This is a genomic window from Empedobacter falsenii (genome assembly GCF_013488205.1).
GTDB lineage: Bacteria > Bacteroidota > Bacteroidia > Flavobacteriales > Weeksellaceae > Empedobacter > Empedobacter falsenii_C.
In genome coordinates this window covers 1,911,617-2,372,989 of sequence record NZ_CP040908.1, presented here as the reverse complement: position 1 = coordinate 2,372,989, position 461,373 = coordinate 1,911,617, and the positions used below count along the sequence as shown (strand labels likewise).

Annotated in this window: 431 protein-coding genes, 1 tRNA gene and 1 pseudogene (2 of these 433 only partly in view); 231 read left to right on the top strand and 202 right to left on the bottom strand. The window is 30.7% G+C overall.

What is annotated here, in order from left to right:
• The 5 genes from FH779_RS11020 to udk all read right to left on the bottom strand — a co-directional run.
• On the bottom strand, nucleotides 1–761 hold the 5' portion of the coding sequence (locus FH779_RS11020) for an FUSC family membrane protein (RefSeq protein WP_180904722.1). 1,417 nt of this gene lie to the left of the window's left edge; 761 of the gene's 2,178 nt are visible here — the first part of the coding sequence; it begins with the start codon at nucleotides 759–761; its stop codon lies off the left edge, out of view.
• Nucleotides 762–823: 62 nt separating this feature from the next.
• A complete protein-coding gene (locus FH779_RS11015; protein ID WP_180904721.1) occupies nucleotides 824–1,990 on the bottom strand; it encodes an RsmD family RNA methyltransferase in 1,167 nt (388 codons plus the stop codon).
• A gap of 127 nt (nucleotides 1,991–2,117) precedes the next feature.
• Nucleotides 2,118–3,392, bottom strand: a complete 1,275-nt coding sequence (locus FH779_RS11010; protein ID WP_180904720.1) for a methylmalonyl-CoA mutase family protein — start codon at nucleotides 3,390–3,392, stop codon at nucleotides 2,118–2,120.
• Nucleotides 3,385–3,774: an FtsB family cell division protein gene (locus FH779_RS11005; RefSeq protein ID WP_180904719.1), complete on the bottom strand. Its 390-nt coding sequence runs from the start codon at nucleotides 3,772–3,774 to the stop codon at nucleotides 3,385–3,387. The genes FH779_RS11010 and FH779_RS11005 overlap by 8 nt, the downstream gene beginning before the upstream one ends.
• On the bottom strand, nucleotides 3,774–4,400 hold the full coding sequence (gene udk, locus FH779_RS11000) for a uridine kinase (RefSeq protein ID WP_115002100.1): 627 nt from the start codon (nucleotides 4,398–4,400) through the stop codon (nucleotides 3,774–3,776). The genes FH779_RS11005 and udk overlap by 1 nt, the downstream gene beginning before the upstream one ends.
• A 381-nt stretch (nucleotides 4,401–4,781) precedes the next feature.
• Between udk and FH779_RS10995 the strand changes: the two genes are divergently transcribed.
• Nucleotides 4,782–5,387, top strand: coding sequence for a DUF4126 domain-containing protein (locus tag FH779_RS10995; RefSeq protein ID WP_084106959.1), 606 nt, complete (start codon nucleotides 4,782–4,784; stop codon nucleotides 5,385–5,387).
• A 78-nt stretch (nucleotides 5,388–5,465) separates the two neighbouring features.
• On the opposite strand, the gene FH779_RS10990 is transcribed toward FH779_RS10995, so the two are convergent.
• The 8 genes from FH779_RS10990 to FH779_RS10955 all read right to left on the bottom strand — a co-directional run bounded on the left by FH779_RS10990 (nucleotide 5,466) and on the right by FH779_RS10955 (nucleotide 11,899).
• Nucleotides 5,466–6,170, bottom strand: coding sequence for a formyltransferase family protein (locus tag FH779_RS10990; protein WP_180904717.1), 705 nt, complete (start codon nucleotides 6,168–6,170; stop codon nucleotides 5,466–5,468).
• 2 nt (nucleotides 6,171–6,172) lie between these two features.
• A complete protein-coding gene (locus tag FH779_RS10985) occupies nucleotides 6,173–7,027 on the bottom strand; it encodes a BadF/BadG/BcrA/BcrD ATPase family protein (RefSeq protein ID WP_038337231.1) in 855 nt (284 codons plus the stop codon).
• Between the two features lie 101 nt (nucleotides 7,028–7,128).
• On the bottom strand, nucleotides 7,129–7,611 hold the full coding sequence (locus FH779_RS10980) for a DUF4625 domain-containing protein (protein ID WP_180904716.1): 483 nt from the start codon (nucleotides 7,609–7,611) through the stop codon (nucleotides 7,129–7,131).
• Nucleotides 7,612–7,661: 50 nt separating this feature from the next.
• Nucleotides 7,662–7,982, bottom strand: a complete 321-nt coding sequence (locus FH779_RS10975) for a hypothetical protein (RefSeq protein WP_180904715.1) — start codon at nucleotides 7,980–7,982, stop codon at nucleotides 7,662–7,664.
• A 7-nt stretch (nucleotides 7,983–7,989) separates the two neighbouring features.
• The gene (locus FH779_RS10970) at nucleotides 7,990–10,374 is read right to left on the bottom strand and encodes a TonB-dependent receptor (RefSeq protein WP_180904714.1); all 2,385 of its coding nucleotides are present in this window, start codon (nucleotides 10,372–10,374) and stop codon (nucleotides 7,990–7,992) included.
• 50 nt (nucleotides 10,375–10,424) lie between these two features.
• On the bottom strand, nucleotides 10,425–10,736 hold the full coding sequence (locus tag FH779_RS10965) for a hypothetical protein (protein WP_180904713.1): 312 nt from the start codon (nucleotides 10,734–10,736) through the stop codon (nucleotides 10,425–10,427).
• A 21-nt stretch (nucleotides 10,737–10,757) separates the two neighbouring features.
• Nucleotides 10,758–11,399: a hypothetical protein gene (locus tag FH779_RS10960; protein ID WP_180904712.1), complete on the bottom strand. Its 642-nt coding sequence runs from the start codon at nucleotides 11,397–11,399 to the stop codon at nucleotides 10,758–10,760.
• A complete protein-coding gene (locus tag FH779_RS10955; RefSeq protein ID WP_180904711.1) occupies nucleotides 11,399–11,899 on the bottom strand; it encodes an RNA polymerase sigma factor in 501 nt (166 codons plus the stop codon). The genes FH779_RS10960 and FH779_RS10955 overlap by 1 nt, the downstream gene beginning before the upstream one ends.
• Before the next feature lie 325 nt (nucleotides 11,900–12,224).
• On the opposite strand from FH779_RS10955, the gene FH779_RS10950 reads away from it, so the two are divergent.
• Genes FH779_RS10950 through FH779_RS10940 form a run of 3 tightly spaced genes read left to right on the top strand, consistent with a single transcriptional unit; the run spans nucleotide 12,225 to nucleotide 15,778 of the window.
• Entirely contained in the window at nucleotides 12,225–12,917 is a 693-nt protein-coding gene (locus tag FH779_RS10950; protein WP_038337219.1) for a succinate dehydrogenase cytochrome b subunit, read from the top strand.
• 17 nt (nucleotides 12,918–12,934) lie between these two features.
• Nucleotides 12,935–14,947: a fumarate reductase/succinate dehydrogenase flavoprotein subunit gene (locus tag FH779_RS10945; RefSeq protein WP_135836184.1), complete on the top strand. Its 2,013-nt coding sequence runs from the start codon at nucleotides 12,935–12,937 to the stop codon at nucleotides 14,945–14,947.
• Between the two features lie 60 nt (nucleotides 14,948–15,007).
• Nucleotides 15,008–15,778 carry a succinate dehydrogenase/fumarate reductase iron-sulfur subunit gene (locus FH779_RS10940; protein WP_038337216.1) on the top strand — a complete coding sequence of 257 codons (771 nt, stop codon included), beginning with the start codon at nucleotides 15,008–15,010 and terminating at the stop codon, nucleotides 15,776–15,778.
• Between the two features lie 646 nt (nucleotides 15,779–16,424).
• On the opposite strand, the gene htpG is transcribed toward FH779_RS10940, so the two are convergent.
• Complete coding sequence (htpG, locus tag FH779_RS10935; protein WP_180904710.1) at nucleotides 16,425–18,302, bottom strand: molecular chaperone HtpG; 1,878 nt, start codon at nucleotides 18,300–18,302, stop codon at nucleotides 16,425–16,427.
• 177 nt (nucleotides 18,303–18,479) lie between these two features.
• Between htpG and FH779_RS10930 the strand changes: the two genes are divergently transcribed.
• Nucleotides 18,480–19,361 carry a DUF72 domain-containing protein gene (locus FH779_RS10930; RefSeq protein ID WP_180904709.1) on the top strand — a complete coding sequence of 294 codons (882 nt, stop codon included), beginning with the start codon at nucleotides 18,480–18,482 and terminating at the stop codon, nucleotides 19,359–19,361.
• Nucleotides 19,362–19,397: 36 nt separating this feature from the next.
• The gene (locus tag FH779_RS10925; protein WP_180904708.1) at nucleotides 19,398–20,897 is read left to right on the top strand and encodes a DUF6770 family protein; all 1,500 of its coding nucleotides are present in this window, start codon (nucleotides 19,398–19,400) and stop codon (nucleotides 20,895–20,897) included.
• A 15-nt stretch (nucleotides 20,898–20,912) separates the two neighbouring features.
• Here the strand turns inward: FH779_RS10925 and FH779_RS10920 are convergent, their stop codons facing one another.
• Nucleotides 20,913–22,172, bottom strand: coding sequence for a M48 family metalloprotease (locus FH779_RS10920; protein ID WP_180904707.1), 1,260 nt, complete (start codon nucleotides 22,170–22,172; stop codon nucleotides 20,913–20,915).
• A 118-nt stretch (nucleotides 22,173–22,290) separates the two neighbouring features.
• Here FH779_RS10920 and FH779_RS10915 point away from each other — a divergent pair, with 118 nt between their 5' ends.
• Nucleotides 22,291–23,262 (top strand): N-acetylornithine carbamoyltransferase, encoded by a 972-nt coding sequence (locus tag FH779_RS10915; RefSeq protein WP_180904706.1) that lies wholly within the window; start codon nucleotides 22,291–22,293, stop codon nucleotides 23,260–23,262.
• A 56-nt stretch (nucleotides 23,263–23,318) separates the two neighbouring features.
• Here FH779_RS10915 and FH779_RS10910 read toward each other — a convergent pair whose 3' ends face one another.
• A complete protein-coding gene (locus FH779_RS10910) occupies nucleotides 23,319–24,617 on the bottom strand; it encodes a T9SS type A sorting domain-containing protein (protein WP_180904705.1) in 1,299 nt (432 codons plus the stop codon).
• A 291-nt stretch (nucleotides 24,618–24,908) separates the two neighbouring features.
• Between FH779_RS10910 and FH779_RS10905 the strand changes: the two genes are divergently transcribed.
• From FH779_RS10905 to FH779_RS10890, 4 genes are all read left to right on the top strand, one after another.
• Nucleotides 24,909–25,529, top strand: a complete 621-nt coding sequence (locus tag FH779_RS10905) for an L-threonylcarbamoyladenylate synthase (protein ID WP_038336126.1) — start codon at nucleotides 24,909–24,911, stop codon at nucleotides 25,527–25,529.
• A 20-nt stretch (nucleotides 25,530–25,549) separates the two neighbouring features.
• Nucleotides 25,550–26,305, top strand: a complete 756-nt coding sequence (gene yaaA, locus FH779_RS10900; protein WP_180904704.1) for a peroxide stress protein YaaA — start codon at nucleotides 25,550–25,552, stop codon at nucleotides 26,303–26,305.
• Nucleotides 26,306–26,370: 65 nt separating this feature from the next.
• The gene (locus tag FH779_RS10895) at nucleotides 26,371–28,689 is read left to right on the top strand and encodes a hypothetical protein (protein WP_180904703.1); all 2,319 of its coding nucleotides are present in this window, start codon (nucleotides 26,371–26,373) and stop codon (nucleotides 28,687–28,689) included.
• A gap of 3 nt (nucleotides 28,690–28,692) precedes the next feature.
• Nucleotides 28,693–29,106, top strand: coding sequence for an SRPBCC domain-containing protein (locus tag FH779_RS10890; protein ID WP_180904702.1), 414 nt, complete (start codon nucleotides 28,693–28,695; stop codon nucleotides 29,104–29,106).
• 33 nt (nucleotides 29,107–29,139) lie between these two features.
• On the opposite strand, the gene FH779_RS10885 is transcribed toward FH779_RS10890, so the two are convergent.
• Nucleotides 29,140–32,862, bottom strand: a complete 3,723-nt coding sequence (locus tag FH779_RS10885) for a metallophosphoesterase (RefSeq protein ID WP_180904701.1) — start codon at nucleotides 32,860–32,862, stop codon at nucleotides 29,140–29,142.
• Between the two features lie 24 nt (nucleotides 32,863–32,886).
• Between FH779_RS10885 and FH779_RS10880 the strand changes: the two genes are divergently transcribed.
• Complete coding sequence (locus FH779_RS10880) at nucleotides 32,887–34,080, top strand: Pycsar system effector family protein (RefSeq protein WP_180904700.1); 1,194 nt, start codon at nucleotides 32,887–32,889, stop codon at nucleotides 34,078–34,080.
• Here FH779_RS10880 and FH779_RS10875 read toward each other — a convergent pair whose 3' ends face one another.
• Nucleotides 34,081–34,548, bottom strand: a complete 468-nt coding sequence (locus tag FH779_RS10875; RefSeq protein WP_180904699.1) for a DUF6265 family protein — start codon at nucleotides 34,546–34,548, stop codon at nucleotides 34,081–34,083.
• Nucleotides 34,549–34,565: 17 nt separating this feature from the next.
• Nucleotides 34,566–34,943, bottom strand: coding sequence for a VOC family protein (locus FH779_RS10870; RefSeq protein ID WP_180904698.1), 378 nt, complete (start codon nucleotides 34,941–34,943; stop codon nucleotides 34,566–34,568).
• A 124-nt stretch (nucleotides 34,944–35,067) separates the two neighbouring features.
• Between FH779_RS10870 and FH779_RS10865 the strand changes: the two genes are divergently transcribed.
• Nucleotides 35,068–35,484 carry an OsmC family protein gene (locus FH779_RS10865; RefSeq protein WP_038336062.1) on the top strand — a complete coding sequence of 139 codons (417 nt, stop codon included), beginning with the start codon at nucleotides 35,068–35,070 and terminating at the stop codon, nucleotides 35,482–35,484.
• A gap of 61 nt (nucleotides 35,485–35,545) precedes the next feature.
• On the opposite strand, the gene FH779_RS10860 is transcribed toward FH779_RS10865, so the two are convergent.
• The 3 genes from FH779_RS10860 to FH779_RS10850 all read right to left on the bottom strand — a co-directional run bounded on the left by FH779_RS10860 (nucleotide 35,546) and on the right by FH779_RS10850 (nucleotide 37,537).
• Nucleotides 35,546–36,091, bottom strand: coding sequence for an NADPH-dependent FMN reductase (locus FH779_RS10860; RefSeq protein WP_180904697.1), 546 nt, complete (start codon nucleotides 36,089–36,091; stop codon nucleotides 35,546–35,548).
• A gap of 90 nt (nucleotides 36,092–36,181) precedes the next feature.
• Nucleotides 36,182–36,709 carry an NADPH-dependent FMN reductase gene (locus tag FH779_RS10855; RefSeq protein ID WP_180904696.1) on the bottom strand — a complete coding sequence of 176 codons (528 nt, stop codon included), beginning with the start codon at nucleotides 36,707–36,709 and terminating at the stop codon, nucleotides 36,182–36,184.
• 15 nt (nucleotides 36,710–36,724) lie between these two features.
• Complete coding sequence (locus FH779_RS10850; RefSeq protein ID WP_180904695.1) at nucleotides 36,725–37,537, bottom strand: AraC family transcriptional regulator; 813 nt, start codon at nucleotides 37,535–37,537, stop codon at nucleotides 36,725–36,727.
• 161 nt (nucleotides 37,538–37,698) lie between these two features.
• Between FH779_RS10850 and FH779_RS10845 the strand changes: the two genes are divergently transcribed.
• The 4 genes from FH779_RS10845 to FH779_RS10830 all read left to right on the top strand — a co-directional run bounded on the left by FH779_RS10845 (nucleotide 37,699) and on the right by FH779_RS10830 (nucleotide 43,726).
• Nucleotides 37,699–39,030 (top strand): TolC family protein, encoded by a 1,332-nt coding sequence (locus FH779_RS10845; RefSeq protein ID WP_244957949.1) that lies wholly within the window; start codon nucleotides 37,699–37,701, stop codon nucleotides 39,028–39,030.
• 2 nt (nucleotides 39,031–39,032) lie between these two features.
• On the top strand, nucleotides 39,033–40,079 hold the full coding sequence (locus FH779_RS10840; RefSeq protein ID WP_180904694.1) for an HlyD family secretion protein: 1,047 nt from the start codon (nucleotides 39,033–39,035) through the stop codon (nucleotides 40,077–40,079).
• Between the two features lie 4 nt (nucleotides 40,080–40,083).
• Nucleotides 40,084–41,646, top strand: coding sequence for an efflux MFS transporter permease (locus tag FH779_RS10835; RefSeq protein WP_180904693.1), 1,563 nt, complete (start codon nucleotides 40,084–40,086; stop codon nucleotides 41,644–41,646).
• Nucleotides 41,647–42,139: 493 nt separating this feature from the next.
• The gene (locus FH779_RS10830; RefSeq protein WP_180904692.1) at nucleotides 42,140–43,726 is read left to right on the top strand and encodes an efflux MFS transporter permease; all 1,587 of its coding nucleotides are present in this window, start codon (nucleotides 42,140–42,142) and stop codon (nucleotides 43,724–43,726) included.
• Here the strand turns inward: FH779_RS10830 and FH779_RS10825 are convergent.
• The 3 genes from FH779_RS10825 to FH779_RS10815 form a co-directional block, all read right to left on the bottom strand.
• On the bottom strand, nucleotides 43,720–43,983 hold the full coding sequence (locus FH779_RS10825) for a hypothetical protein (RefSeq protein WP_180904691.1): 264 nt from the start codon (nucleotides 43,981–43,983) through the stop codon (nucleotides 43,720–43,722). The genes FH779_RS10830 and FH779_RS10825 overlap by 7 nt on opposite strands.
• Before the next feature lie 84 nt (nucleotides 43,984–44,067).
• Entirely contained in the window at nucleotides 44,068–44,937 is an 870-nt protein-coding gene (locus FH779_RS10820) for an acyl-CoA thioesterase (RefSeq protein WP_180904690.1), read from the bottom strand.
• A gap of 8 nt (nucleotides 44,938–44,945) precedes the next feature.
• Complete coding sequence (locus FH779_RS10815; RefSeq protein ID WP_180904689.1) at nucleotides 44,946–45,911, bottom strand: NAD(P)H-dependent flavin oxidoreductase; 966 nt, start codon at nucleotides 45,909–45,911, stop codon at nucleotides 44,946–44,948.
• Between the two features lie 191 nt (nucleotides 45,912–46,102).
• Here FH779_RS10815 and FH779_RS10810 point away from each other — a divergent pair, with 191 nt between their 5' ends.
• The 5 genes from FH779_RS10810 to FH779_RS10790 all read left to right on the top strand — a co-directional run bounded on the left by FH779_RS10810 (nucleotide 46,103) and on the right by FH779_RS10790 (nucleotide 52,483).
• Nucleotides 46,103–46,591: a T9SS type A sorting domain-containing protein gene (locus tag FH779_RS10810; RefSeq protein ID WP_180904688.1), complete on the top strand. Its 489-nt coding sequence runs from the start codon at nucleotides 46,103–46,105 to the stop codon at nucleotides 46,589–46,591.
• A complete protein-coding gene (locus tag FH779_RS10805) occupies nucleotides 46,588–48,747 on the top strand; it encodes a carbohydrate-binding domain-containing protein (protein WP_180904687.1) in 2,160 nt (719 codons plus the stop codon). The genes FH779_RS10810 and FH779_RS10805 overlap by 4 nt, the downstream gene beginning before the upstream one ends.
• A gap of 149 nt (nucleotides 48,748–48,896) precedes the next feature.
• Nucleotides 48,897–50,348 carry an MATE family efflux transporter gene (locus FH779_RS10800; protein ID WP_180904686.1) on the top strand — a complete coding sequence of 484 codons (1,452 nt, stop codon included), beginning with the start codon at nucleotides 48,897–48,899 and terminating at the stop codon, nucleotides 50,346–50,348.
• A gap of 1 nt (nucleotide 50,349) precedes the next feature.
• Complete coding sequence (locus tag FH779_RS10795; RefSeq protein ID WP_038336082.1) at nucleotides 50,350–50,586, top strand: hypothetical protein; 237 nt, start codon at nucleotides 50,350–50,352, stop codon at nucleotides 50,584–50,586.
• A gap of 121 nt (nucleotides 50,587–50,707) precedes the next feature.
• Nucleotides 50,708–52,483 carry an AMP-dependent synthetase/ligase gene (locus FH779_RS10790; protein ID WP_180904685.1) on the top strand — a complete coding sequence of 592 codons (1,776 nt, stop codon included), beginning with the start codon at nucleotides 50,708–50,710 and terminating at the stop codon, nucleotides 52,481–52,483.
• A 70-nt stretch (nucleotides 52,484–52,553) separates the two neighbouring features.
• Here FH779_RS10790 and FH779_RS10785 read toward each other — a convergent pair whose 3' ends face one another.
• Nucleotides 52,554–53,243 carry a zinc metallopeptidase gene (locus FH779_RS10785; protein WP_115001061.1) on the bottom strand — a complete coding sequence of 230 codons (690 nt, stop codon included), beginning with the start codon at nucleotides 53,241–53,243 and terminating at the stop codon, nucleotides 52,554–52,556.
• 204 nt (nucleotides 53,244–53,447) lie between these two features.
• Here FH779_RS10785 and FH779_RS10780 point away from each other — a divergent pair, with 204 nt between their 5' ends.
• The 6 genes from FH779_RS10780 (at nucleotide 53,448) to FH779_RS10755 (ending at nucleotide 59,110) form a co-directional block, all read left to right on the top strand.
• Nucleotides 53,448–54,572 (top strand): GNAT family N-acetyltransferase, encoded by a 1,125-nt coding sequence (locus tag FH779_RS10780; RefSeq protein ID WP_180906844.1) that lies wholly within the window; start codon nucleotides 53,448–53,450, stop codon nucleotides 54,570–54,572.
• 225 nt (nucleotides 54,573–54,797) lie between these two features.
• On the top strand, nucleotides 54,798–55,955 hold the full coding sequence (locus FH779_RS10775) for a M14 family zinc carboxypeptidase (RefSeq protein WP_180904684.1): 1,158 nt from the start codon (nucleotides 54,798–54,800) through the stop codon (nucleotides 55,953–55,955).
• 35 nt (nucleotides 55,956–55,990) lie between these two features.
• The gene (locus FH779_RS10770; RefSeq protein WP_180904683.1) at nucleotides 55,991–56,542 is read left to right on the top strand and encodes a TlpA family protein disulfide reductase; all 552 of its coding nucleotides are present in this window, start codon (nucleotides 55,991–55,993) and stop codon (nucleotides 56,540–56,542) included.
• Nucleotides 56,535–57,152 carry a DUF4230 domain-containing protein gene (locus tag FH779_RS10765; RefSeq protein WP_052217853.1) on the top strand — a complete coding sequence of 206 codons (618 nt, stop codon included), beginning with the start codon at nucleotides 56,535–56,537 and terminating at the stop codon, nucleotides 57,150–57,152. The genes FH779_RS10770 and FH779_RS10765 overlap by 8 nt, the downstream gene beginning before the upstream one ends.
• 121 nt (nucleotides 57,153–57,273) lie before the next feature.
• A complete protein-coding gene (gene lpxK / locus FH779_RS10760) occupies nucleotides 57,274–58,314 on the top strand; it encodes a tetraacyldisaccharide 4'-kinase (protein ID WP_180904682.1) in 1,041 nt (346 codons plus the stop codon).
• Complete coding sequence (locus tag FH779_RS10755) at nucleotides 58,298–59,110, top strand: purine-nucleoside phosphorylase (RefSeq protein WP_038336092.1); 813 nt, start codon at nucleotides 58,298–58,300, stop codon at nucleotides 59,108–59,110. The genes lpxK and FH779_RS10755 overlap by 17 nt, the downstream gene beginning before the upstream one ends.
• A 136-nt stretch (nucleotides 59,111–59,246) precedes the next feature.
• Here FH779_RS10755 and FH779_RS10750 read toward each other — a convergent pair whose 3' ends face one another.
• Both FH779_RS10750 and FH779_RS10745 read right to left on the bottom strand, forming a co-directional pair.
• Entirely contained in the window at nucleotides 59,247–59,681 is a 435-nt protein-coding gene (locus FH779_RS10750; protein ID WP_180904681.1) for a hypothetical protein, read from the bottom strand.
• 150 nt (nucleotides 59,682–59,831) lie between these two features.
• Nucleotides 59,832–60,773, bottom strand: coding sequence for an MBL fold metallo-hydrolase (locus tag FH779_RS10745; RefSeq protein ID WP_180904680.1), 942 nt, complete (start codon nucleotides 60,771–60,773; stop codon nucleotides 59,832–59,834).
• 119 nt (nucleotides 60,774–60,892) lie between these two features.
• Here FH779_RS10745 and FH779_RS10740 point away from each other — a divergent pair, with 119 nt between their 5' ends.
• The 3 genes from FH779_RS10740 (at nucleotide 60,893) to FH779_RS10730 (ending at nucleotide 65,751) form a co-directional block, all read left to right on the top strand.
• Nucleotides 60,893–63,769: an alpha/beta hydrolase family protein gene (locus FH779_RS10740; protein ID WP_180904679.1), complete on the top strand. Its 2,877-nt coding sequence runs from the start codon at nucleotides 60,893–60,895 to the stop codon at nucleotides 63,767–63,769.
• 148 nt (nucleotides 63,770–63,917) lie between these two features.
• Nucleotides 63,918–64,448, top strand: coding sequence for a YqiA/YcfP family alpha/beta fold hydrolase (locus FH779_RS10735; RefSeq protein WP_180904678.1), 531 nt, complete (start codon nucleotides 63,918–63,920; stop codon nucleotides 64,446–64,448).
• Between the two features lie 67 nt (nucleotides 64,449–64,515).
• A complete protein-coding gene (locus FH779_RS10730) occupies nucleotides 64,516–65,751 on the top strand; it encodes a porin (protein WP_180904677.1) in 1,236 nt (411 codons plus the stop codon).
• A gap of 270 nt (nucleotides 65,752–66,021) precedes the next feature.
• Here the strand turns inward: FH779_RS10730 and FH779_RS10725 are convergent, their stop codons facing one another.
• Genes FH779_RS10725 through porX form a run of 4 tightly spaced genes read right to left on the bottom strand, consistent with a single transcriptional unit; the run spans nucleotide 66,022 to nucleotide 69,569 of the window.
• Nucleotides 66,022–66,381, bottom strand: a complete 360-nt coding sequence (locus tag FH779_RS10725) for a hypothetical protein (protein WP_147280013.1) — start codon at nucleotides 66,379–66,381, stop codon at nucleotides 66,022–66,024.
• A gap of 17 nt (nucleotides 66,382–66,398) precedes the next feature.
• A complete protein-coding gene (locus FH779_RS10720; protein WP_180904676.1) occupies nucleotides 66,399–67,604 on the bottom strand; it encodes an alanine dehydrogenase in 1,206 nt (401 codons plus the stop codon).
• A 6-nt stretch (nucleotides 67,605–67,610) separates the two neighbouring features.
• Complete coding sequence (tsaE, locus tag FH779_RS10715; RefSeq protein ID WP_180904675.1) at nucleotides 67,611–68,015, bottom strand: tRNA (adenosine(37)-N6)-threonylcarbamoyltransferase complex ATPase subunit type 1 TsaE; 405 nt, start codon at nucleotides 68,013–68,015, stop codon at nucleotides 67,611–67,613.
• Nucleotides 68,016–69,569, bottom strand: coding sequence for a T9SS response regulator signal transducer PorX (gene porX / locus FH779_RS10710; protein ID WP_180904674.1), 1,554 nt, complete (start codon nucleotides 69,567–69,569; stop codon nucleotides 68,016–68,018).
• A gap of 277 nt (nucleotides 69,570–69,846) precedes the next feature.
• On the opposite strand from porX, the gene FH779_RS10705 reads away from it, so the two are divergent.
• The 7 genes from FH779_RS10705 (at nucleotide 69,847) to FH779_RS10675 (ending at nucleotide 77,027) form a co-directional block, all read left to right on the top strand.
• Complete coding sequence (locus FH779_RS10705; RefSeq protein WP_244957948.1) at nucleotides 69,847–71,037, top strand: HD domain-containing protein; 1,191 nt, start codon at nucleotides 69,847–69,849, stop codon at nucleotides 71,035–71,037.
• An 87-nt stretch (nucleotides 71,038–71,124) separates the two neighbouring features.
• Nucleotides 71,125–72,150, top strand: a complete 1,026-nt coding sequence (lpxD, locus tag FH779_RS10700) for a UDP-3-O-(3-hydroxymyristoyl)glucosamine N-acyltransferase (protein WP_180904673.1) — start codon at nucleotides 71,125–71,127, stop codon at nucleotides 72,148–72,150.
• 6 nt (nucleotides 72,151–72,156) lie between these two features.
• Nucleotides 72,157–73,545, top strand: a complete 1,389-nt coding sequence (locus FH779_RS10695; RefSeq protein ID WP_135835139.1) for a bifunctional UDP-3-O-[3-hydroxymyristoyl] N-acetylglucosamine deacetylase/3-hydroxyacyl-ACP dehydratase — start codon at nucleotides 72,157–72,159, stop codon at nucleotides 73,543–73,545.
• Nucleotides 73,546–73,562: 17 nt separating this feature from the next.
• Entirely contained in the window at nucleotides 73,563–74,348 is a 786-nt protein-coding gene (gene lpxA / locus FH779_RS10690) for an acyl-ACP--UDP-N-acetylglucosamine O-acyltransferase (RefSeq protein ID WP_115002092.1), read from the top strand.
• 19 nt (nucleotides 74,349–74,367) lie between these two features.
• Nucleotides 74,368–74,934 (top strand): elongation factor P, encoded by a 567-nt coding sequence (gene efp, locus FH779_RS10685; protein ID WP_038336113.1) that lies wholly within the window; start codon nucleotides 74,368–74,370, stop codon nucleotides 74,932–74,934.
• Nucleotides 74,935–75,221: 287 nt separating this feature from the next.
• Nucleotides 75,222–76,247 carry a Vgb family protein gene (locus FH779_RS10680; protein WP_180904672.1) on the top strand — a complete coding sequence of 342 codons (1,026 nt, stop codon included), beginning with the start codon at nucleotides 75,222–75,224 and terminating at the stop codon, nucleotides 76,245–76,247.
• A gap of 123 nt (nucleotides 76,248–76,370) precedes the next feature.
• Nucleotides 76,371–77,027 carry a SanA/YdcF family protein gene (locus FH779_RS10675; protein ID WP_180904671.1) on the top strand — a complete coding sequence of 219 codons (657 nt, stop codon included), beginning with the start codon at nucleotides 76,371–76,373 and terminating at the stop codon, nucleotides 77,025–77,027.
• Between the two features lie 46 nt (nucleotides 77,028–77,073).
• Here the strand turns inward: FH779_RS10675 and menD are convergent, their stop codons facing one another.
• Complete coding sequence (gene menD, locus FH779_RS10670) at nucleotides 77,074–78,744, bottom strand: 2-succinyl-5-enolpyruvyl-6-hydroxy-3-cyclohexene-1-carboxylic-acid synthase (RefSeq protein WP_180904670.1); 1,671 nt, start codon at nucleotides 78,742–78,744, stop codon at nucleotides 77,074–77,076.
• A gap of 82 nt (nucleotides 78,745–78,826) precedes the next feature.
• Nucleotides 78,827–79,570: a 3-oxoacyl-[acyl-carrier-protein] reductase gene (gene fabG / locus FH779_RS10665; RefSeq protein WP_038336119.1), complete on the bottom strand. Its 744-nt coding sequence runs from the start codon at nucleotides 79,568–79,570 to the stop codon at nucleotides 78,827–78,829.
• Nucleotides 79,571–79,715: 145 nt separating this feature from the next.
• Here fabG and FH779_RS10660 point away from each other — a divergent pair, with 145 nt between their 5' ends.
• The gene (locus tag FH779_RS10660) at nucleotides 79,716–80,099 is read left to right on the top strand and encodes a hypothetical protein (protein ID WP_180904669.1); all 384 of its coding nucleotides are present in this window, start codon (nucleotides 79,716–79,718) and stop codon (nucleotides 80,097–80,099) included.
• 96 nt (nucleotides 80,100–80,195) lie between these two features.
• On the top strand, nucleotides 80,196–80,573 hold the full coding sequence (locus tag FH779_RS10655) for a hypothetical protein (RefSeq protein ID WP_180904668.1): 378 nt from the start codon (nucleotides 80,196–80,198) through the stop codon (nucleotides 80,571–80,573).
• 59 nt (nucleotides 80,574–80,632) lie between these two features.
• Here the strand turns inward: FH779_RS10655 and metK are convergent, their stop codons facing one another.
• Complete coding sequence (gene metK, locus FH779_RS10650; RefSeq protein WP_180904667.1) at nucleotides 80,633–81,892, bottom strand: methionine adenosyltransferase; 1,260 nt, start codon at nucleotides 81,890–81,892, stop codon at nucleotides 80,633–80,635.
• 327 nt (nucleotides 81,893–82,219) lie between these two features.
• Between metK and FH779_RS10645 the strand changes: the two genes are divergently transcribed.
• Both FH779_RS10645 and msrA read left to right on the top strand, forming a co-directional pair.
• Entirely contained in the window at nucleotides 82,220–82,681 is a 462-nt protein-coding gene (locus FH779_RS10645) for an Lrp/AsnC family transcriptional regulator (RefSeq protein WP_115001022.1), read from the top strand.
• A gap of 65 nt (nucleotides 82,682–82,746) precedes the next feature.
• On the top strand, nucleotides 82,747–83,280 hold the full coding sequence (gene msrA, locus FH779_RS10640; RefSeq protein ID WP_180904666.1) for a peptide-methionine (S)-S-oxide reductase MsrA: 534 nt from the start codon (nucleotides 82,747–82,749) through the stop codon (nucleotides 83,278–83,280).
• 28 nt (nucleotides 83,281–83,308) lie between these two features.
• Here msrA and FH779_RS10635 read toward each other — a convergent pair whose 3' ends face one another.
• Nucleotides 83,309–84,664 (bottom strand): DEAD/DEAH box helicase, encoded by a 1,356-nt coding sequence (locus FH779_RS10635; protein ID WP_180904665.1) that lies wholly within the window; start codon nucleotides 84,662–84,664, stop codon nucleotides 83,309–83,311.
• A gap of 109 nt (nucleotides 84,665–84,773) precedes the next feature.
• On the opposite strand from FH779_RS10635, the gene argS reads away from it, so the two are divergent.
• Complete coding sequence (gene argS, locus FH779_RS10630; RefSeq protein WP_180904664.1) at nucleotides 84,774–86,546, top strand: arginine--tRNA ligase; 1,773 nt, start codon at nucleotides 84,774–84,776, stop codon at nucleotides 86,544–86,546.
• 63 nt (nucleotides 86,547–86,609) lie between these two features.
• Nucleotides 86,610–87,080 (top strand): DUF1810 family protein, encoded by a 471-nt coding sequence (locus FH779_RS10625; RefSeq protein ID WP_180904663.1) that lies wholly within the window; start codon nucleotides 86,610–86,612, stop codon nucleotides 87,078–87,080.
• A gap of 34 nt (nucleotides 87,081–87,114) precedes the next feature.
• Here the strand turns inward: FH779_RS10625 and FH779_RS10620 are convergent, their stop codons facing one another.
• A complete protein-coding gene (locus tag FH779_RS10620) occupies nucleotides 87,115–87,915 on the bottom strand; it encodes a T9SS type A sorting domain-containing protein (RefSeq protein WP_180904662.1) in 801 nt (266 codons plus the stop codon).
• 285 nt (nucleotides 87,916–88,200) lie between these two features.
• On the opposite strand from FH779_RS10620, the gene FH779_RS10615 reads away from it, so the two are divergent.
• Nucleotides 88,201–90,705, top strand: a complete 2,505-nt coding sequence (locus FH779_RS10615; RefSeq protein ID WP_180904661.1) for a pectate lyase family protein — start codon at nucleotides 88,201–88,203, stop codon at nucleotides 90,703–90,705.
• Between the two features lie 64 nt (nucleotides 90,706–90,769).
• Here FH779_RS10615 and FH779_RS10610 read toward each other — a convergent pair whose 3' ends face one another.
• A complete protein-coding gene (locus FH779_RS10610; protein ID WP_180904660.1) occupies nucleotides 90,770–91,987 on the bottom strand; it encodes a LuxR C-terminal-related transcriptional regulator in 1,218 nt (405 codons plus the stop codon).
• A gap of 173 nt (nucleotides 91,988–92,160) precedes the next feature.
• Here FH779_RS10610 and FH779_RS10605 point away from each other — a divergent pair, with 173 nt between their 5' ends.
• Nucleotides 92,161–92,688: a hypothetical protein gene (locus FH779_RS10605; protein WP_180904659.1), complete on the top strand. Its 528-nt coding sequence runs from the start codon at nucleotides 92,161–92,163 to the stop codon at nucleotides 92,686–92,688.
• A gap of 29 nt (nucleotides 92,689–92,717) precedes the next feature.
• A complete protein-coding gene (locus FH779_RS10600) occupies nucleotides 92,718–93,215 on the top strand; it encodes a hypothetical protein (protein WP_244957947.1) in 498 nt (165 codons plus the stop codon).
• 246 nt (nucleotides 93,216–93,461) lie between these two features.
• Here the strand turns inward: FH779_RS10600 and FH779_RS10595 are convergent, their stop codons facing one another.
• The 3 genes from FH779_RS10595 to FH779_RS10585 all read right to left on the bottom strand — a co-directional run bounded on the left by FH779_RS10595 (nucleotide 93,462) and on the right by FH779_RS10585 (nucleotide 96,819).
• Nucleotides 93,462–93,851, bottom strand: coding sequence for an acyltransferase family protein (locus FH779_RS10595; RefSeq protein ID WP_244958058.1), 390 nt, complete (start codon nucleotides 93,849–93,851; stop codon nucleotides 93,462–93,464).
• A 132-nt stretch (nucleotides 93,852–93,983) separates the two neighbouring features.
• Nucleotides 93,984–95,270 carry a T9SS type A sorting domain-containing protein gene (locus FH779_RS10590; RefSeq protein WP_180904658.1) on the bottom strand — a complete coding sequence of 429 codons (1,287 nt, stop codon included), beginning with the start codon at nucleotides 95,268–95,270 and terminating at the stop codon, nucleotides 93,984–93,986.
• Between the two features lie 262 nt (nucleotides 95,271–95,532).
• On the bottom strand, nucleotides 95,533–96,819 hold the full coding sequence (locus FH779_RS10585) for a T9SS type A sorting domain-containing protein (protein ID WP_180904657.1): 1,287 nt from the start codon (nucleotides 96,817–96,819) through the stop codon (nucleotides 95,533–95,535).
• A 370-nt stretch (nucleotides 96,820–97,189) separates the two neighbouring features.
• Here FH779_RS10585 and FH779_RS10580 point away from each other — a divergent pair, with 370 nt between their 5' ends.
• A complete protein-coding gene (locus FH779_RS10580) occupies nucleotides 97,190–98,998 on the top strand; it encodes a chloride channel protein (protein ID WP_180904656.1) in 1,809 nt (602 codons plus the stop codon).
• Between the two features lie 7 nt (nucleotides 98,999–99,005).
• On the opposite strand, the gene FH779_RS10575 is transcribed toward FH779_RS10580, so the two are convergent.
• Nucleotides 99,006–100,727: a transcriptional regulator gene (locus tag FH779_RS10575; RefSeq protein ID WP_180904655.1), complete on the bottom strand. Its 1,722-nt coding sequence runs from the start codon at nucleotides 100,725–100,727 to the stop codon at nucleotides 99,006–99,008.
• Nucleotides 100,728–101,089: 362 nt separating this feature from the next.
• Between FH779_RS10575 and FH779_RS10570 the strand changes: the two genes are divergently transcribed.
• The 11 genes from FH779_RS10570 to rpoN all read left to right on the top strand — a co-directional run bounded on the left by FH779_RS10570 (nucleotide 101,090) and on the right by rpoN (nucleotide 112,823).
• Nucleotides 101,090–102,079, top strand: a complete 990-nt coding sequence (locus FH779_RS10570; protein WP_180904654.1) for an LLM class flavin-dependent oxidoreductase — start codon at nucleotides 101,090–101,092, stop codon at nucleotides 102,077–102,079.
• 42 nt (nucleotides 102,080–102,121) lie between these two features.
• A complete protein-coding gene (locus tag FH779_RS10565; protein WP_180904653.1) occupies nucleotides 102,122–102,577 on the top strand; it encodes a hypothetical protein in 456 nt (151 codons plus the stop codon).
• A 39-nt stretch (nucleotides 102,578–102,616) separates the two neighbouring features.
• A complete protein-coding gene (locus FH779_RS10560) occupies nucleotides 102,617–103,588 on the top strand; it encodes a polyprenyl synthetase family protein (protein ID WP_180904652.1) in 972 nt (323 codons plus the stop codon).
• Nucleotides 103,589–103,591: 3 nt separating this feature from the next.
• Nucleotides 103,592–104,581 carry a GSCFA domain-containing protein gene (locus tag FH779_RS10555; protein WP_180904651.1) on the top strand — a complete coding sequence of 330 codons (990 nt, stop codon included), beginning with the start codon at nucleotides 103,592–103,594 and terminating at the stop codon, nucleotides 104,579–104,581.
• Nucleotides 104,571–105,338, top strand: coding sequence for a TatD family hydrolase (locus FH779_RS10550; protein ID WP_115000994.1), 768 nt, complete (start codon nucleotides 104,571–104,573; stop codon nucleotides 105,336–105,338). Before FH779_RS10555 ends, FH779_RS10550 begins: the two co-directional genes overlap by 11 nt.
• A 50-nt stretch (nucleotides 105,339–105,388) precedes the next feature.
• Nucleotides 105,389–106,099, top strand: a complete 711-nt coding sequence (gene pyrH / locus FH779_RS10545; protein WP_115000992.1) for a UMP kinase — start codon at nucleotides 105,389–105,391, stop codon at nucleotides 106,097–106,099.
• An 8-nt stretch (nucleotides 106,100–106,107) separates the two neighbouring features.
• Nucleotides 106,108–106,662, top strand: a complete 555-nt coding sequence (frr, locus tag FH779_RS10540; RefSeq protein ID WP_115000990.1) for a ribosome recycling factor — start codon at nucleotides 106,108–106,110, stop codon at nucleotides 106,660–106,662.
• A 76-nt stretch (nucleotides 106,663–106,738) separates the two neighbouring features.
• Nucleotides 106,739–109,150 carry a DUF5686 family protein gene (locus tag FH779_RS10535; protein WP_180904650.1) on the top strand — a complete coding sequence of 804 codons (2,412 nt, stop codon included), beginning with the start codon at nucleotides 106,739–106,741 and terminating at the stop codon, nucleotides 109,148–109,150.
• Nucleotides 109,151–109,219: 69 nt separating this feature from the next.
• Complete coding sequence (locus tag FH779_RS10530) at nucleotides 109,220–109,657, top strand: hypothetical protein (RefSeq protein ID WP_180904649.1); 438 nt, start codon at nucleotides 109,220–109,222, stop codon at nucleotides 109,655–109,657.
• Between the two features lie 163 nt (nucleotides 109,658–109,820).
• A complete protein-coding gene (gene asnS / locus FH779_RS10525; RefSeq protein ID WP_180904648.1) occupies nucleotides 109,821–111,269 on the top strand; it encodes an asparagine--tRNA ligase in 1,449 nt (482 codons plus the stop codon).
• 81 nt (nucleotides 111,270–111,350) lie between these two features.
• Entirely contained in the window at nucleotides 111,351–112,823 is a 1,473-nt protein-coding gene (gene rpoN / locus FH779_RS10520) for an RNA polymerase factor sigma-54 (protein ID WP_115000980.1), read from the top strand.
• Nucleotides 112,824–112,860: 37 nt separating this feature from the next.
• On the opposite strand, the gene FH779_RS10515 is transcribed toward rpoN, so the two are convergent.
• On the bottom strand, nucleotides 112,861–113,415 hold the full coding sequence (locus tag FH779_RS10515) for a DUF4303 domain-containing protein (protein WP_180904647.1): 555 nt from the start codon (nucleotides 113,413–113,415) through the stop codon (nucleotides 112,861–112,863).
• A gap of 165 nt (nucleotides 113,416–113,580) precedes the next feature.
• Here FH779_RS10515 and FH779_RS10510 point away from each other — a divergent pair, with 165 nt between their 5' ends.
• Nucleotides 113,581–115,965 (top strand): outer membrane beta-barrel family protein, encoded by a 2,385-nt coding sequence (locus FH779_RS10510; RefSeq protein ID WP_180904646.1) that lies wholly within the window; start codon nucleotides 113,581–113,583, stop codon nucleotides 115,963–115,965.
• Nucleotides 115,966–116,143: 178 nt separating this feature from the next.
• On the opposite strand, the gene FH779_RS10505 is transcribed toward FH779_RS10510, so the two are convergent.
• From FH779_RS10505 to FH779_RS10475, 7 genes are all read right to left on the bottom strand, one after another.
• Nucleotides 116,144–116,536 carry a hypothetical protein gene (locus FH779_RS10505; RefSeq protein ID WP_180904645.1) on the bottom strand — a complete coding sequence of 131 codons (393 nt, stop codon included), beginning with the start codon at nucleotides 116,534–116,536 and terminating at the stop codon, nucleotides 116,144–116,146.
• Between the two features lie 14 nt (nucleotides 116,537–116,550).
• A complete protein-coding gene (locus FH779_RS10500; RefSeq protein WP_180904644.1) occupies nucleotides 116,551–117,834 on the bottom strand; it encodes an MFS transporter in 1,284 nt (427 codons plus the stop codon).
• 80 nt (nucleotides 117,835–117,914) lie between these two features.
• Nucleotides 117,915–118,952, bottom strand: a complete 1,038-nt coding sequence (locus FH779_RS10495) for a sulfite exporter TauE/SafE family protein (protein ID WP_180904643.1) — start codon at nucleotides 118,950–118,952, stop codon at nucleotides 117,915–117,917.
• A gap of 79 nt (nucleotides 118,953–119,031) precedes the next feature.
• Nucleotides 119,032–119,517 (bottom strand): GNAT family N-acetyltransferase, encoded by a 486-nt coding sequence (locus FH779_RS10490; RefSeq protein ID WP_180904642.1) that lies wholly within the window; start codon nucleotides 119,515–119,517, stop codon nucleotides 119,032–119,034.
• A gap of 9 nt (nucleotides 119,518–119,526) precedes the next feature.
• On the bottom strand, nucleotides 119,527–120,240 hold the full coding sequence (locus tag FH779_RS10485) for an AAA family ATPase (protein WP_180904641.1): 714 nt from the start codon (nucleotides 120,238–120,240) through the stop codon (nucleotides 119,527–119,529).
• A 92-nt stretch (nucleotides 120,241–120,332) separates the two neighbouring features.
• Nucleotides 120,333–120,767, bottom strand: coding sequence for a carboxymuconolactone decarboxylase family protein (locus FH779_RS10480; RefSeq protein WP_180904640.1), 435 nt, complete (start codon nucleotides 120,765–120,767; stop codon nucleotides 120,333–120,335).
• Between the two features lie 54 nt (nucleotides 120,768–120,821).
• Entirely contained in the window at nucleotides 120,822–121,406 is a 585-nt protein-coding gene (locus FH779_RS10475; RefSeq protein WP_180904639.1) for a Crp/Fnr family transcriptional regulator, read from the bottom strand.
• 197 nt (nucleotides 121,407–121,603) lie between these two features.
• Between FH779_RS10475 and FH779_RS10470 the strand changes: the two genes are divergently transcribed.
• From FH779_RS10470 to FH779_RS10460, 3 genes are all read left to right on the top strand, one after another.
• Entirely contained in the window at nucleotides 121,604–122,479 is an 876-nt protein-coding gene (locus FH779_RS10470; protein ID WP_180904638.1) for a DUF808 family protein, read from the top strand.
• Between the two features lie 111 nt (nucleotides 122,480–122,590).
• Entirely contained in the window at nucleotides 122,591–123,922 is a 1,332-nt protein-coding gene (locus FH779_RS10465) for a metal-dependent hydrolase family protein (RefSeq protein ID WP_180904637.1), read from the top strand.
• Between the two features lie 186 nt (nucleotides 123,923–124,108).
• Nucleotides 124,109–125,035, top strand: a complete 927-nt coding sequence (locus tag FH779_RS10460) for an alpha/beta fold hydrolase (RefSeq protein ID WP_180904636.1) — start codon at nucleotides 124,109–124,111, stop codon at nucleotides 125,033–125,035.
• 23 nt (nucleotides 125,036–125,058) lie between these two features.
• Here FH779_RS10460 and FH779_RS10455 read toward each other — a convergent pair whose 3' ends face one another.
• The gene (locus FH779_RS10455) at nucleotides 125,059–126,735 is read right to left on the bottom strand and encodes a PNGase F N-terminal domain-containing protein (protein ID WP_180904635.1); all 1,677 of its coding nucleotides are present in this window, start codon (nucleotides 126,733–126,735) and stop codon (nucleotides 125,059–125,061) included.
• Between the two features lie 72 nt (nucleotides 126,736–126,807).
• Complete coding sequence (locus FH779_RS10450) at nucleotides 126,808–127,974, bottom strand: acyl-CoA dehydrogenase family protein (RefSeq protein ID WP_180904634.1); 1,167 nt, start codon at nucleotides 127,972–127,974, stop codon at nucleotides 126,808–126,810.
• 141 nt (nucleotides 127,975–128,115) lie between these two features.
• Here FH779_RS10450 and amaB point away from each other — a divergent pair, with 141 nt between their 5' ends.
• The 6 genes from amaB (at nucleotide 128,116) to FH779_RS10420 (ending at nucleotide 134,255) form a co-directional block, all read left to right on the top strand.
• A complete protein-coding gene (gene amaB / locus FH779_RS10445) occupies nucleotides 128,116–129,645 on the top strand; it encodes an L-piperidine-6-carboxylate dehydrogenase (protein ID WP_180904633.1) in 1,530 nt (509 codons plus the stop codon).
• Nucleotides 129,646–129,657: 12 nt separating this feature from the next.
• Nucleotides 129,658–130,947 (top strand): L-lysine 6-transaminase, encoded by a 1,290-nt coding sequence (gene lat / locus FH779_RS10440; protein ID WP_180904632.1) that lies wholly within the window; start codon nucleotides 129,658–129,660, stop codon nucleotides 130,945–130,947.
• Between the two features lie 60 nt (nucleotides 130,948–131,007).
• Complete coding sequence (locus tag FH779_RS10435) at nucleotides 131,008–131,787, top strand: HAD family hydrolase (protein ID WP_180904631.1); 780 nt, start codon at nucleotides 131,008–131,010, stop codon at nucleotides 131,785–131,787.
• Between the two features lie 18 nt (nucleotides 131,788–131,805).
• Complete coding sequence (locus FH779_RS10430) at nucleotides 131,806–132,264, top strand: hypothetical protein (protein WP_180904630.1); 459 nt, start codon at nucleotides 131,806–131,808, stop codon at nucleotides 132,262–132,264.
• A 506-nt stretch (nucleotides 132,265–132,770) separates the two neighbouring features.
• Nucleotides 132,771–133,523, top strand: a complete 753-nt coding sequence (locus FH779_RS10425) for a GLPGLI family protein (RefSeq protein WP_180904629.1) — start codon at nucleotides 132,771–132,773, stop codon at nucleotides 133,521–133,523.
• A 6-nt stretch (nucleotides 133,524–133,529) separates the two neighbouring features.
• Nucleotides 133,530–134,255 carry a GLPGLI family protein gene (locus FH779_RS10420; protein ID WP_180904628.1) on the top strand — a complete coding sequence of 242 codons (726 nt, stop codon included), beginning with the start codon at nucleotides 133,530–133,532 and terminating at the stop codon, nucleotides 134,253–134,255.
• Between the two features lie 60 nt (nucleotides 134,256–134,315).
• Here the strand turns inward: FH779_RS10420 and FH779_RS10415 are convergent, their stop codons facing one another.
• The 3 genes from FH779_RS10415 to FH779_RS10405 all read right to left on the bottom strand — a co-directional run bounded on the left by FH779_RS10415 (nucleotide 134,316) and on the right by FH779_RS10405 (nucleotide 135,650).
• Nucleotides 134,316–134,567, bottom strand: a complete 252-nt coding sequence (locus FH779_RS10415) for a DUF6952 family protein (RefSeq protein WP_038336694.1) — start codon at nucleotides 134,565–134,567, stop codon at nucleotides 134,316–134,318.
• The gene (locus tag FH779_RS10410) at nucleotides 134,548–134,865 is read right to left on the bottom strand and encodes a thioredoxin family protein (protein ID WP_180904627.1); all 318 of its coding nucleotides are present in this window, start codon (nucleotides 134,863–134,865) and stop codon (nucleotides 134,548–134,550) included. The genes FH779_RS10415 and FH779_RS10410 overlap by 20 nt, the downstream gene beginning before the upstream one ends.
• Nucleotides 134,866–135,023: 158 nt before the next feature.
• On the bottom strand, nucleotides 135,024–135,650 hold the full coding sequence (locus FH779_RS10405) for a peroxiredoxin (RefSeq protein ID WP_038336698.1): 627 nt from the start codon (nucleotides 135,648–135,650) through the stop codon (nucleotides 135,024–135,026).
• A 342-nt stretch (nucleotides 135,651–135,992) separates the two neighbouring features.
• On the opposite strand from FH779_RS10405, the gene FH779_RS10400 reads away from it, so the two are divergent.
• Nucleotides 135,993–136,712, top strand: coding sequence for a GLPGLI family protein (locus tag FH779_RS10400; RefSeq protein ID WP_180904626.1), 720 nt, complete (start codon nucleotides 135,993–135,995; stop codon nucleotides 136,710–136,712).
• 46 nt (nucleotides 136,713–136,758) lie between these two features.
• Here FH779_RS10400 and FH779_RS10395 read toward each other — a convergent pair whose 3' ends face one another.
• The gene (locus FH779_RS10395; RefSeq protein WP_180904625.1) at nucleotides 136,759–137,280 is read right to left on the bottom strand and encodes a hypothetical protein; all 522 of its coding nucleotides are present in this window, start codon (nucleotides 137,278–137,280) and stop codon (nucleotides 136,759–136,761) included.
• Complete coding sequence (locus FH779_RS10390) at nucleotides 137,261–139,408, bottom strand: endonuclease MutS2 (protein WP_180904624.1); 2,148 nt, start codon at nucleotides 139,406–139,408, stop codon at nucleotides 137,261–137,263. The genes FH779_RS10395 and FH779_RS10390 overlap by 20 nt, the downstream gene beginning before the upstream one ends.
• Before the next feature lie 129 nt (nucleotides 139,409–139,537).
• On the opposite strand from FH779_RS10390, the gene FH779_RS10385 reads away from it, so the two are divergent.
• Together FH779_RS10385 and FH779_RS10380 are read left to right on the top strand one after the other, a co-directional pair.
• Complete coding sequence (locus FH779_RS10385; RefSeq protein WP_180906842.1) at nucleotides 139,538–140,119, top strand: LOG family protein; 582 nt, start codon at nucleotides 139,538–139,540, stop codon at nucleotides 140,117–140,119.
• A gap of 59 nt (nucleotides 140,120–140,178) precedes the next feature.
• Entirely contained in the window at nucleotides 140,179–140,856 is a 678-nt protein-coding gene (locus FH779_RS10380) for a uracil-DNA glycosylase (protein ID WP_180904623.1), read from the top strand.
• Between the two features lies 1 nt (nucleotide 140,857).
• Here FH779_RS10380 and FH779_RS10375 read toward each other — a convergent pair whose 3' ends face one another.
• Nucleotides 140,858–141,760 carry a hypothetical protein gene (locus FH779_RS10375; RefSeq protein ID WP_180904622.1) on the bottom strand — a complete coding sequence of 301 codons (903 nt, stop codon included), beginning with the start codon at nucleotides 141,758–141,760 and terminating at the stop codon, nucleotides 140,858–140,860.
• 182 nt (nucleotides 141,761–141,942) lie between these two features.
• Between FH779_RS10375 and FH779_RS10370 the strand changes: the two genes are divergently transcribed.
• Nucleotides 141,943–145,404, top strand: coding sequence for a methylmalonyl-CoA mutase family protein (locus FH779_RS10370; protein ID WP_221627908.1), 3,462 nt, complete (start codon nucleotides 141,943–141,945; stop codon nucleotides 145,402–145,404).
• Between the two features lie 56 nt (nucleotides 145,405–145,460).
• Here FH779_RS10370 and FH779_RS10365 read toward each other — a convergent pair whose 3' ends face one another.
• Both FH779_RS10365 and FH779_RS10360 read right to left on the bottom strand, forming a co-directional pair.
• Entirely contained in the window at nucleotides 145,461–146,009 is a 549-nt protein-coding gene (locus FH779_RS10365; RefSeq protein ID WP_180904621.1) for a hypothetical protein, read from the bottom strand.
• Nucleotides 146,002–146,439: a hypothetical protein gene (locus tag FH779_RS10360; RefSeq protein ID WP_180904620.1), complete on the bottom strand. Its 438-nt coding sequence runs from the start codon at nucleotides 146,437–146,439 to the stop codon at nucleotides 146,002–146,004. Before FH779_RS10360 ends, FH779_RS10365 begins: the two co-directional genes overlap by 8 nt.
• Nucleotides 146,440–146,524: 85 nt before the next feature.
• Here FH779_RS10360 and FH779_RS10355 point away from each other — a divergent pair, with 85 nt between their 5' ends.
• Nucleotides 146,525–147,541, top strand: coding sequence for a PTS transporter subunit IIC (locus FH779_RS10355; protein ID WP_180904619.1), 1,017 nt, complete (start codon nucleotides 146,525–146,527; stop codon nucleotides 147,539–147,541).
• 88 nt (nucleotides 147,542–147,629) lie between these two features.
• Here the strand turns inward: FH779_RS10355 and FH779_RS10350 are convergent, their stop codons facing one another.
• Complete coding sequence (locus tag FH779_RS10350; protein ID WP_180904618.1) at nucleotides 147,630–147,962, bottom strand: DUF3060 domain-containing protein; 333 nt, start codon at nucleotides 147,960–147,962, stop codon at nucleotides 147,630–147,632.
• Between the two features lie 92 nt (nucleotides 147,963–148,054).
• Between FH779_RS10350 and prmC the strand changes: the two genes are divergently transcribed.
• The 3 genes from prmC (at nucleotide 148,055) to FH779_RS10335 (ending at nucleotide 150,149) form a co-directional block, all read left to right on the top strand.
• Complete coding sequence (prmC, locus tag FH779_RS10345; protein ID WP_180904617.1) at nucleotides 148,055–148,879, top strand: peptide chain release factor N(5)-glutamine methyltransferase; 825 nt, start codon at nucleotides 148,055–148,057, stop codon at nucleotides 148,877–148,879.
• A gap of 122 nt (nucleotides 148,880–149,001) precedes the next feature.
• Nucleotides 149,002–149,529: a hypothetical protein gene (locus tag FH779_RS10340; protein ID WP_180904616.1), complete on the top strand. Its 528-nt coding sequence runs from the start codon at nucleotides 149,002–149,004 to the stop codon at nucleotides 149,527–149,529.
• 53 nt (nucleotides 149,530–149,582) lie between these two features.
• Nucleotides 149,583–150,149, top strand: coding sequence for a GNAT family N-acetyltransferase (locus FH779_RS10335; RefSeq protein WP_180904615.1), 567 nt, complete (start codon nucleotides 149,583–149,585; stop codon nucleotides 150,147–150,149).
• A 34-nt stretch (nucleotides 150,150–150,183) separates the two neighbouring features.
• Here the strand turns inward: FH779_RS10335 and FH779_RS10330 are convergent, their stop codons facing one another.
• Nucleotides 150,184–150,996 carry a WG repeat-containing protein gene (locus tag FH779_RS10330; protein ID WP_180904614.1) on the bottom strand — a complete coding sequence of 271 codons (813 nt, stop codon included), beginning with the start codon at nucleotides 150,994–150,996 and terminating at the stop codon, nucleotides 150,184–150,186.
• Nucleotides 150,997–151,127: 131 nt separating this feature from the next.
• Here FH779_RS10330 and FH779_RS10325 point away from each other — a divergent pair, with 131 nt between their 5' ends.
• The gene (locus tag FH779_RS10325) at nucleotides 151,128–152,132 is read left to right on the top strand and encodes a hypothetical protein (protein WP_180904613.1); all 1,005 of its coding nucleotides are present in this window, start codon (nucleotides 151,128–151,130) and stop codon (nucleotides 152,130–152,132) included.
• A 67-nt stretch (nucleotides 152,133–152,199) separates the two neighbouring features.
• Here FH779_RS10325 and FH779_RS10320 read toward each other — a convergent pair whose 3' ends face one another.
• From FH779_RS10320 to FH779_RS10305, 4 genes are all read right to left on the bottom strand, one after another.
• Nucleotides 152,200–152,370: a hypothetical protein gene (locus tag FH779_RS10320; protein ID WP_180904612.1), complete on the bottom strand. Its 171-nt coding sequence runs from the start codon at nucleotides 152,368–152,370 to the stop codon at nucleotides 152,200–152,202.
• Between the two features lie 345 nt (nucleotides 152,371–152,715).
• Entirely contained in the window at nucleotides 152,716–153,795 is a 1,080-nt protein-coding gene (locus FH779_RS10315) for a peptidylprolyl isomerase (protein ID WP_244957946.1), read from the bottom strand.
• Nucleotides 153,796–153,820: 25 nt separating this feature from the next.
• A complete protein-coding gene (locus FH779_RS10310) occupies nucleotides 153,821–154,348 on the bottom strand; it encodes an FKBP-type peptidyl-prolyl cis-trans isomerase (RefSeq protein ID WP_180904611.1) in 528 nt (175 codons plus the stop codon).
• Nucleotides 154,348–155,373: a DHH family phosphoesterase gene (locus FH779_RS10305; protein WP_180904610.1), complete on the bottom strand. Its 1,026-nt coding sequence runs from the start codon at nucleotides 155,371–155,373 to the stop codon at nucleotides 154,348–154,350. Before FH779_RS10305 ends, FH779_RS10310 begins: the two co-directional genes overlap by 1 nt.
• Before the next feature lie 230 nt (nucleotides 155,374–155,603).
• On the opposite strand from FH779_RS10305, the gene FH779_RS10300 reads away from it, so the two are divergent.
• On the top strand, nucleotides 155,604–156,116 hold the full coding sequence (locus tag FH779_RS10300) for a hypothetical protein (RefSeq protein WP_180904609.1): 513 nt from the start codon (nucleotides 155,604–155,606) through the stop codon (nucleotides 156,114–156,116).
• A gap of 279 nt (nucleotides 156,117–156,395) precedes the next feature.
• On the opposite strand, the gene FH779_RS10295 is transcribed toward FH779_RS10300, so the two are convergent.
• Nucleotides 156,396–157,226 (bottom strand): ABC transporter permease, encoded by an 831-nt coding sequence (locus tag FH779_RS10295; protein WP_180904608.1) that lies wholly within the window; start codon nucleotides 157,224–157,226, stop codon nucleotides 156,396–156,398.
• Between the two features lies 1 nt (nucleotide 157,227).
• On the bottom strand, nucleotides 157,228–158,124 hold the full coding sequence (locus FH779_RS10290) for an ABC transporter ATP-binding protein (RefSeq protein WP_180904607.1): 897 nt from the start codon (nucleotides 158,122–158,124) through the stop codon (nucleotides 157,228–157,230).
• 74 nt (nucleotides 158,125–158,198) lie between these two features.
• On the opposite strand from FH779_RS10290, the gene FH779_RS10285 reads away from it, so the two are divergent.
• The 8 genes from FH779_RS10285 to FH779_RS10250 all read left to right on the top strand — a co-directional run bounded on the left by FH779_RS10285 (nucleotide 158,199) and on the right by FH779_RS10250 (nucleotide 165,617).
• Nucleotides 158,199–159,083: a ChaN family lipoprotein gene (locus FH779_RS10285; RefSeq protein WP_180904606.1), complete on the top strand. Its 885-nt coding sequence runs from the start codon at nucleotides 158,199–158,201 to the stop codon at nucleotides 159,081–159,083.
• Nucleotides 159,084–159,166: 83 nt separating this feature from the next.
• Nucleotides 159,167–160,537, top strand: a complete 1,371-nt coding sequence (locus tag FH779_RS10280) for a Gfo/Idh/MocA family protein (RefSeq protein ID WP_180904605.1) — start codon at nucleotides 159,167–159,169, stop codon at nucleotides 160,535–160,537.
• On the top strand, nucleotides 160,527–161,447 hold the full coding sequence (locus FH779_RS10275) for a nucleotidyltransferase family protein (RefSeq protein ID WP_180904604.1): 921 nt from the start codon (nucleotides 160,527–160,529) through the stop codon (nucleotides 161,445–161,447). Before FH779_RS10280 ends, FH779_RS10275 begins: the two co-directional genes overlap by 11 nt.
• Before the next feature lie 6 nt (nucleotides 161,448–161,453).
• Entirely contained in the window at nucleotides 161,454–162,485 is a 1,032-nt protein-coding gene (locus tag FH779_RS10270; protein ID WP_180904603.1) for a phosphotransferase enzyme family protein, read from the top strand.
• Nucleotides 162,457–162,945 (top strand): GNAT family N-acetyltransferase, encoded by a 489-nt coding sequence (locus tag FH779_RS10265; protein ID WP_180904602.1) that lies wholly within the window; start codon nucleotides 162,457–162,459, stop codon nucleotides 162,943–162,945. The genes FH779_RS10270 and FH779_RS10265 overlap by 29 nt, the downstream gene beginning before the upstream one ends.
• Nucleotides 162,942–164,039 (top strand): Nif3-like dinuclear metal center hexameric protein, encoded by a 1,098-nt coding sequence (locus FH779_RS10260; RefSeq protein WP_221627907.1) that lies wholly within the window; start codon nucleotides 162,942–162,944, stop codon nucleotides 164,037–164,039. Before FH779_RS10265 ends, FH779_RS10260 begins: the two co-directional genes overlap by 4 nt.
• Nucleotides 164,040–164,041: 2 nt before the next feature.
• Nucleotides 164,042–164,827 (top strand): zinc ribbon domain-containing protein, encoded by a 786-nt coding sequence (locus tag FH779_RS10255; RefSeq protein WP_180904601.1) that lies wholly within the window; start codon nucleotides 164,042–164,044, stop codon nucleotides 164,825–164,827.
• Nucleotides 164,828–164,969: 142 nt separating this feature from the next.
• Nucleotides 164,970–165,617, top strand: coding sequence for a hypothetical protein (locus FH779_RS10250; protein ID WP_180904600.1), 648 nt, complete (start codon nucleotides 164,970–164,972; stop codon nucleotides 165,615–165,617).
• A gap of 71 nt (nucleotides 165,618–165,688) precedes the next feature.
• Here the strand turns inward: FH779_RS10250 and FH779_RS10245 are convergent, their stop codons facing one another.
• Nucleotides 165,689–167,023, bottom strand: coding sequence for an NAD(P)/FAD-dependent oxidoreductase (locus tag FH779_RS10245; RefSeq protein WP_180904599.1), 1,335 nt, complete (start codon nucleotides 167,021–167,023; stop codon nucleotides 165,689–165,691).
• Between the two features lie 298 nt (nucleotides 167,024–167,321).
• Between FH779_RS10245 and FH779_RS10240 the strand changes: the two genes are divergently transcribed.
• The 8 genes from FH779_RS10240 (at nucleotide 167,322) to arfB (ending at nucleotide 176,639) form a co-directional block, all read left to right on the top strand.
• Complete coding sequence (locus FH779_RS10240) at nucleotides 167,322–168,401, top strand: NADH:flavin oxidoreductase/NADH oxidase (RefSeq protein ID WP_180904598.1); 1,080 nt, start codon at nucleotides 167,322–167,324, stop codon at nucleotides 168,399–168,401.
• A gap of 3 nt (nucleotides 168,402–168,404) precedes the next feature.
• Complete coding sequence (gene gloA2, locus FH779_RS10235) at nucleotides 168,405–168,794, top strand: SMU1112c/YaeR family gloxylase I-like metalloprotein (protein WP_180904597.1); 390 nt, start codon at nucleotides 168,405–168,407, stop codon at nucleotides 168,792–168,794.
• A gap of 8 nt (nucleotides 168,795–168,802) precedes the next feature.
• A complete protein-coding gene (locus FH779_RS10230; protein ID WP_038331221.1) occupies nucleotides 168,803–169,957 on the top strand; it encodes an MFS transporter in 1,155 nt (384 codons plus the stop codon).
• A gap of 79 nt (nucleotides 169,958–170,036) precedes the next feature.
• Complete coding sequence (locus tag FH779_RS10225; protein ID WP_180904596.1) at nucleotides 170,037–170,831, top strand: LytR/AlgR family response regulator transcription factor; 795 nt, start codon at nucleotides 170,037–170,039, stop codon at nucleotides 170,829–170,831.
• A complete protein-coding gene (locus tag FH779_RS10220; protein WP_180904595.1) occupies nucleotides 170,818–173,850 on the top strand; it encodes a sensor histidine kinase in 3,033 nt (1,010 codons plus the stop codon). Before FH779_RS10225 ends, FH779_RS10220 begins: the two co-directional genes overlap by 14 nt.
• Before the next feature lie 260 nt (nucleotides 173,851–174,110).
• Nucleotides 174,111–175,064: an aldo/keto reductase gene (locus FH779_RS10215; protein WP_180904594.1), complete on the top strand. Its 954-nt coding sequence runs from the start codon at nucleotides 174,111–174,113 to the stop codon at nucleotides 175,062–175,064.
• Between the two features lie 16 nt (nucleotides 175,065–175,080).
• Nucleotides 175,081–176,247, top strand: coding sequence for an MFS transporter (locus FH779_RS10210; protein ID WP_244957945.1), 1,167 nt, complete (start codon nucleotides 175,081–175,083; stop codon nucleotides 176,245–176,247).
• Nucleotides 176,247–176,639: an alternative ribosome rescue aminoacyl-tRNA hydrolase ArfB gene (gene arfB / locus FH779_RS10205; protein WP_180904592.1), complete on the top strand. Its 393-nt coding sequence runs from the start codon at nucleotides 176,247–176,249 to the stop codon at nucleotides 176,637–176,639. Before FH779_RS10210 ends, arfB begins: the two co-directional genes overlap by 1 nt.
• Before the next feature lie 5 nt (nucleotides 176,640–176,644).
• Here arfB and FH779_RS10200 read toward each other — a convergent pair whose 3' ends face one another.
• Nucleotides 176,645–176,914: a DUF1294 domain-containing protein gene (locus FH779_RS10200; protein ID WP_115000878.1), complete on the bottom strand. Its 270-nt coding sequence runs from the start codon at nucleotides 176,912–176,914 to the stop codon at nucleotides 176,645–176,647.
• Nucleotides 176,915–177,060: 146 nt separating this feature from the next.
• On the opposite strand from FH779_RS10200, the gene FH779_RS10195 reads away from it, so the two are divergent.
• The 8 genes from FH779_RS10195 to FH779_RS10160 all read left to right on the top strand — a co-directional run bounded on the left by FH779_RS10195 (nucleotide 177,061) and on the right by FH779_RS10160 (nucleotide 183,227).
• Nucleotides 177,061–177,780, top strand: coding sequence for a 3-ketoacyl-ACP reductase (locus tag FH779_RS10195; protein WP_180904591.1), 720 nt, complete (start codon nucleotides 177,061–177,063; stop codon nucleotides 177,778–177,780).
• A gap of 120 nt (nucleotides 177,781–177,900) precedes the next feature.
• Nucleotides 177,901–178,533 carry a hypothetical protein gene (locus FH779_RS10190; protein ID WP_180904590.1) on the top strand — a complete coding sequence of 211 codons (633 nt, stop codon included), beginning with the start codon at nucleotides 177,901–177,903 and terminating at the stop codon, nucleotides 178,531–178,533.
• A gap of 9 nt (nucleotides 178,534–178,542) precedes the next feature.
• Nucleotides 178,543–178,842, top strand: coding sequence for a winged helix-turn-helix domain-containing protein (locus FH779_RS10185; RefSeq protein ID WP_180904589.1), 300 nt, complete (start codon nucleotides 178,543–178,545; stop codon nucleotides 178,840–178,842).
• 64 nt (nucleotides 178,843–178,906) lie between these two features.
• The gene (gene creD / locus FH779_RS10180) at nucleotides 178,907–180,310 is read left to right on the top strand and encodes a cell envelope integrity protein CreD (RefSeq protein WP_180904588.1); all 1,404 of its coding nucleotides are present in this window, start codon (nucleotides 178,907–178,909) and stop codon (nucleotides 180,308–180,310) included.
• Nucleotides 180,292–180,891, top strand: a complete 600-nt coding sequence (locus FH779_RS10175; RefSeq protein WP_180904587.1) for a hypothetical protein — start codon at nucleotides 180,292–180,294, stop codon at nucleotides 180,889–180,891. The genes creD and FH779_RS10175 overlap by 19 nt, the downstream gene beginning before the upstream one ends.
• Before the next feature lie 12 nt (nucleotides 180,892–180,903).
• Nucleotides 180,904–181,104, top strand: a complete 201-nt coding sequence (locus FH779_RS10170) for a hypothetical protein (RefSeq protein WP_180904586.1) — start codon at nucleotides 180,904–180,906, stop codon at nucleotides 181,102–181,104.
• Nucleotides 181,105–181,325: 221 nt separating this feature from the next.
• Complete coding sequence (brnQ, locus tag FH779_RS10165; protein ID WP_180904585.1) at nucleotides 181,326–182,615, top strand: branched-chain amino acid transport system II carrier protein; 1,290 nt, start codon at nucleotides 181,326–181,328, stop codon at nucleotides 182,613–182,615.
• Nucleotides 182,616–182,888: 273 nt separating this feature from the next.
• Nucleotides 182,889–183,227 (top strand): cysteine-rich CWC family protein, encoded by a 339-nt coding sequence (locus tag FH779_RS10160; protein ID WP_180904584.1) that lies wholly within the window; start codon nucleotides 182,889–182,891, stop codon nucleotides 183,225–183,227.
• Nucleotides 183,228–183,519: 292 nt separating this feature from the next.
• Here the strand turns inward: FH779_RS10160 and FH779_RS10155 are convergent, their stop codons facing one another.
• Complete coding sequence (locus tag FH779_RS10155) at nucleotides 183,520–184,290, bottom strand: hypothetical protein (RefSeq protein ID WP_180904583.1); 771 nt, start codon at nucleotides 184,288–184,290, stop codon at nucleotides 183,520–183,522.
• A gap of 183 nt (nucleotides 184,291–184,473) precedes the next feature.
• Here FH779_RS10155 and FH779_RS10150 point away from each other — a divergent pair, with 183 nt between their 5' ends.
• Entirely contained in the window at nucleotides 184,474–185,595 is a 1,122-nt protein-coding gene (locus FH779_RS10150) for a redoxin domain-containing protein (protein WP_180904582.1), read from the top strand.
• A gap of 1 nt (nucleotide 185,596) precedes the next feature.
• On the opposite strand, the gene ybaK is transcribed toward FH779_RS10150, so the two are convergent.
• Nucleotides 185,597–186,088 carry a Cys-tRNA(Pro) deacylase gene (gene ybaK / locus FH779_RS10145; RefSeq protein WP_180904581.1) on the bottom strand — a complete coding sequence of 164 codons (492 nt, stop codon included), beginning with the start codon at nucleotides 186,086–186,088 and terminating at the stop codon, nucleotides 185,597–185,599.
• Nucleotides 186,089–186,389: 301 nt separating this feature from the next.
• Here ybaK and tyrS point away from each other — a divergent pair, with 301 nt between their 5' ends.
• On the top strand, nucleotides 186,390–187,592 hold the full coding sequence (tyrS, locus tag FH779_RS10140) for a tyrosine--tRNA ligase (RefSeq protein ID WP_180904580.1): 1,203 nt from the start codon (nucleotides 186,390–186,392) through the stop codon (nucleotides 187,590–187,592).
• 42 nt (nucleotides 187,593–187,634) lie between these two features.
• Here the strand turns inward: tyrS and FH779_RS10135 are convergent, their stop codons facing one another.
• Nucleotides 187,635–188,474: a GNAT family N-acetyltransferase gene (locus tag FH779_RS10135; protein ID WP_180904579.1), complete on the bottom strand. Its 840-nt coding sequence runs from the start codon at nucleotides 188,472–188,474 to the stop codon at nucleotides 187,635–187,637.
• A 589-nt stretch (nucleotides 188,475–189,063) separates the two neighbouring features.
• On the opposite strand from FH779_RS10135, the gene FH779_RS10130 reads away from it, so the two are divergent.
• Complete coding sequence (locus FH779_RS10130; protein ID WP_180904578.1) at nucleotides 189,064–190,389, top strand: DcaP family trimeric outer membrane transporter; 1,326 nt, start codon at nucleotides 189,064–189,066, stop codon at nucleotides 190,387–190,389.
• Between the two features lie 15 nt (nucleotides 190,390–190,404).
• Complete coding sequence (locus FH779_RS10125) at nucleotides 190,405–191,787, top strand: MFS transporter (protein ID WP_180904577.1); 1,383 nt, start codon at nucleotides 190,405–190,407, stop codon at nucleotides 191,785–191,787.
• A gap of 127 nt (nucleotides 191,788–191,914) precedes the next feature.
• On the opposite strand, the gene FH779_RS10120 is transcribed toward FH779_RS10125, so the two are convergent.
• The 8 genes from FH779_RS10120 to FH779_RS10085 all read right to left on the bottom strand — a co-directional run bounded on the left by FH779_RS10120 (nucleotide 191,915) and on the right by FH779_RS10085 (nucleotide 200,330).
• Entirely contained in the window at nucleotides 191,915–192,202 is a 288-nt protein-coding gene (locus FH779_RS10120; protein ID WP_019975917.1) for an HU family DNA-binding protein, read from the bottom strand.
• Between the two features lie 132 nt (nucleotides 192,203–192,334).
• Nucleotides 192,335–193,276: a methionyl-tRNA formyltransferase gene (gene fmt / locus FH779_RS10115; RefSeq protein ID WP_244957944.1), complete on the bottom strand. Its 942-nt coding sequence runs from the start codon at nucleotides 193,274–193,276 to the stop codon at nucleotides 192,335–192,337.
• Between the two features lie 2 nt (nucleotides 193,277–193,278).
• A complete protein-coding gene (locus FH779_RS10110) occupies nucleotides 193,279–195,141 on the bottom strand; it encodes a RecQ family ATP-dependent DNA helicase (RefSeq protein WP_180904576.1) in 1,863 nt (620 codons plus the stop codon).
• A gap of 166 nt (nucleotides 195,142–195,307) precedes the next feature.
• Nucleotides 195,308–195,589 carry a hypothetical protein gene (locus FH779_RS10105; protein ID WP_135836558.1) on the bottom strand — a complete coding sequence of 94 codons (282 nt, stop codon included), beginning with the start codon at nucleotides 195,587–195,589 and terminating at the stop codon, nucleotides 195,308–195,310.
• 71 nt (nucleotides 195,590–195,660) lie between these two features.
• The gene (locus FH779_RS10100) at nucleotides 195,661–196,662 is read right to left on the bottom strand and encodes a hypothetical protein (protein WP_180904575.1); all 1,002 of its coding nucleotides are present in this window, start codon (nucleotides 196,660–196,662) and stop codon (nucleotides 195,661–195,663) included.
• Between the two features lie 61 nt (nucleotides 196,663–196,723).
• Nucleotides 196,724–198,766, bottom strand: a complete 2,043-nt coding sequence (locus FH779_RS10095) for a S9 family peptidase (RefSeq protein WP_180904574.1) — start codon at nucleotides 198,764–198,766, stop codon at nucleotides 196,724–196,726.
• A gap of 36 nt (nucleotides 198,767–198,802) precedes the next feature.
• The gene (locus tag FH779_RS10090; RefSeq protein ID WP_180904573.1) at nucleotides 198,803–199,564 is read right to left on the bottom strand and encodes a hypothetical protein; all 762 of its coding nucleotides are present in this window, start codon (nucleotides 199,562–199,564) and stop codon (nucleotides 198,803–198,805) included.
• A 7-nt stretch (nucleotides 199,565–199,571) separates the two neighbouring features.
• Nucleotides 199,572–200,330, bottom strand: coding sequence for a hypothetical protein (locus FH779_RS10085; protein WP_180904572.1), 759 nt, complete (start codon nucleotides 200,328–200,330; stop codon nucleotides 199,572–199,574).
• Nucleotides 200,331–200,518: 188 nt separating this feature from the next.
• Between FH779_RS10085 and FH779_RS10080 the strand changes: the two genes are divergently transcribed.
• Together FH779_RS10080 and fsa are read left to right on the top strand one after the other, a co-directional pair.
• Entirely contained in the window at nucleotides 200,519–201,271 is a 753-nt protein-coding gene (locus FH779_RS10080) for an SDR family NAD(P)-dependent oxidoreductase (protein ID WP_125349843.1), read from the top strand.
• An 83-nt stretch (nucleotides 201,272–201,354) separates the two neighbouring features.
• On the top strand, nucleotides 201,355–202,011 hold the full coding sequence (gene fsa, locus FH779_RS10075; RefSeq protein ID WP_125349844.1) for a fructose-6-phosphate aldolase: 657 nt from the start codon (nucleotides 201,355–201,357) through the stop codon (nucleotides 202,009–202,011).
• A 387-nt stretch (nucleotides 202,012–202,398) separates the two neighbouring features.
• Here the strand turns inward: fsa and FH779_RS10070 are convergent, their stop codons facing one another.
• From FH779_RS10070 to gldJ, 4 genes are all read right to left on the bottom strand, one after another.
• On the bottom strand, nucleotides 202,399–203,502 hold the full coding sequence (locus tag FH779_RS10070) for an endonuclease (protein ID WP_180904571.1): 1,104 nt from the start codon (nucleotides 203,500–203,502) through the stop codon (nucleotides 202,399–202,401).
• A 267-nt stretch (nucleotides 203,503–203,769) separates the two neighbouring features.
• Entirely contained in the window at nucleotides 203,770–204,204 is a 435-nt protein-coding gene (locus tag FH779_RS10065) for a hypothetical protein (protein ID WP_180904570.1), read from the bottom strand.
• A gap of 111 nt (nucleotides 204,205–204,315) precedes the next feature.
• The gene (locus FH779_RS10060) at nucleotides 204,316–205,596 is read right to left on the bottom strand and encodes a UDP-N-acetylmuramoyl-tripeptide--D-alanyl-D-alanine ligase (protein WP_180904569.1); all 1,281 of its coding nucleotides are present in this window, start codon (nucleotides 205,594–205,596) and stop codon (nucleotides 204,316–204,318) included.
• 65 nt (nucleotides 205,597–205,661) lie between these two features.
• Nucleotides 205,662–207,296 (bottom strand): gliding motility lipoprotein GldJ, encoded by a 1,635-nt coding sequence (gene gldJ, locus FH779_RS10055; protein WP_449505516.1) that lies wholly within the window; start codon nucleotides 207,294–207,296, stop codon nucleotides 205,662–205,664.
• Between the two features lie 158 nt (nucleotides 207,297–207,454).
• Here gldJ and porU point away from each other — a divergent pair, with 158 nt between their 5' ends.
• From porU to FH779_RS10035, 4 genes are all read left to right on the top strand, one after another.
• Complete coding sequence (porU, locus tag FH779_RS10050; RefSeq protein ID WP_180904568.1) at nucleotides 207,455–211,318, top strand: type IX secretion system sortase PorU; 3,864 nt, start codon at nucleotides 207,455–207,457, stop codon at nucleotides 211,316–211,318.
• Between the two features lie 36 nt (nucleotides 211,319–211,354).
• On the top strand, nucleotides 211,355–212,560 hold the full coding sequence (gene porV / locus FH779_RS10045; protein WP_038331444.1) for a type IX secretion system outer membrane channel protein PorV: 1,206 nt from the start codon (nucleotides 211,355–211,357) through the stop codon (nucleotides 212,558–212,560).
• 126 nt (nucleotides 212,561–212,686) lie between these two features.
• On the top strand, nucleotides 212,687–213,592 hold the full coding sequence (locus FH779_RS10040) for a pirin family protein (RefSeq protein WP_180904567.1): 906 nt from the start codon (nucleotides 212,687–212,689) through the stop codon (nucleotides 213,590–213,592).
• Nucleotides 213,593–213,599: 7 nt separating this feature from the next.
• Complete coding sequence (locus FH779_RS10035) at nucleotides 213,600–214,001, top strand: OsmC family protein (protein ID WP_180904566.1); 402 nt, start codon at nucleotides 213,600–213,602, stop codon at nucleotides 213,999–214,001.
• 51 nt (nucleotides 214,002–214,052) lie between these two features.
• Here the strand turns inward: FH779_RS10035 and FH779_RS10030 are convergent, their stop codons facing one another.
• The 3 genes from FH779_RS10030 to FH779_RS10020 all read right to left on the bottom strand — a co-directional run bounded on the left by FH779_RS10030 (nucleotide 214,053) and on the right by FH779_RS10020 (nucleotide 216,711).
• Entirely contained in the window at nucleotides 214,053–214,958 is a 906-nt protein-coding gene (locus FH779_RS10030; RefSeq protein ID WP_180904565.1) for a polysaccharide deacetylase family protein, read from the bottom strand.
• Nucleotides 214,959–215,037: 79 nt separating this feature from the next.
• Nucleotides 215,038–215,853, bottom strand: coding sequence for an HAD family hydrolase (locus tag FH779_RS10025; protein ID WP_180904564.1), 816 nt, complete (start codon nucleotides 215,851–215,853; stop codon nucleotides 215,038–215,040).
• Between the two features lie 51 nt (nucleotides 215,854–215,904).
• A complete protein-coding gene (locus FH779_RS10020; RefSeq protein WP_038331456.1) occupies nucleotides 215,905–216,711 on the bottom strand; it encodes a TerC family protein in 807 nt (268 codons plus the stop codon).
• 182 nt (nucleotides 216,712–216,893) lie between these two features.
• Here FH779_RS10020 and FH779_RS10015 point away from each other — a divergent pair, with 182 nt between their 5' ends.
• The 7 genes from FH779_RS10015 to FH779_RS09985 all read left to right on the top strand — a co-directional run bounded on the left by FH779_RS10015 (nucleotide 216,894) and on the right by FH779_RS09985 (nucleotide 223,134).
• Nucleotides 216,894–217,769: a DMT family transporter gene (locus FH779_RS10015; RefSeq protein ID WP_180904563.1), complete on the top strand. Its 876-nt coding sequence runs from the start codon at nucleotides 216,894–216,896 to the stop codon at nucleotides 217,767–217,769.
• Nucleotides 217,770–217,853: 84 nt separating this feature from the next.
• On the top strand, nucleotides 217,854–218,867 hold the full coding sequence (locus FH779_RS10010; RefSeq protein ID WP_038331461.1) for a beta-ketoacyl-ACP synthase III: 1,014 nt from the start codon (nucleotides 217,854–217,856) through the stop codon (nucleotides 218,865–218,867).
• 594 nt (nucleotides 218,868–219,461) lie between these two features.
• The gene (locus FH779_RS10005; RefSeq protein ID WP_115000754.1) at nucleotides 219,462–219,842 is read left to right on the top strand and encodes a hypothetical protein; all 381 of its coding nucleotides are present in this window, start codon (nucleotides 219,462–219,464) and stop codon (nucleotides 219,840–219,842) included.
• A gap of 4 nt (nucleotides 219,843–219,846) precedes the next feature.
• Entirely contained in the window at nucleotides 219,847–220,215 is a 369-nt protein-coding gene (locus FH779_RS10000) for a hypothetical protein (protein WP_147280003.1), read from the top strand.
• A 113-nt stretch (nucleotides 220,216–220,328) separates the two neighbouring features.
• On the top strand, nucleotides 220,329–220,466 hold the full coding sequence (locus tag FH779_RS09995) for a hypothetical protein (RefSeq protein ID WP_180904562.1): 138 nt from the start codon (nucleotides 220,329–220,331) through the stop codon (nucleotides 220,464–220,466).
• 272 nt (nucleotides 220,467–220,738) lie between these two features.
• Complete coding sequence (gene lpdA, locus FH779_RS09990) at nucleotides 220,739–222,139, top strand: dihydrolipoyl dehydrogenase (protein WP_115000751.1); 1,401 nt, start codon at nucleotides 220,739–220,741, stop codon at nucleotides 222,137–222,139.
• Between the two features lie 80 nt (nucleotides 222,140–222,219).
• Complete coding sequence (locus FH779_RS09985; protein WP_180904561.1) at nucleotides 222,220–223,134, top strand: tetratricopeptide repeat protein; 915 nt, start codon at nucleotides 222,220–222,222, stop codon at nucleotides 223,132–223,134.
• Here FH779_RS09985 and FH779_RS09980 read toward each other — a convergent pair.
• Nucleotides 223,131–223,874, bottom strand: coding sequence for a Rossmann-fold NAD(P)-binding domain-containing protein (locus tag FH779_RS09980; protein WP_180904560.1), 744 nt, complete (start codon nucleotides 223,872–223,874; stop codon nucleotides 223,131–223,133). The genes FH779_RS09985 and FH779_RS09980 overlap by 4 nt on opposite strands.
• Nucleotides 223,875–223,945: 71 nt before the next feature.
• Here FH779_RS09980 and FH779_RS09975 point away from each other — a divergent pair, with 71 nt between their 5' ends.
• Together FH779_RS09975 and FH779_RS09970 are read left to right on the top strand one after the other, a co-directional pair.
• Complete coding sequence (locus FH779_RS09975) at nucleotides 223,946–224,644, top strand: pseudouridine synthase (protein WP_180904559.1); 699 nt, start codon at nucleotides 223,946–223,948, stop codon at nucleotides 224,642–224,644.
• Nucleotides 224,645–224,757: 113 nt separating this feature from the next.
• The gene (locus FH779_RS09970) at nucleotides 224,758–225,351 is read left to right on the top strand and encodes a hypothetical protein (RefSeq protein ID WP_115000743.1); all 594 of its coding nucleotides are present in this window, start codon (nucleotides 224,758–224,760) and stop codon (nucleotides 225,349–225,351) included.
• 35 nt (nucleotides 225,352–225,386) lie between these two features.
• Here FH779_RS09970 and FH779_RS09965 read toward each other — a convergent pair whose 3' ends face one another.
• The 6 genes from FH779_RS09965 to FH779_RS09940 form a co-directional block, all read right to left on the bottom strand.
• Entirely contained in the window at nucleotides 225,387–226,511 is a 1,125-nt protein-coding gene (locus FH779_RS09965; RefSeq protein WP_115000741.1) for a DUF6438 domain-containing protein, read from the bottom strand.
• Nucleotides 226,512–226,585: 74 nt separating this feature from the next.
• Nucleotides 226,586–227,293: a ZIP family metal transporter gene (locus tag FH779_RS09960; RefSeq protein WP_115000739.1), complete on the bottom strand. Its 708-nt coding sequence runs from the start codon at nucleotides 227,291–227,293 to the stop codon at nucleotides 226,586–226,588.
• Entirely contained in the window at nucleotides 227,290–228,018 is a 729-nt protein-coding gene (locus FH779_RS09955; RefSeq protein ID WP_115002071.1) for a class I SAM-dependent methyltransferase, read from the bottom strand. The genes FH779_RS09960 and FH779_RS09955 overlap by 4 nt, the downstream gene beginning before the upstream one ends.
• Before the next feature lie 5 nt (nucleotides 228,019–228,023).
• A complete protein-coding gene (locus FH779_RS09950) occupies nucleotides 228,024–228,404 on the bottom strand; it encodes a Fur family transcriptional regulator (protein WP_115000737.1) in 381 nt (126 codons plus the stop codon).
• 168 nt (nucleotides 228,405–228,572) lie between these two features.
• Entirely contained in the window at nucleotides 228,573–230,354 is a 1,782-nt protein-coding gene (locus tag FH779_RS09945) for an aminopeptidase P family protein (RefSeq protein ID WP_180904558.1), read from the bottom strand.
• 98 nt (nucleotides 230,355–230,452) lie between these two features.
• On the bottom strand, nucleotides 230,453–230,926 hold the full coding sequence (locus tag FH779_RS09940) for a DUF4265 domain-containing protein (protein WP_038331503.1): 474 nt from the start codon (nucleotides 230,924–230,926) through the stop codon (nucleotides 230,453–230,455).
• Between the two features lie 98 nt (nucleotides 230,927–231,024).
• Between FH779_RS09940 and FH779_RS09935 the strand changes: the two genes are divergently transcribed.
• The 4 genes from FH779_RS09935 to rimO all read left to right on the top strand — a co-directional run bounded on the left by FH779_RS09935 (nucleotide 231,025) and on the right by rimO (nucleotide 235,328).
• Nucleotides 231,025–232,182: a THUMP domain-containing class I SAM-dependent RNA methyltransferase gene (locus FH779_RS09935; RefSeq protein WP_038331505.1), complete on the top strand. Its 1,158-nt coding sequence runs from the start codon at nucleotides 231,025–231,027 to the stop codon at nucleotides 232,180–232,182.
• A 5-nt stretch (nucleotides 232,183–232,187) separates the two neighbouring features.
• The gene (locus tag FH779_RS09930; protein ID WP_180904557.1) at nucleotides 232,188–232,622 is read left to right on the top strand and encodes a DUF2750 domain-containing protein; all 435 of its coding nucleotides are present in this window, start codon (nucleotides 232,188–232,190) and stop codon (nucleotides 232,620–232,622) included.
• A 6-nt stretch (nucleotides 232,623–232,628) separates the two neighbouring features.
• A complete protein-coding gene (locus FH779_RS09925; protein WP_180904556.1) occupies nucleotides 232,629–233,666 on the top strand; it encodes a glycosyltransferase in 1,038 nt (345 codons plus the stop codon).
• 357 nt (nucleotides 233,667–234,023) lie between these two features.
• A complete protein-coding gene (gene rimO, locus FH779_RS09920; RefSeq protein ID WP_180904555.1) occupies nucleotides 234,024–235,328 on the top strand; it encodes a 30S ribosomal protein S12 methylthiotransferase RimO in 1,305 nt (434 codons plus the stop codon).
• Nucleotides 235,329–235,380: 52 nt separating this feature from the next.
• Here the strand turns inward: rimO and FH779_RS17645 are convergent, their stop codons facing one another.
• From FH779_RS17645 to FH779_RS09905, 4 genes are all read right to left on the bottom strand, one after another.
• Nucleotides 235,381–235,512, bottom strand: a complete 132-nt coding sequence (locus tag FH779_RS17645; protein WP_257468234.1) for a hypothetical protein — start codon at nucleotides 235,510–235,512, stop codon at nucleotides 235,381–235,383.
• An 85-nt stretch (nucleotides 235,513–235,597) separates the two neighbouring features.
• Nucleotides 235,598–237,883 (bottom strand): GH92 family glycosyl hydrolase, encoded by a 2,286-nt coding sequence (locus FH779_RS09915; protein WP_180904554.1) that lies wholly within the window; start codon nucleotides 237,881–237,883, stop codon nucleotides 235,598–235,600.
• An 89-nt stretch (nucleotides 237,884–237,972) separates the two neighbouring features.
• Nucleotides 237,973–238,629, bottom strand: a complete 657-nt coding sequence (locus FH779_RS09910; protein ID WP_180904553.1) for a 3-oxoacid CoA-transferase subunit B — start codon at nucleotides 238,627–238,629, stop codon at nucleotides 237,973–237,975.
• A 6-nt stretch (nucleotides 238,630–238,635) separates the two neighbouring features.
• On the bottom strand, nucleotides 238,636–239,349 hold the full coding sequence (locus tag FH779_RS09905) for a CoA transferase subunit A (protein WP_038331757.1): 714 nt from the start codon (nucleotides 239,347–239,349) through the stop codon (nucleotides 238,636–238,638).
• A 149-nt stretch (nucleotides 239,350–239,498) separates the two neighbouring features.
• On the opposite strand from FH779_RS09905, the gene FH779_RS09900 reads away from it, so the two are divergent.
• From FH779_RS09900 to FH779_RS09865, 8 genes are read left to right on the top strand one after another with little or no spacing between them, the layout of a single operon-like run.
• Entirely contained in the window at nucleotides 239,499–240,134 is a 636-nt protein-coding gene (locus FH779_RS09900) for a hypothetical protein (protein ID WP_180904552.1), read from the top strand.
• A gap of 20 nt (nucleotides 240,135–240,154) precedes the next feature.
• Nucleotides 240,155–240,895 carry a dioxygenase family protein gene (locus tag FH779_RS09895; protein ID WP_115002068.1) on the top strand — a complete coding sequence of 247 codons (741 nt, stop codon included), beginning with the start codon at nucleotides 240,155–240,157 and terminating at the stop codon, nucleotides 240,893–240,895.
• Between the two features lie 6 nt (nucleotides 240,896–240,901).
• Nucleotides 240,902–241,708, top strand: a complete 807-nt coding sequence (locus FH779_RS09890) for a dioxygenase family protein (protein ID WP_180904551.1) — start codon at nucleotides 240,902–240,904, stop codon at nucleotides 241,706–241,708.
• Complete coding sequence (locus FH779_RS09885) at nucleotides 241,695–242,207, top strand: hypothetical protein (protein WP_180904550.1); 513 nt, start codon at nucleotides 241,695–241,697, stop codon at nucleotides 242,205–242,207. Before FH779_RS09890 ends, FH779_RS09885 begins: the two co-directional genes overlap by 14 nt.
• A complete protein-coding gene (locus FH779_RS09880) occupies nucleotides 242,200–243,240 on the top strand; it encodes a sensor histidine kinase (protein ID WP_180904549.1) in 1,041 nt (346 codons plus the stop codon). The genes FH779_RS09885 and FH779_RS09880 overlap by 8 nt, the downstream gene beginning before the upstream one ends.
• Nucleotides 243,233–243,919, top strand: a complete 687-nt coding sequence (locus FH779_RS09875) for a LytR/AlgR family response regulator transcription factor (protein WP_180904548.1) — start codon at nucleotides 243,233–243,235, stop codon at nucleotides 243,917–243,919. The genes FH779_RS09880 and FH779_RS09875 overlap by 8 nt, the downstream gene beginning before the upstream one ends.
• A gap of 12 nt (nucleotides 243,920–243,931) precedes the next feature.
• Nucleotides 243,932–244,843 carry a UbiA prenyltransferase family protein gene (locus FH779_RS09870; RefSeq protein WP_180904547.1) on the top strand — a complete coding sequence of 304 codons (912 nt, stop codon included), beginning with the start codon at nucleotides 243,932–243,934 and terminating at the stop codon, nucleotides 244,841–244,843.
• A complete protein-coding gene (locus tag FH779_RS09865; RefSeq protein WP_180904546.1) occupies nucleotides 244,843–245,451 on the top strand; it encodes a class I SAM-dependent methyltransferase in 609 nt (202 codons plus the stop codon). The genes FH779_RS09870 and FH779_RS09865 overlap by 1 nt, the downstream gene beginning before the upstream one ends.
• A gap of 34 nt (nucleotides 245,452–245,485) precedes the next feature.
• Here the strand turns inward: FH779_RS09865 and FH779_RS09860 are convergent, their stop codons facing one another.
• From FH779_RS09860 to FH779_RS09845, 4 genes are all read right to left on the bottom strand, one after another.
• On the bottom strand, nucleotides 245,486–246,241 hold the full coding sequence (locus tag FH779_RS09860; protein WP_180906836.1) for an acyl-CoA desaturase: 756 nt from the start codon (nucleotides 246,239–246,241) through the stop codon (nucleotides 245,486–245,488).
• Nucleotides 246,242–246,444: 203 nt separating this feature from the next.
• Complete coding sequence (locus FH779_RS09855; protein ID WP_180904545.1) at nucleotides 246,445–247,530, bottom strand: NAD(P)-binding domain-containing protein; 1,086 nt, start codon at nucleotides 247,528–247,530, stop codon at nucleotides 246,445–246,447.
• 49 nt (nucleotides 247,531–247,579) lie between these two features.
• The gene (locus FH779_RS09850) at nucleotides 247,580–248,443 is read right to left on the bottom strand and encodes a hypothetical protein (RefSeq protein WP_180904544.1); all 864 of its coding nucleotides are present in this window, start codon (nucleotides 248,441–248,443) and stop codon (nucleotides 247,580–247,582) included.
• The gene (locus tag FH779_RS09845; RefSeq protein WP_180904543.1) at nucleotides 248,444–249,154 is read right to left on the bottom strand and encodes a hypothetical protein; all 711 of its coding nucleotides are present in this window, start codon (nucleotides 249,152–249,154) and stop codon (nucleotides 248,444–248,446) included.
• 560 nt (nucleotides 249,155–249,714) lie between these two features.
• On the opposite strand from FH779_RS09845, the gene FH779_RS09840 reads away from it, so the two are divergent.
• The 3 genes from FH779_RS09840 (at nucleotide 249,715) to FH779_RS09830 (ending at nucleotide 256,572) form a co-directional block, all read left to right on the top strand.
• The gene (locus FH779_RS09840; protein WP_180904542.1) at nucleotides 249,715–250,401 is read left to right on the top strand and encodes a hypothetical protein; all 687 of its coding nucleotides are present in this window, start codon (nucleotides 249,715–249,717) and stop codon (nucleotides 250,399–250,401) included.
• Between the two features lie 43 nt (nucleotides 250,402–250,444).
• A complete protein-coding gene (locus FH779_RS09835) occupies nucleotides 250,445–254,152 on the top strand; it encodes a carbohydrate binding domain-containing protein (protein WP_180904541.1) in 3,708 nt (1,235 codons plus the stop codon).
• Between the two features lie 1,535 nt (nucleotides 254,153–255,687).
• Complete coding sequence (locus tag FH779_RS09830; RefSeq protein WP_244957943.1) at nucleotides 255,688–256,572, top strand: DMT family transporter; 885 nt, start codon at nucleotides 255,688–255,690, stop codon at nucleotides 256,570–256,572.
• 784 nt (nucleotides 256,573–257,356) lie between these two features.
• Here the strand turns inward: FH779_RS09830 and FH779_RS09825 are convergent.
• Together FH779_RS09825 and FH779_RS09820 are read right to left on the bottom strand one after the other, a co-directional pair.
• On the bottom strand, nucleotides 257,357–257,851 hold the full coding sequence (locus FH779_RS09825; RefSeq protein WP_180904540.1) for a hypothetical protein: 495 nt from the start codon (nucleotides 257,849–257,851) through the stop codon (nucleotides 257,357–257,359).
• A 48-nt stretch (nucleotides 257,852–257,899) separates the two neighbouring features.
• Nucleotides 257,900–258,889 carry a hypothetical protein gene (locus tag FH779_RS09820; RefSeq protein ID WP_180904539.1) on the bottom strand — a complete coding sequence of 330 codons (990 nt, stop codon included), beginning with the start codon at nucleotides 258,887–258,889 and terminating at the stop codon, nucleotides 257,900–257,902.
• A 159-nt stretch (nucleotides 258,890–259,048) separates the two neighbouring features.
• Here FH779_RS09820 and FH779_RS09815 point away from each other — a divergent pair, with 159 nt between their 5' ends.
• From FH779_RS09815 to FH779_RS09770, 10 genes are all read left to right on the top strand, one after another.
• Entirely contained in the window at nucleotides 259,049–259,930 is an 882-nt protein-coding gene (locus FH779_RS09815) for a sce7726 family protein (protein WP_180904538.1), read from the top strand.
• A gap of 11 nt (nucleotides 259,931–259,941) precedes the next feature.
• A complete protein-coding gene (locus FH779_RS09810) occupies nucleotides 259,942–260,874 on the top strand; it encodes a sce7725 family protein (RefSeq protein ID WP_180904537.1) in 933 nt (310 codons plus the stop codon).
• Between the two features lie 5 nt (nucleotides 260,875–260,879).
• Nucleotides 260,880–261,923, top strand: a complete 1,044-nt coding sequence (locus FH779_RS09805; protein WP_180904536.1) for an RES family NAD+ phosphorylase — start codon at nucleotides 260,880–260,882, stop codon at nucleotides 261,921–261,923.
• Between the two features lie 232 nt (nucleotides 261,924–262,155).
• A complete protein-coding gene (locus FH779_RS09800) occupies nucleotides 262,156–264,972 on the top strand; it encodes a type I restriction endonuclease subunit R (RefSeq protein ID WP_180904535.1) in 2,817 nt (938 codons plus the stop codon).
• A complete protein-coding gene (locus FH779_RS09795; protein WP_180904534.1) occupies nucleotides 264,972–266,666 on the top strand; it encodes a restriction endonuclease subunit S in 1,695 nt (564 codons plus the stop codon). The genes FH779_RS09800 and FH779_RS09795 overlap by 1 nt, the downstream gene beginning before the upstream one ends.
• A 3-nt stretch (nucleotides 266,667–266,669) precedes the next feature.
• Complete coding sequence (locus tag FH779_RS09790; protein WP_180904533.1) at nucleotides 266,670–268,232, top strand: AAA family ATPase; 1,563 nt, start codon at nucleotides 266,670–266,672, stop codon at nucleotides 268,230–268,232.
• Complete coding sequence (locus tag FH779_RS09785; RefSeq protein ID WP_180904532.1) at nucleotides 268,229–269,011, top strand: HNH endonuclease family protein; 783 nt, start codon at nucleotides 268,229–268,231, stop codon at nucleotides 269,009–269,011. Before FH779_RS09790 ends, FH779_RS09785 begins: the two co-directional genes overlap by 4 nt.
• Nucleotides 269,012–269,045: 34 nt before the next feature.
• Complete coding sequence (locus tag FH779_RS09780; RefSeq protein WP_180904531.1) at nucleotides 269,046–270,878, top strand: DUF262 domain-containing protein; 1,833 nt, start codon at nucleotides 269,046–269,048, stop codon at nucleotides 270,876–270,878.
• Complete coding sequence (locus FH779_RS09775; protein WP_180904530.1) at nucleotides 270,865–273,186, top strand: DUF262 domain-containing protein; 2,322 nt, start codon at nucleotides 270,865–270,867, stop codon at nucleotides 273,184–273,186. Before FH779_RS09780 ends, FH779_RS09775 begins: the two co-directional genes overlap by 14 nt.
• Before the next feature lie 2 nt (nucleotides 273,187–273,188).
• On the top strand, nucleotides 273,189–274,697 hold the full coding sequence (locus FH779_RS09770; RefSeq protein WP_180904529.1) for a class I SAM-dependent DNA methyltransferase: 1,509 nt from the start codon (nucleotides 273,189–273,191) through the stop codon (nucleotides 274,695–274,697).
• Nucleotides 274,698–274,782: 85 nt separating this feature from the next.
• On the opposite strand, the gene FH779_RS09765 is transcribed toward FH779_RS09770, so the two are convergent.
• Both FH779_RS09765 and FH779_RS09760 read right to left on the bottom strand, forming a co-directional pair.
• Nucleotides 274,783–275,901 (bottom strand): hypothetical protein, encoded by a 1,119-nt coding sequence (locus FH779_RS09765; RefSeq protein ID WP_180904528.1) that lies wholly within the window; start codon nucleotides 275,899–275,901, stop codon nucleotides 274,783–274,785.
• Nucleotides 275,902–276,270: 369 nt separating this feature from the next.
• On the bottom strand, nucleotides 276,271–276,549 hold the full coding sequence (locus FH779_RS09760) for a helix-turn-helix domain-containing protein (protein WP_180904527.1): 279 nt from the start codon (nucleotides 276,547–276,549) through the stop codon (nucleotides 276,271–276,273).
• Between the two features lie 1,564 nt (nucleotides 276,550–278,113).
• Between FH779_RS09760 and FH779_RS09755 the strand changes: the two genes are divergently transcribed.
• Genes FH779_RS09755 through FH779_RS09745 form a run of 3 tightly spaced genes read left to right on the top strand, consistent with a single transcriptional unit; the run spans nucleotide 278,114 to nucleotide 284,956 of the window.
• Nucleotides 278,114–281,113 carry a SusC/RagA family TonB-linked outer membrane protein gene (locus FH779_RS09755; RefSeq protein ID WP_244957942.1) on the top strand — a complete coding sequence of 1,000 codons (3,000 nt, stop codon included), beginning with the start codon at nucleotides 278,114–278,116 and terminating at the stop codon, nucleotides 281,111–281,113.
• A gap of 2 nt (nucleotides 281,114–281,115) precedes the next feature.
• Nucleotides 281,116–282,471, top strand: coding sequence for a RagB/SusD family nutrient uptake outer membrane protein (locus FH779_RS09750; protein ID WP_180904526.1), 1,356 nt, complete (start codon nucleotides 281,116–281,118; stop codon nucleotides 282,469–282,471).
• A 1-nt stretch (nucleotide 282,472) separates the two neighbouring features.
• Nucleotides 282,473–284,956: an alpha/beta hydrolase family protein gene (locus FH779_RS09745; RefSeq protein ID WP_180904525.1), complete on the top strand. Its 2,484-nt coding sequence runs from the start codon at nucleotides 282,473–282,475 to the stop codon at nucleotides 284,954–284,956.
• Nucleotides 284,957–285,003: 47 nt separating this feature from the next.
• Here the strand turns inward: FH779_RS09745 and FH779_RS09740 are convergent, their stop codons facing one another.
• The 3 genes from FH779_RS09740 to FH779_RS17725 form a co-directional block, all read right to left on the bottom strand.
• On the bottom strand, nucleotides 285,004–285,273 hold the full coding sequence (locus FH779_RS09740) for a DUF6520 family protein (RefSeq protein WP_180904524.1): 270 nt from the start codon (nucleotides 285,271–285,273) through the stop codon (nucleotides 285,004–285,006).
• Nucleotides 285,274–285,342: 69 nt separating this feature from the next.
• Nucleotides 285,343–286,794, bottom strand: coding sequence for a MauE/DoxX family redox-associated membrane protein (locus tag FH779_RS09735; protein ID WP_180904523.1), 1,452 nt, complete (start codon nucleotides 286,792–286,794; stop codon nucleotides 285,343–285,345).
• Nucleotides 286,795–287,150: 356 nt separating this feature from the next.
• Nucleotides 287,151–287,381: a MauE/DoxX family redox-associated membrane protein gene (locus tag FH779_RS17725; RefSeq protein ID WP_347881529.1), complete on the bottom strand. Its 231-nt coding sequence runs from the start codon at nucleotides 287,379–287,381 to the stop codon at nucleotides 287,151–287,153.
• A 417-nt stretch (nucleotides 287,382–287,798) separates the two neighbouring features.
• Here FH779_RS17725 and nhaA point away from each other — a divergent pair, with 417 nt between their 5' ends.
• The 3 genes and pseudogenes from nhaA (at nucleotide 287,799) to FH779_RS09720 (ending at nucleotide 291,140) form a co-directional block, all read left to right on the top strand.
• A complete protein-coding gene (gene nhaA / locus FH779_RS09730; protein ID WP_180904522.1) occupies nucleotides 287,799–288,968 on the top strand; it encodes a Na+/H+ antiporter NhaA in 1,170 nt (389 codons plus the stop codon).
• A 247-nt stretch (nucleotides 288,969–289,215) separates the two neighbouring features.
• Nucleotides 289,216–289,719: pseudogene (locus tag FH779_RS17720) on the top strand (IS481 family transposase); the annotation flags it as partial.
• 143 nt (nucleotides 289,720–289,862) lie between these two features.
• Nucleotides 289,863–291,140, top strand: a complete 1,278-nt coding sequence (locus FH779_RS09720; protein ID WP_125349754.1) for a DUF389 domain-containing protein — start codon at nucleotides 289,863–289,865, stop codon at nucleotides 291,138–291,140.
• Nucleotides 291,141–291,381: 241 nt separating this feature from the next.
• On the opposite strand, the gene FH779_RS09715 is transcribed toward FH779_RS09720, so the two are convergent.
• The 3 genes from FH779_RS09715 to FH779_RS09705 form a co-directional block, all read right to left on the bottom strand.
• Entirely contained in the window at nucleotides 291,382–292,203 is an 822-nt protein-coding gene (locus FH779_RS09715) for a helix-turn-helix transcriptional regulator (RefSeq protein WP_125349753.1), read from the bottom strand.
• A gap of 109 nt (nucleotides 292,204–292,312) precedes the next feature.
• Entirely contained in the window at nucleotides 292,313–292,960 is a 648-nt protein-coding gene (locus FH779_RS09710) for a DUF6266 family protein (protein ID WP_125349752.1), read from the bottom strand.
• A gap of 1,794 nt (nucleotides 292,961–294,754) precedes the next feature.
• Entirely contained in the window at nucleotides 294,755–294,949 is a 195-nt protein-coding gene (locus tag FH779_RS09705) for a hypothetical protein (RefSeq protein ID WP_180904521.1), read from the bottom strand.
• A 493-nt stretch (nucleotides 294,950–295,442) separates the two neighbouring features.
• On the opposite strand from FH779_RS09705, the gene FH779_RS09700 reads away from it, so the two are divergent.
• The 3 genes from FH779_RS09700 (at nucleotide 295,443) to FH779_RS09690 (ending at nucleotide 299,224) form a co-directional block, all read left to right on the top strand.
• Nucleotides 295,443–295,847: a DUF5675 family protein gene (locus FH779_RS09700; RefSeq protein ID WP_180904520.1), complete on the top strand. Its 405-nt coding sequence runs from the start codon at nucleotides 295,443–295,445 to the stop codon at nucleotides 295,845–295,847.
• Nucleotides 295,844–296,092 (top strand): hypothetical protein, encoded by a 249-nt coding sequence (locus FH779_RS09695; protein ID WP_180904519.1) that lies wholly within the window; start codon nucleotides 295,844–295,846, stop codon nucleotides 296,090–296,092. Before FH779_RS09700 ends, FH779_RS09695 begins: the two co-directional genes overlap by 4 nt.
• A 513-nt stretch (nucleotides 296,093–296,605) precedes the next feature.
• Nucleotides 296,606–299,224: a copper-transporting P-type ATPase gene (locus FH779_RS09690; RefSeq protein ID WP_180904518.1), complete on the top strand. Its 2,619-nt coding sequence runs from the start codon at nucleotides 296,606–296,608 to the stop codon at nucleotides 299,222–299,224.
• Between the two features lie 274 nt (nucleotides 299,225–299,498).
• Here the strand turns inward: FH779_RS09690 and FH779_RS09685 are convergent, their stop codons facing one another.
• Entirely contained in the window at nucleotides 299,499–301,832 is a 2,334-nt protein-coding gene (locus tag FH779_RS09685) for a TonB-dependent receptor (protein ID WP_180904517.1), read from the bottom strand.
• 482 nt (nucleotides 301,833–302,314) lie between these two features.
• Here FH779_RS09685 and FH779_RS09680 point away from each other — a divergent pair, with 482 nt between their 5' ends.
• Complete coding sequence (locus FH779_RS09680) at nucleotides 302,315–303,160, top strand: hypothetical protein (protein ID WP_180904516.1); 846 nt, start codon at nucleotides 302,315–302,317, stop codon at nucleotides 303,158–303,160.
• Nucleotides 303,161–303,220: 60 nt separating this feature from the next.
• Complete coding sequence (locus FH779_RS09675) at nucleotides 303,221–304,102, top strand: hypothetical protein (RefSeq protein ID WP_180904515.1); 882 nt, start codon at nucleotides 303,221–303,223, stop codon at nucleotides 304,100–304,102.
• 162 nt (nucleotides 304,103–304,264) lie between these two features.
• On the opposite strand, the gene FH779_RS09670 is transcribed toward FH779_RS09675, so the two are convergent.
• Entirely contained in the window at nucleotides 304,265–305,815 is a 1,551-nt protein-coding gene (locus tag FH779_RS09670; protein WP_180904514.1) for a tetratricopeptide repeat protein, read from the bottom strand.
• Between the two features lie 299 nt (nucleotides 305,816–306,114).
• On the opposite strand from FH779_RS09670, the gene FH779_RS09665 reads away from it, so the two are divergent.
• The 4 genes from FH779_RS09665 (at nucleotide 306,115) to FH779_RS09650 (ending at nucleotide 308,765) form a co-directional block, all read left to right on the top strand.
• On the top strand, nucleotides 306,115–307,482 hold the full coding sequence (locus FH779_RS09665; protein ID WP_180904513.1) for a hypothetical protein: 1,368 nt from the start codon (nucleotides 306,115–306,117) through the stop codon (nucleotides 307,480–307,482).
• Nucleotides 307,483–307,487: 5 nt separating this feature from the next.
• A complete protein-coding gene (locus FH779_RS09660; RefSeq protein WP_180904512.1) occupies nucleotides 307,488–307,907 on the top strand; it encodes a helix-turn-helix domain-containing protein in 420 nt (139 codons plus the stop codon).
• On the top strand, nucleotides 307,883–308,218 hold the full coding sequence (locus tag FH779_RS09655) for a helix-turn-helix domain-containing protein (protein WP_180904511.1): 336 nt from the start codon (nucleotides 307,883–307,885) through the stop codon (nucleotides 308,216–308,218). Before FH779_RS09660 ends, FH779_RS09655 begins: the two co-directional genes overlap by 25 nt.
• A 91-nt stretch (nucleotides 308,219–308,309) precedes the next feature.
• A complete protein-coding gene (locus FH779_RS09650) occupies nucleotides 308,310–308,765 on the top strand; it encodes a DUF4442 domain-containing protein (RefSeq protein WP_180904510.1) in 456 nt (151 codons plus the stop codon).
• 17 nt (nucleotides 308,766–308,782) lie between these two features.
• Here FH779_RS09650 and FH779_RS09645 read toward each other — a convergent pair whose 3' ends face one another.
• Nucleotides 308,783–310,264 carry an aminotransferase-like domain-containing protein gene (locus tag FH779_RS09645; RefSeq protein ID WP_180904509.1) on the bottom strand — a complete coding sequence of 494 codons (1,482 nt, stop codon included), beginning with the start codon at nucleotides 310,262–310,264 and terminating at the stop codon, nucleotides 308,783–308,785.
• 87 nt (nucleotides 310,265–310,351) lie between these two features.
• Here FH779_RS09645 and FH779_RS09640 point away from each other — a divergent pair, with 87 nt between their 5' ends.
• Nucleotides 310,352–312,211 (top strand): TonB-dependent receptor plug domain-containing protein, encoded by a 1,860-nt coding sequence (locus FH779_RS09640; protein WP_180904508.1) that lies wholly within the window; start codon nucleotides 310,352–310,354, stop codon nucleotides 312,209–312,211.
• Nucleotides 312,212–312,337: 126 nt separating this feature from the next.
• Nucleotides 312,338–313,324 (top strand): lipoate--protein ligase, encoded by a 987-nt coding sequence (locus tag FH779_RS09635; RefSeq protein ID WP_180904507.1) that lies wholly within the window; start codon nucleotides 312,338–312,340, stop codon nucleotides 313,322–313,324.
• A gap of 38 nt (nucleotides 313,325–313,362) precedes the next feature.
• Here the strand turns inward: FH779_RS09635 and FH779_RS09630 are convergent, their stop codons facing one another.
• The gene (locus FH779_RS09630; protein WP_180904506.1) at nucleotides 313,363–314,301 is read right to left on the bottom strand and encodes an SMI1/KNR4 family protein; all 939 of its coding nucleotides are present in this window, start codon (nucleotides 314,299–314,301) and stop codon (nucleotides 313,363–313,365) included.
• Nucleotides 314,302–314,917: 616 nt separating this feature from the next.
• On the opposite strand from FH779_RS09630, the gene FH779_RS09625 reads away from it, so the two are divergent.
• A complete protein-coding gene (locus FH779_RS09625; protein ID WP_180904505.1) occupies nucleotides 314,918–315,949 on the top strand; it encodes a pirin family protein in 1,032 nt (343 codons plus the stop codon).
• Nucleotides 315,950–316,068: 119 nt separating this feature from the next.
• Nucleotides 316,069–316,596 (top strand): SRPBCC family protein, encoded by a 528-nt coding sequence (locus tag FH779_RS09620; RefSeq protein WP_244957941.1) that lies wholly within the window; start codon nucleotides 316,069–316,071, stop codon nucleotides 316,594–316,596.
• Between the two features lie 45 nt (nucleotides 316,597–316,641).
• Here FH779_RS09620 and FH779_RS09615 read toward each other — a convergent pair whose 3' ends face one another.
• From FH779_RS09615 to FH779_RS09585, 7 genes are all read right to left on the bottom strand, one after another.
• Nucleotides 316,642–317,244 carry a DUF417 family protein gene (locus FH779_RS09615; protein ID WP_180904504.1) on the bottom strand — a complete coding sequence of 201 codons (603 nt, stop codon included), beginning with the start codon at nucleotides 317,242–317,244 and terminating at the stop codon, nucleotides 316,642–316,644.
• Between the two features lie 64 nt (nucleotides 317,245–317,308).
• Nucleotides 317,309–318,133 (bottom strand): AraC family transcriptional regulator, encoded by an 825-nt coding sequence (locus tag FH779_RS09610; RefSeq protein ID WP_244957940.1) that lies wholly within the window; start codon nucleotides 318,131–318,133, stop codon nucleotides 317,309–317,311.
• A gap of 427 nt (nucleotides 318,134–318,560) precedes the next feature.
• On the bottom strand, nucleotides 318,561–319,109 hold the full coding sequence (locus FH779_RS09605) for a hypothetical protein (protein ID WP_180904503.1): 549 nt from the start codon (nucleotides 319,107–319,109) through the stop codon (nucleotides 318,561–318,563).
• Between the two features lie 10 nt (nucleotides 319,110–319,119).
• Nucleotides 319,120–319,662 (bottom strand): hypothetical protein, encoded by a 543-nt coding sequence (locus tag FH779_RS09600; protein ID WP_180904502.1) that lies wholly within the window; start codon nucleotides 319,660–319,662, stop codon nucleotides 319,120–319,122.
• A gap of 300 nt (nucleotides 319,663–319,962) precedes the next feature.
• Nucleotides 319,963–320,595 carry a response regulator transcription factor gene (locus FH779_RS09595; RefSeq protein WP_115000421.1) on the bottom strand — a complete coding sequence of 211 codons (633 nt, stop codon included), beginning with the start codon at nucleotides 320,593–320,595 and terminating at the stop codon, nucleotides 319,963–319,965.
• Nucleotides 320,596–320,598: 3 nt separating this feature from the next.
• Entirely contained in the window at nucleotides 320,599–322,869 is a 2,271-nt protein-coding gene (locus FH779_RS09590) for a sensor histidine kinase (RefSeq protein ID WP_180904501.1), read from the bottom strand.
• A 122-nt stretch (nucleotides 322,870–322,991) separates the two neighbouring features.
• On the bottom strand, nucleotides 322,992–323,585 hold the full coding sequence (locus FH779_RS09585; RefSeq protein ID WP_180904500.1) for a hypothetical protein: 594 nt from the start codon (nucleotides 323,583–323,585) through the stop codon (nucleotides 322,992–322,994).
• 82 nt (nucleotides 323,586–323,667) lie between these two features.
• Here FH779_RS09585 and FH779_RS09580 point away from each other — a divergent pair, with 82 nt between their 5' ends.
• Nucleotides 323,668–323,835 (top strand): hypothetical protein, encoded by a 168-nt coding sequence (locus tag FH779_RS09580; protein ID WP_180904499.1) that lies wholly within the window; start codon nucleotides 323,668–323,670, stop codon nucleotides 323,833–323,835.
• A gap of 45 nt (nucleotides 323,836–323,880) precedes the next feature.
• Here the strand turns inward: FH779_RS09580 and FH779_RS09575 are convergent, their stop codons facing one another.
• The 6 genes from FH779_RS09575 to FH779_RS09550 all read right to left on the bottom strand — a co-directional run bounded on the left by FH779_RS09575 (nucleotide 323,881) and on the right by FH779_RS09550 (nucleotide 328,094).
• A complete protein-coding gene (locus FH779_RS09575; RefSeq protein ID WP_180904498.1) occupies nucleotides 323,881–324,441 on the bottom strand; it encodes a hypothetical protein in 561 nt (186 codons plus the stop codon).
• Entirely contained in the window at nucleotides 324,438–324,563 is a 126-nt protein-coding gene (locus FH779_RS09570; protein ID WP_244958057.1) for a hypothetical protein, read from the bottom strand. Before FH779_RS09570 ends, FH779_RS09575 begins: the two co-directional genes overlap by 4 nt.
• A 44-nt stretch (nucleotides 324,564–324,607) precedes the next feature.
• The gene (locus FH779_RS09565) at nucleotides 324,608–325,288 is read right to left on the bottom strand and encodes an NAD-dependent epimerase/dehydratase family protein (protein WP_180904497.1); all 681 of its coding nucleotides are present in this window, start codon (nucleotides 325,286–325,288) and stop codon (nucleotides 324,608–324,610) included.
• A 3-nt stretch (nucleotides 325,289–325,291) separates the two neighbouring features.
• Entirely contained in the window at nucleotides 325,292–326,170 is an 879-nt protein-coding gene (locus tag FH779_RS09560) for a flavin reductase family protein (RefSeq protein ID WP_180904496.1), read from the bottom strand.
• A 9-nt stretch (nucleotides 326,171–326,179) separates the two neighbouring features.
• The gene (locus FH779_RS09555; RefSeq protein ID WP_180904495.1) at nucleotides 326,180–327,148 is read right to left on the bottom strand and encodes a fumarylacetoacetate hydrolase family protein; all 969 of its coding nucleotides are present in this window, start codon (nucleotides 327,146–327,148) and stop codon (nucleotides 326,180–326,182) included.
• Between the two features lie 304 nt (nucleotides 327,149–327,452).
• The gene (locus FH779_RS09550) at nucleotides 327,453–328,094 is read right to left on the bottom strand and encodes a DUF6266 family protein (RefSeq protein ID WP_180904494.1); all 642 of its coding nucleotides are present in this window, start codon (nucleotides 328,092–328,094) and stop codon (nucleotides 327,453–327,455) included.
• Nucleotides 328,095–328,575: 481 nt separating this feature from the next.
• Between FH779_RS09550 and FH779_RS09545 the strand changes: the two genes are divergently transcribed.
• The 7 genes from FH779_RS09545 to FH779_RS09515 all read left to right on the top strand — a co-directional run bounded on the left by FH779_RS09545 (nucleotide 328,576) and on the right by FH779_RS09515 (nucleotide 333,481).
• On the top strand, nucleotides 328,576–329,424 hold the full coding sequence (locus FH779_RS09545) for a hypothetical protein (protein WP_180904493.1): 849 nt from the start codon (nucleotides 328,576–328,578) through the stop codon (nucleotides 329,422–329,424).
• A 142-nt stretch (nucleotides 329,425–329,566) separates the two neighbouring features.
• On the top strand, nucleotides 329,567–330,280 hold the full coding sequence (locus FH779_RS09540; protein ID WP_180904492.1) for a hypothetical protein: 714 nt from the start codon (nucleotides 329,567–329,569) through the stop codon (nucleotides 330,278–330,280).
• A gap of 189 nt (nucleotides 330,281–330,469) precedes the next feature.
• Nucleotides 330,470–330,988: a hypothetical protein gene (locus tag FH779_RS09535; RefSeq protein WP_180904491.1), complete on the top strand. Its 519-nt coding sequence runs from the start codon at nucleotides 330,470–330,472 to the stop codon at nucleotides 330,986–330,988.
• Between the two features lie 183 nt (nucleotides 330,989–331,171).
• Nucleotides 331,172–331,315 carry a hypothetical protein gene (locus tag FH779_RS09530; protein WP_180904490.1) on the top strand — a complete coding sequence of 48 codons (144 nt, stop codon included), beginning with the start codon at nucleotides 331,172–331,174 and terminating at the stop codon, nucleotides 331,313–331,315.
• Nucleotides 331,316–331,466: 151 nt separating this feature from the next.
• On the top strand, nucleotides 331,467–331,970 hold the full coding sequence (locus tag FH779_RS09525) for a hypothetical protein (protein ID WP_180904489.1): 504 nt from the start codon (nucleotides 331,467–331,469) through the stop codon (nucleotides 331,968–331,970).
• A gap of 43 nt (nucleotides 331,971–332,013) precedes the next feature.
• A complete protein-coding gene (locus FH779_RS09520; RefSeq protein ID WP_180904488.1) occupies nucleotides 332,014–332,610 on the top strand; it encodes a hypothetical protein in 597 nt (198 codons plus the stop codon).
• A gap of 82 nt (nucleotides 332,611–332,692) precedes the next feature.
• Nucleotides 332,693–333,481, top strand: a complete 789-nt coding sequence (locus tag FH779_RS09515) for a hypothetical protein (protein ID WP_180904487.1) — start codon at nucleotides 332,693–332,695, stop codon at nucleotides 333,479–333,481.
• A 95-nt stretch (nucleotides 333,482–333,576) separates the two neighbouring features.
• On the opposite strand, the gene FH779_RS09510 is transcribed toward FH779_RS09515, so the two are convergent.
• Nucleotides 333,577–334,626: a phytase gene (locus FH779_RS09510; protein ID WP_180904486.1), complete on the bottom strand. Its 1,050-nt coding sequence runs from the start codon at nucleotides 334,624–334,626 to the stop codon at nucleotides 333,577–333,579.
• Nucleotides 334,627–334,632: 6 nt separating this feature from the next.
• The gene (locus FH779_RS09505; protein ID WP_180904485.1) at nucleotides 334,633–337,431 is read right to left on the bottom strand and encodes a TonB-dependent receptor; all 2,799 of its coding nucleotides are present in this window, start codon (nucleotides 337,429–337,431) and stop codon (nucleotides 334,633–334,635) included.
• A gap of 181 nt (nucleotides 337,432–337,612) precedes the next feature.
• On the opposite strand from FH779_RS09505, the gene FH779_RS09500 reads away from it, so the two are divergent.
• On the top strand, nucleotides 337,613–339,142 hold the full coding sequence (locus FH779_RS09500) for a SulP family inorganic anion transporter (protein WP_180904484.1): 1,530 nt from the start codon (nucleotides 337,613–337,615) through the stop codon (nucleotides 339,140–339,142).
• Nucleotides 339,143–339,172: 30 nt separating this feature from the next.
• Here FH779_RS09500 and FH779_RS09495 read toward each other — a convergent pair whose 3' ends face one another.
• On the bottom strand, nucleotides 339,173–339,664 hold the full coding sequence (locus FH779_RS09495; protein WP_084106811.1) for a DinB family protein: 492 nt from the start codon (nucleotides 339,662–339,664) through the stop codon (nucleotides 339,173–339,175).
• Between the two features lie 218 nt (nucleotides 339,665–339,882).
• On the opposite strand from FH779_RS09495, the gene FH779_RS09490 reads away from it, so the two are divergent.
• The 5 genes from FH779_RS09490 to FH779_RS09470 all read left to right on the top strand — a co-directional run bounded on the left by FH779_RS09490 (nucleotide 339,883) and on the right by FH779_RS09470 (nucleotide 344,254).
• Complete coding sequence (locus FH779_RS09490) at nucleotides 339,883–341,523, top strand: AMP-binding protein (RefSeq protein WP_180904483.1); 1,641 nt, start codon at nucleotides 339,883–339,885, stop codon at nucleotides 341,521–341,523.
• Between the two features lie 97 nt (nucleotides 341,524–341,620).
• Nucleotides 341,621–342,790 carry a sigma-54-dependent transcriptional regulator gene (locus FH779_RS09485; protein ID WP_180904482.1) on the top strand — a complete coding sequence of 390 codons (1,170 nt, stop codon included), beginning with the start codon at nucleotides 341,621–341,623 and terminating at the stop codon, nucleotides 342,788–342,790.
• 10 nt (nucleotides 342,791–342,800) lie between these two features.
• Entirely contained in the window at nucleotides 342,801–343,229 is a 429-nt protein-coding gene (locus tag FH779_RS09480) for a hypothetical protein (protein WP_180904481.1), read from the top strand.
• On the top strand, nucleotides 343,226–343,744 hold the full coding sequence (locus FH779_RS09475; protein ID WP_038330521.1) for a hypothetical protein: 519 nt from the start codon (nucleotides 343,226–343,228) through the stop codon (nucleotides 343,742–343,744). The genes FH779_RS09480 and FH779_RS09475 overlap by 4 nt, the downstream gene beginning before the upstream one ends.
• A 51-nt stretch (nucleotides 343,745–343,795) precedes the next feature.
• Complete coding sequence (locus FH779_RS09470; RefSeq protein ID WP_180904480.1) at nucleotides 343,796–344,254, top strand: GNAT family N-acetyltransferase; 459 nt, start codon at nucleotides 343,796–343,798, stop codon at nucleotides 344,252–344,254.
• On the opposite strand, the gene FH779_RS09465 is transcribed toward FH779_RS09470, so the two are convergent.
• Nucleotides 344,255–344,710, bottom strand: coding sequence for a DUF420 domain-containing protein (locus tag FH779_RS09465; protein ID WP_180904479.1), 456 nt, complete (start codon nucleotides 344,708–344,710; stop codon nucleotides 344,255–344,257).
• 132 nt (nucleotides 344,711–344,842) lie between these two features.
• Here FH779_RS09465 and FH779_RS09460 point away from each other — a divergent pair, with 132 nt between their 5' ends.
• On the top strand, nucleotides 344,843–345,895 hold the full coding sequence (locus FH779_RS09460) for a sensor histidine kinase (RefSeq protein ID WP_180904478.1): 1,053 nt from the start codon (nucleotides 344,843–344,845) through the stop codon (nucleotides 345,893–345,895).
• Nucleotides 345,892–346,587, top strand: a complete 696-nt coding sequence (locus FH779_RS09455; RefSeq protein WP_180904477.1) for a LytR/AlgR family response regulator transcription factor — start codon at nucleotides 345,892–345,894, stop codon at nucleotides 346,585–346,587. The genes FH779_RS09460 and FH779_RS09455 overlap by 4 nt, the downstream gene beginning before the upstream one ends.
• Nucleotides 346,588–346,629: 42 nt before the next feature.
• Here FH779_RS09455 and FH779_RS09450 read toward each other — a convergent pair whose 3' ends face one another.
• A complete protein-coding gene (locus tag FH779_RS09450; RefSeq protein ID WP_180904476.1) occupies nucleotides 346,630–347,679 on the bottom strand; it encodes a nucleoid-associated protein in 1,050 nt (349 codons plus the stop codon).
• Between the two features lie 231 nt (nucleotides 347,680–347,910).
• Here FH779_RS09450 and FH779_RS09445 point away from each other — a divergent pair, with 231 nt between their 5' ends.
• Nucleotides 347,911–348,780: a DUF6515 family protein gene (locus FH779_RS09445; RefSeq protein WP_180904475.1), complete on the top strand. Its 870-nt coding sequence runs from the start codon at nucleotides 347,911–347,913 to the stop codon at nucleotides 348,778–348,780.
• 60 nt (nucleotides 348,781–348,840) lie between these two features.
• Here the strand turns inward: FH779_RS09445 and FH779_RS09440 are convergent.
• Nucleotides 348,841–348,914 (bottom strand) — tRNA-Met (locus FH779_RS09440).
• A 115-nt stretch (nucleotides 348,915–349,029) separates the two neighbouring features.
• On the opposite strand from FH779_RS09440, the gene FH779_RS09435 reads away from it, so the two are divergent.
• Together FH779_RS09435 and FH779_RS09430 are read left to right on the top strand one after the other, a co-directional pair.
• Complete coding sequence (locus tag FH779_RS09435) at nucleotides 349,030–349,413, top strand: START-like domain-containing protein (RefSeq protein WP_038330532.1); 384 nt, start codon at nucleotides 349,030–349,032, stop codon at nucleotides 349,411–349,413.
• Between the two features lie 11 nt (nucleotides 349,414–349,424).
• Nucleotides 349,425–350,234, top strand: coding sequence for an aminotransferase class IV (locus FH779_RS09430; protein ID WP_180904474.1), 810 nt, complete (start codon nucleotides 349,425–349,427; stop codon nucleotides 350,232–350,234).
• Nucleotides 350,235–350,238: 4 nt separating this feature from the next.
• Here FH779_RS09430 and FH779_RS09425 read toward each other — a convergent pair whose 3' ends face one another.
• Nucleotides 350,239–350,790, bottom strand: a complete 552-nt coding sequence (locus tag FH779_RS09425) for a YqgE/AlgH family protein (RefSeq protein ID WP_180904473.1) — start codon at nucleotides 350,788–350,790, stop codon at nucleotides 350,239–350,241.
• 75 nt (nucleotides 350,791–350,865) lie between these two features.
• Between FH779_RS09425 and pdxH the strand changes: the two genes are divergently transcribed.
• Nucleotides 350,866–351,513 (top strand): pyridoxamine 5'-phosphate oxidase, encoded by a 648-nt coding sequence (gene pdxH / locus FH779_RS09420; protein WP_180904472.1) that lies wholly within the window; start codon nucleotides 350,866–350,868, stop codon nucleotides 351,511–351,513.
• A gap of 22 nt (nucleotides 351,514–351,535) precedes the next feature.
• Here pdxH and FH779_RS09415 read toward each other — a convergent pair whose 3' ends face one another.
• The 6 genes from FH779_RS09415 to hemW all read right to left on the bottom strand — a co-directional run bounded on the left by FH779_RS09415 (nucleotide 351,536) and on the right by hemW (nucleotide 358,396).
• Nucleotides 351,536–352,072 carry a hypothetical protein gene (locus tag FH779_RS09415; protein WP_180904471.1) on the bottom strand — a complete coding sequence of 179 codons (537 nt, stop codon included), beginning with the start codon at nucleotides 352,070–352,072 and terminating at the stop codon, nucleotides 351,536–351,538.
• Entirely contained in the window at nucleotides 352,059–353,405 is a 1,347-nt protein-coding gene (locus FH779_RS09410) for an IS5 family transposase (RefSeq protein ID WP_180904470.1), read from the bottom strand. Before FH779_RS09410 ends, FH779_RS09415 begins: the two co-directional genes overlap by 14 nt.
• An 85-nt stretch (nucleotides 353,406–353,490) precedes the next feature.
• A complete protein-coding gene (locus tag FH779_RS09405; RefSeq protein ID WP_180904469.1) occupies nucleotides 353,491–355,068 on the bottom strand; it encodes a M48 family metalloprotease in 1,578 nt (525 codons plus the stop codon).
• A gap of 77 nt (nucleotides 355,069–355,145) precedes the next feature.
• A complete protein-coding gene (gene rocD, locus FH779_RS09400) occupies nucleotides 355,146–356,378 on the bottom strand; it encodes an ornithine--oxo-acid transaminase (RefSeq protein WP_180904468.1) in 1,233 nt (410 codons plus the stop codon).
• A gap of 63 nt (nucleotides 356,379–356,441) precedes the next feature.
• Nucleotides 356,442–357,251 (bottom strand): glutamate racemase, encoded by an 810-nt coding sequence (murI, locus tag FH779_RS09395; protein WP_180904467.1) that lies wholly within the window; start codon nucleotides 357,249–357,251, stop codon nucleotides 356,442–356,444.
• A gap of 17 nt (nucleotides 357,252–357,268) precedes the next feature.
• A complete protein-coding gene (hemW, locus tag FH779_RS09390; RefSeq protein WP_180904466.1) occupies nucleotides 357,269–358,396 on the bottom strand; it encodes a radical SAM family heme chaperone HemW in 1,128 nt (375 codons plus the stop codon).
• A 127-nt stretch (nucleotides 358,397–358,523) separates the two neighbouring features.
• Here hemW and FH779_RS09385 point away from each other — a divergent pair, with 127 nt between their 5' ends.
• A complete protein-coding gene (locus tag FH779_RS09385) occupies nucleotides 358,524–358,715 on the top strand; it encodes a cold-shock protein (protein ID WP_038330556.1) in 192 nt (63 codons plus the stop codon).
• 55 nt (nucleotides 358,716–358,770) lie between these two features.
• On the opposite strand, the gene FH779_RS09380 is transcribed toward FH779_RS09385, so the two are convergent.
• On the bottom strand, nucleotides 358,771–359,316 hold the full coding sequence (locus FH779_RS09380; protein ID WP_180904465.1) for a hypothetical protein: 546 nt from the start codon (nucleotides 359,314–359,316) through the stop codon (nucleotides 358,771–358,773).
• A gap of 41 nt (nucleotides 359,317–359,357) precedes the next feature.
• Between FH779_RS09380 and FH779_RS09375 the strand changes: the two genes are divergently transcribed.
• From FH779_RS09375 to FH779_RS09365, 3 genes are read left to right on the top strand one after another with little or no spacing between them, the layout of a single operon-like run.
• On the top strand, nucleotides 359,358–359,690 hold the full coding sequence (locus tag FH779_RS09375) for an MGMT family protein (RefSeq protein ID WP_180904464.1): 333 nt from the start codon (nucleotides 359,358–359,360) through the stop codon (nucleotides 359,688–359,690).
• Nucleotides 359,691–359,748: 58 nt separating this feature from the next.
• A complete protein-coding gene (locus FH779_RS09370; RefSeq protein ID WP_180904463.1) occupies nucleotides 359,749–360,681 on the top strand; it encodes an ABC transporter ATP-binding protein in 933 nt (310 codons plus the stop codon).
• 12 nt (nucleotides 360,682–360,693) lie between these two features.
• On the top strand, nucleotides 360,694–362,013 hold the full coding sequence (locus FH779_RS09365) for an ABC transporter permease (RefSeq protein ID WP_180904462.1): 1,320 nt from the start codon (nucleotides 360,694–360,696) through the stop codon (nucleotides 362,011–362,013).
• A 69-nt stretch (nucleotides 362,014–362,082) separates the two neighbouring features.
• Here FH779_RS09365 and FH779_RS09360 read toward each other — a convergent pair whose 3' ends face one another.
• Complete coding sequence (locus tag FH779_RS09360; RefSeq protein ID WP_180904461.1) at nucleotides 362,083–362,979, bottom strand: SGNH/GDSL hydrolase family protein; 897 nt, start codon at nucleotides 362,977–362,979, stop codon at nucleotides 362,083–362,085.
• A 177-nt stretch (nucleotides 362,980–363,156) separates the two neighbouring features.
• On the opposite strand from FH779_RS09360, the gene pepE reads away from it, so the two are divergent.
• The 3 genes from pepE (at nucleotide 363,157) to FH779_RS09345 (ending at nucleotide 366,128) form a co-directional block, all read left to right on the top strand.
• Nucleotides 363,157–363,879 (top strand): dipeptidase PepE, encoded by a 723-nt coding sequence (gene pepE, locus FH779_RS09355; protein WP_180904460.1) that lies wholly within the window; start codon nucleotides 363,157–363,159, stop codon nucleotides 363,877–363,879.
• 63 nt (nucleotides 363,880–363,942) lie between these two features.
• Entirely contained in the window at nucleotides 363,943–364,596 is a 654-nt protein-coding gene (locus FH779_RS09350) for an alpha/beta hydrolase family protein (RefSeq protein WP_180904459.1), read from the top strand.
• Between the two features lie 131 nt (nucleotides 364,597–364,727).
• Nucleotides 364,728–366,128: a hypothetical protein gene (locus FH779_RS09345; RefSeq protein WP_180904458.1), complete on the top strand. Its 1,401-nt coding sequence runs from the start codon at nucleotides 364,728–364,730 to the stop codon at nucleotides 366,126–366,128.
• Nucleotides 366,129–366,151: 23 nt separating this feature from the next.
• On the opposite strand, the gene FH779_RS09340 is transcribed toward FH779_RS09345, so the two are convergent.
• The 9 genes from FH779_RS09340 to FH779_RS09300 form a co-directional block, all read right to left on the bottom strand.
• On the bottom strand, nucleotides 366,152–366,622 hold the full coding sequence (locus tag FH779_RS09340) for a hypothetical protein (RefSeq protein WP_180904457.1): 471 nt from the start codon (nucleotides 366,620–366,622) through the stop codon (nucleotides 366,152–366,154).
• Between the two features lie 428 nt (nucleotides 366,623–367,050).
• Nucleotides 367,051–368,685, bottom strand: a complete 1,635-nt coding sequence (locus tag FH779_RS09335; protein ID WP_180904456.1) for a S8 family peptidase — start codon at nucleotides 368,683–368,685, stop codon at nucleotides 367,051–367,053.
• Nucleotides 368,686–368,808: 123 nt separating this feature from the next.
• A complete protein-coding gene (locus FH779_RS09330) occupies nucleotides 368,809–370,410 on the bottom strand; it encodes a S8 family serine peptidase (protein ID WP_180904455.1) in 1,602 nt (533 codons plus the stop codon).
• A gap of 4 nt (nucleotides 370,411–370,414) precedes the next feature.
• Nucleotides 370,415–371,020, bottom strand: coding sequence for a WbqC family protein (locus tag FH779_RS09325; protein WP_180904454.1), 606 nt, complete (start codon nucleotides 371,018–371,020; stop codon nucleotides 370,415–370,417).
• A gap of 99 nt (nucleotides 371,021–371,119) precedes the next feature.
• Nucleotides 371,120–372,682 (bottom strand): signal peptidase I, encoded by a 1,563-nt coding sequence (lepB, locus tag FH779_RS09320; RefSeq protein ID WP_180904453.1) that lies wholly within the window; start codon nucleotides 372,680–372,682, stop codon nucleotides 371,120–371,122.
• A 26-nt stretch (nucleotides 372,683–372,708) separates the two neighbouring features.
• Entirely contained in the window at nucleotides 372,709–373,413 is a 705-nt protein-coding gene (dapB, locus tag FH779_RS09315; protein ID WP_180904452.1) for a 4-hydroxy-tetrahydrodipicolinate reductase, read from the bottom strand.
• 9 nt (nucleotides 373,414–373,422) lie between these two features.
• A complete protein-coding gene (locus FH779_RS09310; protein WP_180904451.1) occupies nucleotides 373,423–374,001 on the bottom strand; it encodes a DUF5683 domain-containing protein in 579 nt (192 codons plus the stop codon).
• The gene (locus FH779_RS09305; RefSeq protein WP_038330580.1) at nucleotides 373,991–374,881 is read right to left on the bottom strand and encodes a ParB/RepB/Spo0J family partition protein; all 891 of its coding nucleotides are present in this window, start codon (nucleotides 374,879–374,881) and stop codon (nucleotides 373,991–373,993) included. Before FH779_RS09305 ends, FH779_RS09310 begins: the two co-directional genes overlap by 11 nt.
• A gap of 5 nt (nucleotides 374,882–374,886) precedes the next feature.
• Nucleotides 374,887–375,660 (bottom strand): ParA family protein, encoded by a 774-nt coding sequence (locus FH779_RS09300; RefSeq protein ID WP_038330582.1) that lies wholly within the window; start codon nucleotides 375,658–375,660, stop codon nucleotides 374,887–374,889.
• 415 nt (nucleotides 375,661–376,075) lie between these two features.
• On the opposite strand from FH779_RS09300, the gene FH779_RS09295 reads away from it, so the two are divergent.
• Complete coding sequence (locus FH779_RS09295) at nucleotides 376,076–377,458, top strand: type III PLP-dependent enzyme domain-containing protein (protein WP_180904450.1); 1,383 nt, start codon at nucleotides 376,076–376,078, stop codon at nucleotides 377,456–377,458.
• A 31-nt stretch (nucleotides 377,459–377,489) separates the two neighbouring features.
• The gene (locus FH779_RS09290) at nucleotides 377,490–378,464 is read left to right on the top strand and encodes a deoxyhypusine synthase family protein (protein ID WP_180904449.1); all 975 of its coding nucleotides are present in this window, start codon (nucleotides 377,490–377,492) and stop codon (nucleotides 378,462–378,464) included.
• Nucleotides 378,465–378,519: 55 nt separating this feature from the next.
• Here the strand turns inward: FH779_RS09290 and FH779_RS09285 are convergent, their stop codons facing one another.
• The 3 genes from FH779_RS09285 to FH779_RS09275 are packed head-to-tail and all read right to left on the bottom strand — an operon-like array spanning nucleotide 378,520 to nucleotide 379,945.
• Nucleotides 378,520–378,834 (bottom strand): hypothetical protein, encoded by a 315-nt coding sequence (locus tag FH779_RS09285; RefSeq protein ID WP_180904448.1) that lies wholly within the window; start codon nucleotides 378,832–378,834, stop codon nucleotides 378,520–378,522.
• A gap of 2 nt (nucleotides 378,835–378,836) precedes the next feature.
• Nucleotides 378,837–379,283: a KTSC domain-containing protein gene (locus tag FH779_RS09280; protein WP_038330588.1), complete on the bottom strand. Its 447-nt coding sequence runs from the start codon at nucleotides 379,281–379,283 to the stop codon at nucleotides 378,837–378,839.
• Between the two features lie 56 nt (nucleotides 379,284–379,339).
• Nucleotides 379,340–379,945 (bottom strand): hypothetical protein, encoded by a 606-nt coding sequence (locus tag FH779_RS09275; RefSeq protein WP_180904447.1) that lies wholly within the window; start codon nucleotides 379,943–379,945, stop codon nucleotides 379,340–379,342.
• Between the two features lie 120 nt (nucleotides 379,946–380,065).
• Here FH779_RS09275 and FH779_RS09270 point away from each other — a divergent pair, with 120 nt between their 5' ends.
• The 5 genes from FH779_RS09270 to FH779_RS09250 all read left to right on the top strand — a co-directional run bounded on the left by FH779_RS09270 (nucleotide 380,066) and on the right by FH779_RS09250 (nucleotide 387,176).
• Entirely contained in the window at nucleotides 380,066–380,626 is a 561-nt protein-coding gene (locus FH779_RS09270; RefSeq protein ID WP_180904446.1) for a hypothetical protein, read from the top strand.
• 228 nt (nucleotides 380,627–380,854) lie between these two features.
• A complete protein-coding gene (locus tag FH779_RS09265) occupies nucleotides 380,855–381,349 on the top strand; it encodes a GbsR/MarR family transcriptional regulator (RefSeq protein ID WP_038330593.1) in 495 nt (164 codons plus the stop codon).
• A 7-nt stretch (nucleotides 381,350–381,356) separates the two neighbouring features.
• Nucleotides 381,357–382,598, top strand: a complete 1,242-nt coding sequence (locus tag FH779_RS09260) for an efflux RND transporter periplasmic adaptor subunit (RefSeq protein ID WP_180904445.1) — start codon at nucleotides 381,357–381,359, stop codon at nucleotides 382,596–382,598.
• 13 nt (nucleotides 382,599–382,611) lie between these two features.
• The gene (locus tag FH779_RS09255) at nucleotides 382,612–385,767 is read left to right on the top strand and encodes an efflux RND transporter permease subunit (RefSeq protein ID WP_180904444.1); all 3,156 of its coding nucleotides are present in this window, start codon (nucleotides 382,612–382,614) and stop codon (nucleotides 385,765–385,767) included.
• 2 nt (nucleotides 385,768–385,769) lie between these two features.
• Complete coding sequence (locus FH779_RS09250; RefSeq protein ID WP_180904443.1) at nucleotides 385,770–387,176, top strand: efflux transporter outer membrane subunit; 1,407 nt, start codon at nucleotides 385,770–385,772, stop codon at nucleotides 387,174–387,176.
• A gap of 49 nt (nucleotides 387,177–387,225) precedes the next feature.
• Here FH779_RS09250 and FH779_RS09245 read toward each other — a convergent pair whose 3' ends face one another.
• The 6 genes from FH779_RS09245 to FH779_RS09220 form a co-directional block, all read right to left on the bottom strand.
• Nucleotides 387,226–387,576 (bottom strand): hypothetical protein, encoded by a 351-nt coding sequence (locus FH779_RS09245; protein ID WP_180904442.1) that lies wholly within the window; start codon nucleotides 387,574–387,576, stop codon nucleotides 387,226–387,228.
• A gap of 21 nt (nucleotides 387,577–387,597) precedes the next feature.
• On the bottom strand, nucleotides 387,598–389,280 hold the full coding sequence (locus tag FH779_RS09240; protein ID WP_180904441.1) for an RluA family pseudouridine synthase: 1,683 nt from the start codon (nucleotides 389,278–389,280) through the stop codon (nucleotides 387,598–387,600).
• 101 nt (nucleotides 389,281–389,381) lie between these two features.
• Nucleotides 389,382–390,209 carry a hypothetical protein gene (locus FH779_RS09235; protein ID WP_236688212.1) on the bottom strand — a complete coding sequence of 276 codons (828 nt, stop codon included), beginning with the start codon at nucleotides 390,207–390,209 and terminating at the stop codon, nucleotides 389,382–389,384.
• Between the two features lie 105 nt (nucleotides 390,210–390,314).
• On the bottom strand, nucleotides 390,315–391,079 hold the full coding sequence (locus FH779_RS09230; RefSeq protein WP_180904440.1) for a hypothetical protein: 765 nt from the start codon (nucleotides 391,077–391,079) through the stop codon (nucleotides 390,315–390,317).
• A gap of 7 nt (nucleotides 391,080–391,086) precedes the next feature.
• Nucleotides 391,087–391,974: a glycosyltransferase gene (locus tag FH779_RS09225; protein ID WP_180904439.1), complete on the bottom strand. Its 888-nt coding sequence runs from the start codon at nucleotides 391,972–391,974 to the stop codon at nucleotides 391,087–391,089.
• Nucleotides 391,934–392,467, bottom strand: a complete 534-nt coding sequence (locus tag FH779_RS09220) for a class I SAM-dependent methyltransferase (protein ID WP_180904438.1) — start codon at nucleotides 392,465–392,467, stop codon at nucleotides 391,934–391,936. Before FH779_RS09220 ends, FH779_RS09225 begins: the two co-directional genes overlap by 41 nt.
• A gap of 89 nt (nucleotides 392,468–392,556) precedes the next feature.
• On the opposite strand from FH779_RS09220, the gene FH779_RS09215 reads away from it, so the two are divergent.
• From FH779_RS09215 to FH779_RS09185, 7 genes are all read left to right on the top strand, one after another.
• Nucleotides 392,557–392,949 (top strand): hypothetical protein, encoded by a 393-nt coding sequence (locus FH779_RS09215; RefSeq protein WP_038335734.1) that lies wholly within the window; start codon nucleotides 392,557–392,559, stop codon nucleotides 392,947–392,949.
• Between the two features lie 46 nt (nucleotides 392,950–392,995).
• Complete coding sequence (locus FH779_RS09210; RefSeq protein WP_180904437.1) at nucleotides 392,996–393,487, top strand: nuclear transport factor 2 family protein; 492 nt, start codon at nucleotides 392,996–392,998, stop codon at nucleotides 393,485–393,487.
• Between the two features lie 305 nt (nucleotides 393,488–393,792).
• Complete coding sequence (locus FH779_RS09205) at nucleotides 393,793–395,262, top strand: histidine kinase (RefSeq protein WP_244957939.1); 1,470 nt, start codon at nucleotides 393,793–393,795, stop codon at nucleotides 395,260–395,262.
• A gap of 136 nt (nucleotides 395,263–395,398) precedes the next feature.
• Entirely contained in the window at nucleotides 395,399–397,921 is a 2,523-nt protein-coding gene (locus FH779_RS09200; RefSeq protein WP_244958056.1) for a zinc-dependent metalloprotease, read from the top strand.
• Between the two features lie 9 nt (nucleotides 397,922–397,930).
• A complete protein-coding gene (locus FH779_RS09195) occupies nucleotides 397,931–401,272 on the top strand; it encodes a SusC/RagA family TonB-linked outer membrane protein (protein WP_180904434.1) in 3,342 nt (1,113 codons plus the stop codon).
• Nucleotides 401,273–401,284: 12 nt separating this feature from the next.
• The gene (locus FH779_RS09190; RefSeq protein WP_180904433.1) at nucleotides 401,285–402,604 is read left to right on the top strand and encodes a RagB/SusD family nutrient uptake outer membrane protein; all 1,320 of its coding nucleotides are present in this window, start codon (nucleotides 401,285–401,287) and stop codon (nucleotides 402,602–402,604) included.
• A gap of 57 nt (nucleotides 402,605–402,661) precedes the next feature.
• Entirely contained in the window at nucleotides 402,662–403,423 is a 762-nt protein-coding gene (locus tag FH779_RS09185; RefSeq protein WP_180904432.1) for a LytR/AlgR family response regulator transcription factor, read from the top strand.
• Nucleotides 403,424–403,543: 120 nt separating this feature from the next.
• Here the strand turns inward: FH779_RS09185 and FH779_RS09180 are convergent, their stop codons facing one another.
• The 3 genes from FH779_RS09180 to FH779_RS09170 all read right to left on the bottom strand — a co-directional run bounded on the left by FH779_RS09180 (nucleotide 403,544) and on the right by FH779_RS09170 (nucleotide 405,852).
• Nucleotides 403,544–403,807, bottom strand: coding sequence for a hypothetical protein (locus FH779_RS09180; RefSeq protein WP_180904431.1), 264 nt, complete (start codon nucleotides 403,805–403,807; stop codon nucleotides 403,544–403,546).
• Nucleotides 403,795–404,889, bottom strand: coding sequence for a hypothetical protein (locus FH779_RS09175; RefSeq protein WP_180904430.1), 1,095 nt, complete (start codon nucleotides 404,887–404,889; stop codon nucleotides 403,795–403,797). The genes FH779_RS09180 and FH779_RS09175 overlap by 13 nt, the downstream gene beginning before the upstream one ends.
• Nucleotides 404,890–405,012: 123 nt before the next feature.
• Nucleotides 405,013–405,852: an aldo/keto reductase gene (locus FH779_RS09170; protein WP_180904429.1), complete on the bottom strand. Its 840-nt coding sequence runs from the start codon at nucleotides 405,850–405,852 to the stop codon at nucleotides 405,013–405,015.
• A 169-nt stretch (nucleotides 405,853–406,021) separates the two neighbouring features.
• Here FH779_RS09170 and FH779_RS09165 point away from each other — a divergent pair, with 169 nt between their 5' ends.
• From FH779_RS09165 to FH779_RS09150, 4 genes are all read left to right on the top strand, one after another.
• Entirely contained in the window at nucleotides 406,022–406,324 is a 303-nt protein-coding gene (locus tag FH779_RS09165) for a hypothetical protein (RefSeq protein ID WP_038334436.1), read from the top strand.
• Nucleotides 406,325–406,329: 5 nt separating this feature from the next.
• Nucleotides 406,330–406,812 carry a hypothetical protein gene (locus tag FH779_RS09160; RefSeq protein WP_180904428.1) on the top strand — a complete coding sequence of 161 codons (483 nt, stop codon included), beginning with the start codon at nucleotides 406,330–406,332 and terminating at the stop codon, nucleotides 406,810–406,812.
• 24 nt (nucleotides 406,813–406,836) lie between these two features.
• Nucleotides 406,837–407,640: a helix-turn-helix domain-containing protein gene (locus FH779_RS09155; protein WP_180904427.1), complete on the top strand. Its 804-nt coding sequence runs from the start codon at nucleotides 406,837–406,839 to the stop codon at nucleotides 407,638–407,640.
• A 62-nt stretch (nucleotides 407,641–407,702) separates the two neighbouring features.
• Nucleotides 407,703–409,355, top strand: coding sequence for an alpha/beta hydrolase-fold protein (locus FH779_RS09150; protein ID WP_180904426.1), 1,653 nt, complete (start codon nucleotides 407,703–407,705; stop codon nucleotides 409,353–409,355).
• A gap of 2 nt (nucleotides 409,356–409,357) precedes the next feature.
• Here FH779_RS09150 and FH779_RS09145 read toward each other — a convergent pair whose 3' ends face one another.
• Both FH779_RS09145 and FH779_RS09140 read right to left on the bottom strand, forming a co-directional pair.
• On the bottom strand, nucleotides 409,358–410,509 hold the full coding sequence (locus FH779_RS09145; protein WP_180904425.1) for an FAD-dependent monooxygenase: 1,152 nt from the start codon (nucleotides 410,507–410,509) through the stop codon (nucleotides 409,358–409,360).
• A gap of 96 nt (nucleotides 410,510–410,605) precedes the next feature.
• Nucleotides 410,606–411,988, bottom strand: a complete 1,383-nt coding sequence (locus tag FH779_RS09140) for a dipeptidase (RefSeq protein ID WP_038334410.1) — start codon at nucleotides 411,986–411,988, stop codon at nucleotides 410,606–410,608.
• 111 nt (nucleotides 411,989–412,099) lie between these two features.
• Between FH779_RS09140 and FH779_RS09135 the strand changes: the two genes are divergently transcribed.
• Nucleotides 412,100–412,414, top strand: coding sequence for a DUF4286 family protein (locus tag FH779_RS09135; protein ID WP_180904424.1), 315 nt, complete (start codon nucleotides 412,100–412,102; stop codon nucleotides 412,412–412,414).
• A gap of 43 nt (nucleotides 412,415–412,457) precedes the next feature.
• On the opposite strand, the gene hemL is transcribed toward FH779_RS09135, so the two are convergent.
• Both hemL and FH779_RS09125 read right to left on the bottom strand, forming a co-directional pair.
• Nucleotides 412,458–413,741 carry a glutamate-1-semialdehyde 2,1-aminomutase gene (gene hemL / locus FH779_RS09130; RefSeq protein WP_180904423.1) on the bottom strand — a complete coding sequence of 428 codons (1,284 nt, stop codon included), beginning with the start codon at nucleotides 413,739–413,741 and terminating at the stop codon, nucleotides 412,458–412,460.
• A gap of 62 nt (nucleotides 413,742–413,803) precedes the next feature.
• Nucleotides 413,804–417,250 (bottom strand): ATP-dependent helicase, encoded by a 3,447-nt coding sequence (locus FH779_RS09125; RefSeq protein WP_180904422.1) that lies wholly within the window; start codon nucleotides 417,248–417,250, stop codon nucleotides 413,804–413,806.
• Nucleotides 417,251–417,607: 357 nt separating this feature from the next.
• On the opposite strand from FH779_RS09125, the gene FH779_RS09120 reads away from it, so the two are divergent.
• The gene (locus FH779_RS09120; protein WP_180904421.1) at nucleotides 417,608–418,780 is read left to right on the top strand and encodes a T9SS type A sorting domain-containing protein; all 1,173 of its coding nucleotides are present in this window, start codon (nucleotides 417,608–417,610) and stop codon (nucleotides 418,778–418,780) included.
• 42 nt (nucleotides 418,781–418,822) lie between these two features.
• On the opposite strand, the gene FH779_RS09115 is transcribed toward FH779_RS09120, so the two are convergent.
• Nucleotides 418,823–419,635, bottom strand: coding sequence for a DUF4846 domain-containing protein (locus FH779_RS09115; RefSeq protein ID WP_180904420.1), 813 nt, complete (start codon nucleotides 419,633–419,635; stop codon nucleotides 418,823–418,825).
• Nucleotides 419,636–420,013, bottom strand: coding sequence for a VOC family protein (locus FH779_RS09110; protein ID WP_180904419.1), 378 nt, complete (start codon nucleotides 420,011–420,013; stop codon nucleotides 419,636–419,638).
• Between the two features lie 327 nt (nucleotides 420,014–420,340).
• On the opposite strand from FH779_RS09110, the gene FH779_RS09105 reads away from it, so the two are divergent.
• Nucleotides 420,341–420,847 (top strand): hypothetical protein, encoded by a 507-nt coding sequence (locus FH779_RS09105; protein ID WP_180904418.1) that lies wholly within the window; start codon nucleotides 420,341–420,343, stop codon nucleotides 420,845–420,847.
• A 204-nt stretch (nucleotides 420,848–421,051) separates the two neighbouring features.
• Nucleotides 421,052–421,525: a hypothetical protein gene (locus FH779_RS09100; RefSeq protein WP_180904417.1), complete on the top strand. Its 474-nt coding sequence runs from the start codon at nucleotides 421,052–421,054 to the stop codon at nucleotides 421,523–421,525.
• A 31-nt stretch (nucleotides 421,526–421,556) separates the two neighbouring features.
• Here FH779_RS09100 and FH779_RS09095 read toward each other — a convergent pair whose 3' ends face one another.
• Complete coding sequence (locus FH779_RS09095) at nucleotides 421,557–422,114, bottom strand: hypothetical protein (RefSeq protein ID WP_180904416.1); 558 nt, start codon at nucleotides 422,112–422,114, stop codon at nucleotides 421,557–421,559.
• Entirely contained in the window at nucleotides 422,114–424,108 is a 1,995-nt protein-coding gene (ligA, locus tag FH779_RS09090; RefSeq protein WP_180904415.1) for an NAD-dependent DNA ligase LigA, read from the bottom strand. Before ligA ends, FH779_RS09095 begins: the two co-directional genes overlap by 1 nt.
• Nucleotides 424,109–424,230: 122 nt before the next feature.
• Between ligA and FH779_RS09085 the strand changes: the two genes are divergently transcribed.
• From FH779_RS09085 to FH779_RS09055, 7 genes are all read left to right on the top strand, one after another.
• Nucleotides 424,231–424,485, top strand: a complete 255-nt coding sequence (locus tag FH779_RS09085) for a hypothetical protein (protein WP_180904414.1) — start codon at nucleotides 424,231–424,233, stop codon at nucleotides 424,483–424,485.
• Nucleotides 424,463–424,912, top strand: coding sequence for a hypothetical protein (locus FH779_RS09080; RefSeq protein WP_180904413.1), 450 nt, complete (start codon nucleotides 424,463–424,465; stop codon nucleotides 424,910–424,912). Before FH779_RS09085 ends, FH779_RS09080 begins: the two co-directional genes overlap by 23 nt.
• Nucleotides 424,913–425,282: 370 nt before the next feature.
• Nucleotides 425,283–425,987: a phosphoadenylyl-sulfate reductase gene (locus FH779_RS09075; RefSeq protein ID WP_180904412.1), complete on the top strand. Its 705-nt coding sequence runs from the start codon at nucleotides 425,283–425,285 to the stop codon at nucleotides 425,985–425,987.
• Between the two features lie 83 nt (nucleotides 425,988–426,070).
• Nucleotides 426,071–426,631 (top strand): Crp/Fnr family transcriptional regulator, encoded by a 561-nt coding sequence (locus FH779_RS09070; protein WP_038334366.1) that lies wholly within the window; start codon nucleotides 426,071–426,073, stop codon nucleotides 426,629–426,631.
• 74 nt (nucleotides 426,632–426,705) lie between these two features.
• Entirely contained in the window at nucleotides 426,706–427,032 is a 327-nt protein-coding gene (locus FH779_RS09065) for a DMT family transporter (RefSeq protein ID WP_115000591.1), read from the top strand.
• A 27-nt stretch (nucleotides 427,033–427,059) separates the two neighbouring features.
• Entirely contained in the window at nucleotides 427,060–427,203 is a 144-nt protein-coding gene (locus tag FH779_RS09060; protein ID WP_180904411.1) for an N-acetyltransferase, read from the top strand.
• Nucleotides 427,204–427,298: 95 nt separating this feature from the next.
• Nucleotides 427,299–427,625 carry a DUF493 family protein gene (locus FH779_RS09055; RefSeq protein WP_038334352.1) on the top strand — a complete coding sequence of 109 codons (327 nt, stop codon included), beginning with the start codon at nucleotides 427,299–427,301 and terminating at the stop codon, nucleotides 427,623–427,625.
• Nucleotides 427,626–428,125: 500 nt separating this feature from the next.
• On the opposite strand, the gene FH779_RS09050 is transcribed toward FH779_RS09055, so the two are convergent.
• From FH779_RS09050 to FH779_RS09025, 6 genes are all read right to left on the bottom strand, one after another.
• Entirely contained in the window at nucleotides 428,126–428,617 is a 492-nt protein-coding gene (locus FH779_RS09050) for a 3'-5' exonuclease (protein WP_038334348.1), read from the bottom strand.
• A gap of 3 nt (nucleotides 428,618–428,620) precedes the next feature.
• Complete coding sequence (miaA, locus tag FH779_RS09045) at nucleotides 428,621–429,535, bottom strand: tRNA (adenosine(37)-N6)-dimethylallyltransferase MiaA (protein ID WP_180904410.1); 915 nt, start codon at nucleotides 429,533–429,535, stop codon at nucleotides 428,621–428,623.
• A gap of 95 nt (nucleotides 429,536–429,630) precedes the next feature.
• Nucleotides 429,631–430,092 (bottom strand): MaoC family dehydratase, encoded by a 462-nt coding sequence (locus FH779_RS09040; protein ID WP_038334338.1) that lies wholly within the window; start codon nucleotides 430,090–430,092, stop codon nucleotides 429,631–429,633.
• A gap of 163 nt (nucleotides 430,093–430,255) precedes the next feature.
• The gene (locus FH779_RS09035) at nucleotides 430,256–430,609 is read right to left on the bottom strand and encodes a YkvA family protein (protein ID WP_115000587.1); all 354 of its coding nucleotides are present in this window, start codon (nucleotides 430,607–430,609) and stop codon (nucleotides 430,256–430,258) included.
• 101 nt (nucleotides 430,610–430,710) lie between these two features.
• Nucleotides 430,711–431,355 carry a peptidylprolyl isomerase gene (locus FH779_RS09030; RefSeq protein ID WP_180904409.1) on the bottom strand — a complete coding sequence of 215 codons (645 nt, stop codon included), beginning with the start codon at nucleotides 431,353–431,355 and terminating at the stop codon, nucleotides 430,711–430,713.
• Between the two features lie 60 nt (nucleotides 431,356–431,415).
• Nucleotides 431,416–431,631, bottom strand: coding sequence for a hypothetical protein (locus FH779_RS09025; RefSeq protein ID WP_038334324.1), 216 nt, complete (start codon nucleotides 431,629–431,631; stop codon nucleotides 431,416–431,418).
• A gap of 111 nt (nucleotides 431,632–431,742) precedes the next feature.
• Between FH779_RS09025 and FH779_RS09020 the strand changes: the two genes are divergently transcribed.
• The 3 genes from FH779_RS09020 (at nucleotide 431,743) to FH779_RS09010 (ending at nucleotide 433,771) form a co-directional block, all read left to right on the top strand.
• Complete coding sequence (locus tag FH779_RS09020; RefSeq protein WP_180904408.1) at nucleotides 431,743–432,444, top strand: DUF1826 domain-containing protein; 702 nt, start codon at nucleotides 431,743–431,745, stop codon at nucleotides 432,442–432,444.
• Nucleotides 432,445–432,504: 60 nt separating this feature from the next.
• Nucleotides 432,505–432,834 (top strand): translation initiation factor, encoded by a 330-nt coding sequence (locus FH779_RS09015; RefSeq protein ID WP_180904407.1) that lies wholly within the window; start codon nucleotides 432,505–432,507, stop codon nucleotides 432,832–432,834.
• 64 nt (nucleotides 432,835–432,898) lie between these two features.
• Nucleotides 432,899–433,771: a nucleoside phosphorylase gene (locus FH779_RS09010; RefSeq protein WP_180904406.1), complete on the top strand. Its 873-nt coding sequence runs from the start codon at nucleotides 432,899–432,901 to the stop codon at nucleotides 433,769–433,771.
• 76 nt (nucleotides 433,772–433,847) lie between these two features.
• Here FH779_RS09010 and recN read toward each other — a convergent pair whose 3' ends face one another.
• From recN to FH779_RS08970, 8 genes are all read right to left on the bottom strand, one after another.
• Nucleotides 433,848–435,506: a DNA repair protein RecN gene (gene recN / locus FH779_RS09005; protein WP_180904405.1), complete on the bottom strand. Its 1,659-nt coding sequence runs from the start codon at nucleotides 435,504–435,506 to the stop codon at nucleotides 433,848–433,850.
• Nucleotides 435,507–436,415 (bottom strand): type IX secretion system protein PorD, encoded by a 909-nt coding sequence (gene porD, locus FH779_RS09000; protein WP_180904404.1) that lies wholly within the window; start codon nucleotides 436,413–436,415, stop codon nucleotides 435,507–435,509.
• An 8-nt stretch (nucleotides 436,416–436,423) separates the two neighbouring features.
• Nucleotides 436,424–437,623: a bifunctional phosphopantothenoylcysteine decarboxylase/phosphopantothenate--cysteine ligase CoaBC gene (gene coaBC / locus FH779_RS08995; RefSeq protein WP_180904403.1), complete on the bottom strand. Its 1,200-nt coding sequence runs from the start codon at nucleotides 437,621–437,623 to the stop codon at nucleotides 436,424–436,426.
• A complete protein-coding gene (locus FH779_RS08990; RefSeq protein ID WP_180904402.1) occupies nucleotides 437,623–437,946 on the bottom strand; it encodes a DNA-directed RNA polymerase subunit omega in 324 nt (107 codons plus the stop codon). Before FH779_RS08990 ends, coaBC begins: the two co-directional genes overlap by 1 nt.
• 27 nt (nucleotides 437,947–437,973) lie before the next feature.
• Nucleotides 437,974–438,855, bottom strand: a complete 882-nt coding sequence (locus tag FH779_RS08985; protein WP_180904401.1) for an outer membrane protein assembly factor BamD — start codon at nucleotides 438,853–438,855, stop codon at nucleotides 437,974–437,976.
• An 81-nt stretch (nucleotides 438,856–438,936) separates the two neighbouring features.
• Nucleotides 438,937–439,443 carry a ferritin gene (locus FH779_RS08980; protein WP_038334248.1) on the bottom strand — a complete coding sequence of 169 codons (507 nt, stop codon included), beginning with the start codon at nucleotides 439,441–439,443 and terminating at the stop codon, nucleotides 438,937–438,939.
• Nucleotides 439,444–439,455: 12 nt separating this feature from the next.
• Nucleotides 439,456–440,334 (bottom strand): 4-hydroxy-tetrahydrodipicolinate synthase, encoded by an 879-nt coding sequence (dapA, locus tag FH779_RS08975; RefSeq protein WP_180904400.1) that lies wholly within the window; start codon nucleotides 440,332–440,334, stop codon nucleotides 439,456–439,458.
• Between the two features lie 224 nt (nucleotides 440,335–440,558).
• A complete protein-coding gene (locus FH779_RS08970) occupies nucleotides 440,559–441,026 on the bottom strand; it encodes a hypothetical protein (protein ID WP_180904399.1) in 468 nt (155 codons plus the stop codon).
• Nucleotides 441,027–441,245: 219 nt separating this feature from the next.
• Here FH779_RS08970 and FH779_RS08965 point away from each other — a divergent pair, with 219 nt between their 5' ends.
• A complete protein-coding gene (locus FH779_RS08965; protein WP_180904398.1) occupies nucleotides 441,246–441,902 on the top strand; it encodes an HAD family hydrolase in 657 nt (218 codons plus the stop codon).
• 10 nt (nucleotides 441,903–441,912) lie between these two features.
• Here the strand turns inward: FH779_RS08965 and FH779_RS08960 are convergent, their stop codons facing one another.
• From FH779_RS08960 to FH779_RS08940, 5 genes are all read right to left on the bottom strand, one after another.
• Nucleotides 441,913–443,682 (bottom strand): MutS-related protein, encoded by a 1,770-nt coding sequence (locus FH779_RS08960; RefSeq protein WP_180904397.1) that lies wholly within the window; start codon nucleotides 443,680–443,682, stop codon nucleotides 441,913–441,915.
• Nucleotides 443,683–443,748: 66 nt separating this feature from the next.
• The gene (locus tag FH779_RS08955; protein ID WP_152606127.1) at nucleotides 443,749–444,207 is read right to left on the bottom strand and encodes a hypothetical protein; all 459 of its coding nucleotides are present in this window, start codon (nucleotides 444,205–444,207) and stop codon (nucleotides 443,749–443,751) included.
• Between the two features lie 9 nt (nucleotides 444,208–444,216).
• The gene (locus FH779_RS08950; RefSeq protein WP_038334221.1) at nucleotides 444,217–444,825 is read right to left on the bottom strand and encodes a fumarylacetoacetate hydrolase family protein; all 609 of its coding nucleotides are present in this window, start codon (nucleotides 444,823–444,825) and stop codon (nucleotides 444,217–444,219) included.
• Between the two features lie 3 nt (nucleotides 444,826–444,828).
• Nucleotides 444,829–445,587 (bottom strand): 3'-5' exonuclease, encoded by a 759-nt coding sequence (locus FH779_RS08945; protein ID WP_180904396.1) that lies wholly within the window; start codon nucleotides 445,585–445,587, stop codon nucleotides 444,829–444,831.
• The gene (locus FH779_RS08940) at nucleotides 445,584–446,324 is read right to left on the bottom strand and encodes a CDP-alcohol phosphatidyltransferase family protein (RefSeq protein ID WP_221627906.1); all 741 of its coding nucleotides are present in this window, start codon (nucleotides 446,322–446,324) and stop codon (nucleotides 445,584–445,586) included. Before FH779_RS08940 ends, FH779_RS08945 begins: the two co-directional genes overlap by 4 nt.
• Before the next feature lie 105 nt (nucleotides 446,325–446,429).
• On the opposite strand from FH779_RS08940, the gene FH779_RS08935 reads away from it, so the two are divergent.
• Nucleotides 446,430–447,530 (top strand): putative type IX sorting system protein PorV2, encoded by a 1,101-nt coding sequence (locus FH779_RS08935; protein ID WP_038334464.1) that lies wholly within the window; start codon nucleotides 446,430–446,432, stop codon nucleotides 447,528–447,530.
• A 72-nt stretch (nucleotides 447,531–447,602) separates the two neighbouring features.
• On the opposite strand, the gene FH779_RS08930 is transcribed toward FH779_RS08935, so the two are convergent.
• Nucleotides 447,603–450,029 (bottom strand): outer membrane beta-barrel family protein, encoded by a 2,427-nt coding sequence (locus FH779_RS08930; protein ID WP_244957938.1) that lies wholly within the window; start codon nucleotides 450,027–450,029, stop codon nucleotides 447,603–447,605.
• A gap of 236 nt (nucleotides 450,030–450,265) precedes the next feature.
• Here FH779_RS08930 and FH779_RS08925 point away from each other — a divergent pair, with 236 nt between their 5' ends.
• Nucleotides 450,266–452,026 (top strand): VanW family protein, encoded by a 1,761-nt coding sequence (locus tag FH779_RS08925; RefSeq protein ID WP_180904395.1) that lies wholly within the window; start codon nucleotides 450,266–450,268, stop codon nucleotides 452,024–452,026.
• Here FH779_RS08925 and FH779_RS08920 read toward each other — a convergent pair.
• The 7 genes from FH779_RS08920 to pafA all read right to left on the bottom strand — a co-directional run bounded on the left by FH779_RS08920 (nucleotide 451,969) and on the right by pafA (nucleotide 458,881).
• Nucleotides 451,969–452,802 (bottom strand): sulfurtransferase, encoded by an 834-nt coding sequence (locus tag FH779_RS08920; RefSeq protein WP_244957937.1) that lies wholly within the window; start codon nucleotides 452,800–452,802, stop codon nucleotides 451,969–451,971. The two genes, FH779_RS08925 and FH779_RS08920, sit on opposite strands and share 58 nt — an antisense overlap.
• 68 nt (nucleotides 452,803–452,870) lie before the next feature.
• Nucleotides 452,871–453,308, bottom strand: coding sequence for a copper resistance protein NlpE (locus tag FH779_RS08915; protein WP_180904393.1), 438 nt, complete (start codon nucleotides 453,306–453,308; stop codon nucleotides 452,871–452,873).
• A gap of 21 nt (nucleotides 453,309–453,329) precedes the next feature.
• The gene (locus FH779_RS08910) at nucleotides 453,330–454,106 is read right to left on the bottom strand and encodes a hypothetical protein (RefSeq protein ID WP_180904392.1); all 777 of its coding nucleotides are present in this window, start codon (nucleotides 454,104–454,106) and stop codon (nucleotides 453,330–453,332) included.
• A 69-nt stretch (nucleotides 454,107–454,175) separates the two neighbouring features.
• Nucleotides 454,176–455,345 carry a porin gene (locus FH779_RS08905; protein ID WP_221627905.1) on the bottom strand — a complete coding sequence of 390 codons (1,170 nt, stop codon included), beginning with the start codon at nucleotides 455,343–455,345 and terminating at the stop codon, nucleotides 454,176–454,178.
• 55 nt (nucleotides 455,346–455,400) lie between these two features.
• Nucleotides 455,401–456,462 carry a linear amide C-N hydrolase gene (locus FH779_RS08900; RefSeq protein WP_180904391.1) on the bottom strand — a complete coding sequence of 354 codons (1,062 nt, stop codon included), beginning with the start codon at nucleotides 456,460–456,462 and terminating at the stop codon, nucleotides 455,401–455,403.
• Between the two features lie 83 nt (nucleotides 456,463–456,545).
• A complete protein-coding gene (locus FH779_RS08895; RefSeq protein WP_180904390.1) occupies nucleotides 456,546–456,968 on the bottom strand; it encodes a transposase in 423 nt (140 codons plus the stop codon).
• A 266-nt stretch (nucleotides 456,969–457,234) separates the two neighbouring features.
• A complete protein-coding gene (gene pafA / locus FH779_RS08890; protein ID WP_180904389.1) occupies nucleotides 457,235–458,881 on the bottom strand; it encodes an alkaline phosphatase PafA in 1,647 nt (548 codons plus the stop codon).
• 103 nt (nucleotides 458,882–458,984) lie between these two features.
• Between pafA and FH779_RS08885 the strand changes: the two genes are divergently transcribed.
• Nucleotides 458,985–459,437: an SRPBCC family protein gene (locus FH779_RS08885; RefSeq protein ID WP_180904388.1), complete on the top strand. Its 453-nt coding sequence runs from the start codon at nucleotides 458,985–458,987 to the stop codon at nucleotides 459,435–459,437.
• Nucleotides 459,438–459,487: 50 nt separating this feature from the next.
• Here FH779_RS08885 and FH779_RS08880 read toward each other — a convergent pair whose 3' ends face one another.
• Entirely contained in the window at nucleotides 459,488–459,694 is a 207-nt protein-coding gene (locus FH779_RS08880; RefSeq protein ID WP_038334195.1) for a hypothetical protein, read from the bottom strand.
• 136 nt (nucleotides 459,695–459,830) lie between these two features.
• Between FH779_RS08880 and fumC the strand changes: the two genes are divergently transcribed.
• Nucleotides 459,831–461,228: a class II fumarate hydratase gene (fumC, locus tag FH779_RS08875; protein ID WP_180904387.1), complete on the top strand. Its 1,398-nt coding sequence runs from the start codon at nucleotides 459,831–459,833 to the stop codon at nucleotides 461,226–461,228.
• 129 nt (nucleotides 461,229–461,357) lie between these two features.
• A protein-coding gene (locus FH779_RS08870) for an antitoxin Xre/MbcA/ParS toxin-binding domain-containing protein (protein ID WP_038334185.1) crosses the window boundary here: on the top strand, nucleotides 461,358–461,373 show its start. 419 nt of this gene lie beyond the right edge of the window; only the first 16 of its 435 coding nucleotides appear in the window; the start codon lies at nucleotides 461,358–461,360; its stop codon lies off the right edge, out of view.

Genomic DNA, 461,373 nt, shown 5'->3' with positions numbered 1-461,373 from the left:
TTTGCTGTTACATTCTCAAATATATCCACCAAATCAGAGAAAATAAACACAATCGAACGCCCAATTGGTGTCTGGTCTTTTACCAATTTTTTATTCGAAAAAACTAATTCACGAACTAAACTTTGTTTTTCGTTAATTACAACATGTTCGTCGATTAATTTTTTGATAATATCATCATAATTTGAGTCTTTATCAAACATAGAAGCCTTGATTCGAATGTATTCAGAAATATGAATCATTGTATCAGCTAAGTTTTGCTGCGCCATACGATAAGGACGAAAAGTGCTAATAGCTAGACTAAAAATAGTGTACCAAGCTGCTCCAGCCGTCACAAAAAGCGCAATATGAAGAGGACTTAACTCATGTCGTAAATCATTCATATTCATTACCATCGACATCATAATGACCATTCCAAGCGCACTTGTACGTTGTCCCCAAACGGTTAACATGTTAGAAAAGAAAACGATAACTGTTAAACAAATACCTAGAAATATTGGGTAACTATTAATCGTTTTGGTGAAATACGAAACAAGGAAAATCAAGAGTACGGAAAGCCACATCAGGTTTCGACGTTCTTTAAATGGACCAGGTGTATCCGTCATGTGCGCTAAAACTGCACCAAGACTTATTGTTACACCGGCATATAAATCGCCAAATAAGCTGGCTACGATAGGTGGAATGATAATCGCTAAAGAAGTTTTTAAGCCATCTGAAAGCGCTTCTCCGTAGATAAAGTTTTCAATTTTATTGATGATTTTCAAGTGTAATTTTTTAAGGTTGAAAATTGTTGTATAAAATTAACACAACTTTTTTCGAAACCCAACTAAACTCGTGAAGTTTTTAGAATATGAAACCCATCAATGCTTTGTGTAAAAATTAAAGTTGTTGTGCCGCCATCAATAATTTTGAATTTTTTCTTGATAACGTCTATTGGCTGATTATAGTTTTTGACCAATAAATTCGCTTTAATCTTTAAAATTTCTTTTTTCGGATTTTTAATTTCTTCTTCAATCAGGTAAATTTTTCCAGGAAAATTTTCTAAAAGTTCATTCGAAGTATACAAATGTGTATTTTGATGAAGTTTGTGAAGATTGAATTTTTCGCTTAATAATTTGAAAGCCCCAGTTTTGAGAATTGCAACATTTGGTTCGTAAATATAATGTTGAATTTCTCCAAAACTTGCATTTGCACTATATTCTTCTTCAAAATTGAAAGAAAATTCGGGTTGATTATTTTCTAAATTAACAGCTTTTATCAAAGGATTTTTTGTCGAAGAATTTTTATCTAAAATGATTAGAAAATCTTTTACTTCATTTTTTAATGCAACAATGTGTATTTCGGAAATCGAATCAATTTGTTGTAGGGTAGAAGTGATGTCCAATAAAGGCGAAAGCTTGATGATAATTTTCTCCGTTTTTTCGAAAAAAGTTGGAATCCAATCTAAAATATTTGGCTCTAAATCTTCCAAAATAAATTTTCTTCCGCTCGAATTTCTTCTTGCTGGATCAAGATAAATCACATCAAATTTTAAAGTAAGATTTTCTTCAAAAAAAGACTGAAAAGTACCTGTATAGGTTTCTAAATTTGGTGCTAAAATTTTAGCATTATGTTGTACAATCTTACTCAATTCAGGATTTTGTTCGATGTGATATACTTTTTCAAAATTCTTTGCAAAAGCAATAGTATCAATCCCAAAACCTGCGGTTAAATCAATCAAATTTTTTCCTTTAACTAAAGTTGATTTATAATTTGCGGTAGCTTCCGAACTTGCTTGTTCCAAATTAATTGAAGGCGGAAAATAAATATTTTCTGTCGAATAAAGTGTTGGAAATTTATGTTTTGAAACTTGAATTCCTTTCAATTGTTGAGCGATTTCAGCAGAAGAAATTTCATCAAATAACGATTTTTTCAAACCTATAGATTTGATGTCTTCATGTTCGATCGTTTTCAGATAATCTTGAAATTCTTTTGTTAAAATAGTTGGATTCAAATTGTTATTTTTTGACGTAAAATATTACTTTATTAAACACAAAACTTCAGTATCCATCACAGCTACTGAAGTTTCGATTATATTGTTGAGTTCTTTTAATGAAATTGGTGTCCAATTCATGTAAAAACTATTTTTTTTCCTCTTTTTCTGCCAAACGAGTTGGAACAATTGGAACAAAAAGTGCTTGTTTTACTACTTTTTCTTTTGGCGATTTTTCAATCACATCCGCAGGATTTCTAAACTTATTTACACCAATTAATTTAATGGTTTGCTCATCAAAATCTTTTTGCTCTTTTTTCGCGCTTGTGTAAATAAAATCTTGAATAGTTTCATTTTGTAAAGCTTTTACAAAACCGCCTACATTTTGTGTTGTTTTGAACAATTCTAACGCATTTTCAGCCATTTGATTTGTCAAACTTTCGATGTAGAAAGAACCAGCAGCAGGATCAGCAAATTGATTCAAATAAGATTCTTTTTGCAACAATAATTGTTGTTTTGCGGCTAATTCTAACCCAAAATCAGACTCTTTATTTACTTCATCATACGATCCAACAAAGACAGCATCGCTTGATCCAAAGATAGCCGAAGAAGCTTCTATTGTAGAGCGAATAACATTGTTGTAAATATCTAATTTAGATTTATTGCGATCTGATGTTGAAGTGAAAATAAATGCTTCACTTTCTTTATTATATTGCTCCAAAATCATTTTCCATAAGAAACGGAATGCTCTTAATTTTGCAACTTCGAAGAAATAATTACTTCCAACAGCGAATTTAAAATAGATTTTATCTGCAATATCAGCTCCAAAATTTTCTAAATATTCTACTGCATGTGCAAGTGTAATCGCAATTTGTTGAACATGATTTGCTCCAGCATTTTGATAAACATCTCCTTGAATTGAAATTACTTTTTCGAAATTTTTCAATGCCAAAGCTTCTTTCACCAATTCTTTTGATGCTTTTTCTGAGTCATTTTGCCAAAGTCCATTCTGAGCCAAATATCCATAAATATCTAAATCTAAATATTTCAGATTTGGAAGATTTTCAAGCGATTTTAAATTAGAAGTTTCATCATATTTAATAAATAAATCCAAATAATTAGGAAGTTCTAACGATGAATCAATTTGATTTTGATTAATCAAATATCCATACAAAAAGCTGTAATCTTGGTTTTTATTTCCAGTATATTTCGAAATAATTTTCCAATCTTTTGAGGATTTTGGTAAAGGTTGTACAGCCGAATAATCGACATCATCCTTTGTATATAATGGTTTTACATTTATTTGATCGTTCGTTCCCCAAACCAAAGTTTCATTATATTCTAAACCTTTTAGCTCGACTTGAACTTTATTTTTCCATTCTTTTTCAGAAATAGAATCAAAATTTTCAAATAACTTACTCATTTTCTTTATTTTGTGGCTTCGTAAATTTTTCTTGCTGAATGATAAAAATATCTTCATCATCTTTTTTCAAGAAATGCTTTTCTCTTGCAATCCTTTCAATTTCAGCAGGATTACTATTTAGTTGATTTAATTTTTCAGACTCAGTATCCAAGTGTTCTTGGTAATATTGTTGATCAACTTCTAATAATTTGATTTGTTTATCCAACTCGCGATGTACGAAAAAAGAATTTTGGTCGAAAAAAATCATCCAAACAGCAAACGCAACAGTTAGAACAAAGTAACGATTCCAAACAAATTTGAATACACGTGTATCCTTAATTTTTCTTTTCGGTACTTCTGGTGTAAGTTCTTCGTCAAAGATTTCTTCCGATTTTTCTTTCATTATACAGTAGTTTTCGAGTTGAGTTTTTCTTTAATTACAGTTGATAAAACTTTGATTGCGACAGAATTTTTCTTTTTCATATTCGGAATAATAATGTCTGCATAGTTTTTAGATGGTTCTATAAATTGCTGATGCATAGGTTTTAACGTTTTTTGATAACGTGTTAAAACTTCGTCTAAATCGCGCCCACGTTCTTGTATATCACGGCGTACGCGACGAATTAAACGTTCATCAGAATCTGCATGAACAAAGATTTTTACATCAAATAAATCGCGTAAATCTGGGTCAGTCAATACCAAAATTCCTTCTACAATAATAACCGATTGTGGATGTGTTAAAATCGTTTCTTCCTTGCGACTATGCGTAATAAACGAATAGACAGGTTGTTCTATTGATACGCCATTTTTCAATAAAGCGACATGTTCTTTTAGTAATTCGAAATCAATTGATCTTGGGTGATCAAAATTGATCTTAGAACGTTCATCAAAAGATAATTCAGGATGATCTTTATAATAATTATCTTGAGAGATGACGATAACGCTTTCTGCGTTAAGATCTCTTAAAATATTATTTACAACAGTTGTTTTTCCCGAACCTGTTCCTCCTGCAATTCCTATTACCAGCATTTTTGTTTTATTATTTTGTTTAATTTCGTTTGATGTTTCCATTGCAAGAGTTCTCGTAAAATTTCCTTAAAGATAAAATTTTCCTATCAGAAATTAAAATAAAAAGAAATTGATTCTTGCAAAATTTTAAATGTTGTCGTGAAGAAGTTTTGGTTGATTGATTTTGAGAAAAGAAATAATTATCAATGCATTTAAAAAATGATTGATTTATTATTCGATTATTTAGATGTAGCTCAAACATTTAGGTTTATTTACACAAAAAAAGTACTTTGCAGTACTTGGTTTCTCTTAATCGGATGCAAAGGAAAGAAAAAATTATAAAAACTTTATCTTTTTTATCATTATATTTATAAAATCAGAACTATTATAAAATGCTAAACTATGAACGATTTAATCTCAATGTCTACTATTTTTTCGTTATTTCTCGGAATAGGATTAGCCGCTGCTGCTGGTTTTCGGATTTTTCTTCCCTTATTTGTACTGAGTTTAGCTGTTAAATTTGGAGGAAGTTTTATTAATCTCGACGAAAGTTGGATGTGGGTTGGGAGTACACCGGCTCTTATAACACTTGGTGTAGCGATGTTAGTAGAAATTGGAGCTTATTATATTCCAATTATTGATAATTTGTTGGATACGATTGCGGTTCCTTTAGCTGGAATTGCAGGAACAATAGCGGTTGGAATTACGATGCCAGAAATGAACGAAGTCGCAACTTGGGCTTTGGCGATTATAGCTGGAGGAGGAACAGCGGCTGCGATTAGCGGTACAACAGCGGCTGCAAGAGCTGTTTCGACCACGACAACTGCGGGAGCAGGAAATTTTTTGGTTAATACAGGAGAAACGTTTAGTTCTATTGTATTAAGTATCACGGCAATTGTATTGGCTCCTTTAGCATTTATTTTTGTACTGATTATTTTATATGTGTGTTATAGAGCATATAAAAGTGTCAGAAAAAAAGGTGATCAGTTATTGGCGGAAGAATTGTGAAAGAGTGAAGAATTATATTTTTTTAAAAAAAAGCTAACCAATTGGTTAGCTTTTTTTTGTTTTTTTATCTAAAAATATTTAATCCCTTTTATATTTTTCTTTGTATGTTTCAAATGCTTGCATCAAATTTTCTTCTATAGCTTTTGGCATTCTGCGCGTAGCCTCAAATTCATTTGATGAAAGTGATTTGAATTCTGAAAGTGTTGGAATTAATTCAATCGAATTAACTAACATTTCAATTTCTGTTTCATATTGACGATTAGCCAATGAATGAAATGTATCATTCCCATAAACAGGAATATATTGTTGTTCAATCAAAAAGCCAGCGTCAGCTTCTGTGTTTACAAAATGAGTTGTAACACCAATTTCGACTCCTTTTGTGATTGCCCATTTTAATGAATCTAAACCTCTCGTCAAAGGTAAAAAACCTGGATGCGTATTGATAATTTTATGATTTTCAACCAATTCATCTGGTAATAATCCTGCACCTGCAATAATCACATATTCAGCTTTATAATCGTTTAATTGATTGTTCAACGTTTCAGCAGTTGTCAAATCAAAATTATAACCAAAATTATTACAATAATCATCTAAATTTACTTGAATCGCCTTACTTGGACGATGCTGATAAATTGGTTTGAACGGATTTTCTCTTTGTACAAAAGGCAATGCAAATATTTTTACATTTTGATAACCTTTAGCTTTTAATCCGTGTAAAACATCTTGTGTTTTGCGATGAGGAGTATTGTAAGAAATTACCGCTATTTTTGGCTGAGTTACCATGATTATTTAATCAAATACTTTTTGTGATAATCAACAACATTATCAATTGGTTTTCTAATAATATGGCCAACTGTTAAGTGATATTCTGCCGCAACTGAACGAATAACATCTTCATAAATATGAGCAATTGAACCAATAAAATTTAATTCAGAATGACGAGCTTCTTCGTAAGGCATAATTTGATATTCGATAAAAGAAGACATTGCATCATAAATAATTTTCTGAATAAATGGATCATTTTTATGTTCAACAACAAATTTATTGAAAGATGCTAAATATGTGTTTGCAAATTTATTTTGGTACACATTTTTATTTAATTCATCTACAGATAATTTATAATAATCATCAAAAGCTTTGGCTAAATGTGGAGGCATTTTTTTTGTGTAAAAAGCGCGTAATACACGTTTTCCTAAGTCATTTCCAGAACCTTCGTCACCTAAGATATAAGCTAAAGATTTTGTTTCTTCGCGCATTGTTGTTCCATCGAAATAACAAGAATTAGAACCTGTTCCTAAGATACAAACCATTGCAGGTTTTCCCATATAAGTTGCGTAACAAGCAGCTAATAAATCATGGTCTACGACAAATTCTGCATTTGTAAAGAAATTCTCTAAACCTTCTTTAACAACAGCATGCATTGCTTCGCTGGAAGTTCCTGCACCATAAAAAAAGACTTTTGTAAAATCATTTGCAACAGGTGCAAAATCTTCATTTTTTTGTAATTCAGTCGTAATATCTTCTGATGTTACAAAATACGGATTAAATCCGATTGTACTTGTTCTAAAAACTTCATTAAGGTCGCTATCTAAAATTACCCAATCCGTTTTAGTAGAACCGCTATCTGCTATTGCAATCATTTTTTTGTTTTGATATAATTGAGGAGTGCTAAAATAACATTCTTTTAACAATGCACATAAAAAAAAGCCTGAAATTTCAGGCTTTTTATATAAAAAAATAATTAATGATCGTGGCTATGGTCAACTATATCGATTTCGATGTATGTTTCGGATTGATTTCCTGCTTTATCAATTAGAATTAATCCTAAATGATATGCTCCATCTACAATACCTTCTTGAGGAATTGCAACTTTATAATTGTATGCATATTCCTTTTTACCTGAAGGAATTGCTTCTTCTTTGGTAAATTCCCATTGAGTATTTGTAGAACTCGACGCTTCTTGCACACTAGCAGAACGATGGTTATGAGTATGTCCATCTCCTGCATAATGAATATCAATTTTTACAGCTCCCAACTCAATATTATCTTTCAAGATAGCTTCAATATTAATCTCGTCACCTAAATGTAAATGAGCTTCATCTTTTGGTGAAATTAAATTAATTTCTGGTTTTGTTGTATCTAATGAAGAATCGTCTGATGAACAAGATGTAATAAATAATGCTGATAATGTTATAAATGAATATTTTAAAATTGAATTTTTCATTGTTTTAATTTTTTTTGAATTGAATGTTATTTTTTAAGATTTTGGTTGATTTATGAATAAACAAAATCTTGTGGTGGACCACGTGTAAAACGATATTCAATTGTAGAAAGTTTAATTTTTTCTACTTGTTCAAAACTTTCTTTTCTGTAAAATTCTTCGTTTAGTTTTCCTTCAATTTTTGGATCATCATGCGTGTCAATAAAGACAGAATAGAATGTAAAGTGATTACATTGATGATGAATAATTTCTTTCTTTTGATTCGAAAAATCTTGTGAATGATCGATTAAAGAAAAATGTAATTGATTAAAAATTGGAATCGAAAAAAGAATAATACTAAAGAAAAGTCCAAAAATAGGATGTCTCTTTTTCATGTATCAACTATTTTTCGAACGGAATTCCTAACATAATTTGTATGTTTCTAGCTTGTTCTGGTAATTGTAATGCACGATAAAAACTGGTGTGATTGTAATAGTTTTTATTGAATAAATTAGAAACCTGAATACTTAAATTTGCACTAAAATTATTGAATTTAAGTTTCGTTTTTCCTCCAATTCCAACCAAGAAATAACTTGGAGTAATATCTTCGTTTTGGGCGATTTTATCTTGCTCAAATGTATATTTTCCATTTGCAAAAAAGCTCAAGCCTTCTAAAAATGCAATATTTTGATTGATTTTATAATTAATTTGTCCAAATAAATTATTTGCAGGCGTGAAAGGAAGATAATTTCCGAATTTTTTATTTTCCGTGATTTGTCGATTGTATAAATATTCGTACACAAGATTTGCATCAAAATTTTCGTTGATTTTCTTACGAACTTCAAATTCAAAACCAGTCAACAAAGCTTTGCTTTGCGTATATTGATAAATTTGTCCACCATGAGGAAGAATCGAAAATTGTCCCGAAGGTTTCAAGAAAATATAATTGCTGAAATAATATAAATAAGGACTTAGCGAAATATCCCAATCATTTTTGTGAAAAACAGATTTGAAATCTACTGCAATTCCTTTTTCTACATCAAGATTTTCGTCACCTCTTTCATGTCGAAAACTACCATGATGAATTCCGTTAGAACCCAATTCTATAGCGGTTGGTAAACGGAAATTTGTTCCAACATTCAAATTGAAATCCCATAAATCATTTGGTTGAAAAGTTGCACCAATCATTCCGTTTAAATTACTGAAATTACGATCAATAGATTTACTACGATTTGCATAATAATCTGCAATTCCTTCAGAATTTCCTTTTTCAATCAAATAATTATACAGAAAATCATCAAAATAACCTTCTGATTTGAACGTTGAATAATCGTAACGTAAACCAGCTGTAACTTTCCACGTATTTCCTTTTTTGAATTCTTCAATCAAAAATCCGCTAAAAATATTTCGATCATATTTTGGTAATAAATAATTGTAACCCGCAATATTATTGGCTTGCAATTGCGCTTGTGCACCGATTATTGTTTTGAAATTTTTGCTATGATTATGTTCAAATTTTAATTGTGAATCATAAGTAGAAAGATTAAAATCTAATTCTAAATCAGGATTTTTTATTGGAGCAGGTTGATTCGCATAATGTGTGTGAAATGAACTAACTTCTTGACGACGATTGTTTTGATAACTTGCCAAAAATTTTAAAACATCTTTTGAATTTAAACGAAATTCATTTTCGGAAATCACTTTAAAATGATTAACTTTTTGATAAGGAAATTCGATATTTCTATAATTTCCATCATCTTGAAGCCTATCTACAGAAGGAATTCCGTGCGAACCAGGAAAAAAACCAATTTTCTGATTAACGTTAGAAACAGTTAAAATTGAACGAAATTTTTCGCCAATATAACCTGTTTGTATTTCAGCATTCAAATCTTGTCCAGCCGTATTTTTTACACGTTTATTGTAAATTGGCAAATAGCGATTCAGATAATAAATGCGATCGGTAGTTGTTCTATAATCTGCATAATCAGAATACGAACCTTTTATTTTATAGAAAAAATGATCGTTTCGAGATTTTAAATTAAATCCAATTCCGTAATTATCATTAATCGATTGATACAAAGCTTTTACTTCTCCAGAAAGTGAATGTTTTGCTGGTAAATTGTTATTGTTAATCTTGATAACTCCAGCAATAGCTTCATTTCCGTACTCTAAAGCAGCAGGGCCTTTTATCACTTCGACATCTTCAACATTTAGTGCATCAATTTCCAAACCGTGATCGGCTCCCCATTGTTGTCCTTCTTGTTTTACACCATTTTCAGCAACAATTAATCGATTGAAACCAAGTCCACGAATAATTGGTTTTGAGGCTGATGATCCAATTCCAGAAGCATTGACACCTGCAATATTTTCGAGCGATTTTGCTAATGATCCTGCATAATTTTCTTGAATATAAGATTGATCTACACGTTCTACATTAGCTGTTGAAAAATCGTGATGATGACCTAAAACAGTAACTTCATCTAAATTGTACGATTTGTGAAAAGTAAGTGTAAAAACAAATTTTTGTTGCGAATCAAACGTAATATTTTGAGAAAAAGGTTCGTAACCTTGCTCATCAATTTGAACTTGATAATTTCCTTTATTTAAATTCTCAATTCTAAATTTTCCTTCGGAATTTGTGTGATATTCTTCGTTGTTGAAGTATACAGTTGCGAAAGGAATTGGTTTTTGATTTTTATCTATAATTTGACCTTCGAAAATGTTTTGTGCAAACACAGTTCCGCACAATAATGTAGCTGCAATACTACATTTTATGTTGATTGACATAAATACAATAATTTAATAACGTTAAAAAAATAAGGTGGTTTTTTCTGTAATTAAATTGTGTAGGGCGGTGCTCGAAGACTTTTCTGAGTAAGTAATACAGCTTGTTTTACACGAGTTGTATAAAGTGTTTTATCTTTTTGGATAAATGATTGAGACCATTCGAATAACTCGATTTCTGAATCATTTTCTACAAAATGTTGATTGAAATGACAAATTGTACAGCTGTGATCATGTACGTTAGAGAATTTATCTTTCAACTCTTTGTGCTCTTTACTTAGAGCATGATCCAATATATGCGCAGACTGATACACTGTCATAAACAGTGAAATTGTAAGCATAATATATTGGATAAATTTTTTCATTCAGTTTACAAAAATAAGATTTTATTTCATTTCTTTCAACTCTTTCATGTTTTGTTGAAGTTTTCTTAAAAATAAAAAATAAATAATTCCATAATAAACTGTTCCTATAATCACAATAAAAGCAACAGCAGTTATTATTGCAATCCAACCATAAACAGCAGCATTATTCGCAATTGGTTGTATATCATTGGCATGTTTTGCTAAATAAATAGATTGGCCTAATTCGTAATAGAATGGGGCAGAGGAAACAATTAAACTTAAAACGGTGAAAAGAATAAACAAGTTCACCAATCGACGAAATGAAATAATGTTTTTCATCAAATCGACGACAGATTGATTAAGATCTATTTTCTTGAAATAACGATAAGCCATTACCAAAAATCCAAACGTAATCACAATACTAAAAACGGAAGCGATTTCGTAATTATTAATCGTTTTTTCTTCGACTAATGTTTTGACTTCGTTATTAAAAAAATTTTTTCCTGAAATTAAAACATATAAATTGTAGACAAGAAAAAGGATAAATTCGCAAAAAGTGAATATAAATAACCATTTTATTGTCGTTGACGATTTTTTCTTCAACATTTGAAAAATTTGATTTTGATCAAACTTTTCTTCTTCCTTTATGGAACCCCAAATTGATTTTAAGTCATCTAACTCCATTATTGTTCCATTTTAGACATTATCTCTTTCAATTTTATCTTCACTCTGTTCATCTTAACGCGTGCATTTACTTCCGAAATTCCTAAAGTTTCGGCAATATCTTTGTAAGGTAAGTCTTCTAAAAATAGCAGTACCAATGCACGTTCTACGTCATTTAATAATCTAATTGCAGCATATAAAAGTGTGATGCGTTCCTCTAAAAATTCGTCTTTGTCTTCTGATTTTAAATTTAAAAATTGAGCTTCATTAAAATCAGTTTCACTCGATTTTGTTTTTTTTCTGATTAATGTAATCGCTGTGTTCAAGCTAACACGATACATCCATGTACTAAATTTTGAATCTCCTTTGAAGGAATCGTAAGAGCGCCATAATTGCAATACAATTTCCTGAAATAAATCGTCATGAGAATCCTTGTCGTCTGTATATATACGACAAACCTTATGGATAATTCCCTGATTTTTCTCGACTAATTCGGTAAATATTTTTGCTTTATTATTCAAACTATTATTCTGTTGCTCTTTATTTGTAGTAAAAAAAAGAATAATGTTACAACTAAAAAATAAAAAACCCTCTTATATTTCTATAAGAGGATTAACCTAACTAACTTAAACCTATGAAAAGTTGTTCTACTTTTCTACTGCAAGTATAGAAATTAATTATTTATTAAGCAATAAAAATTTAGAAAATTTGTTAAAAATGTCTTAATTAACTAAGAATGATTCTAAACTATCGAAATCTGTTAACGAAATGATATAATTCATTGTGATTAGAGCAACGGGATGATTAAATTTGTGGAAATATCTAAAAAATTAAACGAATTGCTTTATGGCAAATGAATCATTACTAAAATCGTCGATTGGTAAGAAGTTCGCGATGGCGCTTTCAGCGTTATTTTTGATCGTGTTCTTGTTACAACATTTCGTGATTAATGCATTATCTGTTATTAATCCGAATGGGTTCAATGAAGTTTCGGCTTTCATGAGTGATAACCCTTTTATCCAATATTTAATGCAGCCTATTTTATTAATTGGTGTTGTATACCACTTTGTAATGGGGTTTGTATTAGAAGCGCAAAACAAGAAAGCGCGTGGACCAGTTGCTTATCAAAAGTATAATGGTGCTGCAAATGCTTCTTGGATGTCAAGAAACATGTTAGTTTCTGGATCTGTAATTTTAGTTTTCTTATTATTACACTTGTATGACTTTTGGGTTCCTACAATTACTGATCACTACATTGCTCCAAATCCTGAGTTTGCTCAAGGAAATTACTTTATGGATCACTTAAACCACGTTTTCACATTAGAAGGTGCTTTAAGTTTTGTAAGATTAGTAATTTACATTGTTGCATTTGTATTTTTATCATTACACTTACAACATGGATTTGCATCTGCATTCCAATCTATTGGTGCAAGACACAACAAATACACTCCAGTAATTGTTGCTTTCGGGAAATGGTATTCAATTTTAATTCCAGCAGGTTTCATTATCATCGCTGTTTACCATTTTTTTGTTAAATAATTAAATAATATCAAGAAATGAGTATATTAGATTCAAAATCTCCACAAGGAGATATCGCACAACAATGGAGCGAACACAAAGCACACTTAAACTTAGTGGCTCCAAATAACCGTGATAAAATTGATGTTATTGTTGTAGGTACAGGTTTAGCTGGTGGTTCTGCAGCTGCTACTTTAGCAGAGTTAGGATACAAAGTAAAAGCTTTCTGTTACCAAGATTCACCACGTCGTGCGCACTCTATTGCTGCACAAGGGGGGATTAATGCTGCTAAAAATTATAAAGGAGATAACGACTCTATCTACCGTTTATTTTACGATACAATCAAAGGTGGTGATTACCGCGCTCGTGAGTCTAACGTTTATCGTTTAGCAGAGGTTTCTGGTAATATTATCGACCAATGTGTAATGCAAGGGGTTCCTTTTGCACGTGATTACGGTGGGTTATTAGATAACCGTTCTTTTGGTGGGGTACAAGTATCTCGTACTTTCTATGCGAAAGGTCAAACAGGACAACAATTATTATTAGGAGCTTATTCAGCAATGAATCAGCAAATCCACTTAGGGCACATCCAAATGTACAATCGTCACGAAATGTTAGACATTGTACTTGTAGATGGTAAAGCTCGTGGTATTATCGCTCGTAATTTAATTACAGGTGAAATCGAAAGACATTCTGCTCACGCAGTAGTTATTGCTACTGGTGGTTACGGAAACGTATATTTCTTATCTTCTAATGCAATGGGTTCTAACGTAACTTCTGCATGGAAAATTCACAAAAAAGGTGCTTATTTTGCTAACCCTTGTTATGTACAAATTCACCCAACTTGTATTCCAATCCACGGAACAAATCAATCTAAATTGACTTTAATGTCTGAATCTTTACGTAACTCTGGTCGTATCTGGGTTCCTAAAAAGAAAGAAGACGCTGAAGCAATCCGTGCTGGTAAGAAAAAAGCAGTTGATATCAAAGAAGAAGACAGAGATTACTACTTAGAAAGACGTTATCCTGCATTCGGTAATTTAGTTCCTCGTGACGTTGCATCTCGTGCTGCAAAAGAGCGTTGTGATGCTGGTTATGGTATCGAAGCTAACGAAACTGGAGAAGGAGTTTACTTAGATTTTACAGATGAGATTAAGAAAAAAGGTCGTGAGGTTGCTTTCGCAAACGGAGATCAAAATCCATCAGATGCTGAAATCGAGAAATTAGGTAAAAAATGGATCGAGGAGAAATATGGAAACTTGTTCCAAATGTATTGGAAAATTACAGATGAGAATCCATATGAAAATCCAATGCGTATCTATCCTGCAATTCACTATACAATGGGTGGTGTTTGGGTTGATTACAACTTACAATCTACAATTCCAGGATGTTTCGTAGCTGGAGAGGCTAACTTCTCTGATCACGGAGCTAACCGTTTAGGAGCTTCTGCTTTAATGCAAGGTTTAGCTGATGGTTATTTCGTATTACCTTATACAATTGCAGATTATTTATCAGCAGATATTCGTACAGGTAAAATTCCTACAAATACTCCAGAATTTGACGAAGCTGAAAAAGCTGTTAAAGATCAAATTCAACATTTCTTAAGCAATAAAGGAACTAAAACTGTAGATAGTTTCCACAAACGTTTAGGAATCATCATGTGGAATAAAGTAGGTATGGCTCGTAACGCTGAAGGTTTAAAAGAAGCGATTGCTGAAATTGCTGCTTTACGTGAAGAATTCTACCGCGATGTAAAAGTTCCTGGTGATGCTAACGAAATGAATACTGAGTTAGAAAAAGCTGGACGTGTAGCTGACTTCTTAGAATTAGGACAGTTAATGGCAATTGATGCACTTAACCGTAATGAGTCTTGTGGTGGTCACTTCCGTGAGGAGTACCAAACAGAAGAAGGTGAAGCTATGCGTGATGATGCAAATTATACTTATGTTGCCGCTTGGGAATATAAAGGTGATGACATCAACACTGAGGTTTTACACAAAGAGGAATTAAATTACAAATATATCGAGCTTAAAACTCGTAGTTATAAATAATAAAATCATTTTGCTTGATAACAAACTTTCAAGCAAAATGTCAAAATATCATATAGAATTATGGCATCATCAAAAACAATCAGCATCACGCTGAAAATTTGGCGTCAAAAAAACGCTAATGCTCAAGGAAAAATGGAAACATATTCCTTAAAAGATGTTTCTACTGATTCTTCTTTCTTAGAAATGCTTGATTTATTAAACGAGCAATTAATAGAGGAAGGAAAAGAGCCAGTTGCATTCGACCACGACTGTCGTGAAGGTATTTGTGGTATGTGTTCTTTATTCATCAATGGAGAAGCACACGGACCAGATAGAGGTGTTACAACTTGTCAATTACATATGCGTATGTTCAAAGATGGTGAAACGATTTACATCGAACCATGGAGATCAGCTGCATTCCCAGTAATCAAAGATTTAATTGTAGACCGTTCATCTTTCGACCGTATCCAACAAGCTGGTGGTTACATTTCTGTAAACACATCAGGACGTACAGTAGATGCAAACAATATTCCAGTAAACAAAATGCATGCAGATGAAGCGTTTGACGCTGCAACATGTATTGGTTGTGGAGCTTGTGTTGCAACTTGTAAAAATGGATCTGCAATGTTATTCGTAGGAGCTAAAGTTTCTCAATTCGCATTGTTACCACAAGGACAAGTAGAAGCTGCTCGTCGTGCTCAAAAAATGGTTGCACAAATGGATTTAGAAGGTTTTGGTAACTGTACAAATACAGGAGCTTGTGAAATCGAATGTCCAAAAGGAATTTCTTTAGATAACATCGCACGTATGAACCGTGAGTATTTATCTGCAAAAATTGTATCACAAGAATAATAAAATTCTGATATATATTAAAAGAGCGACATATTTGTCGCTCTTTTTTTGTTATAATAATTGCATAAAAAAAGGATTTCAATTTCTTGAAATCCTTCCCAATGTCAAATTCTTTCTTCTGAATAAGTCCATTGTAACTTGTTCTTTTTAAATGATTATAAAAAAAGAATTTTTATAAATAGAACAAATATCTATTGTAAATAATAAATGAAATGTACTCATGTCTGATTGATTATTAATTATATGTAAAAATGCAAAAACTATGAGCAAAATCGATTTAAAAAGAACGTCTGGAGAAAAAAGGATTTCAATTTCTTGAAATCCTTCCCGAAATTTTTGATAATGATTTGAATTAATTTTCACCTTATTATGAAAATTCTCTGTCGGCTTAAAAATTTCGTTATTTTGTGGAAAAACAACTATTAATTTTAATGTTCTGTTTCAAAACAACTAAAGTATTTTGAAGTCCTGAACGAATAATTATTAATTCCTTGATGTAAAATTAATGACAAAAATCATGTTTCGCAAATTATTTCAGACTAACTTTAAAAGTTTAACACATCAATATATCTATTGAGAATAAAAAATCCAGCACATAATGTGCTGGATTTTAAGTTTAAGACTACTAAAATATAGTGTTCTGAGATTATTTAATGTTCTTAAAACTTCTATTGATAAAATTTGTTAACTCTTTACCTTTTAACAAACCTTGTGATAATTTTGCTAAATCTAATGCTTGGTTAATCAACGCATCTTTTTCTTCTTTCGAATCTTTAGCCAAAATCTCTGTTGCTAAATCCGAGTTTGCATTCACAACAACATTATACATTTCAGGGAAATTACCCATTCCAAACATTCCTGCTCCACCAGAAGCCTGCATATCTTTCATACGACGCATAAATTCTGATTGCGTAATGATGAAAGGCGCATCTGTTCCAGATAAATCTTCTAATTGAATTGTATATGATTTGTTGTTGATTGATTCTGTGATTTCAGTTTTCAATTTTTCTTTATCATCATCAGATAATTTGGAAATTTTAACTTCATCTTTTTCAATCAAATTATTGATATGATCTGCATCAACACGAACAAATGTTACATTTTCTTTTGTAGATTCTAACTTCTGAATCAAGTGAGAAGAAATAGGAGAATCTAATAAAATTACTTCGTAACCTTTTTCTTTCGCAATTTGTATGTATTGATCTTGTCCATCAACATCAGAAGCATAAAGAATAACTAATTTTCCGTCTTTGTTGGTTTGATTGTCTTTGATTGCAGCATTCAATTCATCCCAAGTGAAATATTTACCATCAACTGTTGGATACAATGCAAATTTGTCAGATTTTTCGAAGAATTTATCTTCCGAAATCATTCCATATTCAATGACAACTTTAATATCGTTCCATTTTTGCTCGTAATCTTCACGATTTTGATTCATTAATGAAGACATTTTATCCGCCACTTTTTTCGTAATGTGCGCCGAAATTTTCTTCACAGCTCCATCAGCTTGTAAGTACGAACGAGAAACATTCAACGGAATATCTGGAGAATCAATCACACCACGCAATAACATCAAGAAATCAGGTACAATTCCTTTCACTTCGTCTGTTACAAACACTTGATTTTGGTACAATTGAATACGATCTTTATCAATATTGATATTGTTTCCTAATTTTGGGAAGAACAAAATTCCAGTCAAATTAAATGGATAATCAACATTTAAATGAATGTGGAATAAAGGTTCTTCAAATTGCATTGGATACAATTCTCTGTAGAAATTTTGATAATCTTCGTCAGATAATTCAGATGGCACTTTTGTCCAAGCCGGATTTGTATTATTGATAATATCATCAACTTCGATTTCCTCAGGTTTTGCATCTTCAGCAGCACCTTCTGGTAAAGGAAGTGTTTCTTTTTTCGTTCCAAATTTGATCGGAATTGGCATGAATTTATTGTATTTATTCAATAATTCACGGATTTTCCATTCGTCTAAAAACTCTTTCGAATCTTCAGCAATATGTAAAATGATTTCAGTTCCACGCTCAGTTTTATCCGAATTTTCTAATGTAAATTCAGGAGAACCATCACATGTCCAATGAACTGCTGGCTCGTCTTTGTATGATTTTGTAATGATTTCTACTTTATCCGCAACCATAAACGCAGAATAAAAACCTAAACCAAAATGTCCGATAATTCCGTCCGCATCTTGGTGTTGATTGATAAATTCTTCCGCTCCAGAAAACGCCACTTGATTGATGTATTTTTCAACCTCGTCAGCTGTCATTCCCAAACCTTGGTCGATGATATGTAAAGTATTGTCTTCTTTATTTATTTTTACCTCAATTTTTGGATTTCCGTACTCAACTTTTGCATCACCAATACTTGTTAAATGTTTCAATTTCAATGTTGCATCAGAAGCATTAGAAATTAACTCACGTAAAAAGATTTCGTGATCGCTGTACAAGAATTTTTTAATTAATGGGAAGATATTCTCAACCGAAACATTAATATTTCCTTTATTCATTTTATTGTATTTTTTTATTTATAAAATTAGTTTTCTATTGAATGGTCTAAAATGTATGATTTGTAGACGGAAACTAATTTTCAAAAGATATTCCAAACCAAGATTTCTGACAATTTGTCGCAGCAGTAATTTTAATGCTATTGGATTTATCCGTATTTTCGATTAAAATTTACAAAGATGAAATTCGGAAAAGTAGAAAATCCAGAATTGGTTGATTTTACATTGCCCAAAACACCTAATGAAACTATTGAGCTTTTAAATTCTTACGATAAAACAAATAATTTTGAAGTTTATGTAGGTTGTGCAAAATGGAATAAACAAGATTTGAAGAATTTTTATCCACCTAAAACGAAAGATGAATTAAGTTATTATTCGACTCAATTCAATAGTATTGAGCTTAATGCAACATATTACCGTTCTCCTAGCAAAGAAAATGTAGAAACTTGGGCGAATAAAACGCCAAAAGATTTTAAATTTTTCCCGAAAATTCCACAAAGTATAAGTCATTATGGTCGATTACAAAATGTGACAGATAAATTAACTCAATATTTGGATGCAGTAGCGTTGTTTGAAGATAAATTAGGAATGATTTTCTTGCAAATGCATGAAAATTTCGCTCCAAAAGATTTTGATAAACTTCAGAATTTTATTGAAAATTTTCCGAAAGGTTATCCTTTGGCAGTAGAATTACGCCATGAAGATTGGTTTTCTAATGAAGAAAACTTTAATCGATTGATAACTTTATTAGAAAAGCATAATATTTCAAATATTATTGTTGATGCTGCAGGTAGGAGAGATATGGTGCATATGCGATTGACTTCTAGCGAAGCTTTTGTACGTTTTGTTGGAGCAAATATTCCATCTGATTATGAACGCTTGGATGAATGGATTGATACAATTAAACTTTGGAAAGCAGAAGGTTTGCAAAAATTGTATTTCTTTATTCATCAAAATTTGGAACTCGAATCTCCTATGCTTGCAAAATATTTTATCAAAAAATTAAACAATGATTTGGATTTAGACATTCGTGGTCCGCAAGATGAATTGACGTTGTTTTAGACGTTTAAGATTATTAGAAATTATTTTAAAAACTATATGAAAAAACTTTTATTTGTACTACTTACATTTATTACTCTCACTTTTTCTTTTGCTCAAGTTCAGAATTTGAAAGAGTTGTCTACTGGAGTTTTAGAGCAATCTTCTCGACTTAATGACAACGATGGAAATGTGATCGGATATGCATTCATTTTCAACAAAGGATTAATAAAAGAAGATAAATTTGTTCAATACGAATATGTATTGTTAGACAATAATTTGAACAAAATTACGAATGGAGATTTTGAGCTTCGTAACATTGCAAAGTCAATTTATACCTTTACAGGAATAGAATTTTTGAAACAAAAATTGTATATCAATTCGAAATTATACCATGCTAAAAGTTTTGGTGAATATGGAAATATTTTGATGAAGCTTGATTTGAAAACAAATAAAACCGAAGACGTTATGTTTTATAGAAATGGTGGTTATACTTCGTTTTCTGAAGTTGAAAGTTTTGATAAGATGAAATTTTTAAACACTTCGATGTATTCTGCCAATGTATTTAAAATGTATAAGAACGAAAATCAAGTTTATTATGTTGATTTTAAGATTGGTTTCGAAAATCTTTTAGAAAGTATAAATATTTATAACGAAAATTATGAGAATACATTTTCTTATGTGATTGATAAGAAAATGAAAAAGGATGGTTATAAGTTTGAACTAGGAACTTTTAAAGAAGATCAATTAGTTTTATTGCAAAAAAAGGTTGATGAATCTTCAGGGTTTTCCAAAATTGGGGTAGAGAGGTTGTTAACGTATACTTTGGCAGATGGAAAAAATACATCAAATATTGTATATAGTTCAAAAACTAATCGAGACGGAATTTATGTTTTTCCTGAGATGGAAATACAAAATGATAAATTACTTGTAATTGGAGAGATAAAAGAATCTTCAGAATATGCTATTCCATATTCTAGATTTGGACCAACTATTGGATTGATGCGAACAATTTATGATAGTGTAGGAAAGCAATTGCTAGAAAAAAGAATTAATTACAACGAAATATTTTCTGATATTGGTTTTAAAACCTTAAGAGATAATGATGGTTATCGCTATGCTTTGAAAGAGTTTTTTAATTATAATGATGATTCGTTTACGGTTTTATTAGAAAAGCAAAAAGGAGATAATAGCTTTACTATTATTCGATCTACAGATTATATTATCGCTAATTTTGATAAAAACGGAATTTTTAAAAATCATATTGTACTAGAAAAATCGAAACAAAAAATGTTTGATAGTTATCTTTTTTCTCAAGAAAATAAAGCTGAAAACGAAGTTTTGTTTTTTTATAGTGAACAAGATAAAACTGATAAAAAAGTTTGGAATTTAATTATCAATAAACTTAAAAATGGCGTTTTAACTCAAGATAAAATGCCTTTCAAAACAAAGGAAACAAGTATGCGTTTTGGTAAAGCTAAATATGGCTATATTTTTATTAGTGAATATAATAAAGATGAGAAAGAAAGCTCAGTTCGAATAGAAAAACTAAATTTATAAAAAGGAAAAAAGCAACTAATTAGTTGCTTTTTTTGTATAATATTCTCCAATATTTTTTAATTCGTCATTTGTTAAACTCCATAAGAAATTCAGTAACTTTTGCTTATTGATATTTTTGTCATTTGCATCAACTTGAGCAACATATTTATTAAATTTTAAAGATTTTCGACCTTCATACAATTTAGTGAAAACTATTCCGATATATTTATCTAAATCTGTTCTATTCGAATGATTTTGCTTCTCATACATCAACTCCAAAAGTGCTGTTGTATATTCTTCATTGTGAATATAATTTTCGTAATAATTTTTGATTTCTTTTGCTTTAACATTTTCAAATTCTGCCGAAGGAGTTACATTTTGTTTCGTAAAATCTTCTTGAAAATTTTTCTGAATCCAATTTAATCGATCATCTAAATTTGGATGTGTACGAATAGAATCTTTATCAATATATTCAGTGAAATTTAATCCTTCGAACAATGAGTTTTTTTCTATTTTAATCGATTTAGAATTGAATTTTTGTTCAGGCAAATCAAATAAATAAGGGTAGATAGAATCATCAAGTATAAACTTATCGTTTTGATCAAATTCTTCAATTTTCTTTAAAAGATGAAAATATTCGCTTTTAGGATAATTTAGATTTTTATATAAAATATAACCTAAACTATCAGCAGAAATTTCTTTTTTGCGTGATTGTTCTGCTAAATCATATTTTTTTTGAATAACTTCATTTTGAGATTTAATCAATTTTAAAAAATCTTGTCGCTTTATTGACTTAATTTCTCGTTTAAAATATTTTTCAAATTCTGCATCTTGTTCTATTGATAATCTTGTGTGATTTAATTGATTATGTGCAATCTCATGACAAATTACGGCTGCAAATTGAAATTGATTATCTAACAAATTAAACAAACCAGATTCTATAAAATAAAAATCAAAACCTAACGAAGCAGCATTAGGAATATTAGATATAATAATATAGAATTTATTTGTATTCGATTTTAAATCATTGTTTTTAGAAATGATTTGATTAAAAATATTTTGAGTAAGCTTTTGATAATCATTATCTAATACGTAATTATTTTTAGTATAATTAAGAGAAATTCGATGTTCTAAAAATTCAAAATAATTTTCATATTCTTTTCTTTCTTCTTTTGATTTGAAATTACTAAGAGTAGATTTTATATTTTTAATGTATTTTGAATCTAATTCCTTTGTTTGTGAATTAACAGTTTGGATAAATAATAAATAAGAGAAGAAAAGTATAAAGTATTTCATTCTATTTTGTGAAAATTTTTAGTGTATAATTCTTACAAAAATATACAAATAATTCTTTAAACCTCGATTGTTTCAACTAATTTTGCAGAACAAATAAAACAAAAGATTCTTCTCAATTATGAAACAATTTACTTCAGTTTATGATGTAGAAAACATCGACGAATTACTAAAAACAGCCTTAGAAATTAAAGCAAATCCTTTTGCTCAACAAGAAGTTGGTAAAAACAAAACAGTTGGTTTAATTTTCTTTAATCCAAGTTTGCGTACACGTTTAAGCTCTATTAAAGCGGCTTATAATCTTGGAGCAAATGCTTGGGTTTTGAATGCTGGAGCAGATTCTTGGACATTGGAAATGGCTGATGGAGCTGTGATGAACGGAGATTCGCAAGAACATATCAAAGAAGCAATTCAGGTAATGAGTGCGTATTGTGATGTTTTAGGAGTTCGTACTTTTCCGAAATTAGTAGATCGTGATGAAGATTACAACGAAATCATGTTTAATAAAGTAAAAGAGTTATCTTCTGTTCCCGTTGTGTCTTTAGAAAGTGCAACCTTACATCCTTTACAATCTTTTGCGGATTTAATTACAATTGCAGAAAAAACGGGTTATACGCCTGGGACAAAACCTGCAAAGAAAGTGAAAGTTGTGATGACTTGGGCACCACATCCACGTCGTTTGCCGCAAGCTGTTCCGAATTCTTTTGCACAATGGTTTTCTAAAGTAGATTGGGTAGATTTTACAGTTGTACAACCGAAAGGATATGAATTAGATTCCAAATTTACTGATGGAGCAATGATAGCTTATGATCAAGATGAAGCATTGAAAGATGCAGATTTTGTCTACGCAAAAAACTGGTCTTCTTATGAAAATTATGGTCAAGCGAATGATGGTGATAAAGATTGGGAAGTGACAATGGATAAAATGAATTTAACAAATAACGGAAAATTTATGCACTGTTTACCAGTTCGTCGTAATGTGGTAGTATCTGACGAAGTTTTAGATTCTGATTGTTCTATCGTAATTGATGAAGCAACGAACAGAATTTTCTCAGCTCAAACTGTTTTCCACGAGATCCTGAAAAATAAGTAGTAAACTACAACATACAAAAAAGGCTTAAAAATTATTTTTAAGCCTTTTTTGTTATATTATTTCTTGATTATTTTTTTTGTACTTTCTTTTCCATCTATAATTGTTCTTAGTATATAGATGCCTTTTGGTAAATGTTTCACATTGATAGACTTTTCTGAAGACTTAAGAATTAATTTACCATTCATATCATACAAGGTAGCAGTGGTTAACTTTCCATTTGTTTGAATATTTATGGTTTCTGTTGTTGGATTTGGATAAATTTCCAAAGTTGTGCTATTAATATTAGTAGTGCTTAAATCAGAATCTGGTAAACTAATTAAAAATGATACAGCATTATTAGTTCCTTGTTTTCCGTAGCCAACTATTTGTTTTCCATCTTCAGAGATCTCTAATGGCAATGCAAACGAGATTCCTAAATCATCATATTTTAATATATCTTTTACATAAGCATTAAGAGTCATTAAACCCATTTTTTCTGTCCAAATAAAACCCTCACCATAAATAACAGGTCCAGCTCCTCTGTAATATCCAACAATTAGACTTCCATCTTTATTAACTGCGGTAGCTGCGCCATAAAAAAAAGAACTTGCATATGGGTGCTCTATTTTAACTATTCCAGTTTCTTTGCTCCATTTTGTTGCATAAAAACCACTAGAACCAACTAACCATTTTCCATCTCCAGAAATTTTAGATATTTCATTAACTAATAAACCTTCAGGATTTGTTATTAAAGTTTGTTTTCCATTTTCCCAAAAACAGCCAGTTCGAGATCCATCATAAGTATCTTGCCATCCAACAAAAATTTTACCATCATTACTCACATCATTTATTCTTGAATAACGATCTGCATAGGTAACTCCAATATCTACTAAGCCTTTTTCTTTATTCCAGTATACACCTCTAGAACCTTTATTTTCAGTGTTTGCTAAGCCTACAATAGTATTCGCATCTGGAGTCATTCCCCATACAGAGCTTGCTACTCCATCTAGAGTATAACCTAAATTACCGAGAAAATTCCATGATTTAGACTCTAGATTATACGTTGCCATTTCTACAATGTTTGTATTTTTATTTGTTGCCGTACTTGCAATCGTTTTTCCATCTGCAGTAATCGTAGGATTACCTATATAGTATACATTACTAGGCATTTCATCTAAGGTTTGTAATCCTTCTTCTGGTGTCCAATAATAACTAACTATATTTGAATTAAGAACTACAACTTTTCCTTTATCAGAAACTGCTTTTGCCATTTGTCCATTTCCAATTACATAAACTTGTGCATTTGTAAGTGGTGACATTGAAAACAAAGATAGAACTAATGATCCTTTAAATAATTTGTAATAAAACTTCTTCATAAATATTTTGTATTAATTAATTTTAAAATTACCTATTCTTATGAATTGATTATATAAGTTTTGACTTAATAGATAGTTTTCTGAAATAATGAAGGGTAAGTTATAGTTATTTAGTGTTTTATGTATTTATTTAAAAGTTTTGAATTCAAGAAAATTTACAAAGTATATGTGATAGAAATTATATGTAAGTCCTAAATATTTATCATTTATATTAATTGTAGGATAGAAAAGTTGGATGTGTATTTTAATTGATTTGTTGTCAATTTTGTATCTTTGAATAAAGATTTACAAATGGCAGATTATATCAGAATTCATCCAGAAAATCCACAAGAAAAAGCGATTGATCAAGTGGTTAAGATTCTACAAAATGGAGGTTTAATTATTTATCCTTCCGACACTGTGTATGGATTAGGATGTGATATTACGAATATCAAAGCGATGGAAAAATTGGCACGATTGAAAGGTGTTAAATTAGAAAAATCTCATTTTTCTATTGTTTGTAATGATCTAAGCCATTTGTCTCAATACACTTTGCCAATTGATAATAGTACGTTTAAGATTTTGAAACGCGCTTTACCAGGGCCATTTACATTTGTCATGAATGCATCGCGCAATTTACCTGTCGCTTACAAAGGAAAAAAAACGGTTGGTATTCGTGTTCCAGATCATGCTGTTCCGCAAATGATTGTCGAAAAATTAGGAAATCCTATTGCCTCAACTTCTATTTATGATGAAGATGAAATTGTTGAATATACAACAGATCCTGAATTGATTTTTGAGAAATGGGAGAAACTTGTGGATGCTGTGATTGATAGTGGTTATGGAGATAATATTGCGTCTACTATTGTTGATATGACAGATGGAGTAGAGGTTTTACGTGAAGGTAAAGGTGATATTGAAGATTATTTATAATTTATTTTTAAGAAAAAACTATGAAAATATTACTTTCTCCAGCGAAGATGATGAATTTGGAAACGAATGCTAAATGGAGAGCAACAACACCTCAATTTTTAGAACATTCGCAAAAAATTATGGATGTTATGAAAGAGATGAGTACAACTGATCTTGAAAAATTAATGAAAATTTCGAAAGATATTGCAGAAATGAATGTGGAGCGTAATCAGGTTTGGAATGTTAAACCTACTGCGAAACAAGCTATTCCGGCAGCTTTAGCTTTCAAAGGTGAAGTTTATAGAGGGTTGAATGCTGAAACTTTAGATGATGATGCATTTGATTACTTTAATAAACATGCATTTTTGTTATCTGGACTTTATGGGATGTTGCGTCCTTCTGATAAAGTAATGTTGTATCGATTGGAAATGGGTTCGAAATTAGATGTTCATGGTTCGAAAAATTTGTATGGTTTTTGGAAAGAAATTTTGACATCTTTTCTAAATTCAAAATTGAAGAAAGGCGAGTTTATCTTAAATTTAGCAAGCAATGAATATGCAAAAGTTTTGGATAGAAAATCATTAAAAGTTCCGATGATTGATGTAGAGTTTCAAGATTACAAGAATGGTGAATTGAAAAAAATCATGATGTATTTTAAACATGCTCGTGGTGCAATGGCGCGTTATTGTGCAGAAAATAAAGTTGAAACTTTGGATCAAGTGAAAGCATTTGACGTGGATGGTTATCGTTTTGATGAGAACCTTTCTGCCGAAGAAATTTTGGTATTTACAAGATAATGACTAAAAAAATAATAACTTGAAGACTACTTTATTAGTAGTCTTTTGTTATTTTTAAATAATATATGAAAGAAAATTTTATCGATAAATTACCCATCAAAATTATTTACTCGTTCCAATCTCTGATTGAAGAATTAGAACGATCTGAATACAATTTTGGAGAGTTTAAAGCTTTTCTAGAATACCTGAAAGCTACTCGACCAGAGTTGATTGATGGTGTTGAAACATTTGAAGATTTTCAGAAAATTATTAAAGATGTTGAGCCAATTATTGAGAAAATTATTCCTAAACCATTTGTAAAATATAATTTAAAAGCGATAACTTTTCCCTTTTCAGATAAATTTATTTTTGCAACGGATCGACTTAAAGAGTTGATTGATAATAATGAATCACGACTAAAATTCAATTTTGAAGATTTAGATTATGATACATTATATAAGTTTTGTTGTTGCTTCATCTTATCAAAATATTATCATAAAAATTTAGATTTTAATTTATCAAATCAGTTGGTGATAGACAATCAAAATGGCTACAGAATTTATCTTGGGACTGATATAAACCATGATTATTTTCGTATTTATCCATCTGAAGATAAATTTAAATTGACTGAAGATGAAATTGAAGAGTTGTTGAATAATTATGAAGATACAGCTTTGTGGATGAGAAAAATTCCAATTGGATCTTGGATTGCAAAAGGGTTTAATCTTGTATCATTTTTTGATAATACGACTGAAATTGCACTTTCTAACTTAAAATCTAAATTATTATCTTATGGAGAACCTTTTAATATTGTTCGAAATGATATTATTTCTGCATTAAAATCTATTTTTAGAATCAATAATTTAGAAGTCGGTTTTTCGGCTTATAATTCGGATAAAAATCAATTGGAAATTAGTCATTTATTACAATTGAATGATAGTTTATTGATTGATAATCATAAAAAAATAAAACTGAATGAAATTTTTTGTGCTGATTTAGAGAACAAAATATCGAAATCAGATTATTATGTTGTTTCTAATATTGACGCAGCTTTGGAGAAGTTTCCACAAGATAAAATGTTGAGAATGGCAAATGAATCTGGTCTGAAAAGTTTGATTCTTTATCCATTGAAAAACGGAAAATCTCATTTAGGTATTTTGGAAATAGGCTCGAAAGAAGCTGGAGTTTTCAATCGAATTAATGCAAACCTTTTACGCGAAATCACGCCTCTTTTAGAAGAATCTATTTATCGCTATACGGTAGAATTTGAGAATCAAATCAATGCTTATATACAAACCGAATATACCTCGTTGCATCCAAGTGTAGATTGGAAATTTAGAGAAAAAGCTCGCGAACATATATTGCATCCGGGAAATACAAAACAAAAATTGCAGATCTCTTTTCAAAATGTATATCCAATTTATGGTGAATTGGATGTGAGAAATTCGTCAGTGATTCGAAATCAATGTTTAAAAATGGATTATACTAATCAGATTAATTACTTGATTTTGATTTGTAACGAGTTATATAATCGTACAAAAAAGAATAAATTTTTGGATTATATTGACGATTTGACTGATTTTTTGCAACGAATAGATAATGTAGATAAAATCTATTTCGAAAGCGAATTATTTGATTACATTACGTTGCATATTCATCCTGAAATTCCCAAATATGTAAAGGACAATGAGAAATCAATTATCGAAGAATATCTAAAAAAGTTAGATTCTACAACGGGATTATTTTACGTAGAACGCAAAAAATTTGACCAAACAATTGTAATGACAAATTCACTTTTGTCGAACAAATTAGACACTTTTCAGAAAGATGCTCAAGATGTATTTCCGCATTATTACGAACGTTTCAAGACAGATGGAATTGATTACAATTTGTATGTTGGGCGAAGTATTGCGCCGTTCAAAAAATTCTCCTATCAAAATATTCGAGAAATTAGATATTGGCAACTACAAGCGATGATAGCCTTGGAACAATCTTACAAAGAAATTCAGAAAAAAACACCATTAAAAGTTGAGGTTGCTTCGTTGATTTTTGCAACGAATACCACTTTAGATATTTTGTTCAAATTAGATGAGAAACGTTTTGATGTTAATGGATATAACAATGCAAAATATGAAATAATCAAGAAAAGATTGAGTAAAGCTTTTGTGAAAGGAACAAATGAACGAATCAATTTGCCACACAAAATTTGTATTATTTATACCGAAGTTATCCTAAAAGAAGAATACTCAAATTATATCAATTTATTAATTGATAAGAAATTTTTGAAAAAAGATGTTGAATATTTGGAAATTGATGATTTGCAAGGTATAAGTGGTTTGCAAGCAATTAGAGTTTCGATTAATTATAAAAATAAACTCGAAAAATATACAAAAATAGAAGAATAAAGAATGGAAAAAGATGATGTATTGCTTAATATTTCGATAGATAGTACTGTCGAAAATATTTGGAAAGTTTTGACAGATGAACAAGCATTTAATGAATGTTTTGAAAATATAAAAATGACTTGTAACGAATGGAAAGTAGGAGAGAAGATAAAGTTTGTATCGCAAAAAAATAATGAAACGTTGATAGATGAAGCCTTGATTACATCAATTATGGAGAATGAACGTTTGCGATATAATTATAAAAAACAAAATACAGACCATGAGATTGAAGTGATTTTTAATCTAAAATCTTCAGGTAATTTTACTTATCTATCAATTGAAGGAAAAGATTTTGCGGATGATTTTGAACGCTCACATTCAGAAAATGCGTGGATAAATATGATGCAAGCAATCAAGAAATATGTACAAAAAAAATAACCTTCAAATTTTTGAAGGTTATTTTTTTATATGTTAAAATCCGAAATTCAATCCAAAAACGATTCGCCCTGGATCTTCACCTTTAAAGTATGAAACTGTTGCGGTAATAGATTGTGCTCCGTTTATCCAAAGTCCGCCACCCATAGATGAATGCCATTTATTTGAGTCTTCTCCGTTTAACCAAACTCGTCCATAATCAGCTCCAACAAAAACGCCTAATCGCAATGGAACAACGGCTTTGAAACGTAAAGCATCAAATCGTAAATCAGATGTTTGTAAGAAAACTTTGTCTCCAGCAAAACGACCTAATCGATAACCACGTAAATCTTGATCTCCACCTAAATTAGCCATTTGGTAGAATTCCATAAAATTACCCCAAACTGCTTTACCTTTTAGCATAGAAGCAACTGTTAATCTTCCATTTGCAGAAATTTTATGCGTAAAACCTAAATTAAGTTCTGTGTAAAAATGATTACGTTCAAAATCTGTCAAGTTAGAAATCCATTTAGCATTAGCTAAAAATGTCATACCTAATTTTGGTAATGATTCGTTATCGTAATTTTTGAACAAATATTTGGCTCCAATTTCTCCGAAATGTTGTCCTTTGAAAACGTCTCTATTAATTGATGGTAAATCTTCGACGATACGATCTTTATTCTCTTCAATCTTTTTGTAACTATAAATCGCAGAAAAATCTAAACGCCCATTGTTATTCATAATCTTGAAAATAGATGGTCCAATACTATAACTTTCTAATCGAACACGGTTATAATCCATTCCAATTTCTTCTTGATTATTCACGGTTTCGTTTCCTAAGCCAAAGAAATTTGTACTATAAGTTGGACTCGTGTAAGCAGCATTAAGGTCTAAATTCCATTTGCCCAAAGCTTTTGTAAAGGTTCCTTTGTATTTTGCATCCCAACCGCCTGTCGCAAAATAATAACTTAATTGCAAATTGTGACGTTGCGAATATGGTTTACGATCAAAACCGTTGACAGTGTAGGTTGGCGATAAACCAATTTTTATTCCATCATCAGGATTGTAGCCGATATTAGGTAACATCGTAAAGAAATTATACATCGGTTGTTTGTAATCGTATGTATTAACCTCGTAATCGTTGACAAAATTTTTCGACGTCAAAAAAGTAGATTCCGATGCATCACTTCCGTTTGCGTAATCATATACTTTTATTTTTGCAGAACGTTTTACTTCGTACATATCGTCATCTATTCCACCAATAATACGAACTAAAATAGCATTATTTGGCTTTCCTTCAACCTTGAATTTATCTTTTCCGTTTAATCCGTATAAACGAATTTCTTTCGTTTCTTTTTTATCAAAATCTTCATCAAGAATTAAAGTTCGATTTTGTCCTGAATAGATTTTTACATTTGTTTTTCCTTTTGGTAAACGAGTTATCACAAAATCTTCATCTTCATCTGTTCCTTTCAGAATGACTAATTTGCGAAGAACTTTATTATATTCTTCAGCGAATTTTTCTAATTTAGATTTTCGAGCAATAAGATTATTAATGACTTCTTGATCATATTCTTGTTTTGTTTCTTCAGGAATTAATTCAAATGATTGTTTGATAAAATCATCACTCAAATTATCTTGAATATATTTTGCTTCTTTTTTCCATAAATCAAGATCGGATGATTCTAAAATGGCTAAATCCAACGGGTAAGGCTCTCTGTTGAACCATTTTACATTTTTGATATCATCTTTGTAATCTTGCATATGTCTAAGCGGAGGAATTTTCATAATCAAATGAAAGAAAAGTCCGTCATAACGTGGAAATGCTTGGTCTCTATCACGTGGAATTGGTTTGTAAATAGTTTGATTATTTTCTTTGTAAACGCCCCAACGCCATTGATCAGAATGTCGATCCCAATCACCAACTAACATATCAAAAAGTCGTGCACGAATGTAGGCTTGTTTATCTACAACAACATCTTTGTTTTTGTGAATTGCAGCCAACATATCATCTGTACTAACAATATCTTTTGGTTTTCCGAAAACACCATCTTGATATCCAGACATTGGTCGCTCTTCTATCATGTATAATTCATCACCAAAATTCTCATTATATTCTTTCAAGGCTTCTTGTTTCGGAACATAATATAATTTTGGCGTAGAATGCATAATATTGATCGGTTTCATCAAATTAGCAACTGTTAGTGGATAATATGGATGATTGGTTGTATAGAAATCCATCAAAAATTTTTCTGTGAACGAATCTTCAAACTCATCTGCAACATATTTATTTTTAAATGCAACTTGCTGAATGAATTGCGTGGCACTTTTCTTCACCGATCGCATATTGTATTCTTCACCTTTCGCATTCACCAATCGTAAACTTTGCGTTTGATGTCCACCGCCCATTCTAACAGGGGTTAAACCTCCATTTAGCTGACTTAAATTAACGGTATTAGCAGTAATTGTTTGACCATATGTTCGACGATAATGGCGACCAAAAAAGAATTTATACGGATCAGATTTACGTGTATCTTCTAATGGATATACACTTGTTTCTTTCGTTTTCGGCATTTTTTTGTCATCATAAACTTGAGCCAAATATTCCTTTTTCTTTTCTGTAATTTGTTTTGCTAATAATAATTCGATTCCACCGTCTTTAAAACCATAGAAATTAGCTTTAGAAGCACCATTATCATACAAATCTAAGACAACAAAACCATTATCTCCGTAAGAAAAATCGTTTTTACCAACCGCTTTTGCCGATTCTTTTTTAGAACCAGAACCACTGATAATTTGTTTGACATTGTTTTGCTGAATGTATTGCAAGTTGTGATCGTGTCCAGAAACAACAATTACATTATTTCTATTTTCGATAAGCGTTGCAATACGAGAAGCCATCTCTCTGTATTTGAAATTATTAACGTCTTGAGGGCTAAGACCTGTTGTACTTCTTAGTAAATTGATAAAAGATCCAATTACAGGTAATGGAACTTTGAAATTATCTCCTAATGGATAAAACTGTTTTTTGAAATCAAATTGTCCACCATGTGTTCCGTTCGAATATAACGGATGATGCATCGTGATAACAGTTGTTCTGTTTTGATATTTGTTCAATTGCGATTCTAGTTCTTCGAAGAAAGCTTCGCGCGATTTGATATCACATTTTTCATTCAGACCAGGATGTTTGTCCCAATCTTGCAAATACCATTCAGAATCTATCGCAATAATTCCGATGCTATCATTTACATTTATTTTATCAATTGGACACGCATCTTTTGGTAAAAAAGATTTTTTATTACCCAATTGTTTTTTGACTAATTTTTCTTGTTCTTTTAATCCTTTTACACCATTCCGCCAATCATGATTTCCTGGAATAAAAAGAGTTTTTCCTTTAAATTCTTTCGCTAAATCAATCTGAAATTGAAGTTTTTCTCTACTTGTTGTATATTCAGCTTTTGTAGAATCTGTTACAATTCCATTTTCGTAAACATTATCACCTAAAAAGAAAAGGTAAGAAGAAGAGTCAGCTTTCGCTAATTGATTCTTTAAAATTTCTAAATTTTGTTTATTTTTTGGTTGATCAAGATCTCCTGCATCGCCAATTAAATAGATAGATTGTATTTTATTTCCTTCTACATTTTGTACTTTTTCTGTCTTAATGTTTCTCCCATATTGAGGATGTTGCGTAGCGCAAGATGTCATATAAAGGCAAGAACCTACTAAAGCCAAAAAAGGATAATTCAATTTTTTGTTGTTCAGTGTTGGTAATAATTTCATACATTTAAGCGTTAAAAACTTGTGATGAACCAATTGTTATTAGATATAGAAAACTATGTTTTCAATCTGTTCAAAGATAATCTTTCTTTAGATTTTACGTATCATAATTTTATGCATACTGTAAAAGTTGTAGAAGCTATAAAAACGTTGTCTACCGAAGAGCAAATATCTACAGATTTACGAGAAAAATTATTAATTGCTGGTTGGTTTCATGATACGGGATATACAAAAACCGTGCAAGGTCATGAAAAAGAAAGTGCAAATATTGCAAAACAGTATTTGAGCGAGCATAATTTCGACGAAAATTACATCAACGAAGTCCAAGATTATATTTTAATCACAACATTAAATAGTGTTCCGAAAAATATAGGTGAAGCAATTGTAAAAGATGCAGATAACTATCATTTAGGACAAACCGAATATCCTAAGATTTCTGAGTTGTTACGTGATGAAATTGCCAAAATTTGTCACAAAGAATTTTCGGACTACGAATGGCATCTAGAAAATAGAAATTTCTTTCTAAATGTTCATCATTTTTATACAGATGCCGCAAAAAAACATTGGCAAAAAGGAAAAGAAGAAAACTTAATTTATACACAAAACAAAATCAAAGAGATAGAGTTGATTGGTGATATTCCTAATAAGTATGAAATTAAGAAAAAGAAAAACGATAAAATTCAGCAACCAGAACGTGGAGTTGATACACTTTTTCGTGTGACGTTAAATAATCATACTCGTTTAAGCGATATTGCGGATAGTAAAGCCAATATCTTATTGTCTGTAAATGCTATCGTGATTTCGATTGCACTTTCTACTTTGGTTCCAAAATTAGGAAGTCCAAAGAATGAATATTTACTTTTACCTTCAATTGTAATGCTTTTATCAAGCGTTGTTTCAATTATTTTTGCAATTTTAGCAACTAAACCAAATGTAACGTACGAAAGTTTTAACGAAGAAGATGTAAAAAACAAAAAAGTGAATTTACTTTTCTTCGGAAATTTTTATCAAATGTCGCTTGATGCCTACGAAGAAGCGATGCAAGAACTTATGAAAGACCGCGATTATTTATATAATTCTATGACAAGAGATTTGTATTATTTAGGAAAAGTTTTGGAAAGAAAATATCGTTTGTTAAGCATCACGTACACAATTTTTATGATCGGAACAATTTTATCCGTTCTAACGTTTGCTTACGCGATGATCACAAATGTTGCTTAATTATTTCTTTACTTTTTCGAAATCGAACGCAATTTTACTTGATTCATCATTACTAATCTCAGCTTTTAACTGATTTCCAACTTTCCAATATTTGATAAGTTTAGGAAAATCATTCTCTAGATTTTCTAATGTAAATGAATTTCTATCAGAATTGATCAAATCAAAATCAGTTGTCTCATTTTTAGTTTTGTCCAAGTTAACTTTCAATATCCATTTATCATCAATCTTTGTGATAGTAAGATGTTCCTGCGAAATTGTATCATTATTTTTGATAGTAAAACCACAACCTAAAAAAGTGTTTTTATCAACTTTTTTCCAGTTTTCATACGTTTTTCGATCAGGTTTTTCATTCGTCCTAATCCATTCTCCAACCAAAAAATCAAAACTTGGTTTATCAGCAGAAGTTTTAGTTGATTCGCAAGAATTCAGCGAAAAAATAAATAAAATTAGAAAAGTAAATTGTTTCATATTGGTGTGTTTCAGTTTTATTTCGCGTGCCTATCAACTTCAAAAATTCCAAAAACATTGTTATCTGTATCCAAAAAATAACCTTGCCAACACATTCCAGGAATTGCAAATTTTGGCATAGCTATTATTCCTCCGTTTTCCAGGATTTTTTGAGCAGTTTTATCAAAATTTTCTACTTCCATGGTACATGTAAAAGCATTTGTACCACAATTTAGAGGAGGTGTTTCGGCAGGGCGCTTAAACATTCCTCCCTCCATTCCAGATGTATTGATACGATAATATTCGAGCGGTAAACCTTCTTGTTTTAAAAAACTCCATCCGAAAACATTTTCATAAAATGTCATGCATTTCTGTGGATCATTTGCTTGAATTTCAAAATATACAATGCTATTCATCTGTGGTAAATTTTCTATAATTGAATTTAAATTTAGTGAAAATTTATTCAGAAAATCATTATTCAATCAAATATTAGAATAAATCTTTTGAGAATGATTATTTTTATACTTTAAAAGAAATAAGATGAAAATTGAATTAAATAGAGTAAATCAGGCTTCTCACTATGAAGCGACAGCACCAAGTTCTTCAGTAAAAGTAAATATTGATGGACCAGAATCTATTGGAGGAGAAGGAAAAGGAGTTCGCCCGATGGAGTTAGTTTTGATTGCTTTGGGAAGTTGTAGTGTTTTTGATTTGAATGAGATTTTGAAGAAACAACGCCAAGAAATTGAAGATATTAAAGTTGAAGTTGAAGGTCAACGTAGAGATGAAATTCCAAATATTTTCACGAATATTCACATCAAATTTTTCTTAAAAGGAAATATTGATTTAGATAAAGCAAATAAAGCTGCTGAATTAGCGGTTAAGAAGTATTGTAGTGTACATGATATGCTTGCAAATGGCGGGATTGATATCACCTACGAGATAAATGTGAATTAAATTGATAACAAAAAAAAGGTCTTTCGTTCGAAAGACCTTTTTTCAATACATACATTTTCAATTAAGCTTCAACAGCAGTTAAAGCATCTTGAAAGATATTAACTTGCGCTAATACTTTATTTTTTAATTCTTCATTTACAATTTCACTATTTCGGAAATTATCGTTGAAAGATGGGAAAGTCGTGCTTGCTACAATTTCTCCACTTGCAAACATTCCAAAATATTTTGTCGCAACTTCCATTACATTTCCACCTCCGTAAGCACCTGGAGATGTACTTAATAACAATACTTTTTTATCTTTCAAATATGGCATTTCAATACGAGAAACCCAATCCAAAATGTTTTTTAACGCGACAGAAAAGTTTCCATTATGCTCTGCCAAAGAAATTACAACACCTTCTGCATCTTTGATTTTGTTGTAGAAATCTTGTGCTTCTTGTGGAAATCCATTTTCTAATTGACGGTCAATAGAGTAGATAGGCATCTCGAAATCATTGATGTCAACTAAATCGATTTCTGCATTTTCGATTTGATTTAAAGTATAATTTAATAATTCTTTATTGATTGATTTTTTGCTGTTACTACCAGCGAAAGCTAAAATTTTCATATTCTAATTGAGTTATTTTATTTTTGATGAAGCAAAGTTATTGCAAGCAACGATAAATTTTATTGACCTATGTTAGGAAAAGATAAAAACTTATATTTTTTTTCTAAACTCATTTATTTTAGCGAATAATTCAGCATCAAATTCTTCATTTATAATTTTTCCGTTCTGGAAATTGTCTTTAAACTTTGGTAATGAATAATTTTCGATTAATTCTCCACCTAATTTTACCAATAATTTAGATCCACTTTCTAGTGCATTTTTAGCGCCATAACTTCCTGGAGAAGTACTCATGACAAATATTTTCTTTCCTTCCAAAAATTTATGATTGATGCGAGAACACCAATCCATATAACTTTTGAAAACCGCGGTTACATTTGCATTGTGCTCCGCTAAAGAAATCAATAAAACATCTGTATCAATCAAAGTTTGATAAAAACGTTTTATTTCATCAGAAAAGCCTTCTCTTTTTTCAATATCGATGTCAAAAGTTGGAATATTATAATTGTTTAAATCTAAAATTTCAATTTCAAATTCATCTAAAAATGAAGTAGCATAAGTTACCAATTGTTTGTTGATAGAAGTAGAGCTGTTACTACCAGCAAAAGCTTTAATAATCATAGTTTTTATCTTAAGTTATTGTTTTTTTGTGTGTAATAATTGCGCATATTCCGTTGGTCGAATTCCCGAAACTTTCTGAAAAATATTACTGAAAGAAGACAACGAATTATACCCAACTAACATTGCAATTTCGTACATATTATATTTGTTTTCTGCAATCAATTCCAATGATTTTGTGATACGTAATGCACGTAGAAAACGGACATAATTCATTCCCATATTATCTTTGAATTTTCGAGATAATGTTCGCGTGCTCAAACCAAATTGTTGCGCAACTTCATCTATTGTATAGTTTTTCTCGATATTTTTCATCAGAAATCGAGCAATATCAATCAGTTTCTGATCTTTTGGAAATGGATGCTGAATAAAAGCAGGTAATTTGTTCGATTCCATTTCGGGTAGAATAGATCGTATGGCTTTTACAAAATCATATTTTGCAGGATCTTTTTCCGAAATTGATCCACTCCAATTTTTGGTGTACAAAATCATTTCCCTTAACAACTCATTCGTGTAATAAATATTTGTAATCGAATAAAAATCGTTTTCTTCTTTTTCGGTCTTGAAATAAAAGTTATACAAATCGCCTGTTTTACTATTCGTTAAGATAGAATGTGGCGTATTTGCAGGAATCCACATAAAACAACGCGCAGGCAAATACCAATGTTTGTCGTTTACAAAAACATGTACAATTCCGCCTTCTGCATATAATAATTGTGCTTTTTTGTGTTCATGTACGCGCGTTCCTATCGTATCTAAATGTGCATGTTGTATGTAAAAATGGACTTTAGATTTGTCAACTTCGTTAAAAAAAAACTGATCAAACAACATTGTTTTATACTTTTATAAAGTGAAATATTTTTGCTTTTGCAAATTACTTTATTTTGGCGTAAATGAGCAAATTATTTTCTTTTTTTATCAAGAGGGTAAAGGTGTTTTGAATGTAACTTTGCATCACTAAAAATCAATAACAGACTTATAAATAATACAAAATGATATTTAAATTCGTTAAATATCAGTTGCTTACATTGTTGTTAATGCTGAGTGGGTTGAGTTATGCTCAAAATGAAATAGACTATAACCAACTGAAATTAAGCAAAGCAATTGAAATTGGACTTCAAAATAATAAAAAATTACAAATTAGCGCTTTAAAAACTAATATTGCTGAATTAAAAGAGAAAGATCTTAAAAATGAGAAATTGCCAGATGTAGACTTTCATACTGGTTTTCATGTTTTGAGTAATTTACGCCAATATGAAGACGGTTTTCTAAAACCTTCTACAAAATATGCTGTTCCTCGAGTGAAATACGATTTTACACTTTCGGCAGAAATTCCAATTTATTTAGGTGGTAAATTAAAAAATGATGAGAAAAAATCTGAAATAGAAACTAATATTTCGAAACTGCAAGTTCGAAAAGATGAACGAGAATTGAGAATGCAAATCATCACAGCTTATTTACAAGCGTTGCATTTGCAAGAACAACAAAAGTTAATTTCAGATAAAATGAGAGAAGATTCGGTTGTGATTAAACAAACAGAATCCTTGAAAAAAAATGGTTTGGTAACCTACAACGAAGTCTTGAGAACAGAATTGCAATTGTCAAATCATAAAATGTCTTTTACAGAATTGGCGAATGAAATTTCGATTATTGAACATCAAATCAAAACAATTTTAGCCTTACCAGAAAATCAAGAAATGCATATTGACACCAATGATTTGTTTACAAATGAAGAGCATTTGGGTTTGGTTGATGAAATGATTTTGGAAGCAATAGATCAAAGTGAAAGCTTGAAAATTGCGAAAGATGATTTGAATTTGAAAGAAATTGATAAGAAAATTACCAAAGCTAATACATTACCAAAAATAACTGCTGGAGCGGAATATGGATATAATTATCCAAACTTTATGTTTTTTCCACCAGAAGAATATTTGTACAGATTTGGTTCTGTTGGTGTAAATGTTTCGATTCCGTTGAGTAATTTTTTCAAGAATAAACAAAAAATGCAAATCGCAGATCGTAACATTTCAATTGCAAAATTAGAAATAGAAGAGCAAGAAGAACAAATTCGACATGATGTTTTTGCAGCGAATAAACGATTAGAAGAATCGATCGATAAAATAAAAATTGCGGAAGATGCAATTGGTCAAGCCAAAGAAAATTATCGAATTGTTAGAACAAAATATGTCAACAAATTGAGTTTGATTACAGAACTTATCGATGCGGATAACGCTTATTTAGAAGCTCAATCGAATTTGATTTCATTGCAAATTAACAAACAATTAAAATACTATCAATTACAATACATTTTAGGAAACTTATAAAAATGGGAAAACAACAGACAAAAGGAGAAAAACGAATGAATAGAACGCTTTCTGCGATTGCTTGGATTTTTATTATCATAGGAATCACTGCAGTAGCTTGGTTTTATTTCTTTTCGAGTTCACATGTCAATACAAATGACGCGCAAGTGCGACAATATATTACGCCAGTTTCGAGTAAAGTTTCTGGTTTTATCAAAAAAGTAAATTTCGAAGAAAATCAATTTGTACACAAAGGTGATACGCTTGTTGTGATTGACAATAGAGAATTTCAGAACCAGATTGATATTGCAGAAGCAAATTTAGAATCGACTTCGCAATCTGTTTTAACATATGAAAAAGCGGTAGATACAAAATCAAGTGATGTTAATATTGTTAATGCAAATATAGAAGCTGCTAAAATAGAGGTTTGGAGAACTGAAAAAGATTATAATCGTTTCAAAAATTTAGTGCAAGAAGATGCTGCAACCGTGCAACAGTTTGAAGAAGTTGAAGCGAAATATAAACAAGCAAAAGCAAGTTTGAGTGCTTTGGAACAACAACGTAATGCCGTGAATGTTAGTGCGTCTGCAGAACAAACAAAAGTTGCGCCTGCAAAAACTCAAATTTTACAACGAAAAGCCCAATTGAACGATGCTAAACTTATTCTCTCATATACCTATGTTGTAGCACCTTACGATGGTTGGGTTGGAACAAAAAATATACAAGAAGGTCAGTTAATAAAAGAAGGGCAGGCCTTGGTGCAAGTAGTTTCGAAAGAGAAATGGATTGTTGCAAATTTTAAAGAAACGCAAATTGGAGAAATCGATTTGGATCAACCAGTTATTATAAAAGCTGATGCCTACAAAAACATTGAGTTTGAAGGAAAAATTGAATCTCTTTCGCCAGCTTCTGGGTCTGAGTTTGCTTTGATTAAACCTGATAATGCAACAGGGAACTTCGTGAAAATTGAACAACGTTTTCCTGTGAAAATAATTCTGAAAGAGTCTAAAAATAACGAAAAATTACGTGCCGGAATGAATGTAAATGTTTCCGCAGAAAAAGTAAATTAAATAAATGTCACAACAAAATTCAATATTCAATAAATGGGTTCCGCAAAAATTGGTTGTGCCAATTTTTATCCTTGCGCTATTTCCACACTTGATGATTTTGACGATATTCAACATGAATAGTACGTTTACAGCATCATTTTTGGATTTGGAGGTTGACGATTTGCAGTTCCTTTTTTCGATGGCGTATGCCACTATTGTCTGTGGCTTATTTATTCACGTTCGATTTTTTCACTTTTTCAATATCAGAAGTTATCTGCTAACAATGACCATGCTCAATATTTTGGTGTTGTTTGGAATGACATTAACGACAAATACAGAATTGATTTTGATTCTGCGTTTTATTCAAGGACCTTTATCGCTTTTCGAAGGTTGTATTTTGTTGCCAATCATTATGTCGAATATTAAAAGTGAACATTCAAAATTGATTGCTTATTCGTTTTTGTACGGCGTAATGTTAACAGGTGATAAATTCACGACTTCTATCGTGAAGTTTGCGATTGAGAATTATAACCACAATATGATGGTGTATACGATTATGAGTTTTCATGTTGTTGCATTAATCATTTATGTATTTTTCTTTAATCACAACAGAATGTTTCCTAAAAAACCATTGTATCAATTAAATTTAGGCGGAATTTTTTTGATGATTATTTCTCTAATTTCTGGTGCATTTTTCTTTATTTATGGAAAAAAATATTATTGGTTCGAATCACCAATTATTATCATAGCATTTGCATCAACACTTGTTTTTAGTGGTTTATTTTTATTGCATCAAAAAACAGCCAAACGACCTTTGTTCCATTTTGAGATTTTCAAATCAGAACGTGTCATTTTAGGAATATTAATGTTTTTTGTTTTCTATACTTTGCGTGCTGGAATGAGCAATATTTACCAAGTTATGTCAACAGTTTGGAAATGGCAATGGGAATATGTGTTGCAGATTCAATATTTTAATGTAGCTGGTTCTATCATTGGTGTTGTGTTTTCATTTTTTATGGTTAAGAATAGAGTCGATTTTAGAAAAATATTTTTTCTTGGATTTGTACTTTTAGCCATGAGCATGTTGTGGTTTAGTTATTTGTTTTATCCAGACGCAAAAGTCGAGGCAATAGCGCCAACGCTGATGTTAGAAGGAATTGCACAAGGTGTTATTTTTACGCCATTGGTGTTGTATATTACAGGTTCTGTACATCCTTCTATTACTGGTAGTGCGGCACAAGCAGGTACGGCTATTCGTTTTTGGACTACAACAATTGGTTTTTCGTTAATGCAAAATGCAATTTTATATTTGACGACTAAACATCAATTTTTGATGACCAAAAATTTAGACAAAACGAGTCCGATTTTTCAACAACAATGGAATAATTTGTTCAATAAAAATATTGCGAATCATCTTCCAAACGAAGCAGAAAGTATTACTGCTGCAGCCTTAAAAGCAAAATTGTATAACCAAGATTTGTTGGTTAGTAATATTGAGATTTTCCGAACATTGTTTGTTGTGGGAATTATCGTAGCGATTTTTGTCATTCTTTATCAACCGATAAAAAATAGACTTTTACATCCTTAAAATAAGTTTTATAAATTATTTTTTATTTAATTGACGTATTTGATTTAATAGAATCAAGTACGTTTTTTTTATGACAAATTTTAAAAATGAATGTTTTATCAAAATTATCTTGTAAAAAGGAGGTGTTTTAAAGTTTTTTAAATTTGAAAATGGCTTAAATGAACAAATTTTATTCTCAAATAATCAACTTGTTTTTATGCGCTAGCACTTACTTTTGCCATCAAAATAAATCAAACGAAAAATGATTAATTGTTTTAATAAATGTTAGTTGTATTTTATTGATTTTAAATTTTTTATATTTTTATAAAAATGAATCATCGTATTTTAACGATTTATTATTCAGAATCACATTTTAGCCTTTTGACTTTTCTCAGGCAGCTTCCTTTTTTTACTTTTTAGGTAAGATAATCACGAAATCAATAAAATATTTTTAATTAGACAAACTTTCGAATGAATGTTTTGAACTTGATTGTAAAATTGAATAAATAACTCAATGCACAATCAACATCCCATTTTCAAGAAATGGATACCAGAAAAATTGGTGCTTCCAATTCTCATTGCCGCGTTGATTCCGCATGTGATGATTCTCTCACTTTTCAATATGAATAGTATATTTACAGCTTCATTTCTAGATGTTGATGTAGACGATTTACAATTCATTTTTTCTTTGGCTTACGCTACAATTGTTTGTGGACTTTTTATTAACGAACGGCTTTTTCAGTTCTTTAATATTCGTTCTTATTTATTGTCTATGACTATTATCAATATTGTATTAATGTTAATAATTTCGTTGACAACAAATACGCAATTGATTTATTTACTTCGTGTGATACAAGGGACAACATCTTATCTCGAAGGATGTATTATTGTTCCGCTAATTATGTCGCGTATAAAAGGCGAATATGGACGATTATTAGGAAATACTTTTTTGTATGGATTTATGATGACGGCTGATAAATACACGACTTCTATTGTAAAATTTGCCATCGAAAATTATAATTTCAATATGGTGATTTATACTGTCATCTTTTTTCATGTTTTATCATTATTGATTTATGTTTTTCTCTTTAGTCATGGTAGATTGTATCCCAAAAAACCATTGTATCAGTTAAATTTGGCGGGTTATTTTTTGATGATGATGTCATTAATAGCAGGAGCTTTTTTATTGATTTATGGTAAAAGATATTATTGGTTCGAATCGCTTTATATCGTTATTGCGTTTGCTGCAATGTTTATTTTTTCAGGCTTATTTATTTTGCAACAATTAACGTCTAAAAAACCGATTTTTCATTTCGAGATTCTTCGTTCCGAAAGAGTTATTGTAGGTATGTTGTTGTTTTTTACATTTTATATTTTCAAATCGAGTATGAGTAACATTTATCAAGTTATGAATGTTGTTTGGAAATGGAATTGGGAGTTTGTTTTGCAAATACAATATTATAATTGTGCCGGAATTTATATCGGAGCATTGTTTGCTTATTACATCATTACACAATTTCAAACGCAATATAAGTATGTGTTTTTTGGAGGTTTTTTTTGTTTAACGTTTGCTATGTTGTGGTTTAGTTACATTTTGGTTCCAGATACTCGTCCGAATGCAGTTATTCCGCCATTGTTGATGGAAGGAATGGGACAAGGAATGTTGTTTGCGCCAATTTTGCAATATATGGTATGTTCTGTACATGCTAATTTTTCTATGAATACCATGCAAGCAGCAGTTGCAATGCGTTATTGGTCGTCGACAATTAGTTTTTCGATTATGCAAAATGCAATTCTTTTCTTGACGACTAAACATCAATTTTTGATGACGAAAAATTTAGATATTACCAATACGATTTTTCAAGAACAATGGAATAATCTATTCAATAAACACAATACAACTCATTTAGTAAATGAATCTATCAGTTTGACAGCAAGTAATCTGAAATCTCAATTGTATAACCAAGCCTTGTTGATTGCAGATATTCAAATTTTTAGAACTTTATTTTATTTCGGAATTGTAATGATGGTTTTTATTATGATTTATAATCCAATCAAAAACGTTTTACATCTTAGGAAAAAGAGAAAAGAGAGTCATTGATTCTCTTTTTTTCTAGTATTTATTTCTGCGTTTATTTTCGCTAAATCTGTTATAAGAGGAATAAAAGTTACAGAACATGATAATAAAATAACGAATGTTACATTGATATCATATTTGTTTGTCATTTTCAGAATTAATAGAATGACTGCTATAAGTAATAATGGGATTTGAATGCTAAGATTTAGTTTGTTAACTTTTTTTCTTTTTTCATTTAATTCTTCTAATGATAATTCGCTCAAAGATTTTTCTTTGTTCATTTTAATTGTTTTATTAAAGATAGTAAAATCAAATTAAAAAATAGATTTAAATAAAAAAGCTAACCAATTGGTTAGCTTTTTTCGTTATTTATCTTTAATGATTGGTCTGATTAAACCTTCTTGTGCAACACTACAAATTAGTTCACCAGAACGATTGAATAAATTTCCTCTTGTAAAACCTCTTGTGTCATTTGCACTTGGAGATTCAACATTAACTAATATCCAATCATGCAAATTTGGTTCTCTGTGAAACCAAATCGAATGATCTAAACTTGCCATTTGCGTATTTCCAAAATGAGCTTTAGAAGCATGTGGTTTTATCGCTGTTGATAACAAATTGTAATCAGAGCTATAAGCAATTAATTGCTGAATAATAGGTAAAGGTAACCCCTCTGGAGCATCATTAAAAGTTAACCAAACATTACTGAAATTAGGATAATCTTTTTTATCAAAAGGATTGACAAATTCAACAGGTTTGAAATCTAATGGACGTTCTGCTAAGACAAATCGCATAATTGATTTTGGTAAAACCGAACCAAATTGCTCTGCTACATCATTCCAGCTCATTAATTCTTCTGGAGGTGTTACAACAGGCATTTCTTCTTGATGTTCGTAACCTTCTTGCTTTAACTGAAATGAACAAGCCATTACAAAAATAGGCACACTGTCTTGCTTTGCTGTAACAACACGCGTACTAAAACTTCCTCCATCACGAAGATTTGCTACTTCAAAATAGATAGGTTTTTCTAAATGTCCAGGTAAAATAAAGTAGGAGTGAAGGGAATGACAAAAACGATCTGTAGGAACAGTTTGATACGCCGCGTGTAAAGCTTGGCTTACAACTTGACCTCCAAAAACATTTGGACTTCCCATAAAAGAACTTTTCCCTTCGAATAAATTTTCTTCTAGTTTTTTGAGAGAAATTAATTCGATGAGTTCTTGAGTAGTTTTCATTATTAAGTTTAAAATTTCAAATTATTTAATTTCTGCACATTTTGTTCTAATGCACATTTATATTCATTTTTCATTCGATTGATTAATTCTTCGGTTGAAATAATATCATGAATTCCAGAAACTCCGTGTCCAGCAGACCAAATGTCTTTCCATGCTTTATGTCCATCTCCTCCAATTAATTTCGAAAAATCTTCTTCTTTCTTTTCGTCTAAATCAATTCCAGAATGAATAATACTTGGTTTCAAGAAATTTGCATTTACACCAGAAATTCCATCTGTATAAATCACATCTTCGAAAGTAGAATCGACTAACATTGTTTTATAATCTTGATCAGCAGACGCTTCTTTTGTCGCAATAAAACGAGTTCCGATGTATGCAAAATCAGCACCCATATTTTCGGCTGCTAAGATATCATTTCCGTTGTTCATCGCACCTGCTAAAATTAAACAACCATCATAAAAAGTACGAATGTCATCAATCAAAGCAAAAGGATTAGCCGTACCAGCATGTCCACCAGCACCAGAAGCTACAGCAATAATTCCGTCTACACCAGCTTCGGCAGCTTTTTCTGCATGACGTTTTTTGATCACATCATGAAAAACCAAACCTCCATAACTATGAACTGCATCTACAACTTGTTTTACAGCACCAAGTGACGTAATAATAAGCGGTACTTTATATTTTGCACATAAAGCTAAATCACCTTCGAGACGAGGATTTGTTTTGTTAACGATTAAATTCACTCCAAATGGAGCTGCTTTTTTACCTGTTTCTTTTTCAAATTGTTTTAATTGAAAAGTGATATCAATTAACATTTGTTCGAAATCTTCGGCAGTTCTTCCATTCAAAGAAGGAAAAGTTCCGCATACTCCATTTTTACATGCTTCTACAACTAATTCAGTTCGAGAAACAAGAAACATAGGAGAAGTGATTAAAGGTAAATCTAAACTATTTTTAAATTCTTGTAGGGTCATACTAAAATTTTTTTTGATGTGGTATAGGATGCAATATAAGGATAATTTAGAATGAAAATCTAGAAGTTTTTAATAGAAAAAATGAATTTAACGTTCTTTTATAAAAAAATATTTACCGACAAATTTTAACGGTTTACCGATTAAATTTAGAAATGAATAATTGAAATTTTAGTTTTGATAAAACACTATATATGAAACTAAATAACAAATTTCTAATTAGGTTCTTGTTTGCGATTTTTTTGTTTGTAAGTTATAATGCTTGCGCACAAACAAATATAGTTATCAATTACTATACAGGAACCCAGCAACAATATGCTGTTGAAGATTCTGGAAAATTATTTTTTTCAAATGATAATTTAATCATTAAAACATCACTTGAAAGTACTGAAATTAATATTCCAGTTTCAATTATTTCGAAGATTACGTTTAAAAATTCTCTAGCAGTAGAAGATATTAAGCAGAATAGAGAACAAATCATCATTTATCCAAATCCTGCAACTAATTATTTTAAAATTTCTTCTAAAGAAGCAAAATCTACGTTAAATATTTATAATTCGGTGGGGCAATTAGTCTTATCTAAAGTCTACAAAAAAAATGAAGATATAAATGTATCAAATTTATTACCTGGGATTTATTTTATAAAAGTGAATGGTTCAACTTTAAAATTAATAAAGAAATGAGAAGTTTTTTACTGATTTTTATTCTTGCTTTGATTCCATTTGGAGTAAAAGCTCAGCATAATATAAATGTTCATTATGCAGGAAATACTATTTACAAATCCGAAATTACTAAAGTTGATAGTATAAAATTAACGAATCAATTTGTTAATATCAAAGAATCTTCAATTGCATCAACTTTTGAAATTCAGAAATCATTTATTGATAGTATTTCCTTTGATACTAATCCTATAAATGAAAGAGAAATTTTTGTGATTTATAATGGATTAGAAAATGCAACAATTATTAATCCCTATAGTGATAAAGGCGTTGTGATTTTTGTAAATGGAGGAACGGTTTCAGCGATTTCTATTGCTGGAATTACAAACTTGGTTTATAATTTAATAGGAACATCATCAAATGGATCTTTTTCGCTTAATACTGATTTGTCTTCAAAATTAGTATTTAATAATTTGAATTTAACAAATCCAAACGGAGCTGCAGTCTCGATTAGTGGAAAGAAAACAACAACTATTGATGTAAAACAAAATTCTAAAAATACTTTAATAGATGGAACTGGAGGAAGTAATTCTGGTGTAGTGACAAGTAATGGAGCGCTTATTTTTGAAAATACAGGAAATTTAACAATCAAAGGATATAAAAAGCATGGAATAAATTCGAGTTCTTTGATTACTGTAAATAATGGAAATATTGTTGTTGAAACTGCTGTTAGCGATGGATTACATTCTGAAGGCTTTACAATGATTGATGGAAATCTGAAAGTAAATTCTTTAAGTGACGGAATTGATGCAGGAGATGGAAAAATAACTATTTCTAACGGAAATATTGATATTGTTTCGACTTCAGATGATGTAAAAGCAATAAAAAATGGAGCAGCAGATGTTGATATTTCAGGTGGGACAATTGTTTTAACAGTTTCAGGCGCGGCTTCAAAAGGTATAAAATCGAATCAAAATATTAATATATCAGATGCAAATATTACAGCATCTATAAGTAGTAAAGTAATTCTTGAAGCAATTGGAAGTGGATATGATCCATCGTATGGAACAGTATTAAAATCAGACAAAAATATTACCATTAATTCAGGAACGTATGATTTCACGCTAACCGCTGCTTCTCAAGGAGGAAAAGGAATTTCTGCTGATGGAGAAATTATCATTAATGGAGGTTCAATAAACATTAAAACTGCTGCGACTGGTGCCGTTTATGTAAATGAAAGCGGAATAAAAGATTCTTATGCTTCTACTGCTATAACAGCTGATACTAATATTTATCTTAATGGAGGAAATATTACAATTACAAGTACTGGTAATGGAGGAAAAGGAATTTCGGCTGATGGTAATATTACAATAGGAGAGTTGAATAAAGATAATTCTTTGTTAAATCTAAATATTACAACATCTGGGGAAAGATTTCTTGTATCAGGATCTGGTAATAATGCAGATTATGCAAATCCTAAAGCCGTAAAAGCAGATGGTAATTTAACTGTTAATAGTGGAACGATAACAATAAAAGGAACACAAAATGCAGATGGAGGAGAAGGCTTGGAAAGTAAAGCAGTTCTTACAATTAATGATGGAATAATTAATATTGAAACCTATGATGATGCAATTAATGCAGCTACAGCTATAATAATTAATGGAGGAAATACATGGGTGAAAGCAAGAGGAAATGATGGGATTGATAGTAATGGAACGCTTACTATAAATGGAGGGTTTACAGTTTCAAACGGAGCTAGATCACCAGAAGAAGGTTTTGATTGTGATAATAATACATTCAAAATAACTGGAGGTACAATAATAGGAACAGGTGGAGCAACGAGTAATCCTACTACGAATGTAAGTACGCAGCGATCAATAAAAATCACAACAACTTTAACCAATAATATATCAACAATCATTAATCTAAAAAGTTCTACTGGAACGCGAATTTTAACATATAGAGTTCCTGCTTTTTCTTCTAATGGAAATGGTAATTCAGTTACTATTTTAATCACAGATCCTTTAATTTTAAACGGAAATTACACGATTAGTAAAGGGGCTTCAGTTTCTGGAGGAACAGAATCTCTAAGTGGGTATATTGTGGGAGGAACAGTGACTGAAGGAAGCACAATAAAATCATTTACGGTTAGCACTATGTTGACAACTGTTTCGTTGTAAAACGATTTAAATGAAATATACTGATATAGAAAAAAGATCAAAATTTTATTTTGATCTTTTTTTATTGATTAATTTTAAATTACATCACAATTTCTAAATGTAGAAGCAAAACCTTTGCTGTATCTTTGCAATCGTAAATAGAAAATAAATTGGAATTAAAAGAGCATTTAAGGCGTAATATCAAATTAGCATTTCCTGTAATGATTACTCAAATGGGACAAATTTCTGTCAACATTATTGATAACATTATGGTTGGTGGTTTAGGTGGGAAATATGATAATATAGAAGATGAGGTTTTGGGTAAAACAGCTCTAGCAGCAGCTTCTTTAGGAAATTCATTGTTTTTTGCAGTTTTAGTATTTGCTTTTGGATTTAGTTTTGCGCTGTCACCATTGATTGCGGCAGAAGATTCGAAAGGCGATAAAAAAATGGCTGCAAATTATTTTTCGCACAGTTTGGTCTTGAATATTACTTTATCAATCGGTTTATTCTTATTGATTACATTCCTAAAACCGCTGATGTTCTACATGGGACAACCCGCTGATGTGGTAGAAAAATGTATTCCGTATCTAACTATTATGACATTTTCGATGATTCCATTGATGATTTTTCAAACATTTCGTCAATTATCAGAAGGTTTATCATTAACGATTCCCGTTACAATTGCGACAATTTTAAGTAACGTTGTCAATATTACGTTAAACTATGGTTGGATTTATGGAAACTGGGGATTCCCACGTTTAGAAGTCGCTGGTGCAGCTTGGGGAACATTCGTTGCACGTTCAGTAATGATGATTTTCTTGATTATAGTTTTATTTAATTTCAAGAAAACGAAATCTGTTTTACAAGAAGTTCAATTTAAAGCAAGTAATTTCCAGAAAGTAATTTTTAGAAAAATTGCTGGAATTGGAATTCCAACCGCATTAACATCTTTCTTCGAAATGAGTGCATTCTCTTTGGCAGCCTTTGTTTGCGGTTATACATTTACAAATTCTATCGCAGATCAAGAATTAGCAAAAGTAAATTTAGCAGCGCATCAAATTGCGATAAATTTAGCTTCCACAACTTTTATGATGTGTACAGGAATTGGAGTTGCAGCAACGGTTCGTATCGGAAATCAATTAGGTTTAAAAGATTACAAAACTTTAAGAGAAGCAGGTTGGTCTTGTATTTTAATGGTATTATCATTTATGATTTTGTGCGGAATTTTATTCATTATTTTCCGTTATCAATTACCAACAATTTATTTAGATAATCCAGATGTTATCAACTTAGCTGCATCATTATTAATCATTGCCTCACTTTTCCAAATGTCTGATGGCGTACAATTGGTATTATTAGGTGCTTTGAGAGGAATGACCGATGTCAAAATTCCTTCAATTCTAACATTTATATCATATTGGTTAATCGCAATTCCGATTGGTGTAGTATTAGCAATTGTTTTCGAAATGCGCGCGTTTGGAATGTGGATTGGTTTAGGAACTGGTTTAACGGCTTCGGCAATATTTTTGATGATTCGTTACAATCGTCAAACGAAGAAAATGATTAGGGAAAATCCTAATGCAGAAATAATTTTAGAAGATAAATTAAAAAACATATAAAATGGAATTACCAAAATTTTTATTGGCTGATAACTCAACAATGCCAGACAAAATCTTTATTTTACATACAGATTATCCTCGTTTTTTATTAGACGTTGAAACTGACGATATCGAGTGGTTTGAAGATATTTCTGAAGAAGAAGATAACGAAGAATTTAATACTGAAATTGCTAATTTAATCGAAGACGCTTTAGATTTTTATGATCAAGAAATGTCTTTGTTAGATGACGAAGAATAAGTCTTAAATAAATAAAATTTCTATGTTTTTATTAGTGTAAGATTTACACTAAAATAATTTTATATGCTTGCATTATAATTTTTTTATTAGTATTTTGCAACTAAGAAAATTATTCAAAACCATGGAAATAAAAAGATTATTTGATTTTCCACAAAATCAATTAGAAAATAATCCTCGAGAAGATGCATTGGTGTCTAAAGTGAACGGAACTTGGGTGAAAACATCTACGCAAGAATACGTTGGCAAAGCAAATGCATTTAGTCGAGGATTATTACAATTAGGAATCAAGCCACAAGATAAAATTGCAATAGTTACTTCAACTAATCGTACCGAATGGAACATCTGTGATATCGGTATTCAGCAAGTTGGCGCGATTTCCGTTCCGTTATATCCAACACTTTCCGAAGACGATTTTGATTATATCTTAAACAATGCTGAATGTAAATTTATCATTGTTTCTGATAAAGGTTTATATGATACAGTTGTAGCTGTAAAAGATAAAGTGTCAACATTGGTTGGGATTTATAGTTTTGATGAAATTGCTGGAGTTCCAAATTATAAAGAGATTTTAGATTTGGGTGAAGATAATTCAACGCAACATGAAGTAGATAGTATCAAAGAGATGATAAAACCATCTGATATGGCGACTTTGATTTATACTTCAGGAACAACAGGTCGTCCGAAAGGTGTTGTATTAACGCACGAAAATATCGTTTCTGATGTTTTAATGTCCGTTGATCGTATTCCAGATTTTCCAAATCATGCAATTGCATTGAGTTTTCTTCCGATTAATCACGTTTTCGAACGTATGTTGATTTATTTGTATCAACATTTGAGCATCGGAATTTGGTATGCAGAAAGCATCGATAAATTAGGAGATAATATGAAAGAGGTGAAACCGCATGTAATGACGGTTGTACCACGATTAGTAGAAAAAGTTTATGATAAAATTTACAATACAGGTGCTTCTGCAGGAGGTCTTAAAACGAAAATTTTTATGTGGGCTTTAAGCCTTGTTGAAGATTACGATCCTTACAATCCAAAAGGTGGATTATTTGGGTTGAAACATTCTATCGCAAAAAGTTTGGTTTTCAGTAAATGGAAAGAAGGTGTTGGTGGTAATTTAGTATGTATGGTTTCGGGTTCTGCGCCTTTAGCAGCACGTTTGAATCATATTTTCTGGGGTGCTGGAATTCCTATTTTAGAAGGTTATGGTTTGACGGAAACTTCTCCAGTAATTTCGGTGAATTGTATGAAGAAAGACGGTTTCGGAATTGGAACTGTTGGTGCTCCACTAAAAGGAATAGAGGTTAAAATTGCAGAAGACGGAGAGATTTTAGTCAAAGGTCCTAACGTTACACAAGGTTACTACAAAGATCCTGAAAAAACTGCTGAAGCATTTACGCCAGATGGTTATTTCAAAACGGGTGATATTGGAGTTCTTGAAAGAGGTTTACTTAAAATTACTGATCGTAAAAAAGAGATGTTCAAAACTTCTGGAGGTAAATATATCGCGCCGCAAATTATCGAAAATAAATTCAAACAATCTCGTTTTATCGAGCAAGTAATGGTTGTTGGAGAAGGAGAGAAAATGCCTTGTGCGATTATTCAACCTAATTTCCAAGTGTTGAAAGATTATTTACGTATCAAAGGAATTGCTGAACCTGCAACGAATGCAGATTTGATTAAAGAACCTGCAATTTTAGATGTTATTGGTCGAGAAATTGAAAAAATGAATAAAGGTTTGGGACATTGGGAACAAATCAAAAAGTTCGAATTAACACCTGATGAATGGACAATTGATGATGGATTATTAACGCCAACATTAAAATTGAAACGTAAAAATGTGCTAGCTAAATATCAAGATTTATACAATAAATTATACGATAAAAAGTAAATAAAAAAACAATTAAAAAATCCTTTCAAAAATTTTTGAAAGGATTTTTTAATTCTATAATAATCAAGTTTTAATCTCGTCGTCCGCCCATTGCCATCATGACAAAATAAAGTAGTTGAGCTAACGAACCAATCGCTGCGACTACATAAGTTCTTGCAGCCCATTTTAATGAATCTTTTGCACCTTCATATTCGTTTGGCATCACCATATTGTTTCCTTTTAACCAAGCTAATGCACGGTTAGAAGCATCGTATTCAACTGGTAAAGTAACAAAAGCAAAAACGGTTGTTACTGCAAATAAGAAAATACCAATCCATAACAAAGTTGCATTTTTAGATGAAGCCATCACGATTAATCCTAACATCAAAATCCATTGATTTAAGCGAGATGCTACATTTACCATCGGAACCATTTTCGAGCGTAATTGCAACATATTATAACCAACCGCATGTTGTACTGCATGTCCACATTCGTGCGCTGCAACAGCCGCCGCTGCCGCATTTCGTTCGTGGTAAACAACTTCCGATAAGTTTACCGTTTTATCAGCAGGATTGTAATGATCTGTTAATTGTCCTGGAGTAGATATAACACGTACATCGTGAATGTTATTGTCAGAAAGCATTTTCTCAGCTATCTCTTTTCCAGACATTCCATTTGCCAAATGTACTTTCGAATAATACTTAAATTTACTTTGAAGTCGGTTGCTAACAAACCAACTAATCAACATAAACAGTCCAATAATAATGTAATAACCTGTCATCTATTTCTATTTTATTTTTTAATCAATTTTAATATTCATTCAAAATTCAAAAAGTATTCCAATAAGTGAATAGAGACAAAAATAGCAGAAAAGTTGGTTTTTTGGCAGAGTTCTGTATTAAATCATATAAAAAATAAACAAAAGCTGACATTTTGCTCAAAAATTTTTGAATTGAAATTACAAAACTTATTACCTTTGCCAGCTATGAGTATTCGCATAAAAGAAGTACAATCAAAACATGATTTGGAAGCATTTATTAAGTTTCCGATGAATTTGTATAAGGATAATCAATATTACGTTCCGCCCTTTATTAATGAGGAGAAGGAAACATTAGATGTTTCTAAAAACCCCGTTTTCAAAGATGCAGAAGCGCGTTATTTTCTTGCCGAAAAAGAAGGTAAGATTGTGGGGCGTGTTGCGGCAATTATCAATTGGCAAGAAGTCAATAATCAACAAAAACGTAAAATGCGTTTCGGTTGGTTTGATATGATTGATGATATCGACGTCACAAAAGCACTTTTGGCAAAAGTTGCGGAAATAGGTAAAGAAAATCAATTAGAATATATAGAAGGCCCAGTTGGTTTTTCGAATTTGGAAAAGGCAGGTTTACTAACTTTCGGATTTGATAAATTGGCTACAATGGTTGGTTTATATAATTTTCCGTACTATGCGCAACACTTAGAATCGTTAGGTTTTGAAACTGCAAACGAATGGGTAGAATATGAATTGTCTGCACCAACAGAATTACCAGAAAAAGTTATCAAATTCAATAAAATTATTCGAGAACGTTACAAATTACGAGAATTGAAGTTTACAAAAACTTCAGAGATTATTCCGTATGTTGACGAGATGTTCGATTTGTTAGATAAAACTTACAGCGAATTGGATACTTATGTACCAATTGCGGATTATCAAATTGAATATTACAAAAAGAAATATATTCCGTTTATTAATCCAGATTTTGTAAACTGTATTGTTGATGAAGACGGAAAAATGGTTTCGTTTGCTATTACGATGCCTTCTTACTCGAAAGCGATGCAAAAAGCGAAAGGTAAAATTTTTCCTTTTGGTTGGTGGCATTTGATGAGAGCAAGTAAAAATAATGATTCTGCTCAATTTTATTTGATCGGAATTGATCCAAAATTTCAAGGAAAAGGTGTTACAGCATTGATTTTTAATGCAATGTTTGATACGTTTAGAAACAACGGGATCAAATTTTTGGAAACAAATCCTGAACTAGCGGACAACGAAAGTATTCAAGTTTTGTGGAAAGCTTATGATCCTGTAAACCACAAACGTCGTAAAACTTTCAAGAAATCAATTCAGTAAAATATAAATAATAATGTTATATATTTTGAATTAAAATTTGTCAATTCGAGTGATTTTTAGAAAGATTATTTCTAAAAATTGTATCGAGAATTAAGATGAATTTTATCTTCTAAAACTTTATTCTCGATACAAAATTCTAAACGAATTTCACTCGAATTGACGGTTTTATTTATTTGATAATCAGTATTTATAACATAAAACTTATAAACGTATAACTTAAAAAATATGTTTGATATTCATCAATTAGAGAAAGAATATTCAACTTTCAGACAAGAAGGTTTTGATTCGAAATGGTTAAATTTTGAAGCTTTAAATCACTATTTTTCATTAAAATCAATTCAAAAAGAACAAATTGGAACATCTTTTTTAGGAAACGAAATTTATAAATTAAGTTTCGGAACTGGAGAAAAACGTTTATTGATTTGGTCTCAAATGCACGGAAACGAATCATCTGGTACGCGTGCAATGTTTGATGTGATTAATTTTTTTGAACAAAAATCTGAATTATCTCAAACCATTTTATCTCAATTGACGATTGATTTTATTCCGATGCTAAATCCTGATGGTGCAAATGTTAATACACGTAGAAATGCGGTTGGAATTGATATTAACCGTGATTTTTTAGCAAAAGAATCAACAGAAATTCACGTTTTGTTGAATCAAGTAGAGAAAGGAAATTATCAAACCTTATTCAATTTACACGATCAACGTACGATTTTCAATGTTGGGCAATCAGCAAAACCTGCAACGCTTTCTTTTTTGGCGCCTTCTTATAATGTTGAGGAAGATGTAAACGAAGTTCGCGAAAAAACGATGGGAATTATTCAAGCAATGAATACTGAATTACAAAAAGTAATTTCTGGTCATGTAGGTCGTTATACATCAGAGTTTTATCCGATGTCAACCGGAGATAATTTCACAAAAATGGGTTATCCTTGTGTATTATTTGAAGCGGGACATTTTCCGAATGATTATCAACGTGATACAACAAGAAAATACAATGCATTGGCTATTTTGGCTGGACTGAATGCTTTAGCTACGCAAGAAAATTTTCCGTTTGATGAGTATTTATCGATTCCTCAAAATGGACAAAAATATTTGGATGTTGTGATTCATAATGTTCAAATCCAAAATGGTGAAAATTCTTCTGTTGTTGATTTAGGAATTTATTTTGAAGAAGAATACAACGAAGAAAATAATTCGGTAGAGCAAATTGCGAAAATTATTGAAATTGGTGATTTGCGAAAATTTATTGGTCATCTCGAAATTGATGCTGAAAAACAAGTTTATAAAGGAACTACCAAAAATTATCCTTTATTGAATCAATTGGCTACTTTCGAGATTGGTTCAATTAAAGTTGAAAATGGTCAAATCATTTCATAATTATTTATACATTTAACCTATAAACTAAAAATACAATGAAAAAAATATTGGCAATTGCACTTGTTGCGATGTTGGGATTTTCTACACAATCGTTTGCTCAAAATAAAGTGTTGAATCGTACGATTACAGCTGAAAATGGGAAGAAAATGTTGACGGGAGAATTCAATAGAAAAGCTTTGGAAGAAGATGATTTTAAAGATTGGTATCATCATGAATATGACACTTACGAAGTTGAAAAAAGTAAATTGAAAAGTTTAAAAGATTTACGTAATTATCGTTTGGAAGTTTTTATGGGAACTTGGTGTTCAGATTCTCGTCGTGAATTGCCGCGTTTATATAAGATTTTAGATGACATTAAATTTCCTCAAAATCGTTTGAAAGTGATTGGTGTAAACTATCAAAAGAAAAGTTTTAACGGAGAAGAAATTAATAAAAACATTACTCACGTTCCGACAATTATCGTATATAATAATAAAAAAGAAGAAGTTGGTAGAATTGTAGAATCTCCAGTTTCGGGCTATTTAGAAGAAGATTTGGCACAGATTGTGAATGGTACGCCATTGACTCCAAATTATGCAAATGAATAATTTAAAGAAAATAATTCTTGTCGTTGTAGCCTTCATTTTTGGTGTGATGATAACGTATTTCATCATGGATAAATTCAAATCTGAAAGTTATACCGAACAATCTCATGTGATTGCGTATCAAATCGAACGAATGAATAAAATGATTGTTGCAGAACAAACCTATTCAGATTTATACAATCACACGTCAAAAAAATCGTTGCCAGGTTTAACTGATATTTTTTCTGCGGATAAAAAGGTGACACTTTTGGTGAAAGCCAAAGCACAAGCAACGTATGATTTGAAAAAAATGGATATTGAATTGGATTCGGTGAATAAAAAAATTATCATCAAATCTATTCCTCCAGTTGAAATCCAAGTGTATCCAGATGTTAGTTTTTATGACATGGATCAAAGTGTTTTCAATAAATTTAGTAAAGATGATTTGAACGGAATTAAAAAACGTGCTGTAGAGCATGTAGAAAAAACCGTTGATCAAACCAAACTAAAACAAGAAGCACATCAACAATTAATTCAAAATCTTGGAGATTTGTATTTCCTTGCCAAAACCTATGGTTGGAAGATAGAGGATAAAACGAGTTACGCCAACGAATTGAATAAATTATACGATTAATAAATAATTAAAAACCTGTTCCGATAGAATAGGTTTTTTTTCGCTGAATAAAGAAATGAAGTGTTTCTTTCTTTAGAATTAAAATTGAAAATAGTATTTTCGCTTAATATTAAAAATAAAAATGAATTGGCGTAGATTTTTACTTCCATTTTCTGGTTTATATTGGATTGGGACTTCGGTTCGAAATCTGTTTTACAATATAGGAATGATGCGTTCATCATCATTCAAAATTCCAATTATTAATGTTGGAAACCTATCTGTTGGCGGAACGGGAAAGTCTCCTCATATCATGTATTTAATCGATTTGTTGAAAGACGAAAAATTAATTGCAACATTGAGTAGAGGATATGGACGAAAAACAAAAGGTTTTTTGATTGCAAATTATTCATCCAAAGTTTATGATATTGGAGACGAACCAATGCAGTTTTTTCAACGTTTCAAGAATAGAATTTTGATTGCAGTTTGCGAAGACAGAGCTTTTGGAGCACAAAAATTAATTGATCATTACAATGCAGAAGCAATTTTGTTAGATGATGCCTATCAACATCGTGGAATAAAAGCTGGTTTCAATATTTTGTTGACTGATTACAATAATCCATATTATAAAGATTTTTTATTACCAGCTGGTGATTTGAGAGAGAGTAGAAGTGGAGTTCGTCGTGCAGATATTGTTATTGTAACGAAATGTCCAGACAGAATATCGGAGGAAAAGCACAAAGAAATTTCGAAAAAGATTAAGTTAAGATCTCATCAGCAATTATTTTTCTCAAAAATTGTTTATGACAACAAATTGATTGGAAAATTGGATAATGTTGATAAATCAACTTGGAAAAATCTGAATGTTATTTTGGTTACAGGAATTGCTAAAACAGATGGTTTGGTAAAATTTGCGGAAGAAAACTTTGCAAATGTCTTGCATTTAGAATATCCAGATCATCATAATTTTAGTCAATCAGAAATTGAGTATATTTACAAACGATACGAAGATACGGAAGGTAGAAAGCGTTTTGATAAAATTATCATGACAACAGAGAAAGATTATATGCGTTTGATGGAAGAATCCATGATAAAAGACGATTTATACTACATCCCAATTAGTATCGATATTAACGATAAAGAAAAATTTAATCAAACTATTTTAGAGTATGTTGGACAGAATTAATGAGGCTGTAAAGTACATCAATAATTTATTGCCAGATCAACCAGAATTTGTAATTGTGTTAGGGTCTGGATTAGGAAAATTAGAAGACGAAGTAGAAAATAAAGTTGTTATTAGCTACAAAGATATACCAAACTTTCCTCAAGTAACAGTAGAAGGGCACAAAGGTCATTTAGTATACGGAACTATTTTAGGTAAAAAAGTTTTGATGATGGCTGGTCGTTTTCATTATTACGAAGGATATTCGATGGAAGAAGTAACGTTCCCAATGCGTGTTTTCAATGGATTAGGAATTAAGAAAGTTGTTTTATCGAATGCTTCTGGAGGTGTTAACCCAAGTTTTAGTGTAGGGGATATTTGTTTGGTAAAAGATCATATCAATATGATGCCAGAACATCCTTTACGTGGAAAAAATATTGATGAATTAGGACCTCGTTTTGTGGATATGTCAAAAGCATATGACAGAGAAATGTTGAATGAAGCGGCAGAATTTGCAAAAGCAAATGATATTTTGGTTCATCAAGGAGTTTATGTAGGATTACAAGGGCCAACTTTCGAAACGCCATCAGAATACGGATTGGTTCGTTTTATTGGTGGAGATTGTGTTGGTATGAGTACAGTTCCTGAGGTTATTGTTGCTCGTCACATGGATATGCGCGTTTTCTGTTTATCTATTATTACAGATTTAGGAGGGCCAGAAATTTCATTTGATGTTTCGCACGAAGATGTATTAAATGCAGCAAACACAGCAATGCCAAATGTAATTCGCGTGGTAAAAAGCGTAATCGAAAATTGTTAATTTTTGATTTGATTATAAAAGAAAAACCAACTGAAAAGTTGGTTTTTTTTATTTTATAAAAATCGGTGAATTCGAAAGAATAATAAGGTCAAATAACAAGACGAATTCACCGACAAGCTTTGAAGCGTTCGATTGATTAGATCTCAACTTCTCGTTCAGAATTTGTGCAATTGCTATGAACGATATAATCGATTAGTTTTCCATTTTCAAAACACAACATCAAATCTTCTTCATAAATTGATGTATGTGTCAATTGATTAAATTGTAATAATTTTCCTTGAGGAATTTTAATAATTCCAGAATACCAGCTCGCAAAAACTTCTTCTCTTTTTGGAAATAAATAATTCAATTCAACTTCATCCAAACCATCCAAATATCCTCTGAAATTAATTAAAAACAATTCGTCATTTCTCAATTCCCATTTCCCATAATATCCTCTCCAGCATGTTGGCGAAGGCGGAGTAAAATAAGGTGGAAGATTTAATTTTCTAAAATAATGATGTAATGGTTGTTCGGCTATAATATATTGTTGGTTGTCGATTAATAAAATTTCTCCTATTTGCGCGGTCATTTTTTCTTATGGTTTATTCAAATGTAGAATAGCCACACGAATTAATGAAGAATCAATAGCGCTAATTTATCAAAATAATAAAAATTGACCGACTAAAATAAAATGGTTAAAAATTATCTTGTCTTTAAATGATAAATTCGTAATTATTATTTATTTTAGAATTATTCTTTCACCTTGTTGAGGGAAAATATAATTGATGTTATATGGATTATCTTTTAATAATTCGTCTTTAATTTTTTGCTCATAATCATCTTTTGGTTTGATATGAGTAACGATGATTGTAAAACCTTTTAACTTACTTTTTCCAACTTCTTTCGCTAATTCTCCTAATTCTTCGTTCATCAATTTTGGCGTTAAATGTCCAAATAATAATTTTTCGGGTTGAGAATTCGGAAAAGAAACTTCCAACATCATTGTTTTCAGTTTACCTGATTTGATTTTAGGTGCAATTGCTTTCCAAATAGTTGCTAAATTTTTAGTTTTTTCGATACGATCAGCTCCTGTATCACCAAAATATAAGACTGCATTTGAGCCATTTTCTACTAATATTGCCGAACTTTTCAAAGGATTTACATGACTCAATTCGTAAATAGTTCCAGTAAAATTAGTTCCTTCTATTGTGAAAGGTGTTCCAATTTCAGCGTATTTGTAGTAATATTTATTCAAAATTGGCGATTCGCCTTCATTGGCAAAATTTGCCCAAGCATCATTGGTAAAATATTTATTTTTTAAAACTGAAATTGTTTCAGAAATACCATAAATAGGCTTGTTTGCATCTTCTGGAGAATTAATAATCATGCCTGAAAGATGATCCAAATGTCCATGCGAAATAAAATATCCTTTGATATAGTTTTTAAGAATTTTACTATTTTGTTCTTCAAAAGTACCTTTCTCTATTGCTTTATTGATTCCAGAAAGAATTGTCCCAGCATCCAATGCTAAATAGCTATTTGTCGTTTCTTCACCAATCAAATAAGAAGAAAGATTGCTTTCGTTGCTACCACCATAAACACCAAGTGGAACAATCTGAATATTTTGTGCTGATGCAATCATCGAAATTCCAAATCCAATACTTAATAGATATTTTTTCATAAAAAGAATTTTAACAAAAATACAACTGAAAGTATTATTAAACTAAAATATCCTCATAGTTTCTAAAAACTTTAGTATTTTCACACTTCTTTAAAAATTAACGCATAAAATTAGTTAGAATGAAATCGAAATTATCTACTAAAATATTTAAAAATTATGCGACTCAACTGATGACAAAAAAAGCAATGTATGCTGCGGCAATCGCTTTATTGGCAACAAATGTTGATGCGCAAAAGAAACCATTAGATTTGACTGTTTTTGATGAATGGCAATCAATCGGAATGAAAGAATTATCGAACAATGGTTCGTGGGTTGCTTATCAAGTTAATGCACAAGAAAGTGATAATACATTGAACTTTTTTGGTTTGAAAACGGATAAAAATCTTAGTTTTCATCGTGGTGAACAAAGTGTTTTTACATCAGATTCTAAATTTGCCGTTTTTAAAATTCGACCTTTTTATAAAGATTTGAAATTGGTTCGAATTAAGAAAAAGAAAGAACACGAAATTGCTAAAGATTCAATTGGAATATTAAATCTAGCAACAAATCAAGTTGAGAAATTACCGAATATAAAATCATTCAAAACACCGAAAAAAGGAGGTTCTCTTTTAGCTTATTTATTAGAAAAAGAAGAAGCGAAGAATGATAAAAAAGACAAGTCAGATTCTACAAAAACGAAAGATAAAGTTGCAAAACCAGCTGGAAAAGATAAGAAAGATACGCCGTTAGAATTGGTGTTGAGAAATTTGATTTCTGGTCAGAAAAAATCTTTCAAAAATGTAATGAATTATGAGTTTAGCGAAAATGGTAAACAATTAATTTTTTCGACAAAACAAGAGAAAAAAGACAGTTTAGATAAAACTAAATATGGCGTTTTCTTGGTAAATACAGTAACTTTTGCTCAAAAACAATTGGTTGATACAATTGGAGATTTCAAACAATTTGCGTTTGATGAATTAGCAAATAAAGTTGCTTTTGTTGGAACTTCTGACGAAGAGAAAAAGGAAAATAAAACATATTATTTATATTATTCTGCAACAAATAATCCACAACAAATCAAGAAATCTGAATTGTTAGGATTGAAAAAAGATTGGCAAGTTTCAGAAAATCGTCAACCAAAATTTAGTAAAGATGGAAATTCTTTGTTCATTGGTTTGATGCCTAAATTAGCAGAAAAAGACACAACTTTAATTGCTGATGACTATGCAAAAGTGGATGTTTGGAGTTACAAAGACGATTTTATTCAGCCACAACAATTAAAGAATCTTGAGCGTGAAAAAAAGCGTTCGTATTTATCTGTGATTGATTTATCGAATCCTGTAAAAGTGACACAATTAGCGGATTTGGATATGAATCAAGTCGAAATTTTGAACGAAGGAAATTCAAATTTTGCTTTAGGAACTTCTGATAATGCCTATCGATTAAGCTCTAATTGGGATGTAACAGGTCGTAAAGATTATTATATCATTAATACGAAAACGGGACAACGCGAGTTATTTGCAAAAGCTTTGGCTGGAAGAGTAGAGATGTCGCCAAATGGAAAATTTGCTGTTTTTTATAATGCCGAAAATGGTTTGTGGTCGAGCTATAATATCGAAACAAAGGAAACAAAAGTTCTGAATAAAAAGCTAAAAGTGAAATTCTATGACGAAGAAAATGATTCACCAACTTTAGCGCAAGAATATGGTGTTGCTTATTTTACGGATAATGACGAAACGGTTTTAATCAAAGATCGTTATGATATTTGGGAGTTTGATTTGGTGGGAAATCGTCGTCCAGAAAATATGACAAATGGTTTCGGCCGTAAACATAACATTACGTTTGATATCAATCAATTAAATGATGATATAAAAACTCTTAATCGTGATAATTTAGTTTATTTAGGTGCTTTTAATAATCAGAATAAACAATCTGGAGTTTATCAAACTATCATTTCGAAAGCAAAAAATCCTGAAGAAGTTGTGATGTCGAATACTTGGGGAACGCAAAAAATGACGAAAGCGTTGAATGCGAATGAATTTATTTATACAAAAGAATCGTTCCAAAATTCGCCTGATGTATATGTTTCAACTAATTTTAAAGATGAGAAAAAGATATCAGCAATCAATCCGCAACAAAAAGATTATTTATGGGGGAACGGTGAATTGGTAACGTGGAAAACGTATTCGGGTAAAGATGCAACTGGAGTTGTATACAAACCAGAGAATTTTGATCCAAATAAAAAATATCCAATGATTGTTTACTTCTACGAAAAACTTTCGGATAATCTGAATCGTTATCAAGCGCCTGCGCCAACGCCTTCTCGTATCAATCATACATATTTTGTAAGTAACGATTATATTGTGTTTACACCAGATATTTCGTATACAATTGGTCATCCTGGGAAATCTGCCGAAGATTATATCAATTCTGGAGTAGAAGCATTGAAGAAAAATACGTGGGTAAACGGTAGTAAAATTGCAATACAAGGACAAAGTTGGGGAGGATACCAAGTGGCACATTTGATTACTGCAACCAATATGTATGCTGCTGCTTGGACAGGTGCTCCTGTTGTGAATATGACTTCTGCTTATGGTGGAATTCGTTGGGGAACGGGTATGAGTCGTCAATTTCAGTACGAACAAACGCAAAGTAGAATTGGTAAAACCTTGTGGGAAGCGCCAGAATTATACATCGAAAATTCGCCTTTGTTCAATATGCCGAAAGTTACGACGCCAGTTGTAATCATGCATAACGACGAAGATGGTGCTGTTCCTTGGTACCAAGGAATTGAGATGTTTATGGCATTGCGTCGTTTACAAAAACCAGTTTGGATGTTAAATTATAATGGTGATGACCATAACTTGATAAAACGTGCAAATAAAAATGATATTCAGCAACGTCAAGTGCAATTTTTTGATCATTATCTGAAAGATAAACCTGCTCCAAAATGGATGACAGAAGGAGTTCCTGCTATTTCTAAGGGAGTTGATTGGGGCTTCGATCTTGAGAAATAACTTTACAAAATAATAAAAGCGATCAAATTTATTTGGTCGCTTTTTTTGTCAAAAGAATTTCTTACAACACAATTATATTGTTAAATTTACAATTCATTTTGATTAACTTATTGAAAAAGTTTAATTTAAAGGTTTAATTGCACTAAATATGAATACAAATAATCGACAAATTGTTTATATCCATGGACTAAATAGTTCGGCAAATTCAACTAAATTCAAAACTATTCTAAAAAAATATCCTTCAGCGATTTGTATTGAATGGAAAACCGAGGAGAATATTGCAACTATTTTATTTGAAGCTTACGAACATTTAAAAGGTTTGGTAAATGATTTGACAATTATAGGAAGCTCTACTGGAGGGAATTTTGGTTGGCAATTGCAACAAAAATTAAAGGAAAATGGAAAATCGAGCGAATTGATTTTGTTAAATCCTTTGGTTGATGTTTCAATGAAAGTCGAAAATAATTTTCCTGAAAATCTTTCGCAGTATTTAGTTGATATGAATCGTTTCGAAAATACAACGGTTTTTCTTTCTGTGCATGATGAAGTTTTGGATTTTGAAAAACTAAAAACTTTCTTCGAAATTCAACAAAATATTTTTCCACAACAAATCGAAATCATAGAAATTGATGACAATCATCGAATACGTAACTTCGAGTCATTGTTAACGTTAATTTAATTTACGCTTTACAATTATTTAATTTTATTAACTGCATTTTTGCACACGAATCAAGAAACAAATAAACATGAGGCAATTTTTAATATTAATACTTATTGTATTTTCAATCAGTTCGTATGCGCAAGTAAAAGATTCTACAGAATCTAAAAAGAAAACTGTACAGGATTTTAAGAATATGATGTCGCCCTATTATAGCTATGGTAACGGATTGGGAATTACTTCTCCAGATAGTCTTTATCAGGTCAACATTAGATTTCGTATGCAAAATCGCATTAGTTATAATCATAATGATGGAGAAGAAGATAATATTGATGGACAAATTCGTCGTTTAAGATTGCGTTTTGATGGATATATCGGAGATCCAAAATTTGGTTATTCGATGCAATTATCTTTTGCAGCAGGTGATGTAGGAAAAGCAGAAGAGGGGAAGAATACGAATATTATTCGTGATGCGATGATTTTCTATTACCCAAATAAACATTGGAGTTTAGGATTTGGTCAAACAAAACTTCCAGGAAATAGGCAACGTGTTAATTCTTCTGGAGCATTACAATTAACGGATCGATCTATCAATAATGCAGATTTTAATATTGATCGCGATTTTGGATTTCAGGTCTTATACAATAAAAGAAATCAAGAAAAATTCTCATATATTTTGAGAGGAGCTATTTCTACTGGTGAAGGACGAAATTGGACAAATTTTAAAGATACTGGTTTAGCTTATACAGGAAAAGTTGAGCTGTTTCCACTTGGAGAATTTACAAAAGGAGGGAGCAATTATGAAGGTGATTTAGTTCATGAACAAACACCAAAATTGATGCTTTCGGGAGCTTATAGTTATAATGATAGAGCGCATAGAACGGCGGGAATGTTAGGAGATGATATTGTAGGTGGAGGAACAGCTAATATAAAATCATTGTTTTTGGATGCGATGTTAAAATATCGTGGATGGAATTTGATGTATTCTTATATGAATCGTAATTCGGATAATGTATTATTTTATAACCCTGCGGATATTTCTGATTTTAATTATATTTATAATGGAGAAGGGATGGATTTTCAAGGTTCGTACACATTTCCGAAACATTGGGAGGTGATAGGACGTTATTCAACTCAAACAGTAGATAAAGATATTTTTGAGTTTACGCCAAATACAAACCAATTCACATTAGGTTTGACAAAATATATTTGGGAACATGCGTTCAAATTACAAGCAGAGTTCACGTATGAGCAACAAAAATTCTATAATTTAGAAAAGAAAAACAACTGGTATGCGCGTTTTCAGATAGAAATTGGAATTTAAGATATCTTATTGTAAATTAAATATCTTAGAATAAAATAAAGGTTTGATATTTGATAATATTTAATAAATTTGCAGTCTAATATCAACCCATGCAAGCCAATAAAAAAAGAAAAAGTTTAAACCGAAACGTAGAGTTCGGAACTAAAAAAGTACAATTTAAAGATGTAATTATTGTCGCAATATTAATCTTCGTAATTGTTTTAGTAATTTTGAAATTTATAAATTAATCATAAACAAAAAAACCACTTCAAACGAAGTGGTTTTTTTGTTTTATTTCTTTTTGATGGAAACTAATTTCGAATCTTCTTTACAAATTTCTAATACAAAATCATAATCTTTCGTATTGTCTTTGCTTTTATAGTTTGCCAAATATTCTCTACAAGGAACCTGATCTTTTTTCGAGTGATCAAAATCAACTTTACTTCTTTTGAATAATTCTTTTTTCAAGAATGTCGAATCTAAATTTTCTGCTTTTAAAAATGCCTGAGCTTCTGGTGAAATAGCTAATCTTTTTGAAAAAGCTTCATCCAAAACCCTTGCATTTGGAAAGTAATTACATGAGAAAGCACGAGGTCCAAACGCCATTGCGACGAAAACTAACCCAATTCCAACTCCCATCAAATACTTCATAAATCTTTGCGTAAACGTCATATGATCAATAAATTAATGTCGTGAAATGGTAAATCAAACCAATCACATAAGTTCTTTTTTACAATTCTTCCTTTGTACAAATATACGCCATTTCTTATAGTTTTATCCGATTGTACCACATTCGCAAAACCAGATTCTTCTGAAATTTGGAATAAATACGACAAGAAATAATTGCTCAACGCTTTGGTAGAGGTACGTGCGACGCGAGAAGTGATGTTAGAAACCGCATAATGAATTATATCATTCTTAATAATAATTGGATGATCATGGGTTGTTAATTCAGATGTTTCGAAACATCCACCTTGATCAATACTCACATCAATAATAACAGCGCCAGCTTTCATATTTTGCACCATCATCTCAGTTACAACACAAGGTGTACGTGTTTCTCCTCGAAGAGCACCGATTGCTAAATCGCAACGTCGCAAAGCTTTTCCTAATTCTTTTGGATCTAATGTAGAAGTAGAAACTCGTTGTCCTATATTTTGTTGTAATCGTCTTAATCTTGTTAATGAATTATCAAAAACACGAACCGAAGCACCTAAACCTAAAGCTGTTCTTGTCGCATTTTCTGCAACCGTTCCAGCTCCAAGAATCACAACTTCTGTTGGACGAACGCCTGTTACGCCGCCCATCAAAATTCCGTTTCCTCCGTTTGTAGAAGACATCAATTCACTTGCAACCAAAATTGCCGTTGTTCCTGCAATTTCACTTAATAAGCGAACGACTGGTAAATGATTTTGTTCATCACGAATAAATTCAAATCCAACAGCGTTTACACGTTTTGTAATTAATTTCTGAAAATATTCGCGTCTTAAGGTATTCGCCGGAACAGATGAAATAATCAATGCATTTGGTTTCACCCAATCAATTTCATCTAAAGTAAGTGGTCCAACTTTTAGAATAATAGGTTTCTCGAAAACAGCTTGCGTATTGTAAGAAATTTGCGCACCAGCTTCCGAATATTCTTTATCCGAATAATTTGCACCTTCTCCTGCTCCAGTTTCTATCGTAACTTGATGTCCATTATTGACTAAAATTTCGACTGCATCAGGAGAAAGACAAATTCTTTTTTCTTGATTATTTGTTTCTTTTGGAATTCCAATATCAAAGCGTTCTTTCTTATGAGGAATCTCTAAACGCTCGGGTTGAGGAATAAGATCTTCTTGAGAAAAAGGCGTGAAAATATTTTTTCCGTCCATATACGATTAACTAAAATTTAAATGACGAACTCCATCTACATTTTCCAATGTAATTGTGTGGTGTTCATCTGGTATAAAGTTAGCAATTTTATTTGGCCATTCCATTAAACAATATTGATTAGAATATAAATATTCTTCAATCCCAAAATCTAAGGCTTCATCTTCGTGATTTAAACGATAAAAATCGAAATGATAAACTTTTCCTTTATCTGTTTCGTATTCATTTACAATCGAAAAAGTAGGACTCGAAACTTCATCATTTGTTCCCAAAGCTTTTACAAACTCTTTGATAAAAGTTGTTTTTCCAGCTCCCATTTCTCCTTCGAAAGTGATTAATTTATGTTGAAGTTGATCGATTATTTTTTGAGCAACTTCTGGTAATTCGTCTAAATTATTGATGATAAATTCCATTTAATTTTTTGGTGTTAAAACAACCATTGGGATAATTATTTCCTCCAACGAAATTCCACCGTGTTGGTAAGTGTTTTTGTAATAATTAACGAAATGATTGTAATTTTTTGGATACGTTAAAAATAAATTTTCTTTTGCAAAGATATACTTTGACGTAACATTAACCTTAGGTAAAAGGAATTTTTCTGGTTGCTCAACCGCCAAAACATCTTTCGGATCGTATTGCAATTGTTTCCCCAGTTTATAACGCAAATTTGTACTTGCTTCTTTGTCGCCAATCACTTTTGTAGGTTCCTTTACGTAAATTGTTCCGTGATCGGTTGTTACAATAATTTTCATTTTTTCTTGCGCCGCTTTTTTCACAATTTCCATTAAATATGAATTCTCAAACCAATGTTTTGTGATCGAACGATACGTTTTATCATCACGAATAATTTCACCAACAATTTTGTTGTCCGTTTTCGCATGCGAAAGAATATCGATAAAGTTGTAGACAATTACATTTAGATTGTTCTTTTTGTAATTATTAAAATCATCTGCAATTTTTTTCTCGAAATCAGAATTTAAAATTTTGAAATAATTATACGATAAATCGCCAAAACCAAGACGTTTTAATTGTTCTCCTAACAATTCTTTTTCGTACATATTTTTATTTCCTTCGTCGGTATCATTCAACCAATATTCAGGATATTTTTTCTCAATTTCTAAAGGCATTAAACCCGAAAAGAACGCATTTCTAGCATATTGAGTAGCCGAAGGTAAAATACTATAATATAAATTTTCGGCTTCCGAATTATAATAACGATTGAAAATTGGCTCAATAACTTTCCATTGATCGTAGCGTAAATTATCAACCATAATCAATAAGACATTTTTATCTTTTCCAAGATGAGGTCGAACTAATTGATTGAAAATTGTGTGCGATAAAACGGGACGATCTTCGTCGTCATGCAACCAATCTTCGTAATTACGTTCTATAAATTTGAAGAAAGCTGCATTCGCTTCACTTTTTTGATTTTCGATGATTTGAGAAAGTGCTGTATCTTCGATATTTTCAAGCTCAAGTTCCCAAAAAACTAATTTTTTATAAATCTCTTGCCAATCCTCATAATCGCGCGCATTCATCATATCCATTGTGATATTTCTGAATTCCTGTTGATAATTGATAACTGTTTTTTCTGAAATAATTTTCGAAGCATCCAAAATCTTTTTCAAACTCAATAAAATCTGATTTGGATTAACTGGTTTAATCAAGTAATCTGCTATATGCGAGCCAATTGCATCTTCCATGATATGCTCTTCCTCACTTTTTGTGACCATAATAACAGGAAGGTTTGGACGCAATTCCTTAATTTTTGGTAAGGCTTCCAATCCACTTAAACCTGGCATATTTTCGTCGATTAAAACCGCTGCAAAGTTCTCTTTTTCTATTTCTTCTAATGCATCAGTCGCATTATTTATCATTGTTGTATCGTATCCTTTTTTCTCTAAAAAAAGTTGGTGTGGTTTCAATAAATCGATTTCATCATCAATCCATAAAATTTTTATAGCCATTTGTTATATTTTTATTTTTTATATTGATTTCTACATTTTAGAATTATTCCAAATATAGCGATAACGGAAATGTTAAAATCAAAATTGTATGTTAAACAAAATTGGAGTTTTCCCAAAATTTGCGATGATTATTTAGCATAAATAATTCCAAAAATGATTTTTATCTAAAATATTTTATAAAAACCATTCTTAATCAAAAAAGTAACGTTCAGAATGAGTAAAAATTCTTATCTTTGCCGATAAAATAGTACGTTTGAATCCATTAAACAATAATAAGTTGAAGATAGTAAATGATCCAGTTCATGGATTTATTACGATTCCAAACGAGCTTATTTATCAGATTATTCAACATCCATATTTTCAACGACTTCGTAGGATTTCGCAAACGGGTTTAACAGAATTAGTTTATCCAGGAGCCAGACATTCTCGTTTTCATCACGCTTTAGGTTGTATGCATTTGATGCAAAAAGCCTTAAATATTCTCAAAAGAAAAAACGTCGATATTACTCCAGAAGAAGAAAATGGAGCTTTAATTGCAATTTTATTACACGATTTGGGACATGGTCCTTTTTCTCATTCTCTTGAACATTCTATCATTAATGGTTCGCATCACGAAGAAATTTCGCTTCGTTTGATGGAAGAATTGAATCAAATTTTTGATAATCGATTAGCTTTAGCTATTCAGATTTTTAAAGGGAATTATCCGAAAAAATTCTTGTCGCAATTGGTTTCTAGTCAGTTGGATTGTGATAGAATGGATTACTTGAAACGCGATAGTTTTTACACAGGAGTGGTAGAAGGAAATATCAATCCAGAACGAATTATCTCGATGATGAATGTCTCGAATGATGAGCTGGTGATAGAAGCAAAGGGAATTTCGTCGGTCGAGAAATTTTTGATGGCGCGTATGTTTATGTACATGCAAGTGTATATGCACAAGAAGTCGTTTACAGCAGAGAATTTTTTGATTAGCGTTTTGAGAAGAGCAAAAGAATTGACAAAAGCGGGAGAAAATCTTTTTGCTACGTTTGCTTTTAAATACTTTTTAGAAGAAAATGAAGTAGGAAGTTTATCGAAAGAAGGTTTAGAAATTTTTACGCGTTTAGACGATTCGGATGTTTTATCAGCGATAAAAGAATGGCAGTTTCATGATGATTTAATTTTGAGTAAATTATCCAAAAATATTATTCAGCGTACATTACCAAAATCATATTTGATGGATACAAAATTATCTGAAGAAGAAATTTTGGTTGAAAAAAATAGAGTAGAAAAAGCTTTAGGAATTGATGATGCAAGTTATTTTGTAGAGCAAACAACGATAAAAATTGTTCCCTACGAAAAATCAAAAAGTCCGATAAAGGTTTTATATAAAAATGGTGAGGTAAAAGAAATTTCGAGTTCAGAAAAAAGTTTGTTAACGCAATTTTTGCAACAAGAAATTACAAAATATCATTACCACAGCGTTTAAATAGTGATTTGAAGAATTTGACAAAAAAGTTAAATAACTTAAATAATCATTTTATAAATTTAAGAATAATTATTAGTTTTGCAGACTATGAAATTTAAAGCTGCAGAGATTGCGCAATTATTGCAAGGAACCGTAAAAGGTGATGCAAATGTAGATGTTTCCACATTATCGAAGATAGAGGAAGGAAAAGAAGGTTCGATTTCGTTTTTGGCTAATCCGAAATACGAGCATTTTATCTATACAACAAACGCTTCTATTGTGATTGTGAGTAAGGATTTTGTGGCAACAGATTCTATTTCGTCTACATTGATTGTGGTTGAAGATGCATATCAAGCCTTTACACAGCTATTGCAGTATTACAATACGATAAAAAATAATAAAGTTGGGATAGAAGAATATACGAAAGTAAATTCTACTGCGCAACTAGGAGATAATGTATATGTTGGAAGTTTTTCTTATATTGGAGCTAACGTTTCGATTGGGAATAATGTGAAAATATATCCAAATGTAACGATTGGCGATCATGCTAAGATTGGTGATAATAGCGTTTTACATTCGGGCGTACAAGTGTATGAAGAGTGTGAAATTGGTCAAAATTGTATCATTCATTCTAATGTTGTGATTGGTGCTGATGGTTTCGGTTTTGCGCCAAATCCAGATGGTTCTTTCGAAAAAATTCCTCAAATAGGAAATGTTTTGATTGAAGATAATGTCGAAATTGGAGCAGGATCAACAATTGATAGAGCAACAATGGGATCTACAATTATTCGTAAAGGAGTAAAATTAGATAACCAAATTCAAATTGCTCACAACGTTCAAATTGGTGAGAATACTGTTATTGCTTCGCAAAGTGGAGTAGCAGGTTCTACAAAAATTGGACGCAATTGTATGATTGGAGGTCAAGTTGGTATCGCAGGACATTTGACAATCGGAGATTTTGTACAAGTACAAGCTCAGAGTGGTATCAATGGAGATGTAGAAAGCAAAACGCAATTGTATGGTTCGCCAGCAATGGATGCATCAAGCTTTAGAAAATCGTACGTACATTTTAGAAAGTTTCCAGAAATTGTGAAACGAATCGATAAATTAGAAAAAGAGAACAAACAAAAGTAAAAGTTAATGTCTGATAAACAAAAAACTTTAGCGAATGAAGCCGTTCTAAAAGGTGTTGGCTTACATACAGGTAAATTTGTTACCTTAACATTTAAACCAGCTGAACCAGATACAGGATTTGTATTTGTTAGAACAGATTTAGAAGGTCAACCTCAAGTAGAAGCTGATGCACAATATGTTGTGAGTACAGCTCGAGGAACAACTTTAGAGAAGAAAGGAGTTAAAGTACATACAACAGAGCACGTTTTGGCGGCTTTGGTAGGTATGGATATTGATAATTGTTACATTGAAATTGACAATGCGGAACCACCAATTATGGACGGTTCTTCTCGTTTTTTCGTTGAAGCAATAGAATCTGCTGGAATTGTAGAGCAAGATAAAGACAGAGAATATTATAGAATTAAAGAAATTGTAACGTACGTAGATCCAGAAACAGGGTCAGAAATCACTGCGATTCCTGCAGATGAATACCAAGTTACAGCAATGGTAGATTTCGGAACGAAAGTTTTGGGAACTCAAAATGCAACTTTAACATCTATCAAAAACTTTAAACAAGATATCTCTCAAGCAAGAACATTTTGTTTCTTACATGAGTTAGAGCAATTGTTGGAAGCTGGTTTAGTAAAAGGTGGAGATTTAGACAATGCAATTGTTTATGTTGACAAAGAAATTACGCCAGAAACAAAAGAAAAATTATGTAAAGCATTCAATAGAGATGATGTTTCTATTCGTCCGAATGGAATTTTAGATCATTTGACTTTACATTATCCAAACGAAGCTGCTCGTCACAAATTATTAGATGTTGTGGGAGATTTGGCTTTAGTAGGTAAAAAATTGAAGGCTAAAATTATTGCAACAAAGCCTGGACATCATACCAATACAAATTTTGCAAAGAAATTAAGCAAACAAATTAAATTAGCGCAACGTAACAAAGTGCCAGAATTTGATTTGACAGCAGAACCAGTTTATGATATTAATGATATCATGAAGTTATTACCACATCGTCCACCATTTTTATTGATTGACAAGGTAATTTCTAAAAGTGCAACAGGTTTAATCGGCGTGAAAAATGTAACGATGAACGAGCCTTTCTTTGTTGGACATTTTCCTAAAGAACCTGTTATGCCAGGTGTATTGCAAATTGAAGCAATGGCGCAATTAGGAGGTCTATTAATTTTAGGAGAATTAGAAAATCCTCAAGATTATTCAACTTATTTCATGAAAATTGAAAGTGCTAAATTTAAACGTAAAATTATTCCAGGAGATACATTGGTGTTTAAATTAGAGTTGGTTGAACCAATTAGAAGAGGAATTGTTCATATGCAAGGAATTGGATATGTGAACAATCAAATCGCTGTGGAAGCAGAAATGATGGCAGTTATTACAAAAGAATAATTAAAGAAATGGAAGTTATGAATCATCCGATGGCATATGTTCATCCAACTGCAATAATAGGTGAAAATGTTACAATCAGCCCTTTCTCTTCTGTTTACGAAGATGTAGAAATTGGTGATGGAACATGGATTGGTCCTAATGTAACAATTATGTCAGGAGCGCGTATTGGAAAAAATTGTAAAATTTATCCAGGTACAGTAATTTCTGGTGAGCCTCAAGATTTGAAGTACGAAGGTGAAAAAACTTTAACATATATTGGTGACAATACAACGATTCGTGAATGTGTTACTGTAAACAAAGGAACTAATGCATTAGGTTATACTAAAATTGGTGACAATTGTTTGATTATGGCAACTGCGCATATCGCGCACGATTGTGTTGTAGGAAATAATGTCGTAATCGTAAATGCGGTTGGTTTAGCAGGACATATAGAAGTTGGAGATTTCGCTTTTATTGGTGGTTATAGTGCGGTTCATCAATTTACAAAAATTGGAGAACATGCTTTTGTAGCTGGTGCGACACAAATTCGTAAAGATGTTCCTCCGTACGTTAAAGCAGCAAAAAATCCTGTTGCTTATGCGGGAGTTAATGCAATTGGATTGAGAAGAAAAGGTTTCACATCAGAAGAAATCTTCGAAATTCAAGGTATTTACAGAATCTTATATCAACAAAAAAATAACGTATCTCAGGCTGTAGAACAAATCTTAGAAAAATTCCCAGATTCACATTATCGTGAAGTAATCCTTGATTTTATCAATACAAGTGATCGTGGAATTATGAAAGGATATAGCTCGGGAGTTTAATAAAATAACAATAGAATAAATGGCAACAACTTCTGATATCAGAAAAGGTTTATGTATTATTTTTAATAATGATACGTATAAAATTATCGAATTTTTACACGTAAAACCAGGTAAAGGACCTGCTTTCGTTCGTACAAAATTAAAATCATTAACTAATGGAAAAGTATTAGACAATACATTTTCTGCTGGTCATAAAATTGAAGAGGTTCGTGTAGAAACACGTAACTACCAATATTTATATGAAGATGATAATGGTTTCCACTTCATGAATAATGATGATTTCTCTCAAGTTTATTTAAACAAAGATTTGATTGATAATTCACAATTTATGAAAGCTGGTGACGAAGTAAAAATCTTGTTCCGTGCTTCTGATGAAACAGCTTTAGCAGCTGAGTTACCAACTACAGTTGTAATGGAAATTACATACACAGAGCCAGGTCTTAAAGGTGATACAGCTACAAATGCTACAAAACCTGCAACGACAGAAACTGGTGCTGAAATTCGTGTTCCTTTATTCATTAACGAAGGTGATAAAGTGAAAATCAACACAGAAGATGGTTCTTATGTAGAAAGAATTAAAGAATAATATATTCTGAACAATTATAACAAAAAATCCCTCTAATTAATTAGAGGGATTTTTTATTTTCTAATTTTTTTTCAAGATATTTTCTAATTTATTTCTAAATACAATATTAATCAAGGATTGTATCCAATAGTTTGAATTTATAGTTTAATAGCTATTAAGTTAATAATTACATATATAAACGTTTATTTGTATCTTATTGCAGTTGAGTTTGTTATGATAATAATCAGATTTTTGTTCATAATAAAATTTTAGCTTTGCATTATTAAACAACTTAAATTTTTATGATTATGAAAAAACTTTTATTTTTTGTTACGCTATTAACATCAATGTTAAATGCACAAACCGTATCTGATTATGTAACTGTATCTGGAAACCCTACGGGAATTGTCTTCGATTCAAAAGGTATACTTTATGTGGGAACAGAATCTGATTATGGTATAAAAAAATTTGAAAATAACTCTTTGACAACTCTTAAAACAGGAATGAATGGTCAACCAAGACAATTAGCGATTGACTCTTTTGGAGATATTTGGGCTTCTTTTCAAGCTTTAGGAAGTATTAAGTCAATCAATTCTTTGACAGGAACATCGGTTTCTTATCCTGCTTATTCTGCTTACGGAATGGCTATTGATCCTATATCAAAGAATATTTATTTTTCTGAAGAAAGAGATGGTGTAATATCTGTATTTGATTTAAATACAATAGAAATTACTAATTTATCTCATTCGATACAAGGGGCGAGAGGACTTGTTTTTGATAAAAACGGAAACTTATATGTAGCTTCTGTTAAAGACAATAAAGTATATAAAATTACACAAAATGGTATATTGTCTACCGTTGTTACAAATGTGAAAAATCCTTCTTATTTGGCATTAGATAAAGATCAAAATTTATATATTTCAACTGATTATGCAGGTAAAATTTATAAGTATAATTTATCAGAAACTACTACTGAAGCAGATTTATTTGTTTCTGATTTAGGATATACAAACGGGCTTGCTGTTTATAATGATGAATTGTATTGCGCATTAGTCTCTAGAAATAAAGTAGTAAAAATAAGTTTATCAGATTTGAGTACAGCTGAAATTTCAAAAAATGAGATGGTTATTTATCCAAATCCAGTAAAAGATTTTCTAAATATAAACATTGAAAATAATAACTTGAAAATAGAATTATATTCAATGGATGGAAAGTTAATTTTAACAAAAGAAAATACAAAACAAGTAAATGTATCTTCTCTTTCTAAAGGAACTTATATCTTAAAAGTAATAACAGCTGATAAAACTTTTACGCAAAAAATTTCCAAAAACTAAAAAAATAATTAGTTAATAATTTTTAACAATTATATAGAAAAGTAGCTAATTTTAGCTACTTTTTTTATTAGTTAAAATCATATTAATCGTGTATTTTAGCTAAGAATCAATCGAATTTATTGTATGAAAATTAAAACCAAAAAGTTTCTGAAAAAATCTTTTTATACTTTACTTATTTTTGGTGTTTTAAGTCTTTTGTTTACAGCTTTTGCGAATTATAAAATAGAAAACTCTACGGAAGAATTTGTCACAGATAAATTAGAAATTTTACCTAAAACTAAAGTTGCGGTTGTGTTGGGAACTGCGCCAAATTTGGTGAGTGGTTATCAAAATTATTACTTCACGTATCGTATAGAAGCAGCAACAAAATTGTACCAATCAGGAAAAGTGACGCATTTTATTTTGAGTGGAGATCATGGTCGAAAAAATTACAACGAACCTGAAGCGATGAAACAAGCTTTGATAAAAAGTGGAGTTCCAGAAAATGTGATTTATTTGGATTATGCAGGTTTTAGAACTTTAGATTCGATGATACGTGCAAAGGAAATTTTTGGACAGAATGAATTTATTATAGTTTCGCAAGAATTTCACAATCAACGAGCAGTTTACATTGCACGTCAAAAAGGAATTAATGCATATGGTTACAATGCGAAAGATGTCAATAAACATGCTGGATTAAAAACAAATATCCGTGAATATTTTGCCCGAACGAAAGTTTTTATTGATAGCTTTTTTGGTATTCAACCAAAATTTTTAGGAAAGAAAATTGAGATAATTTAAATAAAAAAAAGAGAAACCAAACAAATTGATTTCTCTTCTAATATTTTTACTTCAAACTACTAAAATATCCTCTTAAAATAGCATCGTTAGCAGAATTTCGTGTATCAATTTCTAAAATCTTCGGGCGATTACTTTCTGCATAAAAATCGTTGGACGAATTTTCTAAATCTGTTAAATTCGAAACAACATTATATTCAAAATCATACATTTTAGCTAAATGTTCGGCAGTGAAATGATGTTTTGTTTCAAAATAATCTTCAACTACATCTGTTTCAGAAGGGCCAGGAATAAATTTGAAAATATTTCCGCCACCATTATTAATCAAAATAATTCTGAAATTATTCGGCATATTGACATTCCACAACGCATTCGAATCATAGAAAAATGAAATATCTCCTGTAATCATCACCGTATTTTGACCAGAAGCGATACAAGCGCCAATTGCTGTCGACGTAGAACCATCAATTCCACTTGTTCCGCGATTACAGAAAACAGGATTCGAATTGTTATGATCGAACAATAATCCGTAACGAATAACGGTAGAATTTCCGTACTGAATTTGCCAATTTTCTGGATAATTTCTGATAATAGAATCAAATGCTTTCAAATCACAAAACGGAATCATATTGATGTAGTTTTTGTGTTTGATATTATTCGCTTCTCGTATCGAATTCCATGTAATGTAATATTCAGATTCTTTTGGATTGACAAACGGAACAAATTGTTCTAAAAACAATTCAGGTTTTGTTTCTATTTTATCTGTTAATGCTTGGAAAGTATCTGGTTGCCAATATTCGTCCAAATGCCAATGTTGCGTTGGTTTTTGATCGCGTAAGAATTTTTTTATTTTTTTTGAAACAACATTTTGCCCAATTGTCAATAAAATATCAGGTTTCAACGCTTCTAATTCTTCTTCCGAATAAGGGAAAATAACTTGATCTATTTTATTGAAAAATCGTTCATCATGAATATTTGACGTCACTTCTGTCAAAACAACAACCGAATCATCTTGGGCTAATTGTTTTACAAAATGATCAAATTTGGCATCAGGATGATGTAATCCGACCAAAATCATTTTACGTGTCGAAGCATTCCAACGTTTCATAAAATCAATTACATCAATTTCTGGATAATCTTTTGCAGGAATTGTAATTGTATCAATTTCAATATCTGGCGTTGTTACAGATTCGTACAAAGGTTCAGAAAAAGGCATATTGATATGAATTGGCGCAGATTTGTGCATACAATCAATCAACGCATATTTCGTCAACAACATATTTCTTGTCAAATCGTCTGTTTCTTCACTTTCGGAAAGTTGAACATTATGAACAGAATGTTGCTCGAATAAATTATTTTGACGAATAGTTTGTCCATCAAAATTATCAACTAAATGTTCGGGACGATCGGCAGAAAGTACGATTAAAGGAACATTCTGAAAAAAAGCTTCCGTAATTGCTGGGTAATAATTTGCCGTTGCCGAACCAGAAGTACAACAAACCACAACAGGTTTTTGAATTTGCTGAGCCATTCCCAAAGCGACAAATCCAGCCGAACGTTCGTCGATTACACTATAAGTTTTGAAACGTTTGTCATTCGCAAATTGCATGGTTAATGCTCCGTTTCGAGATCCTGGCGATAATACGATATGATCAATTCCGAAAGCCAAAAAAGTTTCAGCAATCAATTGAACATTTAATTTATTTGATATTTTTCTCAACGTAGTTGTCTTAAATTATAAAAGGTTTTGATTAGCAAATTTACTAAACAAAACCTTTCAAAAAGTATGATATTTTTAAGAATTAAGTATGTAAACCTCCGTCTACACTCAAAACTTGTCCTGTTACATAACTTGATAAATCTGAAGCTAAGAATAAACATGCATTTGCAACGTCTTCTGGCTGTCCTCCACGTTTTAATGGAATTCCATTGCGCCATTCTTCAACCACTTTTTGATCTAAAACTTCTGTCATTTCAGTTTCGATAAAACCTGGTGCAATTGCATTACAACGAATGTTACGAGAACCTAATTCTAACGCAACAGATTTAGAGAAACCAATTAAACCAGCTTTAGATGCAGCATAATTTGCTTGTCCTGCATTTCCCTTGATTCCAACAATAGATGACATGTTCACGATAGATCCAGAACGTTGTTTCATCATTGGTTTGATCACTGCTTTTGTTAAGTTGAAAGCCGAATTTAAATTTGTTTGAATTACTTTTTCGAAATCCTCTGCAGACATTCTCATCAACAAATTATCTTTCGTAATTCCAGCATTATTAATTACAATATCAACTTGACCAAACTCAGCAATTACATCTTCTACTAATTTTTGAGCAGCTTCGTAATCAGAAGCATCAGATTGATATCCTTTTACTTTACCGAATTGTCCCAATTCTTCTTCCAAAGCTTTAGCTTTTTCTACAGAAGAAGCATAAGTAAAGGCAACGTTAGCGCCATTTTTCACAAAAACTTCAGCAATACTTTTTCCAATACCGCGAGTTGCGCCTGTAACGATTGCTGTTTTACCTTGCAATAAATTCATGTTTATAGGTATTATATATTGCTTCAAAAATACGATTTTTTGTGAGAGTTAAAAATGTTAAAAAATACTTTATCAATTTTATTTAACATTTTATGGTATTATAATTGAAAATATTGATTGTTATAACCAATAAAAAAATAAAAACATGAAGAATCTATTGAAATTTTTGGCGGTAACATTTTTCGCCTTATTTGTATTCACAGCTTGTAATGATGATGACGATCCGGCAAATAACGATTTTTTTGCAGGAACTTACAAAGGAAGTTTAAGTTATAAAGACGCGAATAATTCATTATCAACTCAAAGTGGTAGTGTATTTGTAACAAAAATTGCAAGCGGAACAAAGTATAATTTTGCTTTTTCTGATAAAATTCCAGATTTGAACGGTGTTGAGTTTGAAAAGAAAGGTGACAATACTTTGGTGAGTGTTGGAGCAGATGAATTATCTTATATTAGAATTGATAATGCTAAATTGACAATTCTTTACACAAAAGACGGTAAAACTTGGACTGCAAATGCAACAAGATAATTTTTAGGAATAATAATAGAAAAGACGTTCAGTAGTGAGCGTCTTTTTTTATACAATATTTTGAGCTGAAAATTGTTAAATATAAAATGATGTTTTATGAGAACGATTGTATGTTTTGCTTCATTATTAATGATGATATTTTCTTGTAATAATGAGGATGATAGCCAGAATACTATTTATAAAGAAAAATATGAAAGACGATTTATTATTTTTCAAGATTCTTTAGGAGGAATTGTACAAGATAGTGGATTAGTGCAAGTTTCTCAATCTAAGAATTTATATAAATTTGATTTTATCACATCTCAAAAAATTGATCCGATAGAAAATATTCAAATGGAAATGACAGGAAGCAATTCGTTAAGAAACGTGGGTTGGACACCAACAAAACTGATTATGCTTTCTAGAGATAGTATCAATATTTCTTACAAAGAAGGAAAACGATATTGGTTAGTCAATTCGATTAGTAAAAATTAATCATAAAAAAATCCACTCAATATTGAGTGGATTTTTTAGTATGATTTAAAATTTTCAGATTATAATCCGAAAGCTGTTTTAATTTGATCTACGAAGTCTAATTTTTCCCAAGTGAATAATTCAACTTCAACTTCAACAACATCTTGTCCATTAGCAGATTCAAAACGTTTTGAAACCGTTTTTGGATCTCTACCTAAGTGTCCGTAAGATGCAGTTTCTTTGTAAATAGGATTTCTTAATTTTAATCTTTGCTCGATAGCGAAAGGCTTCATATCAAAGATTTCAGAAACTTTTGTAGAAATTTCTCCTTCTGTTAACTCAACTTTTTGAGTTCCGAAAGTATTTACTAATAAAGAAACTGGAGCAGCAACACCAATTGCATAAGAAACTTGTACTAAAACTTCGTCAGCAACACCAGCTGCAACCAAGTTTTTTGCAATATGACGCGCAGCATAAGCAGCAGAACGGTCAACTTTTGATGGATCTTTTCCTGAGAAAGCACCACCACCGTGAGCACCTTTACCACCATAAGTATCTACAATAATTTTACGACCAGTTAAACCTGTATCTCCATGAGGTCCTCCAATAACGAATTTTCCTGTAGGATTGATATGATAAGTAATACTATCTGTAAATAAATCGCGTAAATGAACAGGTAATTGCGCTTTAACACGAGGAATTAAAATACTTACTAAGTCATTTGTAATTTTATCTCTCATAGCTTCTTCGTTAGCGAAGTCATCATGTTGAGTAGAAATTACAATTGTATCGATACGAACAGGTTTGTTGTCATTATCATATTCAATTGTTACCTGAGATTTAGCATCAGGACGTAAATATGGCAATAAATCTTTTTCGTATTTACGGATATGCGCTAATTCTTTCAATAATCTGTGCGATAAATCTAACGCCAAAGGCATATAGTTTTCAGTTTCACTTGTAGCATAACCAAACATCATTCCTTGGTCACCAGCACCTTGCTCTTCGTCAGATTGTCTGTCTACACCTTGGTTAATATCTGGAGATTGCTCGTGAATTGCAGATAAAATTCCACAAGAATTTGCATCAAACATATATTCACTTTTCGTGTAACCAATTTCAGCAATTGTTTCTCTTGCTACACGTTGTAAATCAATGTAAGAATTAGATTTTACTTCACCTGCTAAAACAACTTGTCCAGTTGTTACTAAAGTTTCACAAGCTACTTTACTTTTTGCATCAAATGCTAAAAAGTGGTCAAGAATTGAATCAGAAATTTGATCGGCAATTTTATCAGGATGCCCCTCAGAAACTGATTCTGACGTAAATAAATATGACATTTCTATACTTTTTTTAAATGATAGAGGAAAGGAGAAAACTGAAGTCCTGTTTTAGCAATTGTTTTATGAGGTTGCAATCAGTCAAATCATTCCTCTCGATTTTTTTCGAGCTCAAATATACAATGAATAATATGAATAATGAAAGATATTTAACATTTATTAGTATATAAAAATTATAGAGTTTAACTTTTTATCTTTTTTAGAATAGAACAAAAACGGTGTGTTTTAATAAATTATAAATATATTTTCTGTAAACGTTTATTTTTTTTACTCTATATAGATAATTATTCAAAATAATATTGTTACTTTAGAAAAAAATTAATTGAAATGAAATTTGACACTCTCGATCAACAACTGCTAATGTATCTACAAGAAAACAGTAAAATTACCTATAAAGAATTATCTGATAAGTTAAATTTATCGTCAACCGCAATTCATGAAAGAATCAAGAAATTAGAAAAGTCAGGAATTATTTCTAAATATGTTGCGCTTGTAAATAGAAGATTAATTAACAGAGAGCTTTTGGTATTTAGCCATATTAAGTTACAACAACATTCTGCTGATAACATCAAGATTTTCGAAAACGAAATTGTGAATTTAAAAGAAGTTCAGGCGAGTTATCATGTAAGTGGTGATTACGATTACATTATTAAAATGTCTTTCGAAAATATGGACGAATACAGAGATTTTATGGTAAATAAACTAACAACAATAAAGGTAATTGGTAGTACTCACAGTACTTTTGTGATTGGTGATGTAAAAGATGATACCGCTTTCCAATTGGTATAAAAATATAAGAATGGTTCTGATAAATTAGAATTTTTTTTGATTGAATAAGTAAAAATAGAGAAGACATGAGCAAGGAAATAGCAGTTTTAGGAGCTGGTTGTTTTTGGTGTGTGGAAGGAATTTTTAATTCGATAAATGGAGTAGAACAAGCTATCTCTGGATTTGCAGGAGGTAATGTAGAAAATCCTACTTATCGTCAGGTTTGTGATACAGATACAAATCATGCGGAAGTTGTTGAAATTACTTTTGACAATGAAGTGATATCGTACAAAGAATTATTAGAAATTTTTTGGAATATTCATAATCCAACACAGTTAAATAGACAAGGAAACGATGTTGGTACACAATATCGTTCGAGTATTTTTTACACATCAGAAGAACAAAAAAAGCAAGCAGAAGAATCGTTAAAAGAATTTGATAACGGAACTTTATATGAAGATAAATTCGTTACAACAATAGAGTCTTTAGATAAATTTTGGCCAGCCGAAGATTATCATCAAGGTTATTACAATGAAAATCCGGATCAGCCATATTGTTCGGCAGTTGTTGGACCAAAAATTGCAAAATTTAAATCTAAATTCAAACAGATTTTAAAATAAGAAAAGCGACCAATCGGTCGCTTTCATTTTATTTTCCTTTTTTGCGTGCTTTCGCTTTTTGTTTTTGCTGACCACGGTTTTTAGGTTTAGATTTTGGTGGTTTACGTTTTGTAGGACCTCCCAAATTCACCTTTTTATTTTTATCTTTTTTCTCGTGAAATGCTGCACCACGTTCTTCAATTTTTACAGTTGTAAGCTGTTTCATTTTTACAACATCTTTCTCGAATTCACGTTTTACAGGATTGATTTTTACTTCATCTTCAGGGAAAGGAATCTCTTCAATCTCTTTATCCATCAAGGCTTCGATATCATCTAAACGCTCAATTTCTTTTTCAGAAAAATAAGAAATTGCTTCACCTTTTTTATCCGCACGTCCTGTACGTCCAATTCGGTGAATATATTGTTCTGGAACATCTGGAATCTCGAAATTGATTACATGTGTAACATCTGGAATATCTAAACCACGAGCCATAATATCAGTTGTAATAATTCCTCGGTATTCATCTCTGGTAAAGGCTTCCATTGTTCTCAAACGATAATTTTGAGATTTATTAGAATGAATTACACCAAATTCATCTGGATAAATTTCATCTAAATGATTGAAAATTAAATCAGCATGTTTTTTATTGTTTGCGAAAATTAAAACTTTCTCAAATTTAGCTTTATCATCTAATTGATGAACAATTAAATTCAATTTTGTATTGAAATTCTCAACAGAAATAGCTGATTGAGAAATTTTTTCTAAAGGAGTTCCCGAACGAGCCAACGAAATTTCAATAGGATTTTTGAAATATTCGTGCAACATATCATCAACCTGATCTGTCATCGTTGCAGAAAATAAAATGTTTTGACGTTTATCGCTCATCATTGTAAATAAATGAATCAGTTGCGGACGAAAACCTAAACTCAACATTTCGTCAAATTCGTCAACTACTAATTTTTTCATTTCTTTGAATGATAAAACATTGTCAATCGCCAAATCTAAGACACGACCTGGTGTTCCAACCAAAATATCAACGCCTTCATACACCAATAATTTTTGTGTATTGATGTTTACACCACCATAAATTCCTAAAACACGAACATTGATAAATTCTGTTAATTGCTCTAAAATATCGGTAACCTGAACAACTAATTCGCGTGTCGGAACCAAAATAACAATCTTTGGTTGATTCGTTTTAGAGTATTGATATGTATTTAACAAAGGCAATAAATAAGCCATTGTTTTACCTGTACCTGTTTGGGCAATTCCCATTATATCTCGTCCAGAAAGAATCGGTTTGAATGATTTTTCTTGAATTGGAGTAGGGGTTGTGATATTCAACTTTTCTAAAGCCGAACTCAATTGTTTTGTTAATTCGAAATCCGCGAATGTAGCTTTCATTTTGCAAAGATAAGTTTTCTTGATGACTTCTTAAAAACTCAATGTGCAATCCGTTCAAATTCGTTGAAACTTCGTACTTTTGCATTTCGATTAAGTAAAAAGGAATAAAATGAGTTTAAAACAATACATCACGCAGAATGTTTTAGAAGCGATTCAAAACGTTTATCAAATTAACCCTGAATCTGTTGAAATTCAGTTTACAAGGAAAGAGTTTGAAGGTGATTATACATTGGTTGTTTTCCCATTAATCAGAACTTTGAAAGGTAAACCAGAAGAAATCGGTTCTAAAATCGGTGAAAATTTGGTTGAAAATAATAAAATTACAGCGTTTAATGTTGTAAAAGGTTTCTTGAATATGAGTTTAAGTTCAGTAGAATTTTTAGAAAATTTTACTCAAAATGCTCAAAATTCAACTTTTGGAATTACAAAAGTTGATGAAAATTCGAGAACGGTAATGGTAGAATATTCATCGCCAAATACAAACAAACCTTTGCATTTAGGACATGTCCGTAATAATTTGTTAGGATTTTCGGTTTCTCAAATCATTGAAGCAGCAGGAAATAATGTGATTAAAACACAAATTATCAACGATCGTGGTATTCACATTTGTAAATCGATGATTGCTTGGGAAAAATTTGGAAATGGTGAAACGCCAGAATCTGCAAATATGAAAGGCGACCATTTGGTAGGAAAATATTATGTGGAATTTGACAAACACTATCGTCAAGAAATCAAAGAATTAGAAGCACAAGGAAAAACTGAAGATGAAGCGAAAAAAGAAGCTCCAATTTTCTTAGAAGCACAAGAAATGCTGCGTCAATGGGAAGCACATGAACCAAAAGTTATTGAGCTTTGGCAAAAAATGAACGGTTGGGTGTATGATGGTTTCGCGAAAACGTACAAACGTCTTGGTGTTGCTTTTGACGAATATTTATACGAATCAAATACCTATATTTTAGGAAAAGATATTGTTGAAGAAGGTTTAAACAAAGGTGTTTTCTACAAAAGAGAAGATGGTTCTGTTTGGATTGATTTGACTGCAGAAGGTTTGGATGAAAAATTAGTTTTACGTTCGGACGGAACTTCAGTTTATATCACGCAAGATTTGGGAACTGCAGTAGAGCGTTTCAAAAATAATCCAACGTTAGAAGAATTAACGTATGTTGTAGGAAATGAGCAAGATTATCACTTCAAAGTTTTATTCTTAATCTTGAAAAAATTAGGTTATTCTTGGGCTGATGCTTTACATCACTTGTCTTACGGAATGGTTGATTTACCAAACGGAAAAATGAAATCGCGTGAAGGAACTGTTGTTGATGCAGATGATTTGATGCAAGAAGTTTACAATACTGCAAAAGAGATTTCTGAAGAATTAGGAAAATTAGACGGAATGTCTGATGATGAAAAAGCTGAGTTGTACGAAACAATTGCGATGGGTGCTTTGAAATATTACATTTTGAAAGTAGATCCTAAGAAACGTATTTTATTCGATCCGAAAGAATCTGTCGATTTTAATGGAAATACAGGACCATTTATTCAATATACTTTTGCGCGTATTCAGTCATTATTGAGAAAAGAATCACCAAAAGAATTTGATGTAAATGCAATAGAGTTGAATGATGCAGAAAAAGAAATTATTCGTGCATTATACGATTTCGAAGATACAATAGAAAAAGCAGCAACAGAAATGAGCCCTGCTTTGATTGCGAATTATGTGTATGAATTAGTGAAATTATTTAATTCATTCTACCAAAATAACCCAATCTTGAAAAATGAAGATGAAAACGTGAAAAATTTCCGTTTATATCTTTCTCAATGGGTTGCAAATACAATTCAGAATTCGTTACGTTTATTAGGAATTGGTGTTCCAGAAAGAATGTAATCGACTTATAAAATAAATAAAATGCCTCATCAATTTGGTGAGGTATTTTTTTAACTTTACAATATGAAAATAGGAGATTTACTGAAACAAAAAGATCCTCACGATAAATTTAATTTGAAACGATTTCACGATGCGCAAAGTTTTGTGTATGATGAAATCTTAATGGAAGTTCATGCAGGAAAAAAACAAACGAATTGGATTGTTTTTATGTTTCCTCAATTAGTTGGATTAGGCTCGAGTGATTCGTCATTAGAATTTTCGATTTCTTCAAAAGAAGAGGCGAGAGCTTTTGTGAAAGATGAAGAACTTTGGGGAAATTATTTAGAAGTTTTATCTGTATTATTAATGCAACATATAGGCGTAATTCCGCAATTAATTTTCGGAAAAAATGATGCAATGAAACTGAAATCAAGTTTGACATTATTCAACTTTATAGTTCCGAAAGAAAAAATTATCAAAGATGTTTTGAAGTTTTTTTATGCAGATCAAGTCGATAAAAAAACATTAAGTATATTGAAACAAATGAATAAATAAAAAAATCTCGCAATTGCGAGATTTTTTTATGAGATTATTTTTTTACAATAACCTTTGTTGAGGTAACTTCATCATCAGATTGAATATTAACTATATAATTTCCATTATTTAAATCAAAATTAATATCTTGAGTAGTATTTAAAGATTTAATTAAATTTCCTGAATAAGTATAGACATTAATTTTAGTATTCGTGTTTTTTAAGTTGGAAATAAAAATCTTTCCATTAGAACTTATAACTTTTACAGAATTTTTTGTAGATACGTTTTTTGTAGATAGAGTAGAGGTTGTTCCTAATTTTCCGTCATAAACTTCTATTTTATAAATGTTTAAAGCTTGATCACCTCCTAAATAAATAGTTCCTGCACCTCCTTTATATTCAATGTAATCGGTTGTAATATTATCACTTCCATTTACATCTATTTTACTGATAACTTCCTTTCCATCAGTTATATATAATGTTCTTGTACCTGAAGAGCTTCCAGATTTAAACCAAACCTTTATTTTAACAGGTTCTGTAACAGAAAAGAATAAATATCTTTTTGATGGTGAGATAAAAGAAGTTTCAGTACTTTCGTAGCTTCCTCCATTTAATTTTAATCGCTTACTTCCTTTCCATGCGTCTGGAAATGTAGCATTATTACTTTCAACAACTCCCATATTTGTTACACTTGCGCCAGCAAATAGACCTAGGTTATCAATAATTTTAGTTTCAGAATAACCAGTTGATTCATTATCCCATGCACTAAAATCCCAGGATTTAGTTAATGTTTGAGCATTAACACTAAGTGACATTATCGTTAAAGATAATGCAGAAAAGATTAAAGATTTCTTCATAATTTGAATTTTTTTTGTGATTAATATTAGTGTAATCGTTTGCATAAAGTTAATTATATTATTTTATTTTCCAATAAAATTTCACTTTTTAGTGTAAATATGACGCTTTAAAATAAATATAAGTATAATTATATAAGTTGTTGATTAATAGATTACTTATTTTGATTTGTTTTTTGGAATATATTTAAAATAATTGTTAATATTGTACATAATACACATATGTAATCAAGATAAAAGTTATTTTTTAAACAAATAATGTAATCGATTACAATTAAAACACTATTTATGAAAAAAATTTTATTAAGTGCTTTTGGAGTTTTAGGAATAGTTAATTTATCCGCTCAGAAAGTTAATGTTACAGAATCAGCAGGATGGTTAGAATCTGCTTATGTTAAATGGAATCCTCCCTCAGAAACAGTTGATAGTTACAATGTATATTATTCAGGAAACGGAATCACTAACAGAAAAATAGACACTCAATTAATAAGGAATTACGGATCTTTTTTCAGAGCTGATATTTTAGGATTGGCTTCTGGAGAATATACATTTAAAATAGTATCAGTTGTAAATGGTATTGAAAAAGAGAATGTTGTCACAAGTAATGTAACTGTATTACCTTATGACCGTAATGGTTTTGCACATAGTAACAATAGAGCACCAGGAGCGTATAATTTTGACGGAACATTAAAAAATGATGCTGTTGTTTTGTATGTTTCAGAGGATAACAAGAACTCTATAAGTTTGAATGTTACTGGGGCAAATAGTAATCCTTGTGTTGGTTTACAAAATATCTTAGATGGTTTTAAGAAAGGAAAAGATACGAGACCTCTTGTTGTACGTCTTTTAGGAAATGTAACTGATTTTTCATACATGTTGAATGGAGATATTGTTATAGAAAATAACAATAATAGTGGAAGTTATATCACATTTGAAGGTGTTGGAATAGATGCTGTAGCAAATGGATGGGGAGTACGAATTAAAAATGCTTCAAATGTAGAAATTCGTAATCTAGGATTTATGTTAACTGATGCAGCTGAAGGAGATAATATAAGCTTGCAACAATCCAATGATTATATCTGGGTACATAATAATGACCTATTTTATGGTTTTCCTGGAAAAGATGCAGATCAAGAAAAAGGAGATGGAGCTTTAGATGCAAAAAAATCTGGCTATATCACTTTTTCGTATAATCATTTTTGGGATAATGGTAAATCAAGTCTGCTTGGTTTGAGCGAAGCGAATACAGTTAATGCTTATGCAACTTACCATCATAATTGGTTTGATCATTCAGATTCTAGACATCCTCGTGTAAGAACTTATACAACTCACATTTATAATAATTATTACGATGGTAATTCTAAATATGGTATTGGAACGACTATGGGTGCTTCTATTTTTGCTGAAGGCAATTATTTCAGGAATTCAAAATATCCTATGTTGATTTCTAAACAAGGAAGTGATATCGCATCTAATTCAACAGGAACTTTTTCTAATGAAGATGGCGGAATTATAAAAGCTTTTAATAATTATATAGAAGGAGCTAATTCATTTTTGCCTTACGATGCATCTTCAAATCCTATTCAGTTTGATGCTTATGTTTCAAAAACAAGAGATGAAGTATTAAGTTCTTCTATTAAAGCTTTGAAAGGAGCTTCGGTTTATAATAATTTTGATACAAATTCTTCATTTTATGTAAAGAATTTGATAGTTGATGAACCAAGTATCGCAAAAGATAAAATTATGAAATATGCAGGTAGAGTACAGGGAGGAGATATAAAATTTACGTTTGATAATTCTGTTGATGATAAATCGTACGCAGTAAATCAGGCATTGATGAATTTATTGAAAAATTATAAATCCTCATTGGTTTATGTTCAAGGTATCGATTATACACCTGTAAGTACGCACACATTAGTAATACCAACTAATAATGATCAGACAGTAAAATCAAATACAGCAATAGAACCAATGAATTTTGTTTGGGGAGGAACAGCAAGTGATTTAGAAATAGTTGGACTTCCTGCAAATGGAATAGATTTTACGAAAGATATTTCGACAAAAACATTATTGGTATTTGGTATACCAACTTCAGATACAAGTTTTACGGTTAAAACTATTGGTACAGGAACACCAATTTCAGCAACGGGAACAATTACAATTGATACAGATGAAACAAGTGCAAGCGTAGAAACGCATAACTTTACAATAAACGGTTTATCAAGTAAGTTTTATACATTTTCTGGAACGGCTAATATTAATTCAACAGATGGAACGGCCACTTATGATGAGTTGACTTTTACAAAACGTCTGAAAATAGAATCTGCAACAGTTATTAGTTATACGACTAAAAAGAAATCAACTTTAACATTGGTTCTTGATCCAAGTTTTAATGGTAAGATAAAACTTAATGGCGTAAATTATGTAGCAAAAGATGGTATTGTAATTATAAATGATGTTCCTATTGGTGAAAATAAAATTACAAAAGGCGATACGGCTAACTTATATTATATCAAAACTGAATTTGAAAAAGAAAATCTGATGACATCAGAAGTTAGCATCACTAATTCGAATATTTCTATTTATCCAAATCCAGTTCAAGATAAATTTGAGGTGAGATCTAATTTGAATAATAAGATTAATAAAGTGACGGTTTTAAATACTTTAGGACAAGTTGTAAAACAAGTGAATAATCAATCAATAATTGGAATGAAAGGATTGAAATCTGGTATTTATATTGTTCAAATCGAAACAGATAATGGTATTGAAACTAAAAAAATTATAAAGAAATAATAAAATAGCTTTATAATTAATTAACAAAAAGTCTACTCATTTTATATGAGTAGACTTTTATTATTTACAACGAATTACGACTCTCTATTCCTAAAGTATTGTAAATAACCTTCAAATGATATTTCACTGTATTCTCAGAAATATAGAGTTCAGTTGCAATTTCTTTATTTGTAAATCCTTTTTTTACTAATTCGATGATATCCAATTGCCTTTCCGAAAGATTATAATCACTTAAAATGATTTTCTTTTCAACTTGATTTGCATTATTTGAATGATTAATCAAATTAGAAAGTTTATTTCTCATCCGTTCATTTTCATTTTCAACAAGTTTTCTTTTTTCGATGTTTATCTTGTAGAATTTATAAAGAACAATTAATAATATGATCAAAATTGCAGAAATAATAACCAGAAATAGTCGGATATTTTTCTGATTTCGAACTTCTAAATCATTTCGTTTGTTAATGATTTCTCTTTCTAAATTTTGTAATTTTCCACTTTGATTAATTGCATCATAATCGGTTGCAAGATCATTCACAATTAATCTTGTTTTATATGCTTTTTCCCAATCTTCATTCTGAGCATAATACCAAGTAAGAGATTCGTACATATTCAAAATATAAAGTTTTATACCATAATGTTTTGCATAATATAACCCTTTGTTAAAAGCTTCTAAAGCCTTCTTATTGTCTTTTGTTTCTGTATATAAGTGTAAAAGCTTTCTATAAATATTAGGTAAATGTTTGGGAGATTTTTGCTTCAAAATTTTTATCCCTTCCAAATAATCTTTTTCTGCCTGAATATAATTTTTATTTATACTATTCATTGTGCCTATAACAGAAATATAAAAGCCAAACGTTTCGGCATCCAAATATTTTAAATTAGATTTATTTACTTTTTCGAGCAATTCCTCAACCTTATCATATTTTAAATAATCAAATTGGATAAAGATTCGTTCAATCAAAACTCTTGTCTCAACTTCGGATTTGTATTTAGCACTCTTTAAACCATATTTTTCAGCAACGTTTAAATTTTCTTCTGCTTCTGGATAATTTAATAATGTTTTATATGTAAGATATTTTAACAAATACAGATTATATAAATCGTAATTCGTTACGTTTTTAGAATGTATAATACTATCCAATTTGATAATTGATTTATCAAATGAACCAATTTCATTATAAGATGAAATTTCTTTTTTTAGAATTTCGGAATTTATTGTATTTCCTATCCCTACCTGGGTGAAAAATAGAGTAAAGAATATTAAAAGTGTTTTGTTATTCATTTTTATTATATGACTGATATTTAGTAAAGTAACTCAACTACCCATAGGTAGTAATCATTAAACTACCTCATAACTACTCCTGCAAAAGTAGGAATTTAAGTACTGAATCCTAAAATTTGCAAAGAATTTATTTAACACATAAATCTAGTGTTAATAGCTAATTATTTATAAAAATGAAGATTATTTTATCTACTTTATTACTATTGTTGTGTAGTATGGGTTTCTCTCAAAATTTGGATTACAAAAATTTAAAACAATTTATTGGAAATCGAGTAAATGAGTTAGAGGATTTTTATAAAGTTTCTTCTACATCTGTTGAAGATAATTTTGGAAATCAAAAAGTAATGTACAACTCAGTAAAAATTGAACCATATACGTTGAATATTGAGGTAGAAACTGAAGGTAAAAATATAAAACGTATTGTGGTCAAAAATTCTGAAAATAGAACTAGTTTCTTTAAAAATATTGCAGAAGAAATAGAAAAAGAAGCTCCAATTAAGAAAAACTATAAGACGTATTATATTTCTTTAGTTAAGAGCTCAACAAAAAAGAAAATCTATCAAGAATCAATTGATCAATTAATTGATTTATTGAAAAAACCGACCACCAATCTAAAAGAAAATTATGGTTTACTGGAATCTAGTCCTCTAAAAACCACAATTACAATCAACGAAACTGAAAGTATTTTAGAGATCAATTAAAATTAAGTCAATATTTAAAACAATTAACAATGAAAAACATTTTTATTTTAGGATTAGGTCTTATGGCTTCGCTAGCATTTGGACAAGTAGATAAAATTTACAAACATTCTGGTGAGATTATCGAAGGTCAGATTAAGCGTGTAGGAGAATTTACGGTAGAATATACGTATGATGGAGAAGATGCTATACAGTCTTTGAGTAAATATTCTGTTAATAAAGTATTTTACGGGAAAAGTACACGTATTGAAGATGTTTCTGATAAAATTGAAATTACTGACGATAAAGATTGGGGGAAAGTGATTATTTTGGAAGATAAATCTTTGGTTGCAGGTTTGAAAAAAGGAGATGATTTAAAATCTAAAACAGGTATGATTAACTTCAGAACTGGAAATGGAAAAGATGAACGTGCAGAAAAAGTTTTGAAACAACAAGCTGCAGAAGTTAGATGTCCATTTATTCTATTATTATCTGATAAAATGACAGGTAAATCGGCAAAGAAAACAGGAAGCTGTTACAAGTACCAATAATAGGATTACTATAAACTATATAATGTACTATTAATTATTTGACAAATAAGTCGTGGTAGCTCGCGGCTTATTTTCTTTTAAAAAAATGAACAAAGAAATAGTGTATTCACGAAAACGCAAACGAACAACAAATTTTGGTTCGAAAAAAATAAATTACTTAGATATTTTGATTGTTGTTTCAATTATCGTTGTTACAATTTCAATTATAATCAACTATTTGAATTAATTTTCTAGAAATGCTCGCTACTACTTCACTTTATTTTTGATCCACTTCGCAACGGGTTTCTCAAAATATTCAAACGTTAATGCACTTAGAATTAAAGCAATTACAAAATAAATTCCAATTTTCTGGAAATCATTGATTTTAGGTAAATATTGATTTCCATATTTTATCACAATCATATGAATCATGTAAAACGCAAAACTGATTTCACCTAAATAAACCAATGTTTTATGTTGAAGTATTCTCGAAAATAAACCTTTTTGTAATGCAAAAACTAAGACAATTCCAACCATCGGAATCCAATAATAAATTCCGTAACGAAAAGCTCTCGCAACATCATTGTGGAAGTAAAAAAAGATTGCCAAAACTGTAATTGCAGCGATCTCTATTAAAGTTCCTTTCGAAAAATTGATAGGCGTATCTTTTATCTTTTTATAGATTTGACAGGTAATAATTCCTAAAATAAAATCGAAATAAGAAAATTAATTAAATAAAAAAATCTCAAGCATCTGCTCGAGATTTTTTATGATATGAATTAAGGTAAATTATTTTTTCATTACTTTTTTCGTAACATCTTTACCATCAATAGTAGTTTTTAAAATATAAGTTCCTGTAGGTAAAGAAGAAATATTGATTTGTTTCATATCAGAATCAAGAACTTTTTGTCCAGCCATATTGTATAAAACAGAAGCAGTTACTTTTCCTTTACTTTCTATATTGATAACATCTGAACTTGGGTTTGGATATATATCAAATTTTACTGTATTAACTTCTGTAGTAGCTAATTTAGGTAAAGAAATAAGGAAAGAAACAACACCTTCATCGGTTTTGCCTAAACCAACAATTTTAGTTCCATCTTTAGACATTCCTAGAGGTAATGCGAATGTAATACCTAAATCATCATAACCAAGAGATTTTACATATTCATTTAATTCAACTCGTCCTGTTTTTTCAGTCCAAATAAATCCTTCCCCCATGAATGCAGGTCCAGGCCAAGGTCTATAAAAACCTACAATAACGCTACCGTCAGTATTTATTGCTGTTGCAGCTCCATTAAAATAGAATCCTTGTTTAGGATGTTCTATCAATTGTACGCCTGTTTCTTTACTGTAACGCATAGCTACATCTTCTCCCGTTGCTCCAATCATCCATTTTCCATTACCAGAAACTCCTGCTAATTCAAGAACTTCATATCCGTCTTGATCTAAAACTTGATGTCTTTCACCATTCTCCCAGTAAACACCCCAACGGTCAAAGTCAGTATCGTGCCAACCAACAACAATTTTACCATCATCACTAATTCCATTCGCACGAGAATAATACTCGCCATCAGTTTTTAAATCTGTAAATCCAGTTGCTTCGTTCCACACAATACCATGAAAACTTCCGTCTTTAGTAGCACCTAATCCCGAAATATATTTTCCATCAGCACTCATTCCCCAAACAGAACTTGTTTCGTTATCTGAAACTCCCCCAAGTCCGCCTAGATATTTCCATGTGTCAGATTCGATATCATAAATAGACATTTGGTTTACACCTGTTTCAGGTTTAGCAACCATTACAGCAATTTTATTACCATCAGCAGTAACCAATGGATGCCCTGAGTTTGAAGTGTCAGAAGCAATTTCTCCTAATAAATGAATACCTTTTTCTGGTGTCCAATAAAAATTATTATCAACTGTGTTTAATACTACAACTTTTCCATTGTCTGATACGCTGTATGCAGTTTGACCATCTCCAACAACATAAACTTGTGCATTAACAAAGCTTGTTCCCCCAATTAAAGCTGATAATACAGCTAAACTTTTAAGTTTTGAGTAAATTTTTTTCATAATGAATTTCTGTGTTAATTAATTTGAATGATAAATTTAGACTTTATTAACTGAGGATGATTTGTTTTGGATAAAGTTATATTGTTTTCTTTAATTACGAAGAATAAAACATTGATTAACATAACTTTACGTGTATTGTTAGTTAAATGATTTTAAGGAAATTCTTTGAATTGATTTGAATAATTTTTATTAAAAATATTATAGTAATAAATAAACAAGCCAGAAATTAATTTCTGGCTTGTTAAATATTGATTAATAAAATTTACTTTTTAATAATTTTTTTAGTGTTTTCATTTCCATCAATAATTGTTTTTAGAACGTAAGTACCTTTAGGTAGATACGAAATATTAAGTTGTTTTTCATTAGAAGAAAGAACTTTTTGTCCAGTCATATTATATAATATTGATGAAGATAATTTTCCTTTTGTCTCAATGTTTATTATATCACTTGTAGGATTAGGAAAAACAGAATATTGAACTTTATTTACTTCTGAAGTTCCTAATTTAGGAAGAGAAATCATAAAAGAAACTGCTTCTTCAGTTGTTCTTCCTACACCGACAATTTTTGTTCCGTCTTTAGATATTGCATAAGGTAAAGAAAAGGTAATTCCTAAATTATCATATCCTAGATTTTTTACATATTCATCTAAACTGATTTTTCCTGTTTCTTTTGTCCAAATAAATCCATCACCCATCATTGCAGGTCCAGGAAATTCTCTGTAATATCCAACAATTACACTTCCATCATAATTTGTAGCTGTAGCCGCTCCAACATAAAATGGATCTGCATTAGAATCTTCAATTAATTGTACTCCAGTTTCCTCGCTCCATTTCATTGCATATTCAAATTGAGAACCTAATAACCATTTTCCGTCTCCCGAAACAGAACTAATTTCGTAAACAGGATTTCCATTATTGTCTTTTATTAAATGTTGTACTCCATTTTTCCAATAAGCTCCATATCTGGCTCCATTTTTATCATCTTGCCATCCTGCAATCATTGTTCCGTCTTCACTTATTGCATTTGCTCTAGATGCTGATTTTGGAGTAGTCGAGCCTAAATCAACTAAACCAGTTTCTTTTGTCCATTTAACAGCGTGACCATATCCGTCGGATGTACTTGCGATTCCAACTATTGCCGATCCATTTCCTGTCATTCCCCATACAGAACTTGTTTCACTATCGACAATTTTACCAAGACCTCCTAAATAATTCCACTCATCTTTTTCTAAATTATAAGTAGCAATTTGATTAATACCTGTTTTGGGATCAACTACATTAGTAGAAATTATTTTTCCGTCAGCTGTAACTGTAGATACACCACCATTATAACTTCCTGGTACTATTTCTCCTAATTGTTGGACACCTTTGTCTTTTGTCCAATAATAGTTATTGTCCAATCCAAAAAGAACAACAACATTTCCATCATTTGATACACTTGTAGCATATTCTCCATTCCCAATAACATAAACTTGTGCATTAGTTTTATTACTAGCTAACATAAATACACCCATGGTTAAACCAATAAGCTTGAAGTAAATTTTTTTCATTATTTTAAAGTGTTAATTCATTGAATTATAAAATTATATTTTATTCTCAATCAATTGCTGTTTAGTTATGTATGTAAATGTTTATTCTGAAATAATAAAGTTTAAAGTGTTTATTATTAATAAGTTATTTTATTAATTGTAAAAATGCTTTTAATGAATATTCTTTTATTTAGTGAATCATAGAAAAGTAAATAATTTATAAAAGTGAATGTTTATAGATCATTGAAGTTGTTAGCATTAAATAGTTATTAGATGATTAATTATTTTTTTTCTCAAAAATTTTATTCTTTTATGTATTATTGGTTTACTTTTTGTGTAATTCGTGGCAGTTAAATTAGGCAATAAACAAAAGGTACACTATTTTTGAAGTATGCGACTTTCTACAAAACAAAAGTTTTTTCAATACATTAAAAAATCATTTAATTTTTTTCAAAACTTGTTGAATCTATTAAAATTGGTTTTAACAGAGCGACAATTTTTGTATTTATCGTGTATTTTAGTAGCTATTTCATCTGCTTTTGCAGTGATTGTGCTAAAAACTTTTGCGCACAATGTTTTTCAATTTACTATTTATATTAATAATTTAGTCAAACTACCTTATATCAATAGTATATTGCCAATTATAGGTATTTTGTTGACGGTTTTTGTAGTACAGAAATTTTTGGATGGTTCGATAGAAAAGGGAACTTCTCAAATTATGATTGCTGTAGCTAAAAAGTCTGGAATAATGCCTAAAAAACAGATGTATGCTCAGATTTTAACGAGTTCCTTAACAGTTGGTATGGGTGGTTCGGCTGGTTTAGAATCCCCAATTACAATTACTGGTGCAGCTTTTGGTTCTAATTATGCACAATATTACAGATTCAAATACAAAGAAAGAACACTTTTGTTGGCTTGTGGTGTTGCAGCTGGTATTGCGACAGCATTCAATGCGCCAATTGCAGGTGTTTTGTTCGCGATAGAAATTGTATTAGCGGATATGAGTGTTACTGCTTTTATTCCTTTATTGTTATCTTCTGCAACAGGAGCTTTAATTGCTAATTTAACTTTAAAAAGCAATATGTTATTATCCTTTCGTTATGCGTTAGGATTTGATTATCATAATGTTATTTTCTATGTGATTTTGGGTGTTTTAGCGGGGTTTGTTTCAGTTTATCATGCTCGATTATTTCGTAAAGTTGAACATTTGATAGGGAATTATTCGGATAATGTATATTGGCGAGCGATTGTTGGTGCCGGAAGTTTAGCAATATTGATTTTCTTCTTCCCAACATTATTTGGTGAAGGTTATGAGAGTATAAAATATTTAGCAAATGATGAAGCTGGTTTTATCTTAAATAATTCATTGTTAGAGAGTTTTAGAACGAATCAATGGATAGTTTTAGGATTTGTTTTTGTCACAATTTTAATCAAATCTATTGCAACAGGTTTAACTTTAGGAAGTGGAGGAAACGGAGGAAACTTCGCACCTTCGTTATTTGTTGGGTCATATCTTGGTTTTTTTGTTGCAAAATTCTTTAACTTGATTGGTTTCAAAGAAGTTCCTGTTGGTAATTTTACAGTTGTTGGAATGGCAGCTGTTTTAAGTGGATTGTTTCACGCCCCATTAACAGCGATTTTCCTAATAGCCGAAATTACGGGAGGTTATGGATTGATTATTCCTTTGATGATTGTTTCTTCGATAAGTTTTGCAATTTCAAAACGATACGACAAATATTCGATGGATATATACGCAATAGCAGAAAAAGGAATTGTTTTTACATCTGATAAAGACCGAAATTTGTTCAATAAAATTGATTTGTTTTCGATTTATATCAAGAATATCAAAACATTGACAGTTTACAATTCAATTGAAGATATAAAAGAAATTTTTTCTACTACAACACAAGACTTTATTCCAGTTCTAAACGAAGATAAATCGATTCATGGAGTTATAGTTTTAGATAATATTCGATCATTTATTTTTAATGATAATATTGATAAAAGCTACTTAGAATGTATTACAGAAGCAACTTCGACATCTATTTTTACGAATGCTGCAAACGTGATGAAAATGATGGAAGCAAAAAAAATAGATTATATTTTACTCACTAAAAAAGGTAAATTTGAAGGTTATGTAACGGAAAGTTTATTATTAGAAAGTTATCGAAGTAATTTGAATAAGTTGAGAATTGAATAATTGTTTCTTAATCATCATTATCTTTAAAAATCAACTCAAAATTTTCATATTTCTTTTTTAAGCGCTGTTTCGATTTTTTGACTGAATCTGCAGAAATTCCTAAGATTTGAGAAATTTCTAAATTGTTCAAGCCTAATTTTAACAAGTAAATAGTTCTCAAATTAGATTCAGTTAAAGATGGGAAATTTTGAGAAAGATACTTTACAAAATCGTTTTGTTCATGGGCAAAAATATTCTTGAAATTACCCCAACTTTCGTCCGTCATCAAATGCGAATCTAAGAGATTAACTAATTCATTATATTGTTTTTCTTTGTTTGTGGCACTTGAATTAGAAATCGAATTGATTTCATTCTTTAATGTAACTATTTGTTTATTCTTTTCAGACAGATAAGTTTTATATGATTCTAAAGTTTGAGCAGTTTTATTTAATTTATTTTCAGACTTAAGTTTATCATTTTGAATAGATAATATTTTATTGTCGTATGTGGAATTTTGTATTTTTATTTTTCTACGATAAGAAATTATTACAACTAAAATGATGATGATTAATAGAAAAGAAATAAGAAATAATGCATTTTTTAGGATGGTTGTTTTTTCTTGTTTTGCTTTTTCTGCTTCATATTTAAAGTTAAAATTCTCTTGTTGAATTTTCCAATTAATTTCATTAATCACATTTTGACCATCTGTTTTTTGCAATTCTAATTCCAATTCATCCAATTTTCTTCGGCAAAGTAACTCCTCATTGGTGTTATTGTTTTTTAAAGCAATTTCTAATAAGATTTTATAAATATCATATTCAAAACTGTTCAAATAAATTTTTTGAGAAGCATAATCTTTTGCTTCATTCAAAATTATTTTAGCATCATCAATTCGATCTAATTGCAAGTACAATTTTCCCAATTGAATATTAGCATACATTAAATTTCTAGCGTTTTTTAATTTTTTAGAAATTTCAATATCTTTTTTCAAATTATCAATCGCTAAATCGTACTGTTTATTGAGAATATTTATAGACGCAATATCACCTAAAGCTTTTGCATATCGAATTTCATCCTTATTTTGAATTGCATATTCTTTTGTTAACTCGAAGTAATTATTTGCTTTGTTAATATTATTTTTATTCATAAAAACATGACCTATCGCATTCAGAATTGTTCCATATTCATCGTCTTTTTTGTTGGTATATTTTAAAGCTAACAAAAGATATTTTTCACTTTTATCAAACTCTTTTACATTCATAAAGTAAAATGCATTCTTTTTGTAAACATCACTTTTAGAGAAAATATCCTCATCTTTTGTTAAGTCAAGAAGTTTTGATGCTTCCATAAAATATGGATAAGCATTTTGATATTGACTAAAATTATAATAGTAATACCCGAATTGTGTGTTCACCCAAATTTGTAATTCTGGAGAGTTAACATTTTTTGAAACTTTCAATGCAGATTCAAATAACGAATTACTTTTTTTGTTTAATTTATCGTTGGTTTGCGCATAAAGATTAGCTAAATAAACTTGATAAATTGATTTTAGACTTTTTGATAAAAAAGAAGTTGATGAAATATCTAATTTCTTGAAATTATTTTGCAATTGAATAGAATCTGTCACATTTTTATTCTGTTCGATGATTTTTTCAATAAGAATTCTTTCATCATTTTTATTAATTGAACTAAATGATGATAAAAATAAAAAAGGAAAGAGTAGGAGCGTAAAAAAAATAGAAACTTTCAATATATTATTTTTTCAAATATAGACCGAAAAAATTGTAAATCTTAACAAAAATTCGAATTATTTCGATGATTTAATATGTTTTCAAATATTTGATATTTAATCGAATACGAAATGTCCCCCCAGTTGTCCCCCCCTAAATTGTGTATTTATTTTTTTAATTATCTATTTTTGAATTAAGTATCTCGAAAGATTACTAATCTATCATCAAACTATTAATTAAAAACTTTACACTCTCGACTACTTAAACCTATTTATAAATCCAATTATCAAATTTATCTCCTCCGTAATGTATGTTATGGAGGAATTTTTTTTGAATTTTTTTCTTTGTAATTTAGTTTCATATTTTAATTAGAAAAGAACGGATGAGAAAAATAAATTACTCGGTGTTAGATTTGGCTTATGTGAGAGAAGGGGATACATTAAATCAAACGTTCAAAAACACGTTAGATAACGCAAAATTTGTCGACGAAATAGGATATAGTCGTTATTGGCTATCCGAACATCATAATATGCAAAATGTTGCGAGTGCGGCAACTTCTTTATTAATAGGTTATGTAGCAAATGGAACTTCAAGAATTAAAGTTGGTTCGGGAGGAATCATGTTACCTAATCATACTGCTTTATCTGTTGCAGAACAGTTTGGAACATTAGATGCACTTTATCCAAATCGTATTGATTTAGGTTTAGGTCGTGCGCCAGGAACAGATCAATTAACGGCGTCTATTTTGCGTAGAGGCGATAATTTTATGAATTACGATTTTGAAGCTGAAATCAAAAATCTACAAAACTATTTTAGTTTAGATAATAAAGAAAGTAAAGTGCGTGCGATTCCTGGAGAAGGAGCAAATGTGCCGATTTATATTCTAGGATCAAGTACGGATTCGGCTTTTTTGGCGGCTAAATTAGGTTTGCCTTATGCATTTGCGGGGCATTTTGCGCCACAACAATTTTATAATGCGATAGAGATATATCGCTCTCAATTTCAACCTTCTGAATTTTTGCAAGAACCATATACGATTGCTTGTGTCAATGTAATTGCGGCGAATACAGACGAAGAAGCGCATTATTTATCGATGTCGATGTACCAAGGATTCTTGAATATTATTACCGATAAACGTCAACCAATTGTTCCACCAGAAAAAACACAGTTAGAATTAGCTTCGCCTGAGCAAAAATATATGCTAAAAGGAATGACAGCTTTGTCTTTTATTGGAAGTAAAGGTGCATTGGCGCAGAGTTTTGATGAATTTATTTTTGAATCTAAAATTGATGAAATTATGGTTTCAACAAATGTTTTTGATCAAAAAGCAAAACGAAAATCGTATCAAATTGTAAGTGAATTGTTTCGTTAAATGAAATCAAAGAAGTCAATCTCAAAGTTCAATTATTATTCAATGTTTGTTGATCAATTCAAAGATCAATTGACGATTGTTTTGATGTTAAATCTTGTTTTATTTTTTATTGCAAACCATTGGAGTTACTTTGTTCCAGAAGAATTTTTGTTTGTAAGTCACAAAGATATTTTTGGCTTATTTAGAGAACAATTTGTGTTGAACGAATTTTTTGAGGTGTTGGCTTATACTTTTTTGTGCGCTTTATTTATCCATTTTGGAACATATAAAATGAATAAAATTTGGATTTTTAGGCTTAATGCGTTGCTTTTAATAATTGTTTCCACTTATTTTTGGACAATTCCTTCGTCGCAAAGTGCTGAGATTGTTTTACAAAAAGGTCATCCTTATTTTATTGCTGCGATTATTGGTCAAATTCTTTTGTATTTGATTGTCGGAATCGAATTTTTAGGTTCAATCAAAAATAAAAGAAAACAACCCAAAATCAATCATTCTTAGTTATATTTGCCAAAACTTAATTTTTACAAAAATCAAACTATGTACTCATTTGATAAATTTCACGAATTAATTGCCGAAACAATCGATAAAAATCCATTTTCTAAAAATCCAGAAGAATTATACGAACCGATGGATTACATTTTGAATATTGGTGGTAAAAGAATTCGTCCAATTTTGACTTTATTGGGAACTGATTTGTTTGATGGTGAAGTTGAAAAAGCGTTGAAACCTTCGTTAGCGATTGAGTTTTTTCATAATTTTTCGTTGATGCACGACGATATTATGGATAATGCTTCATTAAGAAGAAGTAAACCAACAGTTCACGAAAAATTTGGATTAAATACAGCGATTCTTTCTGGTGATGCGATGTTGGTAAAAGCATATCAATATTTAGAAGATTTAGAACCAGAATTATTTAAACGTTCGACAAAATTATTTTCTAAAACTGCTTTAGAAGTTTGTGAAGGACAGCAATTGGATGTGAATTATGAAACAAAATTGAATGTTTCGTACGAAGATTACATCAAAATGATTTCTCTAAAAACGAGTGTTTTACTTGGTTGTGCTTTGAAATTAGGTGCAATGATTGGAAATGCTTCGGAAGAGGATTCGGATAAATTGTACCAATATGGTTTGAATTTAGGAATCGCGTATCAATTGAAAGATGATTATTTGGATGTTTTTGGTAGCCTTGAACATTTAGGTAAAAAACACGCTGGAGATATTTTCGAGAATAAGAAAACGATTCTTTACATTTCTGCTTTAGAAGCGGCAAACGAAGAAGAAAAAGAGGAATTATTATATTGGTATAGCTCAAATACAGATAATATCGATAAGGTATATGCGGTAGAAAAATTATTCAGAAAACTGAATGTTAACCGTAAACTTTCAACGTTAATTAGAGAATATACGAATAAAGCGCACAGCTATTTGGATCAAATTGATGTTCCAGAAGAACGTAAATCTTATTTGAGAGAGTTAAGCGAAGTTTTAATTGATCGACAAGGATAAAAAATGCAATTTCGAACGACTTTTCAAATTCAATCTTCTGATTTTAAACTCAATCATCAACACAAAATATTGACGATAGGCTCTTGTTTTTCAGATGAAATTGGAAAGCGTTTGACCGATTTAAAGTTTGACGGATTAATTAATCCATTTGGAGTGATTTTTAATTCACATTCCATTCAAAATTTAATAGAAAGAAGCATTCATAAAAAATATTTTACAATAACTGATGTACATCAAAACGGAGAAGAATTTTTCTGTTTCGATGTACATTCGTCGTTTAATGCGTTGACGAAAGAAGCTGTTTTAGAGGAATTAAATTCAACAATCAATCAGGTTCATGATTACATTCATTCTTGTGATGTGTTGATGATTACATTGGGAACATCGTGGATTTATGAATGGAAAACTTCAAATCAAATTGTCGCGAATTGTCATAAAGTTGAGGCAAAACAATTTGAAAAAAGATTATTAACAACAGAAGATAATCTAAAATCGTTGGAATTGATTGTTTCAGATTTGAAGAAAATTAATCCAACTATTCGCATCATTACAACAGTTAGTCCTGTTCGTCATACAAAAGATGGAATGATCGAAAATAATGTAAGTAAAGCTAGATTGTTGGATGCTTTATATCAATTAAGTCTTCAAAATAATCAAGTTGAATATTTCCCGTCATATGAATTAGTTTTGGATGATTTGAGAGATTATCGTTTTTTCAAAGAAGATTTGATTCATCCATCGAAACAAGCCGTTGATTACATTTGGGAAAAGTTTTCAGAAACGTATTTCGAACAATCAACGCAAACAATTATTCAAAAAATAAACAAAGTTATTTCAGCGATTAATCATCGTCCTTTTAATGAAGAATCAGACAATCATCAACAATTTTTAGTAAAAACGATTGCATTGATGAATGAATTAGAAAAAGGAAATCAACTTGATTTTTCTGCTGAAAAAGAACTTTTGAAATCAAAAATAAAACATGTTAATTGATACACATACACATTTATATTCGGAGCAATTTGAGAATGATATAGATGAGGTAATTGCGCGAGCAAAGCAAAATGGAGTAGAGCGATTTTATTTACCAGCAATTGATAAAAGTTACACGGAGAGAATGTTGACATTAGAAAGTCAACATCAAGATTCGATGTTTGCAATGATGGGTTTGCATCCGTGTTCGGTTCATCCAGATACAATAGAGGAGGAGTTGGCTCATGTGCGCGAATGGATTGATAAACGTCCATTTAAAGCGATTGGCGAAATCGGAATTGATTTGTATTGGGAAAAAGATTTTTTACAAACGCAACAAGATGCTTTCAAAACGCAAATTGAATGGGCAAAAGAAAAGAATTTACCAATTGTGATTCATTGCCGTGATGCTTTCAACGAAGTTTTTGAAGTATTAGAAGAAGTGAAAGATGAAAAATTATTTGGAATTTTTCATTGTTTTTCTGGAACAAAAGAAGATGCACAACGCGCAATTGATTTTAATTTGAAATTAGGAATTGGTGGAGTTGTAACCTTCAAAAATGGAAAAATAGATCAATTTTTAGGAGATTTTGATATCAAACATATCGTTCTCGAAACAGATTCACCTTATTTAGCTCCAGTTCCGTTTCGTGGAAAACGAAATGAAAGTAGTTATTTGACACATGTTTGCGATAAGTTGGTCGATATTTATCATCAAACACCAGCTGAAATTGCAGCAATTACAACAAAAAATGCGTTTGACATTTTCGAACGTTAGGATAAATCAGAATAGAAAAATTATATTTGCAAAAGAAAACCTTTGACAAGATGAAATACAAAAGAATATTACTTAAATTGAGTGGTGAAGCATTAATGGGAGATTTACAATATGGTATTGATCCAAATATGCTGAAACAATATGCGCAACAAATTAGAGAAGTTGCAGAACTTGGTTGCGAAGTGGCAATCGTAATCGGAGGTGGTAATATTTTTAGAGGTGTACAAGGTGTTGCTTCTGGTATGGATCGTGTACAAGGAGATTATATGGGAATGTTAGCAACTGTGATTAACAGTATGGCATTGCAAGGAGCTTTGGAAGATGCTGGCGTTAATACGCGTTTACAAACGGCTATTCGTATGGAGCAAATCGCAGAACCATTTATCAAAAGAAGAGCAACGCGTCATCTAGAAAAAGGTCGTGTCGTAATTTTTGGTGCAGGAACAGGAAATCCATATTTTACAACAGATACAGCAGCCGTTTTGAGAGCAATTGAAACGCAAGCTGATGTTATTTTGAAAGGAACTCGTGTTGATGGAATTTATACTGCAGATCCAGAAAAAGATCCAACAGCAGAGAAATTCGAAACAATTTCTTATCAAGAAGTTTATGATAAAAACTTAAAAGTAATGGATATGACAGCTTTTACTTTGAGTGAAGAAAATAATTTACCTATTATTGTATTTGATATGAATACAGATGGTAACTTGAAAAAATTAATTTTAGGAGATAACGTAGGTACTCTAGTAACAAATAAATAAATCCCGAAATGGAAGAATTAGATATTATTTTAGAAACGGCTAAGGAGCAAATGCAGGGAACTGTAAGTCACTTAGAGGTTGCATTCGACAAATTAAGAGCAGGTAAAGCTACTCCTGCAATGTTAAGTTCAGTTCGTGTTGATTACTACGGAAGTTTATCTCCGTTAACTCAAATTGCAAATGTTAATACACCAGATGCAATGACATTGAGCATTCAACCATACGAGAGAAATTTAATTCACGAAATCGAAAAAGCAATCATTAATGCTAATTTAGGTTTTGCACCTTCTAACAATGGAGATACAATCATTATCAGTATTCCTCCAGTAACAGAAGAACGTCGTAAAGAGTTAGTAAAAATGGCCAAATCGGACATGGAAACTGCTAAAATTTCACTTCGTAATGCACGCCAAGATGCGAACAAAGCATTGAAAGCTGTAAAAGAAGCTTCTGAAGACATGGTGAAAGATTACGAAACACGTGTACAAGGATTAACAGACAAGTTTTCTAAGAAATTAGAAGAAGCTTTAACGAAAAAAGAAGCTGAAATCATGAAAGTTTAATCTTTCTTGAAAAAAAAATATTTTAAGGCAGCGTTTCGCTGCTTTTTTTATTTATTTGCATAATCAATTTCAAACGATGAAGAATTATATATTCCTGCTAAATTTCTGTATCTCAATTGCCACATTTGCTCAAATTAAAGTAAGAGTATTCGATGCTCAAGACGAATTTCGTTTAACAGGTGCTAATGTTTACAGTGATACCAAACAATTCCTTGGTCAAACAGACGAATTAGGAGAATTGGATATCAATGATTCTGTTCATTTTATTGATGTAATCAAGAACGGATATTTCTCGGAAAGTATTCAGACTGAAGGTAAAAAGTTGGTCGAAATTATGATGAAACCTTCTTTCATTAGTTTGGATGAGGTTAGTTTTACAACAAATGATTCTGTTGGTCGTAATTTGATTATCAAAGCAATTCGCAATCAATCTAAGAATACAATCAGAAACGGAGGAAATATTTTCCTAAAATCATACACAAAATTTTGGAGTACAGTAAATAACGATTCGATTCCGTTTATTATTCAACCTCAAAATCACAAAGATTCTGTCAATAATCAATGGAAAAAATTATTAGACAATAGTCATTTATTTTTGGGAGAACGTGCAATGGATCACAAAGTTTCGAAGCGTTTTGGATTAAAAAATATTGTGCAATCTTCTCGTATTTCTGGAATGCGTTCGCCTTTGTACGAATATTTGGCGATGCAACCAATTGCGTTCAATTTTGATCAAGATAAAATCAATTTTTTCTTCAAAGGAATTATTAATCCAGTAAGTCGCGAAGGTCTTTCGCATTACCGTTATGGTTTCAAAGAAGATATTTTTATTGATGGACGAAAAACGGCTGTTATTAGTTTTTTCCCATCGATCAAAACGGATAAAAGACAAATTAAAGGAACGCTTTGGATTGATGACAGAACCTTTGCTTTGATTAAGATTGAAGCGGAAAATACAAGTGCAAATTATATTGCCGAATTAGAAGCAGATTGGAAATTGAACAATGGTTCTTGGATACCGAATCAACAAAAATATCGTATGGAAGCTGGTAATTTCAAGATCACTGAGAAATTAGCTGGCGATGATTTTATTGATAAAAAAGAAAAAATTTGGATTAATCTCGAAACTACTTTCAAGGATATTCAGAATCCTGCGCATTTCAAACGCAACGAATTTTTAGGTTACGAAGACGAAATTTCTTTTCAAAATATGAACGAAAAGAAATGGGACAATGTGATGGAAGATTACCGTGATTCGTCATTATCGAACAAAGAGCGAAATACGTACACGACAATTGATAGTATTGGCGATAAATATAAGTTAGAACGTCAAATGAAATTGACGCGAATCATCAATTCTGGCGGAAAATTATCGTTAGGAAAAGTTGATTTAGATTTAACAAAAATCTTAGCGTTTAACGATTACGAAGGTTTTAGACTTGGTGCTGCGTTTAATACAAATGAAAATTGGAGCGATAAATATTCATTGAATGCATATTCGGCTTATGGTTTCAAAGATGAAACATTCAAGTTTGGATTTGGTGGAGATTATTATGTAAACAAACCTTATTCGGGTCGAATTTTTGCAAAATACTCGCAAGATGTTTCGGCTTCTGGGAAAACGCCAATTTTATTGCAATCGAATTATACACGTCTAATTTCTGGAGCTTTTAGTAATATTTATAACCACGAATATTTTTCATATAAACGCTATTCGTTTGGATATGAACAAGATATTTTCAAAAATGTAACTTTCAATATTTCGGCGAATTATGAAAAACAGCAAGCAGAATTTGATTATTCTTTCCTGAATAATATTGGTTGGTACGATTTGTATAACACGCAATTAGCGATTCGTTTTGCGCCAAAAGACAAGTTTATTCGCACGCCTTACGGGAAAGTGACGGTGAATAGCGGGAAATCTGTTTTCTATGCAACGCTGACGAAATATTGGGATATTTTCAATTCTGATTATGATCCACTTCGTTTCAATGTTTCTTATTTTGATGTGTTTGATACGCGAGTTGGTAAAACAAATTTTAATGTAAATGCAGGTTGGGTCGAAGGTAAAATGCCGTTGATGAATTTGTACGAAGGACAAGGAAATGCAAAACGAAATGACTTTTTGAATTTTGGAGTAGGTGGTTTAACGAATTTCGAAACAATGCGTCCAGGTGAATTTTATTCGGATCGATTTGTATCATTTCAGTTGAAGCATATTTTTGCTGGCGTTAAAGTTGGAAACAAAATTATTTTCCCGCAATTCGTTTACCGTGGAGTTTTGGGTGATATGAAAGATAGAGCAGATCATCAAAATTTAGAGTTCAAAACGTTGAACCATTATTATCACGAAACAGGTGTTGAGGTAAACAATTTAATTTTCAAAACATTTGGTTTAGGAGCGTTTTATCGTTTAGGTGCTTATTCAGAAGAAAAATTCCAAGATAATTTCTACTTAAAATTAACTGTAAATTTGAATTTCTTGTAGGATAAGGATGCTGTCATTCTGAACTCGTTTCAGAATCTCATCTAATATTCAATTACAATTCTAATTATTATGGATAAAGAATTTGAACTTAAAAAGTATAGAGATTTAGTAGTTGCGACTTTAGATTATTATATTGTTCATCTTGCCTTTAATAATGAAATGAAAGATGAATATTTTCGTTTAAAAACTCAAGCAGAAGAATATTATTCAAAAGGAAAATTAACTATTTTAAAAAACTGGTTTAAAGATTTAAGGTCTGATTTTATCGAAGATAGAGATTTTGGTTTTAATGAATATTTGATAAAGACAACCAATTATGAAATTGATATTTTTGAATCATATTTTAAAAGAATCGAAAAGATAATTGAGAAAGATCAAATTAAAACTGATAGTCAATTTTACGAATTAAAAAATTATGTAGATTATTTAATTCAAAATAATAATTCTGATAAAGTTCTTATTCAAAGAATAAATGAAATTCTTTTGCGTTTTGAATCTAAGAATTAGAATAATTTCACTTCAAAAAATAAACTAAAATCAAAAATCCTTTACATTTTCATTGAAATTATAAAGGATTTTTAGGTTGGTTGAAAAATATTCGCAAAAATTATGCCTATAATTTTTATAACTTTAAATAATAACTAAATTTGTAAGGATAAATTAAAAAATTATGCAATCGTACGGAATTAAAGCCTTATTAGAAAAAGGCAAGGATTTGTTGCTACAGGAAGTAGTTGTAAATGGATGGGTAAGATCGTTCAGAAGTAATCGTTTCATCGCGTTGAATGACGGTTCTACAATTAATAATATTCAAGTAGTAGTAGATTTCGAAAATTTTGACGAATCAATTATAAAACAAATTTCTACAGCAGCTTCTTTACAAGTTAAAGGAGAAGTGGTAGAAAGTGAAGGAGCAGGTCAAGATATTGAAATTGTTGCGAAAGAAATCAAAATTTTAGGAACTGCGCCATCTGATGATTTAAAAGGAACTATTTTACAACCAAAACAACACAGTTTAGAAATTTTGCGAGAGCAAGCACATTTACGTTTCAGAACGAATGTTTTTGCTGCCACTATGCGTGTTCGTAATGCGTTAATGTTCGGAATTCACAAGTATTTCAACGAAAATGGATTCGTTTACATCAACACACCAATTATTACAGGATCTGATGCTGAAGGAGCAGGAGAGATGTTTCATATCACAAACTTGGATATGGAAAACTTGCCTAAAAACGAAGAAGGAAAAGTAGATTATACACAAGATTTCTTTGGTAAATCGACTAACTTAACGGTTTCTGGACAGTTAGAAGGAGAAACTGCAGCAATGGGATTAGGGAAAATTTATACATTTGGACCTACTTTCCGTGCAGAAAACTCGAATACTTCTCGTCACTTAGCTGAATTCTGGATGATTGAACCAGAAGTTGCGTTTTTCCGTTTAGATCAAAATATGGATTTGGCAGAAGATTTTATGAAATCTGTTATCACTTATGCAATGGAAACGTGTAAAGATGATTTGAAATTCTTAGCTGAACGTTTTGACAAAGAACAAAAACAAAAACCAGAAGCAGAGCGTTCTGAATTAGGTTTAATTGAGCGTTTAGAATATGTTTTAAATAACAAATTCATTCGTTTAACTTATACAGAAGCAATTGATATCTTAAAAGATTCTAAACCAAATAAAAAAGGTAAATTCAAATATCCAATCGAAGGTTGGGGAGCAGATTTACAATCAGAACACGAACGTTATTTAGTTGAGAAACACTTCAAAACGCCAGTTATTTTATTTGATTATCCTGCAGAAATCAAAGCATTTTATATGCGTATGAATGATGACGGAAAAACAGTTCGTGCAATGGACGTTTTATTCCCTGGAATAGGAGAAATTATCGGAGGTTCTGAGCGTGAAGAACGTTTAGAAGTTTTAGACGAAAAAATGGAAAAATTCGGAATCGATAAAGAAGAATTATGGTGGTACCGCGACACAAGACGTTTCGGTTCTGTGCCACATTCAGGTTTCGGTTTAGGTTTAGAGCGTTTGGTATTATTCGTTACAGGAATGGGTAACATTCGTGACGTAATTCCTTTCCCTAGAACACCGAATAACGCTGAATTTTAATCAAAATATTTTTACGGATTTATGCTTAAAAATTGTAACTTTAAGCTAAATCCGTTTTTTATATAAGCCAAAACCCAAAATATGTTAAAGCAGGAATTAAATTTAAAATTACAACAAAAACTATCGCCACAACAAATCCAATTAATGAAGTTGGTTCAACTTCCTACGGTTGCTTTTGAACAACGCGTAAAGGAAGAGTTGGAAGAAAACCCTGCTTTGGATGATCAATCTTCTGAATATGACGAAGATTACGGAGGAGAGCAGGAAGAATGGGACAATCAGAGTGATGATTTTGGCGACGAGCAAGTGATTGATACAAGTGATATCAATATTGATGATTATTTGAGCGATGATGACATCCCAAATTATAAAACGTATACGAATAATTATAGTGATGATGACGAAGATAAATCTGTTCCTTACGCGCAAGGAGAGAGCTTTATCGAGTTTTTGACATCGCAATTATATACGAATCGATTAACTTCGGAACAATTTCAAATTGCTGAATTTATCTTAGGAAATATTGACGATGATGGTTATATGCGTCGTGATATTAAATCGTTGGTTGACGATTTAGCATTCTCGCAAAATATTTACACTTCGCCAGAAGAGGTCGAAAATTTGTTGATTAATTATATTCAACGAATGGATCCAGTTGGTGTAGGTGCGCGTGATTTGCAAGAATGTTTATTGATTCAATTAGAAAATAAAAATCAAACAGAAGCAGTAGAATTAGCCGAAAAATTAATTTCAGAATCGTTTGATGCATTTACGAAAAAGCATTATTCGAAATTGATGGCAAAATATGATGCGGATGATGATGAGTTGCGTGATGCAATTTCGGAGATTGAACGTTTGAATCCAAAACCAGGAAAATCATTTTCGAGTAGTAGTAAAATTGTAGAGCAAATAACGCCAGATTTTACGATTCATATCAACGATGGCGATTTAGAATTGTCGTTAAATGGACGTAATGTACCAGAATTGAAAATTTCGAGTGCGTTTGCAGAAATGTTAGATACATACAAAAAAACCGAAAATAAATCGAATCAACAGAAAGAAGCTGTGATGTTTGTCAAACAAAAGTTAGATTCTGCGAAATGGTTTATTGATGCGGTTCAGCAACGCCGTAACACGCTTTTGTACACAATGGAAGCGATTATGAAATTTCAAAAAGAGTATTTCTTAACAGGAGATGAAACGAAAATTAAACCGATGATTTTGAAAGATATTTCAGACAGAATTGGAATGGATATTTCGACAGTTTCTCGTGTAGCGAATTCTAAATATGTCACAACGCCTTACGGAACATTTTTGATAAAAGATTTGTTCTCAGAATCGTTAACAAATGATGAAGGTGAAGAAGTTTCGACGCGCGAAATTAAACGAATTTTGCAAGATGTAATTGCAGATGAAGACAAACGTAAACCTTTGACAGACGAAAAATTAACTGAAATTTTAAAAGAAAAAGGTTATCCAATTGCTCGTCGTACAATTGCAAAATATCGTGAACAATTAAATATTCCGGTTGCGAGATTGAGAAAAGAAATCTAAAATTTTTAGAAATATATTCAACAAAAAAAAGAGCTTTTTATAAAGCTCTTTTTTTGTTTTTACCCCAAGTTGTCATCCATTCAAAATAATCTTCTTTGTATGAATTATCATTCAATTGAGTAATAATTTTTTGTTGTTTTTCTACGTTCAAATCATCATCAATCACAGAAAAGTTTAAGAAAATATCTTTACCGATTAATTTAGAAAAGAAATTTTCATTCTTTAATTCTTCTAAAACTTCGATACATTTTTCATTAATTTTATTCTGAAATTGATAAAACCAATCTTCGTCATCATCGTGTTCATCAACGATTTCTTTGCACATTTGATTGATTTCTTGAAAAGAGTTTTCAGCTCCTAAATAATCATATTTCCATTCAGAAGGCTCGTATTTGTAGTAACAAAAATCGTCTTCATCCGAAACTTTTTCCAAATGTTCTACAGAATTTGCCGAAGGATGAATAGCTATTTTCGAGTCGTTATTGCACAAGGCAAAAGCATAAAGGTCTTGGGAAGGATTTTCGTTATAAATTTTCAAAAAGGCTTGTTTGGTTGATTGCACTAATTTGTTTTTTAATTCATTAAAATCCATTCATTTATATTTTTTTAATCAGTTGTAATTATTTTTTGAAATGTAGTAAAATTCTTTAAATATTAAATCATTGTTAATTTATTTTTTAAAGACAAATTCAATTATTATTCATTTTCTATGTAACTTTTCTGTAATTCACACGTCATTATAGTAAACAAACCTAATATGTCTAAATTATACATACCAATTTTATTATTTGCCTCGACCTCGATTTTTGCGCAACAACAATATAAAGGAAGCTTGCAATATACGAATCAAATGCCTGTTAGTTTGGCTGATGTTATTATTTTAAAAGATGATCAAATTATTGATGAAATTTCAACTGATGATAAAGGAACTTTTACAGTTGATTTAGTAGAAGGAAATTATACGTTTCGAATAGAAGAAGCTGGTGTTTTGCTTCATACTCAAACAATTTTATGTGGACAAAATCAAGATTTAGGCGTTATTATTATTCCAAAAACTGAAAATATTACATTAAATGAAACAGTTGTAAAAAGTCAGAAAAAATTAATTGAAAAGAAAGTTGATCGACTTGTTTTTAATGCAGATTTAGCGGAAGGAGCAAAAGGTGGAGATGCGTTAGATTTGCTAAAATTGGCGCCTCGTGTGAAGGTTGATAATGATGTTGTTTCGATAATTGGTAAAAGTAATTTGCGTGTGATGGTGGACGATCGTTTGTTGGAAATGTCTGGTGATCAATTGATAAATTATTTAAAAACGCTTCGCGCAGATGATATCGAGAAAATAGAAGTAATTACAAATCCGCCCGCAAAATATCAAGCAATAGGAAATAGTGGAATTCTAAATATTGTATTAAAATCTGGTAAAAAAGACTCGTGGAATGGGAGTTTGTCATCGTCATTGCAACATTATAACAAACCATATTGGAACAATAGTGCATCGTTTAATTACCGAAAAAATAAATGGACATTAGTTTCGAATATTTTTGGTGGTTTTGGAGAATATGACGGAATTGGACAATCTGATATTTATTTCACAAAAACCAATGAAGTTTGGACCGAAAGAGAAAAAAATAGTGGAAAAAATAGAAATATTGGCGGAAAATTAGGTTTAGATTATAAAATTTCGGAGAAGTTGACAACTGGTTTTACACTTGATTTATATGCTGGAAATCGAAAAGGAACTGGTGGTACGAAAACAACGATAAATAGTTTGGATAAAAATGAATTGTTGAGTTATATTTTGAATGATCGAAATGGGAGCAAAGGCAACACGAAATACAATACACTGAATTATCATGTGATTTATAAAATGGATACAATCGGGAAAAAATTAACCTTTGATTTTGATTGGGTTAATTTTAATAACAATAATACAAGTGTAGCTTCTAACCGATTTTTTGATTCAAATGATCTTGAAAATACAGCAGAATATCAAGGAAATAAAAGTTTGTCTGATCAAAAAGCAAATAATTATAGTTTGAATATTGATATGGAACACCCCGTTAATACTTGGAAACTAAATTATGGTGGACGTTACAGTTGGACGAAAAATAATAGCGATAATTTATTTTACAACACATCTTCTGGAACGCCTGTTTATGATGAAAAGTTGAGTAATGGTTTTTATTATGACGAAAATATTTTAGCTTTTTATGCGAGTATCGAAAAAGATATTTCAGAAAAATGGTCAGCAAAAATTGGTTTGAGATACGAAAATACTGATGCAAAAGGTTTTTCTCCACAAGAAAATCAACATGATACCTATAAATATGATGGGTTATTCCCAACGGCTTATTTGATGTATAAACCTGCTGAAAATCATTCGTTAAGTATAAATGTTGGGCGACGTATTGATCGACCTTTTATGGGACAATTGAATCCGTTTCGTACCATTTATTCGCCTTATTCTTTTGCAGAAGGAAATCCGAAGTTAAAACCTTCTTATTCGTATAATTATGAGTTGGAATATGCATACAAAGATTTGGCAATTACAACGTTATATTATAGAAATTCTACGGATGAAATCAATCAAATTGTGGTTGTAAATCCAACAGAAAATACACAAAATTGGATTCCATATAATTATGCTGATTCGGAGAGTTTTGGGATTAGTGAAAATCTAAATTTCAAGCTTGTAAAATGGTGGAAAGTCAATGGAGCGATTGATTTGTATTACAAAAAAACGAAAGGAATTATTCCAGAATATAATTATACATTGGATGGATTTAATGGAGAATTTCGTTTGACAAATAATTTAGAACTGAATAAATCTAAAACATTATTATTTAACCATACTACAAATTATTCAACAAAAACAATTGATGCGATGTCAAGAAGTCGTGCTAATTGGAGTACAGCTTTTGGTTTGAGAGCGTTATTTCTGGATAAAAAGTTTGAAGTTTCGTTTAATGTAAATAATGTATTTAAAGATAGAGCTTGGCAAGATCAAAGTTTTAGTAACGATACAAAATTTGTTTATACAGGACAATCCGCTCGTTATTATCGTGTTGGAATTCGATACAATTTCGGAAAATCATTTACGATAGAACAATCAAAAAGTAGTTCGGAAAAAGGAAGGTTATAATTTTTAAAACTAAACCCCAATATTGATTAAAATATTGGGGTTTAGTTTTATTTGAAAATTAATACGTAATTTTCTCTGGTTCAGGGAAAATATCTTGACTTTTTATACTAAAATTCTTATCTGTTTTTAATAGCTTCAAATTATCAACAGATTTTAATATTAATTGTTTCAATTGATTTTATTCTTCTGGAGGCATTTTGTTAGAAACGAAAATAGATTTTTCAGTATCATCCTTTTTTAAATATATTCTATAAATAAATCCATCAATAATAATTTTATTTTGGTAAACTGAATCATAGTTATATAGATTAATATTTGCAATTGCTTTATTAATATTATCTCGATCAGTTTTATTTAAAATTGCATAATAATCCTTGTGATAATATGGATTTTTTAATTCGAAATCTTCATAATATTTTCTAATAAATACAGTGTCACTATTAGTTAATTTGATTGAATTATAAACTTGAAAAAAATTACTATATGTTATATCAAATTCATCAAAAGAATTATTTTTATCAGCACAACTTTGACATAGATAATATAATAATAGTAATGTAATCTTTTTCATAGATATTCATATTATTATTTCTTCTCCATTTTATAGAACAATAAAATAATGAAACTAATCGCAAACGAAACGCCCATTGCAAGAGCCGAAGCTTTCATTCCGCCAGAATATTCAATCAATAATCCATAAATAACTAAACCTAAAAATAAGGCAAATTTTTCGAACACATCATAAAAACTAAAATAGGTTGTTGTGTCTTCTGTTTCTGGTAATAATTTGGCGTATGTAGAACGTGATAAAGCTTGCAAACCTCCCATTACAAGACCAACCATTGCAGCCATTACGTAAAATTGAGTTTTTACATTAGGATCATTTTTATTAATTAAATAACCAATAATACATGTAATAATCCAGATAAAAATCCCGATTAATAAGGTTTTCTTATTTCCTATTTTTCCTGATAGAAAAGAGAATAACCATGCCCCTAAAACAGCTTCAATTTGAATTAATAAAATGGTCATAATCAATTCTGAAGATTCCATTCCTATTTCTGAACTTCCAAACATTGCCGCCATCAAAAAGATAGTTTGCATTGCTAAACTGTAAAAGAAAAATCCAGCCAAAAAAACACGAATATTTTTGTATTGATTCAGATCTTTGAAGGTATGTTTTAAATTTCTAAAACTTGATTTGATAATATCTTTCGGAATTTCACGATCATATTTGTGATTTGGTAATTTGCTTAATGCAATTTGTCCAAATCCTAACCACCAAATTCCTGTTAATAAGAAACTTATTCGAGTAAACATAGCTTGTTGTTCTTCTGGGGCGAATTGTATCATTGCTAAACAAATCGTCAATAAAATGACAGAACCAATATAACCAAACATATAACCTTGAGCGGAAACTTTGTCCATTTTTTCGTCTGAGACAATTTCTGGTAAATAGGCGTTGTAAAAAACTAAACTCCCCCAAAAACCTATGCTTGCGGTGATATTGAGTAATAAAGCTAACCAAACTAAATCGCTCGATGTGAAGAAAAACATTCCGATACATGAGAACGACCCTAAATAACAAAAAAAGCGAAGAAATTTTATTTTATTTCCGATTAAATCTGCAATTGAAGACAAAACAGGAGACAAAACAATCACAAAAAAGAAAGCAATTGCCAATGAAAAATTGAATGCGGACTCTGGTAATAATCCTAAAAATTTGATCGGTTGATCGTTCGCATCATAGGTCATTAAAGTATAATAAACCGGAAAAATAGCAGAGGCAATAACTAAAGAATGAACAGAATTTGCCCAATCGTAAGAAATCCAAGCTCGTATTAGTTTGGGATTATCTTTTGTATTCATAAATTTTTATAGTAATGTTGGCTAAACTTAAGAATAATTTATCAAAAATAATGTTTCGTAAAAATTAATTGTTCAATCTTCTATTCTTTCAGTTCAAATTTGGTTAGTTTATTGCCTTTGTAACAATAAAATTCATAACTATCTTCTCCAATTTTGAATACTTTTTCGAGATGGATTTTATCGTAATTAGGTAAAATTTCATTGTATTTTTTCAATAATTTTTCAGGTAATTCATTCGGTTGAATTGGACGTTCAATCTCAAATTCACCATCTAACGAATATTCCATCACAAAATCACTGTTTCGCCATTTCAAAGTTGTTTCATTTTCGTCACCTTTACTTGTTGTTGTAAGTTGAACTTTATCTTCTTGAATGATTTTTTGAGAACTTGTATAAAAAAGTGTAATTCCAGAAATAACCATTGCCGCATAGCCAACTTTTCTGAAAATAAAATCGCTAAAATAAGGTAAAATATATTTGACCGTATAAGAAGAAATAATTGAGGCAACTGCAATCGTCAATCCAAGTAATAAAGCGTTTTTTGAATATAAACCAAGAACAATATAAATGATTAATTTTATGATATGAAGTATAATTTCGTTGGCAGCTCGTGTTGCAATAATTTCTTCTTTTGTTAATCCATATTTTAAATAAAATCTATTGAATAATAAACCAATTGCACCTGTTATTCCAGAAACGAATCCAGCTAAAAAACCAACAATAGCTAAAATATATTTTGACGAAGGTTTTTCTTCATTATCTTGTTGTTTCTTGTTTAGAAATAATTGTGGAACATTTGAAATCAATAATACAGCTACAATAATTTGCAAATAAATTGGGTTGATAAATTTGATTAAATAAGCACCCATTAAAACTGCTGGAATTGAAAATGGCACAAACCAAAAGAAGATTTTCCAATGTACAGATTTTCTGAAAGCCGCTATTCGAGAGGCAGAACTTGTAAATGTTCCGATTGTTAATGAAAAAGGAACTAACGAAGTTGGAATAATAAGATTGAGGATTGGAATTAAGATTAAACTTGCGCCACCGCCACAAATTGCACTTATCCAAAATGCTAAAATTGCTCCAATAAATAGGAGAAAAATAGTAAAAATCATGATCAGAAATTTTATTCTGATACAAAAATAGGGCGATGATTTTAGAAATAAACGCTTAAAGATTTATCTTAAGTAAAACTTAAGAATAGGTAAATCTTAATTGAAAAAGATGATTTTTTGGATAAACTGTTTGCGAAATCTGTTGAAAATTATTTTTTAATAAAGCTTTAGACGAAGCGATATTTTCTTTTTTTACCCAAGCTTCAATCAGCATATATTTTTTCGATTTCAATTCTTTCGAAATCAGATTGATAATTCGTGTTGCATAACCTTTGTTCCAAAATTGTTCATCAATGGAATAGCCAATTATAGCTTTGTCGTGCACAGGTTGAAACATCACAGTACCAATCAAGGTTTCAGAAGATTTTTCGATAACAGCAAAACGAAATTCATATCCAGAATTCTTTTTTTCTTTATTTCTTTCCAGCATTTTGTACGAATCTTCGATCGTTTTCATTGGTGCGGTTTCGCGATATTTCATGGCTTCTGCATTCGAATAAATTTCGAAAAGTCGCGCAACATCAGTATCCAAAAGTTCTCTGAAATAAATTAATTCGTCTTCCATATTTGGGTTTTAAGAATTTACTTGACGTTCTAATTTTTCAATCAATAATGCTTTTGCGTTTGTAAGAGCATAATCTTTTGCTTCGGCAAATGAAACGTTATATTGTCGTTTAAGCGATTGAATATCTTTTGGTAAATCGTTTAAAAGTTTATCATAATAAACATCTAACATTTCGGAAGTTGGCATTTTGAAATCAATTTTTAACTGAAACCTTCTCAACAATGCGACATCAATAATATGTGGATGATTTGTTGCAGCAATCAATAATGAGTTTTGTGGTAAATAATCAATTAATTGAATTACCGTGTTCACCAAACGACGCATTTCGCCAACATCTTTGTCATCATTTCCACGCGCTTTTCCGATTTGATCAAACTCATCCAAAAATAGAATTGCTTTTTCACGAGCAGCTTTATCAAAAAGCATTCGAATATTTTGTGAAGTTTCACCGATTCTTGACGAAACAATATTACTTAAATTCAGAATCAATATAGGTTTTCCGATTTCATTTGCAATTGCTTTTGCAGTTGTTGTTTTTCCACAACCCGAAAATCCATGTAACAAAATTTTATTATTGACAGGTAAATTATATTTGCTCAATTCCTCTATATATCGATGTTCTTTGATAAGTTGTTTTACTTGCGCAAGATTTTGATCATCTAAAAAAACATCATTCAAAGAAATTTCTTCCTTATCGTCAACAATTAAATCGTAAATATTCATATCAATTTTACTTCAAGACTCAAAATTAAACTATTTTAGTCCGAAAGCCGATTTTTAGACAAAAAAAGCTTCAGATTTCTGAAGCTAAAATTTTAAACCATCATATGAGAACTGATCGCAATTCTATTCCAGGCATTAATCGTGGTAATTGCAATAATGATAATCGCAATATAATTTTCAGAAAAAAGTGCCAAAGCTTTTTGATAGGTTTCTTCTGATAAACCATGTTGACTAATATTTGTAATTTCTTCGGTCATCGCCAATATTACACGTTCTTCTTCTGTAAAAAGTGTCGTTTCTCGCCACGCATTCAACAAAAAAATACGTTGATTTGTTTCGCCTAATTTCATCGCATCTTTGGTGTGCATATTAATACAAAAAGCGCAACCATTGATTTGTGAAGCTCTGATTTTGATAAGCTCTAAATACAATTTATCTAATTCAGAATTTGCTAAAAAATTCTCTAAACCATACATCGCTTCGTAAGCTTTTGGTTCTAATTTTTGAATGTTTAATCGTGATTTCATTTCTTAATTTTTAACAAAGTTCGTCGATTATTTATTCAATAAAATTAAACTGGTTTAAGAAAACTCTTTCTTTCGGATTTCGCTTAAATATTCGGGTGTGAAACCTAAATAAGAAGCCAATAAATATTGCGGAACACGTTGTAAAAACTCAGGAAAATTTTTCTTGAAATGAAGATAAAACTCCTCTTTCGAAAACTCTTTCAAATATTTGGAACGCATTTGATCAGCAGCATTTGCTTTTTGATAAATTTGTTTGAAATATGAATTGAAAATAGGGTGTTTTTGGCATAAAATTTTTTCGTTTGTCTTACTCATTTTTATAATGATAGAATTTTCTACAGCTTGAATATAAAACTCAGAATTTTGCTGATTGATATAAGAAAACAAATCTGTCAACCACCAATTTTCGATAGCAAAATCAATGGTTTGTTCTACACCTTTTTGATTGATGAAAAATAATCGAATACATCCAGAAACAATAAAATAATTATATGTACTAATTGTTCCTGCTCTTTTAATCATTTCTTTTTTCTTCACCGAAAACTCTTCAAAATATTGGACTGAATCATGAAATTCTTCTTCAGAAATTGAAGTGAAAATTTGCATATGTTTTTTTAACTGATCGAAAGAATTTTCCATTTTATAAGCTTAATGTATTCCTCTTTAAAATTAATGATTAGTTTCCGAAAGAACTTAATTTAGTTCAAAATTAATCAGAATTATAGTCAAAATTTGGAGTTCAATTTGCTTGAAATGAATCGTTGAAAGAACATGAAAATAATCTGTAAAGATTTGTCATTATTTTTTACTTTTACGAACCAAAAAATAACAATAATATGGCTTCAGGAATATTTGCAATTTTAGATGATATTGCAGCATTGATGGATGATGTAGCGGTTACAAGTAAAGTGGCAGCGAGTAAAACAGCAGGAATTTTAGGAGATGATTTGGCTGTAAATGCTGAGAAAGCGACGGGATTTTTGTCTTCGCGTGAAATACCTGTTTTATGGGCAATTACAAAAGGTTCTTTTATCAATAAATTAATTATTGTTCCAATTGTTTTGACACTAAATCATTATATGCCAGAAGTGATAAAATATGTTTTGATTTTGGGAGGTTTTTATTTAGCTTTTGAAGGTGTAGAGAAGATAATCGAGTTTATTTTTCACCGTCCAAAAAAAGGTTCAGAAGTTATTCATGAAGATAAAGTAGAAGATAAGAAACAAGTTTCGGAAAAATCAAAAGTGAAATCTGCTATTATAACGGACTTTATCCTTTCGATAGAAATTGTGATTATTGCATTGAGTACAGTTTTGGAACAACCAATGTTGACACAAGTTTTTACAGTTTCGTTTATTGCAATTTTAGCAACTATTGGCGTTTACGGGATTGTAACTTTAATTGTTCGTATGGATGATGCAGGTTTTAAACTGATAAAAGCATCACATGACAAAGGAGCTGTTTCTAAATTAGGACACTTTTTAGTTGATGCATTGCCTTATGTGATTAAAATTTTAGGATTTGTAGGGACTGTTGCGCTTTTATTGGTTTCAGGCGGAATATTTGTTCACAACATCGATTATATTCATCATCATTTACCTACAGCAATTCCAATGATGATTAGCGAAGCTTTGATTGCATTAGTTGCAGGATTATTGGTTGTGGTACTTGTCACAATAGTTAAGAAAATAATAGATTTAGCTAAAGGTTAGGAGATAGAATAGATTTAGAAAAGAATTGTTTTCATTTAATTAAGAAATCATCTTTTTTTATCCTCAAATACACACTTTCAACGTATCTTTAGGGCAATTAAACAATAAATTATGAAAATAAAGTCGATAATAGCACTTTTTTTTCTCGCTACCACTTTTACTTTTGCTCAAACAAAGCAGATTCTGATTGAAAATGTTAGAATTTTAGATCATCAAACTCAAGCATTAACATCACCGATGAATGTTTTGGTTTCTGGTCAAAAAATTGAAAAAATTAGTTCTGCAAAAATTTCTTCACCTAATCAAGATGTTGTAAAAATTAATGGAGGAGGAAAAACGTTGATGCCAGGTTTAATCGATGTTCATGTACACATGGTATTTGGTTCATTGACGATGGCGCAAATGATGTCGCCAGATATGTCAGAAGAAATGTTAATGAATAAAGTTGGCGAAGCTTCCCACAAAATGTTGATGCGAGGTTTTACGAGTGTTCGTGATGCTGGAGGACCAATTTTTCCTTTGAAACTAGCCATTGATAAAGGTAAAGTTGCAGGACCTAGAATTTGGCCTTCAGGAGCAACGATTAGTCAAACGGCTGGTCACGGAGATTTTAGAACTCCTGATGAACGTTCGCGTCGTTTTTTTGGAAAAGCATCTCGTGCAGAGGAATTAGGAGCTACTTTTATTGCTGATGGAAGATATGAAGTTTTGACAGCAACAAGAGAAAATTTACGCTTTGGTGCGAGTCAAATCAAATTGATGGCAGGTGGTGGAACGTCTTCTGCTTATGATCCGATTGATGTTACGCAATATACTTTTGACGAAATGAAAGCGGCTGTTGATGCTGCTGAAGATTGGGGAACGTATGTAATGGTACATGCCTATACGCCGAGAGCTGTGCAACGCGCTGTGGAAGCAGGAGTGAAGTCAATTGAGCATGGTCAAATGTTAGATGAAGAAACTTTGAAAATTCTTGCTAAAAAAGGTGTTTGGTTAAGCCTTCAAAATTTGATGGATAATAATGAAAACATGGACGAGCAGCGAAAAGAAAAACGTAAACCAGTTTTGGATGGTCAAGATAAAGTTTGGCCATTAGCAAAAAAACTTGGTGTGAAGCTCGCATGGGGAACGGATTTCTTGTTTGAACCTGAGTTGAATGATGAGCAAAATAGTTATATTTTACGTCTTCAAAAATGGTTTACAAATGCTGAAATTCTGAAAATGATAACACAAGATAATGGAGAACTGTTGCAATTATCTGGTTTAAGAAGTCCATATCCAGGGAAATTAGGTGTTGTAGAAGAACAAGCTTTAGCAGATTTGATTTTGGTTGATGGAAATCCGTTGAAAGATTTATCATTAATTGCTAATCCTGATAAAAACTTTTTAGTGATTATTAAAGATGGTCAGATTTATAAGAATACAATTAAAACGAAAAAGTAAAATTATCATACATCATAAAAAAAACGAGGTTAATTTTTATTTACCTCGTTTTTTTAGTTATAAAAATTAGAAATTTTAGATCTTATTTATCGGCTTGAAATTTGTTGAAAAAGTCAATGATTTATTCATAAAAATGTTTATTTTGAATAAGTAAAACTGTAATTTAATAATTAAATCTTAATAAAAATGTCAATACCAGAGAATGTTTATTATAGAGTAATTCTTCCAGAAGATGAAATTATAGCTACTTTACTTATTGTCCATGGTATGCAAGAACATAGTGGGCGATATGAAAATTTTGCAAAGTACTTGGCTGACAAAGGAATTCTAGTTTTGTTATATGATCATTTAGGACATGGAAAAACAGCTAAAATAGAAGAAGATTACAGTTTTTTCTGCTTAGATAATCCAAAAGAAAATTTAATAAAGACGGCAAAAGAGTTAGCTAATTTGTTAGAGAATGAATACCCTTTATTACCACATTTTATTTTGGGGCATTCAATGGGATCGTTTATAACACGTTGCCTACTTCAAGAATATGGAAATCACTTTGATGGTGCTATAATTATGGGAACAGGAGGTAGGATTCCTGGAATTAAATTATTGAGTAGTTTTTTAAGTATTCTAAATAAATTGATTCCTCATAAAAGAAGTCAATTACTTAATACTATTTTTTCAAAATCGAATAATAAACATTTTCAAAATGAAGAAAATTTTCATGAGACTAATTGGCTTAGTTTAGATGAGTTAAATCGTTTAAATTTTCTGAAAGATCCTCTTTGCGGAATACCTTTCACTGTTAACGGTTTTTATACTTTGATTAATTTAAATATACAAGCAACAAAAAAGAATTGGGCAAAAGATATACCGCAATCTTTACCTATTTATTTTGTGAGTGGAGCAGATGATCCAATTGGTGATTTTGGTAAAGGAGTTTTGGAATCGTATAAAGATTTAAAGCAAAATGGATTTCAATATGTAACAATGAAACTATATCCAAACTTGAGACATGAAATATTGAATGAATCTATCAAAGATGAAGTATATCAAGATATTGTAGATTGGTTAACGGTTTTGATAAATCATAAAAAAATAGAGCAAAAAGACGTTTAACAAATCTTTTTGCTTCAAAAAAATTATTCTCCTAAAAGAACACCAGAAACATTCCAATAACTGAAACTATTTCCTTCAGGTTTTCCTTGCGGAATTTTTACTTGTATACTATGTTTTCCGGCTTTTAAATTGCCCAAATCTATAAAATAAGGATTTGTAATTGTTCCTGGACACCAATTAGAACGACTATAATCAGATGATGATAAACCATTGTCAAAATTACCAGAAGCTGGATTGTAAGCGCGATAAGAACCACAATCTTGTCTCCAAGGAACTATATTAAATACTTTTTGTCCATCAAGAAAAATACTATTTTCTTTCGGAACAAATTCATCACCATTTTCCCAACCGCCATGTCCAGTTGTTGTAAAACGTAATTTAGCATTATTGTAATCTTCTTTCAACGTGAATTCTACTGTAAAACCATTCGGATTTTCGAACAAAGTAGAGTATTCTTGTCCAGCCATTTCCATCACATTTGCAGTATTGAAAATTGGTAAAGCCTTTTTAATTGGCATTGTTGTAGAACCTGATGGATGAACAGAAATATTGGCAGAAATAATATGTCCGCCTTGATCATAATTTCCAATGAAGAAACCAATCAAAACTTCTTGATCAGATAATAAACCTTGAAATTCTGTGATTTCTTGACGATATTTTGCTTCGGTTTCCCAAGTTTGATTTTTTAATTGAATATGATTGAATTTATTAATTCCAAAAGGTGTGAAAAAGCGCATTAATTCTATCGTTGGCGAATAATTTTCTGTCAAAAAATAACCTTGATATTTCTTGTTATTTGCTGATGTATAAATTGGTAATTCATTGATTCCTTTTTGCAAACCATCCATAAATGTAATTTTAGAATCACGCGGGATCAAAAATACAGAACCTGTTCTGTCGTAAGCATCACCATTTGATTGTTGCGAAACATTTAAGAAAACTTGGCTTCCTTCTTTAATTTGAGGAATTTTAATTTTTCGAACTACAACAGTTCCATTTGCAAAACGATAAATTGAATCATTTGAAGAAAAATCTTTACTAAAATTAACTTGTTGATGTGATAAAAGTGGAATATCAACGAATTTACTTTTCCAAATAATGTCTTTATATGTCAACAAATCAACTCTATTTTGATGCAATTCTTTTTGGATAAATTGACTTGGAATCAAATCTTTTTCGCGTTCTATTTTCGAAGCTCGAATCGTTGAATTATTATTTCGTGTAAGTTCTAACACAAAACCTAAATTCATTCCAACCATTGTTGGAGAGGCATTCAATTCCATATTGTCAACAAACCAAACGTCTATTGTATTCGAATTAATATTTGTTGTTGCTTTTTTACAACGTAAACCTAAAATTCGTTTTGTTTCTTTAGAAATCGTGAAAACAGATTTATTAAACGCGACAGAATCATTTGTAATAATAGAATTAGTCGGGGCAAATTGTGTAATCAAGGAAATAATTGATGGATTTGTTTTGGTATAATAAAACATTTCATCAGGATAATTTGAAGAATTACTAAAACTTTGTTGCTTTCCAATAACGGTTTCTTTTGTATTCGCAATAACTTGTATGGGGTTATTTTCTTCGACTTTCTTTCCATTCGAAAAGCGTTCATACGTAATTTTATAGGTTTCTTGTGCATCAAGAAAAATAGCCTGAATACAAAAAATGATAAGTAGAATTGATTTCAATTTCATGTGTGATAAATAAAAAAGGTTTACAAACGAATTGTAAACCTATAAAAATATCTGATTGTATGAAAAAATATCTTATACAAAAGCATTAATTCCTGTCACATCTGCTCCAGTAATCAATAAATGGACATCATGCGTTCCTTCGTATGTAATTACAGATTCAAGATTTGCAGCATGTCGCATCATAGGGAAATCGCCAACAATTCCCATTGCTCCAATAATTTGACGAGATTCTCTCGCAATATCAATAGCCATTTTTACATTGTTGCGTTTTGCCATAGAAATTTGTTCAGGAGTTGCTTTATTTTCGTTTTTCAACGTTCCTAATCGCCAACATAACAACTGAGCTTTCGTAATTTCTGTAATAAATTCAGCTAATTTTTTCTGCTGTAATTGATAAGAAGCAATCGGTTTTCCAAATTGTGTTCGTTCTAATGAATATTTCAAAGCAGATTCATAACAATCAATTGCAGCACCAATTACACCCCAAGAAATTCCGTATCGAGCCGAATTTAAACACGATAAAGGTCCACGTAAACTACTTACTTCTGGTAAAATATGAGATTCTTCGATCTTCACATTTTCGAAAACTAATTCACCTGTTTTTGAAGCTCTTAATGACCATTTATTCAAAGTTTCTGGTGTTGTAAAACCTTGCATACCGCGTTCTACAATTACACCACGAATTTTTCCTTCTTCATCTCTTGCCCAAACAACTGCAATATCACAAATTGGTGAATTTGTAATCCACATTTTTGCTCCATTTAAAATATAGTGATCACCATTTTTAGTTAAACGAGTTTCCATTCCACCTGGATTTGAACCGTGATTTGGTTCAGTTAACCCGAAACTTCCAATGAATTCTCCTGAAGCTAATTTTGGTAAATATTTTCGCTTTTGTTCTTCTGATCCAAAAGAAAAAATTGGATACATCACTAACGAAGATTGTACTGATGCAGCAGAACGAACAGCCGAATCGCCGCGTTCTAATTCTTGCATGATTAATCCATACGACATTTGATCTAAACCAGCGCCTCCATATTCTTCAGGAATATAAGGTCCTAAAGCGCCAATTGCACCTAATTTTTTCATTAAATCTGGAATGTCTTTGTGATGTTGCGCAGCATCATCTATAACAGGTTTTATTTCGTTGTCCACAAAATCTCGAACAGATTGACGAATTAATTTATGTTCTTCGGTTAATAAATCATCAATCTTAAAATAATCTGTAGTTGAATTCATTTTATGCGGTTTTATTTTATTAAATCTAACGATTATTCATTAAATTAAAAATTATTCTGAATAATATTTATTAAAAATTTTAATTTATGAAACTTTTGACTAATTTAGGTAAAAGTTAAAAACACAAAATAACACAAAAAAATGATAGAAAACGAATTAAAAGAATTAGGTATTTCTTCCGAAAATCTCGGAACATCGACAGGAAATACTTGGTTTGGAAAAGGTGAAGAACTTTCTTCTTACTCGCCAGTAGACGGAAAATTGATTGGAAAAGTAAAATCATCAACCAAAGATGATTATGAAGAAGTGATAAAAAAAGCACAAGTTGCTTTCAAAGAATGGCGAATGATTCCTGCTCCGAAACGAGGAGAGATTGTGCGTCAATTTGGAGATAAACTTCGTGAGAAAAAGGCTTCCTTGGGAAAATTGGTTTCATATGAAATGGGAAAATCCTATCAAGAAGGTTTGGGTGAAGTACAAGAAATGATTGACATTTGTGATTTTTCGGTTGGATTATCGCGTCAATTATATGGTTCGACAATTCATTCGGAAAGACCTTTGCATCGCATGTACGATCAATATCATCCGCTTGGAATTGTAGGCGTGATTTCTGCGTTCAATTTTCCTGTTGCGGTTTGGTCTTGGAATACATGTTTAGCGATGGTTTGCGGTGATGTTGTAGTTTGGAAACCAAGTGAAAAAACACCTTTGTGTGCGGTTGCGTGTCAACATATTTTAGCAGAAGTTTTAAAAGCAAATAATGTTTTAGAAGGCGTTTCTTCTTTGGTAATGGGAGATAAAGCAATCGGAGAATTAATTGCGCAAGATGCTCGTGTGGCTTTGGTTTCTGCAACAGGTTCTACGCGAATGGGAATCGAAGTGAATAAAGTTGTTGCAGCACGTTTGGGTAAAACAATTTTAGAATTAGGCGGAAATAATGCGATTATTGTTACGCCGGATGCTGATCTAAAAATTATGTTAACTTCAGCTGTTTTTGGTGCGGTTGGTACTGCTGGTCAACGTTGTACAACAACAAGACGTTTGATTGTTCACGAATCGATTTATGATAAAGTAAAAGAATCGTTGGTAAATGCTTACAAACAAATAAAAATAGGTAATCCGTTGGATACAGCAAATCATGTTGGTCCGTTGATCGATAAACATGCGGTTGAAATGTATTCAAATGCTTTAGATAAAATCAATCAAGAAGGAGGAAGTATTATTGTTGAAGGAGGAGTTTTAGAAGGAAATGGTTTTGAAAGTGGTTGTTATGTAAAACCTGTAATTGCTGAGGTTGAGAATCATTATAAAATTGTTCAACACGAAACTTTTGCTCCAATTTTATATTTAATCAAATATTCTGGAGATGTGTTAAATGCCATCGAAATTCAGAATAATGTAGCGCAAGGTTTATCGTCTTCTATCATGACAAATAATCTTCGCGAAGCTGAATTATTCTTGAGTCAACAAGGTTCTGATTGTGGAATTGCAAATGTAAATATCGGAACTTCTGGTGCTGAAATTGGTGGAGCTTTCGGTGGAGAAAAGGAAACTGGAGGTGGACGTGAGTCGGGTTCGGATGCTTGGAAAGCGTATATGCGACGACAAACGAATACAATTAATTATTCGACAGAAGTGCCATTGGCGCAAGGAATTAAGTTTGATTTTTAAAAAATTACAGAGATGAGTACAGTACACGAAAGATTAGCAAAACATATATTGGCAGATGGATATCCGATTGTAATGGATATGGATAAGTCGCATGGTTCCTATGTTGTAGACGAAAATGGTGTTGAATATTTGGATTTATTTTCAATGTTTGCTTCGACGGCGATTGGTTATAATCATCCACATTTGATGGCGAAAATTGATTTTTTAGGTCGAAATGCAGTTAATAAACCTGCGATGTCAGACATTTATACAAAAGATTATGCAGATTTAATTGATACATTTGAGCGTGTTGCGATGCCGAAAGAATTGCAATATTTATTCTTTATTTCTGGAGGAACATTAGCAGTAGAAAATGCATTGAAAACGGCTTTTGATTGGAAAACAAGATTAAATTTTTTGAAAGGAATTGAAAAAGAAGCAAGTGATGTCATTCATTTTAAGCAAGCGTTTCATGGGCGTTCTGGTTATACATTATCGCTGACGAATACGAAAGATCCTCGTAAATACGAATATTTTCCAAAATTTGATTGGCCAAGAATTGAAAATCCAAAACGAATTTATCCTGTTACAGAAGATAATTTATGCAAGGTTGTTGAGGCTGAAAAACGAGCGATTGAACAAATTGAAAATGCTTTAGAAACACGCAAAAATAAAGTTGCTTGTATTATTATTGAGCCGATTCAAGGTGAAGGAGGAGATAATTATTTTCGAAAAGAATTCTTTCAGAAATTGAGAGAAATTTGTGATCGAGAAGAGATTTTATTGATTTTTGATGAGGTACAAACAGGAATGGGAATGACTGGTAAAATGTGGGCTTTTCAGCATTATGATGTGATTCCTGATGTGATTTCGTTTGGAAAGAAAACACAAGTTTGTGGAATTTTAGCGAATAAAGAAAAGTTAGATCAAATTCCGAATAATGTTTTCAAGGAATCAAGCCGAATCAATTCAACTTTTGGTGGGAATTATATCGATATGTTGCGCTTCAAATTAATTTTAGAAGTAATTGAACAAGAAAAATTAGTAGAAAATGCGGCAGAAAAAGGAAAATATATTTTATCAAAATTGAATGAAATCGCAAAAGAAACGAAGAAAATTCATTCGGTTCGTGGATTAGGGTTGTTCATTGCGTTTGATTTTTCATCAGATTTGGATCGTTCAGAGTTCATCAAAACATGTTTCGAAAATCACATGATTATTCTTCCTTGTGGTGAAAACTCTGTGCGAATGCGCCCTCATCTCAATATTTCTGAAGAAGATACCAATAAAGCAATAGAAATTATTAAATTAGCGTTAAAATAAACAGCAAAAGCAACCAAACAAAGGTTGCTTTTTTAATTTTGTAAAAGATAAAACTAAAGTATGATAGATTCTTTTTTCTTCGATTTTGACGGAACATTACAAGGTTTTGAAAACCACGAAATCAGTGATTCTACAATTGAAGCGTTGAAATTATTAAAACAAAAAAATAAAAAAATATACATCGCAACTGGACGAAATATGGTGGATATGCCCGAACATATTTTTGATTACGGTTTTGATGGTTATATCAATAATAATGGTGGAATGTGCTCGGATGAAAATCGACAATCGATTTTTGTAGATTATATCAATCCTAATGATATAGAGGCTTTGTTGCAATATGATGATGAAAATCCTTTTTCATTTTCGTATATGACCAAAGAAGCGTTTAGTATTAATCGTGTGAATGAAAATGTAGAAAAATCGTTTGCATATTTTGGAATGGAAGTTCCAGAAGTGGTTGATCCTCGAACTTTACCGAAAGATAATATCATGCAAATGAACTTTTTTGTGAATGAAGAACAAGAAGATTATTTGATGAAAAATGTGTTGACAAACAGTGTAGGAACACGTTGGATAGAATATTTCGCCGATATAAATCCGAAAGATATTAGTAAAATGCGTGGAATAGAACGAATGGCTGAGCGCGATAATTTGGATTTATCTAAAACAATGGCTTTTGGCGATGGCGGTAACGATATTAGTATGTTGAAAGGCTGCAAAATTGGTGTAGCAATGGGCGATGCGAAGGAGAATGTTCGTGAAGCCGCTGATTATTATACAACTTCTGCGGATAATCACGGAATATGGAATGCGCTGAAACACTTTGAGATAATTTAGAAAGCTATAAAATCTACAATGAAACCAATTTACATAACCAAATTTAATTTAGCCAGTATATTACTGGCAATTTTAATTATTATTGCTTTATTAGGGGCTGGTGTATATTTTCTTTTAGAACTTAAAGGAGAAAATTTTTTCATTAAACTATTTATCTCATTACCAATATCTATTATGATATTATTTTATTTTTTGATTTTTGAAAAAATTTATAAAATTAATATCTACCATAATTATTTCGAGTTAATTAGTAGGTTTGGTTTTAAGAAGCAAAAAATCTATAATCACGAAATTTCAGGTTATTTTATTCATTACACTAAAGATCGTTTTGGTAAAGTACAGTCTAATTTTTTTTTACTTTTGAAGAGTAATTTACGTATAGGGATTTTATTTGATTACTATTTAGATAGAGAACAATTGCTATATTATTTAACACAAAACTTACAATTGTTAGAAGATCCATTTATAGAGAAATAAATTAATGTACCTGTTGTGCATTTTGAATTAAAATTCGTCAATTCGAGTGATTTTTAGAAATGAAATGAATAAAAATTGTATCGAGAATAGAATTTTATCTTCTAAAACCTTATTCTCGATACAAAATTCTTACAGAATTTCACTCGAATTGACGGTTTAATTGCTAAAATTATCCAAATGAACAACAGGTATTAATGTAAGATATGATATTATTTTAGGAGATAAAAGGAAAGATGATTTGTTAAACCTATAATATAAAAAGATTGATATTTATTTAATCGTTTTTCATTTTGAGCGGAATGATTTATCAAGGAAACTAAATTTAATTCTTAATTATATCACTTATTTGGAATTGGGAGTATAAGTATTTACTAGGAGTTATATAAAAGTTCAACCATTTAGTTGAATTTTTTTCTTTTCCCAATGTTGTGTTAATTATATGTTCTATTATTGTAGAATTGAAAAATAAAAATTATTTTAGAGTATTAATTATAAACTACAACATAATGAAACAATTATTACTAGCTGGATTTTTACTTTTTTCGAATTTTGGTTTTGGGCAAGAAAAGTTTATTGTCGATTATAAATACGATATAAAGCATGATGAAGAAAAAATAAAGGAGTTTGAAAGAGAGCAAGCACAAAAAGGAGGAGGTACAATAAAAATTGGTGGGTCTCCAAATATTTATTATCAATTAGAATATAGTGATCATCAGTCCATTTACAAAAAAATAGAAACTATAAATAATGATCAAAATGGTAGCTCTATGGGGGCTTTTTCAATTAATATTGGAGGAGAATATAAAGATCTGATTAATGAAACAAGTAAGAAAGCGTTTCGTCAAGAAGTCGTTTTAGATAAACAAAGTTTTATTGTGGTTACGCCATATAAAGATTATGAATGGAAAATTACAGATATTGAAGATACGATTTTGGGTCACAAAGTAAAAAAAGCTATTGGTAATGATAAAGGTAAACAAATAGCAGCTTGGTTTGCGCCAGATATTAAGATTGATGCAGGGCCAAATCAAGTGAATGGATTGCCTGGTTTGATTCTGAAAACGGTGAGCGAAACGGGTGGTAAATTAGGTTCGATTATGACTTATGAAGCGGATAAAATTACCTTAAACCCTAAGAAAATGTCTAAAACTAAACCTATAAAAGGTGAAGAAATAACACAAGAAGAGTTTAAAAAATTGCAAGATGAATCTCGTCAAAAAATGAGAGAATCTTTTTCGATAGGAGTGGACAAAAAATAATTTTGAATGAAATATTTAGTAATTTTCATTGGTTTTTTTTGTAGTTTAATTCAAGCGCAAGAAGCTCTAGAGATTGAATACGAAGAAGTTTCTATTCCACGAATAATAGGAAAAGATGGGAAGGAAGAAAAATTGGATGATGATTTTATAAAAGCACTTTCTGTTCCAAAAAATTATGTGCTACAAATAGAAAAAGGAAAAAGTGTTTTTTCTAAGATTGAGAAAATTAATAATTCTCAAGGTAAGGCATCGGTTACGATGTATGGTATTTTTTCGTATAATTTTGAGCAAGATTTCAATCAAAATAAAATGAAACAAGAATGGATGATAGAGAATAAAAAATACCTTGTAAGTGATACCATTTCTACACATTATAAATACGAATTAACACAAGAAAAATCTACTTATTTGGGTTTTGATGTTAAACAAGCAGTTGTAAAATATGATGATAATAACAAATCAATTATTTGGTACGCACCAAGTTTACCCAAACGTTTTGGTCCAAAAGAATTTATTAATCTTCCAGGTTTGGTATTAAAAGTAGAATCTATTCGAAATGGAATTATTGATCCATCTTATTCTTTGAAAGCAACTTCTGTTACAACAAAAGATCATTTAGAATTTAAGAAATTATTCAAGGCTAAGGAAATTTCTAAAGCAGAATTTGAAAAGCTGAAAGCTGATTATAACCAACAAAGTTCGAATGAATATCAAGGAGTAGATAAAAATTAACCTAAACAAAAAAGGATTTCAATTGAAATCCTTTTCTTTTATATGAACTAATTGATAAAATTATTTATCAATCGAACCCATTACGCGTTGCATAAAAGTATTGGCAGCAGTACGCTCATCCAAACCTTCTTCTTCCATCATTTGCTTCATTTCCATAGCTCCACAAATGTTAGAAATCATTTCACCAATCACTTCTTGTTCTGGCTCTTTTACAGCTGGAGAATCAGCATAAACTTCCAAAACTTCTAAAGCTGTTTCCATTGCTTCAATAGAAACATTTTTTGCTAAATTTTTAAATACCGGCAGCTTCATTGATCAATTCTTTTACAGCATCAATTTTAGACGCAGTTACTTGTCCTACATTTTGTCCTCCTTTAAATACCGCGAAAGTTGGTAAGTTAGGAACATCAGCTAATTTTCTTGATTCTACTAATTTCTCAGCATCAACATATAAAAACTCAGCTTGACCTTCATATTCAGCCGCTAATTTTTTGAATTTTGGTTTTACTAAACGGCAGTTTCCACACCATCCAGCACCATATTGTACAATTACTATATTGTTATCAGCAACTACTTGTGCTAAGTTATCTTGTTCTAATTCTGCAAACATTTTATTAATTTTTATGGTTAAAAATTGGGTATAAAAAAGGCTGTCTAAGTGTTGAGCTTAGTGATTTTTATTGAAAATTAATCCGTTAAAATCTCCTGTCAAATTTTTTAGACAGCCTCTTCGTGAATTTTGAAAATCAAAAGATTTTCAAGTTATTTTTAGTGAGAAGCTAAGTAAGAAGCTACACCATCTTTAGTAGCGTTCATTGCATCTTTTCCTTCTTCCCAGTTTGCTGGACAAACTTCACCATATTTCTCAACGTGTAAAATAGCGTCTAATAAACGTACATACTCATCGATGTTACGTCCTAATGGTAAATCGTTGATTGTTTCGTGACGAACAACACCATTTTTGTCGATGATGAAAGTACCACGGTAAGCAACTGGAGCTCCTTCAAATTTTAAAGAATCATTTTCTTCATTGTAAACATACTCACCAGCCAAAACTCCGTAATCCATAGCGATAGTTTTTGCTAAGTCAGCAACGATTGGGTAAGTAACACCTTCGATACCTCCGTTATCTTTAGCAGTGTTTAACCATGCTAAGTGTGTTTCTTCTGAATCACAAGAAGCAGCAATTACAACAGCATCTCTTTTTTCGAATTCAGCTAATTTAGCTTGGAATGCGTGTAATTCTGTTGGACAAACAAATGTAAAATCTTTTGGATAGAAGAATAAAACGATGTTTTTTTCTCCGATTGGCATTGAAAAGTTTTCTACGATTTCGTCTCCATCAATTACTGCTGGCGCTGTGAATAAAGGCGCTTTTTTTCCTACTAATGACATAATTTTAATTTTTTATATTTTGTTTTTTACTTCTCGATTTGATAAAACTTGTTACAGTTTTTATCTCTTTTACTGATGCAAATTTAGACTGATATTTTAAACTGTCCATATATTTTCAATTTCAAATATAGATTAAACTATAAATTATATTTATGATATATGATTAATAATAATTATTGAGTTAATATTCTATTGAAATTCAATACAACAAACCTTTTTATCTTATCTCTACGCTAATTTACGAAGATTATTTACCTTAAAGAATGATATTGCTTATGTTGATGATTATTTAAAATGAATTAAATTTTATTTCTATATTAGTAGAATAATAAACACTATAAAATGCTAAAATATTTATTTTTAATACTTCCAATAATTGGATTTGCCCAAGATGCTGTTCGTGTAGAATATGAAGTTCGTCAAGAATTTGATAGAAATAATATAAAACAAACATCAGCTAGAATGGAAGAAATGCTTGTCAATTCAGAAAATAAACGATATTATTTTGAGTTATTTGTAAATGCTACAAATTCTAACTTTACGGAGATTGAACGTATAAATAATGAACAAGGTCGTGGAATTTCTGTAGGATTATTAAGCAATGTTAGTTCTAATATTTATAAAGATTTTAACTCGAAAGAATTGTATGAGAACAATAAAATGAAACCTAAACTATTCATCAAAGATTCTATCCAGACCTTTCCTTGGGTGTTAAGTAAAGAAGAGTCAACAATTTTAGGTAACAAAGTCAGAAAAGCAACATATACAAATCTAACACAGACAGTAGAAGCGTGGTATGCGCCAGATTTGCCTTTTCGAGATGGACCTTCTCGTTTTAATGGATTACCAGGTCTAATTTTAAAAATTAAATTCAAATTACCATTTACAAGTGATATGGATACAAATGTTAGTTTTACGGCAATTGATGTAAAACCATATGCAGGTAAAATAGAATTGCCAAATAAATCGAAGAAAATAACCAAGGAAGAATATGATAAGGAGATTGAGAAATCGATGGGAAAATCTGGAGGAATAATAAATCAAGGCGTAGAGAAAGATTAAGATATTAAAACGAAAAAGGTTAGTGAATTCACTAACCTTTTTCGTTTTATATTTTTTTACTTTTTCCTTCTATATATGTATTGAAATTTTTTCCATCCATCGAAATTTCAAAAGCTGTATTAACTTCTTTATTTTCTAGTAGCGAGTATATCAATCTAAATGTTGGTTGATTGGGTTTTGTTTCACTCAGAAATGTAATTGTTTTTTCGGTATAAGTAATCGAATAATTGATAACATGACCTTCGTTATCAAAATAAATGGCTTTCGATAAATTTTTATTTTCATCTAAATAAACAACCAATAAATCATCATGAATTGTCATTTTTTTAGAATCTCGCGAAGGATATTCGGAATGACTTTTTCTAACAATTACATTTTGATCCAATTGGTATTCAAAAGAAAAAACGCCTTTTCCTTCTCCTGGCTTTCCATTACCAACGCCTTCCCAATTTCCGATTAACCAATTCCAATTTTGATTTGTTTGTGCAAAACCTAAATTAGAAAAAACAAGGAATAGGAGGAACGTTATTATTTTTTGATTGATCATATTAGATTTTATAGACTTCATTAACATTGATTTGAGTTGTAAATAAACCATAATTTACAAAAACAATTTCCTTTTTTATTTTATCAATTGTTCCAACACTCGACGAACCATGAATTTTGACGCGATCACCAACTTTTAACGCATCAATTTTCTTTTGCGTAGCTGCTTTTTCTTTCTTTTCGATCACATGTTTTTGTTGAGAAATTGTTTCAGAATTTTCTTTTAATTCACGCTTAACTTCTTTCTCTACAATTTTTTCGATTTTCTTTAATTGTTGAACTTCTTTCGTTTTTTTCGAATTTTCCATTTCAATTAATTTCAAGAAATTCGAAATCATTTGTTTTTTATTTTTCGTTTTCAAGTAAGAATCCGCCATGTCTGAAATACGTTCACCAAGTTTCAAACGTTTTTGTTCACGATCATATAATTGCTGAAAATCATATAGTTTTTGTTGAATTTTTTCGTTCGTTTGCTCTAATTTTTCATTATGTTCAATATTCGTTTCGCGCAACTCTTCAACATGATCTTTTGTTTTCTGAATTTCAAATTTCTCTTGTTGAAGTTTTAATATAGTTTTATCCAAACTCACTTTTTCACTTTCAACTTTTTTCTTTGCGCGATTAATCAAACGAAACGGAATTTTATTTTTCTCTGCAACTTCAAAAGTAAACGAACTTCCGGCTTGTCCAATTTCCAAACGGTAAAGTGGTTCCAATGTTTTTTTATCAAACAACATACAAGCATTTATCGCTTCTGGCAAACTTTCTGCGCTCAATTTGATATTTGTATAATGCGTTGTAAAAACACCGAAAGAATTGCGTTCATAAAACTCTTCAAAGAAAACTTCCGCCAAAGCTCCACCTAATTCAGGATCAGAACCTGTACCAAATTCATCAACTAACAACAATGTTTTATCATCAGCATTTTTCAAAAAATACGACATTTGTTTTAGACGATAACTGTAGGTTGATAAATGATTTTCAATGGATTGATTATCTCCAATATCTGTAAAAATTTGATTAAAAAATCCAAATTGACTTTCATCTTTTACAGGAACTAAAACACCACTCTGAATCATAATTTGAAGTAAACCAATCGTTTTTAACGTAATTGATTTTCCTCCAGCATTTGGACCAGAAATAATGATAATACGACAATCTTCGTTAATTTCTAAACTCTGCGGAATCGTTTTTTGAGCTTTTCTTTTATTGTTTAAAAATAAAACAGGATGATAAGCATCGACTAATTTGATAATTCGATTCTCAGAAAGTTGAGGTAAAATTCCATTAATCAAAAAAGCATAATTTGCTTTCGCTTGTGTAAAATCGATGTACTCTAAAAATGTTTGATATTCTTCAAGTTTTGGTTTGTATTCCGCAATTTGAGCAGTTAAATCTAACAAAATCTGAATAACCAAATGTTTTTCTTCTTCTTTCAATTCTTCCCATTCGCGACGAGGATTTTGTACACTTTCTGGCTCAATAAACGTAATCGATCCAGTTTTTGAAGTACCTAAAAATTGTCCTTTCACACGTTTTCTCAAAGCTGATTTAACAGCTAAAACGCGACGATTTCCAACGACAGATTCGCGAATGTCATCCAAATAATCCGAATGATAAGACATTGATTTATTGAATAATTCGGTAATTCGGCCATTTAAATGACGCAAACGATCGCGCACAATTTTCAGCTCTGGGCTTGCGTCGTCTTTGATTTCTCCAAATTTATTGAATACTTGATCGATTAATTTTACGATATTTTTTTCGTAAGTAATCGTTGAAGCTTTTTCAAACAAAACAGGTGCATATTCGTTGAAAGCTGTCAAATATTTCAAGATTTCTTTCACTTGAAGCGTATTTGCCTTGATTTTGAAGAATTCTTCTGCAGGCAAATAATAGTTTTCGATTTCTAATCGGCTTAAATTTTCATCTAAAATATAATATTCTGAAAACGGAAAACGATTTCCCGTCTCGAAACTTGTTAAATATTCGTTTGTCGTTTGTAGATCTTGTACTAAAAGTTGATGATCTTGGTAAGGTTTTAAGTTAAAAATAAACGCTTCAACCTTTTCTGTATAAGCAAATTCAGCGATTTCTTTCTGAACCGCATTAAATTCTAAATCTTTTAAAGTTTGTTCTGATATTTGCATTAACGCAAAATTACGGATAAATTCTTTAGTTAGAAATAAATGACAGATAATACTATTTACATATAGATTTAATAATTTATTAAATCTATAATTTATATTTTGATGGATATTGATTTTTATATTTATGGAATGAAGAGATTAACAGTATTTTGTGGGTCGAGTAATGGCTCAAATAAGATTTTTAAAGAAGAAGCATATAAATTAGGTCAAAAATTAGCAGAAAATAAAATTGAACTTGTTTATGGTGGAGCTAATGTAGGGTTAATGGGCGTAATAGCAGATTCAGTTTTAGAAAATAGAGGTGTAGCTATTGGAGTTTTACCAAACTTTTTGAAGAAAGTTGAAGTTGAGTATAAAGGATTAAGTGAACTTATTTTAGTAGATTCTATGCATGAACGTAAGGCGAAAATGAATGAACTTTCTGATGGTGTTATAACTTTACCTGGAGGTTTTGGTACACTTGAAGAGTTTTTCGAAATGTTGACATGGGCTCAATTAGGATTACATAAAAAACCAATTGCTATTTACAATATAGATGGTTTTTTTGATGATCTTTTACTTTTTATTAAAAGTATGGTTACCAAAGGTTTTCTGAAACAAGAAAATTATGATATGCTAATTGTTAGTGATAATCTAGATCTTTTATTTGAGAAATTAAAAAATTATAAAGCTCCTACAGTTGGTAAATGGATAAATGAATCTCAGATTTAGTTTGAAAAATTACTCCAGCAAGTATAAAAAGAATAATTTTGTTTCCATAAAAGAATAATATGGATGTGAAATTAGATGCTTCTTGGAAAGAAGTTTTAAAGGATGAATTTGAAAAAGATTACTTTAAAATATTGACAGATTTTGTACGAAATGAGTACAAAACAAAAACAATATATCCCCCCGCATCCAAAATATTTTCTGCATTTGATTATACACCTTTTAATGATGTTAAAGTTGTTTTAATTGGTCAAGATCCTTATCATGGGATTGGACAAGCAAATGGTTTGTCTTTTTCGGTTGCCGATGGAATTAAATTACCTCCAAGTTTGCAGAATATTTATAAAGAGTTAAATGATGATTTAGGAATAGGAGTTTCGACTTCAGGAAATTTGGAAACATGGGCTAAACAAGGTGTATTATTATTAAATGCAACTTTGACGGTTGAAGCTTCTAAGGCAGGTTCGCACCAGAAAAAAGGTTGGGAAATATTTACAGATGCTGTAATACAGAAGCTTTCTGATCAAAAAGAAAACCTTGTTTTTATACTTTGGGGAGCTTATGCTCAAAAAAAAGGAGCAAAAATTGACCGAAATAAACACTTTGTAATAGAATCTGCTCATCCTTCTCCATTAGGAGCTTACAGAGGTTTTTGGGGGAGTAAACCTTTTTCGAAAACAAATGATTTTTTGAAAAGTAAGAACTTACAACCTATAAATTGGGAAATCAAAAACAAATAATTTACATCGTCATAATTTTTTGTAAATAAGAATTAAAAGCTGTTGGATTGTTTACATTTATATACGGAACTTTTTCGGTTATTTTATCTTTTAGAACAGCATATGTTGCCACAAAAATGGTAATGTTTGGAAGATTTTTCTTGATTGATTCGAGATAAATTTCAAGAGAAGAAGAGTCATAGTTTTTAGAGATATAAATAAAAATATGTGTAATTTGAGTATTTTCAATACATTCTAAAATAGAATTTAAACTTTGATTTTCGCCTAAATAAATTCCTTTTTCGTTATTAATTTTTAAAAGAAGATAAGTATAAATTAATTCTAAATCTTCATTTTCTTTTTCAGGTAAAAATAAAAGCCATTTACGAGAATTTTGATCTGAATATGGAATTGATTTAATCAAATAAAAAAGATGTTTTCTAATTAGATTTTTAGAAAAAGAAATAACCGATTCTTGAATAGTATACTTTTCTAGAATGATAGACATTTTACTTAAAAAAGGGAAAACTATATCTATACAACATTTTTCGATTCCAATTTTATTGAAACAAAGTGTAAGAATTGTGTCAAAAAAACGTGTATCATATGAAAAACAAGAACAGATTAATAACTCAATAATTGGTTCATAACTTTTGTATTTCTGGATATAATTTTGAATTTCAAATTCGGATAAAACTTGTATTTCAGAAAGTGATTTTACACTTAAATTTTCTACTGTATTTTTTTTGTTTGATTCACTTAAAAAAGAAATAATAATTAATTTTTTTAAGTGATCATGATTAAATAGTGAATTTTTATCAATCTTATCTTCGTTAAACAAATTGAACTTTTTATTCCATAAAATAATCATTTGTTCATCTAGTCTTGACAGGTCTGATAGATTTTTTAGAGAATAAGTATTCATAAGTAGAATTCTAAATAGTTCTCTTTAAAGTTAATAATATATTGTAAATAAATCAATATAAACTATGGTGATTTATTAATAAAACTTCAATATTTTACTGAATATGATAATTTCATCTGTACTAAAAACATTGAAATTTATGTTATCTTAGCAAGAGTCATAAAAATCAAAATCACAAATAAATGTCACAAATTACTCAAGAAGAAAAGAAAGAAAAGTTTGTACATCCAATACAAGAAGTATACACTCCCAAAAATAAAGTGCGAATTGTAACCGCAGCGGCTTTGTTTGATGGGCACGATGCGTCGATCAATATTATGCGCCGTATCATTCAGGCAACGGGTTGCGAGGTAATCCATTTAGGTCACGATAAATCTGTTGAAGATGTTGTAAATACAGCGATTCAGGAAGATGCAAATGCAATTGCAATGACATCTTACCAAGGAGGGCACAACGAATATTTCAAATATATGTACGATTTGCTTCAAGAAAAAGGAGCAGGTCACATCCGCATTGTAGGTGGAGGTGGAGGTGTAATTTTGCCGTCAGAGATTAAAGAATTGATGGATTATGGAATTACACGTTTATACTCTCCTGATGATGGTAGAGAATTAGGTTTGCAAGGAATGATTAATGATATGGTAGAGAAAGCAGATTTTCCGACAGGGGCATTAGAATTACCAGAAGGAAAAGATGTGTATCAATCATTAGAAGATAAAGACATCACGACGATTGCGCGATTAATTTCGTTGGCTGAAAATCGTGAAGAAGACTTTTTAAAAGCATTTGATTTCGATAAAGTAGCTGATAAATCTGCACCAGTTTTAGGAATTACGGGAACAGGTGGAGCAGGAAAATCGTCGATGGTTGATGAATTAGTTCGTCGTTTCTTGATTGATTTTCCTGAAAAATCAATTGCCTTGGTTTCTGTTGATCCATCAAAAAAGAAAACAGGTGGCGCTTTGTTAGGCGATCGTATTCGTATGAATTCTATCAACAATCCTCGTGTTTATATGCGTTCGTTGGCTACTCGTCAATCAAATTTAGCGTTATCTAAATATGTAGAGGAAGCAATTCAGGTGTTGAAAGCAGCGAAATATGATTTGATTATTTTAGAAACTTCTGGAATTGGTCAGTCAGATACCGAAATTTTAGATCATTCTGATGCTTCATTGTACATTATGACACCGGAATTTGGTGCTGCAACGCAATTGGAAAAGATTGATATGTTAGATTTCGCTGACATTGTTGCGATTAACAAATTCGATAAACGTGGTGCTTTAGATGCGTTGCGCGATGTAAAAAAACAATATCAACGTAATCATAATTTGTGGGATGTAAATCCTGATGAAATGCCAGTTTTTGGTACAATTGCTTCTCAATTTAACGATCCAGGAACCAATCAATTATACAAATCAATCATTGATAAAGTTGTTGAAAAAACAGGTGCCGATTTGAAATCATCTTTTCAAATTACAAAAGAAATGTCTGAAAAGATTTTTGTTATTCCACCTTCAAGAACGCGCTATTTGTCTGAGATTTCAGAGAATAATCGTGGATATGATGTGCGTGCAAATGCGCAGAGAGATGTTGCTCAAAAACTATATGGTTTCTTTAAAACAATTGAAACACTTTCTGGAAAAACGCCAACGATTTCTCAACACGGGATTGATATTTCTGGAACTGATAATGCTGATTTGGTTAAAGTTCTTTTAGCTGAATTTGATAAATTAAAAATGAATTTAGATCCTTTCAACTGGGAAGTAATTACGACTTGGGATGAAAAGGTAAATAAATATAAAAATCCAGTTTATACATTTAAAGTGCGTGATAAAGAAATTAAAATTCAGACACATTCTGAGTCTTTATCACACTTACAAATTCCAAAAATTGCGTTGCCAAAGTACGAAGCTTGGGGCGATATTTTACGTTGGGTTTTACAAGAAAATGTACCGGGAGAGTTTCCATTTACTTCAGGATTATATCCTTTCAAACGTGAAGGCGAAGATCCAACGCGTATGTTTGCTGGTGAAGGTGGTCCGGAAAGAACCAATCGTCGTTTCCATTATGTATCGAAAGGAATGCCTGCAAAGCGTTTGTCTACAGCGTTTGATTCGGTAACATTGTATGGAAATGATCCTGGTCATCGTCCTGATATTTACGGAAAAATCGGTAATGCCGGAGTTTCGATTTGTTGTTTAGATGATGCGAAGAAATTATATTCTGGTTTCGATTTATCGCATCCAGCAACTTCGGTTTCGATGACGATTAATGGACCAGCACCTATGTTGTTAGGTTTCTTTATGAATGCCGCGATTGATCAAAATTGTGAGAAATACATCAAAGAAAATGGTTTAGAAGCTGAAATTGAAGCAAAAATCAAAGCTATTTATGAAGATAAAGGTTTGGAAAGACCTCGTTATAATGGCGATTTACCAGAAGGAAATGATGGTTTAGGATTGATGCTTTTAGGTGTAACGGGAGATCAAGTTTTACCTGCGGATGTGTATGCTGAAATTAAGAAAAATACGTTAGCTCAAGTTCGTGGAACGGTTCAGGCAGATATTTTAAAAGAAGATCAAGCACAAAATACGTGTATTTTCTCAACTGAATTTGCGTTGCGTTTAATGGGGGATGTGCAAGAGTATTTCATCAATCAAAATGTACGTAATTTCTATTCGGTTTCTATTTCGGGTTACCATATTGCAGAAGCAGGAGCGAATCCTATTACGCAGTTAGCGTTTACATTAGCAAACGGCTTTACGTATGTTGAGTATTATTTATCTCGCGGAATGGATATCAATGCGTTTGGGCCAAACTTATCGTTTTTCTTCTCGAATGGTATCGATCCAGAATATTCGGTAATTGGTCGTGTGGCACGTAAAATTTGGGCAAAAGCCTTGAAAAATAAATACGGAGCTAATGAACGAGCGCAAATGTTAAAATACCATATTCAAACTTCGGGTCGTTCGTTACACGCACAAGAAATTGATTTCAATGATATTCGTACAACTTTGCAAGCTTTATATGCAATTTACGACAACTGTAACTCATTGCACACCAATGCGTATGATGAAGCAATTACAACGCCAACAGAAGAATCGGTTCGTCGTGCAATGGCTATTCAGTTGATTATCAACAAAGAATTAGGTTTGGCAAAGAACGAAAATCCAATTCAAGGTTCGTTTATAATAGAAGAATTAACAGATTTAGTTGAAGAAGCAGTTTTACAAGAATTTGATCGTATTACAGAGCGTGGAGGTGTTTTAGGAGCAATGGAAACGATGTATCAACGTTCTAAAATTCAGGAAGAATCATTGTATTACGAAACATTGAAACACAACGGAACGTTCCCAATTATTGGTGTAAATACGTTCTTAAGTTCAAAAGGTTCGCCAACCGTGGTGCCTGCGGAGGTAATTCGTGCGACAGAGGAAGAAAAACAATTCCAAATTCACACTAAAGAAAATTTGAATAAAATTAATGAACAACAAGCTGAAAGTGCATTGGAAGATGCGCAACAAGCAGCTGTTAACAACCAAAATATTTTTGAAGTTTTGATGGAAGCTACCAAAGTTTGTTCGTTAGGGCAAATTACTTCTGCCTTGTTCGAAGTAGGTGGGCAGTATCGTAGAAATATGTAAGAAATATAATTTTTTAATATTGTAAAAACCTTCGCTAAATTTTGGCGGAGGTTTTTTTATTTGAATATTATTTTTGATAAATCAATTTCATATTCAGTTGAATCTTCGTATTCTATTTTGATTGTATTTGAATTTACAAACTCAATTTTTTTATCGCATGAATAACTACAGCTTTCGACAAGAATTGGAAAGTATACTTTTTTATTTTTATCATATCCAATCAAATTACCTCTAAAATAAGAATTAATAATATAATCATCATTCTCAATTTTTGTAGAAGAACCACCTCCAATTTTAAATAAATTCTCTTTGTAATAAGTTGAATAAATTTTATGTAGTGGTTCAAGATTTCCTGCTCCGAAATGTCCATCTAGATTATTATCCATTTGCCATTTATCTTCATAATCTTTATAAGTATCTTCTTTTTTATTCGTTTTTTTTAATATTAAACTTGAAGTTTTGGCAAAATCTAATAAACTATTTTCTATTTCTTTAGGGAGATTATTTTTTTCAAAATCACCTTTGATACATTCATCACAAATAGGAGATAAGTAACCAGTGTAGGTGAGCTTATAATTCTCTTTTATGTTTTTCGTGTTAATCATCCAAAAAATAGACAGATTTTATATTGACTGCTCTACCCATATAATCAGTTTTAGCTGAAAAAAATAAAAAAGGTTTATTCTGAAAAGTTTTTACATTAATACTTGCGCTATCGATTGTTAAATATGTCCAATCTAAATGTAATAAATCAACTAATTTTCGTTTGTTAGAACTTGAAATAGATTCAATTTTCAAAACGATTGCAGTATCTGAATAAAAATATGAATTAGTTTGATTTTTATTTGGAACAAAAACTCTTAATATATTATTGTTTTTATTTGAATAAAAAATGTTTAACGATTTAATAGTATCTTTTACTTGAGTAGTTATAATCCTTTGAGGAGAATCTAAATTTGCGGAAATTTTATCTTCTTTTTGACAAGAAATTATAGTTAAGAATATTGATAATGTTAAATATATGTTGATTTTCATTTTTCTTAGGTAGTTGATTAGTTATTAAATATAATAAAAATAAATACAACATTTTATTTCATCTTTGTACTAGAATAATTAATTCATGAAAGATTTCCTACTCAAAAAAGATATACAAATTTCTGCAAAACGATATTTTATCGATGCAATGGGCGCAATGGCTTATGGTTTATTTGCGACTTTATTGGTTGGTACAATTTTGAAAACCATTGGTGAAGAGTTAAATGTTTCTTTTTTAACTGATATTGTTTGGCCAGTTGCAAATCAAGCGACAGGACCTGCGATAGCATTGGCTATTGCCTATAGTTTACGAGCACCTCAATTGGTGTTATTTTCGTCAGCAGTTGTAGGAATTGCAGCGTATCAATTAGGTGGACCTTTAGGCGTTTTTATAGCGACAATTGTATCGGTTGAGGTAGGAAAAATGGTTGCAAGCGAAACACGTATAGATATTGTCATTACACCGATTATTACTGTTTTGGTTGGAGTAATTTTAGCACAAATCATTGGTCCTTCTGTTCAACAAATGATGAAATGGATTGGAGAAATAATTATGTTATCTACCGATTCAAATCCTTTGATAATGGGAATTGTAATTGCTGTAATTGTTGGTATGGTTTTGACTTTACCAATTTCATCAGCTGCTTTGTGTCTAATGTTAGAGTTAGATGGTTTAGCCGCTGGTGCTGCAACAATAGGCTGTTGTGCGCAAATGATTGGATTTGCAACAATCAGTTTTAAGGATAATGGTTTGAAAGGTGTTTTAGCACAAGGATTAGGAACAAGTATGTTACAAGTACCTAATATTTATAGAAATTGGAAAATTTGGATTCCGCCAACTTTGGCTTCAGCGATTATTGGTCCAATTGCAATTATTTATTTCAATATGGAAAATACAGCTTTAGAATCGGGGATGGGTTCTTGTGGTTTGGTTGGACAAATAGGAACCTTCAATGCTATGAAATCGAAATATGAAACTTCATATATATTAATTTCTATTTTGATTTTACAAATCATTGCTCCAGCAATTATTTCATATTTGATTTACATTTTTATGAAAAAGAAAAACTGGATAAAAGACGGAGATATGAAGTTGGGTTAAATATTAAAATAATAAAGAATCCCTTTCTTTAATAATACAATTAAGAAAGAGATTCTAACTATTAAAGACATAATAAATGAAAAGATTTTTACTGCTTTTTGATAATTGTATTGTTATTGCCCTCAATTATTTGAGGTAATTTACCATTTTTAGATAAAGCTTTACGATAATATAATGTATTTCCTTCGCCAGCTAATTCAGCAGAAGTTAATCTATTAACAGATATTGTATTATTTGTTCCCATGATCTCAACTTTGGTACAATCTCCTTTCAAATTGATCACATGTCCACTTCCACCAACATCTACTTTTTGTCCCTTACAATCTAACGTTAATTTTTTATTATTTCCATCAATTTCTATCTGCGCAAAAGAAAGGTGACTAATAAATAACATCGTAACAGCACATAATAATTTATTCATTTTCATTGTGATTTATTTTTTGGTTACTTTTTAGAAATCAAGAATCGTGCACTTTCAATTAATAAAATCTAACTTTACAAAAATTTAACAGAATGACTTTAGTTGAGCTAAAACAATTGTTTTTAGATAAATTGCAATTACTATATGATAAAGAAGAAGCTTCTCATATTTTCATGATTTATGTAGAAGATAAGTTGAATCTTGATTTATCTAGCCAAGTTGAAATTGAATTAACGACTGAAATTTTATCAGATTTAGAGCAATTAAAAAAAGGTCAACCGATACAGCATATTACTGGGAAAGCTTTTTTCTATAATGATTTCTTTTTTGTGAATGAGAATACATTAATTCCTCGTCCTGAAACGGAAGAATTGATCGAATTAATTAGAAATGATTATGCACAAAATCAAGATATTTCTATGATTGATTTAGGGACAGGAACAGGATGTATTCCTATTTCGTTGGCAAAATTATTTCCAAATGCAAAAGTTTCTGCATTAGATATTTCTGAAAATGCTTTGAAAATAGCACAATTAAATGCTGAAACTTTAAAAGTTAATATAAATTTTTATCATAATAATTTACTGGAGGACATTCAATTAAACCAGAAATTTGATGTAATTATTTCAAATCCACCTTATATCCGAAATCTTGAAAAAGAAGAAATGCATCAAAATGTTTTAAATTTTGAACCTCATTTGGCACTTTTTGTTGAAAATGATGATGCTTTAATTTTTTATGAAAGAGTAATAGATTTTGCTAAAAATCATTTGAAAGAGAATGGAAAAATTTATTGCGAAATCAATCAATATTTGGGAGAAGAAACAAAACAATTATTCCAAAAATTTTATCAAAATGTAATCATCCACAAAGATATTTCTGGAAATGATCGTATGTTAAGTGCTTCTAATCAATAATTATTTATAAAAATCTTGTTTTATTTTCTGAAAAGATTTAATTTTAATTCAATAATCGTTCGCAATTTGGTATTAAAATTGTTAGAATTGATTCTATTATTAAAACAATTAAATAAACAACTATGAAAAAATTATTTGTATTAGTGGCAGTTGCTTCATTATCATTTGCTACTTCTTGTAAACAAGAAACTTCAAAAACAACTGAAACTAATGTAACTGTAGATTCATTAGCGAACGACTCTACGGCTGTTATCAAAGAAACGACAACTACAACAACTACATTATCAGAAACTGATGCAAAAGCGAAAGTAGATGAAGCAAAAAAAGCTTTAGATGAAGCAAAAGCGAAAGGTGATAAAGCTGCAACAGAAGCTGCGCAAAAAGCTTATGACGATGCTAATAAAGCGTGGATTGATGCAAAAGCTGCTGTAAATAATGCTGCTCAAGATGTAAAAGATGGAGTGAATAATGCAGTAGACAAAGTAGATGCAAAAGCTAATCAAGCAAAAGAAGATATTAATACAGCTGCAAAAGACGCAAAAGCTGATATTAATGCGGCTGCAAAAGATGTGAAAGCAGAAGCGAAAGAAGCTGGAGAAAAAGCAAAAGAAGGATATAACAATACGTTAGATAAATTAAAAGCGAAATAATTTCAAAATAATTATTGCTAACTTAGCCTTGAGAAATCTCAAGGCTATTTTTTATGTTAAATTTTAGACAAGCAACAAAGACAGATGCGTTATCAATTGCAAAATTGATGATGTTAGCAATGGATAAAATCGTTTATGATTTTATCGGAAAAACAGATTATGAAGAAGGAGTTAACTTCTTGAAAAAATTAATTGAACAAGAAGAAAATCAATATAGTTATCAAAATACAGTTGTTGTAGAATATGATAAGCAATTTGCTGGAACAACAACTTTTTATGATGGAGGAAAATTAGAAGAACTTCGAAAACCTGTTTTAGAATTATTGAAAAATGATTATAACCAAATTATTCATCCGCAAGATGAAACACAAGCAGGTGAAATATATATTGATACCATTGCAGTTTCCGAAGATTTTAGAGGAAAAGGAATAGGTTCTAAAATATTGGATTATTTGATTGATGAAATAGGAAATAAGCAAGGCAAAACATTAGGTTTATTGGTTGACTTTACAAACCCGAATGCAAAGAAATTGTACGAAAGAAAAGGTTTTGAAGTGGTTGGAGAAAAAATGTTGATGAACGAAAATCATGAACATATGCAATACAAACCAAAACAATAGATAATAAAAAAGAGCTTTCAGAAAAGCTCTTTTTTTATTTCATTACCCCTAATTGAGTTAAGATTTTTTCTTCGTACGGATCGATTGTAAATTGTTCAAATTTCACAAAATCTTTTCCATCTTTTAAGTAACCTAATTGATAATTTTGACGAATAACAGCTTGATTTTCGAAGCTTTCCAAAATAGGTAATTCAGAAATTGGACTTAAAATTCGTTCGTTTTTGGTAGAAATTAAACCAAAATGCATCAAATAATTCTCTTTTGATAAGAAATATGGAAAATAAGCTAATATATCTGGACGCTCAATTTTTAGTGAAGTAGCTTCTCCAAAAGTGGCAAAATTTTGATCGACAGGTGTTAAATATTCGTATTGATAAGCTATAATCAATTGATTATTTTTATCAATCATTCCCCATTTCCCATCTTTTTCAACTCCAGCTAAACCAGCTCTAAAATCTGTACAACCATCATATTCGAACGGGATCACAACTTGATTTAATAAATCAATAAAACCCCATTTTTCGTCTTTTTTTACAGCACAAATATTCTCAATAAAATCACTCGTTAAATCATATTCGAACGGAATCAAAATTTGGTTAGATTTTGTTATAATTCCCCACTTATTCTCTTTTTGCGCGCTGTAGGCATTAACAGTTGTAAGTACAAGTTTTTGATATTCGAACGGAATAATCACATTTCCTTCTTTATCTATTAAACCAAATTGATTATCAATAGATATTGGTGCCAAATTATTGCGATCGAAAACAGTTAAATCTTCAAATGTCGTTGTTTCTTTGTGAACAAAATTGTCAAACTGGTCTGTATCTTTTGGTGATATTTTAGTCATGATTCTATAATTCGACGCAAAATTAATTAATCAAAAATTAATAGTTTGCATATAAATTTTAAAATATCCGATTTTAAACACTTTTTGTAAATAAAATTCTTATTTTTGTGAGAAAGCTTAAAATATAACCTATGAATATTTTTACTAAACTATTTTTAACCACAACTGTTATGGCGAGTAGTTTTGTTGCTGCTCAACAAGATAGTATAAACATTACTAATTTACCAACAACGATTAATAAAGATTATTCTTTTGAAGGAATATGGAAAATTTCTAACGACGGAAATACATCTAACTATAAAATTTCTGGAGGAAAATTGACAAATTATTCAAACAAAACAAGTCAGACTTTATTTCTTGATTTATATTTTGCTCCATCAAAAACATCTGTAGATTTATATAATTTACCGAATAAAATCAATACAAATGCACAATTAGGGAATTTAGAAGGTAACGGAACTAGTTTCAATAATGTGATTGTAACATTCAAAGGATCTGATGTACAAGCCTTATCACAAGGAGATTATACACCAATTTTGTTATTGAAAGAAAAAGAATCTGGTTCTATTTTGAATTATAAAGTTTTGAGTAATAAAATTTCTTTAGAATCTAATAATATATTAATTGATAAAGTTGTAAAGAATGTAGAATTACCTCAGGTTACAAATGATAATACTTTAGCTTCTACAAAGAATATAGACGCTACTTTATCAGATATATACACACCTGTTGAGAGTTCTTTAGATATAGAAAATGCAAATAGAAAAGTAAAATTATCAGGCGTTTGGAAGTTAGAAATTGATTTTAATACTTTGATGGTTACCGTAGATGGAATCAATAATTCTATTCAAAATTTAGGGTCAAAACCAACAAATAAGTTAAAGTTATTGGTTTATTTTTCAAAACAAAATATTTCAGATGCAAAAGAAATAGATGGTTTTGAATTATTAAACTTCGATATATTTCCGATTTCTGGAAATACTAAGGCAGAAAAGCTAACTTTTACTTCTAACATTACAAAACTAGTACCTGCTGGAGAATATTATCCAATTTTAGTTCTTACAGAGAAAAATGATGAAGGTAATTATATTATAAAATCTACACTAGGGTTAGGTGAAAAATATATTTGGAAATAACTTATATGATTATTTTGAAAAAGGCTTAAAAATTAATTTTAAGCCTTTTTTATTATATTATTTCTCATTAAAGTTCCACATGAATATCTTTCGTAGTGGCTTCTTTTTGAGAAGTTTTATATTTTGTATCATAGTTCCAAATAATTTTATCTGAAATGATTTTTCTTTTAAGATTAGTTTCTGCATTATATTCAGAAAAGAATGATTTTGTAATCTTTGAACTTTTTCGCAATTTCATTCGCCAGATTTTCAACACCTTATTTATTTGTCAAAGTTCGATTACGTTATTATACCATCCAAAATAATGATGAATATCTTGTATAAAACTAGCTCTAACTTGATTAGTTTGCTTATCAGTCGCATTCCAAGTATGTGGAGTGAATTGTATTAAAATATTGAATTGTAATTATTTAAATTGTTTTTAAATTGTCTTTTCATGAAACACTAATAGGAGTTAAAGTTTACAATTTTTTCGTAGTAGCTGGTTGTAAATTGAGAATGGTAAAATAGTTATTTCAAAAATGTAGACAAAAAGAAAGCCACTCAATTTGAGTGGCTTTTCTACTTATTTTGAATAGATAAATTATTTATCTAAAACTTCCATATCAAAATATAAAGTTGCATTTGGTGGTACAACACCTCCAGCACCTCTTGATCCGTAACCTAATTCAGCAGGGATAATTAAGAAAACTTTAGAACCTCTGTTGAACATTGTTAATGCTTCCATCCAACCTTGGATTAATCCTGTTACACCAACTGTAGCGTCTAATGGTTGATTGCGATCGTAAGAAGAATCTAATTTTTCACCATCGTTTAAACGTAAAGTATAATGTACTTGAATTGGATCTCCTTGAACTGGTTTTGCTCCGTTACCTTCTTCTAAAATTACATATTTTAATCCAGAAGGAGTTGATTGAGCTTTTGCTTCTAATTCTTTTTGACGAGCAATTTCTGCATCTTTTTCAGCTTTTGCTTTCGCTTCAGCTTCAGCTTGTTTTTTTGCGTGATTTGCTTTTGCAGCTTCAAATGCTTCAGCTCCGTTGTATTTAGCATATTTATCACCTTTACGAGCGATTTCTACTTTCTCAATTACAACTGGAACAACTGGTTTATCACTTGGCGTTTTTTCTACATTTGCAATAGAATCAACTACATCTAAACCTTCTACAACTTGTCCGAAAATAGTGTGACGTCCGTCTAACCATGGTGTAGGAACTTCTGTGATGAAGAATTGAGAACCGTTTGTAGCTGGTCCTGAATTTGCCATAGATAAAACACCTTTTTTATCGTGTTTTAAAGTTGGTTCAAACTCATCTTCGAAATCGTAACCAGGTCCACCTGTACCAATTCCGTCTGGATCTCCACCTTGAATCATGAAATCTTTGATCACACGGTGAAAAATGATTCCATCATAAAAAGGAACTCCTTTTGCTTTTGCTTTATTTTCTTTTGTACCTTCTGCTAATCCAACAAAGTTAGCAACCGTCATTGGCGCTTCTTCTTCGTATAATTTGATTGTCATTGCACCATGATTTGTTGTCATTTTTGCATACAATCCGTCTTCTAAACTTTTAAATTCTTCTTTACTCATCGATTTTGGAATTTTAACGCCACAACTAACAAGGGTAGTGATGACAGTTAAGATTAATAATATTTTTCTCATTTTAACTTTACAGTCTTTGTGTTTATTAGTGTTTTTTTATTTTCAAAACTTTTACATCCATAATAATAGGCGAGTCTGGCGCAATTTTTTGCGTATCGCCATAACCTCCATAAGCTAAAAACGAAGGTAACAATAATTTAGCAGTTTCACCTTCAGGAATTAATTGTAAACCAGCTTGTAAACCTCTCACAATATCAGCTTTTCCTAAAATTATTTTCTGAATTTTATTATCGTTAAACGAATATAAAATGTTGTTTTCGATATCAGTTACTTGATATTCAAATTCGATATAATCTCCATTATTAGCTGTTTGAGCTGTTCGTTGACCACTATTCGAAATCCAAAAACCCGAACTCGTTTTAACAAATTTTAGGTCAGATGTTTTCATATAATCATCAAACCATTGCAATTCTTCTTGATGCAATAATTTTCCACGCTCTTGCGAACGTTTCATAAAATCATCATTAGAATATGAAACGGGATATTGTATCACTTTTTGATCACAACTCATTAACGCAAAAACAGCGAAAGTGAATAAAATAACTTTTTTCATTAGATAACGATACTAGCTAATTTTTCTTGATATTCTGGTAAAAGTGATTGGAAATAAGCAATTGTTTCTTCCATATTCATATCCGAACGACCTCCAGCCGCATTCATATGACCACCGCCATTAAAATGTTTGCGAGAAAATTCATTCACATCAAAATCACCTTTAGAACGTAACGAAATTTTAATGAAATTATGATGTGTATCTTCAATAAAAATTACAGAAAAGATAAAATTCTCTACACTCAAACCATAATTTACAAAACCTTCTGTATCTCCTTTTTGAAAACCATTTGCTAATAAATCTTCGCGTTTTAAGAACATGAAAGCTGTACGATGTTCTGGTAAAAAAGTTAGATTATTTAGGGTTAATGATAACAATTTTAAACGTCCTTGCGTTTGCGAATCGTTAACATACGAAGTCACTTTGTCAACTTCTACACCTTTATCAATCAATTCTGCCACAATTCTGTGCGTATCTGCCGATGTATTACGAAAACGGAATCCACCTGTATCCGTCATTATTCCAGTATAAATACATTCAGCAATGCCTTTGTCAATTTTATCCAAATCATTCATCGCTTCGATAAAATTATAAACCATTTGACAAGTCGCTGGCATTTCGATATCCGAATACATAAAATCAAATGTATCTGGTTCGCGGTGATGATCGATTAATATTTTTGGCGCTTTCGAACGTTCAACCCAGTTTCCTAAGTCATCAATTCGTTTTACAGTATTAAAATCTAAGATAAAAATCAACTCAGCTTGATGTATAATTGCTTCGGCAACTTTTGGTCGGTAATCTGCAATTACAATATCTTTTGCTGAAGGCATCCATTTTAGGAACTTCGGAAAATCGTTTGGTGAAACAATGTTACACGTGTGTCCCAATTTATTCAAATAATGATACATCGCCAATGTAGAACCTATCGCATCTCCATCAGGATTTTTGTGCGGTAGAATTGCAATTTTCTTTGGTGTTGATTTTAAAAGAGTTTTTAACTCTTCGAAATTTGTCATTTGCATAGTTGCAAAGATAAACAAACAACTGATATTGTAAATTGCTTTGAAGAAGAAAACTGCAAAATTTAAATGAATTATTTATTTTCAATGTGCATATTTTGTTGATGAATTGTTATAATTCCGTTTTATGATTATTAAAAATAAAATCAGAATAATAAAAAAATGTAAAACAAATATTAATTCGATTATATTTGTTGATATAACTTATAATCAACTATATAATAAATCTAATTATGAAAAAGACTACTTTTTTAGCAATCCTATTAGGAGGGATTGCTTTTGGACAAGAGTTTTTACAACCATCAGATGCATTTTCGCATAAAGAAATTGTTTATTTAACATTAGCAGATGGTACAGAATTACAAGGAACTGTAGATGATATTGACCGAAAAAAAGGTTTGATAGAGGAAATTGTAATTAAAGATGGTAATAATAAAAAGATAAAACTGAAGCCCGAACAAGTTAAATCGATGTATTTGATGCCAACAAAGTTGAATAAACTTACAAAAATGTCAGAAGCATTACATGAAGTGAATAATTATGCAGATAAAAGATTGAATAATGCCTTGACTGGTCAAGGATATGTTTATTTTGAGAATGTTCCTGTTATGGTTAAGAAAAAAAGAACGAATATGTTAATGCAACTTCTAAATCCAGATTTCAGTTCTACAATCAAAGTATATCATGATCCTTATGCAGGTGAAACGACTTCTTTAGGTTTTGGAGGTATTAAAGTTGCTGGATGAATTGATAAATCTTATTATATTTCAAAAGATGGAGAAACAGCGTATAAAATAGAGAAGTCTGATTACAAAGACGCTTTTATTCCAATGTATCAGTCATGTCAAACGTTAGTAGATAAATATAAAAGTGATATTTCTTGGAGAGATTTAGAGAAACATGTATATGAATATTCTACAATTTGTCAAGAAAAATAAATTTAAGCATTAACGATAAGATGAATTCATAAAAACAAGAAAACCTCCAAATTTGGAGGTTTTCTTGTTTTTATGAAACGTTATAATTTATAAATCTCTTTTCTTGATAATTAATAAGGATAAACCAAGAAATAAAATGATGTAGAAAACATTTGCAGCAAAATATTCCCATTGTAAATGATCCGCAACAAATAATTTTCCTTCCATAATCGCTTTTTGTATATCTACAGAAGGATAATCAACTATTTTTCCGTTTGAGTTTAGTGGTAAATAATTAGTTAAGATTTTAATTTCTTCAGGATTTTTTGGAGGATTTTTACCAAAACGCACTAAAAATTCAACAACTTTAGCAACAGATTCTATAATATTCAAAACAATTAAAGATAAAATCGCAAAAGCACTTTTCTTTAATAAAAATGATAAAAACATGGCGAAAACAATGTAAGCGAAGATTTCGACGAAATATCCACCTAAGAATTCAATTCCGTTTACAAAATCAAATTTTTCGCTAAAAATAGAACCTAATGCAAAAACTAAAACGCCAACTAAAAATGTAGAAATCAATGTTATCACAACGTTCATCAAAACTTTAGTGTTAAGAAACTCTGTTTTCGATAAACCATCAATTGTATTTTGTTTGAAAGTTCCGAAAGAATATTCGTTGGTAATATTATTAATGACAATAATAGCTAAAAAGAATTTTCCAAAACCAATTAACCACGTAATATTATGCCAAATTACAGGAAACTCTAATGCTCCCAATTTGATTAAATCAACTTCAATTCCATTCATATTTGGTTTGAAATTTGGCAACGTAATTCCCATTAACAGAATCATCACGAAGTATAAAATAATGAAAATTCGTGTTCCTTTGTTGTAGAATAATTTATTCCATTCTATGCTAAATAATCTTTTCATGTTAGTTCTGTTTTTGGATTAATTGGAAAAATTGTTGTTCTAAAGATTCTTTACGTTTTACCAAATGATTTACGATAATCCCTTGTTCATAAAGCATTTTGTTGATTTCTGCAGGATCTTTTTCTTCTGATAAAACAGCAAAAAGTTTGTTATTCTCTTTGGTAACTTTCGAAACGAATGAGAACGTTTTTAATGTATATTCCAAACTTTCCATATTTTGCGCAGCAACTTCAATGCTTCCAAAACTCGAATTCATTTGATCTACAGAACCCGCATAAAGCATTTTACCTTGATTAAGAACCACCACATGCGAACATACTTTTTCTACTTCGTCCAATAAATGGCTTGCTAAAATAATTGTTGTGCCTTGTTGTGCAATTTTAATAATCAATTCACGAATCTGAATAATTCCTTGCGGATCTAAACCATTTGTAGGTTCGTCTAAAATCAACACTTCAGGATCATTTAACAACGCAGCCGCAATAGCCAAACGTTGCTTCATTCCCAACGAATATTGTTGAAATTTATCTTTTTTACGAGAAAGTAATCCGACTAATTCAAGCTTTTCGTCAATTTTTGCGTAATTAACTTCTTTAATATCCGCAACAATTTCAAGATTTTTTTCTGCTGATAAATAAGGATAGAATTTTGGACTTTCGATAATTGCTCCAATTTTTTTCAACGAATCGTTATCTGGTTCCTTATCGAACCATTTCCATGAACCCGCTGTAGGATTGATCACATTAAGAATCATTCCTAATGTTGTCGATTTTCCACTTCCGTTTGGACCAAGTAATCCATAAACGTTTCCTTTTTCTACCGAAAAAGTGACATTGTTGACCGCTGTAAAACTGCCAAATTTTTTTGTAAGTTGATTAATTTCAAGAACTTTATTCATAGTAGTTGAATTTGTTTTCTTTATATGTAGAGTTTTTCGTTAATTTGTTACAATTTAGAATTAATTTAAATAACATGAGAACGATACTTTATACCTTATTAATTGTACTTACAATTCAGGCTAAAGCGCAAAACGGAAAAATTTATCAAATTTATAATCAACAAGAAAAGAAGGTTGATTTTGATAAAATGATTAAAGAATTAGCGAAATATGATGTGGTTTTATTTGGCGAACATCATAATAATGCAGTAAATCATTGGTTGCAATTGCAAACGACAAAAGAATTGTATAAGATAAAAGGAAATCAATTGATACTCGGAGCAGAAATGTTCGAGCGTCATCAACAAAATGATTTAACGAATTATTTGAAAGGTAAAACGACGGATGAAGAATTTCAAAAGAGTACAAAGCTTTGGAATAATTACAAAACAGATTATAAACCGCTTGTAGATTTTGCAAAAGAGAAGAATTTAGATTTTATAGCGACTAATGTAACGCGCAAATATGCTTCGTATGTTGCTAAGAATGGGCTTGAATCTTTGGATACTATTTCTAACAATGAGAAAGCTTATATTGCGAAACTTCCTATTACCATAGATTATGATGCGCCTGGTTATCCTGAAATGATAAGAATGATGGGAGATCACGCTGGAGTGAAGGCAAAACAGTTTGTTGCAGCACAAGCTACAAAGGATGCTACTATGTCAGAATCAATTTTGAATAATTTGAAGAAAAATAATCTATTTATTCATTACAATGGTGATTATCATTCTAAAAATTATGGCGGAATTTATTGGTATTTGAAATATTTTCGACCTGAGCTCAAAATCGCTGTAATTGAAATTCTAGAAAGTGAAGATTTAAATGAAAAATTATCTGCAATTAAATCAAAAAACGAAAATGTTACTACGACAGAATTTATTATAGTAATTCCTAAGGATTCGCCTAAAACCTACTAATTTTACTGATAAGCAGAAAGTTTTATTGATTTTTTTTCATATTTTGCATTTTTAAAAAATAAAGCAAACAATTAAATACAACTATGGACAGAAGAAATTTTATTAAATCGACTGCTGCAGCATCTACGGTAGCATTAGTATCACCAGATTCATTATTTGATTTTTCATCAAAAATTGATAAAGTGAGAGTAGGAATTGTTGGCTGTGGAATGAGAGGACAGGTACATTTAGATGAATTGTTAAAAAGAAATGATGTAGAAGTCGTTGGGATCGCTGAACCAGATCAACGAATGATTGATCGTTCGAACAAAATTTTTGCGAAATACAAGAAAAAACCTGTAGAGTATTTTAAAGGTTTAGATGGATATAAAAAATTATATAAGAATAAGAAAATTCATGCTGTAATTATAGCTACGCCATGGGAGTTTCATGCTGAGCAAACAATTGCAGCAATGAATGCTGGTAAAATTGTTGGTTTAGAAGTGTGTGGAGCAATGAATTTGCAAGAATGTTGGGATTACGTAGATACCTATGAAAAAACCAAAGTTCCTGTATTTATGATGGAGAATGTTTGTTACCGTCGCGATGTGATGGCTATAATGAATATGGTTCGTAAAGGAATGTTTGGTCAAATTGTTCATGGACAAGGTGGTTACCAACACGATTTAAGAAATGTATTATTCAATGATGGTAAACAACCTTATGGTGGTGGAGTTGAATTTGGAGACAAAGGTTTCTCTGAAGCTGCTTGGCGTACAAATCATTATGTAAAACGTAATGCAGAATTATATCCAACGCATGGTTTAGGACCAATTGGTACAATGATGGATGTTAACCGTGGAAATAGAATTACACACTTAACTTCTATGGCTTCTCAACAAGCAGGTTTAACTGATTATATCGTGAAGAATGGAGGTGCAGATCATCCAAATGCAAAGGTTAAATTTAAACAAGGAGATATTGTTCAAACAATGTTAAAATGTGAGAACGGAGAAACAATCCTATTAACACATGATACATCTTTACAGCGTCCATATAACTTAGGTTTCCGTATTCAAGGAACTGATGGTATTTGGCAAGATATCGGTTCTGGAGGATTTAGTCAAGGTTTCATTTATTTCGAAGATGAAATGAAACATTCTCACAAATGGGCGAGTTCAGAAGATCATTTAAAAACTTACGATCACCCATATTGGAAAAAATACGAAACTCAAGCAGAAGGAGCAGGACACGGAGGAATGGATTTCTTCTTAATGAATGATTTTATCGAGTGTATTAAAGCAAACAAAGAATTCCCATTCGATGTATACGATTTAGCAACTTGGTATGCAGTAACACCATTAAGTGAAAAATCTATCGAAGGAAATGGTGCTTCTCAAGAAATGCCAGATTTTACAAGAGGAAAATATAAAACAAGAAAACCAGTTTTTGGTACAGAAGATTATGGAATCTAAAACCTTATCATTAGTCATTTTAGCAGGTGGAATGGGAAGCCGCTACAAAGGACAAAAACAAATTGATCCAATTGGACCAAGTAAAGAAACGTTGATGGAATATTCAATTTTCGATGCTTTTTCTTGCGGAATAAAACATTTTGTATTCATTATTAATGATCAACTTGATGTTGAAACCAAAAAATATTTTCAAAATTTAATTGAAAAAAATGGAGGTTCAGCTGAGTTTGTTCTCCAAACAACGTATACTTCTGTTCCGAGAGGAATTTACGATACAATAGAAAAAAGAGAAAAACCTTGGGGAACGGGACATGCTTTAATGATTACAAAAAATCATTTAAATAATCCATTTATTGTGATTAATGCAGACGATTTTTATGGTCGTAAAGCATTTGAGAAAGCAAATGAATTGGTTCAAAACGAAAAAATTACAGCAAATACTTATGGTATGGTTGCGTACAAATTGGCCAATACGATTAGCGAAAATGGTTCTGTTTCTCGCGGAGTTTGTACAGTAACTAACGGTCATTTGGAGAATGTAGTAGAGCGTACAAATATCTATTCTAACGAGAATGGAGAAATTGTTTTCGAAGAAGATAATAACGTTTTACCATTAGATGGAGATACGACTGTATCGATGAATTTCTTCGTTTTACATCCTTCTATTTTTAGAAAATTAGAAGATAAATTTGAGGAATTTCTTCACGAAAATGCTTCTCAATTGAAAGCAGAATTTTTCTTGCCGAAAGTTGTAAATGATATGATCAAAGAAGATCAATTGGAAGTGATTGTAGAAAAATCGGATGACAATTGGTTCGGAATGACTTATCCAGAAGACAGAGAAGTTGTAGTAAATTCTATTCACAATTTAATCAATGATCAAAAATATCCAAATTCACTTTGGACATAAATTATAATGGAGAAAATATTAAAACATTATTTCGAAAATATAGATCAAGTTAGTATTAATCCAATCAGTTCTGGTTGGATTAATTCTACTTATGAAGTTGGGTACGAGGGAAAAAAATATATTTTACAAAAAATAAACACGCACGTTTTTCCTCAACCAGAAGTAATTTCTAACAATATTGACATCATTTCTCGTCATCTAAAATCAAAGGGGTATCAAAATTCGGTAATCGAAATTGTAAAAGATTTGCAAGGAAATTTATTAGCAAAAGAAGATGGAGAAATTTGGAGAATGACTTCTTTTATTCCAAATTCTATTTGTTTTGAGAAAGTGGAATCTGCGGAACAAGCGTATGAAGCGGCGAAAACAATTAGTGAATTTCATTCGTATTTGTTAGATGTTAATGTTGATGAAATTCATCCTTCGATTGTCGGGTTTTTAGATTATCATAAACGTGTAAATGATTTCAAAAATGCATTGAAAAATGCTTCAATAGAGCGTTTAGAAGAAACGAAAGAAGAAGTTGCTTATATTTTGGATAATCTATATCAAGTTGAAAAATACTTAGAAATAGATTTCCCAAAACGTGTCGTTCATGCTGATGCAAAAATTAGTAATTTCTTATTTAATAATGATAATCATTCGCAAGCAATTGCTGTGATAGACTGGGATACAATAATGCCAGGGAATATTTTGTGCGATTTTGGAGATATGATTCGTACATACGCAAATCTGAAAGCAGAAGACGATCCAAATGGAGAAAATGGTTTTTCGGCGGATTATTATTTGGCTGTCAAAAATGGTTTTCAAGAACACCTAAAAAATGTGTTAACGCCTGTCGAGCTTGATAATATGGATTTTGTTGCGTATATTGTGATTTATATTCAAGCGGTTAGATTTTTGGCAGATTATTTAGAAAACGATATTTATTATTCGATTTCTTATCCAAAACAAAATCTAAATCGTACGATTAATCAAATCAATTTATTAAAAGCATTAACAAAATTTCATGAAGAAAATTCGGTTCGAAAAATATAAACCTACAGATTTTAATAACTTTTTTAAACTTGTTCAGGACGACGAAGTGATGAAATACATTTCTGGCAAAGGTTTGAATGAAGAGCAAGCAAATCATAAATTCACTTCAATTTTAGAAAAAGGAGAAGTTGATGAAAATTTAGGTTTTTTCAAAGTTTATGATGAAAATGATAATCTTTTAGGTGATTGTAAATTGGTTTACAACAAACACATCGAAAATTCACTTGAAATAGGTTATTTATTGAAAAAAGAATTTTGGAGAAAAGGTTTTGGATCAATGATTTGTGAACATTTATTAGCAGAATCAAAAGAAAAATTTCCAGATTTGCAAGTAATGGCTGTTATCGATCCTGATAATGTTGCTTCGAGAAAGTTGTTAGAAAAGTTTAATTTTGAATCGTATTGGAAAGGCATCGAAAATGATTTGCCTACAGAAAAATTGCTTTTAAAAGAGAAATGATACGAGTAAAAGATGTCGCTTTGGCGATGGAAGAAATAGCGCCTTTGGCGTATGCAGAAGATTTTGACAATGTTGGATTGCTAGTTGGTGATTACAATGATGAGGTAACAGGAATCTTGGTAACGTTGGACACAACCCCAGAAGTTGTGGAAGAAGCGATTGAGAAAAATTGTAATTTGATTGTGAGTTTTCATCCAATTATTTTTTCTGGTTTAAAGAAATTTAACGGAAAAAATTATGTTGAAAAAGCAGTGATGACAGCAATCAAAAATGGAATTAATATTTATGCAACGCATACGGCTTTAGATAATTCGAAAGTTGGTGTTAATTTCAAAATTTCTGAACAATTAGCTTTATTGAATACTAAAATTCTTATTCCGAAATCGCAAACCATCAAACAATTGATTACTTATGTTCCAACAGAACATGCTGAGCAATTGAAATCTGCGTTGTATGAAGTTGGTGCAGGGAAAATTGGGAATTATGATTCGTGCGGTTTTGCGATAGAAGGTAAAGGAAATTTTCGACCAATTGTTGGTGCGAATCCTTTTATTGGTGAGATTGGGAAATTGGAAACAGTAAACGAAACGCGAATAGAAGTTGTAGTTCCAGAACATTTGGAAGGTGAAGTGATGAATGCTTTGTTCAAAAATCATCCGTACGAAGAGGTTGCGTATTCTGTTATTTCGTTGAATAATCAAAACAATTATATTGGAATTGGAATGATTGGAGAGTTGGAAAATGAAATGGAGGAACTCGATTTTTTCAATTATCTGAAAACTCAAATGAATACACCCGTTATTCGTCATTCCAAATTATTAAACAAAAAAATAAAGAAGGTTGCTGTACTTGGAGGTTCTGGCGCATTTGGAATAAAAAATGCAATTTCGGCTGGAGCGGACGTTTATATCACGGCTGATTTGAAATATCACGATTTTTTTACAGCTGAAAATAAGCTTGTTTTGGCAGATATTGGACATTTTGAATCGGAACAGTTTACAAAAAACTTAATAACTTCGTATCTTAAAGAAAAATTTACTAATTTTGTGGTCTTTAATTCTGGAATTAATACCAATCCTGTTAATTATTGTTAACTATGTCTGAAACAAAAAATATCAAAGAACTAAGCGTAGAAGAAAAACTTCGCGCATTATACGACTTGCAATTAATTGATTCACGTTTAGATGAAATCAGAAACACAAGAGGTGAATTACCTTTAGAAGTTGAAGATTTGAGCGACGATGTTGCACAATTAGAAACGAGAATCCAAAAAATAGTTGACGAAACTAAAGGTTTGGATGAAGAAATTAAATTGAAGAAAGAAGCAATCAAAAATGCTGAAGCTTTAATTAAAAAATACACGAAACAACAAGATAACGTACGTAACAATAGAGAATTTGATGCTTTAGCGAAAGAAGTTGAGTATCAAGGTTTGGAAATTGAGTTATCTGAAAAACGTATTCGTGAGTTTACAGTTAAAATTTCTCAAAAAAATGCACAAGTTGAAGAATTTAATACAAAATTAGATTCAATGAAAGAGCATTTATCTCACAAACAAGCTGAGTTGGATACAATTGTAAAAGATACAGAAAAAGAAGAAAGTAATTTATTAAAATTATCTTCTGAATATTCTGCTAAAATCGAACAAAGATTGTTAGACGCTTACAGCCGTATCAGAAATTCTGTGAAAAATGGTTTAGCTGTTGTTCCTGTACAACGTGGAGCTTCTGCGGGATCTTTCTTTACAATTCCACCACAAAGACAAATGGATATCGCTCAACGTAAAAAAATTATCGCTGACGAACATTCAGGACGTATCTTAGTTGATTTGGAATTGGCTTTAGAAGAGCAAGAAAAAATGGAAATCGTTATCAAAGGGTAATTTCTGTTAAAAAATATTTTATTTAATATCAAAGTGTTACACGATTGTGTAACACTTTTTTTATGCTAAAACTAGTTATTGTTATTTTTTAGCACGCTATTTGTATTACCGCAATTATAATTAGTTTGAAAATTTAGAAATTATGAAAAAAATTATATTTTTAGCAATGTTAGCTGTCTCATCTATCTCTTTAACATCTTGTGTAAATAATGATGATGGCTATTATGAACCTGAGATTGTAAATGTTGGACAAATCAATTATGATGGTGTATCATTTCCGCTTCGAAATGCAGTTGTTGCAGATATCAAAAAGGCTGATGGCGGATTTTATTATAGTGTAGAATTATCTACAAATCCAGTTCCTAAAAATGGTAAATTAAATGGAGCTTATTTGTATTTAGAAATTTTCCAAAGAGGTGATTTAAATTTTAATGGAACTTACGTAACAGAAAATAATGATAGAGGATTGGATTATATAGAATATTACGAAGATCCTATTATGCAAAATTATGTGCCAGTTCTTAATTCAGGGACGTTTGCTTTGTTAGACACAGATTTTTCTTCTGGTTCAATTAACTTAAAAAATTATTTTGACCCTTATAACAGAAGTTTATTGTCTACAAACTTTGCGTTAAGAGTTTCGAATGGTAAAACATTAACTGGTGATTTTGATGGATTATTTGATTTTATCCAATTATACAGCAAATCTGCAAAAGATGCTGTAAGTGCAAAATCTGCATCAACAGAAAGAGTAAAAACAGGAGTGAGAACACCTTCTGCAAGAAAATAAAATTTCAATTTATAAATACAAAAAACTCCGCTAAATTTTTAGCGGAGTTTTTTATTGATATACTTTTTTGATTAAGCTTCTATTTCTTTATCACGATTTTTTGGAAAACGGCGATAACCTTTCAAATTAAATCTAAAATCTTTTTTCGTTGGACGAACAATAATACGTAATGATGAATCATTTGTAAAATAATTTTGAGCCCAATTGAAGAAAATTGCCAGTTTGTTGCGAACGGTCAAGATTAACATTAAGTGTAAGAACATCCATGTAAACCATGCTAAACGCCCAGAGAAAGAGAATTTAGGTAAGTCAACAACAGCTTTATGTTTTCCTATTGTAGCCATAGAGCCTGGATCTTGATATTCAAATAAAGCTAATTTATCTTCCGATAAACCTTGTCCAATTTTATTGAAATTTTTGGCTAAATTCATAGCTTGATCCCCAGCAACGCGTGCTAATTGAGGATGTCCATGAGGGTATTTAGGTGTTTCCATACAAGAAATATCACCAATAGCATATATGTTATCAGTTCCAATAATTTTACTTGTACGATCTACCTTAAAACGGTTACCTCTTTGTAACTCTTCCTGAGAAACAGCTCCTTCAGGAATGTTTCCTGTAACACCAGCAGACCAAATTAAATTTTTTGTTTTGATTGTGCGTCCGTCAGCTAAGGAAATAGTTTTTCCATCATAATCTGTAACTCGTCCTTCTGTCCAAATATGCACTCCCATATTTGTCAAATATTCGTGAGACTTTTTATGAGCTAAATCAGACATAGGTCCTAATAAATTAGGACTTCCTTCAATCAAATAAATATTCAATTTAGAGAAATCTAAATCTGGATAATCTTTTGGTAGAATGTGTTTTTTCATGTGTGCAATTGCACCAGAAAGTTCTACTCCAGTTGGTCCTCCACCAACAACAACAATGTTTAAAATTTCTTCTAATTCTTCTTCTGACTCAGCAGAATAAGCACTTTCAAAATTTGTTAACAATCTGTTTTTTAGCGTTAAAGCTTCGTTTGTGGATTTCATTGGGAATGATAATTCCTCAATTTGTTTATTACCAAAGAAATTTGTGGTACATCCCATGGCAATAACCAAATAATCGTAAGAAAAATCTCCGATTGTGGTTTCAACAATATTAGCTTCTTTTTTTATTGCTGTTACTTCAGCTAATCGTACGCTGACATTTTTACTTCCTTGAAATACTTTTCGTATTGGAAATGAAATATCACTAGCGTTAATTCCTGCTGTAGCAACCTGATAAAAAAGAGGTTGAAATTGATGATAGTTATAACGGTCAATAAGTGTAACAGAAAAGTGTGGGTTATTATTTAATTTACGGGCTAATTTAAGTCCGGCAAATCCAGCACCTAAAATGACAATCTTTTTCTTTTCCAAAATTCACTTTTTTGTAAAATTACGAACAAACTAAGAAACAATGAAAGATTTATTAAAAATTATTCTGAACCTTAGATATTTACTATGATATCGGATTGATTATTAGATTTTTTTAAATTCATGTTTTTTGTCAGTTTTAAATAAATTGTTAAAATTATTTGTGATTTTACGTGTTTTCAAGCTTTTTTAATTTTTATGAAAGATTAAAATTTAAACAATTTTTAAGCTGAATCATTTTAAGAAATCAATCAAATTCACGAATTTTATTCCAAATTAATCAAGTCAAAAAAAACAAGTAATGAGCAAATTATTTGAATCAATCAATATAAATGAATCTATTTCATTAAAAAATAGAATTATTATGTCGCCAATGTGCCAATATTCTTCGGAAGATGGTTTTCCAAATGATTGGCATTTTCAGCATTATGTTTCGCGTGCTGTGGGCAATGTTTCGGCAATTATACAAGAAGCAACAGCAGTTGTTGCAGAAGGTCGAATTTCGTATGGTGATTTAGGAATTTGGAAAGATGAACATATCGAAGCGTATCAAAAATTAACTTCCGAAATCAAAAAATACAATTGCGTTCCTGGGATTCAGTTAGCGCATGCAGGAAGAAAAGCAAGTACAGAAAAACCTTGGTTGGGACACAATCAAATAAAATCTGACGAAAAAAATGGCTGGAAAACAGTTTCGAGTTCTAATTTACCTTTTAATGAATCGGATGAAATTCCACATCAATTAACAATTTCTGAAATTAAAGATGTTGTAAAAGAATGGGGAAAAGCAACGGATCGTGCTATAAAAGCTGGTTTTGAAATTTTAGAAATTCATGGTGCGCATGGTTATTTGGTTCATCAATTTCTTTCGCCTTTAATCAATAATAGAACAGATGAATATGGTGGAAGTTTCGAGAATAGAATTCGTTTTGTGTTGGAAATTGTTGAAGAAATGCAAAAATATATTACAACTCAATCACTTTGGATTCGTTTGTCAGCTTCGGATTGGGCAGAAAATGGTTGGAATTTAGATGAAACAATTGAATTGTGTAAAATATTAAAACAAAATGGAGTAGAAGTGATTGATGTTTCGTCTGGAGGTGGAGTGAGTCATCAAAAAATTGATGTCAAAAAAAATTATCAAGTCCCATTCGCAAATGAAATTAAAAATCAAGTTGAAATAATTACTGGAGCTGTTGGATTAATTTTTGAACCAAAACAAGCCGAAGAAATTCTTCAAAATAATGAAGCTGATTTAATATTTTTAGGAAGAGAATTATTACGTGATCCATATTTTGCATTGTGTGCTGCAAAAGAGTTAGAAGAAGATATTAAGTGGTTGCCACAATATGAAAGAGCAAAAAATAATCATTACGCATAAACCATGTTAGCATTAAAAAAAATCCATCATATTGCAATTATTTGTTCAGATTATCAAAAATCAAAACATTTTTACACAGAAATTTTAGGTTTCGAAATTGTGCAAGAAGTTTATAGAAAAGAACGTGATTCTTATAAATTAGATTTAGCTTTGCAAAATTATTACTGCATCGAATTATTTTCTTTTCCTAATCCCCCAAAACGTGTTTCTCGACCAGAAGCTTCTGGATTGAGACATATTGCTTTTGCTGTGGGAAATATAGAAAATGAAGTAGAAAAACTAACGCAGTTGAATGTAACGGTAGAGCCAATTCGTGTGGATGAATACACGCAAAAGAAGTTCACTTTTTTTGAAGATCCCGATGGTTTGCCGATAGAATTATACGAAGAATAGAAGAATAAATGGTAAAAAAGAGTTTACTTGCCTTAGCAATGGGAGGTTTAGCCATCGGAATGACGGAATTTTCGATGATGGGAGTTTTAGAAGATTTTGCAAAAGATTTGAATATTTCAATTCCAACAGCAGGGAATTTTATATCAATGTACGCAATGGGCGTAATGGTTGGAGCTCCAACATTGATTATGGCTACAAGTAAATATTCGCCAAAAAAAGTATTGATCTTTTTTATGTTATTGTTTACTATTTTTAACTCACTTTTTGTTATTGCACCAAGTTACAATACCTTATTAATTGCTCGTTTTATGTCTGGTTTGCCTCACGGAGCGTTTTTTGGAGTAGGATCTGTTGTGGCAGCACAATTAGCAACAAAAGGAAAAGAAGCGCAAGCTATTTCGATTATGTTTGCAGGATTAACGTTTGCGAATTTGGTCGGTGTTCCATTAGGAACAAAATTAGGACAAGTTTTTTCGTGGCGATTAACATTTGGGATTATTGCAAGTTTAGGATTAATCACGATGTTAGCGATTTCTCTTTGGGTTCCGAATCTTAAAAATACAAACAAAGGAAGTTTAGTAGAACAATTAAGTTTTTTCAAAAAATGGGAAGCTTGGGTATTAATTGTGATGATTTCTATTGGAACTTCAGGATTATTTGCGTGGATAAGTTACATTTCTCCATTAATGACAAATGTGGCAGATTTACCTAAAACAAAAGTTCCAATAATTATGACTTTGATTGGTTTAGGAATGTTTGTCGGTAATTTTATAGGTGGAAAATTGGCAGATACCATGTCACCAAATAAAGCTGCAATCATCTCTTTTGCGTCGATGGCGGTTTGTTTAGTGATTGTTTATTTCACTTCTCATATACAAATAATGGCTTATATCATGTCGTTTATTACAGGATTAATTGCGTTTACAATTGGTTCCCCAATTCAAATGATGTTGATTAATAATGGAAAAGGATCTGAAACTTTAGCCGCAGCGGCTGGTCAAGCAAGTTTTAATATCGGAAATGCTTTAGGTGCATTTTTAGGAGGAATTCCGATTGCAATGGGATTAGGATTTAATTCACAATTGTGGGTTGGCTTTATTATGGCTTCGGTCGGATCAATAATTGCAGCAATCTTTTTACAATTAAAATCGAAAAGAGTTTAAAAATATTACTTCAATCATAATCAAAGGATGTTCTACGGAGCATCCTTTTTTAGTTTATATTTGTACAAATTAAACTCAAATGAATCATTACAAAGCTCTTATTATAGACGATGAACACTTTGCTCAACAAGGGTTAAAGAAAATTATTCAACATGCTTTGCCAGATTTTTTTGTTTCCATTGATACTGCGAATTCTGTAAAAGAAGGTGTTGAAAAAATTAAGGAAAATCAACCAGATATAGTTTTTTTGGATATTCAGATGCCAGAGGAATTTGGGTTTAAATTATTTGATTATTTTGATGATATTACGTTTGATGTCATTTTTACAACAGCTCATTCAGACTATATTTTAGAAGCCGTAAATCAATGGGGATGTTTGGGATATTTGATGAAACCTATTTCAATTTCTGACCTTAAAGTATTATTGAATCGTTTTGTAGAACGTCAAAATCAAACAAAAACCTCGAAAGAGATTATCAATATTGCAGATGATTTTGAAGATGAGGTAGAAACTGATAATCTGAAAGATGTTTTCAAAAATGAACATGGAATTATTTTTATTCCATCTATAACAGAGGTTTTGGTACTGAAAATTGAAGATATTATTTACTGCAAAGCGGATGATAGTTATTGTACAATTTTTACCGAAAAAGAGGCGTACATGGTAACTAAAACGCTGAAAGAGGTAGAAAACTTGATTGATCAAACCAATTTTTTTCGTGTTAATAGATCATATTTAGTCAATATTAATTTTGCTAAAAAATTTGATAAACGAAACAATTTATTGATTCTTAATTGTCATCCAAAAGACGGCGAATCAAATCTGCCTGTGACTTCTTTGGGGTATAAAATTTTATCGAATGTGGTTGCGTAACTTCATTTTTTTACTTCTTTTATTTCTTTGCTCTCATCAACTTTCTGCGCAATATGTTTTGACAAAACAATACACGTACGAAAATGGTTTGCCTGCCAATGAGATTTTGAGTGTCTACAAAGATTCTCGAAAAATTTTATGGGTTGGAACTCGTTTTGGCGTGTTTGTGAAAGACATGGATAATTTCAAAATGATGAAACGCTTCGAGAAAGTACAATACAATAATGTTTGGACAATAATAGAAGATAGACAGCATAATGTTTGGTTTGGAAGTTATGGACAAGGAATATTGAAATTTACAGGTCAACGTTTTGAACAAATTAATACAGCGAAAGGGTTGGTTTCGGATCGCGTTCGAAATTTATTTTATTTAGATGATTTAATATATGTTGCTGCGCAAGGAGGCGTTTCGATTATTGATACAAAATCAAAGAAAATTTACAATCCTTCTTTCGAAAAAAATAACAATATTGTGTTCGAAGCGGTGTCTTTTTTCGAATATCAAAATAAAGTTTATGTTGCAACAATCGATCATGGTGTTTATGAAGTTCATCGTGATAAGTTGAAGTTGGTCAATCCTTTCAATCGAATTAATTATAGTTTTTTGTATAATAATGATTTGTATTTGTCATCGTCTAAAGGTCTTAATGTTATTCCGATAAACGATTTCTTGAATAAAAAATTGAATTTTAAAACGTATGATTTTCCAGTTTTTAGAAATCACAACATTTCAGATAAACGTCATTCTCTTTTATTAGCTGGTTACGAAACGGGTGCGGGAAATGGTATGGTTGCGGAGTTAAAGAATAATAAAATAACAGATCAAACAGAAAATTTTAAAATCACTTCGGATTATCCATATCGAGTTTTTAGTAGTAAAACGGATGATTTAATTTATGTAGGAAGTGCTGATAAAGGACTTTTTGAAGTTCATTTTAATCATTTTTTAGATTTTTCTACGATTGATAATAAAAAAGTCATTGAAATTCTAAAAGTTGAAAATACACAATATTTTTTAACGCCAGAAGGTCTTTATTTTCAGGAGAACAATGTATTTAATAAGCAGATAAAGAGAGATGCTTTTTATCAATATATGCTTCGAAATAAGTCAAAATTCAAAGATTTTTTAAGTCAATCGAATAAAGATTTTTATGAAATAGATTTTGATTTGAAAGAAAAAAACCTTCGTTTTTATAAAATGATTATCCGTCACAATTCATTCATTATAGCAACTAATTTAGGACTTTTCGAGTTAGATTTTAATGGAGAATTCAAAGATTATTTACCTAATCGAACAAGTCAATTTACGTATTTTAATAATCAATTTATTCAGACAAATCCTTTTGGTGGAATTTTAGTTTTTGATGATTTGAATAACCTAAAATATCACTCATATTCTGCTGCACAAGCCAATGTACCGAAAGATGTTGTTTCGATTTGTCAAAATAAAAAAGCTGTATTTTTTGGATCTTCTTTAGATGGATTATTCAAGTATGAAAATGAAAATTTTATTTCGTATTTGCAAAATAATCAGTTTAAAGAATCTAAAATTAAAATGATAAAATGCGTTGGAGATAATCAGTTGTTGGTTGCAACAGAATTTGCGAAAGTTTATATTTTAGAGATAAAAGGAGATGAATTAATCACAAAAAAAGTAATTAATATTCGTGAAATTGGTGGAGAAAATATTAGTTCAATTGACATTTTTGGGAACTCAATTTTAATCGGAACCAATCGTAATTTACTCGTTTTCAATAATGGTAAAACATATATGATTGGCAATGAACAAGGTTTTGTGAATAAGGATATACATTCTTCTATTTTTGACGGAAAAACGGCTACAATTGGTGTTGAAAATGGATATTATAAGTTAAATCTTGAGAATTTATTAAAGCAAAAAAATCAGTCGAAAGAGATTATTATTACAAGTTTTAAAATTAATGATGAATCTTTTGGGATAGATAAATTTATGTGGTTTGATTTGATTGATAAAGATTTGAATTTAAAAAATAATGAGAACAATATTACACTAAATTTTGCTGTGGTTGATGCAAATTTCGCTCAAAGTTATAAGTACAGATATCGTGTAAATCCTGATGAAAAGTGGAACGAGTATTTTTATAACCCATCTATTTATTTGCGGAATATACCATATGGTAAATATCGTATTCAATTAGAAATAACAGATACAAGCAACGGACAAAAACAAATTATTGATTTGGTTTCGTTGAATGTTGACGAACCTTTTTACTTGAACATTTATTTTATTTTGTTGTCAGTCTTAACTTTAGGATTAATTATTTATCGTTATAATACAAATAAAATCAAGACGTTAAATAAATTTAATCAATTAAAAATTAGTCAATTAAATGAGAAAAATACACAAGAAAATCAACGTTTGCAATTAGAGCGACAATTAACCGAAACGAAGTTAACAGCCTTACAATCGCAAATGAATCCGCATTTTATTTTCAATGTGTTGAATTCTATTCAGTTTTATATTTTGGATAATGATATTGATAATGCGTTAAATTCGTTGGGACGTTTTTCTCACTTGATTCGTCAGATGTTAAATCTTTCAACAAAAGATGAAATTAGTTTGAAAGACGAAATTGATTTCTTGAAATTATATGTTGAAGTTGAGAATTTTAGATGGAAAAATAAAATAGAATTTGATGTTCAAATTGATAGCCAATTGGATATTTATCGTATCAAAATTCCGCCAATGTTGATTCAGCCAATTATCGAAAATTCTTTTGTTCACGCATTTGATCAAAATCATTTACAACCGATTATCAAATTGATTATTAGATTAAAAAGTGATTATTTAGAAATAATTATTGAAGATAATGGAAAGGGAAATACAACACAAATTACGCAAAATAAAACTCACGATTCGAAAGCACTTAAAATAATTAATGAGCGTTTACGATTGCTTAATCATAATATTGAAGAAAATATTTTTATAGATTTTCATGAAAAAGGAACAAAAGTTCGAATGATTTTGAAAGTTGATTAAAATTTCACCTGAATAAATTTACAATTCACCTTGCTGAAACGTGAATTAACGAAATCTAAACTCTATTTTAATGATAGATATTATTCAGTATATATATTTGCAGTATCGATTTCAAACTAAGTATTAAACTTTGATGCTTTGTTTTCTAAACCTATGAAGACACCATAAAGTATCTTAAAAGTTACATTTTTCGACGTGTGAGTCAAAAAATTTTACAACAAGAAGCTACTGCAAAGTAGCTTTTTTTTATCTTTATACCCATGAAAAATGTACAATTAGGAAATACAGATTTAGAGATAAAACCAATTTTTTTCGGAGGAAATGTTTTTGGTTGGACATTGAATGAAGAAGAATCTTTTCGAATTTTAGATGGATTTTTGGATAGAGGATTTAATGCGATAGACACTGCAAATAACTATTCGTATTGGATTGAAGGCAATGTCGGAACAGAATCTGAGAGAATTATTGGAAATTGGTTAAAATCGAGAGGAGTGAGAGATCAAATCGTTTTGGCAACGAAAGTTGGTGGACGAAATATGATTCAAGATAAGCCAAATACTACAAAAGCTCATATCTTAAAAGAAGTAGAAGAATCACTTATCCGTTTACAAACAGATTATATCGACTTGTATCAAACACATTATGATGATATAAATACACCTGTTGAAGAAACTTTATCGGCTTATAATCAATTGATAAAAGAAGGGAAAGTGAGATATATTGGTGCGTCTAATTTTTCTTCAGAACGATTGATTGAATCGTTGGATAAATCAGAACTTTACAATTTACCGCAATACAAAACTTTACAACCTGAATATAATTTGTATGATCGTCAGCATTTTGAAGAATTTTTGCAGCCTGTTGCAGAGAAATATAATTTAGCTGTTATTCCTTATTACAGTTTAGCGAGTGGTTTTTTATCAGGTAAATATAAAACTGAAGAAGATTTACAACAAAGTTTGCGCGGGCAAGGAATCAAAAAATATTTGAACGAAAGAGGATTTAAAATTTTGGACGCTTTACAAACTATTTCTACACGATATAATATTTCTTATTCGGCAGTTGCTTTGGCTTGGTTAATGGATCAGAAAACAGTTGTAGCTCCTATTGCGAGTGCAACTAAGGAACAACATCTTGATGCTTTTGTAGAAGCAGTAAATGTACAATTATCTCATGATGATGTGAAACTTTTGACCGAAGCAAGCGAATATTAGAATGGAAAATTTACAAATGAAACCCAGATTAACTCCAATCATTTTATGGATAATGATTATTGGAAGTGGTTTGGTTGTGGCGAATAATTATTACAATCAGCCCTTATTGTCATTAATTGCAAAAGACTTTAATGTTTCCGAAAGTAAAGTATCTAATATTGCAATGCTAACACAAATAGGTTATGCGTGTGGATTGTTATTTATTATTCCTTTAGGAGATTTATTGAAACGAAAACGAATGATTTTAATCGATTTTGTTTTTATAATTGCAGCTCTTTTGGGAATGTATTTCGCACCATCCGTAAGTTGGCTTTTTCCATTAAGTTTTCTAATCGGTTTCACCTCAGTTATTCCGCAAGTTTTTGTGCCAATGGCATCTGAATTAGCAGAACCTCAAAAAAAAGCACAAGCTGTCGGAATGGTTATGAGTGGTTTGCTTGTTGGTATTCTACTTTCTCGCGTTTTTAGTGGCTTTATTGGCGAATATTTAGGATGGCGAGAAGTTTATTTGATAGGTGCAATTTTAATGTTTGTACTATGGATATTCATCTATATATTTTTACCAGAAATACAGCCAAATTTCAAAGGAACTTATGGTAATTTGATGAAATCGATTGTAGATTTAGTAAAGACTCAACCACAATTAAGATTAGCTTCTTTTCGCGGAGCTACAGGTTTTGCAGCATTTAGTGCATTTTGGACAACATTGGTTTTTCACTTAGAAGAAGCACCTTTTTTTGTTGGAAGCGATGTCGCTGGAGCATTTGGATTAATTGGTGCAGTAGGAGCATTGGCAGCAGCGTTAGTTGGTAGAGTTTCAAAAGTTTTGTCGACCTCAAAAATTATCCTTTACTCCATCATCATTATGTTAATTTCTTGGGGATTTTTCTATGAATTTGGTTATACATATTGGGGATTAATTGTAGGCGTAATTTTAATCGATTTAGGTTTGCAAGCGATGCACGTTTCCAATCAAACCATTATTTTTGGATTAGATGCTAAAGCAGGAAATCGAGTGAATACGGTTTATATGACGAGCTATTTTATTGGTGGATCTTTAGGAACATTTATTGCTGCAAATGCATGGGATAAATTTCAGTGGAATGGAGTGGTTGCTGTTGGCGTATTTTTTACTTTAATTTGTTTGATTTCTCATATTTTATTCAATAAAAATAATAAGTGATGAAAGACTTTTCTTCTGAAATAACATATAAAACAGCACGAAGTAGTGGAGCTGGAGGACAAAATGTAAACAAAGTTGAAACAATGGTTTTAGCAAAATGGAATATTGAATCTTCTCTGTTTTTTTCGGAGGAAGAAAAAGCATTAATTACAGAAAAGCTAAAAAATAAGATTAATTCAGAAGGATTTCTACAAATCAATTCACAAGAATCTCGTTCTCAATTGGACAATAAAGAATCTGCAACAAAGAAAATGTTAGAATTGGTCGAAAAAGCATTGATTATTCCAAAGTTTAGAAAAAAGACTAAACCTACGAAAGCTTCTCAACAAAAAAGATTGAATCAAAAGAAACAACAAGCTGAGAAAAAAGATGCTCGTAGGTTTAAATTTTAGAACAATTAAATTCGATCAACTAAAAAAATTAATATACTACATTGTATTGCTATAATCATTACTATTTTAAAAATAAAAGACTTTTTTCTTGTTTTATGACGATAAATCTGCATTGACATAAGAGAACCTATTGTCCCGCCAATCAAAGTCACAAAACAAAGTGCTAACTCGGAAATACGCCTTTTACCAATAATTGAATTTTTTTTATCTATTTTGAATAAAAAAAAAGAGAGGACGTTGATAAGGAGTAGAGTAAAAAATAAATATTTATCCATTCAGTGTGTAATTAAGGAATAAAAATACTTATAATTAAGTAGATAAAAAATATTTTCACTAGAAATCTATGTTGTTTATCTTTGTACTTCAAAATTATAAAAAATCTTCAAAAAATAAATTGTAAAATTCTAATTATAAAATAATTATGCAAGATTTAAAAGGAAAAAATGCATTAGTCACAGGAGGTAGTAGAGGTTTAGGAAAAGCTGTTGCTTTGGCATTGGCTAAAGAAGGTGTTAATGTAGCTGTGACAGGACGAAATACAAAAACATTAGAAGAAACTGTAGAAGAGATTAAAAGTTTTGGTGTAAAAGCGGATTATTCCATTTTTAATGTAGCCGAAAAAGTTGAAGTGAAAATGCAACTTGAGCGTTTAATTGAGAGTTTTGGAGCGTTTGATATTTTGATTAATAATGCTGGTATAGCGGCTTTCGGAAGTTTTTTGGAAATGCCAGAAAATGATTGGGAAGAGATTGTAAGAACAAATTTATTCGGACCATATTATGTTTCTAAAGCTGTAATTCCTTCGATGGTAGAATTAGGAAGCGGTGATATTATTAATGTTTCGTCTACGGCTGGATTAAAAGGAAACGCAGTTACTTCTGCTTATTCAGCATCAAAAGCGGGATTGATAGGTTTATCAGAATCGTTGATGTTCGAATTAAGAAAGAAAAACATTCGAGTTACGACCTTAACTCCAAGTACAATTGCATCTGAAATGTCAAAAGATGTATTGAAAATCACAGACGGAGATCCAGAAAAAGTGTTACAACCAGAGGATTTTGCTCAATTAATTGTCGATTTATTAAAACTAGATAAACGTGCAATGTTGGCATCAGCATCTTTGTGGTCTACAAATCCTTAAGAATAATTTGATTCATTATATTTTAAAATCCAATTTCATTTAGAAATTGGATTTTTTTTTGAAAAAATATTTTGTAAAATCATTTTTTATATTAACTATGAATTACAAAGTACTTTTGATATGAGCACAAATAATCCTGTAGAAAGTTTAAACGAAATCAAATCGATGATGCAACGCACCTCAAAATTCACAAGCATTAGTGGATGGAGCGGTGTTTGGGTTGGAGTAGTGGGAATGATTTCTGCTTTTATCGCTTATGTTTTGATTTTACAAGATGCGCTTCAAGTAAATTACAGAGGAACATTGACGCCTATTTTAATGAAAAATTTAGAGATTAAATTATTCATTTTAGGAATTGTAACTTTAATAATTGCTTGTATTGGAGGTTTCTTTTTTATGACTAAAAAATCGGCAAAAGACGGCGTTAAATTTATAAATCCAGTTACAAAACGAATATTGCGTAAATTTCTTTTTGTTTTAATCGTTGGAGGATTAGTAAGTTTAATCTTTATCAATAATTTTAGTTTTGCTTATGTAGCTCCAGCAACGCTTTTATTTTACGGTTTGGCGCTTTATACGGTGGAACGTGATACGATTGTTGAGATAAAATATTTGGCAATGTGTGAAATATTTTTAGGATTATTGGCTTTCTATTTTATTTTCAATGGTTTATTATTTTGGTTTATCGGTTTCGGTCTTTTGCATTTGATTTTTGGAGTTTGGATGGTGCGAAAATATGATTACAAAGCTTAAATTTGCAACATGGATTTTAATCTTAATAAATTAAACAAAGTCTTTGATAATCGTATTCGTGTAGGAATTATGAGTGCTTTGATCATGAATGAAGAAATTTCTTTTAAGGATTTGAAAGACTTTTTGGATTTGACTGATGGTAACTTGGCTTCACACTTAAAAAACCTAGAAGAAAACGATTATATTACTGTGCACAAAGGATTTATAGGTCGTAAAACGAATACAACTTATTCGATAACAGCACTTGGAAAACAAGCTTTTCAGGAGCATTTGAACTATCTTGAAAAATTAATAAAGAATATAAAATAATTTTTTTTGCATTTAAACTTTGAAAAACAAAGTACTTTTTAAAATAAAATTAAAATTCAAACTTATGGAACACAATGATTTAGAAAATGAATATCAAACTGAAAATCAATCAGTTTATTCACAAAACAAAACAATGATAAAAGGATTTTTGGTATGCCTTTTAGTTTTAGGACTTTTAATTCCGATTCCGTTCATATTAAATTTAATAGAAGAACGTCAAGGAAACAAGGACAAGGTAATTACCGAAATTTCTGATAAGTGGAGTGGAAAACAGACAATTTATGGTCCTTTTATCGAGGTTATTTACATGGAAAATGTAAATGACGGGCAAGGAAAAGTTGTGAAACAACAAGTGAAAAAGTATATTTCTGCAAATGATTTGAATATCGATGGAACGATAGATACGCAGTTAAAAAGTCGTAGTATTTATGAAGCTGTTGTTTACAATTCTAAGCTAAATATCAATTCGAAATTTAAGAATTATAGCGATATGCTTGCAGAAATGGAGGTAAGTGCAGAAAATATAGTTTCGACTAAAATTGTTTTCGGAATCTCTGATTCTAAAGGATATGAGAACAAAGTGATTGTACAATCTAACGGCAAAAATTTTCCGTTGAATATGGATAATTCGACTTCTACAATTGATATTCAACCAGAAGTTAGAGCAGAAAATGGAGAATATTCGGAACAAGCGAGTGCCATTAAAAAGGTGATGCCTGTGCAAATGATGTCTCAAAAAATTGATCCTTCTACATTCGATTTTAATCAAGTTTCGATTAACTTGGTAATGAAAGGTTCGCAAATGTTAAATATCATTCCATCGGCGATTAATACAAAAGTTGATTTGACTACAAATTGGAAAGATTTGAAATATGATGGAAATTTTTTACCTAATTCTGATCCCGAAACAAAGAATGGAAAAACCAATGTAAAATGGTCTATTTATCAACAAAATCCTTTGCAAGGACAGATTTGGCAGGACGCTTCTAACTTTTCTGATTATAGTTTTGGCGTTAATTTTTTACAAATGAATGATCATTATGACAAAACATATCGTTCGACAAAATATGCAATTTTGTTCATTGGATTAACGTTTGTAGCGTTTTTCTTTATAGAAAGTCGAAATAATTTTAATATTCATTTGGTACAATATGCCTTAGTTGGATTTGCAATCTGTGTCAATTTTGTATTATTGTTATCGTTGTCAGAATATTTAGGATTTGATATTGCTTACTTTATTTCATCTGGTGCAACCATTTTATTGATAACATTTTTCGTTAATTCTCTCCTAAAATCATTTGGTTTAGCATTCAAAATTACATTAATGTTAATCTTATTATACACATTTATTTACAGTGTTTTACAACTCAAAGAACACGCGTTATTAGTAGGAAGTATAGGGTTGTTTATCATTGTTGCAATCTTAATGTACTATTCAAAAAACATCGAATGGAACAAAACAAAATAACATTTGCACACTTATTTTTAGGGATTTTTGTCATCGGTCTTGTACTGATGGCAATTTCCTTTACGGATATTGTGGTTAAAAATAATGATACAATTTTCAGCTTTTCTATTTTTATTTTAGAGCTTGTGATTTGCTTATTTGCAATGTCATTTTATTTGAAAATTGATAAGATTTCGGAGTTGTTTTTAGGAAAAATTTTCTCCAATTCTGGACAAATATTTGCTTGGACTAACATTACATGGCTTTGTATTTCAGCGGCTTTTGTTTTGGATGAAACAATTATTCGTGGATTTCATGATTTAAGTTTTTATTTGCCGTTTTTAGGTTATTTATTGTTTCTTTTAGTTATAGTCAATTTTTTTGCTGCAATATTCTACACTAATTTTGATGATGAAGAAACGATAGGTTTTAGTTATCTAAATTATTTTTCGATTTTTTTAGCGGTTGTTTTAATGCTATTTTTTAGTTTGATTATAATACTTTTCGCCGTTTTCGGATATCCTTCAATATCAATCTGTTTTATGATGTTTAATATTTATCTCATAAATATTATCGCAAAAATTTTAAAATTAAAAGCTTAATAATTTTCTATTATGAATGTTTACTTCGGAATTATCATCTTATTTATTTTAGTAACGAACATTGTATTTTTGATTATTATAGGTTACATTATTTATGGTGTTGTAAAAAAATATTTTAATAAGAAAACAGCTAATTATTCTATTATTTTTTATGTTTTAGCGATTGTTTATATTTCAATCAATCTATTTTACAAAGACGAATTGCCTCTTTAGATAAAATTTCAAATGAGTTGAGATTTGATGATATCGATGATTAAAACATTCATAATTTATGAAGTTTAAATTTTAATAAATATAAAAATTATTATTCAAAACTGTCAAATTTGTAAATAAGCAGTGTGTTTATCGAATAATTCTACTAAGTTTAGGGCTTCAAAATGCAATTGTAGTAATTTGCAAACCATTTTTTTAGAACAGTTAGAATTATTAAATATATGAAAAGTAAAAAGTTATCCAATATTTTAACGCTTGGATTTGCGTTGTTTGCAATGTTTTTTGGAGCAGGAAATCTTCTATTACCTCCATTAATTGGATTGGAAGTAGGCTCTCATTATTTTGTAGCAATGATTGCATTTGGATTAACTGGAATTTTATTGCCATTTACTGGAATTTTATCTGTTGTTTTTTCGGGTGATAATTTTAATGATTTAGGGCATCGTGTAAACAAACATTTGGCGGCTATTTTAGGTACAATTATTATGATTTGTATTGGACCGTTAATTGCGATTCCACGTACTGCGGCAACAACATTCGAAGTGGGATTAAAGCCATTTTTTCCAACATTAGATCCAATATGGGGATCATTAATTTTTTTCGTTATAACATTAGGTTTAGCGATTCGTCCATCAAAGGTTGTAGATGTTATCGGGAATTATTTAACTCCAGTTTTGTTGATTTTATTGGCATTGTTAATTATAATCGGAATTATACATCCAACTGCTGACTTTTTGCCTTCAGATTTAACGATGATGCAATCTTTTTCGAAAGGTTTTATAGAAGGTTATCAAACATTAGATGTTTTAGCTTCTGTTATATTTGCAGGAATTATTATTTCAGCTGCACGAGATAAAGGATATACAGATACCAAAAGTAAATCTCAAATTGTAATCATATCAGGATTATTGTCTACGACTTGTTTGTTATTTGTTTATGGTGGATTGATTTATTTGGGAGCTACTTCTGGAATCACAAATCCAGAAATTTCTCGTGCCGAATTATTAATAGAAATTTCTCGAAATACATTAGGGCAATATGGTTTAATTGCAATTGCTCTATGTATGGCGTTTGCTTGTCTTACCACTTCAATCGCATTAACATCAGCGGTAGGTACATTTTTCGGACGTTTAACAAACGGGAAAGTAAGCTACACTGTTTTAGTGGTTTTATGTACAATAATTTCGTTTGGTTTATCGATAAAAGGTGTAGACGAAATTATTAATTTTGCATATCCACCTTTGGCTTTCGTATATCCAATTACAATCACGTTAGTTATTTATATAGTGTTGTTTGGAAAAACAATTAAAAGTAAAACACCTTATATTTTTGCATTAATTGCGTCTACAATCATTGCAATTTTAGGATTATTAAAATTATTAGGAAAGTTAGATGAATCGACAATAGAAAATCTGAACAAAATTCCATTTTTCGAATACGATTTAGGTTGGATTGCTCCATCGATTATCGGTTTTGTGATTGGTTTACTGATTGATAGATTAAAAAAATAAAAATCCTCGGAAAATTATTCCGAGGATTTTAACCAATCAAAACTACTATAAAAACACTAATTGAATAATGATAATGTCTATCTTTTATTCTTTTACAAATTTCTTAAAGTTTTGACTTTAAATCAATTATTCTTAAATGATTTCTTTTATGTCTAGATAGAATTAATTTATAACTATTTATTTATGATGGTTATAGAGAATTTCAATGAGATGATTTAAGATAAGTTTATGAATTTTTCGTATTTTCAAAAATCAAATAAATAATCCGAAAAAATGATCGAAAATTGTTCGCGTTGTAACGAAACAATGGAGTGTAAGGTAGATGACATTGCGAATTGTGCTTGTACTACAATTGTTATAAAAGACGAAATAAAAGAGTTTTTAAAGAAGACGAATTACAAATGTTTGTGCAATTCTTGTATAGAAAAACTGAATTATTTTGTAGAACTAGATCAACAATATCCACATCCAACAATGCCTTCGGAATTTGTTCCTCATATACATTATTATATCGAAAACGGGTATTGGGTTTTTACAGAATTTTTCCATTATCAGAAAGGAAAATGTTGCAAAAATGGTTGCAGACATTGCGCTTATGGTTATAAGAAATAAAAAATGGTTCAACTTGCATTGAACCACTAACCAACCTAAAAATACTATAAAAAAAACTCTATTTGATTAAGGATATTCTTCTTCAGAAAATCAACTTCATTATCCTTAACAACTATGAATAAATTATTTATAGTACAAAGGTAGGTGAATTTCTTAATTTGATAAATAAATTAATATTTATTTTTTTATACTCAGATAGATAGGATTTATATTAATGTTAATAAAATATTAAATCTACCTATTTATGAGTATTCTATAAAAAATCAATACTATATTTTCGAATGTTGTAATTCTAAGAAAAATATTGCATTATTTTTTTTGAAATTGTTTCAGCAGTTTTTTTATCGTCAGTTTCTTCCAAAGTTGTGACATAATCCTCCAAGAAACTTTTGATTTCTTGTTGATTAGAACCTTCAAAATTAGCTAAATAATCTTCAAATTCGATATTACCTAAAACACGATCAAAATAAACTTTGGCTTCATCATATTTTTTCATGCTCACCAACAAAGGCGCAATGCTATGACTGATATAAAACTCGTTTACAGCAGCTTGTTCAGCATTTTCTTCTTTTTTGAAATGTGCAGAATTTAAGTAATTATTATAAGCTTCCACAGCTTTTTCATTTTCTCCTAAAACCTCGTAACAACGTGCTTTGAAGAATTTAATTTCGTAAAATTCGTCTTCATTCAGTTTATTGAAAAACGTAATACTTTCTTTCGGATTTGAATAAAATTTTCGGTATCCAATAATAAAATCCTCTACAAATTCTGTATCCGTCTGTTCGATCGCGAAATTCAATAAGTTTTGAGATTGCTCTTCTGTTAATTGTCCAATAAAAGCTTCCCAATAATTCACCAAAGTATTGAAATCATACGCCAAATCTTCCACAAAAATTTGTGCAGCAATTCGTAGAAATTTATCTCCCAATTGATTGATTATTTCATGGTCTTCATCAGAAAAATCAGTCGAATTATACAATAAGTTTTCGATAATTTCTGACGCTTTATCTTCTGAATAATTATTATTTAATTGTTTCAAAGCATTGCTAACATTGAATTCCATTTGTGTAATTTTTAAATTAAAATCAACGCAAAGATAACTGATTTACTGCGAAAAAGACTCGATAATTTCAAAAGTTAATCGTCAATTCTAATGAGAATTTAATGAATAGTTTTTTTGAGAAAGTAGAATTTTAGTTATCTTGTGGTAGTTTTTATATATTAGTTTATTTAAAATAAACATTTTATGTTACGAATCTATTCGATAGTGTTAATTATATGCGGTTTTTGTTTTACAAAAGCTCAAAATTTGAATGTTGGTGCTCAGTTTCCGATTAATAAAATTGAAAGTATCAATCAATCTTCAAACTTGAAAATTATTGTATTTACGCCAAGTTTATACAAAACGAATCCGTATGCGAGCATGATGACAACATCGCTGAATTATTATTTTGTGAAGAATTTGGCATTTTCGTCTCAAAATTCTCCAAAAATTGATGTGATTTATATCGTAAATGAAGATGATAAATGGAGTAAAGAACCGCAACAAGCGTTTGCTTTTAGCGAAACTTCGAATCAAAATAAGTTAGATGGAACAAAAGTATTTTATGATGAATCTGGAAAAATCTATAATGCAATTGGTTTGAAACCTTTTAAGCAAAATTCAATTTCGAATATAATTCCAACTTCTAATTCTAACAATGTTTTAGTAGAGAGTTCGATTCTTTTTTTAGTGGATAAAAACAATAAAATTTTGATGCGAGACAATGATTATCGTGCGCAAGGCGAACATCTGAAACCTTTGGAAAGATTGATAAAAAGAACGTCTAAAACTGATAATATAGAAGTAAATGTTACTCAAAATAAAACCTTGAAAGTTGGTGATAAAGCACCAGATTTTATCTTGAATGGACCAAATTATGATAGTAATTCAACGGAAAAATTATTAGATGATAAATCAACTTTTAAAGTTTTAACGTTTTATCCAGCGGCGTTTAGTGGACAAATTTTACCAGATTTTACTTCGATTGATACCAAAGCTGCAATGACTTGTGCTGCTCAAATTCAGTTGATTGATCATAATCCTTTGTTACAAAATGTGAAAAATTATGCGATTTCTAGTTCTACAAATCCGTTGTTAGAATTATGGAAATCAGCTTTGCGAACAAATAATATGACATATTTGAATGATGAGAATTATACAATTTCGTTGATGTATAATTCGTATAATCGTTTAGGTTACAACAATAGAGCGACTTATGTGATTGATAAAAATGGAATTATAGTGTATGCAAATCCAGATTTGACGTTTGAAGATGAAGCAAAATTTCCAACTATTTTAGAAAAAATTATTCTGAATAATAAATAAATTATGAATCAAATTGTGTAATATCTTCAAATTTAGCCTCAATTAAATTTTTTAAATCTTCGGGATTTAGAATAATTTGTAAACCTCTTTTTCCTGCACTAATACAAATCTGATCTTGCAAAATTGCCAGTTCTTCTATATAAGTAGGAAATTGCTTTTTCATTCCGATAGGTGAGCAACCGCCACGAATATAACCTGTAACATTGAGTAAATCTTTCAACGGAAGCATTTCGCAGTTTTTATTTCCAGAAACTTTAGCAAATTTTTTCATATCAAGATGCGTGTTCGCAGGAATTACGGCAACTAAAAATGGTTCTACATTTCCTTTCAAAACCAAAGTTTTATAAATTCCTTCTGGATTTACGCTCAATGAATTTGCAACATGCAAAGCATCAATATGTTCTTCATCAACTTCATATTCGCGTAATTCGTATGAAATATTGTTTGTGTCTAAAATTCGGACTGCATTTGTTTTAGCAGTTTTATTGCTCATTCTATAATAATTTACACAAAGTTATTACGAAAAACTTTTATAAAGGATTTTTCTATAGAATTATTGATTAAGATAATTTTTTGAACGAAAATTTCTATTCTCAAAACTATTCTTACCTTTGCATTACAAATGAAGTTTTTGCAACACATATTACGTTTACCATTTTTTAGCACTTATTATCGTACAATATTTGCTCGGGTAGACTATGTGTATACTTCGTATTAATTTTGTACGTCAAAAATTTAATCATAATCTACAAGCCCGAGCAGTTTTGCTCGGGCTTTTTTTATTTAAAAAAATCATGGAAAATCTAAAAAGTTTAAAAGAAAATGTAGCTATTTTTTTACCAGAAAATGGATTGGAAGAAAAATTAAAATTAGCTGAAAAAGAAAACCGATCATTGCGAATCAAATTAGGTTTTGATCCTACCGCACCCGATTTGCATCTTGGTCATGCCGTTGTATTGAAGAAATTGAAAGAATTCCAAGATTTAGGACATCAAATTGTCATTTTGGTTGGTAGTTTTACAGCTCAAATTGGTGATCCGACAGGAAAAAACAAAAGTCGTCAACCGCTGAATGTAGATCAAGTACAGAAAAATGCAGAAACTTATATCAATCAATTGTCAAAAATTATTGATGTGAATAAAGCTGAAATTGTATTTAATTCGGATTGGTTAGATCATTTGCCTTTTTCAGATGTTATTCAGTTGTTGTCAAAAGTTACTGTTGCACAATTAATGCATCGAAATGATTTTAATAAACGTTTCACAGAAAATACGCCGATTGCAATGCACGAATTGGTTTATCCAATTTTACAAGCTTATGATTCTGTTCAAATAAATGCAGATATTGAAATGGGAGGAACTGATCAATTATTTAATTGTACAATGGGACGCCAATTGCAAGAAACGAATGGAGAAGCTGCTCAGATTGTGATGTGTATGCCACTTTTGAGAGGAACAGATGGAAAAGAAAAGATGAGTAAATCACTGAATAATATTATTGGTTTGACGGATGAGCCTAATGAAATGTTTGGGAAAACGATGTCTATTCCAGATGATTTATTAGAAGAATACATTGCGTTAGCAACTGATTTTTCTATTGAAGAAAAAACAAATCTGAATGAACGATTAAAAACAGATAATCCAATGTTAATTAAGAAATTAGTTGCAAAAAATATTATTACTCAATATCACTCTGATAAAGAAGCTGAGAAATCAGAGGAATTTTTTAATAATCAATTTCAGAAAAGAAATGATGAAAATAGAGTTTTTGAATCAATTAAAATTAGTTCTTTAAACTTTGAAAATGATAAAATTACATTGTTAGATGTTTGTCATCAATTAAAGAAAGATTTGTCGAGAAATGCGATTAGACGTTTGATAGAAAGCGGCGCTGTACAAATTAATGGAGAAAAAAAAATGGATGCTTTTGATGATTTTGAATTAAAAACAGAAACTAAAATTAAAATAGGAAAACGAGATTTCTTCGAGTTGAAGTAAATAATAAAATGAAAAAAAGCCTCTAAAACAGAGGCTTTTGATTTATAATTCTTTTTTCATTTCGTATTGTTTGTCGTACAATTCTAATCCCATCGATTGAATAAAATCATTTGTAGAGATTTCTCTTTCGTCAACATTAATCATTTTAATTTCTTTGTTCTTCAAATCGCTGAAAAGAATTGAAGCTAAATAACGATTTCTATAATCGTGATGAACACCAAATTGATAAATACGTGTATTATTTTTGTTGATAATTTTGTAAGCAACTAAAATTCCATCTTCATAAATTCCATTTATTTGACAATCTTCGAGGATATTTTTTACACTTTGAATATCATTTTTCCAAGTAGGTTTTATGTCCCAAAAGTTTTCACTTGTAATCAAATCTAAATCACTAAATTCTACAATTTCATGTAATGGATTTACGACCAAAATAGGAATTCCTTTGTAACTATTTAAAGTTCTTGTTTTTTCAAAACCACAAGCTTCGTAAGCGTTAATTGCAAAATCATTTTTAGTATTTACCTCTAAAAATATGTTTTTCACTTGTTGTTCTTTCAATTTGGGAAAACTAAAATCTAACATTTGTTGTGTTATTTTTTTTCCGCGATGTTCAGGACAAACGCCTGTGCCACCAATATAAGCTGTTTTTACATCATTATAATTTCTAATTCCATAAAGTAAAAAGCCAACTAATTTTCCATCAATACTAGCACCTACAGAATAATCAAGATTGATATCTTCCATTTTTAATTTTCCCTGAAATTGTTCAGTCGAAAGGTTGATAGAAACGTAATAATTTTGATAAGAAAGATTATATAAGGCTGATAATTCTTCCAAATCAACATGAGTTAATGAGTGTATTTCAATGTTTGTTTGCATAGCTGTAATTTGCAAAGCAAAAATAGCCCCAACATTTAAGTTTTTTCTAAAAAAAATCTTAAAAAATTAGTAAAGATTGAATTTTATTTGAAGTATGTAATCCGAATTTGATAAAAATATAATTTATTTAATAATATTGACTGAATAATTATACATAAATTTTAAAAATAGTGTAGAGGATGGTAAATAGAATTAAGAAAACTTCTTTTTTTTATGATTTAACATAAGCTTATTATTGATTATGCTGAAGAAAATTCTGTAATCGATAAATTTGCATACATTTTTAAAACTAAAACTACGAGAGAAGTCTAACTTTCTCCTCATTTGTTGAAACAATTATTCTTCTCTCGATTTTTTTTGAAAAATACTCCTCGAAGAATTCAAGTTAAGTGTATTTCGTACACTAATTAAAATGTCAAATTCTCAAAATTTCTTTCCAAAACTTATTTCAAAATATCTATTTCTCAAAAATTATTTAAAATTTTGATGAATTTAATAAAGCTTTAAAAATTTATTAAAAAATGATTAACGAACATTTGTTAGTTTTTTTCTTTTGATTATTTTAGTCGTTCAAATTATCACAAAAAAAATGAGTAAAAATTTAACAAAATTGGCTTGTCTAGCTATATTTTGCAGCTATAGCTATATCTCTGCTCAACAGAAAACGACAGATAGTGTGGTTGTAGAAAAAGTAGAATTAATACAACCAAAAGAAAACAAAGACAAAGTTGATGTGCAGTTTTATGGATTTATCAGGAATGATATTTTTATGGATACTCGTCAAATGATTGGAGCAGGAGAGGCTTTAGTGCCGCTTTATCCAAAAGATCGTTTATCGGATGTAAACGGTGCTGATATCAATGCAGCTTCTAAATTTCACATGTTGTCAATTGTTTCGAGAGCTGGCGTTAATTTGAAAGGTCCAGAATTACTTGGGGCTAAAACTTCTGGTATTTTAGAGGGAGAATTTTTTGGAGCAACAGAAGGAGGAATCAACGAGTTTCGTTTGCGTCACGCATATGTGATGTTGGATTGGGAGAAAACGCAATTAGGGATTGGACAATATTGGCATCCTTTCGTTGTGTTAGAAGCTTTACCAAATGTTGCAAATTATGGAACTGGTGCGCCTGTTTATGCTTTAAATCGTAATCCTCAAGTTCGTTTAACGCATAAATTTACTGACAAATTTAAAGTTATTGCTGCTTTACATTCTCAAAGAGATTTTACTCCAAATACAGAGCCTTTCCGAAATAGTGGAATGCCAGCGGCTCATCTTCAATTTCAATATAAATCACAAGTTTTTACTGCCGGAATTGGTGCACAATATGAAAACTTGAAACCAAAATTATCTTCAGGAAATCCTCCTGTTAAGTCTAATGAACGAGTTGAAAATGTTTCATTTATGGCTTATTCAAAGTTAAATACAAAACCTTTACAAGTTACTGTTGCTGGATATTTGATGCAAGATGCGTCATCTTTTGTACAACTAGGTGGAATTGTAGGCTATCAAACAAGTCCGACAGCTGTTGAAACATACAAACCGATGAATACACATAGTATGTGGATTGATTTGCAACAAAACTCAACAGGAAAATTTTCGTTCGGATTGTTTGCAGGTTATGTTAGAAATAATGGTGTGAAAAATCCAGTAGAAGGAGCAATTGCATCAACATCTTATGGTGTAACGACAAATTGGGGCGCAATTTCGGCAACTCCAGGTACACGTACTGTAAATTATTTGTACAAAGTAGTTCCTCGTTTAGATCTTACCTTAAGCAAAGCCTTAAAATTTAGATTCGAATATGATCGTAGTACAGCACAATGGGCAGATGCGACGATAAAAGGTACGGGAACCGAAAACAAATATTTAGCAAATAACAATAGATTTCAACTTACAACATTATTTAACTTCTAATATCACACAAAAAACATGAGTACAAATACTTTAGATACTTCGCAAACAGTAGCGAAGAAGGATAATATATTCCAAATTATTTTAGCATCATCTGTCGGAACCTTAATCGAATGGTACGATATGTTCTTGGCAATCATCTTAGCTAGTGTATTATCAACACAATTATTTCCTAACGATGGTTCGTCACATTTCTTAGAAACACTTGCCGTAGTGGTTTCATCATTTATGTTCCGTCCGATTGGATCATTAATTTTTGGAAGTATTGGGGATCGTATTGGTAGAAAATATTCATTCTTAGTTTCTTTAATTATGATGGGAGCAGCAACATTCTTGATTGGTTGTATTCCAACTTTTGATAGTGTAGGTTGGTTTGCTCCTGTTTTATTATTGTTTTGCCGCATTATGCAAGGACTTGCAATTAGTGGAGAATATGCAGGTGCGGTAATTTATGTAGCAGAACATGCGCCAGCAGAAAAGCGAGGATTTTATACAGGATTTATTCAAGCAACTGTTCCAATTGGATTATTATTATGTTTAACAGTTGTTTTCTTAACACAATCATTCTTATCAGAAGAAGCTTTTGCAAGTTTCGGATGGAGAATTCCATTTTTATTTAGTGGAATATTAGTGATTTTGAGTTACTTTATTCGTCAACGTTTACATGAAAGTCCAATTTTCGAACAATTAAAAAAAGAAGGAAAAACATCTAAAACACCAATTAAAGATGCTTTTACAACGCCAGGAAATGTAAAATTGATGTTGAAAGCAATTTTTGGAGGAAATGCTGCTCAAAGTACAATTATGCAAACAACATTATTCGTAACTCTTTTCTTCTTGCAAAGAGCGGTTAATTTACCTTACGAAACAGTTTTAATTGTTGTTTTATGTTCTACATTATTTAGTTCATTTTTCTATCAATGGTTTGGAGCATTAAGTGATAAAATCGGGCGTAAACCAGTTATGTTAGGAGGAATGATTTGTAGTTTTATCTTAATTCCATTATCATTTTTCTTGTACATGAAATTAGGAAATCCAGAAGGATTGAAAGAAGTTCATGATATTTCGAATTTAGCAGTTTTCGGAATTGTCATTGTAAGTTTAATTACTTCAATTGCAGGAGCAGCAACTTACGGACCACTTGGTGCATTTATGTTAGAAATTTTCCCAACTAAAATTCGTTACACAAGTATGGGATTTGCGCAAAATATGGGGAATGGATTTATTGGTGGAGCAACGACTTTTGTCACAGAATTAATCAAAAGTACGATTATCGTTTCGGCAGCTATGTCGCCTTATATTGGATTAGCTTATCCATTGATATTAATCTTTATTGCGATTTTAGTGAATTACTTTACAATTCCAGAAACGTACAAAACAGATTTAACAGAAGATAATTAAATCAATATTAGATAAAATGTAAAAATCCTTCAAGTATTCTTGAAGGATTTTTTTTGAGGAATTAATTAAATTTCAAGGCATAAAAAAATCCACTCAAACGAGTGGATTTTTTATTGTATCAGAAATATTATTTTTTCTTTTTTGTATCAACTGCTCCTGATAATTCAGATCCAGCTTTAAATTTAGCTACTGTTTTAGCAGCAATTTTAATTTCTTTTTTAGTTTGTGGGTTGATACCTGTTCTTGCAGCTCTCTCAGAAGTTGAGAAAGTACCGAATCCTACTAAAGCAACTTTGTCTCCTTTTGCTAAAGCTTTAGTTACATTTTCTGTAAATGAGTTTAAGGCTTTTTTAGCAGCTTCTTTAGAAATTCCAGCGTCAGCTGCAATTGCATCGATAAGTTCTGATTTGTTCATAGTTGTAACTTTTTAAATTAATTTATACACAAATATACTCTTTCCCTTTATTTGTGCAAGTTTCAACGCAATAAATTTCAAGAAAAATGCAAAATTTTATGAAATTTGTGTCAAAAATCAGTAAATAAGTACTTATTTTACGAATAAGGTATCCTCGTTTTGATGTCCATTGATAAAATCTTTGGCTGTCATACGGCGCTTTCCTTCGGGTTGAAGTTCTAAAATTTCGTAAACTCCTTGAGGTAGATTGATATAAAGGTTATTTTTTTGTAAAATTAATTGATAATCTTCTCCATCAACAACAATATCCGTTTTTAGACCAGCATATATTTTTAACGATTTAAAATTTTCGCCATTTCCAAAAGTTGTCCACGCACAAGGGTAAGGAGAAAGTCCTCTAATTTTGTTGTGAATAGCATTGATAGAATCGTTCCAATCTATTTTACAATCTTCTTTAAAGATTTTTGGAGCATGTTTCAATTCTGTTGTTTCGTCTTGTGGATGCGGTTTTAATGAATCATTTTCTAAACCATCCAACGTTTTCACAACTAATTTTGCACCGATATGCATCAATTCATCATGAATTTTTCCTACATTATCATTTTCTCCAATTTCTACTTTATCAGAAATTAAGATATTTCCAGTATCAATTTTTTCATCAATTAAAAAAGTCGTTACTCCAGTCTCCTGATCGCCATTCATCACAGCCCAATTGATAGGCGCTGCACCACGATATTGCGGAAGAAGTGAACCATGTAAATTAAAAGTTCCTTTCGACGGAATGGACCAAACAACTTGTGGCAACATACGAAAAGCTACAACTACAAAAACATCAGCATTCCAGCTTTTTAATGTTTCGATAAAAGCTTCGTCGCGTAATTTTTCTGGTTGAGCCAAAGGCAAATTATGTTCAACTGCATATTTTTTGACATCAGAAATATTCATTTTTTGCCCTCTACCAGACGGTTTATCTGGGACAGTAACAACTCCAACTATTTCGTGATGACTATTTGTATTGATTTCATTCAAAGATGTCGCCGCAAATTCGGGCGTACCCATAAAGACTACTCGCATTTTTATTCTATTAGTTTATAAGAATCGAATCCAATTGGTTGAACTCGCATTTCGTCTATCAAATATTGCAATTCTTCGACGATTTTATCTTTTGGCGAATTTATGAATTTTGAAAGGATTTCGGCTTGCGTTTTTGTACCTTCTTTCAAATATTCAATCAAATCAGATGAATTAAAGCTTTCGTTTTGTTTTTTGGATTGACAAACATCGCATTTACCACAATTTTGATCAGATTTTTGATTAAAATAGCCAAATAACAAACGTTCTCTACAAATAGTATTTTGTTCGGTATAATAAGCCATTGCTTGCAAACGTTTCCAATTATTCACTTGAATTGATTCGAAATCTTTCCACAATTTATTTTTAAACGCATTCGAATCGCGCGGAACAAGAAATCTAAATCGCGCTAAAAATCGATCCGAATAATCAATAGAACCATTTTTTGCATATTCGTGCAAACTATTTCTAATGTCGCCAATACTCATGTGCAATTCGAACGCCATTTTACTTTCCGAAATTTCTCTATTATAAGTATAAATTCCAGGATAATGACGTTGTAAATAATCAAAAATTCGGTTTTCATTCAAATTAATCGAATGTGGTGACGCTAAAATTTGAATGCTACTATTTTGTGAATAATTTTTTTGCTGAATGATTTCTTTCGTATTGAGAAATTCTAAAAATTGAAGAACCATTTTAAGATTTAAACCAAATTTTTCGGCAAATTTTGGAATATCCAACTGATAATTCATTTCCGTTAATTCGCCTTCAGCCAATTGTAATTGACTAAACAAACAATTCCCAATTTTGATAAAATCTTGTTGCGAAGGTAAATTCGCTTTGAAAATATTTTCTGCCTGAATTCGATCATCAGGATTGTACAAATAAATTCCATGTGATTCCTGTTCATCACGTCCAGCGCGACCAACTTCTTGGTAATATGCTTCAATTCCTTGCGGTAAATCGATATGAAAAACGGTACGAACGTTTGGCTTGTCGATTCCCATTCCAAACGCATTTGTCGAAACCATAATTCTCGAATTACTCAACATCCAATTTTTCTGCTTTTGTTCTTTTTCGTCTTTGGTTAATTTGGCGTGAAAAAAATCGGCAGCAAAACCATTTTGATTTAAAAAACTAGCAATTTCATAGGTTAATTTTCGATTTCGAACAAAAATAATACTCGAACCAGGATATTTTTTTAAATAATAAATCAAATCATTTTTCTTATCAGCAGAAAGAAAAACATTGTACGAAAGATTTTCTCTTTTTAAAGAAGATTTAAAAACCTTGGGATTATCTAACTCTAATTTTTCTACAATCTCTTGCTGAATTTTTTCTGTTGCCGTTGCTGTCAATGCTAGGATTGGAACTTTAGGAAGAATAGTTTTTAACCTCGAAATTCGATGATATGCAGGGCGAAAATCGTGTCCCCATTCAGAAACACAATGTGCTTCGTCAACTGCAAGCAAACTAATATTGATTTGTTTCAATCGTTCAACAAAAATTCTACTTTGCAAACGCTCTGGTGAAACATATAGTAATTTGATTTTGTTGTTTTGACAATCGTCCAAAATTTTCCCAATCGTATTTTGATCAATTTCATTGGTGATATATGCCGTCGAAATTCCTTTGGATTGTAAATTTTGAACTTGATCTTTCATCAACGCAATAAGCGGCGAAATGACCAATGTTAAACCATCAAAAATAATCGCTGGAACTTGATAACAGATAGATTTTCCGCCACCAGTAGGCAAAATTGCCAACGTATCTTTCCCTTCCAAAACACTTGAGATGATTTCCTCTTGCGGCGTTTTGAAAGAAGGATAATTCCAATACTTAAAAAGAATTTCTTTTGGTGTCAAATTATAAAGCTTTGTTGTAAATTTAGATAAAATCTGTGATTTTATGTTTAAACTTAAAACTTCATAAGTTAATTATTTTTTAATTGTAAATAATTTTATGTTTTTATAGCAAAGAAATTGAGTAATTTTTGGTTTTTATATTTAATGAGTTTATATCTTTTTTATATTATCCGATAGATATCCCATTATAATAAACATAAATAATTGAAATCAATAAGACTATAGATTCAATGATCCAAATAAATTTTATCGGAATTTTTATACTTATTATAATAAGTTGTTCAATTAATAAAATAAAAAAGAAAATAATTAATCCAAAAAAAGCAATTGTTCCACCCAAGGCATTTCCACCATTATTATCAATAAAAAGATAGTTTATAGACATAAATAAAAGGAAGAGTTCTAAAATACTCAACACAATTAATATTGGTGTAAGTTTAAATTTCATTTTAAAATAGTTTCCAGAAAGTACAAAGCTTTGTTGTAAATTTAGATAAAATCTGTGATTTATTAGAAGAATTAATCGATTATACCCTTTTTGTATTTTACAAAAAGTGAAATTTCATTCACTAATAAAACAATATTAAATCCTAAAAATAAAAGAATTTCCGAACTCATATTGAAGTAAGCCAATTGATCTTGCAAAATCATAAAAGGAACTGCAATTGCGGCTGATAAAAAAATACTGAAAAAAGCAGATTGAATTAGTGTTGCAATGCGAATCATATTTAGTTTTGCAACTTGTGATGGATTAATTATCAGGATAATGGAATTGAAAAAGATAAATGCAATAATTCCTGTATTTATCGATAGAAATGATGATGAATCAAATGATTGAAAGATAGATTTCAAGCTGAAATAAATTCCTTTATCGTAACAAAATTTACAGAAAATAATGAATGATATTAGCGTAACGCTTATGGTAATTACTTTATTAATTCTGCTTTCTTTTGGTGTTGCAACTAATCTTTTTCCGTTGAAAATGGAAGGAATATAGTTTTTGTACTCATCTAAATAATTGTATAACAAAATAATAATGGAAAATCCAGTAAATATGAAAAGTGATAATAGTTGTAAAGCTAAATCTTGCTCAATCAATTTATAATTTAAATCAGATTCATAAACTTCATTTGGAACAAAAATATAAATTCCAATCATCGCAACGACATAGAGTTGATAAGCAATTCCCCAAGCAGGATTTAGGTAAAAAGGCTGATTATAATCTTGGACAATTTCACTGTAACTTTTTTTGTGTTTGAAACTGTTTGATTCTTCATCAAAATTGGTAGAATTTTGAAAAATTATACCAGTAACTGCAATAAAGAATATTGAAGCTATTGCTCCAAAAAATACAAAAGCTGTGAGTTGATCGTCGCAAAAATAATCTGTAATACTTATTAATAGAGGAGTTATAAGGAATAAAATCCATTTTGGACGAAGGTTTACTTGCCAAATTTCTTTGAGAATAATTGTTTGAAATCCCGCAATTGCTAATCCAAAGATTAAGAAAATAAAGGTCATAGAGTAGGTTTGGTTAAAAATACAAAAAGCCAACAAATTTGTTGACTTTTTGGTTTGAAATTTATTCTGTAATCCCTTCTAACATAAATAAGAAAGCATCTTCTTTCGCATCTTCTTTCAACGATTCGAATCGACCAGAAGCACCACCGTGACCTGTGTCCATATTTGTATCTAAAAGTAGAATATTATTATCTGTTTTTAAATCTCTTAATTTCGCCACCCATTTTGCAGGTTCCCAATATTGTACTTGAGAATCGTGCAAACCTGTCGAAACATAAAGGTTTGGATAAGCTTTTGCTTCCACATTATCGTAAGGCGAATACGATTTCATGTAATCGTAATATTCTTTTTCGTTCGGATTTCCCCATTCATCATATTCCCCTGTTGTTAGTGGAATAGAATCGTCTAACATTGTTGTGACAACGTCCACAAAAGGAACTTGCGCAATTACTCCATTGAATAATGTTGGCTCGTAATTAATAACAGCCCCCATCAACAATCCGCCAGCAGAACCACCCATTGCATATAGATGTTTTGATGAAGTGTAATTCTGTTGAATCAAATATTTTGCTGCATCAATATAATCGAAAAATGTATTTTTCTTTTCTAACATTTTTCCATCTTCGTACCATTCGCGACCAAGATATTGACCACCACGAATATGTGCGATTGCATAAATAAAACCTCTGTCCAAAAGACTTAATCGAACCGAACTAAAATAAGGCTCTATCGTGTAACCATACGAACCATAAGCGTAAAGTAGGAGAGGAGTTTCGGCAGAAAGAGGTGTATCTTTTCGACGAACCAATGAGATTGGAACCATTTCTCCGTCTCGTGCTTCAGCCCAAATTCGTTCAGAAATATAATTTTCTTTGTCAAAATCACCTATAACAACTTGTTCTTTTTTGATTTCGAATGTTTTATCATTCATGTTAAAATCAATCACAGAAGAAGGAGTTGTCAATGATGTATATCCGTAACGTAAAATGTCAGTATCAAAATCTGGATTTGTGCCAACATTTGCTGTATAGGTTTCTTCGTTAAATGGCAAATAATAATCAGTTGAATTATTCCATGCTTTGATATTCATCTGCAATAAACCATTTGTGCGCTCTTCGATAACCAAATAATTTTTGAAAATCTCAAAACCTTCAATCAATGTTTCTTCACGATGAGGAATCACATCAATCCAATTTTCTTGTTCTGTTTTTTCGACAGAAGTTTTCATTAATTTGAAGTTAAACGCATCATCTTTATTGGTTTGAATATAAAATGAATCACCAAAATGTTCGATTGAATATTCTAAATCACGTTCTCTTTCTTGAAAGATTTTAAACGCTGCATCTGGTTGATTAGAAGGAATATATCTAAACTCATCTGAAACAGTACTTGAAGATCCAATAATAATGTAATCTCTTGATTTTGATTTGTAAACAAACGCATTGAACGTATCATCGGCCTCTTCAAAAACCAAGACATCATCTTCTTGTTTTGTCCCTAATTTGTGTTTCCAAATTTGATAAGCGCGTAATGTTTCATCTTTTCTTGTATAAAATAAGGTCTGATTATCAGCGGCCCAAACAGAACCTCCAGTTGTGTTTTCTATTTTATCAGAAAGAATTTCTCCAGTTGTTAAATCTTTGATTTGAATCGTATAAATTCTTCGCGAAACATTGTCAACTCCAAAGGAAACCAATTGATTATTTGGCGCCATCGAAATTCCGCCCAATTGATAATACGAATGACCTTCTGCCATCGTGTTGACATCAAAAAGAATTTCATCTGGATTCTCTAAACTATCTTTACGACGTTTGTGAATCGGATATTCCTTCCCTTTTTGATATTCTGTCAAATACCAATAACCATTCAATTTGTACGGAACAGACGAATCATCTTCTTTGATTCGCGCTTTCATTTCCTCAAAAAGCTTGGTTTGTATAGCTTCCGTTGGTTGTAGAATAGCTTTTGTGTATTCGTTTTCTTGGTTCAAATAATCGATAACTTCAGAGTTTTCACGATCATTCAACCAATAATAATTATCGATGCGGATATCTCCGTGTTTTTCTAATTTTTGTTCTATTTTTTTCGCAATAGGTGCTTGCATTTTCTAAAATTTAAGGTGCAAATGTACTATAAAAACTTACTTTGAATAAGTTGTAGTTGACCAAGATTTATCACCTGTTTTATATTCGATGATGATATTATTTTCGTTCAAATAACCAATTGTTTGGTAATTTCCGTTTTGAGAAATCACTGTCACATGAAAAACATTTTGTTGGGCAGCTGGATAAAATTGTGCAATAACTTTTGAATTTTCTTGATCTATTAACACAAATTCGTAGTTATTTGTACTTGCTGTCGTGTAATTTTTTCCGTTCGATTTGTAAACGTTTTTGTATTCTACAGTTTTACTTGATTCTTGCGTAACGACTTTATTCGTTGTTTCTTTAACGGTTGGAATTGTTGTATTTTCTGTTTTAGTTACAGGTAAATCTTTCGCATTTTGTTTTCCAACCTGATTCATAGCAAATGTTAATGCTTCTTGATAACCTTTTGTGAAATCTTTTTCTTTTGACGAACCTTCATAAGAGCTAACAACAGCATTATTGCAATCAGTAAAAGTCACTTTTAATTTATTTCTAAACATCACTTTTACTTCTTCAATGTTAGCTTTTGTTGCTAAACAAGGATTAATTTGTACCTCTAACGGGATAGAATTTTCATTGACTACTTCATAATCTTTTTTTCTCAAAGCGGTTTTCAATCCAATATTTAATTGAAAATCATCTTTAGCAAAATCTTTAAAGAGTTGAGGAACGATAACATATTTGTAATCTGTTACGTTTTGTGCCTGAAGTGATGATAATGCAATTAAAAATAAACCTGATAATATAGTTTTCATTATAAGATTATTTAGCCGATAATTTAACTTCTTTCCAAGTATTATTTTCAGAAACCTCGTACGAAATTGTATTTCCACTAATGTAACCTACCGAAAAATAATTTGAATTTCCTTTGGTAACAATTACTCTATAAATTCCATTTTTTAGAGTTGGTTCAAATTTCGCAACAACCTGATTTCCGTTTTCGGACATCAACATAAAACCACCATTTTGCAGTTCAATTTTTTGATACGTAATTGTTCCATCTGTCAACAAATTAGTAGCTGTTACCTTAGTTCCTTTTGGCTCTGGTATATATGCAGTTGTTGTTTCTGTTTGGGCTTTTTCTAATTTTACCATCGGAACAGAAGCTTTCGCATTTTGAGATTTTAAAGGATTTAAAGCTAGTTTTATAGCTTCTTGGTAACCTTTGTCATATTCTTTAATCTTAGAAGTTCCTTCAAATTTTTGAATACTTTTATTAGAACAATCTGTAAAACTTACCTCTAATTTATTATTCAGAAAACTTTTAACTTTTAAAATATCAGCATTCAATGCTAAACAAGGGTTTTGCACAACTTCTAGCGGCCAAGAAGATTTATCAGAAGGTAAAACTTCATATTTTTTCTGCGTTAATATATATCTTAATCGATTATTTAATTGATATTCATCTTTATCAAAACTAGAAAATTTTTCAGGAATATTGATGTACTTATAATCACTTGTTTCTTGTGCATTTATAGTAGAAAAACTACATAAAAGTATAGCAGCTATTAAATTTTTCATTTAAAAAGTTATTTGTATCAAATATAAAAAAATAGAATTGTTTTATCCTAAATATATTTGTTATGCTGAATTTTTCATTTCAAAATAGTTAATAAAATTGAATCATTTCAAATAATATTATTTGAAAGAAATGATTTATAGATCTGATTATAAATGATTAACTTTATTTAAATTAAAATCATAAAATTATGTCAAGTTTAAAAGATAAAGTTGCGATTGTAACTGGAGCTAGCTCTGGAATTGGGAAAGCTGTTGCTGAATTATATGCCAAAGAGGGTGCGAAAGTTGTGGTTTCAGATATTAATGAAGAAGGTGGAAATGAAGTAGTAGAAATTATCAAAAAAAATGGAGGAGAAGCGATATTTTTCAAAGCTGATACTTCTTCGCCAGAAGATAATGAAGCATTAGTAAATAAAACGCTTGAAGTTTATGGAAAACTTGATATAGCTTGTAACAATGCTGGAATTGGAGGTCCTGCTGAGCTGACTGAAAATTATCCACTAGATGGTTGGAAAAAAGTAATAGATATCAATTTTAATGGTGTTTTTTACGGATGTAAATATCAATTACAAGCAATGGAAAAGAATGGAGGAGGTTCTATTGTTAATATGGCTTCTATTCATGGTACTGTCGCTGCGCCAATGAGTTCGGCTTATACTTCTGCAAAGCATGGAGTTGTAGGTTTGACGAAAAACATTGGAGCGGAATACGGACCAAAAAATATTCGTTGTAATGCAGTTGGACCAGGTTATATTATGACGCCTTTGTTGTCGAATAATTTGAGTGCAGATCATTTAGAATTGCTTGTTACAAAACATCCAATGGGTCGTTTGGGACAGCCAGAAGAAGTTGCGGAGTTGGTTTTATTCTTAAGTTCGGACAAAGCATCCTTTATGACAGGCGGTTATTACCTTGTTGATGGAGGATATACAGCGGTTTAAAATATTTTTGATCGAATCTTTAAGATTAAATGGTTTTCTATAATTTAATCCTTAATTTTGCCTGAACGAAATACAAACAAACAATGAAATTTTTTATCGATACAGCTAACTTAGCTGACATTAAAGAAGCCCAAGATTTAGGAGTTTTAGATGGTGTAACAACAAATCCATCTTTAATGGCAAAAGAAGGAATTACAGGTCAAGAAAATATTTTGAATCACTACAAAGCAATTTGCGAATTAGTTGACGGAGATGTTTCTGCTGAGGTAATTTCTACTGATTTCGAAGGAATGGTAAAAGAAGGTGAAGCTTTAGCAGCTTTAAATCCTCAAATCGTAGTTAAAATTCCTATGACGAAAGATGGTGTAAAAGCGTGTAAATACTTTTCTACAAAAGGAATCAGAACTAATGTTACTTTAGTTTTCTCTGTAGGACAAGCATTATTAGCTGCAAAAGCTGGTGCAACTTACGTTTCTCCATTCATCGGACGTTTAGACGATATTTCGACAGATGGTTTAAACTTAATCGAAGAAATTCGTTTGGTTTATGATAACTATTTGTACGAAACTCAAATTTTAGCTGCTTCAGTTCGTAATACAATGCATATTGTAAATTGTGCAAAAATTGGTGCTGATGTTATGACAGGACCTTTATCATCAATCTTAGGATTGTTAAAACACCCTTTAACAGATTCTGGATTAGCACAATTCTTAGCTGATTACGCAAAGGGAAACCAATAAATTGAAATAGAATTTTCTATATATGAGTCGCTTAATTTTAAGCGACTTTTTTTATGAATTTATATTAATGAAAAGCTTTTAATTATCAAGTTGATAAAAATAGTGTTAATAAATAAAAAAAGATGTTTTGTTATGAATAATATAAAATTATTAATCGTAAATTGATAAAAGTATTAGAAACTAAAATATTTCTTATTAGTATGTTAAAAACATTTATTTTATTATCAGTCACGCTTGGTATCCCTTTTTTATTAATCATGTTTCTATATGGAAGCACATTTTTTAAGAAAAATATCAATAATGACTAATAATTTTTTCCATTTACTAAAATAAAAAATCCTTCACTTGTATGAGCGAAGGATTTTTTTATGATGGATTGATAAATGATTATTTTATTACAACTCTTTTGTTGATTTCCATTTGTTTTCCAACAACTTTGATGATATAAACACCTGGAGTTTTGAAATTAACTTCAACTTCTTTTTGATTAGATGAATTTGAAACTTCATTAACTAATTGTCCATTGAAATTAAAAACAGAAACTTTCTGAATTGATTTCGAATTATTTTCAAGTTTAACTTTAATCGAACGATTTGTTGCATTGTAAACTGAAACATCATCACGTTTTTGATATTCGAAATCTCCAGTTCCTAAATCCGAACCCCAAATTTTTTCTGCATATTCTGGATGATCGATAAATGGATTTCTATTTCCTTGGTATCTGTATACTAAATTATTAATGTCTTTTTCTCGATCAGAAACAGGATCATTTAAATGCCAAGTCATTAATATTTTCAAGAAAGTATCTGTAAAAACTTTATCTTTTGTTTTATTAAACATAGCATAGGTCCAACTTTGAATACCATTTTCTTGATAGCGTGTAGCAAAATAAAAATAAGCACGAGCGATATCACCTTTAAATTCATCAATAGGTTCGAATACAATCCCAGAATAGCCGGCAGAATAACCAGAATTTAAATTACTTCCTAATTTAGACCCATTTAGTGATGTGTATGTTGCATTCCCAACAACACCATGAGGATAGTTACTTCTCATGCCGTTTACTTTACCATCTGTTGGCCATATATGCAAAGGGTCTGAAACCATAGGCGAACTTTCACTAAAAACACTTTGAGGGATTAAGTGTTCTCTATTGTAACAATCTCCTTCATTCTTGTAATTTCCACATTCTTTTTGACCAGGAGTAAAATTATATGGATCTTTAGCAGTAGCAATTTCAGAATAGATGTCTAAAATGGTATTATCTTTTTCATAATATTTATCTTGAAATCCATTATCAGAATCCGTTTGTCTGTATAACCCTTTTAAAGCATCATAACTTTTTGTTGTATGACCTTTTATTATATTATAGAGTTGAGTTTTTAATACAAATCCACTACCGGTTGCATTGTTGTAATAATTAGCAGGCGCTTGAGCAAAAAGGTTAGAACCTACTAAAAAAATACTAAGATGTAAAATTATTTTTTTCATACAGTATGAATTTAAAAAGAGAATTAAGATACGAAAAATATCTTAATTCTCTCATTTATTATTTAATAATTATTTTTTAAATATATAAACGTTTTTCAAAATTTTTAAATTGAAATTATTTAAATTTAGTTGCTCAACAAGTGGAAGCCTTGTATTATATAACAAAATTGTGGAAATCTGTTTCATATATTTTATCTTGAAAAGGTTACAAATGTATATATAAAAAAGACATCTAAAATTAATAAATAGTTAAGTTTAGAGCCTCTTTTACTTATTGTAATTTTGATAAATCACCAATGAATCTTGAATTTGTTTATTTAATAATTTATATAAATCAGGTTGATTTAAAGAGACTCCAGCTATCGATTTCAATTTTTTCTGAAAATTCTTAGAACCTGACAAAAATTTTGCTCGATAAGAATCTTTTTCCATGACTTTTTTGGCTTGTAAATCTTTAAAATCTTTTCTAATTTTTCGTGCATATAATTCAGACAAGTCAAATTGCAACTGCATTTCTTTTAAAATTTCTGCATGTTGCATAGATAGCCACGAATTACTTTCATCAAATTTATTGGTAACCCAAAGTTCAGGAAGTTCTCCAGTAGATTCTGCAATTTTCCAACCTAATTTTGAATCTAAAAATCCTTGAGGAACCTTTGTTTGAATAGGTTTCTTTTTAAAGTTTTCGTAATTAAGTTTCATATCTTTTTTCCATTCAATTACAGATTGAGCCTGAAGAGAATGAGAAGTGAAAAGAGTAATTATAATAAAAAAAAATATTGATTTATTCATCAGATAATCAAGGTATTGATTTTAAATATTTTCTAACAAATCAAGCCTCATGCCATGAGAACCTTTTATCAAAATATTTTGAGTTTTGATTGGATTTTCTTTTAAACATTCTTCAAATGCAACGCGATTTTCAAATTTTTGTACTTTCGGATTATTCGTAATTGTTTCACCAAAATTATGTCCTAAAATAAAAATTTGATCAAAATCTAAACTTTCAGCTAAATCTAAAATACGTTGATGCTCAGCTTTTGATTCTTCTCCAAGCTCAAACATGTCACCAATAATAATTGTTTTAGAACCTTCAAATTTTGCAAAATTATTTAACGAAGCTTCCATACTACTTGGGTTTGCGTTGTAGGCATCCATCACAATTTTGTAATTTTCTTTATTGATAATTTGTGAACGATTATTTGATGGAAAATAATTTTCGATTCCGTTTTGAATAGATTTTGCGTCAATCCCGAAATGTTCTCCAATTGCAATTGCACACGAAATATTGCTAAAATTATAGTTTCCTGTTAAATGTGATTGAATTTTTAAATCTTGGTATTTAACCGCCAAATATTCAGTTTCATTTTCTATCAATTCGATTTGAACATTAGCATTATGTTGATCAGAAAATGTAATTCGGTTAATATCTTCAGTTTTTTCAACTTGAATAGGATCATTAAAATTGACAAAAGCAGTTCTGTTATTTGCTCTCAAAAAATCATATAACTCAGATTTTCCTTTAATCACACCTTCAATTCCTCCGAAACCTTCTAAATGAGCTTTACCAAAATTGGTGATATACCCATAATCTGGTTGAGAAATAGAAGCTAATAACTCGATTTCTTTTTGATGATTCGCACCCATTTCGATCACAGCCATTTCTGTATCTTCTGAAATAGAAAGTATAGTTAAAGGAACTCCGATGTGATTATTCAGATTTCCGAATGTATAATGCGTTTTGAATTTCTCTTTTAAAACAGCTGAAATCAATTCTTTTGTCGTTGTTTTACCATTAGAACCAGTCAATCCAATAAATGGTATTTTAAGGTAATTACGATAAGTTCTCGCTAAATCTTGTAGAGTTTCTAAAGCATCATTAACCAAAAAAATATTTTGAGATGTATTTTCAAATTCTTTTTCGTCAACAATTGCCATTGCAGCTCCTTGATTGATCGCTTCTTGAGCGAAAGTATTTCCATTAAAATTAGCTCCTTTTAAAGCAAAAAAGATACAATTTTGTGAGATGTTGCGTGTATCAGTCGTAACGATTTTCGATTTAAGAAATTGATCGAATATTTCTGCTGTTTTCATAATGTAAAAATAAAAAATCTCGATGAAATTAATCACCGAGATTTAAAATATTTTGAAAAGGATTATTATCCTCTACGTTTACGTTTTGATTCGAAACTACCAGAGTATTCTTGTGCTACACGGAAACCAATCCAGTTTGTTGCACTTGCTTGGTGTAAGTAACGTCTTTGACCAGCATCAATCCAATATATAGGATCTTTCCAAGAACCACCTTTTACTACACGTGTTTCATCAGAGATGTCAGAAGTACGATTTGTAGTGTCTTTCTCTAAGATTACACGACCTTTTTCATCCACTCTAAATTTACGTTGAGGAGCGTTGTACATATCTTCTGTCGCTTGATCAGCAGATTTACCTTCCTCAGTACGTGGTGATAAAGAAGAATTAGGGTCACCATCACGATAATTTGTTAAATCGTATTCTGTTTGTTTTTTGTAAGCACCTGGTAATCCTCTATAAACTAAACGTCCGTTGTCTAATGTATCATATTCAACATTTGTTTCGTCATATTTTTCAAAACCACCTGCTCCGTTGTCAATTTTTGTTTTTAAAATATTTCCACGGTAGTAGTTGAAATCGTTTGCCTCTTCATCAATAATAGGACGATAAACATCAGAAACCCATTCAGCAACGTTTCCTAACATTCCGTAAAGACCAAAATCATTTGATGGATATTTACGAACATCACTTGTAATTGCAGAACCATCGTTACCAAATCCACCAATTCCAGAGTAATCTCCACGTCCTTGTTTGAAGTTATCTAAATATTGACCTCTTTGAGCACCTTTCGTTACTCTCAAGTTATTTTGAGCAACATCTTTTCCTTTGTATTCGTTGTATTCACGATTTCCAGGTAAAGCCAATGCTGCATATTCCCACTCAGCTTCTGTAGGTAAACGGAATGGTTGTACTTCATCTGAACCAGTTGCACGATTTGCTTTTAAGATACGTGTATTTTGCGTTTTGATTTGATTCGCTCTCATAATTTTAGTCGAATCAATCGCTTCGTTTACATTTGTATCGCCTAACTTATATTGTTCAGCACTAAATGTTTTATTTCCGTAATTATATTCCTCGTTATTATAATAATCTTTTGATAAGATTCCTTTGTTCATTAAAGATTTTTCAACAGCACGGTCTGTTAACCAATCACAATAGTTAACGGCTTGTAACCAAGAAATACCAACTACTGGATAATAGCTGAATTCTGGCGAAAATAAATAATTTTCTGTAGAGAAATCATCACGAGATAATTGATTGTTAAAAACCGTTTCATCTGGTAATGCTCCATTATAAATATCCTTGTATTGCGTGTCTTCTGGAGGGAAAACAACTTTCAACCAAGTTAAGTATTCTTTGTATTCGTAGTTTGTAACCTCAGTTTCACCAATGAAGAAAGATTTTACTTGCATACGAACAGGAGAATTATTCCAATCGTGTAACACGTCATCTTTCGTAATTCCCATCGTAAAAGATCCACCTTCGATGAAAACCATTCCAGGCCATGCTTTGATGTTTTCTTTCTTTTTACCTGAAAAAAACCAACCTTTACTATCGTTTGGTTTCCATCCTGTACGACTTGTGAAATTTTTTGTTCCACCTCCTTTTTTCTTTCCTGAACTGCTTGCACAACCCATGAATACACTCATAGTAACAGCTGCAAGGGCAAGAGAAAAAATACGTCCTTTATTCATTTTCATAGAATATTTCTGGTTTTCGAAAATTAAATTTAATGCAAATAAAAGCATTTGACATTAATCTTACAACGAAAAAATGCTTTATTTCTTGTATCAAACGTAAGAATTATTTTTTTATTTTACGATTGAAAATATATTTGTCAAAATAGCGTTATTCAGACATGAAGAAATATTTTATTTTAGTTGCAACTTTGCTTCAATTTCCTCAATTATTTAGTCAAAATTACAAAATAAATTGGGAGAATAATCAAACAATTTCTTTAACGAATGGAAATACGGTAAACGTGCCGTTTTTTTCGAATAAAGATAATTATTTTGTTGGAGGATATTTTCTTCCGGAATTTGTTGTTGAGTTAAATTTTACAAATCAAGAAGTTGAATTGTCAAATGTACAATTTAGAGAAGTACAGAATGAATTGGCTGATTTGAATACGTCTTCGATTACAGATAAAATTAATTTTTCTTCATATAATATTATTGATAAAAATGGTCAGCAAAAACTAATTGTTAAAGTTGTACCATTTGTCAAACAAAATGATAAGATTTTAAAAATAGAATCTTTCTCAATCGTTCCAAAAACAACTCAATCTAGACGAAATCTTAATCAACGATTAGTTGATAATTCAACTACAAGTGTCCTAAAATCGGGTGATTGGTACAAAATAAAAGTTTCTAAAGATGGAGTTTTCAAATTAGATAAAAGTTTCTTTACTAAAAACGGAATTCCGACCAATTTTAATCCAAAATCGCTAAAAATCTATGGAAATGGAGAAGGGCGTTTGATGGAGAATTTAACGGAAGATAGAATTGGTGCTCTTAATGAAATTCCAATAAAATTTGTTGGAGGTGAAGACAATTCCTTTGATAATTCGGATTACGTTTTGTTTTATGCAAAAGGTCCGCATCAGTGGTATAGAAATAATACGACAACGTTGAAAGATGCAAAAGTTCGCTATAATTTATATGATGATTTTGCTTACTATTTTATCAGTTTTAATGGTGAAGATGGTAAAAGAGTAGGAGAACAAGCGATTACGACTAGTCCTGTAAAAACTTTTTCTACTTTTGATAATTTACAATTTCATGAAAAAGATTCGATTAACTTAAATGGTCTTGGACAAATTTGGGTTGGAGAAAATATTGGCTTGAAAGATGGTTTTAAGAAAACATTCAAAGCGAATGCTGTAAATGGTGGAGAAGCCTATTTGCGTTATGCGGTGGTTGGAAAAAATGCAAATACTATATCTTATAGTCTTAATGTAAATGGACAAACTTTTACTTATCCTTTAGGAGACTCATTATTTGATAGAAGTGTTCAAGATGAAACAATTTCATTAAGTTCTAATACAATTGATATTGCGGTTTCTTCTAACGGAACCAATCCTTCTGGATTAGTATATTTAGATTATTTACAATTGCGTTTCAAAGATGGTTTAACCTATAACAATGAGCAATTTACTTTTCAGTTTTTAGAAGATATTAATGATGGAAGTGTGAATGCTTTTTCATTGAATAATGCTGCAAATGTTTCTGTTTGGAATGTTTCTGATATTCATTCAATTTCTTCAATTGTTCCGCAAAGTAATTTGTATAAATTTAGTACAAATCATCAGAATCAGTTTGTCGCTTTTAAGGATGAAAATGCTTTTACAGATGCAAAATATGTAGGGAAAGTTACAAATCAAGATATTCGTAGTTTAACCGATATTAATTATATAATTGTCACACATCCAAAATATTTGGATCAGGCTACACGTCTGGCGAATTTTAGAAAAGAGCATGATAAAATAAATGTTGCAGTTGTTACAACGGAACAAGTTTACAACGATTTTTCTTCTGGGAGTCAAGATCCTATTGCTATTCGTGATTTCTTTAAATTCTTAAAAGATGGGTCAAGTCCAAATTTAGAATATGGTGTTTTGTTTGGAGCGACAACCTATGATCCGAAAAATAGAGTAAAAGATTTTACAAATTATCTTCCCACTTTTACAGACGAACCTTCTCTTAATATTGATGGTGCGATTGCAACCGACGATTATTTTGCAATGTTAAATGATAATGTAAAAATGTTATCGAATAGCGTAGATGGAATTTATAGTTACGATGCCAATTGGTTTGAAATAGCTGTAGGACGAATTTCTGCTTCTAACTCTGCTGAGGCAAAGATTTTGGTTGATAAAATAATTTCGTATTATGGTAAAGTTCAAGGAAAAGGAACTTCGTATGGCGATTGGCGAACAAAAATTGTTGCAGTTACGGATAATGACAATAATGTAAATACTCCAGGTTTAAATGCCAAAATTGATACAGAATTTTCTAAGCCTGAGAATCAAATTTATACGATTAATAAGATATATTCGGGAGCTCATCAACCCGAAAGTACTTCTGCTGGTGTTCGATATCCAACCGTAAATCAAGCAATTCTGAATGGAATCGAGTTAGGTTCAAACTTCTTGATGTATTATGGTCATGGTGGTCCTCGTAGTTGGGCGCAAGAACGAATTATAACAGCTGAAGAATTAACAAATTTATCCAATTTTAATGCAGCTTATTCACGTTTACCTATCGTCACAACTGTTACTTGTGATTTTACAATTTGGGATTTACCGCAATATAATTCTGCTGGTGAAGCAATGTTGAAAAATGCAAATGGTGGAGCGTTATCTATGATTACGACTAACCGTCCGATTGGAACAGGCTATGGAGATTCGATGAATAATTTTTTGATCGAACAATTTTTTAAGAAGGTTGGTGTAGAAAATCAAACAATTGGTAAAGCGCTTAATGAAGCAAAATTAAATTATTCTCCAAAACATACAAATAACAAAAGTGTAAGTATTCTTGGAGATCCGATGTTAGTAATTCATCGTCCGCAACAAGATATTGAAATATTAAGTATCAAAAATAAAAAAGATGTAGATGCCCTTGCAGGTGGTAAGATGCAAGCGTTAGATTTTATAACGATTACAGGTAAAGTAAATCAATTATCTAACACTTCTATTGATAATAATTTCAATGGGAAAATTGCGATTAGTTTGTATGAAAAACCTGAAACGAAAACCATTTTATCGGAGTCTGATTGGGCTGGAAAAACTTTCGAAACAGAAAATAAAACAATTTATAAAGGAACAGGAAAAGTTGAAAAAGGTGAGTTTACGATTCAATTTTATGTTCCGAAAGATATCAATTACGAGCTAGGAAATCGTAAAATAAAATTTTATGCTTGGGATGAGAAAGATGGTAAAGATGCATCGACTTTAAAAACAATTACGATTGAAGGAATTAATGAAGAAGGATTAAATGATGATGAACGTCCGCAGGGCAAGTTATATATGAATAATCTTCATTTTGCGAATGGAGGAATTACAGATCGTTCGCCTTATTTGGTGGGTTGTTTAACTGATAATTCGGGTATTAATGCAACAGGATCAAGTATTGGACACGATATTGTAGCAACACTTGATGGAAAAGTACAAGATGCTTATGTGTTGAATGAATATTATGATGGAGGTGATGCAAATCCTTGTGTCAATAAGAATTTCGAGGATTACCAGAAAGGACAAGTAATGTATCAATTGAAAAATCTTGAACTTGGTCAACATACTGTGAATTTAAAATTTTGGGATATCAACAATAATTCGAATACTGCAACGTTAGACTTTGTAGTAATGGAAAATGGAACAGGACAATTGCATATTGATAAATTGCTAAACTGGCCAAATCCATTTACTAAGAATACGTTTTTCCATTTTGAACATAATTGTGATTCTGAGTTAGATGTAATGGTTCAGATATTTACAATTTCAGGAAAATTGGTCAAAACAATCCGAAAAACTGTTTCGGCAGAACCTTTTAGAGAAGGATATCGAACAGGTAAATATGCGATAGAATGGGATGGTTTGGACGATTTTGGCGATAAAATAGGAAAAGGTGTTTATATTTACAAGGTCAATGTGAAAGGTGTTGATGATACGGTTTGTAAAGGATCAGCCGCAGCAGTTGAAAAACTTGTCATATTAAAATAATAAATAAAAAGATAAAATATAATCAATATAACACGAATGAAAAAAATTACCGCAAGCTTATTGATTTTAGCATCAGGATTTACTTTTGCTCAAGATACAGGAGGAAATGATACTGGGAACGATTATACAAAATCTAATCCAATTTTAACTGGAGCTCCATTTTTAAGAATTTCTCCAGATGCACGTGCAGGTGGTTTAGGAGATCAAGGTGTAGCCACATCAACAGATAATTATTCACAATACTGGAATGCGGCAAAATATGCTTTTGCACCAGATTATTCAGGAGTAGCATTTACTTATACTCCATATATGGGATCTTTGGTGAATGATGTTTTCTTATTAAATGCAACTTATTACACTTTCTTAGGACAAGATGAGCGTAGTACATTAGGAGCAAGTATCTATTATTTCAATATGGGAGAAATAGAACTTAACCAATTACAAGGAACTGATATTGTTTCGATGGGAAAAGCAAAACCAAATGAATTCTCTATCGATTTATCATATGGTTTACGTTTAACGGATAACTACTCGATGGCGGTAACTGGTCGTTTCATTCGTTCAGATTTATTCAATGGAGTAAGCGATGGTACAGTTCAGCCAGCAAATACATTTGCAGTTGATTTAGCAGGTTATTATCAATCAGAAACAATGGATACCAACAATTTTGAAGGAAAATTACGTGGAGGTTTCCAAATCTCTAATATTGGTCCAAAATTAGATTATTCAAACTCAGAAGATAATGCATCATATTTACCAACAACATTACGTTTAGGTGTTGGATATGATTTCAAATTTGATGATTACAATAAAGTAGGAATTACAACAGAATTTTCTAAATTATTAGTTCCAACTCCAACATATGAGAAAGATGAAAATGGAAATCCAATTCCTGGAACTGGATATATTCCTAATAAAGGAGTAATGTCTGGAATTTTTAGTTCATTTGGAGATGCTCCTGGAGGAGGAAAAGAGGAGTTAAAAGAAATTATGTATTCTGTAGGTGCAGAGTATTCTTATAATGATGCTTTATTTATTCGTGCAGGTTATTTTCACGAAAGTCCAATGAAAGGAGATCGTCAACATTTGACATTAGGTTTAGGACTGAAATACAATGCGTTTGCATTTAATGCGTCTTATTTAATTCCAATGTCAGATACAAACAATGCTTTAGAAAACACATTACGTTTCGGTATTGCTTGGAATTTTGGAGGAGAAACACAAAATAATTACGATTACTAGAAATCGTTAAGATTAAGTTATAATTGGCTAACCTTTTGGTTAGCCTTTTTTTATTTATTAACTTAAATCAAGTTTTAAATTAATAGTTAAAACTAATTTTACATCAATTAAAAAACTAAACTAATTATGTCTAACGTTGGATTAATTTTAGAAGAAAAAGCTGCTGATATAGGAAATTTTTTGGTAGGTAGGTTATTACCATTTCGTCAAAAAAGACATGTCGGACCATTTGTATTTATCGACCATATGGGACCAACAAAAATGAAAGATTATCAAAATCTTGATGTTGGACCGCACCCACATATTGGTTTATCAACTTTGACTTATTTATTTGAAGGAGCGATTATGCATCGCGATAGTTTGGGAACTGAATTAGAAATTCAGCCTGGAGCTGTGAATTGGATGACTGCAGGTAAAGGTGTTGTGCATTCTGAGCGAACTCCTGAATATTTACGTACAACTGAAAAAACATTGCATGGATTACAAATTTGGGTGGCTTTGCCAAAAGAATTAGAAAATATGGAACCAAGTTTTGTTCACGTTGAAGCAGATAAATTACCAAATTGGTCAGACGATAATGCAGATTATAAATTGATTGCAGGTAAGTTTGGTGAACATACTTCTGGCGTACCTGTTTATTCTCCTTTATATTTTATTGAAATTAAAGCTAAAAATGATTTCAAAGTTTCATTGGGAAAAGATTTGTATGGAGAATCTGCTTTGTATGTCTTAGAAGGTTCTATCAAAGATGGAGGAGAAACGTATGGAACAAAACAATTATTAGTAGCGAAAGAAGCTACTTTGTGTGAGTTTGAAATTGCGGCTGGTTCTACCGTTTATATTTTTGGAGGGGAAGAATTACCAGAAGAACATTTTATCTTTTGGAATTTTGTAAGTTCTTCAAGAGAAACGATTGAAACGGCGAAGGAAGATTGGATTAATCATCGTTTTCCTAAAGTTCCTGGTGACGACGATTATGTTCCAATTCCACAAGCACAACAAAAATCTAAAGTAAAAGAAAACGATAAATAAATTGATAATGAGTGATATTAATGTAACGTCAACTTCGACAGATATAAACTATATTTCGAATATTAAAGCTGGAAAACACGAATTTAATGTAGACGAACCTATAGACAAAGGAGGATTGGATACGGCTGCAAAACCAAGCGAATTATTGGGCGCTGCATTGGCTTCTTGTACGTCGATTACATTGCAAATGTATATGAATCACAAAGAATTTCCTTACAAAAAAGTTGAGGTAGAAGTCAATTTTGATATGATTACAACTGAGCCAATTACTTTTCAACGTCATGTTATCATAGAAGGCAATTTCGATGAGAAACAACAAACAAGATTATTGAAAGTTGCAAATTCTTGTCCTGTACACAAAGTGTTAGAAAAAGGTCACGAAATAGAAACAACGATAGAGTTTATTTAATAAAAAAATCCACTTCAGATGAAGTGGATTTTTTTTATCTTAATATTTTATTTAGCTAATCCTGGTTGGATATCCCGAAATTCCTTCGATTACAATTTTCGGATTACGTTTCAATAAAACAATTAATTGTCTTAATTTTTCTGCATTATAATCTTCATTAAACATATCATCGTGCATTAAAATTACCAAATGATTTTTTTCGAATGTTTTATTTTGATCCAAACGATGTACAATTCCTTCGTATATTTTTTCAGGCGAAGAAAGTTGATGATTTGCAGATTTTTTTCCACTTCTTTCCCATTCATAATCCCAACCGTAAATATAATATTGATTTTTAGCCAATAAATCAGCTGCTGGAATTGCATTTTTTACTGGATCGTCTTTTTTACGTTTGTTCAAACGCCATGTGTTACGCGCAGGCAAACGCACCCAACGAGAATGTATATCTAATACCACCTCATTTTTGCGAATATCTTCGTAAACATTTTCTGGAACACTGTAAAAAGCTTTGTATTTGTTGCGAGCATGCGAAAAAGTATGGTTAGCAATTTCTACATTTGGATTAGCTTTATAATCTTCTACATGTTGTTTCAAATCTTTTGTAAAAGCATTAAAACCAACTAAGAAAACCGTTCCTTTTACATTTTCTTCGGTTAATATTTTATTGATATTTTTGCTTCCTTTATATGGACCATCATCAAAAGTTAGGTAGACATATTGTTTTGTCGAATCAATAGGATTTTGCTTTTCTTCTTTTGCAATAGTATCTAATTGCAAAGTAGATGAGTCAATTTTTACTGTATAAATAGAATCAACATCATTCTGCAAAATTTCTTTTGGCTCAGAAGAAGTTGTTGTTTGATTTTGAATTGGATTATTTGCCTTTTTACAAGAAAAAACAAAAAGTAAAGTTCCAATTGCAAGAAAGCTTTTTAGATGTCTGTTGATAGTGAACATTGATTGTTTAGGTTTTGTGCGAAATTAATAATTTAATCTGATTTGAAATGTTAAATGATTGATGTTATTTGTCAGATTATTAAGTGTTTACGGTTTTTAATTGTTGTAAATATTGCTTAATAACTTGAATTACACCATCTTCATCATTAGAAGGCGCTTTAAAATTCGCTACTTCTTTTACATTTTGATGCGCATTTTCCATTGCAAAACTATATTTTGCCAAGTGTAACATCTCCAAATCATTCATAAAATCGCCAAAAACAATGATTTCTTCAGAAGAAATATCCAATTTATTCATCAAAGCTTGTAATGCAACTCCTTTGTTCGATTTTTTATTCATAACATCTAACCAAACTTCGCCAGAAACCACAACTTTTAATCCATATTTTTCAAAATCAACTAATTTTGGAAATACATTAAATTCTGTTCCATCAGCATGATTTACTGCAATTTTAATGAATTGTTCATTTTCGATTTTATTTAAATCATCAACCCAAATATTTTTATCGTAATAATTTTTAAAATATTCTAAAAAAGTTTCATCTTTCGATTCCACATAAGCGGCATTTTTGCCAGCCAAAACAATATTTGCACCTTCTATTTTACGTACTTCTTCTACGATTTCTTTTACAACAGACCAATCCAATTCGTCAATAAAAACTTCCTCACCTTTGTAGGTAACATAAGTTCCGTTTTCAGCAATAATTGCCAATTCATCTTTTATATTTTCAAAATATGAAATGATACTATAGTATTGACGACCACTTGCAGGTACAAATGTGATGTTGTTTTCTTTTAATTCTTCGTAAATTTTATTGAATTCTGGACTTAATGAATGATCAGAACGCAACAAAGTTCCGTCCATATCTGTCACGATTAGTTTTATATTTTGCATTGATTTTTTTCTTAAATAAAAAAGGTCTCATAATTGAGACCTTAAAGTTAGTTATAAATTTTTGTTTTGTTCTTCTGCGTCGCCAACCATATTTCGGACAATTCCTGGATTCGAATGCTTTTTCTTCATTTTCAAATTCAAGAATTCGACTAAAACAGAGAATCCCATTGCAAAATAGATGTATCCTTTCGAAATGTGTTGATCAAATCCTTCTGCTAATAACGAAACACCGATTAATAATAAGAATGATAAAGCCAACATTTTAACCGTTGGATGATCGTTCACAAATTTAGAAACCGCACTTGCTGAAAGCATCATAACTGCAACAGCAATAATTACAGCCGCAATCATAACTTCGATATGTTCTGCCATACCAACTGCTGTAATCACAGAATCTAATGAGAAAACAATGTCTAAAATTAAGATTTGTACAATAGTTCCTGCAAAAGAATGTACTTTCACTTTTCCTTCAGTTTCTTCAACACCTTCTATTTTGTGGTGAATTTCTACAGTCGATTTATAAATCAAGAATAATCCTCCGATTAATAAAATCAAATCTCGACCAGAGATAGCTAATTTTTCTAACCATTCGGTTGAAGTAATGCCAATCCATTCGCCGATATTGAATAGAGGAGTGGTAAGACTCATCACCCAACTTAACGAGAATAAAAGGATTACACGTGTAAACATGGCTAAAAATAAACCAAGCTGTTGTGCTTTCTTTTGTTGATGCGCAGGTAATTTTCCTGACAAAATAGAGATAAAAACAATATTATCAATCCCTAAAACGATTTCTAACATTGTTAATGTAAATAATGCAACTAATGCATCTGGTTGTAAAAAAATACTAAAATCCATCGATTAATTTTGAAGTTTCGAAAATACAACGAAGAATAAGAATTAAAGTTTGAGTAATAATTATTTGATGTTAATTTAACATTAGAACTTATACAAAATTATTTACAGATTAAATCAATTAAATCAATTAAATCGTTTTAGCAATATAGAATTAAACTCTACTTTTGCGAAAAAGGCTTAGAATGATTTCAAAAGTTCAACTTCGGTTGCAGTTTCTCGTACTTCTTTGGGGATTTACAGGAGTTTTCGGAAAATTAGTCACAATGAGTGCGTTGCCAATGGTTTGGTATCGTGTTCTTATTGGGGCAATTGCTGTTTTTATCTATATGAAATTCAGAAAAATGGATTTCAAAGTGACCAAAAACGAATTATTGAGATTACTTGCTATTGGTGGAATTGTAGGAATACATTGGTTTACATTTTATTTGTCAATCAAACTTTCTAATATTTCAATTGCGTTGAGTACGTTGTCGATGGGCGCGCTTTTTAGTGCGATTTTAGAACCTATTTTTTTTAAGCGAAGAATTAATCTGCTCGAAATAATTCTTGCCATAATTGTTTCTGCTTGTGTAGCTGTTATTTTTAATGCATCGCCAGAAGATTATAAATTAGGAATTATTATCGGTATTTTGTGTAGTTTTTTATCGGCATTATTTGCAGTTCTTAATTCGAGATTACCAAAATCAATCAAACCAACTAAAGTTACTTTATACGAAATGATTGGTGGAGTGATCGCACTTTCGGTGGTAATGATTCTTTTTCAGCCAGAAGCTATTTCTGAAGTTGTAAATATAAGTTGGTCAAACTTAGGGTGGTTGACGTTGCTTGGTGTTATTTTTACAGCTTTTGCACAAATAGAATCAGTTGATTTGCTGAAACATGTAAGTGCTTTTACGTTGATGTTGAACGTAAATTTAGAACCAGTTTATGGCATCATTTTGGCAAGTATTATTTTTGGAGATTCAGAACATATGAATCCTATATTTTACATTGCTACAGGGGTAATGGTACTTTCTATCATTATGAACGGAATATTAAAAACAAGATTTTCTAAATAATTTATTGTCAAAAAGACGCATTTGTTTTAAAGAATGCTTATCATTTAATATCTTTGCTTCAATTGAAAAGTAAACCATAATCACATGATACACTCTATTATTACAGGTGTTGGGCATTATGTTCCCGAAAGAGTTGTTACAAACTTTGATTTAGCTGAGGTGATGGACACCAATGACGAATGGATTCAGGAACGTACAGGGATTGTCGAAAGAAGACATATCGAGCCAGGTTCTAAGATTTCGTCTACAGATTTGGGTGTTATTGCGGCTAAAAATGCGTTAGAAGATGCAGGAATCACTGCTCAAGATATCGATTTTATCTTATTTGCTACTTTATCTCCCGATTACTATTTCCCTGGAAATGGTGTGTTGGTACAAAAAGAGTTAGGTTGTCGTACGATTGGGGCAATGGATATTCGTAATCAATGTTCTGGTTTTGTGTATGCGTTATCAACTGCTGATGCTTTTATCAAGGCTGGTGTTTACAAAAATATTTTGGTGATTGGAGCAGAAGTTCATTCATTCGGATTGGATATGTCGGATGAAGGTCGTGGTGTTTCAGTAATTTTTGGAGATGGAGCAGGAGCGGTAATTGTTTCGGCATCGGAAGAAGAAGGACGTGGAATTTTATCGACGAATTTACATTCTGAAGGAGAATTTGCTGAAGAATTAGCAGTTACTTTCCCAGGAACAAAAACAGGTTGGTCGGATGAATTATTGAAAGAAGGAAACACTTTAACTAAAAAAGAAATTTATCCATATATGAATGGAAACTATGTTTTCAAACATGCGGTAACTCGTTTTCCTGAATCAATTATCGAAGCTTTATCGGCTGCAAATAAAAAGCCAGAAGATTTAGATTTATTTATTCCACATCAAGCGAATTTGCGTATTTCTCAATTTGTACAAAAACAATTGGGATTACCTGATGAGAAAGTCTACAACAACATTATGCGTTATGGAAATACAACAGCAGCCTCTATTCCGATTGCATTGAGTGAGGCAAAGCAAGAAGGTAAAATCAAAAAAGGAGACTTAGTAATGATGACTGCTTTTGGAGCTGGATTTACATGGGGTTCTGTGTTGATGAACTGGTAAACATAAGTTAGAAATTAGATTTACGAATTTAGAATATATGAAAAACCCTTCACTGAAAAGTGAAGGGTTTTTTGGTTATATTCATAAAGTTAGCAATAGAAACAACATCATTTACAAAAACGCCATTTTGTGTCCGCATTTGTCCGCTTCTGTCCACATTTGTCCACTTTTGTCCGGTTGTTTTTTATTCAATAATAGTATTGTAGTAAAATAAAAACCTCGCTAAACCTCTATTTATCATAGGTAGATAAGATTCGTCTTTTTGGTCGATTTTTAGCTTGTTCGACCATCGTTCGACCATTGTTCGACGAATCTTCGGAAAAACGGCATTCTCGTCGAAGAACGGTGGAAGAAAACACGAGCGAAAGTGGGAGATAATTTATAGAATTGTAGTTATTACAATAATGGGTATTGATTGTTATTTTTTGGTATATTTGATTGTTAACTATAGTTTTATGAAAGAATTGGAGGGATTTACGAAACTTTTTTGGTTGAATCTATTTCAAAAGTAGAATGGAAAGAAATATTGCTTTCGTGGAAAGAATTTTTTGAAAGTTAAGTTTACAATATAAATTAATTTAAAAAATATGGAGTATGATTAGAGAATTAATAGAAAAGTATAAACTCAATTTTCAAAATAGAGTTGATGAAGACGGAGAAATAGATAAATTTCCAGAGACAAATATAGATCAATTAACAAATCTTTTATATGAATGGAAAGCGGAAGATATTGATAGTAATGAACATGGATTATTAGCAGATATAGATGAAGCACTTACGAATCAAAATAGTGAAATTGAGTCAGGAAGTACAACGGTACTTATCCTAATTTATCAAAATGAAGTACGATTTGTTGGGGCTTGGTCTGAAGAAACTTATTCTATATCAATACCAACACAAGACTTCAAAGAAATCGTGATTGGTTGGAGAGATTTTTTACTTACGCCACCACTTAATGGTACTAAAATGTCTTAGCATTATGAAAAATGTAGATTTAATTTTTGAAGATTTATATAAAAAATCTTCGAATATATTTAATTTGAATAATGAAAATAAGGTTTCTAGTATTTTATTATTTAAAGATTATATTTCACACCTAAAAGAATGGAAAGAATTATTAGGTACTGATTACAGACCATTTGGGACATCTCTAAATTTACAAGAAAATAATCTTATTAAAGATGTTAATGAGGATTTCTTAAAAGAGCTAACTTCTTTTGAAGTTTTTTTTAACAATTTTAAAGATAAATTTAAAATTGATGAAAATCTAATAGGTGGAAGGGTAATAAATTACTGGTTTATTTATATATATACTGGGAATTTTTCAAACAAAAAGAAAAGTTTATAAAAATTAAAGATTATTCTAATCCATATAATAGTCTTATTAAGCTTTTTAAAAATGATAATATTTATATAAGAGAAGGAATAAATGTTTCGGGAGTTACTATGAGAAATAGTAGTATGAGTCTGAGATTACCTTCATTAGATGATGATTTCTTAGATTATATCGATTCAAAATGTAAGTTAGTTGGTAGCGATGGTATTCCTAACCAAGAAAGAGTAAACGAACTTTGGGAAGAGTTTCAACAAATAGAATAAGTTTAATAAACCTCAGATTTTGTCTGAGGTTTTTGTTTTATAAAAAAATCTCTTTGATAGAAACATCAAGGGGAAAATTGAGATTTTAATTGAATAGAAAAATTTATAAGTTTTTTTAAAAAAATTAAGAACTGAAAACTATAATAATTGTATCAATACTTTTCCCAATTTCCTAACAAAATTCATTACAATTTTATAACGAAAATCTATTCGATATTGGTTATATTTGTAGAGTTTAAATTAATTATAATAATAAATCAAAATAAAACTATATGAGTTCTTATGATGTAGCCGTAATTGGTGCTGGACCTGGAGGATATGTTGCAGCTATTCGCGCAGCGCAATTAGGATTTAAAACAGCAATTATCGAGAAAGAAAGTTTAGGAGGTACATGTCTTAATGTAGGATGTATTCCATCAAAAGCTTTATTAGATTCTTCTCACCACTATTACGATGCTGTAAATCACTTTAAAGAGCACGGAATCGAAATCGATGCTCCAAAAGTAAACTTCACTCAAATGATTGCTCGAAAAGCAGGTGTTGTAGATACTAACGTAGCTGGTATCAAATACTTGATGAGTAAAAATAATATTGATGTTTTAGAAGGTACTGGTGCTTTTAAAGATGCAACTCATATCGTTGTAACAGCTAAAGATGGCTCTACTCAAGAGATTGAAGCTAAAAATACAATTATTGCAACTGGATCAGTTTCATCTGAATTACCATTTGCACCAACAGATAAAACTCGTATCATCACTTCTACAGAAGCATTAGCTTTATCTGAAGTTCCAAAACACTTAATCGTTATCGGTGGTGGTGTTATCGGATTAGAGTTAGGATCTGTTTACTTACGTTTGGGTTCTCAAGTAACTGTTGTAGAATATGCAGACCGTGTTATTCCAGGAATGGATGGTGCTTTGTCTAAAGAGTTGACAAAAGTATTGAAAAAACAAGGAATGAAATTCCACACTTCAACTGGTGTAACTTCTGTTGTAAATAACGGAAATGATGTTACATTAAAAGCAACTTCTAAAAAAGGAGAAGAAATCGAAATTAACGGAGATTACGCTTTAGTAGCTGTTGGTCGTCGTGCTTTCACTGGATCTTTAGGTTTAGAAAACGTAGGAGTAGAGGTTGACGAAAGAGGTCGTATCAAAACAAACGATCACTTACAAACTAATGTTTCTAACATTTATGCGATTGGTGACGTTGTTGCTGGTGCAATGTTAGCACATAAAGCAGAAGAAGAAGGTGTTTTAGTTGCTGAGCAATTAGCAGGTCAAAAACCTCATATCAACTATAACTTAATTCCTGGTGTTGTTTATACTTGGCCAGAAGTTGCAGGAGTTGGTAAAACAGAAGAGCAATTAAAAGAAGAAGGAGTAGAGTACAAAGTTGGTTCTTTCCCTTTCAAAGCTTTAGGACGTGCTCGTGCATCTATGGATACAGACGGTTTTGCTAAAATTTTAGCTGATAAAAACACAGACGAAATCTTAGGAATGCATATTATTGGTGCTCGTGCTGCTGATTTAATTGCAGAAGGAGTTGTAGCAATGGAATTCCGTGCATCTGCAGAGGATTTGACAAGAATGTCTCATGCTCACCCAACATTCTCAGAAGCGATCAAAGAAGCTGCTTTAGCTGCTACAGACAATCGTCCAATTCACGCTTAATCAATAGATTTAAGATAAATTCTAAAAAGCTGTTCGTAAGAGCAGCTTTTTTTGTTATTTTTAAGCATTAATTCCAAAAAATGAAATATTTAAAAAGTCTATTCGTTCTGATTTCTATTACTGCTTCTACATTTTCTTTAGCTTGTTTAAATGGAGAGAGTAAAATACTTTCTACAGATTCTTATATTTATGAAGATAGAGAAGGTAATATTCCGCATGGACACACGTTTTATACAGAGAATTTGGATAATGATTTAAAGAAAATTGATAGTTTGTTTGCTATAAAACCTGACGCTGATTTACTTAGTGATAAAGGTTTGATTCTGATTTTGCAAAGAAAATATCAACAAGCGATAGATTTGTATTTAGGAGTCGAGAAAAAGTATCCAAACAGATATTCTACTGCGTCTAATATTGGAACGGCTTATGAACTGATTGGTGATAATGAAAATGCTTTAAAATGGATTTCTAAAGCTTTGGTTTTAAATCCAGATTCGCATAATAAATCAGAATGGATTCATCAAAATATTCTAAAAATTAAGTTGAAACAATTACAATTATCAAGTGAAAGCTTGATTAACAGAGATTTTGGAAATGAAGATTTTCCAGTTTCAACATTAAGTAAAGAAGATTTGAATAGTCTAAAAAATCAGCTTTATTTTCAATTGAATGAAAGACGTTCCTTTATTCAGCCAAAAGATGAAATAATGGCTCAACTATTATTTGATTATGGTAATATTCTGTTATTATTGGGAGAGAAGGAAGCAAAAGAAGTTTATGAAATAGCTAAACAATACGGATTTTCAAACGAGTTAATTGACAGAAGAATAGAGGAATCAAAATCGCTAAAATCTTATTCATCATCTAATAGTAACGAAGAAAATTCGTTAAAAAAATTCTTTCAGAAAAATTGGGATACTATTTTAATCTCCGTTTTATCAATAATAATTTTCTTTTTTGTTTTTAAAGCAAAAGAACGAAAGCGAAGAAATTAGTTTTCCTTAAAGTAAATAGGGTTTGGATAAATGAATTCATAATTAAATTCGTCTTGTATTTTTTGACTTGAAATTATTTTTCCTTCTCGATTTGTAGAGGAAATAATTTTCTTGTTTAATTGATATTCTAACACTTCTTCTTTGGTAGGATGTTTTGGTGCAACAACATTATAAATGGATGAATTTTTATTTGAATTAAACAAGTTCTCAATCACTTGACAAATATCTAGATAATGTATATGATTCACCATTTGAGATAGATTTTGACTATATAAATCTATATATTTAGAAAGAAATCTATCGTCTCCCATTAATCCACCTAAGCGTAAAATAATCAATTGATTGAACTTTTCTTTTAATTGATTTTCAATTGAATAATAAGGATTATTTAAATGAATAGTTTCAATTGGATTTTCAAAAATAATTTCATTATTTTCAGAATAAATTGCTGTTGAACTAAGCAGAATAAGTTGATTATTATAATCTCCTAAAAAGTCAATTAAATGCTGAAATCTTTTCTGTAAATCGTCTAAATTATTTCTTCTTCCAAATGGAATTGTCACAATAACAAAATCATAATTGTGTTTAATTTTTTCAGATTTGTAATGATCAAAATCGATTGAAAAACAATTTTCTGCATCAGAAATTCGTTTAGTAGTTTCAATCAAAAATTGCTTTTCTAAATACTTTTCTAATCTTGAACCTAACCATCCTTTTCCAATAATCAATCCTTTTTTCATTCAATTTTATTAAACAATAAATATAAGACTGTTCTATTTTCTAACCGAAAATAACTTTCTATTTTTGCCAAATGTTAGAAATTCTTTATCAAGACGAATATATTATTGCCATTAATAAACCGAGCGGATTGTTGGTTCACAAATCTTTTTATGCGCGTGATGCGTCTGTTTTTGCAGTTCAGGAATTACGTAATCAAATCGGTGGGCAACATGTTTATCCTATTCATCGTTTGGATCGTAAAACGTCAGGAGTTTTGCTTTTTGCTTTAGATAAAGAAAGTTTAAAAATTATGAATGATCGATTTGCAACACGCGAAGTCGAAAAAAAGTACTTGGCTATTTTGCGTGGTTGGGCTCCCGAAGAAATGACGATAGATTATGATTTGACGAATGATGATGGTGTAAAGCAAAATGCAATTACCTATTTTCATCGTTTGCAAATTGCCGAAATTGATTTAGAGTATAACAATCATCCGACTTCACGTTATTGTTTGGTGGAAGCAATTCCCGAAACTGGTCGTATGCATCAATTACGCAAGCATTTTCGTCATATTTTTCATCCAATTTTGGGAAGTCGTCCGCATGGTTGTAATAAGCAAAATAAATTGTGGTTGGAGAATTTTGGATTGAAAGGAATGATGCTTCACGCGCATCAATTGGTATTTAATCATCCAATGACAAATGAACAACTCGTTTTGAATGCTAAGATAAATGAAGAATTTTCTAAAGTTGGAGATATTCTTGGTTTGGATTTAGAAAAATATAAATAATCTTAATTAATGTTTTTCAATTTATCATTTATATAAAATTTAAAATTCAGACGTTAAATAATTGAAATTGAGAATAATATTTCGTAAAATTGTAAGACCAAAAACTCTTGCTTATGAAACATTATTTTTACTCATTTTTTACTTTATTTCTTTTATTTAATTGTTCAGAAAATAAACCTGAAATCAAAAAGCTTACTCAACAAGAATTAACAGAAACAACAGAATTTAAAGAAGCTTCACCCGAAAAAAAACAATTATTTTCTGAACTTAAAGCTTTTCAGAAAGATTTACAAAGTAAACAAGCGCAAAAAATTCCAGATTATTTGGATTGTCCAAAACGTATCGAAGAATTAGATTTGAATACCAAAAATACTGCGATTAGGACAGATGTTGAAGCAAATTCGTTTCGATTATCGACAAATTTAGTCACAGATAATTTTGATTTGATTTACAATGAATTAGATTTGAATATTATAAATGAAGCAATAAAATCTATCCCAGAAACGGATTTATTGGCAAATGATAATGTTTCAACCAATGTAAAACTTGGCGAATGCGATTATCATACTTCAATTTTGATGAAAAACAAAGAAGTTGAATTTGATATTAAATCAGCAACACCAAATTCTGAATGTAAGAAAGATCAAAAATGGAAATTTGTTTCGAATGGAGAAATTTTAGTTTTAGATCATCGAAAAATGTTATAATAAACAAAAAAGAAGTTCAATTTTGAACTTCTTTTTTATTTATATGTTAAATCATTATTTTCTAAAAAATTATATCCTAAATCATAATATTGGATAGGAGAGTCTTTAAATTTTATTTGAAATTGTTGACCATCTGTTTCAATTGTTTGTAATGATTTAGGAGAAATTTCTTCATACTTAGAATCCCAAAATTTAGATATAAATTTATTTATTTTGAACGTTTTTTGTTTAAACTGAAATGGTTTTGAAGGATGTTTCATTAATTCTGTCCATAAATAAAATGACTGGTAATCTCTAAATTCTTCTAAATTAACTTCTTTAGCATTTGTAAATGGATTTATAATAGAAAAATAATCTTTATAATGATATGGTTTTTTATCCTCAATATAATAATGCATAGCACGCAAAATGTCTAATAATTGTTTCACTTTTGGAGGACCATCATTTATATAAAATGAAATTCTTTTAGTGATTTTATTATTTTTTATAAAAACAATTTCTTCAAAATTTCCATCAGTTGTATTATTTGAATATTGATCATCTGTTTGATAAAGGTCTATCTGATTTAACTTGTTTTTAAAATAATTGAAATATTCTTTATTAATTTGTCCAGCATAAACTCCGTTTATTTGCGTAAATTTTTCTCCAGCATAAATTATATCACCATTAGATTCTAACCTATAATTATATATTGGACAAGAACCATAACAGCCACTACTTGTAACAATAATAGCATCAAAAACATTGTTGAATTGCTGCTTTACTTTGTCGCGAACTAACATAAAATGCGCAAAGTAAATGGTATCTTTTGATAATTTTTCAACTTTACCAAATTCAATATTTTTTTTACTCGCAGTATTATACCAAGAAACTACAGAATTTTTAATTTTAAAGTTAGTCTTGTAACCCAAATATTCAAAATCATTTGTTTTTTCATTATAAATTGAAAAATGATTCGAGTCATAAATAGTATCTGATGAGAATTTATATATGTTATTTATATTGAAAAAGATTGATGGTAATTCGTTTGGGTCATTATTTGTTTTGTCATAAAATTCTTTTGACCAATCGCCTTGTAAATGTTCCTTTATTTCTTTATCAAACGAATTTTTACAACTAATAATACTTATTAGAAAAATGAAGAATATAATTAATCGCATATTTTGATGTTAATTATCTAAATATAAACGATTAAAATGAAAAAAAGCAACTTTAATAAGTTGCTTTTATATTTTTAATGTGAATGTACATGCATAGAAACGGTGAGATAAGCGAGAATAAACCCTACTAAGATAGAACCGAATTTTTTCAGATTAAATTTGTGCCCTTCATTACTTTCGAACAAAATTACGGTTGAAATATGTAAAAATATTCCCGAAACAATTGCGCTCATTTCCAAAGAATAATTAGAAATAATCGTATGTTTTCCTAAGAAATATCCCATTGGAGCAGCTAATGCAAACAAAGTCATAAACAGAAAACGTTTTGCGTTAGATTCTGTATGTTGACATAATGCGCTAAATAAAATCATCGAAACTGGAATATTATGAACAAAAATTGCCCACATAAAATTGTGAGATTCTGCATTTGCAACAGGGATTCCTTCGATAATTGAATGTAAAAACAATCCACCAAAAATTCCGAAAGGAAATTGCTCTTTTTTGTGCAAATGAATATGTCCGTGCTCAACGCCTTTACTGATCGTTTCTAAAATATATTGCACAACAACACCTAATAAAACAAACAATCCTATCGAATGATGATTATGATTTTCAGATGGATGTCCATAGACTTGAGGCAAAATTTCTAAGACAGTCATCGCCAAGAAATACGCTCCACTAAAGGTTAGTAGCAGTTTTGAATTGTGTTTATTTTTGAGTAATATTCGAGAAAATAAAACTCCAATTAACACACTTGAAATTAAGATTAAACTTTCTTTCATTTGTTTAAAACTAAAATTAATCGGTCAGAAGTTTGTTCATCAAAAGCATCAAGATTATAATTTCCAAATACTTTATCTAAAATAAAACCTTCTGTTTCGTATATTTTTTTGAAATCGTTGAAATAAATTAAACGAACAAATTCTTCAAAATGAAATATTTCACCTTTATCTCTGAAATCTATTTCTTTTTTGATAAAACCATTTTCGACAGATTTTGTGATTTTGAATAAAATACCATCAATCAGTTTTTCTTCATAAGGAATCATTGTCGAAACTACTTTTTCTGCATTCAGATAATCCAAAACAAAGATTCCGTGCGATTTGATTTGTTGTTTTACAGCTTCAAAAACTTTAAAATTATCTTCATAATTCTCAAAATAACCAAAACTTGTAAAAAGATTGAAAACTGCATCAAATTCGTTTGGATGATACACCTCGCGCATATCATGTTTTTCAAATTTTAAATATTCATTTTCAAATTGTTTGGCGTACTTGATACTTTCTTCAGATAAATCGATACCTAAAACATCAAAACCTAATTTATTTAATGTAATAGCGTGTCGTCCCTTTCCACAAGCCAAGTCTAACACTTTTGCGTGCTGCGGAAGTTGTAAATAATTCGTGATTTTTTGAATAAAATCTTCCGCTTCTGTAAGACTTCTGTTCTTGTATAAAATATGATAATATGGCGAGTTAAACCATTTTACAAACCATTGTAAATCCATTGTTGTTATTTTTGGCAATTTGGACAAGTTCCTGTAATGACGCAATTGCAATCTTGCATCGAAAACCCTTCGGGTAAATTAATTTTTATTTCTTCTTTCAAGCAAATAAGTTGATTGCAAGTCGTGCAACGAAAATGAAAATGATCGTGGTGATGCTGTGTATGCTCACAACACGTCTTGCACATCGCAAAATAATTTACGCCATCATCTCCCACAACTTTATGCATCATTCCGTCTTCGCAAAAATTATTCAGAATACGATAAATCGTTGCTCTGTCCATTTTTCCTTGCAATTGCGTTTCAATTTGTTCCTGATTTAATGCAGTCGTACACGAATTGAACAAATCAATAACCGCTTGTTTGGTTGGTGTATTTCGTCTTTTCATTTCTTAATGCAAATATGTTGCAATAATACAAATTTTATGTGAAATAAAAAATCCTATTCGAAAGTGAATAGGATTTTTTTTGTAAGGCAGAATTTATTTTTAGCTTCTATATTTTTATTTCTAATTTTGAAACAAGTTCAGAATGAATTTTTGTTGAATAAAATTGATTTATTTAGAAATCGCTTCACATTTTTCTTTCAACCAAGCCGTTTCTTTTTCGTCTAAGAATGGAGAAATTTTCTCGAAAACAAATTGATGATAGTTATTTAACCAAGAAATTTCTTCGTTTGTCATTAAATTAACATCAATCAAATTTTTCTCAATTGGGGAAACTGTAATAATTTCAAACTTCAAGAAATCACCAAATTGAGTAGACATCGCTGGTTGAACAATCATTAAATTCTCAATTCTGATTCCGTATTCACCATCGCGATACAAACCAGGTTCGTTAGAAAGCACCATTCCAGCTTTTAGTGGAGTTAAATTCTCTTCTAAACGAATGCTTTGTGGCCCTTCGTGTACACATAAGAAATGACCAACTCCGTGTCCAGTTCCGTGCCCATAATTGAAACCGTTTTCCCAAAGCGCTTTACGCGACAAAACATCTAACAAAGAACCACGAGAATTAACAGGAAAAATAGCTTCCGATAAACCAATATTTCCTTTAAGAACTAAGGTATAATCTGTTTTTTGTTGCGCCGTTGGTTCTCCTAACATCAATGTGCGTGTAATGTCTGTTGTTCCTTCCAAAAATTGAGCTCCAGAATCGATTAACAACATTTCTTTACATCCTAATGTATAAGCAGTTTCAGGTGAAGCAGAGTAGTGGTTCATTGCGCCGTGGTCTGCGTAACCACAGATTGTTCCGAAACTTGCACCTTTACAATTTTCCTGTTGCAAACGGAAAAATTTCAATTGCTCATCAACTGTAACTTCATTAATATTATTGTCGATATTTTCTTCTAACCAGATGAAAAATTTAGTCAATGCAACGCCATCTTTTACCATAGCATTTCTGAAACCTTCTTGCTCGATTTCATTTTTAACCGATTTTAAGTTTGTTACTGGAGAAGCAGCTAAATTAATAGTTGAAGAAGTAGAAATTGCTTCGTATAACGATTGATTAATTCGATTTCCATCTACCAATACATGCGATTTTTCGTTTTGTTTCTTTAAATAATCATAAATCGTTAAATAAGGTTGAATTGTAATTCCTTCATTTGCTAAAGCAGTTTTTGTTTCTGGAGTTACTTTCGCTTCATCTATAAATAAATACGCATTTTCTGTATCTACAGCAGCATACGAAATTGTCAATGGATTATAGTTAACATCATTTCCACGAATGTTAAACAACCATGCAATTTCGTCCAACGAATTCATAATGTAGACATTTGTATTCGCTTTTTTCATCTCATTGCGTACTTCCGAAATTTTTTCTGAAGCAGATTTTCCAGCAAATTTTACATCATAAATATAGAACGGATTTTCTGGTAAAGCAGGACGATCTTGCCAAGCTAAATCAATTAAATCAATATTTTTAACTGAAAGTTGATTGAATGAAAACTCATTAAAATTTTCTGCAAAAGCATTGTGTGCAAACATTTGAGGATTAAGTCCTACAACTTCTCCTTCTTTTAATTGAGAAATAATCCATTCGTTGATAGAAGGAGTTTCTGGCATTCTCATTTTCATCAACTCAAAAGTCGTGTCTTTTAATTGATCTTCTGCCTGAATAAAATATCTCGAATCCGTCCAAACAGCCGCTTTTTCTAATGTAACAACTGCAGTTCCAGCCGATCCATTGAAACCTGAAATCCATGTACGCTCTTTCCAACGATTTGGTAAATATTCGCTTCCGTGCGGATCTGTTCCAGGAATAATTGTTGCGCTAACTCCATTTTGTTTCATAACCTCTCTCAAAGCTGAAAGACGATCTGTGATTTTTTCCATTTTATATCGAATTCTAAAAAATTAAACTTTAATAGCCGAAAGGTACGAAGAATGTCGATGAAGGAAAATATAGAAATTAAAAAATATTATTAAGATTATTATCTGGTTTCATCACGATGTTTTTCTGATAAAACAGGTTCTGCAAAAGCAATAAATTCATTTTCTTGTAATTCGATTAATTTATCAAAAACAGATTTATAATTTATTTTTAAAGGAATTTCTAGAACAAAGTATTTTTCATTCAGCGCTTCACTTTCACAATTCAAATTCTTGAAAATATTTCTAATATCATCTCTATTAATTTCATCATTCATTATTATAACTTGAACTGTCGAATTTCCAGAAAATTCAATTACTTTTCTAAAAGTCAAACATTCTTCATCGTTATCATATTCAGCAAATACTATATCGTCACTTGAAAAACATGGACCATAGAACGGAATATTTTCAATTTTATATAATCCTTTTTCTTTGTCTATGGTTTCTGTCCAAAGTGTTTCAACTATTTCTTCTTCTAAAACCTTACTATAATATCGAACCAATATTTTTTCATATTTAGTTTCTTGATCCATGAAATATTTTTTGTTAAGATATAAATTAGTTTAGAATATCGAAAAACAATTATTCCTTTCTCCATTTCCTTTATTTCCCGTACTTTTGTAAAAATTTTATTTCCTTGGAAAATTTCAGAATGATTGCGAAAACCTTTTTTGGTTTCGAAGAAATATTAGCGCAAGAATTAAAAGCGTTGGGTGCGGCAGATGTTAAAATCCAAAACCGAATGGTTGAATTTAATGGCGATTTAGGTTTCATGTACAAAGCAAATTACAGCTTGCGTACTGCACTTCGTATACAGAAGCCAATTCTTTCGTTTTCTGCGAAAAATGATCATCAATTGTATGAGAAATTCAAAAAATTCCATTGGGAAAATTATCTAAATGTCGATCAAACTTTTATGATTGATCCAACTGTTCATTCAGATTATTTTACGCATTCGCATTATGCTGCTTTAAAAGTGAAAGATGCTATTGTAGATCGATTCAAAGAAAAAAATGGTCGTCGTCCAAGCATTGATAAAGATTTTCCAGATGTACGTTTTAACTTACATATTTCGCACGATAAAATTACGTTGTCGTTAGATTCTTCTGGAGAATCGTTGCACAAACGTGGTTATCGTGAAGAAACTGGTCCAGCTCCAATTAACGAGGTTTTAGCAGCAGGTTTGTTGTTGCAAGCGGGTTATGATGGAAAAGGAAATTACCTTGATCCAATGTGTGGTTCGGGAACAATGTTGATTGAAGCGGCGATGATTGCGAATAATATTCCGCCACAAATTCATCGTAAGCATTTTGCTTTTCAGAATTGGCCAGATTATGATGAAACATTGTTTACACAAATTCGTAATACGCGCTTAAATCGTATCAAAGAATCTGAATATAAAATTGTAGGTTACGAAATTTCTCCAATGATGGTAAAAATTGCGCAGATGAATATAAAATCTGCTGATTTAGAGGATTTTATTGAAGTTAGAAATCAAGATTTCTTTACATCTAAAAAGGAATTGTTCCCAGTTTTATTGGTGTTCAATCCGCCTTATGATGAGCGTATCGAAAATAATAATCAAGAATTTTACAAACAAATTGGTGACACGTTAAAATCGAGTTATCCAAATACATTGGCGTGGTTTATCACATCAGATTTACAAGCCAAAAAATATGTCGGTTTACGTCCTTCGAAAAAAGTAAAAGTGTTTAACGGTAAGTTAGAATGCGACTTTTTACAATACGAAATGTACGAAGGAAGTAAAAAAGCTAAAAATCAAAATTAAGAGAAGTGAGTCAATTTATAAAAGAAATTTGTCAAGATCAAAAAGTATATCTTTTAACTTCGGAAGAAGGTTTTGCTGTTTCGTATTCAGAGGAATTTGAGTATGAAGATAGCTCTAATTTAGAGGTTATTTGTTTTTGGTCGAATACAGATTTAGCTGAAAAAGCGAAACAAAATCAATGGGCAAATCATAAAATTGATTCGATAGATTTGAATACTTTTTTAGAAGAATGGTTGTTCGGAATGATTGAAGAAGTTTCTTTGGTTGGAATTAATTTTGACGAAACTTCGAAAGGAGAGGAGCAAAGTCCATTGGATACAATTTTGGCAATTGTTCACGAATTGAATCAATCGAAATCAACTTTCAAATTGAATCATTTTAAGAGTTTAGATGAAATTCAGAAAGTGACATTAGAGTTGAAAGAATCATTCAATCAATAATATATTTTGGGAAAAGAAGATTTGCAACTTTCGATAATTATTGCCGTTTACGAACGTCAAGATGAATTGACAGAATTATTGTCAAGTTTAGTGAAACAAACGGATAAGTTATTCGAAATTATTATTGTAGATGATGGTTCTCAAAATAAATTGGTTACAGTTTGTGCTAAATTTGAAACTCAATTAGATCTTCATTATTATTACAAAACAAATTCAGGTCCAGGAAAATCGAGAAATTATGGAATGGAGAAAGCGAATGGAAATTATTTCATTTTCTTAGATTCTGATACGATTATTCCTTCAACTTATATTGAATCGGTTAAAAAAGAATTGACAACTAATTTTGTTGATGCTTTTGGCGGACCAGATGATGCAGATGACTCGTTTACAGATTTGCAAAAAGCAATTACTTTTTCGATGACTTCTTTCTTAACAACAGGAGGAATACGTGGAGGAAAAAAGCAAATTGGTAAATTTCAGCCACGTAGTTTTAATATGGGAATTTCACGAAAAGCGTACGAAAAAACGGGTGGATTTGCTGATTTACGTGTTGGAGAAGATCCAGATTTATCAATGCGTTTGTGGGAAAATGGTTTTGATACACGATTGTTTCAAGATTCGAAAGTGATACATAAACGTAGAACTTCGTTAAAGAAATTTGCGAAACAAGTGTATCAATTTGGAGTTGCACGCCCAATTCTTAATCAACGACATCCAAATTATATCAAACCAACTTTTTGGTTTCCAAGCTTATTTTTTGTCGGAACTTTAGTTGCATTTTTATTTTTATTGTTGAGTTTTATTCTTCCAAAACATCGATTTATTCTTCAAATTCCATTTGTTTTGTGGTTAATTTACATGTTTTTGATTTTTATTTTCTCAACTATTCGTTTTAAATCAGCGGTAGTTGGTTTATTGTCGATTCAAACAACTTTAATTCAATTTTTCAATTATGGTTATGGATTTTTAGAAAGTCAATTCAGGTTGAATATTCTCAAACAGAATCCTAAAAAAGTTTTTCCGAGTCATTATCATATCGATTAAATATAAAAAATAAAGGTCAAGATTTCTCTTGACCTTCTTAATTTCAAAGCATTGCTTTGACATCTAACTTAAAATACTAATAAACTCAAATTTAATATTATTTATCAAACTCTAAGGTGTTTTAACTACTTATATTTTGTAAATCAATTAGTTAAAATAGATTTATTGAACGAATTTTCAGTAGAACATCGTAAGAATTGATTAATTTTCTAAAATAGTTAGTTGTATAGAAATCTATTCTATTTAAGATTATTTAGGTTTAAAAATTTTTATTTTAGCTATTTATACTTGTTCCATTCAATCTTTTCGGTTAGTTCTCTCAAATATTTTGTAATTTTGCAAACTTAAATTAGAGTAATGCGTACAAAATCGACTGGAAAAAAGAAAATTAATGTAATTACGTTAGGATGTTCTAAAAATGTATACGATTCTGAGGTGTTAATGGGACAGCTGAAAGCCAATGGGAAAGAGGTTGTACATGAGCAATCTGGGGAAATTGTGGTGATTAATACTTGTGGTTTCATTGATAATGCAAAAGAGGAAAGTGTTGATACAATTTTAGATTACGTGCAACGTAAGGAAGATGGTTTGGTGGAAAAAGTTTTCGTGACAGGATGTTTGTCAGAGCGATACAAACCAGATTTAATTGAGCAAATTCCAAATGTTGACCAATATTTTGGTACGCGTGAGTTACCATTATTGTTAAAAGCTTTAGGAGCAGATTACAAGCATGAATTAGTTGGAGAACGTTTAACAACAACCCCTCGTCATTATGCTTATCTTAAAATTGCAGAAGGTTGTGATCGTCCTTGTTCTTTTTGTGCAATTCCTTTGATGCGTGGAGGAAATGTTTCTCGTCCAATCGAAGATCTAGTTACAGAAGCTACTAAATTAGCAAAAAATGGAACGAAAGAATTGATTTTGATTGCGCAAGATTTAACGTATTATGGATTAGATATTTATAAAAAACGTGAATTAGCGACTTTATTAAAAGAATTAGTGAAAATTGAAGGAATCGAATGGATTCGTTTGCATTACGCATTTCCAGCAGGTTTCCCACAAGATGTTTTGGATGTAATTCGTGAAGAACCTAAAGTTTGTAATTATATCGATATTCCGTTACAACATATTTCAACGAAATTATTAAAATCAATGCGTCGTGGAACAACACACGAAAAAACGAATGCATTATTAGATGCGATGCGTACAAAAGTTCCTGATATGGCAATTCGTACAACATTGATTTGTGGTTATCCTGGTGAAACAGAAGAAGATTTCCAAGAAATGAAAGCGTGGGTACAAGAGCAAAAATTTGATCGTTTGGGATGTTTTACTTATTCTCACGAAGAAAATACGCATGCCTATAATTTAGAAGATGATGTTCCTGAAGAAGTGAAACAACAACGTGTTGAAGAAATTATGGAAATTCAATCTCAGATTTCGTACGATTTGAATCAAGAAAAAATTGGAAAACAATTCAGAGTAATGATTGATCGCAAAGAAGGTGAGAATTTTATTGGACGTACAGAATATGATTCGCCAGACGTTGATAACGAAGTTTTGATTTCAGCAATTGATACCTATTTACCAGTTGGTGATTTTGTAAATGTAGAAATTATCGAAGCTTACGAATTCGATTTAATTGGAAAAGTAATTGATTAATCAATTTTAGATATAACAAAAAACCACTTCGAAAGAAGTGGTTTTTTTATATTTAATTTTTTGCGTTATTGCGACGTTTTTTCTTTAAACGATTCGTTTGAACTAATTGTTTATGTTTTGGATCTTTTAATTTATCCACTAAAACTTGTAAATGATTTTCTTCTTTTTTTGCCTTTTTAGCCATTTTTCTTGGTTTTAAATTTGATTTAAAATAATCATTATTCCTCAAGTAGTCAAACTTATTTGTTTAATTATAAAATATTTAACGTTTACTTTTTAGGTTTATCACTCATGTAGAAAGTGATTTTTCCGCCATTCACAATATCAAAATGATTCAAATTAAAAGATGAATAAGTTTTTCCATTCAACTCAATTTTCTGGATGTAAACATTCTTCTTCGATTGATTTTTAACGTCAATTTCAAATTGTTTTCCATTTTCCAAATTCAATATAGCATGATCTACTAAAGGACTTCCAATTCCGTAATCAGTCGATCCTTGTTGAACCGGATAAAAACCTAATGCACTAAAAATATACCAAGCACTCATTTGTCCCGTATCATCATTTCCGCCCAAACCATCTGGTGTTGGCTTGTATTGCATATCCAAAATCATTCTGATTTTTTCTTGTGTTTTCCACGCTTGTCCAGCCCAATTATACAAATACGCAACATGGTGTGCCGGCTCATTTCCATGAACATAACCACCAATTATACCTTCACGCGTAATGTCTTCTGTATCCGCAAAATATTCGTCAGGTAAATGCATCGTAAATAATTCGTCCAATTTCGCTCCAAACTTCTTTTTTCCGCCCATAGCTTCAATTAGTCCATTTGGATTTTGAGGAACGAAAAAGCTGAAATTCCACGAATTTCCTTCAATAAAACCTTGTCCATGTGTATTCAACGGATCAAATTCTTTTTTGAAACTTCCATCTGTTAATCGAGGACGCATAAATCCAACCGAAGCATCGTAATTGTTTTTCCAATTCTCAGAACGCTTCATAAATGTTTCATAGACATCCATTCGATTCAATTTTTTAGCAGCTTGAGCAATCGACCAATCATCGAAAGCATATTCTAACGTATTCGAGATTGAAGTTCCATTTTTCTCGGCTGGAATATAACCTTTGTCGATATAATCGCCAATTCCTTCATAATCATGCTTATTTGCTGTGACAATACACGCATCCAAAGCAGCATTTGCATCTCCATTATAAATTCCTTTTACAATTGCATCTGCGATTACTGTAACCGAATGATAACCGCTCATACACCAGTTTTCGTTGGCGTAATGCGACCAAATTGGCAACATTTTGATTGGATTTTGCTCATAATGTTTCATCATCGATTTTACCATATCATTGTTGCGTTTTGGCTGAATGATATTGAACAACGGATGCAGTGCACGATAGGTATCCCAAAGCGAAAAAGTGGTGTAATTTGTAAAATCTTTGGCTTGATAAATTTCTTGATCCAAACCTTTGTATTGCCCATTCACATCCATATAAGTTGTTGGATTGATGAAGGTGTGATACATCGCTGTGTAGAAATTTATTTTATCATTTTCTGACGCTTTGATCTGAATTCGATTCAATTCTTTGTTCCAATTTTTCTTTGCTTCATTGCGCACTTGTTCAAAATTCCAATGTGGAATTTCTGTTGTCAAATTTTCTAACGCATTAGTTTGACTAACTGGAGAAATTGCAAATTTTATTTTTACTTTTTCATCTTTTTCTGTATCAAAGTCAAAATACATTTTAATCTTTTTTCCTTCAATTAAAGGAAAATTCTGCGTTTCGTTCCATTTTCTCCAAAAACCTTTGTAATCAACTTGACCATCTTCATTTTTCTGACCATAATTTTTGAATGGTTTCGAAAAAGTCATCGCAAAATAAACCGTTCTATTTCTAGCCCAACCTCGTGTCTGTCGATAACCAGTAATCAACGTATCATTCACCACGCGAACATATGTCCACGTATTTTTGTCATCGTAATTATAAATTCCAGCATTCAAATCCAAAATAATATGTGAATCAACTGATTTTGGAAATGTATATTGATGAAAACCAACTCGCGTAGAAGCGGTCATTTCTGCCCAAATATTGTAATCATCCAGTTTCACTTTGTAATATCCCGCTTCGGCAGTTTCGTTTTGATGCGAAAATCGAGAACGATAACCACTCTCAGGATTTTGAGCAGTTCCGGGATTCAGTTTTAATTTTCCAACGGTTGGCATAATCAAAAAATCACCCAAATCAGAATGTCCTGTTCCATTAAAATGTGTATGACTAAATCCTGTTATTGTTTTATCTTCAAAACGATAACCCGCACAATAATCATAAACTTTTGGATTGTATTTGTGATTGATAGCATAAGGAATAGAATCCGTTTCAGGACTTAATTGTACAGAGCCAAAAGGAACAGTTGCGCCAGGGAAAGTGTGTCCCATTTTCTCTGTTCCAATCATAGGACTGACGTATTTCACTAAATTCTGTTGCTGCGCAAAAGCAAGAGAATTTAGTGAAAGTAGAGCGATTACTAATTTTGTTTGCATCGATTTTTAAGTATTAATTTGAATAAAGTTAAACAAATCGAGCATAAAAAAAGGAAAGCTTTTCAACTTTCCTTTCTAATCTTTATTTTTTATAAAACCATTTCCGGAATTTCTCCTTCAATAATTAATTTTCCTTCGGTTGCATTTTTGATGTCTTCCACAGAAATTCCAGGTGCTCGCTCCAATAATTTGAAACCACCTTCTGGTAAGACTTCTAAAACAGCTAATTCAGTCACAATTTTTTTGACACATTTTATTCCAGTCAAAGGAAGTGTACATTCTTTTAGAAGTTTAGATTCTCCTGCTTTGTTCACATGTTGCATTGCTACAATAATATTATCAGCCGAAGCAACCAAATCCATTGCGCCGCCCATTCCTTTCACCATTTTTCCAGGAATTTTCCAGTTGGCAATATCACCATTTTCCGAAACTTCCATTGCACCAAGAATTGTTAAATTGATTTTTCGTGCGCGAATCATTCCAAAACTCATCGCCGAATCAAAGAAAACTGAACCAGGTAAAGTTGTAATCGTTTGTTTACCTGCATTGATAAAATCAGGATCTTCTTCACCTTCGATAGGGAAAGGTCCCATTCCTAATAAACCATTTTCTGATTGTAAAACAACATTTACATTTTCGGGAATATAATTGGCAACCAATGTCGGAATTCCAATCCCTAAATTCACATAAAATCCGTCTTGTACTTCTTTTGCAATACGTTTTGCAATTCCATTTTTATCTAACATTTTTTCTTATGATTTAGGTTGAACAGTTCTATTTTCGATACGTTTCTCGTATTTCGCACCTTGAATAATTCGATTTACATAAACACCAGGCGTATGAATTTGATTTGGATCTAATTCTCCAATTTCTACCAATTCTTCCACTTCGGCAATTGTAATTTTTCCGCACATAGCAGCTGGATGATTGAAATTTGCTGTTGCACCGCGGAAAACTAAATTCCCTGCAGTATCACCTTTCCACGCTTTTACAATTGCAAAATCAGGCTCGAAAGCATATTCTAACAAATATTCTTTTTCAATGCCGTGAAAGGTAAACTTTCTGATTTCTTTTCCTTCAGCAACTTCAGTTCCAACTCCAGCAGGCGTAAAAATTGCAGGCATTCCATAACCAGCAGCCATCAAGCGAGTAGCTAAAGTTCCTTGCGGAATCAATTCAACCTCTAATTCACCCGAAAGCATTTGACGTTCAAATTCTGCATTTTCTCCAACATAAGAAGAAATCATTTTTTTGATCTGTCGTCCTTGTAATAATAATCCCAAACCAAAATCATCAACACCAGCATTATTACTAATACAGGTAAGATTATTGATTTTTTTGTCCACTAAACCTTGAATAAGATTTTCGGGAATTCCAGAAAGTCCAAAGCCTCCAACAGCCAGCGTCATTCCGCTTTCTACACCTTGCAGTGCTTCTTCGATGCTGTTTACTTTTTTGTTTATCATTTTTGTTGTGTTTGATCGTATAAATTCTATTGCTAAAGATAAATAAAATCGAATCATAATTCAATTAACCTACAAAAATCTTGGGTTAACCTCTAAAATTTAGTTGAATTAACATGATAAATTACATTTGTTTCAAGATAATATGAAGTATGATAAAGTTGTGTAAAGCCGAGAATCGAAATTTATTTGAGAATAAATATATCAGAATTAATGCATTAAATGATGATAATTCTATTTCTGATTTTGCTTTTATTGATGATGTTGCTGTGAACGGTCAAGGTACTTATCAAAAAGTAATTAAAGAAAGTGGTTATTTGATATTGTTGCCTTTGATGAATAATATTCGCTTGAATATGAATGGTTTTAATTGGAAAATTGAAGTCAATCAATCGTTTATTTATTATTTAGAAAAAGGAACCATTATCGATATCGAAGGTGAATACAGCAACGATTATTCGTATTTCTATTCGTTGTTTTTGGTAAAAGAAAAACAGCAAATTGCTAAAATGATTGTTCCAATTGATTTTGAACGTGAAAATAGATTAGAGAAAATTATTCGCCATGATTTGTTTAATGTCTTTTTAGGAAAATTTGATTTGAGAAGAGAATCAGAAATACCAATGAAAAAAGTTGAAAGAAATTGGTTAGTCATTTCGTTAACAGGAATTTTTGAGATTCATAATCGTTTAATTGAATCAAGAGATTTATTGGAAATTAAGTCAGATGAACACGTCGAATTTGAATCGTTGAGCGAAAATTCTTTGTTAATGGTAATTGATTACTAATGCTAAAAATACATAACAAAATGGAAAGAAAAGATTTTATCAAAAATAGTTTGGGTTTATTGGGTGCAAGTTTAATTGTTCCGAAAGTTATATCGTCTTGTTCGAGCGATGATGCAATAAATGATGTTTCGACTTCGACAACAGAAGGTGGAACCAATCAATCGTGTACGGTTTGGCCAACCGAAACAGAAGGACCTTTTCCTACAAAAACTCCGTCGAGTTATATGAGAAGCGATGTAAAAGGCGACCGAACGGGTGTTGATGCGACGATAGAAATTGTGGTGCAAAATGCGAGTAACAATTGTTCTGCTGTAGAAGGAATTATCGTTGATATTTGGCATTGCGACAAAGATGGAAATTATTCTCAATATGGAGGGACGCAAATGCAACAAACCAATTATCAATCCTATAATTTTTTGAGAGGTAGACAAATCACCGATTCTGAAGGAAAAGTGAAGTTTACAAGTATTTTCCCAGGATGGTATTCAGGTCGTGCAACGCATATTCATGTACACATTTACAACGCAAATGGTGTTTCGATAAAAGTGACGCAAATTGCTTTTCCAGAAGGTACAAGTAGTGCAGTTGCAACGGTAAATTCGGCTTCGTCTTATGGTTATACAAAAGGCTTGACGGGTTATACATATAATGCAAAGGATAATGTTTTTAGTGATGATAAAGAAGGGTTGCAAATAGCAACTGTTTCAGGAAGTTTGAGTGCTGGATACACCATTTCATCCAATATTAAAGTTTCAATTTAAAAGAAAATGGAAAGAAAAGATTTTATAAAAAATAGTTTAGGATTATTAGGAGCAAGTTTAATTGTTCCAAAAGTGTTGATGAGTTGCAAAGACTCTAATGTTGTAAATGATTGTGAAGTATGGGCCTCTGAAACAGAAGGTCCATTTCCTACAAAAAAGCCAGAAGATTTTTTATCTAAAAATATAAAAGGCGATCGAACAGGAGTAGAGGCGACAATTAAAATTAATGTAACAAATGTTGATGAAAGCTGTCAACCTTTAATAGGCGCGATTGTTGATATTTGGCATTGTGATAAAGATGGAAATTATTCGCAATATGGCGGAATGCGTATGCAACCAACCGATTATAAATCATATAAATTTTTGAGAGGTAGACAAGTAACCGATGAAAATGGAAATGTTGAATTCAATTCTATTTTTCCTGGTTGGTACGAAAGTCGCGCAACGCATATCCATGTTCATATTTACGATCAAAAAGGGAAATCATTAAAAGTGACTCAAATTGCTTTTCCAGAAGGTGAAAATTCTGCTGTAAAAATTGTAAATTCAGCCAAAGAATATGGTTATACAAAAGGTTTGAATGGTTATACGTATAATGCGAATGATAATGTTTTTTCGGATGATACAGACGGAAATCAATTGGCAAAAGTGAGTGGAAGTTTAGAAAAAGGCTATACAATTGAAGCAAATATTGTAATTTCTACAGAAAATATAGAGGAAGCAAAAGAGCCGATAGGCGGAGGACCAGGAATGCCACCACCTCCAGATGGAATGCCTCCTTTTGATAGAAAACCAAAAGATGAAAACAATTAAAAAGGTTCAGTTTGCTTATCGTTTAGTGATTGATGCTACAACAACTTCAATTTGGGAGAAATATGTTTTTGATGCGACGTACAAAGAGTATTATTTGCAAGAGCAGCTTTTTCAGCAAGAAACGAATAAAGTAGAAACTTTTCGAGAATTGTTGCGCCAAAATAAAAAAGCTGAGCAATTGAATTATTTGGTGGGAATGGCGGCGATTCCGTATATCGAACAATTGGAAGGAAATTTGTATCAAATCACAGATAACTTGAACAAAACCCACCTTAATTTTGTAGATTTCGAGTTGGATATTATAAATTCATCTAATCAAAATCACACAAATCACAAGGTTGCGCTTACATTTTATACCAAACAATATTTCTATTTTGGAGAAGTGAACAATCATTATTTAATTTCTTCGGATGAAGAATTAAAAACTAATATAAAAACATTGATGATTCCAAATAGACAACATTTTTCTATTGTTTCAATTGAGTTAGAAGATGAATAAAGTAAAAATTACAAAGAGAGAAATCGTTATTTTCAGCATAGTTTCAATCATATTTCTGTTGATTCCTTTTATTGCTGCGCCAAATTTTTCGAGCGATCAATCCATTTTCAAAACAGGTTTTTTCAAGCGAATGCTTTTCGAAAACATCTTATTGTTAGTGTTCTTTTTGGTGAATTATTTTGTATTAATTCCAAAATTATATTTTCAGAAACGTTATTTTTTCTACATCGTCATTCTTATAATTTTCTTTTTTGTGGTGTATAAATTTCCAGAATGGGCGTTTCATTTCAATAAAATGCCTCCGAAAAAGCCACCTTTTGATCAATTTCAACCTCGAAAACCGCCACGTGATTTTATGATGTGGAGTCCGAAAATTATTATGTTCTCGATGATGGCGATTGTTTCACTTTTTATTCGTCAAAATAAGCGTTATCAAGAGGTGAAATATGAAAAACAATTGTCGGAAATTGCTTATTTAAGAGCGCAAATTAATCCACATTTTTTGTTCAATACGTTGAATAATATTTATGCTTTAACGCTTCAAAAGTCAGATTCTGCTTCGGATGCTGTGATGAAATTATCCAAAATGATGCGATTTGTGGTTTCGGATTCTTCCAAAGATTTTGTGCCGTTGCAACAAGATTTAGATTATATCAAGAATTATATTGAGTTACAAAAATTGAGATTAACGCACAAAGATTCTGTTATTTTTGAAGTTGAAGGAAATCCTGCGGATTTAAGAATTTCGCCATTAATTTTAATTAATTTTATCGAAAATGCATTCAAATATGGTGTAATTGATGAAGCTTCGCAACCTGTCATTATTTCGATAAAAGTTGAGCAACAAACATTATTTTTGAGAGTAGAAAATACCATTTCGAAAGAGGTAAACCCTGAAACTGAGAAAAGTGAAATTGGTTTGAAGAACACGAAAAAGAGATTAGATTATTTTTACTCAAATCATTATAAATTAGCTATTCATAATGATTTATCTAAATTTATTGTTGAACTAAAAATTTTCTTGAATGATTAAAGTAATTGCGATAGATGACGAACCGTTGGCATTGATGGTCATCGAAAATTATTGTTCTAGAAATGAATATGTTGAGTTAGTAAAAACCTTCTCAAATTTGAAAGATGCGCAGAAATATATCAATCAATTTCCAATCGATTTGATGTTTTTGGATATTCAAATTTCGCGTACAAATGGAATGGAATTTTACAAAAATATGGAGAAGAAAATTCCCGTTATTTTTACCACAGCTTTTGCGGAATATGCGGTTGATGGCTTTAATGTTGCGGCGATAGATTATTTGTTGAAACCGATAGATTACGATAGATTTGAGGAAGCGGTGAATAAAGCGGTGCTGATTTTGGTGGATAAAAAACTGAATGAAGACAAAGAGTTTTTGACGATTCGAGCTGATTACAAATTGAATAAAATCGCCTACGACGAAATTGATTTTATCGAAGGTTTGGATGATTATGTAAAAATTCATCTCGAAAATGGAAAGCGAATTACGGCTCGAATATCGATGAAATCTATTTTAGAAAAACTGCCCGATCAACTTTTTGTGCGTGTTCATCGATCTTATATTGTTTCGATAAAAAAAGTGAAATCAATTCAAAATAAAGTCTTATATTTGAAAGAAGAAGAAATTCCGATTGGCGAAACGTACAAAAATGTCATTCTAGAATTTTTCAAAGTTTAAAGATTAGGGGAAATGGGGAAAAAAGTGATTAGTCGATTTATCGTAAACATTTTTTTTTCCAATTTTTTTTTAATTCTACTTTCTATTGCGCTCAATATCGAGACGAATATCAAAATTGGTTTACCATTTAATTCGATTGCGTATTATGCTTTTATTAGCACCATTACTGTATTGTTTTATTTGTATGCCTACAGAATTCCAAAATCTTTAAAATCTTCCAATAATCCCAGAACTCAGTTTTACATTACGCATCGTAAATCTGTTCGTATTTACACCGTTATTTTAGCTGTAATCGCTTTAATTTCTGTAATTATTTTAGCACTAAATTGTTTACCAAATTACGAAATATTAACTTGGAAATGGTTGGCTGTTTTATTTTTTACGACAGTTTTATCCTTTGGCTATTATGATTTAAAATTAGGTATTTCGTTGCGTAAAACGATGTTGTTAAAGCCATTTTTAATTGGCTGGACTTGGGCAATTACAACCGTTTTTTTACCTGTTTTATTTTTGATGTTGAAGAATGAAACACATTATGTCATAGATGCAAAATTCTATTTTCTATTTTCTCAAACCTTCATGTATTGCGTTGTGAATGCGATTTTGTTTGATTTGAAAGATTATGAAGATGACAGTAACCGAAATTTAAAAACCTTTGTTGTAAAATATGGTTATCATTTTACGTTAAACCGCATTATTTTACCTTTAATATTTTTAGGATTTTTGAGCTTTTTAATCTTCGGAATATGGTATGGATTGCCACTTCACCGCATTTTGTTTATGTTAATTCCGATTGTTTGTTTAGCTATTTTTGCCTTTAAACTCAATCGTCCAAAAGCCATTTTATATTATTTAATTGCGATTGATGGAATGATTTTATTGAAAGCAATTTGTGGAATTTTAAGCGTAATTTTATTCGAATAATGAACTATAATTTTATCGCGCCATATTATCATTCGTTAAGCCAGTTGATTTTTTTGAATCGTCAACATCAAGCTCATTTTGTTATTTTGAAACATTTGAAAGAGAATGATAAAATCTTGTGGGTTGGAGGAGGAGCGGGAAAATTTATCGCTGAAATAGAAAAATTAAATCTAAAATTGGAAATAGATTATGTTGATTTTTCTTCGAGAATGATTGATTTAGCCCAAAAAGAAAAAACGTCAAATTTAAATATCAATTTTATTGTTGCTGATATTTTTGATTTCGAAACGGATAAAAAATATGATGTAGTGATGACAACATTTTTGTTCGATCATTTTAATCAACCTAAAGCAGAAGAATTATTTAACCAATTAAATTCGTATTTGAAAGTAGGAGGATTGTGGTTTTATGTTGATTTTGTACAAAATCAGAAAGGTTGGCAAAAAAGTGTGACGAATGTAATGTTGAGTTTTTTTCGAATTGTTATTGGTTTGGATATTTATCAATTGCCTAAAATGCATCAAAGTTTTCTGTCGTATTTTAAAATCGTCGAACACAAATTCTTTTTCAAGAAATATATAGAAAGTATCGTTTATCAAAAGAAATAAAAAAAGCGATTCAATTTATTGAATCGCTTTCATTTTACATATAATCGGTGTCTAATTTACCTTTTTTGAATTGAATGATATTCAGTTTATTCATTGTCCAAATGCATGGATACATCGGATCGAATTCCCATTTCTTAACAGCGAAATTAGGACGTCCACCAAATTTATGGTGATTGTTATGCAAACATTCTCCCCACATTAACCAGTCAATCGGCATCAAGTTTGTCGAAGTGTCTCCAACATCGTAATTGCGATAACCTAATTTGTGTGAAAACCAGTTGATGATTACACCATGTAGTGGGCTCATTAAAACTTGCATTGGAATGAATACAAAATACGTCCAAAGTGGTGCATCAACAGCAACATAAATTAATATGTAAATGATTACCCAAGCTAAACGTACAGCATTATTTCCAGCAAATCTATCCCAAGAACGCCAAGAAGGAACACCTTTTTTGAATTTTTCTAAAACTTGTGTTTTATCGTGGTCAATTTCGTTGTAAACAATACGTGTTCTCCACATCATCGCAAAGAAATTTGGATCATATTGTGGCGAATGTGGATCCTTTTCTGTGTCTGCATACGCGTGATGATGTCTGTGCATAACCCCGTATGTGTAGGGACTTAGATAAGATGAACCTTGAAAAATCCACGCTAAAACGTGAAAGATTTTTTCCCAAGCTCTTGACATCGTAAACATTGCATGTGATGCATATCGGTGATGAAAAAAAGTTTGGAAAAATAAAGAAGCATACCAATGTATAACAAAGATAATGATTACTGCTGTCATTACTAATTTTAAATTTTTACAAATATAATCGTTAGGATTGTGAATTCCACTAATTAAAATCATAGAACTCATAAAATTATTGATTATTTATAATGAAAAAATTTAATTATAATCCGCTCTAATCAACTAAATTATCCATTTAATATTAGGTTTTTATGTGTAATTATTTAATACTAAATGCGTTGATTAAATAAATGTTAAAGTTATAAACCTAAATAAGCAATTATTTCTCTTGCGACTGCTGCACCAGCTCTATTTGCACCAATTGTAGAGGCAGATGGTCCATATCCTGTTAAATGAATTCTTGGGTCTTTTGCAACTTGCGTGGCTAATTTTCCACTCATTTCGATTCCGCCTTTCTCATTTTGTAAATGAAGAGGTTCAAGATGATCCAATGAATGTCGAAAACCAGTATTCCAGAAGATTACATCAGCATTCAAAACTGTTCCATCGTTCCATTTAACGCCTGTTTCTATAATTTCATCAAACATTGGTTTGCGATTTAAAACATCTGTATGTAACAAACTTTCGATTGCAGGAGTGATAGGTAAACCGGTAACAGACACCACCGATTGAGTAGGTAATCCTTCTCTCACGCGTTTATCTACCATTGCTACGGCTTCTCGTCTTAATTCTTCGGTGAATTTGTTATCTCTAAAATCGGGCGGTCTTCTTGTTACCCAAGTTGTTTCGGTAACTTTTGAGATTTCGCCTAATAATTGAACGGCAGAGATTCCACCTCCCACAATAATCACATGTTGTCCAATAAATTCTTCGGCATTTTTATATTGATTGGTATGCAATTGTCTTCCTTCAAACTTTTCGATTCCAGGATAATGAGGAATATTAGGCGTTTTCCATGTTCCTGTTGCATTTACAATTCCTCTTGCACTAAATTGAACACCATTTGTTCGGATAAGAAATCGACCATTATTTTCTTCTACTTTATCAACGCGCAATGGTCTAATAATGGGAAAATCATATTCTTTTTCATACTTTTCGTAATAAGCAGGAACAGCTTTATTCGCTTGCAATTCCTTGTCTTGTATATGTACAGCTTCAGAAAAAGTCAAGCCTGGTAAATCATTAATTCCATTCACTATACTCAATGTCAACGAATCCCATCTATGTTGCCAAGCACCGCCAGCATGTGGTTCGTCATCTAAAATCACAAAACCTTTTCCGGGGTTTATTCCTCTTTTTTTGAGATGATAGGCCGCAGATAAACCAGCTTGTCCAGCACCAATCACAACGATATCAACTTTGTAAAATATTTCTGAATGATTCATAATATAAAGCTAATTAAAACTATTTGTAAATTTATGTGAAGAAATGGTTTTATTTGGGTTTCTTCTGAATGCGATATGTAAATTGTGAAACTTTACATCCCCAAAGTTTTAGTGTCTGAATTGCTCGTAAATGATTATCTTTTTCTTTTACAATTAATTGATCAGTAAACGAAGAAATAAATTGTGCCCAATAATTGTGTTTAGCATCATTCAATAAAAAGTAGAAACCAGCATCGCCAAATTGTTTTCCACTCGAATCTAAAATCAATTCATTTTCAAGACCAACGCTTGGTTTCATAATAACCGTTGCATTACCTTTTGGTAAAGGAAAAACAGCTTTGATACACGTTTTTCCAGAAGGAAGTGTACAGGTTCCGTAAATTCCCGAATAAATCACTTTACCTGAAGTTTTGAATTTTCTCAACCAAATGGTGTAAATAGTTTTATTGTTTTGCGGGTGATTTAGCGTAATAATTTCACTTACCAAATCTTCGGATTGCGCAATATTTTTTGTCGGAATATTTAATTGATTAATCCGTTGGCTAAATAATCGGTTGACCAAATAACCAAAAAATGAAAAATAAGGATTCCATTTTACATTAAATTCTAAATCGTAATTTGCTGTAGCTTCATAAAAAGCAATCACTTTTTTTGATAGATTTTCTAGCTGATGATCTGTTAAATTTAATTCATGAATAGAACTTAATAATCCTTTTGAAGTTGAATTTCGAGCGATAATTAAATTCTCTTTTTTTGCTAATTGATACATAAACTCTTCACCAATTCCGTACAATTCACCGAAAGGAGCAATCAACCACGGAAAATCAGTTGGATTAATTTTTCTTCCCCAAAGAATCACCCATTGTTGTGTAAACCAATCCTGAAATTTTTGCATTGTAAAAGCTAAATTCATCTAAATATTTTTAATTTTAGGAAGAAAAGAATTGCAATTATTCCATTGTCCATGTTCAGAAATTGGCTTAAAACGAAGAGTTGTAAATTCAAAATGAAAATCCTTTCGATTACGCTCTTTCATTGCGTTAGCATGTCTTTTTGGATCAGGCATTTTGCTATGTCCATTCACCATATCCGTCATTTCTGATTGAGATTTCCAAATCGAAAATGTCGAAATAATATTGGGATATCGAATAGAAGCCAACGAAAGTGTAGTGCCTTTGTGATCTCGAACTAACTTCTCAACAGGTCTTCCCCAGCGTAGAAAACGAGGAATTTCTGTGTATTTCATTCGTGCAATTGTTACCGCAACAACAGGCTCATTTTTCCTGTTTTCCTCCATTTTTTCTGTCGGAATTTGAAAACCAGAAATATTTCCCCATTGTCTTAAAAAATCTAATCGAACATGCCAGCCTCTCGCTAAAAGTTTACCATATGAATTATTTTTTAGAAAGTTTTCTAAAGATTTTTCATCTTCCCATTGTGCAAATACAACAATAGTTTGGTTAAAAATTCTCGTTTTCGAAAAAATAGGCGAACCTAATTTCATAGCAGACATCGTTTCGGAATGACTCAATCCAATAATTTCACTTGTTTTCAAAGGAAAAAGCATCAATTTAAAGGCTTGAAAATGACTAAGCTTTGCGATATGATAAGAGAAAACATTCATCTATGCAAAATACTATTTTAAAAATGAAAAGGTAAAGTTGTTATTAAAAATTTTGAAATATAATGTTCTGTTTGCTTAGCTGAGTTAGTTTTTATATTTTAATCATTACTTATAAAACAATTAGAAACTTCTAATCTAACTGAGAATAATTTGTACTCAGCTAAAGTACAAACGGGATACTTTATAAATAGAAAACGTATTCAACTTACGACCTTACTTACAATATCATATGAAAATAATCTGTTATTTCCAATTTAAAATTAATAAAAAGAGGTTTGGTAAATGAAAATTTATGTTATTTCTATTTTATTTATTTGAAATTTTATTTAATCCAAAAAAAAATGAAGATTATATGATTTTTCACAACTAACCTATAAAGTGTTAAAAATCATATTGATTTAAGTCATTTAAAATGAGTTTGTTTTTAATTGTATGGGACATAAGGAATTATTCTTTTTATAAAGAATTAAGTTATTTATAAATGTCTGTATTTGATAAATATCATCATGTCTTCCTATTATACTTTGTAGTTTTAAGTTGGTTTAATTAATAAAAAAATTATGAAAAAAGTTTTACTTGCTATTGCATTTGCTGCACCCTCAGTATTTGTTTTGGCTCAGGTAGGTATTGGAACTAATGATCCTAAAGCGACATTAGATGTTACAGCAGTTAATTCAACAGGAACTTTAGAAACTGTAGAAGGTGTTTTAATTCCAAGAGTTGATAGAGAGAGAGCACAATCGATGCTTAATGTAGATAAGTCTACAATGGTTTTTATTAATAATATTAGTACAGGTTCTCAGACAGGTACAGCTGTTAATATAAATGCAGAAGGTTTTTATTATTTTGATGGCCTTGTTTGGGTTAAATTATCTTCTGGAAATGGGAATTCAGGATTCTTTTACATGCCTTCTATTGTATTACCTACAGTCGTAACAGACAGTAGAGTAGTTGATACATCAAATTTGTCGTATACTTATGATAATACAACGTCTATTTTTACAGTAAAGTTACACGATTTGTATCAACAACAATTTAAAACTCCGATTGCAACTAGTACGACAAGCAATGGTCTTCAAGAGATTGTATTAAAAGCAGATCATTATGAATATTTTGTAACATATGCAGATAATACTGTTTTTACAGATATAAAAGTAGATGATAATGGAATTCTTACATACAAAGTAACGCCTAATGCTATTATTAGAAATGGTTCTTTTATGAATATTGTGCTAAAGGTTAAGTAGTTAACAGGGATTAATGATTCGTTGAATCTTTAGAAATTACAATATGGAATTAAATATAAAAAAGAATCTTATAGGTTTACTTGCGTTGTTTGCTTTACAACAAACTAATGCACAAATCATCTTTAAAGAAGATTTTGGACAATCAACTACACGAAAATCATCTCCTTATGTACCACAAGCTGGTAATGATTTAAATTTAGAAGTTTCACCTTATACATGTACACCTTATTATAGGGCTGCAACATCATATTACGTCGCTGCAACAAGACCAACTTGTAAGGATAATCCTATCGGTACACCTGCAAGCAACTATGGATTAACTAATTATAATGGATGGCTAAAAAATATCAGTGATGGTTATTATGTTGTAGTCGCACCAGCTAATTTGAAAGATGTATTTGATAATGGTACAGCTGGAACTGGAAGTTGGTGGTTAAGTGTTTCGGATCATACAGCCAATACAAATGGAGCTGTAATGGTTGTTAATGCTGGTACGATAAGAAATCAGTATTATCGCAGAGCTGTTACCCTGAAAACAGGTACAACATACAAATTATCAGCTTGGGTAATGGGTAATGGTAGTAGTGTATTTGACCTTAAAATGGAGGCGCAAAATATTCTTACAGAACAGCTTCTAGGTAGTAATTTAACTGGGAATAATCAAAAGACTTTGAAATTAAGTGAAGCCAATAAATGGGAACAGTTATTTTGGACTTTTACTACACCGACTGATCAAAATTGTAATACAGATATCGCTGTTTCTTTAAGAAATAACTATACGACGAGTGAAACAGGAAATGATTTTTATATAGATGACATCGTTTTAGAAGAAGTTGTTGATCCTTCGGCTGATATAATAGATTGTAATCCACAAAATGGAGTTATTGATGATATTATCAAAGCGAATGATGATGCTATCACAACCACATTAGAGGGAGGAGTATATTCAATCATTGTTAATGATTCGTATTCTAAAGTTGTAGGAAATATTGTTTTGAATGGAACAGGTAAAAATTCATCAATAGTTCCATTGGGTACTTGGCCTACAGGTTATTCAATTGATACAAATGGACAATTAGTAATTACACCAAATGCCCCAGCATTAACTAATCCGTTAGAATATCAAATTACAAATTTGTTAGGCGTATCTTCAATTGCAAAAATTACAGTAAAACAGGATTTAGGCGTATCTATTAAAGGAAATACTGATGTTTATGATTGGGTTGCTGGCCCTAAAACATATTCAACTGTTAGTTCAAATGATATTTATAATGGAGGTATAGCTGGACAAGGATTTATTTTTTCTGGAATAGAACAGAATGCTAAGATCTCTCCAAAAGGAACTTGGCCTAATGGAATTAGTTTGAATACTACAACAGGGGAAATTACTACTACAGCTGCCGCAGTGAAACCAACAGGTGCTATTTATTATACACTATGTAATATGGTTGGTGTTTGTCAAGATATTGCTGTGACTTTTTTGGGAGTTGAAGGGGATTTTAATCCTGGAAAAATATCTACAACAGGAGAAACATGTTATAATGGAACAATAGAAGTTGTGAATACAGAAAAAGCAAGTTATTTGGCTTATCTTATGTCTTATAATTGGCAAGCAAGTATTGATAACGGTGTAACTTGGCGTGATTTTGGAACAATTAGCGAGAATGAAAATCAGGAAAATGAGTCTGTTGGAGATGTAATTATTCAGAAAGGTGATAAATTAATAATTAACGGTTTAAAAAAGCCAATTTTAGTAAGAAGGCAAGTAAAACGAATAGGTTTAAGTGGTTATGCTTATACAGCTCCTGTATTGATTACACCATCTGAAGAGAATACAATTACTCTACCCGATAATATCAATGCTTTTGCAGCAGAACAAGGAGCAAGTTTTACTTTTCCTACTGTGTCAACAAAATTCCCTTCTACTATTACTATTTATGATTCAGAAGGAAAAGAAGTAGGATATAAAATATCTAATTTGAAGAAGGGCGACTATTCGTTTACGATAAAAGCGACTACTACAGGTGGAGCTAGAGTAGGATGTAATACATATACAACGATAAAATTGATTGTTTATGATTTAAAAGATTGTGATATTGTTAAGAAAAAGATTTTTGCAACAGATGTTAGAGATTGGAGTTCTGGATTAAGTGGTGTTGCTAATAAAGAAAAAGCAGTAAATGGAAACCGTGCTGATTATGCAACAATTACTGGAGGTGTTGTTATTTTGGGAATTGGTACTGTAGGTGTAGATTTATACTTTACAAAATTATCTGATCCAAATGATCCAAAATCTAAACGTGTTTTATATACGGCTGAAGAGTTAAAAGGAAAAAAAGTATCCATAAAATTAGGTGAACAATATTCTGGACTTAAAGTCGCTGGAGGTTTATCGGTAGTAGGGCGATATACTAGTGCTACTGATCCAAATGATATTGGATTAACAAGCGGTATCCCAATAGGCATTACAAATGAGAATGCAGGAACGTCGTTTGGTGTAAAAGGAGGCGTATTAGATTTATTGAAAGGAGATAATGTATTCGATTTTTCTTTTATTCCTGCCAAAAGCAATGGTACTCATGTAGCTTATAATGGGGTTCGTGTACAATTAGGTTCTTTACTTTCTGTAGCTGATTTGGCTACTGTCTTCCATGCATATATAGAAGAAGAGGAACTTGTAACCGATCCAAATTATAAACCGCTAGGGGATATTACTGTCAACCCACCTTCATCATTACTCTATCCAACAGTACAAAAAGATATAGATGGAACAGATTTAACAGGTATCAAAAATGTAGATATTAAGTTGAATGAATTTACACATGATGTCACTTGGGGTAACCGTTCAGAAGTGTTGAATGTTGCAAGTGGTTTATCTTCTGTAGTACATCCTTATTATGCTGTAGATGATAATTATGATAGTTACACCTTATTTAATGCAACGGCAGGGGTGTTGAATCAACAATTTTTACGTACACATTTGAGACAAGCTGCTCGACCTGGAGATCAAATTCAAGTAACATTGGCTTATCCAAATATTAATGTCTTAAACTTAAGTTTATTACAATTAGGAAATTTTAAAATTGTTTATTATTTAGGTGATACAAAAGTAGGAGAAGAGAATATGGAGAAATTTAGAATTTTAGATATAGGTTTGTTTAACTTTAAAAATAAACGTAGAGCTGTAATATCTAAACCAATTACAATCCCATTCGATTCTTTCGAAATTCAGCAATTTAATACGGTTTCTGTAAACTTAGGAGATGGTTTACATGTTCATGATATTCGTGTTGCGCCAATGATGTTATTCGAAGGACAAGAAGATTCAAAAGAAGTGACAAAAATTTGTGCAGCAGACTTTTTAGCAATTAAAAGTCCCGATTTTTGTACAGAATATGAAATTTCTTTTGCAAAAGTAGTTAAGTTTGGTGGTATTTATACGCTTCCTGACGAAGATGAGGATCCGGATAATAATTTACCTTTATTAGATAAAGATGGAAATCCAATCAAAGAAATTTTAGAGGTAGAAGATATTCTAAATTCTCAGTTAAAATATAGTCATTCAGGAGCAGGAGTTATGTATTATAACATAGACAGATTATATACAGAATTCGAAAATGAAGGAATTATTCTTGTTAAAGTACAAACCAAACGACAAGGAGTAAATTATGGTAATCCACAATATTTAAGAGTAAAGCTTCAAAATTGTCAAGAAGCTTTAGTTAATCCAGTTATTAGATTATCTAATTAAATTTAAAAATTGATCATAAAAATCCAGACGATAAGTCTGGATTTTTTATAATTTATATAAGTCTGGATTATTTACTAAATGTCATCTTGAACTCGTTTCAAGATGACATTTAGTAAATACAATTATGTTAATAATAACGTATAAGTTAAGCAGAATTATCCTTCGATTTTGCTCAGGTGGCTTGATTCGTCAGTCAGAGTGACGGTTAACAAACCGTTGTATCGAAGACTTAGACGATAAATATACAAAATCAAGGAGATAATTCCCTTCTTGAAAGGAGTTAGTGGAGCTTAGGTACATTTTTAAACTTTTACCTTAATGCAAAGTCTGTGCTAACAGAGTATGTGATTACAAAACATCAAGTCTGTGCTTACAAGTCGGTCAATAGCGGCTACTCGCTAAATGCTTTAAATCATTCGCATATAAAATGCGAACAGTAAATCATTTTTAACGCTCTTTATGCCGAATTGACGCTCGACTTTTCAGCAATGACGGTTTTGAAATTCGTTGTTAAAAAGTTAATTTGAATATTGAAAAAGGATGTAGAAACCGGCATTAAAACTCTCACGTTAAGAAAATGTTTGAGAGCAACGTTAAAAAGATTTTAGCCCGTAGGGTTTTTTAAATCTTTAGTGGAGTGAAGACATTTTTAGTAGAGAGGTTTACAGCCAAGTCTTTTTTCGTTAGTTTTTTTGACCGTTCCCCATAGGGTATATGAATACCGATAATTAAAATTTAAAATTAATGAATAAAAAAAGTGACATTAAAGAAAAGGAATACCTAAGCCACACCGTGGATCCTCCTTTTAATTTCAAATGCTATCGCTCACTAATCTTTTTTGCGTTAGTTTCAATGGATTGAAGCTCGTCTGCAAATCGTATGTCGGCTTTTAAAACTTGTATTTTCAGCAATGACAGTTTTTTTAAAAGTTGTAAGTAATAAGTTTCGAGTTTTAAGTATTTTAGGATCAAGTTGAGATTTTAGATTTTAGATATGAGATATGAGTATTGAGATATGAGTATTGAGAGGATTGTAAAATGTTAAGATGTAAAATGTATAAAGTCGTATGTAAAAAGTACTAAAATAAAAAAACGTCAAGCTGACTTTTCAGCAATGACAGTTTTTAAAGTTATAAGTAATGTGTTTTGAGTTCTAAGTATTTTAGGATTAGGTTGAGATTTTAGATATGAGTATTGAGAGGGTTGTAAAACATAAAAAGTACTAATAACGAGTTATCAAGCTATTATCGTCAGTCAGAGTGGCGTTTGTAAAACGTTGTATCGAAGACTTAGACGATAAATAACGAATTATAAAAATGACAATCAATGATTTTATTTTATTACTTATAATTTATTATATTTACAACTACAATAACAAGATATGAACAGACTAGGTTGTCTTCCTCCTCCAAGAGTTTAATATTACTTCAAGATTATACAGAAGTACAGCGCTGGCTAATTTAGTCAGTTGTTTCGCTGTACCTCAAATTCTCAATTAAATTTTAATATTATAAATTCTCATTTCTACCAAAAGGAATGGAGAGACAATTTTTTATGAAAAATTCATATTTATTATTACACCTTAGTGTGATATTACTTGGCTTTTCAGGTGTATTCGGAAAGCTTATTTCTTTGAACGAAGGCTTGTTAACATGGTACAGAGTCTTTTTTTCTGCAATCATCTTATTTTTTATAATCAAACTGTTTAAGATTAATACCAATATCACCCTAAAAGAAAAATTTAAAATTGCTAAAGTTGGTATATTCATTACTTTCTCTTGGGTTTTATTTTACGGAAGTATCAAATATTCCAACATCTCAATTGGCGTTGTATGTTATTGTATGGCAAGTTTTTTCACTGCTATACTTGAACCTATTATCAATAAAAAGAAATTCAAATTATCAGAATTACTTTTAAGTTTATTGACTTTATTTGGAATCAGCTTGATTTTTAGTTTTGATGCTTCTTATCGGCTAGGAATTGTATTGGGTATTATTTCACCTTTGTTTGCTTCGCTTTATACCATTTATAATGAAAAGTTGACAATTTATTACGATACTAAGCTTATCAATTACTACCAAATGATTGGAGGAACCATTGGTCTAGGCATTTTATTGCCCGCCTATTTATATTTATTTCCAGTAGAAAATATTTTTCCTACTAGAAAAGATACATTCTATTTGATTATACTGGCACTTTTTTGCACAGTAGGAGTGTATGTTTCAATTACCGAAATATTAAAAAAGTTATCCGCCTTTACGATTAATCTAAGTCTTAATCTAGAACCTATATATGCGATTATACTAGCATTTTGGCTTTTTGACGAAGGAAAACAACTTAATATTTCATTTTATATTGGATTATTTTTTGTGATACTTTCTGTCGTATTACAAACATTTATTTCATTAAGAAACAAATAATTTCAAACCTCTTGCAGAGTTTTACTGTAGGAGGTTATTTTTTTTAAAACTTTTACCTTAATGCAAAGTCTATGCTTCCAAGTTGGTCAATAACGGCTATTTGCTAAATGCTTTATTTATTCATTTTTTTTCTTGATAAAAAACAACATTTGAAATTAAAAATTTAAGATTAAGAATTTGACATTAAGAGGAGAAGCTCCAGTGGAGCTTAGGTACATATGTTCATTTTTATTCATGAGTTATTATTGTTTTTAAATGAATTCATATGCCCTTCGGGGAAGTCTTGACACAAAAACGAACCAAAAAGTTATTCATATGATTTATTATTATTTTTAAGGTATTCATGAATACAAAGCATTACAAGACCGCGATTTTCGACGTTCAATCATCATTTCACTCACTAAAAAGATTAAACGATTCGCATACGCTCACTAATCTTTTTTACGTTTGTTTCAATGGATTGAAGCTCGTCTGCAAATCGTATGTCGCCTTTTAAAACTTATATTTTCAGCAATGACGGTTTTTTTGAGTTATAAGTAATAAGTTTTGAGTTCTAAGTGTTATGTATTTTAGGATGAGATCTTGAAACGAGTTCAAGATGACATTTAGTAAATGCGATTATCTTAATAATAATAATAATGTGTAGTTAAGCTGAATTACCCTTCGATTTCGCTCAGGAGGCTTGATTCGTCAGTCAGAGTAACGTTAGCAAAACGTTGTATCGAGGACATAGACGAGTGTGGAAATGAGGTTGAGTCTAATATTGAGGTAAGTTTTATCGAGTTTACTTCCACTTTATTTTTAGATCTCGAAATTCGATTGTTTTGTAATCATGTAGAATGTCCGAATAATAATTGAATTTGAATAGTTTTATTAGTTGTGTGTTTGTAGGGACTTTTACTAGAATAGGTTCTATCTTTTTTGGTACATTGGTATTAAAAGTGTCGCTACCAAGAGAATTTAAACCTTTGATTTCTGCAAAATCTTGTTTTTTGTATTCATTTCCTTCCAAATCTATAGCACTGAAAGTCCCCATTGCTATAACCTTATTGACATCTTTGTTGTTGACTAAAATGGTGAATGTGACAGTTTGTTGCTTTGTATCGCCTTCTATTTTAGTGATTGAGAACTCTGTTTTATCAAATTCTGTTTTGTATTCGGCTGTATTGATATGAAGGATTTGTTTTAAATAATCATTCTCTTTTTGAATTTCCTCGCAGCTCTGTGCAAAAATAGTATAGCTAAGCAAGAATGATAGGATTAATAATTTATTTTTCATAGAATGTAATGATTTTATTATTTTTATTATTTTGTTTTAGATGAAATATTATCCATTTTTTTCTTCAATTATTTGTGTGATTTTTTCGTTCTCTACTTTAAAAGTAAAATTTCTATATTCAAGTGAATTGAAATTATTGTCATTTGGGTGGGGAAAAAACTTTACGCCAATTTTTATAAAAGGTAACTTGATTTCCCAACTTGATCTAATTATGAAATTTTTGGAACAAATATCTTGTTCAGATGAAAGAATATATTCTTTGAAATTTGTTAGATTTTCAACACTATATTCTGCTCTCCATTTTTTTCTTTTTTCATAATATATATTTTCAGAAAGATTATTGAGTATTGTAGTACAATCATTTTTATTACAAGAATTAATGAAATTTCTAACTATTTTTCTAGGAATTCTCTGTTCAGCTCTGATTATTTTCTTTTTTTCAGCTTTAAAATTTTCATAATCCACGTTAACAGTTTTTTGCATTTGTTGCTGTCCAATCAGAAATGCATCGTGACGTGATTTATATAATTTATGAATTAATATATCTCCTTCGGTTACACGGTTTTTAAATTCATTTAAAAGTATATAACCTTCTTCATTTGTTTTTTCGTTTATCCCCTCAACAATATTGATATAATATGTTTGTTCAACATTGTCAAATAAAATTTTCATTTTTGAGTTAAATCTTTCTGATTTTGTTTTCGATTTCTTAACAAGGTATTTCGTCTCATCAAGAGGATCTTCAATTCTTCGTCCCCAGCCATCAGTAGAAAAACTAGATTGATATCTTGATAGCTGAATTCTCGCTTCTTTATGTCCTTTATCAGGGCCATAACTAAACTCATAATCAGGCAATGCTTTTACTATTTCTGTTTCAAGTTCCCATTGTTCATAGTCGCTTGTAAAGTTAATTTGAATGTGAAATTCGTACTCAACCATATAAATTGGAACATCAATTCTACTATTTATGATTATATTTTGAATTAAATCAAGATCAGTTTTGCGATTAATTAATAATGTGATAGAAGTTTCAATCATTTTCTAGATTATATGTTGTTGTATTGGAATGAACTAAATTAGTTTATTGATTAATGAAAAGCAATTTTAAGTTCCGTAAATATTTTTGGATAGGAGTTTGATTTTGATAAAATGTAAACTTTGTTTACCAAATATGTAAGGTTTTTTTACCTTTGTCTTATGCAATCTCATCCTTTACATATTTCGAATTTAAGAGGAATCGCTCGATTAATTAACCATGCTGCTTTTAAGAAAATAGCTTTGGATAGTAATCAGTCGTCTTATATTCGACAAATGAAAAAATATATTGAATGGGATTCTATTGTACAAGAACAACCAACTACATTAAGTGAGCTTATTGCTTATGGTTATTCTATATTAGAACAAGACTATCGTCACGAATATATATATAAAACAAGTTTATTAAATGATTTTGTACTTCATCACTATTCATTAGATGACACTGTTTTATTAAACGAATTTAGAATACAAGATTCAATTGCTGATATGGTGATTGTGAACGGAACAAATAAAGTTTTTGAAATTAAAACAGAGTTAGATAGTTTAGAACGTTTTCAATCGCAAATAGAAAATTATTATAAAGCATTTACAGAGGTTTATTTAGTTACCCATTATACTTTGATCGAAAAATATTCGAGCAAAATAGAAGAGACAGTTGGTATCATTGCGCTTACAGATGAGTTAAAATTGGTAGAGTATAGAAAAGCTACTTTTGTGGATGAATTGCTTGATATTCCTACTATGATGGCAACCTTGCGCAAGCCAGAATACATAAAACTCGTAAAAAATATGGTAGGGTTTGTTCCAGATGCAACTCCAGTTTATTTGTATACAGCATGTTTAGATGTTTTATTGAATTTTACACAGCAAGAAGTACAAAAGCAGTATCATAAAATTCTTAAAGAACGTATTTCGTTTGCAAAAAATATAGAGATAGAAGAAGGGGCATTTCCCAAGTTTTACAACTACTCTTATTATCATCAAAAATTAACAAAAAATTCTTATCTTACACTACAGAACAACCTGATGAAAAAGGTATAAAATTTTGTAGTATGTATTTCCCATATTTACGAGGTAAACAATTTGAATTATTAGCCTTAAGGGAGCTCGCTCCGATATTAGATTCTTCAAAAATAATTCCTTTGATAGAACCTGTAAAAATGAATACAGCTTCTCTCAAAACAGCAATAGATGTATTAGCAAAGAATAATATTAAAGTTCAGGTTATTTTGAATCCAGAAGTAGGTGATTTCAAATCAAATAACTCTTCTTTAATTACTTTTTTTAATCAATTACAAGCTCAAGGTTATACAAATCTTATTCCTTCTTTTATAATATCTAGTGATAGGGCGTTTGATAGAATAAAAACAATTATTGCAGATAATCATTATGATACAAATGGTTTTAGTTTTGTCCATCTCAATAAAGTGAGTGATTTAGATGCGTTACACTCTTTTTCTAGTTCTAATCATTGTCTTTATCATGTAGTGCAAATTGCTCATTTGTTTGCTATGAGAAGAAAATTGAGGGGAAATGTCTGTATGTTGAATGATTATTTTAATCGTTTATCGAACAATAAAGCTTATCTTGATATTTCTTTCGAAGTCTTTTCTTCTGATTATATGTATTATCAAGACGAAGGTTGTGTAGGATTTTCTGATTATCAAGTAATAGGAAAAGATTATTCTGAGACTGGAGGAGCTGCATTTGCAGTAGCTATCCATTTAACATATAAAGAAGAAGGAAGCGATGATATAAAAGTTGCTCATTTTGTATCAGATAGTAATGAAGGACGCGAGAATCCTGCGGGTAAATTTTTTGAAGCATTAGAAAAATTAATCGCTTTTGTTGATCAAAAACAATTAACGAGTTTTGCCATTGATAAATTTAGGGACTATTATAACACTCAAGCTTATCCGGGGTTAGGTGTTGTAAAGAAATTAAGTATTATGCACCATATTCAGTTAATACAAGGTTTAATTTAAACGATATGAATTGTTGTGTAAATTGCTTTTCAGATACCTACTTACAAGATTATATACTAAAGAATAAAGTAGGAGTAGGTAATTGTGATTTTTGTTTAAGTACTTTTGTTTCTTTAATCAATTGTGAAACACTCACAGAACTTTTTGATGAAATACTGGAGTTGTATGCACCTAATTCGTCGGGTGAAATGCTATTGCATGAACATTTGAAGCATTATTGGGAGGGATTGTTCTCTCCAGATTTGAATCTTACTTCAATCAAGCATTTGGTTTATGCAATTGGTAGAACGAGTATATTATATTCTACTGAATTATTTGAACAGCCAGTCGATTTTCAGACTCATATTACAGATGAAAGTGCCGCAACATTGGCTTTACAATGGGAAACTTTTGCCAATGAATTGAAGGAGAAAAATCGTTTTTTCTTGAATAAAACCATCGATTTAGAATTTATAGAAGGTATTTTAGAGCGTTTAGCGAAAACCTATTATCCTGAGACTATTTTTTATCGATCGAGAATTGGAAATACTAGGTTTCCAATAAATGAGTTGGGTAGACCTCCTAAAGAATATGCGACATCGGGTAGAGCAAATCCCCAAGGAATACCATACCTTTATTTGTCTGATAGTATAGAAACAACCATATACGAAACACGATCATCCCTGTACGATTGTTTAACGGTAGGTAGTTTTCAACTGAATCGTCCATTGCAAGTTATCTCCTTACATAAAATAGAAGAATTAAGCCCTTTTGAGGTCAAAGAAAAAGGTTTTGAATTAGAAGAATTTATTAATATCCGTCCTTATTTGCTTAAGTTACAAGCAGAATTATCAAAACCTATTCGTAAACAGGATTCTTTACTTGATTATCTCCCAACGCAATATTTGTGCGAATTTATCAAACTAAAAGGATTTGATGCGATAGAGTATAAAAGTGCTATGCATATTGGGGGGTATAATTTAGCAGTATTTACGGACGAATCATTTGTTTGTGTAGATTCGACATTTATTACAATCAAAAATTTAAACTATGAGTTTGAGGATAGATAAATTAAGAATTTAAAAATTAACATTTTGTTACTTGAAAGGAGAATACTCAGTTCTCCTTATTGCGTTACTATCTTCGTTTGAAACAGTTTTTTCAGAAATTCAAAAAACAAAAAATATTTTTCCCGAAATTTGGTTACTTAGGTTACTTAGGTTACTTTTTCAATTGCTTTTGCCATTTAATTTGTTAATTTTAACAACAATTAACCAATTGTAATAACAACACTTTGTTTAGATGACAATAAACCAAAATCCAGAACAAGTTGCTCGTGATCGTATTGATGAAATGCTTCGTCAAGCGGGATGGGCGGTTCAGTCTAAAGATAAAATCAACTTCAATGCTGCTAAAGGTATTGCGGTTCGTGAATATACTACTTCAGTAGGTCCTGCTGATTATGTGCTTTTTGTGAATCAAAAACCTGTGGGCATTATTGAAGCGAAAAGGGAAGATGAAGGACATCGTTTAACGGTGGCTGAAGATCAATCTAGAGGCTATGCTGAAGCAAAGCTAAAGTTCTTCAATTCGGCTGAAGCAATTCCTTTTGTCTATGAAAGCACAGGAACCATTACGCGTTTTACGGATTACCGTGATCCTAATGCTCGTAGTAGAGAAATCTTTTATTTTCATAAACCCGAAACCTTATTGGAATGGGTAAAGAAAGACAAATCATTGCGTGGTCGACTTCTGGATATTCCTGCCTTAGATGAAACAGATTTACGACCTGCTCAGATTATGGCGATTAATAATCTAGAAAAATCTTTCAAACAAGCAAAACCTAAAGCCTTAATTCAAATGGCTACCGGTGCAGGTAAAACCTTTACGGCAGCTACCTTTATATACCGTTTGTTGAAGTTTGCCAAAGCGAAGCGTGTTCTCTTTTTAGTGGATACCAAAAACTTGGGCGAACAAGCCGAACAAGAATTCATGGCTTTTCAACCGAATGACGATAATCGTAAGTTTACAGAATTATATAACGTGCAGCGATTAAGTTCTAGCTTTATCGCATCGGATAGTCAGGTCTGTATTTCTACCATTCAGCGTATGTACTCTATTTTACGAGGGGAAGAAATGGACGAGAATGCCGATATAGAAAACCCTAACGAGCAATCTTCTTGGTTACAACAAAAATTAGCCAAGAAAGAAGCTGTTCCTGTAGAATACAACGAGCAAGTTCCCATAGAACAATTCGACTTCATTATCATAGACGAATGTCACCGTTCCATTTACAACCTTTGGAAACAAGTCTTGGACTATTTTGATGCATTTTTGATAGGACTTACCGCTACTCCTGACAAACGCACCTTTGGTTTCTTCAATGAAAATGTAGTCAGTCAATATACCTACGAAGAATCGGTATTAGATGGCGTGAACGTACCCTATGAAGTATATACGATCGAAACCGAAATTTCTCAAAAGGGTGGACTGATAGAATCGGGATGGTATGTAGATCGTCGTGATAAACTCTCTCGTGCCAAACGTTGGCAACAAGAAGACGAGGATACGGAATACAAACGCAACGACTTGGACAAAGCGGTGGTGAATGTTTCGCAGATTCGTACCATTGTCAAAGAATACAAACGTGCTTTAGAACAGGTTATTTATCCAGACCGTTGGAATGCCGATCGTACGGAATACGAAGTGCCTAAAACATTAATCTTTGCTAAAACAGATTCTCACGCAGATGATATCATCAATATTGTACGTGAAGAGTTTGGCGAAGGCAATGATTTTTGTAAAAAGGTTACTTATAAAATTGACGAAGACCCAAAATCAGTTCTGAATCGTTTCCGAAACGATTACAACCCACGTATTGCCGTTACTGTAGATATGATTGCCACGGGTACGGATGTAAAACCTTTGGAGGTGTTACTCTTTATGCGTGATGTGAAGAGTATCAATTACTTTGAGCAGATGAAGGGGCGTGGTACACGTACGATCAATGCGGATAAATTGCAATTGGTGAGTAAGCAAGCACGAGTAAAAAATCACTTTGTCATCATAGATGCAGTAGGCGCGACCAAATCCAAGAAAACAGATAGCCGTCCGCTAGAGCGTAAACCTACAGTAGCACTGAAAGAGTTATTAGGTGCGGTAACCATGGGTGTAGCCGAGGAAGATGTATTCCTTTCTTTGGCCAATCGTTTAATTCGTTTGGATAAACAAATTACCGAAAAAGAAGGAGCTAAAATAAAGGAGCTTTCGGGGGGTAAAAGCTTAAAGCAAATCACTAAAGAATTAATTAATGCTTTTGATCCAGATGCAATAGAAACCGCAGCGCTACTCATCTTACAGCAGACACCTGTCGATGAGCAAACGCCATTCTTGCAAGAAAAAGCTCGAGAAGAAGCCCAAGAAAATTTAATTCGACAAGCATCTTTAAGTTTCAATGGTGAATTAAACGAGTACATCGATAATGTACGTAAGCAACACGAGCAAATCATTGACCATATCAACATCGATACGGTTATAAAATCCGAATGGGATACCACCACCATCGATAAAGCAAATGCCTTGGTACAAGATTTTGAAGAATATCTGTTAGCTAACAAAAACGAAATCACGGCCTTATCTATTTTCTTCGATCAGCCTTATCGTAGAAGGGAAATTACTTTCAAGATGATTAAGGAATTGATGGAGAAGATACGCTTAGAAAAGCCGATATTTGCACCTTTGCATATTTGGGATGCTTACAAAAGTTTGGGTAAAACCAACAGTGATGCGCCAAAAGATGAATTAACAGCTTTAGTATCTTTAATCCGTGCCGTGTGTGGGATTGACAGCGAACTAAAAGCCTACGACAAAACGGTGGACGACAATTTTAAGCAATGGATATTTGCGCAAAATGCCGGACAGCACAACCGTTTTACGCCCGAGCAAATGGATTGGCTTCGTATGATCAAGGAACATATCGTAAATTCCTATCATTTGGAAATGGATGATCTGGATTACAACCCCTTTGATGTACACGGTGGACGTGGCAAAATGTACCAACTCTTTGGCAACGAGATGCAAACAATTATTAATGATTTAAACGAAGCTTTAGCAGCATAATGAGAGAAGATTGGGTAGAATGTAAATTTGAAGATTTACTTGATTACGAACAACCAACTAATTATATAATTAAGGAGGAAAACTATAGTGATAGTTTACCTATTCCTGTTTTGACGGCAGGTAAAGGATTTATCAAAGGTTATACTAATGAAGAATTTGGAGTATTTGATAAATTACCGACAATCATATTTGATGATTTTACTACAGCAAGTCAATATGTAAACTTTAAGTTTAAAGTTAAATCTTCTGCGATGAAAATTTTAAATCCTACTAGTAGTTTGGTTAATTTGAAATTTTTATTCAATGTAATGCAAGTATGTAAAGTCCGTTCCGAAACACATAAAAGATATTGGATTTCTGAATATTCACAGATAAGATTTGGACTTCCACCACTTCCCGAGCAACGTGCTATCGTCAAAAAAATCGAAGCCTTGTTTTCGAGTTTGGATGCGGGAATTGCAGACCTTAAAAAAGCACAAGAGCAACTCAAAATCTACCGCCAAGCCGTTTTGAAAAAAGCGTTTGAGGGGGAGTTGACGAAAGAATGGAGAGAAAAGCAAACGAATTTACCGACTGCGGAGGAGTTGTTAGTTCAAATAGAAGAACAGCGTCAAGCTTACTATGAAAAACAAATAGAAGATTGGAAAGAAGCTGTAACTATTTGGGAAAAGAATGGAAAGGAAGGTAAGAAACCTAAAAAACTTGCAAAAAGTGATTTGTCAAAAAATGATTTTATAGATTCTGAAGAACTTCCAAACTCGTGGAAATTAGTTCAAATTTCTGATATTTTAAAATTCTTAACAGATTATCACGCCAATGGTGGATATGAAACATTACGTGATAATGTTGAACTATTAGATGAAGAAGGTTACGCTTTGATGATTAGAGCTACAAATTTTGAAAAGAATGATTTTAGAAATGATGTTAAATTTATTTCAGAACAAGCGTATAATTTTTTGAGTAAAACTAAATTATATGGTGGTGAAATTTTATTTGGTAAAATTGGTAATGCAGGCAAATCTTATTTAATGCCTCATCTTAATAGACCCTGTTCGCTAGCTATGAATTTATTTTCATTAACGACCTATATTAATAATAAATACCTTTCTTATCATTTAAAAAATAATAGGCAAGTACAAGAAATTAATAGTTATGTAAAAGGTGTAGGTAATCCGACAATAGATAAAAAATCTATTAGAAGTATTCATTTATCATTGTGTTCTCTCGAAGAACAAGCCCAAATCGTCAAAGAAATAGAAGCTCGTTTATCGGTTTGTGATGCGGTAGAGCAGCAAATAAAAGATAGCCTTAGCCAAGCAGAAGCTTTGCGCCAATCTATCTTAAAGAAAGCGTTTGAGGGTAAATTACTTACTGAAGAAGAGATAAAAGCTTGTCAGCAAGAACCCGATTACGAGCCGGCTGCTGTGTTGTTGGAGAAGATTAAGGCCGAGAAAGAAGCTAATAAATCAAGTAAGAAAATAATAAAAGGAAAACCTAAAAAGAAGATGGAGAAGAAAGAAATTTTACAACTCTTAGCAGAAAATAACAATGAAATGCTTGTCGCCCAATTATGGAAGAATTCTGTTTATGGAGAGGATATCGATGCTTTTTATTTAAAGTTAAAAGAATTAGCTGAGGAAGGTAAAATTACTGAAGTGAAGAATGGAAAAAAGGTATCCATTAAATTAATCTAATCCATGAGAATTGATAAGGTTCAAATTAAAGCATATAAAAATTTAACCGATTTTGAAATTGATATAGACGAAGAGAAGATGATTACGGTACTGCTAGGGCAGAATGCTACTGGAAAATCTAACTTCATCGAAGCGCTTGTTCTTATATTCAAACATTTAGATTTAAATACAGAGACAAAACGCTCATATCCTAATTTTGAATACAAAATCAAATACCAAATAAAAAATACAATGATTGAGGTGGTATTTGAAAATAAAAAATATGCCATTACTGTCGATGGTAAATCATTAAGTTTAAAAGAATTTTTCACTGTAGAAAATAAAAAACAGTTTCAGCCTAAATATGTATTTACCTACTATTCAGGTATCAGTAATAAATTAAAAGAACATTTTTGGGACCATCAAAACACATTTTACGATAAAATAATTAGAGAAGATTTCAACAAAAGTGAAATTGATGAGTTACGTAAATTATTTTATGTACAATTAGTGCACTCTTACTTTGTTCTTTTAGGATTTTATACGCATAAAACCGAATCAACTAATAATTTCTTAAAGGATGTGTTAGGGATCGAAGATATTAATTCAGTTCTATTCATTCTTAAAAAACCAGAATGGGCAAAAGATAATGAAGATGTATTTTGGGGAGCAAAAGGTTTAGTTCGTGAATTTTTAAATATTTTATGGGACTTAAGTTTTGCTCCAATCTATAATGCTGAAAGAATCAGAAAAGATTTCAGAGAGTACGATTCACAAGACCGATTATACTTGTACTTAAAAGGGGAACAAGAAATCGAAAGTTTAGCGAATCATTACAACACCAATGTAGAATTATTTAAAGCCTTAGAAAGTACATACATCTCTAAACTTTTAGAAGAGGTTCGTATACGTGTACAAAAGCGTAATGTAGATCAATCCATTACATTTAGAGATTTAAGTGAGGGTGAGCAGCAATTACTGACTGTACTAGGCTTATTAAAGTTTACAAAAGATGAAGATTCATTGATCTTGTTAGATGAACCAGATACACATCTAAATCCATTATGGAAGTGGCATTATATGAAATATTTGGAAGAAGTGGTACAAAAACCTGAATCTACACAAATATTCATTAATACACACGATCCGTTAGTAATTGGATCTTTAGTGAAAGAAGAAGTTCGCATTTTTACAAAAACGGAGAATGGAACCATTACCAATCAACCTGATGTAGATCCTAAAGGTTTGGGGGTAGATAATATTTTAAAGAGTGAATTATTTGGTTTACCATCTACTCTGGATGAACCAACATTGCAAAAAATTGAAAAACGTAACCGTTTAGCAATTAAGAATGCTAATAATGAAGCTTCAGAAGAAGAATTGTTCGAATTAAATCAATTACATAACGAATTACAAACATTAGGCTTTACAAATCCATTTAACGATCCACTGTATCAAAAGTTTGCTGTAGCTTATCAAAAATACGAACAAGAAGAGCATAGTACAATATACAGTTACGAGCAACTTAAAAAGCAAGAAGAAATAGCCTTAAGTATTATTGATAAAATAGAAAAAGGGCAACTATGATATTTATTGATTTAAGTAATTATAGGCCTTCTGATGAATGGTTAGAAAGAGCCCAAGCTGTTAAAGATTTAGTTAGTGCAGAAGTAGATTTTGAGGAAAAACTTCAAATAATAAATAATAATTCAAATCTTTGGACAGAATTAAAAGATGATCTGAGAGCATTATCTAATAATAAATGTTGGTATTCTGAAGCAGCAGATGCTTTTGCCCATGCGCATATTGATCATTTTCGACCTAAGGGAAGGATTAAAGAAATCGATAGAACTACTCGGACGGGTTATTGGTGGTTAGCTTTTGAATATTTGAATTATCGCTATTGTGGTGGTGCAGGGAATGTAAGGAAAAATGATAAGTTTGCTGTTAGAAGATATCCTTGTTTGGATGAAAGAAGCCCTATTGGTGATGAAATTATTTATTTACTTGATCCATGTAAAATAAGTGATGTCGGATTTTTAAATTTCATTGAAAATGGAGAAGTTATTTACTGTTCAGATTTAAGTGAATGGAATCAAAAGAGAGTTGTATATACTATTGATACTTTGAATTTGAATTTTCAATTACTAATAGAAGAGAGGGCAAAAGTTTGGAAGAAATGTGACAAACTAATTAAAGAAGCACAAGAAATTGCTTCTAATGAAGAAACAGAAGTGAGTGTACATTTACAAACACTTTTTGTAGAAAAAATTAATCAAATTGCTCAATTAAAAGATAAATCACAACCATTTTCAGCAGTAGCACAATCTTGTATTTATAGCTCAGGATTAGGATGGTTAAAATAAATTTAAGAATACAATAACCTCCAATTAAACTATTATGAAAGAATTTATTTATAACCTGGAAGAGTTATTTGTTTCCGATGGGTTATTAGAAACTTTAGCAGCTACTAATTACTACATTGGGGCTTATCAAAGAGGGTATAAGTGGAAATCGAATGCTGCACATGACCAAGTTCCGTTATTCTTAACAGACGTTTACGAAGCATTTATTGAAAATCAAGAGGAATATTACCTACAATACATTACGATCAAACGTAACGATGAATGTAAGGATTTACTTGAAGTAATTGATGGACAGCAAAGGCTAACCACAATTAGTATTTTATTCTATTGTTTTGAAAAAGCATTTGGTTTTTATAATATAACGAAAGATATTGTTCAATACGAACGTTACAACAATCGTCGAATTTTTGAGGAAATCATATTGATGGACGAAGATAGCGATGAAGAAAATGAGATTTTAAAGAAAAAACAAGACATCTTTTATTTATACCACGCCAAAAAATGTATTCTTAATTTTTTAGAATTACTAGATAAGGTGGAAGCAGAAGCTTTTTATAATTATTACCGTCAAAAAGTAAAAATAATTATCAATTTAGAAGATGATACAACAGCAGCTGAAGAAATATTTTCTAATCTTAATGATAATAAAGTAGAATTAAACAACCTCTATCTAATCAAAGGATTATTGTTTACTAAATCAACTAGAAAGGATAATGGTGACGATAATTTTATTCATATTCAAGAAAAGAGAAATAGAATAGCTCGTAATTGGGATGACATGGACAATTGGCTTCGTTCAGAACAACAAAATCAATTGTTTTTTTATAATTATAAATTAGTTAATAGTAAGGAAGGTTTTTTAGGGTTAAATCCTTTATTAAATGCGTTGAAACCTAATGTAAAAGAGGGTAATGATGAACGTTTAGATCACATTAACAAATTTCATGATAATTTGTCTATTACAAAAGAGCAAAACGACACCTATAAACTATTTAATTTATACAATGAAGGGTTACAAAATTTTGAAGAAGCAAACATTCAATTAGATCAAATTTACCTTACTAGTAAACGATTAAGAAACTGGTTTAAGAACAATGAATTGTATAATTTATTGGGCTTTTATACCTGTACTGGTGGAAACATAGATAACATATTATCGTTAGGTGTTTCAGATCTAAAAGAAAAATTATATCAACATCTTTATAACCAGCTTTTTATTAAAAATAAAAAGATCCAAGATTTAGTTTATAATGTCCCAAAAGATAAATCTAAATTAGATAAAATATTTTTAGCGCTAAATGTATTCCCGTTAGTAAAAATAAAAGATAGTAAAGGTTTTGATATCCATGTAATTGATTGGTCGAATCGTTTTGATTTTCATACCTATCGCAACAACAAGTGGAGTATTGAACATATATACCCACAAAACTCAGATGCGACAGAAGAAGATGTAAGCAAGTATAAAGAATGGTTTATTGAAAAATCAAGTGATTTACCAGAATTAAACCAAAAGATTAAGCATAATATTTTATTAACAGATGAAGAGATTAAAACGATCGTTTCACATGATGTTTCTGAACATCAGTTAGGTAATTTAGCTTTATTAGAAGGAGGAAATAATAGCACGTTAAAAAACTATATTTTTCCCAAAAAAAGAGAATTATTATTAGGTCTAATGAGTATGGGGTCTTTTGTACCTACACATACGGTAAACGCAGTTGCGAAAATATTGCATAATCTTTCTGATGAACCATTAACTTTTTCTAAAAACCTAACGTTTTGGGAAACAGAGGATATGGATGCTAATTCACTATGGATAAAAAATACATATAATGCTTTAATCGAATTTGTAAATGAAAACAGGTAGATACAGTCTAAAAGAATTGCTAACGCATAATGAAATAGATCAATTAGTAATTCCTGAGTTACAACGTGATTATGTTTGGGAAGAAGATCAAGTAAATAGGGTTTGGGAATCATTAATGAAACGTTGGAATAAAAAAGAAAATGCTGAACTATCTGTTAGTATAAATGGAGATACATTAGTTAATAATACAATTCTTCAACATTTACAACAAGTGTATAGTACGCTACATTTTAAACAAAAAATGGGGTTTATATACGCTTATCACGATAAGCAATTACCTGGACAATTTTTTTTAATTGATGGGCAACAACGTATCACAACGTTTTATTTGTTGTTATTAGTGTTGTACACAAAGGCAGGAAAAACAGAGGTATTTAGAAAACTTTATTATTATAATAATTTTCCTAAAGTAGATTATAAAGTTCGTGAATCAGCTTACGAATTTATGCGTCTTTTTATTGAAGATACTTTGCAAGGAAAAGATTATAGACAAAATAAAAACTTTTTTGAGATCGAATATACCAACGATATTACGGTTCAGAATTTGAGAAATAATTTCGAATTTTTAGAGAAGCAATTAGTTGGTTTTTCGAATGATCAATTAATTGATTTAATTGATTTTGTAGAAATTTATGTAGAGTTCAATTATTTCGATACTGAGCTTAGTGCACAGGGAGAACGTTTGTACCTGTATATGAACAGTCGCGGATACCATTTATCACATCAGGAAAAGTTGAGAGCGAATTTAATTGAAAAATGTTCTAATGAAGGTAAAAAGGAAGCAGGAGCCTTATGGGAAGAATGGCAAGACTTTTTCTTTGAATATAAATTCACTAATGAAAATGCGGATCAAGGCTTTGAATTATTTCTTTATTATGCTAGTGTATTAAAACAATATTTGGAGGGCAATTTTGACAAGGAAATAGAATATCAATCGGAGAAATTAAAAATATATGAAATAGAAAATCTTGATATTGATTTTTTATCAAAAGCATTCTCAGCGTTAAAAAAAGTACTAATTGAAATTGATAATCCAATTCATTTTATTGAAGATTTCTTTACCAAGTCATTAAAAACTTTGAATTTAAGAATTCGAGTTTTACCATTATGGTTTTGGTATTTGAAAGGGAATTTAAATGCTCAAAAGATAAATGATAAAGAATTATGTTTATTCCGAAATTTCTTAATAAACTATTCGCATACGAGAGAAGTAGCAGATGAACCTACCGTTCGTTTAAACCAAATTCTTGAAGGGATTAGTAAAAGTGAAGGGCATGATGTAGTTGGTATTTTAAATCATTTACAGATTCCTAGAAAAGAACATGAAATCAATAAAATAAATTACATCAAAGATTCACTTGAAGAAAGTATTAATCATCCAATTGAAGAATTGTATTATGATGATAAATTAAACAGGTTTTTAGAAGGCAGAACAGATATTTTATTTAAGCTAATTGATTTTAATTTAAAATCTGATTTTCCAAAGGATAAAGCGAATGCTGTAATCAAAATTTTAGAAATTCTGTTTGATGATTTAAGATCCAAAATGCTTAGAAAATATATTCTAAGTTATTTTGATTTTTCAACTCATACAGGAAATTCAGCAGGTAAAGAAAAATGGGCTTTGATGCACGATTCAAGGGCTTGGTTAAATTCAGTAGTGAATAAAGATGAATTTTTAAATATAATTAAGGATTGGGAAACTAAGCGATACACATCTTTGAAGGATGCGTATAAAGATAGATTAGCTTTATTCAATGACGAGCGAGATTGGAGATATTATTTCATAAAATTCAAATCGGTTTTAGAACATACACAATCAAATCAATTCATTTGGTCAGATAGTTTTTATGATATTAAATTATTAAATAACATAAATCCTTCACAATGGGATGTTTATTTAGTAACTAAAATTTTTATAGAAATTTCAAAGACCGAGAGCATTAGTTTTAATAATTTTGGAGACTCAATTGCATTTACAGATCTTGTGGTAGAGAATAATGAGATCATTACAAAATTAGAAGATACAGATAGAGTTTGTATTGATTTAGTCTATGAAAAACAAGGAATATGGTCAATTGATATTTTTTATAAAAAGGGAGATACGATAAATTTAAGAAAGTTTGCAATTGCAAATTCTTACAATGAATGGAAAGAAAATGATTTTATAAAATATAGAAAATCAAATTGCTATAGTTATGATACAAATAAATCATTAAAAGAAAACTTAGAGCAATTAAATAAATTAATAAAGGATTTAATATTCAATTTAAAAAATGAAAATTTAATTCCAGAATATAAAAGTTAAAGATGACTGAGTCAGCAATTATATCAAAAATATGGAACCTTGCCAATGTCATGCGTGATGATGGCGTAGGTTACGGAGATTACTTGGAACAAATTACCTATTTATTGTTCCTTAAAATGGTGGATGAATTAAACAAACCACCGTATAGCAAAAACATTCAATTACCGCGAATCAAAGACATAGATGGAAATGAAATCCCCAACGGTGATTTATGCGATTGGGAAAGTTTACGTGCTAAAAATGGTGCCGAATTAGAAAGTTTCTACACGCAGTTATTACGTACGCTTTCTTCAGAAAAAGGAATGTTAGGCCAAATCTATGCCAAGAGCCAGAATAAGATTCAAGATCCTGCTAAATTATTGCGTATCCTCAACCTAATTGATCAAGAAGATTGGACATCAATGGGGTCGGATATCAAAGGGAAAATCTACGAAGGTTTATTAGAGAAAAACGCAGAAGACACCAAATCAGGAGCTGGGCAATATTTTACACCGCGTCCACTAATTAATATTATGGTGCAATGTGTACAACCGAAGCCTATGAAAACCATCATCGATCCTGCTTGTGGTTCGGGTGGTTTCTTTTTAGCGGCTTATGATTACCTAAGCAAGCAATCTCTAGACCGGGATGAGAAGAAATTCTTAAAAGATGCAACATTCCACGGAAACGAAATCGTAGCAAGTACGCGTCGTATGTGTTTAATGAATTTGTATTTACACGGTATTGGTGAAATTGATGGAGAACCATTAATTAAGTCGTCGGATGCCTTAATATCATCTGATGCTAATGCTTATGATTATGTCTTAGCAAACCCACCTTTTGGGAAGAAAAGTTCGTATACGGTAACCAATGAAGAAGGCGAAGTAGAGCGTGACGATATGAGTTACAACCGTCAAGACTTTTGGGAGACAACATCAAACAAGCAGTTAAACTTTTTGCAGCACATCAAAACCCTATTAAAGATTAATGGGGAAGCAGCAGTCGTTTTACCCGATAATGTATTGTTTGAAGGTGGTGCAGGAGAAGAAATTCGTAAGCGATTATTAGAAACTACAGAGTTACATACGATTTTACGTTTACCTACTGGTATTTTCTATGCCAATGGAGTAAAGGCTAATGTACTATTCTTCACGAATAAAGCTGCTTCGAAAGAAACACAAACGAAAGAAGTGTGGATTTACGATTACCGCACGAATGTACACCATACCTTAAAGAAAAAGCCATTAAGCGAAGCTGATTTACAAGACTTCGTGAAATGTTACAATTCAGAGAATGTTTACAACCGTGCGGAAACTTGGTCGGAGGAAAATCCTGATGGTCGTTGGAGAAAATATACCTATGATGAAATCATCGCAAGAGACAAAACATCATTGGATATTTTCTGGATAAAAGATCAATCTCTAACGGATTTAGACAATCTACCTGAACCAGATATTTTAGCACAAGAAATTGTAGATAATATAGAATCTGCTTTAGGTAGTTTCAGAGAGGTTATTAATGACTTAGGTTAATAAAAAACAATATATAAAAGGCTCCTTTTTGGAGCTTTTTATATCTACTATCAATCCAATAGGTGGCAAGACGAAAGCTTAGTTATTAGTTGTCGTTCTTTACTTTTTCAGCTTCACTACGATTATCTTCGATTACTTCTTGAGCATGAACTCTAATTCTTGCAGTTTGACTAGTTATTCCTTTTTCAATGTAGAATTTTTCTAATTGATCAATAGGTATCCAATTAGAGCCAATTAGATTTTCTATAAATAATTCTTCAAATACACGATGACCAATGTTTTTACCTATTACATTTTTATTTGAAATTTTATTATCAGATTCTTTAATTTTATTTACCATACAAATTGGCAAATGTATTCCTGAAGAAACCAAGTTTGCGTCTGGTTTCGTTAAAAAATTAGTTGGTCGTAAAAATGCTGCGCAATATGGTAAACGATAATTACTTGAATGTTTATTTCCGTTTTCATTATTGCAATAACCAGATTTACATATATGTTTATCTAGTTTATCTATTTGGTCTAAAATATTTCCATTTGAAAAATATAAGACTTTATTATTCCATGTTTTATATTGTAAATGAATAAATCTTACTTTATTGGTTCGTAGATTAAATTGCTCATATACTAAGTCTGAACCAATAACTCTTTCAGCCTTATCTGGATGCAATAATCTCAAACGTAAAATACGTTTATCACTAAGCTCATAATCTTTAACTTTCGCGTTATTATAAAGTGTTTTTTCAAAAAATGGATGTTTAGATGTTAAAGAAAAATCATGATTTAATATAAAATTTTCAGAAATATCTTCAGGCTGAAAATATTCTAAAGCAGCTTCGAGTTCAAAAATTTTTCGTTGAATTAAGTTAGTGTTTTCTCCAATTATCAAAAGTTTCTTTTCTGCATCTAAGTCTTTAGTTATAATATCTTCTGGAAATACTATAATTCCTTCTTCAGTTGAAATTAACTCCGCTTTTTGCTTATAATATTTAACTAAATCACTTTCATTTGCTTTGGTTAATAAATCTGACAGTTCTTTATGTAATTCAGGTGATAAGTCATACGCTAATTCAAGAGCTTTTCTATATGGAATTGATTGTTTTGTTCTTTTAGCGATACTAACAGCTTCTCGAATTCCACAAAGTAATTGAAAGGCTTCATTTCTTCTTTCATCTTCTTCAATACTTTCTTCTGAAAAATAACTCATATTTTGAAATTTGTTATAGTGTGTGGTTTTAGAATGACAGCTAACATTGTTTATTCACGAAACTACTATTGCATTTATTTTTTAAAAAACATCTACATCTGTACTTCGTATAAATAACAAATATATAAAATAATCTAATTTATAACCATTATTGTGTAATATAAAGAAAGGGTTCTTTATAGAACCCTTTCTTTATATTAATCTGATGTATTTATGTAAAATAAAATACTCTGGAGTTATACAAACCTAAAACTAACTCCAGAGTACTATTACTAACTTTAACCATGCCTACAAGTTAACACAACTAATTTAGTATATTGATTTTAAACAAAACGTTTTTAATTACTTAATATCTTATATTTTTTTAAACTAAAAATCAAGATTATTCTCTTTAATATATTTCTTAACATCTATTGATATATTAAAAATATTTAATTGATCTTGATTTAAAGCATTAGCTAAAATAATTAGTGAATCTAGAGTTGGATTAGCACTTCCATTTTCAATTGATAATAAAGTATTTTTGGAAAGTCCTTTAGTTTTATCAGCTAATTCTTGTTGTGATATACTTCTATCAATATAATCTGAACTTTTTATATCCTTTCTCAAAGAGGTTAAATAAATACCTAATTTCTCTTTTTCTGTCATTTTATTCTTAGTTAAAAATAAAATTGTAACTATTTGAATAAAATAATGGTACAATATATTGTACTATTCGATTTTAATTTGTACTTTTGAATGTATAAAATTAATACAGAGAATTTTATTAAAATAAATATATAAGCTTAGTCTTATTTTTTCCTGAATAGAAAACTGCCAATTTTCAATAGGAACGGGAAAATAAGTATCTTTGCTCACGTCTTAGGGCGTGGGCTTACTTATTCGTTCCTGGTATGGCAGTACCTCTATTCGGATTTGTAAGTTCCATGCCTTTTTGTTTTTGGTCGTTTCTTCCATTACAAATAGCACTGAACTTCATACAATACACTTGGTTTTATTCCTCTACAAATCAAGTGAAATACACTCTCTATAAATATGTATTTCTTAAAATAGAAATGCAAAGATGGTTATTCGATTCTAATAGAATTGAAAAGTGATAGTAATAGATTTCTCAATACCTCGAAATGACATATTGAATGTGGTTCTGAGACAAGCCCAGAATGACAGAAAAGACATTTCGATACTATTTTCTTTTTCTATGAAACGAAAATCACTCAATGTTACAACGAGAAAGAAAAAACACGTAGAGCGTTAAGCTTACAACGTAAAAATAAACCTCTTTCCCAAAAACAAAGTTGGCGCGATGTACACGGAAAGTAGTTGATTTTAAAACTAATGTTGAATTAAAAAACTAATGTAAAATTATGAAAGAGTAAACAGATTCACACTCTATCCCCCGAAGACAACACAAAGAGTATAAATGATCTTCATAAAATGATTAGTGTTAATTTTTTTCATTTATTAATGTAATTTTTAAAACTTGTCTATATCGGGGGATTTATAAAGGATGCGATTCTGAGACTAGCCCAAAATGACAAAATTCGTTGTTAAAAAGTGGATTTGAGTATTGAAAAAGGATCATAAAAATGTCATATGATTTGGAGGCGAGTGTCAAAAAGTTGAAAGTATGATTAAGATTATTCATTTTTTTATTCATGGGTTATTATTGTTTTCATTTGAATTCATATGCCCTACGGGGAATCTTGATAAAAAAACATTTGAGATTAAGAATTTGAAATTAAAAGGAGAAGCTCCAGTGGAGCTTAGGTAAAAATTGTTACAAGTTGATTAATAATTATATGTTCATTTTTATTCATGAGATATTATTGTTTTCAAATGAATTCATATACCCTTCGGGGAAGTCTTGACACAAAAACGAACCAAAAAAGTCAAGTCTGTGCTTACAAGTCGGTCAATAATGGCTACTCGCTAAATGCTTTGAATCATTCGCATATGAAATGCGAACAGTAAATCATTTTTAACGCTCCTTACGCCGAATTGACGCTCGACTTTTCAGCAATGACGGTTTTAGAATTCGTTCTTGAAAGAGATAACGAATTTGAATATTAATAAGAATAAAGACGTAGAACGTTAAGCGTAGAACTTATAACGTAAAAACAAAACCCCTTTCCCTAAAACAAAGTTGGCGCGATGTACAGGAAAAGGAGTGGCTTTTAAAACTAATGTTGAATTAAAAAACTTATGTAAAATTATGAAAAAATTTTACTTCAAACTCAGTAGGCAGTCATTTGCTGTATTATTGGGATTGTTTTGTGCAACACCCTTGTTGGCACAAACAGGAAAAACCGTGACTGGAACGGTAAAAGAACTTCAAGTCCCGCTAGTGGGTGTAATGGTAAAAGAGGAGGGAACCGATAATTCCACCTTTACCGATGATAATGGAAACTACTCGTTGACTTTACAACATGATGATGCAAGGTTAATTTTTGAGCAATTGGATTTTCCTATTCGAGAAGAAGAAGTGTTGAATAGAAGCGTGATAAATGTAAGTTTCACACAGGAGGAGGAAGGTATTCAGCTGAAAGATGTGGTGGTGAATGCAGGATACTATTCCGTAAAAGACAAAGAACGTACGGGGTCAATTGCACGTGTTACCGCAAAGGAAATAGAAAATCAGCCGGTGAATAATGTGCTGGATGCGTTGCAGGGTAGAGTAGCAGGTTTAGAAATTACCCCAACTATAGGAACAGCAGGCGGTGGTTATACCATTCGGTTAAGGGGGCAGAATAGTATAAATGCGGGGAATGATCCTTTGTTTATAATAGATGGAGTTCCGTTTGATATAGGTAGTTCAAGTAGTGCAACTGTTAGTGGTTCGGTTATACCAAGTGGTAAAGTAAATCCTTTGAATACTATAGACCCACAATCTATTGAAAGTATAGAGGTGTTAAAAGATGCAGATGCTACCGCTATTTATGGATCACGTGGTGCAAATGGGGTGATTTTGATAACGACTAAAAAAGGAACTAAAAATAAAACAAGTTTTAATGTAGATTTCAATAGCAGTATTAATCATATAACTAAATACGTCAATCTTTTAAATACAGAAAAATATATTAAGTTAAGAAAACAAGCATTTAGTAATGATGGAATCACCACTTTTCCATTTAATGCCTATGATGTGAATGGGACATGGGATCAGACAAGATATACGGATTGGCAACGTATGCTAATTGGAAATATAGGGAGTAATCAAACAGCTCGATTTATGGTGAATGGAGGTTCTGAATATACTTCTTTTATGGTTGGTGTTAATCTAGTAAAGGAATCGTCTGTTTATTTTGGTGATTTTTATTACAATAAAACGTCGATTTACTCAAATTTAAATCATACTTCAACTGATAAACGTTTTAATTTTAATTTGAATACTTCTTTCGGATTTGATCGTAATAAACTGCCACAAACAGATTTAACACGAGTATCGCGATCGTTAGCCCCCAATAGTCCTTCTATTTATACGAATGATGGGAGAATAAATTGGGAAAATAATACATGGAATAATCCGATTGCTGCTTTGGAAAGTGTTTACAATAACAAAACCTATTTATTAAATCTTGGTTCAAATTTAAATTATAAAATCACAGACGAACTATCCGCTAAGATTAACCTAGGTTTTAATCAGACTGAACTCACAGAGTTTCAAATTAACCCACATACTAGGCTTAATCCTGCTTCCAATGCGTCAAGCTTAGAATCATCGAATAGTTATCAAAATTTAGGGAAAAGAAATAGTTGGATTATTGAACCTCAACTTAACTTCAATAAGACTTTTAAGGAAAATAAGATCGACTTATCGTATGGTTTTACATTCTCAAAAGCAGAAACTGAAGATTTGAGTTTATATGGATTTGGGTTTTTAGATAATTCTTTACTAAAAAGATTAAGTGCAGCGAAGACATTACGTATTTTAAATGAAGCCAATTCTTTTTACAATTATATGGCGACATATCTTAGAATCAATTATTCTTTTAAGAATAAATACTTCATTAATTTAACAGGGAGACGAGATGGTTCTAGTCGATTTTCGCCAGAAAATAGATTTTCTAATTTTGGTGCAGTAGGAGCAGCATGGATATTCTCAAAAGAAAACGCATTCAGTAATTCGAATTGGTTGTCGTTTGGTAAATTAAGAGGAAGTGTCGGAGTAACTGGAAACGACCAAATTGGTAACTACCAATATTTAGATACGTATTCCATCAGTGATGGTTTATACGAAGGGAATGTAAGTCTTAATCCTTCGAGATTATATAACCCGAATTTCTCTTGGGAAAAAAATATAAAAAGAGAAATCGCATTCGAAATAGACCTTTTTAAAAAGTTACATCTCGAATCTTCTTTCTATTATAATACTTCATCTAATCAATTGGTAGGGTATAGTTTACCTGCTACAACAGGGTTTAATTCAATTCAAGCAAATTTAGATGCGGATGTTGTGAACAAAGGTTTTGAGTTTCTGCTATCATCTAATGTGATTAATTCTTCTCATTTTTCGTGGAATGTAAATATGCAATGGACTTTTCCTACAACTTACCTTAAAAAATTTCCAAATTTAGAAACTTCTAGTTATCGCAATTTATATCAGATAGGATATCCATTATCCATCTATAAATTTTATAAGTACACAGGTGTAGATAGTGTGACGGGTTTATATACGTTTGAAGATTTTAATAAGGATGGTAAAATAACGTCTACCGACGATAAACAGGCTATAGTCGACTTAACACCAAAATGGTATGGTAGCCTTACAAACGATATGAAATATAAAAACTGGAATTTTAATTTTACGTTCTATTGGAGTAAAAAAATAGCCTATAACGAATGGGCAGGTACATCTACGATGGGAACTTTTAATAATATGCCTATTGCTAGTTTAGATTATTGGAGTGTGGATAATCCTAATGCTTCACATCAAAAACCAACTTCTGGTACGAATGCAGCAGCTGTAAGCGCAAGTAGCCAGTTTAAACAAAGTGATGCTGTATTCAGTAAAGCGGATTTTATTCGATTAAGAAATATTGCAATCTCTTATCAAATCCCTTCAAAAAAAGATCAATCGATTAAAGCTAAAGTCTATTTACAAGGGATGAATTTATTTACAATTACACCTTTTAAAGGTGGAGATCCAGAGCAAACATCTGGCTATTTACCTCCATTAAAAAGGTTATCTATTGGTACAACTATAAACTTTTAATTATGAAAACAAGTATACTTAAATTTAATATCCTCCTTTTATTCTTTTTAATTTTTAGCTGTAATGATTTTGTTGAAGTTGATTTTCCAACGAATCAATTGCCAAGTTTATATGTTTTTGAAAATGAAACGACAGCTAATGGAGCCATACTCAATTTGTATTCCGAACTTAGGGATAATTCGATTTACAATGGTAAGCTATCAAGCAGTAGTATCCTCTTCGGATTATATGCAGATGAACTTGATTATTATGGAAATCCTACTTCGGGTCTTAATGATATTTATTTGCATCATATAGACACAAATAATACAGAAGTAAAAACCATATGGACAAATTCGTATAAATTAATTTACATGGCGAATGCCAGTATTCAAGGTTTAGAAAATTCTCACTTTAGTTCAAAAAATACATTAATGGCTGAGGCATTATTTTTTAGGGCGTTTATGCATTTTTCACTTTATACGATCTATAATGAAATTCCTTACATAAAGTCTACTGATTACTTGGTAAATAGTAAGTGTTATAAAAATAGTCAATCGGAAATATATGCTAACTTAATTGAAGATTTGGAAAATGCATTAGTCTTATTACAAGATGCTAATATTAATACCAATACACGTATTAACAAATTTACAATTTATGCTTTATTAGCTAAAATTCATTTATATAACAAGGAGTGGAATAAGGCAATAAATTATTCGGATTTGATTATTCATTCTAATCGGTTTCAATTGGTGAATGATATAAATACAGAATTTCTAAAAAATAGCACTTCAACTATTTTTCAATTAAAAACTGCCAAAGAAGGAAGTCCTACAAACGAAGCCCCAATCTTCACGATTACAGGGCAAAATCCTAATAATATTGCCTTAACAAAGAACTTTCTAAATAGTTTTGAAAATGGGGATTTGAGAAAAATTTATTGGGTAAAATCATCTAGTAATGGTAATTGGTTCTTTTCTTCTAAATACAAACAAATCAATACGCTTGCTTCAAGTAGCGAATATTCGATTGTTTTTAGATTACCAGAAATATTTTTAATAAGAGCTGAAGCATATGTTAATACCAATAAGAAAAATGAAGCCATTTCTGATATCAATTCAATTAGAAATAAAGCAGGTCTAAATGGAATTAGTAACACAAATGAAAATCTATTTGAAGCGATTCTCAATGAGCGTCAACATGAGTTATTTTGTGAACATGGTAACAGATGGTTTGATTTAAAGCGTTTTGGTTTATTATCACAGACCTTGCTTCCTTTAAAACCTTCTTTTCAAGATTTTCATCAATATTTTCCAATTCCAGAATCGGAAATAATATTGAATCAAAATTTACTACCTCAAAATCAAGGATATTAAAATGAAAATAATTAATACTTTTATAAGAGTACTACTAATATTGATTTTTAGTCATAGTTATTGTAATGCTCAAAAAAATAATACCAGACATATTGCGGATTCTTTATGGACAAAAGATATTTTTTTAAATAAAATTAGTCCAAAAGGGGATTGGGTATTTTTTGACGAACTTGATAATAGGATGGAAAGAAAATATAAGTTATTGAATGCTCAAAAAAATATTGATTTTGAATTCAATGAAATCAGAAAACCAGAATTTACAGAAACCCAATTTATTTATTTAAATAATAAAAAAGATCTTACGATAAAAGATTTAAAACAGTTAAAAGATTATAAATATGCTAATTGTCAATCTTATTTACTCAATAGTACTAATACTGTTATTGCAATTAATTATAAGGAATCAGCTGTTTTAATCAATTTAGATAATTATAGTGTTATAGCAAAATTTAATGGGTATGTAAATAATTGGAATCCAATATCAAACATTTTTTCATTAACGACAAATGAAGAAGGGAGTGACTATTTAAAACTTATCCAATTAAAGAATAATGATATAGATATCATTTTTTCTAAACCAGTGATCGATTTAAATTGGCAAGAATGGGCTGATAATGGTGAATCTCTATTCTTTTCGGAAAAAGATTTATTCACGAACTATAACATTTATAGTAAAAAAAGTATTGAGAAAGCAATGAATAATAGTTTTGATACGTCAACCTTAAATCTTCAAAAACCTGTTGATGGAAAATTTGTATATTTTAATCAAAAGATAAATAATAGCCATTCAAATCAGAATATGATGGAAGTATGGGAAGGTGCAGATAAATGGATTTTTCCGAGAAAAAATGAGTATGAAAAAAATGAAAAATTTAATTTTCTTTACCAATGGAATATTGAAAACAATCAAATTAAAGAACTAACTGATACTGCATACTCTTCCTATATAACAAATCCTATATTGAACAATTCTATTGTTTATAATAAATTACAATATGAACCCGAGTTTTTTGAATTTCCTTTTAGCGATTTATACCTGAAAACTCACGATGATAATTCACAAACATTAATTGCTCAACATATTTATACGAAGGAAGGAAATTTTAATTTTTCAGTTAAAGGGAATTATATCGTCTATTTTGATCAGAAGGATTGGTGGTTATACCATATTAAAACAAAAACTAAAAGAAATTTAACCCAAAATATTCAAGATAAGTTTTTTAGCGAATGGGTGGATGGAGCAACACTAAAGTTGCCTTATAGTCGATTTGGACCAATTTGGTCTGATGATGAGAAGTTTCTAATGATTTATAGTCAATATGATATTTGGTTATTTAATACAGAAAATAACAGCACTGAAAAGATAACAAATAGTGGAGATACTAAAACAAGATACAGAATTTTTAATGACTTTAATTTGGTGGCTAGTGGAGGAAGTATAAACCCAAAAGATTATATTTATTTAAAAGTGTCTTATGAAAACCATAGCTCTTCTTGGGCAACTTGGAAGAAAGGTAAAGGTTTGAAACTACATGATAAATTAAAAGGAAATATTGACTATTTTTTCTATCAAAATAACCAAATCTATTTTAAGCTAAGTAAGTTCAATCTTTCGCCAATTATTTATAATTATAATCTTCAAAACAATTTACGGGTGGTTTATGAAACCAATAAAGAGCTTAAAAACCTTCATGTAAAAGACGAAGAATTAGTTTATTATGATGTTCCAATAAATAATGAACGATTGAAAGGAGCTTTACTTTATCCTATTAACTATAATCCTGATAAAAAATACCCACTCATAGTATCCGTTTATGAACAGAATTCAGAAAGTGCAAAATTGTTTGATCCACCTTCTTTTAGTAACTATACGGGATTTAATATTTTAAATTTATTGTCGAAAGAGTATTTTATTTTACTACCTGATATTGTCTATTTGAAAAATAACCCTGGAAAAGCAGCTACGTTATCTTTGGAAGTTGCATTGGATAAAGTTTTCGAAAATAAATCTATAGATAAAAATAGAGTGGGATTAATAGGACATTCGTTTGGTGGTTATCAAACAGGATTTGTAATTACCCAGAGCAATTATTTTAAAACAGCGGTGATTGGTTCTACTACAATAGATTTAGTTACTTATTATCATGATATTTCTTGGTCAATGAAAAAAGAACAGATGTGGCGTATAGAAAACCAACAATTTAGGATGAGTCCTGATTTTTATAAATTTAAAGAAGAGTATATCAATAATACGACTTTGTATCATTTGGACAAAATTAAAATACCTGTACTAATATGGACAGGCAAAGAAGATGATAATGCAAACTGGTATCAGAACACCTATTTGTATACTGGTTTAAGAAGATTAAATAAACCTGTAAAAATGTTATTGTTCAATAAAGAGGGGCATAGTGTTGTTACACCAGTCAATCAAAAATTATTAACGATTGAAATTGAGAATTGGTTTGATAAGTATTTGAAATAAAGAAAAGATTGTCCATAGGACAATCTTTTCCGTTTTTATTAAATTTATTAATCCATTTGGAAGCTATTAAATAGCGCTACACTACACGAAGTTTGCGAATCTTTGATTAAGTGCACGCGTTCTCCGTTAAAAGTACAAGGATAATTTTGTACATTGTCACATTCCGTACTTACCTCTGTACATTCTAAATTATCGTAGATGTAAAGTGTTGAACTTTCATCTTTAGTTGATGATTTTCCTTCAGTTGCAAAAGCAAATGCAACAGCCATCATACCCACTCCTAAAGGTAAAATTTTGTTTAAAAAACGTGTTTTCATAATTTTGTGATTTAAAATGATGACCTACTATATTTTACAGGTGTTCGGTCTTTCTCCTGCGTTGCAACGTTATTTTATTAATTTATAGAAATAGAGCTCTTTATTAACTACAGCGAAAATGTAATTTTTGAACACTCTAAAATTTCTTAATTTTTCTTGAGGTAAATGATACAGGTAAAAACTATAGAGATAACTTTTATTAGGATAATCATATACATCAATAATGCTTGTACCACTTATTTCTTCTTCATATTTTCCAAAACGTCTACTGTAGATATAGAGTTTATCCCCATATGTAGCGCTGTATTCGTGCACACGGATTGTGCGAGGTCCTATTTTATACTGGTCAGTTTTTGGATAATAAGCCATATCAATTTGTGCTGTGGTAATGGTGTCAATACTATTCAAATGATATAGTTCATTCATCATAGTATCCAATACTATCACTTCATTTCGATAATAGTAACTATACAAAAAATGATTATTTTCTTTGTTCCAAATCAATAAGCCATCAGTGTCAAATGTTCCGTTGATTTGATTTTTTAGACTAGTCTTATTTAATTTTATAGTTTCACCTTTTTCGCTAGGATATATAACACCTAATAAATTTGATCTAGTTTGTGGTTCTGCAGCTACAAATCCAATATGATGATTATTTCCAAGAGCATATGAATTATAATACACATTTTGATAATAGGTTAGGAGAGTAGGTTTAGCATTTAATTGACCAATTTGAAGTATGCCAATAGAGCCATCACCAATTACATATGTAGGGTAATCGACTTGTGTAATTAATCGCTTATAGGGTAATTCTTTTTTCTTAATTTCTAGATGAAGCGTGTCAATTTTATTTGTATGATAATCATATTGCAATAGATAGAGAGGAGCAGAAGGATGAGATAGATAAACATAACAGCTATCAAACCCTGAAATAGTAAAACCTTCTTGTTTTAAATTTAATTTAGATAATTGATTTGAATGATGAGGAAGAAATTCGCGAATAAAACTATTGTTATAGCTTTTTTCAAATCGACTCTTTTGAAAAAGTCCTATCATGAACAGTATACCTACAAGAAAAATTAAACCTATTTTAGATGCTGTAAGACGATAATTACTATTCATTAAAATAATGCCTAAAATAGCAAGTAAAATAAAAAGAAGATTAAAAATCAAATGCTCGTTCCACCCCATATCTTCTAAAATACCTCCACAGCTACATGGTGTAAATGGAGCAAATTTTAGAATAATGATAATGTATATGGTGAATACATTCATCAAAAATAAGGCACAGTATAAACCCAATTTTTGATATTTTTTGATACCCAGTAGGATTGATATTAATAGTTCAATAATTAATATTCCATAAGAAACAATGCTTGCATAAGCACTAATAACTGGCGATTGTCCCAGCTGGGTTTGAAAGGTTTCAAAATCGATGAGCTTACTGACTGCAGCATAGACAAACAAAACAATAAATAGGTAGCAGATGAGTGTTTGTATAATAGGAGTTATTTTTTTCATTTTTTGTATTTATATCTTAATAATTCAACTCATATTCAATAATTTATTGGCGATAAAATATTGATTCTTATAAAATTAGACTTTGTAAAAGAGATTCAATGCAAACAAGAGGAGCAAAAACATAAATGGAAGGTAGAATTTATAAATTCGTCTTTTTTGTAAAATAACTTACTGAATAATAGTGTTTTATGGTGTCTGTTTTTTTAATTTTTTTATATTTTTTATAAAAAACACACTTTTGTGAACGTCATTTTTATAAATTCGACCTTTTGACTTATTATTTTTAGGGTTTATTTTCTTTAAAAAAGAAGAATTTTTCCTTCAAGTTTGATAAAAGGAATCAAACTGTGATCTCGTTATTGTTGTAAGGTTCGTTTGCTAACTAGAAGCAATAGTGCAATAACAATTCCTATACTAATTTTTTTAGTATAAACTATAAATTCTGCATATACACTTAGTAATGGTGATTGTGCCAATTGAATTTGAAAATTCTCAAAATCTATTAGTTTACTCACAGCTGTATAAATAAACAATATGATAAATAGGTAGCAGACGAGTGTTTGTATAAGCGGTGCAATTTTTCTCATGTTTTTGTATTTTATGGTTAATGCTAAAATGTTAACGGTTAGTGTTATACAAAGTTCAGAGAAGTTATTGAGCAAGTCAATACCTATTTTTAGATAAAACAGACGATTTTTTGTTAATGCATCTTGTTTTTTTAAAAATAGATCTCATTTTTGAGGAGTTTTAGAATTGTTCTATATAAGGCAGTCTTATTTTAACCAGATTATTTGAACATTTGAAACCCTTTTTCTCGATACAAAACTCTTTCAGAATTTCACTCGAAATGATGGTTTTATTGATAAATCGTTTAACTTTTTTTATTGACAGAAATGTTAGTATGAGATGACGATATATTATAGATTAAATTTTACCCAATAAAAGCCAATTTATGAGGTTGCATATTTTTTATTATCTTGCTCTAAAATAATAAAAGTTAAATTATGGCTAGTTCTATCAATTTAAAAATATTCAAAGAATTTATTAAGTCGAGTAATTTTGGAGGTTTCCTCCTTTTTTTATGCGTACTGATTTCTTTAATTATAGCTAATTCATCTTTAAGTGACACATTAAAAAGTGTATTATCTTATGAATTTGGAGTCGAAAATAGTTGGATTCATTTAAAGTATAGTACAAGCATGTGGATTAATGATGGATTAATGGCTATTTTTTTCTTACTTGTAGGTCTAGAAATAAAAAGAGAAATTGTAGAAGGTGAACTATCATCACCTAAAAAAGCTATTCTTCCTATTTTAGCAGCAATGGGTGGTGCGATAGTGCCTGCGTTAATATATATATGTTTTAATATAGGTTTGGATACTTCAGGTGGATGGGGAATTCCTATGGCTACAGATATTGCATTTGCATTAGCAGTTATATCATTGTTAGACAAAAGGATTCCGATAAGTTTAAAGATTTTTTTGGCTGCATTAGCTATAGTGGATGATCTGATAGCTATTTTAGTGATAGCTTTATTTTATTCATCAGGTATAGACTTAGTGTATTTAATGTATGCGGGTGTAGGCCTAGGAGTATTAGTGTTAATGAATAGATTAAACGTAGAGAATCCTTATTTATATTTGATTCCAGGAATATTTATATGGTATTTTGTACATCATTCGGGTATACATGCTACAATAGCAGGTGTATTAGTAGCCATGACTTTACCAACAAATAATACTGATCAAGAATCGCCATTAGAACGATTAGAACATGCCTTAGTAAAGCCTGTAAACTTTATTATTATTCCAATTTTCGCATTTGCTAATACTAATATAACTATATATAACGAGATGCTTGAAGGATTAACCTCTCCTTTAGGATTAGGTATTTTATTAGGTTTATTAGTTGGTAAACCAATAGGTATTGTATTAAGTTCTATTATTTGCTCAAGATTTGGCATTGGTCAGTTACCAGAAGGGAGTAATTTAAACCATATTTTAGGTGTAGGATTATTAGCTGGTATCGGTTTTACGATGTCTATATTTATATCTAATTTATCATTTAATAGTGAAATATTAATTGATGAAGCTAAATTAGCCGTTTTATTAACATCTTTAATTGCTGGAGTATTAGGCTACTTGATTTTGAGAAAAAGTAGTAAAATAAATTAATAATACTTACTCGAATTTTTAATTCTCGATTATTTGATCAGATAACAAACTGTAGTTATAAATGGAAATAGGAATATTATGAATACGGAGAAGAAGGTCTACTCAGAAAGAAATTAACTTTTCGTATATTTCTCAATCATATCAAGCAAGAAATTGTAAATAAAGTATTAGAACTTTGAAAAGAACATAAATAAGGACTTGACGAATTAATTGGTATTTAGAATATTAGTATGATATTTTAATATAAGAATCAAGAGTTTGTCGTATTCTAAAGCGTAATAATAGGGGTAGGTTAGACAGAAGGTTACTAGAAGAGCCATACATAGTATTTTATACGAAAAAGAAACACCAGGTCATCATGTACAGGTTGATGTTAAATTTCTAATTTTTCAAGATGCAAATGGCCATAAAATCAAGAGATTTCAATATACAGCAATTGATGATGCTACACGAATTAGAGCGCTTAAAATCTATGAAAAGCACAATCAATTAAGTTCAATTGATTTCATAAATTATGTTGTAGATAAATTTCCTTTCAGAATTAATACAATTCAAACAGATAACGGACATGAATTTCAATCAAAATTTCATTGGTATGTTTAAGATTTAAGAATGAGACACCGGTTTATAAAAGTAGGAAGACCTTGGTTAAATGGAAAAATTGAACCATCTCATTTAACTGATAAAAAAAGAGTTCTATCAACTTTTAAGCTATACTAATGATCCCGATCTAAATCAAAAATTAGGGGAATGAGAAAAATTTTATAATCTAAATAGACTTTATGTTCATTTAAAGTAAAAACACCTTATTAAATACTAAAATCAAAACTAAAATAATTATATTTAATACCTACGTAGTGATGAAGTACGACAATTAATATTAATAAAATGTCTATGAATAGAATATACGAATTACTCAATCTACATATTGGAGAAGAAGATAAGAATAAGGTCAAAGAGGATGTACAAAGTAATATCTCATTTAAAGGAGCAAATTTATGGATTTTAGCATGTGCTATTTTGATAGCTTCAATAGGTTTAAATGTTAATTCAACAGCAGTTATTATAGGAGCTATGTTAATTTCACCTTTAATGGGACCAATTGTAGGTTCTGGTTTTGCATTAGCTACTTATGATTTTACCCTATTAAAGCGATCTACTAAGAATTTGTTTATTGCAACATTAGCTGGATTGGTAGTTTCGTGTTTATATTTTTATTTAAGCCCATTTAAAGAAGTAGAGTCAGAAATATTAGCCAGAACATCGCCTACAATTTATGATGTCCTAATTGCTTTTTTTGGAGGTGTCGTAGGAGCTATATCAATAACAAGAATTGAGAAAGGTAACCCAATACCAGGGGTAGCAATAGCTACTGCATTAATGCCACCATTGTGTACAGCAGGTTTTGGTTTAGCAACTCTCAACTTTAAGTTTTTAGCGGGTGCATTATATTTATATAGTATAAATTGTTTTTTTATTGCCTTATCTACATTTTTGGTATTGAAGTATTTGAAATACAAACCAATACAAACCCAAAATCCTGCACTAGACAAAAAAGTACGACTAACTATAACTGTTTTGATGTCTTTATTAATTTTACCTAGCTTCTATCTAGCCTATAATCTATTACAAGAAAAAAGATATACACAAAACGTAAATACATTTATCCAAAAAGAGTTTCAGTTGAAAGGAAAAACTATTATTTATAAAAATGTAAACTTTAGATCAAATCCAAAGCGTATTGAACTTGCATTTTTAACAGAGAAATATGATAGTTTACAAATAAAAGAATTTAATAATAAGCTAGCGGATTTTGGTTTAGAAAATACAACTTTAGTTGTTCGACAAAATAATAGTGATTTAAAACAAGAAATATTAAGTGAAATAAATAAAAATCAGCTAAACGTAACAGAAAAAGATTTACAAATACAACAATTAAAAACACAAATAGAGCAAAAAAAAATTGGAGATGCTACTACTGAACGTGAAATAAAATCCTTGTTTCCTTCAATACGTTATGTTTATTTTGGGGTTATTCAACATTATAGTGATAGTTTAAAAGCAAAACCAATAGTGATTTATCATTCAGAACAAGAAATTGATGAAAATCTATTGCATAACTGGTTGAAAATAAAATTAAAGAGTGATAATTTAGCATTGATTAAAGAATAATATTTACTTTTCTATTCTAAAAAGATTGATTTAGAAGATGTTACAATATTTTATATAATAAGGTTATTTATAATCTTACTAATCCTATTTTGCTGAACGATATAATAATACGAATTCTTAAGTTAAATTTTTTTAATGTTTATTCTTATTTTGAATTACTTCAAAACCTTTTTTCTCGATACAAAACTCTTTGAGAGTTTCACTCGAAATGATGGTTTTATTGATAAAGCGTTTTATTTTTTTAGATAATTAATCGAGGAATTTCTTTTAAAGGAATTTGGTGTTTCGCAAATGTACGTTTTAAGGTATTGTAAGTGGAGAAACCACTTTGAATGGTAATGTCTTTGAATGGAGCATTGGTAAACATGATCAATTCTAAGGCTTTCAACATTTTTAATTTCTGTTCGTATTCCGTAAAGGAGCAGTTGAAATAGTAGTTGAATCCTTTTTGAATTTCATAGTAAGTAAATTCCGTATCTGTTGCAAAGGCATAAAGTGTTTGGTTCTTTTGCAGGCATTCTTTGTAAATTAACTTGAGTTTTTGAATGGGAATATGATAAAACTTTTTCCAGTTTCCCTTTAATTCTTGACTTTTGACTTGGATCGAAACACAGTAATAAGTAAATTCATTTTGTTTGTGTCGGTGGATAAAACCTGCAAGATGATGGTAACCGTCTGATAAACCTGAAATATCAATAAGAAAAGGAAAATATTGATTTTGATTATAAGTGATTTGTGTATTGATTTTTAATAGTTCGCAAATTGCTTCTATGTCAACATTAAAATCTATGGATAGGGTTGGGGGACGAGGACATTCGCAGACATCATTGAAGTAAAAGATTAATTGCGGAATAAACAACAGTTGTGATTGATAATCTTGTATCGCAAACAAATTGATTTTTTGAATAAAGCCAAATGCATATTCTATCATTTGCATATACTGTTTGTTTAGGATATCTTGTTTTGCCTCGACTTGTGGTTCAATTTTCTTGATTACATCCCCATATCGATGAATAAAAAAGTTCAGGTACTTGATATATTCTTCATATACTTCAATTTTCATAGGCTTAAAAATTAAAATTGAAAATGCTTGTAGTAAAGATGTATTTGTCTAATATACAATAAATTATAATAAAAACAAAAATCCCCTCCAAAAAGCAGAGGGGAAGTGATTAAGGTACAGTGATTTGACCTAAATAAACAGACGGTGCAGCGTCTTGTTTTATGACGGATAAAAAACTCATCCATACATGTATATCTGTTCCTTGATATTTTGGTAAAAATTGTAGTACATAGGATTCTTCGGAGCGTTTTACAGTTGTTTGTACAACCGTTGATTGTGCTTTTGTATTCCCATCTTCTACATACAATATAACCAAGGTGTCATTTTGATCCACAAGTTCTGTTGCATTATTGGTCCATGTAATCGTTACCGATAGTGGATCGTCTGCAATAACATTTACAGGTTGTGGTTCGAGTAAATTACCTTTTGTGAATTGAATAGCATCATAATCAATAGAAAAGGTTAAGGTATCCATATTACAAGGCATAGATTGTAATAAATTTGCCATGGCTTGATTATAAGGCGATTTTAAACCAGCTCTTTTTCCGTAATAGGTTTTAGCCAATGCTTTATACCCTTGTATAAACTGCACAGCAAAATTGAATCTGTCTTTTATGACTTGTTGTTTTGGTGTTGGTATACGGTTTGATTTTCGTGGTCGTATACGAGAAATTTCATTTCCTTCGATATTCGAAACAACAATTCGTCCTGTACGTCCTCGCGTACCCGACAAAAGAGAATCTGTAATTTTTCCCATTTTTAATAGATTTTAAATTAAACTTTATTTGATTTGGTTCAGCAACAATTCGAATGTAGACTGAATAGCTTTAAGTGATTGAAACCTGACGAGCCGTGAACGAAATTGGTAGGTGATGAAGGGGATTGGCGAGCGTAGAAAGTAAATAGTAGATGTTAGATGTTTTAGAGTTGTATTATGTAAAATGTAAAAAGTAGTATGTTTTTTTTAGTTTAAGACTAAAGATGAGATAGAGGATTAGATGTTAGATATTAGTATTGAGGGGTTGTAGAATGTAGTTTGTAAAAAGTATTACGTATTAAAAATCCAATTGTCAAGCTGAATTACCCTTCGGTTTCGCTCAGGGTACTAGATTCGTCAGTCAGAGTGACGTTTGCAAAACGTTGTATCGAAGACTTAGACGATAAATATACAAAATCAAGGAGATAATTTCCTTCTTGAAAGGAGTTAGTGGAGCTTAGGTACATATGTTCATTTTTACCTTGACGCAAAAACGAACCAAAAACGTCAAGTCTGTGCTTACAAGTCGGTCAATAACGACTATTCGCTAAATGCTTTAAATCATTCGCATGTAAAATGCGAACAGTAAATCATTTTTAACGCTCTTTACGCCGAATTGACGCTCGACTTTTCAGCAATGACGGTTTTGGAATTCGTTGTTAAAAATGAATTTGAATATTAAAAAAAGAGTTAAAAATCCGACGATTTAGAATCGAAATGCAATTCAACTCTAAATTATTGGAATAAAAAAGTTGGAGTGTCTGAGTGGAGCGAGTTGCCAACTTTATGGAAATAATTTATTTAAAATACCTGAGCCATATCATGGCTCCTCCTTTTAATTTCAAATTCTTAATTTCAAATGTTTTTTTGGATGAGCTACCTGAAGACATATGAATACCGATAATTAGAATACATAAGCTATGAATAAAAAAAGTGACAAAAGATTTCTCGATACCTCGAAATGACATATTGAATGTGATTCTGAGACAAGCTAAGAATGACAAAATCCGTAAAACGTTAAGCCTAGAACATAAACGTAACAAAAACCTATGTTTTTATTGTGGTTAGAGAAATTAAGTGTTAAAAAGTGTTAAATTCCTGTATCGGTGTATATCGAAAATGACACTTTTCTGTATCGGTTGTGTATCCGCTCTGTATCCATTCTGTATCCATTGTATATCCGTTCTGTATGGTTTGTTCGGTGTTCGTGTATCGATATGTAGATATTAGTATTGAGATATTAGAATTGTATTATGTAGTATGTAAAATGTACAAAGTAGATGTTAGAGATGAGATATTAGTATTGAGAGAGGAGGTGAAATGCGAACATTTTTAGTAGAGAGGTTTACAGCCTTGTCTTTTTGGTTACTTTTTAGTCAAGTAAAAAGTGACATTAAAAAAAAGGAATACCTGAGCCACACAGTGGCTCCTCCTCTTAATCTCAAATGTTGTTAAAAGAGAATTTGAATTAAAAAAGAGAAATAAACTATTTATTTCTCTTTTGTTATTTATTTGACTAAATGTGTTAGAATACCTCTGATAATATCGTGTTGTAAGTAAAGGTTTCGCTTGCCTACTTGATACACGTTAAAATACTTTTTTAAGCAATACCTTCGTAAGGTGGATTTTGAAATTTGTAATAAGGTTGTTACTTGATGTTCTTCCATTAAAATGGAATCGCTGAATTGGATAATATTATTTTTCCAATCTTGTTCTAATTCATCTATTTTTTTGATAATAGAATTGAACCATTGAACCGAGAATATAGTTTTATCGTTCATAATTTTTTTGTTTTTAAATTGATTCTTGAAAATCGAGGGGATTAATGTTGTATACCTCACAGAATTCCCTTATACTTAACATGTCTTCTTTTGATTTACCAACAGTGTTTTTGGCTTTTTGTAATAAACGAAGACTTTGTCTATAACTTCTTCCTGTAGCATTTTGTATGTCTTTTGCATAAATGATAATTCGTTTGTTTTTTTTCATATTTCATTTTTTTTTTAGTTGTCGAATTAAATTAAATAGAACTTAATAGCTTGTTGTTCCTGATGGTTTTATTTGTTTAGTTTTTTTAGAAAATGATCTATTTTTCTAAAAATAATTGTTGTTGTATGACAAAAATGTATAAAAATGTTTTTCATTGATTATAAAAGACATATGGTTTACAGTGATTTGTTTAATATGGAAATAGATTAGAATTTTATGAAAAGTTTATGCAGAAGTGGATAGGCGATTATTAAAATATCTAATGATATCTGTTGTTCCTTTTGAATTAAAATTTGTGAGTTCGAGTTATTTTTTGAAATTATACTTCGATAAACTCAGAACAAGCTTGAGAGAAATTTTACTCAAAATATATTTTTATTTATTAAAACCTTATTCTCGATACGAAATTCTATCAGAATTCCACTCGAATTGACGGTTTTATCAATTAAATAATCAAAATGAATAACCAGATAACAACTAAAAAAAATAGAAAATGGATTTAGTTTTAAAAAGAAAGTATTTATCTGACGGAACCAATGGACAACTTTGGTTACAGCAACAACTGATTTGCATGACAATTGAATTACCATGGAATGATAATTTGAAACGTAAATCATGTATTCCAGAAGGTAAATATCCACTTAAAAAACGTTTCAGTCAACGTTTTGGGTGGCATGTATGGATCGATTTGGTTCCGAATCGATCGTTAATTTTGTTTCATCCAGCGAATGATGCACTGAAGGAGCTGAATGGATGTATAGCTCCTGTTACTTCTCTGCAAGGAGAAGGAAAAGGTATTGACTCTCGTAAAGCATTTGAACGATTGAAAATGGTTGTTTATGAGTATTTACAGAGAGGTGAAGAGGTTTTTTTACACATTCAAAAACAAACGCTATGAATATAGTTGAACGTTTGCAATTACCAACACCCAAATTATTTCAACATATCCGAACAATAGGATTAGTCGCTGCCAGTATAGGTGGTGTATTGATTGCCGCTCCTGTTGTATTACCAACATTATTGGTACAGTTAGGTGGATATTTGGTTGTTACTGGTGGTGTTTTAACGGCTGTAAGTCAATTAACGGTTGATCATGATGCTGTTGATGAATCCGATTCCGCCACACGATCACACAAAATATAGTGTGATTTGCGGAACAATGTGCGGTATGTATGCAAGTATACAATGGCAAGATGTTATTTCAACAATTTTACTTTCGCTTGTAGGAGCGTTAAGTAGTTTTTGTTTATCGTTGCTGTTGCAGAAATTCAAAAATGAAAATTTGTTTTAATCTTTAGAGGCTACCCAAGTAATGGGTAGTTTTTTGTTGGGTAAAAAGTAGATATTAGTATTGAGACGGCTGTGAAATGTACAATGTAAAAATTATGATTTACAATGTTTTAGATGCTAAATAACGAATTATCAAGCTGATTTCATTTTATATGAATACAGAAAATAAAAATAGATAAGAGGTATTAAGGGTAATAATGAATCTGTAAATTATATACATTGTCTTCTAAATTGTGTAATCTTTTGATATAAAGTTATATGAAATTTGTAGAATAATATTTGTAAATTTAAGTGGAGTAAATCGCTCTTCATGTTGATAGAAGTACGATTGAAACACTAAAATCATCTAAAAAAAACTTTTTTTCTATGAAATATACTTGTCCCATGCATCCAGAGATTGCAAGTAATGAAGCTGGAAAATGTCCAAAATGCGGAATGTTTTTGATAGAAATTCCTGAAAATTCAGAAACACCAACAGCTGAAGTTCAATCAGCACAGGATTCAGAATCAAGTTCGCATAAAACAATGGAAAGTGATGCAGCTGAATACTATTGTCCGATGTATTGTGAAGGGGATAAGACCTACAATAAACAAGGTGATTGTCCGGTTTGTGGGATGCATTTGGTAAAAAAGGAAAAAGAGAATTCGGAAACGAAACCCAATGATAATCACGCTTCGTGTTCACATAAAACAGAAGAAATTAAAGAAACGTCAAAGCATGATCACGCGAGTTGTTCGCATGGTCAAGTTAAAGCACCTTTTGCAGCACTTCCTAAGAAAACAACTACTGGCGATGTGTATTATTGTCCGATGCATTGTGAAGGGGATAAAACCTACGATAAACCTGGTAACTGTCCGGTTTGTGGAATGCATTTAATAAAAGAAGAAAAATTGAGTTTAGCAAACGAATATACGTGTCCGATGCACCCCGAAATCATCAAAGATCAACCTGGTTTTTGCCCGATATGTGGGATGGATTTGATTCCTGTTGTACAAACCGATTCGGCTGATGATGTTTATCATCATACCCGAAAAATGTTTTGGATTTCTATGGTATTAACTGTTCCTATTTTTGTATTGGCAATGGGTGAAATGCTTCCAGGTAATCCAATTGGTAAAATTGTAAGTCCACAAGTATCAGCCTATATTCAGTTTGCGTTATGTTTACCAATTGTTTTTTATACATGTTGGTCATTTTTTCAACGTGCTTGGGTTTCTTTCAAAACATGGAATCTTAATATGTTTAGTTTAATTGGGTTGGGTGCTGGTGCAGGCTTTTTGTATTCGGTAGTGGGTTTATTTTTCCCATCTTTATTTCCTGCTGAGTTCAAAACGCATCATGGTCAGGTAGCTTTGTATTTTGAGTCGGTAGCGGTAATTTTAACTTTGGTGATGTTAGGACAAATGTTGGAAGCCAAAGCGCATTCTAAAACGAATTCTGCTTTAAAAGAGTTGATTAAATTATCTCCGAACGAAGCTTTTAGAATCGTTAATGGAAAAGAAGAAAAAGTAAGCATTGATCAGATTCAATTAAATGATATTTTACGTGTAAAACCAGGTGATAAAGTACCTGTAGATGGAATTGTGACCGAAGGTTTTGCAGATATTGACGAAAGTATGATTTCGGGAGAACCAATTCCTGTTTCAAAAACGATTGATGATGAAGTGGTGGCAGGAACCATCAACGGAAGTAAAATGTTCTTAATGAAGGCAACAAAAGTTGGAGGTGAAACTTTATTGGCTCAAATTATTGATATGGTCAATCAGGCAAGTAGAAGTCAGGCTCCAATTCAGAAAGTAGTCGATAAAATCTCCAAAATATTTGTTCCTACTGTGATGGTTATTGCGTTGATAACCTTTTTGGCATGGTGGATTTTTGGCAGCGAAAATCGTGTAGCTTTTGCCATTGCGAATGCATTGGCCGCGCTGATTGTGGCTTGTCCTTGTGCTCTTGGTTTGGCTACGCCTATGTCGGTGATGGTAGCAGTTGGTAAAGGTGCTAAAAATGGGGTTTTGGTGAAAAATGCTGAAGCTTTGGAACGATTGAATAACGTAACGACTTTAACAATTGATAAAACAGGAACGATTACTGAAGGAAAACCAGCGGTAGTGAATATTATTCCGTTTGAAGGATTGAATAAAAATGATGTCTTGCTATTGGCAGCAAGTATGAACCAAAACAGTGGACATCCATTGGCGCAATCTTTTGTTCATGCGGCAGAGAAAGAGAATTTAAACTTGCATTCTATTCGAAATTTTGAAGATATTGCTGGTAAAGGTGTGAAAGGAGAAGTGGATGGAAAAGAAGTGTATTTGGGTAATGAAGGGTTGATGACGTTTGCAGGTATGCAAGTGCCGAAAGTGGATAGTACGAATACGTTGTCTTTTTTGGGTGTAAATGGAAAAGTCTTGGCCGCGTTTGAAATTTCGGACGAAATAAAAGCATCGTCGAAAGAAGCGATTCAAAAAATAAAAGAACAAAAAGTAGATGTGATGATGCTGACGGGTGATAATGAGCAAACGGCTCAGAAAGTAGCCAATGAAGTTGGTATAGCACATTTTAAAGCGAAAGTATTGCCGCAAGATAAATTGAATACTATTAAAGATTTGCAGAGTAAACAACAAGTGGTTGCGATGGCTGGTGATGGAATTAATGATGCACCTGCATTAGCACAAGCTGATGTATCGATTGCAATGGGAACAGGAACTGATGTTGCCATAGAAAGTGCAGATATTACTTTGTTGAAAGGTGATTTGATTGGTGTGTATAAAAGTATTGTATTAAGTCATAAAATGATGCGAAACATCAAAGAGAATTTAGTTTTTGCATTTATTTATAATGCATTAGGTATACCTGTTGCAGCAGGATTATTGTATCCTTTTTTCGGAATTTTATTATCTCCAATGGTAGCTGCTGCTGCGATGAGTTTGAGTTCGGTATCGGTGATATTAAATGCTGCTCGATTGAATAGAGCTAGGATTTAGATTTTAGATCTGAGAATTGAGATGTAAAAAGTATTATGTATTAAGTCTTTTGTGATGGATTTGGGAATGTGGAGTTAAGATTTTAAAACGAGTTCAAAATGACAAAATTTGTTATCAAACTAGAATTTGAAATTAAAAAGATAAACTCTAGTGGAGCTTGGGTAATATGTATAATGTTATGATGTAAAGATTAGATTTTTCGATCCCTCGAAATGATAATGAGATGAGAATTTAAAACCTCTATTAAATAACAGAGGTTTTAAACTATATAAGATTATAAATCGAGTTTCAATCCAAGACTAGCAGTGGTACCACTACCTTTTATATAATATCTTCCGTCATTAGTAGCGCCTCTAACTTCGGCATGAATAGGGTAGTAGTCGGCATTGAATAAATTGTTAAAAGAAAGATTAAATGTTATATTCTTTAGCTTATAGCTTGTATATAAATCACATATTGTATAACCAGAAATAGGGTATTTACCATAGTTATATTGTGATTTATCAAAAACATCACGACCTGATAAATTCGTTAACTGAAAAAATACATTCCATTGGTCTGTAATTTTAGTGTCTAAGTTGAAAGATAACTTAAGTGGTGTAAGGATAGAATTATCTAATTTATCTTTAAATTCTCCTTCATTCTTCAAATCTTGACGACCATCCATATATCCCATTATTCCACCAACTTTCAACCATTTTATTGGTTTTACATTAACTACGGCTTCTAAACCGTATATACGTTGTGGAACTTGTGATAATTGATAATTTCCAGGAGCTCCAATTTCGGCGAAAGTTGTTCCGCGATCTGATGTGCTGTAATATCCTGTAAGTTGATAGTCTAATTTCCAGAAATTACCACTTATTCCAGCTTCGTAATTATTAACAGAGACTGGTTTAGGATCAATTGCATCTAAAGCAACATTATTTCGTAATACTAAACCGATATCTCCAATAGAATATCCTTGCGAAAAACTAACGAAAGGTTGTAAATAGCTAAGTTTATTATATCTGGCTGCGATATTGAAAACGAGTGCATTTGAATTATTTTTATCACCGGGTGTAAATTTATTTGCTTTAGTTAAATCACCAACTTTAAATCCTAAAAACTCATGACGTATTCCTGCTTTTACAATCCAGCGTTCGGCCAAGTTAAATTTTGATTGAATGTAATAAGCAAAACTATTTAAATCCATATCAGGAGTAACATGGCTTTTGTCTAATCCTAATTGAACGGCATGATCTTTCAGAAAATCAACCCCATAAATTAAGGTTACTTTACCTGCTTTTCCTAATTCAAAAGGTGTTGTAAAGTTTAAACGTGCTCCTTTATGATCAGAATAAATTTGATTATAGGTTTCGAAAACGGAATTCATATCTTCGTAATAAAGGACTGCATTTGCACTTGTTTTTCCAAATTCACCATCATAACGTAAACTTACATTTTTACTATACGGAGTACCTCCATTTGCAGGATTATCAGTAAGAACTGCTATCGAAGGACTTTCTCCAAAAATACCTTTTGTTCCTTCATACTTACTATCTTGCATACTACGGTAATAATTTCCCATTAACTCGATATGGTGATTGTCACTTATCTGGTATCCAATTTTAAGCAAGGCATTATAACTTTTAGTTTCTCCTATACCATAAAATGGACTATTTATTTCACCATCGGCCGATCTAACCACTCCTGTATTCGCTATTTTGCCTTGAAGCAAATAAGTAAATTTATCTAATTTTCCTGAAAATACTTGTGAAATATTATATCCAAAAGTTTCCTTAGGATTGACTAAGCTTAATGTATTATTGAAATAAGTTGACGAATTAATTTTCTTCTTGTTATTTGCTTTTTTTGTAATGTAATTTACAATTCCACCTGCAGCACCATTTCCGTACATAGAAGACGCGCCTTGTATGACTTCTATATGGTCAATAGCAGAAGCATCTATTGATCTTAAATCTCGACCTCCATTTCGTAAAGGTGTAGATTGTGGAATACCATCGATTAACACAAGAAAATTACGACCTCTAATTTTACCAATAAAATTATTTTGACTTTCTTCACTAGGAGAAATACTAGGAACTTTTTGCATCAAAATATTGGGTAAATTATCATTAATTTGGGATTGTATCTGCATGTCTTTAGCAGAAATATATGTTAATGTAGAAGGAACTTCGTCAATACTTTCGGGCATTCTACTGGCAGTTACAACGACTTCTTTTAACTGATTATCTGTTTTTAATACAATTGATAATGTTGCATTTGTTTGATCAGTAATTGTAACGTCCTGAATTATTTCGTTGTAATTGAAATGATTGATTGTTAGTTCATAAGTTCCTTTTTCAATATCTGTAAAGACAAAAGTTCCATCCGAACTGGTTTTTGTTTTCATTCCATTAGATAACGAAACATAGGCATCTGCAATAGGAGATCCGTCCTCTGTTACTACATAACCATGAATCTCACCTGTTTCTTGGTCATAATTTATTGTGTTTTCCCAATATATTTCGTTTAGATTAGTAACTTTTGCATCAACTTGATTGACCATTAGTACAAGTAAGAATGCTTTTCCTACTGTTTTTAACGAGTAATATTTTTTTCTCATGTGTTCTATTGAGTAAATATTATTTATTTAGACTAATTATTAATAAGTCAAAAATAAATAAATCTCAAAAAACAATGAAGGATTAAACGGTTTATTTTGATTCTATTTGGAGGAGAACTTTTTAAATCAGTAGAATTCTTTTCTCTAATTCATCAAGCTATATTTTTTGATGTATGATCTATTGAGTAAAATGCATTATGTGCAACAAAATATTGATTGGATTTTGAAGAGAAATTTCATTCATTTTCCAATCAAATTAGGATGACTGACTAAAATTTAATGATTATAAATTAATATTTTACGAGTAAAATTAGTTTAATTAATCGTTTAAAGATTTAAATTTACAGACCGAAAACTTTTTACTAACCCAAATTCTTATTTTCTATTTAGACTACGTCTCTAAATTTTTGCAAGTACTACGCTAAATTTTAATTGAATTATACTTCAATTATCATAAATAATCTTAATGCAAATTATTTAAAATGAAAAAAATACTCTTTACTCTTTACATGTTATTTAGTTTTATTACCACCATTGCTCAAGTTGGAATTAATACCTTAACACCCAATTCAACTCTTTCTATAGAAGGTTCTATTGAAAAGGGCTATAGTGAAACTAAAACTAGTTTAACACTTAATAATTCTAACTATTATGTAAGTTATACAGGTACTGAAGCAGGAATCCTGACATTACCCGTTATAGGAAACGACGCAACAGCTTATACAGGAAGACTGTATAAGATTAAGAACTTATCAAATTATAATTTGACCGTTATTCCTTCTTCTGGCAATACTATAAGAAGTGAGAATGTACCTGTAGCTTCCTTTCTTCTTTCACCAGGAGCATATATAGAAATAATAAACAATGCAAATACTTCTAATGGTACATGGGATTTATCTTTTTTAGGAGAATCTATCTCTAGTAATGTAGAAGTTTATGGTAATCAACTCTATATACCTCCTCATGCTACGTTTACTGCTGATTTTGCTTCGCATAACAATTCTTCATACGATTCTAAAGACAAAGATTGGTGGGTAATTAGTAAAACTTCAACTGCATCAGTAGCTAATCAAACAACAGCCCGAATGGTGATCGTGTATGAATATCAAGGAAAACCTTTTGAACTTGATAATATGTATTGTATTTTGTCAACAGGCAATAACAGTAATCTTCCAGATATTTTTACCCCATCTTTTGTTTCTTTAAAAAATGATGGAACTGATGGAAAAACAAGATTAAGTATTTCTGTAGCTAGAATCGATAATCAGGTGAATTCATGGCAAGAGACCTTTCTCTTAAATTTTTTATTAGCAAAAAAAACATATTAAACAATATAAAGGAATCTTTAGATTCTATCAACACTACCAATTATTTCTAAAATAATAAAAATGAAAAAAATTATCTTATTCACTACATCTATTTTATTTCCTAGCGTTTTTTTATTTTCTCAAGTAGGGATAAACACACAAAGTCCAAATTCTACATTATCTATTGAAGGTTCTTTTGAAGCAAATTATCGCGAAGTAAAAACGACAACCACATTAACCAATTTAGACTATTATGTTAGCTATACAGGGAATACTATTGCAACTTTTACACTTCCTGTAGTAGAAAGTGGTACAAAATCATTTTCTGGGAGAATTTACAAAATAAAAAATTTATCTACGAATAATCTCACGTTAACAGCTGCTACAGGAAATACGTTAAGAAGTACAAGTATAGCTATTGATAACTTTATTATTCCGCTTGGATGCTTTGTTGAGGTTGTAAATAATACAAATACTTCTGGTGGAACTTGGGACCTTTCTTTCATTGGTAAACCAGTCAATACAAATGTGGAAATATATGGAACACATTTATACATTCCTCCGCATGGAAGCTCAGTTGCCTCTAGTACTGATAAAGCTGATTTTACAAATCATGCGATAACAAAATATGATACTCCATCTACAAATACTGATGCTGGATGGTGGCTTGTGAATAAAACATCTACAAGCGTAAATACATCTAGCAAAACAAATAGTAGAATGTTATTGGTCTATGAATATCGAGGAAAAGCTTTCAATATTGATAATATGTATCCTATTATTACCGCTGGGAATGATCAAAGTTACCCAGATGTTTTTACTCCATCTTTTGTTAAATTAGAAAATGTAAATAATAAAACTAGGTTAACTATTTCTGTTCGACGCTCTGATGATTATTCGAGCTCTAGTAATTGGGCTGGGACTTTCTTGATGAATATCTTATTAGCTAGAAAAACAAATTAAGATTTATCGTAATACCAATAAAAAGCATCTATATCTTCTGATATAGATGCTTTAAGTTATTAATAATCTGTATTCTGTTCATTATTTGGATTAATTGAAATACGTATGATTATTTTTTTCCTTGATTGAACAAGTGTACACTTGTTTTGCTGATAAGATTAATTAGTTCAAGTTTCGAATAAAGGTGTCTAAATCAATCTCTTTTGATAAATTGAGTTTTTGTTTTAAGCGGTATTTAGTTACACTCACTGTTTTAGGATCTACACTGAGAATAGATGCAATCTGAGAATTATCCATATTCATGTAGATATATGCTGCGTATTTGATATCGAGATTGGTTAATTTAGTTGTCGTCATCTCATTTAATTTCTTGAAAAAATTAGGATGCACTTCTTTTACAATATCATGAATATTGGTTAAATCTTTATCAATAATTAGTTCGTTTTTTAAGTAATTGTTCAAATTAAATTCTTGATTTTTTTTTAAATTTTCTTTTAATTCTTCTAAAAATTTATTCTTTTGTTCTAATTGAATCGTTGTTGCCAAAACTTGTTTCTGATAATGTTCTTGTTTTAAATCAGAAATCTCTTTCTCCATTTTTAGTTTTTGCTTTTCTGATTCGAGTAATTTAGTTTTTTGTTTGGCTTGTTTTTTATGGTTGTAAATTATATAAACTAATAAAACGATACTAAAAGTTGTAATAACAATTAATAAAAGGTAATATTTTCTTTTCTGCTCATAGGTTTTCTGTAATGCTAATTTCTCATCATTATATATCAGAGAAGACGCATTATATACTGTTTCGTTATTTAACCTATTGTTTAATTTAGTGCTTAATTTTTTTTCGAAATAATAGACCGAACTATCCGTTTTGTTGAGTTTTGCATATGCCATCCCTAGTAATTCATCTGAAGTATAAAAAGTTGTACTTGAATTATTTTTTAAAGTATTGATAGCTTTTTGATATTCATTTGTTTTGATGTAATACAAACCTTTTACTCCACTTAAACCTCCTTTAATTGTCAAATACATACGTTTTTCTTGAATAAAATGAATATTGTTTTCAGCAATATTCAGGTATTTTTGAGCGGAATCGATTTTATTCGTTATGAGATAAATCTCTGCAATATTAATACTTGTACCTACTTTATGCATTGTATCTAAGGAATTAAAATTTTTATAATAATTTGATAATGCGTAGTCGTATTTTTCAAGAAGGAAGTTAATATTCGCAATATTAATATTAGATCTGTCAATATATTTTTTGGCTTCCTTTTTCCTTTTTAATTTTTCTGCATATTCTATTACTTTTCTGAATTTTTTTTCAGCTTCATCATAGGAATGTGCTTGAAATAAAATAAGTGCTTTTAAGAATGTAATTTTAACCATTAATTCTGGATTGTCTTGAGCATTTTGTTCAGCTAAGAAAATATATTGGCTTCCTTCATAAGGCATAGATAATTCGTAATAACAATTGGCAGCTTGTAAATAAGCTTCTGATAAACCTTTTGTATAATTTACTTCTTTTCCTTTTTCTATAATTTTCTTGTAAGACGTAAGTGCCTTATTTATTTCTCCTTTTTCATACAACTCTTTTGCTTGATTATTTAAGTTATCGATTTCAGCTATAGAATTGGGTTTATTTTTAATGTCTTGTCCAGATAATAAAATTGATTGTATTAAAACAAAAATAAAAAATAGGTATTTATGCATGTTGATTGGTTTTAACAGGTAGGTATTAGTACGAGAGTATTACAAATATAGTAATAAGTAAAAACTTCATTCATTTTATTTCTTTTTAAAAATATTATTTAAATAATTGGTATATAATTAAATACAATTATTTGTATAGATAATGTATAGGTGGTTTTTTGCTTTGTATAGGTTTTATAGTTGTAAAAATGCAGTGCGAAATTTTTTGAAAATTGAATTTTGTCAAAAGAAAATGATCAACCAAAAATCAATCTATTCTACTCCTTTAGAAATTTCAAAAACAATCAAAATTAAAACCTATGATTAAAAAATTATTTACAATTTCATTAGTACTTATTTCTATTTCGTCTTATTCACAAGTAGGAATTAATACATCAAATCCGCAAGGATTATTGAATGTTGATGGTAAATCATCAACCGCAACTACAAATCCTTTGACAGGAACTCCGACTCCTAAACAAATGGAAGATGATTTTATTGTGACACAATCTGGCGCAACAGGCATAGGAACTACACCTAATCCATATGCGATGCTTGATATTTCATCTAAAAATAAAGGAATGCTGGTCCCAAGAGTTGATTTAACTTCAAATACAATGGATCTTAATTCAGATGGAGATAATGATATTTCTAATCAACCTCAAGGATTATTTATTTATAATACAGGAGCGACTATTCCGAAAGGTTATTACTTTTGGAATGGAAATGAATGGAGAAGCATTGAAGATAATACTTCTGTAAAAGGATCTGCAACAGTAAATTGTATTGCTTCTACAATTGATCCTTCTCAATCTATTGATGGGAATACTCCAAAGCCCATTATTTCAGGAAGTATAATTAAAGTGCCTTATTCTGGAGGTAATGGAGGTAAGTTTGTAGGGGCTTCATTTACTTCGGTTGGTAATCCAAACATTACTGCAACTATAGCCGATGGTAAATTGGAACATGGTTCTGGGTATCTTGTTTTTGCCATTCAAGGGATGCCCAATGCATCACAATCTTCACCAATTGGAATTTCATTTGATTTAACTCCGTTTTTTGCAGCAAATACAGATATAAAAGGTTGTAAAGATGTAACTGTTGGTACCCAAGTAAATGCAGATTACAAAATTGTAGCTGTGATGGATTATATGAAGTTTGTAACAGATCCAGATACTGGCACTAAAGGATTTACTGTGGATGCGACTACTCCAGATGGACTTTATACGATAAAAGTCTTTATGAGACATTCACTTCAGACTGCAGCTGCAACATCCACTAATAATACAACTTCTACTGCTAGTGGTGTTGAGAATAATGTCTTATTAAGAAATAACAGTAATGAAGGTAAAGTACTTATGTGGAATTATTCAACTTTTTATGGAGGGCAAATAACTGATGCAGGAGGTAATTTAAAAGTTCCGTCTAAAACTCCAGGAGGAGGGACAGGAAATACATGGAGAACCTTGACACCTACAGGTTCTACAGGAGCGTGGGGAGACCAAGGAATCTACAATGCTAATAGTGGAGGTCCAGAATATAGATATTATTCGTGGATAGACACATCTTCTATAACAAAGGTTGCATACATAGTAACTGTTATGGCGGGTATGGATCCTACAGCTAACATTACTGATGTAACAAAACAAAAAGTTTTTATTCGTATAGAACAAATTACAGGACAATAATAAAAATGAACTACAAAGACTTTCATATAGGAAATCTAATTGAACTTTTGGTTGCAGAACGAGGTATTGACTTACCTCGTATCTGTAACTTTCTAAAATGTAATGAAACTGAAGTTTTGGAAATGTATCAATCAAAAAGTATCAATACAGATAATTTATTAAGATGGAGTAAACTCTTACAATATGATTTCTTTAGGCTTTATACTCAACATCTTATTTTATTTTCTCCAAAAAATTATGATTCAACGAAATCTGATGAATTATCAACAGTACCTCAATTCCGAAAAAATATTTATACAAAAGAGATCATAAATTTTATTTTAGAACGAATAGAAAAAGGTAAAATGACAAAAACTCAAGTTATCGAAGAATACAAAATACCCAAAACTACCTTATACAAATGGATCAACAAATACCAAAAATAACACCTAACTACAAACAAATATACTTTGATCTAGTGGTGGAGAAGTTTCCAACTAAATTAAAATTTGTGAAAAATTTTTTAGAAAAAGAAAGTTTTTCATCACTAGATATTATACGTGTAAACAAGATTATTTTTAATACTTCGTACAATATTGATCATGAAAATCAAAAACATAGAGCCTATGAAAAATCAGATATTATATATATGTTGAATTATCAAGAAGAGCATAAGTTATCCAATTCAACTGTTGCCAAACATTTTAAAGTAAGTAGAAATTCAATTAGTAAATGGAAAAAGATGTTGAATTTATAGGAATACTTAAAATCTGTTTTAATTATAGTTCTCTATTTCAAGATTTATTTTTATATTGGATTTTCAATAAAATCACAAGTATCATATAAATATGAACAAAGAACTTTTTAAAAATATATTGACAACTCAAATTCCGATTGCATGGATTGCGGGTGTTCGTTTGGAATCGTGGGAAGAAAATAAAGTTTCGACACGAGTAAAATATGGATTCCTTAATCAAAATCCATTCAAAAGTATGTTTTGGGCAGTGCAAGGAATGGCGGCAGAGTTTTCTTCAGGTTTGATGGCAAATGCTAAGATTTCGAAATCAGGAGAAGATATTTCGATGTTGGTTTTGGGAATGCAATCGAAGTATTTGAAAAAAGCTATTGGTAAAATTGTGTTTACTTGCGAAGATGGAGAAAAAATAGATGCGGCTATAAAAGAAGCGATTGAAACCAAGAAAGGTATATCACTAAATGTGACAAGTAGAGGCGTAGATGAAGAAGGAGATGTTGTTTCAGAATTTCAATTTACGTGGACATTCAAGTTGAGAGATAAAAAATAAAATATAAAAGCTGAAATTTATTCAGCTTTTTTTATGATTTCTTGTTTCAAAATTGAAATTACTTCATCTATTTCTTCAAAATTTAGATGAGCAAATCCAAGACGAATTCCAGTTTGATGTTGGGTTTGATATAAAATTGTTTGCGGAATAAACAATTCATTTTTTGCACAATTTCGTTTTAATTCCATCAAATTTATAGGTTGATTAAAATTAATCCAAACCGCTAAACCTCCATTTGGACTCGTAAAACTGATTAGATCGTTTAATTCCGTTTTTAATTTATGACAAAAATAATCACGGCGTTCTCGATAAGTTTTACGATGTTTTTTTAGAATTCGATTAATTTCACCTTCGCTAATCATTTCACCTAAAACTTGCTCGATAAATGGATCAACTTGCTGATCAAGAATAGACAAATGTTTCTTCGCTTCGAGAATTAGATTTTTCGGTGCGACAATAAATCCAATTCGATAACCTGGTGCAAGATAATGACCAAATTTTCCTGTGTAAACAACCATTCCATTTTGATCCGAACTTGCCAAAGGTAAAATAGGATGATTGCTGTAATGGAAATCAAAATCGTAATCATCTTCTACAATTGCAAACCCAAATTCCTGCGAAAGTTGCAGTAATTCAACTCTTCTTTGCGAACTTAGCGTAACCGTTGTTGGATAATGGTGATGGGGTGTAACATATACAATTCGTATTGGAAATTGCTCGCATAATTTTCTTAAATCATCGGTGTCAATTCCAAATTCATCCGTTTTTATTTGTTTGATTTTAGCAAATTGGGTCTGAAAAATCATGTTACTTTTATAATAACTTAAATTTGCGACAGCAACAACATCATTTTGTTTTAGTAGAATTTCAGCAATCAGAAAAAGTGAAATTTCTGAACTTCTCGTTACCAAAATATTCTCTTTCGAAATATGTAAACCTCGTGTCAAGTTGAGATAATTTGCTAAATTCTTTAAAAAGTACTCATTTTTGGACTGATTTACCTTCGAAATTGACGTTTTTCGTTTTAAAATAGCTGAATATAATTTAGCAGGAAGTTTTAGTTCTGCTAACCGATGATCGATTATTCCATCGGTTAAATATAATCGTTGATTAAAATTTTCGTATGGATTATCCAAAAGTATCGATTGTTCAAATTGAAAACCCGTTTTATCAGGATACAAATTGATTGAAAATTGTTTTGGAACAATGGTTTTTTGAAATTTTTGAGAAGTTTGACTTAACACATAACTTCCTTTATTTGGAACGATTTCTATCCAACCTTGAGCTTCAAGTTCCTGAAAACTATTGACAATTGTATTGCGATGAAGCGTTAAAATCTCACTTAATTGCCTCGTTCCAAGTAATTTTGTTCCAGTTGGAATATAGCCTAATTGTATAGCTTTAGCCAGTTGATTCGCTAATTGAAGATAAATCGGTGTATCCGAATTGCGTTCGATTTTGATAAAACTTTTGTATGGTATTTCAGCCGGACTATTCATTATCTGTAAACTGGTATATTATGATAGGTCGGAAAGGTACTACTTTCGCATCAGATTTAACTCAATTAATTAAATAATTAGTCAAAAATGAAGAAGATTACTATGGTATTGTGTTTAGCTGCACAAAGTATTTTTGCACAAAATGCGAATGATACCATTGCAATAGGTGAAGTTTCTATTTTAGATAACCGTCTGAATACGCCACTTTCTAAAGAAAATAGAAACATTTATGTGTTAAGTAAATCAGAAATAAACAAATTACCTGCACGTTCTTTACAGGATGTGTTGCAGTATGCATCTGGAATAGACTTGCGTCAACGAGGACCGTTTGGAACGCAAGCTGATATTTCGATGGATGGCGGAAGTTTTGAGCAAACATTGATTTTGTTGAATGGAGTAAAAATTATGGATCATCAAACGGCTCATAATGCGTTAAATCTTCCCATTCCTCTAGAAGCGATTGACAGAATTGAAGTGGTACGTGGTCCGGCTGCTCGTGTTTACGGAAATAATAGTTTGACAGGTGTTATTAATATTGTCACGCGTCAACCAAAGAAAACGGGCGTTTATGCGAATACCTATTTTGGAACAAATTTTAAGAAAGATACCGAAGATACAGGCGATACCTACACTAGTAGAGGTGTGCAGCTTGGTGCGAATTTGGCAAAAGAAACGCATCAACATCAGTTGTATGTGAGCCATGATTGGGGAAATGGATACCGATACAATACGGCTTACGAGAACAATAAATTATATTATCAAGGAAACTTTCAGTTTGATGATGCCAATAGTTTAGTTGCTTCGTATGGTTATGTAAAAAATGGATTTGGAGCAAATGGTTTTTATGCTTCACCGGGTGATAAAAATTCGAAAGAATTGATTGAAACAACATTAGTTAACATTCAATCTAAGCATCAATTATCGAATCGAATTACGTTAGCACCACGAGTGAGTTATCGTTACAATTTCGATGATTATCGCTATTATAAAAATGATTTGAGCAAAGCTCGTTCTCTGCATTATTCAAATTCTATTTCGGGAGAAGTGAATTCTACGTATCAATTGAATAAAGGGCAAATTGGAGTAGGAGCTGAATACCGAAATGAGCAAATTTCGTCCACAAGTATCAAAAATCATACTCGCGATAATATTGGATTTTATGCGGAATATAAAACGGATATTACACCAAAATTGAATGTAAATGTCGGAACGTATGTTAACTATAATTCGCAATATGGTTGGCAAGCATTTCCGGGAATTGATGCTAGTTATGCGGTAAATTCGAACTTGAAATTGATGGTAAATGCAGGGACAAGTCAGCGAATTCCTTCGTTTACAGATTTATATTTAGATCAGCGACCAGGAAATATAGGAAATGCAAATGTAGAATCTGAGAAGGCTTTTCAAACCGAAATTGGATTCAAATACAACAAGAGAAATTGGACGTTTAATGCCTATTATTTTTATCGTTCGATCACAGATTTTATCGATTGGGTACGTTTAACATCTAACGAACCTTGGGAAGCGCAAAACTTTGGAGACTTGAGAACGAATGGATTTAATACGAAGATTTCGTACTTAGCAAATCTTTCTGCGAATCAAAATTTGAAGTTTTCTTTGAGCTATTCTTATCTTGATCCTGAGTTTAAAAATGTGGATGATCAATACAATTCTAAATATAAAATAGAAAGTTTAAAACATCAGCTAATCAATACAATAGATTACACAATCGGAAGAACTACTTTAAGTTTTGCAAATCGTTATAATACACGTCAATCGTATAAATCTTATTGGATTACTGATGCAAGAATTAATCATTCATTCAAAAATAATTTGAGTATTTATTTTGATGCGCAAAACATTTTTAACACAACATATAACGAAGCTGGAGCAATTCCGTTACCAACAACTTGGATGAGTTTAGGAGTCAAATTTACAGGAATTTAGATGATGACAAACATTTAAAATTCTCTTTAATAGTTTATATTATAAATGCGGTGAGACAACTTTTTTAGGAAAGTTGTCTCTTTTTGATTCCATAAATTTCTTCCTAACTTTGCAAAAATAATTTGTATGATTATCATCGATTCGCCATCTCACGATGCGTATTTCAATATAGCTTTAGAAGAATATTTATTGTACCATTATCCAACGGAAGATATTTTTTTGTTGTACATCAATGCACCGTCAATAATTGTTGGGAAATTTCAGAATACATTGGCCGAAATTAATTTGGATTATGTGACCGAAAATAACATCAAAGTTGTTCGTCGTATGTCGGGTGGTGGAGCTGTTTATCACGATTTAGGGAATCTAAATTTTTCTTTCCATACCTTATTGGGACAGAATGATTTTATGGATTTTTCGACTTTTACAGAACCTGTAGTCAAATTATTAAACGATCTGAATGTTCCTGCAAAATTGGAGGGAAGAAACGATTTGTTGGTTGATGGTAAAAAGTTTAGTGGAAATGCGAAATTGGCTCGTAATGGCAAAATGATTCAACACGGAACGATCCTTTTTAATTCGGATATGTCTGTTTTAGGCGATGCATTAAAAATTAATCCCTTAAAATATGTGGATAAAGCCATAAAATCTAATCGCGCGCGTGTGATTAATTTGATTGAATATTTTCCAAATGAAATGACGACGGATGAACTGAAAGCTTTGTTGATTGATGAACTGTTAGCAACAAATGAAGGAGCAACAATTTATCATTTAACAACCGAAGATTTGAATGGTGTAGCGAAATTGATTGAAGAAAAATACCAAACATGGGATTGGAATTTTGGTTTTTCACCGAAATATAATTTCAAAAATGCGAAGAAAATTCCAGCAGGTTTTATCGAAGTTCATTTGGATGTTGAGCGAGGCGGAACAATAGAAAAAGCTAAAATATTTGGCGATTTCTTTGCTTCAGAACCGATAGAAGTATTAGAAAATAAACTAGTTGGTGTAAAACATAACGACAAAGAGATTGCAAAAGTTCTGAATTCTGTTGATGTAACAGATTATTTTGGAAAGGTTACAATAGACGAGATTTTAGAATTATTTCGATAAAATGATAAGCCAAATTTCTTAGGAAGTTTGGCTTATTTTTATAAAACTTCAATCAATAATCGTGCTCTGTCATAAGGCGTTTCCCAAAATCGTCTAATTGTTGTTACTAAGTTTTTTCGCTTTGTTAACGCATCATCATAGGAGTCTTCTGTGAAGATATCAACATCTGTTGATTCTACTGAAATCGAAATATTTTCAACTTGATCTTCGAAATAATTGTCATTTTTTAGTTCTCGTAAAACGTCTAAACAAAGTAAATCCAAAGCTTTTTTATTCGTTAAGTTAGATTCTTGTTTTAGAAAACTAAAATCCAATTTTCCTTGATATTTTGATGTTTTTGCATTAAACAAGTCATCATAATTGATGTTCTCAGAATCTGTTTTGGTTTTAAAATCATTGAAACTTCCACCAGAAACATTGTAATTTCCATTTTTATCGGTTGAAATTATAACAGAATACAATTGATCGTCATTTTCTGCTGCTTCATTAATTAGTGTATTCAAACTATCTATTAATGCAGTTGTAATTTCAGTTTTACGTTCTAACAAGACTTTAAATGAAGACTCAGTGTTTTGTAGCGCATCAAAATCTGGTAAATCGAACGTTGAAATGGCTTCATGTAACATCTGTTTAAAAGTGGTTTTAAGATCAATCAAAAGGTCATCTTCTAACAAATAAAGTTGTTGCGTTCCGGTATGTGTAACAATTAAATTTTCGGCATATTCATCACCAATTGCAATGAAATTAGTATGTCCAAGTTCTTGAATGAGTTCATTTTGCTCCACAAAATCATCTTCTTCATTAAAAATGCTCCAAAATACATTTTCATTGAAACCGAAGTATTTAAGATATTCTTTGAAAAAATCGGGGATTTTAGAATTCAACTGATCTTCTAATTCATTGATTTTGACTTTTTCGAGTCCTAAATTATCTTCAAAATAGCCTTGTTTTTTTAATTTTTTGATTAATTCTTTCATCGTTTATAGTGTTTATTTAGTTATATTAGAGATCGTAGAAGAAAGTGAAATTTGTCTTGAGAGTTACTCAACCAAATAATTTTCATCAAACCAAACATCTTCATAACCCTTGCGATCAATGATAACCATCTATTGTTACATTCAAATAATCAAAATCATTGAATATTTCGATGTTTCGTGTTCCGTTTTTATCTGTAAATGTTCCTTGGCAAATTGGCATTTTATGTAATAGTATTGCTAATTTTTTTTGAAATAGAGATGATTTTCTTCATTCGATTTAATATTTTAAGGACTTTTAGATAATGTTATTGTTACCAAATAATATGGAACTTCATTACGATTTACATGAAATTATTTTATCCGTTTTCATTTGTCCGTTTTTAATTGAAAATTGATTGAATAAATATCCGAAATAATTCAATAATATTTATCCCTGATAATAGCGAATTTTTAGATGGATGAAATAATTATTAATGCCAAATTGACATCTTATTACATTGATTTGTAGAGGATTTGTCTTGAACTTAATTTGTTTTGTAATAACTGTCATATCAATGGGTTAATTGGTGATTTGGTTCACATTTTGAATACGTATTTGTACATTAAATCAATACATATGAAAGTTAAAAATATAAATAAAGTTGTAGGCCCAATGCCAATTCGTGATCCATTTATTTTAGGTGCATATCATTACGATTTGTATCCAAAAGGAAATGGAAAAATGGGGGTTGATGCCGAATTATTAAAAGGTAAAAACATTGGTCAAGATTTTGACAGAAATGCAGATTGGCGAATGTATCATGGCGAAACAATTCCAGGTTTTCCACATCATCCACATAGAGGTTTTGAAATTGCAACGATTGTAGAAGAAGGTTTTGCTGATCATTTTGATTCGAAAGGTTCAAAAGGTCGTTATGGAAATGGCGATGTGCAATTGATGAGTGCTGGTTCTGGCGTTTTGCATGGCGAAATGTTTCCGTTGTTGAATGATGAAACTGAAAATCCATTCCGATTATTTCAGATTTGGTTAAATATGCATTCGTCAGATAAATTAACAGAACCAACGTACAAAATGCTTTGGAGTGAAACGATTCCACAAAAAGATGTGAAAGACGAGGAGGGAAGAAACGTGAATGTTCGAGTGGTTTTGGGTGAATATGCAGGTGTAAAATCGCAAGATCCTTTAGCGCATTCGTGGGCGAGAAATCCAAAACATCATGTCGGAATTGCTTTATTGAATATGGATCCTAATGCTTCGTTTACGTTGCCAGCAGTTTCTGAAACGATGAATAGATTTGTGTTTTTTTATGATGGAGTAGATGTAATTTCGATTGATAATTACAAAATTCAGCAAAGACATTTAGCAGACTTGAATGGAAATGAGGAAATTATTATTCAAAATGGAAATTCGCAAGCTAAAGTTTTGATTTTAGAAGGTGAACCTATCAATGAGCCTGTAGCGGCTTATGGACCTTTTGTAATGAATACGGAGCAAGAAATTCGTGATGCTTTTGCAGAGTATCAAAAAACACAATTTGGTGGTTGGCCTTGGGGTGACAAAGAAACCGATATCGTAAATCCGAAAGAAGTGGGACGTTTTGCAAGTTATAATTTTGGAAAAGAGTTGGATGAACCAGCTTTGAAATAAGTTTTAAAAAAAATGATGATGTCAGAAGTTATTCTGACCTTTTTTATTGATTAGTATAAAGAATTTTATAGTTTCTAATCAAAATAAAATATAAATTAGTAGTAAATAAATTACACTTTATGAAACTATTAAAACGACTACTTTGGATTGTTGCAGGACTATTTGTTGTATTAACTATTACGATGTTTGCGATTGGGAAAAAATATCATTTTGAAACAACAAGAGTATTGAATGCGCCTATCGAAAAGGTGTATGAACAAGCGAGTTCTTCAAAGAAATTTAACGAATGGAATCCTTGGATGGATTTAGACCCTAATTTGAAATTAACTTATTCTGGTACGCAAGGACAGCCTGGAGATGAGTATTGCTGGGAAGGAAATGACGATGTTGGACAAGGTTGTCATGTGATTACGGCTTTGGTTCCGAATCAAAAAATTGCAACCAAAATGATGTTCAAAAAGCCTTTTGAAAGTGATGCTACTTCTGATATCGTGGTAACAAAAGAAGGAAACGGAACGAAAATTACGTGGAGTATGGATTGTGAATTGGATTACCCAATGAATTTGATGAAACTGATGATGGATTCGCAAATGGAAAAATCTTATGGAAAAGGTCTTGATAAATTAAAAACTTTAGTAGAAAAATAATCAACAAAAATGGGAAAGCAATTAATCTTTCCCATTTTTTATAGACTATCTTTTTAATATTCTTTTTGCTGCTTCGGAAGTACAAATTAGTCCACCTGCCATCATGATAATATCTTTTATTACTAATCTTCCAGCACCTGATAAATAAGGAAATCCGAATTGTGGAGTAGGGAAGTCGCCTCCCAAATTAAGTACATATACTTCTGGAGTCGTAATTAAAAATGAAAGCGTCACAATGGACATTCCGAAGGTTAATAATCCTCCCCAAAAACCTATTTTCGGAAACCATATTCCCAATAGAACTAATATTCCGATTCCTACAATCACAGCTCCTAAACCATAGGAAAACACATAAGTTCTGTTTTTTGTATGCCAATCAATATTTTTTTGAACTGTTTTTCCTTCTGGATTTTTATATAAAGTATAAGCAGCAACCGTTTTTCCGTTTTCATCTACCGAAGTTTCGTGAACATTTTGATAAAAGAAACTCATAAACGGACTGTTGATTACGAACGGAACAATGCCATCGGCTTCGTATTGAAAAGCTTTCAAGCCACCAATCCAAATCATCACAATAGCGATTGCAATTCGAAGAAAATGAACAAATTTTTGAGAAGAATTCGCGAAAAATAAAAGAAAGTGATTCATAATATTATATATTTAAATCACAAATTTACAGCCAATTAATCTTCAAATGAATGGACAAAAAAGGTTATTCAATGGATTTTTTAGCTACAATTGATACTCCAACTTGTTCTCGAAAAGTTTTTGGTGAAACACCTACTTCTTTTTTAAAATAACGGCTAAAATAAAATTCATCTTCAAAACCTAAATCACGAGCAATTTCTTTGATGCTTTTATAGGTGAGATGAATTTCTTTTTTTGCTTCTAAAATCAATCTTTCTTGAATTAATTTTGAAGGAGTTTTTCCATAATTTTTCTTGATTTTTTTACTAAATGCATCTACAGATAAATGATAATAATCGGCATAGTACGAAACAGATTTTTCGTTAATAAAACTATTCTCTAGAAGATTATAAAAGTTTAACGAATCGGTTATTTTGGTAGAATTTGTTTCGTTCTGAATTTGTTTTTCTCGACTACTCAAAGCCAAAATGAGTTGCAAATAGGTTTTAGAAACTGCGACATTGTATGAAAGTTCGAGGTTTTGTAAAGATTTAAACTTATCAATAATCCATTGAATTTCTTCATATATAGGATCAGAAACTCTAACAAAAGGTGTTTCGTAAATAGAATTGAACAAAATTCCATTACAAGCAACTTCCTTTTTGTGGTATTCGATGCAATAAAAATCCCCATGAAATTTAAGAATTTTTACATCCGTAAAAGCTGTTTTTTTCCATTGCAACAATTGGTATGGCGAAAGAAAAATCAAGGTTTTTCCTGTAGTTGAATATTCATTAAAATCAATTGAAAAATTAGCCATTCCATCCATGATCACAATAAAATAATAAGGAGAAGAAATATCTTTTTTGTTAAAATTTTCTGGATCAAACAATTGCAAATCGATATTCAAAATAGAGTTTTTTACGTTTTGATCAAATTTAGTAAGTTTAAAATTAAATCTTCTATAAATAGATTCTTCAAATCAAATCATTTTTTGATTATCGTATATTTATAATTTATTAAATAATTGAAAGTTATGTATTTAATAGTGTTTTTGTTATGTCGTTAATGAAATAAGTACTAATATAATTAAGACTTGTTAAATCTCTGTTTTTGTCCATACAATTATTAAAATCACTGCACTTACAAATAGTCCAACAATTCCACTTATTAGAAACGAAACAAAATAATAAGTACTTTTTTTCGGTTTATTTTGTATAGTATTGACAATAAGTGCAAGGATGGTATATAAGATTCCTGATCCAAAAAATAGCATTAATACGAGAGAGATTAAAGCGCCTTCTATATTTAAGTTTGCAGATGATAGCATATGGTTGTTAGTTTGGATTTGTGATATTCTTCTTAGTAGACAAATCAAATGATTTTTCAGCTACAAGTTTCAATTTCGGAAGTTTTGAACCTGTGCGTTGCGTGACGCGATCTTCATACAGTTCAATTTTAATTACTTTCGCATTTTTCGGAATCGTATATGATTCCATTTTTGAATAATTATATCCTTGTACCGTTGCACCTTCTTTTCCAGCAATATTGACAATTTCTGTAAAATATTTTAATGTGATGGAATCTCCAATTGGTTCAGATTTTTCGAAACGTATTTTTTTAACTTTATTGATAGAAAGTCCACCAGAACTAATATTTCCTTGTAATTGAAAAATTAGTTTATTATCCGATTGATTTTGCATTAAAATAGCATGTTCCAAACGAGCTGTTTGGGGTACGTATCTTGACTGTGAATAGATTCTGCCCGTTTCAGTATTTTGCGCAGTTACTCTGGCAGGAGCCGCTAATATGGTTTCTATTTTCAGTTTGTTTTGTGCTGAACAGCTCAAAAAAGGGAATAACATCAATATATATAATAATTTCATTTTTGATAAATTATTTATGGTAAACTTTTAAAGCTTTGATTTCATACGTTTCTTTATCAAGTGTATTAACTTTAAGAGAAACGTATTTTTGATTGAACTTATCTAAGTAACTATTAGTGTTTTTGTCATATTTGAATGCTTTATTTAATTCAGATTTTGAGATTATACGTGAAAAATCGTTTTGAAAATTGACTTGATCTAGTTTTGAAACTTCATATTTTTTGAATGAAGTTGAATCATAAAAATTATTCTTTTCGAAATATAAATCCAATCCTAATGATTTGTTAGAGAATTTGTAGGTAATAGTATATAGATTGTAATCGTTTCCGCAATATTCTAAAGTATCATTTGTTTGATAATTGTTTTGAATCGAATCTTTCTCGAATGTGATATGTTTTGTTTTACTAAAATTTTCAAAATCTTTTATTGTTGATTGATTTAATTTTAACCCTTCTATTTCCCAATTTTTATCAATTGAAATTTTATCCGTTTCTGTTTGTAGTTTATTACATGATATAATAACTAAAGAAAAAAACAACAGTACTATTTTCATAATTTAAATAATTAGGAGAATCACTTACTAGCTTAGTTAATAATGATTTATTTTTAATAACTATTTATCAAAATTGCAAAAAATAAAGAAGGAAGAGGTCACTACTTTTAGCTAATTTGTAATAAAAAAATCGCTTAAGTAGAGAACTAAGCGATTTTTCAATAGAATGTAGTTAAGGTAATAAGAATTGGTTAGTAATCTTATTTTGGGTTGTTTAGTCGGTTGAAATATAGGTTGTTATTTCTTTTTCAAAATTGATGAAAATTTTAGAATTAAAATATCCCTATTTATAGGTATTTTTTAAGGTTTTGAAATCAATCCATATTCTATGGCTGATGTGATTGCCGAACTTAAATTTGATGTTTTAAATTTTTCGATCAAATTCTTACGATGGCTGTCAACTGTATGTGTACTGATAAATAATTTATCTGCAATTTGTTGTGTTGTTAATCCTTGCGCAGCTTCAATTAAAACCTCTTTTTCGCGACGTGTCAATTTCGGGATCGTATTCAAACCATCTTTTTCTTTTTTGCTCATCACACTTTTGGTTTGCGAACAAAGAAATTTCTTTCCATCAAAAATAGAATTAATTCCTTCTAATATTTCATCAACAGAAGCGTTTTTCTGAATATAACCAGATGCACCTTCTTCCAAACAACTATTAATCACAGCGTATTCATTGTGCACGCTCAACATAATAATGTGCATTTCAGGATATTTTTTCTTGAAAGGTTTAATCAATTCAATACTATTAGTGTCCGATAAATTGATATCTAATAAAAGAATATCAATTTCTGTGGTTTTTAAAGCTTCTTGTAATTGTTGAGCCGAAGCATAACAATCGACCACTTGTAAATTTGGTTGATTACTCAAAATATTTCGCAAACCTTCTAATAATAATGGATGGTCGTCTGTGATTGCTATTTTTATCATAAGTTATATTTTAGGAAATTGGAACTCTATACTTGTTCCTAAATCGATTTCTGAATGTATATTTAATTGTCCTTTTAAAAATTGGACACGCGACTGAATATTATGTAAACCTGCTGATTGCGTTAGTTTTGTATTATTCATATCAAAACCTTTCCCGTCATCTTCTACAGTGACAGAATAATTGTTTTCATCTTCAACAAATTGAATGATAATTTGTGTTGCATGTGCATGTTTAATGGCATTATTTACTAATTCTTGAATGATACGATAGACCAATAATTGATGCTCTTTGTCAAGTGAATTCGTATAGCTCAAAAATTGAACATCAATATCCAATTGTTCATTCGACATTCGGATTGCATATTCTTTTAAGGCTTCTTCCAAACCATATTTCAACAACAAATCTGGCATTAAATTATGAGCTACGCGACGTAATTCATCAACAGCTCCATCTAATTGTTGAATAGATTTTGCCATGTCCTTTTTAGAATGATCGTCAATTTTATCGTTTAAATGAGTGAGCTGAATTTTTGTTCCAGAAAGTAAACCGCCCAAACCATCGTGTAAATCACGTGCAAGACGAGCTCGTTCTTGTTCTTCACCATTAAGAAGAGCCGTTAAAGTGGATATTTTAGAATTTTGACGTTCTTGTTCGATTTCCAACTTGTATAATTCTTCACGTTGCTTTAGATGTTTGTTACGTTGTTTTAAAGCATAAAGCAATAATCCAAGTAAAGCAATAAAGAAGATGATAGAGAAAATGTAATATTTGTTTAATTTATTCTTGAAATTAAGTTCGGTGATATAATTAACCAATTCATCTTTTCTATTTTTATTTTCGAGTTTAGAAAGCCTTAAATTTTGTTCAGAAATCGTTAATTCTTGAGAACGTTTATCAGATTCTAATCTGGTTAATTTTAATTGCTTACGTTGAAATTCTTCACTTAATCTAGAATTTTCTAATTCTTGTTCTTGTTGAATTCCTAATGAATGCATCAGTTGAATTTGTTGTTCTTTTTTCTCGGCTTCTAATTGCAAACGAATCATTTGTTGTTGTTGACGTTCTTTATCAAACTGAGCTTCCAAACGTTTACTGATTTGCGCTTGCTCGTTATCATAAATTTCTTTGTAAGTGGAAGTGTACAATTTATAATAACGCAAGGCTTCTTTGTAATTTCCTTCACGATCTTCAATATCAGATAAACTCAAATACAGCGAAAGTAGAATATTCTTGTCTGGAATTGTATTTTCATGAACTTTTATAAGCGAATTAAGTAAATAGTTTTTTGCAGTAGAAACTTCATTATTTTGCAAAGATAATTCTGCTAAAATACCATTGGCGGCGGCAACGTGATCGGATTGATTATTTTGTTCTCCAATCTCTTTTGCCAAATAAGCATATTTGATAACTTTTCCTTGATAGTTTTTGGGATAAAATTGAAGATATAAATTGGCTAGATTAATAGCTACAAACGACAAGTCTGTTGCGGTAGCCATTTCATTTTTGTTTTTATAATACGTATTTATGGCGTTAGTATAATATTTTTCGGCTAAATCTCGTACTAAAATATTTTTCTCGTTTTGCATAAATTTTTGCTCATACATGTATCCAATCGACATATAAGAAGCAAAAATTAAATTAGGATTATTTTGTTTAAGTGCTACTTCTAGAGCAAGTTTGCTGTATTTTTCTTGTAATTCATAATCATCCCATCTCGAATAAATTCCAGTCAATTCGTTATAAATAGAACTCATTCGTGTAAGAACAGTTGGCGTAACAGTAGCTTTATCTAGAAATTTAAGACCATCAATAAAGTTTTTTACAGCCTTAGAGTCTTCATTGTTTCTTAAATTCAACCATCCTTCGCAATATTTAACATATCCTTTTGTTGAATAATCAGTTGTGCGTCCGCTGTAATAAATTGCTTTTTGCAAATTATAATTTGTTGCACTCAAATTATCATCAATACGATTATTCATTGCAGAAACAGCATGTAAATATGCAGCATATTTTCCGTCACTCAGTTTTTCGGCGCTAGAAATATTTTGTTTCAAAACAGCGAAAGCTTTTTCTTTTTGATTATTAAACAATAAAGCTTGCGCATATTTTCCTGTTATTTCGTATCGTTCAATAGAATTAGGAGCTGTTTTATTATATTGATTCTCAAAATTAATCAGTACTTCTTGTGCATTAGAAATTCCACTAATAGCAAATAAAATGATGACTATAAGTTGGAAAAAATGAATTTTTAAAGCACTGTTACTTTTTAACATATTGTGATGTTGAGTTTATTTGAGCTAATATAATGTCTTTTGTAGAATCAAAGAAACTAAAACAATCCGCAGACTGTTTTAGTTTACACATAAGTTGAGGTAGGTTGAGGTATAGGTTATTGTTATTTCTTAAAATTAATATGAATGTTAAAGAATTCACCCTTTTGAAGAATTCCGTCTAAATTTCGATCAATAATTAAAGCAATATGTACTTGATCGTTGTCGTAAATATTCCAATCCATTTCAGCGTCGTATTGATAGACACCTTTTAATGTCCATTTGTAGATATCCCAATTTCCTGATGTTCCAATTTTATCCACACGTTTTTCATTATTTGAAACATAATATAAATATTGATGTCCATCATACGATAAAAACGGATAATATATGACTTGGTTTTTCTCTGCAGCAAAACCACTACCAGATTCAAAATATGGAATGCTTTCTATTTTTATTCCTTCTTGAAAATTAACATCAGCCGAACTATCAGTTACTAATGCTTGTGCAGCATAAAACAGATTTTTCTTCTCTTGATAAGGTTTATTTAGATATTCAATACTAAATTCTTCAGGACGAAGCGTAATTATTTGATCAGCTTCATTAATAGTATATGTTTTATTTCCTTGTTTTATTATAAGATTGTTAGTTGTATATTCTTGTGCATTTCCAAAAGAAGCCAAAAGACTACAAACCATTAGAACCATTATTTTTTTCATCTACTTTTCTATTTTGATAGTGCTAAATTATCTCGAAAATTCTTCAAAAAACTCACTATAATTATTGAATTTACTAGATTAAATGGTAAATGAAAGTAATAACGAATTTAGTTTAACTAATGGTACAAGAATAACAACTGTGTACAAATATCAAAAAGTAGATGAAAATACGCTGGAGCTGATAGAATATCGTGATAAAAATAATGATGGAAAAGAAGATAAAGTCTTAAATTATTATGAACGTAAATAACGCAAAAAGACAACTTAATTAGTTGTCTTTTTATTAAAAATTATTTCAATTCTGCGAGAAAACAATATAATTCCCTGCTAATTTATCTTTGTCAATATCAAACAAATGCAATTCAATTTCTTGTTGAATTTTCTTTAAATCTTTAATTGGTATTAATATCGAAGTCTGAAAAATAACTTCTGGTAATTGAGAATCTTCTAAATAATCAATGAAAACTAAATCTCCAACATCTAAATCATTTTCATTTTTAATTTTCTGAATTGCAAAATCTAATTTTGAATACTTCATAGAAGAATATTTTGTTTGATATAAACCAAAATCTCGATTATAACTAATTGTTTTATTATTTATAATAATATTCTCTTTTCCATAAATATTCCACAGAAAATATCGAATAATAAAATAGAAAATAAGGAAGCTGATTATAGAAATTGGAACAATGAAATTTTGTGGATCCGAATCAATTATTGTGATTAAACTAATCGGAATTGAAATCATCAATAAAATGCAAAAGAACAAAAAGAATTTTCTCCTTTTAGAAGGATTAATTTCTAAAGTGACGTACAAGTTAATGTTATCTTTTGCTATTTTATATTGATTTATCATCTATTCAATTCTTTTATCCTTGCTTTGTTTCTTCCGTCCAAAAGTGACGCAACAGCCCAAATTGCTGCGGGCAACCATCCAATTAAGGTGATTTGTAAGATTAAGCAAATAACGCCTTGTATTATTTTTCCTCTTAAAATGAATGATAACCAAGGTAGGAGTACGGCTAATATGATCTTTGTGTTGTATTTATTGAATTAATTATTTCGTTGTAATGTAAAATTGAAACTTTATTTGATGTTGAATGCAAATCATTTTCAATAAGTGATTGTGCAACTTTTTCAGCTTCAATTGATTTATATTTAGATAGGCTTCCTCGCAAAAAGAAATTAATTAAAGGAAAAACTTTTGCACTTATATTCTCAGCCAAACGATATTCCGCTCGATTACCAATTAACAAAGATGGACGATATAAGAATAATTGTTTGATAGTATTCTTTTGCAAAGTTTTTTCGGCTTCGCCTTTCATTTTTAAATAAAAATTAGACGAGTTCGCATTTGCACCAACTGCCGAAATATAATGAAACTTAGTTAATCCTTTTTGATTCCCAAGCTTTGCAAATTGATTCGGAATATCGACTTCAATTTTATGATAAGCATCTAAATCAGGCGTCTTTTTTCGAGTTGTTCCCAAGCACGAAAAAATAGAATCTATTTGCTCAATTTCATCTAAATTAATTTCTGAATTGAAATCAGTTACGATTTCAATTAAATTTGGATCATTGATTTGTTGAGGTTTTCGAACAATTGTGACAATAGTAGAATAATCAGGATGATTGAATAACTTTTTTAAGAGAAGAGAACCAATTAAACCTGAGCTTCCTAAAACCAATGCAGTTTTACTCATTGTCTAAATTTTCATTAACAACCAATACCACGCACCATTTACATCACCTTGTTCCAAAAGTTTTGCTGCAACTTGATGACGTACTTCTGCAGATTTAAATTTCTGAATATCTAATCGTTCTGTCAATTGCTCTTTGAAATTACGAATCATTTCATTAGTTGGTAATTTTTCCACATTTCCTAATTGACCTAAATTGTTACTAGTTAAATAATTAGAATGCTTTACTTCATCTGGAAGTTGATCTATTCCCAAACCAATTGTACGCGTAGGTTTTTCGACTTCGAAGATAGATTCTGGAATAACTCGGCAATAATAATCGCCTCCCATGCGAGCAACTAAATCCAAATCATAAGGCGAAACTTTATCATTTTCATCCAATAAATCCTCTTGCACATGCATGCGCACAATTTCAGCAATCACCAAATTAGCTGCACCTGGTTGATCTGTAACAGAAATTACTTCACGCACTTTACATTCAAACTGAATCGGAGATTCTGCTACACGAGGCGGTTTTACCAACTCTGAAGGTAATTCTGTAAAGCCAGCTTTTACAAATTCATTTACACCTTTTGGATATTCCACACTTGCTAACGATTGTTGCTGAACCATGTTATAATTGACAATATTAATCACACATTCTGGGTGTTCCCAAATGTTTTCTAATGTATGTTTTGTCGATCCATCTCTCATTTTTCGAAGTGGTGAAAACACGCAAATAGGTGGATTTTGTCCCATCATATTGAAGAATGAAAATGGACTCAAATTCACATTCCCATCTTTATCTACCGTACTTGCAAAGCAAATAGGGCGTGGAGAAATGGCGTGTTTGAAAATGTCATCAAATTGACTTGTATTTGGCTCAAAAGATTTTGTATGTTGCATAAGTTGAGTTTATTGGGTATAAAGATGAACAGAATTTACTAATTTTCCTAATCCTGTAACAGACATTTCGATGGTATCATTTGGTTGTAACCATTGTTCTTGATAAGCTGGATTCTGACGTTTCCCAGTGCCATTCAATTCAAGAAAACAACCTGTACCAACAGTTCCAGATCCTATAATATCGCCAGGATAAAGTTTTACACCGTACGAAATACGTTCAATAATTTCCGCGAAAGTCCAATGCATATCTTTGAAATTTCCACGAGAAACTTCGATATTATTAACAGAACAAGACATTTCTAAATCATAGCAATTTCCAATATGTCCTTCTTTAGGCTCAACTTTATATTTTTCGATTTCGGTTGGAGTGACTAGATATGGACCAAACATAGAAGCAAAGTCTTTTCCTTTTGCTGGACCAAGATTCAGTTTCATTTCTTCCATTTGTAATGCACGTGCACTCAAATCATTTAAAACCATAAAACCACCAATATATTCGTCCGCATTTTCTGCTTTGATATTGATGCCTTCTTTTTTGATGACAATAGCCACCTCAAGTTCAAAATCCATTCGATCGAAATGTTTTTCCATTGCATAAACTTTTCCTAGACCTTGAATAGCTTGATGATTAGAAAAATAAAATACAGGAAATTGATCAAACTCAGGAATCATATCCAAACCTCTGTTTAAGCGAGAAGTTTCTACATGTTGTCGAAATGCATACGCATCTCTAAAACTTGCTGGATGAGGTATTGGTGCTAAAATTTGTGGTTCTTTTACCACCGTATTTTTATATTCACCACGTGAAATTTCGTGTGTAATCTGTTGACAGATTAATAGTGAAAACTCGTCATCTGCTAAGATTTCGATTAGAGTAGAAGGTAAGTTGTGATTAATTTTTGTCAAATCATAGATAGCATCTTGCCAAACAAGACCTACTTTTTCTTGCTGATTTTCTAAGAAAGTAACGAATTTCATTATTTGTTGTTTGAAATGTGAAGATACGAAGATGATTTTAATGTTGAGGTAATTTGTATCATTAAAGATTTTAAAAATCATACGGGCTAAAATATTTTTAACGTTATCCGTTGTGCATTTTGATAATTTTAGCAATTAAACCGTCAATTCGAGTGAAATTCTTTTAGAATTTTGTATCGAGAATAAGGTTTTAGAAGATAAAATTCTATTTTCGATACAATTTTTCTTCATTCTTCTACGTCGTTAATTAAAGTATTGTACCGAAAAATCACTCCAATCAACAAACTGCATTTCATGACTATCCTTATACAACTGTATGCTCGCCAAGGTAGATACTGGTACTCGCCATCGCCTTTGTTTCACTATTCAGAAACGCCCAAAAGTTAACCTTTTTGCCATTGTAATAGGTTGGTAAAGCAATATCTATAATCATAGAATTACGATTCTCAATATTTTGAAATACTTCAAACGAATTTAGTTCTTCACAATAGCAAATAACATTCACAAGATCCGAAGGCTGCGCATTGCCTTGCCCAGAATTATCTTCCCAATTCATTTGGAAAGTATCCCCACCAGCCGTATCTATCGTAGGTTGCAAAAAGCCAACCAGATCACCTTTTGATACCAACACACGCTCCAACACAATAACAGGCAAATCATTCACCATGTCCAATGCATTGCTCAGCGTATAAGACGTCGCAATGTTGTAGCGCGATTTTAACCCAACTCTATTCCCAAAATACAGATTAAGAACTGGACGAATTGGTTGCAAGAAACCAATCACTTTCTTGAATTTGATCTGCTGCATCAATTGCAAATCAGTAGGTCGCTTTTTCGATTTTTTTGGTAAACTGCGAATAATGTCTTTGCCACGCCAATTAACGCCTACTACAGTTCCCACTTTTCCTGAGAATCCACCAAGGATTCCTTTTTTAATTTCTGCCATAATTGCAAGTTTTTATTGTTAATATTCATAAAGTTAGCAACAGAAACAACACGATTTACAAAAACGCCATTTTGTGTCCACATTTGTCCGCTTCTGTCCACATTTGTCCACTTTTGTCCGGTTGCTTTTTATTCAATAATAGTATTGTAGCAAAATAAAAACCTCGCTAAACCTCTATTCATCATAGGTAGATAAGATTCGTGTTTTTGGTCGATTTTTAGCTTGTTCGACCATCATTCGACCATTGTTCGACAAATCTTCGGAAAAACGGCATTCTCGTCGAAGAACGGTCGAAGAAAACACGAATGAAAGTGGGAGGAAATTTGGGATATTTTAATTTCACAACAAAGGGTTTGATTGTGATTTTTTTGTAAATTAGTTTTACATTTTACGAAATGTAGACATAGGGATATTTCACGAAACTATACTATATTTTACTTCGTAAAAACAACATTAGTTACAACATAAAACAACCGCACGAATGAAACGAGTTATCTATTTTTTGTCACTATTAATTTGTATAAAAACGTATAGTCAAAATACTGAAAAATTAACTAAACCTATTATTGAAGAGGGAAAGCGACTTTATAAATCGGAAATGTCATCATGGCATGGAACTGATTTATTTTTGTCTAAGTATCAAAATAGAGATAATATAGGTGGTTATTTTTCCTATACTCAAAATGATGAAAATATTAACGTTTTTTTCTCAAAATCTGAAACTCCAAAAATTATTGGAACAATCAAATTTGATGATACTTTTAATTTAGAAAAAGCAAATATTGATTTAACTGAAAGATATTTAACACAAGGAGAAAGTGAAATTTATTTGCTTAGAAATAAAGCATTAAATATCATTCAAAATGATACGATTTTCAAAACTTATCAAAATACAAATTTGAATTTAATACCATTGATTGATAAAAAAGAAAATAAAGTATACGTATTAACTGGACCTTCAGTGAATGGTGTTATTATCTTTGGTAATGATTATCTTTTAACATTTGACAAAAAAAACAACTTAAAATCAGCTAAAGCTCTTCACAAAAATATAATTCCAATCAATTACAAAAAAGGTGATGAAGTTGAAATGACTATGCATTCTCATTTGCCAGATACAGGAGATTTTATTACTGCAACAGATATCTGTACGCTAATGTTATATGGAAAAGCAACTGGCTGGAAACAACACAACGTGATTTCAAAAAATTACATGAGTATTTGGAATATTAACACAGACAATCTATTTGTTTTGACTATGGATGCTGTAAAAAAAATTAATGAATATCAAGAAAAACGAATAAAAGAACGAGAAAAAAGTCCTAATTAAAATGGCTGCATCTAAAATTGTCTTAGCAAAATGCGGAATTATAGGTATAATAGAAAGATTTGTAATATTTACACGCCGCTGCTTTTGAGATTTTACAATTTTGTATGTAGTTTATAATACTTTTTCTCTTAACAACAATTTTATGCGAACAATTCATGAAATAGAACTCTTAAAAGAGATATATGATAACCCTTATCCGTTTATTGGACAAAGAAATTTTAATCTTTTATATTGTTTTATGTGGAATAACTTTGAAAAGAATATTGAGGAGAAAAATTTTGAAAATAAGGACTTTGCAAAAATGCCGAGCTTTAGAGAGTTTGTAGAGAATAAGACTTCGATTAAACTTGCGTTAAGCGAAAATTGGACTTGGGCATTAGGTTTTGGTGTGGAAGATGAAAAAGAACTTTTTTTGAAATTTTATTCATTGCTATTTGAGTATGAAAAAGCATATCCGATTGAATATTCTACTATCGTTGAGAAGGATAAAGTGATTTTGGATATTGATCAAATAAAAGCAATAAGCGAACGACCTGAATTGTTTTGTATCCGTGGAGTTTCGAGTATTCGAGCTTATATAGATGGTGCTATATTTTTTAAAGAAAGGGCAAAGCAAATTTTGACCGAAGAAGAAAAGAAAATATTGGCTTTTATTAATTCATATAAATCACAAATAATTTCGGGAAACAATTTTGAAACTTGGGATAGAGTTCTTCTAAGAAAAAGAATGAATATAAATGAATTTACTTGTGGTAATTATCCAAATTCTTGGGTTATGAGTAGATTTTTTAAAATTTTAGAAGAAGAAACGCAACTAAAATTAAAAAGTTGGGATGAAATAAAAAATCACAGTTAATATGTGTACAAGAGAAAAAATTGAGCTAATTACGTAGTGTTGTTTTTTATATAGTATTTTTCTTATTTTAGAGAATCTGAAAAAGCATCGGCTTGGCTTGGTCTGAACTTTTAGTTTTTTGAAAGCCTGTATTTAGTCAATACTTTTTCCGTTGTACTCAATTTTATATCAATACTCTTACTCTACAAAATGGAAAGAATTAACAGACAGATTTATAATTCTAGAAGATTATTCTCAATAAATGACGAAATTATTAATTGGGATTTAAAAAAGCGTCACGGAATGCAAAAATGGATGGGGCATGACAGATATGGATTCATTGAGCTTAATATTTATGAATTAGAAAATTATAAAAATGAAGTAAATAAAGATTTTTCTTCTTATACTTCAAATATAGATTGGAATGTAGATGAAAGAATTTTCCCAAAAGAACTTTATCAAATTCATATTGAAGAACTAAAAGTATATGCTGATTTTATTAGTTCTTATATGTCTGCTTTAAAGGGAGATGACTTAGATTTTATTTTTGAAATTACATTTGCGGGTTTTCATGTTATTGATAGCTATAGAAAACATACTTATGGAAAAGCATTGATTGAAGCAATTGTTAGTTGTTTCGATGAAGAAAGTTTTAATATAGGAAAAAAACATAAAGAAAATTATCATTCCAATGAAGAAGTAAAATACAGAATATCCCAGTTCAAATAAAAACTGCGTAAACATTTACATTATATTAATAAAATATGGGATTTAAAGTACAATAGAAAAAGTAGAAATATTTAGTCATCGCTATTTATATTGTTTTTTTCTTTAAATTAGTGTAAATGAAAGAGTATTGACTAAATCTTATGAATACTTTTTTAAACATCTACAACCTTAAAAAATGCGTCAATGAAACATGTATTTTATCTTTCTTCGATTTTATTTACGATTTTTTCTTGTTATAAAAATACTACTGAGAATGAAATTCTACGCACAACATCTGATACTATTTTATCTTTCTTCGATTTTATTTACGATTTTTTCTTGTTATAAAAATACTACTGAGAATGAAATTCTACGCACAACATCTGATACTATTTTTATTTTCTAAGACAAAAAATTAGGTAGTAAGCAATCTATTTATAACGATAATAACAAGAATAGTGTTGATTATAAGAAGGTTTCTTATTTTAATTATAATTATTTGAATGATGATACTTATAACTTTTCTTACAATAAATTGAAAGAGGAAGGTGCTACATTTCAATCTCAAAAACCTATTTTGGAGATAAAGAATTGGATTCAACTTCATAGGTACAAAAACGACTATTATGTATATAAATCGTGTGATTTTCTTAATCATCAAATTGCAATAAATGACTCGGCTTTAGTTAATTGGACGATGGAAGGACCTTTTGCAAATAAAATTGTATCACAAAAGAAAGTAGATTCAAACAAATATGAATTTGAGTTGAAGGGTTCTGAGGATTGGAAGATTAAGATTTACCTTATTGATGAGAATAAAAAAATAGCCATTTTTGAGGAAACTTATATGAATGAAAAACCTACATATTCGCTTATGACTGATGCGGATACGATGAATCAATTTCCAATAATCGTAAACAATTGCGAACATCATAAACAATCAGAATTAGATTTTGACACGATTAATTATTTAGAATTGTTGAAGAAGAATGGTTATAAATGATAGTTTGTAGTCATTTTCTTTTTACAATAATATCCTAAGCTATATGAAAACTATATTAATCACAATTGCTCTTTTTTTGATGTCAAATTTTTTGTTTGGTCAGACTATAGAATCTGGAGAATACGAATTTGGATTTAAATTAGCATTTGACCAAAAAACAAAAAAGCTAACTGGTTATTTTGAAGATTACACAGGTTGGAATGAAAAAACAAGCAGGCCTAATTTTTCATATATATTTTACATAGAAGGGCAGGTTACAAATAACAAATTTGTTGTATTGACATATTATCCTGAAGATAAAAAAGAAGATGCAATAAAGGGAGAAATAGAAATTATTGGAGAGAAAGCAATAAGAATTAAGCTTTCTAGTGAACATGGAGGTTGCTGGAATGTTCAACATTTTGCCGATGAGCCTGTCTTGTTTAATATGATGAAAAAAACTGAATGGAAGCAAATAAAATATGTGGTGACAGATAAAACCTATTTTTATTCGGAGAAATTAGAAAATAAAAAACTGAAAGCTTATTTAGTTAAAAATGACTTTGTGAGCATTGATAGGATAGAAGGCAATTGGGCTTATTGTACATTTTACGGAAATAGAATAACGAAAGGTTGGATAAAAACGACGGATTTGAATTAAGTTATCAATCAAATCAACAATATTATACTGATTTGTTTAAGTATTTTGTTTAATTTAGATAATCAGAAACTTTCCAAATTCTATGCAAAAGATTTTTACAATATTTTTCTCCGCTTTATCAATTTCACTATTAAGTCAAGAGTATTTAAACAAAACTGAAAAATATGATTTAGAATTATTTAATTACTTGGATAGTATAACTGTAAATAATAAAATTGCAATTGAAACTTATCTAGAGTTTTCTAAACCTTTTTCTAAATGGGATATAAGACCAATTAAATATGAAAAGATATGGGCTTTAGAATCAATTAGAACGTCAAGTGAAGTTACAAATTTCTTTTGGGGTGGTTTTTCACAACGATATGGATTAACAGAATTTGAAGCAAGAGATAAACCGAATCAATTCTTAAGACAGGGACAAACTGATGAAAATTCAAATATTACATTTTTGAATGACAATATCAATAAATTTAAAACATTAGTATCATTAATTGGAAAAAGTAAAAATCAATTATTTCTAAATCAAAATACATTACAAAGAATTGATAACATTTTTAAAGAAAATGATTCTTATTGGTCATTTATAATACCAGACAAATCACCTTTTCCGATTTCAACAAAAGTTAAAATTGAAAAGAAATATAATTTTGATTCTCTTCAAAAACAAATTTTAGAAAAGATGATTGAGATTAATATCTATTCAATTGTAAAAACTGAAAATGGAATTTTCTTTTTAATAGATGGATTTACGGATAATTCTTATGGTTTTTATTTTTCCAAAACAAAAAATATTGAAATGAATAGTCATCTTTTTGAAATAATGATTTCAAAAAAAATAGATGATGAATTCTTTTATTACATCGCAAATTAAGATAATAGATAGCATCATTTTATCAAAACATGTGATTACATAAAACCAAAAAATCCGAGTCAACAACTCGGATTTTTTTATGTTTAAATGTCTAATTATTTCGCTTGTTTATCAATTTCGTTTTGAATGATTTGCCAATCATAAACTTGAAATGTTTTACCGTTACTCATGGCAACAAAGAAACCTTTTGGGAATTTAGTTCCAAAATTGAAGTTAATTGCATCAGCTCCGTCACATTCGATAGTAGAAACTGGGATTTTAGCAATCAATTTGTGTTCATTCGGATTTGAAGCTTCACCTTGTCGTTTGTATACATTAAAATAATTTGCTTGTTGGTCCGAAATTAAGATATAGCCATCTGTTGCATTGGTTTTATAAATTGCAATTCCTTCGTGGTCGCGTTTAAAATCTTTTTGCCCAAAAAATGCAATTTCTTCGTTTCCTTTTTCTGGATCAGCATAATATTTTCTAATTCCTGCTGTTTCGTCAGCGTAATAAATAAAGCCTAATTCTTCATCAACAGCAATGGCTTCAATCTCTTTATTACCCGAATAATTTCCAAATTTGCGTACTAAAGTTGCTTCTATTTTTCCGTTCTTGTTTTCTAATGCATATTGATGTAGGTATTCGCCACTTACACCGTCTTTACGACCAACGATTGCATAAAACTTGTTGTTTTTGCTTTTGTAGAGCGCAATTCCCATTGGGTCTCGTAATGTTTCGTCTTTGAAAACTTCGACTCCGCCATTGTCAATCAATTTAAAATCTGGAAGCGAAACAATTCTAATTTTATTGTTTGCACGTTCGGTAAGCACTGCAATGTCAATGTTTTTTCCATTCAGAGGAAAACCGTACATTACATCTACATTATTTGGACGATTAAGTGGAACGATTTGGTTCACGATTTTACCATTCAAATCATAGGCATATAAACCGCCCGTCTCTTCTTGTTTGTCTGTTCCAATAATAAGTGATTTTTCTGGATTCTGATAATTGATCCAAATTGCAGGATCATCAGTATCATTTGGTGTTTGCTGTGTTGTAACAGTTGGTTTTACTGCATTTGTAGGAATTGGAGCCAGTTTAGAGGATTCACAAGAAAATAGAATAGTGAAGAGTGATAATGTGATGAATATTTTTTTCATAATTGTTTAGAAATCAAACTTTAGACCTAAAGTAAAACGTGGTTGATAATATTCGAGTTGCATTGTTTGACTCGAAACTCCTTGGTAGTAACGTAAAGGTTGATTTGTTAAATTGTTTGCTTCTGCAAAAATTCGTAATTGCTTCGAGAATTTATACGACGCATTTGCATCTAAAAATAATTGTTTGTCATAGTAACTATCCTCGAAAGCATTTCCACCAATCTCGTCTAAATAAGCGGCAGTATAATTAACCGAAACACGTGCAGAAAACTTTTTGTTCTCGAATGCTAACGAACCATTGAACATGTGTGGAGCTGTTTTAGGTAAATCAAGATCTTTTCTCAAATCACCATCTTCATTGGTAATTCCTTTCGCTTTTGAATCGGTGTATGTATAGTTAAGATAAATTCCCAAATGTTTGAAAAATTCGCCTGGAATAAAATCTAATTGACGCTGAAATGCTACCTCAAATCCGAAAACATTCACGTGATCTCCATTTCTAGCTTGTGTCATTTTCCAATTTTCTCCAGCAGGAACTGGGTTTGCTATGTCAGGAAAAAGCGTTTGGAAATCATTTGTTGTAAATGTATTGTTTTTGTAGGTATAGATGAAATCGTTTAATTTTTTGTAGAAAAATCCTCCCGAAACAATTCCGATATTTTCGAAATAGTTTTCAACCATCAAATCATAATTCATGGCATAGGTCGCTTTCAGATTTGGGTTACCTGCAAAAAGCTCTGCATCTTCTTTCAAAACACTTACAAAAGGCGCTAAACTGTAATAATTTGGTCGTGCAATACTTGTTGTGAAAGCTGCTCTCAGAATAAAATCATTTGTAAATTTATGTTTCAAAGAAAGACTTGGTAAAACATTGGTATAATCGTTTTTGTGCTTGATTTCTCCAATTAAATCTTCTTCATCTTGTACATAATTCCCTGTATAATCTATCGAAGTATTTTCGATACGAACACCAACTATTAAAGATGTTTTAGATGATAAATCTTGATCCCAACGAATATATCCTGCCGAAATATATTCTTTCGCTTTATAGTTAGAGGCTAGATATTTAGAAGGCTCTAAGTTAGATTTGAATAGATTTGTATTGTTTAAATCTAAATTTCCTAATTGATGATTTGAATAGAAATATCCAGCTTGATATTTTTTACCAGCATTGAAACGATTGCTTGACCAATTTACAGGATTTTGAGTACTCAAATTTCCCATTCCATCTATGCTTTCGTACGAATAGAAAATATTTTCGCGCTCTTTGTCTTTCAATCGAAGGCGACCACCAAAACGTAAACGTCCTTTCTGATTTGGGATAACACTTAAGGGAACTCTGAAATTAAGCTTTGCACCAAATTCTGTTTCATCTGTATAATTGTGCTGTTCTGATAACGAACTAACTTTGAATTTGGTCAAATCTTCTGCAGAAGTTGTTGTTACATTTGGATATTTTGCATCAGATAAATCTTCATTAAACGTAACACCTTTTGCACGATAATCAATGTAGCGCTCATTTGGTCTGTCTTCGCTCGCTTTTGAGTAAGAAACAGCCCAATCCATATCCATTTTTGGTGATAATAAATGCTCTCCTCGTAACGAAACATTGTAAACACGTTGATCTTCTAAACGCGTATTTTTATTGCGGTTATTATCAATTCCACCTTTTGTTTGGCGACGTATATTTCCTTTGTAAGTTCCTGTTTTTTCATCAAATTCTAAATCGCGATAAGTTACTCTATAACGATTTTCTCGGTCGTCACGCCAATTGTAAATAGCAGAAAGATCAATTCTATTGTTTTCATTAAACTTATAATCTGCCGAAAAAGACGCACTTCTTCTTACGCGTTGAATGTCATATTTACGAATCTGAAATTGTGACAAATAGGTTTTATTTTCATCTTTGTCCCAAACTGCTTCGATATTATCCGAACCAAAATTTTGAACCTGATAACTTCCTGAAACAACCACACCTAATTTCTTGTCAAAGAATCTATTTCCATATAAAAAAGCTGAATTGTACAAGCCTTTTTCGCGAATTGGTGCATAACCACCAGAAGCCGTTATAGAAATACGCTCTTTGTTTGGAACAGCACGCGTAATCAAATTTACAGCTCCACCAATTGCGTCTGCATCCATATCTGGTGTCAAAGTTTTGTTCACTTCGATAGATGAAATCATTTCCGCAGGAATCAAATCCATTTGTACATTTCGGTTATCACCTTCGGCAGATGGAATACGATCTCCATTTAACATGACCGAATTTAATTCAGGCGATAAACCTCTAATGATAATGTTTCTGGCTTCACCTTGATCGTTTTGCATTGTAACTCCAGTCACACGTTTTAACGCATCTCCGATGTTAGAATCTGGAAAACGACCAACTTGATCTGAAGAAATAATATTGGTAATATTTCCGTTATTTTTTTGTTGATTCAATGCTTTTGCTTGCCCTTTTAAATAATCTCCAACTATAACAACTTCATTTAGTTCATTGTAACCTGCGTTTAGAGAAAAATCAATAACGGCTGTTTTATTTTCGGTAACTTCTATTTGTTTTGAAATGGTTTCGTATCCCAAATAATCAATATAAATGGTATAAATACCAGGCGTAAGATTTAGAAATTGATAATTACCATTTTGGTCAGATACAGTATATTTATTGGAATTCTCGATGCGAATTGTAGCTCCTGGTAACGAAAATTGATCGTTAGAATCTATAACTTTTCCTGAGATAACGCCGCTTTGAGCCAAAACGAATGGACCTAGAATGAATAAGGAGAGTTTTAAAAGATGTTTCATTAGAAATTAAATTTCGTCAAAATACACTTGCTATATATCTTAATTGTTAAATATTTATTAAGAAATATTTAACAATTATAAAATTACTTCAATGATTAGTATGTAATTTGATATTTAATCTAGCTTTTTACTAATTTTAGATGCGTAGTAATTGTTACTTTTGCATGAAATAAAACTTCTGATGTCGATTGCTGAATATTTAAAATTCAATCAAAAAATAAATTATAAAAACGAAATATTAGCCGGCTTAACTGTTGCTATGACAATGATTCCTGAATCGCTTTCGTTTGCAATTTTAGCTGGTTTATCACCTTTAATAGGTTTATATGGTGCATTTATCATGGGAATTGTAACGGCGGTTTTTGGAGGAAGACCAGCGATGGTTGCGGGTGGAGCAGGTGCTACCGTTATCACTTTAATCGCGTTGAATGCTACGTATGGTGAGCAATATATTTTTGCTGCGGTTGCTTTAGCAGGAGTTTTCCAGATAGTAGTTGGTGTTTTCAAATTAGGAAGATTTGTTCGTTTAATTCCTCAACCTGTTATGTATGGCTTTCTAAATGGTTTGGCGGTTGTTATTTTTATGTCACAAATAGAACAATTCAAATCAACTACGAATGGAATAACGAGTTGGTTGAGTGGTACACCTTTTTATACGATGGCTGGATTGACGCTAATTACAGTTCTGATAGTTTATTTCTTTCCGAAATTAACGAAAATTATTCCAGCTTCTTTGGTTGCAATTCTTGTGACTTTTCTATTGGTAATCGGATTTCATATTGATACAAAGACTGTTGGTGATATTGCGAGTATCAAAGGAGAACTGCCAAGTTTTCATATTCCGAGTGTTCCGTTTACGTTAGAAACCTTGAAAATTATTTTGCCTTATTCGATTATTATGGGTTCGGTTGGGTTAATTGAAACTTTGCTAACGCTTACTTTGGTGGATGAGGTGACTGAAACGAAAGGTTCGTCGAATAAAGAATGTTTGGCGCAAGGTGCTGCAAATATTACAAATGGTTTTTTCGGTGGAATGGGAGGTTGTGCAATGATTGCTCAGACATTTGTTAATTTAGATGCAGGTTCTCGTTCGAGATTAGGACCAGCAATTGGTGCAATTACAATCTTGATTATTATTCTAATTGGTGCTCCAGTGATTGAGAAAATTCCAATGGCAGCACTTGTTGGTGTAATGATGATGGTTGCGATTTCGACTTTTAAATGGGGATTTTTTAAATTAATAACAAAAATGCCAAAATCGGATGTGTTTGTAAGTATTTTGGTGGCGATTATCACGATTGTGTTACATAACCTTGCTTTGGCTGTTTTTGTAGGTGTTATCGTTTCGGCTTTGGTTTTTGCTTGGGATAATGCTAAACGTATTCGAGCACGTAAATTTGTTGATGAAAATGGACGAAAAATATATGAGATTTATGGACCACTTTTCTTTGGTTCGACTTCTACTTTTTTAGAGAAATTTGAAATTAATTCTGATCCAAGAATAATTGTTATAGATTTGAAAGAGAGTAGAATAGTTGATATGAGTGCAATTGAATCTTTACATATTATTACATCTAAATATGCACAACAAGATAAAATTGTAATTTTTCGACATTTGAGTAAAGATTCTATTCGATTATTAGAAAATGCAAAAAGCGTTATTGAGGTAAATATCGAAGAAGATCCAACTTATAATGTGATGCCGAAATAAAAAAGTCAGCTTTTTAGAAGCTGACTTTTTTTATAAATATCGTTCATTAATTACATTCATATGATGGATGGAATGACCAGCCATTACATAACCGATTTTCTCAACAGAATACTCTCGATTACCAACTTTTCCTATTTTGTTTAAAGTTTGATCATTAAAAGATTCAAACTGAAAGTAAGTTGCTTTCATCAAATTTGTCCATTCTTTTATCAATTCTTCAGGCTTTCTTTCATTTGCATTCGAAGTCAATACATAGGCATTTTCATCGAAGAAATTTAATGTTTGTGAATCTTCTCTCGCAATATGTTGCGCACGATAAGAAAAAATACGTTCGCAATCTATACAATGTTGTATCATTTCTTTGATAGTCCATTTACCTTCTGCATATGCATAATCCCATTTATCTAATTCTGTTACAATTATTAATGTTTTCTTGATGTCAGCAATACGTGTCTGTAAAGCATCTACAACTTCTATTCCATCGTAAATAGAAGTATAATTGTCGTGGTTTATTGTATTCATTTTTCAGTAATTTTTTACAATTTAAGGATAATTTGATGGAGTTATTTTAAGTATTTGTTAAAAATAAACCTTCATTTTTTTGAATTTATTTCCGATTTTAATAAAAAAATACGATTCTTTTAGAAATTTAGAATCTAGTATCTGATAAATTTATTTTCCTGAAAATCGTTGCTAAGTTTGAGTTGGAAAGTAATTTTAAAAACATAGAATATAAGCACATGATTTCTAACTTATCATACTCAAGTGGGGCATCACAATATCCTCTTTTAGGAGAAACGATTGGCGAAAATTTACGAAATACAGTTGCAAAATATCCGCAGCAAGAGGCTTTGGTTTGCGTTGATCAAAATTATAGAGCGACGTACACAGAGTTTTATTCACAAACTGAACAAATTGCAAAATCATTGATTGCTATTGGTTTGCAAAAAGGTGATCGCGTAGGTATTTGGGCGCCAAATCGTGCAGAATGGACGTTGTTACAATATGCAACGGCTCGTGTGGGAATGATTTTGGTTAATTTGAATCCTGCTTATCGCGAAAATGAACTCGAGTTTGTATTAAATCAAGCAGAAATTTCGGCTGTTTTTGCTGCTTTAAGTTTCAAAACAAGTGAATATAAAGTGATGTTGAACAATGTAAAAGAGAATTCGAAATCACTAAAACATATCATCATTTTTGAAGAAAATTGGGATGATTTCTTGATTAAAGGAGAAGAAATTTCGACTTCAGAAGTGCATCAAATAGAGCAAGCTGTTCAGTTTGATGACGCTGTAAATATTCAATATACATCTGGAACAACTGGCTTTCCAAAAGGAGTAACGCTAACACATCATAATTTATTGAACAATGGATTTTTTATCGGTGTTCGATTAAATTATACACATCGTGATCGTGTTTGTATTCCTGTTCCGTTTTATCATTGTTTTGGAATGGTAATTGGAAATATGGCATGTACTTCGCATGGCGCTTGTATGGTGATTCCTTCGGATAGTTTTGATCCAGCAAAAACGTTGAATGCAGTCGAAATGGAAAAATGTACATCACTTTATGGAGTTCCGACGATGTTTATTGCGGAATTAGAATTACCAAATTTTGATCGTTTCGATTTAACATCTTTGAGAACAGGTGTAATGGCTGGTTCGCCTTGTCCGATTGAAATTATGAAGAAAGTGCAAGCTAAAATGAATATGAAAGAAGTTTCGATTTGTTATGGGATGACAGAAACTTCGCCAGTTTCTACACAAACTATTATTGGGACGCCTTTAGAAAAGCAAGTTTCGACGGTTGGAACAGTTCAAGATCATTTAGAAATTAAGATTATTGATCCGCAAACAGGAGATATTTTACCTCGTGGAATTGCTGGTGAATTTTGTACAAGAGGTTATTCCGTCATGCAAAAATATTGGAACAATCCGGAAGCGACATCACAAGTTATTGATGAGAATAATTGGTTGCATACCGGTGATTTAGCGACAATGGATGTTGATGGTTACATTAATATTACTGGACGCATTAAAGATATTATCATTAGAGGAGGAGAAAATATTTCACCAAAAGAGATTGAAGATTTTTTGTACGAACATGAATCAATTTCTGATGTTCAAATTATTGGTGTTCCAAGTATCAAATACGGAGAAGAGGTAATGGCTTGGGTGAAAGTGAAAGATGGTATTACTATAACCGAAGACGAATTGAAGGCTTATTGTTTATCCATCGCTCATTTCAAACGTCCTAAATATTGGAAATTTGTACAAGAATTTCCAATGACTATTTCAGGAAAAATTCGAAAAATAGAAATGAGAGAAGTTTCTATTAAAGAATTAGGTTTAGAAAATGCACGAAAAGTGAAAACATCTTAAAAAAAGTATTAAAATCTATATCAAAAGTAGACTCAAAAATAATAATTTCAATTATCTTTGAGTCTATTTTAATTTATAAAAATAAACGATCTAAACGATGTCAAATATCTTATTAATCGAAGATGAACAGGCAATCCGCAACGTTTTGAAAAGCATTTTAATGGACGAAAATCCTAAATGGAATGTGGATGAAGCTGAAAACGGAGCTGTTGGGCTTGAAAAAATAAAAGAAAAAGAATACGACTTAATTATAAGTGATATAAAAATGCCATTGAAAGATGGAATGGAAGTTTTATCGGAAGCGATGGAATACAATCCTGATTTAACAATGGTGATGATAACGGGGCACGGAGATGTTGATTTGGCTGTAGATGCGATCAAAAAAGGTGCGTACGATTTTATTTCAAAACCGCCAGATCTTAATAAATTATTGACGACTGTTCGCAATGCTTTAGACCGTAAATCGTTAATGTCTTCAAATAAAGAATTGAAGAAAGAAAATAAAGCATTAAAGAAAAAAGTTGCGAAGAAATATGAAATGATTGGCGACGCTCCTGCAATTGCAGAAGTGAAACAAATTATAGATAAAGTGGCTGCTACAGACGCTCGTGTATTGATTCTTGGCCCAAATGGAACAGGGAAAGAGTTGGTTGCTCATCATTTACACGAAAAAAGTGATCGTAATGTAAAACCTTTGGTTGAAGTAAACTGTGCGGCAATTCCAGCTGAATTAATCGAAAGTGAATTATTTGGTCATGTTAAAGGATCGTTTACTGGAGCCGTTAAAGACAAACAAGGTAAGTTTGAATTGGCAAACGAAGGAACAATTTTCTTAGATGAAATAGGGGATATGAGTCTTTCTGCTCAAGCAAAAGTTTTGCGCGCGCTACAAGAAGGAAAAGTTTCTCCAGTTGGTTCTGAGAAAGAAATTAATGTGAATGTTCGTGTGATTGCGGCAACAAATAAAGACTTACGAAAAGAGATTGAAGAAGGTCGTTTTCGCGAGGATTTATACCATCGTTTAGCGGTAATTATTATTAATGTTCCGGCACTTAATGATCGTAAGGATGATATTCCTGCTTTGGTTGAACATTTTATTACAGATACTTCAAGTCAAAAATCTTTTGATAATTCAGCTTATGATGCTTTGAAAGAATTAGATTGGTCAGGAAATATTCGTGAGTTAAGAAATGTTGTTGAACGTTTATTGATTTTGGGCGACAATCCAATTTCGAGAAAAGATGTTGAACAATTCGTGAAAAAATAATTCATCTCAGATGAAAAAGATTTTCTTTTTGTTATTTATCAGTCAACTCTTTTTATTCTCATGTAAAAAGGATAATGTAGAAGTGGATAAAAGTTCGGATGGTCTGTCGCATGAAGATGTATTGTCTTTAGAGAAAAATTCTGTTTTTACGAGCGAAACGCTTATTTACAAAGGAGTTTTTGAAGGAAAATATTTTGGAGATAAAATCGTTTTGAAATTAGCAGATGACAAATTTACTGCTGAATATAAAGGTCAATCTTATGATGGAGAATTGTTCAAAAAGGATGATGGATCGTTGATGGAAATCGATTCAAAAAAGAAAAAATTACCTTTTCAATTTTTACGTTGGTCAGACAATTCGGAGATTATGATTCTCAATGAAGATGGAATGGCTGATGATAATGGTGAAAATTATTTAACAAGAATTTCAGATAAATGAAAATAAAATTTACGTGGATTTTAAGTCTTATTGCAATTACTTTTTTAGTAAGTTGTAATTCTTCTTCAGCCAGTAAAAATGATGAATTAGGAAAACGTTTTTTCGAAAATTATTCATCTCGAAAAGATTACAAAAAAATGTTATCTTTTTACAATGATAGTTTGGTATATGAAAATGTGGCGCAATATTCGGGAGGTTCTACGGTAGATCCGCGTTATTTATTGAATGATATTATTCGTTGGAGTGATCAAACGATGCAATATGAAAACAATAAATTATTGAAAGTTAATGAATTATTTTCTAACGATTCGATGATTATTGCAAACGGAGAATTTTCGCCTTATACATACAATGGAATGAAGTTTCCAGCGATGAAATTCACGACATATTTGTATTTAGATCAAAATTCGAAAATCAAAAAACAAGTTGATTGGTTCAATTATCCGATTGAGGATATTATTGAGTTGTATCAGTTGCAACAAGGTCAAGACAAAATAAAATTAGATAAACAATAGTTTTAGTAAATCCAGTTAGAGTTTTTTAACTGGATTTTTTTATTTTTAGATATGATAAGAATTGCTACAGAAAATGATATTGCTGAATTGAAAAGAATGATGATAAAATTGTTACAACATCATCAAGAGTTTAATGCGTTGTATCAAATGGATTTAACATATAAACATGATATAGATGATTTTTTCAAGGGAATTTTAGAACAACAAAACATAAAAGTATTTGTAGCTGAAATAGAAAATAAGTTGGCGGGATATATTATTTGTTCGAAACATCTTCGTCCGAAATACTTTGCGATAAAATCAAAAGGAAGAATAGATTCTTTATATGTCGATGCAAATTATCGCAATCAAAATATCGCTTCTAAATTGGTTGAAGAAGCGATAAATTTCTTGAACGATCAAGCATATATTGAATTAGAATTTACAGCTGAAAATCAATCTGCAAAAGGCTTTTGGTTGAAAAATGGTTTTCAAATTTTGAATCATCAATGTATTTTGAAATTGAATTAATTACAAGAAAAAAGCCATTGTACAAACCATAAAAGCTGTAATTCCTGTATAAAAAAGTCCGATAATTACAACATAGCCTAACTTACGATGAATCGTTGAAAATCTTCCAGGTAATTGTTTTTTCTTATTTTGATTTTTCGATTTGAAAATTGTAAAAGCCCAAAAAATATACGTTAAAACAGCACCAATAATATGTGCCCAAAGTGTAGTATGAAAAAACGTTGTCGCTAAATATGGACTCACTTTTACCAAACTACCAGAACCTCCAGAAAAACGAATTGTCAATTCCAATAAAATAACGCCTGTAACACAAGCATAAAATAAGTTTTTTTGAACTTTTATATGTTGCTCATATTTTCCTTGTTTTACTAATTTTACCGCATACAAAGCAATAAAAGGAGCAAATATTGATAAAATTAACATGCCGTAAACGACGATTTGACTAATTGAGATCATAAAATAATTTTTATTCAAAAGTATTTGTCACAGCGGAATTGAACAATTTTTTTAGACGAACTACAAATTTTTCACGACCAAATTAGTTCACTTTCCAAAAGCTTTTTCGTTACTTAGCTAAAAGTTTTGATGATGCAAGATTTCGTAAAAAAATATCCACTTATTTTCCATTTATTGGGATGGATCGGAATTGCATTTATCTTTTTCATCATTTTTCCGCTTACCTATCGCATCAATTTACCAATAGAACATTACATTTATCACGCTATTTTACTTGTCTTTTTAATGATATTGTATTATTTGAATGTAGGTTTTTTATTGCCAAAAATTAGTTGGAGAAAAAACGGCGTTTTGTATATTTTAACGTTAATAATTTTGACTATTTTTCTGATTCTTGTGATGAATCAAGTGGAAGAAATATTACAATTAAATCAAAAACTTCATCAAATATTACATCCAAATCAGCCAACAAATTTGAAGCAAAATTCATTTTTCATTTCGATTTATATTTCAATTTTTGCTTTAATTATTTTCGCGATTGGAATTTCATCTCATTTGATTAAAAATTTGAACAAAGAAGAAAAGAAAAAACTTTTGTTGAAAGAAGAAAAAACCAAAGCAGAATTAAGTGTTTTGAAAGCACAAATTAATCCACATTTCTTTTTCAATACATTAAATACGATTCATTCGTTAACTTATTTTGAAGTTGAGAAGTCGAGAACTGCAATTCAGAAAATGGCTAAAATGATGCGTTTTGTGTTGAATGAAGAGCAAAATGATAAAGTTTTGCTGAAAGATGAAATTAGTTTTATCGAGAATTATATTGATTTGATGCGTTTTCGGATTCCAGAAAATGTAACGTTAAAAGTTGAGATTTCTACTTCTGAAAATGAGTTAGAAATTGCGCCAATGATATTGTTAACATTTATAGAAAATGCTTTTCAATATGGAATTTCAACGACGAAAGATTGTGAAATTTGTTTGAAGATTAATGTTGAAAATGGATTATTAATTTTAGAAACAATAAATGAAATCTTTGAAAATAAACGCGTTAATCGTTCTAAAAATATTGGAATTCAAAATACGATAAAACGCTTAGAAATTATGTATTCGTCAAATTATGAATATGTAGTGAAGATAGAATCAAATGTTTACAACTGTTTACTAAAAATTAAGTTGAAATGAAATTAACCTGTATAGCGATTGATGATGAGCCTTTAGCGTTGAAATTATTAGAGAATTTTATTCATCATTCTGATGATTTAGAGTTGCTTGCGAGTTTTAATTCTTCTCAATCTGCCCAATTATTTCTTCTTCAAAATCAAGTTGATAGCATTTTTTTGGATATTGAAATGCCTGAGTTAAATGGAATTGATTTTGTAAAATCGTTGTTAGAAAATAATGTAAAAACGTCAATAGTTTTTGTGTCTGCTTATAGCAATTATGCAATAGAAGGTTTTAAAGTTTCGGCAACAGATTTTTTACTTAAACCTTATAGTTTTGAAGATTTTGAACGAACAATTTTTAAAATAAAACATCAAAAAAATCTGGAAAATTTATTGAAACAAAACGATGATATTTTCATTAAAATTGATGCAAAGCAAGTAAAAATAAAGCTTTCGTCTATTTTGTATATCGAAAGTATGAAAGATTATTTGAAAATATATTCCGAGGACAAGGAGTTACCATATATTCCGTTAATGACACTGAAAAAAATCAAAGAAAATTTACCTGAAAATTTCATTCAGATTAATCGTTCGCATATTATCAATTTTAATAAAGTGAATTCTTTTGGGAAAAATAATTTAATAATAGGAAAGAAAGAGTTTAGCTTATCAGAGAAATATAAACCTTATTTTGAGAAGTATATCAAATAAAAAAACTCCAAAATTTTGGAGCTTGTAATTATTATTTAACTATTATTGTTCTGAGTTAAAGTAAACTTTATAATAATACATTTTCTTTTCTTCGTCAAAGCCGCGCTCCAAATATTCTTCGGCTGCATCTGGATTTGTCAAATCTAATTTTATATTAATCTTTGTATCTAATTTAATTTCACTTTTGATTTTCTTCGATTCTTTCATCAAAGTTGGAACCGAAACTTCAAACGCTTCCACAAATTCAACGCGATTATTTTCGCTATAATCTTTCTTATATTCTTTGAATTCGTCAATAATTTCGAAAGGTTTCAAAACTTGATCTTCAAAAATCTCATTCGTTACAACTTCATTTGAATTCAATACATTTATCGAATTTGAGATAAATTCGGCTTGTTGTTTTTTGTCCGTTTTATCCAAAAGAAAATCATTCGAGAAATCTGTAATCAACTCCATATATTTCTTCGTATGGTAATTGTTGTTCTTAATCAAATCAATTTCTAAGAAATTTTTCTTCCAATATTCTGACTCCACATTTTTATCATCGATAGAGTAGACGCGGAAACCTTCGTCGCGATAAGCATCAAGAATAAGACAGGCTTTGTCGATTCCTTCTAACTTATAACCTTTCCAAATGTTGTAATCTAAACCACGAGATTCGTCGAAACGCAAGAATTTTTTCTTATTTTCTAATTTATAAATTCCAATTCCACGACAAGGAATTCCGTCGAACATCATATTTTCGAAAAGTGCAATAAAAACTTCACCACTTTTGATCTGTGGATGCAATGATTTCTCGTATAAATGACTTAAAACTTCTTGCGAAAAATCAATAAAATCTGTTTCTTCATCAAACATTTGCTTGCATTGATTATACAAAACATTAAATTCTAACTTTTCTGTATAATGCGTGAAACGATTAATTTCGAGCGTTTTTTTGAAAGGACTTAATAAGAAAGGAACCAATTGTTCTTCCTTAGATTCGTCGTATTCTAGTGTTTTATCGGCAAAAATGTTAGCTTCTTCTCGAACTTTATGTCCAACTTTTTGTAAACTAATAAAGGCGATGTAAGCATTTTTAACGTCAATCATTTTATATAATTTCTTAAAAACAAAAGTAATCAATTCACAAATCAATACAAACGATGTCAGGAATAAAAATATTTAACAAAATTGTCAAACAAAATTGTTAATTCAATTCATTGAATTTGAATAGCTTATAAATTATTTTGATTGTTATAACATTTTCTATGGTTTAAACTTATAATTATGGCACGGAAATAGTATTAGGAGAGATGTCTTAATTTATTAAAAAGTTGGATGATGAAAAAAATTAGATTTACACTTTTAGGAGTAGCTTTTACAGCCATGTTAGCTGTTGGTGTAAATGCTCAAGATAGAGGTCAAAGAGGTGGTGAGAGAAGTTCTTCTTCAAGAGAAGCAACTTCAAGAAGTCAAGGGAATGGACGCTCTGAAATGGCTAGAACAGAAAATAGAACTAGTCGTATTGAAGGAAATAGAACAGAAAGAATAGATCGCAGTAATTCTACGAATGACTCTTGGAAGAATTCTACAAATAGAACAGAACGTGAAACGAGTACACGTATAGATAGAAACAATACAGCGATTGTAAGTAGTAGACCAAGTTCTAATAAAGATTGGAATAATAGTAGAAATAACAGAGAAAATAACCAAGGTAATCAAGGTAATAGATCTGAGAGTTTAAAAAACAGAGATTTCTACAACAATCCAGTTCGTATAAATTCTAGCTCATACAACAGAGGAAACCGACCAGTTTCTAATGTGAATGTAAGAAACTATAACAAGTATTCGTACAACAGTTATAATTTCTACGGAAATAACGGTATTTACTATCGTCCTTATAACAGTGGATATGTGAGATATATGCCATATGTAGGATTTAGAATTAATATTTTACCAGTGGGTTATGTAACAATTAATATTGGTAATAGAAATCCATATTATTTCTACGAAGGAGTTTATTACAGCCCTAATAGAAATTATTATGAAGTAGTTCAAGCTCCTCTAGGTGCTATCGTATATGCGTTACCAGCAGGATATGAAAGAGTAGATTATGGAGGCGAATATCTGTATGAATTTGGAGGTGTTTTGTACCAAAAAATTTACAACAGAGGAACAAGAGCTTATCAAGTAGTAGGTTATTTAGATTAGTATAGGTTTTAGTAGTTAAGTAAAAGCCCAAACAGATTATCTGTTTGGGCTTTTCATTTGTAGCGAAGAGCAGAATCGAACTGCCGACCTCAGGGTTATGAATCCTGCGCTCTAACCATCTGAGCTACCTCGCCTAAATTTTAATTTTTGCAAAGGTAATTTTTTTTTGATTTTATAACAAAACTTATTTTGATTTTCTTTGGTAGATACAATTCATTTTATATCTTGCGACTTCAATAAAATAGAATTATGCCAAAAAAGAAATATCAAGTAGAATTTTCAATCAAGTCTTCACCGTCTTTGCTATATAACTATATTTCAAACCCTTCAGGTTTATCAGAATGGTTTGCAGATAACGTAAATTCTCGTGGAGAAAAATATACTTTTATTTGGGATGGACACGAAGAATCTGCATTTTTGATGAAATCTAAGCAAGATGGATACGTGCGCTTTCAATGGGAATATGATGAAGACACAAAATATTTCTTCGAATTAACAATTGTAGAAGACGATTTAACGAACGATGTATCATTAGTTATTACAGATTTTGCTGATGAAGACGAAGTAGAAGAATCAAAACAATTGTGGGAAAGTCAAATTGAAGATCTTAAAAAAATCTTAGGATCTGTTTAAAATCTATTATTTTGAAAATTAACTTAGGTGGCGTTATTGTCGAAAAAGCAAATGCAGAAATAGGAATTCAGAACAGAGCTTTTCGTAATGGTGATGCTGTAAAAGAAATTTTACGATTTGTAAATGGTGAAATTATTGATTGGGAAGATCATTATTTCAATCTAATGGCTGCTATGCGTATTTACCGCATGAATATTCCGTTGGATTTTACACCAGAATTTTTTCAAGAACAAATCAATTTATTAGCAGAAGTAAATCAGACCAAGTCAGGAAAAGTAGAATTTTTTGCTTTCAGAAATGATGAGGAAGATTATCTAAAAGCATCCATCAATTATTTGATTTCTATCGAAAACAGTGACAATGATTGGGAGTTTTTACAAGCCGAAAACGAGATTGATGTTTATAAAGATTATGCGATCAATACTGCATTTTACTCACTTGTGAATACGTATCGTCCAGAAGAAAATATTGCAGAAATCTATCGTTTAGAGAATGATTATGCTGATATTATTTTGCTAAATGCAAACAAAAAAATGGCACGTTCTTTACGAGGAAATATTTTTGTGGTGAATGGAGAAACAATTCGTACACCGAAAAAAGAAGAAGGTGTTATTACAAGTGTTTTGAGAAATAATTTCATTACAAAAATTAATAAAGCCGAAGAATTTAAAGTAGAAGAAGTCGAAATTTTTCCATTCGAAATTCAGAAAGCCGAAGAAGTTTTCATTTTGATTGATGGAGTTGGAATTTTACCAATTACCAAAAATCGTAAAAAAGAATACACTTTAGACAAAACAAAATCGATTTTTAAGTATTTATAATCGATTAATTCATAGAAGGATCAGCGGGGGTGTTTAGCCAAATTAAGTTTTCACCTCCAAGCTGTTTCATTAATTTTTTCCACAAATCAGCATCCCAACGCTCAAAAATATCAAAATCCAAATCTGTTACAGCCCACGAATTATCGTTTAATTCATCTTTGATTTGTTTTGGCGCCCAACCACAATATCCAATAAAAAATTTGATTTCATCTTGCGTAATCAAATTCTGATTTACCGCATCGCGTACATCTTCATACACACCAGACCAATATAAATTGTCAGCAATTTTTTCGCTATTTCTGATTAAATCAGGTCGTTTGTGAATATAATAGATATTTTCTTTATCGACAGGTCCACCTTCAAAAACAATAGAAGCAGATTCTATTTCAGATACAAAAATACTAATCGGAATATGAGAAGAATGATTAAGAATAAAACCAATACTTCCAGATTCTAAGTGTTCTGTAATTAAAATAACACTTCGCTGAAAAATATCATTACTTAATGTTGGTTTTGCGACCAAAATAGCTCCTTTTTTTATACTTTTGATAGACATTTTTGTTTCGGTTTTATTGAGTAAAATCTTAACGAAATATACAATTAGCTGTTTAAAAATATAAAATAATCATTAATGAAACAAGATTTAAGTTATAAAAGAAAAGTTTACGAAAAACAGTCGATGAATTTTGATTCGTTAAGAGAAAATCCGATCGAACAATTTCGTGATTGGTTTCTGCAAGCGGAAGAATCGGATGGAGTGGATGAAGCAAATGCGATGTCTGTTGCGACGATTGGTGAAGATGGTTTTCCGAGAACTCGCGTTGTTTTATTGAAAAGATATACGGATGAAGGTTTTATTTTTTATACGAATTATAACAGCCAGAAAGGAAAAGCTTTGTTAGAAAATCCGAATGTTTGTTTATCATTTTTTTGGCCATTTCTAGAAAGACAGATTATTATAAAAGGTGTAGCAGAAAAAACATCGGATAATAATTCGGATGGATATTTCGAAACGCGTCCAAGAAGTAGCCAGTTAGGTGCTTGGATTTCGGCACAAAGTTCTGTGATTGATGAGCACGAAGATTTAGCAGCAGAAGAATTGGAATTAGAGAAAAAATACGAAGGAAAAGAAATTCCGCGCCCAGCACATTGGGGTGGTTTCTTGATTCGCCCCACGGAAATAGAGTTTTGGCAAGGACGTCCAAGTCGTTTACACGATAGAGTTCGTTATGTTTTACAAGACGATTTTGATTGGAAAAAAGAGCGTTTAGCTCCTTAAGATATAAAATAAAAGCCTCTAATTAAGAGGCTTTTGTTTTTGATGTATAGTCTAACAATGGTTCGTATTCTTTTAGAAAAGCAGATTTCTTTTGAAACAATAAATTATTTGAAACTTGATCTACAAAGTATAAATTTTCAATCAAATTCTCAAAAGCGTTGTTGTTATAACCTGTAGAGTCAAAAAAGAAAATCCAATCTTCATCTATAAAATATTGCGCATTTTCAATTTCTCGAATTGTTATTTTTTCCTTTGCAATTTCACTTTGTAGAATATCTTTTGTTACATTTTTTAGTTGTTCTACTTGATCATTCAAAACTGTTAAAGCCTCAATTCTTAGTTTTTCGTGAATAGGTTTTGTAGCAAAATTAATATGAGTTCTAATTTCATTTACCAATTGAATATTCGCTGATAAATCTGCTTCAACTTTGATACAATCTTCTAATAAAATAGATTTTTGTTCATCTAAATTAGATCTGAAGAATATTTTGATATTGTCTAAATATTCAGAAAACTCAACTTCTTTTTCCTTATTTAGTCGTTCCTTAACAAAACCCACTATTTAATTTATTTTTAAAAACAGGATTAGAAAACAGCATAATTTGTATCTTATAAAATAAGATAATAATTTTCTGTTTCAGTAGTTCCATCATTTTCTTCATGTTCCAAGCGGTTGCAGCTAGTAATGCATTGATTTGTGGTCCCGTTTCTCCCATGAAGTAATTTTTTGCCAGCCTAAAATCGGTTTTTAAATGTCCGATGATAGGTTCTATTGCCGCTCTGGTTCTAAATTTTTTGCGCTTTGTCTGCTTTTGATAAGCAGTGTCTTTTTTTCTTGGAGTGCTTGGGATGGAGATTTTCACGCCCTTTATTTCTGATTTTCCTCTGCCACCTCTATCGTAAACGAGTTCTTTTGGGAGCTTTTGACCACCGGTTTCCATCTGTTCCAAAAGTGGTTCTATGGTGTGACCATCGTAAGGAGTTTGCAAAAATGCTTTAATCCCGAGAATGATTTTCTTGCCTTTGTTGGCGGTGGTTATCAAACCTACCTTATTCCCAAATTCATACTGGCTATGCGCTTTTCCTTTGGCAATACATCGGGTAAAAGGCTTGTGAATGCTGTAAATTTTATCGGCATCGTTTCTTTTTTGTGTGACAACCTTGGTGTACAATGTCATTAAATCTTTATAAAATTCTTGCTGTTCTGCATTAAAATTCCGTTGCAATTCACGAATCAGTCTCATGGCGATGGTTTTGAGCTGTCTTTGAGATTTCCTTGCCGCTTTTGCCCGCTTGGGATGTTTTCCGTTGTAGGTGTTGCGCACCATTTGTTTGCTGACTTTTGTGTAGCGTTGTCTTTGTTTTATGCCTTCATTTCCGGCTATTTTGTTGCAATAATCGATCACTTTTTTGCACAATTTTGCATCGGTAGGAAAAGAGGTATTATTCTCCTGAACGGTAGTATCGGACAAAACAAAATTTGAGGTGTTCGTCTTGGCATCGTGCATTCTTACGCTGTAGGCAAAGATTTTTTCGATGCCTTTTTCGCCAATTCTTTTTCGGAAATGAACAAAATTACTCGGGTCACAAGGAAATTCGTGTTCAAAGAAAACCCTGCCACAAAAATGCTGCATATAAGGATTCATGATCCAGGCTTTTTCCAACGTCTCATCGCCCAAATTATACAAATGTTTCAGTAGCAAACAACCCACCATAAACCGAATCGGATGGCTCGGATTGCCCACTTTGGAATACAAGGACGAAAATTCTTTCTCAAAATAATTCCAATCTATTTTTTCTGAAAGTAGAACAAGTTCATGCTCGTGGTCAATAAAATCCACCAACATTGGGCGGAATAATTCTGGCTTCTTTTCTGGATTTTTCCCCAACATATTTGCAAGGTTTTAAAGCTCTAAGATACAAATTCTTGCAATAAAAAACAAACTTTTTAAACCCAAAATACTAATAATCAGTAAATTATAAGTAGTTTAAGGAGAGACTATTTATTTGCTCCAATTCTTCTTTAACTTTCAGTACATCTTGTTTTTTATTGTAAACAACATTGTTGTATTTGAATGGTTGCGGCTTTTTTTGACTGGAAAAAAAATCTAATTGCAATAAATCAATTTGTAAAGCTAAATATTGTTTTGCAACTATAATATTTTCATCCGAAAACAATTCATTCGTAGGAATATTTTGTTGTTTATCCGTTAAATCAGCTTTTTTAAATCGATCAAAAGGTAAATCATAATTTGAAAAAAAATGATTGTAAACTTTAGGGTAATTGTATTTATTATGAATGGTTTTAAACGTTTCAATAAATTCTGAATTGTCTATCTCATTGACACGATATAAATTTAATTGAAAGAAAAAATTGAATGTAAATTCTTCTTCAAATTCATTATTTTTTTGAAGTAAAGTAATGGCTTTTGGAGATTTATCTATTTCAGAATGATGATTTGTAGACGCTATATTTGCCAAACGTTTGTCCATTTCTGGATGCGTCGACCATAAATCTTCAAATTGTAGTAACGAATGATTTTGATTAAATTCATTAATTCCAACAATTGCTAAATTATTTTCTAAAGAAAGTTCATAATCATCGATATAAAAATCAACTAATTGATTCATATTTTGATAAATATTAATCGAAAACTTTTTATCATCTTGTAAACTTGTATAAAAATTGGCTAATTCTTGGTAAACAAATTGATATAATTCTATTCTCAATAATGGTTTACTCATCGTTTCAATTCCTACAACATTTGTCGCAATTTGATCCGCATGAAATTCCATTTCTCGACTTAATTTTAGATAATTAAATTCTAATTTTTTGTGAATTATTTTCAAAATAGATTCAATCATTTTATTGTAAGCAACAGCGCCCATCGAGATAAAACCAACAATTCCATTAATTTGACCTAAATTATCGACATCAAATCTCAAGGTTTGATTACTGTATAAAATATCTTCCATAATTTTGGTCGCATTCCCAACATGACTACCAATTGTCATTGATTTTTGAGAAAAATGCCCAAATTCGTGTGCAATAATCCCTTTTAATTCATTTTGAGAAATACCATGAAGCAAACCAATACCAATCGACAAATTTTTTCTCGTTGGAAAAACTAAACTTTGCAAATTGTTCGAGTAGGAAACATATGCATTTACATCATCAATAATAAATACTTTTTTTGGATGTTTTGTGCCAACTTTATCTGCGGTTTCTTTTATTAATTTGAATAATTCTGGTTGATTTGTTTCAAAAATTTCAATTCCATTCGTAGCTGTTTTTTTGAAAATATTCAGAATAAATTTAATGTTATAATAAACGATTAAACCTCCTAAAGCCAACAGTCCCAAACCTAAAATAATGGTAATCCACATTGGTTTTGTAATGACAATAGCGATTCCTGCACAAACACAAATTATAAAAATGATGATGCTCAAAATTGTAGAAAAGAAAAGAGTAATCAAGAAAAGAGCAATCCAAACAGCCGATTTTTTTTGAGCCTTTTTGTACGTTTCAGAAACGTTTATTTTAAAAGAATTCATAGTGTTATTTAAAGCTTCGAATATAAAAAAACCTGATGAAATTTCATCAGGTTTTTTCTATATCATTTTATTGTTGATTATTTTTTAAACTCTTGTGCAGTTTTACGAATAATCGCTAAACATTCGTGTAACTGTTCTTCGTTCATCACTAAAGGAGGAGCGAAACGAATGATGTTTCCGTGCGTAGGTTTGGCTAATAATCCGTTGTCTTTCATTGCAACACAGAAATTCCATGCTGTTTCAGATTCTGGTGTATCGTTGATTAAAATTGCATTTAATAAACCTTTTCCACGAACTGATTTGAATAACGGAAATTCTTCTGCCATTTTTGTGATTTCTGCTCTAAAAATTTGCCCTAATTTTTCAGAATTTTCAGCTAATTTTTCGTCCAAAACAACTTGCAAAGCTTCTGTTGCAACAGCCGCAGCTAATGGATTTCCTCCATAAGTAGAACCGTGTTGTCCTGGTTTGATCACATTCATGATTTCATCATTTGCTAAAACTGCAGAAACTGGATAAGCTCCACCCGAAACGGCTTTACCTAAGATTAAAACATCGGCATCAATATTTTCGTGATCGATTGCTAACATTTTTCCTGTACGTGCAATTCCTGTTTGAATTTCGTCGGCGATAAATAAAACATTATGTTGTTTACATAATTCTTCACAAGCTTTCAAATATCCTTCAGAAGGTACATTAACACCCGCTTCTCCTTGAATTGGTTCTACTAAGAATCCACAAATTTTATCTGCTTTTTCTTCTAAAATTTGTTTTAGAGCTTCAATATCATTGTATTCTACAGCTTCAAAACCACTTGTGTAAGGATTGAAATTTTTACGTGCATCTTCATCATTCGAGAAAGAAATAATAGTAGTTGTACGACCATGGAAATTGTCTTTACATACCACAATAATCGCTTCACCAGCTGGAATTCCTTTCTTTTCGTACCCCCATTTACGAGCAATTTTTAGCGCTGTTTCTACTGCTTCAGCACCCGTATTCATTGGTAAAACTTTATCGAAACCGAATAATTCTGTGATAAATTTTTCGTATTTTCCTAATTCCGCATTATAAAAAGCACGAGAAGTTAACGTTAATTTTTCGGCTTGATCTTTTAACGCTTTGATGATTCGAGGATGACAGTGACCTTGATTAACAGCTGAATAAGCTGATAAAAAGTCGAAATATTTTTTCCCATCAACATCCCAAACGTAAACACCTTCACCTTTTTCCAATACAACTGGAAGCGGATGATAGTTATGCGCTCCGTATTTTTCTTCTAATGCAATTAATTCTGCTGATTTTTCCATGTAATGATTTGTTTTTGTTTGTTCGTAATATTTTATAAAAAAACCGACAAATAATGGTCGGTTCTATTTCGTTTCTAAATTTTTCTCAATTAATTGAATATCTTTTCCAAAGAATTTTTTTGCAACTTTTATAATATTATCCGTATTGTTAGAAATATAAAATGTATAGTTTGCAACAGCATCTTTAGCAGCCAATTTTCCTTCTTTTGCTAATTGATAAATCACTTGATTCACGACAATTAAAGGCGAATTTACAATATCAACTTTTCCTTCAAACACTTGATTGATTTCTTTTTCTAGATGTGTATAATGTGTACATCCCAAAATAATCGAATCAATTCCTTCTAATTTTTTGTTCAACAAATAAGTTTCTAAAACTGCTTTAGAAATCGTCGAATTTGTAAAACCTTCTTCGATAACAGGAACTAGGAGCGGAGTTGCCATTTCAATAACCGTAATATGTTTATTCCGACGACGAATAGCCTTTTTGTAAGCGCCCGAATTTACAGTTGCTTTTGTTGCAATAACACCTATTTTTTCTCTTAATTCGAACGAAACTTTCTCCGCAACTGGCGAAATAACATCGATAACAGGAACATCTTTTCCTGCGGCTTCTCTAATTTCTTTCAACGAATTAGCTGTTGCGGAATTACATGCAACTAAAATCGCTTTACAATTATTGTCTATTAAAAAATTAGTAATGTCTACCGAAAATTGTGTAATCGCTTCTTTCGATTTTTCTCCGTAAGGCAAATTTTGAGTATCGCCAAAATAGATCAAACTTTCGTTTGGTAGCAGACGTTTTATTTCTTTTGCAAACGTCAAACCGCCAACTCCAGAGTCGAAAACACCAATTGGTCTGTTATCATTCATATCGCAAATTTAACAAATTAATCGATGTAAAATAATCTTGAAGCAATTCCGTCTGCGAAAAATTTTGCTTCGGGTTTCAAAATAATTCTATTTTCTTTCTTTTCGACTAAATTTTCGTTAATTAATTGATTGAGTTCTTGATAAAAAGAATTCACTAAAGGTTGAGAAAATTCTGAATTAATTCGATTTAAATCTATTCCATAAATTGTTCTCAATCCAATCATTATCATTTCATTAAATTGTTCTACTTCATTTAAAACTTCAATTTCTTGAGGTAGCTTATTTTCGTTGATAGTTTGTATATATTTTGAATTATTTGCAATGTTCCAAGCTCGAGTTTTTCCGTTATAAGAATGTGCAGAAGGTCCAATTCCTAAATAATGAATTCCTTTCCAATAATTAGAATTGTGCAAAGAAAAATAGTTTTCTTTTCCGAAATTGGAGATTTCGTATTGAATAAAATTATTCGAAGTTAAAGTGTCTACTAAAAGTTGAAATTGTTCGTTTTGACGATCTTCATCAACTGGTTTAGTGATTCCTTTTTTGATTTGATGATCTAAAATTGTTTTTTCTTCGACTGTTAAGGCATAAGAAGAAATATGTGGAACATTTAGCGCAATTGCTTTTTGCAAATTTTGTTTCCACACTTCGTTAGTTGTGGTTGTAGAACCATAAATCAAATCAATAGTGATATTTTCGAAACCAAAATCTTGCGCCAATTTTATAGAAGTTTCAGCTTCTTGTGCGTTATGTGCTCGATTCATTAATTTCAAATCTTCTTCAAAAAATGATTGAACACCAATCGAAAAACGATTAATCGGAGTTGATTTCAAGAAATTAAGTTTTTCTTTGTTCAGATCATCAGGATTCGCTTCTAGTGTAATTTCTTTTAAATTTTTGGTCGAATAATTTTTATAAATCGTTTCGAAAATACTTTCTAACTCAATTTCGTTTAGGATAGAAGGTGTTCCTCCTCCAAAATAAATCGTTTCTAAAGGTGTAGAAATTTCATTTTTTCTGATCTCAAGTTCTTTATTAATTGCTTGAATTAAATTTGATTTATGTTGAAGATTAGTCGAAAAATGAAAGTCGCAATAGCTACATTTTTGTTTACAAAACGGGATATGAATATAAATTCCTGCCAAAATATTATGATTTGAGACAAAATTATAATGAAATTATAGCCTAAAAAAATTGTTATAAAAAAAAACTAAAAATTAATATTGGTTTTGTAAATAAATCTTATATCTTTATCAACGAAAATAAAATACTATGAATAAAGGAACTGTAAAATTCTTTAATGAAGAAAAAGGATACGGATTTATTAAAGATGACGAATCAGGAAAAGAGTACTTCGTACACGTTTCTGGTTTAACAGACAAAGTAGCTCAAAACGATAAAGTATCTTTTGACTTAGAACAAGGAAAAAAAGGCATCAACGCCGTTAATGTGAAAGTAATCTAATTAATATATTATCTCAACATATTTCTTGTAAGCGACCTGTTTAGGTCGCTTTTTTTTATTCCTTAATTTCGTCGCTATTTTGATAAAACTCTGCATCACGAAGCAATTCATTCACGAAATGATACAATCTTCCCAATTGATATTTTGCCAAATAATGACCATATAAACTAGCTAAATAAGTACCTAAAGCCATCAATAATGCAATAGGAATACTCCAAATCCATACACTATTTCCCTGTACAATATATTCGGAAACCGCATAAGAGCCTAAAGTGATAAAAATAGCTCCACTCAAACCATACAAAAATGCGAAAAATGTCCAAACATTAGAAGGCGGACCAATAATTCCTCTTACAACCAAATAATCAGGATGATCATCATCTTCTTCAATTCTGATTTGCAATTGCGGATGCCAATATTTATCCTTGTCTTTTCTGACACGAATCATTGCAACTTCCTGATTCGCATAACCTCCGTATTCGGTAGAATTAGTTTCAAGATGTTTTTTGATTAAATCAATAAATTCTTGTTTTGATAAATGTGTAAAAACCTTAAATCGTGGTCGGCTTAAAAGAGATTTAATTGGAACTTTTTGGCTCATATTCTATTACTTTCTTTAAATTTACAATAAATCTTTAGATTATGACAAAAATCATTTCTGATACTTATGAGAAAATTTATGAAATAGTTCGTCAAATTCCCGAAGGACGTGTTTCTACTTATGGATTGATTGCAAAATATATAGGAGAAAAATTTTCGGCTCGTGTTGTTGGTTATGCAATGAATCATGTACATAATAGAGAAGACGTTCCTGCGCACCGTGTTGTAAACAGAAATGGTTTGTTAACTGGAAAACATCATTTTAATCCTTCGAGTTTGATGCAACAATTGTTAGAAAATGAAGGTGTGGAGATTATAAATGATAAAGTGATTAATTTTAAAGAAATTGTATGGGATCCGAATGAATCTCATTAAAATCTGTAACAAAATTTACTTTCTTCTTACTAATTTTACAAATCAAATGATATAGAAAATGGAATTTTTATTGCAAGCTCAAGGCTTAACAAGAAAATATAAAGATAAAGTTGCGCTTAATAATTTTAGTATCAATATTCCACAAGGTTCTATTTATGGACTTTTGGGACCAAATGGTGCTGGAAAAACGACTTTTATTCGTATTGTCAATCAAATTACAGCGCCAGATAGCGGTACAATTTTGTTGAATGGAGAACCTTTGACGAAAAAATCAATCGGGCAAGTTGGTTATATGCCAGAAGAACGTGGTTTGTACAAGAATATGAAAGTTGGAGAACAGGCACTGTATTTTGCAAAACTGAAAGGTCTTTCTTCTGCGGAAGCCAGAAAACGTACCGAATATTGGTTCGAGAAACTTGATATGATGTCTTGGTGGAATAAGAAATTGAGCGAGTTGTCGAAAGGAATGGGACAAAAAGTTCAGTTTGTGATTACAGTTATTCACAATCCTTCTTTACTGATTTTCGATGAACCTTTTAGTGGTTTTGATCCTGTAAATGCACAAATTATTGCGAATGAAATTCTTGAATTAAGAGACAAAGGAACAACAATTATTTTCTCAACACATCGTATGGAATCTGTTGAAGAAATGTGTGATCATGTGGCATTGATTAATCAATCGAATAAAGTGTTAGATGGAACGATTGAAGAAGTTAGAAATCAATTTAAGACAGGAAAGTTTTCGATTCAATTGAATGAAATTCCTGCTGATTCTCTTCAAAATTTAGCCAATGAATTTGAGATTTCGGATGTACGAAACATTAATCAACGAACTGAATTTAATTTATTGTATAATAAAGAAACACCAACCAATGTGATTTTAGATAAATTGATGCAAGTTGGACAAGTTCATCAATTCAAAGAGATTATTCCTTCGATGAATGATGTGTTTTTGGAAGCCGTTAAACAAAGTTCAATTCCTAATCTTTAAGCTAATTTTCAAATGAAAAATATATTTTTAGTTGCACAACGCGAGTTCTTTTCTCAAGTAAAAAACAAAGCGTTTATTGTTATGACTTTTCTTTCGCCTTTGTTGATTGTTGGAGCAGGAGCTGTGATTTTCTTTTTGAGTTCTGCAAATAATTCCGAAGTGAAAAACATTGCAATTGTAGATGAAAGTACAGAGTTTGTAACCTCGTTTAAATCGACTAAACAAATGATGTTCAGTATTTACACGCCTCAAGAATTGCAATCAATTAAGGACACGTTGAAAGGAAGCGAATATTTGAATGCGATTCTTCATATTCCAAAAAATACAGATGGAAATTATGAAAATATTGAGAAAAATACAGAATTAATTACAAATGGAAATCTTGGAATTACTGATCGAGAAAAACTTTCGAGAACAATTAGTGATAAGATTGAAAAAGAAAAACAAGCAAAATCTGGTATTGATAAAGCTGCTTTAGAAGCTTCTAAGGCTCGCGTTAACCTGAATGTTTTCAATGTTACAGACGGAAAAGAAGATAAAGGAATGGAGTTGAAAATCGGATTATCGATGTTTTTAACTTACATTATTTTCATGTTTGTAATGATTTATGGCGTAAAAGTTATGCGTTCGGTTGTTGAAGAAAAGAATAATCGCGTGGTCGAAATTATCATTTCTTCTGTAAAACCTTTCGAATTGATGATGGGTAAAATTTTAGGAACAACAATGGTTGCAGTGACTCAATTTGCAATATGGATTGGGATGACAATGGGGTTATTGATTTTATTTCCAGCAATTGCAGCGTCGAGAATGGATATGTCACAACAAATGATGAATCAAGCACAATTAGCGGAGACTAATCCAGATATGATGCAGAAAGTAACAGAAATTAGCGAAGTGTTGTTGACGTTTAATTATCCGTTAATAATTTTTGCTTTTATTGCTTATTTTATCTTAGGATATTTGTTCTACAGCTCTGTTTTTGCGGCAATTGGTTCTGCTGTTGACAATGATACTGATACACAACAATTCACATATTTTCCTTTAGTTCCGATGATGATTGGACTTTATGGAAGTATGACAACTTTCGAAAATCCTGATGGTCCAGTTGCTTTTTGGTTATCAATGATTCCATTGACTTCACCTATATCAATGATTACTCGAATTCCTTTTGATGTTCCGATTTGGCAATTAGCTTTATCCTTATTTTTGCTGTTAATAAGTACAATATTTATGGTTTATATTGCTGGAAAAATCTATAGAATTGGGATTTTAATTTATGGTAAAAAACCAACTGTAAAAGAAATGATGAAATGGATTTCTTATAAAAACTAATTTCACACAACTTATAAACCCAAAAAGAGCTTGATTTATCAAGCTCTTTTTTGATCATAGATATTCGATTTATTTTGTAATCAACGCAAATGTTTTATTCATAATAGAGTCCACCTTCAACGTTAACTTATCTGCACCTTTTGCATTTAAATGATCTGAATTTTTGAAATCTTTTTTACTGAAATTTTCATTATTAATAAAATAATTGATGAAAATGACATTATTATATTTCGATAATCGATTAATATTATTTTTTAAATTGAAATATTGAGGTGTTTTTATAACATAATTTTTATACAAATTAGTTGTAGGAGTAGCCAATAGAACAACTTTTATATCATTTGATTTTGCTTGTTTTATAATTTGTTCTAAATCATGATAATGTGTTTTTATAATATGTTGTACTTGAGTTGAATTCAAATTTGCACGATGTCTTTCAAACGTTTTTTTAGCATAAATACTATCATTCCAACTTGGTTCGTATCGCTTATTTATATATCCATTAATATCTATTGTCAAATTATTTTTATCCTCAATCCAATAATCTTTTATTCGATTATAATCAATATCAATAGGTTCTGAAAAAATTTCGTAATTAAGATTTAAATCGTTATTATTAATATCAATATTCCAATAAATTGAATAATATTTTAACTTTTTTTGATTAAAATCATTCAATTGTTTTGTAAATGAAAAATACGAAATGGGAATAATAATGGTTTTTAAATTGGGTAAATATTTTCGATTTTGTTCAAAAATTTTGTAATCTAAATCCAATGATTGGGCAGAATGTGCAGCATTAAAAGTTTTATTTTTAAATAATTTTGGATTCAATCCCGTAAAAGTATGCGAACTCCCAAGAATCAAAGTTTCTATTTCACTTCCATTTTCTTTTAAATAATCAGCTTTGTATTTGTAATCGTTCGGAATTTTGCGAAGGGTTTGTTCTATTCCAATTATTAGCATAATAACAACTATGAATAAAGGTATAATGAAGCGTACTATTTTTTTCATGAAGATTTAGAAATCTTGAAATTCCATTTTTTAGAATTGTACAAAAGTAAAGTAATTTGGTATAATTTTTTGTCAATTTTTCACCTACTTTCTTATTTTAAACTTACTTTTGAGTTAAAATTCGATAACATGATAAATCCAAATGATAGACTATTAGTGATAAGTACGAGTACTATTCACGGTTTTAGTTTTTTAGAATATATAAAAGATGAAATCAAAGAATTTATTCAATCTGATGAAATCATTTTTGTTCCCTATGCGCGTCCTTCGGGAATTTCGTACGATGATTATACGCAAAATGTAAAAGATGCTTTGCAAACGGTTGGAATTTCTGTAAAAGGTTTGCATACTTTCGAGAATAAAAAAGAAGCAATTTTGCATGCTAAAGCGATTTTTATTGGTGGAGGAAATACATTTTTATTGCTAAAAACGTTGTATGAACTTGGTTTGATAGAAGAATTGAGAAGCGTTGTACATAATGGAACACCATATATTGGAACGAGTGCAGGAAGTAATTTGACAGGTTTAACAATTGGAACAACAAATGATATGCCGATTGTTTATCCACCAAGTTTTGATGCGTTACAATTTTTACCTTTTAATATTAATCCGCATTATTTGGATCCTGATCCTAATTCTACGCACAAAGGAGAAACAAGAGAAACGCGTATCAATGAATTTCACAAGTTTAATCATCAAGTTGTAGTTGGATTGAGAGAAGGAAGTTGGCTTCGTGTAGAAAATGGAGTGGTGGAGTTGAAAGGAAAATTATCTGCCCGAATTTTTAGACAAAATGAACAACCAATTGAGTTTGAATCTGGTATTTTAGAGGAAAAAGTTTATAGAATATAGAAAAACCCTTCACTTTTCAGTGAAGGGTTTTTTGGTTATATTTGATTGATTTAAAATTGAATAATGAAATATTTGTTGATTCTCATAATTGGTTTAATGAGTTGTTCGCAACATAAAATATCTAAAAGTGTAAAGGACAAAGATTATATCTTTTTTCTCCATAATAAATATTTAGAAACACATAACGATGGTGATTATGATACAGTTTATAAAACTAAAATTGAATATTCTAAAGTTTTGAATTCATTCAGGAATGACGGATTTATTGTGATTAGCGAGAAAAGAAAGCCAAAAACAGACGGAATAATATATGCAAAAAAGGTTGTTAATCAAATTGATAGTTTGATTAATATAGGAGTTGAACCTAATCATATTACGGTTGTAGGAACTTCCAAAGGTGGTTATATTGCGCAATATATATCAACTTTTAAAAATAATCCTCAAATCAACTATGTATTTATTGGTTCGTTTCAAGAAAGTGATTTAGAAGAAATGCCTGACATAAATTTTTCTGGAAACGTTTTAACTATTTACGAAAAGTCTGATGTTTATGGTATTTCTGCTATAAAACGAAAAGAAAATTCAACCAATAAAATCAATCATTTCAAAGAAATTGAATTAAATAATGGCTTAAAGCATGGTTTTCTTTATAAAGCTCTTGATGAATGGATTGAACCAAGTAAAAAATGGGCGAGAAGAAATTATGATTTTAAATAAATAATTCATTAATAATTTACAAAGTAAAAATAGTACGATATTATCTTTTTTAACTATTTATAATTATTAAAATACAATTATTTGAAAAAAAGGCATATGGATTGATAGAGAGAGAAAAACAATCTACACCTATGCTTACCAAATTATACCCTTTTTACATTTTTTTGTTTGGTTTTAACTTTCTTTATGGACAACAAACAAGTTGTGATGTAACCAATCCAAGCCCTATTGATAATTATGTTTTTCCTGCAAATAAGAGAGTTTGTTTTACGGAAAACACGACTTTTAATGATGTGAAATTAGAAGATGGTGCAATAATACATATAGCACCAAACACTAAATTAATTTTTAATACCAATCTATCAACTACTACAGGTTTCAAAAATGGATTTGAGATTGAAGGTTCATTAGAATTTAATAATAATCCGAACTTTTCTTCCGATTTGGATATTAATATCTCAACGACAGGTACTTTAAGTAATCAATCTGGAATTACAATTCGTAATAATGCGACAAATCTTATTAATAATGGAACTGTAGATATCAGAAGTACCTTAAATTTTGGTTCTCCTACAGCAATTAATTACATCGAAAATAACAAAGAAATGAAGGTGGTTCGATTTAATTTGAGCGAAGGTAATAATACATTTTTGAACAAAGGGCGAATTGATGTTTCGAATACAATAGATAATAATGCGACAACTTTAATGGTGAATTGTGGCGAAATTTATTCATTATCAAGTTTTAATATGGGAGGTTCGCGTATTGTTAATACTGGAACAGTAACAATAGAAGGAGGAAATAGTGATTTGAGTGGAACAAGCCGAATTGAAAATTATGGAACATTTATTTTTAATAATGGAATAAATGGCAACACACAAGCGAGTATATACAATGCAGGTTTGGTAAAATTGAGTACAGTCAATATGAATGGAATGTCATTAGAAGGACCAAAAAATAATTCGAGCAAAGGATATTTTTATACAAGACAACCTTTAAATCCAAATGGTTCTAAAGTTGGTCCAAATCTTAACTTTACAAAATATGATTCTTATAATCCTGATCAAAAAAGTTATAATCAAGGTGAAAATTATGTTTTTAGTAATTTACCCAATTATGTAGATGCAAATGGAACAATTGTTAATTCAACTGTTGCCAATGTTACTTTTGATTGTGAATCGGCAGGAAATTGTAGTGCTCCAATGATAGCGCAATTAAAGAAATGTGCGGACAAAAATGGGGACTTTACTACAGAATGCGTCAAAATAGCCAATACATCATCTGTCGGAGATCCGAGTAAAATTGGGATAAGCACATACAAAAATAATAATGTAAATTGGCCTTCAAATATTCCAAATGGTGCAATTGTTTTGTCTTCTAAAGAAAAAGGATTCGTAATTAGTAGAGTTCTCAATACGGATCAAATTAAAACACCAGTAGAAGGAATGTTGATATATGACCAAACAGATTTATGTATTAAGTTGTACAATGGGACGACTTGGCATTGTATTGAACGAAGTTGTAATGAATAAAAAAATGATTTGAAATCTCAAATCTATTTCCAAAAATTCCAAACTTTACCATCATAAATGCAAATCGTTCTTGATTTTGTATCGTAACAAATCATGCCTGGATACGGAGATTTTACATTACTTACAGGATCATTAATACGTGGTAAAATCAATGATTTGTCATCCGACTCTAAGACCAAAACTCCTTTTGCATTAGACGTTTCAGAGCCTAAAATTACACCATCTCCTAAGTCATCAGATGGATTTGAAATTATATCAGATAAATTTCCTTCATATGAAAGATTTTTCCATTGATTGTTCTCAAAAACTTTTACTCTTTTATCAGATTGGTCTAAAATAAAAGTTCCATTTGTAGCATTTATAGGAGCTTGATCGTTCGCTGGTAAGATGATTCCGTTCGTATATCCATCTTCAAACTGCATTAATGTAGATTCAGAAAGTTGGACATTATTCTGATTATTTGCAATAATTAATTGCGCATTAACATTATTCATTGAAAAAATGAATAGGCTAACATAAATATATTTCTGCATGGTAGTATAGAATAAATATTTTAATGTTTTGTTTTAAGTTTATGAATTAAGTTGTTTTATATCAAATTGTTAAAAAATAAATTCTATTCGTAATTAAGATATTTAAAATGAAATCAATCGATAAATGATAAATACTTACATATTTTACTTAAAACTGTAGCTAAATTATTAATACATTATGTAACAATATATTATGAGAAGTGTTAAACTTTAAGTTAAAAATCAATCATTTATAACTGATTAACATAAAAATAGAAAGAGTTGAAAAAGAGTTTTAATTCAATTTGAACAAGAAATATCTTATACAAAAAAAGGTTAGACTCTAAAAATAGAATCTAACCCAAGTTTATTTTTGTTACTTAAATACTATAAAAAATAGTGATACTTTCTTATTTCAATTTTTTAGCAACATACATTTTTTCTGCTAATTGAACAGCTTTGTACGCATCAACGACACCGCCTGTTACAGAAATATCTGTTAAAGCAGGATTTTTATTGACAGATTCTAACAAAATTTGTTTGATATCTGTTGCAGTTAATTTGGGATAATGAGCCCAAACCAGAGCCGCAACTCCTGCTACAACTGGGGAAGCCATAGAAGTTCCACTTTCGTTTTTGTATTCCCCATCTTTATTAGGAACAGTAGAATATATTTCATTTCCTGGCGCAAAAACGTCTACAGACTTTTTACCAAAATTAGAGAAACTTGCTCTTAAATTGTTATTATCCATTGTGTTTGCTCCAACTGTAATTACGTTTTTAGAAACTTCTGCGCCTTTGTTATCATAAACAGTAGGGAAGTGAATTTCGTCATCAATATTTACGTTTTCATTTCCTGCAGCTTTAATCAATAAAAGACCTTTTTTCTCAGCATATTTAAATGCATCCCAAACAATTTGTTTATCTGGAGAATAAGCTTTTCCAAAAGACATGTTCAAGATTTTTGCTCCATTATCTGCAGCATAACGAATGGCATTTGCAACGTCTTTATCGCGTTCGTCACCATTTGGAACTGTACGAACTGACATGATTTTTACATAACCATTTCCTGCGATTCCATCCATTCCAATTCCGTTACCAGATTTTGCCGCAATAATTCCAGAAACGTGCGTTCCGTGCATAGAATCAGGACCGTCTACATCATTATTTCCGTAAAAACGTTCTGATTTATCAGCATAATTATCACCAACAATTGGACGAGGATCTAATTCTGTATTCAAGTTAATTTCAACTTGTTCTTTGTAATATTTTGTTCCTTCTGAAATTTCATTTCCAACTTCTGTTAAGAAATCTTTCATCGATTTTCCTTCCCAAGCTTCTTTCGGAACCATACCAAAAATAATCATCCCTTGTTGTGCCTCTTTAGAAGCAGGTTTAAAAGACATCATATTTTTTTCATTCAAATCTTTTTCGCCCCATTCTTTAATCAAAGCAGGAAATGCAACAGAGAAAATATCATTCATCTGTACATATTGCGCTGCATTTTGTTTTGCTTCGGCTAATTTATTTTCGAACTCAGGTTTTATTTTTTGATATTCTTCAAATTCTTTTGGGAATTTCGTTTTGTTTGAAGCAGCATCTTTACTTTTTTCGAATAAATCGCGGTATTTTACAAAAAGACGTGTTAACTCTAATGTATCTCCATCAACATTTTTACCATCTTTTCCTCCGATAAAATTCCAACCGTGAATATCATCTATATAACCATTTTTATCATCGTCAATTCCATTCCCAGCAATTTCTTTGCTATTTGTCCAAATATTATCTTTTAAATCTGGATGAGTAATCTCAACTCCAGAATCTAAAACACCAACAATTAACTGTGATGGTTTACGTTTTTTTGATTCTAAAAATTGTAACGCTTTTTGAGTATTAACACCATAAACACCACTTTCTTCGAAAGATTCGTGTTGCCAATATTTTTGATCAACTTTAGGTAAAGGTAGAGCAGTTGTCGTTTCTTGTGCGAACGATGTCACACCAACAAACATGGCAACTGATATACTTAATAAGAATTTTTTCATAATTGATTTTATCTATATGTCGAGAAACAACCGAAATTGTTACATCTAAAATTATCCCGAGTTTAAACGCAAAAAAGGCTCCAAAATTTGAAGCCTTTTTATAATGTTGTGTTAAATTTAAAATTATTTCAACTTACGTTGTTTGTAAATTTCTTCAGCTTTTTTTACAGCTTTGTAAGAATCTACAACACCTCCAGCAACAGAAATATCTTTTAATTGCTCGTTTTTATTTACTGTTTCCATTAAAATAGTACGAATATCTTCTGCCGTTAATTTTGGATAATGTGACCAAACTAACGCTGCAACACCAGCAACAGCAGGTGAGGCCATAGAAGTTCCGTTTAAGAAGCGATATTGATCAACCCCTGGATATGTTGCATAGATCTCTTGTCCTGGTCCAAAAACATCTACCGATTTTTTACCATAGTTTGAGAAACGAGCTTTTAAGGCATTTGGATCTTTAGTAGAAGCACCAACTGTAAGGACAGATTTAGAAACTGTATTTCCATTTCTGAAATTAGTTGGATAATGTACATGAACATCAATGTCTTCGTTGCTATTTCCTGCCGCTTTAACGATTAAAACACCTTTATCAGAAGCATATTTGAATGCATCCCAAACTAAATCTGCATCAGGAGAATAAGGTTTTCCGAAAGACATGTTCAAGATTTTTGCTCCATTGTCAACTGCGTAATAAATAGCATTTGCAACATCTTTATCGCGCTCATCTCCATTTGGAACTGTACGAACAGACATAATTTTCACATTATTTCCTCCTGTTGTTCCTTCAGAACCGATATTATTTCCTCTTACAGCACCGATAATTCCAGCAACGTGAGTTCCGTGAGAAGACTCAGGTCCGTTAGAATCTCCGTTTCCATAAAAACGCTCTTTCTTATCATTTGGATTGTCAACATCTTTACGATCAACCAAATCTAAATTTAAGTGAGAAGATAAAGCATCTCCCTTCGCAGCACGACGAGCAGCTCCTAAATAGGTATTCGAAACTTCTTTCATCGTTTTCCCAACCCATTGCTCTTCTTTCAATTCACCAAAAATCCATAAAGCTTCTAAGATTTGAGAATCTGTTGGTTGGTAATTTTTTAAAATATCTTTAGTTAATTTAGTATCTCCAAATTCAAGAACCATTTTATTTACACCACCTTCAACTGCATTCAATTTAGATTGAGCAACTTGTTGGTTATATTTTGCTTTTCCTACAGCGCTTAAATATTCTTTTTCAATTTTTTGAAATTCAGCATATTCAGTAGGATTTTTTACAATAGCTTCATGATTTTTCTTTTGATCGAAAGTTGCGTATTTAGATGATAAAGCTTTGTAAACACGTGTTAATTCAGTGGTATCATCATTGTAATTGATTCCTTTTGCTGTTCCTAAAAAAGACCATCCATGTACGTCATCAATGTAACCATTTTTGTCATCATCGATTCCGTTTCCTGGAATTTCTTTTGGATTTGACCACATATTTGCTTTCAAATCTTCGTGGAAATTTTCAACACCACTGTCTAAAACTCCTACAATAATTGTATTAGCTTTTCTTTTGTTGTCTTTTAAGAATTGTAAAGCTTGATCAGTATTTACACCATAAACACCTGTTTGTTCTACACCTGCATGATACCATTTTTCTTTTGGTACCTCTGTTGTTTGTGCTTGAGCAAACCCTAATGTAAAGGCAAATCCTAAAGCAATAAATAATTTTCTCATGTTGTTATTTTATTAAGTTTTTTAAATATACTGCGGCACTTGGTCCTTCGCTAAAAAGTAAATCTAAGATACTCAAACCTTCTATAAACTCAAATTTATCATCAAAAACTTGTGCATATTCTGGTAAGTTATATTGAGGTGCTTTTTTAGCAGAAAATTGATTTCTGAAATCATTTTCAGGATTCAGATCTTGATAGGTTTCAGTTTTAGAAATCTCCAAATCTAAGCTTAATTTCTTGTTGATGAAATCAATTGTTTTTAGATTAAAATCTAAAAGAAATTTCTCTTTTTGTTCTAAAATTGGAATAATTTCATCTTCATAATATTCAAAATATGGAGAACTTTGATAAGCTGATTTTAACGATTTGATGTGTTCTTTTTGCCAATCATATTCATAAGAAGGTTGCAAATCTTTGAACAAACGTGTTCCGTTGTGTAAAATTGGAATATTCAACATTAATTTACCATTTGCGCCCAAAATATACATGCGGTTACGGTAAGTTTGCTTTTGAAAATTTTCTTGAACTTCGATATCCAAAGTTTGGCTTTTTACCATTTCTGCATAGTAATCAATCGGTCCAAAATAAAAAGCTGCAAACGTATTTTTCATTCTATTATTTTATATGGAAATGTGCATTACAAGTAGCTTATAATGCACATTTATAGTGTTGTTAATTTTATAATTTAGAGGATTTTATCGCTCTTTTTATTAATATTTGTTTTTCTTCTTCTCTTTACGAGCTTTTACAATATCGTATCCAATCCAACCAATTAAGGCAATTAAAACATAAATTCCGTACGAAGTTTTGTCTGGATTATCATTATTGATTGATGTAAAGAAACGGTTCCAAATAAATTTCTTAGGAGCAGCAGGCTCGAACATTCCGTTCATATTTGCCCAAATCATAATTGGACGACCAATGATGTGATCTTCTCCAACATATCCAAAGAAACGCGCATCTAACGATTGATTTCTATTATCTCCCATCATGAAGTAATAGTTTTGTTTGATTTCGTATTTATTTGTTTTTTGATCGTTAATGTACACATCAAACTTACCATTCGCAGAATCTACACGCAAACTATTGTGCTCGTATTTACGAATTACATTGATGTATTGTGCTAAGGTTTCTTTGTTTACATCAACTACATCACCTTTTTTCGGAATATATAAAGGTCCATATTGATCTGTATTCCACGTTTTGTTTACAGGGAAAATCGTATTTGTACTATCAATTTTTCCATTTACAATGTGCTCTGTTTTTTCACCAACTGGTTGTAAAATTGGTTCAACAGAAACTACATTTGCATTAGATTTCATTGCTGTAACATGAGCATCAGTCAAAGCAGCAAATTGATAAATAAATGTTCCGTCAGCTTGTTTTGCAGCGTTATAATCAGTACTAATAATTCCGAAATTATCGTATAATAATTTATCGCTGAAAGGAGATTTTACAATAACTGTATACGCATGTTGAACTTGTGCATCTTTTTTCGGAATGAATTTTTTATCATTTACATATAAAACTCCATTACGAACTTGAATCGTTTCACCTGGTAAACCTACCAAACGTTTTACATACGCATCTTTACGATCGATAGCAGAATAAACAGAATCTGTAGGATAGTTGAAGACAACAATATCGTTCGATTTTAAATCTCTCCAACCTGGAAGACGCATATAAGGCAAACGCGCTTTGTCGATAAAACCATCACGGTAAATGAACTCAGAAAATGGAATTCCGATCGGCGTCATAGGAACGCGCGCTCCGTGACTTACTTTTTCTACAAATAAAGCATCACCAATTTTGATTGTATTTTCCATTGATCCTGTAGGAACAATCATTGGTTGAATAAACCAGTTATGAACCAAAGTTGCCAAAACAAGGGCAAAAATTAAGGAAGAAACAAATGTTGGTTTGCGTTTTTCTGGTCCTAAATATTTTGGATTATCAGAATAATTAACTGCAAAAATGTATAAACCTAAAGTCAAAACCATAATGACTTTGTCTTTTGTTTCAATTTTTCCGTAAGAATCTCCTAAATCAACAAAGAATACTAACCAAAAAATAGGACCAACAATTGGCAAATAAAATAGAATAATCCACCATTTTGGACGATGAATAATTTCTAAACCTTTCCAGATATTTAGAAAAGGAATATAAGCTTGAATTGCTTGCTTTCCAGCATTTTTATATAATTTCCAAGTTGCAGCTCCAAAGATTATATTGGCAATAATAAAACCAATTAACCAGTAAATTAGTACATGCATAAGTTTTTGATATTTAGTATTTTAATTTAGTTTAGTTCAAGTACATCTTTCATTGTGAAAACACCTTGTTTATTACAAATCCATTCCGCAGCAATCACGGCACCTAAGGCAAAACCTTTGCGAGAATGCGCAGTATGAGAAATCTCAATAGTGTCTACATCAGAGTTATATTGTACGATATGTGTTCCGGGAACATCCTCGATTCTTTTTGCTTCAACTGGAATAATGTCTTTTGCTTTTTCGTCCATCGACCAAGAATTATATGTTGAATTGTCAATAATTCCTTCGGCAATTGTAATCGCTGTTCCAGAAGGTGCATCAAGTTTTTGTGTATGATGAATTTCTTCTAGATTAATTTGGTATTCGTTACGATATTTATTCATCATTCGAGCTAAAATAGAATTTAATTCGAAGAATAAATTAACGCCCAAACTAAAGTTAGAAGCATATAAAAAAGCGGTGTTATTTGAAATTGCTAAATGATTAATTTCTTCTTGTTTATCTAACCATCCTGTTGTTCCACAAATTGTTGCGATTTTATTTTCAAGTAATACTTTAAGGTTGTCGTAAGCGAATTCTGGTCTCGAAAATTCTATTGCAACTTCAACATTATTTAATTCTTCCGCAAGTGGAGTACGAGATATTTTAAGTACAACTTCGTGTCCGCGTTGAATTAAAATTTCTTCAATGGCTTTTCCCATTTTTCCGTATCCTATTAATGCAATTTTCATCTGTAATTTCTAAAATTTTAAGTTAAATGCCAATCCTAAAACTGGCTCTAATGTCATTTCATCTTGAATGACTGTTGGTTTGAATGACATTTCTGTGTCATTACGAACTGTGAATAAATGCGCATCTACTGTTGCATCTACAATATTTAATAAATAAGCTAATGCAGTTAAAGCGACACTATAATCGCGTTTTCGTTTGTAATCATCTTGAATAACTGCCAATTGCTCTGCAGATAAAATTCCTGTGAATTCGTTTGGTGTTCCTTCTCTTACCGCAATATAAGCTTTTCGGTATTTTTTGTACAAATTATTGTAATAAATCGTAAAACCTGTTCCTGTACCTACTAAACCAAGCGCAATAGGTGCTTTTAACCATTTTTTGTTATACAATTGTCCAGCACCAGGTAAAATAGCCGAATACAAAGAGGCTCTAATTGGACTTTTCTCCATTAATGCTTCTTTAGTTACGCTCATTGTATCGTTTACAATAACATTATTTTCGACAACGACTAAAGAATCCGTTTTAACTTGACCGAAAGCAAACGTCGAAGAGATCGTTAATCCAAGTAAGAATGCTTTAATTCTCATTTAAAAATTTTCTTAATCGTTCAAACTCATCATCAGAAGTAAAATTCAAAATTATTTTACCTTTTCCATTATTTGCACGTTTTATTTCAACTTTCGTATTCAATGAATTTGAAATAGAACTTAATGCTTCTTTGTACTGAGAAGGTAATTCATTTGTTGCTTTTTTCTCAGGTTTACCTTCTTTTATCGATTTGATTAAACGTTCTGTATCGCGAACAGATAAATTGTTTTTGACAATTTTTTCGTAAATATCAAATTGTAAATCAGTATCATCAATAGCCATTAAAGCGCGACCGTGTCCCATTGAAATCATTCCGTCACGAATTCCTGTTTGGATAATCGGATCTAATTTCAATAAACGCAAATAATTGGTAATAGACGTTCTGTCTTTTCCAACACGTTTACTTAATTCTTCTTGCGTTAACTTGATTTCATCAATCAATTGTTGGTAAGAAAGTGCAATTTCGATCGCATCTAAATCTTGACGCTGAATATTTTCGACTAATGCCATTTCCAGCATTTCTTGGTCATTTGCTAAACGCACATAAGCCGGAATTGTTTTTTTACCAGCTAATTGCGAAGCGCGAAAACGTCTTTCACCAGAAATCAATTCATATTCACCTGTTGGTTTTTTACGAATCGTAATTGGTTGAATAACGCCTAATGTTTGAATAGACGAAACCAATTCCTCTAAAGCTTTTTTATCGAAATTCGTTCGTGGTTGCCAAGGATTCGCGGTGATTTTTTCTAAATCTATTTCCAAAATATTTCCAACCAATTTTTTAGCACCTTCATCTTGTGCAGTTTTTACAGTTGGTTCATCCTTTAATAGAGCAGATAATCCACGTCCCAAGCGATTATTTTTATTTGGCTTTGCCATTTTATTTAAACTGTATCGTTGTTGTTAATTAAAAATTCACGCGCTAAATTTAAGTAATTTTCTGCACCTTTACTTGCTGCGTCGTACTGAATAATTGTTTCGCCAAAACTTGGTGCTTCTGACAAACGTACATTTCGAGTAATAATTGTTTTGAAAACCATTTGCGGAAAATGATTGTTCACTTCGTCTAAAACCTGATTAGAAAGGCGTAAGCGAGAATCATACATCGTTAACAATAAACCTTCGATATCCAGTTCCTTGTTGTGATGTTGTTGAATTCCTTTTATCGTATTTAATAATTTACCTAAACCTTCTAACGCAAAATATTCGCACTGAATAGGAATAATCACAGAATCAGCAGCTGTAAGCGCGTTCAAAGTAATCAAGCCAAGTGAAGGCGCGCAATCTATAATAATATAATCATATTGATCTTTGATTTCTGACAACGCGTTTTTTAACATGTATTCGCGGTTCTCGTAATCTACAATCTCAATCTCGGCAGCAACTAAATCTAAATGAGCAGGCATCAAGTCTAGGTTTGGCGATTCTGATTGTAAAATAGCTTTGCTTGCAAGTACTTCATTTTCCAATACTTCATAGGTTCCTGCTTCGATTTCATCCAAATCAAAACCCAAACCAGATGTTGCATTTGCTTGCGGATCTGCGTCAATTAATAAAACTTTTTTCTCTAAAACACCTAATGAAGCGGCAAGGTTTAACGAAGTTGTCGTTTTACCAACACCACCTTTTTGGTTAGCAATAGCAATAATTTTACCCATAATTTACGTTCAAAACGATTTCAAAAATACAATATTTAACCTTGCTAAACCTTAAAGAAAAAATAAATTTTTGAATAATTGTTGAATATTTGTTTTACATCATAAAACATCAGTTCTGTAAAGCTAAATTTTAATATTATTTTATCTTTTTAACAGAATTAAAAAACTTATATTTGCGACAAGTATTTTTATAATTTTTTTAATAAAAAAAGTTGATGAGTTTTAACCTTTTATTCGAAAGCGTTGAGAATAGAAAGAGCTTTAACGCAGTAGTTTTAATGAATAGAAACGAATTTAAGAATTATTCTTTCCCCTTATTGCTTCGCAATGTATATTATGCGATACGTCTGTAATACCCTAATTTTTTTGCAAAATTTTTAGAATTATTAAACACACGTAACATTTATAAAGCATAATGAAAACTAAATACATAGATTTAATCACGCAATCATTTGACTTTCCACAAGATGAATTTGAATTAGATGGAGAGTACTTAAAATTTAATGGAATTGACCTAAAAGCTTTGGTCGAAGAACATGGAACACCATTAAAATTCACATATTTGCCTAAAATTTCGCAAAACATTCAGAAAGCGAAAGGTTGGTTCGAAAAAGCGCGTGAAGAGTTAAACTATGAGGGAACTTACAATTATTGTTATTGTACAAAAAGTTCTCACTTTCGTCACATTTTAGGTGAAGCATTAAAAAACGATATTCACATTGAGACATCTTCTGCATTTGACATTAATATTGTCGAAAATTTGATTGGAGAAGGTTTGATTACAGACGATCAGTATGTTGTTTGTAACGGTTTCAAACGTGAGGAGTATGTAGAAAACATTGCTCGTTTGGTAAATAGCGGACATCGTAAAACAATCACAGTGATTGATAATTACGAAGAAGTTGATCTGTTTTCGGAAGCGATAGAAGGCGATTTTGAAATCGGAATTCGTATTGCATCGGAAGAAGAACCGAAATTTGAGTTTTATACCTCTCGTTTAGGAATTGGATACAAGGATATTGTACCGTTTTATCAAACAATGGTAAAACCAAATGAACGCATTAAATTGAAAATGCTTCATTTCTTCATTAATACAGGTATTAAAGATAATTCGTATTATTGGAATGAGTTGACAAAATGTTTGAGAGTTTATGTAAACCTTAAAAAAGTTTGTCCAGAATTAGATAGTTTGAATATTGGTGGTGGATTCCCAATCAAAAATTCGTTGAATTTCGAATACGATTACGAATACATGGCGAAAGAAATCTTGTTGCAAATTAAAATGATTTGTGATGAAGAAGGAATTCCTGTTCCAAACATTTTTACAGAATTTGGTTCGTTTACAGTAGGAGAAAGTGGAGGAGTAGTCTACAAAATTCTTTATCAAAAGAAACAAAATGATAAGGAATATTGGGATATGATCGATTCTTCTTTTATGACAACTTTGCCAGATGCTTGGGCAATTTCGAAACGATTTGTCATGTTGCCAATTAACCGTTGGTACGATAAGTATGAGCGTGTATTATTAGGAGGTTTAACGTGTGATTCTGATGATTATTACAATTCAGAACAACATGTAAATGCCATTTATCTTCCGAAATATGATCAAGCAAAACCATTGTACATTGGTTTCTTTAATACAGGAGCATATCAAGATAATATTAGTGGATTTGGTGGAATTAATCACTGTTTGATTCCTCAACCTAAATATATTTTGATTGACGAAAATTATGAAGCAAAAGTATATTCTGAAGAGCAAACGCATCAAGATGTGTTGAATACTTTGGGGTACAAATAATTAAATTTTAAATAAATAAAAAACAAATAAAATGAGTAAAGGACCAATCAGTCAGTTTATAGAACATAACTATAGACACTTTAATGCAGCTGCTTTAGTTGACGCTGCAAAAGGATATGAGCAACACTTGTTAGAAGGTGGTAAAATGTTAATTTCTTTGGGTGGAGCAATGTCTACTGCTGAATTAGGAATTTCATTAGCTGAAATGATTCGCCAAGATAAAGTGCACATCATTTCTTGTACAGGAGCAAATTTAGAAGAAGACGTAATGAATTTAGTTGCGCATTCACACTATAAAAGAATTCCAAATTACCGTGATTTAACACCAGAGCAAGAGCGTGAATTGTTAGATACGCACTTTAACCGTGTTACAGATACTTGTATTCCAGAAGAGGAAGCTTTTCGTCGTTTACAAGAGCATTTAGAAAATGTTTGGCATGCAGCAGAAGAAAAAGGTGAACGTTATTTACCACACGAATTTTTATACCAAGTTGTAAATTCTGGAGTTCTAGAACAATACTACGAAATTGATCCTAAAGATTCTTGGATTGTTGCTGCAGCTGAGAAAAATTTACCTATCGTTTGTCCAGGTTGGGAAGATTCTACAACAGGAAACATTTTTGCATCTAATGTAATCAAAGGAAATTTAAAAGCGTCTACGGTAAAATCTGGAATTGAATACATGATTTACTTAACAGAATGGTATCGTGCAAATTCTGATGGTAAAGGTGTAGGTTTCTTCCAAATTGCAGGTGGTATCTCTGGAGATTTCCCTATTTGTGTTGTTCCAATGATGTATCAAGATTTAGAGTGGACAGATGTTCCTTTCTGGGCATATTTCTGTCAAATCTCTGACTCTACAACATCTTACGGATCTTATTCTGGAGCTGTTCCAAACGAGAAAATTACTTGGGGTAAATTAGATATCGATACACCAAAATACATGATCGAATCTGATGCAACAATCGTAGCACCATTGATTTTCAACTATATTTTAGGAAACTAATCAATAGAATATATAAACCAAAAAAACCACATCTCATGATGTGGTTTTTTTTATGCTATATTTTAGAATATTCTTCTAGAAAAAAGAGATAATATTTTTCTAGAGATTTAAATCGTTTTTTACTTAATAAACTATATAAATTTACATTTTTAGCTCTATTATCTTCATATATATTAATTTTGGATAAATACTCTTCGTTAAATTTATTCCAAAATTCATTTGCTTCATCAGATAAATTAGCAGTTTTAGAGGCTAAATAACACGATATTATTTTTTCTTGGCATTCTGATAATCTTTCTTTTGAGTTGCCTGAAGAAATATATAATTTTTCGACTAGTGAGCAGATTTTTTCATTATAATATTGAGACATAATTAATCTTTCATTGCTTCACCAGCTTTTCTATGTGTAAATTTTCCATAGATATGTCTTCTAGCAAAACGGCTTGGAGAGTCAGAATTTACCATTTTGATGTACGTGTTTTTAGGAACACCGAAATATTCGTAATGATTTCCATCTAAATGTTCTACTTTCAAAATTTGTTCATCCATATAAAAATCATGAATGTTGGATTTTGCAGTTGTAATCGTATATTCTTCTTTGTTTTTTTCGTGCGTTTCAGGATTAATACTTACTAAAAAGTGGTATGCTTCGATCACAACTTTACTTTTTTCTTCGGCTTCTATTTTACCTGCTTCGTCGTTGATAAATTTATCAGGATGCGCATCTTTCATCGTATTTCTGTAAATTGTTTTCAACTCTTTTAGAGTAACATTTTTATCAACTCCAAGTAATTTTCTGTGTTCTACAACGCTTTTCATAATTATAATCCTTTTTTCGGAGTGCAAAAGTACGGATTATAAATCACGAAATACGTTTAATATCCATAAGTTTCGTTAAGATTATGATAAATAATTTTCTTTTTGTTGAGAATTTGATATTCAATGCCAATACTATCCTTGTTTACAGAAACCAATTTAGCTTGTTGAATAGGTTCGTTTTCGTATTCATATAACTTTGGATCATCAAAATTAATATTTAATGTTTCAGAAACAATGTCACTATAATCTGGTCTCGCAATATTTTGTGATTTTTCTAAAATAAGAAATTTAGATTCAGAATTGTAGATATAGGCACGTTTCTTTGCCATAACTTTTTTCATAACCACTATTTTGTATTCGTCGTTCATTTTAATGGTTTGAATTGTATCCAAATTAAATAAAAAACTAAGGATTGCAATAAACGGAATTGCCATTGGTAAAATGCTTAATCCAACTAAAGCAAAAAGCAAAAATCCATAAATTTTGATATAGATGATTTTCCAAAATTTAATAATGATGTAAAAGGTGAAAATAATCCAAGTCCAAGCTAGAATTTGATAGGTATATTCTCCTTTTAAATTCAAACCAATAAGGCTTAAACTCAACAAAAAAAGAATGAAAAGAACAGAGGAAATGATGTAGGTTTTGAGTGATTTTGGCATTTAGGTTATGATTTATTTTTTCGAATATACATTATTTATATGATTTAATCGTTTTGGATAAAACGAATTTTCTCGAATATTTTTGTAATTTTAAACAAGCTAACAGCAAACAAAATAAGTATGAAATTGAAAGACGTTCCTGAATTGAAAAATTCTATTTTAGATCTTCCTTCAAAAGAAAAGGATAAACTTCTTTTACGTCTTATCAATAAAGATGAAACCTTGGTAGAGCATTTACATTTTCAATTATTAGAAGATGAAAGTGATTTGCAGGAACGTGTAAAAAATATTTATGAAAAGATTGATTTACAGTTTAAAAAGTCTCATCACTTAATTAATCAGATTAATATAAATAGAAGTCATCGTCAATTGTTGTTGACGCTAAAAACATTGAGTGGAATTGTGAATTATCATGTTCAAATTACGAAAGATAAAGTGTCAGAATTTGAATTGAGAAAATATATCATTCAAGAATCTTTTAGTCGTTATCCTTATCTTTTTGAAACTTATACAACGGGAGATAATGCAGAAAAATTATACAACTATCAACTTGGGAGATTGAAATTGATTTTTTCTATTTTTGAAAAATTTCATGAAGATTTAAAATTTGATTACCAGAACGATGTTGATGAAATTAATAATTTTTTAACAAAAACTCCTATAAATTTCAAACCTCAATAGCTCTTTAAAACAAAAGGTTGTTTATATAATATTGTGTAAAATAATAATTAATTATGCTATAATAGCTTTATTTTTAATTTGTTTGGTCTATTTTTTGTTAGGATTTTAGGTATGAATTAACAAATTATTAATTTAATTAATTGTTAAATATCGAAAAAAGTATAGTTAGTTCTGTGTAAACCGAACTAACTATTTTATATTTGCATGGTTTTGTAGATTATACACATTATGAATATAAAAAATCAAGCATGTAATTCGGATCTTTTTTGCAGCTTTAGCGCTTTTCTGGAGAGAACCTATAGTTTTCCTCCATTGACGGCTAAATTGCAAGCATACATGATTTTAGAATCGGATGAGGAGGGGTTTACGTTTGAAGAACTTCTTGAGATTTTTAATGTTAGTAAAAGTTCCTTATCAAACTCTATTAACTACTTACTATCGATGAAACACATCGAATACATAAATAAAATTAACTCTAGAAAAAGATATTTTAGATTAAATTTTAATTATTTGACAGAGAAATTAGATTTTTTATTTGAAATGATTTCTCAAGATATAGGTTATACAAATCGAATAAAAGAACATAAACTAGCGAATAATACGCTTTCTAAAAATGTTGAAAATAGAGTAGTTGATATCTATTTGGAACATCTTAATCAAACAAAAGTGATATTAGACGAAACAATACAAAAAATAAATAAAATTCAACTAGAAAATAAGTAAAAGTAATATGAAAAACGTTAACGTTATAATGGTTGGTGCTTTGGCAATAGCTTTGAGTTCTTGTGGAAAGAAAGACAATGCTGCTGCTCAACAAGCACAAGGTCCAACACCTTATCCGGTAGTTGATGTGCCTACGAAAGTGGTGACGAGTTATGATGAATACCCTGCAAATATTCAAGGTATCGTAAATAATGATGTTCGTGCAAAAATCCAAGGATACATTACAGAAGTTTATGTTGATGAAGGTCAATATGTACAAGCTGGTCAACCTTTGTTCAAATTAGAAACAAATGTTTTAACTCAAAATGCGGATGCTTTAAAATCTGGTGTTGGTGCAGCGCAAGCTAATGTAAAAGCGGCTCAGGCTAATGTAAGTGCAGCGCAAGCGGCAGTGCAAGCAGCTCAAGTAGAGGTGAACAAATTGACTCCGTTGGTACAAAAAAACATTATTAGTAATGTACAATTAGAAACTGCAAAAGCTAATCTAGCAAAAGCACAAGCGAGTTACAATCAAGCTTTAGCTGCTAAGTCTCAAGCGCAGGCTGGTGTTACTCAAGCTCAATCAAATTACAAAGGAGCGCAAGCAAATGTAGATTATTCTGTTGTTAGAGCACCTATTAGTGGAGTGGTTGGTTCTATTAATTCTCGTCAAGGGACATTAGTTGGTCCTACGGATCAAACTCCAATTACTACAGTCTCAAATACAAGTAGAGTATATGCTTATTTCTCTATGAATGAGAAAGAATATTTAAACTTTATTTCTAAATCAGAAGGAACTACTTTAAAAGATAAATTAAATAAAATTCCAGCAGTAGAATTAGTATTAGCTAATGGAGATGTTTATCCTGAGAAAGGTAAAATACAAACTGTAACTGGTCAAATTAACCCAACAACAGGAACAATCGATTTCCGTGTTACGTTTAACAACGAGGCTAAGCTTTTGGCAAATGGTAATTCAGGACGTATTCGTGTTCCAAAAACTTATGTTGATGTATTGGTTGTACCAGAAGCTGCAACATTTGAACAGCAAGGTATGACTTATGTTTACAAAGTAACAAAAGATACAGCTTATGCAACTCCAATTACTGTTGTAGAAAGAGCGAACAATATGGCAGTTGTAAAAGACGGAGTGAAGAAAGGTGATAAAGTTGTTGCACAAGGTGTAGGTAAATTACGTGATAAAACAGCTGTTAAACCAACTCCAGCAAACTTTGATCAAATCGTAGAATCTACAAAAACGGTATTCTAAATTGTAAATAGATATGTTAAAAAAGTTTATTGAAAGACCCGTACTATCTACGGTAATTTCTATCCTTATATTGATATTGGGGATACTGGGGCTTATATCGCTTCCAGTAACACAATATCCAGATATTGCACCCTCTACTGTAAAAATTTCTGCTTCGTATCCTGGAGCAAATGCAAAGACAGTAATGGAGTCTGTAATTATTCCGATAGAGGAACAGGTGAACGGGGTTGAAGGAATGGATTATATTTCTTCTACTGCCTCTAATAACGGTTCTGCTTCTATCGATGTTGTATTTAAACCAGGTGTAGATGGAGATATCGCACAGGTAAACGTACAAAACCGTGTGGCACGTGCTACACCATTATTACCTTCGGAGGTAACTCGTTCTGGGGTTGTGACACAAAAACAACAGACATCAGCATTGATGTTTGCTTCGTTTAGTTCAACAAACCCTAAATATGATGAGATTTATCTTCAGAATTATTTGAACATCAACATTATTCCAGCCTTAAAACGTGTAAACGGTGTAGGGGATGCAACTGTGTTTGGTGCGATGACTTATTCTATGCGTATTTGGTTAGATCCTTCTCGTATGGCTAGTTATGGTTTAGTTCCTTCTGAAGTTTCTGCAGCTTTATCTCAAGAATCTCTTGAAGCTGCTGCTGGTTCGTTAGGGGAAAACTCTGGACAATCATTCCAATATACAATCACATATTCTGGACGATACAAGACAGAAGATCAATATCGTAATATTGTTATTAAATCTTTACCAAACGGACAGGTTCTTAGATTAAAAGATGTAGCGAATGTAGAATTTGGTGCTCAATCTTATGCAGGACGTTCTGCAATGGATGGAGATCCTTCTGCTGTATTTGCTGTTTATCAAACGCCAGGATCTAATGCACAAGAAATTATTGTAAACTTAAGAGCTGAGTTAGAAAAAGCTTCTAAATTATTACCAGAAGGAGTTTCTTACACTATCTTAATGGATACAAATACATTCTTAGATGCGTCTATTTCTAAAGTTGTTCACACAATGATAGAGGCGTTTATCTTAGTATTTATTGTTGTATATATTTTCTTACAAGATTTCCGTTCTACATTAGTACCATTGATTGCGGTACCAGTGTCTATTATTGGTACATTCTTTTTCCTTAATTTGGCAGGATTCTCGTTAAACTTATTAACGTTATTTGCCTTAGTACTCGCCATTGGTATTGTGGTGGATGATGCCATTGTTGTTGTGGAAGCCGTGCATGCTCGAATGGAGTCTCATCACGAAGCTCCTATGGATGCAACGAAAAATGCGATGGATGAAATTTCTGGAGCGATTATCTCAATTACATTAGTAATGTGTGCGGTGTTCGTACCAGTAACATTTATCTCAGGACCTACTGGAGTATTCTACAAACAATTTGGTATTACTTTAATTGTTGCCATTTTAATTTCGGCATTAAATGCCTTGACATTATCTCCAGCATTGTGTGCTTTATTCTTAAAACCACATCAAGAAGGAGAGCAAAAACGTAACTTTATTCAACGATTCTTTGATGCTTTCAATGCTTCATTTGATCGTATGACACATAAATATGGTAATTCATTCAAATTTTTAATTAAACACAAATGGATTTCATTCTTATTAATTATTCTTAGTGGAGTAGGAATTTGGGGTATTGGAAAAATGATGCCAACAGGTTTCGTGCCAACTGAAGATAACGGATTTATTATTGGTAATATCGAATTACCAGCGGGTGCTTCTATGGACCGTGTGTATGAAGTTGAAAAAGAATTCCAGAAAAAAATTGAAAAAATTCCTGGATTAGATAAAGCAACAATTATCTCAGGTAACTCTATTATTTCTGGAGCTGGTTCTAATTATGGTATGATGTTCATTAAATTGAAACCATTCGAAGAACGTACAACAGATGCTTTATCAGTACAATCAATCATTGGACAATTATTTGGTGCTGCAGCTCAAATTCCTGATGCTCAAATGATTTTCTTCCAACCACCATCAATTCCAGGTTTTGGTATGTCTTCTGGTTTCGAATTGAAATTATTAGATAAAACAGGTGGAGACATTGCTGATTTTGATAAAGTTGCAAAGGAATATATTGGTGCATTAATGCAACGTCCAGAAATTATGTATGCTCAAACTTCTTTAAATACAGGTTTCCCTCAATACGAAATCGATGTTAATATTGAAAGAGCAAAACAATCTGGTGTTTCAGTAAGTTCTATTTTCTCAACTTTACAAGGATATATTGGAGGATTATATGCAGCTGACTTTACACGTTTTGGTAAACAATACCGTGTGTACATTCAAGCTTCGCCAGATGATCGTATCAATGAAACAAGTTTAAATAAAATGTTCGTGAAAACGGATGCAGGTTCAATGACACCAGTTTCACAATTTGTGACTTTAAAACGTGTATATGGTCCTAACTCTGTTAACCGTTTCAACTTATTTACATCAGCTAATATTACAGGAGCTGTAAAACCAGGATTTTCTACAGGTGATGCAATTACAGCAATTAATCAAGTTTCTGAACAAACATTATCTACTTCTTATAGTACTGACTTTACAGGTCTTACTCGTGAAGAGATTAATTCAGGTTCTCAAACAGCAATGATTTTTGCTTTATGTATCGTATTCGTGTACTTTATTTTATCTGCACAATATGAATCTTATGTTTTACCATTCGCAGTATTATTATCTGTTCCTTGTGGTATGATGGGTGCATATTTATCTCAATGGTTAGCTGGATTAGAAAATAATATTTATTTCCAAATTGCCTTAATCATGTTGGTTGGTTTACTCGCCAAAAATGCCATTTTGATTGTAGAGTTTGCATTACAAAGACGTGTACACGGAATGTCAATTATTCAGGCAGCTATAGATGGAGCGAAAGCTCGTTTACGTCCAATTTTGATGACATCTTTTGCCTTCATTTTAGGATTAATGCCATTAGTATTTGCAACAGGTGTATCATCTGCTGGTAACCGTTCTGTAGCAACAGGAGCAGCATTTGGTTTATTAGTAGGTACAATTTTAGGTTTATTTGTTATTCCAGTATTGTTTGTTGTTTTCCAAACATTACAAGAAAAAGTTAAACCAATTAAATTTGATCGTCCACAAGAAGAAATTGAACATAATAATTCAATCTAAAAATGAAAAAGTACAGAATATTTAATATTACTTTAATCGCAGCTGGATTGTTTGCTGTTCAGTCTTGTTTCGTAGCAAAAGATTATCATCGTCCTGAAGCTGTTGTAAATGAAGCAAATTTCAGAACAGATGTTATTGCAAAAGACAGTGCAAGTGTTGCAACTGTTTCTTGGAAACAAATTTTTACAGACACTCAATTACAAGCTTTGATTAATCAAGGTTTACAAAATAATTTAGATATACGTTCAGCACTGCAAAATATTGCAGTCGCTGAAGCGTATGCTAAACAAGGTAAAGCAGGTTATTTACCAACTTTATCTGTTGGGCCAAAATATACGTTTACAGAAAACTCTCGTAACACTCAGTTTGGTGCATTGATGTCAAAACGTGCACAAAGTCAATACGAAGTTTCAGGGAACTTAAGTTGGGAAGCAGATATTTGGGGTAAAATTAGAAGTAATCAACGTGCATCAGCTGCAACTTATTTGCAAACTGTAGAAGCGCACAAAGCGGTTAAAACACAAATTGTTGCTTCTATTGCAAATACGTATTACAACTTATTGGCTTTAGATGAGCAAAAAAGAATTTTAGATAAAACTTTAATCAACCGCGAGCAAAGTTTAGAAACAACGAAAGCTTTGAAAGAAGCTGGTAATGTTACAGAAGTTGCAGTTAACCAAACGGAAGCGCAATTGTTCAATGTGAAATCATTATTGGTTGACGTTGAAAATGGAATTAAGATGAACGAAAATGTGATGAGTATTTTGTTAGGAACAAATCCTCAATCTATTAATCGTACAAACTTAGCTTCTCAAAAAATTGACGAAAAATTATCTGTTGGTGTTCCAGCTCAATTATTAGAAAATCGTCCTGATATCAAAGCTGCAGAGTTTGGATTGATGAACGCTTTTGAGAATGTTAACGTTGCGAATGCAAGTTTTTATCCTTCTCTTTCTATTACTGCAACTGGTGGTGTACAAGGAATTGATATCGATAAATTGTTTAGTGCGCAATCTTTATTTGCGACGGTTATCGGTAGCTTAACTCAACCTTTATTACAACAACGTAAATTGCGTACGCAAAAAGAAGTCGCTTTAGCAAATCAAGAAAATGCTTTGATTAATTACAAAAGCAAAATCTTAAATGCAAGTAAAGAGGTTTCTGATGCGTTATACACATACAATGCAGCAACGAAGAAAGCTGAATATAAACAAAAAGAATATCAATTATACAATCAAGCAATTACCTATTCTGAAGAATTGTTAAACTACGGTATGGCAAACTATTTAGAAGTAATTACAGCAAGAGACAATGGGTTAAATGCTGAATTGAATGTTGTTGATGCGAAATTATCATCTTTATCATCAATGGTCGAATTGTATCGTGCTGTTGGAGGTGGATGGCAATAAGCAATTCTAATCTTAATAAAAAAACCTCTCAAATATTTGAGAGGTTTTTTTATTTTTTCAATATTTCATCAAAAAAATCTTTCGAATCGTTATCAAACGTAGGTTTTTGTAACAATAATTGAGAGATCTTTACAATTTTATCAAAATCTTGTTGAGTAAAATATTCACCAAAATGCTCGTTGCAAAAATCACCTAAATTTCCTAAAACGATATTCACTTCCTCTTCGCTCAACTCACCTTTTTGTTTCCAACGTTCACGGAACAAACTTGCTGCTAAATAAGAAGAAATATCGATCAAATCATCTATTGAAATGTTAGATCCGTTTTTCAATTTTGCCATAATCAACGTATCCATATCGCGATAAATCACTTCTCGTATTGTCAAATCTTTATTTTCCATTCTTTGTATTCTTTCACAAAATTAGAGATTAAAATTTGGTTCTACCTGAAATTTCATCAATTCTTTCGTTTTTGGATGTGTAAATTCCAAAGATTCTGCATGTAAATGTAAACGATTTGCTTTTTTTCCATATAAATCATCGCCAATAATTGGCGCATTTAGTCCTAAACGATGCGAAGCATGCATGCGCAATTGATGTGTACGACCAGTAATTGGATAAAAATAAACAAGTGTTTTATTGTCTTTTCTTAAAATGACTTCATATTTTGTTTGCGCCGTTTTTCCATATTCATAACAAACCATTTGTCGTGGTCTGTCGTCCAAATCGACACGCAAAGGCAAATCTATAAAACCGTTATCATGTTCGATATTTCCGTCTAAAAGGGCAATATAACGTTTATGAACTTTACGTTTAATGAATTGTTGTTGAAGAATTTTATGACTCTCTTTATTTAAAGCTAAAACAAGAATTCCAGAAGTTGACATATCCAAACGATGAACAATAATTGGACCTGTAGCCAACGGAAATTGATGTTTAATTCTAAGATAAACCGAATCTTTAATCTCAATTCCAGGAACCGAAAGAAACTCTTCTGGTTTATTGATAACAACCAGATCATCATCTTGATATAAAATTTCTAACTCTTCAATAATTGAATTTTGCTTCAACAATAAGTTTTCATTCAGTTCAATTCCTTGCAACATATGTCCTAAAATAGGCTCACATTTTCCTGTACAAGCTGGATAAAATTGTCCATGTTTTCTAACTTCAGACTTAGGTGAATCTCCCCACCAAAACTCAGCCATACAAATTGGTTCTAAATCATTTTGAAACGCATATTGCAATAATTTGGGTGCAGCACATTCTCCGGCAGCAGCTGGAGGTTGTTGAAAAACAGTGTTCGAAAAAATCTCTAATAATCCTTTTTCTTGCTTAAACTTATTCAAGAACTGATATTGATTAAATAATTGATTTTGAAGTGAATTAGATTTTGTTTTTCGTTCTTCTTTTAAAGAACTGATTTTATTCTCAAAAACATTTATTTCGTTTAATAAAAGCTGTTTTTCAGCATCAAGTTTTTCACTCAAAACTCTGAATTCATATTTATCACGTAAACTTTGTTTTACTAAATCTTCTTCAAAAAATTTAATTTCTTCTTCAGATAAAGTTGATAAAATTGTTTCGCGTTGAGCTTTTCGATCTTTTTTATTTGATTTTAAAAGTTGTTTTCCTTCTTCAATTTTTAATTTAGAATTGATTTCAAATTGAAGAAAATCTTCTTTAAGTTGTAGATAGTTTTGATTATTCTCTAATGATTCTAAAATACGATTGATTTCATTCAAACGTTCTTCTTGTTCTAAGAAAAAACCATTTTTATTCAACATATCAAAAACAGGTGGAACAAAAACTTTGTGCTGATTAGTATTAGCCAATTTCCCCGAAACAGCTGCTAAATAACCAATTTTGTTCTCCTGATTTCGAACAACTAAAACTCCAAACATTTTACCAATTGGAGTAGAAAATACGTCATTTTCTAAACCAAAATTATGTTCAAAATCGATTTGATTTTCCAAGTATTCTTGTACCTCTTTACATGCTTGTTTTGCAATTTCAGTTGGTTCATAATAAAATGGATAATCAAACTTTTCGGGAAGTTCGTATGTTGTAATTGATTGTTTAAAATATTGAAAATAACTGGACATTTGTTTCTTTAAAATCGATGCAAAGATACAGTTTAAGGTATAATTTTAGAAAAGAATAGTTATAAAACACGAAAAAGAGCTTGATTTATCAAGCTCTTTTTTTAATCATCTATCGTATCTTTTTTAATAACTTTTGTATTATTTGGGACTTTTCCGTATAAAAAGTCGAGATATATTTTACTATAAGAATTAAATAATTGGAGTAATTTGAAATAATTTACATCATTCAATTCTATTTTAGATTCGGTATTCGTTAATGCATTATCAATGAAATCTCTGATTTTGAATTTCGGAATTTTTAAATCATTTGTGAAATAATCATCACCAAAATAATTTTTGATTTTTGTAATTTTATCATACTTATCTTCATAATCTAGTAATGCTTTTCGTTGTTTTGCTTTGCCAGAAAAAACATCATAAATACGTCCAATATCCAACCTCGTCAACGTAATATCTCCACTCAAAAATCCAGCTTTCAACGAAGATGTATCTTTTATAGGTTTGATATCAGGATTAACGCCAAGACTTTTATAAAGTTTTGTTACAACATCAGCTTTTTTTCCATTTTTTACATCTTTTTCAAGAATACCTGTCAACTTTTGACCAATATATGCGGTATTCAATTGAATTGTCTGAACAGCTAAATGGACTACAATTGTTTGTTTATTGAACAAATTTGGTCTTAAGATAATTAGTCGATTTTCATACCAATCAGATTGTATTTTTAGCGTGTCATTTACTTTTGCTTGAATAAGAAAAGTTCCTGTAAAATTAGAAATTGTTGTATGATTTGTTCTCAGATTTGTAACGTAAACTCCTTCTGCTGTATCGTCAGAATCATCAATAATAATGTTTCCCTGAACCCATTTTTCTTGTGCAAAAATAAAATTCGATAACAGCAATATTAGAATGGTAAATAGTGATTTCAATTGTTCTTGATTATACGTTTAATTATTTGTACGAAGATAAGTCTTAATAAATTAGCATCAATTTTGTTAACGTTTATTGGCTAAATTTTAAAAATCTATTAAGAATTATTGATTTTTGTTTTGATTTAATTCATTCAAATAATCTTTCGCATAAGATTCTAAATCAATCATTATCGTACCAAATTGTCTACTCAAAACTTTTTCTTGGAGCGGATAACGCGCATTAACATAATATAAAAATTCTTCTATTTTATATTCAGGAATTTGTAATTGATTTGTATAAAAATCTGTTGGATAATAATGTTTAACTTCTTGAACAAGAGAAAGTTTTGTTTCGTAGTTACGTACACGGCGTTGCTCACGATAAAAACCATTCATATGACCAATTAATCGAACAGGATTTAAAACATCCATTGGTTTGAATTTGGCAATATCTCTTTTAGGTTCTAAATCTCGTAAACGTTGATCAAGTCCCATTTTATCGTACAAATCTGTTTTATTATCCGTATGATATTTGGGTTGTAAAGGACCTTTACCAATTGTTGCACCACTCAATTCAATTGTTTCAATATCCAAATGTGCTTGTAAAAAACCTTTGTTGTAAATATTTTGATTGATTACAATTTTTCTAGGAATCAAAAAATCTGCTTCAAACAAAATTGTATCGCCAACATTTGCTTGGATAGAATAATAGCCCGAAGGGCTTGTATATGTCTTACTTTCTGATGTCAGATTTTCTATACGAGCACCAGAAACCGAGGAAATATAATCGTTTCCTTCGTCTACAACCACAGAACCAGTAATCAACTTATTTTGCGCAAAGCTGATGAATGGAAAGATAAATAGCGTGTATGTTAACCAATATCGCATGTTAGATTTAACCTTTTATTTTTTGTTTCATTTTCGACCAACGATAATTTCGGATGAATTTCTCTTGATCTCGATTTACCATTTTTTTTGTACCATTGGTTTTAGCTTCAAAAAAACCTTTCAAATAATACAAAATATATGTGGGTTTCTTTTTACGTAAAGCCAATTTTGTGCCAGCAATTAATGTAATCCAAAATCCATAACCTAATGCATAATAAGCTGCACCTTGTTTGTAAAGCGCCGATTTATTGTAACTAGCACCAGTTGGTTTTAGATGTTTGATGTGTAAAGATTCGTCTGTAACAACTTTCCAACCATAATATTTGCACAACAATTCGTCTACTGTATCCCAACCCATATGCGCGCGTAATCCACCAATTTTTTCGTAACATTTTTTTCGATAACCCTTAAATGCACCACGAATATGGTCTTTATCTGTCAGATTTTCTAGAATCCAATTCCCGTCTTTGTCAATATACGCAAAACCACCAACCATTGCAATGTCTTCATCTTGATTAAAATGAGTTAAAATAGTCTCAAAATAATTAAACGGAATATCTAAATCTGCATCCAATTTAACAATAATATCATAATTTGGATCAATGATTTCATAACCTTTCAAGAAAGCTTGTATCACTTTACTTCCAGGCTGATGTTCACCTTTCGATAAGATATTTCTTAATTTGATGAACGGATATTTAGCTGTAAATTCTTCTACAATTTGTTGTGTTTTATCAGTTGAATGATCGTTTACAACAATCACTTCATAGGGCAAAACAGTTTGATTAACGAGAGAATTTAGCGTAATCGCAATAAAATCTTCTTCGTTATGTGCAGGTATAACAATAGAGTATTTAGTAAGTAAAGTCTTTTTTTCGTTCTGCGTAGACAGCATAATATCTTGGTGTAATTCTTCTTAATAAGGGTCTTATTCCCAGTTTGTTTGATGGATGCGTCCATTTGTGACGATGTATCACATTCCATCCAGCTTTTTCCATTAACATGTCAAATTGCCAATCTTCAAATTCGTGATAATGTACATCTCGCACATCATTTTGATTACGATAAGCAGGCGAAAACCACAAACGCATCGGAATTGAAGCTAATAATTTATCTCCAGGCAAATTTCTCAACACTTCCATTGGATTGACTAAATGTTCTAAAATTTCTAAAGCCGTCACAAAGTTAGCATCATAATTTTGCAAATCCTTATAATAATAGTCCAAATCGTCGCCATTTGTATTTTTTACATCAAAACCATTTTCTAACATCACATCTGTAAAAGGATTTTTGATTCCCAAATCAAGGATTTTATCAGTAGGTTGAGCAAATTTTTTCAGCAAAGCTAAGGTTTCATTGTATCTTTTTTGTGGATATACTTTGTACATTGTGTTAGTTGTTTTCGGATGATAAATTTAATCATCTATTTTAATATTGTTCGTTTCTATTTTAATTTTTTTTATTGCAAATTTGTCAGATGAAAACGATCGGATATTATCGATTACGAAACAAAAATAAAGTAGAAGGTTTTGCGAAGGAGATTGATGGAGTAACCTATTTTAAAGGTTATAATGAATTTTCTTGGCACGAAAATGCTTTGCAATTTGATACCATAGATATTGGAATAGATATATTGGATAAACGAAATCGACGATTATTTACCAATGATATTGTGTTATATAAAGTTTCTAAAAAGCCATTTTTACGTACAGGTTTTGTCGTTTACGAACCAAAACTGAAAGAATTTGGAATCGTAGATCAACAAAGTTTTCATTTTACACCTTTCTATGTTGAAGGTTTGTGTTTGTTCGATCATGATAAACTCGAAGTGATTTCTCATTTATTTACGAAGAAAGAAAAGACTAAATAACTTATTCGGATAGATTTTTGATAATAGATTTTAAAAATCTATTATAATGAAAAAAATAATCACGCCTTTATTATTTTGTTCAGCAGTTTTGCTTTCTATTCAAATGATGAGTTGCACGAAGAATACTGAACCTAAAACTGAATCTGCGAAAGTTAATTCAAATTCTGAAATTGAATCAAACAAAAAAATCGTTCTTGATTTTTACCAACAAATGTTTGGTGATAAGGATTTAACGGCGGTTGATAAATATATTGCTCCAGAATATATTCAGCACAATCCTAATGTAGCAGATGGTTCTGAAGCATTCAAAAAAGCTGCAGAAGGGTGGTTCAAAGGAGCTCCAAAAACCAAAATTGATGTACAACATATTGCAGCAGAAGGAGATTTGGTTTTCTTGCATATCAAAAATATAAATCCAGATGGTTCGCTAAAATCAACAATTGATATTTTTAGACTAAAAGATGGTAAAATTGTTGAACATTGGGATGTGCATCAAGATGTTCCGAAAGAATCTGCCAATCCACATCCAATGTTCTAAATGACGCTTAAAAGATAAATAAATCTCCCAAAAGGGAGATTTTTAGTTTATATAATATTGTCAATTATTTGAAAATTATCATTTTATGATAAATGTTCTCTTATTTTTTAGATTAAAAAGCTTCCCTTAGTTTTGCAAAAAAAATTAGTTTGTCTTTTCGATTTCGAGTCCATTTATCCAATAAATCCATTTATGTTATAGCGCTTATTGTAAGTGTTATTGCTGTGTTTGCTCTTGTTATATTGAGTTTTTTGATTAATAAAGAAAGTCAAAAAAATAATGATGAGTTTGTCAAAAAAAGTTTTTTGAGGAAATATGAAGCAGTTGAATTTGAGTTTAAAAACATCGAAGAATATCAAGAAGTTTTAAAAAAAGTTGTTAAAAAGACAAATGAAAAAAATGTAGCAGATCATTTTTTGGTTTTGAATGAATTAAATTCAAATCGAAAGTTAATTCGCCATGATTGGTTTTCTATTCATTCTCCAGAAACAAATTATTTTCCTGATGAATCAATCCTTTCAAAAGCTATCAATCAACCAAATATTAAAGAATTTCAATCGATATATACTACAAAAAATCAACAGATTGATAATTTTTTATTGGATTATAAAGACACGTTGTATTGGGTAAATTACGATTCTATTAAGTTGTCTGATGGACAAAATATGTATTACGGTTCGACGATTAATCTGTTTGATTTGTATAATTTTTTTACGACAGTTGATGCAACTTCGTCCAATTATATGTATGTTTTCAATAAAGATGGAATTTGTATTACGCATCCTGATGAAAAATTTATTGGGAAAAATGTTTTCGATTTTACAGATATCCAGCCAAACGATACGATAACGAGCACAATTAATTCTAATTTTTCACAAGATTTATATACGTTGAATGATGCTTCGTCCGAATTTATAAAAGATACGGATATCAAACGTTTTATAAAACCTTTACACACCAAAAATTTTGATGGATATATTGTCGTGAATCATTTGAGTTATATCATTGATGAAAATGTAGAACGAACTAAATTTTATATAGGTTTTATTTTCTTAGGGACTGTTTTTTTAATTATAATTATCTTTTTGTTATTCAATATAATAACATCTAAAACATACAAGGAAAAAGCGTTTGTAATCGAAGAAAAAAATAGGTTGTTAATTGAAAACGAAAAGATTAAAAACGCGAATACTCTAACGCAATTACAACAATTAAAGAATCAAATTAATCCACATTTTTTATTCAATTCCTTGAATTCTCTTTATATGTTAATTGGTTTGAACAAAGAGAATGCACAGAAATTCACGATGAATCTTTCTAAAATTTACCGATATCTTATTGTTCCGCCAAAGGAAAATGTTGTGCTTGTAAAAAAAGAATTAGATTTTATTGCACAATACATGGATTTGCATAAAAGTAGATTTTCGGAAGAATTAATTTTTGATTTACAAATTGAAGATTCGAAAAGCTTAGAAAAAAACATTCCATATTTAGCATTACAGATTGTTGTAGAAAACGCAATAAAACATAATATTGCTACAATTGATCAACCTTTGACTATAAATATTGTTGTAAAATCTGATTTGATTATCGTCAAAAATACTTTTCAGAAAAAAAATAAAGCAACGGAAAATGAGAAATTTGGTTTAAACTATTTACAAAAAATCTATCATTTTTATCAAGTTGATAATTTCTCAACAAAAGTAGAAAATGAAGATTTTATTTGTTTTTTACCTTATATCGAATCAAAATATCCATTCACTCCAAAAAACTAACCACTCACTCCAAAAAACTATTATTATAAGAAAACTGCGCTTAAGTTTATGCCATAATTAATGATAATTTAATGTTCGAATGAGTCATAATAAGGAAAGAAAGAATTATAAATTAGCACTATATCTTGGTTTGGCAATGTCTTCGGCTGTTGTTTACGGACAAAAAAAAGAGGATAAAAAAGCTGAAAAAGATATAACAGAGAAAAAGGATTCTACTGTAACGAAAGTTAAAAAAATAGATGAATTAATCAAGAAAGGAAGCTACAAGAAAGGTTTGTTTAATACCATTCAAGTAAAAACTGATATCTATTTCGAGATTCCAGATAGTTTATTTGGTCGTCAATTTTTGGTTGTGAATAAATTGTCTCAAGTTCCGATGGAAGTGAATGAAGCGGGCTTGAATAAAGGAATGAATTACGAAAACAAAGTAATTTCTTTTTATCATGATAAAGTGGCTAAAAAAGTGTGGGTTAAAACAATTGTCCCACAAGTTTCTTCGCCTAAAAATGACGCAATTACAGCTTCTGTAAAAGATAATTTTTCAGAATCGATTATTGAGGTTTTTGATATAGAAGCTCAAAACAACGATTCGACAGCAGTTGCGATTAAAGTGAACAAAATTTTTGATGGAAATCAAAAAAGTTTTAATGATGTATTAACGAACATAGGTTTAGGAGGTTCGGTAAAGGCAAATCTATCATATGTGGAAAATGTGAAAACGTTTCCAGAGAACATTGTGGTTAAGTCTCAGTTAACGACAAGTGTAAATGAAGGAGGGGTAGATTTGGCTGTTACCTTGGGTGTTACAAGTAATATTGTTTTACTTTCGACGACTCCTATGCAACCTAGGTTAGCAGATAATCGTGTAGGATATTTCACAGAAAAACATTGGTTTTTTAATGATGCTCAACACAAAATGGAAGATCAACGCTTTATTACAAAATGGCGTTTTGAACCAAAAGATGAGGATAAAGAAAAATATCTAAAAGGTGAATTAGTAGAACCTAAAAAACCAATTATTTATTATATCGATCCTTCAACACCAAAACAATGGCGTCAAAAAATTATTGCAGGTGTACACGATTGGCAAGTTGCTTTTGAACAAGCTGGTTTCAAAAATGCAATTATTGCAAAAGAACCAACTGCTGATGACAAAGATTTTGATATTGACGATGTACGTTATTCGGTAATTACGTATGCAGCTTCTCCAAAATCGAATGCAATGGGACCTTCTGTTGTTGATCCGCGTAGTGGTGAAATTTTAGAAGCTGATATTATTTGGTGGCACAATGTAATGACTTCTTTGCATGATTGGATGCGTATTCAAACTGGTCCAATTGATCCAAAAGCAAGAGGAAATAAATTTAGTGACGAACATATGGGAGAAGCAATTCGATTTGTATCATCTCACGAAGTTGGTCATACATTTGGTCTGAAACATAATATGGGCGCTTCTTTTTCTTATCCAGTAGAATCTTTACGTTCGAAAGAATTTACGGATAAAATGGGTGGAACTGCGCCATCTATTATGGATTATGCGCGTTACAATTATGTAGCACAGCCAGAAGATGGTGTTACAGCGATTACTCCAAAAATCGGTTTGTATGATAAATATGCAATCGAGTGGGGATATCGTTGGTTCCCGAATCAAGAAACAGAGAAAGCTTTGCTTCGTAAAATGATTGAAAAGCACGAAGATGATCCAATGTACTTCTATGGAGAACAACAAAGCTATTTAAGTACAATTGATCCGCGTTCTCAATCTGAAGATTTAGGTGATGATGCTATTTTGGCAAGTGAATATGGTATGAAAAATCTAAAACGTGTCTCAGAAAATATTTTGAAATGGACGTATGAAGATGGAAAAAGCTATATCAATACAGGGAAATTATATTACCAAACTATCGGACAATGGGATTTATATTCTAATCATGTTTTAGCAAATATTGGTGGAATTTATTTGAATAATACATATTTCGGAATTGATAAAAAAGCATACGAACCGGTTCCTGCAGATATGCAACGTAAAGCGGTTAATTATTTAAACGAAAACGTAATTCAATTACCAAAATGGTTATTCTTTAATGATATTTTAGATAAAACGTATGCAATCAAAAATTCGCCAATGGGACCATATGAGCAAACGCCGTACACATTAGCGAGAGAAATGCAATATGGATTGATTTATAATTTATTTACCGACGATCGTTTATTGCGCATGTTAGAAAATGAATTGAAACACCAAGAATTAAATTCAAAAGAAAAAATATATACAGTTGAAAATTTATTTGATCAAGTAAGAAGTGCAGCTTTTGATAAAAAATCAAACTTAACAATTCTTGAAAAAATGACTCAAAAAAATTATGTTGATGCATTGATTGTTTCGACAAACAAATTATTTGAGAAAACAACTGTTGCGGGACTTACAATTGACCAAAACCTACAAGTACCAACTATCTGTAATTATTTAGACGAAGAAAAAATGGCGCGTAACATTAACTATTCTTCTATGAAAAGAGTGTCGGAAGTGACAACTTATAAAAGAGCAGAATTACAACGCGTGTTGACTTTGTTAAACAAGAAAAAGAATAATGGAGATGCGTCTACAAAAGCGCATTATGCTGATTTAATCATCCGTATTAAAGAAGCTTTAAAGTAAGATATAGAAATGAAAAAGACACTCATTCTTTTGCCACTTTTTGCGGCAAGTATTGCGTTTTCTCAAGAAAAGAGAGTGATTACAGGTTCGGTTCAAGACGAAAAATCGTTGGTTGGAATTGCTGGTGCGTCTGTTAAAATTGAAGCTCAATCAATTTCGACAAAAACAGATCAAAAAGGAATTATAGAAAGTGTAACGGTTGGTACTGTTACAGATGAAGATGGTTTCTTTTCATTAGAGGTTCCAGCTGGTACAAAATCTGTATTGATTAGTTATTTAGGTTATGATTCTAAATTAGTTGAACTTTCTACCGATTTAGCAACATATCATGTGAGCTTAAAATCAACTTCAGGTGAAGTTCTTCCAGAAAATAATGATCTGAAAGAAGTTGTTGTTACAGGTTATCAAAAAATCGAAAAACGTAAACTAACATCGGCAGTATCAACTGTAAAAATGGATGATATTCAACAAGCTGGTGTTGCTAGTGTTGATCAATTGTTAAGCGGACAAATTGCTGGTGTAGCTGTTTCTACAGAAACTGGTTCGCCTGGTTCTCCTAGTAAAATTAGAATTCGTGGAACAGCTTCTCTTTCTGGCCCTCAAGATCCGTTATGGGTAATTGATGGTTTGCCATTAGAAGGAAATGATGTGCCAAACTTTAGCGATAAAGATAACATCGATCAATTACAAAACTTTTCTATCGCTGGATTAAATCCAAACGATATCGAAGATATTACAATCCTTAAAGATGCTGCTGCAACGGCTATTTATGGAGCAAGAGCTGCAAATGGTGTAATTTCTATTACAACAAAACGTGGTAAAAAAGGCGCTATGACGGTTAATTTTTCTGCGAATACATTTGTAACGGCTCGTCCTGATTTTGGTCGTTTAAATTTATTAAATGCTTCACAGAAAGTTGATCTTGAATTAATGCTTGCTAGTCGAGATGATTTAACGTATCGTACTGATAAAGGCGAAGTCATGCGAATTTTACAAAAGAATGGTCAATTAAATGCTTTACGAAATGGAGGATTTAATTCTTTAGATCTTATCACGCAAAATCAAATTAATTCTTTACGAAATAATACAACCGATTGGGGGAAATTATTGTATCGTAATGCAATTAATACACAATATGGTTTGAGTATATCTGGAGGAAATGATCGTTCTGATTATTACTTCTCATTAGGATATTATGATGAGCAAGGAACTACGATCGGAACTGGTTTTGAACGTTATAATCTTACTTTAAAAAACAATTATAAACTTAACGATAAATTAGATGTAGGGATTTCTATTTTTGCAACTTCAAGTGATAAAAAATCTTTTGTAACAGATGCAGATGCGTCTATCAATCCAATTAATTATTCACGAAATGCGAATCCATATTTATCTCCATTTAATGCAGATGGTTCTTATCGTTATGACAACGATATTGATGGATTTGAAGATCGTTCTGTTCCTTTCAATTTTATCGAAGAAAGAGAAAATACAAATTATACATTAAAAAACCGTTCGTTAAAAGGTATTATTGATCTTAATTATCAATTAGCAAAAGGTTTAAAATTAACATCTCAATTCGGAATTCAGTACGATAGTAACAAAACAGAAAAATACGCAGAACAAGAAACTTATTTTACGCGTAAAATGAAAGAAGGAACGCGTTATTATAAATCTGGACAATATTTGTATTTCTTACCAGACGGAGGAGTTAAACAAAATTGGGACAACGAATTTTTTCAATATAACTGGAAGCTTCAAGGTACATATAGTACAACGATTAACAATCGTCACGAAATTGACTTGATGGCTGGAACAGAAATTCGTCATACTCAAAACGAAACGACTTTAACGCGTGCTTTTGGTTACAATAAAATAACTAAAACAGGAACGCCAATCGTTTTCCCAAATTCAAGTTCTGCAGCTGACAAACGTTACGAAACGTACAGAGAAATGCCTACGGATGAGAATGCTTATGTATCTACATTTGCAACAGCTTCGTATACATTAGACAGAAAATATACAGTTTTTGGTAGTGTTCGTTATGATGGTACAAATTTATTCGGAGTTAATAAAAAATATAAATACTTACCAATTTGGGCAGTTTCTGCTTCTTGGTTAGTTTCGAAAGAATCGTTTATGGAGAATGTTGATTTTATTTCGAATCTTCGTTTACGCGCTTCTTATGGTTTACAAGGAAATATTGATCGTAATACTTCTCCTTTCTTTATTGGAGAATATAACGATGCAACAATTTTGCCAGGTAATAAAGAAGATATTATCAATGCGATTAATTTACCGAATGATTTGTTGCGTTGGGAAAAAACAACGAATACAAATGTTGGATTAGATTTAGGTCTTTTCAAAAATCGTATCAACCTTGCCGTTGATGTTTACAATCGTAAAGGAACAGATATGATTAGTATGCGCGAAACGCCATTAGAAACAGGTTTTGAGTATACAATGGTGAACTGGGGAGAGTTGACAAACAAAGGTTTTGAGATTGCTTTAACAACACGCAACATTGATAAGAAAAACTTTAAATGGTCGACAACAATTAATTTTGCGCACAATAAGAGTAAAGTTCTTAAAGAGCAAGAACGTGAAAATAGTTTAATTCCATCTCGCGAAGGTTTACCTGTAAATGCAATTTTTGCTTTAAAAACAGCTGGATTTGATGAATACGGAAATCCAATGTTTTGGAAAGGAGATGAAAAAGTATCAGCAAAAGAATTCTTTGCTTTATATGATTTATACGAAGATTTTTTACCAGGAGAATTTGTTGATTCCAAATTAACAAGCGAAGAAAAACGTAAATTATTTACATACATCGGAGATCGCGATCCTAAATTTACAGGAGGTATTATCAATAATTTCAAAATTCACAATTTTGATTTAACGATTTCTGCAGCGTTCAATTTAAAACAAACGGTAATGAAAACGCCTTCTTATCGTGGAATGGAATTGGATCCAGGTCGTAATTATACACAAGATATTTTCGAGGCAGGTTCTACACTTCCAGGAATTACAAGTCCAATTAAAGGCGATAACGATAGCTGGATGGCGAACAAATGGTTTGCAGGAAACAATGCAAATGCGTACAATTTATTAGACATTTGGGCGAAAGAAATTAGTTATATGCGAATCAGTAGCATTCGTCTTGGTTATACTTTACCAAACAAATATGCTGAGGTTGTTGGTTTCAAAAGTGCTCGTTTTAGTTTAGAAGGACGTAATTTATTTGTATTTAGTAATGGATACAAAGGTTATTTTGATCCAGAAACTTATGGAAATATTTATGCACAACCAATTGCAAAATCTGTAACAGTAGGACTTAATGTTTCTTTCTAAATTTTAAATCAAATGAAAAAAATATTTTTATTATTAAGCATAGTTGCAGTTAGCTTTACAGCAGTTAGTTGTGACAATTATTTGGATATTGAACCAGATGGAAAAGTGATTCCAAAAACGGTAGAAGATTATCGAATGGTATTAACAAATGCTTATTCAAAATATCCAACACACAAGTCGTTGACAGCTTTACGCACGGATGATGTTACATTGAATGAATATTCAAATGACTTTATTTCATACCGTGAAATTGCACAATGGAAGGATACAAATCCGGATCAAATCTCAATTCAATTTCCTTGGGTTAGTTTTTATACAGTGATTTTTTATGCCAATCAAATCATCAATGAAGGACCAAAAACAATGGAAAATTCTGCTGAAAAAGATCAATTATTAGCAGAAGCTTATGCGTTACGTGCGTATGCGTATTTTGATTTGGTGAATTTATACGGAAAACCATACAATTCGGCAACAGCAAGTACAGACAAAGGTGTTCCTTTAAATTTAAAAGTAGATTTAGAAGCAACGCTTAAGCCATCATCTGTTCAAGAAGTTTATAATCATATTGAGTCTGATTTAGCACAAGCAACAGAGTTGATGAAAATGGATCAGGAATTAGCTGGATTAAACTATAGATTCTCAAATGTAGCTCTAAATGCTTTAGAAGCAAGAATCGCGTTGTATAAAAATGAATGGCAAAAAGCGATTGATTTTTCTGATTCAACACTAAAAATCAAAGGTGATTTAGTAAATTTGAACACAACAAAACAAGTTCCAAATCACTACACATCTGCCGAATCTATTTTAGCTTTAGACAATACATTGAATCCCGCTGTACAATATATGGCGTATGTCTCGCCAGAATTATTAAGCAGTTATGATACTCAAAATGATTTACGTTTTTCACTTTATTTTGAGAAAAGTGGTTCAAAATATAAAGTGATTAAAGGTGGAAATTCAGAGTTCAAAACGTCTTTCCGTGTGGCTGAATTATATTTTATCAAAGCTGAGTCATATTTGAAATTAAACAAGATAGATCAAGCAAAAGCAACTTTGTTTTCGGTTTTACAAAATCGTTATACAACAACTGGTTTTGCAAAATTACAAACTGAAATTTCTGCGATGAATTCTACTGAATTGATGAAGTTTATTTTAGATGAACGTTTCAGAGAATTTGCTTTGGAAGGACAGCGTTGGTACGATTTACGTCGAGCAAATCAAAAACAAATTATACATCAAATTTCAGGTAAAGAATATATTTTACAAGAAAATGATGTTCGTTATACAATAGAAATTCCACAAGCAGCTAAGCTCAATAATCCTCATTTATAACATTTTTAGACCGTCTTTATTCATCATTTAGACGGTTTTTTTTATACTTTTGCATTCATGAAAATTGCAATTGTAGAGGACGAATTATTGGCAGTTACTTATCTAAAAAATCTGTTAGAGGAGCAATCTATTGTTGCTGTTTCTTCGATTACAATTTTGCGTTCAACAAAGCAAGCAACGGAGTTTTTTAGAGAGAATTCGGTTGATTTAATCTTCATGGATATTCATTTGGGTGATGGGAAAAGTTTCGAGATTTTTCAGGAAGTTGAGATTCTAACGCCAATTATTTTTATCACTGCTTATGATGAATATGCGATGAAAGTTTTCAAGCATTTTACGATTGATTATATTCTGAAACCCTTTGAAGTAGAGGAGTTGCATATTGCTTTGCAAAAATTTAAAACAATTCGTACAAGTTTTGATATTTCGCCAACATTACAATCTATTGCTGTTTTAGAAAATTCTCCGTCCGAGATTATGCATCGTTTTTTGGTAACTAACGGAAACAAATTACGTTCGGTAGAAGAACACGAGATTGCTTATTTTTTTGCTTCGGGAAAACATCTTTTTATAAAAACGAAAGATGATCAAACCTATATTTATGATGACACAATAAAGGATATTATAAATAAATTGGATGAGACTATTTTCTTCAAAATCAATCGAAAGTTTATTGTTCACATTGATGCAATTACTGAAATAATAAAACATTCAAGTCAAAAAATTGAAATTCATCTTCAACCAAAATCAGAAACTGAACAAGCTATTTTTATCAGCAAAACGCAGATTAATAGTTGGATGGATTGGATGAATAGATAAAAAAAATCTCACAAATGTGAGATTTTAATTAACTTATGATTTTACTTTTTATTAAAATTGTCATTTCGAGTGAAATTCTGTAAGAATTTTGTATCGAGAAAAAGATTTTAAAATATTAGTTTATAAATTTTCCAACATCAAGATAATTTCACTTTCGATGCGTTGCATCATTTCAGGCGAAATTTCGATTTGATGTTTTACATTTTCGATAGTATTGTACGTCAATTCTCCCGTTTTCAAATTCAAATTATATTCAATTTGTCCTTCCCAAGAATTACTCGATTCGTAAAATGAAACCATTTCAAAAGGTAATCTTGGCAAAAGTTCACCAAAATGTTCTTCTAATTTGATTCGATTTTCTTGATTAATTGTTAGTTTTTCCATGATTTAATAATCATTGCATTAGCAGAAGTTTCGTAGAAAATAATCGCTAATAATTGTAAAAATTCAGCATGATTTAGCTTTCCAGCAACCACTTCATCAATATCTGCCTCGTAATATTCTTCAATTGTTTTATTCATCAAGGCTTTAAAATTCTCCAACGGAATATTTTGATCTTTCAATTCATTTAATAAATAATTATCCGAAGCTAAAAAGTCTGCACGAGTTCCGAAAATTGGAGATTTACGAATATTTAATGCATTATGAAAAGTTTGCGAAATCAAAACGCCACGTTCCAATTCTTCAAATTCCCAACCTTTACGAACTCTCCTCGGATTATTTTCATAAAAAATATGGTTGTGAAAAGCGTGAATATGTTTCGCAATATCCGTATTGGTATGTAAATAAAGGAACTGCAAAATCGAACTAAACAAATGGTTTGCGTTCAGATTTGATGGATAATATGTGTACAATAATGGATAATGAAACAATGTTGTGTACAACGGTGAAAAACTATCAATAATATTTAAATTCAATACATTTATTCCTTCAAAATCTACTTTCTGATTCGTTTGATAATAATTAATTCCAGCCAAATAAATGTCCTCATAGCTCAATTCAAACTGATTAAGATACGCTCCAATCTGTTTGAAAAAAGAAGTATTTAAATTATGATTTGTAACTAATTTATATTGTTTATTTTCAAATTCTTTAATAAAATCTAATTTAAACTCAGACTTTAAATTATCATTGATAACTTTATCGAAATCAAATGCTTTCTTTCTAATTATATTAACATAAATTTCGTTGTATGTATAAATAATTTGCTTGATTGGTGCTGTGTCTAAAGCTTCAAAAGGATTGATGTCAGCATTTGGCGTAGCATACAATGTAAACAAACGACGAAATTCTTGCTGAATCTTTTCTTCTTCCGCAAACATATTCATCAACTGATTGGTGTTCGCAGCAATAATACTTTCACCTAAAAAAAATAAAATACCAGCTTTCAAATCTTCATCAAAACCACATCTTTCAAGGGTTTGATCAAAATAAGTTTTGAATGGATTTTCAGGATTTTGGCTCATATCGAATAATTTTATTTTATCATTTAAAAAAGTAAAAGTATTGATTTTTTGAAGATTTAAAACGAAAAAACCTCTGTAAAACAGAGGTTTTTAAAATTTATTTTAGTGAATTCGTTTAACTTGTTAAAATTCAACCATTGAAGGATTCAATCCAGAAAAACCATCTGCAGGCATTTCATCAATCGTTTTTACATCTTCTGCGCTCAATTTGAAATTATTTGAAGTTAAATTTGCTTCAATATTTTTTTCTGAAGAGGAGCGAGGAAGCGGTAAAATTTCTTTCGCCAAACAATAATTAATACAAATTTGACCAACCGAAACATTGTATTTATCCGCCAAAGAAACAATTAATTCGTTCTCCAAAATTCTTCCTGAACCAAGTGGACTCCATGCTTCAACCAATAAATTGTGTTGTTTACAAAAATCTACCAATTCTGGTTGTGAATGCCCAGGATGAATCTCAATTTGATTAACCATAGGTTTGATTTCAGCCGTTTCAAATAAAGCTTCCAAATGATTGATATTGAAATTACTTACACCAATTGACTTTGCTTTTCCAGATTTGTAAATTTCCTCGAAAGCTCGCCAAGTTCCAGCATTCAATTCTGCCCAAGTATCAGGAAATTGCGTTTCATTTGCAGGCCAATGAATCAAATATAAATCCAAATAATCAGTCTGTAAATCTGTTAAAGTTTGCTCAAATGCAGCCATTGCTTTTTCGTAACCACGCTCAGTATTCCAACATTTAGACGTTATAAATAATTTGCTACGATCTACATTTTCAGCTTTCAGAACTGCGCCAATTTCTTTTTCATTTTTGTAGATTGCTGCTGTGTCAATATGAGTATATCCTTTTTCTAGCGCTATTTTTAGAGGTTCTGTAACTTTTTCACCTTCTAATAACCATGTTCCAAATCCGATTGCAGGAATTTCGATTCCATTTGATAGTTTAAAGTTTTCCATTTTTTCAATATTTATGTATTCAAATTTATCTTAAAACAACCAATTTCAATAATTAGTAGACGTTAATTCTTATGTTAAAACTCATTTATAGAAATCTTAAATTTAATTGTTTGTTAATAAAATAGTTCTATATTTATTCTCGAAATGTGAATGGAAAAAATATAAAAAAATGACACAATTTACAGGTACGATTGAGGATTTTATGAATACGCATGAAGAATTTATTAATGCTTTGATTCTGAAAAAAATCAATCAACAAGTTGTATTAGATAAGAAAGAAGAGAAAGAAATTCAGCAAAATGAATTTATTCAACAAAAATTAGATGATTTAAAAGAATATCTAACAGATTTGTTCGAAAATGAATTTGGTGATTGGGAAATTACAATGGATTTAGAATCTTTTGAACAAGAATTTGATAAGCATTTTCAAATTTCGAAGCAAGAATTAGAAGATAATGTGCTGTTGAAGTAGATGTTATGGAAGAAAAACAGATTTTATATATAGATTTCGCGACTTTGAGACAATCGTATATAGAAGTCAAAAAATTTCTAGAAAAAGCATCTTATGAAAAGGTTGATAATTCTAATATCCTAATTGAACAAGATTTAGGGTTTTGTGGTGATGACACTTATTTTTTAATTGAAGAGTTTGTTGAGAAATATAATTTGGATTTTTCTAAATTTAATTTTTCAGAACATTTTTTGTCAGAAGGAGAATCAGCGAATGGATTCCAAGTTCTATTCAATATGGTTTTACTTCCGTTATATTTTCTGTTTTGGTTGGTCAAAGAATTTACTTTTGATTTGATTAACTTAAATAAATATTTGATTAAGATTGTGAAATTATTTTCAATTAATCAAAGAGAAACTCTTGATATGAGTTTTGGAGATTTGTTAACTTCTTATCTTAATAAAAAATATACGTTAAGAAGTAATGTAAAATTCGTTTTACATTACTGATAGTATCTAGATTAAAAATTTTTAATGTTCACAACATTTAAACCTACTAAAGAAGTTTTAAAAAAGTATATTGATTATTATTATGTTGATATTAAACATGATAATACATTAACTATATACGATTGCTTTCCTCATTATAACAATACGATTTCAGTTTATAAATCGCATCAATATATAAAGGGGAATTCTGTTTACAAACAAAATGGAATTCCTCTTCAAATTTTTACTCCATTAAGATCAGATGTTTTACAGATTCAACAAATTGGTTCTGTTGAACGTTTTGTAATTGTTTTTAAACCTTTTGGAATTAATCAATTTCTGACTAATATAGATTTTTCAAGTATTATAGATGATTTAAACTTTTTTGATGAAGAAGAGTGTAATCATTTGTTTAATCATATAAAATCTGAGGAATTTGTTTCGATAATTGAGTCTATTTTATTGAACAAAATGAATAGAATTGAAAATGTAATTATAGAAAATTCAATAGATTATATTTTCAAACATTATGATGATTTTACAGTTAATCAACTTGCTGAATATTTAGGTTTTAGTCGAAAACATATCAATAGGGTTTTCAAAGAAAATATTGGAGTTTCTATTAAAAACTTTCATGAAATCGTTTTATTTAGAAAAACAGTTGAAGAGAAATTATTACATAATCCTGATGAAACATTTACGTCGATTGCGCATAAATTAAATTTTACGGATCAATCTCATTTTAATCGGTTGTATAAAAAATTTGTTTCTGAATCGCCGAATCAATTTTATAAAAATGGTGAATTAATAGGAGAGGAAGATACTTTTTGGAGATTTTATAAAGATTAAAATGTCCCAATTTTACAAGTTTATTAGGGTTGTTGATGGTATTTTTATACAAAATTCAACCCATGAAAAATTATATCTTTATACTTATCGCATTATTATCCATACAAGTTTTTAGTCAAGAAACATATTCTAGTTTAATTTCTAAAGCTGAAAAGCTAGTTGAAGAAGACAAAAAGGAATTAGCTTTAGATTATTATACAAAAGCATTCAATCTACATAAAGACAGTACCACTAATTTTGATTTATATGATGCGGCTAAACTTTCTAACAAAATCGGTCAATCAAACCAATCATTTTATTTTTTAGAAAAGTTAATTCAGAGAAACCCAAAACTATATCCAGGTTGGTATTTTATTTTGGATAAAGATTCGAAAGTGAAATTCAAAAATCTATTAAGTGATAAACGTTGGCAGAATTTAGAAGCAACTTCAAATAAAATATCTAAAAGATTTTATGACAGTATTCAATTGACAAATGATGAATTTTTTAGAACTAAGAAATCAACAAATTTAGAGATTAAAGATAAGAAAGAACTTTATAAAAGTTTGAGAAATTCTTCATCATATTTACCGAAAAAAGAACAAAATTATTCTATTTTCTTTTCAATTAATGATACTTTAAAGTCATCTTATTTTGTTCATTTACCTAAAAATTATAATCCTGAGAAAAAATATCCTATGCTTATTTTTCTTCATGGAGCTGTATTTTTCAGTGAACTTGAAAAATTTTCTACTGATGAAGATTTGAAAGGTTGGAATAGATTTTATACTAAATATGCGGATCAGCACGATATTATTTTAGTTTTTCCTAAAGCTGATAAACGTTATAATTGGATGACAGAAAAAGGATTTTATATGGTTCCAGAAATTGTTCGTCAAATAAAATCTACGATTAATGTCGATGATAATAAAGTCTTTTTGACGGGACATTCTAATGGAGCAACCGGTTCGTTTAATTATTTAGTAAAACAACCCACTTCTTTTGCAGGTTTTTATGGTTTTAACACCCAGCCAATTGTACGAACAGGAGGCACATTTATTCAAAATGCATTGAATCATTCTTATATAAATTTTTCTACTGATTTAGATTATTATTTTCCACCACAAGCTAATGATGATTTAACTACATTGATGGAATTGTTACATATTGATTATAAAGATTATCGATATAATGGTTATCCGCATTGGTTTCCAGAATTTAATGGTTCAGAGCCTGCGTATAAAATTTTGTTTGATGATTTGTTGAATAGAAAAAGAAATCCATTTCCAAATAAATTAATTTGGGAAACTGATGATGTTAAATACGGAAAAATTGATTGGATAGAAATTACAAAATTAGACACTATTTCACCTAATAAAGAATGGCAAAAAAACTATAATTTCAAAATAACAAAATGGTTAGAATATGATGATAATGACAGTTTGCAAGTAAAAGATGTGGACAAAATGGCTTTTAATTTTCCTCGGAAATCAGGTCAAATCAAAGCAAATTATTCAAAAAATAGATTTGATATTGAAACATCTTCTATAAAATCATTTCGATTATATATTTCTCCTGAAATGATTAATCTGAACAAAAAATTAAAAGTCTATGCCAATAATAAATTGATTTACAATCAAAAAATAGATTACAATCCATCTTTTATGCAAGATAATTTCAATAAAAATATGGACAAACTACAACTTTGGATTAATTACATTGATTTTGAATTATAACGCTAAACCTTCATAAAATCTTCTTCCAACAAGTCTTCTAAAGGGCTTTGCATCAAAGATTGTGGTAAATTTCGGAAAGCAAAATTTCGGATATTCATTAAGAATTTATTGTCAACTTGAGCAACTTTTCCAGCCAAACGAGAAGTGTCAATAATATAATGTGTTCGTTTCAAACGACGTAAATTATAATGTTCAAAAGCTAACAAAACATCAGTATCTTTTTTGATTAATTCATCATACAAAACACAAACATCTTCCACCGCCATGCATGCGCCCTGTCCCATGTTTGGTGTGGTTGCATGGGCTGCATCTCCAATTAACAATACACGATTAAATGCATAATTATTAATCGGTTTTATGTCCATAATTGGCGTAGCAATTATACTTTCTGGATTTGTTTTTTGTAAAGTATTTCTGATTTGTCCCGAATAATCTTTGAACTGATTTTTAATATCACTCAATGTATAGTTGTAAACTTCAGAATTTAGTTTTGTATTGACACATGCATACCAATAAATTTGATGATTGATAAGAGGTGTCAATCCAAAACGACCATTTGGTCCCCATGTTTCGATACTCTTTTTTGAATTGTAAGATTTATCTTCTACAATAGCACGCCAACAAATATAACCCGCATAACGAGGCGTCGACTGTTTTAACAATTGTTGACGAATTGTAGAATTTATTCCATCAGCACCAATCAAATAATCGCCTTCGCTAGAAGTTCCATCTTCAAAATGAAGCACAACTTTTTCAAAAGATTGTTCGAAAAGCTTCACTTTTTTTGAAGTTTTAATTTTATTCGAATCAATTTTAGAAACTAAATAATGATGTAAATCTGCACGATGAATGGCAAAATTTTCGTTGTTGTAGTTTTTTCTTAATCGTTCGGTATCCGCTTTCAGAATTGTTTTTTCTTTCCAATCTTGAATTTCAAAATCTTCTAACATATGTCCCAAAGGCGCAACTTCTTCTGCTAAACCAAGAATTTCAAACGCTTTCATTGCATTAGAAGCCAAGCCAAAACCAGCACCAATTCCACGAACTTCTGGCGAAGCCTCGAAAATTTCGTAGTCATAATTTAAATCTTGCAAAACTTTTGCTAAAGTTAAACCTGCAATTCCTGCACCGGCGATTAAGAATTTTTTACTCATTGATAAAAATAAAGTTCAAAATTAATCATTCTACTATAAACCAAAAAGAAAAGCGAATCAATTTGATTCGCTTTTCAGAAGTTATTTTGTCGAAAATTATTGTTCGTTAAAATATTTGTAGAAATATGGAATAGTTTCGATTCCTTTGTAGAAATTGAATAAACCATAATGTTCGTTAGGAGAGTGGATAACGTCAGAGTTTAACCCAAATCCCATTAAAACAGATTTTGTTCCTAATTCTTCTTCGAATAAAGCAACAATTGGAATAGATCCTCCAGCTCTTTCAGCTAACGCTTCTTTCTCAAAAGTTTCAGCTAATGCTTTTTTAGCAGCGATAAAACCTGGGTGATTTGTTGGTAAAATATAAGGTTTACCTCCGTGATGTGGCTTTACTTTAACTTCTACTGAAGATGGCGCTAATGTTGGGAAATAATCTGCAAATTGTTTTGTTACAACCTCAGGGTCTTGTCCTGGAACCAAACGCATTGAAATTTTAGCATAAGCATGAGAAGGAATAACTGTTTTAGCACCTTCGCCAATGTATCCTCCCCAAATTCCGTTTACATCTAAAGTAGGACGAATAGACGCTCTCTCGATTGTAGAAAAACCTTCTTCTCCTTGAATATCAGCAATACCGATAGATTTTTTGTATTCTTCAACATCAAATGGAATTTTAGCTAAATCAGCTCTTTCATCTTCTGTTAATTCAAGAATTGGCTCGTAAAAACCTGGAATTGTAATGTGACCTTTTTCATTGATTAATTTTCCAATCATTGTTGCTAAAACATTAATCGGATTTGGAACAGCTCCACCATAAACACCAGAGTGCATATCGCGATTAGCTCCTTTTACCTCAACTTCTACATAAGATAAACCACGTAAACCAACTGAAATAGAAGGTTGTTCGTTTGAAATCATAGAAGTATCAGAAATCAAAATCACATCATTTTTTAATTTCTCTTTATTGTTTTTAACGAAATTTACTAATGAAGGAGAACCAACTTCTTCTTCACCTTCGATCATAAATTTAACGTTACAAGGTAATTCGTTTGATTTGTTTAAAGCCTCAAAAGCTTTAACGTGCATAAACATTTGACCTTTATCATCAGCAGAACCACGAGCGAAAATTGCTCCGTCAGGATGAATTTCTGTCTTTTTGATTACTGGCTCGTATGGTCCAGATTCCCATAATTCTAAAGGATCAGCTGGTTGTACATCGTAATGTCCGTAAACTAAAACAGTTGGTTTTGAAGCGTCAACTATTTTTTCTCCGTAAACAACAGGAAAACCTTCTGTTTCGCATACTTCAACATTATCAGCACCTGCTTCTTTTAAATATTTTGCAACCATTTCGGCAGCATCATTTACGTCTTGTGTGTAGGCTGGATCAGCACTAACTGAAGGAATTTTAAGTAATTCGATTAATTCATCAAGAAAACGTTGTTTATTCTCTTGTATAAATTGTTGCGTATTGTTCATCTTTGTTTGTTATGAATAATAGGTAAATTTAAAAATAAAATCTTGATTAGACTTTCTTTTTCAAGAAAAATATAATGCGAAAACCTTTGTATCTTTGCAAAAAATTAGAGAATGATATTATATAATACAACTTTTATTGTTGAACAAGAGGTGCATGACGATTGGTTTGAGTGGATTCAGAAAGAGCATATTAATGATTATTTGAAATCAAATTGTTTTATTGGCGCTCGTTTAGGAAAAATAACTTCTCATGTAGAACCAGGAGCGGTTTCTTATTCTTTACAATTATTTGTGAATGATGAATTGACTTTAGATAAATTCAAGAATAATTTTTTATCAGAAATCAAGCAAAAAAGTTTGCAAAAATATGCGACAAAAGTGCTAAGTTTCGAAAGTGAAATGGAACATATTGGAGATTATAATTAAACAAAAAAATGCAGTAGTTTTCTACTGCATTTTTTGTTTATGATTAACCTTCGAAGCTTCTTACAGCGTCTAATGTTTTATTGATTTCTGTATCTTTAATCGCATCAGAAATAAACCAAGTTTCGTATCCAGAAGGAGCAATATAAACTTCGTTTGTCAACAAATGATGGAAAAATTTATTGAATCTTTCGTGGTTACATTTTTTTACATCTGTAAAGTTTTTGATTTCTGTTTGTTCAGTAAAGAACACAGACATCATCGATCCTAAACGATTGATATGATTTGGAATTCCTTTTTCTGTAAAGATTTTAGAAATTTCATTATCCAAAGTTTCTGTAGCGTTATCAATACGATTAAATAATTCTCTATCATTATTAATAATATTCAAAGTTGTGATACCCGCACGCATCGCAATTGGATTCCCAGATAATGTTCCCGCTTGATAAACAGGACCAAGAGGAGCAAGGTGATTCATGATTTCGCGACGAGCAGCAAAAGCTCCAACAGGGAAACCTCCACCAATTACTTTACCAAATGTTACGATATCCGCATTGATGTTTAAACGTTCTTGCGAACCTCCCATTGCTTGACGGAAACCTGTCATTACCTCATCAAAAATTAATAAAGCACCGTTCGCATCACAGATTTGTCTCAAACCTTCTAAGAATCCTTTTTCTGGAACAATACATCCCATGTTTCCTGCAATTGGCTCAACAATAATAGCTGCAATTTCGTCTTTATTTTGTTCGAATAAAGCTTTTACATCTTCCAAATTATTGTATTCTGCCAACAACGTATCTTTCGCTGTTCCTTGCGTTACACCTGGAGAATTTGGATTTCCAAAAGTTGCAGCACCAGAACCAGCTTTAATCAAAAATGAATCAGAATGTCCGTGGTAACAACCTTCAAATTTTACAATTTTATCACGATTTGTATAACCTCTTGCCAAACGAATTGCCGACATACATGCTTCTGTACCAGAGTTCACCATACGAACCATGTCAATATTTGGAACAACAGACGTGATTAATTTCGCAATTTCAGTTTCCAATTCAGTTGGTGTACCAAAAGAAAAACCATTTTTCATTTGTTCAACAGTCGCATTCAAAACTCGCGGATCTGTATGTCCAATAATCATTGGTCCCCAAGAATTGATGTAATCCACATAAGCACGTCCATCTTCATCATAAATATAAGCACCTTCGGCTTTTTTGATAAAAATCGGCGTTCCTCCAACAGATTTGAATGCACGAACAGGAGAATTTACACCTCCCGGAATATATTCTTGCGCGTCTTTGAATAATGCGCTACTTCTTTGATACAACATAATTTTCTAAAAATAGTTGCACAAATTTACTGAATCTTAAATGAATTAAGAAGTGATTTTAATTAGATTGTCAGTTTATGAGTAGATTTATTTTCTAAATAATCAATTAAGGTTTTAATTAAATGATTTTCTTTCAAAATGGCTTGATTTCCAATCAAAAATAATTGTTCTTTTGCACGCGTTAACGCAACATTCAGCTTTCTATCTACATTTCCTTGATCGTTCATATTCACCAAGGCGTTCAATTGCGAATGATACGTCACAGCAAAACTATACAGAATAATATCGCGCTGACTCCCTTGATAACGTTCCACTGTATCAACCGTAATTTGTTCCTGATTTGGAATATTTGCTAATTCTAATTTTTGTTTAATCAACGCAATTTGATTTCTAAAAGGCGCAATAATTCCAATTGTTTTCTTTGGATCAAATGGTTTTTGATTGATTTCGTATAAATGAATAATTTCTTGTACAAATTTCACAATCAAATCGGCTTCTTGCACATTCGTTGAAGGCAAATAAGGATTTTCGTCAACATTGATAAACGCAAAACGATGATTTGTAATAAAGTTTTGTAAATCATTTGCTTGATTATAATGTTCAAAATGTAAATCTGCACGTTGACGATTTAAGCTTTGTTTTATTTCATCGTTCAAATTTGGAATATCAAAAGCTACATTTAATTTTCCATCATAAAAATAATTGTTCGGAAAATCTGCGATTTCAGCATGCATTCTTCCTTGATACGTTAATTGATCAAAAGCATTTTCGTAATTATTTCGTTCACAGAATTCATACAAACGCTCGAAAATAGAGTTTTTACGGTTAATTAAACCAATATTTTCTAATAATTCGTTATTCGTTTTTGCTAATTCAGGATTCTGTAAAACGATTGCAGGTAATTGTTTGTGGTCACCAATCATGATAAAACGTTCTGCTTTTGGTAGAATTCCAACAATTTGTGGTTCTAAAATTTGTGAAGCTTCATCAATAATAATTGTATCAAATTTCTTTAATTTTAGAATATCATTTTTACTTGAAATTGAAGCAACTGTCGAAACAAAAATGCGTTGTTTACGAATAATATCTTGAATCGTTTTTCTCGAAAATTTTTCTCCTTTTTGTTCTAAATCAGCATCTTTTTGCTCGATGATTTTATTCAATAAGTTTGAATGAAATTCGGGAGAAGTAGACAATTCATTCCCAATTCTGATAAATTTTTGTTCAATTTGATTAGAAATCGCCGAATTGATTGATTCACATAATTCATCAACCGCACGATTTGTATACGCCAAAAGCAAAATATTACAATCCTGTTTTTCATAAATTTCTTTTACCAATTCTTTGATGATAATCGATGTTTTTCCTGTTCCCGGAGGTCCATTCAACAAAAAATAATCTTTTGCGGAAAGTGCTTTTTTCAGAATTCGATTTTGTTCATCCGAAAGATTTGAATTAAAATAATCATAATCCATTTGACTTTTTGGAATAGACTGTGTTAAAATCAAATCTTTTTTCGCTTTAGAAGAATGAATTAATCCATACAAATTTCGGTACATCGAAACAAAAGAAGAATCCATAAAATCTCGTTCTAATGCCCATTTTCCTGTTGAATCAAACGAATCAAAAAAGCGTGTATTAGGTTGTTGATAACGAAAACGCAACACAATAAATTCTCTCGAAATACTTTTGATCGTACATTTAAAAACCTGATTTGTTAAAACAGAATCTTTTGATTCATTTCTTGGGTACAAAATACAAATATCACCTTCGCGAATCGAAATAAAATCATTCGCAGGATTGGTTCTTTTTAGCTTGATTTCACGTTTTGGGCCAGAAATATGATTTTCTACAATTTCTAAATCATAAATAATCTCGAAATTATTGTTTTTTTCTTCGAAAGTATTCAGCCACAAACTCGCCAAACCATTGTTGGAAGTCGATTGTCCCAAACCAAGTTTCGCCATATATTGCTCTTTCGCAATGAAATTCGTAAAAGAGTAGAAGTAAGCCTTTTCTAATGGCGAACTATTTTTGATCGGATAGATAAATTTATCCAATTGCTCTTCTAAAATTTCTTTGAAACGAGGATTAATTTTTCGCTTGATAAAATTCGCAGGTTTTATCGAATAAATCGTTGATTCAATATCGGTTAATGTATGATTTGCTAAACGATTTTCATTGATAATTATTCGATTTCGTAAATCAAAAATACGTTGAACTCGCGCTAAAGTTGGCACATCAAAACGTAAATTTCCTTGATATACTTTCGAATAGAAAATATAACCTTCGGTGTTTTTTGTGACATCTTTAAACTCTAAATCATACAAAACACCAATAATTTGGTAATATAAAAAGAGCTGCGTCGCATGATTTGGCTTGACACTTTTTCCGTCATCAGGAAAAGGTGCACCACCAGATTTCAGCTCGATAATTTTATTTTTTCCTTCGGGGTTAATATCCAATAAATCCAAACGACCTTGAATTCCGTATTGTTCGCACAAAAATGAAGGTTCAATTAATGCGCGATCCAACGAAATATCATATTGTGGAAAATCCTCGGTCAACACTTTTTGAATACGATTAAAATGACCTTTTGCTTCCAAGTAATAATCTTTCAAATCTTGCGGATTCGTCAAATCGTTGCAAGCCGTATATTCTAATGGGTAATTTTTAAAATCATTCTTAAAAATCTCATTAAAATCAGTATTTTCAATGTTTTCCGTTGAAAAATGATCGACAACTGAATTGGCAAAATTTCCTAATCGAATATGTTTGCTGTTTGGCGCTTCTTCAAATTTTTTCTGAATATAATGTAATTCGGAAGTTCCATAATCTTGAAAACATTCAGCAATTGCCGAAATATCAACCAAATAATCAGGTTCGAGAATGATAAAACGTGGATGATAAATTCCTTCTTCATCAATCGTCGAATTGACTAAATTTAATTGCGCACCAATCCAAAAATCCTCAATAGAAGTAAAGTTTTCGTTTACACCATCTTCATCAATTTGAACTGTAATATTTTCTTCTGTTTCATTGTCTTCATGATCGCAAATCAAACAATCTCGCTTGATTTCAATCACTTGAACACGCAATTTTTTTACTCGATTTCGAGTAAGAATTTTGTTGGTATAAAATTCTTTTTCAGGAAAATAATAAATAATTTCTGCCGGAATCATTACTTCATATATCGAGGAAATAAAATCCGCAACATATTTATAATGTGTAAAATATTCGTGTTCTGTCGGTTCGTATTTCTCGCTCAGAATTCGTTGAGCCGTTTTACGAAACGAATGAATTTTAGTTGAAACTTGATATTGATTACAGATAAAAGATAGTTTCGAGAAAAAGTTAGAAAACTGTAAGGCTTCGTTTTTTGTCAACTCAAACGCAATATTTTCAACCAAACGTTTTAAATCTAAATATTTAGAATTGATTGGTTTATTGGCAAGTTGAATGTTTAAAACTTCATTTAGCAGTTGATTTCCTATTTCTTCTCGATTCACGGCGATTAATTTGGTGTAAAATTAAGATTTATTCTTCATTAAATTTTAACTCAATTTAATATAGACGTTGTAATAAATACTTAAAAACGTTTATTAATGATTATAAATTTTATATTTGATTAAAGCCTAAAAATATTATTATGAAACAAGTTTTATTTTCTTTAATTACAATTGTATCTATAAATGCTATAGCTCAAAATCAGTCGATTGAATGGGTAAAAAAAAATTGATGAATCTATATTTAATCAATTAGAATTTACAAAAATTTATCAATCTCAAACCAATAAATCCTTTTATTTTAATCAGTTTTATAGTGAAAGGTTTGGTCCAGATGGAAATCCTGTACAATATGGTATTTTGACAAAAGTAAGTGCAAATGGAAATTTAGAGTGGACTAAAAAACAAGACAATTTGCGGTATCTAGATTTTGTAATTACCAATAATGAATTATTTACTTTAAGCACTCCATTAAATCAAAATTCATCTCAAAATTTTAATATTTACAGATACAATCTTGATGGTCATTTAATTTCTAGTTTGCCAATAAATGTTACTAATGATATTACTTTAACTAGTGTAGTTTTAACAAATGATAATAGCTATTTATTAGCAGGACAAAAAGTAGATTCGCAATATGAAAAGGTGAAAGTTTATTTGATGAAAGTTAATAAGAAGGGACAAAAAGTATGGGAGAAAGTAATAGGGGATGCTGATGATAATGCGATAACTTCAATATCTTCATCAAAAAATGGTGATATCTTTTTTAGTGGATATATTTATAATAGTTCACAAGTAAATCCTACTAATTTAGAATGGACTGTTAAATTGTCAAATAAAGGAGATATTATTTGGAGTAAAGTCACAGCAGGAATACATCCAGAAATTAATAAAGTTATTGTTACAGAAAGTAAAGATGGTGGTTGTATTACATTAACAACATCTTTAGAAGGTAAAGCAGAAGTAAATAAATATGATAAGAATGGAAATCAACAATGGATAAAATCATTTGACACTGGTTATTCATCTGTTAAATTTAACCCTAGCAATATATTTGAAGATAATAATAAAATTGTATTCGGAGGTATTTTTGAAAGTAATAATGAAAGTAAGATTGAAGCACTTTATTTAGATCAGAATGGTAATTTATTGAATAATTTCACTTTAGGTATAAAAGAACCTTCTTATTATATGAATGCAATTCTTTCAAATACATTTGATGAAGGATTATCTATCTTAGATAAAAATTATAATGGTGACATTAATTTAAGCAAAATAAATTCAAAAAAACAGGATCAAAATATTAAGAATATTACAATCGCTCCTAATCCTGCTACAGATTATATAAATATTCAACCTTTAAGTGGAAAAAATACAATTTTGATAAAAAATTCTATAGGTAAAGAAGTATTAAAAATAGAATCAAATAAAGAAAAAGAAAATATTAATATTTCGAAACTTCAAAAAGGAATTTATTTTATTTCAATTAGTGGAGAAAGTAAATTAGAAAATTATTTATTAATGAAAAAATAAGATGATTTTAAGAACTCGAAATACTTTCGAGTTCTTATTTTTTTACCACGTTTTCCAATCATCACTTGTAAACAACCATTCTGGAGTTTTAATTTTACCTTGTTGCACTTTATACCAAGGATTTAATTTTTTATCCATCGGATTATTAAGAATCTGAATTTCTTGCGCAGGCATATAACTTTGAGCAAGTAAAACAATTTTTTCACCTTGTTTATTCTTTGCTAAATCGACTACCATAATCGCGTGTCCATAAGGATTTCCTTGTTGCAAAAGAATATCTCCAATTTTTATCTGTTCAAAATTCACCGATTTCAATTGACTTTTCAAAGAAGCTGTATTCGCATAACTGAACACATTTTCTAAATATTTCCAATAATTTTCTGGTGAATAATCTCCATTTGCAAAATCAGTAAATTTGCGTGGTTTTCCGTCCGATAAAAAGTTGAAAGAGATTTCATCATAACGCTTTTGTTGGTAGAGATAATCAGCTCTCAAACGCATTGTTGCATCTGCACATTGATGTAAATCTTTGTTTCCAATCGGTAAATCAATCACCGCATTGTACACATTATTTTCAGGTTTTTCTTTTCCATTATAATATTTTACAAGTGTTCCAAAGTCTTTTAATTGCAAATGTTGTAGAAAATAGCCGAATTCATTTTGATTATAATTTTCTCTTTGAAAACCTTTTGGTACGGAATATCGATCAATTATTTTATTCTCTTTTTCGTTGATAAAACTTTCTTTCTCAACAATTTTTTGAATTGAATCTTGATGATTTTTAGAATTCGTTGAATTTTCATCTTTACAACTGAAGATGAAAAATGGAAATATGAAGCAGATATATTTTTTCAATTATTTAATTCTAATAGATGAGACAATGACAACAAATCCATCAGGATCTAAGAATGAAATTCCGTTATCATTCCAATATGGATTTTTAGATTTTATTGGTTTGATATGATGAAGTTCTAAACGCTCAATTATTTCGTCATATTCTTGTTGTGTCGTTGGATAAAATACCAAACAATCATCCTCATCAAAGTGATGATCGATATTTTCGTGAGTTGTTGTAAATTCTAAATGCCAGCTTAAATCTGGTTTTCCAATAAAAATACCATCATAACCATTGTGATTTTGAAATTCTCCAAGGATTTCAAAATTCAAAACTTTAATATAGAAATCTTTTATTTCTTTGAGTTGATTGATATGTCGAGCGACTCTAAATTGCATAAAATTCACTATTATTATTGATTGAAAATTAGTATATTTTATTGAATTTTATGGAAATATTTAATGATGCTCAAACAAAATCGATATACAAAACTTTTTATCTGTTCGCTCTGTGTTTTTATTATAGGAATATTCTCGACTGGATATGGCTATAATTTGGATTATAACAAAAACGATTATGCTGTATATTTTTTACTAGTTGGATTTCTTTTTATCATTATGGGATTTATAATCGGTGTATTTAGTTTAATAAAAGGATTTGTAAAAATATATCGAAAATAAACACTCTAATTTTACTCATATAGTTTATATAAAATATTGATTTAGATGAAAAAAATAATATTCTTTTTCGTACTTGTTACATTTTCTGTGATGACTTCTTTTGCTCAGAAAAATGACAAAGTTAAAAGTGAAGAAATTAAAGTAATCAGAGCAAATTTTAGTCGAATTAATTCGATTAAAAATTGGACAAAAATAAAAGAAGTTGAAACTGATGATTCTACGGAAGGTGGTTTTATAAATTATTATTTTTTGAACGATAAATTAGAAAAAATTGTGGTACGAAAATTTGGAGAATCTGGTCAATATTTGGCTGAGTATTATTTGTTGAATAATAAATTGTCTTTCGTTTTTGAACAAGATACAACTTATAATTTTCCTTTGTATTGGAAAGAATTTAATGATAAAAAATCGAAAATTGAAGAATTTCGTTATTATTTTGAAGATAGAAAATTGATTCTTTTTATAGGAAAATCTAAAAATTATAAGACTGAAAGTGAAAATACTTTAGTTGAATTTGATGAATTAATTAAGATGAAAAATAATTCTAAATAAATGATTTATAATAGTTATATTACAATTTGATTAACTTGTTTTATGTTCAAACTATATCCGTATCATTCTTGTTCTTTAGTGTTATTGTTTCTATTAATTAATACACAACATTTTTGGATTCATGAAACTGGAATTTTCGCGATTGTTTTATATTTAATAGAACTTATTTTATTCATAGGATTAATTATTTCTACAATACTAAAGTTGTATAAATATTTTGATGATGATGAAAGAAATTTCAAAAAAGGAATACCTGTCTTTATTAGCATTATTGTTTTGACTTTAATTTTTCTATATCCATCAGGAATAATTACTGATAATACAATTTATGGTAAGGATAAATTATTTGCTTTTAGTGAAGGAACAGCAAGTTGCGGTATCAGCTATCATTTTAAATCAGATAGTATTTATATTGTAAATTCGTTTTGCTTTTTCCCATCACGAGAAATTGGTAAATACTATCTGAAAAATGACACAATATATTTTGATACTATTACTAATAAACAATATAAATTTGGAACAATAAATAGAAAAGATTCCATTTTAGAATTATATTATTTAGAACCTCGAACATTCAATTTTGACACATTGAAAGTAGATTCCACTATTATTAAAAGGAAAATTGAAAATTCAAAAAGTCATAGTTTTAATATCTCAGAAATAAATAATCTTGAATAAAAAAATCCGTCAATTGACGGATTTTATCTTTTTAATACACTTCTTCTTTTTTGAAGAAAACTGTGTCATTTCCTTTTCTAAATTTCAGTTCCGAATATCGAATCGTGTAATCATCAGACATTCCGTAAGTTTCTAAAATAAAATTATCTTTGAAACGATAATTTCTATTGGTTCTATGTTTTGCATTCGAGCCTAATTCTTCTTTCAAACTCAGTGTTTCTGGAGAAATTTTGAAACGTGGATCAGTTTCTATTCTATTAATAATGGTATTGACATCGGCAGAATCCATAATCAAAACTGTTTCTTGTTTCATGTTTTTAATTCCAGAAATATCTGTCGAAACAATTTTTAGATTTCCTTTAAACCCAATTCCAGCTTGGTGTAAATCGGTTTTCAAATCATCATTAGAATACATTTGACTTCTGTAACCATATTTCACCATCGGAATCATCACAATAAAAAATATCGCAAGTGAAACTATCATTGCAGATTTGTTGTAGCCTGCCATTCGCAATCCATAATAGATAAATGGAATCAAAATCAATAATACAATTCCGAATATAATGACAGCAATTAATCCTGATTCCATTAGCCGTTAATCATATTTAAAAATTCGTCTTCTGTCAACACGACAACTGTTCCAATTTCTTCTGCTTTTTTCAATTTACTTCCAGCTTTATCGCCAGCAACCAAGAAATTTAAGTTTTTAGAAACTGCAGAAATATTTTTCCCGCCATGATCTTCCACCATTTTTTGTGCATCAGTACGATTGAATTTAGTCAAAGTTCCTGTAAACAAAAACGTTTTGCCTTCCAAAGAATCTGACAAAGGTTTTGCTTCTTCGCCAATCTCGAAATTCAATCCATAATCGCGTAAACGTTGAATCAAAATCTGATGTTGTTCTTCTTTAAAATATTCCTTAATCGAAATTGCAATTTTTTCTCCAACATCCGTTACAGAAACCAATTCTTCCATTGTAGCATTCATCAAACGATCAATAGTTTGAAAATGTTTGACTAATTTTTTTGCAACCGTTTCACCAACATGACGAATTCCAATCGCATACAATACCTTTTCGAAAGGTTGCTCTTTAGATTTTTCGACAGAATTAATAATATTTTGAGCAGATTTTTCAGCCATTCTTTCTAAAGGCAAAATATCTTCTTTTTGTAAAGTATAAAAATCAGCAATGTTATTTAACAAATTTGCTTTGTGTAACAAAACCGCTGTTTCGCCACCAATACTCTCAATATCCATTGCTTTTCGAGAAACAAAATGTTCTAATTTTCCAATAATTTGCGGTTCGCAACCATTCTCATTTGGACAATAATGTTGCGCTTCGCCTTCGTTACGAATTAATTCTGTTCCGCAAGAAGGACAATTTTTAATGAATTCGATTTCTTCCGTTCCAGGTTGACGAACATCAGTATTAACACCGACAATTTTCGGAATAATTTCGCCACCTTTTTCCACATAAACCATATCACCAATGCGGATATCCAACTTTTTGATGATATCTTCGTTGTGGACAGAAGCACGTTTTACGATTGTTCCAGCCAAAGAAACAGGCGCAAGATTCGCAACAGGCGTAATCGCTCCAGTACGACCAACTTGATAATCGATGCTCAATAATTCGGTTTCGGCAGCTTCAGCTTTGAATTTATATGCCATTGCCCAACGTGGAGATTTCGCAGTATAACCTAATTCATCTTGTTGCGAAAAAGAATTCACTTTGATCACAATTCCGTCCGTTTCGTAAGGTAAATTTTTGCGTTCGATATCCCAATGATCAACAAAAGCCAAAACTTCTTCCAAAGAAGTACATAATTTTGACGTATGCGGAATCTTAAATCCTAATTCATCAGCGGCTTGTAGCATTTCCCATTGCGTAGAATAAGGCAAATTATTTCCGATAAAATAATACGGAAAACATTGTAAACCACGTTTCGCAACTTCGGTATTATCTTGTAATTTTAATGATCCAGAAGCGGTATTTCGAGGATTTGAATACAATTCTAAACCATTATTAGCGCGTTCTTCATTAATTGAAGCAAATTTATTGAGCGGAATTGTAATTTCGCCACGCATATAAAAACGCTCAGGATAATTTCCTTTCAATTTCAATGGAACAGATTGTATCGTACGAATATTATTCGTGATTTCATCACCTTGTGTTCCATCTCCACGCGTTACAGCCTGCGTCAATTCACCGTTTTCGTACAAAATAGAAATCGAAGCACCATCATATTTCAATTCACAAACAAATTCTACTTTTTCACCTAACGTTTTCTCAATTCGTTTTTCCCAATCTTGCAAATCTTCAACTGAATATGAATTGTCTAACGAATACATTCTAAATTCGTGTGTAATCGTCGGGAAATTTTTTGTAACCATTCCACCAACGCGTTGTGTAGGGGAATTGACATCAAAAAAGATAGGATTTTCGTCTTCTAATCGTTTCAATTCTTTCAGTTTCAAATCAAATTCGAAATCAGAAATTGTCGGATTATCTAAAACGTAATAATTGTAATTATGCTGAGTAAGCTCTTCTCGAAGCGCTAAAATTTTGTCTTGTATTTCCATTCTAAAAATGTTACCGAACAAAGATAAACACTTGAATTAATACGAACAATTTTTAAAATAATTTGGAATGATTTATATTTAGGAATATTTATTGCAACGTTTATTGAAAAAAATAATCAACTATGAATAATTTATTGGAAGTTTTGGACACAAAATCGAAAGGTTTTGAAAATACAGTTTCTATCGTAACAACTGGAGCAGCAGCAGGAATCGCAATTTCGAAGGCAATTAATAAGAACGAAAAAATTGGAGCTGTTGTGGGAGTAGGAGTAGGTTTGCTGGTTTATGCGATGTTTAGCCCTCAAAACAAATTGAAAAAAGCGAATAAAAAATTGGAAAAACAAATAGAAGAATTTGAAGCTAAATTGGAAAAATAATCTGTTTTTATATGTAAGTATTTTAACTTATTTGGTAAGTTTAATTTTGCCTGTTCACTTATTAAGAAGTATTGATTTTATTGAATATTATTCTGGAAATTCTAGAACAGAATATTTAGGAATTGCATATCTAATATTAGGATATATAACGATATCAGAGTTGCCAATTGATTTTATATGTTGGTTAGGGAACTTTACATTATTATTATCTTGGATTTTTTATAAGAAAAAAATAGGATTAATATTAGGTATTATCGCTGTTATTCAAATGTCATTATACGGAATTAATCATTTGTCAAGATTAGATATTTTACAAATACATGAATATGATTTACCACTTTTTGGTTATTGGATTTGGTTATTTTCATCCATTTTTGTTCTAATTTATCATTACAAAAAATATAAACAAAAAAGTCAAACTTTGTAAAGTTTGACTTTTTTGTTTTATGATATTCATAATTTTTTCTCGAAGATGATTAGATAGATTTTATTTTTATGATATTTTAAATGTTTTTATCTTAATAATTATATTGATTTTTGAGATAATTAATAATTTGAACTCTTCAAAAACCTCTATTTAATACCAATTTGGACTGATTTTCTTCTTTTTTATGAATATGATAATTTATTCTCGTAGATGATTTAAGTATAAATAAAATTTGCTTATATAATTTATTGATTCTATATTGCATTAAATCTATAAAATTAATCGAGATTAGTTTTGTTTAGAAAGTTGGAATTTATAATTTTGTTAAAAATAATTACTCTATAAAAACTATAGAGGTTATATATGCAAAATGAATCAACTAAAAGAAATATTAGAGGAAGTAATAGCACAGTCAAGTTTAGAAGAAAAATTATTGTTTTTGAATAATAACGTTAAAGAAAAGATAGTTTTTTCGACAAGTTTTGGTTTCGAAGATCAAGTTATTTCTCATGCTATTTTGAGTCAAAAATTAGATAATATTGAGATATTCACTTTAGATACAGGACGTGTTTTTCAGGAAACGTACAATACGTGGAACAAAACGGAATTGAAATATCAAACCAAGATTAAACCATTTTATCCCCCAACAGAGGAGTTAGAAAAATTTGTTGAAGAAAATGGAATTAATCCTTTTTATGATTCGGTTGATTTGAGAAAACAATGTTGCTATATCAGAAAAGTAATTCCTCTGAATCGTGCATTAAAAGAAGCATCAGTTTGGATTACAGGTTTGCGCGCAGAGCAATCGAATAATCGACATGATATGCTCGAAATAGAGTTTGATGAAGAAAAACAATTATTCAAATTCAATCCATTGATTGATTTTACAACAGAGAATTGTTTTGAGTATTTGAAAGAAAATAGAGTTCCTTATAACCCACTACACGATAAGGGCTTCATAAGTATTGGTTGTGCTCCTTGCACACGTGCTATAAACGAAGGCGATGATTTTCGTGCTGGTAGATGGTGGTGGGAAGATAATAGTAAAAAAGAATGCGGTCTACATGCAAAGTAGATTTCAGGTGTTAATTTAATTTGAATGACTCAGCCTATTTTAGGTTGAGTTTTTTGTTTACTTTTACTAGACAAGTTTCAATAATGGAAATAGAACAAATCTTAGATCAAATTTCACCACTTTCCTCGCAGTCTATTCAATTGATTGCAGATAAAATGCAACTGATTCAATTACCAAAAAACACCACGCTTATTGATGCCGATAAAGTTGAAAAAAAGCTATATTTCATCAAAAAAGGAATTGTTCGCGCGTATATAATTGATGATGGAAAAGAAATTACGTTTTGGTTTGGGAAAGAAGGCGATTTGATTTTATCGATGCGAAGTTATGTCGAAAATAAAATTAGTTACGAAACAATTGAATTGATGGAAGATTGCGAGTTATATGAAATTAAATCTTCTGATTTACAGTTATTTTATGCAACTAATTTAGAGATTGCAAATTGGGGAAGAAAACTTGCTGAAATTGAATTGATAAAAACTGAAGAGCGTTTTATTTCTAGGCAACTGGGAACGGCGATTGATCGTTATAAAAAATTGTTAGAAGAAAATCCAAGTTTGATTAATCGTGTGCAATTAGGTTATATCGCGTCGTATTTAGGGATTTCCCAAGTGACATTAAGTAGAATTCGCGCCGAAATTTAAGCGAATAATTTTTTAACATTTGTAAAAAAATACTATTTTTTTCTAATTCATCTTTGCATCAAAATATTAACAAAATGAATTGGATTTTATTGATTTTAGGAGGATTATTCGAGATCGGATTTACATCGTCTTTAGGAAAAGCCAAAGAAACAACAGGCTCAGAAATGTATATGTGGTACGGCGCTTTCGCAGTGTGTTTGGTCGTAAGTATGGCATTGTTAATCAAAGCAACACAAACTTTACCTTTGGGAACTGCTTATGCTGTTTGGACTGGAATTGGTGCTGTTGGAACAGTTTTAATCGGAATTTTTGTATTCAAAGAACCTGCTAATTTTTGGAGAATATTCTTTATTTTTACATTAATTAGTTCAATTGTAGGATTAAAATTTGTTTCGCATTAATGAACGAAGAAATTACAATAAAAAGAGTTGAAGAAAAACACATTACAGAAGGAAAAGAATATTTCAGCGATTAATTTCTATTTAAAGAATGGTTTCGAAAAATTCGATCAACATATTTTCAGACTTGGTGATGATGAACAAATAGATTATATGATGAGATTGAAATTATAAGATTTATAATATGTCAAAATGTCTTATTAATTCTATATTTTATCAATAATGTGAAGTGGTATTGTTTTTGACATTGTAACAAAAAAATAATAGATATGGACACAAATAGAGATTATACATTCGAAGAAATACCAGATAGCTCTCACAATGAGCAAGATTTTTATGCAAAATTCAAAGAAAGATTAGATGATGTACAAAAATTTCCAACAGATTATTTGTTCAAATTCATTTATCCTTCAAGTGAAGAAACGATGAAAAAAATCAAAGATATTTTTGCAGGAACGAATGCTGAATTTGATTACAAAGCTTCAAAAAATAGAAAATATACATCTATTTCGATTAAACTTTATGTGATTGATGCGGATACAGTAATCAATTATTACAAAGAAGTTTCGAAGATAGAAGGCGTTATTATGTTATAAGAAAAGGTTGCAAATGCAACCTTTTTTTATGTTTTTAAAAAGAGTAGGGGAGGAATCAATTTTTCAATTTTGAAATTAATGTTCCCAGAGTAACCCTCTTTATTATGTTAAATACATAATGTGATTATTTTACTTCTTCGATAAAAATCCAATTGAAATCAATTTTTTAAATTATTAATTTTTTTTTCAACTTGTAAAGGTTTATCAGAACTAAATTTCAGTTTAAACTTCATTTTATAAAATTTTGAAAGTTAATTTTCAAAATTTTGCATTCTCAATTCATTTCATAAAATCAACTTATTTAGAATAGAATTTTTGCTTTATTAAATTTTCTTAGAAAAGTGAATTATTAAAGTTGTTATTAATCAATTTTAAATACTTGTAAATAATTGTAAATACTTACAAATATTTGTAAATGGTTATATTACTGAATGTGAATTTATTGTAATTTTTGTAAAAATTATTTTTAAACGATTAATCAGATAAATTTTTAGTAAAAACTATTTTAATAAGTATAATTGAGCACAAACTTTTGCATCAGATAAAGCTTCATGATGGTTGAGTTGAAGATTAAATCGGCGAGCACAATCGGATAATTTTGTAGGAACAATTCCTTTCTGTTTGAAAATTCTGTATGTACATTCCCACTTTTCGGCAAGGTTAAGTTGAGAGTAATTGAGGCTATAAAACTCCATTGTATTCTTCAAAACAGAACGATCAAACGATTCGTTATGTGCAACAACAAGCTGATTTTGTAAACGATGTTTGATTTCAAAATAGACGTCTTCAAAACTTGGTGCATCAATTGTGTCTTCGGGACGAATTCCATGAACCAAAATATTATGATAATTATATTGATTTTGTGGTGGTTGAATTAACGTGTAATACTCGTCTGTAATCACATTATCTGTCACAGTTACAATTCCAACCGCGCAAGCAGAATTACGATAATTGTTTGCAGTTTCGAAATCGATGGCAACAAAATTTTCCATAATTTATATTTTGTTCGATATAAAATTAATGATATTTTCTTGTTCGAAAGGAGAAAACCAATTGACAGTTTCATCTTTTTTGAACCATGTCATTTGACGTTTTGCAAAACGTCTTGTATTCTTTTTGATTTCTTCTATTGCAAAATCCAATGTAATTTTCTCTTCAAAAAAGTCGAACAATTCTCGATAACCAACAGTTTGCAAAGCATTCAAATCTTTTAAAGGAAATAAATTTTTTGCTTCATTTAATAAACCTTCGTTCATCATAATATCAACTCGACGATTGATTCGGTCGTACATTTCTTCGCGAGGAAGTTCTAAACCGATTTTAATTATGTTAAATGGACGTTTGTTCAAATCTTGATTTCTGAAGTTAGAGAAAGGTAAACCCGAAGATCTAAAAATTTCTAAAGCACGTGTTACACGCTGTTTATTGAAAATATCAACTTCTTCAAAATACTTTGGATCGACTTCTTGCAATTCTTTTTGCAATTTTTCAATTCCAAATTCAGCAAGCTCATTATTCAAATCTTCTCTAATTTTAGGATTAACATCAGGAAATTCGTCAAAGCCAACTGTGATCGCTTTTTCATATAAACCAGATCCACCAACCATGACGCAAATGTCATTTGTTTTGAAATAATTATTCAAAAAAGCTAAGCCATCACGCTCAAAATCACCAACCGAATATTTTTCGTGAATAGAAATATTTTGAATAAAATGATGCTTCACTTCAGTCAATTCTTCCTCAGAAGGAACAGCAGTTCCTATCTTCATTTCTTTGAAAAATTGACGACTATCACAAGAAATAATTTCGGATTGAAAATGTTTTGCAACTTCTATTGCCAAATTGGTTTTACCAATTGCAGTTGGTCCAACAATAGAAATTAAGGTTTTAATATTTTGAATTTTTTGCATGTTATATGAAATCGAGCGCAAGATACTTCGATATTTTATGAAAAGAAAAAGCTTCTATAAAAAATAGAAGCTTTGTAAATTATATTGATCTTTAATTAATCATTAAAGTGGTAAAGGAAAACCACATCAGCCGTATAAGCAGGTTTCGGATTATCTTTAATTTCTAAATTTGCTTCGATGACAACTTTTGCAATTCCTCTCAAATTAGTAATAGATTTCAATTTTGCAGTTAATCTTACCTCACTATCAACCAAAACAGCTTGTCCAAATCTCAAATTTTCAATTCCATAATTGATTAACATTTTGATGTTGCGCACTTCCGCAATTTGATCCCACAAATGTGGAATTAAAGATAGCGTTAAATAACCATGCGCTATTGTTTTTTTGAAAGGTCCTTCGTTAGCTGCTTTTTCAGGATCTGTATGAATCCATTGATGATCTAAAGTTGCATCAGCAAAGCGATTGATTTGTTCTTGATTTATTATATGCCAGTCAGATTTACCGATTTCTTTACCTTCGAAAGCTTTGTATTCATCGAAATTATTAATAATTACCATTATTCAGGTGTTTTAGTTTTTAGTATTGTATTGCTCAAATCTAATGAATAATCGTCAGATAATAAATTTTATTTATGAGAAAGAGAGCATTTTTTGAATAATCTAAAAATAAAAAATCCGACTGAAAATTCAATCGGATTTTTTATAGCTATTTAATTTATTGCTACTCAATAATTTTTGCATCTTCAACATTTGCATAGGCTCTTTGCGTATCTCTCCATGCAAGATATTTAATAATTTCTTTGTTGAAATATTTCATTCCAAAAAGTAAAATCCCAAAATCATCTATCAAACCAAAAGGTCCAAATAGCGCTTCTGGAATAATATCAATAGGAGAAATAATGTATAAAGTTGCTACAAATCCAAGAAATAAATTCATGTTGTCAGGTTTATAACTTCCTTTTTTGTAATCACCTAACATATTGAAAAAAGCCTTTACTTTTTCAAAAAAAGATTTGTCTTTTTGAGCTGCCATTGCTGCTTCTCCAGCGACTTTAAAGAATTTTGATTTTTTCATTTCACAAAATATGTTTTAAAAACGTATTATGTATTACAAAGTACATGCCAAAACATTTAAATTGATTTTTGTGTCATGTTAAAACTTTATGTTACATTGTTTTACTTGTTTTTCTTTTTCAGTTTAATGATTTTTGCATTCAATATTCTGTCAAGCTTTGGATATCTTTCGCGCATTAATTTTGTGCTGTTAAAAATTTCTTCATCTTCCATTGTTTGTCCAGCGTAACCATCATACAAACTTTCTACAACATTCATTCCGTTCACCACTTTTCCAAAACTTGGAAAACCTACTACATCATTGGAATTGATTGTATCCAAACGATGATTATCTTTCAGATTAATAAACAAATCCAAATCTCTTGAGTTTTTTCCTGCGCGCGCAAAACTCAAAGCTCCTTTACTATTTCCAGCAATAACAGGTTCATCTTCTACAATAAACTTTTTCCATTGATTTGAAACAATTGTGTCAGTATTTCCAAATTGTGCAACAAAATTCGGAACAACGCGATAAAAAGTACCATCTTCGAAAAAATTGTACTTAACCAATTGATAAAAACGATCAACAGCTTTTGGCGATAATTTTCTTTCAACTTCGATATCAATATTTCCTTTTGTTGTTTCAAATCGAGCAACAAAATTTTCTGGTGCTTGTTTCTTTGTCCATTTTTTACGAAAAACCGTCTTGCTAGAAGTACAAGCCGAAAGCGTAATAAGTGTAAATAATGCTAGAGTAATTTGTTTCATGTTTTAATTTTGTGGATTAAACTTAAACAAAAAACGACACTTAGCGTAAGTGTCGTTTCATTATTTTTGCAATTCTTGTTCAATTTTAAAAAACCATTCTGTTTTCTGGTTATAAACTTCCGCTTCGGCAAGCATATAATGGGCTTCTTTGGTTTCCTCATACTTCACGCGATCCATAGTTTCTGGATTGAAAGGTGGTAAAGGTTGCACTTCTGCGCTAAAAGTTTTGGTGTGGCCTTTATATGTAAATGTTTTGGTGATAATTTCTTTTTCCATTGTCTTTTAATCTTTGGTAAAAATACAACTTTTGTAAAGGAGAATTTGCATTCGGAATAATTTAATTTTTAGGCTGAATTATTTTTCGATAAATAGTAATTTTGCGGTTATATGATTGCTCAAAATAATTCTAATCAACAACAAGTTTTAGTTGTTTCTTCGTTTGATGAACTTGTATATACAGCTTTTTCTGGGAAAAATAATGCGATAAATTGGCAACGAAATTTGGAAGGTGATTTTGAGGAAATTGTGAATCAATTGATTTTAAAAGATGATATTACTGTTGTTTCTATTGATGATTTGAATGATTTAGATTTATCTAAAGAAGGAATTAAAGCGAGAAATATTTTGATTAATGATTTACAACAATTAACTGTTTTTGGCGCTTCGCCAACTTTAAACTTACTAAAATGCTACGAACGTGATACTGAATTTGATTTTATTTCAACAGATGTTTATTCATTTCATGTTGATCGTTCACCAATTCCTACGGATACTTTTTTGTGTACTTACTATGGCGCTTCCAGTGATATTGTTGCGAATGAAGATGTTGAACAAAAAATTTTGATTCCTGAAATTAGAGAAAATTTATTCAAATTATATGATGGACATATTGATGGATTTGAAGATTTTCTGAAAGAATATTTCTTTGATTTGCATTATCAAATTCGTCCAGGTGTAGAACCAATTAATTTAGGATTAGGAAATCTTTGGCGATTGGCAGTTGATCATCCAGAACAAAAAGTTTTGCCTTGCGTACATCGCGCACCGAAAGAAAATAAAGATGAATATCGATTATTGTTAATCTGTTAGTGTTTGAATTGATTTAACTAATATTTTGTAATTTTGAAATGTAATAAATGAAGTTAAAAAATGGATTTACAAGATCAATTAAAAAATCTTTTTCCCGATCATATACCTGAGCTAGAAGAAGTATCAAATGAAGAACAACATGAGTTATGGATTCAGAAAGAACCTCTAATTTGTAAGTTTGAGAAACGAAAAGGGAAAGTAAATACAATTATAGAAGGTTACGAAGGAGAAACAGAAGATTTCAAACTTTTAGCAAAAGAAATTAAGCAATTTTTGGGTGTTGGAGGGAGTTTTAAAGACGAACAAATCATCATTCAAGGAGATTATCGCGACAAGATTATGGCTTTCCTGAAAGATAAAGGATTTAAAGTGAAAAGAGTAGGAGGTTAACATTTTCTTTGCAATTTTTACTGATAAAAATCGTATATTGTTCTCTTATTTTTAATTTTAAATCATGAGTAAAGCAGCATCAGAATTAGTTTTAAATGCAGACGGAAGTGTTTACCATTGTAATATAAGACCAGAGCATTTAGCAGATACTATTATAACTGTTGGTGATCCGAATCGTGTCGAAAAAGTTTCAAGACATTTTGATACAATCGAGCACACAGCAAGCAAAAGAGAAATTGTAACGCATACAGGAACGTTGAATGGTAAACGTTTAACAGTTATTTCGACTGGTATGGGTACGGATAATATTGATATCGTTTTATCTGAGTTAGACGCTTTGGCTAACATCGATTTAGAAACTGGTGAGATCAAAAAAGATTTCAGAAAATTATCATTTGTTCGTATGGGAACTTCTGGAGCTTTACAGGCAGATATTCCTGTAGATAGTTTCGTTATTGGTTCTCACGGTTTAGGTTTAGATGGACTTTTACATTATTATGTTGGGAGCGAAGCGGTGATGAATAAAGAGGTAGAAGATGCTTTTATCAAACATGTAGATTGGTCGTCGAATAAAGCTCGTCCATATTTAGTAAAAGGATCTGATTTATTGTTAGATAAATTGGCTTCTGAAAAAACGATTCAAGGAGTAACGGCTACAGCTTGTGGTTTTTATGGACCTCAAGGGCGTTATTTGAGATTGCAACCAAATCCAGCTGATATTAATGAGCGTTTAACAACTTTTAATTACGAAGGTTTAAGAATCTCTAATTTCGAGATGGAAACTTCTGCAATCTATGGATTATCAGCGATGATGGGACACGAAGCGTTATCAATAAATGCAATTGTTGCGAATAGAATTTTAGGTGAATTTAGTGCCGATTCTTACAAAGCAGTTGATGCAATGATTGAATATTCGCTGGAAAAGTTAACGAAATAATTTCAGATTTATACAAAACAAAAGCTCGAGAATTTTCTCGAGCTTTTTTGATATTATATGATCTAGAATTTTAATTTTAATTCAAATTCATTAATTCTTTTGCTTGATTGATTGCTGCATCTGTTAATTCTGAACCAGAAATCATTTGAGCAATTTCTTCTAAACGTTGTTGTTGAGAAAGTTCTATCACATTTGTTTGTGTCGTTTCGTCAACAACTTCTTTGTAAACTTTTAGCTGATAATTTCCTTTTGAAGCAACTTGTGGCAAATGCGTAATTACTAAAAGTTGCATATTTTCAGCCATTGTTTGCATTACTTTTCCTGTTTCATTCGCAACTTTTCCAGAAATTCCTGTATCAATTTCATCTAAAATCAACGTTGGTAAATGTTGATGAGTTGCCAATAATTTTTTAATCGCTAACATCAATCGAGACCGTTCTCCACCAGAAACAGATTTCTCAAAAATACGAGGTTCCATTCCTTTATTTGCTGAGAATAGAAACAAAACTTCATCTTTTCCAGTTGCTGTAAAATCTGTTGTTTCGTTTAATTGAATGGTTAATTGAGAATTTTCCATTCCCAATTGTGACAACGTATTCAAGATATTTTTTCGGATAATTTCGATAGAAGAAATTCTATTTTTTCTAATTTTAATTACTTGTTTTTCAAGTTTTTCTGAAATTGAATTCAATTCTTTATTTAAGTGAATAATTAAATCACTCAAATTATCAAAACCAGAAGTTTGACTTTCTAATTCGTCACGTTTTGCAATTAATTCTTCAACAGAAATCACATTATGTTTACGCAATAATTTATGAATCAAATCGTAACGATCTGTAATTTCTTGTAATCTTTCAGGATTAATTTCAGTCGAATCTATCAAACTACTCATTTCACCAGAAATATCTTGCAATTCTATTTTAGAAGAAATTAATCGTTCGTAAATAGAATTGTATTGCGAATTATAATCCGAAATTTTATTCAATTTATTGCTTGCTTCATTCAATTGAGAAATGATTCCCATCTCTGGATGTTCCAAAAATTGGTAAGTTTCATTCAAAGTCGAAATAATTTCTTCTACGTTTGACAAAGATTTTATTTCGATTTCCAATTCCTCTAATTCTTCATTTTTTAGCGAAGCATTGTTCAATTCTTCCCACAAATGCAATTTATACTCTAAATCTTGTGATTGATTTTCTAATGAATTTTGAGCGTCTTTTATCTTTTTCTTTGTTGAAATATAATGGTTAAAATCCTTCTTATATTCTTTCAACAAGTCTTTATTTTCTCCATAAATATCCAACATCGAAAGTTGAAAATCAGCTTCAAAAATTTTAGGTGTATTAAATTGAGAATGAATATCAATCAATAATTCTGATAATTCTTGTAAAATAGAGACTTTAACAGGCGTATCATTGATAAAAGCACGCGATTTCCCAGAAGGTAATAATTCTCTTCTCAAAATAGATTCGTCTTCATAATCTAAATCATTCTCTTCGAAAAAATCATTTAATTCAAGATTTTTAATCTCAAAAACAGCTTCGATAATACATTTTTCATCAACATTTTTCAAGGCTTTTAAATCGGCACGTTCGCCTAAAACTAATTTTAAAGCACCTAACAAAATCGATTTTCCAGCACCAGTTTCACCGGTAATTGTGGTCATACCTTGATGAAAATCAATCTCCAATTGATCGATAATGGCGAAATTATTAACGCGAAGAGTTTTTAACATTTACTTTTTCAATTTATTCCAATAATTGTCGTTGTATTTTGGCGCGATTGAATTTAAAATTCCTTTCAGTTTCTCGATATTCACCGTCGAAACCTGTCCGCCTGAAAATACTTGACTAATTTCGCTATTTTTTGCTGTTAAGAAAAGTTCTAAAGGATAAAATTGAGAATAATTTCCTCTTTGGTAAAATTCTAACTGCAATAGAGTATTTCCAATAGCATTTTTACCACGAACTTCGTTCTCAGACATAATGTCTAAGCCGTTTCTATGATATTGATAGATGATATTTCGAAGTGTTGAATTATCCGATTTTAAAATATTGTTAATTAAGGCTGTACGCGATTTTATTCCATCTAATTCGCTCCAACCAGAGAAATTATTGTTCGCTTGACCGAAATCTGCAATTTTCTTCGCCATTTTGAAATACTCTGTTCCGCCTTCTTTCGCAAATGTATCTGTATCATATCCCAAAACTAAATAAATGTAATACGTCAATACATCTGTCAAATTTTTTCCACTGAATTTTCGATCATTGAAAATTAACTCTTCAGATTCTTGGTATTGAAACGTAAAATTATCGTCAGATAAATTAAGAACAGGCGTATAGTACGTTGAGTTAAAAACAGGACGACGAGATTGTACTAAAATCGTACCTTTCATTCTGTTTCCCTCTCGTTCAATTATATTAATGACGAAACTAGCTTCAATTCTTTCGTATGTTTTTAAACGATCATTTGTCCATTTTGTTGAATTAATAAACGTTTTTAATGATCTTTCTAAAGTTTGATAAACCTGTGTATTAGATCCTTGAACTTGAGAATAATCGACTTTTACATCTGCAATAATATTTTGTGAGAAAGCCGAAATAGCTAAACACGACGAAAAGAAAATTGAGGCTAATTTCTTCATAATAAATTTTATAACTTATTTAAAATGACATTCAAAATATCTTTTGCGACATCTGTTTTTGATTTAGCATCAAATTGTTGCATTGATAAATCTTTGTCAATAATTGTAATTTTGTTTGTATTCTTCTGAAAACCAGCTTCTTTATCTTGCATCGAATTAAGAACAATAAAATCAAGACTCTTTTTGGCTAATTTTTTCTTTGCATATTCTTCTTCGTTATTCGTTTCTAATGCAAAACCAACCAATAATTGATGTGTTTTGATTTCGCCTAACGATTTTAGAATATCAGGATTTTTCACCAATTCGATAATTAAATTATCATCGTTTTCTTTCTTAATTTTTTGCTCAGCCATTTCTTTTGGACGATAATCTGCAACAGCCGCCGACATTACCACAACATCAGCATCAGCAAAATTAGCGTGCATCGCTTCGTACATATCACGAGCAGAAACAACATTTATTCGATCTATAGGAAAACCTGCAACAGATTCGTGACTTGGACCACTAACCAAGGTAACTTTTGCACCCAAATTAGCAGCAGCTTTCGCAATTTCGAATCCCATTTTTCCCGAAGAATAATTACCTATAAAACGAACAGGATCTAAGTTTTCGTATGTAGGACCAGCAGAAACTACTACTTTTTTTCCGTGAAGTGGGAGAGTAGCTTCGATTGTACTTTCCAGAAACGCAATAATGTTTTCAGGTTCAGCCATTCTGCCTTCTCCAACCAATCCACTTGCTAATTCACCAGCTTCAGCAGGAATACAAATATTTCCGAAAGATTCTAATTTAACAATATTTTCTAAAGTTGATGGATGTTTGTACATATCCAAATCCATTGCTGGAGCAAAATATACAGGACATTTAGCTGAAAGATAAGTTGCTAAAACCAAATTATCACATGTTCCATCTGCCATGTGTGACAACGTATTTGCTGTGCAAGGTGCAATAATCATATAATCTGCCCAAAGTGCATATTCTACATGATTATTCCAATCACCTTTATCACCAAAAAATTCCCATTCGACTGGATGTTTGGAAAGTGTGGAAAGTGTAAGTGGAGTAACGAAATTTTGAGCTTCTGGTGTCATAATAACTTTGACATCAGCTCCTTTTTTGATAAGCGCTCTAACAAGAAAAGCGGCTTTGTAGGCCGCTATTCCGGCAGCAACTGCCAAAAGAATTTTTTTACTATGTAAAACAGACATTATTTATCCTCATTTGGATTTCTGTAATATATGTCATTGTCTAACCATTCCTTAATCGCAATAGAAGTCGGTTTAGGTAATCTTTCGTAGAATTTTGAAACTTCTATTTGCTCTCTGTTTTCAAAAACTTCTTCTAAAGAATCTGTATGTGCAGCAAACTCATCCAATTTCTGAATTAATTCAGTTTTCATTTCTTGGTTGATTTGTTCTGCTCTTTTACCCATAATTACAATCGATTCGTATAAGTTTCCTGTTTTCTCATCGATTTTATTACGATCATAAGTTTGTGTTGTTGGTGCTGCACCGATATCCTTGAAATTCATAATGAAAGAATTTTATATATTTTACTATTATTTATTATTTTGCTCTTTGCTTAATTCAGCTTGATCAGCTTCAAATTTCTTTTTAGCTAATTCTATATCAGCTAATTGTTTTTTAGTATCCACCATATCTTTGTCGATTTTCTCCATCAATTTATCAGCTTCTGCTTTAAATTTTGTTTGTGGATAATATCTTGTTAACAATAGATATTGCGTTCTGGCATCTTGTAAACGTAAATCTTTGTTCTCGATACGAGAGAAATTTAACGCCAATTCTGTTTTAGAACGTAATGAATACATCATTGCTTCTTCACGAAATTTAGAATCTGGATATTCATCAACCATATTGTCAAAAGAAACTCCAGCAGCCTTATATTTCATTGTTTTGTAATAAACTTTAGAAATTTCGAAAGACTTTAATTCTAATTTTTGTCTAAGTTCTGTAATATAATTATTCGCTTCTGCAACGTGTGCTGATTCTGGATACGAATTGATAAATCCTTGTAACTCACTGATTGCTGTGTACGTACTTGTTTGATCCAAGTCATATTTTGGCGAATCTTTGTAATAAGAAAATGCCGATTTGAATAAAGCTTCTTCTGCACGGCTATCCATAGGATAAGCTCCTGCAAAGCTTTTGAATTGATGTCCTGCTAAACGGAAACTTTTTTCGTTAAAGTTACCTTGTGCCATATTATAGGCAATGTCCGCAGATTTTTCTGTTCCTACAAATGATGTAGAAATTTTTTCATACAATTCGTTTGCCAAATCATATTTACCATCTTGATACAATTGTGTAGCCAATGTAAAGATTTCGTCTTTATCCGTACTTTTCATCGCTTTGTTATAGGTCTTGTTACAAGACACTAAAGAAGCGCCAATTAAAACTACTAAGCTTAGTTTTTTAAACATTCTGCAAATTTAATAAAATTTGAGGACTAAAGTATAAAATATTTTTTTCTTATCCTCTTAATAAAATCTCAAAGTTTTGATTTATTCCGCTGTTGTGTCTGTACTTAATGTAACTATATCACGATCAAATAGATATAAACCTCCTTTGTCAGATCCAATCATTTCTAGCTTATCTAAGATATTTCTTGCTAATTTTTCTTCTTCAATTTGCTCAGAAACATACCATTGCAAGAAATTGTGAGTTGAATAATCTCTTTCTTCTAATGTTAAGCCTACAATTTCGTTAATTGATTCAGAAACAAAGCATTCGTGGTTTAAAATTGCAGTAAAAACTTCTTTCAATGTTGTGAAATCTTGTTTTGGTTCTTCAATTTGTGGAACAAACGCTTTTCCGCCTCTTTCGTTAATAAATTTAATTAATTTTAACATATGCATACGTTCTTCGTCTGCATGCGAGTACAAGAAATTTGCAGTTCCTTCTAAACCTTTCACTTCAGCCCAAGAAGCCATAGCTAAATATAATTGAGAAGAATCTCCTTCTAATTTGATTTGTTTGTTTAATGCGTCTAATATTGTATCTTTTATCATAGCTTTATTTTTTTAGATGTTTGATAATAATTGGTTAATTTTTGTTGTCAAATTAGCTGATGCTGGAACTAAAGGTAATCTTGTAAATGGTTTACAAACTCCTTTTTTATCTAAAACAGCTTTTATTCCGCAAGGATTTCCTTCCTCGAAGATAGCACGTGTAATTTCTACAACTTTGTAATGACCTTCGTAAGCAGCAACAACTTCTTTGTTGATTGCTTTACGAATCATATCTGTAAAAACAGTTGGAACACCTTGTCCGATAACAGAAATAACACCAGAACCTCCAGCTAAAGTCATTGGTACAGCGAATTCATCATCACCAGAAATAATATTGAAATCTTCGCGTGTATTTTTACGAATAATATCTGTTGATTGTAAGAAATCTGGTGAAGCTTCTTTAATTGCAACAATATTTTTGAATTCATTTGCTAAACGAATTGTTGTATCTGCTGAGATATTAGAACCCGTTCTACCAGGAACATTATACAAAATAATGTTGGCATCTGTACTTTCTGCAATCGCTTTATAATGTTGGTAAATTCCTTCTTGATTAGGTTTATTATAATATGGAGAAACCGTAAGAACTGCGATATAATCACTCAAATCTGTTTCTTTATATTCATTAATAACTTCTGCCGTATTGTTACCTCCAATACCCAAAACCATCGGAACACGATTAGCATTCGCTTTCTTTATTGTTTCGATTACCTGTTTCTTTTCATCCTTTGTAAGTGTTGCTGCTTCTGCAGTAGTTCCTAAAATAACTAAATATTCAACACCGCCATCGATACTATAGTTTACTAAATTTTCTAATGCAGCATAATCTACGGTACCATCTTGTTGAAAAGGCGTAACCAAAGCAACTCCTGTCCCAATTAATTGTTTCATCTTCTATAAATGTTATTAAATCTAATACTAAGTTAAAATTCGGAATTATATCTTGAATAATCAAATAATAGTGTTAATCTATAATTGGTCTTAGATAAAATCCAAAATTATTCAAAAATAACGATTAATTCAGAGGAATAAAATTAATTTGTGTATAGATTATATGATTTTACTTATAAAAAAAGCCACTCAAGTGAGTGGCTTACTATATTTTTAACGTTTGATTAGTTAAATGTGTATTTAAATCCTAAAGAAAAACGACCAGCTTCGAAGTTAGAATCGTTTGTTAAATTCCACCAAGGTTTCCAATCAAAATGTAAAGCCAAAGGAGCAGAAGGGATTTTGTATTCTAAACCAGCTTGCGGACGAATTGCAAAATAAGTTTTGTCCTCAAATTTACCTCCATCTACAAAAGATAATTGAGGTCCTACACCTACATACCATCCTAATCCATTTGCACCAGAAAACGGTTGATTATACGTATAATCTGCACCTAAAACAGTAATGTTATCTCCAAACATAACTTGTAAGTTACCCGCATTTTTTCCATCAAAAGAGTGTTTGAATTGTGGACCTACTAATGTTTCACCGTCTCCTAAATCTACAACAACACCTAAAGCATTTTTATAGTTTTGAGCATTTACTTGAGAAATTCCTAATGCCATTACAGCTACTAATAATACTTTTTTCATTTTTATTAAATTTTCAGTTTTTAACTTTGTTATGCCAAGAATTTTACAAAAAGCGTGCAAATGTTATCTTAATGTTAAGTTTTAACATAAGTATTGTTGTTTGGTTTCGGATACAATCCTTTATATCAGTAATATAATCGATTAATTTAAAATCATTCTAAAGTTTAAACTTTTACATCATTCTCTTAAAAAAGTTAATTTTGTAGAAACAAAACAATAATGATTAAAACTGTAATTTTCGATATGGACGGCGTAATCGTCGATACAGAACCAGTACATAAATATGCTTATTTCGAACATTATATAGAACTGAATATTCCGGTTACTGAAGAATTATTTGCCACATTTACAGGACAATCTACAAAAAATGTTTATCAAATCTTAAAAGATAAATTCAATTTGAAAGATGAAGTGAACGATTTAGTTCTTAGAAAACGTACTATTTTTAATGAAGCTTTTGATACAAAACCAGATTTGTATTTGATTGATGGTGTTGAGAGGTTGATTAGAGATTTATACAATAATGGAATTGAATTGATTTTGGCTTCATCGGCTTCAAAATCGACAATCGATCGTGTTTTTAATCGTTTTGAGTTGAATCAATATTTTACGCATAAAGTTTCTGGCGAAAACTTTCCGAAATCAAAACCAGATCCAGCCATTTTTCTGCATGCCGCTGATTTAGCAAAGTCCGAACATAGCGAATGTATTGTTATCGAAGATAGTAAAAATGGAGTAGAAGCGGCTTTACGAGCAAGTTTGTATTGTTTGGGTTACAAAAGTGTAAATTCGAAACAACAAGATATTTCAAAAGCAAATTGTATTGTTGATGATTTTAATGCGATTGATGCGAATTTTATCAAAGAATTAAATTAACAATTTAAGATTAATCAATAATTCTAAATTGTTTCATTAAGAAAATGGCATTCATCATTTTGGTTGTGCCTTTTCTTAATTTATAATCCGAATAATAATTGTTGTCCACGTTTTTTAATTCGAAACAATAATTAATAATATGATCCGGATTTTCACTTTCCATTTTCGTTAATTCCAAATCATGTGTCGCAATAAAACCAATCAATTTTGTGGGAGATTTGATTAATTTTTCTAAAAATTTCTGCGAACCAATTAATTTATCTTCCGAATTTGTTCCTTTTAAAATTTCATCTAAAATGATGATTTGTGGTTGATTATTTTCTAAACGTTCAATTAATATTTTCAATTTATTGATTTCATTTTTGAAATAAGAATCGCCAGAAGACAGATTATCAACCGTTCTGATGCTTGTAAATAAATCCATTGGGTAAAATGACATTTTTTCTGCACTCACTTTTGAGCCATTCATTGCCAAAACCAAATTAGTTCCAACTGTTCTCAAAAAAGTACTTTTCCCGGCCATATTTGCACCTGTAATAATCGCAATATTGTTTGGACGATTGGTTTCAAAATCATTTTTTACAACTGTTTTTTCATCTAATAAAGGATGAAAACCATTCGTAATTTTTAACGCAAAAGGCTCGTCTACAATTTCTGGAAAAGTAAACGATTTGTATTTATCATTAAACAAAGCAAACGATACAAAAGCCTCTAATTTCGCCAATTCATCTAACCAAGATTTGATTTGATGAACCGTTTTTTGAACTTCATTTTCAAATTTTATCGAATAATGTAATCGCCATAAGAAAAACGTATTCAACACAAAGCCTACAATCGGGAAATTTGCAGCATCTAAAGTTTCTTTTGTTGACGAAATTGTCTTGATTAAATCCGATGATTTGAAAGGATGTACAAACTTATTTTTAATTTCAGTGTTTAGTTTTGATTCAAAATTTTCATTTTCAATATGTCGAAAAACTTCATATAAATTATCCAATTCATCTGCTTTCATCGTTGTATAAGCTGCTATTCGTCGAAGTTGTTGTTTATAAAACATGGAAATTGCATTCGAAATAATAACTGCTCCCAAAATCCAGTAAAAAACAATTTCTTTCGGAAAACCAATAATTGCTAAAGCGATAAAGCACAAAATATTCAAAACAGAAATGATGATAGGAAATAATTTTATTGAATCAGTATTAAATACCCGATTTTCGAACACAAAAATTGAAGATTGATTCATGTTTAATCGCTTTGTAAACGTCAAAAATGTCACAATCCAATTTCTTTTTTCAGCCAATTCTTCAAAAGCATTTTGTCTATCAATAATTTCAGATTTGTTTAAAATCAAATTCGATAAAAAATGTTTGAGCTGTAAATTACCAATACGAGTTTGCGTTTTATTGATTCGATTGAAGATCGAATTTCCTTCCAGAATATCTAAATCTTTGTTGTAAACATTATTGAACTGAGAATTATCTTCAACAAATTGATCGATAGAATTATCAGTTTTTATTTGATTAATAATTTCTAATGCTTGGATGGAATAATTAAGTTGCGAAGAAATTTTAGAAGTTTTAACTACTAAAATGATAAAAACAATAAATAAAATAGAAGAAATAATCAAATATAAATTGTTGCTCGACGTAACATAAAGCAAGAAAAATACAACTGAAATAATAAATGCAATAAGCCTGATATTGCTAATTCTATTCTTTTTCGATTTCAATAAATCAAAATCATTTTGTAGTTTTTCTTCAATTTTTATATAGTCTTCCATTTTTAATTTTATTTCTGATTAAAGGTAGTGGTATAAACAATAAAAGAGCGAAATTTCGCTCTTTTATTATTTTTTAACTTCTTGAAATTGTTTTTCTGTAATTATTCCTTTTTCAACCATTTTAGAAAGCCAATCAATAATTTCCTGCTTTTCTTTAGATTTTAATTGTGAAAGATTAATTGTTGAATAATTTCCAATATCATTTTCTATTCCATATTTCTCAGTTATAGCATCCAAATAATCTATATAAGCTTTTTCAAAGTGATATTTTTCTGCCATTATTTTTGAATAAACCATTAAAGAATCTGTTCTACCTTCAAAATTTGAATCTTTTAAATGATAAAATAATTCTGAATAAGCTTCTTCATCACCAAGTTTCTTCACTTTTGTAGTAATCGAATCGTAATTATCAGAAATTGAATTCATTGTTGTTACATTCTCGTGAATTATAGGTGTAACAATATTGTTTTCTTTTTTACAAGAAAACAATAAAAATATAATAATAAATGAAAATATGTTTTTCATTTTTAATGATTACAACACTTTTATTTCGAATACTTTTTCATCATTCAAATAACCTTCTAAGGTATCTTTTGAATTGATTTTAGAAACTCCAGCTGGCGTTCCTGTAAAAATTAAATCGCCTTTTTTCAAGGTAAAATATTTGGAACATTCCGCAATCAACGTATTGATATGAAAAATCATATCTTTTGAATTTCCTGTTTGTACGTTTTCTCCATTTCGATCTAATTTGAACGCTAAATTCTCTAAATCAAAATTTTCTTTTGGATAGAAATCCGAAGCAAATGCAGAACCATCAAAAGCTTTCGCAATTTCCCAAGGAAAACGTTTTTCTTTCAATTCTTGTTGTACATCTCTCGCAGTGAAATCAATTCCTAAACCGATTTCAGAGAAATAACGATCTGCAAATTGAGGTTGAATCATTTTTCCAACTCGATCAATTTTAATCACAATTTCCGTTTCGAAATGAACTTCTTTTGTGAAACTTGGAATTACAAAAGGAAAACCTTTTCGCAAAATTGCAGAATCAGGTTTCATGAAAAACATGGGAGATTCTGGAATTGGATTATTTAATTCTTTTGCATGTTCGACGTAATTTCGTCCGACACAAATAATTTTCATCGCTTAAAAACCGTTTTGTAATTTGATTCGAGTAAAAACTTTCTTTGTATATAAAGGGAAATCAGCATTCTGAATCCACGAATAATAACCTGGATCTTTCGCAAAAATATCCGTCACAACTTGTCCTTTATATTTACCAAACGAAATAATTTCTTGGTCTTTATCATTGTACTGAATAAATCCAGCTAAATCAGCCGTTTTACGCTGAGATGAAAATTCGCTCAAAAATTTATTGTCATTTTCAAGTTCGTCATATTTCTCGATTTGCGCCATCAAAACTTCGTAAGTCGCAATTGTGTCAGCTTCCGCAGAATGTGCATCAATCAAATCTTTATCACAATAATACTTATAAGCAGCGCTCAAATTACGAGGTTCCATTTTATGATAAATCACTTGCACATCAATTGGACGATGTTTTGATAAATCAAAATCAAAACCATTACGCAATAATTCTTCTGCCAAAAGCGGAATATCAAAGCGATTTGAATTGTATCCAGCCAAATCAGAATCTTTGATCATTTCCATAATCGCGGGCGCAAGTTCTTTGAAAGATGGCGCATCGGCAACATCTTCGTCAGAAATTCCGTGGATTAAAGTTGTTTCTGGTGGAATTGGAATTCCAGGATTAACTTTCCAAGTTTTTACTTCTTTTGAACCATCTGTCAAAGCTTTCACGATAGAGATTTCGACAATACGGTCTTTTGAAACATTAGTTCCTGTTGTTTCTAAATCAAAGAAACAGATATTTTTAGTTAATTTCATTTTGTAATTTCTTTTCTGAAAATGATTGAGATGATGATGTACAATAAGATGATTAGCGGAATTGCTGCAACTTGCAACCAAGCCACTAAACCTAATGTAATGATTAAGAAAATGTATTTATAATAATTTTCTGCCCAACTCAATCCTTTAAATTTTAAGGCAAATAATGGTAAATCGACAATTAATAAAACACTAAATACAATAGAAACGACAATTAATAAATACGGATCAACAGAAGGATTTATAATTTGTCCATTATTGTAATAGATAGAAAATAATGAGAAAATAAATAAGGTATTCGACGGCGTTGCTAAACCTTTGAAATACGTTGCTTGATCTTCATCTAAATTAAATTTTGCTAAACGTAACGCCGAAAAAGCTGGAACTAAAAAAGCAAATAAAGAAATTGCAGCAATTTTTAAATTCTCATTTTCATAAATAAAATCGGTTGAAAAATGATTAAACATCGAAAATAACATCAATCCTGGCACAACTCCAAACGAAATACAATCTGCCAAAGAATCCAATTCTTTTCCAATCGGGCTACCAATATTCATTAATCGTGCAACCATTCCGTCCAAAAAATCGGCAACCAACGAAATCAACATCAAAACCATCACGATTGTAACTGTGGTAGTTGTGATTTGAGCATTACTCGAAATCATGAAAATGGCTGATAATACACCACACGAAAGATTAAGTAGTGTTAGAAAATTTGGAATTGTAAATAATTTCATAAATGAATTTTTCATCACAAAAGTACAAACAAAAATTAATCTGAATCCTTTTTAAACACAATAAAACCACTATTTTTGAGTTTTTATATTCGTAATTCATCAATTTTGAAAAAGACATTCCTTATATTATCTGTTCTGGCAAGTCAATTTGCTTTTTCTCAAACCACACGCAAATATTCGAACGAGTTTTTGAATATTGGTGCAGATGCGCGCTCGTTTGCAATGGGTAATGCGGTTGTGGCGAATATTGGAAATGCAAATGCGGCTTATTGGAATCCTGCTGGATTAACAGAAATTACCTACGATTGGGAAGCTGCGGCGATGCATGCTGAATATTTTCAGTCAATTGCGAAATTTGATTATGCAGCGGTTGCAATTCCGTTGAGAGAAAGTAATTCTACGATTGCATTTTCGTTTACTCGTTTTGGTGTTGATGATATTCTGAATACGACAGAATTAATTGATAATCAAGGAAATATTAATTACGATAAAATCTCAAAATTTTCTACAGCAGATTACGCTTTGACGATGTCTTATGCAGGAAATGTATTTAATAATAAAGATATTCAGTTTGGTGCAAATGCTAAAATTGTTTATCGACATATAGGGAAATTTGCGCAAGGATTTGGTTTCGGGATTGATCTTGGTTTGCAATATCGTACTGATAATAAAATGTATTTTGGTTTGATGGCGCGTGATATTACGACAACTTTCAATGCGTGGAGTATCAACAAAGAAAAAGTAAAAGAAATTACAGTTGATGAGCCAAGTAATGGAGGTGAGCCAACAATTTTGAATGATTTGCCAGGAGAAAATATCGAATTAACAATGCCGAAACTGCAATTTGGAGTTGGAAAACGTTTTGATTTTAATGAACGAGTTTCGTTGTTGGGAGAAGTTGATATGAATATCGAATTTCAACAAACTAATGCCGCAATTTCTGGAAAAGGATTTTCTATTTCGCCACAAGTTGGTCTTGAATTAGGTTATGATGACATGGTTTTTGTACGTGGAGGATTGAATAATTTACAGAAAATTTCGCAATTTGATGGAAAAGATAAAACTCAAATTCAGCCAAATGTTGGGGTAGGTTTCAAATACAAAGGAATTTCGATTGATTATGCTTTGACTAACTTTGGAGACAGCGGTTTGGGATTATATTCTAACATTTTTTCTGTTCGTTTCGAGATGGATAAGTGGAGATAAATTTATATAATTTGATTTTTTAATAAACAAAAAAGACTGCAATTTGCAGTCTTTTTTCATGTCATTTATTTTTTATAATCTTGATTTTATTGTACTATTTGCTTCATCAATTTGTCTTGATTTTTTCAGTTTTTGATTTCCAAATTTGTATGATAAACTAACTGAAAATTCTCTGTTGTATTGGTTTTGCCAAACATTATTGAAACTTCCATTTTCTTGTTTACCATTTATTGTTGTGACATTTGTATTCAATAAATCATAAGCTTCGAACATCAAAGTCCAATTATTCCATATTTTTTTGATATTTACATCAAAACTATGTTGTTTTCCAAGTTTCCCTAGTTCGATTTCTAAAGGTGATAGATACCAATAATTAACACCTAAAAACCAATCTTTTTTCGAAGAAAGTCGTATTGTATTATCTAATTTAAAATAAATATTCGATGCTTGACGATCAACAACATAAGTCGAAAGTTTTTCTTCAAAACCAGGTTTTTGAATATAGGTAGGATCACTATCGACAATCCCTCTATATGCTTGATACATATAAATAAACATATAATTCGCAGACCAAATTCCGTTATAAAAACTCTTATTCATTCCAACCGAAAGGTTTAATGATTTTTTGTTTCCATAATTCATTCTAATGTAACGCAAAAACTCTGTTGTTTCACCTGTTTCAAGATTTTTTACTGTTCCTTGCAAAGGCAATTGACTTGTCGCATCGTCAATATATTCAAATTCTGCATTGAAAAAATAAGCGCTTTTATACAAATAATTTAACTCTTGTTTATAAAATTTAGAACTCATCATAAATGGATTGTTCTGAATATAATTTGTCTGAGTAAGGTAAACTCTTGATGGATTTAACTCCCAAAAAGCAGGTCTACGAACGCGACTCGAAAAAGAATAACTCACATTATGATCTTGATGAATCGCATAATTTAGAGATAAATAAGGTAAAATATTGTTGTAATCATTTTTAAATGAATTATTCTTCTCAAGAATATCACCAATCGTTTTTGTAATTTCTAATCGTGTTCCAATTTTCCCTGATAACTTTTCAGAAACTTGTTTTTCAAAAGTTAAATACAATCCAGCAATGTTTTCTTTGTATAAAAAATGATTACTCAAAATTTCATCTTTGATAAAATTATCGTTCACAAAACTCTCTTGTTTAGTATCATTATCCGTTTTTGTGAATGTATAACTTCCTCCAAATAACCATGTATTTTCTTTGTTAGTTTTTAGGGTATAATCTGCATTTGCACTAAAATTATTGATAATTTGAGGTACATTTTGTCTGAAGATTTCAACATTTTCATTATCTACAGGGATTGTTGTATTTGTACTTCTCATCTCTCGTTTATAATTAAGAAAAGAAGCATTTGTAACTAATTTACTTCCCAAACTATCCGTTCTTATTTCGTGATTTAAGTTGAACGAATGATTTCTTGTTTGAGCATTTTCGAGATTAATTGTTTGATTTTTAAATTCATGATTATAAAAATTATCTAACTTAAATTTTGAATCAAAACTCTTATTGTATCTAAAATTATAGGTTAAACCAATATTCTGATTTTTAGCTAATTCATAATCAAATCCTACATTTCCGCCAACATTCTTATTTGGATCATCTACAATTCCTCTCGATTCATTGATAAAATGAGCATTTCCATTCGATAAAATATTTTTCTCTCGAGATTTGTTATTTCCAATATAAATCCCAGAATTAATTGCCAATTTATCTTTTCTATAGTTTAAACCAGCATTCAATCTTTGACTATTAAAATAAGCCTGTTGATCTACAATTCTCACATTTCCATTCAAACCGTTTGTTGTCGTCGTTTTCATCACAATATTAATGACTCCAGTATTTGCTTCAACAGAAAATTCACTTCCAGGCGTTGTAATGACTTCAATTTTCTGAATATTTTCTGATGGTGTATTTTTCAACATTTCTATCACAGCTTCATTATCCATATTAGATTTTCGTCCGTTGATGTAAATAATAACGTCAGATTTATTCAGAATTTTAAGATTTTTCCCATCTGTAGAAGAAACTAAAGGCGTTTGTTTAAGCAGATTAAACGCGTCATTTCCTTTTGCAACAGGAGAATTTGAAACATCGAAAACAAATCGATCAGCTTTTTTCTGAAAAACTTTTTTAGCAATTACAACTTCTTTCAAATCAATATTTGGCATATTAATTTTGAATGATTTTGTTAATTCAGCATTAATTTCTATTTTTTCTTTATAAATCGTATCAAAATTTACCAAAATCGCAAAATCATACTTTCCAGCTTCAACTTGTTCAAAAACAAAATTTCCTTGTTCGTCTGTAACATTTGATAGTTCAGATTTTTCATTCAATAAAACAATTTCAGCTAAAGAAATAGGATTATTATCTTTTTCATTCAATACTTTACCTGAAAATTTTGTTTGCGCCATAACGGTGCAACTCAAGCATAATGCAGATATATAAAATAGATGTTTCATAGTGTTAATTTTATTATAGACGTTAATTCTTTTAAATAGTTACATGACAAAAACTATATTTTTATCAAAATTGTAATTTTATTCATCAAATAACTTTTACAAATCTATATAAAATATACTACTATGCAAAACAAAGTACTAAAATAAATTAAGATATTTAATAATCACTAATATTAATAATTATTGGAAGTCAAAATTTTTATAATTTTATAAATCAACAACCTAAATCTACTATTTTGAGTCAACCAGAACTTATAGAACAACATAGTTTTACGAAAAGTCTTATTTTTAAATTAAAATCTTCTGTTTTAATTGGTCTTCGTGGGCTGAAAAATATTCAAGATAATCCTACAAAATTTCAATTTGATTCAAAATTAATTGATCAACCGATTATTGCATTTTCTGAAAGTGAACTTTGGAATCCAAATGACACAAAAGAAAATTGGATTTTAACAGCTGGTAAAATTCAGAATCTTCGAATTGCTTCTCAAAAAATTAATGGTTTAGAAATTAAAGCCAACGAAACATTTAGCTTTTGGAAACATATTGGTAATCCAAATTATGGTCAAGGTTATGTGGTTGGTCGAGAAATAAAGGAAGGTTGCATTGTACCAACGATTGCTGGAGGTTTGTGCCAATTATCTAATGCGTTGTATGATGCGGCTTTGAACGCAAATTTCGAAATTATTGAGCGTCATAAACATACCAAAATCATACAAGGTTCGTTGGCGGAAAAGGATCGCGATGCGACTGTAAAATGGAATTATATTGATTTACGTTTTCGTTCGGCTTATGATTTTAGAATCGAAACTGAATTAACTTCTACTCATTTAATTGTTCGCTATAAAAGTCAAAATAAAGATTTAAAATTATCAGAAAATATTGATAGTAAATTGGCTTTCAATTTTTTAAATGATTGTTATTCGTGTGGAAACGATAGTTGTCATCAACATGAAGATCAATCACATAAAAATCAACATATTAAAACGACGACTTATATTTTGGATGAAAAATGGCCAGAATATGATGCATATATTTCGAAAAATATAAATGAGAATGATCGTTTTATATTTTCGATGAAAAAGAATTTTTTCGTCAAAACGAATCGCTATAATTGGAGTTTTTCTTCTCATAAAGATAGCAAGACAACTTTATTTTCTGGAATTTATAGAGCTTTGAAATTACGATTTTCCAAAAATAAAAATCCATTCGAACTATCATTACAACTAGATGAAAAAATAGCAAATTCTGCTTCAAAATTAATTCCAATCGAAAGTACTCATTTAGTTATTAGTCAAAATTTATTGCCCTTTATTTATAAAAAAGGAATGTTAGGAGGAAGAACTTTTGATGTTTTAATGACAAGATTACCTATTGAAACCTTGCACGAAAGATTGGATTATTCACATTTCATTTATCCAGAAAGTAAGACTTTGAAAGATTTTAGAGCAAATAAAAATTTAATTGATTTAGAAAATAATGCGTTAAACATAGCGCAAAGAATTATAAGTCCACATACAGATATTCAGAAAATGTTTCAACATAAAATTGTGAAACTTGATTGGAATATTGAACAAAATTTGAATCAAAAAACTGGGAATAAAATTCTTTTTCCTGCTTCTGCAGTTGGTAGAAAAGGAGCATATGAAATGCAAAAATTAGCGAAAGAACTCAATCTACAACTTGTAATTCTTGGGCGAAATCTCGAAATGAATAATTTTTGGCAAAATATACAAATTGAAAAATTTAGTGGAAATTATGATGAAATTGGCTTAATCATTTATCCAACAATTATCGAAAATCAACCACGTCAACCTATAAAAGCTGTTTCTTATGGAATTCCAATTATTACAACAACCGCTTGTGGTTTACAAGATAGTGAAAATGTAAAAGTTGTAAAATTAAATGATTATAATTCGTTGAAAAAAGAAGTCGAAAATTATCTTTCAATCGGTAAGTTTTCGTCAGCGCCCCATTCAGACCAAGAACCATCATAAACTTTTACCTCATCAAAACCGGCAATTGTTGAAGCTAAGGCTAGGATAGAAGCTGTAATTCCAGAACCGCATGAAAAAATATTTTCTTTAGATGAATCTGTAAATTTTTCGAAAATTGCTTTCAGTTCTTCTTTTGATTTATATGTTGTGTCAGTCAAAACATTTTCAAAAAATAAATTCTTAGAAGTTGGAATATGTCCGCTTCGTAAACCTTGTCTTGGCTCCGGAGAAGTGCCCTTGAAACGCCCTTCTGATCGAGCATCTATAATCATTTTCGAATCATCATTTATTGCATTTAACATAACTTGTGTGTCAGCAAACCAATTCGATTGAAAATCAGCAATAAAGTTACCTTTTACAGTAGGTTGAAAATAAGTAGAAGTTGTGTCAAAATTATTTTCTTGCCAAAGAGGCGATCCGCCATCTAAAACATATACTTCTTTGTGACCCATTGCTTTGAACATCCACCAAACTCTCGGACTCGAATAAACACCCCAACGATCATAACAAACAATGATAGAATCTTGATTAATGGCTAAATTTTGAGCTTCTTTTGTGAAAATTTCTTCATCAACAAGTGTATGAGGAAATTGCGAAGAATGATCAGAAAATTTCCCTTCCAAATCAAAGAAAAGAGAATTCGGAATTAATTTTAATTCTTGATCTTTTATTGATTGTCCAACTTTATCAATCGTGCAATCTAAAATAATTAAATTTTTAAGATGCAAATTATCTTGTAATTCTTGTGCTGATATGATTGGTGTATTGAAAGTCATTTCTAATTTATTTTTATAAAAGTAAAAAAACGCAACCATATTTGGCTACGTTTTCTTATTTATCTTACTTATTTTTTCTTTAACTGATAATTTTGTGCTAAAGCTCCAGTAATTTCATTTCCTTCTAAATCTAATTGGAATAAAATATTTTCTCCAACTTTATATCGTTTATATTCATCGTCTTTCGTTTTTAAAGAAATTGAATTACCATCATCAGTCCAAGTAATGTTACCTTGATTCTCAACCTTCAGATTTTTATCGATATATTCTTCTGTTAAGGTATATGTATTATCTTGATTTAAGGTTAATTCTGTTTTAATACCTTCACAATCAGCGCAAGGAATCACGCCTTCATAAGTTCCGTCCCAATCTAAAGCAGATTGAGAAGTTGAATCATCGATTTTTTGTGATGACTTATTTTCAGTAGCAGGAGTACTTTCAGTCTTTTTTTCGCAAGCTGTGAATAATATGCCAGTAAAAGCACATAATACAAATAATTTTTTCATAATATATTTATTTTAAGGTTATTATTTTAAGTTAAAGCCAACTTTTATCATTGGTCCAAACATATCCATATCATAAACAAAATTGGAATTATTACTTCCTTTTTCGTAGTCCATACTTATGATTTGATACCCCGCCATTGCGTAAAATAAATTAGAGAATTGATAACCAGCCAATCCTTCTAATTGCCAAGCTAATTTTGATCCAATTCCAAATCCTCCAATTTCTCCAGAAACATTATACAAAAACTTTTTGTTTGGTAAATTTCTTGTTCTTGCAACCAACATAGGATCTACCCACGTTTTAGAAATACTGCGATCTAGATGCATTGTTTGACCTGTTTTAGGATTGATCATATTTACATCAAATCCAGATTTAATATTTACAAGGTTCATACTAATTCCAGCTTCTAACCAAGGAGTTATTTTTCTCAATAAACCAACTTCAAAAGAGAATTGTTTTGCTGTTAATTTACCATCCAAAACTAAAGGATCTTTTTTAACATTTGCAGCTAAAGAAGCATAAATAATATCGGATGTAATTACCCAATCTTTGTTCTCAGCTTCGAAAGTTAACATTCCGGCAAATTTCAAATGCTCAAAAAAGTCTGACGGAGATTGACTTACATGTACATTCGGAAGTCGAGAAACACTCGCTTTTCCTTTCATATGAGGCAACATCATATTTGGCTCTACTTTGAAATGCCAAGAATTATCTGGTTGAATTGAGTCTTGAGCAAAAGTTTGAGTACTTGATGCTAATAGAATTAAAAATGTGCTTTTTTGAAAAAAGTTAAACATAATTTTTTAAGTTTCGTTTTATAAATTATTTCAAATAATAGAGAGAAAAGTTAAGTTAGTTATGGTTTATTATAGGTTAAGTTTCTTGTTAAATTGTCTAGATAAATCTAGTTTCATTCCCAATGTAAAAACACTTTGTTCTTTTTTACCAGCATAATTTTTACCAAAAGAGATGCGCTGTTCTGTATACAATTGTACATATTTCATCGGATAATATTCTAACCCGGTAATCAAATCACTTCGTCTGAATTTTTTATCAATACTAATATTTTCAACAGATTTTTTTGTTTCAAGAACATATAAATTATAACCTCCTAAAATTGAAAATTTATTTAGTTTATATTTCATAGCAGTTTCAAAACCTTTTGCATCAAAAACATAAGAAGGATTAATTGTATTTTCAGATTGATATGAAATAGGCGTAAAATCTCCATTTTGTTGTAAGATTCCAAGTAGACTAACATCAAATTGTTTACTCGTATATTTTGAACCAATTGAATAAAAAGTTGGATGTCCAGATAAACCTAAAATATGATTATCATCAATTAAGTTTTGAGCTATAAAAGCACGGTTAAATGCAGCTCCAATACTAATATTTTGATTTAATTCTAATTGAGCAGAAAAACCAAAACCATCAATAATTTTATCATCATTTCCACCTTTTGTTTGGATTTGAGCACCAAATTGAAAAGCTTTAATTTTATTTCTGTAAATTATTGATTGATCTGCTCGTCCTGTTCCTAGCAAACCTCCATCTGTTCCACCTGTAAAAGTTGCAGAAGCGCGTCCTCCAAATACATTAAAACGATCTGTATAAGCTGTAACATCTCGGTAAACACTCCATTGTTTACCAAATGTTATTTTACCATATTTAGACAAATCAATTCCTAAGTAACCTAAGCGATTACCAAAAACTTGTTGTTTTTGTTCTGAAACAATTGCCAAAAGATCACTATCTAGATTTCCATCAACATTAAACGACGAGTTTCCTTTGAACATATTTATTTGCAATTCAACACCAGCTACAAATGCAATATTTCCTTTTTTTAGATTAATTTCAATTCCAGCACGAGAGGCATTCTCTTGTAGCTCCATTACTTTATCATGCACAGCAAGATGACCTCTCAAACTAGTGTAAGGTCTTATCGAAATATCAATTGTATCATTCGATTGTTGAGCATTAACAATAAATCCAAATAATAGAAAGGCAGGTATAAAATGTTTGTTATTGGCAATCATATTGAATGTTGATTTAAAGCAATTTGGCAAAAAAAATATTGATTAATTTTTCGATCTAAATTCCAACAAATGTAAATGGTTTTGCATCACTAAAAAGTTGAGAAGTTTCGCCAGCATATGCTTCATTTTTACTTACGCTTAATCGTTTTGTTTTTGCATTTTTACTAAAATCAATTTTCTTTAAATCAACCCAAAATGTATTTGGAGTTTTTGTAGTTTCAAAGTAATAAACAAGATTTTTATGATCAGAAACTGATCTCCATCTTGTAGATGATATGTTAGGTTCTGCTTCTGAAGAAATTCCTAACGGAACCGATACATTTCTAATAACACTAAAAACACTTGCAATAGAAGTACGAGTATCAGCGGTTTGTGGAATCGCATTTATGTAATATGATGCTCTTACGTAACGATCAGCAGCTCTGTTAGTTCCTGGTAACATGATTGTTCCTGGAATTCCTTTCCAATATTGATTAATTGCTAATTGCTCATCAAAAACTGGAGAATTTGTCATTACTGTATAAGATGGATCGTGGTGTATTTTTAATTTACCATTTACATATTCGAAAATTGCATTGTCTCCATTTGCATCAGAAATTGAAAGATGTAAAGTTGTAAATTTTTGAGTACCTGGAATATAATCAGAAACAATTACAAATTTTTCTTTTCTCAAATCATCCACAGCTTCTTTTACTGTAGCATAATTATCTAAAACATATTGTGCCCAAGCTGCAATGGTAACACCTGGTTTTGTTCCTTTTGGATTAAATTGCGGATACTGACTTTCTACTAACCACAAAACATTTGCAACAAGTCCTTTTTCGTTCATGCCATCTGTTGTCGCAATATCCCAAGCACTTGCAATTACACTTCCGTATTTTGAAGTCCATTTTTCCGAAGCATTTCCGACATTACCAGATCGATCTAGACCTCTAGGAAAAACCCAAATATTTGCATCAATTTCATCTTTCCAATCCATAGAACGAGCTGTGATTACAGTATTTTCTGGACCTTTATAGACAACTCTTGTGCATGCATCTACTTGTGGAGATAATAAAAAAAATAGGTTGGTAGAGAATAATGTCAAAGTTAATTTACTTAAAAAAGTCTTTTTCATTATGATGTATTTAGATTGTTAAAATTATTAATTTAATTGGAGAAAATTATACTCTTTTACTAATATTGTGCAGAATATTAGAATTAATTGTATTTAATTATCCATTTATACAATGTTGTTTTTGGAATATTATAACGTTCTATAATTTCTCTCTTACTCATTTTTTCATTTTTAATCTGATCTAAAATAAAATCAATAACCTCTTTCGTGTAAATATTCTTTCTGAATTTTGGCAACGAATTATCATTTGTTTTTTTATTGGTTTTATTCGTTATAACAGGACTATACAACATGAGATGTTGAGAATATAATCTAAACAAATCATATTCTAATAACTTCGACCATCGAAGAAGTAAATCGGAATCTAAACTTGATTTGTTATACATTTCCTCAATTTGATCTTCTTGACATTTAAAGAAATTTAAGATTCTTCCAGTATCTATTTCTTTTACTTGAACAACATTCTTAATAAAACTACCAATATGTATTTCTCTAAAATTTTTCATGATCTTGTAATAATTACGTTCTATTACAAATCAACGAAAAATGTTGATTTATCCTTTAAAACAAATCCCTCATTAATCCCTCTTATTTATATTTTTTTCATTATCAATGATATAAATTCCTGATTTACTAAAATTACGTAATAGATGTTAATCGTTAATTTCTTTAATTCTAAAAAGTAAATAATTGAAATAGAATAAATAATAATTATAGTAACAAAAAAAACGCAACTAATTAAGTTGCGTTTTTAGAATTATCTTTTATAAGATTATTTTGGATTTGTAACCTCAGAAACTGGCTGACCAATATTTCCGTTTGGCTCTTCGATATGTAGCAAAGCTGCAACTGTAGGAGCGATGTCTGTCATAAATACACGGTTGTTGTTTTTACCATGTTTTATTCCCCAACCCATCAAAACAAATGGAATGTGAGCATCGTAAGAACCCCAAGTTCCGTGCGTTGTTCCACCAGAATTTTGTTTTCCTCCGTACCATTGTGGCTCTAAAATATAAGTGATAGCGCCGCTACGTTTACGATTATAACCATTGATCATGCGTTCTTTGATAATCGTAGGAATAGAAGCTTCTCCAATTTTGTCCATATCAGCAACAAAAGAAACAGCATCTACTTTTTGCATAAATTTTACGATTTCTTCTTTGATATCTTCTTCGTCTAATTTATTTTGTTCGATTGTTTGATAATTCAAATGAACCTGATAATTTGTCAATGAACGTACAATATCAGCAGCTTTGAATTTCTCTTGTAATTTAGCGTTCAATGCTTTTTTTACTTCTCCAGTTGGGAAATATCCAGCATTTCCTTTTTTATCTTGGAAATATTTTGGATTATGAGCTCCACCATGATCTGCAGTTAAGAAAACTAAATATTGTCCTTTTCCAACTTTTTGGTCTAAGTGATTAAATAATTGTTCCAAATCTTTATCTAAACGCAAATACGTATCCTCAGCTTCGATTGTATTTGGAGAAAATTGATGTCCAACATAATCAGTAGAAGAAAAACTAACTGCTAAGAAATCTGTAATTCCTTTCTCATTTTGACCTAATTTTTCGTTATCAATAATTTCAATCGCGATATCTTTTGTCAACGAATTTCCGAAAGGAGTAGAGCGAATCAAACCTAAACCATTGTCTTTTTTCAACGCTTTCAAATCATAAGGAAATTGCATTTTATCTAATCCTTTATAATTTTCGCGGTATGGATTTCCATCTTTTTCACTTTGTACATATGTATTAATCGGATAAAGTGTATTCCATTTGTCTAAATATTTTTCAGCAACTTTTTTATCATTGAATTTTTGTAACCATTTTGGTAATTCTTTCATATAAAATGTACTCGAAATCCAATTTCCAGATTCTCCATCAAACCAAAAAGCAGCATCAGCAAAATGTCCTGCAGGTAAAATTCCTCCACGATCTTTTAACGAAACTCCATATACTTTTGAACGAAAATTAGTTGCTAATTTTAATTGATCAGTAACTGTAGATGTCAACAAGTTTTTTGGAGACATTTTTCCAGCTTTTGAAGAAGTACCAACCCCATTTACAGCGTCATCTTGCGTACAATACATTTCTTGTCCTGTTGCTTGAATGATAAAATCGTTCCCAGCAATTCCATGAATAGCAGGTACAGAACCTGTATAAATAGAACTATGACCAATAGCTGTATAAGTAGGTATATAAGGAATATAGGTATTTTCGTTGCTAAAACCTTCGTTTAACATACGATTGAAACCTCCTGTAGAATATCTATCTTGGTAACGATATAAATAATCCCATCGCATTTGATCGACAACGATACCAACTACTAGTTTTGGACGGCTAACCTCTTGTTGCGCATATAGCGAAAGACCAGCAAATAATCCTAAAACACTTAAAAAAGTCTTATTAAATTTCATTTTAAAAATTTTACAATAGCAAATGTAACAATTAAATTTTGGGCTAAATTTAAATAATAATTAAAAAATTAGTAAATTAAACAAAATCATAAAAAAATAGAGTATGAGTGCAAAGCCTGTAGAAATAGTAGAAATTTTTGATGTTTCAATTGACAAAGTGTGGAATGCCTTAACAACAAAAGCTGCTTTTGATAAATGGTATTTTGATATTGAGAAGTTTGTTCCAGAAGTTGGATTTGAGTTTGAATTTTATGGCGGATCGTATTTACATCACTGTAAAATAGTAGAAGTAGAGCCGACTAAATTGTTAGCTTATACATGGAAATATCCTGTCTACGAAGGAAATTCTGTTGTTACATTTATTTTGGATGAATTAACAGATGAAATTGTTCCGCAAACAAAATTAACGTTGATTCATGAAGGAATTGAAACTTTTCCGCCTGATGATAAAAATTTCTCGCGCGAAAGTTTTGAAGCTGGTTGGACAGAAATTATCCGAATTAGTTTGAAAAATTATTTGGAAGGAAATTATGAAGAAGATTCGAAAGTCGAATAAATAAAAAAAGGAACTTCGTCAAGTTCCTTTTAATTTTTTTTTACAGCTTATTATTTTTTGAATAATACTGTGATTCCTTCTTGATTTGGTAAAATCGGACGAGGATCTTCTGCTGTTACTATTCCAGCTTTTTCTTTTCTTAAATTCGCAACCCAAAATGGAATCCAAGAAATAGCCATCGTTGCAAAAAAGATGATACCCCAGAATCCGCATAAAGCGATTGTTAAGAATAATAAGAAACCTAAAAATTGAATCATGATTTTATTTTTATGTGATACAAACTTAGTAAATAAAATTTATAGAAATACTAACATTAATCACTTTTCTTTCATCAAACGATTTCTTAAATTTGTGAGATAAGTAAACAATATATAAATAATAAAAAATACCAAAATGGAATACAGAATTGAGAAAGACACCATGGGGGAAGTAAAAGTTCCTGCAGATAAATACTGGGGTGCTCAAACAGAACGTTCTCGTAACAACTTTAAAATTGGTCCTGCGGCTTCTATGCCTCACGAAATTGTAGAAGGTTTCGCTTATCTTAAGAAAGCTGCTGCTTATGCAAATGCTGAATTAGGTGTTTTACCTGTTGAAAAACGTGATGCTATTGCTGCTGTATGTGACGAAATTTTAGCAGGAAAATTAGATGATCAATTTCCTTTAGTAATTTGGCAAACAGGTTCAGGAACTCAATCTAATATGAATGTGAATGAAGTTGTTGCTAATCGTGCGCAAGTTTTAGCTGGATTCAAAATTGGAGAAGGTGAACCAGTTCTTAAAGCGAATGACGACGTTAACAAATCTCAATCTTCTAATGATACTTTCCCAACAGGTATGCACATTGCTGCTTACAAAGCTGTTGTTGAAGTAACAATTCCAGGTGTTGAGCAATTACGTGACACATTAGCTAAGAAAGCAGAAGAGTTTAAATCTGTTGTAAAAATTGGTCGTACACACTTAATGGATGCAACTCCATTAACTTTAGGTCAAGAGATTTCTGGATATGTAGCGCAATTAAACCACGGTTTAAAAGCTTTAAGAAATACATTAGAGCATTTATCTGAAGTTGCTTTAGGTGGAACTGCTGTAGGTACAGGTCTTAACACGCCAGAAGGATACGATGTTTTAGTTGCTAAATACATTGCTGAATTTACAGGTCATCCATTTGTAACAGCAGAAAATAAGTTCGAAGCATTAGCTGCTCACGATGCAATCGTAGAAACTCACGGAGCTTTGAAACAATTAGCTGTTTCATTAAACAAAATTGCAAATGACGTTCGTATGTTAGCTTCTGGACCTCGTTCAGGTATTGGAGAAATTATCATTCCAGAAAACGAACCAGGATCTTCTATCATGCCAGGTAAAGTAAATCCAACTCAATGTGAGGCATTAACAATGGTTGCAGCTCAAGTTATGGGTAACGATGTTGCAATTACAATTGGAGGAACTCAAGGTCATTACGAATTGAATGTTTTCAAACCAGTTATGGCTGCAAACTTCTTGCAATCTGCACGTTTATTAGGAGATGCTTGTGTATCTTTTGACGAGCATTGTGCGCAAGGTATCGAGCCAAATTATGCTCGTATTAAAGAATTAGTTGATAATTCATTAATGTTAGTTACAGCGCTTAATACAAAAATTGGTTACTACAAAGCTGCAGAAATTGCTCAAACAGCTCATAAAAATAACTCTACGTTAAAAGAAACTGCAATCGCATTAGGATATGTAACTGCCGAAGAATTTGACGAATGGGTAAAACCTGAAGATATGGTTGGTTCTTTGAAATAAGAAATTTTAAATCATTATATCACAGAGAGGTTGCTTAGGTAACCTCTTTTTTTGTTAAATTTATTTAAATTTGAGAAAAAGTTCCTTTCTTAAGAGGAAAAATTGTAACTTTAGTAAAAGTTTAGAATTATGGCAACTGTTAAAC

Excerpts from the sequence above, each read along its gene's own strand:
- udk (WP_115002100.1), bottom strand. The coding sequence starts at position 4,400 with ATGCTGGTAATAGGAATTGCAGGAGGAACAGGTTCGGGAAAAACAACT.
- lpxA (WP_115002092.1), top strand. The coding sequence starts at position 73,563 with ATGAATCATCCGATGGCATATGTTCATCCAACTGCAATAATAGGTGAA.
- FH779_RS09510 (WP_180904486.1), bottom strand. The coding sequence starts at position 334,626 with ATGAAAAAAATATTCATCACATTATCACTCTTCACTATTCTATTTTCT.
- FH779_RS10420 (WP_180904628.1), top strand. The coding sequence starts at position 133,530 with ATGAAATATTTAGTAATTTTCATTGGTTTTTTTTGTAGTTTAATTCAA.
- FH779_RS09455 (WP_180904477.1), top strand. The coding sequence starts at position 345,892 with ATGAAATTAACCTGTATAGCGATTGATGATGAGCCTTTAGCGTTGAAA.
- FH779_RS09945 (WP_180904558.1), bottom strand. The coding sequence starts at position 230,354 with ATGGAAAAAATCACAGATCGTCTTTCAGCTTTGAGAGAGGTTATGAAA.
- FH779_RS09450 (WP_180904476.1), bottom strand. The coding sequence starts at position 347,679 with ATGATTGACGTTAAAAATGCTTACATCGCCTTTATTAGTTTACAAAAA.
- FH779_RS10320 (WP_180904612.1), bottom strand. The coding sequence starts at position 152,370 with ATGAAATTGCGAAAAAGTTCAAAGATTACAAAATCATTCTTTTCTGAA.
- FH779_RS09605 (WP_180904503.1), bottom strand. The coding sequence starts at position 319,109 with ATGAAATTATTATATATATTGATGTTATTCCCTTTTTTGAGCTGTTCA.
- FH779_RS09055 (WP_038334352.1), top strand. The coding sequence starts at position 427,299 with ATGGACACAAATAGAGATTATACATTCGAAGAAATACCAGATAGCTCT.
- htpG (WP_180904710.1), bottom strand. The coding sequence starts at position 18,302 with ATGAATAAAGGAAATATTAATGTTTCGGTTGAGAATATCTTCCCATTA.
- FH779_RS10120 (WP_019975917.1), bottom strand. The coding sequence starts at position 192,202 with ATGAACAAATCAGAACTTATCGATGCAATTGCAGCTGACGCTGGAATT.
- FH779_RS09265 (WP_038330593.1), top strand. The coding sequence starts at position 380,855 with ATGAATATAAAAAATCAAGCATGTAATTCGGATCTTTTTTGCAGCTTT.
- fsa (WP_125349844.1), top strand. The coding sequence starts at position 201,355 with ATGAAATTTTTTATCGATACAGCTAACTTAGCTGACATTAAAGAAGCC.
- FH779_RS08920 (WP_244957937.1), bottom strand. The coding sequence starts at position 452,802 with ATGACTTTCAATACACCAATCATATCAGCACAAGAATTACAAGATAAT.
- FH779_RS09475 (WP_038330521.1), top strand. The coding sequence starts at position 343,226 with ATGAAAATAAAATTTACGTGGATTTTAAGTCTTATTGCAATTACTTTT.
- FH779_RS09025 (WP_038334324.1), bottom strand. The coding sequence starts at position 431,631 with ATGGAAAAAGAAATTATCACCAAAACATTTACATATAAAGGCCACACC.
- FH779_RS09690 (WP_180904518.1), top strand. The coding sequence starts at position 296,606 with ATGAAATATACTTGTCCCATGCATCCAGAGATTGCAAGTAATGAAGCT.
- pdxH (WP_180904472.1), top strand. The coding sequence starts at position 350,866 with ATGAAACAAGATTTAAGTTATAAAAGAAAAGTTTACGAAAAACAGTCG.
- FH779_RS09580 (WP_180904499.1), top strand. The coding sequence starts at position 323,668 with ATGGTAAATGAAAGTAATAACGAATTTAGTTTAACTAATGGTACAAGA.
- FH779_RS09805 (WP_180904536.1), top strand. The coding sequence starts at position 260,880 with ATGAATTGTTGTGTAAATTGCTTTTCAGATACCTACTTACAAGATTAT.
- FH779_RS10615 (WP_180904661.1), top strand. The coding sequence starts at position 88,201 with ATGAAAAAAATTTTATTAAGTGCTTTTGGAGTTTTAGGAATAGTTAAT.
- FH779_RS09435 (WP_038330532.1), top strand. The coding sequence starts at position 349,030 with ATGCCAAAAAAGAAATATCAAGTAGAATTTTCAATCAAGTCTTCACCG.
- FH779_RS10865 (WP_038336062.1), top strand. The coding sequence starts at position 35,068 with ATGAAAATTGAATTAAATAGAGTAAATCAGGCTTCTCACTATGAAGCG.
- FH779_RS10085 (WP_180904572.1), bottom strand. The coding sequence starts at position 200,330 with ATGAAAAATTTAATAGCTGCTATACTTTTATGTAGTTTTTCTACTATA.
- FH779_RS10565 (WP_180904653.1), top strand. The coding sequence starts at position 102,122 with ATGTTTGTTGATCAATTCAAAGATCAATTGACGATTGTTTTGATGTTA.
- FH779_RS09325 (WP_180904454.1), bottom strand. The coding sequence starts at position 371,020 with ATGAAAAATACGTTTGCAGCTTTTTATTTTGGACCGATTGATTACTAT.
- argS (WP_180904664.1), top strand. The coding sequence starts at position 84,774 with ATGAGTTTAAAACAATACATCACGCAGAATGTTTTAGAAGCGATTCAA.
- FH779_RS09030 (WP_180904409.1), bottom strand. The coding sequence starts at position 431,355 with ATGAAACAAATTACTCTAGCATTATTTACACTTATTACGCTTTCGGCT.
- dapB (WP_180904452.1), bottom strand. The coding sequence starts at position 373,413 with ATGAAAATTGCATTAATAGGATACGGAAAAATGGGAAAAGCCATTGAA.
- FH779_RS09555 (WP_180904495.1), bottom strand. The coding sequence starts at position 327,148 with ATGAAATTCGTTACTTTCTTAGAAAATCAGCAAGAAAAAGTAGGTCTT.
- FH779_RS08895 (WP_180904390.1), bottom strand. The coding sequence starts at position 456,968 with ATGAAAAATTTTAGAGAAATACATATTGGTAGTTTTATTAAGAATGTT.
- lpdA (WP_115000751.1), top strand. The coding sequence starts at position 220,739 with ATGAGTTCTTATGATGTAGCCGTAATTGGTGCTGGACCTGGAGGATAT.
- FH779_RS09550 (WP_180904494.1), bottom strand. The coding sequence starts at position 328,094 with ATGGCAGAAATTAAAAAAGGAATCCTTGGTGGATTCTCAGGAAAAGTG.
- FH779_RS10970 (WP_180904714.1), bottom strand. The coding sequence starts at position 10,374 with ATGTCAATCAACATAAAATGTAGTATTGCAGCTACATTATTGTGCGGA.
- FH779_RS09675 (WP_180904515.1), top strand. The coding sequence starts at position 303,221 with ATGAAAAAAATTATCTTATTCACTACATCTATTTTATTTCCTAGCGTT.
- FH779_RS09285 (WP_180904448.1), bottom strand. The coding sequence starts at position 378,834 with ATGTCTCAATATTATAATGAAAAAATCTGCTCACTAGTCGAAAAATTA.
- FH779_RS09185 (WP_180904432.1), top strand. The coding sequence starts at position 402,662 with ATGAAAATTGCAATTGTAGAGGACGAATTATTGGCAGTTACTTATCTA.
- gloA2 (WP_180904597.1), top strand. The coding sequence starts at position 168,405 with ATGTTAGCATTAAAAAAAATCCATCATATTGCAATTATTTGTTCAGAT.
- FH779_RS10560 (WP_180904652.1), top strand. The coding sequence starts at position 102,617 with ATGTACTCATTTGATAAATTTCACGAATTAATTGCCGAAACAATCGAT.
- FH779_RS10210 (WP_244957945.1), top strand. The coding sequence starts at position 175,081 with ATGAAACCCAGATTAACTCCAATCATTTTATGGATAATGATTATTGGA.
- metK (WP_180904667.1), bottom strand. The coding sequence starts at position 81,892 with ATGTCATATTTATTTACGTCAGAATCAGTTTCTGAGGGGCATCCTGAT.
- FH779_RS09970 (WP_115000743.1), top strand. The coding sequence starts at position 224,758 with ATGAAACATTATTTTTACTCATTTTTTACTTTATTTCTTTTATTTAAT.
- FH779_RS09700 (WP_180904520.1), top strand. The coding sequence starts at position 295,443 with ATGGATTTAGTTTTAAAAAGAAAGTATTTATCTGACGGAACCAATGGA.
- FH779_RS10825 (WP_180904691.1), bottom strand. The coding sequence starts at position 43,983 with ATGAACAAAGAAAAATCTTTGAGCGAATTATCATTAGAAGAATTAAAT.
- FH779_RS10980 (WP_180904716.1), bottom strand. The coding sequence starts at position 7,611 with ATGAAAAATTCAATTTTAAAATATTCATTTATAACATTATCAGCATTA.
- FH779_RS09230 (WP_180904440.1), bottom strand. The coding sequence starts at position 391,079 with ATGCGATATTGGTTAACATACACGCTATTTATCTTTCCATTCATCAGC.
- FH779_RS09590 (WP_180904501.1), bottom strand. The coding sequence starts at position 322,869 with ATGTTAAAAAGTAACAGTGCTTTAAAAATTCATTTTTTCCAACTTATA.
- FH779_RS09800 (WP_180904535.1), top strand. The coding sequence starts at position 262,156 with ATGACAATAAACCAAAATCCAGAACAAGTTGCTCGTGATCGTATTGAT.
- FH779_RS09750 (WP_180904526.1), top strand. The coding sequence starts at position 281,116 with ATGAAAACAAGTATACTTAAATTTAATATCCTCCTTTTATTCTTTTTA.
- FH779_RS10130 (WP_180904578.1), top strand. The coding sequence starts at position 189,064 with ATGAGTAAAAATTTAACAAAATTGGCTTGTCTAGCTATATTTTGCAGC.
- FH779_RS09260 (WP_180904445.1), top strand. The coding sequence starts at position 381,357 with ATGAAAAACGTTAACGTTATAATGGTTGGTGCTTTGGCAATAGCTTTG.
- FH779_RS10335 (WP_180904615.1), top strand. The coding sequence starts at position 149,583 with ATGTTAAATTTTAGACAAGCAACAAAGACAGATGCGTTATCAATTGCA.
- FH779_RS08990 (WP_180904402.1), bottom strand. The coding sequence starts at position 437,946 with ATGAATTTCAAGGATATCGGTGCAGCACCAACAACACAAACTTATGAT.
- FH779_RS10200 (WP_115000878.1), bottom strand. The coding sequence starts at position 176,914 with ATGGATAAATATTTATTTTTTACTCTACTCCTTATCAACGTCCTCTCT.
- FH779_RS10390 (WP_180904624.1), bottom strand. The coding sequence starts at position 139,408 with ATGCAAATATCAGAACAAACTTTAAAAGATTTAGAATTTAATGCGGTT.
- FH779_RS09915 (WP_180904554.1), bottom strand. The coding sequence starts at position 237,883 with ATGCAAACAAAATTAGTAATCGCTCTACTTTCACTAAATTCTCTTGCT.
- FH779_RS10610 (WP_180904660.1), bottom strand. The coding sequence starts at position 91,987 with ATGAATAACAAAACACTTTTAATATTCTTTACTCTATTTTTCACCCAG.
- FH779_RS10375 (WP_180904622.1), bottom strand. The coding sequence starts at position 141,760 with ATGAATACTTATTCTCTAAAAAATCTATCAGACCTGTCAAGACTAGAT.
- dapA (WP_180904400.1), bottom strand. The coding sequence starts at position 440,334 with ATGAAACAATTAATTGGGACAGGAGTTGCTTTGGTTACGCCTTTTCAA.
- FH779_RS10135 (WP_180904579.1), bottom strand. The coding sequence starts at position 188,474 with ATGCAAACAAACATTGAAATACACTCATTAACTCATGTTGATTTGGAA.
- FH779_RS17645 (WP_257468234.1), bottom strand. The coding sequence starts at position 235,512 with ATGGCTAAAAAGGCAAAAAAAGAAGAAAATCATTTACAAGTTTTAGTG.
- FH779_RS09020 (WP_180904408.1), top strand. The coding sequence starts at position 431,743 with ATGATTGCTCAAAATAATTCTAATCAACAACAAGTTTTAGTTGTTTCT.
- FH779_RS09680 (WP_180904516.1), top strand. The coding sequence starts at position 302,315 with ATGAAAAAAATACTCTTTACTCTTTACATGTTATTTAGTTTTATTACC.
- FH779_RS09775 (WP_180904530.1), top strand. The coding sequence starts at position 270,865 with ATGAAAACAGGTAGATACAGTCTAAAAGAATTGCTAACGCATAATGAA.
- FH779_RS09275 (WP_180904447.1), bottom strand. The coding sequence starts at position 379,945 with ATGCCAAAATCACTCAAAACCTACATCATTTCCTCTGTTCTTTTCATT.
- FH779_RS10815 (WP_180904689.1), bottom strand. The coding sequence starts at position 45,911 with ATGACCCTACAAGAATTTAAAAATAGTTTAGATTTACCTTTAATCACT.
- FH779_RS09175 (WP_180904430.1), bottom strand. The coding sequence starts at position 404,889 with ATGAGCCAAAATCCTGAAAATCCATTCAAAACTTATTTTGATCAAACC.
- FH779_RS10905 (WP_038336126.1), top strand. The coding sequence starts at position 24,909 with ATGGCAGATTATATCAGAATTCATCCAGAAAATCCACAAGAAAAAGCG.
- FH779_RS09180 (WP_180904431.1), bottom strand. The coding sequence starts at position 403,807 with ATGGAAAAACTAACAATTAATCAAGAAAATCGAATCAAATTAGAAGAA.
- FH779_RS10765 (WP_052217853.1), top strand. The coding sequence starts at position 56,535 with ATGAATAATTTAAAGAAAATAATTCTTGTCGTTGTAGCCTTCATTTTT.
- FH779_RS09885 (WP_180904550.1), top strand. The coding sequence starts at position 241,695 with ATGAAAACAATTAAAAAGGTTCAGTTTGCTTATCGTTTAGTGATTGAT.
- FH779_RS10490 (WP_180904642.1), bottom strand. The coding sequence starts at position 119,517 with ATGGAAGACGAATTAATTTATTTCAGAGAACTTTTGGATACTGATGTT.
- fmt (WP_244957944.1), bottom strand. The coding sequence starts at position 193,276 with ATGCGAGTAGTCTTTATGGGTACGCCCGAATTTGCGGCGACATCTTTG.
- FH779_RS10285 (WP_180904606.1), top strand. The coding sequence starts at position 158,199 with ATGAGAACGATACTTTATACCTTATTAATTGTACTTACAATTCAGGCT.
- FH779_RS10070 (WP_180904571.1), bottom strand. The coding sequence starts at position 203,502 with ATGAAAAAAATAATTTTACATCTTAGTATTTTTTTAGTAGGTTCTAAC.
- FH779_RS10450 (WP_180904634.1), bottom strand. The coding sequence starts at position 127,974 with ATGAATTCAACTACAGATTATTTTAAGATTGATGATTTATTAACCGAA.
- FH779_RS10190 (WP_180904590.1), top strand. The coding sequence starts at position 177,901 with ATGAGCACAAATAATCCTGTAGAAAGTTTAAACGAAATCAAATCGATG.
- FH779_RS10775 (WP_180904684.1), top strand. The coding sequence starts at position 54,798 with ATGTTTGATATTCATCAATTAGAGAAAGAATATTCAACTTTCAGACAA.
- FH779_RS10995 (WP_084106959.1), top strand. The coding sequence starts at position 4,782 with ATGAACGATTTAATCTCAATGTCTACTATTTTTTCGTTATTTCTCGGA.
- FH779_RS09865 (WP_180904546.1), top strand. The coding sequence starts at position 244,843 with ATGAACTATAATTTTATCGCGCCATATTATCATTCGTTAAGCCAGTTG.
- FH779_RS10260 (WP_221627907.1), top strand. The coding sequence starts at position 162,942 with ATGATACGAGTAAAAGATGTCGCTTTGGCGATGGAAGAAATAGCGCCT.
- FH779_RS08960 (WP_180904397.1), bottom strand. The coding sequence starts at position 443,682 with ATGGAAGACTATATAAAAATTGAAGAAAAACTACAAAATGATTTTGAT.
- pyrH (WP_115000992.1), top strand. The coding sequence starts at position 105,389 with ATGAAATACAAAAGAATATTACTTAAATTGAGTGGTGAAGCATTAATG.
- FH779_RS10425 (WP_180904629.1), top strand. The coding sequence starts at position 132,771 with ATGAAACAATTATTACTAGCTGGATTTTTACTTTTTTCGAATTTTGGT.
- FH779_RS09835 (WP_180904541.1), top strand. The coding sequence starts at position 250,445 with ATGGAATTAAATATAAAAAAGAATCTTATAGGTTTACTTGCGTTGTTT.
- FH779_RS10155 (WP_180904583.1), bottom strand. The coding sequence starts at position 184,290 with ATGGAATTCAATGTTAGCAATGCTTTGAAACAATTAAATAATAATTAT.
- FH779_RS10000 (WP_147280003.1), top strand. The coding sequence starts at position 219,847 with ATGAAAAATGTAGATTTAATTTTTGAAGATTTATATAAAAAATCTTCG.
- FH779_RS10645 (WP_115001022.1), top strand. The coding sequence starts at position 82,220 with ATGAAATTTGACACTCTCGATCAACAACTGCTAATGTATCTACAAGAA.
- lepB (WP_180904453.1), bottom strand. The coding sequence starts at position 372,682 with ATGCATGTACTAATTTACTGGTTAATTGGTTTTATTATTGCCAATATA.
- FH779_RS09880 (WP_180904549.1), top strand. The coding sequence starts at position 242,200 with ATGAATAAAGTAAAAATTACAAAGAGAGAAATCGTTATTTTCAGCATA.
- FH779_RS10510 (WP_180904646.1), top strand. The coding sequence starts at position 113,581 with ATGTCTAAATTATACATACCAATTTTATTATTTGCCTCGACCTCGATT.
- FH779_RS09850 (WP_180904544.1), bottom strand. The coding sequence starts at position 248,443 with ATGAATTTAGCTTTTACAATGCAAAAATTTCAGGATTGGTTTACACAA.
- FH779_RS09975 (WP_180904559.1), top strand. The coding sequence starts at position 223,946 with ATGTTAGAAATTCTTTATCAAGACGAATATATTATTGCCATTAATAAA.
- FH779_RS10100 (WP_180904575.1), bottom strand. The coding sequence starts at position 196,662 with ATGACCTTTATTTTCTTAATCTTTGGATTAGCAATTGCGGGATTTCAA.
- FH779_RS10005 (WP_115000754.1), top strand. The coding sequence starts at position 219,462 with ATGATTAGAGAATTAATAGAAAAGTATAAACTCAATTTTCAAAATAGA.
- FH779_RS10820 (WP_180904690.1), bottom strand. The coding sequence starts at position 44,937 with ATGAAAACTACTCAAGAACTCATCGAATTAATTTCTCTCAAAAAACTA.
- ybaK (WP_180904581.1), bottom strand. The coding sequence starts at position 186,088 with ATGAGCAATAAAACTGCTAAAACAAATGCAGTCCGAATTTTAGACACA.
- FH779_RS09745 (WP_180904525.1), top strand. The coding sequence starts at position 282,473 with ATGAAAATAATTAATACTTTTATAAGAGTACTACTAATATTGATTTTT.
- porV (WP_038331444.1), top strand. The coding sequence starts at position 211,355 with ATGAAAAAAATTACCGCAAGCTTATTGATTTTAGCATCAGGATTTACT.
- FH779_RS10635 (WP_180904665.1), bottom strand. The coding sequence starts at position 84,664 with ATGAAAGCTACATTCGCGGATTTCGAATTAACAAAACAATTGAGTTCG.
- FH779_RS09615 (WP_180904504.1), bottom strand. The coding sequence starts at position 317,244 with ATGAATCACTTTCTTTTATTTTTCGCGAATTCTTCTCAAAAATTTGTT.
- FH779_RS09015 (WP_180904407.1), top strand. The coding sequence starts at position 432,505 with ATGGATTTACAAGATCAATTAAAAAATCTTTTTCCCGATCATATACCT.
- FH779_RS09200 (WP_244958056.1), top strand. The coding sequence starts at position 395,399 with ATGTCTTCGGCTGTTGTTTACGGACAAAAAAAAGAGGATAAAAAAGCT.
- FH779_RS09135 (WP_180904424.1), top strand. The coding sequence starts at position 412,100 with ATGATATTATATAATACAACTTTTATTGTTGAACAAGAGGTGCATGAC.
- FH779_RS10270 (WP_180904603.1), top strand. The coding sequence starts at position 161,454 with ATGGAGAAAATATTAAAACATTATTTCGAAAATATAGATCAAGTTAGT.
- FH779_RS10225 (WP_180904596.1), top strand. The coding sequence starts at position 170,037 with ATGAATCATTACAAAGCTCTTATTATAGACGATGAACACTTTGCTCAA.
- FH779_RS10505 (WP_180904645.1), bottom strand. The coding sequence starts at position 116,536 with ATGAAAAAGATTACATTACTATTATTATATTATCTATGTCAAAGTTGT.
- FH779_RS08915 (WP_180904393.1), bottom strand. The coding sequence starts at position 453,308 with ATGAAAAAATTATTTGTATTATGTGCTTTTACTGGCATATTATTCACA.
- FH779_RS09050 (WP_038334348.1), bottom strand. The coding sequence starts at position 428,617 with ATGGAAAATTTTGTTGCCATCGATTTCGAAACTGCAAACAATTATCGT.
- FH779_RS10925 (WP_180904708.1), top strand. The coding sequence starts at position 19,398 with ATGAAAAAACTTTTATTTGTACTACTTACATTTATTACTCTCACTTTT.
- amaB (WP_180904633.1), top strand. The coding sequence starts at position 128,116 with ATGATAGAAAACGAATTAAAAGAATTAGGTATTTCTTCCGAAAATCTC.
- tyrS (WP_180904580.1), top strand. The coding sequence starts at position 186,390 with ATGGAAAATCTAAAAAGTTTAAAAGAAAATGTAGCTATTTTTTTACCA.
- FH779_RS09445 (WP_180904475.1), top strand. The coding sequence starts at position 347,911 with ATGAAAAAAATTAGATTTACACTTTTAGGAGTAGCTTTTACAGCCATG.
- FH779_RS10795 (WP_038336082.1), top strand. The coding sequence starts at position 50,350 with ATGGAATTACCAAAATTTTTATTGGCTGATAACTCAACAATGCCAGAC.
- FH779_RS09485 (WP_180904482.1), top strand. The coding sequence starts at position 341,621 with ATGTCAAATATCTTATTAATCGAAGATGAACAGGCAATCCGCAACGTT.
- FH779_RS08930 (WP_244957938.1), bottom strand. The coding sequence starts at position 450,029 with ATGAAACATCTATTTTATATATCTGCATTATGCTTGAGTTGCACCGTT.
- FH779_RS08900 (WP_180904391.1), bottom strand. The coding sequence starts at position 456,462 with ATGAAAAAGACTTTTTTAAGTAAATTAACTTTGACATTATTCTCTACC.
- ligA (WP_180904415.1), bottom strand. The coding sequence starts at position 424,108 with ATGGAAATACAAGACAAAATTTTAGCGCTTCGAGAAGAGCTTACTCAG.
- FH779_RS09330 (WP_180904455.1), bottom strand. The coding sequence starts at position 370,410 with ATGAGAAAATTATTTATTGCTTTAGGATTTGCCTTTACATTAGGGTTT.
- hemL (WP_180904423.1), bottom strand. The coding sequence starts at position 413,741 with ATGTTGTATCAAAGAAGTAGCGCATTATTCAAAGACGCGCAAGAATAT.
- FH779_RS10065 (WP_180904570.1), bottom strand. The coding sequence starts at position 204,204 with ATGAAACTTAATTACGAAAACTTTAAAAAGAAACCTATTCAAACAAAG.
- FH779_RS10185 (WP_180904589.1), top strand. The coding sequence starts at position 178,543 with ATGGATTTTAATCTTAATAAATTAAACAAAGTCTTTGATAATCGTATT.
- fabG (WP_038336119.1), bottom strand. The coding sequence starts at position 79,570 with ATGAATTTATTGCAAGGTAAAACAGCAATCGTTACAGGCGCAACTCGC.
- FH779_RS10325 (WP_180904613.1), top strand. The coding sequence starts at position 151,128 with ATGAATATTTTTACTAAACTATTTTTAACCACAACTGTTATGGCGAGT.
- FH779_RS09785 (WP_180904532.1), top strand. The coding sequence starts at position 268,229 with ATGATATTTATTGATTTAAGTAATTATAGGCCTTCTGATGAATGGTTA.
- FH779_RS10095 (WP_180904574.1), bottom strand. The coding sequence starts at position 198,766 with ATGCAAGCACCTATTGCGAAAAAAATAGAACAAAAATTAGAAAAACAC.
- FH779_RS10770 (WP_180904683.1), top strand. The coding sequence starts at position 55,991 with ATGAAAAAAATATTGGCAATTGCACTTGTTGCGATGTTGGGATTTTCT.
- FH779_RS10195 (WP_180904591.1), top strand. The coding sequence starts at position 177,061 with ATGCAAGATTTAAAAGGAAAAAATGCATTAGTCACAGGAGGTAGTAGA.
- FH779_RS10875 (WP_180904699.1), bottom strand. The coding sequence starts at position 34,548 with ATGAAACAATTTACTTTTCTAATTTTATTTATTTTTTCGCTGAATTCT.
- FH779_RS10240 (WP_180904598.1), top strand. The coding sequence starts at position 167,322 with ATGAGCAAATTATTTGAATCAATCAATATAAATGAATCTATTTCATTA.
- FH779_RS10720 (WP_180904676.1), bottom strand. The coding sequence starts at position 67,604 with ATGGACGGAAAAAATATTTTCACGCCTTTTTCTCAAGAAGATCTTATT.
- FH779_RS09820 (WP_180904539.1), bottom strand. The coding sequence starts at position 258,889 with ATGATTGAAACTTCTATCACATTATTAATTAATCGCAAAACTGATCTT.
- recN (WP_180904405.1), bottom strand. The coding sequence starts at position 435,506 with ATGTTAAAAACTCTTCGCGTTAATAATTTCGCCATTATCGATCAATTG.
- FH779_RS09350 (WP_180904459.1), top strand. The coding sequence starts at position 363,943 with ATGAAATATTTGTTGATTCTCATAATTGGTTTAATGAGTTGTTCGCAA.
- FH779_RS09310 (WP_180904451.1), bottom strand. The coding sequence starts at position 374,001 with ATGAGAATTAAAGCATTCTTACTTGGATTAACGATCTCTTCGACGTTT.
- FH779_RS09655 (WP_180904511.1), top strand. The coding sequence starts at position 307,883 with ATGGATCAACAAATACCAAAAATAACACCTAACTACAAACAAATATAC.
- FH779_RS10460 (WP_180904636.1), top strand. The coding sequence starts at position 124,109 with ATGTCAATACCAGAGAATGTTTATTATAGAGTAATTCTTCCAGAAGAT.
- lpxK (WP_180904682.1), top strand. The coding sequence starts at position 57,274 with ATGAATTGGCGTAGATTTTTACTTCCATTTTCTGGTTTATATTGGATT.
- FH779_RS10495 (WP_180904643.1), bottom strand. The coding sequence starts at position 118,952 with ATGATTTTTACTATTTTTCTCCTATTTATTGGAGCAATTTTAGCATTT.
- FH779_RS09810 (WP_180904537.1), top strand. The coding sequence starts at position 259,942 with ATGTATTTCCCATATTTACGAGGTAAACAATTTGAATTATTAGCCTTA.
- coaBC (WP_180904403.1), bottom strand. The coding sequence starts at position 437,623 with ATGTCTGTTTTACATAGTAAAAAAATTCTTTTGGCAGTTGCTGCCGGA.
- FH779_RS10080 (WP_125349843.1), top strand. The coding sequence starts at position 200,519 with ATGTCAAGTTTAAAAGATAAAGTTGCGATTGTAACTGGAGCTAGCTCT.
- FH779_RS09940 (WP_038331503.1), bottom strand. The coding sequence starts at position 230,926 with ATGGATCAAGAAACTAAATATGAAAAAATATTGGTTCGATATTATAGT.
- FH779_RS09600 (WP_180904502.1), bottom strand. The coding sequence starts at position 319,662 with ATGAAAATAGTACTGTTGTTTTTTTCTTTAGTTATTATATCATGTAAT.
- FH779_RS10675 (WP_180904671.1), top strand. The coding sequence starts at position 76,371 with ATGAAAATTAAAACCAAAAAGTTTCTGAAAAAATCTTTTTATACTTTA.
- FH779_RS09210 (WP_180904437.1), top strand. The coding sequence starts at position 392,996 with ATGAAAAAAATAATCACGCCTTTATTATTTTGTTCAGCAGTTTTGCTT.
- FH779_RS10890 (WP_180904702.1), top strand. The coding sequence starts at position 28,693 with ATGGAAAAAGATGATGTATTGCTTAATATTTCGATAGATAGTACTGTC.
- FH779_RS10480 (WP_180904640.1), bottom strand. The coding sequence starts at position 120,767 with ATGAAATCACGATTAAACATTCAAAAATTAGAACCAAAAGCTTACGAA.
- FH779_RS10500 (WP_180904644.1), bottom strand. The coding sequence starts at position 117,834 with ATGAATACAAAAGATAATCCCAAACTAATACGAGCTTGGATTTCTTAC.
- FH779_RS10780 (WP_180906844.1), top strand. The coding sequence starts at position 53,448 with ATGAGTATTCGCATAAAAGAAGTACAATCAAAACATGATTTGGAAGCA.
- FH779_RS08945 (WP_180904396.1), bottom strand. The coding sequence starts at position 445,587 with ATGAAATTAACTAAAAATATCTGTTTCTTTGATTTAGAAACAACAGGA.
- FH779_RS09290 (WP_180904449.1), top strand. The coding sequence starts at position 377,490 with ATGAGTAAAGGACCAATCAGTCAGTTTATAGAACATAACTATAGACAC.
- FH779_RS10150 (WP_180904582.1), top strand. The coding sequence starts at position 184,474 with ATGTTACGAATCTATTCGATAGTGTTAATTATATGCGGTTTTTGTTTT.
- FH779_RS10415 (WP_038336694.1), bottom strand. The coding sequence starts at position 134,567 with ATGAAGCTGCCGGTATTTAAAAATTTAGCAAAAAATGTTTCTATTGAA.
- FH779_RS09560 (WP_180904496.1), bottom strand. The coding sequence starts at position 326,170 with ATGCAACATACAAAATCTTTTGAGCCAAATACAAGTCAATTTGATGAC.
- FH779_RS10430 (WP_180904630.1), top strand. The coding sequence starts at position 131,806 with ATGAAACCAATTTACATAACCAAATTTAATTTAGCCAGTATATTACTG.
- FH779_RS09890 (WP_180904551.1), top strand. The coding sequence starts at position 240,902 with ATGGAAAGAAAAGATTTTATAAAAAATAGTTTAGGATTATTAGGAGCA.
- FH779_RS08970 (WP_180904399.1), bottom strand. The coding sequence starts at position 441,026 with ATGAAAAAAGTATTATTAGTAGCTGTAATGGCATTAGGAATTTCTCAA.
- FH779_RS10625 (WP_180904663.1), top strand. The coding sequence starts at position 86,610 with ATGAAAATAGGAGATTTACTGAAACAAAAAGATCCTCACGATAAATTT.
- FH779_RS09910 (WP_180904553.1), bottom strand. The coding sequence starts at position 238,629 with ATGTTAGATAAAAATGGAATTGCAAAACGTATTGCAAAAGAAGTACAA.
- rocD (WP_180904468.1), bottom strand. The coding sequence starts at position 356,378 with ATGGAAAAATCAGCAGAATTAATTGCATTAGAAGAAAAATACGGAGCG.
- FH779_RS09380 (WP_180904465.1), bottom strand. The coding sequence starts at position 359,316 with ATGAGCCAAAAAGTTCCAATTAAATCTCTTTTAAGCCGACCACGATTT.
- FH779_RS09535 (WP_180904491.1), top strand. The coding sequence starts at position 330,470 with ATGGAAAGAATTAACAGACAGATTTATAATTCTAGAAGATTATTCTCA.
- FH779_RS10350 (WP_180904618.1), bottom strand. The coding sequence starts at position 147,962 with ATGAATAAATTATTATGTGCTGTTACGATGTTATTTATTAGTCACCTT.
- FH779_RS09980 (WP_180904560.1), bottom strand. The coding sequence starts at position 223,874 with ATGAAAAAAGGATTGATTATTGGAAAAGGATGGTTAGGTTCAAGATTA.
- FH779_RS10735 (WP_180904678.1), top strand. The coding sequence starts at position 63,918 with ATGAATACAAATAATCGACAAATTGTTTATATCCATGGACTAAATAGT.
- fumC (WP_180904387.1), top strand. The coding sequence starts at position 459,831 with ATGGAATACAGAATTGAGAAAGACACCATGGGGGAAGTAAAAGTTCCT.
- FH779_RS09860 (WP_180906836.1), bottom strand. The coding sequence starts at position 246,241 with ATGACAGCAGTAATCATTATCTTTGTTATACATTGGTATGCTTCTTTA.
- FH779_RS09460 (WP_180904478.1), top strand. The coding sequence starts at position 344,843 with ATGCAAGATTTCGTAAAAAAATATCCACTTATTTTCCATTTATTGGGA.
- porU (WP_180904568.1), top strand. The coding sequence starts at position 207,455 with ATGAAGAAATATTTTATTTTAGTTGCAACTTTGCTTCAATTTCCTCAA.
- FH779_RS10310 (WP_180904611.1), bottom strand. The coding sequence starts at position 154,348 with ATGAAAAAAGTTATTTTATTCACTTTCGCTGTTTTTGCGTTAATGAGT.
- FH779_RS09490 (WP_180904483.1), top strand. The coding sequence starts at position 339,883 with ATGATTTCTAACTTATCATACTCAAGTGGGGCATCACAATATCCTCTT.
- FH779_RS10605 (WP_180904659.1), top strand. The coding sequence starts at position 92,161 with ATGAAGATTATTTTATCTACTTTATTACTATTGTTGTGTAGTATGGGT.
- FH779_RS10175 (WP_180904587.1), top strand. The coding sequence starts at position 180,292 with ATGGAACAAAACAAAATAACATTTGCACACTTATTTTTAGGGATTTTT.
- FH779_RS10570 (WP_180904654.1), top strand. The coding sequence starts at position 101,090 with ATGAGAAAAATAAATTACTCGGTGTTAGATTTGGCTTATGTGAGAGAA.
- FH779_RS10290 (WP_180904607.1), bottom strand. The coding sequence starts at position 158,124 with ATGAATAAAGTTCTTGAAATTAATCAACTTACAAAAAAATTTGGCAGT.
- FH779_RS09270 (WP_180904446.1), top strand. The coding sequence starts at position 380,066 with ATGAAATTGAAAGACGTTCCTGAATTGAAAAATTCTATTTTAGATCTT.
- FH779_RS10590 (WP_180904658.1), bottom strand. The coding sequence starts at position 95,270 with ATGAAAAAAATTTACTCAAAACTTAAAAGTTTAGCTGTATTATCAGCT.
- FH779_RS09965 (WP_115000741.1), bottom strand. The coding sequence starts at position 226,511 with ATGCGATTAATTATATTCTTCATTTTTCTAATAAGTATTATTAGTTGT.
- FH779_RS09960 (WP_115000739.1), bottom strand. The coding sequence starts at position 227,293 with ATGAAAGAAAGTTTAATCTTAATTTCAAGTGTGTTAATTGGAGTTTTA.
- FH779_RS10660 (WP_180904669.1), top strand. The coding sequence starts at position 79,716 with ATGAAGAATCTATTGAAATTTTTGGCGGTAACATTTTTCGCCTTATTT.
- FH779_RS10600 (WP_244957947.1), top strand. The coding sequence starts at position 92,718 with ATGAAAAACATTTTTATTTTAGGATTAGGTCTTATGGCTTCGCTAGCA.
- FH779_RS09530 (WP_180904490.1), top strand. The coding sequence starts at position 331,172 with ATGAAACATGTATTTTATCTTTCTTCGATTTTATTTACGATTTTTTCT.
- FH779_RS10730 (WP_180904677.1), top strand. The coding sequence starts at position 64,516 with ATGAGGCAATTTTTAATATTAATACTTATTGTATTTTCAATCAGTTCG.
- FH779_RS09595 (WP_115000421.1), bottom strand. The coding sequence starts at position 320,595 with ATGATAAAAATAGCAATCACAGACGACCATCCATTATTATTAGAAGGT.
- FH779_RS09740 (WP_180904524.1), bottom strand. The coding sequence starts at position 285,273 with ATGAAAACACGTTTTTTAAACAAAATTTTACCTTTAGGAGTGGGTATG.
- FH779_RS09635 (WP_180904507.1), top strand. The coding sequence starts at position 312,338 with ATGATTATCATCGATTCGCCATCTCACGATGCGTATTTCAATATAGCT.
- FH779_RS10410 (WP_180904627.1), bottom strand. The coding sequence starts at position 134,865 with ATGTTTGCAGAATTAGAACAAGATAACTTAGCACAAGTAGTTGCTGAT.
- FH779_RS09250 (WP_180904443.1), top strand. The coding sequence starts at position 385,770 with ATGAAAAAGTACAGAATATTTAATATTACTTTAATCGCAGCTGGATTG.
- FH779_RS09955 (WP_115002071.1), bottom strand. The coding sequence starts at position 228,018 with ATGGATTTACAATGGTTTGTAAAATGGTTTAACTCGCCATATTATCAT.
- brnQ (WP_180904585.1), top strand. The coding sequence starts at position 181,326 with ATGAAAAGTAAAAAGTTATCCAATATTTTAACGCTTGGATTTGCGTTG.
- FH779_RS09625 (WP_180904505.1), top strand. The coding sequence starts at position 314,918 with ATGAAAGTTAAAAATATAAATAAAGTTGTAGGCCCAATGCCAATTCGT.
- FH779_RS08955 (WP_152606127.1), bottom strand. The coding sequence starts at position 444,207 with ATGAAAAACATATTTTCATTTATTATTATATTTTTATTGTTTTCTTGT.
- FH779_RS10250 (WP_180904600.1), top strand. The coding sequence starts at position 164,970 with ATGAAAAAAATTATATTTTTAGCAATGTTAGCTGTCTCATCTATCTCT.
- FH779_RS08905 (WP_221627905.1), bottom strand. The coding sequence starts at position 455,345 with ATGATTGCCAATAACAAACATTTTATACCTGCCTTTCTATTATTTGGA.
- FH779_RS09465 (WP_180904479.1), bottom strand. The coding sequence starts at position 344,710 with ATGATCTCAATTAGTCAAATCGTCGTTTACGGCATGTTAATTTTATCA.
- FH779_RS10655 (WP_180904668.1), top strand. The coding sequence starts at position 80,196 with ATGAGAACGATTGTATGTTTTGCTTCATTATTAATGATGATATTTTCT.
- FH779_RS09500 (WP_180904484.1), top strand. The coding sequence starts at position 337,613 with ATGTCGATTGCTGAATATTTAAAATTCAATCAAAAAATAAATTATAAA.
- FH779_RS10960 (WP_180904712.1), bottom strand. The coding sequence starts at position 11,399 with ATGGAGTTAGATGACTTAAAATCAATTTGGGGTTCCATAAAGGAAGAA.
- FH779_RS09715 (WP_125349753.1), bottom strand. The coding sequence starts at position 292,203 with ATGAAAATTGAAGTATATGAAGAATATATCAAGTACCTGAACTTTTTT.
- FH779_RS09040 (WP_038334338.1), bottom strand. The coding sequence starts at position 430,092 with ATGGTAATTATTAATAATTTCGATGAATACAAAGCTTTCGAAGGTAAA.
- FH779_RS10555 (WP_180904651.1), top strand. The coding sequence starts at position 103,592 with ATGCAATTTCGAACGACTTTTCAAATTCAATCTTCTGATTTTAAACTC.
- FH779_RS10620 (WP_180904662.1), bottom strand. The coding sequence starts at position 87,915 with ATGAAGAAATCTTTAATCTTTTCTGCATTATCTTTAACGATAATGTCA.
- FH779_RS09345 (WP_180904458.1), top strand. The coding sequence starts at position 364,728 with ATGCTTACCAAATTATACCCTTTTTACATTTTTTTGTTTGGTTTTAAC.
- FH779_RS10020 (WP_038331456.1), bottom strand. The coding sequence starts at position 216,711 with ATGGATTTTAGTATTTTTTTACAACCAGATGCATTAGTTGCATTATTT.
- FH779_RS10880 (WP_180904700.1), top strand. The coding sequence starts at position 32,887 with ATGAACCAATTGTTATTAGATATAGAAAACTATGTTTTCAATCTGTTC.
- FH779_RS10910 (WP_180904705.1), bottom strand. The coding sequence starts at position 24,617 with ATGAAGAAGTTTTATTACAAATTATTTAAAGGATCATTAGTTCTATCT.
- FH779_RS09665 (WP_180904513.1), top strand. The coding sequence starts at position 306,115 with ATGATTAAAAAATTATTTACAATTTCATTAGTACTTATTTCTATTTCG.
- FH779_RS10455 (WP_180904635.1), bottom strand. The coding sequence starts at position 126,735 with ATGAAATTGAAATCAATTCTACTTATCATTTTTTGTATTCAGGCTATT.
- FH779_RS09565 (WP_180904497.1), bottom strand. The coding sequence starts at position 325,288 with ATGAGTAAAACTGCATTGGTTTTAGGAAGCTCAGGTTTAATTGGTTCT.
- FH779_RS09825 (WP_180904540.1), bottom strand. The coding sequence starts at position 257,851 with ATGAAAAATAAATTATTAATCCTATCATTCTTGCTTAGCTATACTATT.
- pafA (WP_180904389.1), bottom strand. The coding sequence starts at position 458,881 with ATGAAATTTAATAAGACTTTTTTAAGTGTTTTAGGATTATTTGCTGGT.
- FH779_RS09010 (WP_180904406.1), top strand. The coding sequence starts at position 432,899 with ATGAGTAAAGCAGCATCAGAATTAGTTTTAAATGCAGACGGAAGTGTT.
- FH779_RS10945 (WP_135836184.1), top strand. The coding sequence starts at position 12,935 with ATGAGTATATTAGATTCAAAATCTCCACAAGGAGATATCGCACAACAA.
- FH779_RS10220 (WP_180904595.1), top strand. The coding sequence starts at position 170,818 with ATGTGGTTGCGTAACTTCATTTTTTTACTTCTTTTATTTCTTTGCTCT.
- lpxD (WP_180904673.1), top strand. The coding sequence starts at position 71,125 with ATGAAATTTAAAGCTGCAGAGATTGCGCAATTATTGCAAGGAACCGTA.
- FH779_RS10585 (WP_180904657.1), bottom strand. The coding sequence starts at position 96,819 with ATGAAAAAAATTTACTTCAAGCTTATTGGTTTAACCATGGGTGTATTT.
- FH779_RS09585 (WP_180904500.1), bottom strand. The coding sequence starts at position 323,585 with ATGAAAAAAATAATGGTTCTAATGGTTTGTAGTCTTTTGGCTTCTTTT.
- FH779_RS10060 (WP_180904569.1), bottom strand. The coding sequence starts at position 205,596 with ATGAAAACAGCAGAAATATTCGATCAATTTCTTAAATCGAAAATCGTT.
- FH779_RS10475 (WP_180904639.1), bottom strand. The coding sequence starts at position 121,406 with ATGGAAAATTCTTTCGATCAGTTAAAAAAACATATGCAAATTTTCACT.
- FH779_RS10305 (WP_180904610.1), bottom strand. The coding sequence starts at position 155,373 with ATGCAAATGACAAATTTCGAAGAGTTAAAAACTCTTTTAAAATCAACA.
- FH779_RS08910 (WP_180904392.1), bottom strand. The coding sequence starts at position 454,106 with ATGTTTAACTTTTTTCAAAAAAGCACATTTTTAATTCTATTAGCATCA.
- FH779_RS10745 (WP_180904680.1), bottom strand. The coding sequence starts at position 60,773 with ATGAAAAAATATCTATTAAGTATTGGATTTGGAATTTCGATGATTGCA.
- FH779_RS10850 (WP_180904695.1), bottom strand. The coding sequence starts at position 37,537 with ATGTTGTTTGATCAGTTTTTTTTTAACGAAGTTGACAAATCTAAAGTC.
- yaaA (WP_180904704.1), top strand. The coding sequence starts at position 25,550 with ATGAAAATATTACTTTCTCCAGCGAAGATGATGAATTTGGAAACGAAT.
- FH779_RS09145 (WP_180904425.1), bottom strand. The coding sequence starts at position 410,509 with ATGAGTAAAAAATTCTTAATCGCCGGTGCAGGAATTGCAGGTTTAACT.
- FH779_RS10090 (WP_180904573.1), bottom strand. The coding sequence starts at position 199,564 with ATGAAAACTATATTATCAGGTTTATTTTTAATTGCATTATCATCACTT.
- FH779_RS09710 (WP_125349752.1), bottom strand. The coding sequence starts at position 292,960 with ATGGGAAAAATTACAGATTCTCTTTTGTCGGGTACGCGAGGACGTACA.
- FH779_RS09845 (WP_180904543.1), bottom strand. The coding sequence starts at position 249,154 with ATGAATGTTTTCTCTTATCATATCGCAAAGCTTAGTCATTTTCAAGCC.
- FH779_RS10885 (WP_180904701.1), bottom strand. The coding sequence starts at position 32,862 with ATGAAATTATTACCAACACTGAACAACAAAAAATTGAATTATCCTTTT.
- arfB (WP_180904592.1), top strand. The coding sequence starts at position 176,247 with ATGAAAGACTTTTCTTCTGAAATAACATATAAAACAGCACGAAGTAGT.
- FH779_RS09755 (WP_244957942.1), top strand. The coding sequence starts at position 278,114 with ATGAAAAAATTTTACTTCAAACTCAGTAGGCAGTCATTTGCTGTATTA.
- FH779_RS09495 (WP_084106811.1), bottom strand. The coding sequence starts at position 339,664 with ATGAATACAATAAACCACGACAATTATACTTCTATTTACGATGGAATA.
- FH779_RS10125 (WP_180904577.1), top strand. The coding sequence starts at position 190,405 with ATGAGTACAAATACTTTAGATACTTCGCAAACAGTAGCGAAGAAGGAT.
- FH779_RS10395 (WP_180904625.1), bottom strand. The coding sequence starts at position 137,280 with ATGAAGTCTATAAAATCTAATATGATCAATCAAAAAATAATAACGTTC.
- FH779_RS10550 (WP_115000994.1), top strand. The coding sequence starts at position 104,571 with ATGTTAATTGATACACATACACATTTATATTCGGAGCAATTTGAGAAT.
- FH779_RS10965 (WP_180904713.1), bottom strand. The coding sequence starts at position 10,736 with ATGAAAAAATTTATCCAATATATTATGCTTACAATTTCACTGTTTATG.
- FH779_RS09515 (WP_180904487.1), top strand. The coding sequence starts at position 332,693 with ATGCAAAAGATTTTTACAATATTTTTCTCCGCTTTATCAATTTCACTA.
- FH779_RS10990 (WP_180904717.1), bottom strand. The coding sequence starts at position 6,170 with ATGGTAACTCAGCCAAAAATAGCGGTAATTTCTTACAATACTCCTCAT.
- FH779_RS09375 (WP_180904464.1), top strand. The coding sequence starts at position 359,358 with ATGACAAAAATCATTTCTGATACTTATGAGAAAATTTATGAAATAGTT.
- nhaA (WP_180904522.1), top strand. The coding sequence starts at position 287,799 with ATGGCTAGTTCTATCAATTTAAAAATATTCAAAGAATTTATTAAGTCG.
- FH779_RS09790 (WP_180904533.1), top strand. The coding sequence starts at position 266,670 with ATGAGAATTGATAAGGTTCAAATTAAAGCATATAAAAATTTAACCGAT.
- FH779_RS09770 (WP_180904529.1), top strand. The coding sequence starts at position 273,189 with ATGACTGAGTCAGCAATTATATCAAAAATATGGAACCTTGCCAATGTC.
- FH779_RS10785 (WP_115001061.1), bottom strand. The coding sequence starts at position 53,243 with ATGACAGGTTATTACATTATTATTGGACTGTTTATGTTGATTAGTTGG.
- FH779_RS10975 (WP_180904715.1), bottom strand. The coding sequence starts at position 7,982 with ATGAAAAAGAGACATCCTATTTTTGGACTTTTCTTTAGTATTATTCTT.
- pepE (WP_180904460.1), top strand. The coding sequence starts at position 363,157 with ATGATAAATCCAAATGATAGACTATTAGTGATAAGTACGAGTACTATT.
- FH779_RS10340 (WP_180904616.1), top strand. The coding sequence starts at position 149,002 with ATGAAAAAATTATTTGTATTAGTGGCAGTTGCTTCATTATCATTTGCT.
- FH779_RS10895 (WP_180904703.1), top strand. The coding sequence starts at position 26,371 with ATGAAAGAAAATTTTATCGATAAATTACCCATCAAAATTATTTACTCG.
- FH779_RS10400 (WP_180904626.1), top strand. The coding sequence starts at position 135,993 with ATGCTAAAATATTTATTTTTAATACTTCCAATAATTGGATTTGCCCAA.
- FH779_RS09830 (WP_244957943.1), top strand. The coding sequence starts at position 255,688 with ATGGAGAGACAATTTTTTATGAAAAATTCATATTTATTATTACACCTT.
- FH779_RS10740 (WP_180904679.1), top strand. The coding sequence starts at position 60,893 with ATGAAATCGAAATTATCTACTAAAATATTTAAAAATTATGCGACTCAA.
- FH779_RS10255 (WP_180904601.1), top strand. The coding sequence starts at position 164,042 with ATGTCTGAAACAAAAAATATCAAAGAACTAAGCGTAGAAGAAAAACTT.
- FH779_RS10465 (WP_180904637.1), top strand. The coding sequence starts at position 122,591 with ATGAAAATAAAGTCGATAATAGCACTTTTTTTTCTCGCTACCACTTTT.
- FH779_RS09470 (WP_180904480.1), top strand. The coding sequence starts at position 343,796 with ATGATAAGAATTGCTACAGAAAATGATATTGCTGAATTGAAAAGAATG.
- FH779_RS09660 (WP_180904512.1), top strand. The coding sequence starts at position 307,488 with ATGAACTACAAAGACTTTCATATAGGAAATCTAATTGAACTTTTGGTT.
- FH779_RS09480 (WP_180904481.1), top strand. The coding sequence starts at position 342,801 with ATGAAAAAGATTTTCTTTTTGTTATTTATCAGTCAACTCTTTTTATTC.
- FH779_RS10355 (WP_180904619.1), top strand. The coding sequence starts at position 146,525 with ATGAAAGATTTCCTACTCAAAAAAGATATACAAATTTCTGCAAAACGA.
- FH779_RS10295 (WP_180904608.1), bottom strand. The coding sequence starts at position 157,226 with ATGAAAAGATTATTTAGCATAGAATGGAATAAATTATTCTACAACAAA.
- FH779_RS10035 (WP_180904566.1), top strand. The coding sequence starts at position 213,600 with ATGAGTGATATTAATGTAACGTCAACTTCGACAGATATAAACTATATT.
- FH779_RS09240 (WP_180904441.1), bottom strand. The coding sequence starts at position 389,280 with ATGTCCAGTTATTTTCAATATTTTAAACAATCAATTACAACATACGAA.
- FH779_RS08980 (WP_038334248.1), bottom strand. The coding sequence starts at position 439,443 with ATGATAAAAGATACAATATTAGACGCATTAAACAAACAAATCAAATTA.
- FH779_RS10530 (WP_180904649.1), top strand. The coding sequence starts at position 109,220 with ATGGATAAAGAATTTGAACTTAAAAAGTATAGAGATTTAGTAGTTGCG.
- FH779_RS10985 (WP_038337231.1), bottom strand. The coding sequence starts at position 7,027 with ATGATTGCAATAGCAGATAGCGGTTCTACTAAAACGGATTGGGTAATT.
- FH779_RS10405 (WP_038336698.1), bottom strand. The coding sequence starts at position 135,650 with ATGTCATTAGTAGGAAAAAAAGCGCCTTTATTCACAGCGCCAGCAGTA.
- lat (WP_180904632.1), top strand. The coding sequence starts at position 129,658 with ATGAGTACAGTACACGAAAGATTAGCAAAACATATATTGGCAGATGGA.
- FH779_RS09575 (WP_180904498.1), bottom strand. The coding sequence starts at position 324,441 with ATGATAAATCAATATAAAATAGCAAAAGATAACATTAACTTGTACGTC.
- FH779_RS10230 (WP_038331221.1), top strand. The coding sequence starts at position 168,803 with ATGGTAAAAAAGAGTTTACTTGCCTTAGCAATGGGAGGTTTAGCCATC.
- FH779_RS09855 (WP_180904545.1), bottom strand. The coding sequence starts at position 247,530 with ATGAATCATTCAGAAATATTTTACAAAGTTGATATCGTTGTGATTGGT.
- FH779_RS10845 (WP_244957949.1), top strand. The coding sequence starts at position 37,699 with ATGATATTTAAATTCGTTAAATATCAGTTGCTTACATTGTTGTTAATG.
- FH779_RS09225 (WP_180904439.1), bottom strand. The coding sequence starts at position 391,974 with ATGCTGTCTACGCAGAACGAAAAAAAGACTTTACTTACTAAATACTCT.
- FH779_RS09545 (WP_180904493.1), top strand. The coding sequence starts at position 328,576 with ATGAAACGAGTTATCTATTTTTTGTCACTATTAATTTGTATAAAAACG.
- FH779_RS09760 (WP_180904527.1), bottom strand. The coding sequence starts at position 276,549 with ATGACAGAAAAAGAGAAATTAGGTATTTATTTAACCTCTTTGAGAAAG.
- FH779_RS10370 (WP_221627908.1), top strand. The coding sequence starts at position 141,943 with ATGTCACAAATTACTCAAGAAGAAAAGAAAGAAAAGTTTGTACATCCA.
- FH779_RS09340 (WP_180904457.1), bottom strand. The coding sequence starts at position 366,622 with ATGAATAATGTTAATGCGCAATTAATTATTGCAAATAATCAGAATAAT.
- FH779_RS09670 (WP_180904514.1), bottom strand. The coding sequence starts at position 305,815 with ATGCATAAATACCTATTTTTTATTTTTGTTTTAATACAATCAATTTTA.
- FH779_RS10010 (WP_038331461.1), top strand. The coding sequence starts at position 217,854 with ATGATACACTCTATTATTACAGGTGTTGGGCATTATGTTCCCGAAAGA.
- FH779_RS09160 (WP_180904428.1), top strand. The coding sequence starts at position 406,330 with ATGGAAGAAAAACAGATTTTATATATAGATTTCGCGACTTTGAGACAA.
- FH779_RS10315 (WP_244957946.1), bottom strand. The coding sequence starts at position 153,795 with ATGAGAAAAATATTATTAATCTTAACTGTCATCACTACCCTTGTTAGT.
- FH779_RS10790 (WP_180904685.1), top strand. The coding sequence starts at position 50,708 with ATGGAAATAAAAAGATTATTTGATTTTCCACAAAATCAATTAGAAAAT.
- FH779_RS10105 (WP_135836558.1), bottom strand. The coding sequence starts at position 195,589 with ATGAAATTTAAACTTACACCAATATTAATTGTGTTGAGTATTTTAGAA.
- FH779_RS09295 (WP_180904450.1), top strand. The coding sequence starts at position 376,076 with ATGAAAACTAAATACATAGATTTAATCACGCAATCATTTGACTTTCCA.
- FH779_RS09815 (WP_180904538.1), top strand. The coding sequence starts at position 259,049 with ATGCAATCTCATCCTTTACATATTTCGAATTTAAGAGGAATCGCTCGA.
- FH779_RS10810 (WP_180904688.1), top strand. The coding sequence starts at position 46,103 with ATGAAACTAAATAACAAATTTCTAATTAGGTTCTTGTTTGCGATTTTT.
- FH779_RS09630 (WP_180904506.1), bottom strand. The coding sequence starts at position 314,301 with ATGAAAGAATTAATCAAAAAATTAAAAAAACAAGGCTATTTTGAAGAT.
- FH779_RS10755 (WP_038336092.1), top strand. The coding sequence starts at position 58,298 with ATGTTGGACAGAATTAATGAGGCTGTAAAGTACATCAATAATTTATTG.
- FH779_RS10840 (WP_180904694.1), top strand. The coding sequence starts at position 39,033 with ATGGGAAAACAACAGACAAAAGGAGAAAAACGAATGAATAGAACGCTT.
- FH779_RS10300 (WP_180904609.1), top strand. The coding sequence starts at position 155,604 with ATGAAAAAGACTACTTTTTTAGCAATCCTATTAGGAGGGATTGCTTTT.
- FH779_RS09650 (WP_180904510.1), top strand. The coding sequence starts at position 308,310 with ATGAACAAAGAACTTTTTAAAAATATATTGACAACTCAAATTCCGATT.
- FH779_RS09985 (WP_180904561.1), top strand. The coding sequence starts at position 222,220 with ATGAAATATTTAAAAAGTCTATTCGTTCTGATTTCTATTACTGCTTCT.
- FH779_RS09505 (WP_180904485.1), bottom strand. The coding sequence starts at position 337,431 with ATGAAACATCTTTTAAAACTCTCCTTATTCATTCTAGGTCCATTCGTT.
- FH779_RS09220 (WP_180904438.1), bottom strand. The coding sequence starts at position 392,467 with ATGTACAAAGTATATCCACAAAAAAGATACAATGAAACCTTAGCTTTG.
- creD (WP_180904588.1), top strand. The coding sequence starts at position 178,907 with ATGGAACACAATGATTTAGAAAATGAATATCAAACTGAAAATCAATCA.
- FH779_RS09195 (WP_180904434.1), top strand. The coding sequence starts at position 397,931 with ATGAAAAAGACACTCATTCTTTTGCCACTTTTTGCGGCAAGTATTGCG.
- FH779_RS10940 (WP_038337216.1), top strand. The coding sequence starts at position 15,008 with ATGGCATCATCAAAAACAATCAGCATCACGCTGAAAATTTGGCGTCAA.
- FH779_RS09255 (WP_180904444.1), top strand. The coding sequence starts at position 382,612 with ATGTTAAAAAAGTTTATTGAAAGACCCGTACTATCTACGGTAATTTCT.
- porD (WP_180904404.1), bottom strand. The coding sequence starts at position 436,415 with ATGAAGAAATTAGCCTCAATTTTCTTTTCGTCGTGTTTAGCTATTTCG.
- FH779_RS09065 (WP_115000591.1), top strand. The coding sequence starts at position 426,706 with ATGAATTGGATTTTATTGATTTTAGGAGGATTATTCGAGATCGGATTT.
- FH779_RS10535 (WP_180904650.1), top strand. The coding sequence starts at position 106,739 with ATGAAGAATTATATATTCCTGCTAAATTTCTGTATCTCAATTGCCACA.
- murI (WP_180904467.1), bottom strand. The coding sequence starts at position 357,251 with ATGAATGATAACAGACCAATTGGTGTTTTCGACTCTGGAGTTGGCGGT.
- FH779_RS09895 (WP_115002068.1), top strand. The coding sequence starts at position 240,155 with ATGGAAAGAAAAGATTTTATCAAAAATAGTTTGGGTTTATTGGGTGCA.
- FH779_RS09520 (WP_180904488.1), top strand. The coding sequence starts at position 332,014 with ATGAAAACTATATTAATCACAATTGCTCTTTTTTTGATGTCAAATTTT.
- FH779_RS10025 (WP_180904564.1), bottom strand. The coding sequence starts at position 215,853 with ATGCAAAATATAAAACTAATCGTGACAGATATGGACGGAACTTTGTTG.
- FH779_RS09795 (WP_180904534.1), top strand. The coding sequence starts at position 264,972 with ATGAGAGAAGATTGGGTAGAATGTAAATTTGAAGATTTACTTGATTAC.
- FH779_RS11010 (WP_180904720.1), bottom strand. The coding sequence starts at position 3,392 with ATGAGTAAGTTATTTGAAAATTTTGATTCTATTTCTGAAAAAGAATGG.
- FH779_RS10215 (WP_180904594.1), top strand. The coding sequence starts at position 174,111 with ATGAAAAATGTACAATTAGGAAATACAGATTTAGAGATAAAACCAATT.
- FH779_RS10275 (WP_180904604.1), top strand. The coding sequence starts at position 160,527 with ATGGAATCTAAAACCTTATCATTAGTCATTTTAGCAGGTGGAATGGGA.
- FH779_RS10805 (WP_180904687.1), top strand. The coding sequence starts at position 46,588 with ATGAGAAGTTTTTTACTGATTTTTATTCTTGCTTTGATTCCATTTGGA.
- FH779_RS08965 (WP_180904398.1), top strand. The coding sequence starts at position 441,246 with ATGATTAAAACTGTAATTTTCGATATGGACGGCGTAATCGTCGATACA.
- FH779_RS09140 (WP_038334410.1), bottom strand. The coding sequence starts at position 411,988 with ATGAACAATACGCAACAATTTATACAAGAGAATAAACAACGTTTTCTT.
- FH779_RS10515 (WP_180904647.1), bottom strand. The coding sequence starts at position 113,415 with ATGGATTTTAATGAATTAAAAAACAAATTAGTGCAATCAACCAAACAA.
- frr (WP_115000990.1), top strand. The coding sequence starts at position 106,108 with ATGGAAGAATTAGATATTATTTTAGAAACGGCTAAGGAGCAAATGCAG.
- FH779_RS09685 (WP_180904517.1), bottom strand. The coding sequence starts at position 301,832 with ATGAGAAAAAAATATTACTCGTTAAAAACAGTAGGAAAAGCATTCTTA.
- FH779_RS10015 (WP_180904563.1), top strand. The coding sequence starts at position 216,894 with ATGATTTCAAAAGTTCAACTTCGGTTGCAGTTTCTCGTACTTCTTTGG.
- rpoN (WP_115000980.1), top strand. The coding sequence starts at position 111,351 with ATGTTAAAGCAGGAATTAAATTTAAAATTACAACAAAAACTATCGCCA.
- tsaE (WP_180904675.1), bottom strand. The coding sequence starts at position 68,015 with ATGGAATTTATCATCAATAATTTAGACGAATTACCAGAAGTTGCTCAA.
- FH779_RS11005 (WP_180904719.1), bottom strand. The coding sequence starts at position 3,774 with ATGAAAGAAAAATCGGAAGAAATCTTTGACGAAGAACTTACACCAGAA.
- FH779_RS09995 (WP_180904562.1), top strand. The coding sequence starts at position 220,329 with ATGAGTCTGAGATTACCTTCATTAGATGATGATTTCTTAGATTATATC.
- FH779_RS09245 (WP_180904442.1), bottom strand. The coding sequence starts at position 387,576 with ATGGAAAATAAAGATTTGACAATACGAGAAGTGATTTATCGCGATATG.
- FH779_RS09765 (WP_180904528.1), bottom strand. The coding sequence starts at position 275,901 with ATGAGTTATTTTTCAGAAGAAAGTATTGAAGAAGATGAAAGAAGAAAT.
- FH779_RS10870 (WP_180904698.1), bottom strand. The coding sequence starts at position 34,943 with ATGAATAGCATTGTATATTTTGAAATTCAAGCAAATGATCCACAGAAA.
- porX (WP_180904674.1), bottom strand. The coding sequence starts at position 69,569 with ATGGCTATAAAAATTTTATGGATTGATGATGAAATCGATTTATTGAAA.
- FH779_RS09735 (WP_180904523.1), bottom strand. The coding sequence starts at position 286,794 with ATGAAAAAAATAACTCCTATTATACAAACACTCATCTGCTACCTATTT.
- FH779_RS09075 (WP_180904412.1), top strand. The coding sequence starts at position 425,283 with ATGAATCAACTAAAAGAAATATTAGAGGAAGTAATAGCACAGTCAAGT.
- FH779_RS10265 (WP_180904602.1), top strand. The coding sequence starts at position 162,457 with ATGAAGAAAATTCGGTTCGAAAAATATAAACCTACAGATTTTAATAAC.
- FH779_RS10930 (WP_180904709.1), top strand. The coding sequence starts at position 18,480 with ATGAAATTCGGAAAAGTAGAAAATCCAGAATTGGTTGATTTTACATTG.
- FH779_RS10580 (WP_180904656.1), top strand. The coding sequence starts at position 97,190 with ATGCGACTTTCTACAAAACAAAAGTTTTTTCAATACATTAAAAAATCA.
- FH779_RS09190 (WP_180904433.1), top strand. The coding sequence starts at position 401,285 with ATGAAAAAAATATTTTTATTATTAAGCATAGTTGCAGTTAGCTTTACA.
- FH779_RS10680 (WP_180904672.1), top strand. The coding sequence starts at position 75,222 with ATGAAAAAACTTTTATTTTTTGTTACGCTATTAACATCAATGTTAAAT.
- FH779_RS10470 (WP_180904638.1), top strand. The coding sequence starts at position 121,604 with ATGGCTTCAGGAATATTTGCAATTTTAGATGATATTGCAGCATTGATG.
- FH779_RS08940 (WP_221627906.1), bottom strand. The coding sequence starts at position 446,324 with ATGAAATTATTTACAATTCCAAATTTTCTAACACTACTTAATCTTTCG.
- FH779_RS10030 (WP_180904565.1), bottom strand. The coding sequence starts at position 214,958 with ATGTTCACTATCAACAGACATCTAAAAAGCTTTCTTGCAATTGGAACT.
- FH779_RS09645 (WP_180904509.1), bottom strand. The coding sequence starts at position 310,264 with ATGAATAGTCCGGCTGAAATACCATACAAAAGTTTTATCAAAATCGAA.
- FH779_RS09425 (WP_180904473.1), bottom strand. The coding sequence starts at position 350,790 with ATGTCTATCAAAAGTATAAAAAAAGGAGCTATTTTGGTCGCAAAACCA.
- efp (WP_038336113.1), top strand. The coding sequence starts at position 74,368 with ATGGCAACAACTTCTGATATCAGAAAAGGTTTATGTATTATTTTTAAT.
- FH779_RS10920 (WP_180904707.1), bottom strand. The coding sequence starts at position 22,172 with ATGAAATACTTTATACTTTTCTTCTCTTATTTATTATTTATCCAAACT.
- FH779_RS10365 (WP_180904621.1), bottom strand. The coding sequence starts at position 146,009 with ATGATTAACACGAAAAACATAAAAGAGAATTATAAGCTCACCTACACT.
- FH779_RS08985 (WP_180904401.1), bottom strand. The coding sequence starts at position 438,855 with ATGTTTAAAAAACTAAGCTTAGTAGTTTTAATTGGCGCTTCTTTAGTG.
- FH779_RS09780 (WP_180904531.1), top strand. The coding sequence starts at position 269,046 with ATGAAAGAATTTATTTATAACCTGGAAGAGTTATTTGTTTCCGATGGG.
- FH779_RS10385 (WP_180906842.1), top strand. The coding sequence starts at position 139,538 with ATGAAGAGATTAACAGTATTTTGTGGGTCGAGTAATGGCTCAAATAAG.
- FH779_RS10750 (WP_180904681.1), bottom strand. The coding sequence starts at position 59,681 with ATGACCGCGCAAATAGGAGAAATTTTATTAATCGACAACCAACAATAT.
- FH779_RS10380 (WP_180904623.1), top strand. The coding sequence starts at position 140,179 with ATGGATGTGAAATTAGATGCTTCTTGGAAAGAAGTTTTAAAGGATGAA.
- FH779_RS09410 (WP_180904470.1), bottom strand. The coding sequence starts at position 353,405 with ATGTTGGGGAAAAATCCAGAAAAGAAGCCAGAATTATTCCGCCCAATG.
- FH779_RS09335 (WP_180904456.1), bottom strand. The coding sequence starts at position 368,685 with ATGAAAAAATTCTTATTAAGTATATCAGTTGCCATGTTTGTTGGTGTG.
- FH779_RS09110 (WP_180904419.1), bottom strand. The coding sequence starts at position 420,013 with ATGCAATTTAGAGTCGCTCGACATATCAATCAACTCAAAGAAATAAAA.
- FH779_RS09095 (WP_180904416.1), bottom strand. The coding sequence starts at position 422,114 with ATGGAATCAGGATTAATTGCTGTCATTATATTCGGAATTGTATTATTG.
- FH779_RS09280 (WP_038330588.1), bottom strand. The coding sequence starts at position 379,283 with ATGAAAAGCGTTGTAGAACACAGAAAATTACTTGGAGTTGATAAAAAT.
- FH779_RS09360 (WP_180904461.1), bottom strand. The coding sequence starts at position 362,979 with ATGCTAATAATTGGAATAGAACAAACCCTTCGCAAAATTCCGAACGAT.
- FH779_RS08885 (WP_180904388.1), top strand. The coding sequence starts at position 458,985 with ATGAGTGCAAAGCCTGTAGAAATAGTAGAAATTTTTGATGTTTCAATT.
- FH779_RS10160 (WP_180904584.1), top strand. The coding sequence starts at position 182,889 with ATGATCGAAAATTGTTCGCGTTGTAACGAAACAATGGAGTGTAAGGTA.
- prmC (WP_180904617.1), top strand. The coding sequence starts at position 148,055 with ATGACTTTAGTTGAGCTAAAACAATTGTTTTTAGATAAATTGCAATTA.
- FH779_RS09155 (WP_180904427.1), top strand. The coding sequence starts at position 406,837 with ATGTTCACAACATTTAAACCTACTAAAGAAGTTTTAAAAAAGTATATT.
- FH779_RS09305 (WP_038330580.1), bottom strand. The coding sequence starts at position 374,881 with ATGGCAAAGCCAAATAAAAATAATCGCTTGGGACGTGGATTATCTGCT.
- FH779_RS09900 (WP_180904552.1), top strand. The coding sequence starts at position 239,499 with ATGATAAAGTTGTGTAAAGCCGAGAATCGAAATTTATTTGAGAATAAA.
- msrA (WP_180904666.1), top strand. The coding sequence starts at position 82,747 with ATGAGCAAGGAAATAGCAGTTTTAGGAGCTGGTTGTTTTTGGTGTGTG.
- FH779_RS09165 (WP_038334436.1), top strand. The coding sequence starts at position 406,022 with ATGACACAATTTACAGGTACGATTGAGGATTTTATGAATACGCATGAA.
- FH779_RS09085 (WP_180904414.1), top strand. The coding sequence starts at position 424,231 with ATGAATAATTTATTGGAAGTTTTGGACACAAAATCGAAAGGTTTTGAA.
- FH779_RS09905 (WP_038331757.1), bottom strand. The coding sequence starts at position 239,349 with ATGATAAACAAAAAAGTAAACAGCATCGAAGAAGCACTGCAAGGTGTA.
- FH779_RS08950 (WP_038334221.1), bottom strand. The coding sequence starts at position 444,825 with ATGAAAATTATTTGTGTCGGACGAAATTACGTCGAACATGCAAAAGAA.
- FH779_RS09170 (WP_180904429.1), bottom strand. The coding sequence starts at position 405,852 with ATGGAAAACTTTAAACTATCAAATGGAATCGAAATTCCTGCAATCGGA.
- FH779_RS10360 (WP_180904620.1), bottom strand. The coding sequence starts at position 146,439 with ATGAAAATCAACATATATTTAACATTATCAATATTCTTAACTATAATT.
- FH779_RS10915 (WP_180904706.1), top strand. The coding sequence starts at position 22,291 with ATGAAACAATTTACTTCAGTTTATGATGTAGAAAACATCGACGAATTA.
- FH779_RS17725 (WP_347881529.1), bottom strand. The coding sequence starts at position 287,381 with ATGAGAAAAATTGCACCGCTTATACAAACACTCGTCTGCTACCTATTT.
- FH779_RS09720 (WP_125349754.1), top strand. The coding sequence starts at position 289,863 with ATGAATAGAATATACGAATTACTCAATCTACATATTGGAGAAGAAGAT.
- FH779_RS09365 (WP_180904462.1), top strand. The coding sequence starts at position 360,694 with ATGAAAAATATATTTTTAGTTGCACAACGCGAGTTCTTTTCTCAAGTA.
- asnS (WP_180904648.1), top strand. The coding sequence starts at position 109,821 with ATGCAATCGTACGGAATTAAAGCCTTATTAGAAAAAGGCAAGGATTTG.
- FH779_RS10280 (WP_180904605.1), top strand. The coding sequence starts at position 159,167 with ATGGACAGAAGAAATTTTATTAAATCGACTGCTGCAGCATCTACGGTA.
- FH779_RS10330 (WP_180904614.1), bottom strand. The coding sequence starts at position 150,996 with ATGACTAAAATATCACCAAAAGATACAGACCAGTTTGACAATTTTGTT.
- FH779_RS09840 (WP_180904542.1), top strand. The coding sequence starts at position 249,715 with ATGAAAAAAGTTTTACTTGCTATTGCATTTGCTGCACCCTCAGTATTT.
- FH779_RS10170 (WP_180904586.1), top strand. The coding sequence starts at position 180,904 with ATGAATGTTTACTTCGGAATTATCATCTTATTTATTTTAGTAACGAAC.
- miaA (WP_180904410.1), bottom strand. The coding sequence starts at position 429,535 with ATGCAAAAAATTCAAAATATTAAAACCTTAATTTCTATTGTTGGACCA.
- FH779_RS08880 (WP_038334195.1), bottom strand. The coding sequence starts at position 459,694 with ATGATTCAATTTTTAGGTTTCTTATTATTCTTAACAATCGCTTTATGC.
- FH779_RS09875 (WP_180904548.1), top strand. The coding sequence starts at position 243,233 with ATGATTAAAGTAATTGCGATAGATGACGAACCGTTGGCATTGATGGTC.
- FH779_RS10860 (WP_180904697.1), bottom strand. The coding sequence starts at position 36,091 with ATGAAAATTTTAGCTTTCGCTGGTAGTAACAGCAAAAAATCAATCAAT.
- FH779_RS09640 (WP_180904508.1), top strand. The coding sequence starts at position 310,352 with ATGAAGAAGATTACTATGGTATTGTGTTTAGCTGCACAAAGTATTTTT.
- FH779_RS09370 (WP_180904463.1), top strand. The coding sequence starts at position 359,749 with ATGGAATTTTTATTGCAAGCTCAAGGCTTAACAAGAAAATATAAAGAT.
- FH779_RS09950 (WP_115000737.1), bottom strand. The coding sequence starts at position 228,404 with ATGAAAAGACGAAATACACCAACCAAACAAGCGGTTATTGATTTGTTC.
- FH779_RS10695 (WP_135835139.1), top strand. The coding sequence starts at position 72,157 with ATGTCTGATAAACAAAAAACTTTAGCGAATGAAGCCGTTCTAAAAGGT.
- FH779_RS09705 (WP_180904521.1), bottom strand. The coding sequence starts at position 294,949 with ATGAAAAAAAACAAACGAATTATCATTTATGCAAAAGACATACAAAAT.
- FH779_RS09035 (WP_115000587.1), bottom strand. The coding sequence starts at position 430,609 with ATGAAAAAATCAAAATTCTTTAAAGTCGCTGGAGAAGCAGCAATGGCA.
- FH779_RS10855 (WP_180904696.1), bottom strand. The coding sequence starts at position 36,709 with ATGATTATTAAAGCTTTTGCTGGTAGTAACAGCTCTACTTCTATCAAC.
- FH779_RS09540 (WP_180904492.1), top strand. The coding sequence starts at position 329,567 with ATGCGAACAATTCATGAAATAGAACTCTTAAAAGAGATATATGATAAC.
- FH779_RS10950 (WP_038337219.1), top strand. The coding sequence starts at position 12,225 with ATGGCAAATGAATCATTACTAAAATCGTCGATTGGTAAGAAGTTCGCG.
- rimO (WP_180904555.1), top strand. The coding sequence starts at position 234,024 with ATGCGTACAAAATCGACTGGAAAAAAGAAAATTAATGTAATTACGTTA.
- FH779_RS10725 (WP_147280013.1), bottom strand. The coding sequence starts at position 66,381 with ATGAAGTATTTGATGGGAGTTGGAATTGGGTTAGTTTTCGTCGCAATG.
- FH779_RS09300 (WP_038330582.1), bottom strand. The coding sequence starts at position 375,660 with ATGGGTAAAATTATTGCTATTGCTAACCAAAAAGGTGGTGTTGGTAAA.
- FH779_RS10485 (WP_180904641.1), bottom strand. The coding sequence starts at position 120,240 with ATGAATATTTACGATTTAATTGTTGACGATAAGGAAGAAATTTCTTTG.
- FH779_RS09070 (WP_038334366.1), top strand. The coding sequence starts at position 426,071 with ATGGAAATAGAACAAATCTTAGATCAAATTTCACCACTTTCCTCGCAG.
- FH779_RS09105 (WP_180904418.1), top strand. The coding sequence starts at position 420,341 with ATGAAAAAAATAATATTCTTTTTCGTACTTGTTACATTTTCTGTGATG.
- FH779_RS09215 (WP_038335734.1), top strand. The coding sequence starts at position 392,557 with ATGAAAACGATCGGATATTATCGATTACGAAACAAAAATAAAGTAGAA.
- FH779_RS09405 (WP_180904469.1), bottom strand. The coding sequence starts at position 355,068 with ATGAATTCTTTTAAAATAAACGTTTCTGAAACGTACAAAAAGGCTCAA.
- FH779_RS10835 (WP_180904693.1), top strand. The coding sequence starts at position 40,084 with ATGTCACAACAAAATTCAATATTCAATAAATGGGTTCCGCAAAAATTG.
- FH779_RS09695 (WP_180904519.1), top strand. The coding sequence starts at position 295,844 with ATGAATATAGTTGAACGTTTGCAATTACCAACACCCAAATTATTTCAA.
- FH779_RS09150 (WP_180904426.1), top strand. The coding sequence starts at position 407,703 with ATGAAAAATTATATCTTTATACTTATCGCATTATTATCCATACAAGTT.
- FH779_RS09870 (WP_180904547.1), top strand. The coding sequence starts at position 243,932 with ATGGGGAAAAAAGTGATTAGTCGATTTATCGTAAACATTTTTTTTTCC.
- FH779_RS09620 (WP_244957941.1), top strand. The coding sequence starts at position 316,069 with ATGAAACTATTAAAACGACTACTTTGGATTGTTGCAGGACTATTTGTT.
- FH779_RS10040 (WP_180904567.1), top strand. The coding sequence starts at position 212,687 with ATGTCTAACGTTGGATTAATTTTAGAAGAAAAAGCTGCTGATATAGGA.
- FH779_RS09385 (WP_038330556.1), top strand. The coding sequence starts at position 358,524 with ATGAATAAAGGAACTGTAAAATTCTTTAATGAAGAAAAAGGATACGGA.
- gldJ (WP_449505516.1), bottom strand. The coding sequence starts at position 207,296 with ATGAAAATGAATAAAGGACGTATTTTTTCTCTTGCCCTTGCAGCTGTT.
- FH779_RS10435 (WP_180904631.1), top strand. The coding sequence starts at position 131,008 with ATGATAGATTCTTTTTTCTTCGATTTTGACGGAACATTACAAGGTTTT.
- FH779_RS10830 (WP_180904692.1), top strand. The coding sequence starts at position 42,140 with ATGCACAATCAACATCCCATTTTCAAGAAATGGATACCAGAAAAATTG.